The 461373-nt window shown below is 47.7% G+C and carries 403 protein-coding genes, 7 tRNA genes, 4 pseudogenes and 1 riboswitch (2 of these 415 running past the window's edge); of the genes and pseudogenes, 175 read left to right on the top strand and 239 right to left on the bottom strand.

What is annotated here, in order from left to right:
* On the top strand, positions 1–354 hold the 3' portion of the coding sequence (locus tag AC5YBX_RS03640) for an MFS transporter (protein ID WP_494519952.1). 1182 nt of this gene lie to the left of the window's left edge; only the last 354 of its 1536 coding nucleotides appear in the window; its start codon lies off the left edge, out of view; the stop codon is at positions 352–354.
* A 364-nt stretch (positions 355–718) separates the two neighbouring features.
* On the opposite strand, the pseudogene AC5YBX_RS03635 reads toward AC5YBX_RS03640, so the two are convergent.
* Positions 719–877, bottom strand: a pseudogene (locus tag AC5YBX_RS03635) (multiheme c-type cytochrome); the annotation flags it as partial.
* Between AC5YBX_RS03635 and AC5YBX_RS03630 the strand changes: the two are divergent.
* Positions 877–1431 (top strand): annotated as a pseudogene (locus AC5YBX_RS03630) (MFS transporter); the annotation flags it as partial. The pseudogenes AC5YBX_RS03635 and AC5YBX_RS03630 overlap by 1 nt on opposite strands.
* 364 nt (positions 1432–1795) lie before the next feature.
* On the opposite strand, the gene AC5YBX_RS03625 reads toward AC5YBX_RS03630, so the two are convergent.
* From AC5YBX_RS03625 to AC5YBX_RS03610, 4 genes are all read right to left on the bottom strand, one after another.
* The gene (locus AC5YBX_RS03625; protein ID WP_494524373.1) at positions 1796–4096 is read right to left on the bottom strand and encodes an OmcA/MtrC family decaheme c-type cytochrome; all 2301 of its coding nucleotides are present in this window, start codon (positions 4094–4096) and stop codon (positions 1796–1798) included.
* 166 nt (positions 4097–4262) lie between these two features.
* On the bottom strand, positions 4263–5231 hold the full coding sequence (locus AC5YBX_RS03620) for a LysR family transcriptional regulator (protein ID WP_494524372.1): 969 nt from the start codon (positions 5229–5231) through the stop codon (positions 4263–4265).
* Positions 5232–5405: 174 nt separating this feature from the next.
* The gene (locus tag AC5YBX_RS03615; RefSeq protein ID WP_475515962.1) at positions 5406–6119 is read right to left on the bottom strand and encodes a pseudouridine synthase; all 714 of its coding nucleotides are present in this window, start codon (positions 6117–6119) and stop codon (positions 5406–5408) included.
* The gene (locus AC5YBX_RS03610; protein ID WP_494519956.1) at positions 6119–6763 is read right to left on the bottom strand and encodes a helix-turn-helix transcriptional regulator; all 645 of its coding nucleotides are present in this window, start codon (positions 6761–6763) and stop codon (positions 6119–6121) included. Before AC5YBX_RS03610 ends, AC5YBX_RS03615 begins: the two co-directional genes overlap by 1 nt.
* Before the next feature lie 155 nt (positions 6764–6918).
* Here AC5YBX_RS03610 and AC5YBX_RS03605 point away from each other — a divergent pair, with 155 nt between their 5' ends.
* The 4 genes from AC5YBX_RS03605 to AC5YBX_RS03590 all read left to right on the top strand — a co-directional run bounded on the left by AC5YBX_RS03605 (position 6919) and on the right by AC5YBX_RS03590 (position 9617).
* Positions 6919–7524, top strand: a complete 606-nt coding sequence (locus AC5YBX_RS03605) for an NAD(P)H-dependent oxidoreductase (protein WP_494519957.1) — start codon at positions 6919–6921, stop codon at positions 7522–7524.
* A 29-nt stretch (positions 7525–7553) separates the two neighbouring features.
* The gene (locus tag AC5YBX_RS03600; RefSeq protein WP_494519958.1) at positions 7554–7982 is read left to right on the top strand and encodes a VOC family protein; all 429 of its coding nucleotides are present in this window, start codon (positions 7554–7556) and stop codon (positions 7980–7982) included.
* Between the two features lie 288 nt (positions 7983–8270).
* A complete protein-coding gene (locus AC5YBX_RS03595; RefSeq protein ID WP_494519959.1) occupies positions 8271–8741 on the top strand; it encodes a YcxB family protein in 471 nt (156 codons plus the stop codon).
* Positions 8742–8948: 207 nt separating this feature from the next.
* Positions 8949–9617 carry a YiaD family glycine zipper/OmpA-like lipoprotein gene (locus tag AC5YBX_RS03590; protein WP_494524371.1) on the top strand — a complete coding sequence of 223 codons (669 nt, stop codon included), beginning with the start codon at positions 8949–8951 and terminating at the stop codon, positions 9615–9617.
* A 96-nt stretch (positions 9618–9713) separates the two neighbouring features.
* On the opposite strand, the gene AC5YBX_RS03585 is transcribed toward AC5YBX_RS03590, so the two are convergent.
* Complete coding sequence (locus AC5YBX_RS03585; protein ID WP_475515956.1) at positions 9714–10280, bottom strand: acetate uptake transporter; 567 nt, start codon at positions 10278–10280, stop codon at positions 9714–9716.
* An 886-nt stretch (positions 10281–11166) separates the two neighbouring features.
* Here AC5YBX_RS03585 and AC5YBX_RS03580 point away from each other — a divergent pair.
* From AC5YBX_RS03580 to AC5YBX_RS03565, 4 genes are read left to right on the top strand one after another with little or no spacing between them, the layout of a single operon-like run.
* The gene (locus AC5YBX_RS03580; protein WP_475515955.1) at positions 11167–12042 is read left to right on the top strand and encodes a MipA/OmpV family protein; all 876 of its coding nucleotides are present in this window, start codon (positions 11167–11169) and stop codon (positions 12040–12042) included.
* A 5-nt stretch (positions 12043–12047) separates the two neighbouring features.
* Complete coding sequence (locus AC5YBX_RS03575; protein ID WP_494519962.1) at positions 12048–12458, top strand: DUF3019 domain-containing protein; 411 nt, start codon at positions 12048–12050, stop codon at positions 12456–12458.
* Positions 12458–13171, top strand: a complete 714-nt coding sequence (locus AC5YBX_RS03570; RefSeq protein WP_494519963.1) for a response regulator — start codon at positions 12458–12460, stop codon at positions 13169–13171. Before AC5YBX_RS03575 ends, AC5YBX_RS03570 begins: the two co-directional genes overlap by 1 nt.
* Positions 13172–13183: 12 nt before the next feature.
* Positions 13184–14437, top strand: coding sequence for an ATP-binding protein (locus AC5YBX_RS03565; protein ID WP_494519964.1), 1254 nt, complete (start codon positions 13184–13186; stop codon positions 14435–14437).
* A gap of 4 nt (positions 14438–14441) precedes the next feature.
* Here the strand turns inward: AC5YBX_RS03565 and AC5YBX_RS03560 are convergent, their stop codons facing one another.
* Positions 14442–14711 carry a DUF1289 domain-containing protein gene (locus tag AC5YBX_RS03560; RefSeq protein WP_494519965.1) on the bottom strand — a complete coding sequence of 90 codons (270 nt, stop codon included), beginning with the start codon at positions 14709–14711 and terminating at the stop codon, positions 14442–14444.
* A gap of 239 nt (positions 14712–14950) precedes the next feature.
* Between AC5YBX_RS03560 and AC5YBX_RS03555 the strand changes: the two genes are divergently transcribed.
* Positions 14951–15499 (top strand): DUF4136 domain-containing protein, encoded by a 549-nt coding sequence (locus AC5YBX_RS03555; protein WP_494519966.1) that lies wholly within the window; start codon positions 14951–14953, stop codon positions 15497–15499.
* A 28-nt stretch (positions 15500–15527) separates the two neighbouring features.
* Here the strand turns inward: AC5YBX_RS03555 and AC5YBX_RS03550 are convergent.
* The 4 genes and pseudogenes from AC5YBX_RS03550 to AC5YBX_RS03535 all read right to left on the bottom strand — a co-directional run.
* A pseudogene (locus AC5YBX_RS03550) lies at positions 15528–15914 on the bottom strand (methyl-accepting chemotaxis protein); the annotation flags it as partial.
* Positions 15915–16058: 144 nt separating this feature from the next.
* A pseudogene (locus AC5YBX_RS03545) lies at positions 16059–16793 on the bottom strand (PAS domain-containing protein); the annotation flags it as partial.
* 566 nt (positions 16794–17359) lie between these two features.
* The gene (locus AC5YBX_RS03540) at positions 17360–18496 is read right to left on the bottom strand and encodes an HlyD family secretion protein (RefSeq protein WP_494524370.1); all 1137 of its coding nucleotides are present in this window, start codon (positions 18494–18496) and stop codon (positions 17360–17362) included.
* Between the two features lies 1 nt (position 18497).
* Entirely contained in the window at positions 18498–18893 is a 396-nt protein-coding gene (locus AC5YBX_RS03535) for a DUF3302 domain-containing protein (protein ID WP_494519968.1), read from the bottom strand.
* A gap of 271 nt (positions 18894–19164) precedes the next feature.
* Here AC5YBX_RS03535 and purT point away from each other — a divergent pair, with 271 nt between their 5' ends.
* Positions 19165–20343, top strand: a complete 1179-nt coding sequence (gene purT / locus AC5YBX_RS03530) for a formate-dependent phosphoribosylglycinamide formyltransferase (RefSeq protein ID WP_494524369.1) — start codon at positions 19165–19167, stop codon at positions 20341–20343.
* 56 nt (positions 20344–20399) lie between these two features.
* Here the strand turns inward: purT and AC5YBX_RS03525 are convergent, their stop codons facing one another.
* From AC5YBX_RS03525 to AC5YBX_RS03505, 5 genes are all read right to left on the bottom strand, one after another.
* A complete protein-coding gene (locus tag AC5YBX_RS03525) occupies positions 20400–21350 on the bottom strand; it encodes a D-2-hydroxyacid dehydrogenase (protein ID WP_494524368.1) in 951 nt (316 codons plus the stop codon).
* A gap of 49 nt (positions 21351–21399) precedes the next feature.
* On the bottom strand, positions 21400–22068 hold the full coding sequence (locus AC5YBX_RS03520) for an outer membrane beta-barrel protein (protein WP_494519971.1): 669 nt from the start codon (positions 22066–22068) through the stop codon (positions 21400–21402).
* A gap of 101 nt (positions 22069–22169) precedes the next feature.
* On the bottom strand, positions 22170–22949 hold the full coding sequence (gene djlA / locus AC5YBX_RS03515) for a co-chaperone DjlA (protein WP_494519972.1): 780 nt from the start codon (positions 22947–22949) through the stop codon (positions 22170–22172).
* Positions 22950–22963: 14 nt separating this feature from the next.
* Positions 22964–23665 (bottom strand): N-acetylmuramate alpha-1-phosphate uridylyltransferase MurU, encoded by a 702-nt coding sequence (murU, locus tag AC5YBX_RS03510; protein WP_494519973.1) that lies wholly within the window; start codon positions 23663–23665, stop codon positions 22964–22966.
* Positions 23662–24666: an aminoglycoside phosphotransferase family protein gene (locus AC5YBX_RS03505; RefSeq protein WP_494519974.1), complete on the bottom strand. Its 1005-nt coding sequence runs from the start codon at positions 24664–24666 to the stop codon at positions 23662–23664. Before AC5YBX_RS03505 ends, murU begins: the two co-directional genes overlap by 4 nt.
* Before the next feature lie 155 nt (positions 24667–24821).
* On the opposite strand from AC5YBX_RS03505, the gene lptD reads away from it, so the two are divergent.
* From lptD to AC5YBX_RS03470, 7 genes are all read left to right on the top strand, one after another.
* Complete coding sequence (gene lptD, locus AC5YBX_RS03500) at positions 24822–27140, top strand: LPS assembly protein LptD (protein ID WP_494519975.1); 2319 nt, start codon at positions 24822–24824, stop codon at positions 27138–27140.
* 124 nt (positions 27141–27264) lie between these two features.
* Positions 27265–28566 carry a peptidylprolyl isomerase SurA gene (surA, locus tag AC5YBX_RS03495; RefSeq protein WP_494519976.1) on the top strand — a complete coding sequence of 434 codons (1302 nt, stop codon included), beginning with the start codon at positions 27265–27267 and terminating at the stop codon, positions 28564–28566.
* A 5-nt stretch (positions 28567–28571) separates the two neighbouring features.
* Positions 28572–29573 carry a 4-hydroxythreonine-4-phosphate dehydrogenase PdxA gene (pdxA, locus tag AC5YBX_RS03490; protein ID WP_494519977.1) on the top strand — a complete coding sequence of 334 codons (1002 nt, stop codon included), beginning with the start codon at positions 28572–28574 and terminating at the stop codon, positions 29571–29573.
* Entirely contained in the window at positions 29573–30382 is an 810-nt protein-coding gene (gene rsmA / locus AC5YBX_RS03485; RefSeq protein ID WP_475515939.1) for a 16S rRNA (adenine(1518)-N(6)/adenine(1519)-N(6))-dimethyltransferase RsmA, read from the top strand. The genes pdxA and rsmA overlap by 1 nt, the downstream gene beginning before the upstream one ends.
* A gap of 53 nt (positions 30383–30435) precedes the next feature.
* Entirely contained in the window at positions 30436–30816 is a 381-nt protein-coding gene (gene apaG / locus AC5YBX_RS03480) for a Co2+/Mg2+ efflux facilitator ApaG/CorD (protein WP_475515938.1), read from the top strand.
* A 41-nt stretch (positions 30817–30857) separates the two neighbouring features.
* Positions 30858–31682, top strand: coding sequence for a symmetrical bis(5'-nucleosyl)-tetraphosphatase (locus AC5YBX_RS03475; RefSeq protein WP_494519978.1), 825 nt, complete (start codon positions 30858–30860; stop codon positions 31680–31682).
* Positions 31683–31784: 102 nt separating this feature from the next.
* Positions 31785–33815 (top strand): methyl-accepting chemotaxis protein, encoded by a 2031-nt coding sequence (locus AC5YBX_RS03470; protein ID WP_494519979.1) that lies wholly within the window; start codon positions 31785–31787, stop codon positions 33813–33815.
* Positions 33816–34017: 202 nt separating this feature from the next.
* Here the strand turns inward: AC5YBX_RS03470 and AC5YBX_RS03465 are convergent, their stop codons facing one another.
* The 7 genes from AC5YBX_RS03465 to rplU form a co-directional block, all read right to left on the bottom strand.
* Positions 34018–34404 (bottom strand): DUF3718 domain-containing protein, encoded by a 387-nt coding sequence (locus AC5YBX_RS03465; protein WP_494519980.1) that lies wholly within the window; start codon positions 34402–34404, stop codon positions 34018–34020.
* An 86-nt stretch (positions 34405–34490) separates the two neighbouring features.
* Positions 34491–34973 carry a type 3 dihydrofolate reductase gene (gene folA, locus AC5YBX_RS03460; protein WP_494524367.1) on the bottom strand — a complete coding sequence of 161 codons (483 nt, stop codon included), beginning with the start codon at positions 34971–34973 and terminating at the stop codon, positions 34491–34493.
* Between the two features lie 52 nt (positions 34974–35025).
* Positions 35026–35496 (bottom strand): threonine/serine exporter family protein, encoded by a 471-nt coding sequence (locus AC5YBX_RS03455; protein ID WP_110455963.1) that lies wholly within the window; start codon positions 35494–35496, stop codon positions 35026–35028.
* Positions 35493–36254, bottom strand: coding sequence for a threonine/serine exporter family protein (locus tag AC5YBX_RS03450; RefSeq protein ID WP_494519982.1), 762 nt, complete (start codon positions 36252–36254; stop codon positions 35493–35495). Before AC5YBX_RS03450 ends, AC5YBX_RS03455 begins: the two co-directional genes overlap by 4 nt.
* A 35-nt stretch (positions 36255–36289) precedes the next feature.
* Complete coding sequence (cgtA, locus tag AC5YBX_RS03445; RefSeq protein WP_494519983.1) at positions 36290–37459, bottom strand: Obg family GTPase CgtA; 1170 nt, start codon at positions 37457–37459, stop codon at positions 36290–36292.
* A gap of 220 nt (positions 37460–37679) precedes the next feature.
* Positions 37680–37934, bottom strand: a complete 255-nt coding sequence (rpmA, locus tag AC5YBX_RS03440; protein WP_007650346.1) for a 50S ribosomal protein L27 — start codon at positions 37932–37934, stop codon at positions 37680–37682.
* 14 nt (positions 37935–37948) lie between these two features.
* Positions 37949–38260, bottom strand: a complete 312-nt coding sequence (gene rplU / locus AC5YBX_RS03435; protein ID WP_033537952.1) for a 50S ribosomal protein L21 — start codon at positions 38258–38260, stop codon at positions 37949–37951.
* Positions 38261–38535: 275 nt separating this feature from the next.
* Between rplU and ispB the strand changes: the two genes are divergently transcribed.
* Entirely contained in the window at positions 38536–39507 is a 972-nt protein-coding gene (gene ispB, locus AC5YBX_RS03430; protein ID WP_494524366.1) for an octaprenyl diphosphate synthase, read from the top strand.
* Positions 39508–39582: 75 nt separating this feature from the next.
* Here the strand turns inward: ispB and mdh are convergent, their stop codons facing one another.
* Entirely contained in the window at positions 39583–40518 is a 936-nt protein-coding gene (gene mdh, locus AC5YBX_RS03425; RefSeq protein ID WP_494524365.1) for a malate dehydrogenase, read from the bottom strand.
* Between the two features lie 376 nt (positions 40519–40894).
* Here mdh and argR point away from each other — a divergent pair, with 376 nt between their 5' ends.
* Positions 40895–41365: a transcriptional regulator ArgR gene (gene argR, locus AC5YBX_RS03420; RefSeq protein WP_494524364.1), complete on the top strand. Its 471-nt coding sequence runs from the start codon at positions 40895–40897 to the stop codon at positions 41363–41365.
* Positions 41366–41866: 501 nt separating this feature from the next.
* Here argR and AC5YBX_RS03415 read toward each other — a convergent pair.
* The 4 genes from AC5YBX_RS03415 to AC5YBX_RS03400 form a co-directional block, all read right to left on the bottom strand.
* Complete coding sequence (locus AC5YBX_RS03415; RefSeq protein WP_494524363.1) at positions 41867–42814, bottom strand: Dyp-type peroxidase; 948 nt, start codon at positions 42812–42814, stop codon at positions 41867–41869.
* 158 nt (positions 42815–42972) lie between these two features.
* Positions 42973–44013, bottom strand: a complete 1041-nt coding sequence (locus AC5YBX_RS03410) for an ABC transporter ATP-binding protein (RefSeq protein ID WP_494524362.1) — start codon at positions 44011–44013, stop codon at positions 42973–42975.
* Positions 44014–45645: an ABC transporter permease gene (locus AC5YBX_RS03405; RefSeq protein WP_494519988.1), complete on the bottom strand. Its 1632-nt coding sequence runs from the start codon at positions 45643–45645 to the stop codon at positions 44014–44016.
* A 168-nt stretch (positions 45646–45813) separates the two neighbouring features.
* Positions 45814–46821 carry a Fe(3+) ABC transporter substrate-binding protein gene (locus AC5YBX_RS03400; RefSeq protein WP_494519989.1) on the bottom strand — a complete coding sequence of 336 codons (1008 nt, stop codon included), beginning with the start codon at positions 46819–46821 and terminating at the stop codon, positions 45814–45816.
* A 575-nt stretch (positions 46822–47396) separates the two neighbouring features.
* Between AC5YBX_RS03400 and AC5YBX_RS03395 the strand changes: the two genes are divergently transcribed.
* Positions 47397–47609: a hypothetical protein gene (locus tag AC5YBX_RS03395; protein WP_494519990.1), complete on the top strand. Its 213-nt coding sequence runs from the start codon at positions 47397–47399 to the stop codon at positions 47607–47609.
* A gap of 182 nt (positions 47610–47791) precedes the next feature.
* Here AC5YBX_RS03395 and AC5YBX_RS03390 read toward each other — a convergent pair whose 3' ends face one another.
* From AC5YBX_RS03390 to AC5YBX_RS03380, 3 genes are all read right to left on the bottom strand, one after another.
* Positions 47792–48532, bottom strand: coding sequence for a ferredoxin--NADP reductase (locus tag AC5YBX_RS03390; protein ID WP_494519991.1), 741 nt, complete (start codon positions 48530–48532; stop codon positions 47792–47794).
* Positions 48533–48669: 137 nt separating this feature from the next.
* The gene (locus AC5YBX_RS03385) at positions 48670–49251 is read right to left on the bottom strand and encodes a DUF5610 domain-containing protein (protein ID WP_494519992.1); all 582 of its coding nucleotides are present in this window, start codon (positions 49249–49251) and stop codon (positions 48670–48672) included.
* Positions 49252–50292: 1041 nt separating this feature from the next.
* Positions 50293–52068, bottom strand: coding sequence for an ABCB family ABC transporter ATP-binding protein/permease (locus tag AC5YBX_RS03380; protein ID WP_494524361.1), 1776 nt, complete (start codon positions 52066–52068; stop codon positions 50293–50295).
* A gap of 304 nt (positions 52069–52372) precedes the next feature.
* On the opposite strand from AC5YBX_RS03380, the gene AC5YBX_RS03375 reads away from it, so the two are divergent.
* Positions 52373–52549, top strand: coding sequence for a hypothetical protein (locus AC5YBX_RS03375; protein ID WP_475515922.1), 177 nt, complete (start codon positions 52373–52375; stop codon positions 52547–52549).
* Between the two features lie 56 nt (positions 52550–52605).
* Here the strand turns inward: AC5YBX_RS03375 and aroG are convergent, their stop codons facing one another.
* From aroG to hemG, 3 genes are all read right to left on the bottom strand, one after another.
* Positions 52606–53664 carry a 3-deoxy-7-phosphoheptulonate synthase AroG gene (aroG, locus tag AC5YBX_RS03370; RefSeq protein WP_494524360.1) on the bottom strand — a complete coding sequence of 353 codons (1059 nt, stop codon included), beginning with the start codon at positions 53662–53664 and terminating at the stop codon, positions 52606–52608.
* Positions 53665–54105: 441 nt separating this feature from the next.
* A complete protein-coding gene (locus AC5YBX_RS03365; protein ID WP_494519995.1) occupies positions 54106–54633 on the bottom strand; it encodes a cytochrome b/b6 domain-containing protein in 528 nt (175 codons plus the stop codon).
* A 20-nt stretch (positions 54634–54653) separates the two neighbouring features.
* On the bottom strand, positions 54654–55175 hold the full coding sequence (gene hemG / locus AC5YBX_RS03360) for a menaquinone-dependent protoporphyrinogen IX dehydrogenase (protein ID WP_494519996.1): 522 nt from the start codon (positions 55173–55175) through the stop codon (positions 54654–54656).
* Positions 55176–55528: 353 nt separating this feature from the next.
* Here hemG and AC5YBX_RS03355 point away from each other — a divergent pair, with 353 nt between their 5' ends.
* Positions 55529–56362: a TIGR03899 family protein gene (locus AC5YBX_RS03355; protein WP_494519997.1), complete on the top strand. Its 834-nt coding sequence runs from the start codon at positions 55529–55531 to the stop codon at positions 56360–56362.
* Here the strand turns inward: AC5YBX_RS03355 and cobA are convergent.
* On the bottom strand, positions 56356–57162 hold the full coding sequence (gene cobA / locus AC5YBX_RS03350) for a uroporphyrinogen-III C-methyltransferase (RefSeq protein ID WP_494519998.1): 807 nt from the start codon (positions 57160–57162) through the stop codon (positions 56356–56358). The two genes, AC5YBX_RS03355 and cobA, sit on opposite strands and share 7 nt — an antisense overlap.
* 255 nt (positions 57163–57417) lie before the next feature.
* On the opposite strand from cobA, the gene AC5YBX_RS03345 reads away from it, so the two are divergent.
* The 3 genes from AC5YBX_RS03345 (at position 57418) to AC5YBX_RS03335 (ending at position 60586) form a co-directional block, all read left to right on the top strand.
* Positions 57418–58344: a phospholipase A gene (locus AC5YBX_RS03345; protein ID WP_494519999.1), complete on the top strand. Its 927-nt coding sequence runs from the start codon at positions 57418–57420 to the stop codon at positions 58342–58344.
* Positions 58345–58386: 42 nt separating this feature from the next.
* On the top strand, positions 58387–59967 hold the full coding sequence (locus AC5YBX_RS03340) for a hypothetical protein (protein ID WP_494524359.1): 1581 nt from the start codon (positions 58387–58389) through the stop codon (positions 59965–59967).
* Between the two features lie 100 nt (positions 59968–60067).
* Positions 60068–60586, top strand: a complete 519-nt coding sequence (locus tag AC5YBX_RS03335; RefSeq protein ID WP_494521660.1) for a peroxiredoxin family protein — start codon at positions 60068–60070, stop codon at positions 60584–60586.
* Between the two features lie 3 nt (positions 60587–60589).
* On the opposite strand, the gene AC5YBX_RS03330 is transcribed toward AC5YBX_RS03335, so the two are convergent.
* The 5 genes from AC5YBX_RS03330 to AC5YBX_RS03310 form a co-directional block, all read right to left on the bottom strand.
* A complete protein-coding gene (locus tag AC5YBX_RS03330; RefSeq protein ID WP_494520001.1) occupies positions 60590–61003 on the bottom strand; it encodes a DUF3010 family protein in 414 nt (137 codons plus the stop codon).
* An 80-nt stretch (positions 61004–61083) separates the two neighbouring features.
* Complete coding sequence (locus AC5YBX_RS03325) at positions 61084–62802, bottom strand: hypothetical protein (protein ID WP_494524358.1); 1719 nt, start codon at positions 62800–62802, stop codon at positions 61084–61086.
* 579 nt (positions 62803–63381) lie between these two features.
* Positions 63382–64134 (bottom strand): phosphoadenylyl-sulfate reductase, encoded by a 753-nt coding sequence (locus tag AC5YBX_RS03320; RefSeq protein ID WP_494520003.1) that lies wholly within the window; start codon positions 64132–64134, stop codon positions 63382–63384.
* Positions 64127–65824, bottom strand: a complete 1698-nt coding sequence (cysI, locus tag AC5YBX_RS03315) for an assimilatory sulfite reductase (NADPH) hemoprotein subunit (RefSeq protein ID WP_494520004.1) — start codon at positions 65822–65824, stop codon at positions 64127–64129. Before cysI ends, AC5YBX_RS03320 begins: the two co-directional genes overlap by 8 nt.
* Before the next feature lie 92 nt (positions 65825–65916).
* The gene (locus tag AC5YBX_RS03310; RefSeq protein WP_494520005.1) at positions 65917–67701 is read right to left on the bottom strand and encodes an assimilatory sulfite reductase (NADPH) flavoprotein subunit; all 1785 of its coding nucleotides are present in this window, start codon (positions 67699–67701) and stop codon (positions 65917–65919) included.
* Between the two features lie 331 nt (positions 67702–68032).
* Between AC5YBX_RS03310 and AC5YBX_RS03305 the strand changes: the two genes are divergently transcribed.
* The 4 genes from AC5YBX_RS03305 to AC5YBX_RS03290 all read left to right on the top strand — a co-directional run bounded on the left by AC5YBX_RS03305 (position 68033) and on the right by AC5YBX_RS03290 (position 71520).
* Positions 68033–69205 carry a Re/Si-specific NAD(P)(+) transhydrogenase subunit alpha gene (locus tag AC5YBX_RS03305; RefSeq protein ID WP_494524357.1) on the top strand — a complete coding sequence of 391 codons (1173 nt, stop codon included), beginning with the start codon at positions 68033–68035 and terminating at the stop codon, positions 69203–69205.
* Complete coding sequence (locus AC5YBX_RS03300; RefSeq protein ID WP_248977486.1) at positions 69205–69480, top strand: NAD(P) transhydrogenase subunit alpha part 2; 276 nt, start codon at positions 69205–69207, stop codon at positions 69478–69480. The genes AC5YBX_RS03305 and AC5YBX_RS03300 overlap by 1 nt, the downstream gene beginning before the upstream one ends.
* 6 nt (positions 69481–69486) lie before the next feature.
* Complete coding sequence (locus AC5YBX_RS03295) at positions 69487–70869, top strand: NAD(P)(+) transhydrogenase (Re/Si-specific) subunit beta (RefSeq protein WP_494520007.1); 1383 nt, start codon at positions 69487–69489, stop codon at positions 70867–70869.
* A 360-nt stretch (positions 70870–71229) separates the two neighbouring features.
* Positions 71230–71520, top strand: a complete 291-nt coding sequence (locus AC5YBX_RS03290; RefSeq protein WP_494520008.1) for a hypothetical protein — start codon at positions 71230–71232, stop codon at positions 71518–71520.
* A 73-nt stretch (positions 71521–71593) separates the two neighbouring features.
* On the opposite strand, the gene AC5YBX_RS03285 is transcribed toward AC5YBX_RS03290, so the two are convergent.
* Positions 71594–72427 carry a hypothetical protein gene (locus tag AC5YBX_RS03285; protein WP_494524356.1) on the bottom strand — a complete coding sequence of 278 codons (834 nt, stop codon included), beginning with the start codon at positions 72425–72427 and terminating at the stop codon, positions 71594–71596.
* Positions 72424–73854 (bottom strand): bifunctional D-glycero-beta-D-manno-heptose-7-phosphate kinase/D-glycero-beta-D-manno-heptose 1-phosphate adenylyltransferase HldE, encoded by a 1431-nt coding sequence (gene hldE / locus AC5YBX_RS03280; RefSeq protein WP_494520010.1) that lies wholly within the window; start codon positions 73852–73854, stop codon positions 72424–72426. The genes AC5YBX_RS03285 and hldE overlap by 4 nt, the downstream gene beginning before the upstream one ends.
* Positions 73855–73956: 102 nt before the next feature.
* On the opposite strand from hldE, the gene AC5YBX_RS03275 reads away from it, so the two are divergent.
* The 3 genes from AC5YBX_RS03275 to AC5YBX_RS03265 all read left to right on the top strand — a co-directional run bounded on the left by AC5YBX_RS03275 (position 73957) and on the right by AC5YBX_RS03265 (position 77110).
* A complete protein-coding gene (locus AC5YBX_RS03275) occupies positions 73957–74883 on the top strand; it encodes an LpxL/LpxP family Kdo(2)-lipid IV(A) lauroyl/palmitoleoyl acyltransferase (protein WP_494521661.1) in 927 nt (308 codons plus the stop codon).
* Between the two features lie 286 nt (positions 74884–75169).
* A complete protein-coding gene (gene zapE / locus AC5YBX_RS03270) occupies positions 75170–76306 on the top strand; it encodes a cell division protein ZapE (RefSeq protein ID WP_494520011.1) in 1137 nt (378 codons plus the stop codon).
* Positions 76307–76315: 9 nt separating this feature from the next.
* Positions 76316–77110: an ABC transporter permease gene (locus AC5YBX_RS03265; protein ID WP_494520012.1), complete on the top strand. Its 795-nt coding sequence runs from the start codon at positions 76316–76318 to the stop codon at positions 77108–77110.
* Positions 77111–77129: 19 nt separating this feature from the next.
* Here AC5YBX_RS03265 and glnE read toward each other — a convergent pair whose 3' ends face one another.
* Positions 77130–80006: a bifunctional [glutamate--ammonia ligase]-adenylyl-L-tyrosine phosphorylase/[glutamate--ammonia-ligase] adenylyltransferase gene (gene glnE / locus AC5YBX_RS03260; protein ID WP_494520013.1), complete on the bottom strand. Its 2877-nt coding sequence runs from the start codon at positions 80004–80006 to the stop codon at positions 77130–77132.
* Between the two features lie 241 nt (positions 80007–80247).
* Between glnE and AC5YBX_RS03255 the strand changes: the two genes are divergently transcribed.
* From AC5YBX_RS03255 to AC5YBX_RS03220, 8 genes are all read left to right on the top strand, one after another.
* Positions 80248–81201: a hypothetical protein gene (locus tag AC5YBX_RS03255; protein ID WP_494520014.1), complete on the top strand. Its 954-nt coding sequence runs from the start codon at positions 80248–80250 to the stop codon at positions 81199–81201.
* 11 nt (positions 81202–81212) lie between these two features.
* The gene (locus AC5YBX_RS03250) at positions 81213–82112 is read left to right on the top strand and encodes a DUF350 domain-containing protein (RefSeq protein ID WP_494520015.1); all 900 of its coding nucleotides are present in this window, start codon (positions 81213–81215) and stop codon (positions 82110–82112) included.
* A gap of 24 nt (positions 82113–82136) precedes the next feature.
* Entirely contained in the window at positions 82137–83864 is a 1728-nt protein-coding gene (locus AC5YBX_RS03245) for a polyamine aminopropyltransferase (protein ID WP_494520016.1), read from the top strand.
* A gap of 77 nt (positions 83865–83941) precedes the next feature.
* The gene (locus AC5YBX_RS03240) at positions 83942–84355 is read left to right on the top strand and encodes a YjfI family protein (protein ID WP_110455921.1); all 414 of its coding nucleotides are present in this window, start codon (positions 83942–83944) and stop codon (positions 84353–84355) included.
* A gap of 82 nt (positions 84356–84437) precedes the next feature.
* Positions 84438–85124, top strand: a complete 687-nt coding sequence (locus AC5YBX_RS03235) for a PspA/IM30 family protein (RefSeq protein WP_494524355.1) — start codon at positions 84438–84440, stop codon at positions 85122–85124.
* An 82-nt stretch (positions 85125–85206) separates the two neighbouring features.
* Positions 85207–85851: a hypothetical protein gene (locus AC5YBX_RS03230; protein ID WP_494524354.1), complete on the top strand. Its 645-nt coding sequence runs from the start codon at positions 85207–85209 to the stop codon at positions 85849–85851.
* 65 nt (positions 85852–85916) lie between these two features.
* Positions 85917–86249: a hypothetical protein gene (locus tag AC5YBX_RS03225; protein WP_494520019.1), complete on the top strand. Its 333-nt coding sequence runs from the start codon at positions 85917–85919 to the stop codon at positions 86247–86249.
* Positions 86250–86316: 67 nt separating this feature from the next.
* A complete protein-coding gene (locus AC5YBX_RS03220; protein WP_494524353.1) occupies positions 86317–87138 on the top strand; it encodes an ion transporter in 822 nt (273 codons plus the stop codon).
* A gap of 131 nt (positions 87139–87269) precedes the next feature.
* Here the strand turns inward: AC5YBX_RS03220 and AC5YBX_RS03215 are convergent, their stop codons facing one another.
* On the bottom strand, positions 87270–88754 hold the full coding sequence (locus AC5YBX_RS03215; RefSeq protein WP_494524352.1) for a CYTH domain-containing protein: 1485 nt from the start codon (positions 88752–88754) through the stop codon (positions 87270–87272).
* 253 nt (positions 88755–89007) lie between these two features.
* Between AC5YBX_RS03215 and AC5YBX_RS03210 the strand changes: the two genes are divergently transcribed.
* The 5 genes from AC5YBX_RS03210 to putA all read left to right on the top strand — a co-directional run bounded on the left by AC5YBX_RS03210 (position 89008) and on the right by putA (position 96875).
* Positions 89008–89688, top strand: a complete 681-nt coding sequence (locus AC5YBX_RS03210) for a TIGR00153 family protein (protein WP_110455915.1) — start codon at positions 89008–89010, stop codon at positions 89686–89688.
* 24 nt (positions 89689–89712) lie between these two features.
* Positions 89713–90981, top strand: coding sequence for an inorganic phosphate transporter (locus AC5YBX_RS03205; protein WP_494520022.1), 1269 nt, complete (start codon positions 89713–89715; stop codon positions 90979–90981).
* A 136-nt stretch (positions 90982–91117) separates the two neighbouring features.
* The gene (locus tag AC5YBX_RS03200; protein WP_494523596.1) at positions 91118–92446 is read left to right on the top strand and encodes an IS4 family transposase; all 1329 of its coding nucleotides are present in this window, start codon (positions 91118–91120) and stop codon (positions 92444–92446) included.
* A 188-nt stretch (positions 92447–92634) separates the two neighbouring features.
* Entirely contained in the window at positions 92635–93210 is a 576-nt protein-coding gene (locus AC5YBX_RS03195; protein WP_494520023.1) for a TIGR04211 family SH3 domain-containing protein, read from the top strand.
* 485 nt (positions 93211–93695) lie between these two features.
* Positions 93696–96875: a bifunctional proline dehydrogenase/L-glutamate gamma-semialdehyde dehydrogenase PutA gene (gene putA / locus AC5YBX_RS03190; RefSeq protein ID WP_494524351.1), complete on the top strand. Its 3180-nt coding sequence runs from the start codon at positions 93696–93698 to the stop codon at positions 96873–96875.
* A 197-nt stretch (positions 96876–97072) separates the two neighbouring features.
* On the opposite strand, the gene cydC is transcribed toward putA, so the two are convergent.
* From cydC to AC5YBX_RS03175, 3 genes are all read right to left on the bottom strand, one after another.
* Positions 97073–98863: a heme ABC transporter ATP-binding protein/permease CydC gene (gene cydC / locus AC5YBX_RS03185; protein ID WP_494524789.1), complete on the bottom strand. Its 1791-nt coding sequence runs from the start codon at positions 98861–98863 to the stop codon at positions 97073–97075.
* An 11-nt stretch (positions 98864–98874) separates the two neighbouring features.
* The gene (gene cydD / locus AC5YBX_RS03180) at positions 98875–100692 is read right to left on the bottom strand and encodes a heme ABC transporter permease/ATP-binding protein CydD (RefSeq protein WP_494524350.1); all 1818 of its coding nucleotides are present in this window, start codon (positions 100690–100692) and stop codon (positions 98875–98877) included.
* A 183-nt stretch (positions 100693–100875) separates the two neighbouring features.
* Positions 100876–101208 (bottom strand): DUF3622 domain-containing protein, encoded by a 333-nt coding sequence (locus tag AC5YBX_RS03175; protein WP_475515888.1) that lies wholly within the window; start codon positions 101206–101208, stop codon positions 100876–100878.
* A gap of 556 nt (positions 101209–101764) precedes the next feature.
* On the opposite strand from AC5YBX_RS03175, the gene AC5YBX_RS03170 reads away from it, so the two are divergent.
* Positions 101765–103150 carry a DEAD/DEAH box helicase gene (locus AC5YBX_RS03170; protein ID WP_494520026.1) on the top strand — a complete coding sequence of 462 codons (1386 nt, stop codon included), beginning with the start codon at positions 101765–101767 and terminating at the stop codon, positions 103148–103150.
* A gap of 1010 nt (positions 103151–104160) precedes the next feature.
* Here the strand turns inward: AC5YBX_RS03170 and AC5YBX_RS03165 are convergent.
* Positions 104161–104427 carry a hypothetical protein gene (locus AC5YBX_RS03165; protein ID WP_494524349.1) on the bottom strand — a complete coding sequence of 89 codons (267 nt, stop codon included), beginning with the start codon at positions 104425–104427 and terminating at the stop codon, positions 104161–104163.
* A 59-nt stretch (positions 104428–104486) separates the two neighbouring features.
* Between AC5YBX_RS03165 and AC5YBX_RS03160 the strand changes: the two genes are divergently transcribed.
* Positions 104487–104795: a hypothetical protein gene (locus AC5YBX_RS03160; protein ID WP_115407322.1), complete on the top strand. Its 309-nt coding sequence runs from the start codon at positions 104487–104489 to the stop codon at positions 104793–104795.
* A 742-nt stretch (positions 104796–105537) separates the two neighbouring features.
* Here AC5YBX_RS03160 and dbpA read toward each other — a convergent pair.
* The gene (gene dbpA / locus AC5YBX_RS03155) at positions 105538–106941 is read right to left on the bottom strand and encodes an ATP-dependent RNA helicase DbpA (protein ID WP_494520029.1); all 1404 of its coding nucleotides are present in this window, start codon (positions 106939–106941) and stop codon (positions 105538–105540) included.
* A 291-nt stretch (positions 106942–107232) separates the two neighbouring features.
* A complete protein-coding gene (locus AC5YBX_RS03150; RefSeq protein WP_494520030.1) occupies positions 107233–108669 on the bottom strand; it encodes an MFS transporter in 1437 nt (478 codons plus the stop codon).
* Between the two features lie 480 nt (positions 108670–109149).
* Here AC5YBX_RS03150 and AC5YBX_RS03145 point away from each other — a divergent pair, with 480 nt between their 5' ends.
* Positions 109150–109461: a hypothetical protein gene (locus tag AC5YBX_RS03145; RefSeq protein WP_119977604.1), complete on the top strand. Its 312-nt coding sequence runs from the start codon at positions 109150–109152 to the stop codon at positions 109459–109461.
* A gap of 70 nt (positions 109462–109531) precedes the next feature.
* On the opposite strand, the gene AC5YBX_RS03140 is transcribed toward AC5YBX_RS03145, so the two are convergent.
* Positions 109532–109732 carry a YheV family putative zinc ribbon protein gene (locus AC5YBX_RS03140; protein ID WP_494521663.1) on the bottom strand — a complete coding sequence of 67 codons (201 nt, stop codon included), beginning with the start codon at positions 109730–109732 and terminating at the stop codon, positions 109532–109534.
* 175 nt (positions 109733–109907) lie between these two features.
* Between AC5YBX_RS03140 and AC5YBX_RS03135 the strand changes: the two genes are divergently transcribed.
* Positions 109908–111821, top strand: coding sequence for an ABC transporter ATP-binding protein (locus tag AC5YBX_RS03135; RefSeq protein ID WP_494520031.1), 1914 nt, complete (start codon positions 109908–109910; stop codon positions 111819–111821).
* Positions 111822–112049: 228 nt separating this feature from the next.
* A complete protein-coding gene (locus AC5YBX_RS03130) occupies positions 112050–112493 on the top strand; it encodes a TIGR02444 family protein (protein WP_494520032.1) in 444 nt (147 codons plus the stop codon).
* A 22-nt stretch (positions 112494–112515) separates the two neighbouring features.
* Here the strand turns inward: AC5YBX_RS03130 and AC5YBX_RS03125 are convergent, their stop codons facing one another.
* Together AC5YBX_RS03125 and AC5YBX_RS03120 are read right to left on the bottom strand one after the other, a co-directional pair.
* A complete protein-coding gene (locus AC5YBX_RS03125; RefSeq protein ID WP_494520033.1) occupies positions 112516–114123 on the bottom strand; it encodes a GMC family oxidoreductase in 1608 nt (535 codons plus the stop codon).
* Between the two features lie 106 nt (positions 114124–114229).
* A complete protein-coding gene (locus AC5YBX_RS03120; protein WP_494520034.1) occupies positions 114230–114736 on the bottom strand; it encodes a twin-arginine translocation signal domain-containing protein in 507 nt (168 codons plus the stop codon).
* A gap of 124 nt (positions 114737–114860) precedes the next feature.
* Between AC5YBX_RS03120 and AC5YBX_RS03115 the strand changes: the two genes are divergently transcribed.
* The 3 genes from AC5YBX_RS03115 to AC5YBX_RS03105 all read left to right on the top strand — a co-directional run bounded on the left by AC5YBX_RS03115 (position 114861) and on the right by AC5YBX_RS03105 (position 117061).
* Positions 114861–115835, top strand: a complete 975-nt coding sequence (locus tag AC5YBX_RS03115; RefSeq protein WP_494521664.1) for a hydrolase — start codon at positions 114861–114863, stop codon at positions 115833–115835.
* A gap of 3 nt (positions 115836–115838) precedes the next feature.
* A complete protein-coding gene (locus AC5YBX_RS03110; RefSeq protein WP_494520035.1) occupies positions 115839–116090 on the top strand; it encodes a YheU family protein in 252 nt (83 codons plus the stop codon).
* Positions 116091–116173: 83 nt separating this feature from the next.
* A complete protein-coding gene (locus tag AC5YBX_RS03105; protein WP_494520036.1) occupies positions 116174–117061 on the top strand; it encodes a phosphoribulokinase in 888 nt (295 codons plus the stop codon).
* Between the two features lie 466 nt (positions 117062–117527).
* On the opposite strand, the gene AC5YBX_RS03100 is transcribed toward AC5YBX_RS03105, so the two are convergent.
* On the bottom strand, positions 117528–118301 hold the full coding sequence (locus AC5YBX_RS03100; protein ID WP_494520037.1) for an SEL1-like repeat protein: 774 nt from the start codon (positions 118299–118301) through the stop codon (positions 117528–117530).
* Positions 118302–118882: 581 nt separating this feature from the next.
* Here AC5YBX_RS03100 and crp point away from each other — a divergent pair.
* The 4 genes from crp (at position 118883) to AC5YBX_RS03080 (ending at position 122242) form a co-directional block, all read left to right on the top strand.
* The gene (crp, locus tag AC5YBX_RS03095) at positions 118883–119518 is read left to right on the top strand and encodes a cAMP-activated global transcriptional regulator CRP (protein ID WP_012156707.1); all 636 of its coding nucleotides are present in this window, start codon (positions 118883–118885) and stop codon (positions 119516–119518) included.
* Positions 119519–119599: 81 nt separating this feature from the next.
* On the top strand, positions 119600–119938 hold the full coding sequence (locus tag AC5YBX_RS03090) for a PepSY domain-containing protein (RefSeq protein WP_494524348.1): 339 nt from the start codon (positions 119600–119602) through the stop codon (positions 119936–119938).
* Positions 119939–120221: 283 nt separating this feature from the next.
* The gene (locus AC5YBX_RS03085; protein ID WP_494520039.1) at positions 120222–120896 is read left to right on the top strand and encodes a response regulator; all 675 of its coding nucleotides are present in this window, start codon (positions 120222–120224) and stop codon (positions 120894–120896) included.
* On the top strand, positions 120893–122242 hold the full coding sequence (locus AC5YBX_RS03080) for an ATP-binding protein (protein ID WP_494524347.1): 1350 nt from the start codon (positions 120893–120895) through the stop codon (positions 122240–122242). The genes AC5YBX_RS03085 and AC5YBX_RS03080 overlap by 4 nt, the downstream gene beginning before the upstream one ends.
* 108 nt (positions 122243–122350) lie before the next feature.
* Here AC5YBX_RS03080 and AC5YBX_RS03075 read toward each other — a convergent pair whose 3' ends face one another.
* The 27 genes from AC5YBX_RS03075 to orn form a co-directional block, all read right to left on the bottom strand.
* Positions 122351–123145, bottom strand: a complete 795-nt coding sequence (locus AC5YBX_RS03075; protein WP_494524346.1) for a DUF1338 domain-containing protein — start codon at positions 123143–123145, stop codon at positions 122351–122353.
* Positions 123146–123249: 104 nt separating this feature from the next.
* Entirely contained in the window at positions 123250–124710 is a 1461-nt protein-coding gene (gene astD, locus AC5YBX_RS03070) for a succinylglutamate-semialdehyde dehydrogenase (RefSeq protein ID WP_494524345.1), read from the bottom strand.
* 9 nt (positions 124711–124719) lie between these two features.
* Complete coding sequence (gene astA / locus AC5YBX_RS03065) at positions 124720–125739, bottom strand: arginine N-succinyltransferase (RefSeq protein ID WP_494524344.1); 1020 nt, start codon at positions 125737–125739, stop codon at positions 124720–124722.
* 134 nt (positions 125740–125873) lie between these two features.
* Entirely contained in the window at positions 125874–127091 is a 1218-nt protein-coding gene (locus tag AC5YBX_RS03060) for an aspartate aminotransferase family protein (protein ID WP_494524343.1), read from the bottom strand.
* Positions 127092–127499: 408 nt separating this feature from the next.
* Positions 127500–128645: an HDOD domain-containing protein gene (locus AC5YBX_RS03055; RefSeq protein ID WP_494520043.1), complete on the bottom strand. Its 1146-nt coding sequence runs from the start codon at positions 128643–128645 to the stop codon at positions 127500–127502.
* Positions 128646–128854: 209 nt separating this feature from the next.
* Positions 128855–131329 carry a S9 family peptidase gene (locus AC5YBX_RS03050; protein ID WP_494521665.1) on the bottom strand — a complete coding sequence of 825 codons (2475 nt, stop codon included), beginning with the start codon at positions 131327–131329 and terminating at the stop codon, positions 128855–128857.
* Positions 131330–131498: 169 nt separating this feature from the next.
* The gene (locus AC5YBX_RS03045) at positions 131499–132074 is read right to left on the bottom strand and encodes an anthranilate synthase component II (protein WP_475515864.1); all 576 of its coding nucleotides are present in this window, start codon (positions 132072–132074) and stop codon (positions 131499–131501) included.
* A 177-nt stretch (positions 132075–132251) separates the two neighbouring features.
* The gene (locus AC5YBX_RS03040; RefSeq protein WP_475515863.1) at positions 132252–132707 is read right to left on the bottom strand and encodes a ClpXP protease specificity-enhancing factor; all 456 of its coding nucleotides are present in this window, start codon (positions 132705–132707) and stop codon (positions 132252–132254) included.
* A 2-nt stretch (positions 132708–132709) separates the two neighbouring features.
* The gene (gene sspA, locus AC5YBX_RS03035) at positions 132710–133339 is read right to left on the bottom strand and encodes a stringent starvation protein SspA (protein WP_475515862.1); all 630 of its coding nucleotides are present in this window, start codon (positions 133337–133339) and stop codon (positions 132710–132712) included.
* Positions 133340–133445: 106 nt separating this feature from the next.
* The gene (locus AC5YBX_RS03030; RefSeq protein WP_475515861.1) at positions 133446–134147 is read right to left on the bottom strand and encodes a cytochrome c1; all 702 of its coding nucleotides are present in this window, start codon (positions 134145–134147) and stop codon (positions 133446–133448) included.
* A complete protein-coding gene (locus AC5YBX_RS03025; protein ID WP_475515860.1) occupies positions 134147–135361 on the bottom strand; it encodes a cytochrome b in 1215 nt (404 codons plus the stop codon). Before AC5YBX_RS03025 ends, AC5YBX_RS03030 begins: the two co-directional genes overlap by 1 nt.
* Positions 135361–135951 carry a ubiquinol-cytochrome c reductase iron-sulfur subunit gene (petA, locus tag AC5YBX_RS03020; protein WP_475515859.1) on the bottom strand — a complete coding sequence of 197 codons (591 nt, stop codon included), beginning with the start codon at positions 135949–135951 and terminating at the stop codon, positions 135361–135363. Before petA ends, AC5YBX_RS03025 begins: the two co-directional genes overlap by 1 nt.
* Positions 135952–136275: 324 nt before the next feature.
* A complete protein-coding gene (gene hflC, locus AC5YBX_RS03015) occupies positions 136276–137154 on the bottom strand; it encodes a protease modulator HflC (protein ID WP_494520044.1) in 879 nt (292 codons plus the stop codon).
* 2 nt (positions 137155–137156) lie between these two features.
* Complete coding sequence (gene hflK / locus AC5YBX_RS03010) at positions 137157–138299, bottom strand: FtsH protease activity modulator HflK (RefSeq protein WP_494520045.1); 1143 nt, start codon at positions 138297–138299, stop codon at positions 137157–137159.
* 41 nt (positions 138300–138340) lie between these two features.
* The gene (hflX, locus tag AC5YBX_RS03005; protein WP_494520046.1) at positions 138341–139639 is read right to left on the bottom strand and encodes a ribosome rescue GTPase HflX; all 1299 of its coding nucleotides are present in this window, start codon (positions 139637–139639) and stop codon (positions 138341–138343) included.
* 20 nt (positions 139640–139659) lie between these two features.
* Positions 139660–139938 carry an RNA chaperone Hfq gene (gene hfq, locus AC5YBX_RS03000; RefSeq protein WP_494520047.1) on the bottom strand — a complete coding sequence of 93 codons (279 nt, stop codon included), beginning with the start codon at positions 139936–139938 and terminating at the stop codon, positions 139660–139662.
* A 93-nt stretch (positions 139939–140031) separates the two neighbouring features.
* Entirely contained in the window at positions 140032–140922 is an 891-nt protein-coding gene (miaA, locus tag AC5YBX_RS02995) for a tRNA (adenosine(37)-N6)-dimethylallyltransferase MiaA (protein ID WP_494521666.1), read from the bottom strand.
* 28 nt (positions 140923–140950) lie between these two features.
* Positions 140951–142825 carry a DNA mismatch repair endonuclease MutL gene (gene mutL, locus AC5YBX_RS02990; RefSeq protein ID WP_494524342.1) on the bottom strand — a complete coding sequence of 625 codons (1875 nt, stop codon included), beginning with the start codon at positions 142823–142825 and terminating at the stop codon, positions 140951–140953.
* Positions 142826–142836: 11 nt separating this feature from the next.
* Positions 142837–144156, bottom strand: a complete 1320-nt coding sequence (locus AC5YBX_RS02985) for an N-acetylmuramoyl-L-alanine amidase (RefSeq protein ID WP_494520049.1) — start codon at positions 144154–144156, stop codon at positions 142837–142839.
* Positions 144143–144616 carry a tRNA (adenosine(37)-N6)-threonylcarbamoyltransferase complex ATPase subunit type 1 TsaE gene (tsaE, locus tag AC5YBX_RS02980; protein ID WP_494520050.1) on the bottom strand — a complete coding sequence of 158 codons (474 nt, stop codon included), beginning with the start codon at positions 144614–144616 and terminating at the stop codon, positions 144143–144145. The genes AC5YBX_RS02985 and tsaE overlap by 14 nt, the downstream gene beginning before the upstream one ends.
* A gap of 107 nt (positions 144617–144723) precedes the next feature.
* Complete coding sequence (locus AC5YBX_RS02975) at positions 144724–146202, bottom strand: NAD(P)H-hydrate dehydratase (protein ID WP_494520051.1); 1479 nt, start codon at positions 146200–146202, stop codon at positions 144724–144726.
* A gap of 361 nt (positions 146203–146563) precedes the next feature.
* Positions 146564–147019, bottom strand: coding sequence for a hypothetical protein (locus AC5YBX_RS02970; RefSeq protein ID WP_494520052.1), 456 nt, complete (start codon positions 147017–147019; stop codon positions 146564–146566).
* A gap of 438 nt (positions 147020–147457) precedes the next feature.
* A tRNA-Gly gene (locus tag AC5YBX_RS02965) sits at positions 147458–147533 on the bottom strand.
* Between the two features lie 47 nt (positions 147534–147580).
* A tRNA-Gly gene (locus AC5YBX_RS02960) sits at positions 147581–147656 on the bottom strand.
* A gap of 9 nt (positions 147657–147665) precedes the next feature.
* Positions 147666–147741: transfer RNA gene (locus tag AC5YBX_RS02955), tRNA-Gly, on the bottom strand.
* 47 nt (positions 147742–147788) lie between these two features.
* Positions 147789–147864, bottom strand: a tRNA-Gly gene (locus AC5YBX_RS02950).
* A gap of 104 nt (positions 147865–147968) precedes the next feature.
* On the bottom strand, positions 147969–148514 hold the full coding sequence (gene orn, locus AC5YBX_RS02945; RefSeq protein ID WP_494520053.1) for an oligoribonuclease: 546 nt from the start codon (positions 148512–148514) through the stop codon (positions 147969–147971).
* 115 nt (positions 148515–148629) lie between these two features.
* Between orn and rsgA the strand changes: the two genes are divergently transcribed.
* From rsgA to AC5YBX_RS02910, 7 genes are all read left to right on the top strand, one after another.
* A complete protein-coding gene (rsgA, locus tag AC5YBX_RS02940; protein WP_494520054.1) occupies positions 148630–149685 on the top strand; it encodes a small ribosomal subunit biogenesis GTPase RsgA in 1056 nt (351 codons plus the stop codon).
* 46 nt (positions 149686–149731) lie between these two features.
* Positions 149732–150592: an archaetidylserine decarboxylase gene (gene asd / locus AC5YBX_RS02935; RefSeq protein WP_494524341.1), complete on the top strand. Its 861-nt coding sequence runs from the start codon at positions 149732–149734 to the stop codon at positions 150590–150592.
* A gap of 8 nt (positions 150593–150600) precedes the next feature.
* A complete protein-coding gene (locus AC5YBX_RS02930; RefSeq protein ID WP_494520056.1) occupies positions 150601–151503 on the top strand; it encodes a DMT family transporter in 903 nt (300 codons plus the stop codon).
* 142 nt (positions 151504–151645) lie between these two features.
* Positions 151646–154834, top strand: a complete 3189-nt coding sequence (locus AC5YBX_RS02925) for a mechanosensitive ion channel domain-containing protein (RefSeq protein ID WP_494524340.1) — start codon at positions 151646–151648, stop codon at positions 154832–154834.
* The gene (locus AC5YBX_RS02920; RefSeq protein WP_494520058.1) at positions 154834–155532 is read left to right on the top strand and encodes a glycerophosphodiester phosphodiesterase; all 699 of its coding nucleotides are present in this window, start codon (positions 154834–154836) and stop codon (positions 155530–155532) included. The genes AC5YBX_RS02925 and AC5YBX_RS02920 overlap by 1 nt, the downstream gene beginning before the upstream one ends.
* A 131-nt stretch (positions 155533–155663) precedes the next feature.
* Positions 155664–156590 carry a D-2-hydroxyacid dehydrogenase gene (locus AC5YBX_RS02915; RefSeq protein ID WP_494524339.1) on the top strand — a complete coding sequence of 309 codons (927 nt, stop codon included), beginning with the start codon at positions 155664–155666 and terminating at the stop codon, positions 156588–156590.
* A gap of 188 nt (positions 156591–156778) precedes the next feature.
* Complete coding sequence (locus AC5YBX_RS02910; protein WP_494520060.1) at positions 156779–156970, top strand: bacterioferritin-associated ferredoxin; 192 nt, start codon at positions 156779–156781, stop codon at positions 156968–156970.
* Between the two features lie 194 nt (positions 156971–157164).
* On the opposite strand, the gene parC is transcribed toward AC5YBX_RS02910, so the two are convergent.
* The 7 genes from parC to nudF all read right to left on the bottom strand — a co-directional run bounded on the left by parC (position 157165) and on the right by nudF (position 165226).
* Positions 157165–159432, bottom strand: coding sequence for a DNA topoisomerase IV subunit A (gene parC, locus AC5YBX_RS02905; protein WP_494520061.1), 2268 nt, complete (start codon positions 159430–159432; stop codon positions 157165–157167).
* Positions 159432–160541, bottom strand: coding sequence for a PQQ-dependent sugar dehydrogenase (locus AC5YBX_RS02900; RefSeq protein WP_494521667.1), 1110 nt, complete (start codon positions 160539–160541; stop codon positions 159432–159434). The genes parC and AC5YBX_RS02900 overlap by 1 nt, the downstream gene beginning before the upstream one ends.
* Before the next feature lie 90 nt (positions 160542–160631).
* Positions 160632–162518, bottom strand: coding sequence for a DNA topoisomerase IV subunit B (gene parE, locus AC5YBX_RS02895; RefSeq protein ID WP_494520062.1), 1887 nt, complete (start codon positions 162516–162518; stop codon positions 160632–160634).
* Between the two features lie 45 nt (positions 162519–162563).
* Positions 162564–163142, bottom strand: coding sequence for a YqiA/YcfP family alpha/beta fold hydrolase (locus tag AC5YBX_RS02890; RefSeq protein ID WP_494520063.1), 579 nt, complete (start codon positions 163140–163142; stop codon positions 162564–162566).
* A gap of 183 nt (positions 163143–163325) precedes the next feature.
* On the bottom strand, positions 163326–164165 hold the full coding sequence (gene cpdA, locus AC5YBX_RS02885) for a 3',5'-cyclic-AMP phosphodiesterase (RefSeq protein ID WP_494524338.1): 840 nt from the start codon (positions 164163–164165) through the stop codon (positions 163326–163328).
* A gap of 9 nt (positions 164166–164174) precedes the next feature.
* Positions 164175–164660 carry a DUF1249 domain-containing protein gene (locus AC5YBX_RS02880; RefSeq protein ID WP_494520065.1) on the bottom strand — a complete coding sequence of 162 codons (486 nt, stop codon included), beginning with the start codon at positions 164658–164660 and terminating at the stop codon, positions 164175–164177.
* Positions 164618–165226 carry an ADP-ribose diphosphatase gene (nudF, locus tag AC5YBX_RS02875; RefSeq protein ID WP_494520066.1) on the bottom strand — a complete coding sequence of 203 codons (609 nt, stop codon included), beginning with the start codon at positions 165224–165226 and terminating at the stop codon, positions 164618–164620. The genes AC5YBX_RS02880 and nudF overlap by 43 nt, the downstream gene beginning before the upstream one ends.
* A gap of 289 nt (positions 165227–165515) precedes the next feature.
* Here nudF and tolC point away from each other — a divergent pair, with 289 nt between their 5' ends.
* Positions 165516–166841: an outer membrane channel protein TolC gene (gene tolC / locus AC5YBX_RS02870; RefSeq protein WP_494524337.1), complete on the top strand. Its 1326-nt coding sequence runs from the start codon at positions 165516–165518 to the stop codon at positions 166839–166841.
* A gap of 108 nt (positions 166842–166949) precedes the next feature.
* On the opposite strand, the gene AC5YBX_RS02865 is transcribed toward tolC, so the two are convergent.
* The 3 genes from AC5YBX_RS02865 to AC5YBX_RS02855 are packed head-to-tail and all read right to left on the bottom strand — an operon-like array spanning position 166950 to position 169151.
* Entirely contained in the window at positions 166950–167693 is a 744-nt protein-coding gene (locus tag AC5YBX_RS02865; RefSeq protein WP_494524336.1) for a TIGR04219 family outer membrane beta-barrel protein, read from the bottom strand.
* Positions 167694–167696: 3 nt separating this feature from the next.
* On the bottom strand, positions 167697–168668 hold the full coding sequence (locus AC5YBX_RS02860; RefSeq protein WP_494524335.1) for a DUF2333 family protein: 972 nt from the start codon (positions 168666–168668) through the stop codon (positions 167697–167699).
* 12 nt (positions 168669–168680) lie between these two features.
* Positions 168681–169151 (bottom strand): copper chaperone PCu(A)C, encoded by a 471-nt coding sequence (locus tag AC5YBX_RS02855; RefSeq protein WP_494520070.1) that lies wholly within the window; start codon positions 169149–169151, stop codon positions 168681–168683.
* A 50-nt stretch (positions 169152–169201) separates the two neighbouring features.
* On the opposite strand from AC5YBX_RS02855, the gene AC5YBX_RS02850 reads away from it, so the two are divergent.
* On the top strand, positions 169202–169939 hold the full coding sequence (locus AC5YBX_RS02850) for an enoyl-CoA hydratase (protein WP_494524334.1): 738 nt from the start codon (positions 169202–169204) through the stop codon (positions 169937–169939).
* A gap of 373 nt (positions 169940–170312) precedes the next feature.
* Here the strand turns inward: AC5YBX_RS02850 and AC5YBX_RS02845 are convergent, their stop codons facing one another.
* The 3 genes from AC5YBX_RS02845 to dusA all read right to left on the bottom strand — a co-directional run bounded on the left by AC5YBX_RS02845 (position 170313) and on the right by dusA (position 172276).
* Positions 170313–170519, bottom strand: coding sequence for a PspC domain-containing protein (locus AC5YBX_RS02845; protein ID WP_494520072.1), 207 nt, complete (start codon positions 170517–170519; stop codon positions 170313–170315).
* Between the two features lie 151 nt (positions 170520–170670).
* A complete protein-coding gene (locus AC5YBX_RS02840; RefSeq protein ID WP_494520073.1) occupies positions 170671–170961 on the bottom strand; it encodes a hypothetical protein in 291 nt (96 codons plus the stop codon).
* Positions 170962–171286: 325 nt separating this feature from the next.
* The gene (gene dusA, locus AC5YBX_RS02835; protein ID WP_494524333.1) at positions 171287–172276 is read right to left on the bottom strand and encodes a tRNA dihydrouridine(20/20a) synthase DusA; all 990 of its coding nucleotides are present in this window, start codon (positions 172274–172276) and stop codon (positions 171287–171289) included.
* Positions 172277–172681: 405 nt separating this feature from the next.
* Between dusA and AC5YBX_RS02830 the strand changes: the two genes are divergently transcribed.
* Complete coding sequence (locus tag AC5YBX_RS02830; RefSeq protein WP_494520075.1) at positions 172682–173146, top strand: chemotaxis protein CheX; 465 nt, start codon at positions 172682–172684, stop codon at positions 173144–173146.
* Between the two features lie 73 nt (positions 173147–173219).
* On the opposite strand, the gene alr is transcribed toward AC5YBX_RS02830, so the two are convergent.
* Both alr and dnaB read right to left on the bottom strand, forming a co-directional pair.
* The gene (gene alr / locus AC5YBX_RS02825; RefSeq protein WP_494520076.1) at positions 173220–174296 is read right to left on the bottom strand and encodes an alanine racemase; all 1077 of its coding nucleotides are present in this window, start codon (positions 174294–174296) and stop codon (positions 173220–173222) included.
* 101 nt (positions 174297–174397) lie between these two features.
* The gene (gene dnaB, locus AC5YBX_RS02820) at positions 174398–175804 is read right to left on the bottom strand and encodes a replicative DNA helicase (RefSeq protein ID WP_110457153.1); all 1407 of its coding nucleotides are present in this window, start codon (positions 175802–175804) and stop codon (positions 174398–174400) included.
* A gap of 123 nt (positions 175805–175927) precedes the next feature.
* On the opposite strand from dnaB, the gene AC5YBX_RS02815 reads away from it, so the two are divergent.
* Positions 175928–178132 carry a S46 family peptidase gene (locus AC5YBX_RS02815; protein WP_494524332.1) on the top strand — a complete coding sequence of 735 codons (2205 nt, stop codon included), beginning with the start codon at positions 175928–175930 and terminating at the stop codon, positions 178130–178132.
* Positions 178133–178281: 149 nt separating this feature from the next.
* Here the strand turns inward: AC5YBX_RS02815 and rplI are convergent, their stop codons facing one another.
* The 4 genes from rplI to rpsF are packed head-to-tail and all read right to left on the bottom strand — an operon-like array spanning position 178282 to position 179725.
* Positions 178282–178734 (bottom strand): 50S ribosomal protein L9, encoded by a 453-nt coding sequence (gene rplI / locus AC5YBX_RS02810; protein WP_475515829.1) that lies wholly within the window; start codon positions 178732–178734, stop codon positions 178282–178284.
* Between the two features lie 27 nt (positions 178735–178761).
* Positions 178762–178989, bottom strand: a complete 228-nt coding sequence (rpsR, locus tag AC5YBX_RS02805) for a 30S ribosomal protein S18 (protein WP_011867078.1) — start codon at positions 178987–178989, stop codon at positions 178762–178764.
* Positions 178990–179000: 11 nt separating this feature from the next.
* The gene (priB, locus tag AC5YBX_RS02800) at positions 179001–179306 is read right to left on the bottom strand and encodes a primosomal replication protein N (RefSeq protein ID WP_110457148.1); all 306 of its coding nucleotides are present in this window, start codon (positions 179304–179306) and stop codon (positions 179001–179003) included.
* Between the two features lie 8 nt (positions 179307–179314).
* Entirely contained in the window at positions 179315–179725 is a 411-nt protein-coding gene (gene rpsF, locus AC5YBX_RS02795; RefSeq protein WP_110457147.1) for a 30S ribosomal protein S6, read from the bottom strand.
* Positions 179726–179965: 240 nt separating this feature from the next.
* Here rpsF and AC5YBX_RS02790 point away from each other — a divergent pair, with 240 nt between their 5' ends.
* Positions 179966–180709, top strand: a complete 744-nt coding sequence (locus AC5YBX_RS02790; protein ID WP_494520078.1) for a DUF481 domain-containing protein — start codon at positions 179966–179968, stop codon at positions 180707–180709.
* 176 nt (positions 180710–180885) lie between these two features.
* Here AC5YBX_RS02790 and AC5YBX_RS02785 read toward each other — a convergent pair whose 3' ends face one another.
* Positions 180886–182208: an ammonia-forming cytochrome c nitrite reductase subunit c552 gene (locus tag AC5YBX_RS02785; protein ID WP_494524788.1), complete on the bottom strand. Its 1323-nt coding sequence runs from the start codon at positions 182206–182208 to the stop codon at positions 180886–180888.
* Between the two features lie 141 nt (positions 182209–182349).
* Positions 182350–183561 (bottom strand): NnrS family protein, encoded by a 1212-nt coding sequence (locus tag AC5YBX_RS02780; RefSeq protein WP_475515827.1) that lies wholly within the window; start codon positions 183559–183561, stop codon positions 182350–182352.
* Between the two features lie 338 nt (positions 183562–183899).
* On the opposite strand from AC5YBX_RS02780, the gene AC5YBX_RS02775 reads away from it, so the two are divergent.
* Positions 183900–184235 (top strand): thioredoxin family protein, encoded by a 336-nt coding sequence (locus AC5YBX_RS02775; protein WP_475515826.1) that lies wholly within the window; start codon positions 183900–183902, stop codon positions 184233–184235.
* Here AC5YBX_RS02775 and AC5YBX_RS02770 read toward each other — a convergent pair.
* Positions 184232–184726 (bottom strand): peptidylprolyl isomerase, encoded by a 495-nt coding sequence (locus tag AC5YBX_RS02770; RefSeq protein WP_494520079.1) that lies wholly within the window; start codon positions 184724–184726, stop codon positions 184232–184234. The genes AC5YBX_RS02775 and AC5YBX_RS02770 overlap by 4 nt on opposite strands.
* 172 nt (positions 184727–184898) lie before the next feature.
* Here AC5YBX_RS02770 and AC5YBX_RS02765 point away from each other — a divergent pair, with 172 nt between their 5' ends.
* Entirely contained in the window at positions 184899–185531 is a 633-nt protein-coding gene (locus AC5YBX_RS02765; protein WP_475515824.1) for a flavin reductase family protein, read from the top strand.
* A gap of 78 nt (positions 185532–185609) precedes the next feature.
* Here AC5YBX_RS02765 and AC5YBX_RS02760 read toward each other — a convergent pair whose 3' ends face one another.
* Positions 185610–187076 (bottom strand): carbon starvation CstA family protein, encoded by a 1467-nt coding sequence (locus AC5YBX_RS02760; protein WP_475515823.1) that lies wholly within the window; start codon positions 187074–187076, stop codon positions 185610–185612.
* Positions 187077–187407: 331 nt separating this feature from the next.
* Positions 187408–189096 carry a C4-dicarboxylic acid transporter DauA gene (dauA, locus tag AC5YBX_RS02755; protein ID WP_494524331.1) on the bottom strand — a complete coding sequence of 563 codons (1689 nt, stop codon included), beginning with the start codon at positions 189094–189096 and terminating at the stop codon, positions 187408–187410.
* Between the two features lie 585 nt (positions 189097–189681).
* A riboswitch (glycine riboswitch) is annotated at positions 189682–189815 on the top strand.
* Positions 189816–189969: 154 nt separating this feature from the next.
* Between dauA and AC5YBX_RS02750 the strand changes: the two genes are divergently transcribed.
* A complete protein-coding gene (locus tag AC5YBX_RS02750; protein WP_494524330.1) occupies positions 189970–191340 on the top strand; it encodes an alanine/glycine:cation symporter family protein in 1371 nt (456 codons plus the stop codon).
* Between the two features lie 96 nt (positions 191341–191436).
* Here the strand turns inward: AC5YBX_RS02750 and fliB are convergent, their stop codons facing one another.
* On the bottom strand, positions 191437–192615 hold the full coding sequence (gene fliB, locus AC5YBX_RS02745) for a flagellin lysine-N-methylase (RefSeq protein ID WP_494524329.1): 1179 nt from the start codon (positions 192613–192615) through the stop codon (positions 191437–191439).
* 398 nt (positions 192616–193013) lie between these two features.
* Here fliB and AC5YBX_RS02740 point away from each other — a divergent pair, with 398 nt between their 5' ends.
* From AC5YBX_RS02740 to AC5YBX_RS02695, 10 genes are all read left to right on the top strand, one after another.
* Positions 193014–193682 carry an ABC transporter ATP-binding protein gene (locus AC5YBX_RS02740; protein WP_494524328.1) on the top strand — a complete coding sequence of 223 codons (669 nt, stop codon included), beginning with the start codon at positions 193014–193016 and terminating at the stop codon, positions 193680–193682.
* The gene (locus AC5YBX_RS02735) at positions 193675–196197 is read left to right on the top strand and encodes an ABC transporter permease (protein ID WP_494524327.1); all 2523 of its coding nucleotides are present in this window, start codon (positions 193675–193677) and stop codon (positions 196195–196197) included. The genes AC5YBX_RS02740 and AC5YBX_RS02735 overlap by 8 nt, the downstream gene beginning before the upstream one ends.
* Positions 196194–197303: a lipocalin-like domain-containing protein gene (locus AC5YBX_RS02730; protein ID WP_494524326.1), complete on the top strand. Its 1110-nt coding sequence runs from the start codon at positions 196194–196196 to the stop codon at positions 197301–197303. The genes AC5YBX_RS02735 and AC5YBX_RS02730 overlap by 4 nt, the downstream gene beginning before the upstream one ends.
* Positions 197304–197664: 361 nt before the next feature.
* Positions 197665–197934: a chaperone NapD gene (locus AC5YBX_RS02725; RefSeq protein ID WP_494520085.1), complete on the top strand. Its 270-nt coding sequence runs from the start codon at positions 197665–197667 to the stop codon at positions 197932–197934.
* Positions 197931–200414 carry a nitrate reductase catalytic subunit NapA gene (napA, locus tag AC5YBX_RS02720; RefSeq protein ID WP_494520086.1) on the top strand — a complete coding sequence of 828 codons (2484 nt, stop codon included), beginning with the start codon at positions 197931–197933 and terminating at the stop codon, positions 200412–200414. Before AC5YBX_RS02725 ends, napA begins: the two co-directional genes overlap by 4 nt.
* 55 nt (positions 200415–200469) lie before the next feature.
* Positions 200470–201207 carry a ferredoxin-type protein NapG gene (gene napG / locus AC5YBX_RS02715; protein WP_494520087.1) on the top strand — a complete coding sequence of 246 codons (738 nt, stop codon included), beginning with the start codon at positions 200470–200472 and terminating at the stop codon, positions 201205–201207.
* Positions 201197–202090: a quinol dehydrogenase ferredoxin subunit NapH gene (gene napH, locus AC5YBX_RS02710; RefSeq protein ID WP_494524325.1), complete on the top strand. Its 894-nt coding sequence runs from the start codon at positions 201197–201199 to the stop codon at positions 202088–202090. Before napG ends, napH begins: the two co-directional genes overlap by 11 nt.
* On the top strand, positions 202087–202509 hold the full coding sequence (locus tag AC5YBX_RS02705) for a nitrate reductase cytochrome c-type subunit (RefSeq protein ID WP_494520089.1): 423 nt from the start codon (positions 202087–202089) through the stop codon (positions 202507–202509). The genes napH and AC5YBX_RS02705 overlap by 4 nt, the downstream gene beginning before the upstream one ends.
* A 567-nt stretch (positions 202510–203076) precedes the next feature.
* A complete protein-coding gene (locus AC5YBX_RS02700) occupies positions 203077–203301 on the top strand; it encodes a hypothetical protein (RefSeq protein ID WP_494524324.1) in 225 nt (74 codons plus the stop codon).
* Positions 203302–203712: 411 nt separating this feature from the next.
* Positions 203713–204492: a BRO-N domain-containing protein gene (locus tag AC5YBX_RS02695; RefSeq protein WP_494524323.1), complete on the top strand. Its 780-nt coding sequence runs from the start codon at positions 203713–203715 to the stop codon at positions 204490–204492.
* Positions 204493–204898: 406 nt separating this feature from the next.
* Here AC5YBX_RS02695 and AC5YBX_RS02690 read toward each other — a convergent pair whose 3' ends face one another.
* Positions 204899–205300 carry a VOC family protein gene (locus tag AC5YBX_RS02690; protein ID WP_494524322.1) on the bottom strand — a complete coding sequence of 134 codons (402 nt, stop codon included), beginning with the start codon at positions 205298–205300 and terminating at the stop codon, positions 204899–204901.
* Positions 205301–205476: 176 nt separating this feature from the next.
* On the opposite strand from AC5YBX_RS02690, the gene AC5YBX_RS02685 reads away from it, so the two are divergent.
* Complete coding sequence (locus AC5YBX_RS02685; protein ID WP_110455847.1) at positions 205477–205737, top strand: DUF5062 family protein; 261 nt, start codon at positions 205477–205479, stop codon at positions 205735–205737.
* 233 nt (positions 205738–205970) lie between these two features.
* Positions 205971–208541: a cation-translocating P-type ATPase gene (locus AC5YBX_RS02680; RefSeq protein WP_494524321.1), complete on the top strand. Its 2571-nt coding sequence runs from the start codon at positions 205971–205973 to the stop codon at positions 208539–208541.
* Between the two features lie 3 nt (positions 208542–208544).
* On the opposite strand, the gene AC5YBX_RS02675 is transcribed toward AC5YBX_RS02680, so the two are convergent.
* Entirely contained in the window at positions 208545–209423 is an 879-nt protein-coding gene (locus tag AC5YBX_RS02675) for a universal stress protein (protein WP_494520094.1), read from the bottom strand.
* A gap of 122 nt (positions 209424–209545) precedes the next feature.
* Between AC5YBX_RS02675 and AC5YBX_RS02670 the strand changes: the two genes are divergently transcribed.
* On the top strand, positions 209546–210763 hold the full coding sequence (locus tag AC5YBX_RS02670; RefSeq protein WP_494524320.1) for a cation:proton antiporter: 1218 nt from the start codon (positions 209546–209548) through the stop codon (positions 210761–210763).
* Positions 210764–210851: 88 nt separating this feature from the next.
* Here the strand turns inward: AC5YBX_RS02670 and AC5YBX_RS02665 are convergent, their stop codons facing one another.
* Positions 210852–215405, bottom strand: a complete 4554-nt coding sequence (locus AC5YBX_RS02665; protein WP_494520096.1) for an ATP-binding protein — start codon at positions 215403–215405, stop codon at positions 210852–210854.
* A 121-nt stretch (positions 215406–215526) separates the two neighbouring features.
* Between AC5YBX_RS02665 and AC5YBX_RS02660 the strand changes: the two genes are divergently transcribed.
* Complete coding sequence (locus AC5YBX_RS02660) at positions 215527–216438, top strand: LysR family transcriptional regulator (RefSeq protein ID WP_494520097.1); 912 nt, start codon at positions 215527–215529, stop codon at positions 216436–216438.
* Positions 216439–216685: 247 nt separating this feature from the next.
* Here the strand turns inward: AC5YBX_RS02660 and AC5YBX_RS02655 are convergent, their stop codons facing one another.
* The 6 genes from AC5YBX_RS02655 to AC5YBX_RS02630 form a co-directional block, all read right to left on the bottom strand.
* Positions 216686–217975 (bottom strand): transporter, encoded by a 1290-nt coding sequence (locus AC5YBX_RS02655; protein WP_494524319.1) that lies wholly within the window; start codon positions 217973–217975, stop codon positions 216686–216688.
* Between the two features lie 56 nt (positions 217976–218031).
* The gene (locus AC5YBX_RS02650) at positions 218032–218742 is read right to left on the bottom strand and encodes a hypothetical protein (protein WP_494524318.1); all 711 of its coding nucleotides are present in this window, start codon (positions 218740–218742) and stop codon (positions 218032–218034) included.
* Between the two features lie 8 nt (positions 218743–218750).
* A complete protein-coding gene (locus tag AC5YBX_RS02645; RefSeq protein WP_494524317.1) occupies positions 218751–219434 on the bottom strand; it encodes a C39 family peptidase in 684 nt (227 codons plus the stop codon).
* Between the two features lie 73 nt (positions 219435–219507).
* Positions 219508–220578 (bottom strand): FapB/FapC family functional amyloid domain-containing protein, encoded by a 1071-nt coding sequence (locus tag AC5YBX_RS02640; protein ID WP_494524316.1) that lies wholly within the window; start codon positions 220576–220578, stop codon positions 219508–219510.
* 24 nt (positions 220579–220602) lie between these two features.
* Positions 220603–221256, bottom strand: coding sequence for a FapB/FapC family functional amyloid domain-containing protein (locus AC5YBX_RS02635; protein WP_494524315.1), 654 nt, complete (start codon positions 221254–221256; stop codon positions 220603–220605).
* A 194-nt stretch (positions 221257–221450) separates the two neighbouring features.
* Entirely contained in the window at positions 221451–222782 is a 1332-nt protein-coding gene (locus AC5YBX_RS02630) for a sigma-54-dependent transcriptional regulator (RefSeq protein WP_494524314.1), read from the bottom strand.
* 404 nt (positions 222783–223186) lie between these two features.
* Here AC5YBX_RS02630 and AC5YBX_RS02625 point away from each other — a divergent pair, with 404 nt between their 5' ends.
* The 9 genes from AC5YBX_RS02625 (at position 223187) to AC5YBX_RS02585 (ending at position 233699) form a co-directional block, all read left to right on the top strand.
* Positions 223187–224347, top strand: coding sequence for a PA0049 C-terminal domain-containing protein (locus AC5YBX_RS02625; RefSeq protein WP_494524313.1), 1161 nt, complete (start codon positions 223187–223189; stop codon positions 224345–224347).
* A gap of 57 nt (positions 224348–224404) precedes the next feature.
* On the top strand, positions 224405–224965 hold the full coding sequence (locus AC5YBX_RS02620; RefSeq protein ID WP_494524312.1) for a SprT family zinc-dependent metalloprotease: 561 nt from the start codon (positions 224405–224407) through the stop codon (positions 224963–224965).
* Positions 224966–225215: 250 nt separating this feature from the next.
* Positions 225216–225929 carry an endonuclease gene (locus AC5YBX_RS02615; RefSeq protein WP_494524787.1) on the top strand — a complete coding sequence of 238 codons (714 nt, stop codon included), beginning with the start codon at positions 225216–225218 and terminating at the stop codon, positions 225927–225929.
* Between the two features lie 3 nt (positions 225930–225932).
* Positions 225933–226664 (top strand): 16S rRNA (uracil(1498)-N(3))-methyltransferase, encoded by a 732-nt coding sequence (gene rsmE, locus AC5YBX_RS02610; RefSeq protein ID WP_494524311.1) that lies wholly within the window; start codon positions 225933–225935, stop codon positions 226662–226664.
* 46 nt (positions 226665–226710) lie between these two features.
* Positions 226711–227658 carry a glutathione synthase gene (gshB, locus tag AC5YBX_RS02605; RefSeq protein ID WP_494524310.1) on the top strand — a complete coding sequence of 316 codons (948 nt, stop codon included), beginning with the start codon at positions 226711–226713 and terminating at the stop codon, positions 227656–227658.
* A 12-nt stretch (positions 227659–227670) separates the two neighbouring features.
* Positions 227671–229104 (top strand): alkaline phosphatase, encoded by a 1434-nt coding sequence (locus AC5YBX_RS02600; protein WP_494524309.1) that lies wholly within the window; start codon positions 227671–227673, stop codon positions 229102–229104.
* Positions 229105–229512: 408 nt separating this feature from the next.
* Entirely contained in the window at positions 229513–230538 is a 1026-nt protein-coding gene (locus tag AC5YBX_RS02595; RefSeq protein ID WP_494520102.1) for a methyltransferase, read from the top strand.
* A gap of 280 nt (positions 230539–230818) precedes the next feature.
* The gene (locus AC5YBX_RS02590) at positions 230819–232486 is read left to right on the top strand and encodes a flagellar assembly protein A (RefSeq protein WP_494524308.1); all 1668 of its coding nucleotides are present in this window, start codon (positions 230819–230821) and stop codon (positions 232484–232486) included.
* A 172-nt stretch (positions 232487–232658) separates the two neighbouring features.
* Positions 232659–233699 (top strand): site-2 protease family protein, encoded by a 1041-nt coding sequence (locus AC5YBX_RS02585; protein ID WP_494524786.1) that lies wholly within the window; start codon positions 232659–232661, stop codon positions 233697–233699.
* 126 nt (positions 233700–233825) lie between these two features.
* Here AC5YBX_RS02585 and AC5YBX_RS02580 read toward each other — a convergent pair.
* A tRNA-Leu gene (locus AC5YBX_RS02580) sits at positions 233826–233912 on the bottom strand.
* A 66-nt stretch (positions 233913–233978) separates the two neighbouring features.
* Positions 233979–234063, bottom strand: a tRNA-Leu gene (locus AC5YBX_RS02575).
* 315 nt (positions 234064–234378) lie between these two features.
* Between AC5YBX_RS02575 and AC5YBX_RS02570 the strand changes: the two genes are divergently transcribed.
* Positions 234379–234507 carry a DUF3149 domain-containing protein gene (locus tag AC5YBX_RS02570; protein WP_110455829.1) on the top strand — a complete coding sequence of 43 codons (129 nt, stop codon included), beginning with the start codon at positions 234379–234381 and terminating at the stop codon, positions 234505–234507.
* Between the two features lie 82 nt (positions 234508–234589).
* Here AC5YBX_RS02570 and AC5YBX_RS02565 read toward each other — a convergent pair whose 3' ends face one another.
* Positions 234590–235201, bottom strand: coding sequence for a superinfection exclusion B family protein (locus tag AC5YBX_RS02565; RefSeq protein WP_494520103.1), 612 nt, complete (start codon positions 235199–235201; stop codon positions 234590–234592).
* 468 nt (positions 235202–235669) lie between these two features.
* Positions 235670–236491, bottom strand: a complete 822-nt coding sequence (gene tcdA / locus AC5YBX_RS02560) for a tRNA cyclic N6-threonylcarbamoyladenosine(37) synthase TcdA (protein ID WP_494520104.1) — start codon at positions 236489–236491, stop codon at positions 235670–235672.
* A 605-nt stretch (positions 236492–237096) separates the two neighbouring features.
* Between tcdA and AC5YBX_RS02555 the strand changes: the two genes are divergently transcribed.
* Positions 237097–238104 carry a porin gene (locus AC5YBX_RS02555; RefSeq protein ID WP_494520105.1) on the top strand — a complete coding sequence of 336 codons (1008 nt, stop codon included), beginning with the start codon at positions 237097–237099 and terminating at the stop codon, positions 238102–238104.
* Between the two features lie 88 nt (positions 238105–238192).
* On the opposite strand, the gene AC5YBX_RS02550 is transcribed toward AC5YBX_RS02555, so the two are convergent.
* Together AC5YBX_RS02550 and AC5YBX_RS02545 are read right to left on the bottom strand one after the other, a co-directional pair.
* Positions 238193–238852, bottom strand: a complete 660-nt coding sequence (locus AC5YBX_RS02550; RefSeq protein WP_494520106.1) for a thiopurine S-methyltransferase — start codon at positions 238850–238852, stop codon at positions 238193–238195.
* A gap of 97 nt (positions 238853–238949) precedes the next feature.
* Positions 238950–239294 carry a hypothetical protein gene (locus AC5YBX_RS02545; RefSeq protein WP_494520107.1) on the bottom strand — a complete coding sequence of 115 codons (345 nt, stop codon included), beginning with the start codon at positions 239292–239294 and terminating at the stop codon, positions 238950–238952.
* Between the two features lie 213 nt (positions 239295–239507).
* Between AC5YBX_RS02545 and AC5YBX_RS02540 the strand changes: the two genes are divergently transcribed.
* Positions 239508–241337 (top strand): protein kinase domain-containing protein, encoded by a 1830-nt coding sequence (locus AC5YBX_RS02540; protein WP_494524307.1) that lies wholly within the window; start codon positions 239508–239510, stop codon positions 241335–241337.
* Here AC5YBX_RS02540 and AC5YBX_RS02535 read toward each other — a convergent pair.
* Complete coding sequence (locus AC5YBX_RS02535) at positions 241334–241915, bottom strand: FxsA family protein (protein WP_494520109.1); 582 nt, start codon at positions 241913–241915, stop codon at positions 241334–241336. The genes AC5YBX_RS02540 and AC5YBX_RS02535 overlap by 4 nt on opposite strands.
* Positions 241916–242186: 271 nt before the next feature.
* Between AC5YBX_RS02535 and cutA the strand changes: the two genes are divergently transcribed.
* From cutA to AC5YBX_RS02520, 3 genes are all read left to right on the top strand, one after another.
* Positions 242187–242510: a divalent-cation tolerance protein CutA gene (gene cutA / locus AC5YBX_RS02530; RefSeq protein ID WP_494520110.1), complete on the top strand. Its 324-nt coding sequence runs from the start codon at positions 242187–242189 to the stop codon at positions 242508–242510.
* Entirely contained in the window at positions 242507–244327 is a 1821-nt protein-coding gene (locus AC5YBX_RS02525; protein ID WP_494520111.1) for a protein-disulfide reductase DsbD, read from the top strand. Before cutA ends, AC5YBX_RS02525 begins: the two co-directional genes overlap by 4 nt.
* Before the next feature lie 198 nt (positions 244328–244525).
* The gene (locus AC5YBX_RS02520) at positions 244526–246151 is read left to right on the top strand and encodes a cation:proton antiporter domain-containing protein (protein WP_494520112.1); all 1626 of its coding nucleotides are present in this window, start codon (positions 244526–244528) and stop codon (positions 246149–246151) included.
* Positions 246152–246232: 81 nt separating this feature from the next.
* On the opposite strand, the gene AC5YBX_RS02515 is transcribed toward AC5YBX_RS02520, so the two are convergent.
* Positions 246233–246514, bottom strand: coding sequence for a hypothetical protein (locus AC5YBX_RS02515; RefSeq protein WP_494520113.1), 282 nt, complete (start codon positions 246512–246514; stop codon positions 246233–246235).
* Between AC5YBX_RS02515 and galK the strand changes: the two genes are divergently transcribed.
* A complete protein-coding gene (galK, locus tag AC5YBX_RS02510; RefSeq protein WP_494520114.1) occupies positions 246513–247694 on the top strand; it encodes a galactokinase in 1182 nt (393 codons plus the stop codon). The two genes, AC5YBX_RS02515 and galK, sit on opposite strands and share 2 nt — an antisense overlap.
* A 342-nt stretch (positions 247695–248036) precedes the next feature.
* Here galK and AC5YBX_RS02505 read toward each other — a convergent pair whose 3' ends face one another.
* The 4 genes from AC5YBX_RS02505 to AC5YBX_RS02490 all read right to left on the bottom strand — a co-directional run bounded on the left by AC5YBX_RS02505 (position 248037) and on the right by AC5YBX_RS02490 (position 252171).
* A complete protein-coding gene (locus AC5YBX_RS02505; protein WP_475515782.1) occupies positions 248037–248465 on the bottom strand; it encodes a hypothetical protein in 429 nt (142 codons plus the stop codon).
* 294 nt (positions 248466–248759) lie between these two features.
* Positions 248760–249779: an NAD(P)H-quinone oxidoreductase gene (locus AC5YBX_RS02500; RefSeq protein ID WP_494520115.1), complete on the bottom strand. Its 1020-nt coding sequence runs from the start codon at positions 249777–249779 to the stop codon at positions 248760–248762.
* 266 nt (positions 249780–250045) lie between these two features.
* On the bottom strand, positions 250046–250726 hold the full coding sequence (locus AC5YBX_RS02495) for a single-stranded DNA-binding protein (protein ID WP_475515776.1): 681 nt from the start codon (positions 250724–250726) through the stop codon (positions 250046–250048).
* Between the two features lie 77 nt (positions 250727–250803).
* Positions 250804–252171 carry an MFS transporter gene (locus tag AC5YBX_RS02490; protein ID WP_494520116.1) on the bottom strand — a complete coding sequence of 456 codons (1368 nt, stop codon included), beginning with the start codon at positions 252169–252171 and terminating at the stop codon, positions 250804–250806.
* 227 nt (positions 252172–252398) lie between these two features.
* Between AC5YBX_RS02490 and uvrA the strand changes: the two genes are divergently transcribed.
* The 3 genes from uvrA to AC5YBX_RS02475 all read left to right on the top strand — a co-directional run bounded on the left by uvrA (position 252399) and on the right by AC5YBX_RS02475 (position 258460).
* Positions 252399–255224: an excinuclease ABC subunit UvrA gene (uvrA, locus tag AC5YBX_RS02485; protein WP_494520118.1), complete on the top strand. Its 2826-nt coding sequence runs from the start codon at positions 252399–252401 to the stop codon at positions 255222–255224.
* Positions 255225–255379: 155 nt separating this feature from the next.
* On the top strand, positions 255380–256417 hold the full coding sequence (locus AC5YBX_RS02480) for a M20/M25/M40 family metallo-hydrolase (protein ID WP_494524306.1): 1038 nt from the start codon (positions 255380–255382) through the stop codon (positions 256415–256417).
* Positions 256418–256651: 234 nt separating this feature from the next.
* Positions 256652–258460: a DEAD/DEAH box helicase gene (locus AC5YBX_RS02475; RefSeq protein ID WP_494520120.1), complete on the top strand. Its 1809-nt coding sequence runs from the start codon at positions 256652–256654 to the stop codon at positions 258458–258460.
* Positions 258461–258682: 222 nt separating this feature from the next.
* Here the strand turns inward: AC5YBX_RS02475 and AC5YBX_RS02470 are convergent, their stop codons facing one another.
* The 6 genes from AC5YBX_RS02470 to metB form a co-directional block, all read right to left on the bottom strand.
* Complete coding sequence (locus tag AC5YBX_RS02470) at positions 258683–258940, bottom strand: cysteine-rich CWC family protein (protein ID WP_494520121.1); 258 nt, start codon at positions 258938–258940, stop codon at positions 258683–258685.
* 100 nt (positions 258941–259040) lie between these two features.
* A complete protein-coding gene (locus tag AC5YBX_RS02465; RefSeq protein WP_494520122.1) occupies positions 259041–260108 on the bottom strand; it encodes a c-type cytochrome in 1068 nt (355 codons plus the stop codon).
* 11 nt (positions 260109–260119) lie between these two features.
* Positions 260120–260680, bottom strand: a complete 561-nt coding sequence (locus AC5YBX_RS02460; protein ID WP_475516914.1) for a c-type cytochrome — start codon at positions 260678–260680, stop codon at positions 260120–260122.
* A gap of 202 nt (positions 260681–260882) precedes the next feature.
* On the bottom strand, positions 260883–261773 hold the full coding sequence (gene metF, locus AC5YBX_RS02455) for a methylenetetrahydrofolate reductase (protein ID WP_475515770.1): 891 nt from the start codon (positions 261771–261773) through the stop codon (positions 260883–260885).
* A gap of 373 nt (positions 261774–262146) precedes the next feature.
* Positions 262147–264540 carry a bifunctional aspartate kinase/homoserine dehydrogenase II gene (locus AC5YBX_RS02450; RefSeq protein WP_494524305.1) on the bottom strand — a complete coding sequence of 798 codons (2394 nt, stop codon included), beginning with the start codon at positions 264538–264540 and terminating at the stop codon, positions 262147–262149.
* A 19-nt stretch (positions 264541–264559) separates the two neighbouring features.
* The gene (gene metB, locus AC5YBX_RS02445) at positions 264560–265726 is read right to left on the bottom strand and encodes a cystathionine gamma-synthase (protein WP_494524304.1); all 1167 of its coding nucleotides are present in this window, start codon (positions 265724–265726) and stop codon (positions 264560–264562) included.
* A gap of 223 nt (positions 265727–265949) precedes the next feature.
* On the opposite strand from metB, the gene metJ reads away from it, so the two are divergent.
* Positions 265950–266264, top strand: a complete 315-nt coding sequence (metJ, locus tag AC5YBX_RS02440; protein WP_110455796.1) for a met regulon transcriptional regulator MetJ — start codon at positions 265950–265952, stop codon at positions 266262–266264.
* Positions 266265–266370: 106 nt separating this feature from the next.
* Entirely contained in the window at positions 266371–267099 is a 729-nt protein-coding gene (locus AC5YBX_RS02435) for a sulfite exporter TauE/SafE family protein (protein ID WP_494521671.1), read from the top strand.
* 55 nt (positions 267100–267154) lie between these two features.
* On the opposite strand, the gene traF is transcribed toward AC5YBX_RS02435, so the two are convergent.
* Positions 267155–268141, bottom strand: a complete 987-nt coding sequence (gene traF / locus AC5YBX_RS02430; protein WP_494524303.1) for a conjugal transfer protein TraF — start codon at positions 268139–268141, stop codon at positions 267155–267157.
* A 614-nt stretch (positions 268142–268755) separates the two neighbouring features.
* On the opposite strand from traF, the gene AC5YBX_RS02425 reads away from it, so the two are divergent.
* The 8 genes from AC5YBX_RS02425 (at position 268756) to AC5YBX_RS02390 (ending at position 289741) form a co-directional block, all read left to right on the top strand.
* A complete protein-coding gene (locus tag AC5YBX_RS02425) occupies positions 268756–269085 on the top strand; it encodes a c-type cytochrome (protein ID WP_475515766.1) in 330 nt (109 codons plus the stop codon).
* Positions 269086–269134: 49 nt separating this feature from the next.
* Positions 269135–270847, top strand: coding sequence for a DUF3373 domain-containing protein (locus tag AC5YBX_RS02420; RefSeq protein WP_494524302.1), 1713 nt, complete (start codon positions 269135–269137; stop codon positions 270845–270847).
* 74 nt (positions 270848–270921) lie between these two features.
* Positions 270922–272295 (top strand): tetrathionate reductase family octaheme c-type cytochrome, encoded by a 1374-nt coding sequence (locus AC5YBX_RS02415; protein WP_494524785.1) that lies wholly within the window; start codon positions 270922–270924, stop codon positions 272293–272295.
* Positions 272296–272846: 551 nt separating this feature from the next.
* Positions 272847–274502: an ABC transporter transmembrane domain-containing protein gene (locus AC5YBX_RS02410; protein WP_494524301.1), complete on the top strand. Its 1656-nt coding sequence runs from the start codon at positions 272847–272849 to the stop codon at positions 274500–274502.
* On the top strand, positions 274499–276577 hold the full coding sequence (locus AC5YBX_RS02405; RefSeq protein ID WP_494520128.1) for a peptidase domain-containing ABC transporter: 2079 nt from the start codon (positions 274499–274501) through the stop codon (positions 276575–276577). Before AC5YBX_RS02410 ends, AC5YBX_RS02405 begins: the two co-directional genes overlap by 4 nt.
* On the top strand, positions 276574–277899 hold the full coding sequence (locus AC5YBX_RS02400; RefSeq protein ID WP_494520129.1) for an HlyD family type I secretion periplasmic adaptor subunit: 1326 nt from the start codon (positions 276574–276576) through the stop codon (positions 277897–277899). Before AC5YBX_RS02405 ends, AC5YBX_RS02400 begins: the two co-directional genes overlap by 4 nt.
* A gap of 11 nt (positions 277900–277910) precedes the next feature.
* On the top strand, positions 277911–288407 hold the full coding sequence (locus AC5YBX_RS02395; protein ID WP_494524300.1) for a VCBS domain-containing protein: 10497 nt from the start codon (positions 277911–277913) through the stop codon (positions 288405–288407).
* Positions 288408–288583: 176 nt separating this feature from the next.
* The gene (locus AC5YBX_RS02390; protein WP_475515764.1) at positions 288584–289741 is read left to right on the top strand and encodes a putative sulfate/molybdate transporter; all 1158 of its coding nucleotides are present in this window, start codon (positions 288584–288586) and stop codon (positions 289739–289741) included.
* A gap of 38 nt (positions 289742–289779) precedes the next feature.
* Here the strand turns inward: AC5YBX_RS02390 and AC5YBX_RS02385 are convergent, their stop codons facing one another.
* From AC5YBX_RS02385 to zapE (AC5YBX_RS02345), 9 genes are all read right to left on the bottom strand, one after another.
* Entirely contained in the window at positions 289780–290190 is a 411-nt protein-coding gene (locus tag AC5YBX_RS02385; protein ID WP_494520131.1) for a DUF1090 domain-containing protein, read from the bottom strand.
* 268 nt (positions 290191–290458) lie between these two features.
* Positions 290459–291199: a 23S rRNA (guanosine(2251)-2'-O)-methyltransferase RlmB gene (rlmB, locus tag AC5YBX_RS02380; protein WP_494520132.1), complete on the bottom strand. Its 741-nt coding sequence runs from the start codon at positions 291197–291199 to the stop codon at positions 290459–290461.
* A gap of 29 nt (positions 291200–291228) precedes the next feature.
* Positions 291229–293694, bottom strand: a complete 2466-nt coding sequence (gene rnr, locus AC5YBX_RS02375) for a ribonuclease R (protein ID WP_494520133.1) — start codon at positions 293692–293694, stop codon at positions 291229–291231.
* Between the two features lie 43 nt (positions 293695–293737).
* Entirely contained in the window at positions 293738–294358 is a 621-nt protein-coding gene (locus AC5YBX_RS02370; protein ID WP_475515760.1) for a tetratricopeptide repeat protein, read from the bottom strand.
* A gap of 173 nt (positions 294359–294531) precedes the next feature.
* The gene (locus AC5YBX_RS02365) at positions 294532–295827 is read right to left on the bottom strand and encodes an adenylosuccinate synthase (RefSeq protein ID WP_475515759.1); all 1296 of its coding nucleotides are present in this window, start codon (positions 295825–295827) and stop codon (positions 294532–294534) included.
* 66 nt (positions 295828–295893) lie between these two features.
* The gene (locus AC5YBX_RS02360; protein ID WP_475515758.1) at positions 295894–296082 is read right to left on the bottom strand and encodes a DUF2065 domain-containing protein; all 189 of its coding nucleotides are present in this window, start codon (positions 296080–296082) and stop codon (positions 295894–295896) included.
* A 113-nt stretch (positions 296083–296195) separates the two neighbouring features.
* Complete coding sequence (gene rpsI / locus AC5YBX_RS02355; RefSeq protein ID WP_028762637.1) at positions 296196–296588, bottom strand: 30S ribosomal protein S9; 393 nt, start codon at positions 296586–296588, stop codon at positions 296196–296198.
* A gap of 14 nt (positions 296589–296602) precedes the next feature.
* Positions 296603–297034, bottom strand: coding sequence for a 50S ribosomal protein L13 (gene rplM, locus AC5YBX_RS02350; RefSeq protein ID WP_110455785.1), 432 nt, complete (start codon positions 297032–297034; stop codon positions 296603–296605).
* 336 nt (positions 297035–297370) lie between these two features.
* Entirely contained in the window at positions 297371–298477 is a 1107-nt protein-coding gene (gene zapE / locus AC5YBX_RS02345; RefSeq protein WP_494520135.1) for a cell division protein ZapE, read from the bottom strand.
* A gap of 562 nt (positions 298478–299039) precedes the next feature.
* Here zapE (AC5YBX_RS02345) and degQ point away from each other — a divergent pair.
* On the top strand, positions 299040–300392 hold the full coding sequence (degQ, locus tag AC5YBX_RS02340) for a Do family serine endopeptidase DegQ (protein ID WP_475515756.1): 1353 nt from the start codon (positions 299040–299042) through the stop codon (positions 300390–300392).
* 150 nt (positions 300393–300542) lie between these two features.
* Positions 300543–301613, top strand: a complete 1071-nt coding sequence (gene degS, locus AC5YBX_RS02335) for an outer membrane-stress sensor serine endopeptidase DegS (protein ID WP_475515755.1) — start codon at positions 300543–300545, stop codon at positions 301611–301613.
* 191 nt (positions 301614–301804) lie between these two features.
* Here degS and AC5YBX_RS02330 read toward each other — a convergent pair whose 3' ends face one another.
* The 11 genes from AC5YBX_RS02330 to AC5YBX_RS02280 all read right to left on the bottom strand — a co-directional run bounded on the left by AC5YBX_RS02330 (position 301805) and on the right by AC5YBX_RS02280 (position 311028).
* A complete protein-coding gene (locus AC5YBX_RS02330; protein WP_494520136.1) occupies positions 301805–301969 on the bottom strand; it encodes a hypothetical protein in 165 nt (54 codons plus the stop codon).
* 375 nt (positions 301970–302344) lie between these two features.
* The gene (locus AC5YBX_RS02325; protein WP_494520137.1) at positions 302345–304021 is read right to left on the bottom strand and encodes an Ig-like domain-containing protein; all 1677 of its coding nucleotides are present in this window, start codon (positions 304019–304021) and stop codon (positions 302345–302347) included.
* Between the two features lie 194 nt (positions 304022–304215).
* The gene (locus AC5YBX_RS02320; RefSeq protein WP_494520138.1) at positions 304216–304848 is read right to left on the bottom strand and encodes a winged helix-turn-helix domain-containing protein; all 633 of its coding nucleotides are present in this window, start codon (positions 304846–304848) and stop codon (positions 304216–304218) included.
* Positions 304845–306245 (bottom strand): sensor histidine kinase, encoded by a 1401-nt coding sequence (locus AC5YBX_RS02315; protein ID WP_494524299.1) that lies wholly within the window; start codon positions 306243–306245, stop codon positions 304845–304847. Before AC5YBX_RS02315 ends, AC5YBX_RS02320 begins: the two co-directional genes overlap by 4 nt.
* Positions 306246–306383: 138 nt before the next feature.
* Positions 306384–307643, bottom strand: coding sequence for a UDP-N-acetylglucosamine 1-carboxyvinyltransferase (gene murA / locus AC5YBX_RS02310; protein ID WP_494520140.1), 1260 nt, complete (start codon positions 307641–307643; stop codon positions 306384–306386).
* A gap of 9 nt (positions 307644–307652) precedes the next feature.
* Positions 307653–307910 carry a BolA family protein gene (locus AC5YBX_RS02305; RefSeq protein ID WP_110455780.1) on the bottom strand — a complete coding sequence of 86 codons (258 nt, stop codon included), beginning with the start codon at positions 307908–307910 and terminating at the stop codon, positions 307653–307655.
* A gap of 13 nt (positions 307911–307923) precedes the next feature.
* Positions 307924–308217 (bottom strand): STAS domain-containing protein, encoded by a 294-nt coding sequence (locus AC5YBX_RS02300; RefSeq protein WP_494520141.1) that lies wholly within the window; start codon positions 308215–308217, stop codon positions 307924–307926.
* Entirely contained in the window at positions 308217–308873 is a 657-nt protein-coding gene (locus AC5YBX_RS02295; protein ID WP_494521673.1) for an MlaC/ttg2D family ABC transporter substrate-binding protein, read from the bottom strand. The genes AC5YBX_RS02300 and AC5YBX_RS02295 overlap by 1 nt, the downstream gene beginning before the upstream one ends.
* An 8-nt stretch (positions 308874–308881) precedes the next feature.
* Positions 308882–309355, bottom strand: a complete 474-nt coding sequence (mlaD, locus tag AC5YBX_RS02290) for an outer membrane lipid asymmetry maintenance protein MlaD (RefSeq protein WP_494520142.1) — start codon at positions 309353–309355, stop codon at positions 308882–308884.
* Positions 309356–309428: 73 nt separating this feature from the next.
* Positions 309429–310214, bottom strand: a complete 786-nt coding sequence (gene mlaE, locus AC5YBX_RS02285) for a lipid asymmetry maintenance ABC transporter permease subunit MlaE (RefSeq protein WP_494520143.1) — start codon at positions 310212–310214, stop codon at positions 309429–309431.
* The gene (locus tag AC5YBX_RS02280) at positions 310201–311028 is read right to left on the bottom strand and encodes an ATP-binding cassette domain-containing protein (protein WP_494520144.1); all 828 of its coding nucleotides are present in this window, start codon (positions 311026–311028) and stop codon (positions 310201–310203) included. Before AC5YBX_RS02280 ends, mlaE begins: the two co-directional genes overlap by 14 nt.
* A 165-nt stretch (positions 311029–311193) precedes the next feature.
* Between AC5YBX_RS02280 and AC5YBX_RS02275 the strand changes: the two genes are divergently transcribed.
* The 12 genes from AC5YBX_RS02275 (at position 311194) to mgtE (ending at position 320502) form a co-directional block, all read left to right on the top strand.
* Complete coding sequence (locus AC5YBX_RS02275; RefSeq protein WP_494520145.1) at positions 311194–312153, top strand: calcium/sodium antiporter; 960 nt, start codon at positions 311194–311196, stop codon at positions 312151–312153.
* 42 nt (positions 312154–312195) lie between these two features.
* Positions 312196–313173, top strand: a complete 978-nt coding sequence (locus AC5YBX_RS02270) for a KpsF/GutQ family sugar-phosphate isomerase (protein WP_494520146.1) — start codon at positions 312196–312198, stop codon at positions 313171–313173.
* 1 nt (position 313174) lies between these two features.
* The gene (kdsC, locus tag AC5YBX_RS02265; RefSeq protein ID WP_494520147.1) at positions 313175–313726 is read left to right on the top strand and encodes a 3-deoxy-manno-octulosonate-8-phosphatase KdsC; all 552 of its coding nucleotides are present in this window, start codon (positions 313175–313177) and stop codon (positions 313724–313726) included.
* Positions 313723–314280, top strand: a complete 558-nt coding sequence (gene lptC, locus AC5YBX_RS02260) for an LPS export ABC transporter periplasmic protein LptC (protein WP_494520148.1) — start codon at positions 313723–313725, stop codon at positions 314278–314280. The genes kdsC and lptC overlap by 4 nt, the downstream gene beginning before the upstream one ends.
* Complete coding sequence (gene lptA / locus AC5YBX_RS02255; protein ID WP_494520149.1) at positions 314267–314806, top strand: lipopolysaccharide transport periplasmic protein LptA; 540 nt, start codon at positions 314267–314269, stop codon at positions 314804–314806. The genes lptC and lptA overlap by 14 nt, the downstream gene beginning before the upstream one ends.
* Complete coding sequence (lptB, locus tag AC5YBX_RS02250; RefSeq protein ID WP_494520150.1) at positions 314803–315534, top strand: LPS export ABC transporter ATP-binding protein; 732 nt, start codon at positions 314803–314805, stop codon at positions 315532–315534. The genes lptA and lptB overlap by 4 nt, the downstream gene beginning before the upstream one ends.
* 131 nt (positions 315535–315665) lie before the next feature.
* A complete protein-coding gene (locus AC5YBX_RS02245; RefSeq protein WP_494520151.1) occupies positions 315666–317150 on the top strand; it encodes an RNA polymerase factor sigma-54 in 1485 nt (494 codons plus the stop codon).
* 30 nt (positions 317151–317180) lie between these two features.
* Complete coding sequence (gene hpf / locus AC5YBX_RS02240) at positions 317181–317468, top strand: ribosome hibernation promoting factor (protein ID WP_494520152.1); 288 nt, start codon at positions 317181–317183, stop codon at positions 317466–317468.
* A gap of 2 nt (positions 317469–317470) precedes the next feature.
* Positions 317471–317914 carry a PTS IIA-like nitrogen regulatory protein PtsN gene (gene ptsN, locus AC5YBX_RS02235; RefSeq protein WP_494520153.1) on the top strand — a complete coding sequence of 148 codons (444 nt, stop codon included), beginning with the start codon at positions 317471–317473 and terminating at the stop codon, positions 317912–317914.
* A complete protein-coding gene (gene rapZ, locus AC5YBX_RS02230; RefSeq protein ID WP_494520154.1) occupies positions 317911–318765 on the top strand; it encodes an RNase adapter RapZ in 855 nt (284 codons plus the stop codon). The genes ptsN and rapZ overlap by 4 nt, the downstream gene beginning before the upstream one ends.
* Positions 318752–319027 (top strand): HPr family phosphocarrier protein, encoded by a 276-nt coding sequence (locus tag AC5YBX_RS02225; protein WP_494524298.1) that lies wholly within the window; start codon positions 318752–318754, stop codon positions 319025–319027. Before rapZ ends, AC5YBX_RS02225 begins: the two co-directional genes overlap by 14 nt.
* 107 nt (positions 319028–319134) lie before the next feature.
* Positions 319135–320502 carry a magnesium transporter gene (mgtE, locus tag AC5YBX_RS02220; RefSeq protein ID WP_494520156.1) on the top strand — a complete coding sequence of 456 codons (1368 nt, stop codon included), beginning with the start codon at positions 319135–319137 and terminating at the stop codon, positions 320500–320502.
* A gap of 73 nt (positions 320503–320575) precedes the next feature.
* Here the strand turns inward: mgtE and AC5YBX_RS02215 are convergent, their stop codons facing one another.
* Entirely contained in the window at positions 320576–322114 is a 1539-nt protein-coding gene (locus AC5YBX_RS02215; protein WP_494524297.1) for an FG-GAP repeat domain-containing protein, read from the bottom strand.
* A gap of 310 nt (positions 322115–322424) precedes the next feature.
* Here AC5YBX_RS02215 and rarD point away from each other — a divergent pair, with 310 nt between their 5' ends.
* Entirely contained in the window at positions 322425–323342 is a 918-nt protein-coding gene (rarD, locus tag AC5YBX_RS02210) for an EamA family transporter RarD (protein WP_494524296.1), read from the top strand.
* Here rarD and AC5YBX_RS02205 read toward each other — a convergent pair.
* On the bottom strand, positions 323304–323924 hold the full coding sequence (locus AC5YBX_RS02205) for a lipase family alpha/beta hydrolase (protein WP_494520159.1): 621 nt from the start codon (positions 323922–323924) through the stop codon (positions 323304–323306). The genes rarD and AC5YBX_RS02205 overlap by 39 nt on opposite strands.
* A 99-nt stretch (positions 323925–324023) precedes the next feature.
* Here AC5YBX_RS02205 and AC5YBX_RS02200 point away from each other — a divergent pair, with 99 nt between their 5' ends.
* On the top strand, positions 324024–325031 hold the full coding sequence (locus AC5YBX_RS02200) for a class I SAM-dependent rRNA methyltransferase (protein WP_494524295.1): 1008 nt from the start codon (positions 324024–324026) through the stop codon (positions 325029–325031).
* A 236-nt stretch (positions 325032–325267) separates the two neighbouring features.
* Here AC5YBX_RS02200 and AC5YBX_RS02195 read toward each other — a convergent pair whose 3' ends face one another.
* The gene (locus tag AC5YBX_RS02195; RefSeq protein ID WP_475517073.1) at positions 325268–325471 is read right to left on the bottom strand and encodes a hypothetical protein; all 204 of its coding nucleotides are present in this window, start codon (positions 325469–325471) and stop codon (positions 325268–325270) included.
* Between AC5YBX_RS02195 and AC5YBX_RS02190 the strand changes: the two genes are divergently transcribed.
* Positions 325419–326588 (top strand): MFS transporter, encoded by a 1170-nt coding sequence (locus AC5YBX_RS02190; protein ID WP_494520161.1) that lies wholly within the window; start codon positions 325419–325421, stop codon positions 326586–326588. The genes AC5YBX_RS02195 and AC5YBX_RS02190 overlap by 53 nt on opposite strands.
* Before the next feature lie 153 nt (positions 326589–326741).
* Here AC5YBX_RS02190 and AC5YBX_RS02185 read toward each other — a convergent pair whose 3' ends face one another.
* From AC5YBX_RS02185 to AC5YBX_RS02175, 3 genes are all read right to left on the bottom strand, one after another.
* A complete protein-coding gene (locus AC5YBX_RS02185) occupies positions 326742–329144 on the bottom strand; it encodes a zinc-dependent metalloprotease (protein ID WP_475515732.1) in 2403 nt (800 codons plus the stop codon).
* 84 nt (positions 329145–329228) lie between these two features.
* Positions 329229–332924: a response regulator gene (locus AC5YBX_RS02180; protein ID WP_494520163.1), complete on the bottom strand. Its 3696-nt coding sequence runs from the start codon at positions 332922–332924 to the stop codon at positions 329229–329231.
* Positions 332925–333119: 195 nt separating this feature from the next.
* Positions 333120–334514, bottom strand: a complete 1395-nt coding sequence (locus AC5YBX_RS02175) for a PhoH family protein (protein ID WP_494524294.1) — start codon at positions 334512–334514, stop codon at positions 333120–333122.
* Between the two features lie 389 nt (positions 334515–334903).
* Here AC5YBX_RS02175 and rapA point away from each other — a divergent pair, with 389 nt between their 5' ends.
* Complete coding sequence (gene rapA, locus AC5YBX_RS02170; RefSeq protein WP_494520165.1) at positions 334904–337810, top strand: RNA polymerase-associated protein RapA; 2907 nt, start codon at positions 334904–334906, stop codon at positions 337808–337810.
* A gap of 358 nt (positions 337811–338168) precedes the next feature.
* Positions 338169–339032, top strand: a complete 864-nt coding sequence (locus AC5YBX_RS02165; RefSeq protein WP_494524293.1) for a DUF3530 family protein — start codon at positions 338169–338171, stop codon at positions 339030–339032.
* An 18-nt stretch (positions 339033–339050) separates the two neighbouring features.
* On the opposite strand, the gene AC5YBX_RS02160 is transcribed toward AC5YBX_RS02165, so the two are convergent.
* A complete protein-coding gene (locus AC5YBX_RS02160; protein ID WP_494520167.1) occupies positions 339051–339548 on the bottom strand; it encodes a YqhA family protein in 498 nt (165 codons plus the stop codon).
* 137 nt (positions 339549–339685) lie between these two features.
* Entirely contained in the window at positions 339686–340492 is an 807-nt protein-coding gene (locus AC5YBX_RS02155; RefSeq protein ID WP_494520168.1) for a crotonase/enoyl-CoA hydratase family protein, read from the bottom strand.
* Positions 340493–340893: 401 nt separating this feature from the next.
* Between AC5YBX_RS02155 and AC5YBX_RS02150 the strand changes: the two genes are divergently transcribed.
* Together AC5YBX_RS02150 and AC5YBX_RS02145 are read left to right on the top strand one after the other, a co-directional pair.
* On the top strand, positions 340894–341889 hold the full coding sequence (locus AC5YBX_RS02150; RefSeq protein ID WP_494520169.1) for a response regulator: 996 nt from the start codon (positions 340894–340896) through the stop codon (positions 341887–341889).
* Positions 341890–341901: 12 nt separating this feature from the next.
* The gene (locus AC5YBX_RS02145; RefSeq protein ID WP_494524292.1) at positions 341902–342876 is read left to right on the top strand and encodes a GGDEF domain-containing protein; all 975 of its coding nucleotides are present in this window, start codon (positions 341902–341904) and stop codon (positions 342874–342876) included.
* Between the two features lie 95 nt (positions 342877–342971).
* Here AC5YBX_RS02145 and rraB read toward each other — a convergent pair whose 3' ends face one another.
* The 6 genes from rraB to AC5YBX_RS02115 form a co-directional block, all read right to left on the bottom strand.
* Complete coding sequence (gene rraB / locus AC5YBX_RS02140) at positions 342972–343367, bottom strand: ribonuclease E inhibitor RraB (RefSeq protein WP_494520171.1); 396 nt, start codon at positions 343365–343367, stop codon at positions 342972–342974.
* Between the two features lie 34 nt (positions 343368–343401).
* On the bottom strand, positions 343402–344133 hold the full coding sequence (locus AC5YBX_RS02135) for a 1-acylglycerol-3-phosphate O-acyltransferase (RefSeq protein ID WP_494520172.1): 732 nt from the start codon (positions 344131–344133) through the stop codon (positions 343402–343404).
* Between the two features lie 208 nt (positions 344134–344341).
* The gene (locus AC5YBX_RS02130; protein WP_494520173.1) at positions 344342–345136 is read right to left on the bottom strand and encodes a metal ABC transporter permease; all 795 of its coding nucleotides are present in this window, start codon (positions 345134–345136) and stop codon (positions 344342–344344) included.
* Between the two features lie 61 nt (positions 345137–345197).
* Positions 345198–346112: a metal ABC transporter solute-binding protein, Zn/Mn family gene (locus AC5YBX_RS02125; protein ID WP_494524291.1), complete on the bottom strand. Its 915-nt coding sequence runs from the start codon at positions 346110–346112 to the stop codon at positions 345198–345200.
* A complete protein-coding gene (locus tag AC5YBX_RS02120) occupies positions 346096–347286 on the bottom strand; it encodes a hypothetical protein (RefSeq protein WP_494520175.1) in 1191 nt (396 codons plus the stop codon). Before AC5YBX_RS02120 ends, AC5YBX_RS02125 begins: the two co-directional genes overlap by 17 nt.
* A gap of 81 nt (positions 347287–347367) precedes the next feature.
* A complete protein-coding gene (locus tag AC5YBX_RS02115; RefSeq protein WP_494520176.1) occupies positions 347368–347646 on the bottom strand; it encodes an ABC-type zinc uptake system zinc chaperone in 279 nt (92 codons plus the stop codon).
* A 281-nt stretch (positions 347647–347927) separates the two neighbouring features.
* Between AC5YBX_RS02115 and AC5YBX_RS02110 the strand changes: the two genes are divergently transcribed.
* Complete coding sequence (locus tag AC5YBX_RS02110; protein ID WP_259650878.1) at positions 347928–348053, top strand: hypothetical protein; 126 nt, start codon at positions 347928–347930, stop codon at positions 348051–348053.
* A gap of 151 nt (positions 348054–348204) precedes the next feature.
* On the opposite strand, the gene AC5YBX_RS02105 is transcribed toward AC5YBX_RS02110, so the two are convergent.
* Positions 348205–348540, bottom strand: coding sequence for a hypothetical protein (locus tag AC5YBX_RS02105; RefSeq protein WP_494520177.1), 336 nt, complete (start codon positions 348538–348540; stop codon positions 348205–348207).
* Positions 348541–348658: 118 nt separating this feature from the next.
* On the opposite strand from AC5YBX_RS02105, the gene AC5YBX_RS02100 reads away from it, so the two are divergent.
* On the top strand, positions 348659–350356 hold the full coding sequence (locus AC5YBX_RS02100; protein WP_494520178.1) for a mechanosensitive ion channel family protein: 1698 nt from the start codon (positions 348659–348661) through the stop codon (positions 350354–350356).
* Between the two features lie 137 nt (positions 350357–350493).
* Here the strand turns inward: AC5YBX_RS02100 and AC5YBX_RS02095 are convergent, their stop codons facing one another.
* Both AC5YBX_RS02095 and AC5YBX_RS02090 read right to left on the bottom strand, forming a co-directional pair.
* Entirely contained in the window at positions 350494–352215 is a 1722-nt protein-coding gene (locus AC5YBX_RS02095; RefSeq protein ID WP_494520179.1) for a formate--tetrahydrofolate ligase, read from the bottom strand.
* A gap of 410 nt (positions 352216–352625) precedes the next feature.
* Entirely contained in the window at positions 352626–353498 is an 873-nt protein-coding gene (locus AC5YBX_RS02090) for a MaoC/PaaZ C-terminal domain-containing protein (protein WP_494520180.1), read from the bottom strand.
* A gap of 162 nt (positions 353499–353660) precedes the next feature.
* Between AC5YBX_RS02090 and AC5YBX_RS02085 the strand changes: the two genes are divergently transcribed.
* On the top strand, positions 353661–354446 hold the full coding sequence (locus AC5YBX_RS02085; RefSeq protein WP_494520181.1) for a methyltransferase domain-containing protein: 786 nt from the start codon (positions 353661–353663) through the stop codon (positions 354444–354446).
* Here AC5YBX_RS02085 and AC5YBX_RS02080 read toward each other — a convergent pair.
* Positions 354443–355327, bottom strand: coding sequence for a TraB/GumN family protein (locus AC5YBX_RS02080; protein ID WP_494520182.1), 885 nt, complete (start codon positions 355325–355327; stop codon positions 354443–354445). The two genes, AC5YBX_RS02085 and AC5YBX_RS02080, sit on opposite strands and share 4 nt — an antisense overlap.
* Positions 355328–355376: 49 nt before the next feature.
* On the opposite strand from AC5YBX_RS02080, the gene AC5YBX_RS02075 reads away from it, so the two are divergent.
* Positions 355377–355688 (top strand): prephenate dehydrogenase, encoded by a 312-nt coding sequence (locus AC5YBX_RS02075; RefSeq protein ID WP_494520183.1) that lies wholly within the window; start codon positions 355377–355379, stop codon positions 355686–355688.
* A 47-nt stretch (positions 355689–355735) separates the two neighbouring features.
* On the opposite strand, the gene AC5YBX_RS02070 is transcribed toward AC5YBX_RS02075, so the two are convergent.
* Positions 355736–356272 carry a DUF3016 domain-containing protein gene (locus AC5YBX_RS02070; RefSeq protein WP_494520184.1) on the bottom strand — a complete coding sequence of 179 codons (537 nt, stop codon included), beginning with the start codon at positions 356270–356272 and terminating at the stop codon, positions 355736–355738.
* 285 nt (positions 356273–356557) lie between these two features.
* Here AC5YBX_RS02070 and AC5YBX_RS02065 point away from each other — a divergent pair, with 285 nt between their 5' ends.
* Positions 356558–356866 (top strand): hypothetical protein, encoded by a 309-nt coding sequence (locus tag AC5YBX_RS02065; protein ID WP_494520185.1) that lies wholly within the window; start codon positions 356558–356560, stop codon positions 356864–356866.
* Between the two features lie 379 nt (positions 356867–357245).
* Positions 357246–357560, top strand: a complete 315-nt coding sequence (locus AC5YBX_RS02060) for a hypothetical protein (RefSeq protein ID WP_494520186.1) — start codon at positions 357246–357248, stop codon at positions 357558–357560.
* Positions 357561–357655: 95 nt separating this feature from the next.
* Here AC5YBX_RS02060 and AC5YBX_RS02055 read toward each other — a convergent pair whose 3' ends face one another.
* Complete coding sequence (locus tag AC5YBX_RS02055; RefSeq protein WP_494524290.1) at positions 357656–358165, bottom strand: DUF4240 domain-containing protein; 510 nt, start codon at positions 358163–358165, stop codon at positions 357656–357658.
* 146 nt (positions 358166–358311) lie between these two features.
* Here AC5YBX_RS02055 and AC5YBX_RS02050 point away from each other — a divergent pair, with 146 nt between their 5' ends.
* From AC5YBX_RS02050 to AC5YBX_RS02015, 8 genes are all read left to right on the top strand, one after another.
* Positions 358312–358725: a hypothetical protein gene (locus AC5YBX_RS02050; protein ID WP_494520188.1), complete on the top strand. Its 414-nt coding sequence runs from the start codon at positions 358312–358314 to the stop codon at positions 358723–358725.
* A 58-nt stretch (positions 358726–358783) separates the two neighbouring features.
* Positions 358784–359581 (top strand): response regulator, encoded by a 798-nt coding sequence (locus AC5YBX_RS02045; RefSeq protein WP_494520189.1) that lies wholly within the window; start codon positions 358784–358786, stop codon positions 359579–359581.
* Between the two features lie 147 nt (positions 359582–359728).
* Complete coding sequence (locus AC5YBX_RS02040) at positions 359729–360001, top strand: HU family DNA-binding protein (protein WP_119977178.1); 273 nt, start codon at positions 359729–359731, stop codon at positions 359999–360001.
* A 297-nt stretch (positions 360002–360298) separates the two neighbouring features.
* Positions 360299–360991, top strand: coding sequence for a TorF family putative porin (locus tag AC5YBX_RS02035; protein ID WP_494520190.1), 693 nt, complete (start codon positions 360299–360301; stop codon positions 360989–360991).
* A 372-nt stretch (positions 360992–361363) separates the two neighbouring features.
* Complete coding sequence (locus AC5YBX_RS02030; RefSeq protein ID WP_494520191.1) at positions 361364–361537, top strand: hypothetical protein; 174 nt, start codon at positions 361364–361366, stop codon at positions 361535–361537.
* 205 nt (positions 361538–361742) lie between these two features.
* Entirely contained in the window at positions 361743–362690 is a 948-nt protein-coding gene (locus tag AC5YBX_RS02025; RefSeq protein WP_494520192.1) for an HlyD family secretion protein, read from the top strand.
* The gene (locus AC5YBX_RS02020) at positions 362690–363655 is read left to right on the top strand and encodes an ABC transporter ATP-binding protein (RefSeq protein ID WP_494520193.1); all 966 of its coding nucleotides are present in this window, start codon (positions 362690–362692) and stop codon (positions 363653–363655) included. The genes AC5YBX_RS02025 and AC5YBX_RS02020 overlap by 1 nt, the downstream gene beginning before the upstream one ends.
* Positions 363648–364742 (top strand): ABC transporter permease, encoded by a 1095-nt coding sequence (locus AC5YBX_RS02015; protein WP_475516909.1) that lies wholly within the window; start codon positions 363648–363650, stop codon positions 364740–364742. The genes AC5YBX_RS02020 and AC5YBX_RS02015 overlap by 8 nt, the downstream gene beginning before the upstream one ends.
* 61 nt (positions 364743–364803) lie before the next feature.
* Here the strand turns inward: AC5YBX_RS02015 and AC5YBX_RS02010 are convergent, their stop codons facing one another.
* The 6 genes from AC5YBX_RS02010 to pmbA form a co-directional block, all read right to left on the bottom strand.
* Complete coding sequence (locus AC5YBX_RS02010) at positions 364804–366171, bottom strand: alanine/glycine:cation symporter family protein (RefSeq protein ID WP_494520194.1); 1368 nt, start codon at positions 366169–366171, stop codon at positions 364804–364806.
* A 1110-nt stretch (positions 366172–367281) separates the two neighbouring features.
* Positions 367282–368514, bottom strand: coding sequence for an organoarsenical effux MFS transporter ArsJ (arsJ, locus tag AC5YBX_RS02005; RefSeq protein ID WP_494520195.1), 1233 nt, complete (start codon positions 368512–368514; stop codon positions 367282–367284).
* Between the two features lie 15 nt (positions 368515–368529).
* Positions 368530–369540 carry an ArsJ-associated glyceraldehyde-3-phosphate dehydrogenase gene (locus AC5YBX_RS02000; protein ID WP_494520196.1) on the bottom strand — a complete coding sequence of 337 codons (1011 nt, stop codon included), beginning with the start codon at positions 369538–369540 and terminating at the stop codon, positions 368530–368532.
* A 32-nt stretch (positions 369541–369572) separates the two neighbouring features.
* Complete coding sequence (arsB, locus tag AC5YBX_RS01995) at positions 369573–370616, bottom strand: ACR3 family arsenite efflux transporter (protein ID WP_494520197.1); 1044 nt, start codon at positions 370614–370616, stop codon at positions 369573–369575.
* A gap of 55 nt (positions 370617–370671) precedes the next feature.
* Entirely contained in the window at positions 370672–371013 is a 342-nt protein-coding gene (locus AC5YBX_RS01990; protein WP_110455718.1) for a metalloregulator ArsR/SmtB family transcription factor, read from the bottom strand.
* Between the two features lie 168 nt (positions 371014–371181).
* A complete protein-coding gene (gene pmbA / locus AC5YBX_RS01985) occupies positions 371182–372522 on the bottom strand; it encodes a metalloprotease PmbA (protein ID WP_494520198.1) in 1341 nt (446 codons plus the stop codon).
* 140 nt (positions 372523–372662) lie between these two features.
* Between pmbA and yjgA the strand changes: the two genes are divergently transcribed.
* Positions 372663–373202, top strand: coding sequence for a ribosome biogenesis factor YjgA (gene yjgA, locus AC5YBX_RS01980; protein WP_475515688.1), 540 nt, complete (start codon positions 372663–372665; stop codon positions 373200–373202).
* Between the two features lie 134 nt (positions 373203–373336).
* On the opposite strand, the gene AC5YBX_RS01975 is transcribed toward yjgA, so the two are convergent.
* The 34 genes from AC5YBX_RS01975 to AC5YBX_RS01810 form a co-directional block, all read right to left on the bottom strand.
* Positions 373337–374479: an ABC transporter permease gene (locus AC5YBX_RS01975; RefSeq protein WP_494520199.1), complete on the bottom strand. Its 1143-nt coding sequence runs from the start codon at positions 374477–374479 to the stop codon at positions 373337–373339.
* Position 374480: 1 nt separating this feature from the next.
* The gene (locus AC5YBX_RS01970) at positions 374481–375650 is read right to left on the bottom strand and encodes an ABC transporter permease (protein WP_494524784.1); all 1170 of its coding nucleotides are present in this window, start codon (positions 375648–375650) and stop codon (positions 374481–374483) included.
* Between the two features lie 4 nt (positions 375651–375654).
* Positions 375655–376626: an HlyD family secretion protein gene (locus AC5YBX_RS01965; RefSeq protein ID WP_494520200.1), complete on the bottom strand. Its 972-nt coding sequence runs from the start codon at positions 376624–376626 to the stop codon at positions 375655–375657.
* Between the two features lie 2 nt (positions 376627–376628).
* Positions 376629–378083, bottom strand: coding sequence for a TolC family protein (locus tag AC5YBX_RS01960; protein ID WP_494524289.1), 1455 nt, complete (start codon positions 378081–378083; stop codon positions 376629–376631).
* Between the two features lie 240 nt (positions 378084–378323).
* Complete coding sequence (tldD, locus tag AC5YBX_RS01955) at positions 378324–379772, bottom strand: metalloprotease TldD (RefSeq protein WP_494520202.1); 1449 nt, start codon at positions 379770–379772, stop codon at positions 378324–378326.
* Between the two features lie 64 nt (positions 379773–379836).
* Positions 379837–380667, bottom strand: a complete 831-nt coding sequence (locus tag AC5YBX_RS01950) for a carbon-nitrogen hydrolase family protein (protein WP_494520203.1) — start codon at positions 380665–380667, stop codon at positions 379837–379839.
* Positions 380591–384856, bottom strand: a complete 4266-nt coding sequence (locus AC5YBX_RS01945) for a YhdP family protein (protein ID WP_494524288.1) — start codon at positions 384854–384856, stop codon at positions 380591–380593. The genes AC5YBX_RS01950 and AC5YBX_RS01945 overlap by 77 nt, the downstream gene beginning before the upstream one ends.
* Positions 384856–386358: a ribonuclease G gene (gene rng / locus AC5YBX_RS01940; protein ID WP_494520205.1), complete on the bottom strand. Its 1503-nt coding sequence runs from the start codon at positions 386356–386358 to the stop codon at positions 384856–384858. Before rng ends, AC5YBX_RS01945 begins: the two co-directional genes overlap by 1 nt.
* Positions 386359–386425: 67 nt before the next feature.
* Positions 386426–387007 (bottom strand): Maf family protein, encoded by a 582-nt coding sequence (locus tag AC5YBX_RS01935; protein WP_494524287.1) that lies wholly within the window; start codon positions 387005–387007, stop codon positions 386426–386428.
* Positions 387008–387009: 2 nt separating this feature from the next.
* Positions 387010–387498 (bottom strand): rod shape-determining protein MreD, encoded by a 489-nt coding sequence (gene mreD / locus AC5YBX_RS01930; RefSeq protein ID WP_494524286.1) that lies wholly within the window; start codon positions 387496–387498, stop codon positions 387010–387012.
* Entirely contained in the window at positions 387495–388370 is an 876-nt protein-coding gene (gene mreC, locus AC5YBX_RS01925) for a rod shape-determining protein MreC (protein WP_494520208.1), read from the bottom strand. The genes mreD and mreC overlap by 4 nt, the downstream gene beginning before the upstream one ends.
* Positions 388371–388494: 124 nt before the next feature.
* A complete protein-coding gene (locus tag AC5YBX_RS01920) occupies positions 388495–389544 on the bottom strand; it encodes a rod shape-determining protein (protein WP_494520209.1) in 1050 nt (349 codons plus the stop codon).
* A 221-nt stretch (positions 389545–389765) separates the two neighbouring features.
* Positions 389766–394412, bottom strand: a complete 4647-nt coding sequence (locus AC5YBX_RS01915) for a DUF6701 domain-containing protein (RefSeq protein WP_494524285.1) — start codon at positions 394410–394412, stop codon at positions 389766–389768.
* Positions 394405–394854: an MSHA biogenesis protein MshP gene (locus AC5YBX_RS01910; RefSeq protein ID WP_494524284.1), complete on the bottom strand. Its 450-nt coding sequence runs from the start codon at positions 394852–394854 to the stop codon at positions 394405–394407. Before AC5YBX_RS01910 ends, AC5YBX_RS01915 begins: the two co-directional genes overlap by 8 nt.
* Complete coding sequence (locus AC5YBX_RS01905) at positions 394844–395668, bottom strand: PilW family protein (protein WP_494524283.1); 825 nt, start codon at positions 395666–395668, stop codon at positions 394844–394846. Before AC5YBX_RS01905 ends, AC5YBX_RS01910 begins: the two co-directional genes overlap by 11 nt.
* A complete protein-coding gene (locus AC5YBX_RS01900; protein WP_494524282.1) occupies positions 395668–396243 on the bottom strand; it encodes a prepilin-type N-terminal cleavage/methylation domain-containing protein in 576 nt (191 codons plus the stop codon). The genes AC5YBX_RS01905 and AC5YBX_RS01900 overlap by 1 nt, the downstream gene beginning before the upstream one ends.
* Positions 396233–396679, bottom strand: a complete 447-nt coding sequence (locus tag AC5YBX_RS01895; RefSeq protein WP_494524281.1) for a pilus assembly FimT family protein — start codon at positions 396677–396679, stop codon at positions 396233–396235. Before AC5YBX_RS01895 ends, AC5YBX_RS01900 begins: the two co-directional genes overlap by 11 nt.
* 172 nt (positions 396680–396851) lie before the next feature.
* Complete coding sequence (locus AC5YBX_RS01890) at positions 396852–397376, bottom strand: type II secretion system protein (protein ID WP_494524280.1); 525 nt, start codon at positions 397374–397376, stop codon at positions 396852–396854.
* A gap of 58 nt (positions 397377–397434) precedes the next feature.
* Positions 397435–398058, bottom strand: coding sequence for a prepilin-type N-terminal cleavage/methylation domain-containing protein (locus AC5YBX_RS01885; protein ID WP_494520216.1), 624 nt, complete (start codon positions 398056–398058; stop codon positions 397435–397437).
* A 68-nt stretch (positions 398059–398126) separates the two neighbouring features.
* Positions 398127–398618, bottom strand: coding sequence for a hypothetical protein (locus AC5YBX_RS01880; protein WP_494520217.1), 492 nt, complete (start codon positions 398616–398618; stop codon positions 398127–398129).
* Positions 398619–398666: 48 nt separating this feature from the next.
* A complete protein-coding gene (locus AC5YBX_RS01875; RefSeq protein ID WP_494524279.1) occupies positions 398667–399884 on the bottom strand; it encodes a type II secretion system F family protein in 1218 nt (405 codons plus the stop codon).
* Between the two features lie 2 nt (positions 399885–399886).
* A complete protein-coding gene (locus AC5YBX_RS01870; RefSeq protein ID WP_494520219.1) occupies positions 399887–401644 on the bottom strand; it encodes a GspE/PulE family protein in 1758 nt (585 codons plus the stop codon).
* Entirely contained in the window at positions 401641–402837 is a 1197-nt protein-coding gene (locus AC5YBX_RS01865) for a tetratricopeptide repeat protein (RefSeq protein ID WP_494524278.1), read from the bottom strand. Before AC5YBX_RS01865 ends, AC5YBX_RS01870 begins: the two co-directional genes overlap by 4 nt.
* Entirely contained in the window at positions 402834–403742 is a 909-nt protein-coding gene (locus tag AC5YBX_RS01860) for an ExeA family protein (RefSeq protein WP_494524277.1), read from the bottom strand. The genes AC5YBX_RS01865 and AC5YBX_RS01860 overlap by 4 nt, the downstream gene beginning before the upstream one ends.
* A 6-nt stretch (positions 403743–403748) precedes the next feature.
* Positions 403749–405425: a pilus (MSHA type) biogenesis protein MshL gene (mshL, locus tag AC5YBX_RS01855; RefSeq protein WP_494520222.1), complete on the bottom strand. Its 1677-nt coding sequence runs from the start codon at positions 405423–405425 to the stop codon at positions 403749–403751.
* Complete coding sequence (locus AC5YBX_RS01850) at positions 405426–405752, bottom strand: AKAP95 family protein (RefSeq protein WP_494520223.1); 327 nt, start codon at positions 405750–405752, stop codon at positions 405426–405428. It abuts the gene before it with no gap.
* Between the two features lies 1 nt (position 405753).
* A complete protein-coding gene (locus AC5YBX_RS01845) occupies positions 405754–406404 on the bottom strand; it encodes an MSHA biogenesis protein MshJ (protein ID WP_494520224.1) in 651 nt (216 codons plus the stop codon).
* Positions 406401–407006: a PilN domain-containing protein gene (locus AC5YBX_RS01840; protein ID WP_494520225.1), complete on the bottom strand. Its 606-nt coding sequence runs from the start codon at positions 407004–407006 to the stop codon at positions 406401–406403. The genes AC5YBX_RS01845 and AC5YBX_RS01840 overlap by 4 nt, the downstream gene beginning before the upstream one ends.
* On the bottom strand, positions 407007–407891 hold the full coding sequence (locus tag AC5YBX_RS01835) for an MSHA biogenesis protein MshI (protein WP_494520226.1): 885 nt from the start codon (positions 407889–407891) through the stop codon (positions 407007–407009).
* 234 nt (positions 407892–408125) lie between these two features.
* On the bottom strand, positions 408126–410072 hold the full coding sequence (gene csrD, locus AC5YBX_RS01830) for an RNase E specificity factor CsrD (RefSeq protein WP_494524276.1): 1947 nt from the start codon (positions 410070–410072) through the stop codon (positions 408126–408128).
* Positions 410073–410302: 230 nt separating this feature from the next.
* On the bottom strand, positions 410303–411550 hold the full coding sequence (locus AC5YBX_RS01825) for a malic enzyme-like NAD(P)-binding protein (RefSeq protein WP_494524275.1): 1248 nt from the start codon (positions 411548–411550) through the stop codon (positions 410303–410305).
* 178 nt (positions 411551–411728) lie between these two features.
* Entirely contained in the window at positions 411729–412511 is a 783-nt protein-coding gene (locus AC5YBX_RS01820; RefSeq protein ID WP_494524274.1) for a thermonuclease family protein, read from the bottom strand.
* Positions 412512–412743: 232 nt separating this feature from the next.
* Positions 412744–412956 carry a 50S ribosomal protein L31 gene (gene rpmE / locus AC5YBX_RS01815; protein ID WP_110455686.1) on the bottom strand — a complete coding sequence of 71 codons (213 nt, stop codon included), beginning with the start codon at positions 412954–412956 and terminating at the stop codon, positions 412744–412746.
* A 236-nt stretch (positions 412957–413192) separates the two neighbouring features.
* Positions 413193–413942, bottom strand: coding sequence for a FimV/HubP family polar landmark protein (locus tag AC5YBX_RS01810; RefSeq protein WP_494524273.1), 750 nt, complete (start codon positions 413940–413942; stop codon positions 413193–413195).
* A gap of 205 nt (positions 413943–414147) precedes the next feature.
* Between AC5YBX_RS01810 and priA the strand changes: the two genes are divergently transcribed.
* The 9 genes from priA (at position 414148) to tsgA (ending at position 424040) form a co-directional block, all read left to right on the top strand.
* On the top strand, positions 414148–416343 hold the full coding sequence (gene priA / locus AC5YBX_RS01805; RefSeq protein ID WP_494524272.1) for a primosomal protein N': 2196 nt from the start codon (positions 414148–414150) through the stop codon (positions 416341–416343).
* Between the two features lie 125 nt (positions 416344–416468).
* On the top strand, positions 416469–418214 hold the full coding sequence (argS, locus tag AC5YBX_RS01800) for an arginine--tRNA ligase (RefSeq protein ID WP_494520232.1): 1746 nt from the start codon (positions 416469–416471) through the stop codon (positions 418212–418214).
* 14 nt (positions 418215–418228) lie between these two features.
* On the top strand, positions 418229–418807 hold the full coding sequence (locus tag AC5YBX_RS01795) for an SPOR domain-containing protein (protein ID WP_494520233.1): 579 nt from the start codon (positions 418229–418231) through the stop codon (positions 418805–418807).
* 227 nt (positions 418808–419034) lie between these two features.
* Entirely contained in the window at positions 419035–419559 is a 525-nt protein-coding gene (gene hslV, locus AC5YBX_RS01790; protein WP_494520234.1) for an ATP-dependent protease subunit HslV, read from the top strand.
* 54 nt (positions 419560–419613) lie between these two features.
* Positions 419614–420939, top strand: coding sequence for an ATP-dependent protease ATPase subunit HslU (hslU, locus tag AC5YBX_RS01785; RefSeq protein WP_494520235.1), 1326 nt, complete (start codon positions 419614–419616; stop codon positions 420937–420939).
* An 89-nt stretch (positions 420940–421028) separates the two neighbouring features.
* Complete coding sequence (locus tag AC5YBX_RS01780) at positions 421029–421418, top strand: gamma-butyrobetaine hydroxylase family protein (protein WP_494524271.1); 390 nt, start codon at positions 421029–421031, stop codon at positions 421416–421418.
* A gap of 43 nt (positions 421419–421461) precedes the next feature.
* Positions 421462–421896 carry a DUF3859 domain-containing protein gene (locus AC5YBX_RS01775; RefSeq protein ID WP_494524270.1) on the top strand — a complete coding sequence of 145 codons (435 nt, stop codon included), beginning with the start codon at positions 421462–421464 and terminating at the stop codon, positions 421894–421896.
* Positions 421897–422085: 189 nt separating this feature from the next.
* A complete protein-coding gene (deoD, locus tag AC5YBX_RS01770) occupies positions 422086–422790 on the top strand; it encodes a purine-nucleoside phosphorylase (protein ID WP_494524269.1) in 705 nt (234 codons plus the stop codon).
* Positions 422791–422870: 80 nt separating this feature from the next.
* On the top strand, positions 422871–424040 hold the full coding sequence (gene tsgA / locus AC5YBX_RS01765; RefSeq protein WP_494520237.1) for an MFS transporter TsgA: 1170 nt from the start codon (positions 422871–422873) through the stop codon (positions 424038–424040).
* 52 nt (positions 424041–424092) lie between these two features.
* Here the strand turns inward: tsgA and AC5YBX_RS01760 are convergent, their stop codons facing one another.
* The 8 genes from AC5YBX_RS01760 to AC5YBX_RS01725 form a co-directional block, all read right to left on the bottom strand.
* Positions 424093–424764 (bottom strand): Crp/Fnr family transcriptional regulator, encoded by a 672-nt coding sequence (locus tag AC5YBX_RS01760; RefSeq protein ID WP_494520238.1) that lies wholly within the window; start codon positions 424762–424764, stop codon positions 424093–424095.
* A 46-nt stretch (positions 424765–424810) separates the two neighbouring features.
* Positions 424811–425116 (bottom strand): monooxygenase, encoded by a 306-nt coding sequence (locus tag AC5YBX_RS01755; RefSeq protein ID WP_494520239.1) that lies wholly within the window; start codon positions 425114–425116, stop codon positions 424811–424813.
* A gap of 66 nt (positions 425117–425182) precedes the next feature.
* Positions 425183–425737 (bottom strand): class IV adenylate cyclase, encoded by a 555-nt coding sequence (cyaB, locus tag AC5YBX_RS01750; protein WP_494520240.1) that lies wholly within the window; start codon positions 425735–425737, stop codon positions 425183–425185.
* 224 nt (positions 425738–425961) lie between these two features.
* Positions 425962–426450 (bottom strand): nucleoside deaminase, encoded by a 489-nt coding sequence (locus AC5YBX_RS01745; RefSeq protein WP_494520241.1) that lies wholly within the window; start codon positions 426448–426450, stop codon positions 425962–425964.
* A gap of 40 nt (positions 426451–426490) precedes the next feature.
* Positions 426491–427993, bottom strand: coding sequence for a cytosine permease (locus AC5YBX_RS01740; RefSeq protein WP_494520242.1), 1503 nt, complete (start codon positions 427991–427993; stop codon positions 426491–426493).
* 832 nt (positions 427994–428825) lie between these two features.
* Positions 428826–428916 (bottom strand) — tRNA-Ser (locus tag AC5YBX_RS01735).
* Between the two features lie 331 nt (positions 428917–429247).
* Positions 429248–429934: a pyrimidine 5'-nucleotidase gene (gene yjjG, locus AC5YBX_RS01730; RefSeq protein WP_494520243.1), complete on the bottom strand. Its 687-nt coding sequence runs from the start codon at positions 429932–429934 to the stop codon at positions 429248–429250.
* 108 nt (positions 429935–430042) lie between these two features.
* Positions 430043–430573, bottom strand: a complete 531-nt coding sequence (locus AC5YBX_RS01725) for a hypothetical protein (RefSeq protein ID WP_494520244.1) — start codon at positions 430571–430573, stop codon at positions 430043–430045.
* A 166-nt stretch (positions 430574–430739) separates the two neighbouring features.
* On the opposite strand from AC5YBX_RS01725, the gene ubiD reads away from it, so the two are divergent.
* Both ubiD and fre read left to right on the top strand, forming a co-directional pair.
* Positions 430740–432221, top strand: coding sequence for a 4-hydroxy-3-polyprenylbenzoate decarboxylase (gene ubiD, locus AC5YBX_RS01720; protein ID WP_494520245.1), 1482 nt, complete (start codon positions 430740–430742; stop codon positions 432219–432221).
* A gap of 143 nt (positions 432222–432364) precedes the next feature.
* Positions 432365–433063 (top strand): NAD(P)H-flavin reductase, encoded by a 699-nt coding sequence (gene fre / locus AC5YBX_RS01715; protein ID WP_494520246.1) that lies wholly within the window; start codon positions 432365–432367, stop codon positions 433061–433063.
* Positions 433064–433203: 140 nt separating this feature from the next.
* Here the strand turns inward: fre and AC5YBX_RS01710 are convergent, their stop codons facing one another.
* The 11 genes from AC5YBX_RS01710 to AC5YBX_RS01660 form a co-directional block, all read right to left on the bottom strand.
* Positions 433204–434487: a winged helix-turn-helix domain-containing protein gene (locus tag AC5YBX_RS01710; RefSeq protein WP_475515639.1), complete on the bottom strand. Its 1284-nt coding sequence runs from the start codon at positions 434485–434487 to the stop codon at positions 433204–433206.
* A gap of 241 nt (positions 434488–434728) precedes the next feature.
* Positions 434729–435580, bottom strand: coding sequence for an ABC transporter permease (locus AC5YBX_RS01705; RefSeq protein ID WP_494520247.1), 852 nt, complete (start codon positions 435578–435580; stop codon positions 434729–434731).
* On the bottom strand, positions 435581–436528 hold the full coding sequence (locus AC5YBX_RS01700) for an ABC transporter ATP-binding protein (RefSeq protein ID WP_494524268.1): 948 nt from the start codon (positions 436526–436528) through the stop codon (positions 435581–435583). It abuts the gene before it with no gap.
* Positions 436525–437871 carry a nitrous oxide reductase family maturation protein NosD gene (gene nosD, locus AC5YBX_RS01695; RefSeq protein WP_494524267.1) on the bottom strand — a complete coding sequence of 449 codons (1347 nt, stop codon included), beginning with the start codon at positions 437869–437871 and terminating at the stop codon, positions 436525–436527. Before nosD ends, AC5YBX_RS01700 begins: the two co-directional genes overlap by 4 nt.
* Before the next feature lie 60 nt (positions 437872–437931).
* Complete coding sequence (locus tag AC5YBX_RS01690; protein WP_494524266.1) at positions 437932–438426, bottom strand: nitrous oxide reductase accessory protein NosL; 495 nt, start codon at positions 438424–438426, stop codon at positions 437932–437934.
* A gap of 79 nt (positions 438427–438505) precedes the next feature.
* Positions 438506–439453, bottom strand: a complete 948-nt coding sequence (gene nrfD / locus AC5YBX_RS01685; RefSeq protein WP_475515634.1) for an NrfD/PsrC family molybdoenzyme membrane anchor subunit — start codon at positions 439451–439453, stop codon at positions 438506–438508.
* Positions 439454–439455: 2 nt separating this feature from the next.
* Positions 439456–440163, bottom strand: coding sequence for a 4Fe-4S dicluster domain-containing protein (locus tag AC5YBX_RS01680; RefSeq protein WP_494520251.1), 708 nt, complete (start codon positions 440161–440163; stop codon positions 439456–439458).
* A gap of 62 nt (positions 440164–440225) precedes the next feature.
* A complete protein-coding gene (locus AC5YBX_RS01675) occupies positions 440226–440924 on the bottom strand; it encodes a tetratricopeptide repeat protein (RefSeq protein WP_494520252.1) in 699 nt (232 codons plus the stop codon).
* A gap of 27 nt (positions 440925–440951) precedes the next feature.
* The gene (locus tag AC5YBX_RS01670; protein WP_494520253.1) at positions 440952–441737 is read right to left on the bottom strand and encodes an FKBP-type peptidyl-prolyl cis-trans isomerase; all 786 of its coding nucleotides are present in this window, start codon (positions 441735–441737) and stop codon (positions 440952–440954) included.
* A 59-nt stretch (positions 441738–441796) separates the two neighbouring features.
* A complete protein-coding gene (locus AC5YBX_RS01665) occupies positions 441797–442222 on the bottom strand; it encodes a rhodanese-like domain-containing protein (RefSeq protein ID WP_494520254.1) in 426 nt (141 codons plus the stop codon).
* A gap of 71 nt (positions 442223–442293) precedes the next feature.
* Positions 442294–444333: a multiheme c-type cytochrome gene (locus AC5YBX_RS01660; protein ID WP_494520255.1), complete on the bottom strand. Its 2040-nt coding sequence runs from the start codon at positions 444331–444333 to the stop codon at positions 442294–442296.
* A 497-nt stretch (positions 444334–444830) separates the two neighbouring features.
* Between AC5YBX_RS01660 and AC5YBX_RS01655 the strand changes: the two genes are divergently transcribed.
* The 5 genes from AC5YBX_RS01655 to AC5YBX_RS01635 all read left to right on the top strand — a co-directional run bounded on the left by AC5YBX_RS01655 (position 444831) and on the right by AC5YBX_RS01635 (position 449347).
* A complete protein-coding gene (locus AC5YBX_RS01655) occupies positions 444831–446813 on the top strand; it encodes a heme lyase CcmF/NrfE family subunit (RefSeq protein WP_494524265.1) in 1983 nt (660 codons plus the stop codon).
* Positions 446813–447289, top strand: a complete 477-nt coding sequence (locus AC5YBX_RS01650; protein ID WP_494520257.1) for a cytochrome c-type biogenesis protein — start codon at positions 446813–446815, stop codon at positions 447287–447289. Before AC5YBX_RS01655 ends, AC5YBX_RS01650 begins: the two co-directional genes overlap by 1 nt.
* Complete coding sequence (locus tag AC5YBX_RS01645; RefSeq protein WP_494524264.1) at positions 447282–447875, top strand: TlpA family protein disulfide reductase; 594 nt, start codon at positions 447282–447284, stop codon at positions 447873–447875. The genes AC5YBX_RS01650 and AC5YBX_RS01645 overlap by 8 nt, the downstream gene beginning before the upstream one ends.
* A gap of 173 nt (positions 447876–448048) precedes the next feature.
* Positions 448049–448627: a nucleoside triphosphate pyrophosphohydrolase family protein gene (locus AC5YBX_RS01640; protein ID WP_494520259.1), complete on the top strand. Its 579-nt coding sequence runs from the start codon at positions 448049–448051 to the stop codon at positions 448625–448627.
* Between the two features lie 183 nt (positions 448628–448810).
* Positions 448811–449347 (top strand): thioredoxin family protein, encoded by a 537-nt coding sequence (locus tag AC5YBX_RS01635; protein WP_494524263.1) that lies wholly within the window; start codon positions 448811–448813, stop codon positions 449345–449347.
* 176 nt (positions 449348–449523) lie between these two features.
* Here AC5YBX_RS01635 and AC5YBX_RS01630 read toward each other — a convergent pair whose 3' ends face one another.
* Positions 449524–450465: a Ppx/GppA phosphatase family protein gene (locus tag AC5YBX_RS01630; RefSeq protein WP_494520261.1), complete on the bottom strand. Its 942-nt coding sequence runs from the start codon at positions 450463–450465 to the stop codon at positions 449524–449526.
* Complete coding sequence (rhlB, locus tag AC5YBX_RS01625) at positions 450466–451773, bottom strand: ATP-dependent RNA helicase RhlB (RefSeq protein WP_494520262.1); 1308 nt, start codon at positions 451771–451773, stop codon at positions 450466–450468.
* 172 nt (positions 451774–451945) lie between these two features.
* Between rhlB and trxA the strand changes: the two genes are divergently transcribed.
* Entirely contained in the window at positions 451946–452272 is a 327-nt protein-coding gene (gene trxA, locus AC5YBX_RS01620) for a thioredoxin TrxA (protein WP_110455649.1), read from the top strand.
* A gap of 231 nt (positions 452273–452503) precedes the next feature.
* Positions 452504–453769, top strand: a complete 1266-nt coding sequence (gene rho, locus AC5YBX_RS01615) for a transcription termination factor Rho (protein WP_475515622.1) — start codon at positions 452504–452506, stop codon at positions 453767–453769.
* Between the two features lie 71 nt (positions 453770–453840).
* Here the strand turns inward: rho and AC5YBX_RS01610 are convergent, their stop codons facing one another.
* The 4 genes from AC5YBX_RS01610 to AC5YBX_RS01595 all read right to left on the bottom strand — a co-directional run bounded on the left by AC5YBX_RS01610 (position 453841) and on the right by AC5YBX_RS01595 (position 458150).
* Positions 453841–454572, bottom strand: a complete 732-nt coding sequence (locus AC5YBX_RS01610) for a fumarate reductase iron-sulfur subunit (RefSeq protein WP_475515621.1) — start codon at positions 454570–454572, stop codon at positions 453841–453843.
* Entirely contained in the window at positions 454572–456572 is a 2001-nt protein-coding gene (locus AC5YBX_RS01605; RefSeq protein WP_475515620.1) for a fumarate reductase flavoprotein subunit, read from the bottom strand. The genes AC5YBX_RS01610 and AC5YBX_RS01605 overlap by 1 nt, the downstream gene beginning before the upstream one ends.
* Before the next feature lie 32 nt (positions 456573–456604).
* A complete protein-coding gene (locus AC5YBX_RS01600; protein ID WP_475515619.1) occupies positions 456605–457279 on the bottom strand; it encodes a fumarate reductase cytochrome b subunit in 675 nt (224 codons plus the stop codon).
* 148 nt (positions 457280–457427) lie between these two features.
* Positions 457428–458150, bottom strand: coding sequence for a fumarate reductase cytochrome b subunit (locus tag AC5YBX_RS01595; protein WP_475515618.1), 723 nt, complete (start codon positions 458148–458150; stop codon positions 457428–457430).
* A 346-nt stretch (positions 458151–458496) separates the two neighbouring features.
* On the opposite strand from AC5YBX_RS01595, the gene prmA reads away from it, so the two are divergent.
* From prmA to AC5YBX_RS01575, 4 genes are all read left to right on the top strand, one after another.
* A complete protein-coding gene (gene prmA, locus AC5YBX_RS01590; protein ID WP_475515617.1) occupies positions 458497–459378 on the top strand; it encodes a 50S ribosomal protein L11 methyltransferase in 882 nt (293 codons plus the stop codon).
* Between the two features lie 151 nt (positions 459379–459529).
* Positions 459530–460498 carry a tRNA dihydrouridine synthase DusB gene (gene dusB, locus AC5YBX_RS01585; protein ID WP_475515616.1) on the top strand — a complete coding sequence of 323 codons (969 nt, stop codon included), beginning with the start codon at positions 459530–459532 and terminating at the stop codon, positions 460496–460498.
* Positions 460499–460515: 17 nt separating this feature from the next.
* A complete protein-coding gene (fis, locus tag AC5YBX_RS01580; protein WP_011864135.1) occupies positions 460516–460821 on the top strand; it encodes a DNA-binding transcriptional regulator Fis in 306 nt (101 codons plus the stop codon).
* Between the two features lie 200 nt (positions 460822–461021).
* A protein-coding gene (locus AC5YBX_RS01575) for a hypothetical protein (RefSeq protein WP_494524262.1) crosses the window boundary here: on the top strand, positions 461022–461373 show its 5' end (the start). Its footprint extends 428 nt past the window's final position; only the first 352 of its 780 coding nucleotides appear in the window; its start codon is at positions 461022–461024; its stop codon lies off the right edge, out of view.

The raw sequence follows: 461373 nt of genomic DNA, 5'->3' as shown, positions 1-461373 counted from the left end.
AAAAAAGCCATGTACTTGGGCTTTGTGATGCTCCCCCAAGGGATAGGCTGGGGATTGGAAGGCTATTTTGGCCCTAAGCTATATGAGATTTATGCCTCAAAAGAGATCTTCTCCCGTGAGCTATTAGCTGAGCGCGGCATGAGTGTGAACGATGTGGCGGCGATCCCACAGGGTGAAGCCTTCACCACCTTGGTAAGCTATACCGGCGAGTCGGCGCAATCGCTCACCACCTTGCTGTATAACACCCACAATATCGGTATGGCGTGGTATATCATCGCGGCAATCGGCACTATTTCGGCTGTGGGGATTTTCCTTTACGGTAAATGGTTGCTTAAATTACAACAAAGTCAGTAAGTGGCTTGTTTAAGGGCTGGTGATTGACACACAAAGAGGGCAAATTATTTGCCCTCTTTTATCTCACTCACATATCGACTTAGCCCTAATGACATCTGAGCGCGATTTGACCTTATCCCCATGGATGACAACCTAAGCTGTGAATACGCGCGATTCATGGGAGTGACATTCATATGCAATCAGAACACTCATTCAAAATACTCAATCTAAGTTACTCAATGTAAGTATGCGGTCTGAATACTCGGCCATAAAAAAGGGGACCGAATCGGTCCCCAAAATCTTGCTTTATCTCAGTGAACTACTAGCAGGGATGAGCTCACCTAACGAGATTTATTATTATGGCTATCTTGGGTACACATACGTGTTAGTGAGCGCCTCCCATATGAACCTTATCAATACCATAAGTCTTACCTTCAGCGTGACAGGTTGCACAAGACTCAACGGGAAGATCGGCTGTGGTATCCGGTGAGCCATCAACTGTCGCACCATTACTCTTGAAGTGAGCCTTAGCCGCTTCTGAAGATAGTCGCGGCGCTCACTGCTAAATACCGTATCACCACCGCCATGTTAGGTGGCTGCTTATTGAGTATCTTAGCCTTTGTGTTCATTGGCGCGACCAATGCAGCTTGGATGATTGTACTGGCCATCGCCATGTTCTCTTTCGGTGAGATGATGATTAGCCCGAAAAAGAACGAATTTATGGGCAACATTGCCCCCGAAGGTAAAAAAGCCATGTACTTGGGCTTTGTGATGCTCCCCCAAGGGATAGGCTGGGGATTGGAAGGCTATTTTGGCCCTAAGCTATATGAGATTTATGCCTCAAAAGAGATCTTCTCCCGTGAGCTATTAGCTGAGCGCGGCATGAGTGTGAACGATGTGGCGGCGATCCCACAGGGTGAAGCCTTCACCACCTTGGTAAGCTATACCGGCGAGTCGGCGCAATCGCTCACCACCTTGCTGTATAACACCCACAATATCGGTATGGCGTGGTATATCATCGCGGCAATCGGCACTATTTCGGCTGTGGGGATTTTCCTTTACGGTAAATGGTTGCTTAAATTACAACAAAGTCAGTAAGTGGCTTGTTTAAGGGCTGGTGATTGACACACAAAGAGGGCAAATTATTTGCCCTCTTTTATCTCACTCACATATCGACTTAGCCCTAATGACATCTGAGCGCGATTTGACCTTATCCCCATGGATGACAACCTAAGCTGTGAATACGCGCGATTCATGGGAGTGACATTCATATGCAATCAGAACACTCATTCAAAATACTCAATCTAAGTTACTCAATCTAAGTATGCGGTCTGAATACTCGGCCATAAAAAAGGGGACCGAATCGGTCCCCAAAATCTTGCTTTATCTCAGTGAACTACTAGCAGGGATGAGTTCACCTAACGAGATTTATTATTATGGCTATCTTGGGTACACATACGTGTTAGTGAGCGCCTCCCATATGAACCTTATCAATACCATAAGTCTTACCTTCAGCGTGACAGGTTGCACAAGACTCAACGGGAAGATCGGCTGTGGTATCCGGTGAGCCATCAACTGTCGCACCATTACTCTTGAAGTGAGCCTTAGCCGCTTCTGAAGAGTGAGCGTGACAGGTACGACATGCTTCAGCTGTTGGACTAATAAACTCAGTAGCACCCATATTGACCGCAATTGCGCGTTTACCTGAAGCTAAACCACCATCGGCTGCAAATAAACTAACACCATCTTTATGACAAGCAGTACATTCAGTGGCAACGGCAGGGTAACCAACAGTTTCCAAATCAGAGTTTAAATGAATGGCGGGGAAGCCGCGATTGTCATCCCACAAACCGCTATGGAATCTATGTGCTACAGCAAACAAATCACGAGTACTATAATTCAGCCCTTCAAGTGTCTTGAAGATTGGCTTACCATCGGCATCCACTTCATCACTCTTATATTCAACAATTGGGTGAAATGAACCGCCCCAAGTACTATTATGGCAACCTACACATTGGTCAAAACGTTCATCACCATAGTGCTTAGCGATACCTAAAGATGTATGACAAGCATTACATTTAGCTTCGTCTGCAGTCACACGCTCTGGTACGCTGAAGCGAGAAGGTGTTGCACCACTTCCGTCAGCATTAGCAAGGTTCCAGTATGTTGGTTCCATTGTAATAGCGACGTACTCTATCGCAGCAGAGTCATCCGCACATGGCGCTAACTTACCTTTTGCATCAGTACAGACAGAGAAACGAGGCGTAATTGCAATACTCTTTCCATCTAGATTGAACTCTCCTTGCTGAGTCACAACCAGCTTACCACCTACAGCAGCAACGCCATTGAGGGACACCGAACCGCTAGTGTAATAGGTACCATTGGCATCAACCCAACCCGTCTTCATCTCATCATACTTAGTATAATTTGTGAATTCGAAGCCATCGGCGACAGGTGTACCATCAACTGTTACATCAAAGGTCACAACTATTTCATCAAGATCTGTAGTTGCACTTTCGGTATAAGCAACAGAACTGACTGCAATGGCTATAGAATCAGTCGCTATGGCTCTAACGCCCACTTTATGAGCAACTGCAGGGCTGAGTCCACCAATATGACAGGTCATACAGGCTGAATCATCTGCTTGTGGCAATGTATACTCAGAGTGGCCTTCACCGGTTTCAAAGTTAACGGTGACGTGACACCCCACACACGCTTCGCGGTAGACATTAACGTTCCACTGCTCACCGTTATCGTGACAAGTGGTACATTCGTTAAGCTCAGCAGGGAAGTGGATCTCACCAAACTCGTCTAATGCCTCTCCTTTTAACACGCCCCACTCTGCAAGATGACCACCGGCGTGAATGGTGTGGATCATTGCGTTGAAGTTAAGGTTATAACCTCTTTCAGGATCGTTTTGATCGGTGGCATTAGCGGGGTTATGACACGCCACACAATTTTCCACTTTTTGATAGTTGTGGTGGGCGCCAATATTGGCGATGCGCATATCACCATCACCATAGCCTTTCAGCTCACTGTGACACTGAATACACGCAGCATTGGATACCGCATCTTTAGCCGATACGGCTAGCTCGCCCGTGGCAGGAATGAAATCTAGCGGAGTAGAAAGTAACTTATCCGAGATCCCTTCACCACTTGCATCGGTTACATCATAACTACGGATCATCACCCTAAATAAACTATTAGGATCACCCGCGGCAGAGACAACAGGCGCATTACCATCATGTTCCCATGTGCCCATATAGGTACCTGGATTTTCAGGATCTTCCACCAGAGTACAGGCATCGACTACATTACCCCTGCGATCCGTTGTATCACCCGTTGGCGTACAGTACATGCTCGAGCCAAACTCATTGACCAATGCATTGTTAGACCACAACATGGGCGCGCCAACATCAGTAGTGTTGACCACTTCATTGGTGACATATAAGGCTATCTTATCTAAACCCGTAAACGGAACCTCTTCTCCTTTAGCATTCTTGCCGGTCACATCGAACTTGAGGCTAAAAGCATCAGTGCCCACAACGACGATATCGGCAGGTTGTAAGGTTAGCATGAAGTCTGCTGCTGAATTGACCGTATTGACTGTAGAACCAGTTGGAGTCCCTGGACTACCTGGCTCACCTGGGATCCCAGGGGCGCCGGGTGCACCGTCTTGGCCATCATCACCATCACTACATGCGCTCACGCCAATGGCACACATGAGTGCCATGGCTAATAACGTTGTTTTATTTTTTTTCATCGCCATATCCCTTTCTAGGTATTTGCTGCTATTGCAGTAACCCAAATATAAGGCAGGCAATACAAATTGTTAGTGAATTGTGTTCGAGTTGTGACTGTAATTTATAGATTCATGAATGGAAATTTCGAAATCTGCAACGGTAAATTTCGATATTTAAAACAGAGGGTCAGCTTTGGCCTGTGGCCAGCAATTGTTTAAGTAATTGAACCATTAGCGCACGCTGCTCGGTTGAATAACGTCGATATTCTGTTGCATTTTCAATAAGTAAATATTGTGGAGACATGCTATCACCATGCAAACGTTGCACCTGTTCACTAGGCAATGCCATCACTTTGATACCGGGTAAAGCGGTGCAAATCAGCGCCTCTGAGCAAGGTAAGAATGACAAGGAGCCCATGGTGAGTAGGTGGCTATACCATTCATCTCGTGAGCAGACTCTATCGATCCCCTCAAGAGTAAGCCCCGCTTGGCGAGCAAACACTTCTAAGGGATCAATCTTATCATTAAAGCCTTTGCCATTTAGGCACAAAAACGGAAATTGGCAGATGGCCTCTAAGGTCAGTTCTGAAGCATCCGTCCAAATCGCATGGCTTTGATGGGCCGCAACACAAAGCTGTGACAAATCACCGACAGGTTCAATACTCAGCGTATGCTCACTGTCGGCGGCGAAAGCGATGCCCATATCCAGTTCACCATTGTGAATACTGTCGGCGGATTCATTGTCCCAAGTCACAAACTGCAGTTGGCCCATTAACTGACGATGCTCACTTTGGGCAAAGGCTAATGATAAGCTGGCCAAAATGCTGGGGATCACCGCTACTTTGAGACAGCCTCGGCTGGGCTCACAGGTTTGATCCGCCAGCGATTGCTCTATTTTTAACACCGCATCACAAAACTGACAGACAGGCTCATACAAAAACTCCGCCATGGGGGTGGGTTTTAACCCCAGTTGACGGCGATAAAACAACTCATCATCAAAGGTGGCGCGTAACATATTTAAACAACGGCTAATTTTTGGCGCAGAGACATTAAGTTGTTTGGCGGCGACGTTGGCGTGCCCTGTTTGAAAGATCACCTTAAATACCATTAAGCAAAACACGTCGAGCTCACTGATCTTTTTTAAGGTTTGACTCATCATCGGCACTATTGTCTATGAGGGTTATCATCTGTTTATAGCATAGCCAATAATCGCCACACTAGCGGCTTGATCACACATTTGAAAACAAACCGTTAACAATTGTAATCATCATGGTCTTGCGTTTAGCTGGGGCTAGCAAATACACCAAGCGGCGCGATTGATCACGGCGAACTATATTGTCGCCACCTCATGAGGTGTCAACTCGCGGCTTTGGCCTGGTTGCAGGTGCTCATCCAACGCTAAGGTGCCAACCGATAAACGGTGCAGCGCCACGACAGGATTGCGAAAACGGCCAAACATACGCTTAATTTGGTGATATCGCCCCTCATACAAGGTCACTAATGCTTGATGCCCCAGTGCAGCGTTCACTATGGTTAACTGAGCTGGCAAGGTGGTGATATCTTCAAATGCAAAATAAAACCCTTGAGCAAAGGCCTCAATATACTCCTGACTCAAGGGATTTTTAAGGGTCACTAAATAGGTTTTAGCCACTTTATGGTCTGGCGCCATAATGCGTTTAGACCACTGGCCATCATTGGTCAGGAGCACTAGACCAGAGGTATTGAGATCGAGCCTGCCTACAATATGCAGATCGCGATTATCAGTGCCATCGAGCAAGTCGATGACCGTTTTGTGCTGCTCATCTTTGGTGGCGCATACCACTCCCACAGGCTTGTGTAACATGATGTAACGTGCGCGGCGCTGCTGCAGCACCTGGCCGTCAAAAACGATATGACTAAATTGGTCGACCGCTAAATCAATATCACGGGCTAGTTGGCCGTCAACCGTCACCCGCCCTTGGGCCAGAATTAGCCGTATCTGCTTTTTGGGGATCTGCGTATGGCTGCTAATAAACCTGTCTAACCTCGCCCGTTTAGACTGCATTATGACTCACCTACAAGGCCAGTTGTAGGCGTCACTTTATAGGCACAGCGGCGAGCGCCCTCAATAATGTGCTCCTCTCTGCTGACAGTTGCGACCCCCTCAAATAACCATTGAAAAAGCTGTAACTCTGAGCGGCAAAAATTGACACAACTGCTGGCTGCGGCGCAAATAGGACAATGATTTTCCAGCAGCCAAAAGTGATTATCCTCTTGCTCAACGGTGGCGACATAGCCTTCGTCGGTTCTTAGTCTGGCAAGGGCATGCAGTTTATCGAGCACACTGGCATGATGCGCCAATGCACTTTGATAAAGCACTTTACTGGCTTCTTCTCTGTGGCTGATCAATTGTGCTAATCCACTATCGCCAAACACAACCTTAACCGACTCAATCAGTTGGTGAGTTAAATCATCATGTTTATCAGGGAACAAGGCGTCACTTTTCTTGGTGAGAGACCAATAGCGTGTCGGCCGACCACGACTCGCCTTGCGATCGTCAAAGGCCAGCATCCCGGCCTCTTCTAACCCTTGCAGATGCTGGCGCACCCCCATGGTGGTTAATGAAAACTGTTCAGCTAAGGTCTTGGCGGTACACGGCCCAGTCACTTTAATATAATCGACTATTTTTTCACTGGTTTTCTTGGTCACTCTCGGCTCCCGGCTCAGACTGCTATCTGACTATTATCTGCGATCAATCATGTCGAGCCAACCAATAAGTAAACTTTTTTATTTACTTTATTGTTTACAAACTTAAGTAAAGCATCTACTTTATAAATTATTAAATAAACAAAAAGGTTTACAATATGAATCTCCTCATCGTCAGTGCCAGCCAAAGAACCCCATCTCAAAGCGCCAATGTCGCGCGATATATTGCAGAGCATAGCCCTCAATTTCAGTCCATTAACCATGTTGAACTGTGTCAGTATCAGCTACCTTTTTGGGATGGTGACAGGGCGAGTCCTGCATTACTCGATAGCGACTGGCACAGTATTGACCAGCAGGTGAAACAGGCCGATGCCTTAGTGCTTATCACGCCAGAATGGGGCGGCATGGCATCGCCCTTATTAAAGAATTTTCTGCTGCTGTGTGATGGTCAAGACACCGCCCACAAACCGGCGCTATTAGTGGCGGTATCGAGCGGCATAAGCGGCGCCTACCCAATTGCCGAGCTCAAAATGAATGCACTAAAGAACAACAAACTGGTGCCCATTCCCGATCACCTGATCATTAGAAACAGTGAAAATGTGCTGCAACAAGGTCCGCAAGATGCGCGCGAACAACACCTCAGAGCGCGCATTGATTACAGCCTACACATGCTGCATCAATACGCCCTCGCCTTAGCCACCATTCGCCATAACCACCAGCATCAAGCTTACCCAAAACAGCAGGAATACAGCTACGGCATGTAGCTTTAAGCCATGTACATAAGGAGTAAATCATGATCCATTTAGAGCATGTGAATTTAGTCGTTAAAGATATCAACACCAGCCTAGCCTTCTATCAGGCGGCATTGCCTCACTGGGCGATCCGCGGGGGTGGCGAAGGGACTTGGTATGGCAAGCCACGCCATTGGGTACACTTTGGTGATGACTATCAATATTTGGCCTTGAATGATGATGGTGAAGCGAACAATCGAGAATTGACAGGTCATCAAGTCGGGCTGGCCCATTTTGCGTTTGTCACCCATGATCTTGACGGCGTCATCAAACGGTTAACTCAAGCGGGATTTGCAGTCGACAAAGAAGGCGTGAGCGCTCCACACCGCCGCAATGCCTATTTTATTGATCCTGACGGATTTGAAGTGGAGTTTGTCCAATATGTAAGCGACAACCCAAGTGAGCGCAATCATTACGAAAACGCCGGTTAGTAGTAACTGACTCACCGATGCTTGGACCCATTATCCCTGATAAGCATCGCATCTTAGTTAAGCAGTTAACACAGGCGATTTAGCTGCTTACCTTAACCAGATCGGCTGAGTAAACATAACGCTTGCGAGTAACACAGCCCTTTATCCTAGCCCTTTGACACTTAGGATAACCGACAGTCTTATATTAAAGTTTGTTGATAAATAGACTCTAAAGCGAGTACATCGTTGCACAAATTTCTATTGCCATTACACTAAGGCAAAATCGTTTTAAGTGACTTTAAATTCCCTATGAGTGACCCATTTCACTACACCACCCAATTTACCCTCGATAAAGCCTATTATGCAGAATGCTTTGACCAATCGGTGACGCAGGACACATCGATAAAAGCCTATTACAAAGCCATCGGCTTTATTGTTATTGGCACGGCGCTTCTGCTCACTGGCAGTAATAGCTATGCTTCATGGTTTATTATCGGCCTTGGGGTACTGGAAGCACTTAGTGTTAAATTTAAACGATCATGGTGGCTGATAAGGCAGATGTGGAGCAAAGCCGCAGGTAATGAAACCACCCTGACCGTAGATGAGCGCGGCATTAGCACTCAGTCTTATTGCGTCAACACCCTCATTGCTTGGGATGAGATGTATCGCATTAAAGAAACCGATAAAGGTTTCCTCATCACCTTAGCCAAAGGCACCAGTTACGTATCAAAAAGTCATCTGAATCCTCAGGCCTGCGATTTTATTAGGGCTAAGATATAAGCAGTTTGGGCCTACTGAGCCGATAAAGCTCACCGACGAAAATCAATATTAACTGGCCCACGGTATGTGAGTATAGTTAAACGCAAAAGGAGCAAAGAGTCAGCTTGAATTAACTGACTCTCGCTTAGGTAAACTAAGATCATTGTTAATAAAAAATATTCATCAATCTCGGCAAACAGAGCGTTGTCGATCAATTTTGGAGTCACCATGAACCATAAAAAACATGCGTTAACCGCGCTTGTTGCTGGCTCGGCGCTACTATTGTCAGCCTGCCAAACCACCAATCCATACACTAATGAATCGCAAAATGCCAAAGCCACCAATGGGGCGATTATTGGCGCGATTGCTGGCGCCGCTATTGGCGTGGCCTCTTCAAGCAAGAGCGATCGCGGTAAAGGTGCCTTGATCGGCGCCGCATCTGGGGCGGCTGTTGGTGGCGGGGTTGGTTATTATATGGATGTACAAGAAGCCGAGCTGCGTAAACAACTACAATCGACGGGGGTAAGTGTAACCCGTAGTGGCGATAATATTATTTTGAATATGCCCAACGAAGTGACCTTTGGTGTTGACCAGAGTCAACTGAGTACACGTGCACAGCAAGTGCTCAACAGCGTCGCGTTAGTGGCTAAAGAATATGATGAAACCAGACTGAATATTATTGGCTATACCGATAGCACGGGAAGTGAGTCATATAATTTACGACTATCACAAGTTCGTGCCAGTGAAGTGGCCAACTACTTGATGTCACAAAATGTTGCACCTGTACGTATCGCCTCACAAGGCATGGGCGAGTCACGTCCTATTGCGAGTAACAGTACTGAACAAGGTCGAGCACAAAATCGCCGCGTTGAAATAGTGTTAAGCCCCATTAATTAAGGCCAATTGCCGCCTTAATACCAGCGTGACGGCTCAGGCTGCCATTTTGCACCTCTCTCGATTGCAAACCTCGGCAGCCTGAACATCACTATTAGGTTAGGCTTTTTTGATTTCACCTACAGGCAAAATGGTGCGCCCATATTCGGCGTTGATCACCTGAGCCATGGCAAAATAGATGGCACTGGCGCCACAGATAATGCCTTCAAACCCCGCAATCGTGCCAATTAACTCACTGCCAGTAAAATCACGCGCCGCCAGTAAAAAGAACAATAGCGTCAAAGACCCAAACACAAACTGTTTTGCCCTTGGGTAGCGCAGCGAGGCCACAAACATAAAGGCAGTAAAGGTGCCCCACAATGCCAAATACCAGCCCATAAAGTGTGCTGGGCTCGCAGCAATCCCGCCATTAGGCAAGATGATAAGCCCTACCAAGGTCAGCCAGAATAAACCGTATGAGGTAAAGGCTGTGGTACCAAAGGTGTCGCCTCTGACAAAACACATAATCCCTACAATCACTTGCCCTAGTCCGCCATAAAACATCCCCATTGCGAGAATCATAGCGTCAATGGGAAAATATCCAGCGTTGTGAATATTGAGTAAAATAGTGGTCATGCCAAATCCCATTAAGCCTAAAGGCGCAGGATTTGCGAAAGTGGTAGACATTAAATTCCCCTAATCAATTGCAATGCAGAAATACGCGATCTCCTATAGGTCGCGCAGCAAGCGGCGGATTCTAGAGCAGCTGCAGTACGACAGCAATCCACAGCCACATTCGAGCAAAATTAAATGAAATAGTATTTAAATACAGATAGTTGCGCTTAGATCGTGGCGGGACACCATATTTGAGGGGGTATATAATCCAATATAATCATAAAGATAGATAAACCCGCCACAAAAGCGAGACCAACATCACAAATAGACAGTTAGCATGACGCGCATCACAACGAGTGAGTACCACTGAGCTTATCGCCTTCTCAAGGCGAGGCAATAGTGCCGCTTATTGTGATCAAGCACACGCAACCAACCATAACGAGACATGGATCTCAAAATTAAGCGGCATATCCTAAAAAACCAGCATGGCTGATCTAGATCAGGTTAAAGTCGCGCGAAACATCGCACCATGCGCCCAGCCTACGACCAGCCCGACACTGCAGGGGGGTCGCTCTGTGAGGCTGTTTATCCTTAGGTGATATCAAATGCCTTACCCGTGGCTCCATTAGCAACGACGATAAGCTTATGACCCCATCCTTGTCATCACCGTCTCAACCTTGGAGTAAACACTCGTCGGTGGTTAAGTCAATGACTTTACCTAAGAGGTTATGATGCAGAAAAATAGACACGCTGGGTTATGTTAAAAGGCGGTATTACGTCATTTAGTGGGAGCATTGTGAGCAGGTGATCCTATCCCCTACAGCCCAAGCATGCTAGTGAATCGACAACTGTATCACTTTGTATCAACCTTATTGAAACAACAGCTTAAAAACGGCTTCAGTGTTAATCTGTAGTGTAGGAATTTAATTACTTAATCACCCATGATCCCATAGCCATAATGAAAAAATTTATCACTGCACTACTAACGACAGCTTTATTATCATTTGCAACCTATGCCAATGAGACTGTCGACTGCAACAATAATAGCGAGTGCATCACCATTGGTATTTGGGATATCGGTATTGCTGTTGGCTATGGCGTAAAATCCAATCCCATCACCCAGTTCGATGACATTCCCATCTATATCACGCCAACCTTTGCTTACTACGGTGAAAAGTGGTTTTTAGATAACGGTAACCTTGGCTATAGCCTGCTTGAAAGCGAAAACATGACCGTTAATCTTGTCACCAGTTTTAGTGATGATAGTGCCTATTTTTCTCGCTGGGATCCCTCTAATATCTTTGTTGCTGGTGGCAGCCGAGTCTCAACAGGCAGCGCTAATTCAACATCATTTTGGGATTTAGACGATCTTTATGCATTACAATTTAATGAATTGGAGGAGCGAGATTTTACCGTTCTAGGTGGCGTTGAAGCCTTTTTATATACACCTGTTGGCATCTTCAATATGGCATGGGCTCACGATCTACTCGATGTTCATTCAGGTATGGAAGCTCAACTAAAATGGATGTATCGCTTTGCCATCGATCAATGGAAATTTGAACTAGCAAGCAGTGCCAATTGGAAAAGCCAAGAAGTGGTCAATTATTACTATGGTGTCAGAAGCAGCGAAAATTATTACTGGCACCAAGCTTACAATCCTGGTTCTGCGACCAACGTAAGCCTAACATTGACGACTCAATATATAATTAACTCACATTGGGCATTGTTATTTCTAGCCCGCTACACCGACCTGGCCGATGAGATAGTTGCCAGTCCCTTAGTCAATAAGCACAGCAGCAACACCTTCTTTGTTGGCGCTGCGTATAGGTTTTAAGACTAGTGTACTCGTTGATTATCCCATTTTTACATGCCACATTGCTGTGGTTCTTCTTAGCCAATAGCACTATGGCGACAGAAAGCGAACATACGGCCTCACTGTCGGTATCGCCACAATTTTGTATTACCGCCACTGAAGAACAAAGCTGTGAGATAGAATTGCACTTAAACTGGCATACCGCTATTCCGCAAGTGGTATGTGTTTTATCTAATTATCAAACCATACCTAAATGGTGCGCCGATACCGCAGACATTCATGCTCTGTCGCTGAAGGTTTCAAGTAAAGAAGATATTCAATTTATATTGATCAACAAACTGACGCACCAAACCTTAGCCAGTGCGCAATTAAACATTACCCCAACCTCGGAGCCCAAAACTCGGCGCCGCTATCGTAACCCCTGGAGTCTATTTTAATGTCAGAAGCTCAAGCGACCCATAGAGTCCTGCTTGTCGAAGACGATATCCGTCTAGCCAACCTCATCGTGGATTATTTAAAATCCCACGGAATGCATGTTGAAGTTGAGCGTCGTGGCGATACCGTACTCACTCGACTGCTCAATTATAAACCCGATATTATCTTGCTCGACATCATGCTACCTGGCATGGATGGGCTCACCTTGTGTGAAAAGCTACCCGACTATTTTGCTGGCCCTATCTTACTGATGAGCGCCATGGGCTCAAATGAAGACCAAATTAAAGGCCTAGAACTCGGCGCTGATGATTATGTCGTCAAGCCCGTCGAACCGGCCTTATTGATTGCTAGAATCAATAATCTGCTACGCCGCAAAGCGAAACCTATGCAGGCCGAATCACATTGTTTGACTTACGGACGTCTCAGTATCGATCCACACACGCAAACTATCCGTCTAGGAGATAAACAAGTCGACCTCACCAGCCATGAGTTTGAACTATTATGGTTGCTGGCCTCACAAGGTGGGCAGGTACTCAGCCGCCAATATATCTATCAATACCTTCTCAATATCGACTTCGATGGTAAAGATAGAAAGATAGATGTTCGCATCTCACGTTTACGCAAAAAGCTGGGGGACAATATTGATACGCCTTTTAGAATCAAAACCGTGTGGGGCCAAGGCTACCTATTTGCCCCCGAGGCATGGAACAATTAAGCGAAATGACTTTTGAAACGACTGTTTGTTAGCCTCTATCTTATACTCAGCATCGGCGTACTGGGGATCGGCTGGACGCTGGACAGTATTTGGCAAAATAACATCGAAGACAGCGATGCTGCTAACGCACCGCTGATAGCGATGGCCAAACTGCTGGCCGCCCACCCACGAGCTGAGCGAGCGAAACTGCTCGCCCAGATAGGCAGCAACAGGCTCTATCCGCTGCAACTATTAGATGCCAAACAAATTGCCTTAATCGATAGCGACCAACTCAGCACAGATAAGGTGTTAGTGACGGCTCATAATGATCAGCATGAGCTGCATTTTATCAAGTTAGATGAGCAACAGATATTAATGGCTGGCCCAATAGAGCTGACTCCAAATGGACAGCTTAGAAGGCTGTTTACACTATTGTTTTATCTGTCATTAGCCTTAGTGGTGTTGCTGTGGGTGTGGCCGCTATCGCGAGATCTACAAACATTAAGGCTGGCGACCAAAGCCTTTGGTCAGGCCAAGTGGGACACCCAAATCCAACTGCCCCCTCACTCAAAAGTGTTGCCACTAGCCCAAACTTTTAATGAAATGGCTCAACATATTAGTGCGCTAATAGAAAATCAGCGCCACTTGTCCAATGCGGTATCCCATGAAATTAGAACACCGCTGGCCCGATTTAAATTCGCGCTAGCCTTAATGCCACAGTATTGTCACCCCGATATCGATATCGAGCGGCGACAGGCTTTTTTAGCCGAGATGCAGCAAGATGTCGAAGAGATGGAAAACCTACTACAAGAGTTGCTAACCTACGCCAGTTTGGAAACTCGGCGGCATACGCAACCTCAGATCCAGTGCGATCTAACATCTGTTGTGCGGCAAACGATTGAACGTTTACAACACCTCAGCCCTATCTCCATCGATTTTACTATCGCAGGAGATCAGCGCCCAGTAAGCGCCGATCCAGCGCTTATCGACCGCGCCCTGCAAAATCTGCTCGTCAATGCACAGCGGTTCGCCAAGCAGCAGATCCAGATCGAACTCAGCTTTCTTAATAAAGGGGTCAGTATCAGTGTCACTGATGATGGTGATGGGATCGCACCGCAAGAGCAGAATAAAATATTTGAGCCCTTTTATCGTAGCCAAGCCACAACACAAGATAGCCAAGGGCACGGTTTGGGACTGGCCATCATCAAACGCATCATGCAGTGGCATCATGGTGACGTGACACTTACCAGCAAACCTAGTGAGACGAGGTTTACCCTCAGTTGGTGAGCGATTAGGCTTGCTCATCGAAATCTAAACGAGCAGTTTGCGCTAATCTTGCTTGTAATATTTCACTCTTCTTGGCTTTTTGTAACGCCAGTGATCGCCGGCGCTTACGCTGTTTACACAAACGGATCACATTATATTTTTGTGCATCTGAAAAGTTGAGCCAATTGAAGCGCTCATCTCGGTTACGTAAACACCCTTTACAGTAGCCTCTCGCATCCGTCTGGCACACCCCAATACAAGGGCTAGGTATTGCAAAAAACTCTAATTGTTCCACTTGCCCTCCTTAATGATTGAGTACAGCCAGTCATCCCAAAGTCTATTTCACAGCGTATCGACAACGTTAAATGTTAATAAAACATAACCTATCTGGTGCAAACTGGCTAATATTAAGCCATGAGATACATACTCAAAAAATGCAGATAAACGATCAGCCACCACGACTAACCATGTGAATCACTGCATTTTTTCGCTGTAGTGCTTAGAGTCAGTAACGGCAATAACCGTAGAGGATTAATGATGATATCGACACGATTGGCAAGCATACTCTTTTGTAGCCTACTGCTGTTGGCCTGCAGCAGCAACCCAAATCAAGATTACGATACCGCTTATGACTTTAGTCAGCTGCACACTTTCTCTAGCATCACCACAGCCAGCAATAGCGATCCTCTAAGCGCACAACGGATAACCGATGCCATACAATCATCTCTGCTCGCCCAAGGGTTTAACCAAGCCGATGACGCGGCACAATTTAAGGTCAATTACACCTTCAGTATTACCAATAAGCCTAAAACGTCCGGGCTATCCATAGGGCTGGGAACAGGCAGTTGGGGCAGCTCTGGTGGAGTGGGCATAGGCACCAGCGTGGGCGTGCCTATCGGCAGTGACTCGGCAAAATTACAAACGATTCAAATTGATATGATTGATACTAGGACACAGCAGCTGATTTGGCGTGGCAGCGACAGCTTTAGTTTTGATTCAGGCGGCGCAGATAAAGCTCAGCTAACACAGCAAACCGTGGCAAAAATATTAGCTCAATTTCCGCCGCAAGAGTCATCAAAATAATCCTGCGGCGTAAGCATACGAGTATTGACTAGTCGCTCACCAATCCATTAACCGTATCGGCGACGTTTTGCGCCCCTTTGCGAATGTCGTCAATTAAAGACTGGGTTAATTGCAGTTGTTGATTACACTGAGATACCTTGGCTTGGATGGCTAACATCCCCGCTTCTGATACCTTGGTTAATTCACTATTACGTTTGACGATCTCTTCGATATCATGAGTCGCTCTGGAGGTATTTGCCGCTAAGGTTCTCACCTCATCGGCCACAACAGCAAAGCCGCGGCCATATTCACCAGCTCGAGCCGCTTCAATAGCAGCGTTGAGCGCCAGTAGGTTAGTTTGATCGGCAACCTTAGCTATGGTACTCACAATATTGGTAATTTGTTGTGATTGTAGCGCCAGTTGCTCCATTAAAGCCGCCGCCTCTGTTACCGATGTATCAATATCATTAGCCACTTCGGAGGCTGAATCGAGCATGTTGGCACCATTTTGAGCAATATCAACCGTCTCAACTGCGCTTTGACGAGCCAATACTGACGCGTTTTGTACCGCTTGCTGGTGCTCTATACGCGGGGTGACATCACTGGCAAACTTAACCACTCTCACCACGTTGCCCTTCTCGTCAACGATAGGGTTATAGGTGGCTTCTAGCCACACAGTATTACCCTGCTTGGTGATACGTTCAAATAAGCCAGATTGAAATCGGCCTTTAGCCAACAACGCCCAAAAGTCAGGCTGCTCACGTAAAAAGCTTTCGGTACAAAAAAGTCGATGATGCAGGCCCTTAATCTCGTGATGCGAGTAGCCTATGGTGTTACAAAAATTACTATTGGCGTCGATGACTTCACCATCTGGGGTAAATTCGATAAATGCCAGCGACTTATTTAACGCATTAAAAATCGCTTCTTGACGATCGAGCTGTTGCCGGTCTTCGGTCACATCGCTGGCGATTTTGATAACTTTACTCACCCGGCCTTGTGCATCTTTAACTGGCACATAGGTGGCTTCAATCCAGATGGTAGCCCCATCTTTGCAAATGCGCTGAAAGGTACCTTGATTGAGTTTTCCTTGCCCTAGATCGTACCAAAACTGTTTATAACTGCGATCAGAGACATATTCGCTTTGACACAAGACACTATGATGCCGTCCTTGGATCTCTTTAAGCGAGTAACCGATAACGGCCAAAAACTGTTCATTGGCTGTCAATATGTGACCATCGACAGAAAACTCAATGTAAGGCACGCTATTACGGATAGCACTTAAAATGTGGTTATCAGTACGCAAGGCTTCATTCATTAGCGCTTGTTGCTGTTGCAACGCTGACTTACCACCACCAAAACCAAACATACAGTTACACCTTAACTTCTGGAGACTGGGCCCCCTAAACAGAACAAAAAATGCATGCTTCAGCATAGACTTAATCTAACCGATCACATGCACTCTACTTTAAATAAGCAAAATCACTTTCAACACAGTTCATATATACACCAGCACCTTATTAAATTGGCGTAGCCGATACGGCATAGCTGGCGGAGCGGATCAGCAGGCATGTCACTATTTTACCCGTTTCGCGCACTGCGTCACATATAAAAGTGGCCTCACAGGTCCAATGAGCAGGCCTGAAACATCACCTACCCCCAAGCGCTACATAATTAACAATTTAAACCAACTAGATGAGCCTAAAATCCCCATACACGAAGGCGTTATGCCGGAGCCTGTTGGTGAGCTGATATTAAATACGATTATAGCCAGATAGGTTTTTATACTGAGCAGAGGAGTTTCCTGCGCCGATAATCATCTATTGTTATCGGCGCAGGAAATAAAACATTAAGCATTAATCTTCAATACGCAGTGTAATAAGATTAATGGAACAGATAATTTAACCAACCTTGCATTCTCACCAACACCTTACGCATAACCGCCACATGGGAAAAATGCTCAGTATAGATGGCGATTTCCCCCGATACACCTGCGGGGAAAGATTGGCTAATCTGGTTATTGTCGACTTTGATCAACACCACCACTCGCCCAGGCAAAGTCAACATACGCGCGGGCATCAAACTCCCCGTTGATTGCAACTCACCTTCGGCCATCGCTGGCAATATTTTAGCCACAGTACCGCTAAATACTTGTCCGGGCGCGGCATCTAAAATCACTTCAGCTGTATCACCCTCCTTGAGACGCAACAGAGAGTTTTGCCAAAATGCGCCAGCCATATAACGCTCTTCATTAGGAATAAAGCTGATCACTGAACGCAGCGGCATAGGCACAGCAACAATGCCAGGGCGTAAGGCCATTTGAGTCACTATCCCGTCAGACGGCGCATAAACCACAGTTTGATCAAGCTCATACAACGCCTTATCTAATTCGGCGCGGAGCCCCGCCACTTTAGTGTTAACCCCATCAACATTAGATTCATAAGCCAAGCGAACCCGCAACTCTTCTGATTTCGCTGCGGTATATTGCGCTTCGGCCGCTAAGTATCGTTGCCGCCGATTATCAAGTTCAAGTTCACTAAAAGGGGAGTTGGCACCAGCTTGTCTTTGGCCTTTATCGTAACGGTCAAAGGCCGACTTAGTACGGTCTCGATCGGCTAATGCTAACTCAACACTGGCTTGAGCTGTCTGCCAAGCCGCTTCTAACTGGGGCACTTCTAGCTCGGCAGCAGCTAACGCTGCTCGCTTCTGCATCACCACGGCCTCAAAAGGAGTGGGATCTAATTTAAACAGCACATCGCCTTTTTTTAGAGGTACATTAGGCGCAACATGCACCTCGGTAACAACGCCTTTAACGGCAGGATTGATCGGCACAGACACAAACATCTCTTTAGCATAAGGCGTATAGGGATGGTTGTAATTCATCAGCAGCACCAGTCCACCGACAATAAAAATACCACCCAACACCGCGGTAGGCACAGTCCACTTATTTAACGGAATATGGAAAACCTTAAATATGGCGATGCAGCAAGCTGCGTAAGTCAATACGATTAACAGATCCATCTTATGATTCCTTTTCAGCCATCTGGGGGGGGATAACACTGGCAGGCGTTGGCAAAACCGCCTTAGACTCTTCGATCGCCTGTATTCGATGCTCTAACTGCACCACAGTCTGATTGAGTTGCTTAACTTCATCTTCCAACTGTAATTCTCGCTCAACCACTTGGTTAAAGCCCCACCCTCTATCTTCTCGATATAACGTGGCCCATATCCATAAAAAAGGCCAAATGGCATGTAAGGTAAATAAACTCACCCAACCTGCTACATGCAATGCATCTTGTTGCGGATGATTACGCTTTTTAGCTATTTCATAAGGAATATCATGGATAACAATAACGCCATAAAACAAAAACACGCCGACAAAAATAATCACCCCCAACGCAAAGTAATCCAAAAACATAGCGCTCTCCTTATTCTTTTATACGCTGACAATAGCGTACTCTGAGCGGTGAAACCCCACCACAATTAACATCCTTATAACACTTAAATAAAACAATAACCAACAGTGACATCACATTTTTTGTATCGGCAGAGTTTGATGCAGTTATCGCTTGTACACTCGGTGACTCGAAAACCGTTTAACTTTGCTGTAAAAAGGTAAGATATTAAAAAACACTAATAAAAAATTGGCATATCCCCTTAGCCAATAATGAATAAAAGGTACCCACACCATGATAGGCACACCCCACACTAAAGGCGCGCTGCGCGCCATGTTGCTCGGCTGCGGCGAGCTTGGCAAAGAGGTCGCAATCGAACTGCAACGTTTAGGCGTTGAAGTGATTGGCGTCGACAGATACCCCAATGCCCCGGCAATGCAAGTCGCCCACCGCTCACATGTGATAAACATGCTCGATGGCGAGGCTCTGCGCCAAGTGATCACACTAGAGCAACCGCACTTGGTGATTCCAGAAATTGAAGCCATTGCCACCCAAACCTTGGTCGATATGGAAGCCGAAGGGCTCAATGTCATCCCGACCGCCAAAGCCACCCAACTGACCATGGATCGGGAAGGCATACGTCGCCTTGCCGCAGAAACCCTAGCCATTCCCACCTCGCCTTACTTTTTTTGCGACACTCAAACTGAATTTGAACAAGCTGTACAAGCCATTGGCCTGCCCTGCGTGGTCAAACCCGTGATGAGCTCATCAGGTAAAGGCCAGAGCGTGATCCGCGAAGACGCCCAAGTCTTGCCAGCATGGCAATACGCCCAAGAGGGTGGCCGTGCGGGCGGCGGTCGCGTCATCGTTGAGGGCTTCGTGCCATTTGATTATGAGATAACCTTACTGACCATTAGCGCCATTAATGGTATCCATTTCTGCGAGCCTATTGGCCACAGACAAGAAGATGGCGATTACCGCGAGTCATGGCAACCACAAGCCATGTCGGCCAGCGTATTGGCTAAATCGCAACAGATTGGCCGTAAAGTAGTAGAGGCCCTAGGCGGTTTCGGTCTGTTTGGTGTGGAGCTGTTTATTAAAGGCGATGAGGTTTATTTTTCTGAAGTCTCCCCTCGCCCTCACGATACCGGACTTGTCACCTTGATCAGCCAAGACCTGTCTGAGTTTGCCCTGCATGTACGCGCCATTTTAGGCTTACCTATTGCTAATATTGCGCAGCATGGTCCGTCAGCATCGGCGGTGATCTTGGCTCAGGGACAATCGAAAGACTTACGTTATCGCAATATGGCCGCGGCCTTAACCGAGCCGAATACGCAACTGCGCCTGTTTGCCAAACCTGAAATTGACGGACGCCGACGACTCGGCGTTGGCCTTGCCCGTGGTGAGTCCATTGAAGATGCGATAGAAAAAGCCTTAACGGTAGCATCCAAGGTCGAGGTGATCTTCGACTAGTAACGTGCAAGCATTTAAAAAGGCGCCAAGGCGCCTTTTTAAATGTAAATATCGCACTAAGCGACGCGGTTAATGGCTTGTCCCGACAGATAGCTGGTTAGATTATTCAGTGCAATATCCATCAAATTTTGCCGCGCCTCACGGGTCGCCCACGAATTATGTGGACTAATGCTGATATTACGCGCCGAGAGTAAGGGGTTATCGACCGCTGGCGGCTCACTGGACAACACATCGACACCGGCGCGAATAGCTCCTCCATTCAGCGCATTAGCTAACGCGACTTCGTCGACTAAGGCGCCGCGAGCGGTATTGATCAGCAGCGCATTGGGTTTCATCTTTGCAAGGCTAGCGGCATTGATCACCTTATCTGTCTCAGGCGTGAGTGGACAATGCAAAGAGATAATATCAGCTTCTTGATATAACGCGCTGCGCTCACACCAGCGAACACCTGTGGGTAAGTCAGTTTTTGGCTGCGGCGTACTGACCATGACCTGCATCTGAAATGCACACGCAATTGCGGCCACCTGACGGCCGATATCGCCATAACCGATTAAGCCTAAGGTTTTACCTTTAAGCGATTGCAGCGGCGATAAGGTAAAACAAAAATCCGAGCTCTGACTCCATCGACCAGCAGTAACCGCCTGATGATGTTCAGCGAGCTTTTGGGTGTGATGCAATATATGGGCAAAAACCATCTGCGCTACGGCATCGGGGCCATACCCTGGCACATTCGTGACCACTATCCCCCGCGCTGCGGCGGCGTTAACGTCAACCACATTCGTGCCCGTCGCCAATACACCTATGTAACGCACGCAAGGCAGCATGGCAAGGGTATCGGCATTAAGCTCGGTTTTGTTGGTTAATATAATATCGGCATCTTGAGCACGTTCTAACACTAATGGCGCTGCGGTGCGCTCAAAACAGTGAAAGTCACCGAGCGACTCAAACCCATGCCAGCTCAGATCGCCCGGATTTAAGGTATAGCCATCGAGTACTACAATTTTCATCGTTATTGCTCTCATCATCCGTTGGGTGAGTTTATCGTCTCAATGCCAGTTAAAAACGTAACTTTAGCCCAGCATTGACCTGTCCTTGCCACATAATGTCGGCACTGATCTGCCAGATACACTGGCTAGCATCACAAAAGAGCAAATTGTCACTGTTAACAAAGGTGGCAAATGCCCGCGCATCGGTAAACAGCGAAAGGCGCTGACTCACTTGATACTCAATCCCGGCACCAAAGCCCATCGAAAAACGCGTTTCATTACCATAACCGTTATCGGGGCGCATTTGAGTCAGCCCTAAACTGGTGGTGATGTAGGGGCGCAAGGCACCATGAGGGAAATAGAGCGAGCCGCCGATGTGCAAGTAATCAACATCCAATGTCGTCAGCAGCTTAGGATTAACATTGCCGCGGCGATTAAGTTCAGTGGCCTGATGGCTATAAAGCAAATAGACATCACCAGGATCGCGGGTATTTATACCAGCCATCACGCCATAATGGCCAGACTCGCTAATATTAAGCCCACTTTGAGTTTGGCTGTTAACCTCAATGGCATCGAATTCACTGGCGGCAAAACTGTAACCACCAAATGGCGCCACAAACATTCCGGGTTCAGTCTGAACAGAGGCCCCCTGCACTGGGGTTGACGGGACAGTTAGGCAGAGCAGCAAAGGTAATAGACAGCCGACTTGATATCGACTCGTTGTCGTTATCGCTTTCATGTTTATCTCCCTGAGCACCAAGATGGCGCTAATCCATTGGCGATCTAAGCCACCCAATGATGGAGGCTTAATACCGAGTTTCAACCTGCTATTTGAAATCGCTACCTCATACCGCGATCTTGTTTGACTCTATCATAAGCCGCTTGAATATCTTGAGCTTTTTTCTTAGCCAGCTCCATCATCTCAGCAGGTAAGCCTTTAGCGACTAACTTATCTGGGTGATGTTCATTCATCAGCTTACGATAGGCACGTTTGACCTGTTGATCAGAGTCGGCTTCGGTTAACCCCAGCACGCTGTAGGCGTCGGCAATCGAGGTCTGTTGCTGGCCACCACTGCGATGAAAATTAAACTCCGCCTGCCAGCGTTTAAGTAACTCATCGAGCTGCTGACGGCTGTAACCCAGCTCCTTAGCGACCAACAGTAAGATAGCATGCTCTTTGGCATCGAGCTCACCGTCAGATAAGGCGGTCTGGATCTGGATTTCCAAAAACATCTGCACCAGATCTTTACGCCCCATGGACAATAACCGAAAGGTTTTGAGGCAAGCGTTAAGATCAAAATCACTGGCTTTACCTTGGTTAAAAGCCATCTGGGCATCGCGCCGAGCCTGACCGCTTAAGCGCAGTTGATCCATGAGCGCGCTAGCGATACGAATATCCGTTTCGGTGACATGGCCGGAGGCCTTTGCAACATGCCCCATCACCGCAAAGGTGGTATTAAAAAACAGCGTTTGGCGATTACTGCCCTTGCCAATAATGCCACTGAGTTCGGCGCGCTTTTTGTCGTATAAATGGCCTAGCCATAATCCTAACATTGCGCCAAAAATACGACCAAACATAAAGCCGATCGCAAAACCAAATACCTTACCCCAAATTTTCATCTATTAACCTAATGTTATTTTTTATCTAGTGTTGTCATGCGCGTATTTAGTGCCGCTAATCGCTCGACCGTACCGACATCGCACCAAAAGCCGTTAAAATGTTCACCGGCAACTAATCCATGCGCCATTTTATCTTTTAGAAGGGGCGCCAGTGCAAACCGCTTACTGGTGGTGCCATTAAACAGCGCTGGCTGGTAAATTCCCATACCTGAAAAGGTCAGCTTGGCTGGGCCAGCAGCGCTCAGCCGCCCCTCAAGTAAGGCAAAATCCCCCTCTGGATGCTGCAACGGATTATCGACTAACCACAAATAAGCCTGAGCCTCGCCCATTGCAGCCTTGATAGCCGCTAACGAGAGAGGTTGGCCTGCGATGGTTGGCATCGCATCAATAAACACATCGCCGTTGATCACTAAAAACGGATCAGATCCGAGTAACCCTAAGGCGTTTTTAATCCCACCACCGGTTTCTAATGCCTCTGTTTCGCCGCTGTAATGCAAGTTAACTTGCCAACGCTCGCCATCACCCAAGGCCTGGATAAGCTTATCACCCAGCCAAGCATGATTAATCACTATATCGGTGAAACCAAGGGCGGCTAAACGCTCTATATGGTAGACAATCAATGACTTACCTGCCACTTCAACCAGCGGTTTGGGTAGCTTATCCGTCAGCGGTCGTAAACGCTCGCCACGACCTGCAGCTAAAATCATCGCCTTCACAGGGTCTGCTCCATCTTGGGGATCACTTGATTATCTAACCAGTGGATAAAGGGGTGTAATACTGAGTAGTGCTTGCCGATATCGCTAACATATTGCAATGTGAGCGCAATATCTTGCATGTAACCGGGCTTAGCGTCACGGTAATTTAACCGACAAAAGATACCTGCGGCCTTAAGATGACGCTGTATGCCCATTAAATCGAACCAACGCTGATATTGCGCCAAAGTGACATCCTGACTCAGCACATTGTCAGAGAGTAATTGCTGGTAATGCTGCTGCATCAAGGTATCAACCACCTCGCCAGGCCAGCGCACATAACAGTCTCTAAGCAGTGACACCGCATCATAGGTGACAGGCCCTATCACTGCATCTTGAAAATCAATCACCGCCAACTGTTTATCACACAACATCAAATTACGGCTATGAAAGTCGCGGTGCATCCCCGCGCGGGGTTGCGCTAGTGCACTATCAGCCAGTATCCGATAGGTATCGGCTAGCATCTGCTGAGTATCAGCACTGCACTTAAGTTGTAAATGGCGACCGATTAACCAATCAGAAAAAATATCTAACTCTCGATAAACAAAGGCGGCGTCATAACGTGGTAATGGTACGCCATCGACAGTGGTGACTGCGCGAATAGGAATGAGCAAACCTAATGCCTGCTGGTAATAATCGCTGACATTGGCGGGTGTTAATACGCTCAGTAGCTGAGTATCACCCAAATCACTGAGCAGCAAAAAACCTTGTTCAACATTTTTTTCAATGACTTGAGGAACATTAACCCCCTGTTTTTGGTATTCGTTTGCTAATGTGATGAACGGGCCCACGGCAATTAGATCCGGAGGTGAGTCCATGGCGATGTAGCTTTTAGGCCCCAGAGTTACCCTAAAATATCGACGAAAACTGGCATCACCAGAAATGAGTTCTATGGCGGCATTGGCGCTCAGTACGCGTTCAATCCACGCTTTTAAGGCGATAAATCTTAGATCTGACAAGGGCACCTCATGGCTCTTAAGCAAAAATTGCTTTATTATAAAGCAAAATGGAAACAGCAATTAAGATGATTCTATCTCTTTTGCTCGGTTGCTTGTGTAAATAGCTGCAACTATTCTCTTCGATAATTTGTCTAGACTAAGAAATCACAAAAACGATAAAGATGCATATCCGTTACTTATTGGCTTTAATACTGCTTCCACACCTAGTCCTAGCAGACGAATTAGATCGCGCCGTCGATACCGACACACAATGTCTTGTGGAACCTCCCGTGCCTATTCCAGATGCCAATAGCGCTGATGTGCCACTCGATTTACAGCAAATAAAAATCATTTCAAACACCACTGAGGCTAAGTTAGGCGATAAGGCAACCTTTAGCGGCGATGTCTCTTTCAGCCAAGGCGGGCGGCACATTGCAGCCGATAACGCAACGCTAGATCAAGCCAACGAACGCTTAGATGCCAACGGTAACTTGGTGTTTCAAGACAGTATGTTTACCGTTACCGCCGACTCATTGAGCGCGCAAATGCGCACTAATAGCGCCGAATTAAGCGGTGCCCAATATTGGCTGCATGGGCAGCAGATTCATGGCGATGCTGAAAAACTGCAAATCACTCAAGATAATAACCTGCATCTGAGCAATACCAATTTCACCACCTGTCCTCCGGGCGATACTTCTTGGTTGCTTGAAGCTGAAACCATTAAAATTGACAGCACCGAAGAGTGGGGCGAACTGTGGGATGCCAAGTTAAGAATTGCTGGCGTACCGGTTTTTTATCTACCTTACATGACGATACCCGTCTCGGATAAACGCAAGTCAGGCTTCCTGTTTCCGTTATTTAGTACCAGCACCACCAATGGGGTTGAACTTGCGACCCCTTATTATTGGAATATCGCTCCCGAATACGATTTCACCTTCACGCCGCATTACATGTCCGCGCGCGGTCTGTTCTTAAAAACGGAGTTCCGTTATCTGGCTGGTGAAGCCCAGCAAGGCGGCTTAAATGTTGAATATTTAGCCAACGACAACCTACTGACTAATCGCTCTGACCGTTACTTATATCACTGGCAACATAAAGGCGCCGTGGATGAGAATTGGCGCGTATTAGCCAATTTTACCGATGTCTCTGATAATAATTACTTTAACGATCTGAAATCGGACGTATTGCGCGCCACCGATAACCAACTGTCACGCATTGGTGAGATAGCCTACTTTGAGAACAACTGGGATATCACTGCCAGAGTACAAGATATTAAGGTATTAGGCGAAGATGAATCGCCATATCAGGTGATGCCGCAAGTGGGGCTCAATTACCGCAGTCCAGAGCTGTGGAGTGGCTTAGATGTTAATCTACTGGCCGAAGCGAGCAACTTTCGCCATAAAGACAATCAGTATAATAGTGCTAATCGCCTGCACCTAGAGCCCAGTATATCCTTGCCAATTCATGGTCCCGCGGGCTCATTAACCAGCGAAATTAAACTGCTGCAGACCAACTACTGGCAAGATACCGATAATAATCCTGATTCTGAGCTAGCCAGTAGCGTGAGCCGCACCTTACCTCAGGTGCGCCTGCATGGGCAGATCAATTTTGAGCGTTATACCGACTATTTTAATGTCAACTACCGTCAAACATTAGAGCCTCAATTTCAATACCTGTATGTCGGCTATGAAGATCAATCGCAAATTGGTATCTACGATACCGCCTTGCTGCAAGATGACTACTATGGTCTGTTTCGGGATCGCCGTTTTTCAGGCCTCGACCGTATTGCCGATGCGAATCAAATGACACTCGGGTTAACCACACGCCTGTTTGATGAGCATAACCGTGAGACCTTTCAGTTCAGTATTGGCCAAATTTATTACTTTGAAGACAGTAAAGTCGGCCTCACCGAGGTGTCGCAACCTAACCAGAGCTTTCAACAAGAAAATACCTCTAACTCGGTATTAGCGGCAGAGCTGAATACGCAACTCTATAATGATTGGTTTATGAGCGGCGCTATTCAATACGACACCGAAAATAGTGAAAATAAAAAGAGTGAAGTCACATTAGATTTTCGACCCGAGACCAATAAACTACTGCAGTTAAGTTACCGCTATGTACCCGATTTAATTAACAGCAACACCAATGAATCGGTTAATGTGTCACAAACAGGTGTGCGCGGCGCATGGCCAATCAGTGACAACTTGTATATTGTTGGCAACTGGTATTATGACCTCAATGAAAGCCGAAGTGTTGAAACCTATACCGGGTTTCAATATGAATCTTGTTGCTGGGCGCTACGCTTAAGTTATCATTATCGCATTAAGACCAACTACGATGATAATTTAGAACCCACCATTGATGATCGAGAACTGTTTGAGCATGGCTTCTACCTGAATTTTGTTATCAAAGGTTTAGGTGGTTCAGGCCCATTAGGTGTGGCTGATATGCTCGATGATGGTTTGTTTAATTATCGTAAGCCGCTCTACTTGAAAAACTAGGGTTCAATAAATTAGTTACTCTTTTGCTGAACCTAGATACGGACTTGTAGTCCAATCAAAATAATCGAATTAAGTGGTCGGTCAACAATGACAAACGACCTCAATATGCCAAGGATTTTTGTGGATGAGACCCTGTAAACAACTGATTATTGCGTTACTCACATTGGCGATGAGCCACAGCGTTATGGCCGCACAGCCATTAGACCGCGTGACAGTACAAATTAACGAAGGGATTGTGCTGGAAAGCGAAATCACCAACATGCTAAACACAGTCAAAGCGAACGCAGAAGCTGCAGGCCAAGCGTTACCCTCTGACGAAGCCCTTCGTACCCAGGTGATTGAGCGGCTGATCATGACCCGCTTACAGTTGCAAATGGCAGACCGTATCGGCCTTCACATTGGTGACTTACAGCTAGATCAAACCATTGAGAATATTGCTAGAGAACAAAATATCACCGTAGCCGACATGCAAGCCAAAATTGCAGCCGACGGCTTGAGCTGGGCACAATATCGCGAACAATTACGTGAAGAGATCACCTTAGGTGAAATCCAACGCATTCAGGTTCAGCGCCGTATTCAAGTATCGCCACAAGAGATCAGTAGCCTAGTTAAATTGATTGAAGAACAAGGCATGCAGCAGGTGGAGTTTCAAATTGGTCACATCTTAATTGAAGTACCAAGCAACCCCAATAGCGAACAGTTAGACAGTGCCAGTAAACGGGCCAATATCGTATTGAAACGTCTGCAAGATGGCGCCGACTTCAAGCAAACCGCCATTGCGTCATCGGCGGGTCCTAAAGCACTTGAAGGCGGTATTTGGGACTACATGAACATCAATGAAATGCCAACGCTGTTTGCTGAACTACTGGCGGGTGCCAAAACCAATGACATTATTGGCCCTGTTCGCAGCGGTGCGGGTTTCCACATTATCAAGGTCATGGATGCGCGCGGCCTACAAACCCAAGAGGTTGATGAGGTTCGCTCTCGCCATATTCTAATTAAACCATCGCCAATCCTGTCGGAAGAGCGCGCTAAGGCCATGCTCGACAACTTTGTGCAGCAACTGCGTGCCGGAGATGTCGATTTTGCCGATTTAGCGCGTCAATACAGTGAAGACCCAGGTTCTGCCGCCAAAGGTGGCGAGCTAGGTTGGGCTGATCCTGCGGTTTATGTGCCTGCATTTGCACAAACCTTGAACTCTCTACAAATTAATGAAATCAGTGAGCCATTTCGCTCCAGTCATGGCTGGCACATAGTACAGCTTGAAGAAAAACGTAAGACTGACGCGACAGACAAGTTCAATACTAATCGTGCTCATCAACTGATTTTCCGTCGCAAGTTTAATGAAGAACTGCAAAACTGGCTGGATGAGATGCGAGCGGAAGCTTACATCGAAGTATTTGATGCCGACTTTAACCGAGGTTAATCATATTGACGACTAAACGTATCGCAATCACGCCGGGCGAACCGGCTGGCGTGGGACCAGAATTAGTCATCCAACTTGCTCAGCGTGCTTGGCCCGCTGAGCTTGTTGTTTGTGCCGATCCGGCTTTATTGAAGGCCAGAGCCAAAAAAATTGGCTTACCGATCCAGCTGCGTCCTTATCAGCCAAATCAAGCCCCTAAACCTCAAGAAGCAGGCACCTTGACCATTGTACCTTTTCCCTTGGTCACCGAATCTGTATGCGGCAAGCTTGACGAACAAAACAGCAGCTATGTGATTGACACATTAAGTTACGCTGGCGACAAGAATATGAGCGGCGAATTTGATGCCGTCGTAACGGGCCCTGTGCACAAAGGGATTATCAATCAAGCGGGTATTCCATTTAGTGGCCACACCGAATTTTTCGCCCATCAGGCAAACTGCCAAGATGTGGTGATGTTATTGGCCGCCCCCGGATTACAGGTCGCCTTAGTGACCACTCATATTCCGCTGGCGTATGTGTCTAAAGCGATCACTCGCGATCGCCTGCATCAAATTATCAACATTTTACACCATGATTTGGTGAATAAATTTGGCTTACAAAACCCCAAAATATATGTCTGTGGACTCAATCCGCATGCAGGAGAAGATGGCCACTTAGGCCGAGAAGAGATAGATGTTATCAGTCCAGCATTAGAAGAGCTGCGTGAGCAAGGCATGAGTCTGGTGGGCCCCTTGCCTGCCGATACCCTATTTCAACCTAAATATTTAGAAGATGCCGACGTTGTCTTGGCCATGTATCACGACCAAGGCCTGCCAGTACTCAAGTCACGAGGATTTGGCAGTGCGGTTAATATCACCTTAGGCTTGCCCTATATTCGCACCTCCGTCGACCATGGCACGGCATTAGCCCTTGCTGGTACAGGTGAAGCCGAAATAGGTAGCTTTGTCTGCGCGTTAAACAAGGCTATTGAATTAGCCACTACGAACGAGTCACAAAAAGAGAAGTAATGAGTAATAAAGTACATTTAGGCCACACCGCAAGAAAACGCTTCGGACAAAACTTTTTGACCGACAGCAATGTGATCAATCGAATTGTTGGCGCGATTGCCCCCGACAATGACCATGTCATGGTTGAAATTGGTCCAGGCCTAGCGGCATTGACAGAACCTGTTGCCGAAAGCATCGACAAGCTGACCGTGGTTGAACTCGATAAAGACTTGGTTGAGCGGCTTAAAACCCATCCATTTCTTAAAGATAAACTCGAGATCCACCAAGGTGATGCGCTTAAGTTTGACTTTAACCAGCTCGTGGAAGAAGGCAAGCAGATGAAGGTGTTTGGCAACTTGCCTTACAACATCTCGACACCATTAATGTTCCACCTATTTGAGTTTGCAGAGCATATTGAAAATATGCATTTCATGCTGCAAAAAGAAGTGGTGCTGCGTCTATCGGCCTCGCCCGGCACTAAGGCCTATGGTCGCCTAACGGTGATGGCGCAATATTTTTGCCAAGTGATGCCTGTGTTAGAGGTGCCACCGGGATGTTTTACCCCACCGCCAAAAGTTGACTCGGCCGTAGTACGCTTAGTGCCTTATAAGAATAAGCCTTGGCCATGTAAAGATGTCGACTTATTAAGACACCTGTGTACGACCGCATTTAATATGCGCCGCAAGACGCTGCGTAATAATCTCAAACAGATGCTATCTGATGAAGACTTTGCTTCGCTCAATATTGATGCGACCAAACGCCCAGAGCAGATAACGGTTGAGCAGTACGTTGCCATGGCTAACTTAGTCATCGACAAGAAAAACGGCTAAGTCTCTTCGCGGGGAATAGCTCCCCGCACTCTCTGTTACATTTAGGACATTCAATGAAACCACTTGAATCCTCAATTAAAATTGAGGTTAAAACTGAATATATCGAAGAGCAGTCATCCCCCGCAGAAGACCGTTACCTCTTTAGCTATACCATCACTATTATCAATTTAGGTGAGCAAGACGTCACCCTAATCAGCCGTATGTGGTGTATTACCGATGCCAATGGTCATTATAGCGAAGTGCAAGGTGCAGGCGTGGTCGGCGAAACGCCAACCATTGCACCGAACACCGCCTACCAATATACCAGTGGTACCGTGTGTGAGACCCCTTTCGCCGTGATGGAAGGTCATTATGTGATGGTCACAAAAGATGGCCGTGAATTTAAAGCCCCCATCGCGCCCTTTCGCTTAGCTGCGCCCGGGCTCATACACTAGCGTACTTAACTTCTTATATCCTCCAACTAAATGAGTAATTGATGGCCACCTATTTTATCGGCGATATACAAGGCTGTTTTGATGAACTACAAGCCATATTGAGTCAGGTCGATTTTAACCCATCAAAAGATGAGCTTTGGGTGGTTGGCGATATGGTTGCCAGAGGTGATAAGTCACTAGAAACATTAAGGTATATCAAATCATTAGATGGCGCTGCTCAACCTGTGCTGGGTAACCATGACCTGCATTTGCTAGCCTTACATGGCAAACTTAAGCGCCCTAAACCCAGTGACAAACTTGACGCTTTGCTCGCGGCCAGCGACATTAACCATCTGATCGACTGGCTGAGAATACAGCCACTGGTGCGACAACATAGTGAACACAAATTACTGATGACCCATGCGGGTGTGCCACCGCAATGGAACGCACAAACCGCCATACAAGAAGCCCGTAGCGTACATGAAGCCCTACAACGCCCCGATTATTTAACCGAGCTTATCGCCAAGATGTACACCAATGATGTCGATACTTGGTCATTATCTATGCCGGCGCTTGAGCGAAAAATCTATTGTATTAACGCTCTCACCCGTATGCGTTATTTACACCATGACGGTCGTTTAGACTTCGACTGTAAACAGCCCCCCGACAGTGACAGTCACCCAGGCTTAGTGCCATGGTTTGCACTTCCCAATTTAGCGGCGCAAACCCATACTTTAGTGTTTGGCCACTGGGCCTCATTAATGGGGAAAGTGGCTCATCCAGCGCTTAAAGCATTAGACACTGGCTGTTGCTGGGGTCAACATTTAACCCTCTGGCACTTAGAATCAAACCAAAAAATCACCCAAAACAAGTTAAAAAAAGGTTAAGATAAAGTACTAACTGGCCGATAGAGCTAGAGTAACAGCCCTGCCAACCCTATTAAAATATTGGTAATTCGGGATATAACAACAAAAAAATCGGAGTCCCCTATGAAATTAAATGTCGCCGCAAGAGTGATTGGCGGATTTAGCATTGTCACTTTATTGTTAATCACATTAGGCGTTGCCTCGTTAATCACCAATAATAATATCAAGAGCAGCACCTTGGTGCTGCAAGAGCTGAGCCTTCCGGCGCTAGAGAGCAGTAACCACCTGACACAAAGTCTCGCCCTACAAGAAAAACAACTATTAGAGGCTTACCACAGTACGCATTCGGCCCAACTACCACAGATCCAGACAAGGTTCGACGAAGATGCTAAAGGGTTTATTAGCGAGCTAAATAACTTACAAACCATTATTCAAGGGCTGCAACAAGGGCAAGAGCTCGATACACAAATTGCCGCCCTTAAAACCAGTTATCAAGCTTTTGAAGATGATAGCCAAAAAATGATCTCGGCGCGTTTACAGTCGCTACAAACGCAAGAAGCTTTGCTTGCTACGCTCGACGACTTGGAAGTGGCAGCCGATGACACCGCTTCATTGCTGCTGGATCTTATCGATCTGGAGATCAGCGAAGATCCTACCGAACGTGAAATTGCAGCCACCGCCAGTAATATCGATAACAGCTTTAGTAACCTCATCACTAGCAGTTATGATCTGGTTAATACTAACGATAAAGCTAAATATGACACCATCACCAAAGAAATAGGTTACATTTTAAGCGATGCTAGTAACAAGCTAGCCTATGTGAGTCGGCACTGGGAGGGCGTTATCGACCAGCAGGTGCTCGACAATATTAACCAAGAAGCAACTAAAGTCCTCGTGATACTTGATGGCCCCAATGCCATCCAGCTACAAAAGGGGAAACAACTGGATTTTGACATAGCCGCGACCGATCTATTGAGCAAAGTTGAAACCGACGTCGATACTGTTAATCAAGGCATGAGTAACCTGAATCAGTCGATTGAAAACATCTCTCAAAGCATCAGTAACAAGGCCATAGATGATATCGACAGTGCCAGCTATAGCACCATGGCACTGGTTGTGATCGCCATAATCGTCGCTATCATGGTGAGCATTGCGGTGATCCGCCCACTGACCCGCTCATTGGGCGAGGTCAATAATGCACTCGATATTCTCGCATCAGGTAACCTCACCCATAAATTGGATGATTCGGGCCATGATGAATTTTCCGAGTTATCGCGCAACTGTAATCGCTTAGTCGATAGTTTACGCACGCTTATTCAAGGCATTTTGGATAGATCTAATCAGCTGGCCGCCGCAGCTGAGCAGACATCAGCCATCACAGCGCAGACTACTGCGGGTATTCAAGAGCAAAAAAATCAGGTCGATCAGGTCGCCGCTGCGACGACGCAGTTAAGTTCAAGTGCAATGCAAGTCACCAGCAGTGCCGATGATGCATTGAGCCAGATAAAAAGTGCCGATGAAGAAGCTCAGCATATGCGCACCATAGCCGATGACAATAAGCGTACGATTTTAGCCTTAGCCGAGGAAGTGACCAAAGCCGGTCAAGTGATCAATAAACTGCATTCTGACAGCGCCGCGATTGGCTCAATATTGGATGTGATCCGCGGTATCGCAGAACAAACCAATTTACTGGCATTAAACGCCGCCATCGAAGCCGCGCGGGCCGGCGAACAGGGCCGCGGGTTTGCCGTGGTCGCCGATGAGGTCCGCAGCTTAGCCTCGCGCACACAAGACTCGACTCAAGAGATCCAGCAGATGATTGAAGTCTTGCAACAAGGGGCACAGCAAGCGGTATCAGTGATGGAACTAGGACGAGAGCAAGCCAGTCATTGCGTAGAGAAAACAGAGCAAGCTAACCTCGCGCTCGAAAGCATTAACCATGCAGTGCATCGCGCCCATGATTCAGGCACCCATATTGCTAATGCGGCGCAAGAACAAAACATTGTCAGCCAACAGGTGTCTGAGAAGCTTGAACATATCGCCGCCATCTCAGAAGAGACCGCGATTGGTGCAGATCAAACTGCGCAGTCGAGCCATCAGGTGGCACGATTAGCAGAGGAGCTACAAGCCTCTGTAGGCGAGTTTAAAGTCTAGTGCTTATGACGCTACTCGCGCTCGCTAAAGCCTGATTAACGGCGCTTATAGGCGCTAAAAAAGCACTGCTTTCATTGCACTTATCCAATGAAATAATAGTGTGATGGGAGCGATGACTCGATAAACATTAACCCCAAAAAAACCGGACTGTTAGTCCGGTTTTTTATGGCTTGATACTTATAACTCTAGATTAGGTATAAGGTTAGCTTCCAGCAATCCGTTCTTTAATTGCAGAGGTCATCGCCAACGCACTATGATCGTTAGCCTCAGCCCATTCAAGAATACTTTGACCATCAGCTTCTTTACTGGCCAAATCCTCGGCAGAGAGACGCTTCGCGACAAAGGCTCCCACGTCATTAGCGCCACTTTTCATCGCAAAGCGTAACAAGCTATCACCATCGCAGGAGATATCTTGGTAGACGTTACGCAGTTTTACACGAGTCTCTTTCAGCTTTTTACGTAAGCGATTTTTATCATCCGCTTGAACGTAATTACAAATATTGGCAGCTAGTTGATCGTTGGCTTTTACTGGCACCGCATAAGATGAGGCCACTAATATCACTGCAATCGTCGTAGGTAACAGACGCATGGGGTACTCCTATAATATTTATTATTTTTTTCAATAGCATAAACGGTAACATTTACGCTAAGACTACTTAGGATAGCACCCACACGTTAACATTTTTTTACCAAGTTGATAAAGCGATACTCTAAACCTTTCTCATTCATATGTGTTTCAGTGGTCACTCGCTCCCACGATCCATCATCCCAATCAGGAAAAAACGTATCCCCTTCAACATCAAGATTAATCTCGGTCAAATAGAGTTTATCGGCTCTGGGCAATAACGCCTGATACAACTGACCACCACCAATGATAACGAGCTCATCGCCATCACCAGCCACTTGCAGCGCAGCATCAAATGAATCGACGCAGGTCACGCCCTCAATAGTAAGTCCGACCTGACGACTAATCACAATGTTGTAGCGCCCAGGTAACGGACGACCGATGGATTCATAGGTCTTACGCCCCATCACTACCGGTTTACCTAAGGTCATGGCCTTAAAATGGCGCAGATCTTCAGGCAGATGCCATGGCATCTGATTATCTTTGCCTATCACACGGTTATTGGCCATCGCGGCAATCATAGCAATTTTCATATTAGCTCCAACGGTCTCGGCCGCTTAATTAAAACGGATTATATCAACAGGATTAAATGACTGGACGGGTGCGAAAATAGAGCAGACTGGGCATCGCTAAGCCGACAGACAATGCACCGAGTATAAATACCGTTTTTAAACCATTACTGATCACTTCAGCAGTCAACTCTGGACTCACCTGCGACTGGGCAGACAGCTGCACTAACGCAATAACAGTATTGTAAGCATAAGTACCTGGGATCATAGGTATGATAGCCGCTACTGCGTACATTAAAGGTGGCGCAAGATGACGTTTGGCAAAGCTAATCGTCAATACGCCGACCAATGCAGCCGCCACAAACGTGGCCCATTCAATAGGTAAGTTAATATGTAATAACAAGGTTCTGACGCTGTGGCCCGTTGCGCCGGCTAACGCACAATAAGGTAAAAAGCGTTTCGGCACGTTAAATACCATGGCAAAACCTACCGCCGGAATCGATGAAAACAGCGCATCGTTTGCCAATTTTAGTAAGAGTTCTATCAAAGGAATAACCCACCTAATTGCATCGCGATAGTTATGCCGATCACCGAGGAAACAGTCAATAAAGTGGCATGCCCCCAACGCGAGATCCCCACGTTAAGGTGTCCCTTAACCATATCTGAAATCGCATTAATCATCGGAAAGCCCGGCACCAACATTAACACACTCGCCGCCATAGGTAACTTTGGTGTACTGGTAAGATCAAAGTGATAGCCCATTTGCGCCACTAAGGTTGTCACAAAGGCAGTGACGGCAAAGTTCACCAATAAATTGAAATGACGCTTAGCAATGGCTAAGCGCACAAACATGCCTAGCGAGGCGGCAAAGATGGTGATTATTATCGCTACCATATCGCCACCAAATAGGTGACAAAAACTGCCACAGGATAAGCCAATCATGGGGATTAAATAGCGCTTAGGGTAGCTTTTAGCTTGTATACGAGATACGCGCTTACGCACTTCATTTAAGCCGTATATGCCCTTCTCAGTTAATAAACAGATGCGCTGTAGTTCGCAGATAATGGTCATATTTATGCCATGTTCGCGAATTCGACGCGTGGTGGTAATACACCGCCCATGCACTAAGCTGGTTAGCACGAGGGAGTTAGAGGAGATGGATATTTCAACACTAGCCAACCCTAATGCCAAACCGAGGCGCTGGCTGATCTCTTCAATGAGTTCAGATTCAGCGCCATAGGCTAGCAAAAGTTGGGCAACCCGGACAACTTGCCGAGTAATATCATTTTGAGTATCTGCGTACACGTGGTTCTCAGAATGAAAGCGATAATAAGCTAAGCTTACCTTTGATAGATGATCTCAACATCATAATCATCATCGTCAAAGTCATCATCATCCAAGTCATCGCCATTATAATCTTCGTTGACAACATCTTGAGTCTGTTGATGATAATTATCCCACTTGAATTCAACTTCAGCATCAGGATCCGCTTCTACCTCTTCAGGTAGCGCAGCAATAAAGTCCATCAACTTCAAGCTAAGTTCTTGGGTGCCTTCGCGATTATACGCAGAGATAGTAAAGACTTCGCCTTTCCAGTCTAACTCTTTAACAATACGCTCTACTCGCTCTTGGATCTCTTCTTCAAGGAGCAGATCTGTCTTGTTAAACACTAACCAACGCGGCTTACTCGCCAGCAATGGAGAATGCTTTTCAAGCTCGGCAACAATTGCACGGGCTGAATCAACAGGGTCGCTGCCATCGATAGGATCAATATCCAAAATATGCAGCAGCACTCGGCAACGCTCGAGGTGTTTCAAGAAGCGAATACCCAAACCGGCACCTTCTGCGGCGCCCTCGATTAAGCCGGGAATATCCGCAATCACAAAGCTCTGCCCATGACGCGGCGTCACCACACCAAGGTTAGGAACCAATGTGGTAAACGGATAGTCAGCCACTTTAGGCTTTGCACGAGACACGGCGCGAATAAAGGTTGATTTGCCCGCATTGGGCATACCCAATAAGCCCACATCGGCAAGTAACATCAGCTCTAAGCGCAAGCTACGTACTTCACCTGGCGTACCAAGGGTTTTCTGTCTTGGCGCACGGTTGGTACTGCTCTTAAAGCGCGTATTACCTAGGCCGTGGAAGCCCCCTTTTGCCACTAGCAGTTTTTGACCATGGGTCTTGAGATCGCCTAATGCCTCTTGAGTCTCTTCATCAATGGCGCGGGTCCCGACTGGCACCTTAAGGATAAGATCTTGACCACTGTGGCCAGTACAATCACGGCCACGGCCATTTTTACCACGCTCGGCAAAATGAAAACGCTCAAAGCGATAGTCGATTAGGGTATTAAGGTTTTCATCTGCTTGCAGATAAACACTACCACCATCACCACCATCACCACCGTCTGGGCCACCATCAGGCACATATTTTTCACGTCTAAAACTAACGCAACCACTACCACCATCACCAGCTTCTACTCTGATCACAGCTTCATCGACAAACTTCATACCAACTCCAGGCACCACACAATAGACCGATTATACTGCCAATCTAATCGTACCGCCAAAAAACAATTTCTGTATTGAACTTCAAACGAGATACACAGGTTTGAGGGTTCAATGTTTTACTGGTGCTGGAGCAGCGTAACCGGCTCATTTCACCAGATTTATAAACAATAAAGCCCTACCAGAGGCAGGGCTTTATAAACTATCTTAGGTGAACTAAGAGTTAAGCTTCGATACTAATGAACTTGCGGTTATTAGGACCTTTAACTTCAAACTTAACTTTACCGTCAGTTAGTGCAAATAGAGTATGGTCACGACCAATACCTACGTTAACACCTGCGTGGAATTTAGTACCACGTTGGCGAACAATGATGTTACCAGCAAGAACTGATTCACCACCGAAACGCTTAACACCAAGACGTTTACTTTCTGAATCGCGGCCGTTACGAGTAGAACCGCCAGCTTTTTTATGTGCCATGAGTTAGACTCCTATTAAGCGTTGATAGCAGTAATTTTAACTTCGGTGAACCACTGACGGTGGCCCATCTTCTTATCGTGGTGCTTACGACGACGGAACTTAACGATAGTTACCTTTTCGCCACGGCCATGGCTGACAACTTCAGCAACAACCTTACCACCTTCAACTAAAGGTGCACCAACGTGTACAGTCTCACCATCAGCAACCAAAAGAACTTGGTCAAATTCGATAGTTTCGCCTGTAGCGACTTCTAATTTCTCTAAACGAACTGTATGGCCTTCAGCAACACGGTGCTGCTTACCACCACTTTGAAAAACAGCGTACATAGCTATTTTACTCCGATATTTCAAGCACGCAGACCTTTTAATGTTAGGCTGGGCGCTATAAAAGCTTTAATGACAATGGTCGCGGAGTTTACGCTAAGTTCATTAGGCTGACAAGCCCTAATTCACTTTGATCAAAAAAAGATCGGAATTACTCTCACATTAGTCTTCTAATAATGCCTTACTCGACATTTTTAGGTAGAATCTCAATACTATAACATTTTTGCCTTAATTTGGGCTGCCTGAATTACAAAATACCACTAGAAGTAGAGCCTAATATGGATTTGAACGCCATTCGTCAGCTGGCTGATGCTGATATGAAAGCCGTCGATCAACTGATCTATAAACAGTTGGAGTCAGATGTAGCCCTAATTAACCAACTTGGATTCTATATTATCAATGGCGGGGGCAAGAGAATGCGCCCACTGCTATCCATTCTGGCGGCTCGTGCGATTGCCTATGACGGTGAAGCTCATATCAAGCTGGCTGCAATCGTTGAATTTATTCATACCGCTTCATTACTGCATGATGACGTGGTAGATGAGTCAATGCTAAGACGTGGTCGCGAGACAGCTAATGCACTTTTTGGTAATAGCGCAAGCGTGTTAGTCGGTGATTTTTTATATACTCGCTCGTTTCAGATGATGACCGAGCTGGGCAGCTTGCAAGTGTTAGAAGTCCTAGCCGATGCTACTAACGTATTAGCAGAAGGCGAAGTATTACAGCTAATGAACTGTAACGATCCTGACACCACTGAAGAAAGCTATATGCGTGTCATCTATTGCAAAACAGCAAAGCTGTTTGAAGCTGCGACCCGTTTAGCAGGCGTTTTGGCTGATAGCTGTATTGAGGTGCAAACCGCCTTAGCTGACTATGGTAAATATTTAGGCACAGCATTCCAGCTCACCGATGATTTATTAGACTACACAGCAGAAACCGAAGAGTTAGGAAAGAACATTGGTGATGATTTAGCCGAAGGTAAGCCTACGTTACCGCTAATCTATGCCATTGCCAATGGTACCGATGAAGAGCAAGCCTTGATTCGTCAAGCGATTGAGCAAGGTGACGGTTCTGGTCACATTGAGACAATTCTCAATGCGCTCAAGCAATGTGGTGCACTCAAATATACTGAACAAAGAGCGCTAGAAGAGGCTGATAAGGCCATTAGTGCCTTAGCAATACTGCCAGAGAGTGACTACAAGCAAGCGCTAATATCACTCGCTAGAATCGCCGTAGCGCGTAATCACTAATGATTGACTAATGGCGCAAAGATTTAAATAACAAAAAAGGAGCCAATCGGCTCCTTTTTTATTGATTCGTTTAGCTTACTTAACGAATCCGACTCCAAGCTTAATATCAGCCTTTAGCGTATCTAACATCGCATCACGCGCATTAGCTTCAAACTCACTCACTTCACCGTAAGCCAGTACTTGTTCAACACCGTTCTTACCTAGAAGGATTGGTTGAGCGAAAAATGCTGCATGCTCACTACCACCGTCAACATAGGCACATTCCACAACATTCGCTTCACCTTGAAGGCCGCGAACCAATGACAGACCAAAACGACACGCAGCCTGACCCATTGAAAGTGTTGCACTACCACCACCGGCTTTAGCTTCAACCACTTCAGTACCCGCATTCTGAATACGAGTAGTCAAAGCAGCGACTTCGTCATCACTAAAAGTAACGCCTTCAACTTGAGAAAGCAGAGGAAGAATGGTTACACCGCTGTGGCCACCAATGACATTGACTTTAACATCAGCCACATCTAACCCTTTGGCTTCGGCCACGAAGGTTTCAGAGCGAATAACATCAAGGGTAGTGACACCAAATAAACGGTTTTTATCATAAACGCCTGCAGCCTTTAGTACCTCAGCAGCGATAGCGACGGTGGTGTTAACAGGATTGGTAATAATACCGATAAGCGCTTTAGGACAAGTTGCTGCACACTTTTCAACAAGGTTTCTAACGATCCCTGCATTGATGTTAAATAGATCTGAGCGATCCATACCAGGCTTACGCGCAACACCTGCAGAAATTAGCACCACATCAGCACCTTCTAGTGCTGGTGTTGGGTCTTCGCCCGCGAACCCTTTGACTTCAACCGCTGTAGGGATGTGGCTTAAGTCAACCGCAACACCAGGGGTCACTGGCGCGATATCGTAAAGGGATAATTTAGAGCCGGCAGGCAATTGAGTTTTAAGTAGTAGAGCAAGAGCCTGGCCAATACCACCAGCGGCACCAAGTACAGCAACTTTCATAGTTATCTCCGTTAATTCTTGGTTATTATGTGACATAGATCTAAATTTACAGATGGCGCAACATTACTTCAATCACACCAATAATTCAATTATCCCTTAGTCGTGTAGCAAGATATTTTATAAATAGCCGAGGTAAAGTGCATGTATTAACGATTACTCAATGGCTTTTTGTAGCGAAAATAAATCCACATTCGAACCATTCCAATGTAAAATAACCCTATTAAATGAGGCAGGTATCCGCTAATCATTATGCAACATCGACAACAGAGCACAAAGTGACAAGTGAATTTTTATTCACAACGACCGAATAATGCTTGACTTACTTTGCATAGCTATTCACAATGAGTCAATTTCACGGATAATGAATGCGAAAGCTATGCAAGCTAATAAAAACCAAGAAGAACTCGTCAAAACCTTTAAGGCAATTTTAAAAGAGGAGCGCTTTGGATCTCAGAGTGAAATCGTCACCGCACTTCAAGCTGAAGGTTATAACAATATTAACCAATCGAAAGTCTCGCGCATGCTCAGTAAGTTCGGCGCTGTGCGTACACGCAACGCCAAACAAGAGATGGTTTACTGCCTCCCCGCAGAGCTAGGGGTTCCGACGGCTGGCAGCCCACTGAAAAACCTTGTATTGGATGTAGACCATAATCAATCTATGATTGTGGTAAGAACCAGCCCAGGAGCAGCACAGTTAATCGCTAGACTGCTGGATTCTATAGGTAAGCCTGAAGGTATATTGGGAACGATTGCTGGTGATGACACGATTTTCATCTGCCCATCGAATATTCAAGAAGTGGATAAAACATTAAACACAGTAAAGTCATTATTTAACTATGCAGATTAATTGACGGCGGTCTGCTATCTCGCATGTTGTATTATTAATCGTATTGTCACTTATCCAATCTCGAAAGAGTCACTTTTCGAGATATTAAATATTCAAAAAACTGATACTAGTGAGTTAACAGCCATCAGCTCGGCTTAGCAGATAAGAGACGCCAATGGCGTCTTTTTTATCGCGTTGCTATCACGCTTATTCAGCCATTAACAACTGCTTCGCCATGGTAAGCATTACTTAAAGCCCTAAGCCTAGATATAAAAATGCCGATAAGAGAAACTTATCGGCATTTAATCAGCATGCAAGATGTTATCGCTTTTTACGCTTGTCCAGCTTAGAAAACAGGCCAACTAGAGCCTATTCTAGCCGAGTCGAATTTTATTGCAGTCAGCTTTGTATGACTACTGGTTTGGCGCACAATTTTGCATCACTACATCAATACACAAGCTGCATTGACATACTTGGTCACGGTGGTTAATCAGCAGCCCATTGGCACTACACTTACGCAATTCACTCACCGTTTTCGGCGGCAGCCAGTTGCATAAAATCCAGCGAAGGCGCAAAAAAAGCCGAGCCTGTTAGTGCTTGAGTAAAGTGCATTAAGTGATCATGATTACCCGCTCCGTCACCGTGGATCATACTCTGGAGCATTTTTTCAAAATTCTCCGAATTACGGCACAGCGCGATAAACATCAATCCCTGCTCTTTCATTGAGCCATAAGGCATACTCTGCCTTAAGATCTCCATCGAACGTCCTTGGCTATCTTTCAGATTAACCCGCTTAGTATGGCTAGTGAGTGGTTTGTCCTGCGAAGCATATTCGATATTATCAATCTTAGTTCTGCCGATGATATCTTCTTGCTTTTTCTGAGGAAGTCGGTTCCATTTGCTTAAGTTGTGCGCGTACTTTTGTACATGCACATAACTGCCAGAACGAAATGTGGCGTCTTCATCGCCCACTAACGCCACATCTTGGCGATGACGCCCTTTGGGGTTTTCAGTGCCATCGACAAAACCGGTAAGGTCCCGCGTATCCATAAACTGAAAACCGCGCTCTTCATCCACCAGTTCAACCAAACCTTCAAACATCTGGCACACTTCATTTGCCACAAGATGCAAGATGTCATAACGATCGCAGCGAAGGTGAATAAAGAGGTCATACTCGTGGGCTGGCGCGTCTCGATTATCGGCATTCATCGCTGGAAACGGTTTCAATTGAACCGGACGGACCTGCGGATACAAGCTGTCCCAATAATTTGCGCCAATCGCGATAAAGCCATTAAAGGCGCTATCGGCATATTGGTCCGATAACTCATAAATGTACTGCGCAACATTGGCCACACAAGGACGTAATTGAGATTCCACACCGTCATCGGCATTAAACATCAAATATACGCTATGTAAATTTCCTTCGGCACACACACCTAACTGTTCACGTGGCATAACCTGACTATCCATATAGACCCTACCCTCTGTCAGTTTCAATTTTCGGCAATATTGTCCAAAACTTTAATGATGAATAGTATTACACAATCTACAACGCGTTAAAAAGAAACCGTATTTACGGTTAGATTAACGTTTATTAACCAGAACAACCACCATGAGTGACAAATATGTTACTCAGGACGCGACAATAACACCAAGGAATGAGGGATCACCTCTAATTGAACCCGTTGGCCAAGCGCTAAATCGTTTTTGGGGCTGCGAACATCATAGCGTTGTGTACCGACCAATACTCGATAATGACAATTACAGCCTAAAAAACGTCGCTCGACGATCATCCCCTCCCCTTGCTCATTGGCATGAATATCGATTTGCTCTGGACGCAATAACAGTTCACCACTATGCCCTACATCAAACAACATAGGTGCAGTGCTGACAATCGCCCCCAGTGGCGTAGAGAGTGTAAAACCGTCCACCACCTCAGCAGCAAGATAATTGCCCTCTCCTAAAAATTCAGCAACATATTTATCGGCTGGCGCACTGTAAAGCGCTTCGGCACAACCATATTGCACTATGGCTCCTTGATAAAATAGCGCTAATTTATCAGCAAATACAAAGGCTTCATCTTTACTGTGCGTCACAAATACTGCACTGACATTACGTTGTTTTAAAATGCTGCGGATCTCCAGCATCATTTCATTACGCACTTTGGCATCTATATTAGAAAAAGGCTCATCGAGCAGTAATAACTCAGGTTCATAGGCCAGTGCTCGAGCAATCGATACCCTCTGTTGCTGACCGCCAGATAACTCGTGTGGATAGCGGGTTGCTAAACCATCGAGTTTCACCAGAGCTAGCATTTCAGTTAATCTCGCTTGTCGCTCAGCACTAGTTAATCCTTTGACCCCAAACAAAATATTGTCGGCAACCGTTAAATGGGGAAACAGTGCATAATCTTGGAAGATCATCCCCACTTCTCTTTGCTCACTCGGCACAAAGTGATCATCGCCCGACAACAACCGCTTATTGATACTAATTCTGCCAGCAGAGATAGGTTGCAGCCCAGCAATCGCCCTGAGCAGGGTAGTCTTACCGCAGCCACTGGGGCCTAGCAGCGCAGCAATCTCTCCCCGTTGAATATTAAGGCTGAGTCCTTTTAAAATCACCAGACCTTGGTAATCACTATGAACATCTTCGATATTGAGGGTAGACATTTAAGTATTATGCTCCAAAGAACGGTTTAAATAGATCAGCGGAATGAGACCAACAAGAACAATAACAATAGCCGCCAGAGCGCCATGCTCAAGCTGTTCATCTGACACGAACTGATATACGTAGGTGGCAAGATTTTCAAACCCGACCGGCCTTAGTAATAAGGCCGCAGGCAGCTCTTTCATGCACTCGATAAACACCAACAACACGCCAGCAAAAATGCCTTTTCGTAACAGAGGAAGGTGCACCTTACGCAGCAAGGCGTTGGGTCTTAGCCCCATGGTGATCGAAGCCATATCCAGCGTTGGACTTATACGCTTGTAACTGCTCTCCACACTGCCAATAGCAATAGCCACAAAGCGAATTGAAAAGGCAAAAATTAACGCAAATACGCTGCCGCTTAACAGTAAACCAGGCCCTTGTGCATCGAAGTAGGCGTAAATATCATTAATGGCAAAATCCATATAAGTGAGTGGCACCAAGATCCCAATCGCCAGCACGGTACCAGGCAGCGCATAGCCGGTAGACGCTAAACGTGACGGTAATAGGTCGCTGCGCCGTGGGCTACATCGCCTAACAAACATCAGAACCACTGCAATAACCGCAGTGCTCAAGGCCACTAATAACGCAATGTAAAGACTGTTAAAGCTATATTGTAAAAACTGGTTGTGCCAACTGACCTCAAAATATTGCCAGGCATAACTGACAAGTACAGTAAAAGGCAGTAGAAAAGCCAACACCAATAAACCAGCGCAGTAAAAAGTTGCCAGCCATGCTTTAGGTGCCGATAACAGATAACGGTCACGATCATTGAGCTCGGCCTGCTTCTGAAATAACTTTTGCTTACGGCGCGCAAAACGCTCACTGCCAATCATGCAAAAAATCACCAACAACATAATTGCCGATAACTTGGCGGCAGCAGATAAACTGCCATAGCCTAGCCAAGTGTCATATACCGCTGTGGTTAATGTCGGCACAGAAAAATAACTTACTGTAGCAAAGTCAGCTGCGGTTTCCATTGCGACCAGAGAAGCGCCAACGGCTAATGCGGGCCTTGCCATGGGTAAACTTAAGCGCCAAAAACCTTGCCATGGGGAGCACCCCATCACGCGAGCTGCATGTTGTAAGCTTGAGGATTGCTCCATAAATGCGGTGCGAGCCAACAGATAAACATAGGGAAACAACACTAAAGCTAACATCACTGCTGCACCCATCAAGGTGCGTACATCGGGGAAAAAATAGTCTTGGGGCGATTGCCAACCAAACAAAGTACGCAAACTTCGTTGAATCGGGCCAGCATAATCGAGCAGATCGGTATACACATAAGCCACCACATAGGCTGGCATAGCTAAAGGTAATAACAATGCCCACTGGAAGAGTTGGCGCCCCGGAAACTCACAACGGGCAATGCACCAAGCTGCGGGCAGTGCAAATACCACGGCACCAATACAGACACACAGCATCAACGCCAACGTATTAAAGATATATGTGGGTAATACGGTATCGAGTAGATGAGCAAATATAGCCTCACCGGGCACAGCCGCCTGCACAATAATGGCTAACAATGGCAGTGTTAAGATCACTGCTATCAAGTAACTGAGCACTGACCAACGTCGAGCAAAACCTAAAATCATTCGTTATCTCATCTGGCTTAGTCAGATAATTATCAAGGACCAACCTAAATCGAAGCTTAAATAAAAACGATTATAACTTACAAAAATGTGCGCTCTGTAGCTAAAAAGCAAAATAGCCTTCTAAATAAGAAGGCTATACCGATATCAAAAGCAAGCATTGACTATATGTTATAAATCGAACTTCACTTCATCTAATAATTTTACGGCTGCCTGATGATACTCAGCCAATTTATAGATCGGTAACGCATCGGCTTTAAACTCCCCCCAAGAGGCCACTAGCTCAGATGGCGCGACATCGACTTTGACCGGATATTCCATATTGATCTGCGCATAAGATTGCTGTGCGGCATCACCTGACAAATATTCCATTAATTTGACTGCGTTGTCTTTATGGGGGGCATACTTAGCCAACGCCATTCCTGAAATATTAATGTGCGCACCCCGATTACTTTGATTAGGGAAGTTAATATTGACCGCCTCAGCCCAAGCAACTTGATTAGGATCTTGCAGCATTTTACCTAAGTAATAGCTATTACCTATGGCAATATCACACAAACCTTCTTTAACAGCTTGCACCTGAGCACGATCATTACCTTGTGGCTTACGTGCCAAATTGGCCTTAAAACCATTTAACCACTCTTTGGTTTCAGCTTCACCATGATGGGCGATCATCGAGGCAACCAAAGCAATGTTATAGGGGTGTTTACCGCTGCGAGTACAAATTTTGCCTTTATATTTGGGGTCAGCAAGATCTTCATAATCAATATCTAATGGCCCTAAACGCTCTTTAGATGAATAAATATTTCTCACCCGCTGAGTTAATGCGAACCACTCTCCACTGGGCGAGCGCATCGTTTCTGGGATATTGCTCTGCAACACATCACTCTTCACCGGACTAACCAAACCTTTCTCGGTCAATTCCATTAAGCGAGAAAAGTCAGATGTCAGCACTAAGTCAACGGGAGATAAGCGCCCTTCTCTGGCAATACGTTCGGCAATGCCATTTTTAGAAAAGACCACATTCACCTCAATACCCGTCTGTTTGGTAAAGTCAGTTAAAATGGGATCTATCAAAAATGCCTGCCGATATGAGTAAATCGTTAACGTCTCAGCGGCACTTGTCATTGATGTTATACAAGCCAAACCTAACGCAATAATGCCTTTAGTAAAGTTCATTTCAACTCTCCAGTCACAAACCGATAATGATAATGGTTATCAATTGCGAATAGGGTAATCAAAACCTCACATGACGGCAAGTCGAATTATCAAAAAATCATCATATATCGGCAGTTTTGTGCTTAGTTAACAATAGTGTCTACACTAACAGGGCAAACGCAACAACCTGACAAGCGATACATCACAGAGAATAACTATGCTTATTAAAATTACCGCACTGATCTTGGCGCTGATGTTACTGCTATATCTGTTTAAGCACAGATTAGGTATAAGGCGAAAAAAATCTGCAAATACAGCACGTAGCAAAACTATAGCCAAACCGATTAGTGAATACCCACCTGTTGCGGAGCTACAAAATCTGTCAATAAAGTCGAATTTTCATAGCGTAGAAATTGTCAATGATGCTATGGATTGTACCAGAGCCAACTCACTGCAAGGTCAACGTTACCTTTCTGCGCAAGCCCCTACGCTCCCCCTCAAAGGGTGCAACTCTTCGCCGTGCCGTTGTCGCTATGTTCACCATGCCGATAGACGAAAATTCGATGAGGAGCGGCGAATACAATTTGGCGTTAGCCATGAACTTTACGGAACCTTTGGCGAACAAAACCGCAGAAACAGCAAACGCAGCGGCCGCCGCCAATACGACCAAAGATAACACGGACCATGCTGTTAACCAGTCTATGGCGAGTAAAGTCATACGCCGAGTAGCAAGTACAGCAAACGCCAATACATGGCAAAACACCGCAGCAGTAAAAAAGGCGGCCGTTATCAAAGGAGTAAGGCATTAAAGAAGGCTTTATGACACTAAAGCAGTATTTAGTGGCTAGAAGCTAGGGGGTTGAGACAGTAGGCTAAAGGTGGGCGATAGCATTAAAGCCCCCACCTTTCAGTTAATTGGTTTAAGCTACCTCATCTTTGCAAAGAAGATAAGCGTTACTGCGACACAAGAGATGGGGCTTAGAGCCTGTTGTCACCAATATTTTTCAACCGTGATTTGGCCGGGCGCTCGGCGTAAATTAGTGGCTAAACCACGCTCTTTAAGCTGTTGAGTCAGACTTTTAATCATCTCAGGGTGACCACAAATCATCACTTGAGCATCTTCGGGGGTTAATTGAAGCCCAACTTGCGCCTCAATAACGCCTGCAGCCATCGCATCGGGTATACGGCTAGCTATGGTACCAACGCCTTTTTCACGAGTCACAGAGGTGACGAGTTCAAACTGCTGCGGATAGGTTAACTTAAACTGCTGCAACTCTTGGTAATAAGCTAAGTCATTTGCCTGCCTAACCCCATAAACCAAAATCACCTTGTCAAAACGCAGCCATGGTTGCTCGGTTCGCATCATAGAGATAAAAGGCCCTACAGCGGTTCCGGTTGCAAATAGCCATAAATGTTGGCCTTGAGCTGGCAACTCATCTAGGGTCATAAAACCTGTCGCCTGAGTGGAAATATCGATACTGTCGCCAACATTTAGCATCTGTAATTGCGGAGAGAGCTTCCCCTCTTCTACACTTACCGCCAGAATCTCAAGATACTGACTCGAAGGCGCATTTACTAATGAGTAAGCTCGCGCTACTCTTTTATCATCAATAACTTGTGAGAGCTTAATAAACTGCCCCGCAATAAAATCACCAATATCAGCAGACAGCTTTAACGTAAATAACCGTTCGTTCCAATCTATGCGCTCTACCACGTTTGCCTGTTGCCACATTGGCGTCCCCTTTGAGAGTTTTATCAAGGTCGATAAACACCATCATTGAAGTTATTGAGAGTAGAGTCAAGGCAACCTATACCATAGAGCTTATTTGACCAATTAATGAGTCGGTACAAGATTAAATCATCACTTGCTTATAGAGATCCAACATCTGGGTTAAAGCTGTCACGAAATTCCTGTAACCCTTGCTGCACCAAAGAGTAAGTTTGCTCTACACCATCGGCAACATCCCCTTCGAGAACTTTCAATCCAGATAGAATATCTTTAGCTTCATCAAACCCCTGCTCAATCGCGCCGCCAATAATCGCCAAAAATGAGTTAAGCTGCTCGTCAAAGGCCATATTACTGTTTTGCTCTTGATGCACAGTAAAAAACTGCGTAGCAAAGCTAACAATACGTTCGGCTGTCGCTTCAGCAGAAGTATCGACACCTTGTTCAACCGCGGTTTCAATCGCCTGCTCACCCATAGAGGGAGCGAGATGCTCATTAATTGAAGCTATCGCAGCCTTATAGAGTAGCCGCATAGGTTCGTTAGCTGAGCTGAGGTTCACCTCATGCTGTGCTGACAAAATGGCCTTATTCATTAGCTGCTTACTCGTTGCCTGAGCTGTGTTAGTTTTAGCCACTGCCGACACCTGCTGGCCGTGATCCATATTGGCTTCTGATTTAGTTCGAGCCGTTTCTGACACGGCGGTGCCATGATTGTTAATCTGCATAACTGCCTCTCTAAGCGATAATGGCCCTTTAGCCTAGCTTCTATTATCGACCATTTTTTAAACCGCTTTAACTTTTATCTCTGCCTTATGCACCTTTACGCTATAACACCTTAAAATGTATCAAGATGGTGTATTTTAAGTAAAAAGTGCTAACTAGATCGAATTTCCCCCCCAAATGGGTTACCATGTGGTGATAATAATGTGACATAGAGCTAACAAGGCAATAGGCCTACCGTGAGCAGTGCAATATTTAAATCATATTGATGTGTTTCAATACAGTGCCACAGCGGTCAAGTGGAAACCGCTGGCATAAGCCTATATCTCGAAAACCACACATAGATCATCGAGATTAACCGTCTAGCATGCGTTTGCTCGACCCAAGCTTTCACTGCCAGTAATCGAGTAATGCCGGCGCTATGAGCCTTGACTAAAATGATTAAGGTTTAGGGCTAACTAAATAGATGATTTAGAGTTATTAATCTAATGCGACTTGGATAGCGCTAGCTTTATACGTTACACTTGACTACATTAGCAACATATGGAATAGCGGTACAGCTAGTATAAAATTCAATACCAAGGAGAACATCTGGTGAGTGATTCGTTTTTTGGAGCGGGTGGAAAAAGTAAACCCCTCTCGGTCAGCTGTCAAAACTGTGATCGGTTAACCGTCATCGAAGGCGAAACCATCTGTTTTAAGCGCGGGGAGATCATACGACTCACGCCTTACGACACTGGCAATAATAAACTAAGCCTACTTTGCGATGGTTGGAGACCCATTAACACCTCAAAAACAGCGTAATGGCTGTCTGTTAGGCGCTCATCATGAAATATAGAGCATCACGATTATATACAGTCACCACCACTAAGTTCCATTAATAACATTTCCCCCAAGAGCCATCACCTATCTTTGATTAGCTTCATGGGTTAGTCAAACCAAGGTGGCAACGGGGGCGATCGGGTCGCATGTCAATCTGCAGCAAAAACGAATTCCAGCCTGCCGCAAGCAAATAAAACAGCGTGTATGATTACAACCTAAGCCGATTAATGTTGATGCTGCACCGTCCATAATTTATGGTACAAGCCTTTGGCTTTTAACAAGCTGTGATGATCACCGCGCTCCACTATCTTGCCTTGGCTAAGCACTATAATTTGGTCAGCATCGACCACCGTCGATAAGCGATGGGCGATGACCAAACTGCTGTGGCCTTTTTCCATCTCTTTTAATGCCGTCAAAATAGCTTGCTCTGAATGGCTATCGAGCGATGATGTGGCTTCATCAAACACCAACAAAGGCGATCCCTTTAAAACGGCTCGAGCAATAGCGACTCGCTGCTTTTCACCACCCGAGAGCTTTAAACCGCGCTCACCCACTTTAGTGTGCCAGCCGTCCTTAAGTTGCTCAATAAATCCGGCTAAATGAGCCATCCTAATCGCGCCTTGCACCTGTTCATCAGTTGCATTTGGTGAGCCATAGCGGATATTTTCCAATAGTGAATCATTAAATAACACAGTATCTTGCGGCACTATAGCAATGGCTTGTCGCAGAGCATGTTGACTCAATTGTGTAATATCTTCACCATCAATAAAAATGTGCCCAGACTGTGCTTCATAAAAACGAAATAGCAGTTTAACTATGGTGGATTTGCCCGCACCACTGTCACCCACAATCGCCACTTTTTTACCTGCGGGTAATTCAAAACTCACATCATCAAGGATCTTACGGCCATCATAACTAAAGCTAACATGTTCAAAACGTAGGCTACCTTGGGTCAGTGTCGGACTGGCGGCATCTGGCTTGTCTTCAATGGTAGGTGTCCGATCTAATAAAGAGAACATGCGCTCAATATTGGCTAGGGCGCCTCGGATCTCACGATAGACAAAGCCTAAAAAATTCAGTGGCATAAAAAGCTGCATCATAAAGGCGTTAATCAACACAAAATCACCGATGGTCATTGCCGCAGCGCTAACCCGCTGCGCGGCTAACGCTAGCATCAAGGTCATGGCTAACGAAATAATTAATGCTTGACCAGCATTTAGGGCAAACAATGATAAGCGATTACTGCGCTTTGCCCGCTCCCAACGTTGTAATGCTTGATCGTACTTTTGCGCCTCATATTCTTCATTATTGAAATACTTCACGGTTTCATAATTCAATAAACTGTCGATAGCGCGGGTATTAGATTGTGAGTCAGCTAATGCCGCTTCGCGAACAAAACCGGTACGCCATTCGGTGGCTATCACTGAAAATAAGATGTAAGCCACCACTGCACCTAAAGTGATCAACGCAAACTGCCAACCGTAGTTATAAAACAAAATCCCCACCACTAAGGCAATTTCTAACAGGGTGGGCACAATATTAAACACCATAAAACGCATCAAGAAGCTGACACCGCTGGTACCACGCTCAATATCACGAGACAGACCACCAGTGCGGCGCTCCAGATGAAAGGCTAAATCTAATCGATGTAGATGTTGGAATACCGACAAGCCAAGGCGACGAATCGCTCGCTCTGTCACTCGACCAAATAAGGTGTCACGCACCTCAGAAATGACCGTGTTTAACAACCGCATTGCGCCATAAGCAACGACTAAGGCTATAGGTATGCTAATAATTTGCTCTGTCGATGCTTTATCTAAAGTATCGACAATCTCTTTGAGTACAAAGGGTAAACCAACACTGGCGAGTTTAGCGATAACCAAACACAGCAAAGCCAGTATCACCCGCCCCTTAAACTCCAGTAAGTAGGGCCAAAGTAGCTTTAATACATGCCAATTTAATTTATCTATCGGTCCATCAAAATAAAGTGTCGGGCGCATAGGGGCTCCGTATCATCAATAAACACCACAAATATCGAGAAGTAACCAGCAAGAAAACATTCCCCATCTAGCCTCAATCAGCTGATAGACTTTAGTGTTATTTTTGTGGTAAAAAACGGTTACAAAGTATTACCGTTAGGTTGACATCTTGACCGAACAAGGGACCGTTAATCGTCAATATACTCATAACCTCAAGGGGTTATCATATATGGCGATTTTTGATAACCTCGGTATTATATAAAGTCGCTCAACCAATATTGTATAGAGCATCGGGAATAACCCGCTAAATGTTAAGGAAGCCGATATGCCACAATCATCTGACGCGCAATACCCACCACTACCGTTAATACAAACTTGGGTATGGATGATGACCGAATCGAATAACCCCGAAATTCAACAAAAAGGTCAGAGTAATTTAATCTCCTCTTTTGGCAGTTTAGCCAAGGCTAACGAATACCTCATTACTCAGCAAAGTCGTTAATCGCACTTTAATAATAAAGAGGAAGCCATCGGCTTCCTCTTTATATTTATATTTTTTTAACCTGTTTCGCGACGACGTATAATACTCTGGTTAAGCATACCGAGTAATGTTTCAGTATCTTGCCAGCCCAAACACGCATCGGTAATACTTTGGCCATAACGTAAAGCCTGTCCCTCTACGTGATCTTGGCGCCCCTCCACTAGGTGACTTTCAATCATCACGCCAAAAATGGCTCGCTCACCAGCACTTATCTGCCCTGCAACATCTTCAGCCACCAGCAACTGACGTGTAAACTGCTTACAGCTATTAGCATGACTAAAATCCACCATAATATTGGTAGGCAACTTAGCCTTAAGCAGTTGTTCGTTAATCGCTTTAACATGTTCAGCACTATAGTTGGGCTCTTTGCCCCCCCGCAGAATAATATGGCAATCAGGGTTACCTTTAGTCGATACAATGGCAGAATGGCCGTATTTGGTCACCGACAAGAAATGATGTGGGGCACTGGCCGCGCCAATAGCATCGATCGCCACTTTAATAGTGCCATCGGTTCCATTTTTGAATCCCACAGGACAAGATAAACCCGACGCCAATTCACGATGAACCTGAGACTCTGTTGTGCGAGCACCGATAGCTCCCCAGCACATCAGATCGGCAACATATTGCGGTGTGATCATATCTAAAAACTCACCGGCAGTCGGCACGCCCATATCGTTTAAATTCAGTAATAGCTTACGTGCTGTGCGCAGCCCATCATTTAATTTAAAGCTATTGTCCATATCAGGATCGTTGATTAACCCTTTCCAGCCCACAGTGGTGCGCGGCTTTTCAAAGTAAACTCGCATGACGATCTCAAGTTGATCTTTATATTGCTCTCGTACCTTCACTAAGCCTTGCGCATATTCCAACGCCGCCACAGGATCGTGGATTGAACACGGGCCCACCACCACCAACAGGCGATCATCTTGCTGCTTTAATATTTGATGAATACTATTACGCGCATTAAAAACAGTGGCAGATGCATTTTCAGTAGCCGGAAATCGCTCAAGAATCGCGACTGGAGGTAATAACTCTTTAATTTTATTGATACGAACATCATCGTTTTGATAATACATGATATATATTTACACTCCGGCTAACGATTAAAAACAAGTCTCTCTTTTGCGCTACTTGTTTAAATCTATCCAGTATTATCGAGTATTGCAACTAAACAGTGGCCTAATACAATTAAAGATGAAAAATAAGATTTTTATCAGTAATTTGTAAAAGGTGATTTATCAATTTCACCACTCGTAATAAGCCGTTAATGCCGCCTAAAGCTGTCGCTAAATTTAACATAACAGCGAAGTTCAGTTTAAAGCAGCCACAACCTTCATCTAACCTAAGGTTACCATCAAGCCAATAGGCTATAACAGAAAATAACGTTGAGCTTATTGCTGTTCCTCAATTAGTAGAGGTCAGCAGTTACTCGTCTGATAAGTCTACACCAACGGCCATGTATATTAATTTACGATGAAGATGCTAACCTTGTCACGGACGGACAGTTAACCCAATATTTAGTTACGAATTAAGTCAATAAGGTGCGCTGCAGCGCATATACAGTGCACCAGCATAAAGCCTATAAATCCATGGGCACAACTCTGATGATAACTGCGCCAATTTAACGCTTCACTGCTGCCTTGAGTCACAAACCACATCACACCGGTAAACGACACTAACAACAGCAATATCAGGCCAACCCCCTCTATCACACTAAAGAGGCCTCGCCCCCCAGCTGCAGGGATCTTACCGCGCTTTAAACCGCAAACATCACTACTTAGTTGGGTAAAATCCCCCATAAGCCAAGGAAAAAATTGACGCCACTTCCCCTTAACAACATTCGCCAGTAACATCGGTAGCGACAAACCGGCAACCACCATACCTAAATAAACATGTAAATAATCCCAGACTGAAGCATTCACTCTGATGCTGCGCCCCATTACAATCCAACTGCTGGTGAGGATCAAAAATAGCGATAACAAGATCAACAGCAGATGTTGGTACTCTATGGTTTTATTAATCAATTTACGGAGCATATCAGTCATCTCCTAGCCGTAAGCCACACTTACAGTTGATGCAATTGACTCGCATATTCGCCCACTTTATCCCAATCGGTGTACTCCACCCGAGTATCTGGCGCTGTCGGCCCTTTGGTGAGCCACATGATGAAGCGAATAATATTTCTATCGAGGGCGTTGTAGCCTTGATAATCTAAATTGCCACCAAATACTGCCAGTAACTTAGGTTTCCAAGACGTTTTGGCTAAAAATGCCTGCATATAGGGGTTGGTTTCTGGGGTGTTTTTAGCCGGTTTTCTGGCCACTAGACTGACCGAAAAAAAACTACTCACCTTATCATTTAAGGCCTGCATATTTTGACTAATAAAGTCATAGACCGCGGGATGATGTTTACCGTGACGAATACTGGCCCCCAGCACCACCTTATCAAAGGCTTCAAGTGGTGGCACATCGTCAATACTGGCGCAAGTAACCTGATTGCCAAAAGATTCGAGACGCTGCTTGAGGTGATCAGTGACCTTACGCGTCTGTCCATGTACGCTAGAATAGATAATTAATATTTTACTCACTGATACCTCTAACTTTATTAATATCAACCAATAAAATCATCATAAGCGATTTGTAGCAATATTTAATTGAAATAGATCACGAGGGGTTGCAGCAAAAGCCCTGGTAAGTTTACCTGCATCACAAATACAGCGATAATTCGTTAAGATTAATGCCCCTCGCCCAGCTCGCCATGCTCAGTGCGCGCTCACTGTTAACGATAGCCCCCCCTTGCATCATGCTGCTCAACTCCTAAAGAAAAAACCAAGGTAAATTCATAGATATCAGTAATAAATAAGATGAAATTAAGCAAGGCAAGGTCAATAATAGTGCGATAGACTGCTTGTTACTTCATCACATAATTACATTTGAAACCATGACTGAAAAGGGTTCTAGCGCTTCACAGCACAATCAGCTTGATGTCTCTGCACGTAAAAAAGCCTTGTCACTTGGGCGTTATATAGGCTTGAGTGGTGAGGAAGGGTATCGACCTTCGATGGCATCAATAACAGCGCGTGCCCAGCAACGGCAAAACCTGTTAGTCAACCAATACCAGAGTAATCTAGAAACTATCTATACTATTGCGCTAGCACAAACACCTTCTGATGTGATTGGCGCTGATTTAGACCCCGACTGGATCCATCAATTCTTTCAATTAGCGGAGCAGATCCATAACCGTAACATGCAAACCTTATGGGGGCGTATATTAGCCAATGAACTCACCAGTCCCGGTCGCTTTAGCTTACGCAGCCTATCGACACTCAAACAGCTAACTCACAAAGAAGCACAGATGTTTGAAAAAGCCTTAGGCATGAGCGTAACCGTTAATAACGAATCCAAACTGAAATTACTCATGGGCTATCGCCATTCTGGTGGCATTGGACAACTGTTTCGCAAGTCAGACAATACCCACATCGCCCTGTCACAATTTGGCTTACCTTACTCCGCCATCCTAACTATGGTGGATGCGGGATTACTGCATAAAAGCGAGTTTGAAACCGGGGTGCTTAACGCTAAAACCGCCATCAGCCTGACATTATCGGGCAAATCTATGACGCTCACCCCTAAACATGGAAACCTGCAATTTAACTACTATCGCTTAACTCCTTCGGGCGATGAACTCGCCCAATTGGTGCGTTCTAAACCGGATGAAGAGTATGTTAAAGCGCTAACAGCCATTTTTAGTAAAGACTTTAAAATTGATTATTGACTCGTTTGCGCCACGCCGCAATTTACAGGCTGAGGATTAAACCAGTTAAGGCTTTGAGCTAAATCAACCACTTCGCCAATAATCATGAGTGCTGGCATCTGTAGTTGTGGCGATGCCGCCAACTGTTCCAGTTCTTCTAAGGTGCCGATAAAGCTTCGCTGTTCATCGGTCGTCGCTTTAGAAACGATCGCAACCGGTGTCGTCGACGCACGACCCGCCCCAATGAGCCCTTGCTTAATGGTGTTAGCATTTAAAATCCCCATGTAAATCACTAGGGTGTTTTGACTGTTGGCGTAGCTTTGCCAGTCGATCGGACGACTCGCCAGTTTGCAATGACCGGTAATAAAGGTCACGCCTTGCGCATGATCTCTATGGGTCAATGGAATGCCAGCATAGGCTGATGTCCCGCTCGCCGCCGTTATGCCAGGGACAACTTCAAAGGCGACGCCGGCTTCGACCAGGGTTTCTAGCTCTTCACCGCCGCGACCAAAGATAAACGGATCACCGCCTTTAAGGCGCACCACATGTTTGCGGGTGTAAGCCTTAGTAACAAGCAGTTGATTGATCTCATCTTGGGCCGCGCTATGTTTACCAGCGCGTTTACCCACGGCAATTTTCTCGGCAGCTACTGGCACTAAGGCCATGATGTCCTCACTCACCAAAGCATCATAAAGCACTACATCGGCTTGTTTTAAGATGCGAAAAGCTTTAAGCGTGAGTAGCTCAACGTCTCCTGGGCCTGCGCCAACCAGCCAAACTTTGCCGCGCTCCTGCTGCCTAGGTAAAGTAATTAGTTCCATGTCCGCATCTCTGCCAATAATAATTAGCTTAATATAGCGTCATTTTTATTACTTAAAAAATATATAATAATTAGATTCTATTCCATTTAGTTATTAAGAATGTATCGAAAAGAACCTATGACGGTAGCAAAAACCGTCGCGGCGCAGATAAAAGATGCAGTGTGGCGAGTCAAATGTTAAAACAGATCTAGCTTTTACTGTTATAGCCACATGATCTCATATGCTCAAAGCGCATATGCTAAAAGGAACACATGGATGAAAATATCTCAGTGTCGTTATTGGACGCCTCTACTTGGATTACTTACGCTCGCTACGCCAGCCTTTAGCGCAGACAAACCAGAGATCGCCTCTCCCTCAAAAAGCGACTCATTGGTTGATGAGAGGATAAAGGTGGAATTGGCAACCGCCGACTTACCCTTTGTGATCACCCCGCACAAGGTCAATTACATCTTACCTTTCACCTATAACACCAGTCCCAATATCGAGCCCTTTAAAGAAGAGATAGAAAATTCCGACGCCGATATAGATAAAATGGAAGCTAAATTTCAAATTAGCTTCAAGTTTCCGCTGATGTACAACGTATTTGGCGATAATGGCCACTTGTTTTTTGCCTATACCAATCAATCTTATTGGCAGGTCTATAATAAAGAGATTTCATCACCGTTTCGGGAAACAAATCATGAACCCGAAGTATTTATGCTGTTCAATAATGATTGGAAAATTGGCCCGCTAACTAACTCGCTGTGGGGGATCGGCGCGGTGCATCAATCCAATGGCCAAACAGGTGATCTCTCCCGTAGCTGGAATCGTATCTACGGTACTATGGTTTTTGACAGCGGCCCCTTTGCATTGAGCGCCAAGGTGTGGTGGCGTATTCCTGAAGACGCCAAAGAGACGCCCACATCGGCAAGAGGCGACGACAACCCCGATATCACTGATTATATGGGTAATGTTGAATTACACGCGGTGTACGGGTTAGATAAACATAGATTTAGTATGCTACTGCGTAACAACTTAGATAATCCTAACTATGGCGCAGTGGAAGTCACTTGGAGTTACCCCATCGTCGGCAACCTAAGACTGTATACGCAGTACTTTAACGGCTATGGCGAGAGCCTATTAGACTATAACTCACACACCAATAGAATTGGGATTGGCTTTTCCATAAACGACATTTTATAACGGCCTGAGTGTGGGTTCAGCACGAGAGGATAAACCATCAGCATGATGAAATTCGGTCATCAATCCATCATCAATGGCTTTGGATTAATCATGCTTATTAGCTGCCTGCAACTGACGTTTATCGCACTGCGAAACGAGCCACCTAAGGCGCTGTTAACAGGTAAAGAGATCCGTGACGATTTACAATTTTTGCAGCAACAATTAGCCGAACACTCCTCATTTGCCGCTATTGCACCGCAGCGATTAACACTCATTAGCGAGCGGGCTCAAAGGCTGGCCGAGCAGAGCACATTGCCCGTCAAGCGCAGTGAGTTTGCCATGCAGCTACATAATGTATTAGCACCTCTCGATGATATTGCTAGTCGCATATCTGATGTAAATAATGCAGCTAAGCTGCCCATTCATCTTCAACACAGTAACGATGGCTGGCGAGTACTCAATAACGACAATAGGCTAATTGATAGCGAACACCCTTTAGTGACTCATATTGATGGCCTGCCCATTGCCCGCTGGGTCGATGCTTGGCAACGGTTTTTAGCACCATCACAGCAATCACAGCCTGATCAGCAAGCCAAACTGCTACACCATATTTCGCTACTGAGACAAGAGATAGGCATAGAGCATAGCGACCATGTACGCATCACCTTGAGTGATCTGCAACAGCATATCCGCCAGCTTAATCTGCCATTACCATCTTCGACTCAAATCTTGCCTGCAACAGCACTAAAAACAGAGGGCTACTATGATGCAGTCCGCGGTCAATTTAGCCTACATGACTTAAGTAAATTCACTCCCAATAGTCCATTGCAAAAAGCGCTCAGCCAGTCGTTATCAACGCCGCTAACCATCATAGATTTACGTAATGCTTATGGCCATGGGGATCAACTGTTAACTGGGTTGGCGCAACACTATCGCAAGCACAACTTACAAGCCAATGTAGACACGGCTTCAGCACTTTACGCCATTGCCCGTTATCGACGAGCGCCAAACTTGCGCAGCGATTATTTGTCGCAATTGAAATTTGTTGCCTATGATAACCTCCCCACCGATGAACAACAGCAGGTAAACCAAGCCAGCCAACAGATCCGTAGCCAGTTTGATACTCGCTTTAGTCAATGGCATGCACGTAAATGGCCCAGTAGTGCGCCAACATCAGCGACCAGCCGAGCGAGATTGCCAAGCGGCACATTTGCCCAACAAAGGCTCACTCAGCCTAAATTGTCCCCCTATCCACCAGACGCACATCAGATGCCTCAATATGAGCCCGCTTGGCTAACACCATTAACATCCCCCATGGCTCAAGCGGGACAGCTAGTATTATTGATTGGCCCCGACTGTCGTCAGCAATGCCAGTGGGTAGCCTATTTTGCCCAGCAATGGGCAAATACCCTATTAATCGGTGAGCCGACTCGCGGTAGCTTTGATAGATATCACCTCATTACGTTACCCAACAGCAATATTAAGGTGAGCATTAGCAGTAGCCTCATTTATGATATGCTCGGCCAACAGTTATCAGGGCTAGCAACTTATCCTGATATTTTAACCAATACAGACGCCATGTTATGGCGCAATTCGATCATCTCGCTCATCGATTTATACGCCAGCAAAGACTCTCTAAAATGACCAGAAAGCCCTCTAGCAATCGCCTAATGTCCACAAAAAAAGGAGCAATAACATGAAGACACTAATCAACACCCTATCGAGCCGATGGCCCCATATTAGGATGCTCACAAGCGTCCTGTTCCTCGGCCTAGCCAGCATCAATTTGGCCCATGCAACCGATTTAAAAGTAGGCGATAAAGCACCAGACTTTAGGCTGCAAGCAACCGACGGTCATTTCTACCAACTACAAGATTATTTAGGCAAACAAACGCTGGTGCTGGCTTGGTATCCCATGGCTAATACTCACGGCTGTACATTAGAGTGCAAATCACTGGTGCAAAAAGGCCACCTTATTCGGGAATATAACGCCGTTTATATGATGGCCAGTGTCGATGATCTTGAAGATAACCAAAAGTTTGCCGAAGAACAAAAAGCCGATTTCCCCATGTTAAGCGACCCGACAAAAGCCACGGCTAAAGCCTTTGATGTGCTTAATTTAGTGCGAGTCGCCAGCCGAGTGACTTTTTATATTGGAAAGGACGGTACTATCTTAAAAATTGATGACGATATCAACCCTGCCAGCGCAGCCGAAGATATCGCCGCCACCTTAGCTGAGCTAGGCGTAGAGAAACGCAGTTAAGCCTTAACTTAACCCTTCGAAGGCAAGGTCGTAGGCCTTGCCTAAATCAACCGTTTTAGGCTTATCAGCCTTCAACTCAGCAGTTCGCTTATCGGTTGCTTTAAGTGTCGCCGGATGCACCAAGCTCAATGGCACATTAGCGATAGTCAATAACACTCCCTCAAGGATAAAAGTGCCTGCGCCACCAGCACCTTGTCCAGTTGTTGCGCGGCGATTAAGCACTAATTGCGCCACATTATGTTGCTGACAATACGCCCCAAAGGCGGCGCAAAACAGCGAAATATCCTCTGCGGTAGGAGCCTTAGGAATAGCCAGTTTATTGATTTTACTTACTAACACCCTATGGTCTGCACGCGTCCCCTCAACACTCACTAAACGAGCTTCATTCCCCTTTAAAAACACACCTGTTATCACCACAATATTCACCTGCTGTAAAAACTAAAAAGCCCTCCCCCTGGTGACCCACCACTGGGGGAGGGCTCAAATCGATTAATGGCTTACTTGTCGTTTGCCGTCTGCATCAATGAATTAATCACTATGCCTCTAGCATTAACATCTAAATCCACCTTTACCTTCATACGGTAATCGTTAAGGCTAGCTAACTCTTCAGGGATAGGCTCACCACTGATCTCCATTAACGTCATCATCGGCGTAAACAGCTTGGCGTAATCGGCCGATAGGCGCAATAACCCGTTGCTCGCTAACGCCTCCTCGACTAATCCATCTGCAATTTGTTGGCTTTTATCACCACTGTAGAGAGCTAAATGATTACCTTTAAGGGCCATCTTCACGGTAAAGCCATAATAAGGCGGGAATTGCAGCGCGCTGTTTAAATCAACGGGGCTACCATCTTTAGGGAGTTGAATATTGGCTAATTCTGGTGCAAATGGCTTCACCATATTAAACAAGATGGCGGGGTCATTTGCCGACAGCGTCACAATAGCATCCAAGGTTTTAATCTCAAAATCCGCCGCCGCTTCATTTAACTCATAGTTAATAAGCGACATCGACAACCCTTTAACCCCATTGGCCATCCCTGTAAACATACCTAACATGGCTGGACTTTGACCTTCCATCTCAGCTTGTATTTGGCGTAGAGGTTCACACTGATAGGATGGCGTAAGCAGGTCGTCCCACACTTTTGTCATCGCAGGCACAAACTGAGCGACATCTATGCCTAAACCGATAGAAAATACACTACTTGAAATATCTTGAGTATAAGTAGGTAAAAAACCACGAACTTGTTGCAACGCGCCCATAATCACCTGGTTGTGACTTTCGATAACCGTACTAATGCCCATAGTGGTCTGCTGCTTGGTTAACTCAAATTCTGTGTACCCCATTACGGTTTTAGGCCAGTTGTTGGCGATACCATTAAACTCATCGCGGCACACTTGTGAGCGCAATTCGATAAAGGGATCTTCATCAGCTATGGCAAAGAGACTAGTTAACTGTTTAGCCAATTGGTTGCCGTCACGAGTGGTAATGCCCTTCACCAACTCCTGATGATTGATATAACTTAATCCATCCTTTAAAAAACCGTGTTTAGCAATAGCGTCATCGATAATATTGGTATCACTAATAGGATTGGTCACCGCCTTTATCCCTAAGGCCGTTTCCAACAACATCGGCTCACTAAAGTTGGTGGATAAGGTTAGGGTCAGCATGTCATTATTGATAGCGACCACCAGATCGACTTGCTCAGTATCCCCTTTATCCATCAATGGATAGGCGCGGTAATTAACATCACCCAAGGAGCGCATGTCATGCATTAAGCCACTTTCGGCTTCGAGGCTGTCTAACAGCGCCCAAATCGCCTCAGGCTTTGCAACGTCAAGTTTAAGAACAGGAAGTGCGCCTAAGGTATAAAAATAGCTGGTGATATTTTGCGGTAAACCAAAGGTATCGATAAAGGTCTGTCCATCTTTAATACTCCCCATGTAGCGATTCAATAATCCGAGAACAAACTTCGCGCGCGGATCATCTTCTTCAAGCATCAACTCGCGTAATTCTTCAGGATATTGCTTTTGCGCCTCAGGAATAGCGTCGATGTAATCTTTGATAGGAAACGGACTAAACTGTGCAGAAAACAAAGGAGTATCGGCAGGAATATAGGCCAACGTCGCATTATGTGACTGCGGCTCTTCTTGTTGCGAAACCCAGTAAGCACCGGCTCCAATAGCGATCACGGCCGCGGCCACTAATGCCTTCTTCATTAAAAACTCCCTTTAAATATCGATGATCCGCCAAGACATTGTCACCGCCTTTGGCTGGTACAAAAAAATAGTGTACAGATAGTACTATATGGATGAATAAAAAGGGAAATGACTATTGGACTAGTTAGGCGTATCAAGCAATTGAACAGGTGAAAATACCACAAGAAAGAAGATAAACAGGCGATGCCACATAAGTGAATAACAGTCCCAGACACCTGGATAGCCACACCGGACTATCCAGGGCCTAAGCGATAATTAGCAAGCGCTAGCAAACCAATCAAGTTTCGCAGTGACGTGTTGGTATCGAATTGCTGCCCTGTCTGCTGGTAACCTTTTTATAAGGAAGATAAAAGTTACGCTACCCCAGCGGAATAAAATCCAGACAAACTATCAAAACCATCTACGGGAACTTACAACTATAGAACAAATCACCAGCCTGTGTATAACCATGTTTAAAAAAAGTGCATAAAGCATGAAAAAGTATTAAGACTAACGTCTTATTAGCTTAACTATCATGATGATAGCTACAATCTAAGCGCCTAAAAAAACACCAGCAGTTATACACCCATCCCATAACACCTAAATCTCATAATGCAGGCCACATTCCCGCTTCAAGCCATTAAAACGTGTCTCTTCTTCTGTCATTCCCAGTGTTAAGGGTTGGGTAGAATGGGTATCACCTACTGAGACATAACCTTGCTCCCACAGCGGATGATAGGGTAATTGATGTGCGATCAAATATTGATGCACATCTTTATTACTCCAATCGACTATGGGCAGTAATTTATAACGTTCGCCATGAATGGCTAAAATAGGCAAAGCTTCACGAGTGCTGGCTTGGGTGCGTCTTAACCCCGCAAACCAAGTGCCAATATTAAGCTCTTGTAGTGCATTTTGCATCGGGATCACTTTATTGATGCGATTATACTGCTCTAGACCATCGAGCCCCTGCTCCCACAATTTGCCAAATTTGGCCTCTTGCCAAGCGGCGCTCATTGGCGCTCGGTACACCTTAAGGTTAAGTTGCAAGCGCTCGGTCAATTGATCTATAAACTGATAAGTCTCAGGAAACAGGTAACCTGTATCGGTTAAGATCACCGCAATATCACTCTGAGCCTGACTGACCAGATGCAACATGACTGCCGCCTGAATGCCAAAACTGGATGACAAACCATGCTCACCGGGTAAATAGGCTAATCCCCACAGGACGCGCTCGGCCGCTGTAAGAGTCACAAGGTATTCATTTATCTTTGCTAATTCAGCTTGTTGCTCTACTTTAGGTGCGCCAATCAGCGCCTGTAACTGGTTTGGCGATATCATTAATTTATCCATGAAAATCCCTGGCGGCATCTAATACCGCTTTCACTACGCCGACACGCACAGTGAAGTTACCAAAGGTTTCTCCCGTTTCACGCTCACTGACATAGCGAGCAAACAGGGCATCGAGTTCGGCTAAAATCTCCGTCTCTTGAATATTCTCTCGATAAAGCTTATTCAATCGCGTACCTTCAAAACTGGCACCAAGATAGAGGTTATAACGCCCGGGAGCCTTACCAACCAAGCCAATTTCAGCCGCAAAAGGACGAGCACAACCATTAGGGCACCCCGTCATACGAATAACAATACCTTGGTCGAGAAAACCATGCTTTTCCTGCAGCGCTTCAACTTTGGTCAAGAAATCAGGAAAGTAACGCTCCGCTTCTGCCATCGCTAATGCACAAGTCGGCAATGCTACGCAGGCAATGGAATGACCACGGGTTTCGCTGATCAACTTGCCCATCAAACCGTGACGGCGCGCAATCGCTTCAATCTGTGCTTTATCTGCCTCGGCAACACCCGCGATGATGATGTTCTGATTAGAGGTCATACGAAAATCCCCTTTGTGTACCAAGGCAATTTCACGCAGTCCAGTTTGCAACGGCTGATCCGGTAGATCTTTAATCCGACCGCCTTCGATAAATAGGGTCAAATGCCATTGGTCATCAACGCCTTTTATCCAACCATAACGATCGCCGCGATCGCCGATCACTACATCACGTTTAGGCTCAAACTTAATGCCAGCACGCTTTTCAACTTCAGCTTTAAAGGCATCAAATCCATGTTTTACAATGGTGTATTTAAGGCGTGACTGTTTACGATCGGAGCGATTGCCCCAGTCACGCTGCACTTTAAGTACCGCTTCGGCAAACTTAAGGCAATCTTCCGCTTTAATAAAGCCAAAATCATCACCCAGACGCGGGAAGGTGGCAACCTCGCCATGGGTTGATCCCATACCGCCGCCTGCCACCATATTAAAACCAATTAACTCACCCGCTTCAGCTACGGCGATAAAGCCAAGGTCGTTGGTGTAGACATCGACATCATTATCGGGCGGTACCGCCACCGCCATCTTAAATTTACGCGGCAGATACGTTTTGCCATACACAGGCTCTACTTCATCACCCTCACTGACGGCCACCTTGTCATCACCTAACCATATCTCGGCGTAAGCTTTAGTACGCGGCAAGTAGTTATCCGACAACTGCTTGGCCCAGTAAAAAGCTTGCTGATGCAGCTTAGACTCTACCGGGTTGGGATTACACATCACGTTGCGGTTGACGTCACCACAAGCTGCGATTGAATCTAGCGCTTCTTTGTCCAAATCTTGAATTAGCGTTTTAAGATTACGCTTAGGAATACCGTGATACTGAAACGTCTGACGCGTCGTAAGACGAATGCTATTTGAGCTGGTGAGGTTTGAGGCAATTTTATCGACCCCCAACCATTGCTTCGGCGTACACACCCCACCCGCCACTCGAGCACGCAACATAAAACTGTAAAGAGGTTCTAGCTTTTGCGCTTTACGTTCATTGCGTTGATCGCGGTCATCTTGCTGATAAAAACCATGAAACTTGATCAGTTGCTGGTCACCTTCGCTGAACGAGCCAGTCAATGAGGTATCTAGCCCCTCTTCGATAGTGCCGCGCAAATAGTTACTGTCGGTCTTTAGGTGTTCATTTACTGATAATTTTTGTTCGCTCATGGCTACTGTCTTTCCCTATAAGTGCCCGGGCGCTGCCGATGCACGTTTCGCTACTTTAAGTGGTTTTTTAGCTAAAATGCGTAATACGTCGATTAATAAACATCTTTTTGATAACGTTTATCACGGCGAAGTTGCTCTAAATATGCTGCGGCCGCCTCTTCATCTTTACTGCCATATTGCTTCACCACATCAAGCAGAGCTTGATGCACATCTTTAGCCATTCGCTCGGCATCGCCACACACGTAGAGGTGAGCCCCCTTTTCTAACCACTGCCACAAGGCCTCGCCGCGCTCAGCAATGCGATGCTGCACATAAACCTTGTGCGCCTGATCTCGCGAAAAAGCCGAATCAAAGCGGGTTAGCGTGCCCTCTTTAAGATATTGCTGCCACTCGGTTTGATACAGGAAGTCTTGCTCAAAGTGCGGATTACCAAAGAATAACCAACTTTCTCCAGCCGCCCCTTGTACGGCACGCTCCTGCATAAAGGCCCTAAAAGGGGCCACACCGGTGCCAGGACCTATCATAATCACAGGCGTTTCTGGATTATCAGGCAAACGAAAGTGGTTGTTCGGCTCAACATAGACCTTAACTGCTGCACCCTCTGCTGCGGTCGCTAAAAAGTGTGACGCGCCGCCAAAACGGGCAACACCTTCTCGCTCATCCGCAACCAATGCCACAGTCAGATGTACTTCGCCGTCCACCTCGGCTTGGCTCGATGCTATCGAATAGAGGCGCGGCGTGATTGGGCGCAATAACTCGACCAACTGGAAAGCGGTAATATCAACCGGATACAGAGCAACCAGATCGGCAAGTTGATGATTGAGCACAAACTGACGCGTCTGTTCTCGGTCTTCGCTAATTACCAGTAATGCTTCATCACCGCTTAGTTGTGCCCAGCTTTGCACCAGTCCAGGGTAAAGCTGGGTTAATTCGCGCTTATCTTTAAGCGCCTCAAAAAACGACAGGCTTTGCTCAGCAAGCGTCACCTGCACTGCGCCATCGAGGGACAAGGCACTCAAAATCTCATTAACCAAGGCATCTGAATTACTAAACCATACCCCGAGTGCATCACCCACTTGATAACTGAGCCCTGAGTCAGCGAGATCAATCTCAACATGGCGCACATCTCTGTCTGAATCACGCCCGGTCAATTTTTGGCTCACTAGCACCTCGGCGCTATAGGGTTTTTGCTTAGTGTAAGTTGCTGCAGTGGCGCTACTGACACCGCCTATTGAGACCACGTTCGCGCTAGAGGCCGAGATTAACGGCTTAACGGCAGTCAACACCTGCTGCTGCCATTGGCTCGCAGCCACATCATAATCGACATCACACTCAGTTAGCGGCACAATCGATTTAGCACCTAACGCGGCAAGGCGCTGCTCAAAGTCTTTACCGGTTTGGCAGAAAAACTCGTAACTCGAGTCACCGAGCGCTAATACAGCATAATTAAGCTGCTCTAAACGCGGCGCACGTTTCGATGCTAAAAACTGGTGTAGCTCAATGGCATCATCAGGGGCTTCGCCTTCACCATGGGTACTGACCACGGCAAGTAGTAAGGTCTCTTGTTTCAGCTGGCGCACCTTGTAGTCGGCCATAGAAACGAGATTAACGGCATAGCCTTGTGCCTGGGCTTTTTCAGCCAAGTCGGTCGCAACACCTCGGCCATTGCCTGTTTGACTACCATAGAGAATAGTGATGGTTTGCTCTGGCGCACTGGCAGTATTGATGGCATGACTCGCCACTTCGGCAGTCGCCGACAGATAGCCGCCCACCCACGCCAGTTGCACCGCAGTAAGTTCACTCGTGAGTTGTTTTAGCTTATCGACCTGTCCTTGAGACAGTGGAGAAGCTAGTGATGAAAGCTCTTTTAACAGCATGAAGGACGGCCCTATATCAGTGTAATAGACCTAGCTTAGAGCCTTACTTGAAAAGCAAAAAAGAATAAAATATGATTTTTAATATCTTTTTGGAATATGCAAAGCGCATTAATTGAGCTACAAAAGTGAGGGTGGCGAATCAAAATCGTAAAAAATGGGTAGTTAAGCACAGAATTTAAAATAAGAAATTGTGGTCTAGCGCAAATTTTTTGCTCTGACCAGTGGTAAAAAGCCAAATATGAAAAATTCGGGCTTGTGTATGCTAATAGACTCGCCACAATAATGAGTCAACTTTAATAACGACGTCTGTCCCTAACTAAGAGGTTTCTCAGTGAAACTAGGTCTACTAAAAGAGAGCCAAGCCGATGAAAAACGCGTTGCGTTGATTCCGGTAAACGTGACTCGGTTAATCAAAAAAAACCTCCAAATCCTTGTCGAAAGCGGCGCTGGCGAAAGCGCAGGTTTTAGCGATCAACAATATCAGGAAGCCGGAGCTATTATCACCCCCCGCGAGCAAGTGTTTGAGCAGGCTGACATCATCACTGTGGTTAACTGCAAAGGCAGCCAATTTGATGAAATCAAAACGCTGGCTAAAGCTAACCAACTGTTTATCGGCATGATGGATCCCCTAGCTCACCCAGACAACGCCACGGCGCTTGCCGCAACGGGCACCACAGCTATCGCCCTTGAGCTCGTACCACGCATCACGCGCGCCCAAAGCATGGATATTCTATCGTCAATGGCGACGATCGCTGGCTACAAAGCGGTACTACTGGCCGCCCATAAAGCACCGCGTATGTTCCCTATGATGATGACGGCTGCAGGCACCTTAAAACCGGCCCGTGCCTTTATCATGGGCGTTGGTGTAGCAGGCCTACAGGCATGTGCGACCGCTAAACGCCTTGGCGCCGTGGTGGAAGCTTATGATATTCGCCCCGCCGCGCGCGAACAAATTCTGTCTGTCGGTGCCAAGCCTGTCGAGCTGGATCTGGAAACTGAAAACACCGAGACCAAAGGCGGTTATGCTGCCGAGCAAAGTGATGACTTTATTAAGCGCCAACAGCAAGCCATGACCAATGTGCTAGCACAACAAGATATTGTTATCACCACTGCTGCCATTCCTGGTCGCAAGGCGCCAGTGCTTATCACTAAAGCCATGGTCGAGGGGATGAAACCTGGCACTATCATTGTCGATTTGGCTGCCGAAACTGGCGGCAACTGTGAGCTGACCCGCCTCGATGAAACCGTTGTGCATAATGGCGTCACGATCTTGGGTCCTTCGAATGTACCAGGCACAGCCGCAACCCACGCCAGTCAAATGTATGGCACCAACATTGAAAACCTACTGAAATTGCTCGTCGATAATGACGGCCAACTTCATTTAGATTTTGATGATGAAATCGTGCGCGATACAGTTGTCGTGCATCAAGGAGAAGTGGTTAACGCCCGGATCCGCTCGCTATTGGGCATGCCCGACATTGCTGCGCCAGAGGAGGCTCAATAATGGAAATTTTATTACTACTCACCCTATTTGTGGTGGCCGTTTTTCTTGGGGTGGAACTGATCACTAAAGTCCCACCAACCCTGCATACCCCGTTAATGTCTGGCTCTAATGCCATTTCGGGCATCTCACTGGTAGGCGCATTGCTGTCGGCCGGTTCTGGCGCAGGTGTTTGGGTTAACGTATTAGGATTTATCGCTGTGGTACTTGCCACGATTAATGTGGTCGGTGGCTATATGGTTACCAATCGCATGCTTGCCATGTTTAAAAGGAAATAAGCCAACATGAGTATGACGATTATTTATCTCGCCTACCTCGTGGCCGCGAGTCTGTTTATTTTAGGCATTAAAGGGTTAACTAAACCACGCACCGCTGTACGTGGTAATCAGTTATCGGCCTTAGGTATGTTTATAGCCGTGGTCGTGACCTTGTTCGATCAAAGCATTTTAAGCTACGAGTGGATCATTGCTGGTATTCTATTAGGCGGAACCATTGGGGCCTTGATGGCCACTAAAATCCAAGTCACCGCCATGCCTCAAATGGTCGCTATGCTTAACGGTTTTGGTGGCGGTGCATCGCTGTTTATCGCCTTAGCCAGCTTCCTTGACCCTGACTCGGCCACCCATATCGTGGCGCTGATCTCAATTGCCTTAACGGTACTCATAGGTTCGGTTACCTTGTCAGGCTCGTTCGTTGCTTTTGCTAAGTTACAAGAGTTGATCTCAGGCAACCCAATTAAAGTACCAGGCAATAAAGTGATTAATGCCGCTTTATTAATCGCTGCAATCTGTTTGTCAGTCGCCATAGTGCTAGACCCAAGCAACACGGTGCTAATCTATGCGCTCGTCGCGGTGTCCGTATTATTGGGCTTGTTCTTAGTGGTGCCTATCGGCGGCGCCGATATGCCAGTGGTAATTGCCTTGCTGAACTCCTACTCGGGTATTGCGGCGGCGACAACCGGCTTTATCACGGGTAATACGGTATTGATTGTGTCGGGCTCACTGGTTGGGGCCTCTGGCATCATCTTGACCCAGATCATGTGTAAGGCGATGAACCGTTCACTATTTAACGTCCTATTTGGCGTCATGGCCGAGGGCGGCGAAACTATCGATGCCGACGAAGTTTATGCTGGCAAGGTAACCTCCTCTTCACCAGAAGAAGTGGCGATGCTGCTAGAAACCGCCGAGCGCGTGGTGATTGTACCGGGTTATGGTTTAGCAATGGCGCAGGCGCAACACGCGGTGCGCGAACTCGCCTCAGTGCTAGAAGCTCGCGGCGCTCAAGTGCTCTACGCGATTCACCCTGTTGCTGGCCGTATGCCAGGGCACATGAACGTACTCTTAGCTGAAGCCGAAGTGCCGTACGAGCAGTTAATCGAAATGGATGAGATCAACCCTCAGTTTGAGCAGACCGATGTGGCGATTGTAATTGGCGCAAACGATGTGACCAACCCCATGGCACGCGAGGATAAAGGCAGCCCAATTTACGGCATGCCTATCTTAAACGTCGATAAGGCGCGCACAGTGGTCGTGGTGAAACGCTCTCTCAGCCCAGGGTTTGCCGGCTTACCTAATCCGCTGTTTGCTAAAGATAACACCTTGATGTTATTTGGCGATGGTAAAAAGGCCATTGTCGATTTAACCCAAAGTTTGAAAGAAGCTGATTAATATTGGTATAGGTTAACCCCATAGGGATTAGCCACATTATCTAAGACAGCCGTTAAAAAGACCGCATAAGCGGTCTTTTTTATTGGCTAAAAATACGACCAGCTTTTAGCCCGAAATAGGCGTAGGTTATACCGTGTGTCAGCAACGTTGTCGGCCACGCTTTCGATACCCCGCACATATCGGCACCTAAGTCTTAGCCTCTGCAATTAATATACACCATCTGCCATTAACACAGAGCAAATGTAACAAACTGAGCTTTAACTTGCTAAAGCCAAAATCTTCTGATTATATGCGTCACGTACTGCATGACATTTATCACATGACATCGATACTCATTCTCTATTGCCTAAGGGGAAGATTATGTTGCAAGAGATCGCACTTAAACATCCACTGTTATCGACTGAAGATAGACGCCTTTCTCAAGCTAAATCAGATGAACATTGGGATAGGCTCACTAATGCGCAGCGGTTTGCGTTCTACACTTTAGCCAAACTCGGCTACCAGCTACTGTTTGTTAGACGCACCCCAAACACCTCCACAGCAATAGCCAAACAGGAAGATCAGTTGGTGACCATCAATGATGAAGGTGATATCGACTTTAACCCCAATGTGATATTGCGTGAGCGTCGCCCACCACGGCAACAGTTATAGTGTATCAGTGGTGCAACTTGCCCTTGAGACATCGGCGCGTTTTGCTCTAGCGAGCTCCAAGTGTCAATGAGGCTTAATCACCACTCATGGTCTGCGTATCTAACCACGCTAGCGCCTTTGGCTTACCCATAAGGTGTTCCAGTGTCGGTCGAATCACATCCGCCATTTGTGCCCGGCGCCAAAACATATAATGTGGCAGTCTATAGCGAATACTGCTGCCAAAAAGATGCTGTGACAAACTTGCAAACTCATTTAATTCATCGGCCTGATATTGGTGTAACGTCGGATAAATCTCATCGATTAAGCGATCAAAATCCTTAAACTGACCTAACTCCTGCCAGCTATAACTATGCAGCAACTGAGCCAGCATAGGCGCTGACCAGTGAGAGAGAGCCAGCACATTATCAAACATCGCGAGATTACGTTTATGGTATTGCTGCCAAGCCAGATGCTGGTCTTGCCCTTGCCTTGCCAGCACCCACACGAGGTAAATATCGGCCAGCCACTCATGTTGATAACCCGACAAGGGATGCTGAGTTAACCATGCTGACGCAGAAGAGGTCACAGCCAAATGCCCCTGCTCATGCCAGAGCGTCATTGGCACGGCATTATCAAGGGCTAAGCTATACAACTCACCGCTCCAACGTGCCGACGATAATCGAGGAATATTCTCAGGGTTAAGCAACACCACCCCAGTGATCTCAGGGTGGTCGATAGGTTTCGCCATGGCGCCACGGTTACCCAGCTCTTTAAGCAGCTCTCGCTTGGGTGGCAGTTGCTGACGCGCATCGCTGGGTAACTGGGCTAAACATTGAACAAGCTCAGGCGTATGACAAACCAATGCTTGCCCATGGGACATAGGGACCCACAACCAAGCACTGGCTAGCAGTAACGCCTCTGAGATCACTGTTTCGCCATGATATTTTGTATTATCGCTGTAGTAGATACACCATCTTCAAAGCCAAGCACTTCAACGCTGCCACCGGCGGCAATCACCTCTTTACCCCCTGCGATATCCTCAACCTGATAGTCGCCACCTTTAACCAACATATTGGGCAGCAGGCGGGCAATAATGCGTTGCGGCGTATCTTCACTGAATGACACCACCCAGTCGACCGACGCAAGTCCAGCAAGCACCGCCATGCGGCGATCCAGTTGATTGACCGGACGACCATCGCCTTTGAGACGCTTTACCGACTCATCATCATTAACCGCCACAATTAATCGATCGCCCAAGGCTTTGGCTTGCTGCAAATAGCTAACATGGCCCGCATGTAAAATATCAAAACAGCCATTGGTCATCACCACGCGCTCACCGCGCAGCTTCGCCTCTTCTAGCGCATAAACTAACTGATCTTCGCTTATCACCCCAAAGCCGCTCTCGCCATGACTTAAGTTTAAGGCGGCGATCAATTCGATACGGCTCACCGTTGAGGTGCCTCGCTTACCGACAACAATCCCTGCGGCAGTGTTAGCAATCGCACATGCTTGTGGCAGATCGCTTCCCGCGGCTAAGGCGGTAGCAAGCGCCGAAATAACTGTATCACCAGCACCTGTCACATCGTACACTTCACGGGCCACGGTCGGAATATGTAACTCAGGCGCGTTAGCGGTGATGAGGGTCATGCCTTTTTCTGAACGCGTCACCAACATGGCTTCTAAATCATGCTCTTTAAGCAACGCCTGTGCCTTCTCTACCAGATCCGCTTCATCGCGCACAGTCCCCACAACTTGCTCAAACTCAAGCATGTTGGGCGTTAATAGCGTTGCGCCGCGATAACGAGAAAAGTCACTGCCTTTAGGATCGACCAAGACTTTAATGCCCTTCGCTTTCGCTCTGGCAATAAACTCTTGCGGCTTATCTAATGCGCCCTTAGCGTAATCAGACAGCACCACAACAGATACATCGGTAAATTCGCTCTCGGCACTATTTAACAGCGCTTGACTGTGCGCGGGCAGATAAGGCTCTTCAAAATCTAAACGCAGCAATTGCTGATTACGTGACAAAATTCTGAGCTTAGTGATTGTCGGCTTCTCAGCTACTCTGAACCATTTAGGCTCAACACCTAAGGCTTGCACGCCTTGGGTAAGGGCTGTGGCAGTTTCATCTTCGCCAACAATACCCGCTAGGCGAACGTTGCCGCCCAAGGCTGCAATATTCAGCGCCACGTTAGCTGCGCCGCCCGGTCTATCTTCAACCTGATTGACTCGCACCACAGGTACCGGAGCCTCAGGAGAGATGCGCCCAGTCGGTCCGGTCCAGTAACGGTCTAACATCACATCGCCGACCACGAGAACTTTAGCTTTTTCAAATGCTGGCAGAGAAATCTTCATATTGGGCTTATCTTTTAAAAATTAATCCATGATTATACCTAATTTTACCTAATATTTGAGTTAGAATGTGCAGTAATTTTGATTAATAGATTTGAGTGGCTCGTGGTCGAAAAAGCAGAATTCTCGGTAACATTTTGTCATCCTAAATATTGGCTAGTCTGGTTGGGCGTCGGCTTGATGCGCCTCACTCAGTTGTTACCCCTACCGATGCAGATGTGGCTGGGGAAAATGCTTGGGCGCTTCGCTAAAAGAGTGGCTGGCAGCCGAGTGCATACCGCCAAACGTAATATAGAGCTGTGCTTTCCTGATATGCCAGCGCAAGAGCAAGCGCAATTGCTGAATCGGAATTTTGAAGAGACTGGCAAAGCCATCTTTGATATCGCCAACGCATGGTGGTGGTCAGATGCCAAAGTACAGCGCCATATGACGATTAAAGGCCAAGAACATGTCGAGCAAACCTTGGCTAGCGGCCAAGGGGTTATCTTGTTTGCGGTGCATTGTCTACCCCTAGAGATGGGCGCGCGCATCTTTGGTCAGTTTCAACCCGGTATCGGCGTGTATCGGCCACATAACAACCCATTGATGGAATATCTGCAGGTTAATGGCCGATTACGCTCCAACAAAGGCTTGGTACCTAAGCGAGATTTACGTCAAATGGTGCGCAGCCTCAGAGCCCCCGATGTTATCTGGTATACGGCCGATCAAGACTTTGGCCGTTCAAGCGCTGTCTTTATTCCCTTCTTTAATGTGCCCGATGCCGCCACCATCACAGGCGCAACCACCTTGGCTAAGCTAGGCAAAGCTAAAGTCTTGCCTTTTGTGGTCGAACGCAACGGCGACGATAAGGGCTACACCATTGAAGTCCAAGCGCCACTGGATAATTTTCCCGGCGACAATGAAATCGAAGATGCCATTCGCGGTAACCAAATTATCGAGTCGATCATCAATCGTAATCGCGCCCAATATATGTGGCTGCATCGCCGCTTTAAAACTCGCCCTAATCAAGACGATCCGTCGCTGTATCAATAAGCTCATCATAACGCCAGCGCAGTGCTGGCGTTATGATTGCTACCCGCTGCGAGTCACTTCCCATAATCACTTTTCATAGCAACGTCCCATCGCAAAGAGCTGCAGACTCAGCGCCTCCCTGCGGCCCTTTTACTCGGGTCGATACCCATGTTGTGGTCACTCAGAACAGCGAGCCACCTAAGACAATTTACCTCACTTACGGGCAAGCATGCTAAACGGGCCCCATTCGATTATTGTCATAATATGCTGATATACTGATGCGATTGGTCAATAACCCACAGTGTTTATGTCACTCTCTCCACGCCAACGATTCGCCCAATTACAAAGTGAAGCCCATTTTGTTGACGACCCCCACCAGCGAGCCGCCATCGAACAGTTAGAGCACCTGTATCAACAACTCCACAGCCAAACGCCGCACATTAACGGCCTCTATCTATGGGGAAGTGTCGGTCGCGGTAAGACCATGCTGATGGATCTATTTTGCCAGAGCCTGCCCGCCAATATGCCACTTAGGCTGCACTTTCACCGTTTTATGGCGCGAATGCATCAAGAGATGCGACTCGAACAGGGCCAGCAAAACCCGTTAGAGCGGATTGCCCAGCGCCTCGCTAAGCAGTGCAAGGTTATCTGTTTCGATGAGTTTTTTGTTGCCGATATTGGCGATGCGATGATTTTAGGCAAGCTGTTTGAGGCCTTATTTCGCCGCGGTATCGTGCTGGTTGCGACCTCTAATACCCCCATCGATAAGCTGTATGAAAACGGCTTAGCTCGCGAGCGTTTTTTACCTACCATCGACCTGCTCAATAAGCATACTCAAGCGTTCCATCTTGACGGCCCGCTCGATCATCGTCTGCGGCAATTAACTTATCAACAAACCTACTTTTACAACCATGCTGCTCGGTTTGACGCACTGTTTGAACAACTGCGTGATGACACTGAGGTACAAACCCAGCCGATCCAGATCTTAGGTCGACAGATCCCGGTAATAAAACGCACCCGCAGCACACTTTGGCTAAGCTTCGATGCCCTCTGTGATGGGCCGCGATCTCAACTGGATTATATTGAGCTAGCCAGTTGTTATCGCACTATTTTACTCAGCGACATTCCGCCGCTGGGCGGAGCGCCGCGCTCATGGATACGCGCCCGGGGCACCGAAGATGGCGCACAGGCCACCCAGACTGGCGAGCGGCAGTTACACTACGCTGCCAATGACGATCCGGCGCGGCGCTTTATCGCCTTGGTCGATGAGCTTTACGATCAACAAGTACAGCTGTATTTACATGCCGCCCTGCCACTGGAGCACCTTTATACCCCAGGGGCATTGGCCTTTGAGTTTAAGCGTACCCAGAGCCGGCTGATTGAAATGCAATCACGCCAATATTTAACCGCTACACTTAGCGCTGTCGATAAGAGCGATCACTAGAGACGCGATATGCAAGCAACCATTGATATTAGTTGGGTAGATTTAACGCTGTTTATGCTGCTACTCAGCATCCCAGCAACCATTAATCACTGGCTACAATTGGGGATCGGCCGTGATATTGGCATTGCGGTGCTGCGTATGACGCTGCAACTCCTGCTGGTGGGGATCTACTTACAGTTTTTGTTCGATCTCAACAGTGTCTGGCTCAACTTGACGTGGTTAGCAGCCATGATGTTAATTGGTGCGAGTGCCATTTTAGGCGGCGCAAAATTGCCTAAGCGGGTGCTATTTTTGCCCATGCTAGCCAGCGTCAGCCTGTCGTTATTGCCGGTATTGGCCATTTTACTACTGGGATTACTGCAACCCACGCCCACCTATAGCGCCCAGTATTTGATCCCGCTGGCGGGTATGTTATTAGGCAATAGCCTCAGCGGCAATATCGTTGCCCTGCAGCGCCTATTTAACGCTTTAGAGGAGAATCGCAGTGAATATGAAGGCCGCCTAGCCCTGGGGGCGCGGCCAAAACAGGCCGCTAAGCCTTTTGTTCAACAGGCATTACGCCAAGCGTTAGCGCCCATATTGGCCTCGATGAGCACCACAGGATTAGTCACCTTACCCGGCATGATGACAGGGCAAATATTGGGCGGTAGCGATCCTATGCTGGCGATCAAATATCAGCTGATCATCTTACTGGCCATATTTATCATGCTCAGCTTATGTGTCACCCTCGCCCTCAGCTTGTCGGTTAACTATAGCCTCAATGCCAGCGGTAAACTGTTACTGCGGCGTATTCCATCTGACTAGCGACCGAGTATCAATCTGGTTATTGCGACTCATCACTTCCGAGGACTTGCTCATAGATAGACAGTACCCGCTGGGTATGAGACGCCACCCGCTCCAGCGGCAGCTGGCCGGGTGCTTGCTGTAATGTCAGTCGGTGACTTTCATCACGCAAAAAGCAATAGGCTTGAGTCAAATGTTGGGCACTGAGATGCGCTAATAACTCTAACTCTGAAAGCGTTTCAAAAATGCGCACATTATCAGACCAGGTTGCTAACTCAGGGTGGGTATAGGTATGCGCTAAGACTAGGTATTGGGCAATGAACTCGATATCGGCAATGCCACCGGGACTTTGTTTTAAATCGAAATAACCCGACTCAACTTTCAACAGGTGAGCACGCATTTTCTGGCGCATCTCTCGCACCTCTTTCGCCAGCTGGTTATTATCGCGTGCCATCGCCAGCACATCGCGGCGCAGCTCACTAAAGCGCACCGCCAAGGCATTATCACCAAATAGGAAGCGTGCACGTACTAAGGCTTGATGCTCCCAGGTCCAAGCTTCCTCTTGTTGATAGCGCCCAAAATATTCAATTTCACTCACCAGTAAACCCGATGCGCCCGAGGGACGCAGGCGCATATCGACTTCGTACAGTTCACCCGAGGTGGTACGAGTTGAAAACAGATGTAACACTCGCTGGGCCAGCTTTAAGTAAAAATGACCAATATCAACAGGGCGATCGCCATCGGTTTGGCTACTCTGTGGATATTTTTCGCGGCTATAGTCATGCAAAAACACTAAATCAAGATCTGAGCCATACCCCAGCTCTATGCCACCGGCTTTACCATAACCTATCACGGCAAAGCCCATCTGCTCGCCTTGCAAGTGGGGCGGCACCCCATGGCGCGCCACGACCTGTTGCCATGCCTGCTGAATCACCTGCTCGATGATCGCCTCAGCCAAAAATGTGAGATGATCGCTCACCTGCATCACAGGCAATACGCCGGTGACGTCGGCGGCGGCAATTTTTAACTGCTGCGACAATTTAAACTGCCGTAAGGCTTCCATTTGCTGCTCCATATCCTCTTCGGGAACCCGCAGTAAATATTGGCGTAACTCACTGGGGTAATCGTCGAGCGATGTGGTGTCATACAGCTGCGATGGGTCGATAAGCTCATCAAGCAACATGGGAAATTTGGCTAACTGCTGCGCGATCCACGGACTGGCCACACACAGACTCACCAATTGCTGGCGCGCACCGGGGTTTTCAAACAACAGCTCTAAATAGGTAGTGCGAGTTAAAATTTGATCCAGCACCTTAGAGACCGGCGTAAAGGCCTTAGACGGTGCCGCCAGATGAGTGAATTCCTGCAACAGCAAAGGCATTAATTTATCTAAGGTGTCTCGTCCACGTGGACCTATTGTGCGTTTAGCAACTGTCTCGCGCCAACTTTTTAACGCTGGCCATAAGGCGAGATCGGCAATGCTTTGTTCTTCCATCAGGCTATGTGCATCGTCATCGTCTTGCACATTCCATAACTGTTGCGTCCACAGATCGCAGATCTCTTCGGTATCTTGGCCACCGACGGTGTCGTTAAAATAACGGTGAATTTTACTCATCGCCGCATCGATATGGCTGCGAAGTTCAGCCTCATCCGTCATGTCCATGGCAAAACAGAGACGCTGCCAATCGAGTTCGCTGCTAGGTAAGGTCTGAGTTTGATGATCGCCAATGGCTTGTAATAAGTTTTCGACACGCCTTAGCAGTTGATAGCTGTTTTTCAGCTCATCGACCGCCAAATATTCAAGTTGGCCTAAGTGGTACAGCGTATCGATGGCAGCAAACAGACTCTGCTGGCGCAACGCGGGCTCACGGCCGCCGCGAATTAATTGAAAGCTTTGCACCACAAACTCCACTTCACGGATCCCACCAGCGCCCAGCTTGATATTGTCGGTCAACTTACGCCGGCGCACCTCTTGGCTGATCAGCTGTTTCATCTTACGCAGTGACTCGATGGCCGAGAAATCTAAATAACGCCGATAAACAAACGGGCGTAACATGTCATGTAGCTCATCAGAAAACGCGTTCCACGGCCCCAGCGCGCGGGCTTTCACCATGGCGTAGCGCTCCCAGTCTCGGCCCTGCTCTTGGTAATAATCTTCAAGGCCGCTAAAACTGACCACCAAGGGGCCGCTCTCGCCATAGGGACGCAGACGCATATCGACTCGATACACAAAGCCATCGACCGTCACTTGGTGAAGTAAATTCACTAAGCGCTGACCCATACGAATAAAAAATTGTTGATTGTCTAAGGCGCGCCGACCACCACGGGTCTCGCCATGTTCGGGAAAGGTAAAGATCAGATCGATATCGGAGGAGAAATTAAGCTCACGTCCCCCCAGCTTGCCCATGCCCAAAATCATCAAGGGCTGCGCAACCCCTTCGCTATCGCATGGCGTACCATGTTGCGTGCACATTTGCTGATAAAGCCAATCGCGCGCCGCAATAATGAGCGCTTCGGCTAGCGCCGATAAATCGAGTAGGGCTTCATTGAGTGAGGCATAGCCTTGAAAATCACGCCAGGCCAAACGCACCATTTGCCGATTGCGATAGCGGCGCAATATGGCTTTGACCTGCTCTTCATCGCTAGCACCCGCCAACAAGGAGTTTAACTCGTTGCTGAAATCGGCACGGTCTAGGCTTGCTAATTGCCCTTCAAATAACGACATGATCCAGTTTGGGTGGCGGCAAAGCTGCTCGGCGACAAAGTCACTTAAACCGAGCATCTGGCGTAATTGTGCCTCTTGCTCTGTTGTTAACTGCTCAGACATATCAGGCCAAACGTCAGTCAGGCGTTGCCATTGCAATTCTGCGGCTTGCTTAACCACTGCGGGTAACGGGTGATGCGTGATATTTTCCATAGCCTAAACAATCCCTAACATTTAAACATTCGACATAATATGTCTCGAATGATATAGATATGCGTTAATTCGCGCGATATGGCTTATCGAGCCCTGTGCCGCAATAAAAAGGGCCGCAGGAGACGAAATTGATCGCGTTTAAGGGTTACTATAACCCAACTAGTCGCTATATTATGCAAAGAAGTGCTCAACGGTTCATCCTTTATCCGTTGTAATCTAACCTTATGTTTATGGAGAAAACATGGCAGTAATGCTAATGCGCATTCTCACCCTGACCTTACTGCTGACCTTAACGGGCTGCGGTGATGACAGGCCAGAAAAAATCGCAAAATTTCAACAGCTCGCCCAAGAGCGCATCAATAATCTGGGTCAGATGCTCGACAATGGTGAGATCCGTAATGCCAACCTACTCAGGCAGTATGTTGAGGTGCTCGAAGGACAAAAAACCGATCTCGCCCCACTGCTGCGCGAGTTAGCCAAAGATGCAACGTCAGCCGGGCCTATGTATACCTCGCTGCAACGACGCCTTAACGAGCTCAGTGATGGCAATAACTTTGTCGATCTGGATCAACAGCTCAGCGAAGCAGAAAACCTCTATCAAGCCGCCGATCCTAGCCTGTTTAACGATATGCTGTCGGATCCGGTTAATGTGGTCGCCGATATGTCAGATGGCGCCTTGGCACGGGTCAATGCCATCAGCCGTGAGGCGGCAGTACTGGCCAATGGCGCCGAAGATTTTGGTGCAGGCAGTCAACTGGTTGGTAACCCCGCCTACGGTAATTGGCAAACAGGCTCCGACGGCATGTCGTTTTGGGCCTGGTATGGCATGTATGCCATGTTCTCTAATCTGGTGCGCGGCCCAGTGTATTACGACCGTTGGTCGAGCCGCCGTAACTACAGTTATTACAATGATGTCGGTCGCTACCGTTACACATCACCGAAACAAGCTCAGGCGCAGAATCAAACCTTTGAGCGTACCAAAAAGCAGTTTAATGCCCAGGGGAAAAAGTTCGACAGCCCCTATGCCAAGCCGCGTGCAGGTTCTACTAGCTTGTCACGCCAAAGTGCCAGCGTGCCTAAAGCCAGCACGGCTGGCCGCAGCAGTGGCAGTAAATTTCGCTCTAACTACTCCAAAAACAGCAACTTTAGAAATTCAGGCAGTCGCACGACACGCGGTGTCCGTCGGGGCAAATAAAGGAAATTAAGATGACAATATTGCAACACTTCGGTATCACCACCGAACTGGCCATCATTTTGGGGATCGATCTTGCTATCGCCATTATCCTCCTTACGGCGATACGCTACCTGCAGGGCTGGACCGTTAAGGTGAACAGCACCCATGAACTGTCTGAGCGCGATAATTTTGCCTTTGGTATCAGCACCGCTGGCGCAGTGGCAGGCTTAGGCATAGTGCTAACGGGCGCCATCACTGGTGAGGCGGCCGAGTCATACTGGGTTGAAGCTATCGGCATGAGTGCCTACGGCATCTTCGGCTTAATGCTGATCAAACTGGGGCGCTTTTTACACGATAAGATCGCCCTTAACGAGATTGATAAAAACGCCCTCATCATTAAGGGTAATATTTCGGTGGCAATTGTCGATGCCACCGCAGCCATCGCCACTGCCATTATTATTCGCGCCGTACTGATTTGGGCTGAAGATCTGACTCTAGATACCTTTATCGCTATCTTTAGTGCATTTGCTATTTCACAACTCATGTTGGTGTTACTCACCCGCATCCGTGAAAAAGGCTACGCTAAACGCCACCAAGATACCTCGATGCAACAAGCCTTAGCTCAAGGTCAAACCGCATTAGCCATTCGCCACAGCGGCTATATGTTAGCGATGGCGCTGAGCTTTAATGCCGCCAGTCACTTTATTATTTTTATCCCCGATGCCTATATCAACAATATTATTGGCTGGTTAGTGTTTTCGGTGATCATGCTGCTGGCGCTCTCTTTGCTGCAAGCCTTAGTGAAAAAGTTAGTCTTAGCTAACATCAATTTGGCCGAAGAGGTGGAGCTGCAACACAATGTGGGGATCGCCACCGTTGAATTGGCCATTAGCGTGGCTATCGCCCTTATTTTAACCAGTTTGATGGTGTAATCTAACCACACCAGCAAGGATGTAATGCACTCTTCTCCCACGACTGCGCCAACCTCGGTTGGCGCCAAAAAACTCACCTGGTTTGACGATCTACTGTTGCTGGGCATCATGGCCGTACTGGCTGGCTGCGGTCTGATTTACGAATACTTATTGTCTCACTATGCCGGGCGAGTGCTCGGCGCATTAGAAGCCGCCATCTACACCATGATTGGCCTAATGATCGTCTCCATGGGTATTGGCGCCTTTGCGGCGCGAAAAATTCGCTGCGCTTATACTGGCTTTGCGATTTTAGAACTCAGTGTCGCCCTGTGCGGCGCCTTGGCGATTTTAATCACCGCCGCCGTCATCGGCTTTGGTCAGCAGCTGCCGATGCTGATCGCTAACACTATCGGCCTGCCACCCGATCAGCTGCCTCAAGGCGGCTTTATCGGCAGCTTGCAAAAACTAAGTGAGTATCTGCCCTATTTTTGGGGAGTATTGCTGGGCTTGATGATCGGCATGGAGATCCCGCTGATCGCCAGAGTCAGACAATCCCTGTGTGAAGCCCATTTGCTGCACAATGCTGGCACCATTTATGGCGCCGACTATATTGGCGCAGGGGTAGGCGCGGCGATTTGGGTGACATTGATGTTAGCCATCGATATTCAACTGGCGGCGGCCTTAACCGCCAGCTTTAACCTGCTCGCAGGCTTCATCTTTATTTGGCGCTTTTGGGATAATATCACTCACGCCAAATTACTGCTCGCTGGCCATATTATCGCTAGCGGCTTGTTAGTCCTGCTCGCCAGCCATGGGCCGCAGTGGGAGCAACAATTTAATAACTTGCTCTACAAAGATAAAGTGATCTACGCCAAGGCGACTCGCTTCCAACAGCTAACCTTTACCGAACGCTTACGCGGAAATGATCTGCCCCCGGTGTATTCGCTTTACATTAATGGCCGGCTGCAGTTTTCTAGCCAGGATGAGCATATCTACCATGCGTTTTTAGTTCATCCGACACTCGAAGCCAGTGCGCGCCATGACAAGGTGCTGATAATTGGCGGCGGCGATGGCTTAGGCTTACGCCAAGTCCTCAAGTGGCAACCCCAGCAGGTGACACTTATGGATCTGGATGCGGACTTAGTGGCGTTATTTAAAAACCCCAATGACGCCATGCCGACGCGACTGCGTCACGCCTTGCTTAAGCTCAATAATGATGCGCTCAACGACAAGCGGGTCGAGCTGGTCTTCGATGATGCCTTTAATGGCGCCGATAAACTGATCCGCCGCGGCGATAAATTTGATGCCATTATTGTCGACCTACCCGACCCGAGCCATCCGGATCTCAATAAACTCTACTCCGACATGTTTTACCTTAAACTCAAAGAGCTACTGAGCGCAGACGGCGCAATTACGATCCAATCGACCTCGCCCTATCATGCCCCTAAGGCGTTTATTTCTGTGGGTAAGACCCTCGCCAGCGCAGGGTTTAATATGCAGCAATATCACCATAATGTGCCCAGTTTTGGCGAGTGGGGCTGGAGTATCGCCACCCTTGCAGGCAAAGCGCCACGTGAGCGTCTGCAAGCGCTGGCCCAGTTATCGATAGAGGAAGCTTGGTTAACGCCGGGGCTTATCAAAGGGGCATTTGAGTTTCCTGGCAACTATTATCAACACGCCGATGAGGTAAAAGTGAATGAGATTGGCTCAATGCAGCTGTATCAGTATCATCAACAAGCTTGGTCTGAAAATGAAAATCTAACCCTATTTTGAATCGTAAAATAGCGCTTGACATATTATGTCTCAGTGCTATCTTTAACCGCAGACATAATATGTCAAAGAGGACAACTATGAACATTCACCAAATTGCCAACCACCTCAATGATCTTGGCGACAATAGCCACACTGGCTTTCAGTTTGATTGCTATCCCATTGACGGTGATGTTGAGGTGTTACAAGTCAATATTGTTGGACGTGAAGAGATACCGTTATTTGTGTCGGTCACAGAGAATCAGGTGCTGTGCATCAGTTATCTGTGGGGCGAAGATGAAGTAAAACCCGAGCGTCGCAGCCAGATGTTCGAAACCATGCTAGAGCTTAATATTCCCATGCCGCTGTCCTCTTTTGCCAAAATTGACGACAAATACGTGGTGTACGGAGCGCTGTCGGTCAACTCGAGCATGAAAGAAATTGAACAAGAGTTATCGGTACTGTCGGATAACTGCTTAGAAGTGATCGATGAACTCAGCGAGTTCTTAAACTAGATTCAGACCAAATTAACTTGTGGTAACTGTGAGCGAGACATTCGGTTTTTAGCACACGATTACACTGTAGAGGAGTCTCATAATGGGCATTCTAAATAAGATTTTAACCGCGTTTCGCGGCGGCGCGACCGAAGTGGGCCAAAGCATTGTTGATGCCAACTCCACGCGTATTTTTGAGCAAGAGATCCGCGATGCAGAAAAGCACCTCACTAAGGCTAAGCGTGAGCTAACCGATGTGATGGCTAAAGAGATGCATGCTAGCCGCGAAATCGACCGTCTAAAACGCGCTGTCGCCGAGCATGAAGGCTATGCCACTCAGGCGCTAGAAAAAGGCAATGAAACCCTGGCGCTAGAAGTGGCCGAGAAGATAGCCCAACTAGACCAAGAGCTTGCCGAACAGCAGACGGCTAACGATAGCTTTAGTGCTCATGCGACCCGACTCAAAGAGTTAGTGCGTAAAACCGAGCGCCAGCTGGCAGATTATCAGCGCCAACTCAGCATGGTTAAAACCACTGAGAGTGTACAAAAAGCCACGGCAACCATTACCGACTCATTTGCCAGCAGCAACTCAAAACTACTGAACGCTAAAGATTCACTCGAGCGCATTAAAGCACGTCAACAACAGTTTGACGATCGCTTAAAGGCCTCTGAAACCTTAGCCGAAGATAACAGTGATAAATCGCTACAGGCCAAATTAGCCGAAGCGGGCATTGGCGAACAGAAATCCAATGCCAATGCGGTACTCGAACGCCTTAAAGCGCGCAAGTAATCGCTGTTAAGTTTGCTACAAAGCACTTTGGGGCTTGCCTTAAGGTGCTTTTAGCCATTTTCGTTAGTGTTAGGAGTATCTCATGGGATTCTTAAAAGGGCTCTTTAGTAAAAAAGCCCCAGCGCCACGTCAACTAAGCCACCCCAATCATCTCCAGCTTGGCGATATGATCACCCTCGATGACAGCTTTGCCCTGCCCGAACAACTGCGCGGCCAACAACTGCGTGTCGAAGCGATCAACACCTATGAATTTGAACGTCGACAATCGACCGAATGGGTGTTAAAAGGTCATGGCAGTGAAACCCTGTTTTTATCACTCGACGAAGATGATGAAACTCATCTGTGTTTTGCCCTAAAAATCACCCGCAGCCAAGTTGAACAAATTGTCGACCTTGACCAATTTAGTGATATTTTTGAAGAAGATGTTCAGGCAAGCCTCAATATACTGCCCACAGCACCTGAATCACTGAACGCTTGGTTAGGCAGCCAATATCATCAGATTAACTTTGCCCAATTTGGCTATTTTCACCGTCAAGATTATCGTGGCATGACACCTCCCCAAGACGAAGATACTAATAGTGGTGAGCCATTTGAGCTGTATCAACTACTCGACGATGAAGAACGTTATGGCATTGAAGTCGAGGTCTATGAAGGCGGTGAGACCGATGTCATGTTGACCCTGTATCGCCCATTGAGTGATATTCGTGAATACTGGCCAGGCAAGTAATAAGCGCAGCAGCGCTAAATCCGCAGCCCCCTTAGCGACTTGCCGCCCAGCAGAGGTAACGATAGATGAGTAAAATTAAACAACCGCTCCCGGAGCAGTGGTTACAAAACCAAAAGGCCGCCAAGGCCACGCAAGTGGCATTCGATCTAGATGAAAAGTTTCAATACTCCATCCGAAAAGCGGCACTGGATGCTGGGGTTAGCCCCTCGGATCAAATCCGCACTATCTTAGGATTATCGGTCACTAAACGCCCCAAACGTCCAAGACTCACGGTATCGCTCAGCCTAGATGATTACCAACTACTGGCGCAAAAATACAACCTGCCCCCTAACGAACAGCTGGAAATAAAACGCCGGGTGTTGGATGACTTGGTTCATTTTGTTGGAGAAAACGAATAAGATTGTGTCTCATATACAACACAAAAGGGCGCGAGATTAACCTGCGTCCCGTTTAGGGAACCATTTTATGGCAGAGAAAAAACGTTGGTTACCGCCAATGGAGCAGGCCCCATCACCGTTTCAGCTAGCCATGATGGCGCTATCATTAATCTCTGTGGTCGTGGTATTGATGCTCACTTTTGCCAAGCTCGACACTGAAACTCGCCGACTGCTATTATTTGTCGATGCCAGTATTTGCACCATTTTCATCAGTTATTTTTTCATCAATCTGTTTCGCGCCGACGATAAGCGTCACTATATCAAACACAATTGGATCGATCTTGTTGCCAGTATCCCGGCGATTGAACCGCTGCGCATGGCAAGGTTATTTCAGATCTTACGGGTGATTCGCCTACTCAGAATGACCCGCTCAATCATTGTGCCCATGATGAAACAGCGACGTCAGGCGACGCTTGCTAGCCTACTAGTGGCCTTGGTCACCTTACTCACCTTCGCCTCAGTATTGATATTAATTGTAGAAAGTGGCGAGCCTGGGTCGAATATCCATACCGCTGAAGAGGCCATCTGGTGGGCGCTGGTAACTATTTCCACCGTAGGTTATGGCGACCATTATCCGGTCACCACCATAGGCCACTTTATCGGCGGTCTAGTCATAGTGTGTGGTGTGAGCTTTTTCGGGGTGATATCGGGCTATATGGCCTCGATTTTTATCGCTCCCGATGAGTCAGAAAAGTTAGATACTCAGAGCGAAGAAATTCGTAGTGATCTTCATCATGCCCTGCAACGAATGGAGCAAAACCAAGCCATACTGCTACAAGAGGTGGCTGAACTTAAACAACAGCTCCAGCAAGACAAGTCGCTCAAACAAGATAGTCCCCCCCCCAGATAGCCAACATGGTTAATGCTAAGGGGTTGGCCAGCCATATCAGCATTAAACCACAAAGCTCAACACCGCCAATGCCAACATAAGCCCAATTAAGGCTTGGGAGCCCAAGCGCTGACACCAAGCCTTAGCCGGAATTAACGCCAGTAAGGCGTTACCTTAAGGGCTGAGCGGCGCGAATGTTCCATCGCCACCAATAAGCTCTGTTGTTGCTCATCGAGCCAAGGCTGAATCGCCACATTGTGCGCCTTAGCCAGCTTTGCTAAACATTGGTAGGCAATTAAGCTGCTGATCCCTTGGGCTAAATCATGCCAAGGAGCGTTAAATAGCGCTCTTGATTTGACGCGATACAAGTCGCCATAAGCGATGCCCACTAAGTGACTTTGCTCTAACGCCTTACCCAGCGAGAGCAAGTCATCACGGTTTAATGCCGTCTCAGACGACATCATAGTACTCACTTGCCGCCATGAATCTTCTAGCTGGATATTGGCAAATTGCACCAGCTCAGACGAGAGATTAAGCGGCAGTAAGCCTTCGCGATAGGCAAATAATAAGTTAACCAACTTGAGCTGCAGATGGCCATAATTGGTATCTGCCAACATAGTTTGCATCATGCCGGGTAAATCCAGTGCAACTAAAGCCTCGGTGATTAATGGCTCAACCCCCTCCATCTGCGGCAGCGTCGCTAACAGAGTGTCGCTTTGAGTTAATAAGGTGCTGTAGCCTAAAGCTGTATCCACTGGGGCCAGATGTTGCTCTATGCGCGCAAAAGCCTGTGATAAGGGCTCATCTAACAGACCAAATGACATCAAAGTAGAGCGCAGCAGCCTGATACAGGCGCGCAGCCGATATACCAGTTCTGGTTGCTCAACACACTCGGTGGACGCTAACACCATGGCTTCAAGCAATTGCCAACGCTCCAGCCCAATACTAAGCACAGTTAATAATGCCTGTTTTGGCGTTGCCTTATCGCTTAAGGCGATAACATCAAGCGCCTCTAACTGCTGTGGGCTTGCCATCGCGGCCAAGCGATACCCTCGCTGCGCCTTACTGGCTCGCCCCAAACGCGCAGAGACCTGCTCGGTGACTTGCTCGCCCAATGTCAATAACGCCTGCGTCTGGCCAGCAAGCAGCTCAAACTCGATTTCACATATAGGTTCACTGACACCATTGGCAGTGATAGTGCCAATATCTAAGGCCACCTCAACCAAGCTATCTTGCAGATAAATATGCCAAATCATCCGGCTAAAATCGGTATCAAATAGCGAGTTTAATTGGCGCTGCACTTTATCGATGTCAGCACCTGCTGGCCAAATTTTAGGCGGGAAGCGTGATAAATCGACCTTAGGTTGATCGATATCAATATTGTATTCGGGGCGAGAATGCACTCCGCCCACAACACTGCCCGCAGTCTTGATAGTCTGCTCATAATGGCCATCGCAACCGCGAATACGCAGCCCCATGTCCCATTGCCGCAGCTGTAAGTCTGGGGTATCAAAATAACTATTACTGAGATGTTTTACGCCTTTTGACTCACTATGAGGTAAACTGTTTAGCAGTGACACCAAGGCTTGTCGTTCTTTTTGTGGGAAAAATAGTTTAAGTTCTATTTCGGCTACCATTCGCCAATTGCTCACTTTTTGATTAATAAATTCGCTTCTGTAATGCAGCTTTCATTATTATTTAATGAAAACGTCATAATGTAATATTGCTGTCACAAAAGCACTTTAGGATTACGCTTTGCAGTTTCTATATAACTCGTTAGAATAAAAACTGTCAGTTTTTATATAAAAACACAGTTTCAATACGTGGACGCTTGGGTTAACATGCGCCCGCATTTTCCAACAGTGGAATAACCTAAATAGGTACACGGCAATGCCAGTAAACTCTATTTTGGGCGTGTTTGCAAAATCGCCAATCAAACCGTTACAAGAGCATATCGATAAAGTGCACTATTGTGCGTCGATACTTGTACCATTTTTTGAAGCAACTGTCGCAGGTGACTGGGACAAAGCCGTTCAACTTCGTAAGCAAATTAGCCAAGCGGAACGTGAAGCGGATGATCTTAAAAGAGAGATCCGTCTGACTCTTCCTGGTGGCCTGTTTATGCCAGTTGAACGAACTGACTTACTGGAGCTACTTACCCAGCAAGATAAGATCGCTAATAAGGCGAAAGACATTTCAGGCCGCGTCATTGGCCGTCAACTACTTGTCCCCGCAGCTATACAAGAACCCTTCACCGCCTATTTACAACGCTGTATTGATGCTGTTGTGCAGGCTAAGGAAGCCATTAACGAACTCGACGACCTACTAGAAACAGGTTTTCGTGGGCGTGAAGTCGATCTTGTAGCTAAGATGATCAGTGAACTCGACCAAATCGAAGAGGACACAGATGATCTACAAATCAAAATCCGTCGCCAGTTATTTAGCATTGAAAATGAGCTAAATCCTATCGATGTGATGTTCCTTTATAAGATAATTGAGTGGGTTGGTGACTTAGCAGATCTTGCTGAGCGCGTCGGTTCTCGCTTAGAGCTAATGTTAGCTCGCGTCTAAAAAACAAGTTATCAAGGTATCAACATGGTTGATGTATTAGTCACCAACGGCCCATGGCTTATTGCTATTGCGGCCGCATTTGGATTTTTAATGGCGTGGGGTATCGGCGCAAACGATGTCGCCAATGCAATGGGAACCTCTGTAGGTTCAAACGCGATCACCATTAAACAAGCGATCATTATTGCAATGATCTTCGAATTCGCTGGCGCCTATCTTGCCGGCGGTGAAGTTACCAGCACGATTCGAAAAGGGATCATCGATTCAGCGTATTTTGTCGACTCACCCGAGTTATTGGTTTACGGCATGATTGCGGCGCTATTAGCTGCAGGTATCTGGTTAGTGGTTGCCTCGGCATTAGGATGGCCAGTATCGACGACTCACTCAATTGTGGGCGCGATAGTGGGGTTTGCCTCGGTCGGAGTGGGTGCTGACTCAGTGGCTTGGGGTAAGGTGTTTGGCATTGTGGGCTCTTGGGTGGTCACGCCAGCCATCTCCGGTTTTATCGCCTTTATGATATTCCAAAGCGTACAAAAGTTGATTTTCAATACCGAAAATCCGCTTGAAAATGCTAAACGTTATGTGCCGTTCTACATGGGTTTAGCTGGCTTTGTCATGTCACTTGTGACCATCAAGAAAGGGCTAAAGCACGTTGGTTTGCATTTCAGTGATGTTGAGTCTTATGCATTAGCCATAGGCATTGCCATCCTTGTTGGTCTTGGCGGTATGGTGGCGATTAAACGTCTGAAGATGAGCGACAAAGCCGATCGTCAAACCCAGTTTGGTAACGTTGAGAAAGTGTTCGCCATCTTGATGGTGGTTACCGCTTGTTGTATGGCATTTGCGCACGGCTCTAATGACGTTGCTAACGCCATTGGCCCACTGGCCGCGGTTGTTTCTGTGGTCAACAGTGGCGGTGAGATCAGCAGCAAAGCCCCATTGGTATGGTGGATCCTACCTTTAGGTGCCGTGGGTATTGTGATGGGTCTGGCTATCTTTGGTAAGCGCGTTATGCAAACCATAGGTAAAAATATTACCCACCTTACTCCTAGCCGTGGTTTTGCCGCCGAGCTAGCAGCCGCATCTACCGTGGTTATCGCCTCGGGCACCGGTTTACCTATCTCTACCACGCAAACCTTAGTGGGTGCAGTATTAGGTGTGGGGATGGCACGTGGTATTGCCGCTATCAATATCGGTGTGGTACGTAACATCGTGGTATCTTGGGTGGTCACTTTACCTGCTGGTGCGGGTCTATCGATCATCTTCTTCTTTACCATCAAGGGTATTTTCGGCTAATCGCTTGATAGTATTGATAGCACCACTAAAAGGAAGCCTTAAGGCTAATGCTGATCAGTTAAGCATATAAACGATCAGTTGACCGATCTTTAAAAGGCTTCAAAATCCAATATCAGAAATGATATTGGATTTTTTTATGTCTTTAGAACAAGCTTTCTGCACCGCTTTTGAATACCACCAAGAAGCCACAGCTTTTACCAATCTTAATCACTTATTGGATGAAAACATCATCCAGCAAGCCTTTGAAACTGCGGGGGTCGCCACAGTAAGAAAACGTCGCTTACCCCTTGATGCAGTTATGTGGTCTGTCATTGGTATGAGTTTTTACCGACAACAGTCTGTATGGGAGCTTGCGACTCATATGGAGTTGATGCTACCAGGTAAAAAGAAGCTCATTGCCCCCAGTGCTCTTGTTCAAGGGCGCCAGAGGTTAGGTGTGCAGAGTATGAAAAATGCCTTTCAAATGATGGCAAAACATTACTATAGCAACACTCAATTTGAGACATGGTGTGGACTGAATTTATTAGCCGTTGATGGTGTAGTCTGGCGCACTCAAGACACCGCTGATAATCGTAATGCTTTTGGCTCACCATCAAATCAACATGGTGACACCTCATTTCCTCAGGTTCGTATGGTGTGTCATATGGAGCTCACTAGCCATCAACTGATAAATAGCGCGTTTGATGGTTATAAAACGAGTGAAATGAAGCTAGCAGAAGCGCTCATACAGTCAACTCCAGACCATAGTCTCACGATGTTCGATAAAGGTTTTTACTCCTTAAACTTGCTACATCAATGGCAACTAGGTGGTGAAGAGCGGCACTGGTTAATCCCTGCGAGAAAGGGGCTTCAGTACGAGGTTTTACACTCAAATGGCCGGTTAGATAAACAGGTGAAATTGGCAATAACCGCCCAAGCCAGACAACAAAACCCAGCGCTACCGACGCATATAGAAGCGAGGCTGGTGACAAAATCAATAAAAGGTAAGACGCATCAGGTATTAACCTCAATGGTCGACCCATTACGCTTTCCAAGTGCTGACATCGTTGAGTTATATAATCATCGATGGGAAATAGAGCTTGGCTACAGAGAGATGAAACAAACCCTACTAAACAGCGAGTATACGCTAAGAAGTAAAAAATCAGAGATGGTAGAACAGGAACTTTGGGGCTTACTACTTGGCTACAACCTGATGCGTCAAGCAATGACTGAGGCCGCATCAAGAAAAGGAATATGGGCCAATCGCCTCAGCTTCAGTAATTGTGCGAGTACGATACTAAGTTACCTAGCAAGATTACCACTGATGAACCCAGGAAATTTACCCAAACATTACGAGCAACTGATAGAAATGCTAGGTAACTTCGAGCTACCAACGAAACGAGAAGATAGGGTGTACCCAAGGGCTATAAAGTCAAAACCAAGCAAATATCCCCATAAAAAGAAAAATGCCAATCAGCTTAACTGACTGGCATTAGCCTTAAGGCTTCCTTTTTTATGGCCGCCACATGGGCCTACTACATAGCCACAGAGCCTACAACCACACACCATGATTGATCTCTGTCGTCATTTGACAAAATATCAGCCTCGCCACCCCTTGCAAAAAGACCGTGAAATCCCTAGCATGTGGCAATATTTCGTTGAAGAGAACTCAAAGTGTTAAGACTCCTATCTATCGTTGCATTGATGTTGCTGTCAGCGACGCTTTCGGCAGCAGAACAAACCCGTTATATTTCAGATAACGTCTACATCTTCCTTCATGGCGGCCCCGGCACTCAGTTCCGTATTTTAGGCAGTATAGAAGCAGGGCAAGCCATCACTTACTTAGGTGAGACTGAAGGCGACTACGTTAAGATTATCGACCACAAAGGCCGTGAGGGTTGGGTAGATGGTAATCTAGTCATGACTAGCAAGAGCTTTCGAGTGCAATTACCCGAAGTCGAAGCCAAACTGGCTCAGGTACAAACTGAACTCGATACCTTGACCAATGAAAGCAGCAACAGCACTCAACTTATCCGTCAACTTCGCTCTCAGCTTGCCAACAGTGAGCAAGCGCTTGCCGTAGCCAGTAGCGAACGCGACAGCGCCACACGCGAGCTAGCAAAAATCCAAAACAACGAGCGTTTCGAACAGCTCAAGCAAGGCGGTATGATTGCCGGTATCGGCTTAATTCTTGGGGTGATCATCGCTTACCTGCCAAGACCACGTCGTCGCCAGAAGAATCGTTGGTAATAACTATTAGCGCTTTAAAAAAGCCAGCAGCTAGGCTGCTGGCTTTTTTGTGCATTACACTTTTTGATAGCCAAATGTCAGGGAGTTACCACATCTGAGCAGCACAAAGCCACCTTGTCAGCCGCTGCGATAACGCCAGCCCGCGATGACAACAAATGGATTGCAGCAGACACCATAGCGATTAAGGTCAACACGACAAAACAGACCGTATTTAACACTCCATTTACAGTTGATTTCAAACGCAGTGCAATTACCACTCACTAACTAAACCCATACAAGCTGGGCATAGCACACCATCTATTTACATCATTTCAAACAAGGATCACATTAGTTTTCACAATGGTGTTCCTCGTCACATTTTGAATGTATAATCGGCGCGCGAAGGCGCCAGATTGGATACAAAAATAAGACCAAACGCCTTTTAAACAGACCTTTTGTTCAAGCCAAAACTGTCCCTAATGTAGGTCCAGGTGGAAGTTACTACTATGTTCAAAGCAAGTGAAGTTCTGACTGGTCGTTATGACTCAGCTACCCTAGATGAGCTTTTTGAAGCGATCACCCACAACTATATTGTCGATGAAGAGCAATACCTCTCAGAACTGATCCAACTGGTGCCTTCCAGTGAAGCAGAGATCCAGCGCGTCACCCAGCGTGCTCACGACCTAGTCAGCAAGGTACGTCAATACGATAAAAAAGGCCTGATGGTCGGTATCGATGCCTTTTTGCAGCAATATAGCTTAGAGACTCAAGAAGGCATTATTTTGATGTGCCTCGCCGAAGCCTTGCTGCGCATCCCCGATGCCGAGACCGCCGACGCACTGATTGAAGACAAGCTCTCAGGGGCGAAATGGGACGAACACCTCAATAAGAGTGGCTCCACCTTAGTCAATGCCTCGACTTGGGGATTGATGCTAACGGGTAAAATCGTCAACCTAGATAAAGAGATTGATGGTAAGCCTAGTAGCCTACTCAACCGCTTAGTTAACCGTTTAGGCGAACCTGTGATCCGCCAAGCCATGCTGGCAGCGATGAAGATCATGGGCAAGCAATTTGTATTAGGTCGCACCGTTAAAGAAGCCCTAAAAAACAGTGTCGATAAACGTAAGCTAGGTTATACCCACAGCTACGACATGCTCGGCGAAGCGGCGCTCACCATGAAAGATGCGCAAAAATACTTCGACGATTATTCTAGTGCTATCGCCGCCTTGGGCGAGCAAGAGTACGATGAAAGCCAAGCGCCGCGTCCAACCATCTCTATTAAACTGTCAGCGCTGCATCCACGCTATGAAGTCGCTAACGAAGATCGCACACTCACCGAGCTGTACGACACCGTTATCAAATTAATCAAGCAAGCACGCGCCCTCAATATTGGCGTCTCTATCGATGCCGAAGAAGCCGACCGCTTAGAGCTGTCGCTCAAGCTGTTCCAAAAGCTGTATAACTCAGACGCCGCCAAAGGCTGGGGCCTGTTAGGCATAGTCGTGCAAGCCTATTCTAAACGCGCCCTGCCGGTACTGTGCTGGCTAACGCGCCTATCGAAAGATCAAGGCGATGAGATCCCACTGCGCTTAGTGAAAGGTGCTTACTGGGACAGCGAGCTAAAATGGGCACAAATGGCAGGTGAAGGCGGTTACCCACTCTACACCCGTAAGGCAGGCACCGATGTCTCTTACCTTGCCTGCGCCCGCTATTTGTTGTCAGATGCCACACGCGGCGCCATCTATCCGCAGTTTGCCAGCCACAATGCGCAAACTGTCGCGGCCATTGCCGATATGGCGGGCGATCGCCTCTATGAATTTCAACGTCTGCACGGCATGGGCGAAGAGTTGTATGACACCTTGCTGGCCGAAGCTGGCGTGAGCACAGTGCGTATCTATGCGCCCGTTGGTGCCCACAAAGATCTGCTACCTTACTTGGTGCGTCGCCTGCTAGAAAATGGCGCCAACACCTCGTTTGTGCATAAACTGGTGGACCCTAAAACCCCCATCGACTCTTTGGTTGTCCATCCTTTGACGACCCTACAAAACTACAACACCCTAGCCAATAATAAAATTGTTCAGCCAGCCGATATTTTTGGCGCCGAACGTAAAAACTCTAAGGGACTCAATATGAATATCATCTCGGAATCTGAGCCATTTTTCGCGGCGCTAGACACCTTTAAAGACAAGCGCTGGAGCGCGGGCCCGCTGGTCAATGGCGAAACCCTAACGGGTGACACCATAGAAGTGCTCAGCCCCTATGACACCACTCAGGTGGTCGGCACCGTCGCCTTTGCCGACAGCCACGCCATAGAACATGCGCTCGCCAGTGCCCACGGCGCCTTTGGTTCATGGTGTGCAACGCCCGTTGAAGTGCGCGCCAACGCGTTACAAAAGCTAGCGGATCTATTAGAAGAACACCGCGAAGAGTTGATTGTTTTATGTACCCGTGAAGCGGGTAAGAGCATTCAAGACGGTATCGATGAAGTGCGCGAAGCGGTCGATTTCTGTCGCTACTACGCGGTGCAAGCCAAGAAGATGATGGCCAAGCCTGAACTGCTGCCAGGCCCAACGGGTGAACTCAATGAGCTGTTCTTGCAAGGTCGCGGCGTCTTTGTGTGTATCAGCCCTTGGAACTTCCCGCTAGCCATCTTCTTAGGTCAAGTTGCCGCCGCGCTTGCTGCGGGTAACACTGTGGTGGCTAAGCCTGCCGAACAAACCTCAATTATCGGCTACCGCGCGGTGCAGCTGGCGCATCAAGCGGGGATCCCCAAAGAGGTGTTACAGTTCCTGCCTGGCACGGGTGCTAGCGTTGGCGCGACCATCACCGCCGATGAGCGCATAGGGGGCGTCTGCTTCACAGGCTCAACCGTCACGGCCAAGCGCATCAACCTAACCTTAGCCCAGCGCGAAGGGGCCATCATTCCGCTAATCGCCGAAACTGGTGGCCAAAATGCCATGGTAGTGGACTCAACCTCGCAGCCAGAGCAAGTGGTTAATGATGTGGTGTCATCTTCCTTTACCAGTGCAGGACAACGCTGCTCGGCGCTGCGAGTGCTGTTTTTACAAGAAGATATCGCCGATCGTGTTATTGATGTGCTCAAAGGGGCGATGAATGAGTTAACCATTGGCGATCCCAACTCGGTGAAGACAGATGTCGGGCCGGTGATCGATGCGACCGCCAAGGCCAACCTTAATGCCCATATCGATCACATTAAGCAAGTAGGCCGTTTGATTAACCAGCTTGAGTTACCATCTGGCACCGAAAATGGCCACTTTGTGGCGCCGATTGCGGTAGAAATTGACTCGATTAAAGTGTTAGAAAAAGAGCACTTTGGGCCTATCCTACATGTTATCCGCTATAAGGCTGCCGATTTACCTAAGGTTATTGATGAGATCAATTCAACCGGATTTGGTCTCACCCTGGGGATCCATAGCCGTAACGAAAGCCATGCCCTCGCCTTAGCCGACAAGGTTAATGTGGGTAATGTCTATATCAATCGCAACCAAATTGGCGCTGTCGTTGGCGTGCAGCCTTTTGGCGGACAAGGCCTGTCGGGCACAGGCCCTAAAGCCGGTGGCCCACACTACTTAACCCGTTTTGTGACCGAAAAGACCCGCACCAATAACATCACCGCCATCGGTGGCAATGCGACCCTCTTATCACTGGGCGATAGTGATGACTAATACCATTAGCGTATCCCATAGCGTAAGTAGGCAAATGAACAAGTAAGCCGATACCGTAAGGTGTCAGCGACGATAAATAAAAAGTCGATAAGTAAAAAGTCGATAAGTAAAAAGTCGATAAGTAAAAAGCCAGTTGCAATGCAACTGGCTTTTTACTGTCAGCTTAACGGCTCATCGCCGGCTTAAGCAAGCCTTGTTTACACTAAGCGCCGTTGTAAACTGGCATAGTATTCATCCTGTTGCAGCAGCATTTGATGGCTACCACTTTGGCGGATCGCCCCATTTTCCATCAGATGAATACAGTCCATCTGCGCCATCGCAGTTAGGCGGTGGCTTATCATCAACAAGGTTTTATCTTGAGCAAATTCAAATAACAGCGCCAAGATCTCACGTTCGGTGCGTTGATCTAACCCTTCGGTAGGCTCATCAAGCAGCAATAACGGCGCGTCACGCAATAGCGCTCTGGCAACCCCAATACGGCGCTGCTCCCCTCCAGACAACTGCCGTCCGCCTTCACCAATCCAAGTATCCAGTGGCTTATCACCTTGAGTTAAGGTACTTAAGCCCACTTTATTGAGCACCTCAACGAGCAGCTTATCATTGGCCGCCTGCGCCTCACGCCTGGCTGCACGGCTTAAGCCTTGTGTCTGGATCTCCGTTTGCGTATCGAGCTGGGCTAAGGTTAAGTTATCGCGCAGGGTTCCGGCAAACAGGTAGATACGCTGGCTCACCACAGTCATGCCTTGGCGCAGTTGTTTTTCGCTGTAGGCTGAAATAGGCACCCCATCGAGCATGATACTGCCCGCTTGCGGCTGCCACTGACGAGTGATTAATGACAACAAACTCGACTTGCCACAACCAGTTTGCCCCAGCAGCGCCACCTTGTCGCCAGCCTGCAGGGTTAGATCAACTCCTTTGAGTACTGGTTTATCTGCCGTATAGGCAAAATCGACCTGCTGCAAGCTTAACGCGCCGTGGGTGACTCTATGCTCTGCCTGCTCATCGAAGATGATGCTAGGCGATTGCAGCGCCACCTCATTGACTCGCTCGGCGGCCATCACACACGCAGACAGGTGCTGAAACGCTGCCGCTAGCGGCATCAACATCTCGATACAAGCCAGTGTCATAAAGACTACTAGCGCCAGCATGGGCCCAGGTGGCAGATGTTCACCCACCCCATCGGCCGCCATATATAGCAGCAGTACCACGGCAAGCCCATGACACAAGACCAACGCCGCTTGGCTCAGCGCAGTGACATTGGCCATCGCCGCTTGGCTGGCAAACAACTTTGTCTGCGCCCTATCAAGCTCAGCGCGAAACCGAGGTAGCGCACCAAATAGGGTTAACTCGGCCTGACCTTGCACATATTCGAGCATTAATACTCTAAAGTCGCGTTTTGCCTCAAGCTGGGCGATGCCCGGGCGATGGCCTAAGGCATAAAAGATCAACGGCAATAAACACCATAAGGCCAATAACACGCCGCACAGGGTGAGCGCTAAGGTGGCATCAAACCAGCCCAAAAACAGGTATAAGGCGCCAATCATCAACAGCGAGGCGGCCATGGGAGTGATTAAGCGTAAATAGAGATGATCGAGCGTATCAATGTCTGACACTAAACGATTCAGCAGATCGCCACCGCGCACCGCCTGAAGATCGCTCGCGCTCAGCGGCATCAACTTGCGCCATGCCCAGCACCTAAGCTCGGTCAGTAATTTAAAGGTGGCCTCATGGGTGGCAAGGCGCTCACCATAGCGACTGGCGGTGCGGGCGATGGATAAAAATCGCACGCCACCTGCGGGGGTAAAATAGTTAAACGCCTGTGCGGTCGCCACAGTGAGTCCTGCAACCGCCGTGGCCGAGAGAAACCAGCCCGACAGCGATAACAAGCCAATGCCAGCCATCAAGGTGGTGATACTTAACAACAGGCCAACGCCCATCATCAGCCATTGGCGTTTAAACAGCCTTAAAAACGGCAACAGTTGGCTTATCCCTTTACGTTTCATGACAATGCCTCGCTTAAAGCCTGCTCATGGCACAGCTCCCGAAATAGCCCCTGCTGGCTTACCAAGGTCTGATAATCGCCCTGCTGCACAATGCGCCCCTTGTCTAACACCACTATCTTGTCCATCTGCTGCAGAGAATCTAGACGATGAGTCACCATCAAGGCGCTCGCGCCTGCCATCGCCTCATCCAGTGCCGCTAATACCGCTTGCTCACTGTGACTGTCTAAACTGGCGGTAGGCTCATCAAGCAACAAAAGCTGCGCCTCTTGCCCCAGCGCACGAGCAAGGCACAAGCGTTGAGCTTGCCCCACCGATACCCCGGCACTCTGCTCCCCTATGGGATGGGCTAACCCGAGCGGCTGCGCGTCGACAAACTCTCTCACCTGCGCCTTGTCCAAAAGCGCCAGTACGCAGGCGTCGCTCATCTCGATATTACTCATCGCCACGTTATCGCGCACCGTGCCATGAAACAGCTGCGGCTCTTGCCCCAGCCAGGCCAAATGGCGGCGATAACTGACTCTGTCGAGTGTATTCAGCTCGATGCCATTGACCAACACCGACCCTTCATAGGGTAAAAAGCCGAGCAACATATTGAGTAAACTGCTTTTGCCTGCCCCGCTAGGCCCCACCAACGCCATACGTTGCCCAGCCGCTAACATCACACTCAGCGGCCCGGCCAACACTTGGCCATCGAGGCTACGCACGGTCACATCTTGCAGCACAATACTCAGCGGCTGATGAGAGGCAAACGGCACCCCCTGATTGCCGCCACTATGGTTATCGCCGTTATCGCCACTATTGTTATCGCCACAGCCACTCTCGGGATGATTAAGCAAGGCCATTAACGCTTCTGCCGCGCCGATGGCCTGCGCCTTAGCGTGATAATGCGTGCCCATGTCCCGCAGCGGTTGATAAAACTCGGGGGCCAAGATCAGCACAAATAAACCGGTAAACAGGGTAAGGCCAGCGCCATAATGACCAAAATCGAGATGGTCAAGAAAGCTAAAACCAAAATACACCGCCAATACCGCAATCGACACTGCAGCGAAAAACTCCAGCACGGCTGAGCTTAAAAAGGCCATACGCAGCACCGCCATAGTGCGGCTGCGAAACTCTTCGGAGGCGGTTTCAATCGCTTTGATCTCACGCTCGCCACGATAAAACAGCTTAATGGTGCTCATGCCTTTAAGGCGGTCCATAAAGTGGCCACTTAAACGCGACAAGGCGGTGAAGTTTTTACGGTTGGCATCGGCAGCGCCCATGCCCACTAAGATCATAAATAGCGGAATTAACGGGGCCGTTGCCAGCAAGATGATGCCCGCGGCCCAGTTTATCGGCAACACCACCGCCAAAATGGTCAGCGGGATAAAGCCCGCCAGCAGCATCTGTGGCAGGTATTTGGCGTAAAAGTCATGCAGATCTTCAACCTGCTCTAATACAATGCTGGCCCAGCTACCCGCCGGCTTACCTTTTATAAACACAGGCCCCAGTTGGGTTAACTTATCCAGCACCGCTTTACGGATCTGCCCGCGCAGCAAACAGCCCGCTTTAAAGCTTACGCGCTCGCGGCCATAGGCCAATAATGCCCTAAGCGCTATGATGCCGATGAGGAGATAAAAATGGTTGATGAAATCGGTTTTGGGCTGCGACTCGATAATCATGCCATGCAACATGGTGGCCAGCAGATAGGCTTGTACCACTAAGGCTAGGCCCGTCAATACGCCAAACAACACAGTGAGGTTAAGGTAGATGCCACAGGCTGATTTTTGCTGTTTCAACCAACGGGAAAGCACTTTTTCTAAGCTTTTGTCCATGGGGCTCCGACGACATTGAGGCGAGGGTAACGGCGTATATTGCCAATCCATGAAGTATCGCAGGCAATGGGAGCTTAATAAACAGGGGCGAGCGTAAATGTTAGGCGCTTCACAAAAATTGAGCTAGATCAAAAAAGCCAGCACTTATGGCTGGCTTTTAGGGCGATATATCAATAACAAGCTTTAATCTTGCTTGATATAGATCTCGTCGTCATCTTCATCTGCATCGGCATCTGGATGCGCGTCACGCCACTCTTGCGCTGCCGCTTCTTTTGCCGCTAACGCTTCGGTACGCTCTTCACGCTGCTTAGCGCGGCGCTGATTGCGTACCATTAGGTTTTCAACGATCTGTTGCAGTGCGGCATTGCCCCACTCTGTCGCTTCCGCTTCGGTTGCAAAGCCAGCTTTTGACTTAGAAACCACGGTTTTACGCGCAGTCATACGACGAGTGACTTGTGCACTCCAGCCTTTTTCGGTTTCAACAACACGAAGGGCATACTTTTTATCTTTTAACATGATTCAGTCCTAACATAAGTAAAGGCATAGATCTTCGAGTGTCTAAATATCTACCACCGGTTGGGCGAGGCCCGCGATGGGTTTTGCCCGAAAGGCGGCTATTGTAGTCTCCTTTGCACAAAACTCAATCATGAGCGAGTGAATAATACTAATCAATTTAACTAAGGGGTCAATTTTAATAACCCAAAAAGTACTAACACAAGGCAAGTATAAGCCTAAGTTATTATTAAAGTTATGTTTAATGACATACTGCCCCTCATTTTTAGCGACGCTAAGCCCAGCTAAATATATCGCCTAACGGCCTAGTCATCTACAGCCGACGCTCGATATTACAGGTGCCTTAACGACCCCTTAACCACACAAGGTGTCTTACGTACCACTTAAACGCTATACTTCCACCCAGCCATTGATAGCCCATGGCTCCCATGCCTGCACATTTATTCGCCATGTTTTAGCGAATAATTAGCGATTTTTCAGTAAATCCTGTAAGATGCACGCCCGCCAGCGTACCTGGCACCTGAATTTTGCTGCCCATGCAGCCCCAAGAGACCCATCTATGAGTTTTACCTCCCTAGGTTTATCCGCCCCTATCTTAAAAGCTGTAGCCAACAAAGGTTATGAAACACCCTCTCCAATTCAAGCGCAGGCGATTCCAGCCGTGTTAGAAGGTAAGGATGTAATGGCGGCGGCACAAACCGGCACGGGCAAAACCGCAGGCTTTACCCTGCCACTACTCGAATTGCTAAGCAAAGGAGAACGTGCTCGCGCCAAACAAGTGCGTGCACTGGTGTTAACCCCAACTCGAGAGCTGGCTGCACAGATAGCAGAAAGCGTCACTACTTACGGCAAATATTTACCCCTGCGTAGCGCCGTAGTATTTGGCGGCGTCGGCATTGGCCCGCAAATCAGCCAAATTAATCGTGGCGTCGATATTTTAGTGGCCACCCCAGGGCGTTTACTCGACCTTTATAACCAACGCGCCGTTAGCTTTAACCAGCTAGAAGTGTTAGTGCTCGATGAAGCCGACCGCATGCTGGATATGGGCTTTATCCACGACATCAAAAAAATCTTGGCCGTATTACCCGCCAAGCGTCAAAACCTGATGTTTTCGGCCACCTTTTCCGATGAGATCCGCACCCTAGCCAAAGGCTTGGTTAACAATCCGGTCGAGATCTCAGTAACGCCGCGTAACACCACCGCCAATACGGTAGAGCAGTTAATTTGCCCAGTAGACAAGACGCAAAAGTCGGCTGCACTGGTGCAATTAATTAAGCAACATGATTGGCAACAAGTATTGGTCTTTAGCCGCACCAAGCATGGCGCAAACCGCCTCGCTAAGAGCTTAGATGCCAAAGGCATCACAGCTGCGGCCATTCATGGTAATAAGAGCCAAGGCGCGCGCACCAAGGCGCTGGCTAACTTTAAAAGTGGCGAAGTCCGCGTATTGGTTGCGACCGATATTGCCGCTCGTGGCCTCGATATCGATCAACTACCACAAGTGGTCAACTTTGACTTGCCGAACGTGCCAGAGGATTACGTACATCGTATCGGTCGTACTGGTCGCGCCGGCGCCGCGGGTAAAGCGATTTCACTGGTGAGCAGCGAAGAGAGCAAATTGCTGGCCGATATCGAGCGCTTGATCGGTAAAACCCTGCCGCGCACCGAAGTGGCAGGCTTTGAGTCGACTCATAAGCTGCCAGAAACAGACTTAACACCTAAGCGTCATGGACAAAACCGTGGCCCACGTAATGCTAAGCCCAGCGGCAATCGCCCAGCGCGTAATAGCGGCGGTCACAACCGCAATGACGATAAGCCGCAAGGCAACCGCGAAGGCCAAGGACAAAGCAAAAGTCCTTACCAAGGCAAGAGCGAACACCGAGACGGTAACGCCCCGAGTCGTCGCCGTACGCGTCGCCCAAGTGCCGCGCAAACCGCTAAGTAACGCTTATCGGTAAGTCGTAACCACACTATGGTCAGTAGCAATACTGGCCATTTTTTTATCTCGCAATTTCCTACCCTAGGAATTATTCGCCCTAGGTGTTACCCGGTCTAGGGATTAGGGATTAGGGATGAAGCCTACGAATATAGCGATTGGCTGGCCAACGGGGAATGTGTCGATACCTCTGAGGCACGGTGAGTGTGGCCTTACGTTTACCCGACTTAGGTATTTAAAGGGGTTGTTTTAACCATAACCTCATGGTTTATCAATTGCTTGCAGCAGGCCTTTCGTGCAGGTACTTCTGTGACACGCCGCAAGTACAATCCCTGTAGGCTCTGCCGTGACATCCATGTCACGGAAGGTCACAGCCGCATCTACACCCGAGTTCTTAATCTCTTCGATTTAGCCGTAATTGGTATCCACAGAACCGTAAAAAGCAAAATTATGTTTGGACAAAAGGTTGTGGGACTTCGAATGAAGGTGTTGGCATTTTTGGATTTTGCATTTGGCTGAGTTGGTTTTTATTGATTGATGGTAGCGTTAACCTTCATCATTTTGAATTGCTTGCCGCAGGCCTTTTGTGCAGGTGCTTCTGTGACACGCCGCAAGTACAATCCCTGTAGGCTCTGCCGTGACATCCATGTCACGGAAGGTCACAGCCGCACCTACACCCGAGTTCTTAATCTCTTCGATTTGATCTTACTAGTGTCACTCGGACAATCAAAAGCTAACTCGGTTTTGGACATTTCCGTGTTAGAACTTTAGCTCTATATATGTGAGTTTCAGATTAATATTTCTATGGGCTAACGCCCCATTAAGAGGCAAAAAACAGCTTGCTATAATGCCTGAGGAACGAAGGACAGCAAGCTGTTTTTTGTCCTTTTGAATGGCTTGTTAGGCTTACAATAACGCCTGCTCTATTTTACTTTCAATAGAGATTAGATGTTCGTTTGCAGCCTTGGACATATTAAATATAAATGATTTACCTTTCTTTTCCGTTTTTTCTTTATCAGCTATATGTTCTTTAAAAATTTTTTTACTTCATCTGAACCAAAAGTGAATATTTTTGATGTAACTGTACTTGGGTAGCTATTATTGATAACAGCCTCAGGTAGAGCTGTATTTATTTCTAAGTAAATTTTTTCTAAACGATCATGTTTAAGCCGAAAATGCTCAATAAGCTTTTCTTTTTTCCATCGTGAATTATTTAAAATTAAAGTTACTATAGGGACAATGCTCGCAATCCCTGCACCTAAAAATACACTCCATAAATTACTCATATACTTTCCTGTAAGCCTAACAGCTTATTAGCGCTACCTTGTAAGGTAGGAGGCCAAGCATGTATAGACACACTAGTAAGACTCAAAAAAATTATCGTAAATCATACAGTAAAGTAAATTCTACTTCAGCACAATACGAACAAGGTGATGTATCTGTGCAATGTATTCCTGAGCTTCGAAGAGTGATTGAAATTACAGATTACGACAATGGAGTGCCAACTACGCACACGTTAGAGTTATATAAAACCAATCGTATTGACTGCTACAGAGTAATAGTCGATGGCAAGCTTTGGAAAGAACGTATTGGGTGGAGCAACATTCTTGAAGGCATTAGAAAAGCGCTACCAAGATTATCTAGAGAATGGTAAGCCTCTAGAACAGTAGACACTGTTCTAGAATTACTAAAATTAGGTCAACAGTCCAATACAAAGCAGAGCAGAGCCAGTTCAGCCATGCGAAACAAGGAATGGGGCAAAAGCTTCTTAGCCTTTAACTCACTAGTCGTATCAAATGAAGTCCAATCGAAGAAGCGTTAGAGATAGGTGTAAGCGCGGTTTTGGCCCTTGGCGGCATGGATGCCGCCGTGGAGCGTATAGGGATATATTCACAGCGAGCCAAAAGAGCGCTTGCACATAAAGCCTGCGGCAGGCTATTAATTGCCATGAAGGTGCGTCTTCATAGCACATCAATAAATGAAAATACAGCCAGCCGCTACTCAAGCAAATGTCATTGTTCTTCATTTCAAGACCACCAAACTTTGGGGCAAAACCTGGTTAGCTTTTGAACCAGCAACTCACATCAAATACGGCTAAATCGAAGAGGCGTTAGATATAAGTGTAAGCGCGGTTTTGGCCTTCGAAATCATGGCCAAAAATATTCCCAACATTTTTCGGCATCCATACCTCTTTCGTTCGTAAGCACGAAGCTACGCTTCACTCACCGAGCCAAAAGAGCGCTTGCACATTAGCTCACCGCAGGTGATAGGTTGCCATGAAGGTACGCCTTCAACCCTCTTAACCAATAGCAATTCGGCCAAACACTAAATAAGAAACACAACAAACAAAAAAGGAGCTGACGTTAGTCAGCTCCTTTTCACATTAGCGCGATAAGTTAGCGCAGTTCCCAAGCGCGATAGCTCTTACCTTTAAGCTTGCCCTTGGTTATCTTGTTAAGGGCTTTATTGAGCACTTTGCGATCGACAGCAACATATGAGCGAAACTCGGTGATCTTAATCTTGCCCACTTCGGTGCCTTCGATGCCGTTGTCACCTGTGAGGCAACCTAAGATGTCGCCTGGACGAATTTTGTTTTTCTTACCGCCATCAATTTGAATAGTGACCATGCGTGGTTGGGGTGGGTAAGTGTCGAGCAGGCTTTCGCTTGGCAAGGCTTCGCCCAGAATGTCACGGCCAATTTCATCTTCAAGCAGTGCAATTTTGTAACCGTCTTCATGGTTAAAGAAGGTGTGCGCCGCCCCTTTGCTGCCCGCGCGGCCAGTACGGCCAATACGGTGAATGTGCACTTCGGTGTCGTAAGCAACATGGTAGTTAACCACCATATCGAGCGCATCGATATCGAGCCCGCGTGCGGCCACATCGGTAGCCACCATCACGCTGGCACTCTTGTTGGCAAATCGCAGTAACATCTGGTCGCGATCGCGCTGCTCTAAGTCGCCGTGCAGCGCCACAACGCTAAAGCCATCGTTAGCCAATTTCGCGGCCACATCTTTGGTTTCGCGTTTGGTATTACAAAACACCACGGCACTTTCTGGCTTGTGATGCAGTAGCAGCAGGCGCAGGGCTTTCATGCGATCGTTATTGTTACCGCACTCATAAAAATGCTGGTCAATGGTGTCACCGTCGTGCTTGCCTTCAACCTTGATCATCACAGGGTTGACCAAAAACTGCTCGCTGATGGTTTGAATTTGCTCTGGGAAAGTGGCGCTAAACAGCAAGGTTTGACGCTCACGCGGCACGGCGAGCATGATGGCGTCGAGCTCTTTTTGAAACCCCATCTCTAACATGCGATCGGCTTCATCAAGCACTAACATGTTGACGTTTTCAAGATCTAAACGACCGCGATCGAGATGATCGATAATACGACCCGGCGTCCCCACAATAATATGGGCACCATGTTCAAGCGAGCCAATTTGTGGCCCCATAGGCACGCCGCCACACAAGGTTAAAATTTTAATATTGTGGATGCCACGGGCCAGCGTTCGCAGATCGGCCGCCACTTGGTCGGCCAGCTCGCGGGTGGGGCACATCACCAAAGCTTGAATGCGAAAACGTTTCACATCCAATTTATTGAGTAATCCTAAGCCAAAGGCGGCGGTTTTCCCTGAGCCAGTTTTGCCTTGGCCAATCACATCTTCGCCGTTTAAGATGGCTGGCAAGCTTTTGGCTTGAATGGGGGTCATAGACTCAAAACCTATGGTGGTTAGGGTCTCAAGCAGTTCAGGTTTTAATGCCAGGCTGTTAAAAGCAGTTGCGGTGTTGTTGTCGGCTTGACTCACGGTATTTTCCTAGTCGGACAGCTGGGCTTGGCCGAGTATTAATCGCGCGTGCACAGCTAATCGAATTTAAAGCATGTCGATAGGCAAACCCAACACCCTCATATTACCGAATGCGTTAAGCCCTGCCCTGTATTGGCGGCGATTATAGCAATGTTTTAATCAAAGTGCGTTAGGCAAGTGTGGTTAAAAGGGTTTATCACTAAAAAGCCCCGACGCCGCGTGAATATTTACCTACGCGGCGCAGGGGCTTGAGATAACAGCTGTTAAGATAGCGGTTAAAAGAGTCGCGAGTTAAGCGGTGGCCAGCTCGGCCTCAGCTGTCACTTTTGCGTCCATGCGTTTAATCGCAGCGCCATAAATAATTAACGAGATTGCCGACACGCTGGCAATACCGGCAAACACGTACCAGATGTAATGGGCATGGGATGAGGCTTCAACCCAGGCAGCATGGTCACTAAAGGTGCGCGGATCGGGGCAGTAAGCCTCGAGTAAATATCCTGACAAACCAAAACCCAACAATGAGCTAATAAACGAATGCAGATGCGAGAAGCCTAAGTACAAGCCCTCTTCGCCCTTAGGTGCTTGCAGTGAAAAGTACTCCAAGAAACGCGGCGAAATAAAGCACTCCGCTAAGCCTTGAAACACAATGCCGATGATCATCATCGCCGCAATAGGATGCATGCCTAAAATGGTGTCAGTACCGGCAAACATATTGCCCGAGGCCATGAGTAGCGCCGATACAGGCATGATAAACATGCCTATGGTCATCGAAGAAAGTGCGCTGCGTTTTGCCATTAGCGTGGTCACTAGGCTCACACACAGAAACACCACCAGCGGATTAACGTTCGCATACCAAGAAGGGGAAGATCCTTCGCCCGCCATGCGCAGCACATATTTTGGCATGGTGGCATACAGCTGATGTTGCACCATCCAAAAACCAGAGATAATCACGGTAAGCGAAATCAAACGGCCATTAGACAGCACTTTCGTTAATGCTTGCCAAATTTGTCCCAGGCTCTTACCCGAGCGATTGTTATCTGTGCTCTTAAAGAACAGCAAAATGCTGATAAACGCCAGTAGCGTCATGCTAGCGGCAAAATAGTTGAGGTTAATTAATCCCAGATCGCCCATCGACTCGCGCAGCGGTTTAACCACAGTTTTACCGGAAAAAGCGCCGATATTAACCATCATATAAAAGATAGAAAAGCCCTTAGCGCGGGTCGCTGTGGTGGTCGATAGCGCAACCGTGCCGGTGATCACCGCCTTGATGAAGGAGCCACCAATCATGATGACGATTAAGATAGGGATGATCGCCCAGCGAATATCGGCTTCTCTCAAGCCATGGTAGACAGTGTCTTTACCGTATTCCACCAGCCCTTGGTTTTCTATTAGCATGGGGAAAATCGCTAATGAGGCATAACCTATGGTCAATAGACCAAACGCCAGCAACAAGGCGCCCCTAAAGCCTATCTTATCGGCTAAGGCACCGCTGAAGGTGGGTAAAAAGTAGAGACCCGCCGAGAAGGAGCCTGCCAACCACGCCGCTTCTACGTCGCTAAAGCCCAAGATACGAGACAAATACAAGGTGATGACGATAAACACGCCATAATAGGCGGCGCGTTCGAGCAGTTCGACGCCATTGGCGACCCAAAACATACGCGGAAAAGCCGTCTTAGTGTGAGTCGACGCAGCCGACTCGGTGGCTTTGGATGTAACTTTATTATTCATTTGATGTGATCCAAAAATAAAAAAAACACAACAAACTACCCCGCCGCGTACAACAAGGCAACACTTGCAACCTAAATGCCCCCCCATTTTATCAAGGTTGCGATACACACCACAGGCTCACCCCTCGCTTATGGGTTAAACCACTTGGCTCAGTGTCTGCGAGTGAGTCACTGTGGTTAATGAGCAATAGCTAAAAAGCAGTGGCGGAGCGAAGTAGCATTGGCGAAATAACATTGGCTAAATGGCAATGGCTAATATGACTATGACGAAACAACTAGGGATAAAAGATAGGGCATGCGCTAGCGATAACAGTCACATCACCAAGACGCGCAGCTTGAGGCGAAGTCAATTAAGGTTAAGTTAATTGTGGCTAAGTTAATTAAGCCTAAGTTATCGGCAAGCTTCCATTTAGCATCGCATCGCCGGTTATAAATCGGTATCCTAGGCGGCAAGATTTATCAGCCAGTAATTAACAACCCAATGACACAAGCCAATATCAGCAAAAGCCAACTTATCGAACAACTTGAACAATGGAAAAATCAGCAGATTTCAACTGAGCAGCTGCAAGACTGGATGGTGACTCACTATGATCCCGACGAAGTCACCATCGGCCTAGGTGAGTGCGAATGGACGGTCGAGGCGATGAACATAGTGATGAACGAATATGAAATCGCCAAGCTCGATAAGTGTCGCCAAGAGCAGGCGCAACTGGCTATCGATTTTATCAACAGCGATGAAGCACGCTTTAACCAGACGCGTCATCTGTTTTTATATGAAGGCTTTAAGGATTAAGCGTCAGATACAGTGCTAGGTGCCAGCGCCTAGCAGCACCTAGCTTAAGCTGTTTAAGGGCTTAAGTTATTTAAGGCTTAAACACCCCAATAACACCACCTGTCGCCTTAGCGGCAACCTCGGCTTCGGCTTGTTGCTCACGGTAATCACACTCGATGCACTCTACCGTTTCAACTCCTTGCTCTTTAAACAGTACGATACTGTCTACCGCTTTACACTTGGGGCACTTCGCGCCGGCGACAAAACGTTTCTTTACTCTGACTTTACTCACGTTGCGATTAACCTGTAGTCTGTAAATTAGCAATTCAATGGCGGCATTTTGCCATAAGCCAATCAAAAAGACTTCCATTAGTTAGAAATTGTTATTGCGAAACGGTGGCTAAAATAGGCGATTTTACGCTATTATCCTCAGCCAATTATCTCCATGCAGTATCAAGTCGACCTTAATGATCACCATTACTCAAGCACAACTTATTCGTGGTTCAAAAACCCTATTAGACGAAGCGTCACTGACCATCTATCCCGGCCATAAAGTCGGCTTAGTGGGCGCTAATGGCACGGGTAAGTCATCCTTGTTAGCGCTGATCCTCGGTCATTTAAGCTTAGATAAAGGCGAGTTTAGCCTTCCTAGTGGCTGGCAAATTGCCTCGGTGGCGCAGGAGACACCCGCGTTAGGTGTCAGCGCATTAGAATATGTGATTGACGGTGATAAAGAATATCGACAATTAGAGCAGGCACTGCATCAAGCCCAGCAAGATAACGACGGTAATGCCATTGCCTTGCTGCACGGCAAACTCGATGCCATCGGCGGCTATACCATTCAATCGCGCGCCGCCAGCTTATTGGCTGGCCTTGGCTTTGCCGAAGCCGATCAGCAAAATCCGGTTAAAAGTTTCTCGGGTGGTTGGCGCATGCGACTCAACTTGGCCCAAGCGCTACTGTGTCGCTCGGATCTGTTGCTGCTCGATGAACCCACCAACCACTTAGACTTAGACACCATGTATTGGCTTGAGGGGTGGATTAAGTCCTACCAAGGCACCTTGATTCTGATCAGTCACGACAGGGACTTTATCGACGCCATTGTGGATGAAATTGTCCATGTCGAACACCACAAACTCAACTATTACAAAGGCAATTACAGCGCCTTTGAACGCATTCGCGCCGAGCGGATGGCGCAGCAACAGGTGGCGTATGAGCGCCAACAAAAAGAGCGCTCGCACATGCAGTCGTTTGTTGACCGTTTTCGCTATAAGGCCAGTAAGGCTAAGCAGGCCCAGAGCCGCTTAAAGGCGCTCGAACGCATGGCTGAACTGCTGCCATCTAAAGCCGACAGCCCATTTTATATGGAGTTTAAAGCCCCCGACGCCCTGCCCAATCCTTTGGTGAAAATGGAGCAAGTCTCTGTAGGTTATGGCGATAAGGTGATTTTAAACCATGTTCACCTTAACTTGGTGCCCGGTGCGCGTATCGGCCTGCTCGGACGTAACGGCGCGGGTAAATCCACCCTGATAAAGTTATTGTCGGGCCAACTGCAACCGCTAAGCGGCATCTATGAAACCAACCCAGGACTTAACATAGGTTACTTTGCCCAGCATCAACTGGAGTTTTTACGCTTAGATGACTCACCGCTGCAACATTTAATGCGCCTTGCCCCCAACCATCGCGAGCAAGAGCTGCGTGATTTTCTGGGCGGATACGGCTTTAACGGTGACATGGCATTATCGCCAGTGCGGCCTTTTTCGGGTGGTGAAAAAGCCCGCTTGGTGTTAGCGCTCTTGGTATGGCAACGCCCTAACCTGCTGCTACTCGATGAGCCCACCAACCACTTAGATCTTGAGATGCGTCATGCGCTCACCATGGCACTGCAATCTTTCGAAGGGGCGATGATTATCGTCTCTCACGATAGGCACTTATTGCGCCTCAGTTGCAGCGACTACTACTTGGTGGATCAAGGTGAAGTGCGTAGCTTCGATGGCGATCTCGATGATTATCACCAATGGTTGCTCGATGCGGCCAAGAGCGATAATCACAACGAAGGCGTGAGCGAAGCTTCGCCTGCACAAGATAAAAAACTGCAAAAGCGCCTCGAAGCTGAGTTAAGACAAAAACTGTCGCCGCTGAAGAAAGTACAAACCAAACTGGAAAAACAGCAGCAAGAGTGCAGCGAACGCCTAAGCGAATTAGAAAACATGCTGGCCGACACCAGCCTGTATGATGCCGATAACAAGGCCAAGCTGACGGCGGTATTGAGCGAGCGAACCGAGCTGACCCAAGCATTGGAAGAGAGCGAAATGGAGTGGCTGGAACTGCAAGAACAGATTGAAGCGATGGAACAAAGCGTAACCGCACAAATCACCTAACTACAATCACTTAGCCATAACCACTTAACTATAGCCACTTAACTACAGTCATCCAACTCCCTTGAGGCGGTTTATTCGCCTCAAGGCAGATTGCATCTAAGGCTAATGTTGGCGCTGAAGGCTTTCGCCAGCCACCAGCACGCACAAGTACTCAGCCAAAACTGGGGTAGTTCACGCTCGCTTATAACACCTGTTCATCGTAATCAAGTAGCACAAGGATCTGTCACCATGACGTGTTTAACCCAACTTCCCCCATCGCTTTGGCAAGACTGCGACTTACTCTATGCCCAGCAGCAGGCTGAGTACCTCAAGCTACAGGATGAACACGGGGTAAATGTTAACCTAGCGCTGTTGGCAACGTGGCTCGACAGCCATGACTACCTTATGCCTACTCAAAGCTGGCAACACCTCACCACACAGATAGCAAGCGTTGAGCTCAACTTGCTCCAGCCCTATCGTCACCTGCGAAAACTCAGTAAAGGCCATCTCGCCCCCGATGAGTATCAGCAGATGTTGACGGCGGAACTGATGTTAGAGCGCAAGGTGCAAAAATTGATTTTGCACACCCCAAGCTTACTGCAATCCTCACCCCATGCCGATAACCTAGCCCGCTATTTGAGCCTGTTCGATATGGATATTGGCGAGCACTTGGCGCGCATATCCAACAGGTAACTTATCTCTGCGGCATTGACGCTCAGCCATCGGGCGTTGATATGCCAGAGGTTAACCGCTGCGCTAACGCGGTGGCATTTTTAGCCGTAATCGCATAAATCGACAGTTGAGGATTGGCCCCTAAACTGGTGGGAAAGATTGAACCATCCATCACCGACAAGTTATCGAAATAGTGCGATTGCCCCTGACTATTGACCATCGCCATTGCCGGGTCCTCACCCATTGGACAACCGCCCATGACATGCGCCGACGCGACGATGGTTTTCAGTGGTGCTAAGGGCATCTCGGCAATCGCTTGTTTCGCCTCGGCCCAGCTCGACAACAGCCCCATACCCTCACTCATGGGCAGCACTTGCTTTGCGCCCGCCGCAAATTGCAGCTCTGCCATGCTGGCAAAGGCACGCCGCGCTGCCCCCCAAAACGCCTCGTTAAGCGGATAATCGAGATTAAAGCCATTATCGGTTAGCTGCACTTGGCCCCCCTGACTGTCATGATGATAACCATCGCGCACCAGCGCTATGGTCACCTGCAGTTGATTAAACTCGGCCATTAACTGCGCATGACTCTGGCCATATCCTAAGGTTTTAGAAGCAATTAACACCGGGTGGATCGGCGGTACCTCAAGCTTATAACCTAGCTCGCCTGAAGCGCCATTTTGCCACACAAATTGGTCAGAATAGATAGATTGCGGCGCGCCGCTGTGGCCATTAATCGCATCGTTAAACAGTGCACCACTGAGTAAGGTGGGATGTAAAAAGGTGCGTTTGCCGATGAGTTGATAAGGATCGGGCAGTTTTGAGCGCAGCATCAAGGTTGGGGTATGTATGGCACCGGCGCTTAAAATATAATGCTTGGCCTTAAACAGTACTTCGACCCCCGTCGGCGTGAGGGTGTCATTCAGCGCCTGCGCTTTTAAGGCAAATACTTGCTGCTTGTGGTGCTCAATTTTAGTCACTTTCACTCGACTGACTAACGTCGCCCCTTGGGATAGCGCCGCCGGAATGGTGGTCACTAACATCGACTGCTTGGCATTGACTGGGCAGCCCATGCCGCAATAACCTGTGTTCCAGCAGCCCGCCACGTTACGCTTGATCACTGTGTGCTGCCAGCCTAGGGCTTCACAGCCGCGCTTGAGCGCCAGGTTATTGTTATTAGGCTCAATAGCCCACTCACTGATATTGAGTCGCTGCTCCATCTGCTCAAACCAAGGCGCTAGAGTCTCGCTTGTCAGGCCGCTCACCGATTTTTCAGCAGCCCAAAAGCGCAGGGCCTCGTCAGGGGTACGAATCGATGTGGTCCAGTTGATGGTGGTTGAGCCACCTACGGCGCGCCCCTGAAAAATGCCTATCGCCTTATCTTTGGTTTTCATCGAGGCCGCTTGTTGGTACAAGTTAGGATAGGCACGGCGCTCTTCCATATTGAAACTCTCTGAGGACTTGAGCGGCCCCGCCTCGATGATGATCACCGATAAACCGGCTTGGGTAAGGATCTCCGCCGATACACCGCCACCAGCGCCGCTGCCCACAATCACGACATCGGCTTCTAACGTGGTGGGCGCGTCAAGATGGCTGCCATCGATGTGATGCCATCCGCTTGCTAAGCCTTCTACTATGGGGTCTGGTATCGCCAATGTCTGGCCTCCGTACTAATGCTGCTGTAACCCTTGTTTAAGGGTGGATTATGGTATCAATACGCAGCGAACGGTTATCGTTAGCCACATGAGTGAGCCCGGAGGTTTAGCCAAACAAGGCAGGTTTTTGGTAATTCAGCCGCGACCAATGCTCTGGGCAAGCGTAATAACTGGCCATTATCAACTCCCTTAAACCTTGATATGCGGTGATCATCATATCTAAATAACTGTTTCGCCAACTTTCTAACATGGCAATCAGTTGCGCTGGGCTACGCAGTAACAGTGGCGTCATGCTCCCGGTGAGCAACAACATGCCAAGTCGCGATTCCAGCAGATTCAGTAACTGCTCTAGCTCGGCTTGCGCATCAATAGGCAGCAGTGCCATAGTGTCGCTAATAGCATCTAGAGTGCGATTTTGCGCGGCAATTCGCAGCGAATCAGTTTGCGGCAGTGCGCCATCTAATACCACTGGCAGCAGCAAACTGAACAACAGGCGGTGGTGACGGTCGAGTGCTTTATTGACTTGCACATAAGGCGGGCGATAAAGAGTGACACCTAAAGCCAACGCCCCAGTGCCTACGAGCGCCGTAGCCAAAAAGGTTCGTCTGTTCATGTTCTCTCTCCTGCATTGCCCTAATCGACCTGTAGAGGCTTAAATTCGGCACCACTTTCTGTGGTACACTTATCGACACTTACAATAATTAAACACATGTTTTAATATTCAGCAACAGCCAATGATGACGCAACCACAATTTTCTCCCCCTTGGTGGGCTAAAAACCCACATATTCAGACGATATTACCGGTGCTGACAAAAGTGGATGGCCCTGCGCTAACACGCCAACGCCTCGAACTCGATGATGGTGACTTTATCGATGTTGATTTTTTAGGTGAGCCCAAGGCTAATCAAGCCATTGTGGTCTTGGTGCATGGCTTAGAAGGCAGCGCCGATTCCCACTATATCAGGCGCCTACTTAACCGCTTGGCCAGTATGCAGGTATGCGCCGTGGTGCATCATCATCGCAGCTGCTCTGGGGTGAGTAATCGCTTGGCCCGCAGTTATCACAGCGGCGATACCCAAGATTTACAGGCCACCCTTAGCATGCTTAAGCAGCATTATCCCACCAGCCCCTTATTGGCCGTCGGCTATAGCTTAGGGGGCAATGTGCTGGCAAAATATTTGGGGGAACGTGCCGATAACAGCTTAATTGAACGGGGGATTATCGTCTCGGCGCCACTGCAATTGGGCGCTTGCGCCACTAGGCTGAAAAGCGGTTTTTCAAAAGTGTATCAAACTTACCTTATTAAACAGTTACAGCAAAAAGTGCGTGAAAAACTCGATATGCCCTCCTTGCAGGGCCAGATGCCAGTGTCCCATGCCGATATTGCACTTTTAACGACCTTCCATCTGTTTGACGATCGGGTTACCGCCCCCTTACACGGCTTTAGCGGCGTAGCCGATTATTATCAACGCGCCAGCGGCCTGGCCTATCTGAGTAAAATTACCAAGCCGACACTGGTGATCCACGCTAAAGACGATCCCTTTATGAATGATGAGGTGATCCCCAATGCCTGTGAGCTGGCGAGCGCGGTGCAGTATGAGCTGCATCATAATGGCGGCCATGTGGGCTTTATCGACGGCGGTACGCCACTAAAACCGCAATATTATTTAGAAAAACGTATCACCCATTTTCTGTTCGACATAGGACAATAAACCATGTTGGTGCCTTACTCTGCGTTACAACAACTGCCCAGTGATACATTGGATAACTTAATCAAAGAATTTTTATTCACTCAGATGGAAGATGGCAGTTTTGCTGCCCTCGATGACGCGGCAATGTCTACGGCGATACGTCAATGCCAGCAGGCACTAGCGCGCAATGAACTGGTCGTCGAGTACAGTGAAGAGGATGAATCGATTGCGATTCGTCACAAAGACAATACCTTAGCCAAATCAACAGAAGATTGACCTGCACAGGGTCTGTACCGTATAACTATTGCTTCACTGCTGCTTAGCAGACCGTGACTACTTCAGCGTTTTTAGGTAAATAAATGTCAGCCAAACACCCGATAATTGCCGTGACGGGCTCCTCTGGAGCCGGCACCACCACGACCACGACTGCGTTCAGCCATATATTCCGCCAACTGGGGATCAACGCGGCGGTGATCGAGGGAGACAGCTTTCATCACTATACCCGTCCCGAGATGGAACTGAAGATCCGCCAATCGCAACACGACAGCAAAAATATCAGCTATTTTGGCCCAGAAGCCAATGACTTTAAGAAACTAGAGCAGTGTTTTCGAGATTATGGCGCAACGGGCCAAGGCGAGACCCGCTCCTACCTACACACTTTTGATGAGGCAGTGCCTTTTAATCAGATGCCCGGCACCTTTACCCAGTGGCGACCGCTACCCGACAACACCGACATGCTCTATTACGAAGGGTTACACGGTGGGGTGGTCACCGATGAGTGCAATGTGGCGCAACATGTGGATCTGCTAATCGGCATGGTCCCCATTGTTAATTTAGAGTGGATCCAGAAGATCATTCGCGATACCTCTGAACGTGGCCATAGCCGCGAGAAAGTGATGGGCTCAATTGTGCGCAGCATGGACGATTATATTAACCATATGACGCCCCAGTTCTCACGCACCCATATTAACTTTCAGCGCGTGCCCACCGTCGATACCTCTAATCCTTTTAGCGCCAAAACCATCCCCAGCTTAGATGAAAGTTTTGTGGTGATCCGCTTTCGCGGTATCAACAACGTCGACTTTCCCTATTACCTTAAGATGATCGATGGTTCATTTATGTCTCGTATCAATACCTTGGTAGTGCCTGGCGGTAAAATGTCACTGGCGATGGAGCTGATTTTGAATCCGCTTATCCGCGATCTACAAGAAAAAAGACAACAGCTACTCGATTTAGATAATGAATAATGGCGTAGCTTAAGCTTCGTTTAAGTCAGTCCACGTAGAATCTCACTCATCGGGATTTCAGGCGAAAGACTGATAGTTAGTATACTCTTGGGAGTGAATTCCCCCATCTTGATCTGTTTGCTTCCTTGAGTATGCTAGCGCACCATCCCCCACTGTAAGCTGTTGCTCACGATACCTTAGTACACCATTCTTCAGTAAGTACGGCTTGTCATTTATGCTGTAACCCAACCCATTTGTATCCACACCAGCCTATTTATATCCACATAAGTGCTCACTACATCGGCTCGTGAATACCTGCCTATTATTGAATTCGGTTTTTAATACCCTGGGGATTGCTGCCGTCATTTAGACTCAAAAGTAACAATTCGGCTTGAGCTCAAGCAATACGCCGCTTCGCCTTGTTTAATATGCGCTGCAGCGGATGCACTTGCGCATATTTGCAAGCGGCAGCCAAGCTCACTGCAGACTATAAGGGTAAAGCTTCGCGGTAAGGTTTTTGCTGCTGATAATGCTGCAAGCGCAACTGAAACTCATCAAAACGATGTTGGTCTGCCATCTGTTTAAGCGCATGTATAGCTTGTTGCTGGATATTAACCGCAGCATTAAAGTCACCCATTTCGGCGTACGCCGCCGCAAGGTTATCTAAATGAGTCGGATCTTGGTTATTGGCAGCAACTAGACCCTTAGCGATAGCCATCGCCTTATCACCGTTACGATGTTCAGATTCGGGACATGTGGATAATATCCACGCCGCATTGCCCAGCGCCACGTTATCACCCACGGCAAGAAAGTAATCGACCGCCTTACCGCAATTACGTACTACGCCATGACCACCTGATGCATAAATAAAGCCTAAACGAAATTTAGCCCGTGTATCGCCTTGAGCCGCTAATTGTTGATACCAGCGTTCGGCTTGGGCTAAATCTTTATCGATAAGCTTACCATCGAAGGAGAGATCGGCAATGGTTTGTGCCGCTTTGAGGTGGCCTTGCTCTGCGGCGCGAATGATCCATTGTTGCCCTAGAGAGGCATCTTGTGAGACAAAACGTCCCGATACATACATCAAACCCAACAAGTATTGGGCTTCGGAGTCGCCTTGAACCGCTTTGAGTTGGATATGAGCCAACTTACTCGCCGCTTGCGCTTGCGCCGTGGCTGGAATCGAAAATGCGAACGCCCCATGGCTTACCGCGCTGCCAAACAATAAACTGGCGGTTATCATCCACGTATTGATCTTCATGGTTCACTTCTCCCAAATCAAACAACTCAATTGGCCAACCAAACCGACCGTTAAAGCAATAAACGTTCACTGATAAGACAAATACAGCAACCCATAAAACCTAGTGGCGTAACCAGCCATCGGCACTGGGTGCCATACCGAAATCGCTAGGGACGTTAACTAGAGGCATTAAAAAGCCTACTAACACCAACAGCGACATAGACCGATAACGTTAACAATAATCGCCACGCTAAGTCGAGATAAATCGTCGCATAGGCAACGCTCTTTAAACAAAATTGACAATAGCGCCTAACCAACGCTATCTAAGCGTAAATAACGGCATAGAGAATCGGCTCAAGCAGTTGGTGTGATGCATACAGCATTGTTAGGCAAATAGCGTCGACTTAACACGGTAATAGTTGACATATATTACTAATGTATCATTATAAAGTCCGATATTTACAATACGGTAAAATCTGCTTATTGGGTTGCAAATTTGTCGCAAAGTTTGATCTCTCACGAGGTTTTTTCTGCTCAATTGACGTAATCTACTTATTTAGCATATTCTTGTATTTACATTAATTCAGTCGAGGAACACAGGCATGGCTCTGATTGGTAAGCCTAAACCGGATCCAACTTTGGAATGGTTTTTATCACACTGTCACATTCATAAATATCCAGCCAAAAGCACACTGATCCATGCTGGTGAAGACTCAGATACGCTGTACTACATCGTTAAAGGCTCTGTTGCAGTATTAATCAAAGATGAAGAAGGTAAAGAGATGATCCTCTCTTACCTTAACCAAGGCGACTTTATTGGTGAATTAGGCTTGTTTGAAGAACAAGCTGAACGTACCGCTTGGGTTCGCGCTAAGCAGGCGTGTGAGATCGCCGAGATCTCGTACAAGAAGTTTAAGCAATTGATCCAGGTTAATCCTGAGATCTTGATGAAACTCTCTTCGCAAATGGCTTACCGCCTGCACAGTACCAGCCAGAAAGTGGGCGATTTAGCTTTCCTTGATGTTGCTGGTCGCATTGCGCAAACCTTACTGCACCTAGCTAAACAGCCTGATGCGATGACCCATCCTGACGGTATGCAGATTAAGATCACTCGTCAAGAGATTGGCCAGATTGTGGGCTGTTCACGTGAAACTGTGGGCCGAATCCTAAAAATGCTTGAAGAGCAAAATCTTATCCAGGCGCACGGTAAAACTATCGTAGTTTATGGTACTCGCTAAGCTAGCGTTAAGTTAGATTTAATAGATCTTCGCTAAAGTGGCCTGACATTATGTCAGGCCACTTTTTTTAGGACAGCATTAGTGAAACCCATCTACATTGCTAGTGCATTCATCCTCTATCTCTTTTCGCTCGCCTCGCTATCATCCACGCCACTTACCGAACTTGAGCACAATCAAGCCCAAAAACTGGTCAGCGATGGTAAAATACTCCCCCTCGATGTAGTACTAGCCAAAGTCGAAAGCTATTGCAGCGTTAAACTGCTCGACGCCCATTTGTATCAAGCTCAAGGACAATGGCATTACCATCTGCAACTTAGAAGTCTGCAAGGAGAATTAATCTCGCTGAAGATGGATGCCACCACTGGCGAACCAAGAAACACTGCGGAACTGCCCACTCATTGCCAATACGACAAAAAATAACACAGCGCTACATGGCCTCTTGGAAAAGGTGTATGATTTATGCCAATCGCATTAATTATCGGGTCATGCTTGATGGTTAAGATGCGCTGCTACAAGGTATAAGTTTACAAGCAAAGTAAATCGTTATTTCAACTCGCACCTTGTATAGCTCGTTTTTTTATCAACAAATAGATCACTTATTCAATTTTATTGGTATTAATAACTAGGCTAGATAATGCTTAGAAACAATCATTTTTTGAGCAACTCCAACCAGAAATGATCACCCAAACAGGTAAATCCATATATGAAATTGCTGCTCGTTGAAGACAACACCCTCTTAGTTGCCGAGCTGGAAAAACAGCTGAAACAAGCGGGTTACGTTACCGATATCACCGATAAAGCCGCAGAAGCCGACTACCTTATCAAAGAGACCAATTATGATTGCGTGATCCTCGACATTGGTTTGCCTGATGGTAATGGCTTATTGTTACTACAAAATTGGCGTAATCAAGGGGTTAACACACCAGTCATTATGCTGACGGCTCGCAGTCAATGGCACGAAAAAGTAGAAGGCTTTAATGCTGGCGCCGATGATTACTTAGGTAAACCGTTTCATACTCAGGAGCTGTTGGCCCGCATCAATGCGCTGATCAACCGTGCCCACGGCAAGGCCAGTACTCCCACTAAAGAACTCAGCTTCGAGGGGGTGACTTTAGATGAAGGCCAGCAAAGCGTCAGCGTTGGCGAGCAACATTTTGAATTGACCGCCATGGAGTTTCGCTTACTGAAGATTTTTTTGATGTCGCCGAAAAAGCTGCTATCAAAAGCGCAGCTGACCGACAAACTGTATCAATTTGATGACGAGAAAGAGAGTAATGTGGTTGAGGTTTACGTGACCCATCTGCGTAAAAAACTGGGCAAAACCGCCATCGAAACGCGCCGCGGACAAGGGTATATTTTTCACGGCTTAAAACAATGATCTCCATTCGCACCAAGCTGAGCCTGTGGTTATCAGGCTTGGTGATCATCTCAACCTTTGTTGCCATCGTCATTTTTGAGTCGATGCTCAGGCAAGCGTTTCATGACTCGATTATTGACCGTCTCGAAGAGGATTTACAGCAGGTATTACTGGCGATTCAATTCGATAACGGCAACATCAGCATAGATCAAAGCCAACTATCGAGCTTCTACAAACCTGTCTATTCGGGCCGCTATTATCAACTTAATATGGATCATATCGAGCTCAGATCCCGCTCCTTATGGGATCAACGCCTCGATATTCGCCCCTTAACCAAAGGGGAAACCCGAGTCTGGCAGACCAAAGGGCCGCAAAATCACGACATCCAACTGCTCTCTTTAGGCCTAAGCAGTGAGACCGCCTTAGTACAGGCCACCATTACAGTCGCCCAAGACTTGAGTATTGGCCGCCAAGTCTTCACTCAAGTTTATGGCACCAAACTGGGGGTCAACTTAGCCATGCTGCTGGCCATGATCGCGGGGATTTTTATCGTATTAAGGCAATCTTTTAAACCGATAAATGATATGCAACAAGCCTTGATTAAACTGCGCGGCGGAGAAATAACCTCTTTAGATGTCAACAAGATCCCTCCAGAGCTTGCCCCACTAGCCACCACCTATAACGAGCTTTTGCAATACTCAAGCAAGCAGATGGAACGCAGTCGTAATAATTTGGGTAATCTTAGTCATGGCTTAAAAACCCCGCTGGCGGTGATGCAGCAGCAAGTTGAAGCTTTGGGGCTAAAAGACCCTGACTCGGCCATGGCATTGCAAAAGCAACTCGATCTTATTCATAAAATGATTGAGCGCAAACTGGCGGCGGCGCGGATCACTGGCGACATGCTACCGGCGGCGCAGATGCAGCTGCCCAAAGATCTACATGATCTGTGTCAGACCTTAAATAAGGTTCACCATGGCAAACAGATACAGAGTCAATTTGCCATTGATGACAGTATCAACCGCTTGCCGATACACAGGGAAGATGGCATGGAGCTGATTGGCAACCTGCTCGATAATGCCTTTAAATGGGCTAAATCGACAGTGTCTGTTTGCGTAAAGAGGGCAACAGCACAAAATGACGATAAGCAGCTTATATTAACCATCGAAGACGATGGCTGTGGTGTCGACAGTGATCAGCTGTCATTGCTTACTCACAGAGGGACTCGTTTAGATGAGAGCATCATAGGTCATGGCCTAGGGCTCTCGATAGTGAAAGACATTGCCGAGCAGTATGCGATTGGCCTTAGTTTTGAGCACAGTGACACCCTTGGCGGCTTAAAAATTCAGTTACGCTTTACGCCGCAATAACCCTGCCGTTTGTTCCATTATTTAAGCCAATAAAAAAGCCGATGTTTCAACATCGGCTTTTTAGTGCGTTGAGGCAAGCTGATACTCGCTCGCTACACTAGTAGGCAGTTAACTATTGGTGCTTTCAAAAATCTTGTCCGCAGAGGCCGCCACAAAGCCGGTGTAAAGCTCACCGTCGGCTTTAGGGTAACGCAGGGCAAACTCATAAAAACAGCTAGGGATCGTCTTCTGCCCATCGCTAAAGCTCACCGCTATTTTATCGGCCATGGTCGATGATTGCTCAAGTAACACCTCTGGCGAGCCTTTAATCTCACCGCCCACACAGTTAAGCACAAAACCGTTATCTTTTAGGATCTCATTAACCTCAGCTAGGGTTTCGACCCCCGCTAAATGGTTAATCGATACCGTAAAATGATTAGCTCGGTAACCGATGGCGGCAACCCACGCGGCATATTCACTTTCAGCGAGTAAGGCTTCATAGGTGGCAATATCCAGCGTCCAGTGACACCCAGAATAGAGGAAGTTATCCGCCGTGGTGGCAGCAACATCGACTTGGTCGACCAAGTCTTTCACTATGGCTTGCAACTGCGGGCTAAACTCTTCCACCAATAGCTCAGAGATAAACACCTTAGGCTGAGTCGCATCAGGGTGCTCAAAGTGTTTTGCTTTAAGTTTCTTGGCTTCGAAATAGTAGTCGCCACACGCGACATACCCCAAAGACTCAAAATGGTTGGCTAACACACTTAAATTAACCTTGTCGAGATTAAAGGTACGCAGGGCAATATGATCGTTAATGATCGGCTCACCCTTACCCAAGAGTTGGTGTACTTTTGCGGCAGAAGGGGTCATTTCAACATAATCATCCCACAGGGACGCAAAAAGCTGGTTTACATCTGTGTGCATCAATTTCATCCTTAAACGGCATCTATTGTCCGTTAATTATGTCGCCAATAAACGTGCAGCTAGTCTATAAACATGGGGGAATAAGATCCCCCATCTATTGAGCGCTATACCGTTAAACCTGGGCTGAGTGTCGCAGGTAAGCTCACCACATCGGCTTCTACCGAGGCAACAGGATAGGCACAGTAATCGGCCGCATAAAATGCGCTGGCTCTGTGGTTGCCCGATGCGCCGACACCACCAAATGGCGCCGCGCCCGACGCCCCTGTGATCTGTTTATTCCAATTAACGATGCCAGCGCGAATACGCGCTAAGAAATACTCATAATCGTCACGGCTGTCGGCAAGTAGCCCAGCAGACAAACCATAACGGGTAGCATTCGCTAACGTAATCGCTTGCTCAAAATCGCTATAACGCACCACTTGCAGTAGCGGGCCGAAATATTCTTCATCTGGTAATTCAATCACCTGAGTAACATCAATAAGCCCAGGAGAAACCAGCCCGGTACCTTCCTCTAGATGAGTTAACTCCACCAGCGCGGTAGCACCTAAGTTAAGTAGATTACGCTGCGCCGCCACCATGCCTTTGGCGGCAGTCTCTGAGATCATTGAGCCCATAAAGGGTTGAGGCTGAGCATTCCATGCACCGACCTTGATCTGTTTGACCGCTTGCACGAGTTGATTGAGTAACTCATCACCGGCATCGCCTTGCTCTATGTAGAGTCGACGAGCACAGGTACAACGCTGCCCAGAAGAGATGTAAGCCGACTGGATAATATCGTGCACCGCGGCCTTAGTGTCTTTGACATCTTTGATGATAAGTGGATTATTGCCGCCCATCTCTAATGCCAAAATCTTACCCGGATGCCCTGCATATTGCTGATGCAAAAGATGACCTGTGCGCGAACTACCAGTAAAGAATAAGCCATCAATTTGCGGATGTGATGCCAAGGCTTTACCTGTGTCGACCTCGCCTTGCACTAGGTTAATCACTCCAGCTGGTAAACCCGCTTGTTGCCACAGTTTGAGCATCAGCTCAGCGGTTTTAGGCGTTAACTCCGACGGCTTAAATACCACAGTATTACCCGCCAATAGTGCAGGCACTATATGCCCATTAGGCAGGTGTCCAGGGAAATTATAGGGGCCAAACACCGCCACTACCCCATGGGGCTTGTGACGCAATACAGCGCGTCCAGCTGGAGTTTCATTCTCGCTGCTGCCCGTGCGTTTATGGTAAGCGGCAACGGATAAGCCGATTTTGCCTATCATGGCCCCCGCTTCGGTAGCGGTTTCCCACTGAGGTTTACCGGTTTCTTGGGCAATGGTTTCGGCGATGTCATCTTTGTGCGCCTCAAGTTCGGCGCGGTAAGCTTCAATAATCGCCAAACGTGCATCAAAGCCAAGCATAAACCAGTCAAACTGTGCCGCGCGCGCCGCTGCAACGGCTTGATTAACCTGCTCTGCTGTCGCCGTTTTGCTGCGCCAGATAATGTCATTATTTGCTGGGTTAGTTGAGGTCACATCGTGACCAAGACCGGCAACCCACTGGCCGTTAATAAATTGAGTCATTGGTTATTCCTACATTGCTAAGACACGGATGGGATCGCCTGTGGCAACCATTAATGCGGCCGCGAGCTCAGGAGAGAGAATCACTTCATCGGTCTCATCGCTGACAACCAGCTTGGCTGATGTGGCGCGATAATCGGCTAACAAAGTATTTGAGAGGATAAAACTACTGTCAGAGGCCGGCATATCTCCGACCTTGACCGTCAATAAACGGCTTTCTCTGACCGAACGAATATCATTAATATTGCATTCGACCGTGGGGCCGCCATCAAAAATATCCACATACCCGCGGCAACGAAAGCCTTCAGCTTGCAGCAGATTTAGCGCCGGACGCGTATTAGTATGCACTTCGCCAATCACCTTTTGCGCGGCTTCTGGCAACATACACACATACACAGTGTTTTTAGGCATCATCTCTGCCATAAAGGCTTTTTGCCCTAGGCCTGACAGATAATCGGCCTGCACAAAGTCGATACCTAAAAAGTGTTGCTGCAACCAAGTGTAAAAAGGGGAATTCCCCTCGGCGTCACTCTCGCCACGCATCTCGGCGATGACAGTCTCACCAAAGCGCTCGCTATGTTGGGCTAAAAATAGAAAACGGCTGCGTGACAACATGCGGCCATTATTATTTTTACGGTATTTGTCGCCTAAAAACAGAGTACAAAGCTCGGCTGAGCCTGTGTAATCGTGGCATAAGGTTAAGGTCTCAACCTCATTGCGCACGTCAATTTGCTCCGAGTGGTACACTTCGGTGCCTAAACGATAATGATAAAACGCATCGACCATGCCTACAGCGGCTTCTAAACCGCAGGTACCCACCACCTCTTGGGTGTCGGTGTCTTCGAGCACCATCAGATAACCTTCATCAAATGGCTTGTCGATAGTTTTGACAAATGAGGCTTCTGAGCGGGCAATCTTATTGCGCAGCAGCTCCTCATTGACGGGTAAAGACGTAAATCCATGGCCTGATTCTTCTGCTATGTGGTACAGCGCAGCAAAATCGCTCGAGCGGATGGGGCGGATAATTAACATCTTTGAGCCTCCTCACTTATCAAGGCGCTCAAGTACAGGCAGCACGGCACGTATGCGCCGCAAATGCACTTGAGAGCCAAGAAATTATGCTAACAAAAAAGCGCGATAATGGAGCCTCCGCGCTTTTTCGCCTCTTAGTCTGCAGCCACTTGAGCTACCGCGCGCTCGAAACGCACCAGACCTTCGGCAATATCTGCCTCAGGGATCACAAGAGAAGGAGTAAAGCGGATCACATTGGCACCGGCAATCAGGCTCATCAGCCCTTGCGAGATACCCGCAACTAAGAAGTCTTTAGCACGACCTTGATACTGCTCATTCAATACCGCGCCCATCAACAAGCCTTTACCACGAATCTCAGCGAAGACTTGATACTTGTCATTGATCTTGTTTAGGCCATCACGCAGCAACTGCTCGCGGCGTTTAACCCCATCAAGCACTTCAGGTGTATTGACCACATCCAACACCGCATTACCTATGGCACACGCCAATGGATTACCACCGTAAGTTGAGCCATGTGTGCCGATTTTAAGGTGCTCGGCAATCTCAGTGGTCGTCAGCATTGCCGCAATCGGAAAGCCGCCACCCAAGGCTTTGGCCGTGGTGAGGATATCTGGCACCACGTCGGTCAACATGTAAGCATACAGCGCACCTAAGCGCCCTACACCGGTTTGCACTTCATCGAAAATAACTAAGGCGTTATGCTTATCGGCTAATGCACGTACCGCAGCCAAAAACTCAGGTGAGGCGTCGATAATCCCGCCTTCACCTTGCAAAGGCTCAAGCATAATCGCACAGGTTTTATCTGATACTTCCGCTTCAAGCGCGGCAATATCATTAAACGGTAAATGCGTCACGCCCTGAGGTTTAGGACCAAATCCATCAGAATATGCCGCTTGGCCGCCAACCGTCACAGTAAAGAAAGTTCGGCCATGGAAGGCTTTATCGAACGCAATAATTTGCTCTTTACCAGCGCCAAATTTATCTAGCGCATAACGGCGAGCCAATTTAAGCGCCGCTTCGTTTGCTTCGGCGCCAGAGTTAGCAAAATAGACTTTTTCAGCAAAAGTGGCATCGACCAATTTAGTCGCCAACGCCAAGGCAGGTTCGTTAGTCATCACATTCGAAAGATGCCAAAGCTTTTCGCCTTGCTCTTTTAACGCCGCAACCAATGCTGGATGACAGTGACCTAAGCAATTTACCGCGATGCCACCGGCAAAGTCGATAAACTCATTGCCATCCTGATCCCATACTCTGCTTCCCTCACCACGCACTGGGATCACGGCAGAAGGTGCATAATTAGGCACCATAACTTCATCAAACTGGGCTCGGGTTAGCTTGTTGTTAACGCTCATTCCTCTATCCTTTCTTTGTTGTCGATGGCTTTAAAAACCATTCGTACCCGCCTTTAGTCGTGACAATGACCTGCAACGACGACGGTTATTGAGTTATCTTAGATGACATTAATAACGAAAATGTGAACAAAATACTAGTTTCCAACACTATACACCTTGAACAGGTGCACGATTAATGCATAAAGATTTGGCTTTATGACTTATACAAGCGTTTAAAGGCGGGGTTTACAGCATATTTAGTCACAAAAAAACTTAGTTGACTGCAAAACCATTAACAATGCAGTAATAATGAATATATACACATTTATTAACGATGGCGTAACGAGGAAATTGATTACATCTGCATTCATTTACAACCACCAAGACTATCGACGACAGCCTTGGCTGATCAAAGAGGGTTGAGTGAGCTTATAAGAGATCTAACTTACGGTAATTTTGCCCCTTGAGCCTGAGCAGTTCTTGCTCTGATAATTCATAATAATCAAACATTAAGCACTTTTCTTTTGGGGTGATTAAGCGCATCTCTTCTAACATCATCACCTTAGCAAAGCAGCTCGCGCGCGCGACTAAGGCGGCATAGGTCGATAACTCGCTGTAAGCTAAATGGGTATCGAGTTCAATTTGTACCTGAGTCAAGGGGCTCGCGGTAAAATCAAGCAAGCTCGGTAGTTGCCAGTTAAGTTTATGGGCGTGCTGCAATGCCTGCTGATAAATGTTATTGGCTGGAAATTCAGTTGCTAATACAGCATCATACAGCTCTTTATCTCGACTAGCACTGGCCTCTCTGAGCCAATTACCCCAGACAGTTTCAAACACTTTTGCACCATTTTTAAGCACCACTGAAGTGCCTAACTGGTATAACAAGCTGCAACTATAAGCAAAGGCCACGTCTTGCTCATTAAGCTTAGCCAAAGCTTTAGCCGCGATGCCGGTGAGCATCGAATAGCGCCATAATTTACGCGTGGTCCACAGCAAGTTGGCATTGGCGGCGGGCAGCCAATTTCGTAGACAAAAATAGGGGATCACTTGGCGCAGATTTTCAATACCAATAAAATTAAGCACTAATTTCAAGTCGGTCACTTTCACATCGGAGCGCTGCTGCCTTTTTTGCCTAAAAGAAGGACTGTTAACGATATTGCTTAGGTCACGGCACAGCCAAGGCAGATCGTTCATGATCAGCCTTAAACGATTGATATCCAGATTTTGTTGATGTAGCACCTCCAGCATCAACATCTGACTCTCATTGAGCCCCGATTGTGGCAGCAATTGCTCGGGTGAGGCTAATTGGTTATCTAAAGTGGAATTAACCGTGCTAATGAGCTGTGCCGATACAGTCTCAAACACTTGTCTGGCTTGAATTTGCTTAGATAAACGCTCAAATATCGCATCACGTTCGATAGCCAGCTTATTGGCATCGCCCTCGAGCTCACGATCGAGTTCATCAAACATCGATGTTGTCGCTGTTTGTTTTCCCACAATCAGTTGCTTTAACAGCCGATGTTCAATATCGACAATGATGCCCGGACGCACACCACCTGAAACAGATTTTCCCACCTAAACCCCTTTATGACAGGCCAAGATTAACGCTTAATTGCGCTATATTACACTAAATCCCCAGCCAGACAGCTTGCTGTAACACCATAAAACAGACATTTTCGTGACTAAGAACCTGAATGGGAATGGCAAAACAGTATCCCCTTAAGCTAACTTATTTATTTTGCGATATAAAAAAGGCTTCCGATAGGAAGCCTTGTGTTATTACTTTATTTAAGCTCTTGTTCGAACAGCTTAAAGATTCGACGATACTCATCTAACCAACTCGATGGTTGACGAAAACCATGGGGCTCTACCGGATAGATAGCCGTTTCAAACATTGGCTTCTCCAGTTCAATGAGACGTTGTACTAAACGTACACTATCTTGGAAGAAGACGTTATCATCGAGTACGCCGCTCATGATCAATAATGGCTTGTTAAGCCCTTGGGCGTGCTCTATCGGTGAGCTGCGATCATAGGCGATAGCATCCACATCTGGTGTATTAAGAATATTAGAGGTATAAGGCGCATTGTAATGTGCCCAGTCGCTCACAGGGCGCAGAGCTGCTCCTGCTTGAAATAGTTCAGGCTCGGTAAATAACGCCATAAAGGTGAGGAACCCACCATAAGATCCCCCGTAGGTGCCGACGCGCTCAGCGTCAACATTGACGTTACTTGTCATCCAGCTAACGCCATCTTTTAAATCTTCAACCTCCGGGTGCCCCATATTTCGATAAACCGCGGTGCGCCAATCACGACCGTAACCTTTGGACCCACGATAATCCATGTCCATCACAACATAACCATTTTGAGTCAGTAAGTTATGAAACATAAACTCTCGAAAATAACCCGAGAAGCCATAATGGGCATTTTGCAGATAACCTGCGCCATGATTGAAGATCACCGCCGGATACTTATCCGCCTTGGCGCTATCATACCCTTGAGGTAAATACACTCGCGCATAAACATCATCGGCGCCATGGGTTGACGGCACAGCAACCACTTCGGGCGCTTGCCACGGATATTGCTTAAAGGCATCACTGGTATAATGGGTTAGCTGAGTTAACTCACCATCAATGGCCTGTACAAACAGCTCTGCTGGCTGAGTACGACGAGATGCATTAAGCAGCAATTTAGTGCCGTCAGGACTAAGTTGGTAATCGAGCTGACCATTCCACTGGGTTAACTGCTGCTCTTTCCCCGAGGCTATCTCAACCCGATAAACATTATCGATCCCAGGGTGCTGTTTATTGGCCTTGTAGTAGATAAACTCCGCTTTAGGGCCAAGGATGATATCGCTAACAACATATTTCCCCTGAGTCAGTGGCGTAGCCTCCTTCCCCTTTGCTTTTACATAGAGATGAGAGTAACCAGTCTCTTCAGACAGATAATAAAGGCTATCGCTATTGGGTAACCAACCAAACTGATTAAAGTTGTAGTTTACCCAAGCATCATCGTGCAATCTGTGCTGGGTAACTAAACGCCCTTGGTTGATATCGAGTGTGGCAAGCCAGCGATCTTTATTATCAATCGCTTCCAGCATTACTGCGACCTTATCCTGCGTAGCTTGCCATTGAATGGCGCTTTGAGACCAACCCCAATCTTGCATTAATTGCACCTTACGCGGGGAGGTTTGGCTCTGGTAACGCTCGCCCTTAGCTTGCGCATTTTCAGCTTTAACCTTGGCTAAGACATCGTCATCAAAACCAGTTAATCCCTCGATAGTGATCTCTTTTTTATCTCGGGTTTGCAGATCTAATAACACTAAACGCTCGCCTGGATGCTTGTCTTCTGCAACCCGTGCTCGCGCAGGAACAGCATCAACATAGCCATCCTTACCTAGGTAATTAGGCATGATGTCATGCTCGGCACGCCAGCTATAATCCTTGTCACGCAGCGACAATAAAACATAGCGTCCCGTTGGCGACAGGCTTAACTGGGTCACTACCTCTTTATCACCTAAATACCAGGTTTTGGCCGATAAGGTTGGATCGCTCTTGGCCAGCTGAGTTTGATAGGTTTGCTTTGCGATAGCATTTTCTTGCTGCAAGGCCACATACTCAATCAATCTGTGTTGTTGCTTGGCAATGTAGCTTGATGGCTCCTCTACCCCTTTGGGCTCTATAGCCATCTTGATATTAGCCATCTGCTCCAGCAAACCAGAGTCTTGATGGATCTTAAAGATATCATCGCCTTGCCAATAAGCGATATCGCCACTGTTTAGGAACCGCACCCCATCGATAGCGATATTTTGACGCGTCAACTGAGTCACTTGGCCTGACAACAGGTTTTTAACAAACAAATTGCCTTGGTAAAGGTAGGCTTTACGTGTTTTAGCGTTGTCCAAAACCCCGTGTTGCTGTGACGCGGCATGTAATTGTTCTAATGCTAACTCATTAGCACTGGGCTCAGTTAGACGCTGCTGATAATAGGTCTTAATCGGTGCGCCATGGGCCTGTCTGGCAAAATAAATCGATTGACTGTCATCACTCCAATATTCGCCCTTGGCAAAAATCCCCATCCAATCAGGATTGGCCATTATTTGCTTGAGTGTGAGGGGGTGGCCAATACTTGGCGGTGCAGCCAAGTTGACTGGCGCAGAGGTTGTCGTCTCTGCTGAATTTTCTTGCAATGAGGTAGCACAGCCACCCAACATGGCGAGCGTTAATAGGCTGAGGCTAAAACCACGAAAAGCACCCATCATCATCCTTCCTTCTTATTATTTTGCATAAACAGCTGTCGCTGCATGGCAGTTATTTTGCTGCCTTTTATATCACAAAATGGACTAAAAACGCGGAAGGACAAGTAAAAATGTTGTAACAGTTTGAAAAAGAAAATGCAGGTAAGCTGTAAAATATGCACCTATACCTAAGTTAAGCCGCCATATCGATAAAGCGCTTTAGTAACTCCAACCCTTGCTCTGTCAAAATCGACTCTGGATGAAACTGAACGCCATAGATAGGTAGAGAGCAATGGCTCATCGCCATGATCTCGCGTCCGTGAAGCGGATCGTCAAACCAAGCATCGAGTACAAAATCTTTCGGTACACTGTCGACTAACAGTGAGTGATACCGAGTCACAGTTAACGGTTGATTTAGCCCTGCAAACAACCTTTTATCACTATGGGTAATACGACTGGTTTTGCCGTGCATCACGCGTTTGGCGCGCACCACACTCGCCCCAAACACCTGAGCAATGGCTTGGTGACCTAAGCAGACACCCAATATCGGCAATTTACCAGCAAAATGGCTAATAGCAGCCAATGAAATCCCCGCCTCATTAGGTGAGCAAGGCCCCGGCGAGATAACCAGTAAGCGAGGCGATAACTGTTCAATTTGTGCTAGGGTGATCTCATCATTGCGTTTAACTATGATTTCCTGCCCGAGCTGCTGAAAATACTGCACTAAGTTATACGTAAATGAATCGTAATTGTCGATCATTAAGAGCATATACTGCTACTAGCCTAAGGTCGTGAGGTTGTTCTTGTGGCGCAGATGCTAACACAGAGAAGTTAACTATTCATCCACTAGCAAACCCCATGAGCTCAATGCCCAACTCGACAAAGAGTAGGCAATAAAAAACCAGCCATTTGGCTGGTTTTTTGTAATATGCAGTTAAACGTATTGCTACTTAACGACCGTTAGATGACCACGGCGCTTAGGCTTAGCTTCATCACCCTCAGGTGTTGAAGACGTCGCTGGCGCAGGTTTCTGCTCGACTACCGATAGGCCTGTCTCTTCTGGCTCAAGTTCAATCTGATAGGCTTCTTCTTGGTCGAATACCGTCCCCGCACCATTCTCTCGTGCATAAATAGCCACGATGGATGCCATAGGTAAAACAACTTGCTGAGGCACACCACCAAAACGAGCGCTAAATTCGATAGCATCGTGACCGATCTGTAAATTACCCACCGCACTGGCGGTAATATTCAGCACAATCTGTCCATCTTTAACATATTGCTGAGGCACTTGAGTGCCTGGAACATAAGCATCAACCACTACATGTGGCGTTAGCTCATTGTCCATCAACCAATCATAATATGCTTGCAGCAAGTACGGACGATTAGGTGTCATCGGTTTCATTTTTAGATACCCATGCGCATTTCGCGCTCAGACTCTGTTAATGATGCTTTGAATGACTCACGATCGAATAGACGCGTCATATAGGCTTTAACTTCTTTGGCTGTGCGGCTATCTAACTCGATACCCAGTACAGGCAGGCGCCATAATAGCGGACCTAAATAACAATCAGCCAGACCAAACTCTTCCGCCATAAAATAAGGCATTTCATTAAAGATTGGCGAAATTGAGGTTAAGCTCTCTTGCAACTGTTTACGCGCCTCGTCGGCACGATCCCCCTTACGAATACGATCTACTAAGGTGTACCAATCGTTTTCTATACGGTGCATCATCAAACGAGTCTGACCACGAGATACAGGATAAACAGGCATTAGTGGCGGATGAGGAAAACGCTCGTCCAAATATTCCATAATAATACGCGAGTTATAAAGTACTAGCTCACGATCAACTAATGTCGGAACTGTATTGTATGGATTTAGCTCAATAAGATCTTCAGGCATCTCATTAGGGTCAACCTGTAGAACATCAACGGTAACGCCCTTTTCCGCCAATACGATACGTACTTGGTGGCTATAGAGATCGTCAGCGCCTGAAAACAGGGTCATGATTGAGCGTTTATTGGCAGCAACAGCCATTGATACCCTCCAAAATTAAGTCGAAAGCTAAAAAAGCAAAAACAAACGAGGGGCAAAGCCCCCCGTTTGGAATATGCGGATAATACATTCTAACCTTTATTAGGGGTTAGTGTACATCTTTCCAGTATTCTTTCTTTAACAGATAAGCCACGATAAAGAAAATGAACAGGAAGCCCATCACCCACCAACCTAAGCTTTCACGCTCAAGTTTGACCGGATCGCCTGAATAAACAAGGAATCCCGTGATGTCACGCACTACTTGGTCGTACTCTTCTGCAGTAAGCTTACCGCCAGTTGTCACAAAGCTACCATCTTCTTGCTTAACCGATAGGCCTTGCAGTTCTTGCATCACATGAGGCATGGCCACTGATGGGAAGACGGTATTGTTCACGCCAAATGGGCGACTCTCATCATGATAGAAGCTCTTAAGGTAAGTGTAGATCCAATCTTCACCACGCACGCGAGCTACCAGAGTCAAATCAGGCGGCGCTGCACCAAACCATTTTGCCGCGTCAACTTCAGGAATCGAGTTTTCCATCAAATCGCCAACTTTAGCTCCTTCAACGACCATATACTTATTACGCATATCGTCTAATGAGATATCTAAATCTTCGGCAACACGGTTATAACGCTGATACTGAGTGCTATGACAACCAGCACAATAGTGCTGAAATTTATCTAAACCACGTTGCAGTGACTCAGTATCCTTTAGGTCGATGTTGGCACTTTCTAAATGTACATTTGAACCACCTGCAGCGAAGGCAAGTGATGGCACCAATGTAATTAATGCAATCAATAATTTTTTCATTAGTGAGTCAACCTCTCTGGTACAGGCTTGGTCTTCTCATTCTTGCTGTAAATCCAAAGCGCTAAGAAGAAACCGAAGTAAGTCAGAGTAAAGATACGAGCCGCAATGGTTAGCGCTGGCGTGGCTGGAACCGCACCCAAGTATCCTAAGACAACAAACGATACAGCGAACTGACCAATGTTAAGCTTGTGGATCATGCTACGGTAGCGCACCGACTTAACTTTACAACGATCTAGCCAAGGTAAAACAAACAACACAGCAATCGCTAAGCCCATACCCACAACCCCTAACAGCTTGTCAGGAATCGCACGCAAAATCGCGTAGAAAGGCGTGAAGTACCAAACTGGCGCAATATGCTCAGGTGTCTTCATCGGGTTAGCTGCTTCGAAGTTTGGCTTCTCTAGGAAGTATCCACCGCCTTCAGGCATAAAGAACAATACATAACAGAAAACAATTAGGAAGCCTGCGACGCCCATAATATCTTTTACTGTGTAGTAAGGGTGGAATGGAATGCCATCTTTTGGCCAACCATTTTCATCTTTATTCTTCTTAATTTCGATACCGTCAGGGTTGTTTGAACCCACTTCGTGTAGCGCAATTAAGTGCAAGAATACCAATACGACTAGCACCAATGGGAGTGCAATCACATGCAGTGCGAAGAAACGGTTTAGTGTTGCACCTGAAACAACAAAGTCACCACGGATCCAAAGCGTTAGGTCATCACCAATCACAGGGATCGCGCCAAATAGCGAGATAATTACCTGAGCTCCCCAGTAAGACATCTGTCCCCAAGGTAGTAGGTAACCCATAAAGGCTTCGGCCATCAACACAAGGAAAATTAGCATACCAAACAACCAGAGAAGCTCTCTAGGCTTTTGATATGAGCCGTAGATAAGACCACGGAACATGTGCAGATAGATAACGACAAAGAATGCAGAGGCACCAGTGGAGTGCATATAACGCAGTAACCAACCATATTCAACATCACGCATGATGTATTCAATAGAGGCGAACGCACCCTCAGCGGTAGGTACATAGTTCATGGTTAGCCAAATACCAGTCAGTAACTGGTTGACTAACACTAGCATGGCTAGCGAGCCAAAGAAGTACCAAAAGTTAAAGTTTGTTGGTGTTGCATATTGTCCAACATGACGGTTATAGGTGGCCGTCATGGGGATTCTTGCATCAATCCAATCAATAATATTCTTTACCATTACGCAGCTCCCTGATCGACACCGATAATTACGTTGCCGTCATCAATGTATTGATGAGGTGGAACAACAAGGTTTAAGGGTGCTGGAACGCCTTGGAATACACGGCCTGCCATATCAAACTTTGAACCATGACATGGACAGAAGAAACCAGAGGCCACACCTTCGACTTGCTCACCAAAAGTATCCGGTAGATACGTAGGCGAACAACCTAAGTGAGTACAAAGACCTACAGCGATAAAGTACTCAGGCTTAATTGAACGAACCGCATTTTGCGCATAGGCAGGTTGCTGTTCTTCACTCGAACCAGGATCACGTAATTTCTCATCGTGAGTAGCAAGACCTTGTAAGATCTCTTCGGTGCGACGGACAACCCATACAGGTTTTCCACGCCATTCAACACGGATCAACTGACCCGGCTCTAACTTACTAATGTTTACTTCAACCGGTGCACCTGCAGCTTTCGCTTTGGCACTCGGATTCCATGACTTTATAAAAGGAACCGCTACAGCGACGGCACCAGCACCACCTACTACGGCGGTTGCTGCGGTCAGGAATCTGCGACGTCCGGTATCGACTGGCGCATTGCTCATCCACTTATCTCCAGAGAGTGTTGGAATTTTTGTTTTAAAAAATTTGATATTGGGGTTTTACCCCAAAGCACAAAAATCAAATTTGAGGCGGGGCTCATTATAGCCAAAAATTAGAAGCAGATCATAGTAAAACAGCGAACAAAGTTAACTCTGTTTGCAAAACAATCAATCTATAGGGGCAATAGCAAGGGAAATAGCACATATTATGCGAAAATGAAGCAGCAAATTGATTAACGATAGATTAACAACTTAAGCTAAATTAGTTGTTTGAATTTAATAAGTACAAAAAAGCCCGAACTCGTCGGGCTTTTTTATTTTTATGGCTTATTTGCCGTCAGAACGCTTCATGTATTTGAAGAAGTCACTGTCTGGCTCTAATACCATCACGTTTGAACCGTTTGAGAAACTGGCTTTATATGCTTCCAAACTACGTAAGAAAGAATAAAACTCAGGATCTTTGTTATAAGCATCTGCATAGATTTTTGCTGCAATAGCGTCACCCTCACCTCGTACGGATAAGGCTTTACGCTCAGCTTCAGCAATTTGAATCTCTACACTCGCATCGGTCTTAGCTCGAATGATCTCAGATTGCTCCTTACCTTGTGCGCGATGCTCTTTCGCTACCGCGGTACGTTCTGCACGCATACGCTGATAAATACTCGAACTCACATTAGCGGGTAAGTTAATCTGCTTGACACGCACATCAACCACTTCGATACCCAAGTCTTCAGCACTTTCAGATGCATTTCTCAATGCATCTTGTTGTAACTCATCACGGCTACCTGAGACGATGTCTTTGATAGTACGACGACCAAACTCGGTACGAAGATCGTTATTAATCTTGCGTTGCAACAAAGATTCTGCCTGAACCTTGTTACCACCGTTTGTAGCAAGATAGTATTTCTCATGATCGAAAATACGCCACTTGACATACGAATCGACCATTAAGTCTTTTTTCTCTGAAGTCACAAAGCGGTCTGCTGCGCCGTCCATAGTCTGGATGCGTGAGTCTAAAAACTTAATCTTATCAATCAATGGCAGCTTAACGTGTAAACCCGGCGTATAAATCCTTGTCACACCATCATCTTTAAGAATTTTACCAAATCGCGATACAATTGCCCGCTCACCTTCATTAACAACCAGCAGTGAAGATAAACCGGTCGCAATCAAGATTGCGATAATAATGACAGATAATCTACCCATGATTAGTTTCTCCCCTGGCGAGTACGGTCGCTACGAGAAGGACGCCCGTCAAGTGGCATACTTAAATTATCCACCACGCTGTTAGCAGACTGATTCGATGAACCTTGCGCTGCCGCTTGAGGTTGCTTAGATGCTTTGTTTTGGTCCATCAATTTATCCAAAGGCAAATACATCATATTGCCGCTGCTTTTCGCATCGACCAATACTTTGTTAGCACCCGAATAAACCTTTGACATCGCATCGATATAAAGACGATTACGCGTCACTTCTGGAGAAGCTTGATACTCTGGAAGTAATTTCTCAAAGCGAGCGACTTTACCGCGAGCCTCTAGAATTTCACGTTCCTTATATGCGTTAGCTTGTTGTTCCATACGTTGTACGGTACCACGAGCTTTAGGCTCAATCTCACGCGAATACGCCTCAGCTTCACGGATAAAGCGTTGCTCATCCTCTTGCGCTGCAATAGCATCATCAAAGGCATCTTTCACCTCTTCAGGTGGGCGTGCAGGCAAAAAGTTAACGTCGCGAATTTCGATACCTAAATTATACGGTTCGATAATACGGTTCACTTCATCCCAAGTATCGCGGCGAATCTGATCACGTCCGGTGGTCAAAATGTCATCCATACGGTTGTGACCGACCACATAGCGCAAAGCACTATCAGTAGCTTCACGTAAACTTGAATTCGCATCGACAGCGCTGAACAAATAGCGATAAGCATCGACTACAATGTATTGCACATCTAGCTCAACCAACACCACATTTTCATCAGCTGTCAGCATGCTTCCCGATGCAGGGATCGAGCGAACATTACTCACGTTTACCGGAAACACTTCATCGATGAAGGTCGCTTTCCACTGTAAGCCAGGTTCCACTTGACCGATATATTGGCCAAAGCGTAACGCAACCCCTTTTTCAGCTTCTTTAACGGTATAGAAACCCGAGAGTCCCCACACCACCACGGCGATACCTAAAACAATAACGAATCCTAATGTACTGAATCCACCGCCAGAGCCATTACCTTTGCCGCCAAAGCGTTTAGAAATATTCTTAAACACTTCGTCTAGATCTGGTGGCCCTTTGTCATTGCTATTTTTATTTCCCCAAGGATCTTGACCCTTGTTACCGGGCTCGTTCCAAGCCATTTAGCACTCCATAGGTATGAAATAAACGAGATTACTAAAAACTACTCTACTGCTGCTGTTTCAACAATAAAGGTTTCCAATTCCCCTTGGCTCTGCTTTGTTAATCGATGCCAATCGGCTTCTAATAAACGTACAGACAAGATACAGTTCCCCAGATCGTCATACTCTTTCTGCTGTATCACATCCAGTCGATAAAACTGACCAAGATAATGCCCAGCCGTCGCTGGTATTTGCAAGGTAAGCTCTAAAACGGCACGACCTACAATTTTGTTGATCGCCTCCTCGAGCAATTCCAAGCCTTTGCGTTGTTGAGCCGAAACCCACACCCGCGTAGGAACCCCTTCACTATCGTAATCGATCTTGGGACCCACATCTTCCAACAGGTCTATCTTGTTACAGACAACCAATTGTGGAATATCATCAGCACCTATCTCTTTGAGCACCAACTGCACTTGCTCAAAGTTATCACCCATATTGTCATCAGAACAATCGACTATGTGTAATAACAGATCGGCTTCACGCGTTTCTTGTAATGTCGCTTTGAAAGCAGCGACAAGATCATGCGGAAGATGCCGAATAAAACCAACGGTATCGGCTAAAATAACCGGACCGTCTTGTAACTCTAGCTTTCTTAAGGTCGGATCGAGCGTAGCAAACAATTGGTCTGCCGCATAAACATCTGACACGGTAAGTGCATTAAATAATGTTGATTTGCCAGCGTTAGTGTAACCAACTAAGGATACGGTAGCTAATTCACTGCGCTGACGAGCTCGTCGACTCTGCTCTCGCTGCTTGTCGACTTTTTCCAAACGCTTGTTGATTGTTTTAATACGTCCACGCAACAAACGTCTGTCGGTTTCAAGCTGTGTTTCACCAGGGCCACGTAAGCCAATCCCGCCTTTTTGTCTCTCAAGGTGGGTCCAACCACGTATGAGGCGCGTTGACATGTGGCGCAATTGCGCTAGCTCCACCTGTAACTTACCTTCGTACGTACGCGCACGCTGCGCAAAAATATCGAGGATGAGTGTTGTACGGTCTAATACACGGCACTGACACACCTGCTCAAGATTTCGCTCTTGGGCTGGGCTCAATGGATGATTAAAAATAACCACACTCGCGTCAGTGGCAGCAACTAACGCTGCTAATTCTTCCGCTTTCCCTGAACCAACAAAAAACTTACGATCTGGAGAGCGACGACTTCCCGTTATAACACCTACGGTTTTGGCTCCTGCGGACTCAACTAACAAACGAAGTTCAGTAATATCTTCTCTACTGCTTTCATCGGCAAAGTCGATGTGAACAAGAACGGCTGCGTCTCCCGCTTCATAGCGATCAAACAAAAAGTAAACTCCTCAGGAAATTACTCAGCACTGTCTTCTGTAGGTGCGTTGTAACTGCCCGTCTGATTAGGGGTGTTGTGATGGTTGCTCACATTAAATGGGCGCGCTGGCACAACTGTTGAAATAGCGTGCTTATATACCATCTGGCTGACAGTGTTCTTCAATAAAATAACAAACTGATCAAATGATTCAACTTGTCCTTGAAGCTTGATACCGTTAACTAGGTAGATAGATACCGGAACGCGTTCACGACGTAATGCGTTCAAAAATGGGTCTTGTAAAGATTGCCCCTTTGCCATTATATAATTTCCTTTTTTATTAAAATTAAATAAAACCTAATGCTGCATCAACTTCGGGTTTGGTTTTAGTATTATATAGAGTGAATGAATTAGCTAGCGACAATATTGTATTAGTCGACCAATATTTGCATCATCACCGCTCTCTAGCCAATTTAAATCGGCCCAGCCGCGTAACCATGTTAATTGACGCTTAGCCAATTGCCTAGTCGCAACTACGGATTTTTCAACCATAGTATCATAGTCGTAATCACCATCGAGGTATTGCCATACTTGACGGTACCCCACACAGCGCATCGAAGGCAGTTCTAAATGCAAATCACCACGCGCTTTGAGCGCTTGCACTTCTTCGATGAACCCTTGCTTTAACATGGTATCAAAGCGTGTAGCAATGGCTGAATGTAACACTTTCCGATCGCTTGGGGATATACCAAATTGCACAACTGAGTATGGCAATGCGGCGGATTTCACCTCTGTTAATTCGGTTAAGCTTTTACCACTGATACGAAACACCTCTAATGCCCGCGATAAACGCTGTGGGTCGTTAGGATGAATACGCTGCGCTGACACGGGATCAATCTGCTGCAATTGCTGATGCAGTGCTTGCCAGCCTAGTGTTTCAGCCTCTTTGGCGATATCGGCTCTAATTTCATTGTTCGCCGCTGGCAATGGTGATAATCCCTCAAGCAAGGCTTTGAAATAGAGCATGGTGCCACCCACTAATAACGGTGTTTTCCCCGCGGCTAAGATATGTTCAATTTCGTTAAGCGCATCATGGCGAAAATCGGCGGCTGAGTAACTTTCGCTAGGATCACGAATATCAATCAATCGGTGTGGCGCACGAAGTTGCTCTTCAGCACTGGGCTTAGCGGTACCAATATCCATATCACGATAGATGAGAGCTGAATCAACCGAGATTATTTCACACTGGTGACGCTCCACGAGCTCAATAGCTAACGCAGTTTTGCCGGACGCCGTCGGTCCCATTAGGGTTAAAATTGTCGGCTTATTATTGCTAGTCACTCGTTTGCTCACTTAACCACTCTTGCCAAGGTAACGCCTTGGCTTTCGATATTATTTGTTGCTGTTGCGGCTCAGGTAACTGACAAAAATCAGTCCAAAGTGCTGACGCCGAAGTAAAGTGATCTCGGCCATGGCCAACTAACCAATTCACGATGGCCTCATCTTCTGGCTCTTCAAAGCGAATCCACTGTAAAAAATCAGCGATAACATCCGCTAACTTGCTTTGCCTTAGATATGGGGGCACTTTTTTGATAATCAACTGCCCCAATCGAATAGTTAATTCGAGGCCCAGTTTCCTGATAAGTTGCTCTCGTTGCTCAAGAGTATCGAGCCAGTCATTGTCAGCTTTTATTGACACCGGCATCAATAATGGTTGCCCCACGAGCCCTGATGCAAGCTTGTGCTCTATCTGTTGACGCAGCACTGCATCGGCGACGTTCGAAAACGCCAATAACTTCAGAGCATCACCTTGCGCAATTACCCAGTATTGCCCAGCTAAAACCAAAGGCATAGGCGATGGTGGTGCAGTTGTGGACCTGTTTACATCGGGTGTCGCAAGCAACTGCGCATAATTATCAATGGCTACCTGCGAAGGTAAATCTGGTGCTTGATAGCGATCTGAATGGCTTGATCGATACCCAGAAGCAGTAGACTGACTATAGCCTGATTCCCGTTGACCATACGCCGAAGCAGCTCGTTCATGCACATGACGTTCTTCAATCGGGGAAGAAACAGGAGCAGACACGCCATACTGCCCAGCAAACGGCGACGATGGACGGTTTGCCGCTGGCGATGATTGTGCTGATGGTTCTTCGGTGTGCTCCGCTAGAGCCTCATTCCCCCCAGGCTGATAAGCATTCAACGGCAACAGCTCAGCCTGTGACAGAGCCGATTGTAAGGCTTGTAAAATAAAGTCATGTACATAGCGACTTTCATGGAAACGCACTTCATGCTTTGCTGGATGCACGTTAACATCCACTTGATGTGGGTCAATCTCAAGCATCAACACATAACCAACCTGAACGCTCTGCAATTGCTCAGCAAACGCTTGTCTCACCGCATGATTAACCAGCCTATCACGCACCAATCGACCATTAACATAAAAATACTGAGTATCACTTGAGCTCACCTCGAAATGCGGCGACTGGATATAGCCACTGAGCTTTAACCCATTATGCTCGCAATCTACCGCCAACGCATGCTCGGCAAATTGTTTACCGCTCACCTGAGCTAGACGCTGTAGATACTGATTTTGGGTATTCGCCGGACGATAATTACGCACCATTTTACCATTATGCTTTAGGGTAAAATGGATATCACGTCGCACTAAAGCAATCCGCTTAAGCCACTCATCAATATGAGTAAATTCTGTTTTGTCGCTTTTTAGAAAACGACGACGAGCAGGGGTATTAAAAAACAGATCGACCGCTTCTACCGTAGAGCCTACAGGGTGTGCGGCGGGGATCACTTTTACCGCCATTTCAGAGCCTTCAGCAAAAGCCTGCCACGCCTCAGTTTGGCTAGCAGTGCGCGAAGTGAAGGTTAAACGCGATACCGAACTAATACTGGCAAGTGCTTCGCCACGAAAACCAAAGCTTAAAATAGCATCGAGATCATCCAAAGAAGCCAATTTAGAGGTCGCATGACGCGACAGCGCCAAGCCGAGTTGATCTTTTTCGATCCCTGATCCGTTATCTTGGATCTTAATCAGCTTACTGCCGCCTTTATCGATTTCGATATCGATTTTGCTGGCGCCAGCATCTAGGCTGTTTTCAACCAACTCTTTGATAACCGATGCGGGACGCTCAACAACCTCGCCAGCGGCAATCTGGTTAGCCAGCTGAGGAGGCAAAATTTTAATGGTCATTTTGACTCCTATTAAGCGCGGGGAATGACCAGCTTCTGGCCAATACGAACTGTGTTTGATTTAAGGTTATTGGCCTTTTTAATACTGCTTACCGACACTTGATAACGATGAGCAATAACCGATAACGACTCACCTCTTTCGACCTTATGGCTCAAAGTACTACGATTAGCCAGAAGGGTATTGGCGGGCGGGTTGGTTTCAAAGTAGCGTAATACGCCCTTATGTACCGCATTAGCAATATTGTTTTGATGCTCGCGCTGTGTCAGTAAACGCTCCTCTTTATGGTTAGAGATAAAGCCTGTCTCAACCAAAATAGAGGGAATGTCGGGAGACTTTAATACCGCAAAACTGGCCGCTTCTGGCTGGTGCTTATGTAATTTAGTGACTTTGCCTAAATTGAGTAATACATCACCGGCAATATTATGGCTAATGGCCATAGAACGGTCCATCGACATGTCGAGTAAAGTCATGGCTAGATACTGTTCATTATCGGCATTTTGAATGATCTCACCCGCACCGCCGAGCAGTTCTGAATGCTTCTCTTTTTGTTCCAGCCAACGACCGATCTCACTGTTAGCCCGTCGCATTGATAGCACCCAAACCGAGGCACCGTGTGGCTGAGGCGAAGTAAATGCATCAGCATGGATTGACACTAACAGATCGGCTTTACTGGTACGTGCAATTTCTGAGCGCTTATTGAGGTTAACAAAATAGTCACCAGAACGGGTCATGACGGCCTTCATGCCTGGGGTGGCATTGATTTTCGCTTCCACCTTTTTAGCAATCTGCAACACCACTTTTTTCTCATAGGTCCCTTTAGGGCCGATTGACCCGGGATCATCACCACCATGACCTGCATCAATCGCGACGATCACATCCCTTAATTCAGACACGGGCTTGGCTTTAACGATTTGCTGTTCTGCCCCACCGTCTTCAAGATCGACAACTAAACGATTGCCGTACGGCGCTGTTGGGGGTAAAGCAAATAAATTAGCTTTAACAGGCTTAACTAAATCGATGACGAGTCTAAGCGTGCCTTTTTTTGGAGGCTTACTAATGCGCACCTTTTTGACTAGCTTACTATTATTCTCGATCTTGCGAAGATCCATCGCGGTCGAGGTACCACTGAGATCGACCACCAGTCGATAAGGACTCGTCAAAGTAAAGTGGCTATATTGCGGCGGCTGACGTAGGTCAAAAACTACCCGCGTCGATTTCGGCGCGGCCCAAATTCGCACACCATCTAACCTATTCGCGCTGTGAGCCATTGCTGGAACACACAACAGCAACAGCAGCAATACACGCTTTATTATCGAATCAGTTGTTATCATTATGAGGTAAACTGTCTAGCAGTAATTGCCCAGCAGGCTTATTTGCACTTAAGGTAACCTCTCGGCCTTGATCAAGGTATTTTATATCGATAAATAGATCGGCTTCGGGCAATATACCAGCCCCTTTATCGGGCCACTCTACAATGCATAAACTATTATCGGCAAAATAATCCCTAATCCCCATAAACTCCAACTCCTCAGGGTCACTGAGACGATATAAATCAAAATGATAAACTTCAATACCATTCAGTTCATAGGGTTCAACTAACGTATAAGTTGGGCTCTTAACCGCCCCTTGATGACCTAAACTTTGGATCAAACCACGACTAAAGGTCGTTTTTCCAGCGCCTAATTCACCACTCAAATAGATGGTTAACGGAGGCGTGATCGCTTGAGCTAACTGCTGCCCTAAGCTCACTGTGTCAAACTCGTTTTCAAGATAAACTGTCACTGGCGTCATGTTATATTTGTCGTAACCTAAATTGGAGCAAACTGATTATAACCAGATACTTTAACCCAAACTGAATTCTATCTAAACAAACATTAGCTGTTTTTAATCTGATGGTTTTAAATCTTGTCCACTAGCGCACGGATATGCGGAAACAGATCGCAAGCCAACATACCACGCTCACCCTCTTTAGCCGCCATATCTGCAGCGACGCCATGCACCACAACACCCGCGCTGGCCGCATCCATATTGGACATTCCTTGCGCCATTAGCGCCGCAATTATGCCCCCTAATACATCACCACTGCCACCACTGGCTAATCCAGGGTTACCCACTGGGGCAACATGGCAACGAGTGCCATCGTAAATAAGTGTGCCCGCGCCTTTCAATACCACAACGCCACCATACTTGGCTTGCAAGGCGTAAGCTGCAGCAAAGCGGTCTTGTTCAACCTCTTCAATACTGAGCCCCAGTAGCCTTGCCGCTTCGCCACTGTGAGGCGTTAACACCCAATGGCGCTGCTTATTGGGCTCAAGTGCCAATAGATTAAGCGCATCGGCATCCATAACGCATGGCTTATCGCTTAATCCAGTGGCTTTGAGTAAATTGTATCCCCAGTCATGCTTGCCAAGGCCTGGCCCTATTAATAATACATCGGCCCACCCCAATCGTTGATACACCTCCATATCAACCAACTCACACCCCCAAAACATCAACTCTGGTCGCCCAGCATTGATAATAGGGAGATGCTGCGGCCTGGAAACCACGGCAACAAGACCTGCACCGGCGCGTAAACAGCTTTCGCCAGCCAGCCTTGGCGCACCGGCCATACCGATATCCCCCCCGATCACAGTGACCTTACCACAAGAGCCTTTATGACTATTTTTCGCCCGAGTGGGCATGCCTAAGTCGGTGACTCGGTGCGCAATATTAATGACATTAGACGGAGGAAGGTGTGGGGTTAATCCAATATCGGCAAACCATAAATAACCGACGCAATCTCGAGCCTTGCCGGTAACAAGCCCTTGCTTTACGGCTCCCATGGTCAATGTCACATCCGCTTTAACCGCCAGCTGCCCAGCCCCCGTGTCGGCATTAATTCCCGAAGGCACATCGATGGATAACACCCAAGAAGGCTGCTGATTGACAGTGGTAATAATGGCCGTAAACGTCTCATTGAGCTCGCCGTGAAAGCCGGTACCGAGTAAACCATCAATCACCACATCAGCCGCTAATAACCCTTGCTGCCAATCTTGCTCTAGGTGACCGCCTGCCGCCAGAAACGCCGCTTTGGCATAACTCACGCCTTCGCCAACAGGTTCTTTTTCAAGGGCATACAATTTTACTTGGCAGCCAGCTTCAAGCAGAAGCGTGGCACAGATATAAGCATCAGCCCCATTGTTGCCATATCCCGCTAATACCAAAATCTGGCTAGTTAACTTATTTTGCTGCTGCAATAATGCAAAGGCCGCCTGCCCTGCGCGATCAATTAACCCTAATAACGATATTTCACCTGAATTGATAAAATGGGCCTCAGCCTCTCTCACCATTTGTGCCGAATATAATGTTTGCGGAAGTTGTGCATCACAAAACAACATGGAAAGACTCCTAAAAGTTAATAAAACATCATATGCGGTAGATAAGGCTTAGCATATTCGATGTTAGATAGCTTGTTTGTCATTAGATTCACGACTTACCGTAATTATTGAGATAAGTTTGATCTTGCACAAAAAATGAGCCAGATAGTACGACTTAAGCCTGAGCTTTAGGTAAAGGTTGGCATTCTGCGGGGCGGGGGGTAAAACAATGTGGTGACCTTGGGCAATAAAGAAGGGAAAACGCGCAAGATAGAAACGGTTAGCGCGGTTCAAGCTGGTAGCAATAGATGCTGGGCGTAGCTCCCAGCAACAGATAACTCAGTAACTTAAGCCTGTTAAGCGACTAAGTTATCGACATACTTTAGATATCATCCATACGAATGCAGCTATGCACTAAACGCTGCTGTTGAATTTTCTTTACTCGTACCAGCTCGCTCATCGCATTTTTGACATCACCAGGCACAGATGAGTCGGCCGTTTTCTGCAGCAGTCCAATCAGACGGTTATCCAAATCTAAATGCAGCTCTAATAAATCTTCTTCATTCATATTGGCTTTAGGAACCACCTCTTGGCAGCGTTTGATGAAGTCTTCAAACACAATATCGTTGTACCAAAGTTCTAATAATTTAGAGGGGGCCTCTTCGATATAATCATCTATCTTCAGTGACATCTCTTTTTCATGCTGCTGTAAGTACTCAAGCATCAACTTGACGCGAGATGAATCAACTGCACTGTGTAAACGACCATATAGTCGAGCCATTTCTAAGCGACACTTAGAGATATACTCCAATTGTTCATTAAGCTGCTGAAATCTCATCTTACCCTCTCCCATCCAAGCCAAGCCAAGCCATTTGACTAGGCGTCAATATCGATTCGATTTCATTATGAAGTATTTTGCGAATTTTTTTTTGAACAAGGTCATAGTTTGCACAGTTCAACCATATTTACATTAGGTTTCGTTAAAGAAATTAAGCGGCAATCGCCCAAGACCAAATTAACTGATACAAGACATTTAGCATGAACCAAGAACAAACTTGTAGCATACGATTGCAGCGATTTCTGGCGCTAACAAGTTTAAGGAGGAGAGAAATAATAAAAGCGAAAGAAAAATTGGAGCGACATATCGGCTTCGAAACAAGCAACCGATGACATAGACCTTAGGTAAAGTATAGCACTGTTTCTCTGATAAATTAGAGTCAACTGTTCTAAAATTGCAAGCAAGTTTAGCGGGAGGGATACAAAACGAAAAGGAGATTGGAGCGACATATCGGGTTCGAACCGATGACCTATACCTTGGCAAGGTATCGCTCTACCAACTGAGCTAATGTCGCATAAATCTTTTTATCTATAGCATTTGGTGACGCTATAAATTGTAATTTGGAGCGACATATCGGGTTCGAACCGATGACCTATACCTTGGCAAGGTATCGCTCTACCAACTGAGCTAATGTCGCAATCAAATTTGGAGCGACATATCGGGTTCGAACCGATGACCTATACCTTGGCAAGGTATCGCTCTACCAACTGAGCTAATGTCGCATAAATCTTTTTATCTATAGCATTTGGTGACGCTATAAATTGTAATTTGGAGCGACATATCGGGTTCGAACCGATGACCTATACCTTGGCAAGGTATCGCTCTACCAACTGAGCTAATGTCGCGTTTCAATCCTGCTAACGTGAGCCGCTAGCTGAAAGTTGAGGCCGCATTATAGGAGAATTTCGCCCCGCTGCAACCCCTTGCTTTAAAAATTTATACTGATTGATTAAATTTTAAATACTTTATCACGATAAAACTGTAATTCAGCAATAGATTCTTGAATATCGACCAAGGCTTGATGGGTGCCACGCTTAGTAAAGCCATCCATTACTTCAGGCTTCCAGCGACGAACCAACTCTTTTACTGTACTCACATCAATATTACGATAATGAAAGTAAGCCTCAAGTGTTGGCATATAACGGTTCAAAAAGCGTCTATCTTGACCAATACTATTGCCGCACATGGGTGACACGCCTTTGGGTACATGTAACGCTAAAAATGCAATCGTTTGTTCAATTGCTTGCGCTTCATTGATGCGGCTTGCTTTAACCCGTTCAATTAAGCCAGATTCACCATGATGTTTCTGATTCCAATCATCCATGCCTGCCAACACTTCATCTGACTGATGGATCGCAATCACAGGGCCCTCTGCCAGAATATTTAGCTCCTTATCAGTCACAATAGTCGCTATCTCAATGATTCTATCGACACTAGGCTCTAACCCCGTCATCTCTAGATCAACCCAAATCAGATTACTTTCATCTGCAGCCATGTCTCTGCCTTATTATTACGTTTGCCTAAATTCAGGCTTTTTTGTTTAAGACCGTGTATCATACTGCTTTCTTTAGACAACACAAAATAACCTTAATTTTGACGATGATTACACTGTGAGTAAAAAGAAACCTTTAAGTCAAGGCCAGCGCCGCCGTATGCGTGCTAACCACGAAAAACGTTTGCAGCGCAAAGAGGCTGGTGACGCCGCACCAGAACTACAAGATAGTTCACTTGGGCCCGAGTTGCTCGGCACCGTCATCTCTCGTTTTGGTCAACATGCTGACATTGAAACCGAAGATGGCCAATTGGTCCGCTGTAACATACGCAGAAATATTCAAAGCTTAGTCACTGGCGATAAAGTGATTGTCCGCCTTACTGTTGAAACCACAGCGACCATTGCCGGCGTTGTCGAAGCGGTGCACCCAAGGCACTCATCATTGTCTCGACCTGACATGTACGATGGCATCAAAATTATTGCCGCCAATATTGACCAAATATTGATTGTCTCATCGGTAGTACCAAGTTTTACCACCCAAATTATCGACCGTTACCTCGTGGCCGCTGAAGACACAGGCATAGCGCCTGTCATTATCCTCAATAAAATTGACCTACTTAGTGCAGAGGAAGCCCCCCAAGTTGAAGCGGCTTTACGTCGCTACCAAGAAATTGGTTACCCTGTGTATAAAGTCAGCAGCATCGAAGGCGAAGGGGTCGACACCATAAAAGCGCTGCTTAAAGATAAAGTGAGTGTGTTTGTCGGCCAATCAGGCGTTGGAAAATCATCATTAATCAATGCGCTATTACCCGACGCCGAATTACTCACTGGCGATGTGTCTGAAAACTCAGGCCTAGGTCAACACACCACCACCACGGCTAAATTACTGCACTTCCCCAGCGGCGGTGACCTAGTGGACTCACCTGGCGTGCGCGAATTCGCTTTGTGGCATCTGCCTCCAGAACGTGTCGGCTGGTGTTTTATCGAATTTAGAGACTATATTGGCACCTGTAAGTTTAGGGATTGTAAACATAAAAACGATCCAGGTTGTGCCATTACCGCTGCGTTTAACGAAGGCAAAATATTCGAAGATAGGTACAACAACTATCATCGCATCATAGACAGCCTCGATGAGCAGCGCCATGCTCGTCATTTTAGAAATGACAGCGACTAACCAACTGCCAGCAACATAGCCATATTGGATTTTAAGGATAACTAACGTGGACAAACTGAAAATTGCCTTGCAATACATGATGCCAAAACACCTTCTCTCACGCCTGGTTGGTAAGTTAGCGGCAGCAGAGCTAGGTATGGTCACCACTAGCGTAATTAAGTGGTTCATCAAGCAGTACAAAATTGATATGAGCGAAGCCGCCCAAAGTGAACCAGAGGCTTATGCCAGCTTTAACGCATTTTTTACCCGCGCATTAAAACCGGGAATTCGTCCTTTATGTGATGATGACGATTATATCGTCCATCCTGTCGACGGCGCCGTCAGTCAATGTGGCCCTATCAAATCGGGACGCATCTTTCAGGCTAAAGGCCATGACTACTCTGCTTTAGCCTTATTAGGCAATCAAGTCGATGATGCAAAGCGCTTTGAAGGAGGCGATTTTGCCACCATTTATCTAGCGCCTAAAGATTACCACCGCATTCATATGCCAATAAAAGGCACCTTATCTAAGATGACCTATGTCCCTGGTGAACTGTTTTCGGTCAATCCATTAACGGCTGAAAACGTACCTGGGCTATTTGCTCGAAACGAGCGCGTCGTGGCGATGTTTGAAACCGAAATAGGCCCTATTGCTATGGTGCTTGTTGGCGCAACCATTGTCGCCAGCATCGAAACTGTCTGGGCTGGCACAGTCACCCCGCCAACGGGTAAAAAAGTCTTCACCTGGGACTACCCAACTGAAGGGCCGGAAGCCTTAACCTTAGACAAAGGTGAGGAAATGGGTCGCTTTAAGCTAGGCAGTACTGTGGTGATGTTGTTTGCTAAAGATGCCATTGAAGAGTTTGCCGACGGTGTTAAACCCAAAGCGGTCACGCGCATGGGTCAAGCTTTTGCCAAAATAGACTAACTGCGACATTGAAGCCGAACGCTAGCAGCCATCACGGATTAATCGAGCTGCATATTGCCGTCTTACTCTTTGGTGGGACGGCACTGTTTTCTAAATTAATCCCACTGAGTGCACTCGATATTACCTTGCTGCGCTGCGCTGTTGCCGCCCTCATTTTAGCGCTTATTGTTAAAAGCAGTGGTTGCCGCCTTCGTCTCAACGCTCACAAAGATTACCTGATAGCAATTGGGCTTGGGGTTATCGTGAGCCTGCATTGGGTCACCTATTTCGCCTCTATGCAGCTCTCATCTGTGGCCATAGGGATGATTGCCTTTTTTACCTATCCAGTGATGACGGTATTAATTGAGCCACTGTTTAACGCAAGCCGCCTCAAACGCACCGACTTACTAAGCGGTATTAGTGTGCTCTGTGGCGTCAGTTTATTGATCCCCGAAGCCACACTCGGTAACGATGTCACCTTGGGGATCATTTTGGGCATACTCTCAGCCATGCTGTTTACTGCTCGTAATTTACTCCACAAGCGTTACTTTGCTGAATATAGCGGCGCACAAGCCATGCTGTATCAAACCGCCGTGGCCGTTGTGTTTTTAATGCCTTGGCATCAAGTCAATATCAGCACCATCAACCACTCAGTTTGGGGCTTGATTATCCTACTCGGCGTGGTATTTACCGCCGCGCCGCATGCGTTATTTACATCGGCACTACGTCAACTTAGCGCCAAAACCGTCAGCTTAGTTTCCTGCTTGCAACCCTTATATGGTGCGCTATTAGCACTGTGGCTATTAGGGGAAGAGTTAGCTCTGAATACGGTGATTGGCGGCGCGCTGGTGGTGGTAACCGCCATCTATGAAACGCAACAGAGCCATAAAAGTCAGCGGGCCCAAAAACGATCAGAGACCGCCTCGACATAGTCAAGGTGATTGGCAATAACCACAGATCAAGCAGCCCTGTCGCGATTCAGTTCAAATTAACCGATCCATCAATATCATTTTCTATCTATATTGGTACTATATAGCGGTCTATCCATGTATTAATGCCAATAAAAAGCAGATTATGTCTCGTATTTTACTCATTTTTCTATGTGTTCTTTCTTTTGCAGCCACTGCTAACTCACCGCTATCTCTTAACAAACACTTAGGGATAGGCCAAAGCACAAATACCATAACGAAAACCCCCGAAGAGCAACTGGCTTTACTGGAACAACAGATCAATGAGCAGCGCGAACTACAAAGTAATTTCGAGGCGCTGCAGCATCAATATCAAAACAAAAAAAATGATATCAGCAAACAAATAGAGCAGGCATCTAAGCCGTTAAGTTGGCAACCACAACAAGATTTAAGCCAACAAGCCTCCATGGCTTACCTTCGCCTATCTGAACTAAAAGAGATTGAAGCCAGCCTAGGGCAACAAATTAACGAACTGATCAAACGACAGCATCAACTGCCCACCATTATTACGCAGGCCAATAGCACGCTAGCGCAGCACACTCGCACCAGTAGTAGTAACGAAACCGACATAACCGAAGCCCAAGGGCGGCTCTACCGCCAGACATTGTCGACACTGGAATCAGAGCTTGCCAGCAGCCAAAAACAGATCGCCCTCACTCAACAACAGTTAACCTTAGTGCGCCGCCAATTGATCCAGCAAGAACAGCTGATCGAAAAGCTAAATGCGGCGATTTCAGTGCAACGCCATAAAACCACTGCCGCCACCATAGCGGCCAGCCAAATTGAAACCTCGGCAACCGATGATGCACTTGCGCTAGCACTTAATGAACAAAACCAAGCCTACGGCGAACAGCTACAACAACTCACTTACCAAATGAGCGAAGTGGCCACCAAACAAGAAGAAGCCGAAACCCAATATCAAATGCAAGCCAAGCAGTTGAGTAATATTCAGCAGCAGATAGGCTTAGTCAAACTGAATTCGGCGTTTGGTGAGCGTTTTTTGCGCATTTTATCGTCACTGCCTAAACCACCTAATCAAGACAAGATCAGCAATGATATCGCCAACGCACGTCTTGAACGCTATCAAATAGAGCAAGATCTCACCTTGCATGCCAATCTCAACAACGGGGCGAGCGATCACACACCATTGCAAACTAAATTGTTGCAATCACAGTATAAATTGCAACAACAACTACTGGAAAACTACGATTTGTATATCGGCGAGTTAGCCGAACTGCGGGTGCTCTATGAGCAACTCAATCAACAATACAAAAATCTTAAAACAACCCTCAACGAACATCTGTTCTGGGTTGCTAACGCCAATAGTATTGACCGATTCTGGTTTAGTGATCTGCTGCAAAGTAGCCAATGGCTGCTAACCCAAGCTCCCTGGTACCAAATTACCGACTCCTTTAAGGAACAAAGTACGCTGTGGTCTTGGTGGATAATCTTATTTGTCTTATGCCTAGTGCTTCAGGACCTAGTCACCCCAAGCTTTAATAAAGCCATGGCCCACAATGCCGCATTTGTCGGTAACGTAACCCAAGATAAGTTTGCCTACACCATAGCCGCGCTTTTTACTTCGCTATGTTATAGCGCCATCAAACCCTTACCATTATTGACCGGCGGCCTGATTTTATATTACTCACAGCATAACTTGGTATCATCGGTTGGTATGGGGATCTTAGCTATCGCCGCCTTGTACCTGCTATATCGTTTTACCGATCTGCTTGCGTTAGAAAAAGGGGTATTAATTGGCCACTTTAAAGGTGATGCCAATACCATTCATGCGGGGCAGCAACGGCTGCGCACCTTCACTCTGATGACCATGCCAATCATTGGTGTGCTGGGTTTTACCGAGGTGCTAGAAACCTCAATGATCCGTAACAGCTTAGGCCGTGGTGCCTTTATCTTATTTGCCATCATGCTGTTTTGGTTTTATAAAGATATTTTACAGCTATCTAAGCAGAAGCGACGTTATCATCAAGATGATAAAAACAAGCGCCTCCTGCAAAAAACACTCTGGGCCGTACTGTTATTGCTGCCGCCCGCATGCGCTATATTAGCCTTTAGGGGCTACTATTTTACCGCCTTCCAGATGTTGTTACAGCTACAGCTGTCCTTGATCTTGTCATTGAGCTTTATGTTGCTCTATCAACTGATCAAACGCTGGATGCTGATTGAGCGCCGGCGGATCGCCTTCCACCGCGCAAAAGCCAAACGCGCCGAAATATTGGCCCAACGAGAAAAAGATGACGACAGCGCCAATAATGAACAAGGCGACACCTACGAAGAGCCAGTGGTCGATCTAGAAACCATCTCGAGTCAATCATTAGGCTTGGTGCGTTCGTTATTGACCCTGGCTTTCTTAATCAGCTTAATTGGACTGTGGACACAAACCCACAGTGCCATCTTCTCATTTTTGGATGGCATCACCCTCTGGACCAGCTCGACCGTGATCGATGGTATCTCTCAGCAGCTGCCTATCACGCTTAAATCGTTACTGCTGGGACTGATTATTGTGGGCTTTTCATTAATGATTGCCACTAATTTACCCGGCCTACTGGAACTGATGATCCTCCAGCGGCTAGATCTAACACCGGGTACGGGTTTCGCCCTTACCACGGTAAGCCGCTATTTGGTGGTGTTTTTTGGTATGTTGAGTGGCTTTTCCACCTTAGGGATGGAATGGTCCAAGCTGCAGTGGTTAGTGGCTGCCCTCTCGGTGGGTTTGGGTTTTGGCTTACAAGAAATTTTCGCCAACTTTATCTCGGGTCTTATCATCTTATTCGAAAAGCCAGTACGGATTGGAGATACGGTCACCATTCGCGACTTAACCGGCACTGTCAGTAAAATTCAGATCCGCGCCACCACCATTGTCGATTGGGATCGCAAAGAGATCATTGTGCCCAATAAAGCATTTATTACCGAGCAGCTGATCAACTGGTCATTATCCGATCCTATCACTCGAGTGATTGTGTACGTCTCGGTAGCGCGAGACTCAGACCCGGCCCGGGTTGAAGCGGCACTGTATCAAGCTGTTAAAGAGTGCGATGAAGCGCTGGCGATCCCTGAGCCCGAAGTGTGGTTTGCAGGCTTTGGTAAACACACCCAAGATTACGAAATTCGCGCCTATGCAAAAGACATGAATACCCGTTGGCCGCTGCGTCACAAGCTGCATAAACAGGTGAATAAGAAACTCAAAGAAAACGATTTAGAACTCGCTTACCCACAGCTTGAAGTGCATATTAACAGTGGCCAAGGCAAAGAAACTCAAGGGTTGATTAGAAACTAATGCAGGTATTCGCTCACCGAGGGGCTAGCGGTTATGCGCCAGAAAACACCCTAGCCGCGATAAAAAAAGCAGTGCAACTTGGGAGCACGGCTATAGAAATTGACGTGCACAATGTCGAAGGCCAACTGTATGTATTTCATGATAGGCGCCTCGATGGTAAAAGCACTGGCACAGGACTGATAGAAGAAGTCAGCCAAGCCTATTTAGCCACGGTACGCGTCGGCGCAGAGCCTATCCCCACCCTGTGGGAGTTGCTGGTTTATCTGCAACACGTCGACTGTATCGTCAATATTGAGCTTAAGGGGATGAACTCACTGGCGCCATTTTTAAGCTTGTACCCTAATATCTTATCCCAGCTAAATTTTAGCGCCGATAAGCTGTTGATCTCCTCCTTTAACCACCACTTTGTTGCCAGCGTCAAACAGCAGTTTCCTCAAGTCTTAGTGGCGCCGCTTATTGAGGGCATTCCTTTTGATAATGCCGCCTTAGTGAGCCACTTACAGGCTTATTCGCTGCACCTCAGCTTGAGCTTTATTACCCCAGAGATAGTGATAGATGCCCACCAGCGCGGGGCTAAGGTTTATGTTTATACCGTCGATGATGCGGCAGATATCGCCTATTTAGTTAAGCTCGGCGTTGATGGGATTTTTAGTAACTATCCTGATATTAGTCAGCAAGTTATCGAGCAGCTTAGCTGAAAAGCGAATACACTAATCTAAGCGCTAATCTAAGCCACTCGGTTAAGCTACCAAGTTAACGTGTTAGGCTAGAGTTGCTCACCATATGGCCACAATAAGCGCGATAACGCCAATGATAATAGGGACTTGCTATGCAACATAAACTGCTGCTGCTCACCAGTGATAACCAGAAATACCGCCAACTGCTCGACTCCTGTCACCTCCCACAAATGACGCTACTAGACGATGATCCTAGCAGTATTTTCAGCGCAAACATTTGGTTAGCAGAGCCCCCATTAGCGGCGCCGCTCGTGGGCTATGCGCAGCAATTGACTTGGATGCAATCGACCTATGCGGGTGTCGACCCCTTAGTCAAACCTCGCCTACGCCGCGATTACCAACTCACTAACATTAAAGGGATATTTGGCCCTTTAATGAGTGAATATCTATTTGGCTACTTGCTGGCTCATCAACGTCAACATAAACAGTATCAGTCACAACAGGCGGATAAAATATGGCGCCCTAGCAGCTTTAAAACCTTGCAAGGGCAAACATTATTACTCTTAGGCACAGGCAATATTGCCAAACATATTGCACAAACGGCTAAACACTTCGGCATGCGGGTGACCGGAATTAACCGCGGTGCCAAACCAACGACTGGATTCGATAAGGTCGATACCCTCGCCAATCTGCCCAGCCATATTGCCCAGGCCGATGCCATTGCCGCGATCCTGCCTAGTACGCCAGATACCCGAGGCATTTTAGACAGCCAAATGCTCAGCATGATTAAAGATGAAGCCATTTTATTTAATCTCGGTCGAGGTGATGTACTCGATCTCGATGCGCTATATCAACAACTACTACAGCGACCCAAGCAACAAGCGATTTTAGATGTGTTCAATCAAGAGCCGTTACCCGACAACCATCCCATCTGGTCATTAAGCAATGCCACCATCACCCCGCATATTGCAGCACCGAGTCAGCCTGAGCAAGTGGTGGAAATCTTTGCCGCTAACTATCACCACTTTATCAAGGGGCAAGCGCTCAGCCATTTAGTCAACTTTGAACGCGGCTATTGAAAACTTACCTTTAAGCATTATATTGGCGCTAGTCACCTATCAAGGGAGCTGTCAAAACGGACTAAAATAGCGTCTGGTTTTTAATAGCTGAAGCTTGCCGCATAAATACTACCTATAACTTAAAGTTATTAGAACTGAGAATCGTTTTCATTTACACTCTCAAGCATCACTATAGAGAGAGCCTTAGTATGTACGTTTGTTTATGCCATGCCATTACCGATACTCAGATTAAACAAGCTGTCGATCAGGGAGATACCTCTTTAGCCGATCTTAAAAAACGTTTGGGCGTTGGCAGCCAATGCGGTAAATGTACCCGCATGGCCAGTGAGATTATTCAAGCAAGATTAGATGTCGCGCCTAACTTCTACGAAGTGGCTTAATCGATGCGTTAGTCATACTAAGACAGACTTACGCCACAAAGCTAAAACCATAGCGTTATGTATTGAGGACTCCTTAGTAACCTGATGCAGTAAAGCCTTAGACATAAAAAATGACCAATAAAAAAGCTGCTTAAAAGCAGCTTTTTGTTATCTCAAGATTTGTTATCTCACTCAGATATTAAAGCTCTGAGGGGTTAAAGCACTGGCTCATCGGCGCCGAGCTCAACTTTATCCACACGCTGTAAACCGCGCGGTAATTTAGCGCCGCGGCGGCCACGCTCACCACGATAATGCTCAAGATCGCTAGATTTCAAGGTCAACTTACGCTTCCCCGCCCACAAGGTGACGGCGGTGTCTTCGGGCACCACCTGTAAATGCATCAGCAGCTCTTCACGATTTTTAGCGCGCTCGCTCGGAATACCGATGATTTTATTACCTTTACCTTTAGACAGTTGTGGCAGTGCATCTACTGAAAACAGTAGCATTCGACCTTCATTAGTGATCGCTAAAATCGACTCACGACGAGACTTATCGACCCGTTTAGGCTGCAGTACTTTGGCATTAGCAGGCAAACTTAATAGGGCTTTACCCGCCTTATTACGCGACACCATATCTTTGTAGTCAGCAATAAAGCCGTAACCTGCATCACTCGCCAGTAGGAAGCATTGCCCATCTTCTCCCATCAAGGCATGCTCAATGGTTTCACCTGGCGACAATTGGAAGCGCGTGGTTAATGGTTCACCCTGGCTACGCGCCGACGGTAAGGTATGGGTATCGGTGGCAAATGCCCTGCCGGTACTACCAATAAACACGCTGGCATTATTGCTGCGCCCTGAGGCGGCGCAGAGGAAACTGTCTCCCGCCTTATAAGATAATGCTGTAGGGTCGATATCATGGCCCTTGGCACAACGTACCCAGCCTTTTTCCGATAACACCACAGTCACCGCTTCGGCTGGGACTAACTCTTGCTCGCTTAAAGCTTTAGATTCTTGGCGTTCGACCAGCGGCGAACGGCGAGCGTCACCATAGGTTTCAGCGTCTTGCTTAAGCTCTTTTTTGATTAAGGTTTTCATACGACGTTCTGAGCCAAGCAGTAGCTCGAGCTTTTCACGTTCGGCTTCGAGCTCGCTTTGCTCCGCCTTAATCTTCACTTCTTCTAGCTTAGCTAAATGGCGCAGTTTTAAATCAAGGATGGCATTAGCTTGGTCTTCGCTCAGGCTAAAGCGCGACATCAGCTCGGTTTTCGCATCGTCGTGATAACGGATGATCTCAATCACTTCATCAATATTGAGGAACGCTATCATCAAGGCATCAAGAATATGTAATCTGGCCTGCACCTTATCGAGCCGATGTTCTAGGCGGCGTCTGACGGTGCTCATCCTAAACTCTAACCATTCGCTTAGGAGCTGCTTAAGCCCTTTAACTTGCGGACGGCCGTTGAGCCCCAACACGTTTAAGTTGACCCTAAAGTTCTTTTCCAGATCGGTCGTGGCAAATAGATGCGCCATGAGTTGATCGCAATCAACGCGATTCGAGCGAGGCACAACCACCATGCGCACCGGACTTTCATGATCAGACTCATCACGTAGGTCGGCGACCATCGGCAGCTTCTTGGCCTGCATCTGCGCGGCTATCTGCTCTAAAATCTTACCGCTACTGGCTTGATGCGGCAGTGCAGTGATCACTATCTCACCAGCTTCGATAGTGTACACGGCGCGCGCTTTAATCGAGCCACGACCAGTACTGTAAATTTTAGCGATATCGGCTCTAGGCGTGATGATTTCCGCTTCTGTCGGATAATCCGGCCCCGGAACCAGCTCCATAATGCGTTCAAGTTCGGTCTTAGGGTTATCCAATAATTCGATACAAGCATCGACTAATTCACGTGCGTTATGGGGTGGCACATCGGTTGCCATCCCCACCGCAATACCGGTAATCCCATTAAGTAAAATATGCGGTAAACGGGCCGGTAACACCAGCGGCTCTTTCATGGTGCCGTCGAAGTTAACGCCCCAATCGACAGTGCCGTGACCCAGCTCTGTGAGTAGCACTTCTGAGAATTTCGATAAACGCGCCTCGGTATAACGCATGGCGGCAAACGATTTAGGATCATCGGGTGCCCCCCAGTTACCTTGTCCGTCAACCAGCGGATAACGATAAGAGAATGGCTGAGCCATCAACACCATGGCTTCATAACAGGCACTATCACCATGAGGATGGTATTTACCCAATACGTCACCGACGGTACGAGCCGATTTTTTATGCTTAGACTGCGCCGATAAACCTAGCTCACTCATGGCGTAGATAATACGCCGCTGCACTGGCTTCAAGCCGTCACCGATATGCGGTAATGCACGGTCCATGATGACGTACATGGAGTAATTGAGATAAGCTTCTTCTGTAAAACGCCTCAGTGGCATCTGCTCGACACCATCGAGGCTCAAATCTATCGCATCACTCATTAATTTGGATCCTGTTGTTCACTCGGTTCACTCTCATTGACGCCGTCATCTTTATAAAACAGTCGATAAACATTGCCTTTAAAATCATCAGAAATATAGATAGTGCCATCGGGAGCCGACAGCAGCCCGTAAGGTCTAGCGACCGGGAATTCACCATCTAGAAAACTCACCACGGTTTGCCGCTCAACTATCTTATCGCCCGCGAGCGTCAGCATAGTGACCTGGTAACCGATTTTACTCGACCGATTCCACGAGCCATTTTCAGCAACAAACATCTGCTCATGGTATTTGGCCGGAAACTGCTGACCACGATAAAATTGCAACCCCATGGGCGCAACGTGGGCGGGTAACTCAAACACCGGAGCGATCACTTTTAACCCCTTAGGTTTTTCATAAGCGGGTTCCTCGACGTCGGTAGCATGAATATAGGGAAACCCGTAATGACTACCAACGGTATCAACGCGATTGATCTCATCCGGGGGTAATCGATCCCCCATCCAGTCTCGACCTATGTCGGCAAACCATAATTTATTATCATCTGGTGCCCAATCAAAACCGGTCACATTACGTAAACCTGTGGCCACCTGTTGGCTGCTGCCGCTGTTGACATCTATGGCGATGATACTGCCAAACGGCGCAGGAGCCTCGCACACATTACAGGGGGCCCCAATAGCAACATATAAGCGGCCATCAGGACCAAAGCGCATCGCGCGGCGACTCTTGTTGGTTTTGCCTGGTAAGCGGTTATACACCTCTTTACCACGATTAGGACGACGCATGCGATTTTCGATATCCGCATAACGGATAATCCGCGAGCCTTCGGCCACGTAAAGATCGCCATCATGAAAAGCGAGTGCTTCTGGATGATGTAGATCCTTGGCGACGATATAGCGTTTATCGACTCGACCATCGGCATTACTGTCCACCAATGCATGGATTGCCCCCGCCTTATAGGAGCCGACAAATAGGGTACCATTGTCGCCCATGGCCATCTGCTTAGCATCGCCCAGATCGGAAGCATACAAAGAGAGCCCAAATCCTTTGGCGACCGTGATCATAATCGATTGCCGCTCGGCATTGACCGCTGTTGCCATAGCCATGGTGACCATGGCTATAAACAACTTAAAAGATAAAGTTTTTATTGATTTATTTTTCATTATCTTAAGTTCATCTACTTATTCATCCTTGAATCATATAGGTTATAGCTGAGCCATATCCCCTTTGGTCTCCAGCCAGGCTTTACGATCGCCTGAGCGTTTCTTCGCTAACAACATATCCATCAGAGCCATCGTATCATCGGCTTCATCAATAGTTAACTGCACTAAACGGCGCGTATTGGGATCCATTGTAGTTTCGCGCAGTTGCAGCGGATTCATCTCGCCCAAACCTTTAAAGCGAGTCACCTGTACTTTGCCTTTCTTTTTCTCAGCGGCGATGCGATCTAAAATGCCCTGCTTTTCCGCCTCATCAAGGGCATAAAACACCTCTTTACCCACATCGATACGAAACAGCGGCGGCATCGCCACATAGATATGGCCTTTCTCTACCAATACTTTGTAATGCTTCATAAACAGTGCACATAGTAAGGTCGCAATATGCAGTCCGTCGGAGTCAGCATCGGCCAGAATACAAATTTTGCCGTAACGCAGCTCAGCAATATCATTACTGTCAGGATCGCAGCCTATCGCCACTGAAATATCGTGCACCTCTTGCGAGGCCAATACCTGCGATGCGTCCACTTCCCAGGTATTTAAAATCTTACCGCGCAAGGGCATGATGGCTTGAAACTCACGGTCTCTTGCCTGTTTAGCACTGCCGCCTGCCGAGTCACCCTCGACTAAAAATAGCTCGCCACGCATAGGATCTTGGCCGCTACAATCGGTTAGCTTCCCGGGTAGGGCTGGGCCCGAGGTCACTTTTTTACGCGCCACTTTCTTGGCTGCTTTTAAGCGTTTCTGCGCATTATTAATGCACATATCGGCCAAGGCTTCGGCCTGCTCTGTATTGGTATTAAGCCATAAACTAAAGGCATCACGCACAATACCAGAGACAAATGCAGCGCTCTGGCGGCTGGAGAGTTTCTCTTTAGTCTGTCCTGCAAATTGCGGATCCTGCATCTTAATCGACAAGATATAACTACTGCGGTCCCAAATATCTTCGGGCGAGAGCTTGATACCGCGCGGGATCAGATTTCGGAACTCACAAAACTCGCGCATAGAGTCAAGCAAGCCTTGCCTAAATCCATTGACATGGGTGCCACCTAGCGGGGTCGGAATAAGGTTAACATAGCTTTCGTTAAGGTAATCACCGCCTTCTGGCAACCAAGTTATCGCCCAATCAACCGCTTCGGTATTGCCTGTCATAGTGCCAATAAACGGCTCTTTGGGTAAGGTCTCTGCTCCGTTAATCGAGGCTTGCAGATAATCGGTTAGGCCGCTTTCATAAAACCACTCTTCGCTTTCACCAGTTTGTTTATTGGTGAATTTAATTCGCAGTCCAGGGCACAATACCGCTTTGGCGCGCAGCAAATAAACCAGTTTAGGAATAGAGAAATTAACTGAATCAAAATAGCTGGCGGTAGGCCAAAAATGCACCCGGGTGCCCGTATTGCGTCTACCGCAGGTGCCTGTGACCTTAAGATCTTCAACCTTATCACCATTCTGGAACGCCATTTCATAGACTTCACCGCCACGTCTCACGCTGATTTCCACGCGATCAGACAAGGCGTTAACCACCGAGATACCCACCCCGTGCAAGCCGCCTGAAAACTGGTAGTTATCGTTAGAAAACTTACCGCCGGCATGCAGTTTAGTTAAGATCAATTCGACCCCAGAAATCCCCTCTTCTGGATGAATATCAACGGGCATACCACGACCATCGTCAATCACTTCCAGCGAGTTATCTTTATGAAGGATCACGTCAATTTTAGTTGCGTGTCCTGCCAGCGCCTCATCCACACTGTTATCGATCACCTCTTGTCCTAAATGGTTCGGACGGGTGGTGTCGGTATACATGCCGGGTCTACGCTTAACAGGGTCGAGTCCATTAAGTACTTCAATTGCATCTGAGGTGTATTGATTTGTCATGGCACACACATATGGTTATTCAGGCCTTATTGCGGCCCTACATGTCTATTTATTAAGAAACAGGAACTGGCAGATCCTATCCAACTGTTGTTCATAGCCGATAAAACTATGGTCACCACCCGCCTCTATTAGCAGCTGACAACAATGGTATTTATTCACTGCTTGTTGGTAATCGAGCACTTCGTCACCAGATTGTAATAATACAAAAAAACGCTCAGGGTAGAGAATAACCTGGGTATCATACAGTGCAACCTCTTGTTTATGCTCGGGTAATATTTGATACGTTTCATCAGTATAGGGATTGTACTGTTGGCCGATAAAATCATCAAATAAGGCATAAGGCGTGACAGCAGGATTAATAAGTACCGCCCTGCCACCGTAAGTTTCGGCGAGGTAACTAGCAAAGTAGCCCCCCAATGAGGAACCAATAAAATGCAGCGACTCCCCTTTAGCCAATGCTTGTTCGACAATCTCTATCAGTAATGTCATCGCGGCTGCGGGAGTGGCGGGTAACTGCGGTTGAAAAAAAGAGAGTTGTGGAAAATGCTTGGCAATATATCGAGCGGTCGCCAGTCCTTTATCTGACTGAGGGGAGCTATTAAAGCCATGGAGATAGAGCAGCATATTTCCTCGATAACGATTGCTATTATTTAACTCGTGATACCGACACTGACAACACCGAATAAATCAAAAGGTAGCGACAGATAGAGTAAGTGCCACGATGCTAACATTGGCAGCGCAATTCACCAAATAAAGCTTTAGCTCCAATCAAGCATCACCATGACGCTGAGCTAGCATGAGGATTCGTTAGTAGCCACTTGACTCATGATCGGGAGAAAACTTATTGCCTGGAACCCGGTAAACATTGGTCAATATAGCACCATCACTTTTAAGCTCCAGTAATCGATAGCCTGGTTGCTGCGCATCTAAAGCGAAATAAGGCGACTTAGGTTTAAACTGGATGCAGGTGGAAGGTGTTGCCATTAAACGCATGCTGCCATGCTCTGTCGGGTGGGTTTGATCTAAGCTTTGATGCACATGCCCCCACAATAATCCCTTAACCTGAGGTAGCTTAGCAACCTTGGCAATAAAGTCAGAACCATTGTCCATACAGTGTTGATCCAGCCACTGACACCCCACCAAAATTGGATTGTGGTGCATCACCAATAATGTATGTTTATCTGGTTGTGCGGCAATCGCGGACTCTATCAAAGCTAGTTGAGTGTCCGCCATATGGCCTCCGGGCTTTCCCCTAACAGTGGAGTCCAACATGATAATTTGCCAGTTACCTGCCAAGATGCGTTGTTCGCCATACACTCGAGGCCCTTGCATATGCAGGTGCATCACTCGGGGATCGTCATGATTACCGGGTAAGTAATGGCAAGGTAAATTCAGCGGTTCAATCGCACGCACAAAATTATGATAAGACTCGTGCGAGTAATCCTGACTTATATCCCCTGTCGCCAACATAAGGTGCGCGGGATAATCAACCGCCTTAATGGTGCTAAGCACCGCTTCTAAGCTATTTGCGGTATTAACGCCTAAAAGTTGAGCTTCGCGATCGGCAAACAGGTGCGGATCGGTCACTTGGACCAGTCTAACGCTTTCACCTTCACCGATAGAATAAGAGATTGCCTCTTTTAGCACATTAAAACCCTAAAATGTCGACTGACAAATAATCCTGACATGGTTGTCAATCTGTAGTAACTCTTCAAGAAAAGCATTTACCTGGTACTTTTCATCTCTATGATACATACGTATATTTGGGTAATCATATACTGGTCTTAAGCGATAAATCTGTCGACTAGTTAACACTTCTGCTAATTTAGCATCGTGATAAACACGAACGACAACCTTCGGGGTATCAATTAATTGCACGGAGTCGATGGCTCTAGAGATTTCAATCAATTGGGTATATTGGGTATTTTCGAGCAATTTTACGTCTAAACTGCCAAAATCACCATTGACTTGCCAACAGGCCCCTTGCTCGCAAGAGGCGGGTAGCCAACGCAATATATTAAAGTAATTTCGACTACATAAAGCCAAAAAGCGACTGACGTCCACTTGATAGCTATTGTGCCGCTTGTTTAACGAAACTGTCACAGCCCTTCTCTTAATTTTTGGTAGTTCAATTGCAGCCATTGCAGACCAATCATGGTAGAGGCGTTATTTATCACACCATCACATAATAGTTGGTAAGCCGCTTCACGTGACATCACATGTACCTTGATATCTTCATGCTCATCACTAAGCCCATGAATACCATTTGCTACACTCGCATCTACTTGGGCCCAATAAAAGTCAAAACGTTCACTACTGCCACCAGGGCTAGCAAAGTAGTCACCTACTCGCACCATTTTGCTTGCCACCAATCCCGCTTCCTCTTGCAGCTCACGGTGGGCCACTTGCTCTGCCGATTCACCAGGTTCAATCATACCAGCCACTAACTCAAACAACCATGGTGTCGAGGTATCCGCCACAACAGGTATCCGAATTTGCTCAATCAACACCACTTTATCGCTAACTGGATCATAGGGCAGCACCACCACAGCGTGGCCACGCTCAAATACCTCACGGGTCACTACCTCACTCCATCCGCCGGCAAATAACCTGTGTTTAAAACGATATTCATCAACACGAAAAAATCCCTGATAGAGGGGTTCTTTGCTGAGCATCTCGATATCATCACGGCTAAACTTCTGTTTCATCAGCTTTCCTTTGAGTTATCTTCATCGTCGCTAGGGTATATGCAGGGTCGCTAAATATAGCATGTAAGCTCCTAAAAATTGCAGACATAAAATCAAAAACTGTTACACTTCATAGTTGACTTAAAATTGGTTAATTTCTTAATATCTTAACCTTATAAGTTTAGATGTATCGGGAAGCGTCGGGAAGCGCAAACCGCTTTACTCAATGATTTGCTGTAAAGCATCACTTAACTTTATTAAGTAAATTGCTCCACCCTAAGGAGTATTTATGTCTAAAAAAGGACAGGTAATGAAATTTAAGATTCGCACCTTGTGTGCAGCCTTGACTCTAACGGCGACAACTTCAGCCGTGCACGCCGACGATCTATTGCAAATTTATCAACAAGCCCTCACCAGCGACCCTATTGCTCTGCAAGCGCAATCTCAGCGCGACAGACTCTACGAGCAGATTGAAGAAAATCGCGCTCCACTGCTGCCAACCATTAGCGCTAGCATTGGTTATGGCAAGAGTTGGTCAGATGTATCTGACAGTATCTATAACAGCGGCTTAAATGCTGGCGTGTCATTGAAGCAAGTAGTATACGACCACAGTGCGTGGGTGGGTCTGGATTTGGCTGAACTTGCCGCCACGCAGGCCGATGCTGCTTATGCATCCGTGCTGCAAAACCTAATTATTCGCGTCACGAGTGCTTATTTTGAGGTATTGTCGGCAAAAGATAACTACGAGTTTAAAGGCGCAGAAAAACGCGCGATTGAACGTCAACTAGAACAAACTAAACAACGTTTTGCGGTAGGCTTGACTGCCATTACCGATGTACATGAAGCTCAAGCACAGTACGATTTAGCCCGCGCCTCTGAAATCTTAGCGGAAAACCAGCTAATCAACAGCTACGAAGCCTTACGCGAGATCACCGGCATCGACCATAAATCAATCGATATCTTAGATACTAATCGCTTCACCGCCGTTTCACCGATGCCAGCTAAACCGGGTGAGTGGTTAAAAATGGCCGAAAGTAACAGTGTTGATCTTATGGCGACCCGCATCGGTAAAGATATTGCACAGCAGACCATCACGCTTTACAAATCAGGTCATATGCCGTCGCTGAATTTAAATGCAGGTTACACCACTAATCTTGAGCAAAAGAACCAAATAGGTAATCAGCCGGATGTGGATAATGCCAATGTCGGCCTAATCTTAAGCGTACCGATTTTCGAAGGTTTCAAAGTCAGTTCACGAGTTAATCAAGCACAGTATCAGTATGTTGAAGCCAGTGAAAAGATGGAACAAACGTACCGTAAAGTCGTTAAAGATGTGCGCAACAACTTCAACAACGTCGGCGCCTCTATCAGCTCAATTCGTGCTTATGAGCAATCAGTTATCTCTTCAGAGAGTGCACTAAAAGCCACCCAAGCCGGTTTTGAAGTGGGGACTCGTACGATTGTTGACGTACTAAACCGTACCCGTGATTTGTACGATTCAAAACGTCAATTATCGAATGCCCGTTACGGTTACATCAACTCCATTTTAGCGCTAAAACAAGCGGCTGGTACCCTGAATGAAGATGATGTGATTGCGATTAACAGTGGGTTAATTACACCTGTTGTCAGCCAGTAAAACGGATTGTTAATTATAAAAAAACCGCCTTACGGCGGTTTTTTTATATCGATTCATTCAACACATACAGATAATCACGCTAGGTTGAATGTACCTTAAATAAGGGCTTTAAAACACCAGTTCTACACCAGCAAAAGCGCCCTTGAACTGTGAATTCGCAGTGATACCGTCAAAGGCATTAACATCGAAGGTAAAATCACGGTAGCCGACACGGATTTTAGTGTCTAGCGCGACCCCATCAAACTGCCAACCTAAACCAACAGAATAATCATATACGCTAGTTTCATCGATGCCGAGCATCACATCAGCAAAACCGTATAAACCTAAGCCGGGTAAACCGACTTCGGCATTAGCGTACGCCATCACCACACCACTGCTGAGATCTTTTTGCTCAGGATGGCCAGCATCAGCAACTCGATATGAACCGTGCATACGTTTGTAAGCCGCACCTAAATCGAGCGCGACCAAGTCGTTATCGAGCAGTTCGTAATACAGCACAAAATCGGTATTGCTTAAGTTAGTCGCGGTCGTAATATCACCAGGATTAAAGGTATGCTCTCCAAAAGTCCAAGGAGCAACCAATGTGCCTTGACCATCGGCGTCTAAACGATTTTCACGAATTTTAACATTAGGTACTAATGGGATCGGGTGCTCAACGGCAACCCAAAGGCTACCTTGTGATGATGAGCCGTAATCAAAATCTTGTTGAGTTTGACCACCTTGTGCAAAAGTACCATTGGTATCTGCTTGCCAAATATCGCCACCCACTTTAAAACCAACCAGTGTCGCGGCCTGTGCAGAAGTCGCTGCCAATGAACTCAGCAGAGCACATGCAAGTAGTGTTTTTTTCATCATTTAACCTTGAGTCAATAAGTTAGTGAGATCAATTACCGCAGCGTTTGCGCGGGAAATATAATTGGCCATCACTAAAGAGTGATTAGCCACTATGCCAAACCCAGAACCATTCAGGATCATCGGGCTCCACACAGGTTGCTGAGTTTCTTCCAGCTCACGAATGATCTGCTGTAAGCTGACTTCAGCGTTTTTCTTCTTTAATACATCGGCAAAATCGACCTCGATAGCCTTCATAAAATTCAGCAAGGCCCATGTGGCACCGCGAGTTTCATAAAAGACATCATCAATTTGCCACCAACCTGTTTTTATCTGCTTATGTGCTAGATTAGGGGTCGACTGACTGGCTTCGGTATCACCGGCCAAATCGGTATTGAGACGATCCTGTCCTACGCTAGCAGATAGCCGCTGTGACATACTACCTAGGCGCTTTTGCACCTCTTTTAGCCATTCATTTAAGTTATCGGCACGGGCATAAAACTGAGCGTCTGGATTATTAGTGTCCGCGATACGGGCACGATACAGTTTGAGTAATTTTATCGCATCACGGTATTCACCTTCGGCACTGGGAACCAACCAACTGGTGTGTTCAATATTCAGCTTAGAATGAGCGGCTAACAGGTCTTTATCGGCAGTCGATTGCGATTGCGAACGACTAAACTCTTTGCGCATGATCAAGGCGAGATCGCGCGCCTGCTCGATAGCACCAAATTCAAACGCTGGCATGTTATCCATAAATAACGAGGGCGGCATAATGTCATTAGATAACCAACCACCGCTCTTATCGAGCAGGGTCTCGACCGTTAAAATCAGTGACGTGGTCGTCGCATAACCTACCACTTTGTGGCCAGTGGCACTGTTAATCTGGTGTGGCTCTATCCTATCGGGCTCGACGCTCCACCAGACACTGACGAAATAGCCAATTAGAAACACTATCGCGGCTACAAGGCCGCCTTTTTTCCATGTTATCTGCATACGATGACTCCATTAATGGTGGTGATGATGATCCATTTCACCATCTTGCTTAGCCGCATCTTGTTTGGTGACCTTCAGGGTAATGACCTGCTCGGTACCATTATCAAATTTAAGCGTTAAATCAACTTTCTGGTCAATTTGCAATGGCTGTTTTAAGCCTAACAGCATCACATGGTCACCCGATGGCGCCAAGGCCAAATTGCCATGGGTGGCAATGGTAAAATGGGCTTGTTGGCGCATTTTGATCACGCCTCCCTCTTCGACCAGAGTGTGTAATTGTGCCTGCTCGGCAACATCGGTTTCTACAGCCACTAAGTTGATCTCAGGGCCATGATTCATCAGGGTAAAATAGGCTGCCGTATTAGGGACTGTGGTAGGCATGGCTCGCACATAACCATCGACTAGCATCACATTTGCCAAAGCGGAGAATGAAGTGCATGATAGCAACACAAAGTTAAACGCGTGTTTGAAAATCTGTTTCAATGTCTTAAACTCCTTCTTAATCCCATTTGCCACAATAAGGATCTTGACCAATGAGTACCATTCAAATTCTGGATGAGCAGGGCGTTCGCATTATCACCTTAAATCGCCCAGAAAAACGCAATGCGCTTAATCTCGATATGTACAATCAGCTCACAGAATACCTTATCCAAGGGGAATCAGACAACGGAATTAATGCCTTTCTGATTAAAGGGCAAACAGATTGTTTCACCTCAGGTAATGATATCGCTGACTTTTTAAAAAATAGTAACTTAGGTCCAGAGCATCCTGCGTTTAAGTTTCTTTTTACCCTGCTTGATCTCAATAAGCCCATTGTTGCTGCCGTGACGGGAGCTGCCGTCGGGATCGGTACCACACTGCTACTGCATTGCGACTTAGTTTACGCCGACAACAGTGCTAAATTTCAACTCCCCTTTGTCAATTTAGCCTTGGTTCCCGAAGCCGGTGCCAGCCTGTTATTGCCACGTTTAGTGGGACCGCAAAAAGCCGCCGAATTGCTGCTATTAGGTGAAAGCTTTAATGCCGAGTCGGCATTGTCGATGAATATCGTCAATCAGGTGTTACCCAGTGAGCAGCTATTTGACCATGCGCTCAACCAAGCGATTAAGTTAGCGCAGAAACCGCCTCAAGCCTTGCAGGCGAGTCGCCGCTTAATGCGATACGATATCGAGGTGGTGCGCTCGCAAATGCAACAAGAGTTAGCAGCGTTCGCGCAGCGACTGCAAAGTGATGAAGCTAAGGCGCAATTTACCGCTTTCTTGAATAAGTAACACCATAAACGAGTGATAATACAGCGTCGGTTTAGCCAACCTAAGCCGGCGACATCATTATTTACAACCTAAATCCAACCTATATGATGCTGTCATCTCCTCTTGGTACAAAAGTCACCTCACACTTAGCTATTATCGTGAAGCGAGAATCAGTTCTAACTCATTGAATCTATTTATCGTAACCATTACAGCTAAAGTACTAAGGTAAAAATCAGCAAGCTAATTACAACAACCACGCCTAACTCTACGGCAATAGCGGCTGGGCTCTGTGTACTGGTTAATCTAAGTTTCATCATAGTATCCTCTCAATAAATATCACTATCATCTGGTTTAACACTTGCTATGACCTATCAATCAAAGCCTATGTAGCTAACTAATAAGGTGCTCTTCGCTTCGGTAATACCAGTGCTAGCACAAAATAAATCAGTAACCACATAGCCGGATTTATTACCACCGCGAGTGCCCACACCACGCGAGTCCACAGACACGACCAAGCAAACTTATCAGCCATCGTCGCCGCAACCCCACAAATCAAACTATCAGATCGCTTTAGAGCATCAGTTAAATCATCAATCTTCATTGGTGACTCCTATTAAATTATTGCTTTAGCAATACAAGTTTACAGTTAACTGCCAGTCAGACTTCTTACTGTGCACACCAGTGCCGCGCAAATCACAAAACCTAAGACAGGTAACAATAAAATCAATGCCAGCTCCACAAAATACATCTGCCTAGTCCTTTTGGCTCACACTGGCAATCACAGGATGTTGCTCTGGCATTACCGTATCGAGCACCGGGTTAGATGACTCAAAGCCACTATCAAACAGCGACTCCGACAACTGCGCCTGCAGTGACAATGTTAATTCTTGTTGAGCAATAGCGATCGCCTCTTGCATTTGCGCCGCTAACTGACGCTCCAAAGTGGCGCTGATGTCATTGGGTATAAAATCCTCTGCCGTTGCAGAAAAACTAACCCCGATAAATGTGGCAGCGATTAATGACATCTTAGTTAACTTGTTCATGGTCTTACCCTTTGTTGTTGAATGGTGATAAATAAGACAATACAAGCGGTGTGCCAACTCAACAAAAACAAACTAAGCAACTGAATTAAAATAGAAAACACAAGATAGGCATTATCCCAAATAACGAACAAGCATTAACCAAGTCAGTAGGTGTTAGCGAGTTTCGCTAGGCAGTGGTCATTTTCACTACCCTCTATGTTGAACGCCCATATCAAAGCTGAGCGCAACAAAAAAGCCTTCACCGAAGGTGAAGGCTTACGCTGACATAACAAGGTAACAGTGAATTAAACCGTGATGTTATCCAATAAAGATGGATAGTACTTATTTACACACTATCCATGCAGGCTCTGGCCTGATGGATCACTTCGATACCCGCGCCAGGTTTGTGGGCATTTTCACTCACATAACGACGCCAAGCTCGCGAGCCCACTTCACCTTGATACAGCCCAGTAATATGGCGAGTGATATGGTTTAAGCGCCCGCCTGCTTGTAAGTGTTTTTCGATATAGGGGAGCATTTTTTCTAGCACGGCATCTCGGCTCAACACAGGCTTTTCGCTACCACATAAGCGTTGATCAACTTCGGCCAGAATATAAGGGTTTTGATAGGCTTCACGCCCCACCATTACACCGTCTAGATGTTTAAGATGCTCAGCACATTCATCTAAGGTTTTAACGCCACCATTAATGGAGATATTCAGCGCGGCATAATCGCGCTTTAAACGATAAACGCGCTGATAATCCAGCTCTGGGATCTCACGATTTTCTTTGGGGCTCAAGCCTTGCAGCCAAGCTTTTCGGGCATGGATAATAAAGGTGTCACAGCCTGCGGCGCTAACTGTGTCGATAAATTCAGTCAAAAACTCATAACTGTCTAACTCATCGATACCAATACGGGTTTTGACCGTAACGGGGATATCCACCACACTGCGCATTGCATCGACACATTCGGCCACCAACTTAGGTTCGGCCATAAGGCAGGCACCAAAGCGTCCATTTTGCACTCTATCTGACGGGCAACCGACATTAAGATTAATCTCATCATAACCACGTTGCTCAGCCAATTTGGCACAGGTGGCTAAGTCAACCGCATTCGACCCACCAAGTTGCAGTGCAAGCGGGTGCTCCTCTTCGTTATACGCTAAATAATCCCCCTTACCATGGATAATCGCTCCCGTTGTCACCATCTCGGTATACAGCAAAGCTTGAGCAGACATGATGCGAGCAAAGTAGCGATAATGCCTATCCGTCCAATCCAGCATGGGCGCAATACTGAAAGTACGATTGATGACTGATGGCATGATATTTAACGACATAAAAAACGGTATCCCCTAGTTTAGCAAGCCACAGTAAAGGGCGTGACCGCGCATTTTACCTCGACCACTAGAGAATGCACAGGTCTGCGTTCAATTGAGACGTAAAAAGAACGGGCAAACTTACCTGTAATATCCTCTATACATGTCATGCCCCTTCCCCTTGCTACTTGCCCCACTATCAGCGCCTTACTTGACATGTTTACCCAGCAAATAAAATACACAGTAATGACAAGTTTCAAATGCCGCCTATAAAAACGTCAAACGATCACGTAAGCCTAATAAAGCCCTTGCTCGAGATCGGTACGCCTATGCTAAGGTGGTCAAACCACAATGTGTTATAACGCTAAATACACCTAAGCTTATAGCCTTGAATTAATCCCTACTTGAGATAAGGCCTCATCCGTCATGAATGTTAACTTTATTAACCCCTTTTTAGCCTCGCTACTCAATGTGCTGGAGACCATGGCGAACATGCAACTGACGCCGGGTAAGCCAAATTTAAAGCAAGATAATATCGCTAAGGGAGATGTATCAGGACTTATTGGCCTAGTTGGGCCGCAGACAAAGGGATCGCTATCGATCACCTTTGAAGCGCCATTGATACTTGAGATCATGCATAAGATGCTGGGAGAAAAGCCGCAACAGATCAACGAGGAGATCACCGATCTGGTCGGCGAATTAACCAACATGGTGACAGGCGGAGCAAAAAAACTATTAGGGGAAAAGGGCTACGACTTTGAGATGGCGACCCCAGTAGTGGTATCGGGTAAGGCACACACCATAGCCCATAAATCAGATGGGCAAAAAATCGTTATGCCTTTTAGTAGCGAATTCGGTAACGCTTATATCGAAATCTGTTTCGAACGCTAACACAGACCTTAACGACTTGGGTCGTTAAGGTAGTTAATCGTTATAAAAATCAGCGCTAATGGGGTATTTGTCGTTAGTCCATGCAAACGGCTACGCGCGGGGTCAATTTGGTCACTAACTCGTAGGCGATAGTGCCAATATGCTCGGCAACATCCTCAACGGGTAACGCCTTGCCCCACAACATGACAGCATCCCCAACCTTATCAGTGGCGTCTATGCCTAAGTCCACCGTAAGCATATCCATTGATACTCTGCCAACAATAGGTACTAAGCGGCCATTGACCCACACTGGGGTACCCTCTGGGGCATTACGCGGATAACCGTCACCGTAACCAATCGCCACCACCCCTAATTGGGTATCTTGCTTAGCATGCCAATAACTGCCATAGCCCACAGGATCGCCGGCCTTGTGGTCGCGAACAGCAATGAGCTGCGACACCAACTCCATGGCTGGCACTAAACCATGATTACTGCCAAAGTCATTGGCAACGGGTGAGACACCATAAAGGGCAATACCTGGGCGGATCCAATCGGCCTGTGTTTGCTGCCAGTACAATGCTGCAGCCGAGTTAGCTAAGGTGCGAAATCCCGGCAGACCTTGGGTCATCTCATTAAAACGTTCGGCTTGTTTCGCCGTCGCTGGATTATCAGGCTCATCGGCGCAGGCAAAGTGGGTCATCAAATGGATAGGTTTGGCCACTTGCGGGCACGCCATTAAACGGGCATAAATGGCGTTGAACTGGGCCAGATTAAAGCCAAGCCTATGCATACCCGAATCAATTTTTAGCCATACGGTCACAGGCTTAGTCAGAGTTTGCTGCTCGAGCATCTCGATTTGAAACTCGTGGTGCACCACGGTATCTATGTCATGGGTGACGAGCAGTTCCAGATCGCTTTGACGAAAAAAACCTTCTAACAGCAGCAGTTTAGCAGTAACGCCACCAGTCCTGAGTTCGAGCGCCTCTTCTAATCTTGCCAAGCCAAAACCGTCGGCGGTCGATAGACAGTTAGCAACATTCAGTAAACCATGACCATAGCCATTAGCCTTAACCACGGCCATGACCTTACTGTGGGGGGCGAGCTCGCGTAATCGGCGTAAATTCGATTTCAGCGCCGCGGCACTGATCTCTGCACGGGGAAAGGGTTTCAAACAATAACCTTATTTTAGAAGCAAGTAACCTATAACAACATAGCGCAAATTAACGGCTCGCGGGGCAAGATAAATCATCTTTCATCCTGCCCCACTGGCGATTAATCTTCTTCGAATTGAGGACCCGCGTAGTTATCAAAGCGTGAATATTGGCCTTGGAACACCAAACGCACCCGGCCGATAGGGCCGTTACGTTGCTTACCAATAATGATCTCTGCGGTGCCTTTATCTTGTGAGTCGTCGTTATACACCTCATCACGATAAATAAACATGATCAAATCCGCATCTTGCTCAATAGAACCCGATTCACGCAAATCCGAGTTTACAGGGCGTTTATCGGCGCGTTGCTCCAACGAGCGGTTAAGCTGTGACAGTGCGATCACTGGGATCTCTAACTCTTTTGCCAAGGCTTTAAGCGAGCGCGAGATCTCGGCGATCTCCAGCGTTCGGTTGTCTGACAAAGCAGGTACCTGCATCAATTGCAGGTAATCGATCATGATCATCGACAAACCGCCATGCTCTCTGGCAATCCGCCGTGCGCGGCTACGCACCTCGGTTGGCGTTAAACCCGAGCCATCATCGATATACATCTTGCCCTGCTCGAGCATAATGCCCATGGTCGACGATACCCGAGCCCAATCGTCATCGTCGAGCTGACCGGTACGGATCTTGGTTTGGTCGACGCGTCCAAGCGACGCCAGCATACGCATCATGATCTGTTCTGAAGGCATCTCGAGACTAAAAATCAATACCGGTTTGCCTTCATTCAATGCCGCTTGCTCACACAGGTTCATCGCAAACGTGGTCTTACCCATAGAGGGACGCGCCGCCACGATGATCAAGTCACCCGATTGGAAACCGGCGGTCATCTTATCTAAGTCGCCAAAGCCACTCGATACCCCGGTAACACCGTTATGCGGGTTGTTATATAGGGCTTCAATTTTATCGACCGTTTTTTCCAAAATGGTCTTAATGCCTTCTGGTCCCTCATTGGCATTGGTGCGCTGCTCGGCGATTTTAAAGACTTTACTCTCGGCTAAATCCAGTAGCTCGCCCGAGTTTCGTCCTTCAGGATTAAAGCCGGCATCGGCGATCTCGTTGGCGACTTTAATCATTTCGCGTACCACCGCACGCTCACGCACGATAGAGGCGTAGGATAAAATATTACCTGCACTTGGGGTATTTTTAGCAATTTCACCTAAGTAGGCAAAACCACCGGCATCTTCAAGACTATCTTCAAGTTCGAGCTGCTCTGATACGGTGATCAAATCTATCGGTTGGCCGGCAGCCACCAAAGACTCCATCGCCATAAAGATCATCCGGTGAGAACGGGAATAGAAATCTTCTTTTACCACGGCCTCAGCCACTTTATCCCACGCGTCAGAGTCCAACATCAAGCCACCCAGCACAGATTGCTCGGCCTCAATCGAATGTGGCGGCATCTTTAATGCATCGAGTTGTAAATCTCTGGGCTTTTTCTTAGCCTGAAAACTACCTTGCTGTGCCATTTACTCTCCAAATTTCCAACAATTAGGCAAAATATGATATAAAACTGGGGTCAAGCAGAGCCATAACTGGCAGCCTACGCCAGTTAATCCAACAAACACACCTATAATAATTAAGGAATAAACATGCGCAAAGCATTGGTTGCAGCCTTAATGCTGTCATCGGGCATCGCCATAGCCGATGAAGGGCAGTGGCAACCTTATCAGATGCCGTCAATCGCCGATAAACTTAGCGAACGCGGTATTCACATTCCAGCAGAGCAACTCGCCGATCTGACCCAATACCCAATGAATGCCGTTGTTGGCCTCGGGTATTGTACCGCCAGTTTCGTATCCCCCCAAGGGTTAGTTGTGACTAATCACCACTGTGCTTATCAGGCTATCCAATACAACAGTAAAAAAGAACATAACTACATCGAAACCGGCTTCTTAGCCAAAAAAATGAGCGATGAACCCTCGGCGGGCCCTAATGAGCGCCTGTATATTACCGAGGCGGTCACCGATGTGAGTGACCAAGTCAAACACCAATTAAGCGACGATCCACTGCAACGGTTTGAGCAAATCCAAACCCATCGCAAAGCCTTAATCAAACAGTGTGAGAGCGATGAAAACTACCGCTGCTCGGTACGCAGTTTTCATAACGGCTTAGAATACTACCTTCTCAAGCAGTTAATCATTCGTGATGTGCGTCTGGTCTATGCCCCACCAGAGAGCGTGGGCGCCTTTGGTGGTGATATCGATAACTACGAATATCCGCGCCATTCGGGCGACTTTACCTTCTTGCGCGCTTATGTAGGCAAAGATGGTAAGCCTGCGGCATATTCAGCTGACAACGTGCCCTTTACCCCTAAAAGCTACCTCAAGATTAACCGCGATGGCGTCAAAGCCGGTGACGGCGTATTTGCCGCAGGCTATCCGGGTTCGACCAGCCGTTACCGCCTCACCAGTGAACTTAAGTTTGCCAGCGACTGGCTCTACCCTACCCTCGCTACGCGCTATCAACTGCGTATCGATACCCTCGAAGCCATGGGAGAACATGATACGGATGTAGCCATCAAATATGCAGGCACGCTACTGTCGATGGCTAATCGCATGAAAAAGTACAATGGTCTACTCGATGGTTTTAAGGCTACCGATATTGCGAGCATCAAACAGTCACGCGAAGATAGCTTTAGCCACTGGCTAGCAAACGATAGTGAGTATCAGCACTACCAAGCCAAATTTGACCAACTCGAAGCCTTATTGATTGAGCAACGTGCAGCGCAGCAACGGCGCTACTTCTTCGACAACGCTCAGTCTAGCGCCTTGTTGTCTGCGGCCAATCAGCTTTACCGCTTAGCCAAAGAGCAAACCAAGCCCGATGCTGAGCGTGAAGAGGGTTATCAAACCCGTGACATGAAGATGTTTAAAGCGCGTCTTAAACGTATCGATTCACGTTTTGCCATTTCCGTTGATAAGACGTTATGGCTGCAGGATCTTAACGCGTATCTGGCGCAAGAACATCGAGTGGCTGAGCTCGACGAGATGCTCAACACCGAAGGGAGTAACATCACGCTGTCAGATAAATTAGACGGCCTCTACTCATTAACTTCACTTACAGATCAAGCTAAACGTTTAGCCTGGATGGATGCCGATGTTAATGCCTTTGAAAGCAGTAGCGATCCCTTTATTCGCTTAGCGGTTGCCCTATACGACACCAATATGGCACAAGAGCAAGCGCAAAAGACCTTAGCCGGTAAACTGTCTAAAGCCCGCCCAGATTATATGCAAGCGGTTATCGCCTACTACAAGGCAAACGATTGGCCAGTGTATCCCGATGCTAACGGTACTTTGCGCATCACTTACGGTATGGTCGATGGTTATCAATCAAAAGATGCCCTCTATAAACAGCCCTTTACCCGCTTAGAAGGACTTGCGGCTAAACATACTGGCGTCACGCCATTTAATGCGCCGCAAAAGGTATTAGATGCCATTACCGCTAAGCGTTACGGCAGTCACCAAGTGGAGTCGGTTTATCAAGATCCCGCCTCATGGTTGTGCCGTCTGTTTTCTTGTATAGATAAACCTGAACGCTTCGACTCGGTGCCGGTTAACTTTCTATCCAGTGTCGATACCACGGGAGGTAACTCAGGCTCACCGGTGTTTAACGGCAAAGGTGAACTGGTGGGGCTGAATTTTGACTCGACCTATGAGGCGATCACTAAAGATTGGTTCTTTAACCCAACCATTACACGTGCTGTGCACGTCGACTTTAGGTATATCCTGTGGATGATGGATGAGGTGGATCATGCCGATAATCTGCTTGATGAGCTAACACTCGTCAGTAATTAACCGCCTAGGCTATATCAAAACCACCTGCGGGTGGTTTTTTATTGCCGGTTTAAAATTACCAACTTGCTAGTCGCTTATTTTAGGCATAAAAAAACACCGCTCTAATCACGTTAGTGCGGTGCTCTCTTTAAAGCGATTAAGCTAAGTTATTAAGCTTCTGCAACAACAGAAACTTTAACTACAGCTTTAACTTCAGTGTGAACTTGAACATCAATTTCGTATTCACCAGTAGTGCGGATAGCACCTAGTGGAAGACGAACTTCGCTCTTAGCAAGTTCAACACCAGCAGCAGTAACTGCATCAGCGATATCACGGTTACCAATTGAACCGAATAGCTTGCCTTCGTCACCCGCTTTAGAAGCGATAACAACTGGCTCAAGTGCGTTAATCTTTTCAGCGCGCTCGTTTGCAGCAGCTAGATCAGCAGCTAACTTAGCTTCTAGTTCAGCACGACGTGCTTCAAAAACTTCAGTGTTAGCAGTGTTAGCAACAACAGCTTTACCTTGTGGTAAAAGGTAGTTACGTGCGTAACCCGCTTTTACAGAAACTTGGTCACCCAAGTTGCCTAGGTTAGCGATTTTATCAAGTAAAATAACGTTCATTTTATATTCCTCTAAATTGATGCAGTATTACTGATGTAAATCAGTGTACGGCAGTAGAGAAAGATAACGAGCACGCTTAATGGCGCGAGCTAGTTGACGTTGATATTTAGCGTTTGTACCAGTGATACGGCTAGGAACAATTTTACCACTTTCAGTGATGTAGTTCTTTAGAGTAGCGATATCTTTGTAATCGATCTCTGTAACGCCTTCTGCAGTGAAACGGCAGAACTTGCGACGACGGAAATAACGTGCCATGTGACAGTCTCCTAAGTTTTCAATTCGACATTTTCAGCGTGTAATACCAAACGGTTTTGGCCATTTCGCCCTTGTTGCAGAGCAATAAAACCTTGAACCTCGATATCCACCCCGGATTTCAGTTTGTCTGTAACGCTTTCAAAGCGTTCGCCGCTCAATATGACTTGTATCTGACAGTATACGTTTCTGAGCATTTCAGCTTCATAACACTGTGATTTGTGTTCCAACATAATCACGCAATGCGCGATACCAGCAGGGCTTTTAAAGCTTCTAGAACGGGTTATGGTTCCAGACAACACCAAGTTATTGGTGGACACAGAAAAACTTACTCTGCTGTGTTTTCAGCGGCTTCTTCAGATTCATCAGCTGCATCAGCAACTGGACGATCTTCGCTAGAACGACGTGAATCACGCTCGTCTTTTGCTTTAGCCATTGGAGAAGCTTCAGTGATGGCACCTTTAGTGCGCATAACCATGCTACGAAGAACAGCGTCGTTGAAACGGAAAGCTGTTTCTAGCTCTTCAACCGATTCTGCAGTTGCTTCTACGTTCATAAGAACATAGTGAGCTTTATGCAATTCGATGATTGGGTAAGCCAGTTGACGACGGCCCCAATCTTCTAAACGATGGATTTGACCGCCAGCTTGGGTAAGAATACCCGTGTAACGTTCGATCATACCTGGCACTTGTTCACTCTGATCAGGGTGAACTAAAAATACGATTTCATAATGACGCATTTTTTGCTCCTTACGGTTATCTAGCCTCGTTGTTGGCTCAGTCAGACCAAATAGAGGCAAGGAACTAATTAAAGTGACTGAATTAAGCCGCGGAATATTACCTGCACAAGCAACAAAATTCAAGCGATATCTTCAGCCGTTGCACTTTACCGACAGGGCATGAAAACGCTATCATATTGGGCTGTCGTATTGACGAGCGCCGAAATCTGGGCTCGCTTAAGCAAATTAAGAATAATAATAATGGTAAGAGCTACTCTTTTATTCGTCACACTCTGTTTTTCTTACAGCGCCTGGGCACTTGTTCCGCCCGACTACCAAGAGCCCCCCAGTGATTTTTCTGCCGAAATCGAAGCGGGTTTACAGATCAACACCGGTAACACCGACTCCAGTAGCTTTAACGGCCGAACAAAATTGGTTTACGATACGGCGGTGTACCGTCAAGAAGGGGTGATAAAAGCCTATTACGCCGCCGATGCGGAAAAAACCACCTCGGAAAAGTACGATCTACAGCTACAGTCCAGTTATAAATTTTACAGCGGCTATGTGTTTGCTCGCGGCGACTTTATTGAAGACCGCTTCGGTAGTTATACCCGCAGCTCTACCGTTTCAACTGGCTATGGTTTCGATGTGATCAGCGACAATAACACCCGCCTCAGTTTAGAGGTAGGTCCTGGTTATCGTTATAATTTACCAGCGGTAACCGATGACATTCCCGCCCCCGCCGCCGATCGCGATATCATTTTACGTACCGCAGCCAAATTGGAGCAACGTATCCATGAATACACTAGCTTTAACGCCGATCTGACCGCAGAAGCTGGCGAAGAAAACAACACCTTAACCCTAGATTTAAGTTACAAGAATACCCTGTTCCAAGATTGGGCCTTTAAAATCGGCATGAACGTTAAGTACACCGAAGTGGTGCCCGAAGGCTCGAAACAAACCGATACCGTAACCACTTTCAACCTACTCTATACCTTTCAATAATCGTCATATTAAACAACCGCCTCAACTGCAGCATACATTACGGCCTTACCCTATAAGCCCGATGCAATAAAAAGGCGCAATCATGATGACGATTGCGCCTATCACAGGCGACTCTCTTGGCGAAGCTCACCCATCTTTGATCCCTTGTTATAATTAACAGCCGTTAATCCATCAAGTTAATAACCATGACGACTCACTGCAGACCAATGCTTATCAACCTCTTGTTTAATAAAAGCTCGCTTCTGTGCATTTAACTTGTCTAAATCAATACCAACCGCCTGCTGAGCCGCCTGTTTCGTCGATATATCGGGGTAGCTGACTTGGATGACAGCTAACTCTTTCAGCACACCAGCCAAATGGCCGCGCGCCTCATTAGCCTGATTAATCGCCTTGTCGAGTAACGCATTGCCCTCTTGAGGATTATGAGCGTACAAACCATGTGACGACATGGCAAAATCCCAGCGCCACTGTGCATGCCGAATAGCCATGATGGCATCATTCATCATCGGCCAATTCGCGCCCGCATCCCAGGCGGCGCCCGCTTCATAATGTGCCTTTACCAACAAATCTTCTACCTCACGAGCCTTAGCGTCAATTTGCATCTTGGCCCGTTGCAACCGGCCAACCAAATCGGTCTTATTAGCATGACAGTCTTGGCACACTTGCTCATAATTCGATAACGCGTCACTCACTTGATGATTAGTGAACTCTTTCCCCGTAGCATCTTTTGCCGGTGGCATATGACAACTAATACAGGTGACGCCTGCTTCAGCATGTTGGCTGCGACTCCAGTGTTCAAATTCAGGGTGGCGCGCTTTTAAAATAGGGGTTTTCGAGATGGGATGGATCCACTCGTAAAAACGACGCGCATCATAATATTTCTCGATAAGGTCGGCGGTGCTGCCAAATATCCACGGAATGTTAACCTTATTACTGCGCTCAGGCTGAAAATAATAGGTCACATGACATTGGCCACACACCTGGGCTCCCTGCATATTACTGTCTTGTTTATCAAACGGCAGGTGCACCTTAGCCATGGCATCTTGAGCGTGCGGGCGCGGTAAGTTTAATTCGGCAGAGCCACTGACATGGCAATCAGTACAATACACCACGCTGTTCATTTCGCTGCCGAGATCGGTAAAGTTTTGCGCCGAAAATCCTTCTACACCCAGCTTATCGATTAATCTCGGCACATCCGGTGATTTGCAGGTCCAGCAACTCGCCGATAGGCCTTGCTCCCCAGCAGCTGGCGCCACGCCCGTACGTAAAGTATGACTGACATCGGCCACCGCAAAATGATGACCGCGAGGGCTGTGATATTCTTTGGCGTATGCAGAGCCAGCCCATAAAACAATAGCAGCTGGGTAGCTGGCCAGCATATCGGTCCGCTCCTCCTGCTCTGATGTCGCCGCCCAGCTCGTATATTGATTAGGAAACTTAGCCTGCATCGTTTCAGGACTGGCTGACTCTGCCAGGGCGTAGCCATAATTTATCCACATAGCGCTACCCAATAGCGTTAATAGCAAGCCTTTGTTTCGCCCTAGGGCAGAGCCGAATAACCCTTTATTAAACAACATTATAAATCATCCCTCTTTAACAACGTTTAACACAATATTCATACCGATATCGAGCAGCACCTGCTAGCCAGGGCGTCCGTCTATTCTGGGCTGAGTGAGGATCGGCAGATAAAACCACACAAACAACCCAAAGGAGACGGTCCAACACCCCGCCGCTAACCATAGCCAGGTCTGAGCATATTGCGGCCACAGCAGTGGTAAAACCGCACGCAGTAAGGCCGCGAGGATCAATCCGATAAAGGCGATAGCCATATTGGGCCCCTGATAAATATTGCGACTGGTGTGACCCAGCGATACCCTCGAGATCATCGACAAACAGATCCCGGCGAGCGTGCCGATGGCAAATAGGTGCAGTAGTTGACGGTAAGCATTCTCATCATCAATATTCCACGCCAGTGCAGCCAAGGTAATGGGCAAAAATAAGTAAGCACTGTGCAGCGACCACAACAAAGGTTCACCCAAGGTTTTATGAGGATACCAACGAGACCAGCGCACGAAATGCAGCAGGGCGGCAACGACCAGCAAGCCTTGCTCGATATTAGCTGGTATGACCTTCACCATTGCCTGCAGCACAAGCGTCAGCATTAACAGGATGAGGCAACGGTCTAAGATGACGATGGGATTGGGCTTAGACTGCTTAATGCGCATAGCCGTAAAGAAGGGGATAACGCGCCCACCCACTATGGTGATCAACAGTCCCAGCCACCATAACATCGCCTGCCAAATCTGCTGACTAAGGGTGAAATTACGCTCACTGAGCGCGTAGTAACTGAGTAAATTAATCACTAAGGCAAGCAGTAACATGATGGGAAAACCAATGTTATTCCACTGCTTAACTTTATAAATACAGCGCCATAAGGTTATAGCCGTGATGGCTAAAAACAGTGAATCGAATAACGACGGTAACCATAGCGGCAGCGCCATAGGCAATAACAACAATAACCTAGCCATCAACCAACAACCGAACGTCAATGCCAATCGATACCCTTTTAAGCTAGGTTGATTGGTCCACGTTTGCACCGATGTCAGTAAGAAACCGCAGACAATCGCCAAGGCAAAACCAAATAGCATCTCATGGGGATGCCACCATAATGGCACCACCTTAAGCCAGAATTGATTGGAAAACAGGCTAAATTGCGGCAAAAACCAAGTCACCAACCACAAAGGGATATACAAAGTGGCCAGTATGGCTCCCCCGAGGAAAAATGGCCGAAAGCCTAAACGCCATATGGCTGGTGTTTGTTCTGTTGCGCGTGGATCATCGATATTCAACATGACTATTCCAATATAACATTCAACATAATTAGCTGATTAAAAATCACTTAACCTCATTGAATGGCCATTCTTGACGTATTCAGTCAGGCATGTCCATTAATACTGTGGCTCAGCGCCCAAATAAACACACATTATAAATGCAACTTATAATTTAAGTGTATCCACAGCTGCCATCAGCGACAACCGATAAACTTTCCTATATTGAGAAGTGTGATCTGCCTAGACAAATTACGCTATCATATGTCGCAAAAATACCGCTTTAGAGGTAGTTAAAAGTCAGGTCGTAGCCTCGATGATGCCGACTTATATCGCCTCGCAAACCCACAAGGTTAATCATCATGACCACGCTAATTGAGATCCACTGCGCCACTGAACTTAGCCAGTTGCTGCAACAAAATAATGCTGTGCTGTTATTGTTTGGTGCCACTCATTGCGGGGTTTGTCAGAGCATTAAACCGCGAATAGGTGACATGCTGAGGGATGAGTTTAGTCAGATGAAGTGGGCTTATATCGACTGCCATGCACACCCCGCCATTGCAGCGGCGCACCATGTATTTAGCCTGCCTGTAGTAGAACTCTATTTCCAGGGGCAAGCTTTTGGTCGTTTCTCTAAGGTGTTTTCGATAAGGGAGCTCAAAGAGGCGATTGCTCGCCCCTATTACATGTTGGACTAATTAACAATGGTGACCTTTTCAATCACTATCGCCTTAACAGGAACATCATCATGCTTGCCTTGCGACTGAGTCTTTTGCAAGGCAATTTGATTGACCACATCCATACCCGCTTGCACCCGACCGAACACCGCATATCCCCAGCCGGCATTAGTCGTGGCCACATGATCCAAAAAGGTGTTATCGGCCAGATTAATAAAAAACTCAGCGGTGGCCGAATGAGGCGCATCGGTACGCGCCATGGCAATGGTGCCTTTTACATTGCTAAGGCCACGATTGGCTTCATTAACGATAGCCGCTCGCGTTGGCTTCTCCTGCATATCGACGCTAAAACCGCCACCTTGGATCATAAAACCTTTAATCACTCGATGAAAAATGGTCCCCTCAAAAAATCCCTCTTGGCAATATTTGAGAAAGTTTTTACTGCTGATCGGCGCCCGTTGCATATCGAGCTCAATCTCTATATCACCTAAATTGGTGGTCAAAATAATCATTAAACAGGTGTCCTGTGACATAAGATGCCTGCGAGTATAGCGCAGCCCTCAGATGACGAGAACACTCCTGGCAACATCGCGCAGCCCACTGGAATAAACAGCCCTGCGCTGTTTGTATTTAGTCGCAATTGGCGCTTAAATGGCTCTTACAGGCAATCACTTTAGGTGCAATATGAGTACAGATAAGCGTTACTTTTATGAACCCCGCAACGGCCACGGCCTAGCCCATGACCCCTTAAATGCCATTATTGGCCCGCGCCCTATTGGCTGGATCGCCTCACGCAATGCGCAAGGTGATCGCAATCTGGCACCTTATAGCTTTTTTAACTGCTTTAACTATCATCCGCCCATCATCGGCTTTGCCAGCGTCGGCTATAAAGACAGCGTGGCCAATATTGTCGATACGGGTCAATTTGTCTGGAATTTAGCAACGCGCCCCTTAGCCGAGCAGATGAACCAAACTTCGGCGGCCTTACCCCATGGGCGAGATGAATTTGAGTTTGCCGGGCTCACTCCTGCCCCAGGCGTTCTCGTGGCGGCCGATAGGGTGGCACAAAGCCCAGTGAATTTTGAATGTAAGCTATCGCAATGCATTCAACTGCAGGCGGCTAACGGGGACAAAATTGATACTTGGTTAGTACTTGGCGAAGTGGTTGCGGTGCATATTGCACCGCATCTGCTTGACGCTCAAGGTGTTTATCAAACGGCGCTGGCCGAGCCTGTGCTGCGAGCCGGCGGCCCATCGGCTTATTACGGTATTTCAGAAGCGCAGCGTTTCGACTTAACTCGTCCTACTGCATTTTAATCTGACTACAATGACTACCCATAAAAAAACCGCCCCATGCAACATGGAGCGGTTGTTAACAAGAGTCACTCAGACCGCTTATGCGACTGCGACTTTACGTCTTCTGTCTGCGATGATGATACCAACTAAGGAGATCACCCCAGCCGCGATACCGATGGGCTGACTCAATGATTGCTCAAGCCCTAAACCTATCCCTGCCGTGGCGATATAAGAGACGGTCACACTGGTACCTACGGTCGCCGGTAGACTGACGATCCAGTGGATGGTGCCACGATCGAACAAGTACTTCGTCGCTAACCACAACACACTGGTCGATAACAACATGTTAGAGAAGGCGAAATAACGCCATACCAAAGAGAAGTCAATTTTGGTCATAAAGTAGGCGATCACCAAGATAGGGACAGCAACAAAGAGACGATTACGAATGCTCTGTGGGATCTTAAAGGCATCGATAATGGTTAATCGCAATGAGCGAAACGCAGTATCACCCGAGGTGATAGGAAACACGGCCACGGCAATAATCGCCATAATACCGCCAGCAACGCCTAGGTAAGTGGTCGCTACCTGATTTACCACTAGGCCAGGGCCGCCTGCATCGAGAATACTTTTTAGCTCAACATAACCGCCCGGGAACGCCGCAATACCTGCCATAGCCCACACACACGCCACAATACCTTCTGACATCATTGCGCCGTAGTACACTGGACGCACATATTTTTCATTGGTTAAGCAACGCGCCATGATAGGAGCCTGTGTCGAGTGGAAACCACTGATCGCACCACAAGTAATAGTCACAAACAGCAGGGGCCAAACTGGTAATCCATCAGGGTTGGGCGCCAACAGGTCGTTGTTGTAATGGCTGTGATCGAAATAAGCAAAGATATCGCCCATCTCTGGCAGTTGCGGCGCACTGAACAACAAAGCTACGGCAATCGATACTGTCATAACAATCATCAGTAATCCAAAAAATGGATAGAGTTTAGTGATGATTTTATCGATTGGTAGCAAGGTTGCTAAAAAGTAATAGCCCAAGATAACCAATACCCAAAAGGTATTTTCAGCAAAGATGGTGTCTTTGAAAAAATCCAAATTACTCAGCAATCCTGCTGGGCTCATGATAAAGACCACGCCCACAAAAAACAGCAGCATGGCGGTAAAGATCAACATGATGGCTTTAAAATAGATATTAAAATAATGACCGGCAATTTCAGGCAGACTCTTACCGTCCTCTTTGATGCTTAATACACCAGAGAAGTAGTCATGCACCGCACCACCAATAATGTTACCCAGTACAATCCAGACGAGCGCTACTGGACCGTATAACGCCCCCAAGATAGGACCGAAAATCGGCCCTACACCCGCCACGTTCAAAAATTGAATTAAGAACGCCTTAACCGGATGCACTTCGACATAATCGACGCCATCATTGAAACGAGATTGAGGAGTTTTTGCGTTAGGGTCAATACCCGCCTGACGTTCTACAAAAGGACTGTAAAATTTATAAGCCAGTAGGAGTAACCCAATACAAATAAAGAATATTAGCATTGTTATCACCATCCGTATTTATGAGTAGGTTTTAATTTTTATATTTTCAGTAACTTATACTAAGCGGTCTACTGGTGAAAGGTTGAATAGCTCATGCCCCCTTCAACAGGATAGCACTCAGTTTTACACCGTCGTCACTTGTAAGCATCCTGCAAACGGCTTGTAACGAGGTTGCTGAATCCTACTACAGCGGCGCAAGAAATAACATTAACAATAACAGTTACCAAGGTTAAATTTTTAATTCTCTATAGCAGGGTTTCATCGAGAAGTAAGCTAAACAGGGATAAACATAACCGCTTAGGTAACAGTAACCTAAGCGGTCTACTATCCTTTATAATAAGGTTTTGGCGAGCGTTAAACTGTCCTCAAGGTGGCGCGCATAGGCCACCTTACCCTGGCGCTTTCTTATGCCTGCGCGGCGTAATTTAAGGATCATTCTCGGCTGCAGATTGTTAATGATCAGCGCCACATTTTTGCTCTGCAGTTGCTGAGCTATCGATTCCATCGCGACAATGGCACTCATATCGAGCAAGGTGACATGGGACATATCTAAAATCACCACTCGTACGTCAGGGCGCACCGCCGTGATGGTTTGCAGCGCCTTTTGCGCCGAGCCAAAAAACAGCGGCCCATCGATATCGTAAATAACCACTTGCTCAGGAATCGCATACTGTTCATGGTCGAGCTTCATCGCTTTAGGACCACTCAACCTTATGCTGCGGCGGATAAACAAGATTGCCGCCATTCCCATACCGACCGCAACGGCAATGGTCATATCAAATAACACGGTCAGTAAAAAACAGGCGAGTAAAATCACCACATCGTCTCTAGGCGCGATCTTGAGCGTGCGCATAAAATGGCGCGCCTCACTCATATTCCAGGCAACCACTAACAGTAATGCCGCCATCGACGCCATCGGAATGTAAGCTAATAACGGGGACAACATTAAGATGCTTAATAAGATAAACCCGCTATGCACCACCGCCGACAGCGGCAAGCTGCCACCGGCCTTCACATTCGCCGCCGTGCGGGCAATGGCTGCCGTGGCGGGGATCCCCCCAAACAGGGGCGCCACCATATTGCCTATCCCCTGACCAATCAGCTCATCATTAGAGTGATGCCGTTTGCCCGACATGCCATCGGCTACCACCGCACATAACAAAGACTCTAATGCGCCTAATATGGCAATGGTGATCGCCGAAGGCAACAGCTGCCTAATCAGCTCAAAACTCAAGCCTATGGGAGTGCCATTGGCATCGGGAAGCGCCCATGGCCAAGTAAAGCTGGGCAATAACGGCGGGATCCCTTGTCCTGCCACCCCACCAATTTCATAATGAAAACGGCTACCTATGGTCGCCACACTAAAATCGGTTAGCCCTTGGGTTAACAACCACCCCACAACGGCGCCAACGGTCAGTGCCACTAAATGTGCCGGTATTTTTGAGCGCAACTTTGGCCACAGCAATAACACCATTAAAGTGATTGCACCAATCAAGGTTTCCTGCCAAGTGATACTAGAAAACGCCGAGCCTATGGCCGACACCTGTTGTAAATAGTGACCTTCTACAGGCGCCACACTCAGACCAAAAAAGTCTTTAATTTGTAATGTGGCGATCACCACCCCGATACCAGCGGTAAAGCCTATCGTGACAGGATAGGGAACGATCTCAATCAGCTTACCCAGCCGCGCCATGCCCATCAGCACTAAAATCATGCCTGCCATAAAGCCGCTCAGCAGCAAACCGCCTAAGCCAAACTGCTGTACTATCGGCAGCAAAATCACCACAAAGGCTGCTGTTGGCCCCGAAATATTGACTTTAGAGCCCCCGGTAATGGCGATAATTGCCCCAGCGACCATCGCGGTATACAGGCCATGTTGCGGCGGCACACCGCTAGCAATAGCCAGTGCCATAGATAAGGGCAGCGCGATGACGCCAACGGTTAAGCCTGCCAACACATTGGCTTGCAACTCGGTGCCAGAAAGCGATTTACTCAATGATTTTTTTAGTGCTGATAACATCTTAATCCCGATAATGTAGCGCTAACGCTTGCAACACACTAACGGGCTATCGAGTGTAATGAGTCGAGATCACGGCTTGTTTGCGCTAAGGCAAGTTTGGGCAAGTCAATGAGGTGACGATACACCTTAGAGTCTCTGTGTGCGAAAAAGCAACAGCGCTTAGCAACATAAGAGTTTTATAACCACAGCGTGATTATGGTTTTTATTGTAAACCTACAGCAAGCAAAGATGTAAGGGGGCTGGGGATAAATAATTTACCACTGTGGCCTTAGACATAGATAAAGCCAAGATTAACCAAGGTCATTAACCGCTACTGACACCCGCTCAAAAAATCAGCGAGCGGCCGAGATGATACACAAATTTGAAGTTACCCCCTTGAGCCACATCCGCAATTAGCGCATGATATCAGCCCTTTTACAGACTCAAGTGGTATCACTTCATCTGTAAAAGGGATCCGTTCGGATGAAGGTAGCAGGAGAGCGGGGATTAACCCCACACCGACGAGGCAACTCTGCATGCTTAAGCTTAGCGCTTAACATACAGAGCACTCTTTCAGGTACCACTTAGGTGGTGAGGACTGTTACTGGACGAGCCTCTGGAGAGACTGTGCACAGATAGGTGAGCGTTTACTTAAATATGACACAGCGCCGAAGGCGAAAGTGGCGATGGTATCAATCCATCACCGCGAAACGCTCAGGCAAAAGGACAGAGGAGAGGATGACTGTATGCGTCGTCATTTGCCGCTGCCCATTTTTTGCCATCGCTTGGCCGAAACAGCACATCTGCACTTTACGATACCGAAATTCAGCCATTTCTTTTCCTCCTCCGATTATTAAGACGAATCGTCAAGCAGTTTAATACTCGAGGAACAACATGAACTTTCACGCTTTACTCACTGATATCAATGCCATTGTATGGGGCCCCATTACCCTATGTTTATTGGTTGGTACAGGTCTATACCTCACCCTGCGACTGAGGCTATTACAGGTGTTTAAATTACCCTTGGCGTTAAGCCTGTTATTTAAACCCGCCAGCGGTAAAGGGGATCTGTCATCTTTTGCAGCGCTGTGCACCGCCCTATCGGCCACCATAGGTACAGGTAATATTGTTGGCGTCGCTACCGCCATAAAAATTGGTGGACCTGGCGCCCTCTTTTGGATGTGGCTGGCCGCTTTTTTTGGCATGGCGACCAAATACGCCGAATGCATGCTGGCGGTGAAATACCGCACGGTCGATGAACGTGGCAATATTGCCGGTGGCCCCATGTACTATATTGAACGCGGCTTGGGGCTACCTTGGCTGGCAAAACTCTTTGCCCTATTTGGTATTGGCGTGGCTTTCTTTGGGATCGGCACCTTCGCCCAAGTCAATGCGATTAGCGATGCCTTAACCATTGCCTTCGACGTTCCCACTTGGGGGACCGCCGTGGTCTTAACCCTGCTGGTCGCCGCCGTCACCTTGGGCGGGGTTAAACGTATCGCCAATGTCTCACAAAAGTTAGTACCCACTATGGCAATAGGCTATGTATTAGCTTGCATTTGGATTTTATTTAGCTTTTCAGAGCAAATAATTCCAGCCTTTGAATTGGTATTGCACTCAGCCTTCACCCCGATCTCGGCCGCCGGTGGATTCCTTGGCGCCACTGTGGCCCAAGCACTGCAAATTGGTATTGCTCGCGGAGTATTTTCCAATGAGTCTGGTCTAGGGAGTGCGCCCATTGCCGCCGCGGCGGCGAAAACCAACGAGCCGGTTGAGCAAGGGCTGGTGAGCATGACGGGCACGTTTTTCGACACCATCTTAATTTGTACCATGACAGGCTTAGTGTTGATCATCACCGGCGTCTGGAATGGCGACACTGCTGGCGCCGCCATGACCAGCGCCGCATTTGCCTCTGGAGGCTCGGTCATCGTCGGTCAATATGTGTTGACTATCGCGCTGGTTTGTTTTGCCTTTACCACTATCTTAGGCTGGCACTATTATGGCGAACGCTGCTGGCACTACCTCACGGGTAACCGCCTCGGCCAGCACGGCATTAAAATCTATCAATGGTTATTTTTAGGCTTAATCGCCGCCGGCGCCTTTATCCAACTGGACTTAATTTGGATGCTGGCCGATACCGTCAATGGCCTAATGGCGATCCCTAACCTCATTGCGATCATCGGCTTAAGAGATGTGATTTTGGCTGAAACCCGCCACTACTTTACTAAGCGCAAACAGCTTGTGGCTGAGCAGGTAACTGCGTAAGTTCATTAGTTCATTGAATTATCTCGGCTACACCCAATAAAAATGGGGCATAATTGCCCCATTTTTATTGCTCTTTAATCCTTAGTCTCTTGATGACTACTGCGTTTTTAATAAGCTCATCACCGCAGGCACCGACTCAATTTCACACTCTTGCATCACCTCTTCAATAGTTTGTGCCATAACTGGACGATGTTGCCTGACCACCTGATAGAGCTGAAAACACAAGATGATGTCACTCTCAGTAAGCTGCTTATGTTGGTGCGCCATCGCCGAGAGATAACCGCGCATGATAAAGCAATCGAGCACCAACAGCCTAAAGGCTTTCAGCGGCGCCTCTTCGCCAAGTAGAGGAAAGTGATGATGAAAAATGGCGTAGAGAATATAACGCTCAAACAGATCGCGATGCTCACCTAAGGCGGGGAGCGCAATAGCATTCCACGCCTGATTCATGGCCGCGATACTAAACTCATTGCCTTCATTGCAGATGGCCGAAACCGCCTCATTTAAGCGCGAAAAACGCGCCCTTGTGGCCCGAGAATGAATTTGACAAAAAGTGGAGTGAACCCCAAAAAAGGCGTGCGACTGCGGGATAGGGGCATAAGGCAATTTAGCGTATTGCTCGACCAATAATCCCGCCTCGGCAAATTGCTTCAGCTGCAAAAAACGCTCATCGAGGGCGCTGTCGGGTAACAGGCCCGCTCGCACCTGTTCACTGGTTTTCATTAATAAACCAATGGCCAGCAGCGCCGGCTCCCAATCGAGTCCTAAACCCACTAACAACTCTAGGCTGTACTCATAACTCTTTTCCAGCCAAATCGGAGAGGGCTTAACCACCGCCTTATGACCACTGTGTTGTGCATCAAATTGAAACGCATCGGGATGAAACAACACGATACGCGCAACTTCTGGACAAGACATATGCAGCGAGCGGTATTTGTTACCGCCAAGATGACGGTCGAGTTTAGGGTAGGTCTTACAAGTGTCACTTAAGGCCGCTTCACCAGCATGTTTATGAATATTGCACAGCTTTTGCTCATCAAGAAACGGACAGCCTCCTTGCTCATCAAGCTTTACCGTAGCCCAGTTAGCCGCATTTTTTTTCACTTCGGTAAAGGCTATCTTGGCAAGCGAGGCAAACTGAGGATGGCTGACGGTTTTTTTATAACTTTTCTTGTCAAACGTAATGGTCCAATCGTTACAGCAACTGTCTTCACATTCGGGGCCAACACAGTTAAATAGACTGACATAATTGGGTTTGATCACAAGATTGTTCATGGAGCCACTTAATTACACTTAAATTTAAACAAAGGTAACAAGAAAGCCAGCGCATCGACAAGCTGAATTACTTGAGAATGCGCTTTACTCCAAGTGATAAGGCATTTTTATCCTGCACATTTAACATAACTGACCTTGGCGTAATTAACTATACCAATAAAAGCAAAAGCTTAAACTAGCTTGCTACTATGCTTATCAGACTATCTATAGCGCAAAGTCGATCCATTATGGGTTATCCCCCGTATAGGGCCATGGTCGAGACCAACCTGATTATTTGATGTAATCGACAATCGATGCAATTAGAAGATGAATGTAAAATTGCAATGTGTTACCAATATCTTACTCGCGCATTATTTAACCAAGGGTTACCCTTAACGTGATGCACAACAGGAGTTGTCATGAGTACAAGCGTTATTACGCTGGATAAGATCTGCAAAGGATTTACCGACGGCGATAAGTTTCATCAGGTACTCGATCATATCGATTTACACCTGCACCGAGGCGATACCGTAGCCTTAACCGGCCCCAGTGGCTGTGGTAAAAGCACCTTGCTCAATATTATCGCCGGCTTTGAGCGGCCGACCTCGGGCACCTTATCCCTGTTGGGAACACCAACCACCCAGTGGAATGATGCCAACTGGAGTGAATTTCGCCACCAGCAACTAGGAGTTGTTTTTCAGCAGTTTAATCTACTCACCCCGCTGAATGTTGAAGACAATATCGCTTTCCCCTTGCACCTCAATAACGAGTGCTGGAACCCTTGGTGCGATCACCTCGTCGACACCTTGGGACTTAGCGCCTTGCGTAAACGCCATGTGGAAACCCTGTCCGGTGGACAACAGCAGCGTGTGGCCATTGCAAGGGCGCTGGCGCATAAACCTGCACTGTTACTCGCCGATGAACCCACGGGCAATTTAGATCAACAGGCCAGCCTTGAGGTGATGCGCCTGATTTGCACGCTCGCAGCAGAGCACCACACCAGTATTTTAATGGTGACCCATAGCCAAGAGTGCGCCGAGTTTATGCAGCGCCGCTGGCACCTAGATCAGGGCAAGGTTCATGAATAACCCGCCCAGTCGCCGTCATACCATTAACCCTCAAGCCCTAAAAGGTTGGCTACTCACCCTGCGGGTGTTCTTGGCTCATTATCGACAATCACCGCTGCAAGCAGGCGCGATTATTATCGGCATTATCCTCGCGGTCACCCTGCTCACAGGCGTGCGTGCCACCAATGAAAATGCGATCAACAGCTACAGTAACGCCACCGAACTGTTAAGCCAGCAAGCCAAGTGGTTTATCACCCCACTGCCCAATCACCCCTTAAATGAACAACTCTATTTTACCTTGCGCCAACAGGGGGTCACCCACAGTTTGGCGGTGGTGCAAGGCATACTGGTGGATGAACAGGCACGGAACTGGCAAGTTCAAGGCAGTGATATTATCGCCGCCATGAGCGCAGCCCGCGGCCATAGCTCAAATGACGAGAACACCGCAAGTCGGCATCGCTTTAACGGTAACGCGCTGCCACTGGCAAAACTTATCGCTGGTGAGCCTATCGTATTAATGAGTCAATCAAACGCCGAGCAGCTCAATCAACCGACGCTGACTGTCGAAGGGCAAACGCTCAGCGTTATCGCCGTGGATGACCAACTTAATTTAGGCAACCGCCTACTGATGGATATCTCACTGGCGCAGCAACTGCTCAATAAACCGCAGCAACTGAGTTATATCGCCATTTTTAACGATGTTAGCGCACAAAAAGCCCAAATAGAGCAGTGGCTTGAGGATAAGGCTCATCTCAGCCCAAGTGACAATGGCGACAGCATGAAGGCGCTCACAAACAGCTTTCACCTGAACCTCACCGCCATGAGTTTACTGGCCTTTATTGTCGGCCTGTTTATCGCCTATAACGGCGTGCGTTACAGCCTGCTTAAACGTAAACGACTGATCACTCAGTTGCAGCAGCAAGGCATCATGAAACTGTCAATCATGTCGGCATTAGCCAGCGAGCTGCTGGTGTTGGTTGTGGTAGGTTCGCTCATCGGCTTTATTGGCGGCTTGCAGCTCAGTTACTGGTTACAACCTATGGTCTCAGTGACCCTAGAACAGCTCTATGGGGCCACCATTTTACCGGGAATATGGCAATGGCAATGGCTCGCTCAGGCGACCTTATTAACCTTTATCGCCGCCTTACTGGCCTGTAGCTCGCTGTTTATTGAGCTGCTGCGCCAACCGCTGGCCCAGAGCGCTGGACAATTTCATCAACAAGCCAGTGCCCATCGCGCCCATAAGCGGCAACTATGGGTGTCGCTATGCTTAGCAACCGTCGCCTTAACCGGCATGGCATTAACCGACAATTATCGGATCACCATGGCGTTATTAGGCTTAGTGGTGCTCAGTATCCCGCTGGCCCTGCCTTGGTTATTGCAGCAATTAATTCAAGTTATTGAGCGAGTGGCACCCAAAGGGTTAATTGGTTATCAAATTGCCGAGACCAAGGAGCTGATCCCGCCGCTCTCTCTTGCCATGATGGCCATTCTGCTGGCACTCACGGCCAATATTTCGATGAATAGCCTAGTGAGCAGTTTCGAGCTCACGCTCAAACAGTGGCTCAATGCGCGTTTGCATGCCGACCTTTATATCCGCCCACCTGCTAGCCAGATGCAGCAAATTGCAGATTATTTAGCCGCCGATAAACAGGTCACTGGCATTTATGAGCAGTGGTCGATTAAGAGCCGCGCTGAGCAGCAGCCTATCTATTTAGTGGCCCGCGATGACTACTCAGTTGAGCACACCACAGTGCTTAAAACTGCGGTCGATAACTTATGGCAACGCTTTTTAATCGCTGATGTGGTGATGATAAGTGAACCTTTTGCCATCAAACACCAGTTGCGGTTAAACGACACCATAAAGGTCGATGTGCTTGGCGATATCCCCCTCAGAGTAGGGGCGATTTACTACGACTATGGCAATCCCTATGGGGAGGTGATCGTCTCGACTGTCACCTGGCACCAAGCCATGCTGTCCACCTTACCCATTAGCCTAGCGGTCACCTATCAGGGCGACTTAGCGCAATTAAGCCAGCGCTTGATGCAAAGGTTTTCACTGTCAGATGCACAGATATACAGCCAAGCCCGTATTAAGGCGCAAGCGATAGAGATGTTTAAACGCACCTTTTCTATTACTAAGGTGCTTAATAGCTTAACCTTATTGGTGGCCGCCATAGGATTGTTTAGCGCCTGTTATATGTTGACCCAAGCCCGTATGGCGCCGATTGCACGCCTGTACACCTTAGGGGTTAATCGCCGTCAACTCTCCCTAATGGTCACCAGCCAGATGCTACTAATGGTCATACTCACCAGTATTGTTGCCCTGCCGACTGGTGCGCTACTAGGCTACTTGCTGATCAATAAAGTGACCCTACAAGCCTTTGGTTGGAGCATTGCCATGATATGGGATTGGCAAGCCTACTTCGACGTGACTCTGCTCGCCCTCGTCGCTAGCGGCTTTGCCGTAGCCCTGCCCTTGTATCAGCAAACTCGCCGCCCTCTCATCAGTAGCCTACAGAGTGATGTGTTATGACACTATTATCCTCGCCCCGCGCGGGCCTGTTTATCCTATTACTCTTACTGCTTGGCTGCGATGCACCAGACACCAACCCTCAAAGCGCAATGGGCTCACTGATGGGCGATAATCTACAGGGCTATACTCAGGTCACCCCAGGGCAAACCCTGCGCTTTCCTGAAGATCACCAAGCCCATAACGATTTTCGCCAAGAATGGTGGTATTTGACCGCCAATCTCACCACGGCATCGGGCCAACCTCTGGGGCTGCAATGGACACAATTTAGGATAGCCCTATCGCCCAAGGCGAGTGAGTCCTCATCAGACTGGGCCACTAACCAGCTGTATATGGCCCACAGCGCGGTGACCACCGCACAGCAACATGTGGCAAAAGAGCGCTGGTCACGTGCCCAACCTCAATTAGCCGGCAGCGATGCCGCGCCACTGACGATTAAACTCGACAACTGGCAGTGGCAGAGCCAAAGCCAAGACCTGTTTCCGGCAACCTTAACCGTCAGCGATGAGCAGCTCAGTTATCGATTGTCACTTACAACTAGCGCCCCTTATCAATTACAGGGCGATAAGGGCTACAGCATTAAAAGCGGTGATGGCAGCGTCGCCTCTTATTACTATAGCCAGCCTTTCATCCAAGTCACTGGCGAAGTCACCCTAGAGGGGAAGTCAGTTAATGTCTCAGGCTATGCTTGGCTCGACAGAGAGTGGAGCTCACAGTTTCTCAATAAACATCAACAGGGCTGGGATTGGTTTGCGCTGCGTTTAGACGATGGCTCGGCGCTGATGCTGTTTCAGTTGCGCAGCGGCGATAATCAGGCGAGTCATTTCTACAGCGCCAGACGCATGTATGCCGATGGCAGCGGCCGTAATATCGACTCCACCAGCGCCCCGGCAGACATTGAGATGACACCCACCGACTGGCAACAAACGCCGTCGGGTCGATACCCAGTGGCTTGGCGTATCGCCATTGCAAGTGAACAACTGCAACTGACGATTAAGCCATTAAATCGTGACAGCCATATGCCATTGAGCGTGAGTTATTGGGAAGGGCCCATTAGCATATCGGGGAGTCACCAAGGCACTGGCTATATGGAACTGACAGGCTATTGACGGATAAGGAGTGGCCCAGCCATAGATAGGCGTGCTCACTCCCTCCCTTACTCGCAGGGCGCGACAAACTGCCCGCTTAAGCGTCCTCACCGGCATATCTATCTTGTTAATCATTGAAGTGGCGAAGTCCCCATCGACTTACTAAGCTGATTAATTACAACGAAAGCGCAGCCCCATAAATAACGAACTGAGCGTTAGATCACGCTTAAAAACTTGATCTTGATCGACAAACCGCTCAGTTACCTCTCTGGAGGTATACCCACAAAAAAAACACGGTTTAAACTCAATTTAATCCTAAGGCGGTCACCATAACTAACCAACTGAGTTGGCTACTGTTACTGCGAATAACAAGGTAAACCCCATGCGTCAGGAATATCACGTTACAAGCTTAGTGGTACATGCCGCGCCGAGCGCGGTGACACAAGTGACAGCTGGTATCGAGGCCCTAACTGGCGCCGATATCCACGCTATCAGCGACCAAGCAAAATTTGTGGTCACCCTAGAGGGTGAGTCACAAGCATCTATACTCAAAAACATCGAAGCCATTAACGCCCTCAACGGGGTGCTATCGAGCAGCCTTGTCTACCATCAAGTTGAACCTATAGCAGAAAAGAGTGAGGAAACACCATGAGCATTAGCCGCCGCGAGTTTCTCAAAGCCAACGCCGCAGTTGCCGCTGCGACCGCTGTTGGGGTCACTCTGCCAGTGAAGATCGTTGAAGCCGCTGAGCAGAAGGACACCATCAAGTGGGATAAAGCCCCCTGCCGTTTTTGTGGCGTGGGCTGTAGCGTATTAGTGGGCACCAATAACGGCAAAGTGGTCGCCACTAAGGGCGATCCAGAAAGCCCGGTTAACAAAGGCCTTAACTGTATTAAGGGCTACTTTCTATCAAAAATCATGTATGGCAAAGACAGACTCACTACGCCACTGCTGCGCATGAAGGATGGCCAATATCATAAAGAGGGCGAATTTACCCCTGTCAGCTGGGATGTCGCTTTAGATACCATGGCTGAAAAATGGAAACACACCCTCAAGACCAAAGGGCCGACCGCGGTAGGTATGTTTGGCTCAGGCCAATGGACCATTTGGGAAGGTTATGCCGCCTCGAAACTGCACAAAGCGGGTTTTCTCACCAACAACATCGACCCCAACGCGCGTCACTGTATGGCATCTGCCGTGGGTGGCTTTATGCGTACCTTTGGTATCGATGAGCCCATGGGTTGTTATGATGATTTAGAAGCGGCCGACCACTTTGTGTTGTGGGGCGCCAACATGGCCGAGATGCATCCCATTTTGTGGGCACGTTTGTCAGATCGCCGCCTCAGTAATGCCGATTGTCGGGTACATGTATTATCCACCTTCGAAAACCGCAGCTTCGACCTCGCCGATAATGCCATGGTGTTTAAGCCGCAATCCGATCTGGTGATTTTGAACTACATAGCCAACTACATCATCCAAAACGATGCGGTTAACAAGGACTTTGTTAACAAGCACACCAAGTTTGCCTTAGGCATCACAGATATAGGTTACGGCTTACGTCCAGAGCATCCGTTAGAGCAACAAGCCAAAAACCCAGGTAATGGCAAGTCGACGCCAATCAGCTTCGATGAGTACGCTAAGTTTGTTAGCACCTACACCTTGGAATACGCCGCCAAGATGAGTGGCGTTGAACCTGAAAAGCTCGACATCATGGCCAAAGCCTACGCCGATCCCAATGTGAAAATCATGAGTCTGTGGACCATGGGGATCAACCAGCACGTCCGTGGTGTTTGGGCCAATAACATGCTCTACAACATTCATCTACTCACAGGTAAAATTGCCACACCGGGTAACAGCCCGTTCTCACTCACAGGCCAACCTTCGGCCTGTGGTACCGCTCGTGAAGTGGGTACTTTTGCTCACCGCCTACCTGCTGACATGGTGGTCGCCAATCCAGAGCATCGCGCCATCACAGAGCAACGTTGGCAGTTGCCCGAAGGTACTATTCCGCCCAAGCCGGGTTATCACGCGGTATTACAAAGCCGTATGCTCAAAGATGGCAAGCTTAACTGTTACTGGACCATGTGCACCAACAACATGCAGGCAGGCCCCAATATTAACGATGAAATTTACCCCGGTTTCCGTAACCCAGACAATTTCATCGTGGTCTCTGACCCTTACCCAACCGTCACTGCCATGGCAGCAGATTTGATTCTGCCAACGGCCATGTGGGTTGAAAAAGAGGGCGCCTATGGTAATGCCGAGCGTCGTACCCATATGTGGCATCAGCAAGTTCAAGCGCCAGAAGGGGCTAAGTCTGACTTATGGCAATTAATTGAGTTTTCGAAGCGCTTTAAAGTGTCAGAAGTATGGCCAGCTGAGCTAATAGCCAAGAAGCCTGAGTACGCCGATAAAACCCTGTATGAGGTGTTATTTGCTAACGGTGTGGTCAACAAGTACCCGCTGTCAGACTGCAAAGGCGAGCTTAACGATGAGTCTGCGGCCGTGGGTTATTACCTGCAAAAAGGCCTGTTCGAGGAGTATGCCCAGTTTGGTCGCGGTCATGGCCACGACTTGGCGGACTTTGATGCCTACCATGCCTCTCGCGGTCTGCGCTGGCCTGTCGTTAAGGGCAAAGAAACCCTGCGCCGCTTTGTCGAAGGCAGCGATCCTTACGTTAAGGCTGGCGAAGGCTTTCGCTTCTACGGTAAGCCTGATGGCAAAGCGGTGATTTTCGCCCTGCCTTATGAACCCGCTGCCGAAGAGCCAAACGCAGAATATGACTTATGGATGTCAACTGGTCGCGTACTAGAGCACTGGCATACCGGCTCCATGACCGCTCGCGTGCCAGAGCTTTACCGCGCCTATCCCGATGCACAAATTTTTATGCATCCAGAAGACGCCAAAGCCCGAGGCCTACAGCGCGGCGATGAGGTGATCGTTGCCTCACCTCGCGGTGAAGTCAAAACCCGCGTCGAAACCAAAGGCCGTAACAAGCCGCCAAGAGGCGTGGTGTTTATGCCGTTTTTCGATGCTCGCCAACTGGTGAATAAGCTGATGCTCGACGCGACCGATCCGTTATCGAAAGAGACCGATTACAAGAAGTGTCCGGTAAAAGTGATGAAGGCCTAAGGCATGTTATTTAACCATGAGTTTGCACCACTAAAAGAGGTTTAAGCAGTACGCTATGAGTAAGGTCAATCGACACACCCAAGCCAAAGGCGTTAATCGCCGCCAGTTTTTAGCCACCTCGGCTAAGGCTGGCTGTGCGATGGGATTATTGGGATTAGGGATCACCGGCGTGGCGAAGCAATCATCGCACCTTGACCCGTTAGCAATAAGGCCCCCAGGCGCATTAGCAGAAGATGACTTCTTATCTGCCTGCGTGCGCTGTGGTCTGTGTGTTGAGGCTTGCCCGTACGACACCCTGAAACTGGCCCGCTGGTTTGAGGGTGCGCCGACGGGGACACCTTACTTTACGGCGCGCAAGATCCCCTGCGAAATGTGTGAAGATATCCCCTGTGTTAAAGCCTGCCCCTCGGGCTCGCTGGATCACAACTTGACGGATATCACCCAAGCAAAAATGGGGGTTGCGGTGCTTATCGACCAAGAAAATTGCCTCAACTTTAAGGGGCTTCGCTGCGATGTGTGTTATCGCGTTTGCCCATTGATTGATGAAGCAATCACCCTTAAGCGCCAGCACAATCAACGTAGCAACCATCACGCCCTGTTTATCCCCACGGTCAACAGCGACAGCTGCACCGGCTGTGGGAAGTGTGAGCATGCTTGCGTGTTGCAAGAAGCGGCGATCAAAGTGCTACCGCCCCATATTGCCAAGGGCAAAACCGCCACCCACGATACCTATATCAATACCGAAGAGACCACGCTTGAGATGTTAAACAAGGGGTCACGCCATGACGCATAACAGCATGGGTCATACCACAAACAAAGGTGCCAAGACGCGCTTTGACCAAGCCGCGATTGACCAATTCGGCTGGTGGCGCGTCCACAAGTTTCTATTGCTGCGCCGCGCTTGCCAGCTAGGTGTGCTGTTTGCCTTTGCGATTGGCCCTTGGTTTGGCTTCTGGCTGCTTAAGGGGAATCTGTCTAGCAGTGAGTTATTAGGTGCCGTCCACTTGGCCGACCCGCTAGCGACACTGCAAGTGCTGATGAGCGGCCACTGGCCAGAGCTCAGTTTGCTACTTGGCGCCGCGGTTATCGCCATCTTCTATTGGCTAGCAGGTGGGCGGGTATTTTGCAGCTGGGTATGCCCAGTCAACCTAGTGACTGATGCCGCCAGCTGGCTAAGGCGTAAGTTACATTTACCACGCACAAGCGAAATGCCACGGCATTTACGCTATTACCTATTAGCCGTGGTACTCATACTGCCGCTGCTCACCGGTATTGCGGTGTGGGAATGGGTGAACCCGGTGCCCATACTCTATCGCGCCCTCTTGTTTGGCGCAGGGAGTGGCTTGTGGATATTAGCCGCCATCTTTTTGCTCGATCTCTTCATTTGCGAGCGAGCCTGGTGTGGTCACCTCTGCCCAACCGGGGCGATGTTTGCCCTACTGGGTAAAACCAGCCCAATCAAAATCAGCGCAGTTAACGCCAGCAGCTGCGATAACTGCATGGCCTGTTTTGAGGTCTGCCCCGAGCGCCAAGTATTAAAACCTGCACTAAAAGGGAAAAATCCCATGATAACCGACAGTGACTGCACTCTATGTGGTCGCTGCATCGATGTCTGTGCTCCACGCGTATTTCAGTATCAAAATCGAATTGCCCTAAAGGCGGAGAACAACCAATGAAAAAAGCACTCACTTTAGTCGCGCTCATGGCGCTCAATGCCAGCGCTACTGAACTCGCACCAACCAAAACAGAGCCCGTTAATGTGAGCTCGCTCAGCCACGCGGCGATCACTGAGGTACGCGCTGCCGATGCGATGCCCACTTACCCTAAAAAGGGAGAGCCGATAGCCCGCAGCTTTGTCCACCAGCCCCCGCTAATTCCCCATAAGGCTGATTATAAAATTACCATTAAGAAAAACGGCTGCATGACTTGCCACAGCCCAGAAAAAGCCGTGCGCATGAAAGCAACCCCAATTCATGACTCGCATATGCAGGCCGATAGCCAACTCAACAATGAGTATTTCAACTGTACTACGTGCCACGTACCGCAAGCGGAGAACAAGCAGAAGTTGGTTGAGAATAACTTTTCTAACCAATAAGGTGCGAGATTCGAGCAGGCTTGAAAACTAGCCTATTGTTACAAGCAAAGGCCACCTAGCAATAGGTGGTTTTTTATTGTGTTTGCAATAATGGCAAAGTGTTTGAAGGTTTCACCTTCATGGTGAGTTGTCTGCTAGCACGACGGTATTCTGCCTGTGAATGCTGATAGCAGTTGTTGTAGCATCTAGCTCAAGTATTACTTGGCGGCCTATTTGAAGGTCGCACCTTCAATAGGTGTTAATTGCTTGCAGCAGGCTTTATGTGTAAGCACTCTTTTGGCTCGGTGAGTGAAGCATAGCTTCGTGCTTATGAACGAGAGACAGGGATTGTCGAACTGGCTTAGATAGGGATATCGTTGTGCGCCGTCCCTATACGCTCCACGGCGGTATCTGACCTCCATGGATGGAGGGAATGCCAAAAAATGTAAGGAACATTTTTGGCCATGCCGCCAAGGGCCAAAACCGCGCTTACACCTATATCTAACGCCTCTTCGATTTAGCCGCATTTGATGTGGGTTGCTAGTTAAAGGCTAACGTGCTTTTGCCCCAAAGTGTGCTGGTCTTGGAATGAAGAACGATGACATTTGTTTGAGTAGCGGCTGGCTGTATTTTCATTTATTGAAAGTGTTTGAAGGTCGAACCTTCACTGTTGTTAATCGCCTGTCCGGCGGGGAATGTGCAAGCGCTCTTTTGGCTCGCCGCAAGCACGTCCGTGTGGGCTCTGCGAAATCATCCATGATTTCGAAGGCCAAAACCGCGCTTACACCTGTACTCATCGTCTCTTCGATTTAACTTTATCTGGTGTGAGTTGCGAGAGAAAAAAGTGAAAAACACAGATTAAGTGCTCGATAAGTATCCGTAGATTCAGTAAGACCTTGCTATGAACATCAGTGAGGCAAAGGCCTGCGGCCATAGTGGCATGACTTAGGGGTATGAATGGTCTAAAAAGCACGGTTAATCACGAGTCTTTGCCGCCAAGAGGCGCTAATGAAATATAAAAATACTAAAGAAGACCAATTAATTACCTTACTTAAGCTCAAAAAAACGACTACCACAGAAAAGCAAACTCCTATAGCATAATGCATACCAAATACATGGATGTGGCAGCGGCCAAGTCCAACTTGCGATTTATGCCTTGCAAACAGCGCAACGCATAAATACTAAGTCGTTATGTGTATTATTTATTGAGTAAGGAAGGTCGATTTGAAAAGTGAATTAATCAATATTTGCTATGAAGGTGAAGCTGGTAGTTCTGATATCAGAACACTAATACACGATGAATTATTGCACATTTCATTGAAAGATATCCTGGTTACTCTGAATAAGGAAAATAGAGAACTTAGTGATTCATACACACCTAAGTTGATGGCAGGCCTCATCAAGTCACAATTGGAAGCCCTTGATTCGGATGAATATATCTCCGTCCCTACGGTAGCCCCAAAATTTGAAGGTGAAACAGAAATATTTGTAACTCAGCCAGGTCTTTACAGAGTTTTGTCCAGCGATAGAAGTAAAGCTGGGAAGCAGTTCCAGAAGTGGCTTTACCATGAGGTCATTCCATCTTTGACTAAACATGGAATCTATCCTCCACCGCCAGAATCAAAAGGTTCATTACTTACGAAGATGGCAGAAGTTGTTGCTCAAAACTCAAGAATGATTGCCGATGCGCTAGCAAGGCAGGATGAGCTAGAACAGGACGTTATAGAAGTAAAAACTAAACTAATTGACGTTGTAGACAAAATTAACTCAATGGAAGTTAAGGGTTCAGAGGAAAAGTTTATTGTAACTGTCCGCTACAGATGTAATGAACTTGATATGGCACTAGCACCTGAAACTGAAGAGCATCTGGTTGCTTGGTGCGATAACCTTAGCTTAAATCAAAATAAGAAAATTAAAAGGTGTGTATCTGGTGAGAGGATGAATAGCCGTTATCATTTATCGATCATTGATGAAGCGATAGCTATGGTTTCGAGAGCAAGTTAAAACTACTCACAACAAACGCATCAAGTTGCGCTCAGGCAAACAGGGATATGTGGGGTCGGTTAAACTTTATGTAATTGCCATACCTTTCTTAATCCAAACCTCATGAGCTAGAGTCGAAGTTCTAGCTCATTTATGTCCAAAATAATTTAGCTTTTAACGGTTCTGTGGATACCAATTACGGTCAAATCGAAGAGAGTGATAAGTCGGTGTAGGTATGGCGGTGGGGGTTGGTGGCATGGATGCCACCGTCGAGCGTATAGGGATATACTTGCAGCGCCCCACCGAAATACCTGCACGAAAGGCATGCTGCAGGCAATTGATAAACCATGAAGCTATGGTTCACAAAACAATCACCAACACCCACTTAGCCGAAGGCAAAATGCTGTAAGCTGCCCTTTCGACAGCACTAATTCGAAAACTTGAGTTCGATGACATTACCCTCTGGGTCGTTGATATAAACCGAGCGTCCGAAACCTTGGGCGCCATAACGCTTGGAAAATCCCTCGGTGGTGATACCAAATTTTGCGAGATAATCCAGTAATGCCTGCTCATCCATTGAGGTGATGAGCAGGCATACATGGTCGACATTACGGCCATCTTGCTGCGGTGCTTTACCACCGAGGCGGCCGAGTTCACTATCGCAGGTGACAATATCAATGAGGGCGGTGCCTGCGCGCAGCTGAGTTAAGCCCTCTTCTGCCAGCTGCCGCTCCAGATGGCAGCCAAGTACCTGGGTATAAAAATGCAGCATAGCCTCAAGCTTGGTGGTACGAAAAACCACATGATCCACTCCGTTAACCTCTATCATGCGCGTTAACCTCCTATGTTTTGGTGCCGTTATTCATTGCTGGTTGCTGAAAGAGTAACCAGTTGATTGCCCAGTTAAACACAAATAGCCCCTATGATTCAAAAATGGGGCTTAGCTATTTTGTTATTGATGTGATTTAGGGTAGCTTGTGATTATCAGCTTTGATGGAGCCTTTTATGAAACAAGGTAAGCACGACGCCCAACTGTTAAAACTCGCCATGGATATTGGTGTAGGTTACGCAAAAAAACGTGGCTTTGCCGATTTTGGCAAAGGCATCTCCCCTAAAGATAAAGTCGAATGTATCTACCGACTGTTAGTGCAAGATAAACTGATCCAGCCCTTGGCCACAGACAAAGAAGATGGCCCTAATATGAAGCACAAATTGATCTTATGGATCAGTCGTCAACTACCTGAAGATCATCCGCTGCTTAACTAAGCCCGATCCTAGGCATTGTCTGGATAACTAAGCTGATGCCTATTCTCTCGAACCTCCACTTGCCCCATCTCTCGTTCCACCAACTGACTGGGTCACAGCTGACCGCCGCCAAGCTTGGTGGGCGGCATATTGACCATTTGATCTCCATCAACAAGCAAAGTAATTCCCTGCAAAGTGGATAAAGATCAGCTATAGATCAAGCATATCCCCCGCTCTTAACTTAAGGATCTGCAGTGGCACTGCGCGGACTCACCAGTCAGCAAGCACAGACACTCTTACAACAATACGGTGAAAACTGCCTGCCTAAACCGCCCAAATTAAGCTTCTTACAACTGTTTGTGACCCAGTTTAAGAGCGCCTTTATCTATGTGCTATTGGCGGCTTTTTTAGTCTGTTTACTATTAGGCCAATTCATTAATGCCATCTTTATTTTTGCCGTGCTGCTGCTCAACGCCATCATAGGGACGCTGCAAGAATACTCAGCCCAGCAAGCGGCCGATGCCCTAGGCAATATGGTGCCGCAGCAAAGCCGTGTCTACCGCGACGGCCACCCAGTGACCATCAACAGCAGCACCTTAGTCCCCGGAGACTATGTGATGCTTGGCAATGGCGATCGCATTGGCGCCGATATTCGCATTGAAAAACAAGACCAATTTAAGGTGGATGAGTCGGCGTTAACTGGCGAGTCGGTAGCGGTTAGCAAGAACGATTTAGCCTTTGCTGGCACCTTAGTCACCCATGGGCGCGCTGAAGGCGAGGTCATTGCCACTGGACAGCAAACTCAAATTGGTCAAATTGCCGATATGGTTCACAGCGGCGGTCACACCAAACCGCCACTGATGCAGCGTATTGAGCGCTTTACTTTGATAATCGCCGTCGCCACCTTGGTGATTATTGCGCTGATCTTTGGTCTCACCCTGCTGCGTGGCGCCGATCTGTCGCAGGTATTCCTGCTTGGGGTGGCACTGGCAGTTTCGGCGATCCCCGAAGGCCTGCCTGCGGCGATCACCGTGGCTTTAGCCATAGGCATGAAACGCATGTCGAAAGCCAATGTCATTGTGCGCAAATTAGTCGCGGTCGAATCATTAGGTTCGTGCACTTATATCGCCTCAGACAAGACAGGCACATTGACGGTTAACGAGATGACCATTAACCAAGTGTGGCTACTCAATGGCGATAAATATCACGTAGCGGGCGCGGGCTTATCTCCCAGCGGCTTGATCCATAAGGGGGATTACACAGATCCCATCAATCTTGATAACGCACCAGCACTGTGCCAACTTGGATTGAGCGGCATATTAGCCAACGAAGCCCACCTTGAGTTTGACCATAACACCATCCACGCCGATGGCGATGGGGTCGATCTGGCATTTCTCGCCTTGGGTTATAAGCTCAATTTACCTATGGCGCCTTCGCTGCAGCCACAGCAAGAGCAGCTGTTTCCCTATGAGTCTGAAAACCAATTTAGTGCCAGCATTAATCTAATAGAAAGCGAACTGGTGGTATCGGTAAAGGGGGCGGTGGAGAAACTGCTCCCCATGTGCAGCCTGACCGAAGCGCAGCTTGCCCAGATCCATCAGCAAACTCACTATATGGCTCAGCATGGCTATCGGGTATTGGCGGTGGCGTCGGCTAAACTGAAACATCCCGGTCACCCTTTTACTGAGCTGTCATTTTTGGGACTGGTCGCCATGAGCGATCCGCTGAGGGATGATGCGATAGCGGCAGTTGATCTTTGCCAGCGGGCCCACATCAAGGTGGCGATGATCACTGGCGATCATCCCGTGACCGCCCTTGCCCTATCCCATCAACTTAAATTGGTATCAGGCAAGAATGATGACGTTGTCACGGGTGAGCAACTCAGCCAGGCACAACAAGCTGGCATAGCTCAGTTTGATGCCTTGGTAGCGCGCCACCGCGTGTTTGCACGGGTGCAGCCTAAGCAGAAGATGGAGATCACTGAATCACTGATTCGCCAAGGAGAATTCGTCGCCATGACAGGCGATGGCGTCAACGATGCTCCAGCGCTTAAACATGCCCATGTGGGCATTGCCATGGGACGTAAAGGCACCGATGTGGCGCGCGAGAGTGCCGACTTAGTGTTAACCGATGATAAATTTAGCTCCATTGTTAAAGGCATTATTGAGGGGCGCATCGTTTACAACAATATCCGCAAGGTGATCTATCTGCTGATCAGTACTGGCGCCGCAGAGCTACTGCTGTTTATTTTGAGTGTCCTGTTTGCCCTGCCCATCCCGCTGTTTCCTCTGCAAATTTTATGGCTCAACCTAGTTACCAACGGCGTGCAAGATGTGGCGCTGGCGTTTGAACCCGCCGAAGGCCATGAGATAGAACAACCGCCACGAAAACCTACTGAGCCGATATTCGATCGTCTTATGCTAGAGCGTGTGTTAGTGAGTGCTTTATGGATGGGGATAATCGCTTTTGGCTTGTTTGCCTTAAACTTAAAAATGGGCGCTAGCGAAGAAGCCGCGCGTAACCTCACCTTAATGTTGATGGTCTTATTTGAAAATGTGCATGCCCTTAACAGTCGCTCGGAGCATAACTCACTATTTGCTATGCCTTGGCTCAGTAATCCACTGCTGTTACTGGGGATTGTGCTTGCTCAGAGCATTCATATTAGCGCCGGCTATTTACCCGGTATTAGCCAAGCACTTGGAATCAGCCCTATCAGTGTATCGCAGTGGCTAATACTCTTAACCACTGCACTTACACTATTACTGATAGATGAATGGCATAAACGCCATTGGCGCCGTCAACGTCAACTACTGCCCATCACATAGGCGTTAAGCTGGCGAGGACAGTAACTGGTCATCCGCGGGGATCACCAATACATTACTGCGGATACGGCTCAACATGGCTTCAGCAGTATTACCGATAACATAACCCAGTAGGCCGCGACGCTGGCGCGCCCCAAGCACCACATAACGAGCCCGTAAACGGCAGGCAAGCTCATATAAACAGAGATCGGGCTCGCCCGCTAAGATATGAATATTATCTTGCGGCAAGCCAAGCTCATCGAGCTGCGACTGATAACGCTGATAAGCCTCTTTAATCAGAGTGCGAGTATTGATGAGATCCATATCTCTGAGGATCTTCGGCACCCGTACCACATAAGCCAGATGCAAGGCGCAACCTGTAGCCTTAGCCAGTTGGCGGGCATGTGTAATTACACTATGGTTAAGCTGCTGTTTTATGGCTTTATCGCTCCCTAAATCGACGGCCATTAGCACACTGTTGGCGCGGTTAACCGGATTATCGGTCAGTAACATCAGCGGAATTTTAACATGGCGGATCAGGTGCCAATCCACAGGTAAATAGTGCTCGGCATCATGAACCGCTTTAACCATTAAATCAAAGCCATGGCGAATAGAGTGATGACAAGCATGTTCGAACAGATCTTTAGTCCACACCGTATTGACGGGGATATCATCGGCTTTAAGCGATTGCAGCTGCGCTTCAATGTCGCTGTTACGTTGCTTCATAATATGCTGCTTCGCCACGGCAGCAAGCCGAGGGTTATAGTGCTCTTTGCCACTAAAAGACTCATAACTATAGGCAAACACCTCGGCCGTTTTGTCCAAGGCCCTCGCAAGCTCCACTCCTGTGGCGATTGCATCGGCTTGTTGCTGCTCTTTTTGCGAAATGATAAACACCTTATCCATGGTTCTCTCCTACCGCTAAACCTTAAGTTGAGCTTAGTCACGGTTTGTGACTTGTGCCTTGATCTTGGTCATAAAATTGACCAAGCTCACTATCATATACACCATTGCGGCAGGAGGCCAATATGGCCATAGATAGCTTTGTGCTGTCACTCTTTTTAATCTTGCTCTGTGGTCGCCTACTGGGTGAACTGTTTAAGCGCTGGCAATTGCCTGCTGTGGTGGGCGAAATGCTGGCAGGCATTCTAATTGGTCCAACCTTGCTTAACTGGATCTCTCCCAATGACACCTTGGCGATTATGGCTGAGCTGGGGGTGATACTACTGCTGTTTTCTATCGGCTGCGAAACCTCAATAAAGCACCTTTATCAAGCCGGCGGCAGCGCCATTGGCGTCGCCTTCATCGGTATCATCCTGCCCGCCGTCGTTGTAGGGATCTGCGCCGTACTCTGGCTTAATCAACCCAGTTTTACCGCCATTTACTTAGGCTGCGCCCTCACGGCGACCAGTATTGGTATCTCGGTGCGCGTACTGGCGCAGGCTAAACAGGCCCAAACCCGCGAGGGTCATATTATTTTGGGGGCGGCGGTGATCGATGATATTGCTGGGGTGATTTTACTCAGCATACTGTTTAAATTCGCCACCTCTGGCGAACTTAGTCTCGCGGCGACCTTGCTGCTTATTATCAAAGTGGTCGGTTTTTTACTGTTAGCCCCCCCACTAGCGCGCGGACTCTTGTACCTGTTCAGAGCCATCAGACCCACCGACCATCACAGCGGCTATGAGGCGATAATTACCTTAAGCCTTATCTGTCTATTTGCTTGGATAGCCCATGCGTTTGGCGCACCAGCGCTGCTCGGCGGGTTCGCCGTTGGCTTGGCATTAAGCCGTCAATTTGTGTCGCCGCTGCAGCGTTATTTAAAAAATCCCTTCCCGTTTACCCATAAGATGGAAGAGGCATCGAAACCCTTGGTCGATGTATTTGCGCCTATCTTCTTTGTCTATGTGGGGATCAGTCTCGACTTAAGCCAAGTCGATAGCAGTGTCAGTGGTATGTTAATTCTAATCACACTGTCACTTTTAGCCATTGTCGCAAAAGTCGCAGCCGGCGCCTTTATCAATGGCCCTATGCGGTCTAAATTGATTGTTGGTAGTGCTATGGTGCCAAGGGGAGAAGTGGGGCTGGTGTTTGCCGAGATGGGGCTTCAGATGAACATCATCAGCGCAAAGCTTTTTACCGAACTGGTATTAGTGATCGCCATTACCACCATTGTTGGCCCCTTGTTACTCAAATGGGCGCTGCAATCTTCCCCTCAGGCGACGTCCAAAGGCTCCTCTAACTGATACCTTGTAGCACGTGACTAAACAACAGCTAAAAAAATACCCATCAAACGATGGGTATTTTAATTAGCTTAGCTGGCGCTCAATGGCATCAGTTAACGGGTGATACTACAAACAGGAGTTCGCCTTGTGAGACCTGCTGCCCATTGCTGTTAAGAATACGCTCAATGCGATATTGCTTATCTTCTGGGTACAACACTGCTCCTTGGCGATTAAAGCCTGCCAGCGTCACCTGAGAGAACATCTTCATCGCTTCGGTTAACGCAAGCGTTTGATCGACCGTGACAATGTCACCCTCTTTAACGAAGTCAGCTTCACCCGGTGCTGGCGAGGTATAGAAGATACCCGCGCCTTGTGCTAATACTTTTAGCTCATTGCTCTCACCAACTCGTAGCGATTCGGTATCGACACCCACGGTTTCCGCTGCAGCTTCCATTTCGGCAATCAGCTCAGGAATATCCAGCTCAGCCATGAAGCGTGGTAGATAGTTAGTGTCATACACGCCTTCGTTGAAGGTGCCATCTTTTAAGATACGTGTAAGCAACGGAATATTGGTCGCAATACCTTTAATGACCACTTCGTTGGCAAGATAGTCATGCAGCTTGTTGATCACATCTTCGCGCGACTCACCACGGCAGATGATCTGGGCGATCAAGCTGTCATAGTATGGTGATACCTCTTTGCCTTCGCCGGCAATTGAGATGATCTCGATATCATCGCGCTCAGGCATCGCATATTCGGTGATCACCCCTGGGTGCGGTAATAACTGCAATATGCCATTGCTGTCTAATGCCGCTTTCTCGGCGGTGACACGCACTTCGATAGCATAACCAATCTCTTGTGGCTCAAGGTGCTCAATAGAGCGACCTGCGGCAATGTCGAAACCGGCGCTGACAATATCAATGCCTGAGGTGGCTTCGGTGACAGGATGCTCAACCTGCAGACGAGTATTCATCTCCATGAAGTACACTTCATTGGTATCGAGGTTGTAGATAAATTCTACCGTACCTGCGCCCATGTAATCGGTAGCATCGCCTAATGCACGGGTGTATTCCATCACCTTTTGCTTAAGCTCATCTGGCAACATCGTTGAGCCAGACTCTTCAATCACTTTCTGGTTGTTACGTTGTACCGAACAATCTCGTAAGCCCAGTACCTTAGTATTACCAAACTGATCTCGCAGTAACTGCACTTCAATATGACGCAAAGAGGTAACGTATTTCTCTAGGTAAAGGTCTCCATTACCAAATGCCGCAGCCGCTTCGGTAGAGGTCTTTTGGAATAGAGAGATCATATCTTCTGGGCGTTCAACAACTTGAATACCCTTACCGCCACCACCTTGTACCGCTTTGAGCAGCACTGGGTAACCAATTTCACTGGCCACGTTGACCGCTTGCTCTGCGTTGGTCAAGATACCGTGACTACCAGGGACCACGGGGACATTTTGCGATTGCGAGGTTTTAATCGCATTCGACTTGTTACCCATGGTGGTCATGCTGTGTACGCTAGGACCGATGAAGTTAACGCCGTTGTTGACACACAATGCGGCAAACTGTGGGCTTTCAGACAGGAAGCCAATACCAGGGTGCAGCGCATCAACGTTCTCATATTCAGCCACTTTCAGCACTGAATAGGCGTTAAGGTAACTTTCATCTGAAGTATTACCACCGATACAGACCAGCTTATCATTTTCATTAAGCATGTCGGCCGGCACCGAGGTCATATCAGGATCTGATGCCACCAAGACTACATTGATGTTGTTGTCGTGGGCCTTACGGATAAGTTTAACCGCGGTACAACCACGCGCATGCACCAGTACCTTTTCAATCGGCTTCATCAACTGACGAGGATCGTCTTGAACAATCTCTTCCACCGCCACTTGCATTTCAGGCACTAAGGTCGAAATAGCATTGCCGATCACATCTTCAATTTTAGCCGTCGGTTTAGGCATTAGTGGATCGATACCGCTGAGTTGGTCATCTATGGTGTCACTAAATGGATTAGTGACCAAGGCGTTCATTGCGCCCGGAACCTTAGATAGGTAGTTCGACAGTGTCGAGGTCGATGGCAAGTAGGCGGGTACCACCATCTGACCTGCAAATGGCATGTTAGTGCCAGACAGGTAATATGTTTGCACCAAAGGATGGGTCACAAAACTGGCTTGAGCCCCACCGGTACAGTCACCGAAACCAAACATCAACACTGGCAGTTCATTATCACGAATGAAACGGGTAATACGATCGTTTACCACGGCCATAGAGAACAGCGCTGCCGCCCCTTCTTTAGTCTGCATACCACCAGAACTGATGAAACAGATAACCGGCAGTCTGCGTTTAGCACATTCGATCAACAGCGCGCTGAATTTCTCGGCGCTAGCCATATCGAACGCACCCGCTTGGAATGCGGTATTGGATACCGCCACACCTGCGCGAATGGTTTGTCCCTTGTACTCAACGTTAGCGGTACCGGTGATCAAGCCACACGGACGAATGCCTTTATCGAGTGCATCTTCAATTGATAAACGGAAACCTGGGAAATTGAGTAGGTTAGCCGACATTTTGTCGCCATTTAGCTCATCAAAATCACTGAAGAATTTAGCAATGACATTTTCCCAAGTCATCTTACCCTTGCGCTTCTCATCGCGAAGCACTTTCTGGATAAGCAGATCTTGATAACCCATGGTCAAACGGTTCCAGAAGTCTTTACGACGACCAATACGCACAGGGTTGATGGCACCAGTGTAATCGCTGCTCTTCTCTTCGCTGGCAAAATACTCAGGCAGTAGACGCTCGAAGAAATAGGTCAAGATAACGAATAGACTGTCGTTAAGTTGCGGGAAACCAACGCTCTTCCACTGTTCAGTTTTGGTCAGTAGATCGGCACGGTTTGACTGCGACATAAAATACTTCAGCCACTTATAGAACTTGTTCTTATCGTTAGCGGTATCTTGCTTAGAGATAGCGCGATCGATTGAGTCATGCAGCAGCTTGTCGACAGAGGCGCGCGATAAACTCTTCGTCATCATGGCTTCTTTCGCGATTGAGGCGAGGTTGCCCACCACGTTGTCATACAGCGCATTGAAAATTAAGATGTTATAACATTGCCAAATAAAATCTTCGCGTAGCTCGTCATGGACGATCACATCCAGAACTGTCAGTTGATTAAGCTCTGGCCAGTCAGCTTGCGTCACTTCATCAGGCAAGCTTTCTAGATAGTGGATCAAGCCTTTGAAATTGTTTTCGGCGTTGCCTTTCCAGCGATGGTATAACGACCAACCGATATTGAATAACAGTGCCTTACGCGCCTTTTTATAATTCTCTTTAGGCTCACCTAAAATAAACCGCGTCAGCATGTTACGTTCGGTAGACACATCATCGCGCTTAGCGGTAAAGTTGCTCCATAACTTATTGAGATCTTCGTCGTAAACCAGTTTATCTGGGCTAGATAACCAAGACTGGAATACCTTATCTTGCTCTTGCTGGATACGCGCCAGCAGATCGCCTTCAGGCACGCTCACCTTAGATAAACGGCCATATTGCTCTTGAGAAATAGAATGAATACGGCTACGTAAGGTTAAGTAACGTAGGTAACGGTATGAACTACCGAATAAATTAAGGTGCATCGTTGGATTATCAGCAACCGATAACCCCGCCTGCTCTTCTAGAGCAGAAAGGTTCTTTGACGGGTGCAAGAAACGATTTAAGCTGCGGTCATAATGTTCACGTAAATCTTTCGACTCGCGCACAAACTGCACTGCGGCATTCTCAACCGCTTCAATACTACTAATGATCGCACGGCGAAGATTATGCTGACGCTCATCTTTATCTGACGGAGAAAAATCGATAATGCCATCAATACAACCCGAGGTGTAAAGCTCTTCTGGCGATACACCTACCGACTTAGCACACTCTTGCCATGATAAGTTGTACTTACGCGCAATGCTTTGCAGCCCTTGAGGCTGAATGGTGTTAAAAATACCATCACGCAGTGACAACAAAATGTTAGCCGCAGCTAAGGGGATGGCACCACCAGAGTAGCCAGCGCCAATCACGATACCCACCGTAGGGACATCGACGTTGGCACTTTCGGCAATGGCTTTAGAAATTGTGTGCGCTTGGTTTTGACTGTTAGCCACTTCACCCGCATCGGCACCTGGGGTGTCGATAAGGTAAACGATAGGCATAGCTAATTCAGCAAAATGGCGAATAGCAGCACAAGCGGCTAGATGATGCTCAGGCATCCATGCACCATTACTGGTGGTACGCTCTTGGGCAATAAAACCGATACGGCGAGTGCGAGTACCAAAATTGAGTTCAACCTCAGCACTGTAAAATGGGCCTAAGTGTTTATCGGTGATCAGCTTGCCTTTGAGATCGGCAATAACGCGCTTGGCACCAAGACGGTTTTTATCTAAGGTGGGTTGAATCACTTTAGCGACATAACCATCTACGTCTAATTGTTCCAATTCCTTAAGATTAGACTGAATAGTCTCTTCACTTAATAAACCGTTAATCTGCTCTGACAGACTCTGCTTACTGTGTTTTGGAAACAAAGAAAAATCTTGTGCCAAATGCTCCGCTTGAAGAAAAAGCGGATCGGCAGTTTGAACCTGAGTCGTGTTTGTGGGCTGATTGGTGCTGGTCATCAATTGATCCTCTGCTTTAGCCTCTAAAATTTTTAGCCAATAAATATAACTTTGTTATAGGGTCAAATGCTATTAAACTGGCTTAGACGCTATGTTCCATTTTTGAGACAGTGATAAAATAATGCCAGATTTGAACGGTATGATGCTATTCGCAGCGGTAGTGAGAGCTAAGAGTTTCTCTCAAGCGGCTCGCGATATCGGCATGCCAAAGTCGACCATCAGTCGTAAAGTCGCCCAACTCGAAGAGCAGTTAGGCGTGCGTTTATTGCAGCGTGATACGCGTAATTTAAGCCTTACTCAAGTGGGTGCATTATTTTATCAACACTGCAGTAGTATTAACGATGAAGTCGAAGCTGCCAAGGCAACCATTGAAAATACTCATAATGATGTATCTGGTTCACTGCGTATCGCTATTCCGGTTTCGTTTAGCCAAGAGCTCATCGCCAACCTATGCAGTAGCTTTATGCGCTTATATCCCAACGTGGCACTCGACGTCCAATTTACCGACAATGATGTCGGCTTAGTGGGTGAAGGCTATGACATCGCCATCAAATACGGCCCACTGCAATCCTCTGACTTGGTGGCCCGCTTACTGTTAGAGCGCCAACCTATATTAGTAGCCAGTCCAGCATATTTAAAAGCCAAAGGCACTCCTGCCACGCCACAGGAACTGAGCGACCATCATGGTATTTTGCTTGGCACCTCGCGCTCAGCCCCTATTTGGCCGCTAGGTAAAGGTCAACGTAAGACCATGGTTAACTTTAAACGTAAAGTCAGAGTCAACAGTGCCGTAATGGTCAAACAATTAGTATTGGATGATTTTGGTATTGCCATGCTGTCTAATTCTGTGTGTAAAACGGAATTAGCTAGCGGCAGCCTAGTGCCACTTTTACAAGACTGGCCCATCGAACCCTTTAAAGTATACGGGGTCTATTCGAGCAGACGGCAATTAGCGACGAACATTAGCGTATTTTTAGATTTTTTTACCAAACGCTTTAGTAGCCATGAATCATTACAATCGTTAATGATGTAGCATCGCCGACGATTCATCGCTAGAGGGTCATCAGAACAACCAACCTTCTCTCAACCGCAGCGATGCCTTGTTCTATAAAATAATAGACTCATTGATAACTAACAGCAAAATGGCTAGCGCTTTTAGTTACTAGCCCACCTAAGATTAGCCTGCCGCTTAACTCAAGTGCACAACAAAATAATGACCATAGCCTTGCCATCACTATGGTCATCCCTTAAACAATATTATCTCGATAAAGTCTTAACCGTTAGAAACGATACGGGAAACGTAAGCTTAATTGATAATCGGGCGAGTCTTCGGTTAAGCCAGCACCAATGCTTGTGACCATAGACAAGTTCTCAGTTAGCGCCAATGTCGCGCCAAGGCCAAGCGATGCGGTATTGGTATCTGTCCTCGTGATATCTTGCCAATCACTGCCTTTAGGACGCTGCTGAGTTTTAGCGAAAAACCTCTGGTTAAAGCTCATGCCAATACTCATTCTTTCTGACACCGCAAATGCAAACCCCAAACTGTAATCAATGTAGTCCCCCAAATCGATATCACCGGGCGATAATCCAGGTAGCCCTGATAGATCGCCATATTCTTCAGGGATAAAGGTGCCGTAGTTGAGATTAAAAAATACAATCGCGGGATCGTAGGTTTTAGCTAAACTAAAGCCGGTTGAAAGCCCTACCACGCCAGCACCCGTGGCGATATCAACAGGGTAGGTTAAATTGCCCGACTCTGACGACTCTAGCTCGATACCATAAGGATCTGTTCCGGTGGGCAGGCGTACTCTGACATTCCAAACCCAATCGGGCCAACCGTTGCCTTCGGTCATCACCCGATAGTAAGCGGCTAAACTCATATCTCCAATTTGCCCACCTTCAACCTTGGCAGACTCATATAACTGGCTCGAATTCCCCTCACCTACCGACTCATATTTATTAAGGCGATACACATAGGGAAAACCCATTTCGAACTGCCATTGGTCATTGAGTGTATAGCGCGTAGTTAAATCAAGTTGAACCGTATTAGAGCGTATTCTGTCGAGGTTTAAGTTACCTAAAAATATGGCATCCAAGGCAAGAAAACCACGTAAAACTAAGTCTTTACGCCCATAATAACTGTAGGTTATAGAGGATTCGACGGTTAACTTACGATCAAACACATTATGGGCTTCTTGCAACACGTCATCTGTGCTGCGAGAGCGATCAGGCTCCTTTTTTACCTGTGCAACCGCATCTGACTCTTGAACGCGAGGGGATTGCGATTGGCGCTCAATAGATTGCGCTGCTTGTTCCTGCGCATCGCTGTGATTAGGCTGAGGTTGCTTAAGCGTTGCTTCTTTAGCTAATATTTTTTGCGCCATCTGGTTAATGGCTTGCTGCTGCATCTGTGCTTGTTTATTGAGTAAGATAAGCTGCTTTTTTAACAATTGAAGCTCTTCAGCTTCGGTCATGGCCGCTTGATTAGGGTCATTATCGGCAGCAAAACTTAGGGGGGGCATACACGCAATCGATACTAGCAGGGCAATCTCAGTCCATTTGACGTCCATTGATAGATATCCTTGATAAACTTGTGTGATCTTAGGCAAAGCATTAGCCCTAAAAACTATAGACCAATACCCATGATGTCGCGTACCTGCAAGCCCATTAATTGACGTTCTTTTATTCCAATATCAATTCCTTGATAGCGTATTAATGAACTATTAGTGATTTGATTAAACCCACCAATAATATTGATTGATTGCATCAACTGGCCATTCCCCTCCTGGGATAAGACCCCCTGCGCAAACGATGCTGATTGCAAATCGACCCGATAACCCAATTCACCACTTTTAGCAGAATAGAGCACGTTACCACTGCTATTTACTAAGGTTTGTCCTAAAATGATTTCGACGCCGTTAGCTAATGGATCTAACGCACCCTGTGTAATATCAAGTTGATTATTAACATTATTAAAATCACCTGTGATCTGAATTTTTTGCTGTAAACCACTCGCCTGCCCAGACGAAGACAACCCTAGTGAGTTGTCGGTTAATGCCCCGTCATCAGCAATAGTAATGACGAGCCTAGGACGATCATTTGACGCCGACATCTCAATTTGCATACTCACCTGCTGAGCGACTCCTTGAGCATTGAGATATTGAGTCTGCATCAATAAACCAAAATAAAAATCTTGACCGTTCTGGGTATACTTACCCCTTTGCTGGGCCAATTCATGATCAGACAATGGCGCTTTTTCATCAAAAGCATCTAATGGCAAATCAGATGCTAAAGCAGAATTGACCAACAAGATCCCTGTTACTAAGCAAAATTTCATTTTGCCTCCTAAAGCATGTCTGCATATTGAAAACCAAACTCTAAAAGTTCAGCATCGGTTAATGGCTGCATAGGACTTAATACGTTGTAAGTTAATCTATTTCTAGGCGTCATCAATGGATTGTCTTTAATGTATTGATTACCGATAACGACAAAGACAATTCCGTTCCATTTATTAGCAAACTCTTCATACTCTAGAATACGATTTCCAAGTGCGGGATCGCCAAGAAAAACTTGGTTATCAGCAAACCGCCTCATTACAACAAAATGGCTGTATCCACCATCATTTAACAGCACTATCGCCGGTATTTTTAACTGTAGAAGCTCTTTAATTCCTACCCTATATCCTCTGCCACGCATGTTCTGCGTCGCTAAATAGCGTTTCATATCTAACAAAGAAAAACCTTGTTCTTGCACGATGTTAATATCGGCAACCTCTAGCATTCCTAACAGTACATGTTCTTCGGTTATCTCTTCCTGACCATAACCATACTTAAGAATGCTTGCTAAACTCGCGGCGCCACATGAAAAGTCTGTTCTCTGCGGTACCACAAACTCAAACTTACGTTCTCTGATACTTTGGATATTTTTAGTGTAATTCCCCATGCCGGGGATCATGCCGGTTAACATTATTTCGGCTGAAATCGCATGTTGATGAATGCTTAAGCACAGGCATAACAATAAATATTTCATCTAGTTGTCCTTAGTGATGCAGCAGCTCAAAGCATCTTGAACCGCTGCGATACAAAAAGAATGCAGTGAATAATTATTGTTCAGAAAGGATCGCGCCTCCAGTCATGCTTGTAAGAGACAAGTTATTTGACTGCAGGTTACCATTACCCGATGCCATATTTACGCCAATATTACCTGACGCATTTTGGAAAGCACCACTCGCTATGGCCACTGTATTAGTGGTTTTCTGGGTGACGGTTTCAATAAAGAAAGGCAACTGACCAGACACTGTGCCGGCTAAAGTCTGCGTACCGGTCTCAGTGAAAGCATGGGTATCTCCGTCAGGGTTTTCACCGTCCATATCAATATGCCCCCACAAAAAGGCATCATCACCGTTGTCATGAGTACCATCATCTTGCCAAATCGTTGGATAGAATGGGCCATCTTGATCGATATTGCCATCATAAGTGCCCGTCGCCCCCATTGATAACGTCACATCTGCATACTCAACCGAATTCTGCACAACACTTTCATTCAAGGTCATATTATGACCTGAAACTTGGGTGTTTGAGACTGTCGCTTCACCTAAGCTACCCGTGTGTGCAGATGCCGCCATATTATTGGCTTGAACATTGTTAGCACCAGAGGCGATATTGACTCCTATGTTACCCGAAGCCCCACTGAATGCTGAGCCGCTAATGCTGGCACTATTGGTGGAGGCATAATTACCCGTTACATTAAAGGTGCCACGTTGGCTACTGAAAATTTCAGCATCGCCAGAACCAAATGCAAATGAGGCATCTATCGATGCAAGCGCAGCTGAATTCCCTTGCACATTATGATCGCCTGCCGCCTGGTTGACGCCAATATTACCGCTGGCATTACTAAAGGCGGAATCTGAAACTGAAGCGGCATTATCAACGTAAGAATTACCAACTAAATTAGCTCCGGTTTCTTGATTGTTCTCAATCACTGCCATACCTAGTCCGTTGACCCCAATATCACCTGAGATTTTAACTTTACCTTTATACTCAAGTTCTTTAGTGACACTCACTTCCTTTTTAAGCTCAACAGAACTATCTGAATCTGTTTCACCGTTAGCGAACGCATTGGCACTAATTGCTGCACTAATACACATTACTAAGGTTAATTTCTTCATTTTCATTTTCCATTTCTCCATTAGGATGATTTAATTCCCACTTGGTAACTGCAGCGAGAACTGATTTATGGCGGTGTTACCATCGCCAGAAATTTGGTTGATTTGCACTATGCCTTGCACATTTTCAAAGCTATCAGGCGCGATAAAAGACTGATGATTATCAAGATGACCCATAGGTAAGGCACTTAGGCTGGTCACGTTTTCAAGGGACTTATCATCCAATCCAAGACCGACAACCGCTTGGAGCCCAATGGCCCCAAGATTGGCTTGCATGTTTCCTTGTCCACTGACCTGATTGATACTGATCAATCCTTGGCTATTTTCGAACGCTAACTCTTCGATTGACGTTTGATTGATAGCGTCACCGTAAGTGCTGTCGGCTATGTAAGGGTTTTTCTGATGAGAAAGGATGACCACTTGCCCACCAATAGCGTGACTATTGGTTTGCAGGTTTATTTCACCTGCGGACTGATTAATTGCCACTCGGCCCTGAACATTAAAAAAAGCCTGAGGCGCAACAATAGCGATATTACTAGGCGAACTAAGGCTATAACTCTGATAGCCCCCATTTAAACTACCGTCGTTAGGGCTCTCCTTATCAGAGCCGTTACCATCGGCTGCAACGGTAAAGGCAATTGTGCCAAACAATAAACATAAACACCGTTGTCCATAACGTAGTCTCATTTAGCCCTCTTCATTTAAGATTAATCATCAGCGTTCAATGAATAAAGCAAACAACAGGCCAATAATTGAAAAGATAAATATCAAGAACTTATATTTTTCATAATAAAAACAATCTCAATATTAAGACAAAAAAATAACAAGACCTTGATCTTGTTATTTTTCAAAATTGATTATCGAGTCTTAATTATGAGACATTAAGAATCGATTGCATAAATGTCATGCTTATCAATTAGGCGGTATAGTGTCGCTCTTGATATTTGCAGGTCATTTGCGACAACATCCATTTTTCCACTGTGTTTTTCCATCACTTGGATAAGCGTATTCTTTTCCACTTCATCTTTAATTTTCTTCAATCCTCTAGCAAAACAATCACTATTCATTGAATTATCAAGCTCTAAATCAGAGGCTTGTATAATTCCAGTTTCGCATAGTAATACCGCCCGACGAATACGATTGATTAATTCACGCACATTACCTGTCCACTGGTGCTCTAACATAGCGACTTTAGCTTGCTCGCTAAAATGACAAACTCCTACAGCATACTCTGAGGCATATTTATGACAAAAGTGCTCCGCAAGCGAGATAATATCCTCCTTGCGATCACGCAGCGCTGGCAACTCAAGCGTTAGTCCATTTAACCGATAAAACAGATCTAAACGAAACTCACCGCGTTTAATCGCTGCGTCTAAATCGATATGTGTTGCAGCCACAATTCGTACATCGACAGAGGTTGGCTTACTGCCACCGACAGCGTCAAAAGTGCCTTCCTGTAAAAAACGCAGCAGATTAACCTGCTGATCTAATGGTAAGTCACCCACTTCATCTAAAAATAGCGTGCCGCCATGGGCTTGGCTGATCTTACCTTTATGGCGATTCACTGCGCCTGTAAAGGCCCCTTTTTCATGGCCAAATAACTCAGATTGCACTACACCTGAAATTAATGAGCCACAATTAACCGCCACAAATGCCCCTGATGCTCGCTGGGATTTTTGATGAATATCTCTTGCGATCAGCTCTTTACCCGTGCCACTTTCCCCACGGATCAGAATAGGGATGTCGGTTGGTGCCGCACGATAAATTTGCTTACCCAAGGCCTTCATTATCCGTGAGCACATGATGGTTTTGGGCTGCAACAGCTTTGCACTATCGGCTTGAGTCGCACACCTTAAGCGCATTCTAATCAAGCCTAATGCATGCCCTAGAATGCGAGCCAATCGCTCTAACTCAAATGGTGCAGTATGATAATCCCAAGCATATTGAGCAATAAGCATTTGAATATCATCAACTTGAAGTTGCTCCTTTTCAACCATCATCAACACTAAAGTATTTTTATTTAATCGATTCAAAATCAATTCAGCCCAAGCAATTTTATCCCCGCCCCTTAAGTCGAGTAGTAATATATCGGTATTAATGCTAAAGCTTTGTAAATTTTCAGCCACATAAAACTCTGAATAAATATCGTACTTTTTTAAACCACGACATAACACATCGTCATAATCATGACCGATAATGCTAAGACATCTCATATCGAAACTCCCTTTAAGGGCCACAACCCTATGACCACTCCTTATTAAACGAGTGTTTAGATAATTAACTTTTTCTATCAAAGTTAATTATCGATATAACCATAACAAAACGATTTCACGCATAATTTAGAGTAAGAAAGTATAGTAATAAAAAACCGATTAGACGGAGCGAGCGATTAAATTATTCGTCATCCATCTGCTATATAATAGCCACCTACTTGAAAAAGCTAACTAAAACGAGTGATTGTTATTTACTTTATCCATTATCAGCGTCAAGTTTAGGCAACTTTCCATCACCACTATTCTGGTGCATACTGAAGCCCAAAAATACGCCCCATGTTGGTGCTTAGTCACCTGATATTGCGTATGTTTACCGTACAGTTAACAATTGAAAGGATATGGCAATGACTCACTTGCGCTCGGCACTGTTATGTACTCTGCTTGCAACCCACATTATCGCTTTGCCCGTAGCTGCTAAAACGGATATTGAAGAGGCGCGATTACCCAAAGCGAGTGCTGCCATGCCGAATGTGGTCAACCGATATCAGGCGATGGTAGAGGATTTACAACAAAAATTTCGGCGTCAATCAGATGAGTTGGTGATGACCCAAATGGTCGCTCGTCAAGGCGAGCGCTTATGGCAGCAAGCAGTCAGAGACGTACAATCTGGCGGTCAAGATGATAGGCCACTCTACTGGAGTCGCCTAGCAATGAAAATTCAGTTAAAACAACATCAGCCTGCATTTAACATTGCCCCTTGGCAGCGCACCATATTACTCAATGCTGTTGAGAAATCCTCACGTGGTTTTAGCGATATCAACTTCAATAAGCAAAGCCAAATCCGCATATTATTAACTGGCTTCGACCCCTTCTTTCTCGATCGCAATATTGACCAAAGTAACCCTTCGGGCTTAGCCGCTTTAGCTCTCGATGGCTACAGTTTCACGGTTAATGGCAAGCAAGCTCAAATTGAGACCGTCATGATACCAGTTAGATTTGCCGACTTTGACCAAGGGATCATTGAATCACTGCTCACACCGATTTATCGCGATAATAGCGTCGATGCCATTGTTACCGTCAGCATGGGTCGAGAGAACTTCGATTTAGAACGCTTTCCAGGCCGTAACCGCAGTGCCGACGCTCCCGACAACCTCAACGTCCTGACCGGAGCCACACCAACCGCACCTAAAGCACCATTACTAGAGGGCAACACCTTAAACGGCCCAGAATTTGTTGAATTTTCACTGCCTGTGGGTGCGATGCAAAACATCGAAAAACAATGGCCTATTAATGACAATCGCACTGTGGCCACTTTGGCAAGAGGGACTTTTAGCGCCGATTCATTGCTGGAGCTGCAAAACGCTACTTCGGTTGAGGGTTCCGGCGGCGGTTATCTCTCCAATGAGATCTCCTACCGTGCAGTGCTCTTAGGGCTGCAATTTAATAGTGGCATTAAGGTTGGCCATATACACACCCCGCGCGTCAGCCGCTACGACGCCGCCACCGAGATGGCTATTGTCAACCAGATAACCACTATGGTCGAAGCCGCAGCAACTCGGTTATAATCAGCACACTCAACAGCGCCCCGACAATCAAATAGGGGCGCAAATATAAGATGTTAGATGTATCAACGTATTAAAAGACTGATTAATAAAGCTATGATGCTCAAGGCTCCCTTATCACCTGCTGTAACACCATTGCCACAGACAGACAACCAAGCACGAATACTGGCCCAAGTTGACCTTTGTTATCAACAGGCTGAGCATCAATTACAGCGCCGATTCCCTCGCCCACAAGTTAACTTTAAACTCAGGGGTAAAAGCGCTGGCACAGCGCATTTACAACTCAATAAATTGAGATTTAATGCCGTTTTACTCGAAGAAAATCCAGAGGCGTTTTTAACTCAAGTCGTCCCCCATGAGGTATGTCACCTGCTCGCCCACCAGCTTTATGGTCGAGTCAAACCCCACGGCATTGAGTGGCAAACCCTGATGATAACCCTGTTTAAGCTGACTCCGAGTACGACTCACAGCTTAGATACCCGCTCAGTACAAGGAAAAACCTTCGCTTATCAATGTGCTTGTGGTCCGATAGCTTTGAGTGTTCGCCGCCATAATAAAGTCATGCGAGAGCAAACTCACTATCGCTGCCGACGCTGCAAACAGACCCTCACCTTAGCATAGCCAGCCACGAGGTAGCATACCTACTCGACAGTTGGACTAAGAGGCAACCAACACCTGTTCATCTCGCCCCTTGCTTAAGCTGCGTCCCATCCCGTAAAATCGGCACCAAACGGCCAAAGTGCTGTTAGTAAGCTTGCCCAGACCGCTTTCGTGTTAATCGCCACGGTGTCTACGCAAGCTTTGTTATCTTTTTTAGGGATTAAATGTGTTAAAGAATATCTATACTCGGCGCCTTGTGGCGCTGAGGGCAATGGCGTTGCTGGCATTATCGCTGGCGTCGGCCAATACACTTGCCTCGCACCCCACGAGTTTTAACCAAGCCAAAAACATTGCGCGCACGATTTACAGCCAAGACCTTAACACCACTAGCTTTTATTGCGGCTGCGACATCACCATCAATGGCAAGTTGTGGCAACCGGACTTTAATCGCTGCGGTTATCAGGTGCGCAAGCAACAAAAGCGCGCCAGCAGAATTGAATGGGAGCACATAGTCCCTGCTTGGGAGTTTGGTCATCAACGCCAATGTTGGCAACAAGGTGGCCGTAAATATTGCGGCAAAAGCGATAACCTGTTTAAAAAAATGGAAAGTGACCTGCATAATTTGGTGCCCGCTATCGGCGAAGTCAATGGCGATCGCAGCAACTACCGCTTTAGCCAGTGGAATGCTACGCCTGAGCAGTATGGTCAATGTGCCATGGTCGTCGATTTCAAGTCTCGTAAAGTGGAACCACCACCCCATACCCGTGGACAGATCGCGCGCACTTACCTTTATATGCAGCAAACTTACGGCTTACAAATTGCCAAAAGTCAGCTAAAGCTATTTAAAGCATGGGATAAAACCTATCCAGTTGATACTATTGAGTGCCGACGCGATAACGCCATTGCCACACGTCAGGGCAACCATAACCCATTTGTGCAAAGCCAGTGTCAGCAACAAGCCAAGATACAGCAAACTGCGGAGTAGCAGATGAGAATACCCAGAATTTACCAAGCAGGCTCCTTAGACCTAGCCTCTAGCGTCATGCTCGATGCTGAAGCGGCTGGGCATGTAGGCCGCGTACTACGAATGGGCCCAGGTGAACAGCTTGAACTGTTCAATGGTGATGGTCACAATTATGTCGCCGAGATCGTCAGTGCCAGTAAGAAAAATGTCGAAGTGAAGGTCTTAACTAAAACGGTTAACGACAATGAATCACCACTGCACCTGCATCTTGGGCAAGTGATCTCCCGCGGCGATAGGATGGACTTCACCATACAAAAGTCAGTTGAACTGGGCGTGAATACCATTACACCGCTATTTTCAGAGCGTTGCGGCGTTAAATTAGCGGGTGAACGCTTAGAGAAAAAGATTCAACAATGGCAGAAAATTGTGATCAGTGCTTGCGAGCAGTCAGGCCGTAGCGTGGTCCCCATCGTACGCCCCGCCATGGCATTAGCAGACTGGAGCCATGAAAGCAGCACCGCCATTAAGCTCAATTTACATCCAAGAGCCTCGCACGGTATCAAAGGCTTAGCACTGAATACCACGCGTGTACGCCTGCTGATTGGTCCCGAAGGCGGACTGTCGGAGCAGGAGATCGCGATGACGGAACAAGATAATTTTACTGATGTACTGCTAGGCCCACGAGTACTGCGCACCGAAACCGCAGCCTTAACCGCCATTAGTGCACTACAACTTAATTTCGGCGACTTGGGCTAACCCACTCGCCATAACGAATGCGTCACAATTGAATAAGGAAAGAGAGATGATTAAGCTTGGCATCGTGATGGACCCCATCAGCGACATCAACATCAAGAAAGACTCTAGTTTCGCCATGCTGATGGCGGCCCAATCTCGAGGTTATCAGCTGTTCTATATGGAGATGCATGATCTTGCCATGGTCAATGGCGACGCCATGGCGACTATGCGCCCATTAACAGTGCAGCAAGATGAGCAAAACTGGTATCAGTTAGGTGACGCCGTCGACACCCCAATGGCTGAGCTCGATGTCATCTTAATGCGCAAAGATCCGCCGTTTGATACTGAATTCATCTACGCCACTTATATGCTGGAGCGCGCCGAAGAGCAAGGCGTGTTAATCGTCAACAAACCGCAAAGCTTGCGTGATGCCAATGAGAAACTGTTTACCGCTTGGTTTAGCGAGTTTACTCCAGAAACCATAGTCACGCGCGATGCTGCGCGTATTCGTGCTTTTTATCAACAAAAAGGCGATATCATCTTAAAGCCATTGGATGGTATGGGTGGGAGCTCGATTTTCCGCGTGAAGCAAAACGATCCTAACCTTGGGGTGATCATCGAAACCTTAACTAACCATGGTCAGCAATATGCCATGGCACAAGCCTTTATCCCGGATATCACCTCGGGTGACAAACGGATCTTAGTAGTCGATGGCCAACCTGTGCCCTATAGCTTGGCGCGGATCCCACAAAATGGGGAAACCCGTGGCAACTTAGCGGCTGGCGGTAGAGGCGTGGCGCAGCCTTTGTCTGCAAGCGATTGGGCCATTGCCAATGCGATTGGCCCTGAGTTGAAAAAACGTGGACTGATCTTCGTCGGTTTAGATGTGATTGGCGACAAACTAACCGAAATTAATGTCACTAGCCCAACCTGTATTAAAGAGATCCAGGCAGCCTATGACGTCGATATTACCGGCATGTTGATGGACGCTATCGAAGCCCGTATAAAGTCATAATCTGGAGCCATGATGAAGTTATCAACGCTTATAGCCACCTGCTCACTTGCTACAGTGCTGCTGCACAGCAGCGTGATAAGTGCTAATCCATTATCGCCAGAGGCGGCCCCTAGCCGTCCCAAAAATATCGTGATCATGGTGGGTGATGGTATGGGGCCCGCTTATACCAGCGCCTACCGTTATTATCAGGATAACCCTAGCACTCAAGAGGTTGAGCAGACGGTGTTCGATCGTCTCGCCATCGGCAATGCCAGTACTTATCCGGCAGCGGTTAGCGGCGTAGTAACCGATTCCGCCGCAGCCGCCACCGCACTGGCGACTGGGGTCAAAAGTTATAATGGCGCCGTGTCGGTCGATACCGATAAGCAACCGATAGCGACCATCATGGAGCTAGCTAAAAAACGCCATATGAGTACTGGTGTAGCGGTCACCTCACAAATCAATCACGCCACTCCCGCGGCTTTTTTAAGCCATAATGAGAGTCGCCGTAACTACGAAGCATTAGCCAAAAGCTACCTCAATACCGATGCCGATGTCATGCTCGGTGGTGGGCAAAAGTATTTCCCCGCCGCGCTGATTAAAGAGTTTGAGGCCAAGGGTTATCATTATCTTGCCGATTTCAGCCAGCTATCACAGGTGACGCAACCTAAGGTTATCGGGCTCTTTGCCGAGGTGCAATTGCCTTGGGCGATTGATGAGCCAGATGCCAACCGCCTTAGTGAGATGACCAGTAAAGCCCTTGAATTACTCTCAACTAACCAGCAAGGTTTTGTCTTATTAGTCGAAGGTAGCCTTATCGACTGGGCCGGCCATAACAAGGATATTGCAAGCGCAATGGCGGAGATGCATGAATTTGCCAAAGCCATCGAGGTGGTTGAGCAGTACATTCGTCACCACAACGACACCTTGTTAGTGGTGACGGCTGATCACAACACGGGCGGATTATCGATAGGTGCCAATGGCGACTATCGCTGGGACAGCCAAGTATTGCGTAACATCAGTGCCAACCCTGCGACGATTGCCACCGAAGCGATAGCCGCCGATGACTGGCGCACCGTGGTTGAAAGTCGCTTAGGTTTATCACTGAATGAGCCTGAAACACGCCAACTGGCCAACGCTCGAATGCAAGGACACAAGGTGCTCGATAACGCCATTAAACGCCTTATCGATACCCGCTCTAACACTGGCTGGACAACCGATGGCCATACTGGCATGGATGTGCAAGTCTTTGCCACAGGCCCTGCGGCTACGATATTTGCTGGGCATCAAGATAATACTGATATTGCCAACAAAATAATAAGCCTATTACCCAAGGTGATGCCAGCTCAGCAATCGCATACTCAAGACGCCCCAAAAGCGGCGGTGATAACGCCAGCAACCGTAGAGGACAAAGTGCAATCACCAACACAAAAGCCTAACGCCGCTAACGTCACACTCGTCCAGTAACAGGCACTTACCACAGCGTGATTAGTCCCTAATGTGCTTAACTTTTCAGTTTAAGTTGGCAAAATACATGAGGGGCTTAAGTGCTGAACTTAGTTTTGACCTATAGGCGTTGGCGACTTCACTCTGGCGTGCTGTATGGTTAAAGCTGCACGCCAGATGCGCTTAACATTAGCTAGTGATGATGAATCGTCACCTTCAATTTATGCTCCAAGCACAATATAAAGATGATGGTGAAGCTGTAAGATGTGAAGCGTTAACACATGGCGTCTCCAGACTAAAAAGAGACTTAACTCCATATAATTAATAGGTTAGCCAAAAATCAGCTCAGCAGCAGAATAAAATGATTATTTATAATCTCTGCCCATGGGATATAATCCCTGCAAATTTTCCCTATGATATTGGTTATTCGTGCTATCTAATCCATCACAACTGATCGTAAGAAACAGTCATCTACTTGAATCAAAAGATGTTTTACTGCTCAACATCGAAGGCGACTTATTAGCAAAAGAGCTACTGAGCGTCGCGAATAAGGTCAGCACCTTAGCACTGGATTTCAACCACCATTTACCACTATTACCCTACGGCTCTGAGCGGCTACAACTGAATTTTGGCCATCAAATGACCAATGATGAGCGATTCGATTGTGTCGTGCTGTTTTATCCTAAGTCTAAAAGCTTAGCGCCCTACCTACTGAATTTAGCCGGTCTGCACCTTAAACCAGGTGGGCAACTGCTGGTAGTGGGTGAAAATAAGGGTGGAGTGCGCTCACTAACTAAACAGCTACCAAACTACTTTGATGCAGTTAGCAAACTGGATAACGCTCGCCACTGTTTGTTATTTAGCGCCGAGCTAATAGAAGCCGCACCGCAAATGAATCTCAATGACTGGGTCAGCCGCTATACACTCGATACTCCACAAGGCGCATTAACCATCTGTAATTTGGTGGGAGTATTTAGCGAAAAACGTTTAGATGAAGGCACGAAGTTACTGCTTGAACATTTGCCGAAACTCTCGGGTAGAGTGCTCGATTTTGGCTGCGGCGCCGGCGTGATTAGCGCCGCCTTACTCAAAGCAGACCCCGCTATCACAATGGAGTGTGTCGATATTAACGCCATGGCACTAGCCTCATGTGAGCTGACGCTCGCGGCCAATAATATGACCGCTAAAATCTATCCATCAGACGGCTTAGCACAAACCCAGGGGCAATTTGACGCGATTATCTCTAACCCGCCGTTTCATGATGGCTTACATCGCACCACGAATATCGCCACCCAATTTGTACAAGATAGCGCACAAAAACTCACTCGCGGTGGACAATGGCATATCGTCGCCAATCGCCACCTGCCCTATAGTGAGGCTATCGCTGGCACTTTTAAGGGCGTCAATGTCAGCGCTGAAAACAATAAGTACAAGGTTTACTCGCAACGCAAATGACCTATTGTTAACGCTAGGATGAAGAGATTAGCTAGCCGCCCCCCTGTCGCCTAGCTTTTTTCACTGTAGCCCACTGGCGGAAAAGTGAATTCAACCGCCCCCCATCAAGCCTTAACACCCACTGCTGTTATCATGGCGTATTGATAAATAATTTAATGATTTAATTTGATTAGTATTGCGAGACCCAGCTCAACACTTAGCAAATTAAGGCTTCATTGGCTAAACTTTATGCTGTTATACTCGAGTGACTAATAATAAGAGTCAACTTGTGGAAACACTTATGCTGTCCCCTGAACTAATCGAACTAAGCAGTGATGGTACATTAGCTCAACTCAAAGTGACCCCGGCTATCCACGGCCCCATTTCCGTCGAGATGATTAACCAACTACTTTCGTTGAGCGAATTTTGTCAGCTATATCCACTGAAACCTGTTATCGATAAAGCCGTCATACAAGTCAACCAACTTATCGATCAAGATGACGGCCACAGCCCCCAACTGTTTAACATTGCAGAGCGCCGTGATGGCAAGCTTGAATTTAAGCTTGCCGAAGACAAGATGAGCGCTGCAATGACCCTCACCGCAGCATGGGGTGGCAAGGAGATCAGCTTGCCCAATATTCTTAACGCATTAAAGCAACAAGCTATCTGTCTGGGGTTAAGCAAGTTAAAAATTCAATCAGCACTGCAGCAATTAACCCAGCTGCGTCCGGGTGAGCAGTGCACCGAAGTGATAGCCCACGGCAAAGCAGCAATTAACGGTGTCCACGCCAGCATTGAACGTAAAGTGCCCCTGGCGAGAGAACGTTTACTGCAGCCACAAAAGCGCGAAGATGGCACCGTCGATATGCGCAATCTCGGTGAGGTCATCATGGTCAAACCGAATGACGTTTTAATGATTAAAACACCTGCAACTCATGGCTCTGAGGGTTATAAAGTCAACGGCGAAAAGCTCACCCCAGTGATAGGCAAAGATATAAAAATGGTCGCTGGCAATGGAACTCACTTCTTAAGAGATTGCCACAACACGCTTATCGCCAGTAAAGCTGGCCAGCCTGTCGAAACCACTAACGGCATGCAGGTTGACGATGTACTGCAAATAAAAGATGTCGATATCGGTTATGGTAATGTCGATTTTAAAGGCAGCATCTTAATCACAGGTGACGTCCATGAAGGAATGGTCGTTAAAAGCAGTGGCGATATTACCGTCATGGGCTTTGTCGATTCGGCCCACCTTATTGCGCAAGGGGATATCACCGTCAGTAAAGGGGTGATCGGCCGCCAGCTAAAAGATGAGCGACTGTCGACCACTTTAGAGGCGAAGGGGCAGATCTCGGCACAATTTGTACAGTATTCAAATGTTACGGCCGACAAAGATATCCTGATCACCAAACAACTGCTGCACAGTCACACCGAAACTCAATCTCGGCTCACCGTCAGTGATGCCAATGGTCGTCGAGGCGATTTAGTTGGTGGCATAGCCAAAGCGAATAAAGGCATCAAGGCGGTGATCATCGGTGCCACCGCGGGCACCAAAACAGAAACCTATTGCGCCATGCACTTAGGTGAGCTGAAAGAGGCATTAAAACAGCTGGATCAAGGTATCAAACAGATGGTGGTCGCTAGGCTCAATATTGAGTCAAGGTTAAACAAGTTGCCACCAAAAGCCAGTTGGCAAGATGATGAGTTGATGGTTGAACAAGTCAAAGGAATGCTCGAAGAGAAACATCGTATTACCGCCGAATGCGCCCGTGAGGAGGTGGAATACACCTTACTGCAACGAGAAGTGGAAGATTATTATCAGCAATATCGGATCGAAGCCAGTAAACATATTTTTGCCAATGTTGAGCTGCATATAGGCCCAGCTCACCAGCGAACCCAGCGCGAACATGGCCCCTGCATTGTGAACAATCATAATCATGAGATCAGCTTCGACTATAGCCGTCATTGACCAGTGTCATCTCTGTCTCAATATTCTCAGGTATAACTTAGTGTTATACCTGTTTCATATTTAGCATATTTACAGGCATAATTCGCCCATATGATGCCCAATCAACAAGAGATATGACGTGGAACTCCTTAAGATAGACTGTTTAGGTAAAGAGCTAAGATTAGAGGGCTCAATGGCGGGCTGGCAACAACTGTATTGGGGCGGACAATTAGTGTCGGCGCTACCGGCATCTGCCAATAATGAGGGCTTAAAACAGCATCAGTTTGAACTAAAAAATCCATTAGTTGATGGCCAGCCGAGCATCATAATCACCCTATCTATTGACCTAGCATGGCAACCTTTTCATTTAGAATACAGCCTATTAAAAGACGATGACATCATCACTCAAGGCAGCCGTAACAGCAAAGACATAGAACAACAAACACCGGTACAACCGATAGCAGCCAAGCCACAATTTAGCTGGGTTGGTTTAGGCTCATTGGGATTTAAGTTATTTAAGAGTGCCAAGGTGATCAAGGTGGTACTTGCTGGTGCCAGTGTGGCCGCATACTCTTGGCTCTTTTCGCTGCAATTTGCTTTAGCGCTTATCGCCTGCTTAGTGTTTCATGAATATGGTCATATCCGCGCCATGCAATATTTCGGTATGAAAACAAAAGGGATTTACCTTATCCCTTTCATGGGCGGCTTGGCGCTTAGTGACGAAAAAATCAATACCCGTTGGCAAGATGTGGTGATCTCTATCATGGGGCCCACCTTCGGCCTATTGATGTCGCTGGCGGCATTATTGGCTTACTGGGCCACTGGCAATATCTTTTTTGCCGGATTAGCCACCTTTAACGCACTACTAAACCTATTTAACCTATTGCCAATTTTACCCTTAGATGGCGGCCATATTCTTAAAAGCATCAGTTTTTCGATGAATAGTACGCTGGGGCTTATGGCCTGTATCGCTGGCGCCGCAGTGGGTGTGTTTATCAGCTATACACTAGGGTTAGCACTACTGGGTTTCTTACTCTTAATCGGCAGCATGGAGATAGTGTTTGAATGGAAAACGCGTCATCAGAGTCATCTATTGCCATTAGACAGATACGGACAACTCTTCTCGGCGATTTGGTATCTGCTAACGGTTGGGGCCTTGGTAGCTATCATCTGGTATTTCGCGGGTAGCGGCGACGACATGCTCGGCCTGCCATTGAAAATACTACAAAGTTAAGCCACTGAAATCGGCAATAAGAAAGTAGGCCTAGCCCTGCTTTCTTATGCATGGCCATGATAAGAGCAAATTACAGGCATAAAAAAACCTGCTAAAAAGCAGGCAAGTGTCTCTCATCAAGCGATTTGGTACAGATGGCGAGACTTGAACTCGCACGGCCGTTAGGCCACTAGCACCTGAAGCTAGCGTGTCTACCAATTCCACCACATCTGCAATGTCATCGACAAAAAAACCTGCTATAGAGCAGGTTAATTATCTCTCTATGAGAGTATTTGATAATGGTACCGAAGGACGGACTTGAACCGTCACTCCCGAAGGAAACGGATTTTGAATCCGTCGTGTCTACCAATTCCACCACTCCGGCTTATCAAATAGACTTTGCTAAACAACATCTCCTTAGCAAGTGAACAGAATTATACCTTCGCTTTAGCCAATGGCAAGTCTTTTGAACACGATTAATTATCGAATGAGCAAATTTCACTCGCCTGGGAAGTGGATAAACCCAACATCAACCTTGCGAATAAATAACAACACGATCACCAGCACAGATTTAACCAAATTAATGCAGATCAGAAACGCTTTGGCATCATTAATTGATCAAGATCAGCATACTGCATATCTAATAGCGCTAATTTAGCTGTGACATCTTTATAAACATCTGCGAAAGAGGACTTCTCAAATGGCATTTTGGTTAGATTTAATGTTCGGTAACCCCATTGGTTTAATGTCTATGTTAGTTATCTTCACCACCATTGGAATAATGTCATACATCATGTGGCTGTTTATATCGAAGTCAAAACCAGAATAGATAGGGTCTTTTAAGGCTCAGTGTTAATACACATTTCTAATGCAAAGGGGGCTTACGCCCCCTCTTTTTATCTCAACATCACTCAAGCAGCGTGTTTGCGGCTTGGCACCATACTATGAATAAAGTGCGGTCTAGCTTTCATCAACAACTGGATCTGCTCTTGATTAGGCTCACCTTGCGGCAAGCGTAGAACTTGACGATTAAGGTGACTCCTTGCTGCCATTGAGATTTTATAATCGGCAGTGGGCCCTTGAATTGCATAATGTTTCTTATTACCTAAATACTCTAAAATATTACTCTCGAGTAAGCTTTTTACTGCCGCCTCATTTTCAGGCAGGGTCAAAATGGTTTCACCTTGTAAGAAAAACTCGCGCAGTAATGCCCGCTCCGTCGGATCGAGTAACAGCACCTTCTTTTCAATGACTTCAAGGGTGCGCTTCCCTTTGAGGTGTGTAATCGCCTCGTCGATAAAGTAGTTCGCGACTTTCATCAACAGATAAGCCATACCAAGCAGCAGCCCTAATCCAATAATATGTGCGTGCTGATTAACCAACCCTTCTAACTTAAGCGTACTAATCACCGATAGCGGCGCGAACATCAAAGCCGCACTAACTAATGTCAGCCATAGGATTAAGTTAAACATCACTTGCTTTGGCGTTGCATGTTTAAAAAGAGTTAAATTCAACTTTTCCATTGTATTATCCAGTGTCAAAAAATCTGCAGTAGTTAAATAATGCAAATTAGATACCAAAAATGAGTTGAATTACGCCTAAGATAAAATAAAGGTAACTCACTAAAAATAGACTGGTTTCAACGCTATATTACGTAATGTAGCGAGAGCCTAAAAGAGATGTACTTTATCGGCTTTATATGAAGTGTATGCGATGGTGAGCGAAATAGAACGCCGTTGGATCTGAGCTTATCTATCATTTATAGAGATCTATAGCTCAAAGACAAATGCCTTATCCCTTTAAGCAGCTCAACTAGCAACCCAAGGGTCAATCATTAAAGGCGAATCGCACAATGGGATGCCATTGGCATCGATAGGCGCTCTTAATCGCCATCATTTGAGCCAATATACTGACAGTCGCAGTTAAACCAGTTTGCTTGCGTCACCACTAACTAACACCGACCAGTCACTTATCAGCTCATATTGCAGGCTTTACTTGTTATAAGCTTTAGCCGCAAGCTTGCTCAGCACTCTACTGACGGCGACAAAACCAAAGGTGCCAGTCACTACCGTTACTGCACCAAAACCTGATGCGCAGTCCATACGCATACTACCTTCGGCCGTCGCCTTGGTATTACAAACGCTACCATCACCTTGAGGATAAACCAATTGCTCAGTCGAGAACACGGCTTCAATACTAAAGCGCCGCTGCAGGTTTTTGGAAAAATGGTACTCACGGCGCAGTATATTTCTGACTTTAGCCAGCAAGGGATCTTGGTAGGTCTTTGCTAAATCAGTTACCTGTATTTGAGTGGGGTCCGTTTGCCCTCCCGCACCACCGACTGTAACGATGGGGAGTTTTTGCCGCTTGCACCAAGCAATAAGCGCCGCCTTAGGTTTTACCGCATCAATACAATCGATGACGTAATCGAGCGAGCCACCGGCCTTTTTACCGTTAAAATACTCAGCAAGATTATCGAGAGTGATGAAGTCTTCCACCTCATTAACTCGACACTCAGGGTTTATCTGCCGAATACGCTCTGCCATCACCGCAACCTTAGACTCACCAACAGTCTCTTTTAGTGCATGCAACTGTCTGTTGGTATTAGTCACGCAGATATCATCGAGATCGATTAAGGTAATTTCACCTATACCGCTGCGTGCTAATGACTCTGCAGCCCAGGTGCCTACCCCACCAATTCCCACCACTGCCACATGGGACTGTGCAAACAGGGTTAATGCCTTAGCACCATAAAGGCGACCTATGCCGGCGAATCGATTTAAGTATGCATCTGTATGTGTTGGCAAGCTCAAGCTGTACTCCAAAATAGAGATTAAAAAACGTGTCGATTTTATCCTAAACCCTAGCAAAGCGAAAACGAAACCCGTGCAATATACGCTGAGTTAACCTTAACTCAATGCAGGCGATTAACCTTATATTTACTACGTACACAGCCAAAACTCTTACTCACCATGTATTACATGGTGCCTTTTCAACCGCATTTATTCGACTTGATACTAAGAAAAACACACTTTGTTGATCAAAATACAACTGTTCAACAGAATTATCACACCACTAGGCTGCATTACTCTGTAAATAAACTACAATGTTAGCTGCTACTTATTCAGAAAAACTTAATTAACCTTGTTAATTAGTCGCTTGAGTGTGTCAGCAGGAGAACAAATGCGGCTTACGCCTAGCGATTACTTTTTACACAAGATGAGCAAATTGTTTGCAAAACTTGACTAAAAAGCTTTCTCAATCGATAAAAGTTTGATCTAAGCCACAATTTTAAAACCACAAAAAGGTACACTGCAGACCATCTTGTTGCGAGTAGGGATGCTCGTAACAAAATATGGAAACGATGTTAATAACCATTACAAAATGGAACAGAACTCAGTTCTTGGGAGCACAACACATGAAAAAATCTTTAATCTCTGCATCAATCGCCTCAGTACTCACTTTGGCTTCATTCGGTGCGCTAGCCGATGGCCCTAACTTTTACGGTCGTTTAGACCTAACCGTGACAAACTCAGACACGGGTCTAACTACACAAGAAGGTAAAAAAGGCACCATTCTAGAAAACAACTTTTCCAACCTAGGTGTTAAGGGTAGCGAGAAGATTGCAGACGGCTTCGACGTTGTTTACCAAATGGAATTCCAAGTAGAGAACACTTCATCTAAAGGTGATGTATTTAAGGCGCGTAACACTTTCCTAGGCCTTAAGAGCGCCGCTGGTACTGTACTTGTAGGTCGTAACGACACTGTATTTAAACAATCAGAAGGCAGCATCGACCTATTTGGTAACAGTAACGCCGATATCGACCGTTTAGTTGGTGCTCAGTCACGTGTAGCTGACGGCATCTGGTACTACTCACCAAAGATTGCTGACTTAGTCACCGTCAACGCAACTTATCTGATGGAAGATAACCATGCCAGCGATAAAGAGCAGTATGCATTTAGTGCAACGGTAGGTGACAAGAAGTTTAAAGCGCAAAACTACTATGTCGCTGCAGCTTATAACAAAGGTATTGCTGGTATCGATGCCTACCGTGGTGTAGCTCAAGTTAAATTAGGCGATTTCAAAGTGGGTGGTCTATTCCAAAACTCTGAAAGCGTTGTTGATGGTTCAGAAGATGGCAACACTTACTTCGTTAACGTCGCTTACAACCTTAATGGCGTTAACCTAAAAGCTGAATACGGTAAAGATGAAGCTGGCTTTGGTAAGTACTCTAAACAAGCTCAAGATGGTACTGACATCGATGTACAAGTTATCACAGTTGGTGCCGACTACCGCGTAGCTAAATCAACACTGGTATATGGCCACTATGCTATGTACGAAGGTGATTACAAAAATGCTGGCGGCGTGACAGTAGATTTAGAAGATGATGATGTATTCACTGTTGGTGTACGTTACGACTTCTAATCGGCTGAGTCTCTGACTCTAGTTCGATAAAAAGGCGACCTTAGGGTCGCCTTTTTGCAATTTGTTATAGGTTCTTGAAATAAATAACCTAACCCTTTCTCACCAAGCGATACACTGATTCAGTTAACCAGGGCACCTGTTTGCTAACAAAGCGGGGGTTTTGATCCAGCACATCATCACAGCGTAAACGCTCAATCTCGAAGTATTCGCTCATATTAGCCATCACCCAATCGTCAGATACGGCAAATGGTGGGCCATTAAGGGCGGCCTGAGGGTAATCTAAGGTAATGAGTAAACCAATACTTTGGGGGGCGATAAGCTTGGCTAGCTGCTTAACATATTGCTGGCGCATCGCCTCGGGCCACGCAATTAGGGCGGCTCTATCATAAAAGGCAGTGCAGTGCGCAGTCAGATGAGTCGGTAAGGTAAATAGGTCACCTTGATAAAGGGTTACCTGCTCGGTGCTATAACGTGTATGCTCCCCTAGGGGTTGAACCTCGACACTTAATTCATTGTCGGTGAAAAACTGCTCAACGGCATCTTGATTGAGCTCGCAAGCAACCACTTCTAGCCCTTGTTCTGCCAAATAACACAGATCTAAACTCTTACCACACATGGGCACAAATACACTTGCCCCCGACGCCACATTCAACTGCGGCCAGTGTTCAATCAATAATGGGTTAACCTCACCGAGATGAAAGCCTATCTGTTGCGATGCCCACTTTTCGTGCCAAAAACTTGGTTGCATATCCTGCTCCACTGCGACTCATGACAAATAATCTGCAGGATACTCTACTGCCAAGTGTTGGCGAGTGTAAAACTAAGCTTAACTAAACGCACGAAAATCAGGCAATATTTAATACCTTTTGTACCCGTCTGAGCCAGACGCAGTTTTCACACTCACAGTTACGCCGTGACAAATGATGTGGCGTTAAGCTCGAATCGATAAAGTCGACTGCGATCAACAACTGTTGTTTTAGCTCTTGCACCGATTTTTGCTCAACGGCCACCAGCTCATCATTATGGTTCATCCAAGTACATTCCATTCCCTGATGACAATGAATACATTGCATATCCGTACTGTTAAAAAAACCGGCATGAGGGCAAAACTTTAACTCCATCGACTGCACAATACGTTTTCTAGGGTATTCTAATAACTCTATTAACAGGGCTTTATCGGGTTGTGACATCACACCCTCCTACTTATCGGGTATAGCGCTTCATTTACGCGGTTAATATTATATTAGCTTCAGGTTACCTTTATGGCTGTGGTTCAGAATTGATGTAGGTCAACATCAGCAGCGAAAAAATCAGTTAGGAGTCCCAAGTATGAAAAATCTCGCTATTGTGCAGTTGCCGTTGTTCTTGTTATAAAAACATATTCATTATTAACGATACCCATCATGGCCAATATCAGTGCAGCAACGCCGCAGTTACAGCATTTCTATATCTCTGAAGAGCAATCCATCTATCTGCTCAAGGCCGATGATGCGCGCAAACATAGAGCCTGGATCCGCCTATGCAAACAGCAGTTATTCAAATTAGGCTACCAAGAGATAGAGTTAGTCGGTAAAGGTGCTTACGGCTTTGTTTTTGCGGGGGTTGATGCCCAGCATAATGCTCACGTATTTAAATTTTCACGCATGACCCTGCCGCAACACATTCAAGACCGCCTCGAAGAGGAAGCCTTTATGCTATCGCAGGTGACCCACCCCAATGTGCCACCTATGATTAAATTTGAGCGTGTGGGCAAACAGGGCATTTTAGTGATGGCAAGGGCTCCTGGAGAAGATCTCGATAAACTCTGCCTGCGCAGGGGCGCACTACCAGTGGCGATGATCATGAGCATTGCTCGGCAACTCGCTAATATCGTGCAGTATCTGCATCATGGCCGCCCCCTTGTCCATGGCGATATTAAACCTTCTAACTTAGTTTACGATGTTGACAGCCAGCATCTGTCATTAATTGACTGGGGCTCGGCAGTCTTTGCTCAGCGTGATGGCGAGGGCAATCCGGTTAATGGCAATGTGATGGACCTGCTCTCAAATGATCAACAACATACTAATGCACGCATGGGGGATGTCTATTTCATCGGGGAAGAGCAACTCAATGGCACATTGTCGAGCCCAAGGTTCGACGAGCAAGGGGTTGCAGCCACCTTATACGCTTTAGCTTCGGGGCAAGCTAGCCGCTTTGGCAGCAAGGTGATCCCCGCCGCCAGTATCGGCTTGCCCATTGAGCTTGCCCGCACTTTAGATGGCATGCTCAGTGACGACCCCAAAATTCGTAATCAAGCTGGCGACTATTTTCTCAAAAGCATGGCCCATAGCCATCGATTACATCTACCGGAGTTACCTCAACCGGCCCTTAAACCGGACATTCCGGTATGGTCTCTGCCCCGCAGCAAGGAGGTCGAAACTGTCAGTTACAGCTCGCGTAAATCGTTTCTTAAAGAGCACAATAGTGACGACCCCATCGCAAAGATGGACGATCTACAGCTTGAGAAATACTATCGCAACTTTATGGCGGGTATGGGTGATACCGAAAAAGGTTTTATCGCCGCCGTTGGCCGAGTCGGGCAATATTCAATCGTCGGCGGACTGGCGATTCATTGGCAAGAGTCTGGCGTATATATCGACTCCAACCTCGCGACCTATAACAGTGAGGAAAAAGCAGCATTAGTGCAGGCGGTGAATAATATGGTGACCTTAGCGCGGGGAATTCGTCGCATTGGGGTGTTTAAGGCCTGCTTCTTTAATGCTCGAGATACCTTGCATCTTGAGCGCAGCGATACCAGCCAGCCCTTTAAGCTCAGCCCAGATCAACAGCTTCCCTTTGAAGTGGGTGATGTGCCCTCATTAGAAGATAAGTCGCGGCTACACTCATATTTTGAAGATGGCCGCGATCCCGATGAAAACCTCGAACTCCCTAAAGCGATTATGACTGAGTTGGGCTGGATAAATCAGATTCATCACACTGGCTGTATTATTTTCGAAGTACTGCCTAACCACATGAAAATTCACAGCTATTTACGCTTACTCAATCCTAGGAAACAGGCGGCATTTCGCGCCAGTTTGGACAGGATCTTAAGCCATGTAGATAAAATACAGGGCAAAGGGGTCTCTGGTTTTATGAAATTACCTTATAAAAATACTCGCCGTTTTAACCATATCGACAGTAAACCCGAGCACTTTTACCCTAAAAACCCTAAGGCGCTAGGTGCAGATGATTAGTGTTTCGGAGACTGTTTATCGTCATCCTTTGCACTATCTTGTTTATCGTCCAGGCGATGAGTATCAGTCTCATCCTGCTTGTGTTCATAATCGCCATCGAAAGTATTGCCTTTATCCCCTTTAAAGGGATCATCACCAAAGGGCGAGCGCCCATTGGCTGAGTCATGAGGATTAAAAGGGCCTTGACCAAAACTGGCGTGAAAGCCACCTTGGCGTAGCACTTTCAATTGCATACGTTTATAGAGTAACCCCGCCAGTGGGATACGCGTAATAGGAGTCAGCAACAGTAAACCGATAAAGTCAGTCACAAATCCAGGGATCAGCAGGAGCAAACCAGCAATGGCCAGCATCATCCCTTCGACAATCTCCTGCCCTGGCGCCTCCCCTCGTGCCAGCTTTTGTTGCACCTGCATGAGGGTGTGGATCCCTTGACTACGGACCAAGGACACCCCAACCACCGCCGTCAATAAGACTAATCCAACCGTGGTCCAACTGCCTAAGGCTTCACCGACACGGATCAGTACGTTTAACTCAATGACTGGCACCAGTACAAAGATCACTAATAGAATAAAAAACACACTGACCTCACTAAATAATTTTTAATTCATTGAAAACTAAATGGGGGTGAAAGGGTCTACTTTCAAGTCGGGCAATTACCCCTAGCGGTAAAGCCTGAGCAAATTAGCTGGGATAATCTCACTATTTTAAGCGTCGTTTAATGCAACGAGGCAGTAAAAGTCGTAAAGTATCCGCCATTGAGAGTGACGCTGTTATGTGCCGGCCAGTCAGTAATAAACTGAGCATTGACCACTACAACATAAAATCACAACCGAAGAAGACCATAATACCATGCATGATACTTGTTTATTAGTCATGACAACGTGCCCAACCCAAGACAGTGCGATCGCCATCGCGCGCGCTTTAGTGGATACCAAGCTCGCTGCTTGTGTGCAACTGTCCGCTCCGGTGACGTCGGTGTACCTTTGGCAGGACAGCATTTGCGAAGAGCAAGAGATCTCGCTGCAAATCAAATGCCTCAGCCAAGCCTATGATGCAGTTGCTGAACTGATATTAACTTTGCATCCCTATGATGTGCCAGAACTTATCGCTACCGAGATAGCTTATGGCTCTGCTGCTTATTTAGATTGGATAAAAGAAACCACACAAATATGAAAAAATTACTGTTCATCGCTCTCGCTTCATTTCTATTGCTTGCCCCCAGTGCACATAGCGAAGGCATTTTCGGCGCCAATAAATTCGATTTTCTAAAGGATGAGCCCAAGCTAATGCCTGTGGATGAGGCATTCGTATTCGATTTTAAACAACAAGACCAACGCCTTGAGCTCAGCTGGGTGATTGCCGATGGCTACTATATGTATCGCGACAAACTTAAGTTTGAAGCGGACGGCGCCACGCTTGGCGAAATACAACTCCCCCAAGGCAAAACCCATACCGATGAGTATTTTGGCGAGCAGCAAGTATATTACGCTTACGTTGAAATCCCGGTGGCCATTAAACAGGCGGCTAACAATGGCACGCTCAGCGTAACCTTTATGGGCTGTGCCGAAGGCAAACTCTGTTATCCGCCCACCAAGCGCAGTGTACAGCTGAGTGACGTCGCCGCTAACGAGGGGATCTTACCGGCAAGCGATAATGTCACGACTGGTACTGCGGCTAATCACTCGCCAGCATCTAATACGCCTATCACAGAACAAGATTCACTAAGCCAGATGTTATCGGGCGATAACCTACTGTGGACCTTAATCATCTTCTTTGGTTTAGGCATTGGCCTCGCATTAACTCCCTGCGTATTCCCCATGTACCCTATTTTGTCGGGCATTATTGTCGGTCAAGGTGAAAAACTATCAACAGCCAAAGCGTTCAGCTTATCGATGGTTTACGTTCAAGGTATGGCAATCACCTACTCCTTACTTGGCCTTGTTGTTGCCTCCGCGGGAATGAAATACCAAGCCGCGTTGCAACACCCTGCGGTATTGATTGTATTAGCCATGTTGTTTTTCGTGCTCAGCTTATCCATGTTTGGTCTATACGACTTAAAACTACCCTCGAGCTGGCAAGAAAAAATGAACCGCTTCTCCAATAATCAAAAAGGCGGCAATGTTGCTGGCGTGTTCTTGATGGGCGTGATTTCTGGTTTAGTCGCCTCACCTTGTACCACTGCGCCACTCTCGGGCGCACTGGTGTATGTGGCGCAGACTGGCGATCTACTGCAAGGCTTTTTGGCGCTATATGTGTTGAGCATGGGCATGGGCTTACCACTACTGATCATTGGCTCCTCAGGTGGCAAACTCCTGCCAAGAGCCGGCGCATGGATGGATGTGATAAAAACCATCTTTGGCTTCCTGCTGATTGCCGTGTCCATCATCATGCTAGGCCGTATCTGGACCGGGCTCACCTCGGATGTCCTATGGGCACTGTGGGGCGTGAGCTTGGCCGGTTACCTGATGCACCAAAATAAACTGACTGAATTTAGCTGGAAGCAAACCGTTCGTTCGGTATTACTATTATTGATGCTGTTAGCTAGCTTCTCTTACGGCTTCCAAGCGGTCATGACAAGCCTGGGTTTCCAAGCGCATAACGGCAATCAAACCAGCAATCATATGGTGAGCCACAAAACCATCAAGTCACTGGCCGACCTGCAAATTGAAATTGAGGCCGCCAGTGCACAAGGTCAACCTGTGATGCTCGATCTCTACGCCGATTGGTGCGTCGCCTGTAAAGAGTTTGAAAATATCACCTTTAAAGACGCCGCTGTGCAGCAACGTCTCGCCCAAATGGTATTTTTGCAAGCCGATGTGACTAAAATGGATAAACTCGATGTGGAGCTGTTAGAACATTACGACGTGTTAGGCCTTCCTAGTCTGTTGATGTTTGATGCTCAAGGGCAGTTGCGTGACGAGCTGCGGGTCACAGGTTTTATGAAGCCTGCGGCATTTGCCAGTCACCTCGATCTCGTCCTAGAGAAATAACCGCCATAAGCCACTGATGATATCTATTTTTTAAAAACCTCCTTCGGGAGGTTTTTTGTTATTCGCCAGCAAGCAATAGCGTCTTACCACGGATAAAAGTGGCTCTGTACAGTGATTTTTTATTTATTGTTAATCTAAATCTTATATTATAAGTGCTGTTTAGTGTCATGGAACACACCTCATCCCCCAAGGAGCAACATGGAACCCGCCATACTCATCATTACCTTAGCCTGTGGCATCTTAGTTAGTCGTATCGGATTACCCCCCTTAATAGGCTATTTAGTGGCGGGCTTTATGTTGTTTTTGTTTGGCCTAGATGAAACCAGCTTGCCACTGTTGGAGCAGCTCGCCAATTTAGGGGTCACGCTACTGCTATTTGCTATCGGGTTAAAGCTGGATCTGCGCAGCTTATTTAAAGTGGAAGTGTGGGCAGGCTCCAGCCTGCATTTAATTGGCTCTATGCTGTTTTTGGTGCCGCTACTCAAACTACTAGGCTTAATAGGACTAGAACAACTGAGTGGCTTAGATCTAGAGCAATTGGCCCTACTCGCCTTTGCCTTGAGCTTTTCAAGTACCATTTTTGCCGTCAAAGTACTCGAAGATAAAGGTGACATGCAATCCCTTTATGGCCGAGTCGCCATTGGTATTTTGATCATGCAAGATATCTTTGCGGTCGCATTTTTGACTATATCCAAAGGTGATATCCCCTCCATCTGGGCGCTGAGTTTGCTGTTATTACCCTTTGCTAGACCACTTATTTATAAGGCATTCGACCGTGTGGGTCACGGCGAGCTGCTGGTTCTCTTTGGCCTAGTCATGGCCTTAGTGGTAGGCGCGGGCCTATTTGAATTGGTCGGTTTAAAACCGGATTTAGGCGCCTTGGTTGTTGGTATCTTACTAGCAGGACACGCCAAATCATCGGAACTGGCTAAATCATTATTTTACTTTAAAGAGCTATTTTTGGTCGCCTTCTTCTTAACTGTCGGTCTAAATGGATTACCTAGCTTTAGTGATATTGGCGTTGCCGCGCTGCTGGTCTTGGTGATACCGATTAAGATAGTGCTCTTCCTCTATCTATTGACCTACTTCAAGCTGCGCTCGCGCACCTCATTGATGACCTCATTTAACCTAGGTAACTACAGTGAGTTTGGCCTCATTGTGGCCGCTGTTGCCACCAGTAAAGGCTGGTTACCGGCCCATTGGATGGTGATTTTAGCGGTGGCATTAAGCCTTAGCTTCCTCTTTGCCGCTCCGCTAAACGCCGCTTCCAGCCGTTTATATCAAAAGTACCAAAGTCGCCTACAGAAGCTAGAGCGCCATCCACTGCATCCTGAAGACAGACCAATACGCGTCGGTAATCCACGCTTTCTAATCTTAGGTATGGGCCGAATAGGTTCAGGAGCCTACGACGAGCTAGCCAATAAATTTGAAGGCGAAATTTTAGGAATTGAACATAAACAGGAGTTAGTGGATTTTCATCGAAGCGAGGGGCGAAACGTGGTGCAAGGTGATGCATCCGATACCGATTTTTGGGAAAAGCTCGATCGCGCGCCGAACCTAGAATTAGTGCTGCTGGCGATGCCCCAACATACGGGTAATGAGTTTGCCGTTGAGCAACTTAAGCGTTTAAATTATCAAGGTAAGTTAAGTGCTATTGTACAATACAGTGAAGATGCACTCTCACTCAAAGAGGCGGGAGTCCACAGTGTATTTAACCTCTACGAGGCCGCTGGCGCGGGTTTTGTTGAACATGTTATCCACGAGTTGCAATCGGGCCAGCAACACGACGCGGATATAGTTGTCGAATCCACTAACGCCAGCTAAATATCTAAGCATCGGTTGATATTGGCTACCTGCTATCCCATTGATAACAGGTAGTCAGTGAGCATTTACTGGCACAAGCTATTATTGCTCAGCCCCATTATTTAAGGCTCTACGGCGCAAGTTAATTTCGTCTCCCCCCTGCGCCGATTCCCCCCTTCCCTTAGCATCCACGTTGATCTTACCCACATAGACACTATGATTGACATGATATTCGCCGATAAACAAAAACTGCGTTACACAATCGGTAAACTCATGATATAAAAATGACAAGGAACGAATCACGACCCAATAATGGCGTGAAAATACTGTGACCAGTACTTGGCGCAGAGAGTGATCACCCTTTTCAGAGAAGCTTGATAGCATGGCAAATCCCGCGCAACGCGCCAATAAATTATTTGTGCAAACCTTTGGCACCAATGCTGACGATCTCTATCGTGCCCCAGGACGTGTTAATTTGATCGGTGAACATACCGATTACAATGACGGTTTTGTATTGCCTGCTGCAATTAATTTTCACACCATCATCGCAGTAAAAAAACGCGAAGATGATCGCTTCAGAGCAGTATCCGATGTCTATCCTGGCAAAATTAACAGCTGGCACTTTGGCCAAGAAGGCAAGATGGATCCAGAGGACGGTTGGATAAACTACCTCAAAGGCTTTACTGCCGCGATGGCCGCTTCAGGCTTACCAGCCAAGGGGATGGACATCGCTGTGGTGGGTAACGTGCCTTTGGGCGCAGGGCTATCATCTTCGGCGGCATTAGAAATCGCTTTCGGCACGGCCATCAACGAATGCAGTCAGCTACGCCTCTCTCCGTTAGCCGTTGCTCAAATGGCCCAGCGTGGTGAAAACCAATACGTGGGTTACGCCTGTGGCATTATGGATCAAATTATCAGCGCACTGGGGCAACCCGATCATGCGTTATTAATTGATTGTGAAGATCTCGACAGTGAACCCGTACCAATACCCGAAAGCCTGAGTCTGATCATCGTTAACTCCAATCTCCCGCGCGGTGAAGTCGAGGCACAAGAAGCGATACGTCGTCAGCAGTGCCAACAGGTGGCGGATCACTTTGCGATCGACAGCCTACGTCACTTGGACTTAACGACCTTAGAGACCGCTCGCAGCGAGCTGCCGGAGCTTATTTATCGCCGCGCACGCCATGTGCTCAGCGAAAATCGTCGCACTCAAAACGCCGCCCATGCTCTGCAGGCCGGTAACATTGCCCGCTTAAGTGAGTTGATGGCGCAATCTCATGCCTCGATGCGTGATGATTTTGAAATAAGCTTGCCGGAAATCGACACCTTAGTTGAAATCATCGCTCAGGTTGTCGGCCAACAAGGTGGAGTGCGTATGACAGGCAAAGGATTTGGTGGCTGCGTCGTTGCGCTAGTAGACCATGAACTGAGCGATACTGTGGTGGCGGCGATTGAAGCCCAATATCAAGTGAGAACTGGGATTGAACCGACCGTTTATCTATGTTCGGCCAGTGGTGGCGCTAGCCGCATTGACGAAAGCTGGCTTGAGGGTGAGCTTTATTAAGCGTAAATCCTGTCGCTGAAATATTGTTTTTGCATTCGGCCTTTTAGCTCCTTAACGACAACCGCCAAGGTAATGCTCGAGGGCCGTTAGTCGCAAGTCTGTGCCACAACAGATTTTAGAGACTACAGCAAAGGCAAAATGTGTGGGGAAACAGAGGATAAAGCGTCGTTTAAGGTGAAGGTAGAAATTACTCAACAATAGGCACATCTAAGCGGTTAATCGGGGGTTAATCGATATTGTTAGATAGAGGCCCTAGTTTACACTAGAACCTCATACCCAAATGACAAACACTAACATCAAACCTCATACCTAACTGACAAGCGGGTTGATACAAGCTGACACTTAACTTTCATCGTCATCCGACCAATCATCGAAACCATCATCTATGCTGTCGACTTCCAATTCAACGTCATCATCGTCATCATCTGAATCTAAATCGACATCAATTTTCACTTTCTTTGGCGCCGGTGCAGGCTTAGCATGTATCGCTTCAACCCAAGCAGAATGCTGACGCATAAACTGTTCTCGGGTAACCTGCCATTTAGCATCATATTCTGCTTTAGCGGCTTTGATCTCCTCATCCGTAAGGTCATGCAGGTTTACCTTAACAATATCAACTGCATATTCAATCACGGCATCTCTTGCCGTGTTATAAAGATAAACGCGTCCCGCAGAGGCTTCAGGGAACTCTTTATCATGAATGAGAATGGTGTTACCTCGAGCAGTACGCAGCTCACCATACCAGACAGATTCTTTAGAAGTGTCATACATATATGCTAATACCCTTAAATCAACACATACCAATATAAAATTATTAAGCTGACAATTTCGTTAGCTTAGTCATTGTCATCACTCAGAAATAACCTGCAGCGATGCTTGCGCACATTCTTAATAAAAATCGGCAGAAATCAATAGCCAAATCGATCTATTTCATCTAATTGCTATCAAATTGTGCATTCTGCAGATACTCATATCGAATTTAGCCGATCAAATCAGTTATTCAAGTTTTTTCTAAACACAAGCACCATCAACCTCCTCATCGATGTGGCCTGTTCGCTGCTAGCACTATCCTTGTTCAGCTGCCATATTAAGCACAATTTTCCCGGTATGCTGACCGGACTCCATCAAGCGGTGCGCCGCGACCACATCGCGAAAGGCAAACTCAGCAAACAGCCGAGGCATGAGTGAATGTACCGAGGAGGTTGCAAATAAGGGCCATACTTGCTCACGTAATGCATCAGCTATTTTCGCCTTCGCCGCTATCGATTGTGGCCTGAGTGTCGCGCCAGTCCAAGTAATGCGCTTGGCCATTAAGCGAAACACATCAACATTCGCCGTCACGCCGCGTAACAGCGCTATGGTCACTAAACGCCCCTCCAGCGCCAAGGCTTTCAAATTAAGATTAACCATATCGCCCGAGGCCATGTCGAGCACGACATCGACGCCCTCAGGGGCTATGGCTAAAATCTGCTCCAGTAATGTGTCATCTCGGTAATTAAGCGCGTGATCGGCGCCTAATTCGAGGCAATAATGACATTTTTGCTGGCTCGAAGAGGTGGTGATAACCTTGGCGCCAAATTGCTTAGCCAGAGCGATAGCGGCCGAGCCTATGCCCCCCGAACCACCGTGAATTAATACCGTTTCTCCAGCTTGCAAGCCACCACGCATAAATAGGTGCCCCCACACGGTAAAAAATGTCTCAGGCAGCGCCGCCGCTTGGGCCAAATTAATCCCGTGAGGGATGGGTAAGCAGTGGTCAGCCCAAGTCACCACCAGATCGCTGTAACCACCACCAGGTACCAAGGCGCAGACTTGATCGCCAATACACCACTGCGTCACTGACTCACCAAGGGCGACAATGGTACCCGACACTTCAAGCCCTAACACTGGGCTAGCCCCCTCTGGCGCAGGGTAAAGCCCTTTACGCTGGGCGATATCGGGGCCATTAACCCCAGCGTAGTGTACCTTAATCAATACCTGTTCGGGCGCAGGTGACGCCACCTCCCCCTGAATCAAAGAGATCACCTCTGCCTCGCCAAAGTGACTAACATGCGCCTGCAGGCAAGATAACGTACTTTTATTCATGGGGGATCCTCTTATTCATTGAAATGTCAGTGGCTGGCCTCGATTTAGCTATCTCATTGCATTAAAGTTTGTATCAATCCCTAATAATTCAACCCTCTATATAGCAATAAATTTCACTGTATTAAATCAATCACGTCAAAAACATCATACTTAAAGGGCATAATTACCCACTTTGATATAAATTAAGGCTAATAAAAAACCCAGCTTTTACACTGGGTTCATATATGGTTTGAACTTTAACTTTACAGTTTTAAATAAACCGTCTGCTAAAATGGGATATCGTCATCCCAACCATCATCCAAATCTGGAGTAAAGTTTTGCTGTGGCTGTTGCGGCGCTGGACGCTGCTGTGGTGCCGCTTGTTGCTGCGGAGCCGCTTGAGGCTTAGGTGCATAAGCCGGCGCTGCTGGAGCCGTTTGCTGCTGTGGCGCGCCATAGCCTTGCTGAGGAGCGGCTTGTTGCGGCGCTCCATAACCCTGCTGCTGCGGCGCTGCTTGTTGTGGTGCTGGGCGTGAAGCGGGAGCGGCTGGCTGCTGTGCGTATTGGTTTTGCTGTGGCGCGTAACCACCTGCACTTTGTCCCATACCGCCTTGCTGACCACCTTGACCACGGCTGTCTAGCATCTGCATTTCACTGGCATTGATTTCAGTTTTGTAACGGTCTTGGCCAGTTTGCTGGTCTTGCCACTTACTGGTTTGCAGTTTGCCTTCGAGGTAAACTTTAGAGCCTTTCTTTAGGTATTCACCCGCGATCTCCGCTAAGCGGCGATACATGACGATGTTGTGCCATTCTGTACGCTCTTGCACTTGACCTTGCTGGTCTTTCCAAGACTCACTGGTCGCCACTGTAAAGTTGGCTACGGCATTGCCATTTGGCATGTAGCGTACTTCAGGGTCTTTCCCTAAGTTACCGACCAAAATTACCTTATTGACACCACGACTGGCCATTGAAATCTCCTGCGATATTCTTACAAATCTAATATAAATACTGCTTAACGGGTGAGGTCAACTCAAGTCCCAAACAGTTAATTGACAGAGCCTAACACAGCTCGCGCTTGTCTCAAATCGAAAAGCTCATCAACTTTCAAATAAGCGACTTTCTCCTCAAGTACCACGATAGCCTCGGCTACACCAGGCAGCTGTGACAACTTAGTGGCCATGGCTCTGGCTTCCTCTTTGCCCTCAACTTCGGCTTCTAAGGTGTAGCTCTTTAATAGCACGGGATTTTCCATGCCTAAGGTTAATAGTAACCAAATAAACATCAAGCCTAATGCAACAGCAAATACCCCAGCCGCGCCGACCAATTGGTAAGCTCCGCCGCCAAGCAAGCCGCCACAAAATGCCCCTAGAAATTGGCTGGTCGAATACACGCCCATGGCAGAGCCTTTATCCCCTACCGGACAAAATTTAGCAATCAAGCTCGGCAGTGAGGCTTCAAGATAGTTAAACCCTGTAAAAAACAGCACAATCGCAGCACTGAGTACCACTAAGCTATTTGCAAATAACGCCATTGAAGCGAGCGCTGCCATCATGATTAACAGGGCAATTTGAAAGGTGGCCTTGGTGTTTTTCTTTTTCACGCCGATGATGATCAACGGCACCATAAGGAAAAACGCGCCAATAAAAGCAGGGAAATAGAGCATCCAGTGCTTTTCTTTAACTAAACCCGCATCGACCAAATCCAATGGCAATGCCACAAATACCGCCGTTAACACCAGATGCAAAATAAAAATACCGGCGTCAAGCCTGAACAGCTGCGGATCTTTGAGCATGGCTTTAAGCTTAGCTGGCGCCGCAACCGTATCGCCTTTTGGCGCTTGGCTAATAGGGTTTGGCACCAGCAACTGTACAATAACCATGCCCAGCAAGGCTAAACCTGCTGTCATAGCAAACAGCCCTGAGAGGCCAAGATGCTGCGCGACAATGGGGCCGACCAGCAGCGAAAGCGCAAAGGAGAAACCGATACACATACCGATAATCGCCATCACTTTAGTGCGCTGCTCATCGCGAGTTAAATCGGCAGCTAAGGCTAAAACGGCCGCGGCAATCGCGCCCATCCCCTGCATAGCGCGTCCGGCAACCACCCCATAAATAGAGTCCGCCATGGCTGCAACTACGCTGCCAATAGCAAACACCAACAAGCCAATTAAAATAATTGGCTTGCGCCCATATTTGTCTGACAAGATCCCCATTGGGATCTGCAACACCGCCTGAGTTAACCCATACGCCCCGATGGCAACCCCCACCCATAATGGCGAGAAGCCCTCTAAGTGTTGCCCATAAAGCGCAAACACTGGCATGATCATAAACAAGCCCATCATGCGCAAACCAAATACACTGGCTAACGAAAACGCGACTTTTTTCTCAGTCTTAGACAGTCCATTATTGGCCATTTTTCGCCCTGATATGAATACATTAATAAGCCGCGCATGTTATCACGAAGCGTGGATTTAGCTCAAAAAGAAAAATTAAAGATGCGATGTATATGTAGCTATTCAATCACAAAGCCATAATCGTTCGTCAACATTCCCCCTATCGCTTTTGTGTGAGCTTGCTATGACCTGAGACAATTTTTATGCGATAATCAGTCTCTTTTTTATTCGGACAATCAGAGAGACAGATGGACAAGATTGAAGTTCGTGGCGCCCGCACCCACAATCTAAAAAACATCAACCTGACAATCCCAAGGGACAAGCTGATCGTTATCACCGGCCTATCGGGCTCGGGTAAATCGTCATTAGCCTTCGATACCCTTTATGCTGAGGGGCAGCGTCGTTATGTCGAATCCCTCTCTGCTTATGCCCGTCAGTTTTTAAGCTTAATGGAAAAGCCCGATGTAGATCATATCGAAGGCCTAAGCCCAGCCATCTCTATCGAGCAAAAATCCACCTCTCATAACCCACGTTCAACCGTGGGCACGATTACCGAAATCTACGATTACCTAAGATTACTGTTTGCCCGTGTCGGCGAGCCAAGATGCCCCACCCACAATCAACCATTGGCGGCGCAAACCGTTAGCCAGATGGTCGACAAGGTGCTGGAGATGCCAGAGGACAGCCGCTTGATGCTGCTCGCACCAGTGATTAACGATCGCAAAGGTGAACACGTCAAACTGCTTGAGAGCCTATCGGCACAAGGGTTTATCCGCGCTCGTATCGATGGTGAAGTGTGCGACCTGTCCGATCCGCCAACCCTTGAACTGCACGTCAAGCACACCATTGAAGTGGTGGTCGACCGTTTTAAGGTGCGTGAAGATATCACCCAGCGCTTAGCGGAATCATTCGAAACCGCCCTTGAGCTTTCGGGGGGGATAGCCACCGTCGCCTCTATGGATGGCGATATCGACGAGCTATTGTTTTCTGCCAACTTTGCCTGTCCACATTGTGGCTATTCTATGGCCGAGCTCGAGCCGCGTATTTTCTCGTTTAACAATCCGGCTGGCGCCTGCCCCACCTGTGATGGTTTAGGGGTGCAGCAGTTTTTTGATGCCGAACGCGTGATCACCAACACTGAGTTATCCCTTGCAGGCGGTGCGATCCGCGGCTGGGATAGACGCAACTTTTACTATTTCCAGATGCTCAGTTCATTGGCCGAGCATTATAAGTTTGATGTCGAAGTGCCCTATGAGCAGCTCAGCGATAAAATTCGCCGCATCGTACTACATGGCTCGGGTAAAGAGAGTATCGCGTTTAAATACATCAACGATCGTGGCGATGTCGTGGTGCGTAACCACCCTTTCGAGGGGATCTTAAACAATATGGACAGGCGCTATCGTGAGACCGAATCTAATTCGGTGCGCGAAGAGTTAGCCAAGTATATTAATACGCAAGCCTGTAACAGTTGTGGCGGTTCGCGTCTGCGCGAAGAGGCGCGTAATGTCTTTATTGAAGATCTTAATCTGCCAAAGCTGACCGAATGGTCAATTGGCGAGGCGATGAGCTATTTTGAGCAGCTATCACTCACAGGTCAGCGCGCGCAAATTGCCGAAAAAATCTTAAAAGAGGTACGCGATCGCTTAGGCTTCTTGGTCAATGTCGGGCTTAACTATTTGAGCTTGTCGCGCTCTGCCGACACCTTATCTGGCGGAGAGGCGCAGCGTATTCGTTTAGCCAGCCAAATTGGCGCAGGTCTTGTTGGCGTTATGTATGTTCTCGACGAACCTTCCATTGGCTTGCATCAGCGCGATAACGAACGTTTACTGCAAACCCTCATTCATCTAAGGGATCTGGGTAATACCGTTATCGTGGTTGAGCACGATGAAGATGCAATCCGCATGGCGGATCACATCATCGACATCGGCCCAGGTGCTGGGGTTCATGGTGGTCAGGTGATTTGTGATGGCACCTTAGATGACATTATCAGCTGTAAAGACTCGATAACTGGGCAATATATCTCTGGCATTAAGCAGATCCACATCAGCGAAACGCCAGCGCAATATAATCCAGAGCAAGTTATCGAACTGTTTGGCGCAACTGGCAACAACTTGCAAAACGTTGACTTAACCATACCCGTAGGCCTGTTTACCTGCGTGACGGGAGTGTCAGGCTCAGGAAAGTCAACGCTTATCAACGACACCTTTTATAAGATCGCTCATCGTCAGCTAAATGGTGCCACGGTCGATGAACCCGCCCCTTACAAGCGAGTAGAGGGGATGGATCATTGCGATAAAGTGGTCGATATCGATCAAAGCCCCATTGGCCGTACACCGCGATCAAACCCAGCCACCTATACCGGCATCTTTACCCCTATTCGTGAGCTGTTCGCCGCGACCCAAGAAGCCAGAACCCGTGGCTATAAGCCGGGGCGTTTCTCCTTTAATGTGAAAGGTGGACGCTGTGAAGCCTGTCAGGGCGATGGTCTGATCAAAGTTGAGATGCATTTCCTACCCGATGTGTATGTACCTTGCGATAGCTGTAAGAGTAAACGCTATAACCGTGAAACCTTAGAGGTGCGTTACAAAGGCAAGAATATTCACGAAGTGTTAGAGATGACCGTTGAGGAAGCTCGAGAGTTCTTCGATGCCGTACCAGCCATTGCCCGTAAGCTACAAACCTTAATGGAGGTTGGCCTGTCTTATATCGGCCTTGGCCAGAGTGCAACCACCCTCTCTGGCGGTGAAGCACAACGGGTCAAACTGGCCAAAGAGCTGTCAAAACGTGACACAGGCAAGACCTTGTATATCTTAGATGAGCCAACGACTGGCTTACACTTTGCCGATATTCAGCTATTACTAGATGTACTGCATCGCCTTAAGGCTCACGGCAATACCATAGTGGTGATTGAACACAATCTCGATGTGATCAAAACCGCCGATTGGATCATCGATCTTGGCCCTGAAGGCGGCTCAGGTGGCGGCACCATTTTGGTCAGCGGTACTCCTACGCAAGTAGCTGAGCATCCAACGTCTCATACCGCGCGCTTCCTTAAGCCTTTACTCAAGGCGTAAGCCAACTCGCGTTGCTCTATTAAAGATAACCGCCAAAGCCAGTATGAAATCATTCTGGCTTTGGCGGTCTTTATCAATTAATTCTGGCTTTGACTGTCTTTATTAATTAATTGTAGCTAAGTTATAGCCTAGCCCACCACCCAAGCTAGGTGCCCATGAGAGTGCTCAATCCTGCTCGCATCATCACCCTCATCTCGCTCTTGTTCGCCTTTACGCTGCTCTTGTCCGCTTGTAGCAGTACAGACGATGCTTGTCACCGCCAATTGCAGCTCAATTGGGCCAATCAGACTCAGCTCCTAGAGGATGTAAACAAATTAAGCTCGCCCGCTTTTGCTGGGCGTAAAACCATGACGCTTGGCGCAGCTATGACCCGAGACTACCTTAACCTGCGTATGCAACAGGCGGGCTTAATGCCTTGGCCTAGGCTGCACGCCCCACTTCCCTCTAATGCCCCTCCGCGCGATAGGGAATTTGACCAGCACTTTAGCTATCAATATCAGTTTACTGAGCGCCAGGGTGTCAATCTCATCGGCATGCTACCTGCAACTCAAGCTAGCGACCAATGGCGGCTGATTGTCGCCCACTATGATCATTTAGGTACACAAGACACCGAGATTTACCCAGGCGCCGACGACAATGCCTCGGGGATAGCCGCGATGCTAGCGCTGGCTGAGCATGCCAAGGACCAGCAGCGGCCAAGTCATTTACTCTTTATCGCCACCGATGCGGAAGAACCAGGGCTCTATGGCAGCAAAGCCTTAGTCGCAATGCTACAAGATGACAACAGCCAACCTGCGATGGCACAAATTGAATTCGTGATTAATTTAGATATGGTGGGGCGCCCCAACCGCCACCACACCCTCTATATAGAAGGGCGCCAAAATTTTACCCAATTTACAGCGATACAAAACCGTTTAAGGCAAACGGTAGGGTTGTGTATCAGAGCCAATCACCCACCCGAAGCGGGTAAATCGATACAAAGGATAGATTGGTTAAGATCGTCAGATCACATCTCCTTTTATCAAGCCGGCTTGCCTTGGCTCTATTTGGGTATTCCACCCCATAGCGATTACCATCAAACCAGTGACATCGCATCAAAGCTAGATATCGAGTTTCTAGCAGCTGTTACAGAAACGGCTTACAAACTACTCATTATCGACAGTTATCTCTTAAATAACCGAGCAAAACAATAGATTAATTTGTAATTTATTAAAAAACAACTCACTGTTAATTATAGACTTTAGCTGTAAAGCCCCCTGTTTACCCCTAAAAATCAGACTTAAGTGGTAGCCAATCTATCAACTCACTGCTATAATAATCGGCTTACTGATACTTTTCGGTGCGGGAAGTCGACACGGGGTTGATTTTCTGTCTATAAAATCTTTAGTGCAGTCTCTGCACTTTGCTACACCACAAGGCTACAACCCATGTCATCCAATGAAAAAACTTTCCGCGAACTCGGTCTTGCCGAGCCTTTGTTGCGTGCTCTTGACGAGCTTGGTTACGAAAAACCAACGCCAATTCAATCTGCTAGTATCGAGCCACTTATGGCCGGTAAAGACATTTTAGGTCAAGCACAAACCGGTACCGGTAAAACCGGTGCATTTGCGCTGCCGCTATTAAATGCGATCGACCCAACGTCAAATACGCCACAAATTTTAGTATTAGCCCCAACTCGTGAGCTTGCCGTGCAAGTCGCCGAAGCATTTGGTAGCTATTCAAAATTCATGAAAGGTATGCACGTACTGCCGATTTACGGCGGCCAAAGCATGCATCAACAACTTAATGCATTGCGTCGTGGTCCACAAATCATTGTCGGTACGCCTGGCCGTGTAATGGATCATATGCGTCGTGGCACCCTTAAGCTTGATACGCTTAAAGCTATGGTGCTCGATGAAGCCGATGAAATGCTAAAAATGGGCTTCATCGATGATATCGAATGGATCCTAGAGCACACGCCGAAACAACGCCAGCTTGCATTATTCTCAGCCACTATGCCTGAGCAAATTAAGCGCGTTGCCAATAAGTACCTGACTGAACCAACGCACATCAGTATCGCTGCTAGCCATACTACGGTTGCATCAATCGAACAACGTTTCGTTCAAGTATCGCAACACAACAAGCTAGAAGCCCTAGTACGTGTGCTAGAAGTTGAAAATACTGAAGGTATTATCATCTTCGTTCGTACACGAAACAGCTGTGTTGAACTGGCAGAAAAGCTTGAAGCTCGCGGTTATGCTTCATCACCACTACATGGTGATATGAACCAACAGGCTCGTGAACGCGCCGTTGATCAGCTAAAACGTGGTCAGCTTGATATTATTATCGCTACCGACGTGGCGGCACGTGGTCTTGACGTTGAACGTATTGGTCACGTTGTAAACTACGATATCCCATACGATACCGAAGCCTATGTTCACCGTATTGGTCGTACTGGCCGTGCTGGTCGTACAGGTATGGCAATTCTGTTTGTGACGCACAGAGAAATGCGTATGCTACGTACCATTGAGCGCGCGACTAAGAGCCGTATCTCGCCAATGGACGTGCCTAGCCCAGAGACTGTGACCGAGCGTCGTCTTTCTCGTTTAGGTGAGCAGATTTCTGAAGTCATTGCTAAAGATTCTTTAGACTTCATGAAAGGCGCTGTTGCACAACTATGTCAAGAGTTAGAAGTCGATACTGATGTACTTGCAGCGGCGTTACTACAGCAAGTTCAGAAAGATCGTCCATTGCAGCTACCTAATATCAACGAACGTCAACGCGACAGTCGTGATGAGCGTAGCAGTCGTGAACGCGGTGAACGCGGTGATCGTGCTCCTCGCGAACGTACCCGTCGTGATTCACGCCCAACGCCAAGCAATCTAGGAACGGCTGATACCTTAAAGGATCATCCAGACGTTAAGATGTGCCGCTATGTTATCGACGTGGGTCGTGACCATGGTGTTGGTGTCGGTAACATTGTTGGTGCTGTGGCTAACGAAGCCAACATCGACAGTCGTTATATTGGACAAATCCAACTATTTGATTCAATGACCGCCATCGACTTGCCAGACGGCATGCCAAAAGATGTATTACAACATCTGAAGAAGGTGCGTGTATGTGGTAAGCCACTTAACATCCGTGAAGCCGGCACCGAACTGCCAGCAAGCGCGGGTGATGACAGCCGTCCACCACGTCGTCGTAAGCCAGCAGGCGACCGTAAACCACACCGTAAGGGTGGTAAAGACAACGCCTAATTAGGCCGAGTCCGGCTCACTTAAAGCCACCATGTGTTGACATAACCTAGCGTGGCTAAATAAGAGAGTTACCTCATCGCAAACGCGACAAAAAAGGAGCCTAATGGCTCCTTTTTTACGTTTCCCTAATAAGATTTATGTTGCTGAGATTGACTCAGCGTTACCAGAAAGCACTGAGCATACAAACCGCAATGTCGCTATCCAAGCGCGCCTTTATCTATATCAATCTATGCGTTTCAATCCAGCCTGCTGCTCTGCCATTAATGCGGCGGCGCAGACTTGGCAAATACACGCATCGCAGCGAACATTAACGGTTAATGATGCCTTTGGCACAAACGCCTGCCGCTGACACCAACAAGAGGCGCTGGGCTGCTGGTTGGCGATAGCACACTGATTTAATTGCTGGCATAGGGGGCAGTTTATCGCTGCACCTAATATCAAGTTTGACTCAGCAGTCGCAACCGCTTTGTTGTGTGTCATACCTCATCATCCCCAATAAAAAAGGAGTGTCAGCAACCAAGCTAACACCCCTTAATTCAGATTATTATACGGCAATCGCAGAGCCTATTAACGCCTAAGATTACTGTTTATCAGGATTCACGGGGTAAGATTGGCTACCTAAAACTGCGCCACCATCAACCGATTGACCATAATAACCTTGGTGCTTATGGTATTGCTTCTGTAGCGCTTCAACATCCCCCTTAAAGCGTGGATCTTGTGGGCGATCTTTCGAATTAATGTAAGCTGCAACATCCCAAGCTTGTTGGTTTGTCAGCTGAATACTCTTACCAAATGGCATATTCTCGTAAATGAAGTTCGCTGCAGTATTGACCCTGTGCATGCCTGCGCCCCAGTTAAAGCTCTGTGGCCCCCACAATGGCGGTAAGCTATAAACACCCGCAATAGCAAGCCCTTGGCCATCATCACCATGACAGGCTTGACAATGCGCTTGGTAAACCGTAGCTCCGCGCTCAGGAGAATAGGCTAACTCAGGCTTTTCAATCGGTGGAAAACCACGACCAGGAAGCTTTGCCAACTCATCGATATTCATCGCAGCTTTAACCGCCGCGGGCAGAGCAAAGTCTTCACGCTTGCCGCCTTTGAGCAACTCTGCATCGCTCAATTCTGGCACTTCGCCCGTCACTTGATATTGATCCATCAAGCCGCTCATGGCCAACCAGTAGGAATAAGCAGATAACGCCACTAACTCGTCACTGCCATCTGCCGGTGCTTTCCCGTTCATCGAGTAGGTAAAGCAACCTTGAATACGTTCTTGATAGCTGTTGACCTTATCGTTTTTCTTACGATAAGCAGGGTAAGCCATATAGGCAGCCCATAGCGGTGATGCATTGGGTTTACGCCCTGCATCCATATGGCAGTTAGAGCAGTTCAGCTCGTTACCGACATATTTACCACGTAACTGCTGAGTATTAACAAACAGCTGATAACCCTGTTTAACTTTATCGCCAAATGCCCCTTGAGGTATGGCACTCATCTCTCTTGGCGTTAAATAAACCGTATCATCTGACTTTGGCTTGACTTGTAATTCAGCCTGTTTGTCAGGTAACTCAGCGGCAATAACTAGGCTTGGCACACAGAGTCCAATCAACGCTATCAAAGCACTGCGTAGCGATTTAACATGATTCATGGTCAGACTCCCTATTTGATCTCGGCAAAATACTTGGCTAACGCATCAATCTCTTCTGCGGTTAGCTTATTTGCAATGGTCCCCATCATTGCATCTACATCACCCTTGCGAGTGCCCGCTTGCCAAGCAAGTAACTGGGTCTTGATATAGCTTGCCTGCTGACCAGCAAGACGTGGGAACTGGCCCCCACCTATGCCAGACGGACCATGACAGGTGACACATGCTGGGATCATTCTGTCCCAGTCACCTTGATACACTAATTCTTGGGTTGGGTCGCTGTACACTGCGGCTTCACCGCGAAGGTGAACACTGACTTCAGGCACTTCTTGAGATGAGAAATAGTCCGCGACAGGCTTAATTGCATCACCTTGGAGCACCATAGACATAGGCGTCATGCTGGCATTTTGGCGTTGGCCTGTTTGGAACAACTTGATCTGCTGAGTGATATATTCAGCAGATAGCCCTGCTAATCTTGGGCCTAATGGCTCAACACCTTGCCCTGTTGGGCCATGACATGACGCACACAATTGTGCTGATGGCGGCATCGCCATTGGCTCTGCCAATAAAGGCATCGACAATAACAACAAAGCCGAACCTAACGTTATCGATCTCATAATATCCTCCCGATTATAACTGCCCTTAATGATAGAGGGATTCGAACGAATAAGGTAATGGATTTCATCAAAAAAATTATAAAAGCTCCCCGAAAAACAAAAACGCATCCGTTCAATAACAGGATGCGTTCAAACATAACGATGGCAACACAACCTAGACTTATTGCCCTGGACGAACCCCTAAAGTATGGCAAATCGCATAAGTTAGCTCGGCACGGTTCAAGGTGTAAAAATGAAAATCTTTAACTCCTTCTCGCGATAACACTTTCACCATATCAATGGCCACATTAGCACCTACCATTTGTCGTGTCGCAGGGTCGTCATCTAAGCCTTCAAATTGGTTATGTAACCAGCGGGGAATCGACACATTGGTCATGCCAGCAAAGCGTTTAAGTTGCTTAAAGTTGGTAACAGGTAAGATGCCTGGAATAATTTCAACATCAATACCCGCGGCCACGCAACGATCACGAAAACGTAAGTAGGACTCGACATCGAAGAAAAACTGCGTGATAGCACGGTTGGCCCCTGCATCAATTTTCTTTTTTAAATTAATCAGATCCGCTTGCGCATTGGTCGCATCAGGATGGCCTTCTGGATAAGCCGCTACCGAGATATCAAAATCGGCCACCGAACGTAATAGGCGCACCAAATCATTAGCAAATCGAGTGGGCTTGGCACTGCCCTCGGGTAAATCGCCACGCAGTGCCACTATGTCACGCACTCCGGAATGCCAATAATGCTTGGCCAGCTCAACTAGCTCTTCATCACTGGCATCCACTAAGGTCAGGTGCGGCGCAGCCACCAGATCGGTTTCTTTCTGAATGCGTTCAATCACCCCGTGGGTACGATCACGTACGCCGGAATTAGCGCCATAGGTTACCGAGACAAACTTAGGCTTTAACGGTTCGAGACGCCTGATTGAGTTCCACAAGATCTGTTCCATCTCAGGGGTGGCTGGCGGGAAGAATTCAAACGAGACGTTAATGTCACCATTAAGCTCAGACAAGCTTTGGTTTAATGAGTTTGCATGTTGCGCGTGGTGAAAAGCCATCTTTATTCCCTCAGACGTTCGACGATAGTACTTAGACGTTTGGACGTCTATATGTCTACATACTAGAGAAACTCAGTTCTAAGTCAAGCGTAAAAGTTAACCAAAATTAAAATAGTCTATTCGCCTCTACAACAAACCGATTACAGCATGAGCGACATGAGCATCAAGCCATTGTTACATAAAATGTATTACCTGCTTACCGACAAGGTGTTGCCGATATAACTACCGGCTGGATAACAGAAATTTTCCAAGAAAAAGCGAATAATGTGGCATTGAGATGAAGTATTAGATGCACTATATAGCGGTATTATCGACAAAAAAAGCGGCCCAAGTGCTAACTTGGGCCGCTTAAGGTATGACGTCTGAGAAGAGGTTACTCTTGCAATAGATCGCGGCAGATCTGCGCCAGATCCGATTGCACCGCAGCAGCGGTGACTTCACGGCCGGCACCTGGACCACGAATAATCAAAGGATTATCTTGATAAAAGTGACTACGAATCACAAACACATTATCACCGGGCGTTAAGTTAGCATAAGGATCGTTGCGATCCACCCACTCAATCCCGACCTGCGCTGCAAGTTGACCGTCACTGTGTTGCAAGGAAGCCACATAGCGCAACACTTTATTTTGCTCCGCAGCCGCTTGATATTGACGTAGCATCTCAGCATCTAGCTCACTGATACGCTCGATAAATTCAGCCAACGGGAGCTGCGCAAGATGCGGCGGCACTAAAGAGTGCAGCGCAATATCATCAAGCTCAATATCATGGCCTATCTCTCGCGCTAAGATAAGCAATTTACGCTGCATATCTCGCCCCGACAGATCGTCACGCGGATCGGGCTCTGTCAGCCCAAGCGCCTTAGCCTGCAGCACCAATTCAGAGAAGGGTTTAGTACCATCGAAATGTTCAAACAACCAGCATAAGGTGCCGGAAAAAATCCCCCCCACCGCTTCGATGGCGTCGCCACTGTTATGTAAATCATTTAGGGCATGTTGCACGGGTAATCCCGCACCACAACTGGCATTGTAGCGCCAAAAAAGTCGACGATTATCCAGCTGCTGTTTTAATTCTTGATAAAAAGGTAAAGGCCCACTGCCAGCCAGCTTATTGGCGCTAACCATATGAATACCACGGGCAAAAAATGCTGGATACTGCAACGCTAAATCGGCGCTAGCACTGATATCTAACGCGATAAGTTCATCACATTCAACATGGCGTAATCGTTCAAACAGGTGGCTGTAATCCCAAGGGGTTGCTTGCTCATTAAATTGCTGCTGCCAGTGATTAAGATCGATATCGGTCTCGCTTAATAGCGCCAGCTTGGAACTCAGTAATCCCACTAACTCGAGACTGACCTCAAGCTCCTTGTTTAATACCGGTCTCGCCCGCTTAAACAGCTCAATCCACGCATCACCAATATTACCAATACCCAGCAGTAATACTCCGATACGTTTACGCGGGCCAGCGCAGCGACGATGTACCTTTTGCGTCAATAGGTTCACCTGCCCCTTAGGGACCAAAGTGACCAAACTTAGGCCATCGTTACACAATGGGTGAGCATCGCGGCTTAATAGGCGTGAAAAACCCCGGCGATAAAGTGCAGCATCGGCACTGACCAACGCCACTAAACCTAAGTCTTGTCGCACCTCTAATGCATCGATCCCCAATGCTTGAGTATTGACTTCAAATATCGCCCGCGCTTGTTTTTCACTCTCGTGGGTAAAGGCTAGCTCTGCAAGGCCAGACGCCGATGACCAGTAGGCCAAGGGAGCCAGTCCTGCCTTAGCAAAACACTCTAATAATTGAGGCAGCTCGGCATTAAAGCTTAAGCTAAACAACGACACGCTAGGTAGACTAGTAACGACGGGCGCGCTAGCCGATAAGCTCTTAGGCGCAATAAGCGTAAAATCGGTATGGGGCGCATAACTCGAGCGCACCGCTAGGCTCACGTTAGTGTCAAACAGTGGCTGTAAGGTACGGTTATGCAGTACCGGCGAACCAAGATGGGCTAAGCGATTAGCCTCGGTTAATGACATGCTTTTGAGCAGGCGTGCATCGTTAATGCGATTGGGATCGGCATTAAACACCCCTTCCACATCGGTCCAAATGGTCACCCGTTCAATATTGGCGAGGCTGGCCAGCAAGGTGGCGCTAAAGTCTGAACCATTACGGCCCAGCAACAGGGTATCGCCCTTATCATTAGCACAGATAAAACCGGTGATCACTAGGCGTTCATTAGGGTGAGCATTCAGCATCGCCTGCACTTTTTGCTTTGATTGCCCTATGCGAATTTGCGGTACCGCCCCTTCATCGGCCACTAATAAAGTGCGCGCATCCACATCGACTGCCCCGACGCCTGATTCACGCAGCAGCGCGGCAAGTAAACGCGATGACCAGCGTTCGCCAAAACTAACCACTTGATTGCGTTGGTAATCCGTTAAATCGGCAAGAGAAAGTAATGTGCTGAGTTGGGATTTATCGGTCGATAGACGCTCGCGCAAGCTGCGCGCCTGTTCGTTAGATAACAGTTGCTCGATCAGATTTTGCTGGTAACTGATCAACACTTGCAACTCTTCTTGCCACAACAGACCGGACTCGGTTAGCTCAAGTAATTTATATAAAAAATTAGTACTCTTGCCCGCAGCAGAAACCACGATGAGATCATCGCTATGGCCATGGGTGAGTAATATATGAGCGACACGGCGGTAACAATCTGCATCCGCTAAACTAGAACCGCCAAATTTATGCAAATGACATCGTGTCATTTTTTGCTCCTCAATACCTTTAACAACTTACCGCGATAGCCGCATCTAAACCCGCTTGAATATCTGCCACCAGATCGTCACCATCTTCAATCCCAACAGATAAACGAATAAGGGTATCTTTCACCCCTGCCTCTAAACGAGCCGCTGGCTCCATCGCTCTGTGGGTCATGGTAGCAGGAACCGCCACTAAGCTCTCTACTCCACCCAAGCTTTCGGCTAAAGAGAAGTATTCTAACGCATTTAAAAAGGCAATAAGCTCTGCTTCGCCACCTTTTAACTCAAAACTGAGCATGGCACCAAAACCTTTTTGCTGTTTTAACGCGATCTCATGGCCTGGATGGTCCGCCAAACCAGGATAATAGACCTTATCAACGGCGCGATGACGGGTTAGCAAAGCCAACACCTGCTGTGCGTTGGCTTGATGCTGACGCATTCTCACCGCAATTGTTCTTAAGCCGCGTAGGGTCAAATAGCTATCGAAGGCTGAGCCGGTTAACCCTAAGGTATTAGACCACCAATGTAACAGCTCACCCACTTCAGCATCTTTAGCGACAACCGCGCCGCCGACCACATCGCTATGCCCGTTGATATATTTAGTCGTTGAGTGGATCACTATGTCAGCGCCGAGCAACAGAGGTTGTTGCAAGATAGGCGATAAAAAGGTGTTATCGACTACCACTAGCGCCCCCACTTCATGGCTCTGGCTCGCAATCGCTGCGATATCGACCACGCGCAGTAATGGGTTCGAAGGGGTTTCTAACCAGACCATTTTAGGTTGGCGAGCAATAACGTCTGCCAAAGCAGCGGCATTCGTTTGGTCAACCACTGCCAGTTTAAATGCCCCTTTCTTGGCGAGGTGGGTAAATAGTCGATAGCTGCCGCCATAGCAATCGTGCGGCACCACGAGTAGATCATCGGGCCCCAGTAAATTGGTTACTAAGGTGATGGCCGCCATGCCAGTGCAGGTCACTATGCCTGCCGTGCCACGTTCGAGCTCCGCTATGGCGTCAGCCAAAATACAGCGAGTCGGATTACCCGAGCGGCTATAATCAAAATCTCTCGGTTGTTGATGGCCATCAAAGGAGTAATTGGTCGACAAATAGATGGGCGGTACAACGGCACCATATTGGGTATCGGATTCTATCCCCCCACGCACAGCTGCCGTGGCTAATTTACGCTCAGTCATCTTTTACTCCTAAAGTTAAATCGGCGGCAGTCATCTATACTTTAGAGATGTCTGGACGTCTAAATGTACCTAAGGCAAGCGGTAGCGTCAACATATTTAGACGTTTAGACGTCCAAACATGTAGAAATCTATTTGCAATTAACAAAAATTAGAGGCAATAATTTGACTGTACCCGGTAAGGGTATAAAATCTGCCCCGAATTTGAGAATTAACAGGTGAGTCAATGACTGAGTGGAATGGCGATTATATCAGCCCCTATGCTGAACATGGTAAGAAGAATGAGCAAGTGAAAAAAATCACTGTCTCTATTCCCCTCAAGGTGCTTAAGATTTTAACCGACGAACGCACTCGTCGTCAGGTGAATAACTTACGCCACGCTACAAACAGCGAATTGCTTTGTGAAGCTTTTTTGCATGCTTATACTGGCCAACCTTTACCCCATGATGATGACTTGTCAAAAGACAAACCCGACAGTATTCCAGCCGAAGTGAAAAAGCTGATGACTGAGATGGGCATCGAATGGGAAGACGTCGAGTAAATCGACTTTACCTATCCTGTTTTGCTAAAGAGGGATCGCACTGCGATCCCTCCTCTTTATCACGTCTAAACACACTGCAACCCCTGGTGGTATAGTGCCTGAACTTATGATTGATCCCATGATCCTTGGCCTAGCGTCGCTGATCATCTTTATTGGCGCCCTAACCCAAAGCCTGATCGGTTTTGGCTTAGCCGTTGTCGCCTCGCCGTTACTCTATCTCGTCGACCCAAGCCTAGTGCCCGCACCTGTCATTATGATGGGCTTTTCTATCGCCTTACTCACCCTGCTAAGAGAGAGGCGCGCACTGGAATTTAACGGCTTACAATATGCTTTACTGGGGCGTATCCCTGGCGGAATATTAGGCGCAACCTTATTATTGCTAGCACCACAACCAGTATTGGGATTAGCCATTGCAATCATTGTGGCTCTAGCCGTGGTTCTGAGCCTATTCAAGCTACGTCTCCCCATAAATCGCAGTAATCTTTTTATGGCGGGCATATTGTCGGGGATCTTTGGTAATATCGCTGCCATTGGTGGACCGCCAATGGCTATTTTACTCTCGGGAAAAGACGCCAAACAGTTTCGCGCAGCCTTGTCAGCCTTCTTCATCTTTAGCTCAATGATCGCCTTAATCATTTTGGCTTTCAGTGGATTACTCACACTGCGTCATCTGTATCTTTCAATGCTATTGCTACCATCGGTCCTGCTAGGCTTTGTAGTTGCTAATCGTATTGTCGGCGGCATCGACAAACAAAAAACCCAACGCCTTACCCTGATATTGTGCAGTACAAGTGCGCTGATCTTAGCGGTAAAATCGATTATAGAACTAACGTAACGACCTCAAATAGGTGTCCGTAAAAGGGAATAAAAATCAGCAAACAAGATAATCACTAAAAATGATATGAGGTTCGGATCACGCCCCCAATGGCATCATCACTGCCAAACAGCCCGGTTAAGTCCAGATTAAAGGTGCGACCAATACTAAAGCCTGTACCAACCGAATACAGGTCGATTGCGGTATTGTTTAAATTGTGGCGATAACCCACACGTAACGCCAACCAATCCGTGGTTTTTAGCTCCCCTGCGAAGCGCCAATATTGTGTACTAACCACTTCATCGAAACCTTGATGAGCATTCAAATCGATATCACTTGTTAGGGTAAGTGCAGCCCAATCATAAGCCACCCCAGCAGTATATAAAGGCTCAACTCGATAAGTAAATTGCCGCCCTAATGACTCTACACTCTGTTGTTTTGGGTCGATTAAATTGCGTCCAGACAAGCCAACGGTTAGCCCATTAAAAGGCTTAATTACCACACCAACATCAAGATTAAATACCGTATCATCATTACGATAGGGGGAATCATTACCACTATCAAAAGTCACGTTATTCGCATTAACTACATAATTGTAAGTGTCGATACGCTGTATTTTGGGCGAGAGCCCAACCGATATTGGCATGTTGACAATTGATAGAGGAAAACTCAATACAACGCCAACATCAGACACTCCCCCCGACACCAACGCCCCGAGAGAGCCTAACTCTGAAACATTTGCAGGATTGTTAACATCAAAATGGTCTAAATTGCTTTGAATCGCATCTGCAACACCTACCGCCTCGATATAAGTCTTATGAAACAGTGTCATTGGCATCTGCACCGTCGGCAAGACAATCGATGTACCTTGTGTCGCAGAGGTTCTCTCTGCTTGCGGCGATGCAATCCCCCGCGCCTCTTTAGTCGCATCTAACACTGACAAGACAGGATGATTGAAGAGATCTCCATGTTGATGACTTACGGCAACGTGTGAACTGTTTAAGGCAGAGTTATGTACACCATCATATTGCTGCTCGGCAAAGGAAAACCTAGTGAGACTCATCAGCGTGATTAACACTATTATGCTAAGGCACTTCATTCCCTTTTCTCCCCCCTCCGAATAATGGTCATTTTAAGCGTGTTGAAAGATTAGTACGCTCGATTGTTAAAGATAGTTCATTTCTTAAGTGCTAGATGATATGGCAAGTAAAAATACTGATATTTAGCCCGTATTTAACCTTTACTCCCCCAGCCTCTGCTGCGTAAATATGCTCGATAATCCACTATGGCTGATAAGATCAAAATACTGCCCATCGCGACGTATTTCCCAAAAATAACGCCCCCTTTCGACGACAATCACAGCGTTAGCGATAACAAGTTCATTAACATTACAGCCATTATTTAGCAGATGTTTAACTACTAAAGTGTGATTCACCTCCACCAGTAATTGATAGCCAACACCTCATCCCTGCAAAAACAACAAACAACAAAAGGCTTTTAATACAAAAACTTAAATCACATCAATTAGATTAATATCAATGATATTTTTATCAATTAGATTTTTATTGTAAAGGTGATCAACCTCAAACTCACATCTCGACTCCTTTAGTAAACTTTTTAACAACAAACACCCGCTTTGTTTAATAAAAAATCACCACGGGTGGTGATTAAGGAAAGATGATGAAAAACATAGTAAAAATTGCAACGTGCATCATGTTCACATTCTCGTTAGGCGCCCAAGTTTATGCCGTAGATGGCGGTAACCCGAAAAAAGGTAAACACCTCTACAAGAAAGAGTGTAAAGCCTGCCATAGCAAAGGCGATGCGGGCGGTGAAATCACTCCGATGAGTAAAACCATGAGCCAGTGGGATCGCTATTTTAAACGTGATCAACACAAGGTTAAGCCTGAGGTTTTTGAGCAACTCTCCGAAAAAGACCGCTTGGATATTCAGCAGTTTCTTTATGACCATGCGGCAGATTCCGATCAACCACAGACTTGCGGTTAAAACTCACTAAGCCCATCTACTGCGCACCTCGCGCGACGGAGAGACAAAGATGCGTACACTACTATCGATTTTAATTGCCAATGCATTAGCCTTTTCTGGCGGCGCGTACAGTGCCGACCAAGAACAACAAAAGCTGGCAGACTTAAAACAGCAACTAGCTGAGCTATCAGAAGAAATTGACGATATTAATAGCCGCGTAGACAAAAATGAGCGCCACACAGCACTGGATAGAATCCAACTCACAGGAGATTTTCGTACCAAGGCTCATTCATTGCATTATCAAAATGTCACTTGGAACCCAGCCATCAAAGTTGACTTCAATGATTTTGGCCAAAAAGCCATGTCTGGCACCTTTGGAATGCCAAACGATGCCAACTCGCCATTAGGCAAGATGTTAAGCGCCAACCCTGAATTAGCCAGTGCGTTCCAAAATGGCATGTTGCAGGGAGTAATGCCTTATGTGCTGGCGCCCAAATCGGTACAAGATATCGATAACGATATTTTCTATACCACCCGCCTCAGACTCAATCTAAAAGCCAAAGTATGGGACAACGTTGGCTTTTCAGCTCGATTAAGCATGTATAAAAACTGGGGGGACTCGACTGGCACCCAAGTATTTGATTCATGGCGCTCGTTCACCATGGATGGCAGTAGTAGTGGCAATACCAGCGGTGATTGGCTCAGAGTCGAGCGCGCCTACTTCGATTGGAAAAACATCGGTGGCACCAACACCTATCTTTCTATCGGTCGTCGCCCCTCAACCTATGGCCCACCATCACATTACAGGGAAAACGAGAAGCGCGGCGGCACGCCATCAGGTCACTTAGTCAACTTTAACTTCGATGGCGCCACCTTAGGTTACAACTTAGGCGAGATCACTGGTATTGATGGCCAAGTGGTCCGTTTCTGTTACGGCCAAGGCTTTGAGTCACAATGGGGTAATGGCGAAATGTTTGGTGATATCGTCACCAAAGACACACATCTAGGTGGTTTTAATATCGACGCCATCAACGACGGTAACCACTTCCTGCAATTTACTCTGTTTGGTGCCAAAGACATTAACGACGGCTTCAAAGGCACCATGGCTTTTCCTACTCAACTGGCAGGCATTTTTGCCCCAACCATGTACCAAGATATGCAGAAGTTTGAAAACTTCAACTTTCAAACCCGGGTACAACCTAGTGGGGTGATTGGTGACATGTATTTAGGGGGGGTCGGTTACGCCTATGAAAGCGATGAGGATATGAAGCTATTCGCCTCTTTTGGCTGGACACGAGCCGAAGGCAACGGCAATGCCGGTATGTTTGGCGGCATGTTAAGTGATGCGGTATTTGAAGCACAGCTCAACGCCGACGGCAGCGAAATTATCATGATGCCAGACGCCGCCGATAGCGCCGACACTAAAGATGGGTACGGCGTTTATGTCGGCATCCAAATTCCGGCGCCTTACGGTAAGTTAGGTCTGGAATATAACTATGGCTCTAAATACTGGACTCCGTTTACTCAAGCGCAAGACGATCCTATTGGCAGTAAGCTTGCCACCCGTGGTCATGTTGCCGAAGCCTACTACATGTTTGATATCAACCCACGTATGTTTATCAAACTGGCAGGGCTGTATTACGACTATGAATACACAGGTAGCGGTACCCCTGTTGGCGCGCCGCAAAAAATTGATGATGTCATTGAAGGCGGCGCTTATTCGATGCTGCCTGTGGTCGACACCGCCTTTGACATCAATGCCTCGTTAACAGTCAACTTCTAAACTTAGACTATCCCCCGGCCTGCGCCGGGGGTAGGGATCACCCTATGAAACATCCACGCTTTTTAATCTCGATAATGGCCATGGGGCTATTGGGACTGGCCAGCGCCAATGCCGCAGACAATCCCCATAAAGACGCCATTGAAGGCCCCTTTACCCAAGGGACACAAGTCACGGCACAATGTGTTAAATGTCATGAAGATCATGCTAAAGACTTTATGAAATCATCCCACTGGACGTGGGAATTGCAACAAGAACTTCCCGGACGCACAGTTAAACGTGGCAAAAAAAACGCCATCAATAACTTTTGCACCTCAATCTCTGGTAACGAACCCAGGTGTACTAGTTGCCATGCCGGTTATGGCTGGAAAGACGACAGCTTCGACTTCACCGACATGACCAAGGTCGACTGCTTGGTCTGTCACGACACCACAGGGACCTATATTAAAGATCCTGCCGGTGCGGGTGAAGCGCTAGCCAAGGTCAACCTTGAGCGCGTAGCGCAAAATGTCGGTATGCCAGTCCGCGATAACTGCGGTACTTGCCACTTCTATGGCGGCGGTGGAGATGCGGTTAAACATGGCGATCTCGACTCCTCCATGGCTTACCCAGATAAGGCAACCGATGTCCATATGGACAGCGATGGCAACGACTTCCAGTGCCAAACCTGCCATGCTACCGAGCAACATCAAATCAGCGGTAATGCCATGGGTGTATCACCAGGCGGCACGAATGACATTGGCTGTGAAAGCTGCCATGAAGCTGCGCCTCACAGCAATAACCGCCTTAACACCCATACCGCTAGTGTGGCTTGTCAGACATGCCATATCCCCTTCTTTGCGCGCAATGAGCCCACCAAGATGAGCTGGGATTGGTCTACTGCTGGTAGCGATCAAGAAGAAACCGTCGATGAATATGGCAAGCACACCTTTATGAAGAAAAAAGGCAGCTTCGTGTGGGCTAAGATGGTAGCTCCTGAATATGCTTGGTACAACGGCAAAGCCGATGCCTACATGGTCGGCGATAAAATGGATCCCACTAAGGTCACCAAACTGACTTACCCTATGGGTGATATCAAAGATAAAAACGCAAAAATTTATCCCTTCAAGGTACACAGAGGCAAACAGATCTACGATAAGAAACAAAATATCTTTGTCACGGCCAAGGTTTATGGCAAAGGCGGCTACTGGAAAAATTTCGACTGGGATAAAGCCGCCAAACTGGGTATGGAAGCTAACCAAGCATTAACCGAGCAAGGTATCACATACAGTGGCGAGCATGGCTTTGCTGAAACCGAAATGTGGTGGCGCATCAACCATATGGTATCACCATCAGCTCAAGCTCTTAAATGTAACGACTGCCACAACAAAGGCACTCGTATGGATTGGCAAGCCTTAGGTTATGACGGCGACCCGATGAAAAACAAGCAAGGAGTAAAGCACGCTAAGTAAAGTTAAAAAGCGAGTCAGTATCCCTGCAATAACTGACAATGACTCCCCCGAAAGCCGGGGAGTCATTGCTTTAACAACACGAGACACTTTTTTGATATTAGGCTAGGGCCTGTTGAGCTTTGCAGGTTAAATTTCGTTCGAGACTGAAACGTTTTAATCGAGGCGAGTGGATTGCAGCCTAGTCATCTAAGCAAAATTCACTTAACAAAGAGTAAAACGTTTTTAGCCGAACCCTTCGGGCAGCGTTTGTTGATCATTTCTACTGCGTTCTCAGCTTGTTATGTAGAATAACTACACCACAAAGCTTCTGCCTTGTATAAATACCCAACAATTGGCTACAAAAATAACCTTGAAAGATCAACAGGCCCTTGCGATTTGCAGTCAATTTATGCCTTACCGCCAGCCGCTGTCGACTTATGTTCTGAATTCCCCCATTCGTAAATAGATAACTTTGTTCAATTTACAGCCTATAGCCATAATGCTAATGTTAACAAAAAGTAAATACGAACTATTTTTCTGGGCTCCAGAAAGCGGCACAGGGTGGGTAACTCATGATTCAATCCTTTCGTCTATTGCTCAACAATAAGTCTTTTATCGAGCTTTTACTATCGTCGACAATGATCAATTTGTTATCGCTAGCACTGCCATTAACCATGTTACAAATCTACGATCGCATCTTACCCAATGAAAGCTTCGGTACCGCAAGCGTTTTAGCCATTGGCGTGAGTCTTGCCATTTTACTCGAATTACTCTTGCGCTATGCTCGTAGCTGGTTACTCGGTGCTTCTGCTGCAAACTTTGAACTAAAAACCACCACCCAAGTGGTAGAGCGCCTACTAAAAGCCGACTACCAACAGCTAGCTTCATTAGGTACAGGTAAAGTATTCCACGCTCTGAATAGTATTAGCACAATGCGCGAGATTTACTCAGGCCAAGCGGCTGTCGCATTAATGGATTTGCCATTTGTCTTTATCTTCCTTGCATTAGTCGCCTATATTGGTGGCCCATTAGTCTTTATTCCGCTAGTGATGTGGTTGCTTGTGGGGCTACGAGTGTGGCAAATCGGGAAACAGTTATCGGCGGCCACCAGTGAGCTGGCCACCAGCGACAATGAGCGTACGAGTTTACTCATGTTAGTGTTATCCGGACTGACGACCACTAAATCAATGGCGCTAGAATCGCGGATCACATATGCCTATAAAGAGATTAACCATCGACGTTTAGCACAGCAAAACCAAGTTGATTGGCTCTCTTGTAAACTCCAAGAGCTTATTCAGGGGGCAGCACAGGCAACGACTTTAGCCATAGTGTTAATTGGTTGTTTTGAAGTCCTCAATGGCGACCTCACCACAGGTGGCCTAGCTGCATGCTCCATTTTAGCTGGCAGAGCAGTTGCCCCATTAAGTGCCATAGGCAGTTTACGGGCAAAATTTATTGCCGCTCAAAATGCGATGTTGGATGTCAATGAGATCGTGGCTACCCCCCAAGAGTCCTTTAACGGCAAACAGCGCTATCAGCAAAAACTGCCCGCAGGTCCCATTAGCTTCCAGCAGGTGAGTGCCAATCAAACCAGTGCCAAATTAACTGACCTCAGCGTTGAGATCCCAAACGGTAGCATGGTCACTATCACCTCTAATCCTCTGACACATGCTAGTTTGTTGCTCAGTACTGTCGGCGCATTTCACCAAGTAACACAAGGCCAAATTACGATTGCAGGCATAGCCCAAGGTGACCATGATGCTCACGAATATCGCCAGTCCATCTGTTATGCCCCGCCTTGGGCGACACTCTTTTCAGGATCAATTTTAGATAACATGACCCTATTTAGGCATGAGCGTGACAGTCAGGCGATGGCATTGGCCGATCAGCTAGGATTAGCCGATACGATTGCCCAACTTCCAGCTGGATACCAAACCAGAGTAGCGAGTAACGATAACCACCTACTCAATCAAGGCGCTATAAAACTGATTTCTCTGGTAAGAGTATTGGCGCAATCACCTTCAATACTGTTACTCGATGAACCTATGGTGTCACTCGATGCTGACTCTCAGACACGACTGTTGTCCTTATTAAAAGAGAGTAAAGGAGAAATGACCATTCTGGTTGCGTCCCACTTTAAGGATGTCGCTCACATCAGTGATTATTGCATTAATATTGATCAAACAGGCTCAGCGTCCATGGCTCCAACAACCGAGGCTGCAGAATGAATACCGATAACAAGCAATATCAAAACCTTAAGACACCATTGGTTAACCTCCTAAGCCAATTGGGGTTAAACGGGCAATCCAGCAACGTACAACAAAGTGATTTAGCCGATGAATTGACCTATTTAGAAGCCTACATCTTACTCAAAAAACATCATGTTGGCGTCAGTGTCCAAGCCATAGATTCGGCACTTCTGAGCCACAGCATCTACCCCTTTCTCTTACTCCCCGTCGATGGCGAACCCATAGTTGCCCGCCGAAGCGAGCAACAATATCAATACTTGGACAAGCACCAACAATGGACCAAACTAAACTCACTGCCATCTCATGGTTATGTCTTTATTATCGACAGCTTGCCTTCGAGTGCTAAGAAAGCGAGTTCATTCGCCACCCACTTACGCAAACAACGTAAGTGGTACGCACCGGTATTTTGGCTCAGCCTTCTCTCAAGTTTAACGGGATTAGCTATTCCCTTATTTACCATGGTGGTTTATGACAGAGTCATTGGAGGGCAAGCACCAGAAATATTGCCCAATATCGCTTTGGGCGCGATATTGGCATTGGGCATATTTATTGGAAGTAGATTGATCCGCGCCAGAGTGGTTGCCACTAGCAGTAATCGCTTTGCTCGCGATCTGTCAGGGATCACTTTTAACCGCTTACTGAGCATGCCACTCACTGTACTCTCACGTGTTGGGCTGTCAAACCATTTAGCCAGAATACGCAATGCTGAAAAAGTACGTAGCCTTATCTCTGGCCCCAATGGTACCGGCCTGCTGGATCTCCCTTTTACCCTAGTAGCGCTGATAGCCATAACCTTACTCAGTGGCTGGCTGGTGCTGGTGCCCTTATTGATGTTACTGCTATTCTACTGGATCATGAAGGTGCTCACTCAGTTTGCTCAAGCAGCCAGCCCCACCATCAGTAACGAATATCAGGCCAGTCTCAATGAATTAGCCAAGCAACTGCTGCAGTTGAAAGCAGCTGGTGAAACCCAAGCTTGGTACCGTCAGTTTGTACGCCGCTGCCAAGAGCATTGCCGGCAACAATTTTTGTATAATAAGCGCGCCGGACTCAACAGCGCAGTTGCTCATGCGATGGGACTTTTTACCGCGCTGGCCACAGTATTTACCGGTGTATTTTTAGTGCTCAATCAAAGCATATCACCGGGTGAATTGATTGCCTGCGTCATGCTCATTTGGCGGATTACTGGGCCAGCACAATTGGCTTTTGCATCGCGACAAAAACTCACCATGATGAACGGGGCAATCAACCAATTTGATCGCTTTATGGCGGTCACCACTGAATTTAATCAACTCAGATTAGACGCACCAGACAGGCAAAAACCCCCAGCAATTTCATTTAAACACCTTACACTACGTTACAGCGCCGACAGCGAACCGGCCTTATCTGGTATCACTTTTGATATAGACGCTGGCGAGACAGTGGCCATCATTGGCCCTAACGGTTGCGGTAAAACCTCATTATTGCTCAGCACTATAGGAGTCATTGATACTCAAGCGGGCTACGTCACTATCAATGGTAAAAACCTCAAACAGTTTGACCCCGAAATTTTTCGTCAATGGGCGGCCTACAGCCCAACTCACAGCGATATTATGCCAGGCAGTCTTGCCGATAATTTACGCTTAGCCAAACCTGATGCCACCGATGATCAATTACGGCAAGCCTTAGAAGATGCTGGCGCTGGCGCATTATTGCAAGCATTAGATAACGATATTAATACCGATTTATATGCCCAAGAAAGCAGCATGCTAGCCGCCGTTGAAAGCGGTTACTTAAGCCTTGCACGCGCCCTACTCAAACGCTCTTCGCTACTTGTGATGGATGAGCCCATAGCGAACCGTAATCCTTATGCTAAAAAAGCTTTTATCAGCGCCTTAAAGCAACTTAAAGGACATACCACTATCTTGTTTACCAGCCACGACCAGGAGTTAATCCAACAGGCTGATAAAGTCGTTATTTTAGATAAGGGCACGGTGATCTATGCCGGTCCACTTCCAGAACAAGCTCCCCCCCCAGCAAACAAATTAACGCCCACATTGGAGGCTTCAATATGAATGATCACCAGCTTAGCCAAAGCTCTTGGCCAGAACATGAATTTACTGAAGCCATTGAGTCACCAGCGGAAAAGCGCGTCATCAAGCGCATCACCATATTCATTACAGCTGTAGTCGTGATCATGGTGATTTGGTCAATATTGACCAATATAGAAGAGATAGCGAAAGCCAAGGGGCAAGTGGTGCCATTAGGGCATAGGCAAGTAATTCAAAGCCAACTCGGCGGCACCCTTGCTTCTATCGAAGTTGCCGAAGGCGATATGGTCAAAAAAGGGGATATCATTGGCCACTTTGTCGCAATCGACAGTCAAGCCGTGGTCGAAGAACTTCTCAGTAAACAAGCCAATTTAGAGCTTAAAATAGAACGTTACAACGCTTTTATTGAAGGCAGAGAAGCCGATTTTGACACCTACACCATCAGCCACCCTTCTCTAGTACAAGAACATCTGAAAAGCTTGGCTCGCATGAATCAAGAGAAGCAAGCTTTAGTGCAACTATCACAGTCAGATATCGCCAAATCAGAGGCAGAACTTGCAAGTATCGAGCAGGAGATCCCTCCGCTTAAGAATCAAATTAACTCGGCGCAGCAGACGCTTAAAATGATGAATGCGGTCAAAGAAGCGCAAGCAGTATCAAAACTGAGCATGCTAGAGTCGCAACAAAAACTCGACGCCTATATTCGTGAATTAAAAGGCCTTCAAGGCAAAGAAGTCGTGCTAGCGCGTAATATCGAAAACTTACAAAAACAACTCGAACAAAAACAAGCTAGCCTATTCAACGAGGTAGGAGAAAAGCGTGCCGATACACAAGCAGAACTACTTGGAGTACTGGCACGCTTAAAGTCATCAAACTCTCAAGTGCTGCAAAATACATTACATTCACCAGTCGATGGCATCATTCAATCGCTACCCAACACCTCCTCGGGTAGTGTTATTCAACCGGGTGGTACTGTTGCCGTTATTGTGCCCACCACCCCAACAGCCCTATTAGAAGCTAAACTGTCTCCAAGAGATATCGGTTTCGTCACCGTAGGTCAGCACGCTCGAATTAAAATTGATGCCTTTGATTATAGCCGTTATGGTGCCATCGATGGTGTGGTTAAACGCATCTCACCTAGCACGGATGCCGACGAAAAGGGCGGCGTATTTTATAAAGTACAAATTGCGATCGAAAAACCCTATTTTGGCGATCAACCCGGTAAGTTAGATCTAATTCCCGGTATGACAGGCGAAGCCAATATCGTCACAGGTGATAAAACCGTATTTCAATATTTATGGAAACCTGTATTTACCAATATCACCCAAGCTTTTGGTGAACGATAGGAAGCTACGCTATGAGTCAAGATAAACACTCGCCAACAAAACAAATGGGGCATGACACCGAAGCGAAAAAACGAGACGACAAGTCAAAGCGTAAAGCCAGAGCTATCGATAAAGATGTTGAACGACTCAAGGCAAAAGAGTACCGAGATGCCCAGCTTAATACGCGTTTTAACCAAGATATGGTGGCAGCCAAACCATGGAGCCACCCACTTGCTGAGCAAGAAGATGATGATGCACAAGGTGGTCAACTCACGGCAACGAACACCGTTGCCGACGCCGACGCCAAACCAGCAACCAGCAGCGAGGTCATCACCCAGCTTAGAGATATCGACCCGATTAAGGCAACACCGAACGACGAGATAGCACTATCCCCTAGCCCAGCATCAACGCTACCGCCACCAGAACTAAGTTCACCACCTCGCTCAGCAGAAACTACTGGGATAACGCCATTTTCAGGGTTTGAGCCACCAAGTAACCAATTGAGCTCATTATCGCCTATTCCCCAAATACTTAAGACCACTGGAGCGACGCCGGCATTTTCGATCACTATGTCACCAAGCCCCAAAGCGCCCTCTAAAACGGCTCAACCAATGTTGCTAACCCCCTCTGTGCAGCCACAAGTATCCACTGGCACTGGCACTGGCACTGGCACTGGCACTGGCACTGGCACTGGCACTGGCACTGGCACTGGCACTGGCACTGGCACTGGCACTGGCACTGGCACTGGCACTGGCACTGGCACTGGCACTGGCACTGGCACTGGCACTGGCACTGGCACTGGCACTGGCACTGGCACTGGCACTGGCACTGGCACTGGCACTGGCACTGGCACTGGCACTGGCACTGGCACTGGCACTGGCACTGGCACTGGCACTGGCACTGGCACTGGCACTGGCACTGGCACTGGCACTGGCACTGGCACTGGCACGAATGAAAAGCCATTAGAGATACAGAGTCAAGAACAAAATCAACATGTTAAAGAAAATAGCCCTGTTGATACAGTTAATGGTCAACTTACCGCCCATGGTAATGGCAGTGATGCAGTTACTTGGTCAACTTCTAACTTACAGGGACAGTTTGGTAGCCTCATTTTAGATTCGCAAACAGGTCAGTGGCATTACGTTTTAGATAACAATTCACCTCAAACAGATGCCCTATCTTCTGGCGAGCATCAAACCGAACAGTTTGTTATTAAAGCCACTGATAGCCAAGGGCATTCAGTCAACACACTTATCAGTATTGAAGTGGAAGGTACCAATGATCTCCCCACTATTTCAGGGCTGCACCATGCAAGTCTTAACGAAATGGGAACTGTTGATACTGTTAGCGGTCAATTAATTGCCACAGATCCAGACCATGCAGACACCTTAACTTGGGCGGTAACAAAGGCTTTAGGCCAATATGGTCACCTCATTATTGATCCCACTACTGGTGCCTGGCAGTATCAGTTAGACAACAGTTCAGCAAGTACCCTTGGGCTACATAATGGTCAAGTAGTTACTGAAACATTTAGTGTTACCGCCACAGACAGTAGTGGATTACCTGTAAATCAAATCGTCACAATTGAAATTCATGGGACAGATGAGATCGCTCTAATTAATGGCGTATCCAGTGCTTCTTTGAACGAAGATAGAGATGTTAATTTGGGGCAACTGCATACGAGCGGGCAGCTTACTCTCATTGATCCTGATGCTGATCAAAGCCTGTTTACTGCAGCCTCATTGCAAGGCCAATATGGCAGACTGTCGATAGATGAACACGGCCACTGGACTTACACCGCTGATAACTCACAAGCCGTGATTCAAGGGCTGAAATCGGGTGAGTCACTCACGGATACCGTGCTGGTTCACTCGGTTGATGGCACTTCACAGCAAGTCACTGTCACCATTAACGGCACTGACGATAACGCGCTGATTGCAGGCTCTTCAACGGCCAGCTTAACTGAAGATAAAGACCTCTACCAAGGCCAACTGCGTGTCGATGGCGCACTCACCGTAACTGATGCAGATAATGGTCAAGCCCAGTTCAATGCTGAAAGTCTGCAAGGCCAGTTTGGTACCTTGTCGATTGACTCAAACGGCCACTGGACTTACACCGCCGACAATGCCCAAGCGGCTATTCAAGGGCTGAAATCGGGTGAGTCACTCACCGATACTTTATTGGTCCACAGCATCGATGGCACCGAGCAAAAAGTCACTGTCACCATTAACGGCACTGACGATAACGCGGTAATTACAGGCTCTTCAACGGCCAGCTTAACTGAAGATAAAGACCTCTACCAAGGCCAACTGCGTGTTGATGGCGCACTCACCGTCACTGATGCTGACAACGGTCAAGCCCAGTTCAATGCTGAAAGTCTGCAAGGCCAGTTTGGTACCTTGTCGATTGACTCAAACGGCCACTGGACTTATACCGCCGACAATGCCCAAGCGGCTATTCAAGGGCTGAAATCGGGTGAGTCACTCACCGATACTTTATTGGTCCACAGCATCGATGGCACCGAGCAAAAAGTCACTGTCACCATTAACGGCACTGACGATAACGCGGTAATTGCAGGCTCTTCAACGGCCAGCTTAACTGAAGATAAAGACCTCTACCAAGGCCAACTGCGTGTTGATGGCGCACTCACCGTCACTGATGCTGACAACGGTCAAGCCCAGTTCAATGCTGAAAGTCTGCAAGGCCAGTTTGGTACCTTGTCGATTGACTCAAACGGCCACTGGACTTATACCGCCGACAATGCCCAAGCGGCTATTCAAGGGCTGAAATCGGGTGAGTCACTCACCGATACTTTATTGGTCCACAGCATCGATGGCACCGAGCAAAAAGTCACTGTCACCATTAACGGCACTGACGATAACGCGGTAATTGCAGGCTCTTCAACGGCCAGCTTAACTGAAGATAAAGACCTCTACCAAGGCCAACTGCGTGTCGATGGCGCACTCACCGTGACTGATGCTGACAACGGTCAAGCCCAGTTCAATGCTGAGAGTTTACAAGGCCAATTTGGTACGCTGTCGATCAACGAGCAGGGCCATTGGACCTATATTGCGGATAACAGCTCTGCACAAATCCAAGCCTTAAGTAATCAACACAGCCTAACAGAAACTCTCTCAGTCAAATCTCTTGATGGCAAAGAGCAAGAAATCATAGTAACAATTCATGGCGCCAATGATGGTGCCATTATAACAGGTGTAGACCGAGGAACTGTTCAAGAAGGAATTGATGGTAACCCTAAACAACTGACAGCCTATGGTGAGTTGAGCGTAGCCGATATTGATACGGGAGAAGAGCATTTCAAACTTCAGCTTGGGGTATTTGGTAGTGAACATTTAGGGCAATTTGCAGTTTTACCTAATGGTCATTGGTCCTATGTTGTTCATAATGAGGATCCAAGGGTTCAAGCCTTAGGGGCAGGTATTGTTATCACTGATTCTCTGCAAATAACTAGTGCAGACGGAACCCAACATACAATTTCAGTTGATATAACAGGGACCAATGATGCACCTACTGTGCAGGGTGGTGTCACTTTAGCAACGGGCACTGAAGATACCTCGGTGATAATTACACAAGCAAGCCTGTTAGCAAATGCAAGCGATGTTGATCAAAATGATGTTGGCATGCTGAGTGTCCATAACTTAACAGCGGATCATGGAAGCATCGCCTCAAACCCTGACGGCAGCTTTACCTTTACCCCAGAAAAAGACTACAACGGTGATGTGCACTTTAGTTATGACGTGAAAGATGCCCATGGTGGGGTCACGCATACAGGGGCTAGCACCACCTTAGCGGCTGTCAACGACAATCCAGATGTGGCGCCAATTTCTGAACATATTAATGAAGATGATCTGCACACCCACGCCTTAAATCTACTGCAAGGCGCTACCGACAAAGAAGGTGATGCACTAAATATTAGCCATTTAACCTTCGCCATTGATGGGCATTCTCCATCCGCACAATTGCCAAGCGGCCTGTCACTCGCACCGGATGGACACACTTTATTAGTCGATGCCACCAGCCCTGCTTTTCAACACTTAGCCAGCGGACAAACTGCACAAATTACAGTCTCCTACTTTGTTGAAGATGGTCATGGGGGAAGCAGTCCACAAACGGCAAATTTAACCATTGAAGGGACGGATGACAAAGCCACACTAATCTCCAATGTCATTCAACTGACTGAGACTCAAGCCTTAGATAGTCAACACACTATTTATCATGGTCAACTTCAACTCGTCGACCCTGACAGTGGCGACCAAACCGACTTTGTTTTCAGTGGCCAATATTTAGGCCAAGGCTACGCACCAGGCACTTTGACAGTTTGGCCTGGTGGCAAGTATCAATTCTATTTAGATAGCGCGACCAATCGCGACGCCGATAAGCTAATTGCCAGTTTGCATAGCGGTGAGTCGATGGAAATCCCCTATCAAGTAGAAACCAGCGACGGTCAAAAACTGACTATTATGGTTAAGGTCATTGGCGAAGACAATCAAGCCCGTATTGAGGTGGGTAAGTATTCTAGCCTAACAAATGATGTGTATGAAGATCGGCTCAGTCCAGCCAATACACCAAACCAAATCTATAGCGGGGGGAACCTCAAAGTAATCGATCCCGATCACCACCAAGCGGGCTTTGTTGCTCAAAGCCTCAATACCCCAGAGGGTCACTTCTGTATTAACGAACGAGGTAATTGGTCGTATCTAATTGACAATACAAAAGTTCAACACCTAGGTGCGAATGAAACCATACAAAAAATATTTACGGTTTCATCTATTGATGGCTCAGCAACGCAAAGCATTACGGTCACGCTGCATGGTACCAATGATGCACCTGTGGTAAGTAGCGCAATTAGGCTTAATACGGGCATAGAAGATACCCAGATAGTACTCACCCCAGCACAATTACTCGCTAATGCCACTGATATAGACGATAACGATGCAGGTAAATTAACCATTGATAACCTGCATGCCGATCATGGAAGTATCGCCTCAAACCCTGACGGCAGCTTTACCTTTACCCCAGAAAAAGACTACAACGGTGATGTGCACTTTAGTTATGACGTCAAAGATGCTCATGGTGGTGTGACCTACACTGGGGCATCAACTACACTCTCGGTGAGAGCTGATGCGGCAGTTATCACTGGGACGGGGGGGCGGCTGCTTGAGGAAGATAATCTATATTACGGCTACACGATTAAAACAAACGGCCAGTTTCATGTCGCTGATCCCGATGGGCCAAGCCAGTCTAAGTTTCCGGACGGTTTGCACCACCACACCGGAAGTCTTGGTGGAACGTTGCAACTCTATAGCAATGGAAACTATTTTTACCATATTGAGAATCGTGCGGTTAATCATCTTGCGAAGGGACAGGAGGCTAGGGAAACCTTTACTATTCACAGTGTCGATGGAACGCCACATCAGGTTGAATTCGTCATCGAAGGTACCAATGATGCGCCTTTTGTGCACGGAGACGTTACTCTCTCGCCAGGTACTGAAGATACTGCTGTCACACTGCATGCCTCCGACTTGCTCGCACAAGTCGGTGACTATGATGATGGTGAAACAGCGCAACTCAGTGTGCATAACCTAAGTGCAGATCACGGCACGGTCACAGACAACAAAGACGGCACCTACACCTTCACGCCGGATGCTGATTATAACGGGGCGGTCCACTTTACTTACGATGTACAAGATCCTCAAGGTGCGACGGTTGCTACCTCGGCATCAATGGCCTTAGCAGCCGTGGCGGATGCCACTGTCATCGGTGGTGCCGACAGCGGTAATGTAAAAGAAGATGTTCATGTTGATAACAAATTTGACATCTCTCTTAGTGGCCACTTGACGATTCAAGATCCCGACAGTCCTGCAGAAGAGCTCTTTCAGACCATTTCTCTAGCCACAACCCCACAGGGTGGAACGCTGCAACTTTATAGTAATGGCAACTGGTTCTATGACATCAATAATCACACCATAGATCATCTTGATGAGGGACAAATCGTTCAAGATACCGTGACTGTTTACAGCAAAGATGGTACTGCTCATGTGTTACATTTTACGATTGAAGGGACCAACGATATTCCAGATATCAGTGCTCAGAGTCGCTATCTTACTGAGGATGGTAAAGTCCTCAATGGAAAAATGCACGCTTATGAACCCGATGATCATGCACAACTAGAGTTCACTCTTGGCCACCCAGTTGATGGCCTTACTATGCATAAAGATGGGAGCTATTCTTTTGACCCCTCAAATTCAGCCTATCAGCACATTAGCCAAAACGTACAACGGACTATTCAAGTTCCTGTAACGGTTACTGATGAACATGGTGCTCATACCACCCAAAACCTCTCCTTTGTGATAACGGGGAGCAACGATGGCGCTGTTATTGCGGGTAATAACCGTGGAGACGTGAGCGAAGATCTCAATGTGCAACATCACGAGTTACAAACACAGGGAACACTTACCAGTCACGATATAGACAATGTAGATAATGCTTTCAAAGATGAGTCATTGAGCACGCTTAAAGATGGTTCTCAAGCGTTGGGAACACTTCACATGGATTCGTCTGGTACGTGGATTTATAACGTTGATAACCGTGCTATACAATCAATGAATAGCAACGATACGAAGCTCGAAACCTTTGTGGTGCATAGTGTTGATGGAACGAGTCATGAGGTTGCAGTAACAATCCATGGCACCAATGATACACCGATAATGTCTTCAACCACCACTCTCGCCTCAGGAACAGAAGATACCAATGTGATCATCCAAGCATCTGACTTGTTGGCCAATGCTTCTGATATCGACCAAAATGATGCGGGACAGCTCACTGTGGCCAATCTAACCGCCGACCATGGTCAGTTTACTGATAATCACGATGGTACTTTCACCTTTCACCCCGATCAGGATTATAACGGTAAAGTTTCTTTCAACTATGATGTTCAGGATGCTCATGGTGGCACTGCGGCAACTTCGGCTTCATTGACCTTAAGCGCCATTGGAGATGCCGCGGTAATTGCAGGTCAAGATACAGCCAGCGTTGATGAGTTCGGAAGTCACGGCTCTGCATATTCAGACATGACCGATAAGTCGCCAGATTATCATCATTCAGGCTCTAGTAATTTATTCAATCAAATTTTGTCTATCACTGGTGACCTAACTATCACCGACCCTGATAAAAATGAAACGGAATTCCTGAGTCCAGCGCATCAAATCAGGGGGCAATTCGGATTGTTATCAATTAATGAGCAAGGTCATTGGGTATATCAAGTGTCCGCAGGAGCATCTTCTGCAGGTCGCGCTATTGATAAGCTTGGTGCAGGTGAAAAACTGACTGACACCATTACTATTCACTCAAAAGATGGCACCCCACATGATATTGTCATTACTATTCACGGCGATAATGATCGCCCCTATTGCAGCTCAGAAGTCATACTTAACGCTGGCACTGAAGATACCCGTCAAACCATCACCGTGGCTGAATTGTTGCAAAATACCGTTGATGTAGACGCAAACGATGCTGGATTACTGACTATTGAAAACCTGCACGCCGACCACGGCTCAATCGCAATTAATCCTGATGGCAGCTTTACCTTTACCCCAGATAAAGACTATAACGGTGCTGTACATTTTAGCTATGACGTTAAGGATGCCCACGCCGGTGTGACACACACAGGGGCTAGCACCACCCTCGCAGCAGTGAACGATGCAGCCCTGATCAATGGCCAGTCACAAGCATCATCGAACGTCGATATCTTCGAAGATGGTGCAACGAGTCGTCTGACGGGGCAGTTAACACTGACAGATGTCGATAGCGACGAAGTCAATTTTGTGCAACAAACGCACTTAGCGGGTCAATATGGCGAGCTCAGCCTTGATGCTGATGGCCACTGGACATACAACCTAAACAACAACTTAGCACCAACCAATGGCTTGGTTCATGGCCAAGTGGTGACTGACACCTTTACGGTTACCTCACCTGACGGCACTGCCAGCCATACCATTAATGTACAAATTCATGGCCATGATGACACACCGAGCTTGAGCGTTAATGAAGGTGGAGCAGGTAAATCTCTCGATTTACTCGGTGGACTGAGCAGTGGCACAGTAAGCCACATGCAATTTTCAACCGACGGCGTTCATTACACTAGTCAGGTACCCGATGGCTTTATGCTAGCGAGCGATGGCCATACATTACAGGTCGATCCGACGCACAATAGCTACAACCATTTGGCCAACGGCATCGCCTCAAACGTTGATATTAAGTATGAGCTACAACAAGGAGCAGGTAGCAATGTGCAGACATCGCAGCAGCAAGCTCAAGTCGTCGTCACAGGCACCAGTGATCGTCCAATCATCCACAGTTTTAATCCACATTCTCAGCAGAATAACGGGCCCGTTACTGGCAACTTACTGCGGGGGGCTACAGATGTTGATGATGGCGCGCAGTTAATCCTTCATGATGTGCAATTTCAAGACCCAACCACACATCAATACGTGACGGTTCAAGCTGGGCAAACTCATAACATTACTGGTGTTGGGGTTATCGCAATTTCAGCCAACGGCGACTACACCTTTACCCCTAACAGTCAATTTAGCGGGCAAGTGCCTAATCTTATCTACCGCGTCACAGACACGAATGGTGATTATGCAGACAGTAGTCAGAACAACTTAACTATTCATATAGACCCTTATCAAGCCCCGATCATTATTGCGCCATTAGCAGTCTCGCTGGCCCATGATACCGGCAGCTCGGCAACAGACTTGATCACTCAAGATGGGGCACTAAGCATCTCAGGTCAAACCGCTGGAATGCAGGTGGAGTATTCCACAGATGGTGGTGCCCATTGGAGCAGCCAATTTACTCCTGTCGAGGGACTTAATCAGCTACAGGTAAGGCAAACTGACAACGCTGGGCACACATCAAAAGCCACCAGTATTGATTTTACGCTAGACACTAATGTAGCAGCGCCACACATTAGCCTTGACCCTATCACTGCTGATGACGTGCTCAATCAGGCCGAGCTCAGTGGCAGCGTGCCAGTCACTGGTACTGTGGGGAGTGAAGTCAGCGTTGGCGACAATATCACCCTTACACTAGGCACACACACTTACACTGGCGCCGTGGATGCACAACATAGATTCTCAATCGACATCCCAGCCAATCAACTGAGCAGCCACACCAACATTAGCGCATCAGTCACCATAACGGATACAGCAGGAAACAACGCTACTGCGACGGATAATCATCACTACAGCACCGATACTAACGCGGCCATTAGGGTTAACCCAATCACCAGCGACAACATCATTGAAGCCAGCGAACACCAGCAAGCGATTGATATAACCGGTACAGTATCTGGCGTTGAAGATGGGCAAACGGTTACAGTAACGATTGCGGGTCAGCAGTATCAAGCCGTGGTAACTCAAGGCGCTTGGCACACTTCATTAACCGCAGCGGAGGTTCAGGCGCTGCCAGGGGGAACGGTTGATGTCACCGCATCGGTTCAAGATTTAGCGGGTAATTTAGCATCAATACACAGCCCTCTGTTTATTAGCGATAGCGCTAACCCTGTACCCACTTTAAGCTTTAAGACCCCACCTACACCAACAGGTAGTGGTAGCATCGGCTCACATATCTCAGGCGATCTGGTTGCACCTCCAATAATACAACAGCTCACCCCTAGTTTATCTGGCGCTGGGTGGGCAATCACTGATGGCCACGGTCATACTTCAAACAGTTTGCAAGGCCAATACGGTACCTTAACCATAGATCCCGTAACTGGCCACGTGGACTATGTTTATAGGCAAGCTCCGACTGCCGGCAATAAGGCGACAGGCGGCACCCATTGGGCTGGGCAAACAACCTCAGAAGAACATCATGACGTATTTCAAGTTGTGTATCATGATGCACATGCGTCCAATGTTGATGTCAAAGTGAATGTAGATGTGACTTATGTTCATGGCCACAGTGGTCATAACCAAACCTCTACTCACCTTGTTGGCATGACAATCACACCCGATACATCTGCCGCTCCGCCACCCGCCCCTGTGATGCATGATGCACCACAGGATGATGAATTCAGCGCAGTGATAGTCGATGAAGTCGACCTGTCTAGCGATGTCATCGCTCATCAAGGAGACCAAGATACTGCGCCAAGTGGCGATACTGACACAGGCGTTGACCTAAGCCATGCACCAGGCCCGATACCTGCAGCCCCTATCGATCACTATCTGCAAATGGTAGGGTTAGCCCATGAAGAGATTACTTCACCCTCGGACAGTCCAGTGGCGTCAGAACTACCCACTGTCACCACATTAGCCAGTAGCAATGCGGATGCCGATATGCTTGACACCTTGGCCCACGACCACTTTGACAACCCTCTGTCGGACGAGGAGCCACACCGAGACGAACCAAGGCATATACTTGATGACTCCATTGATGATATAGAGCATCAATCCAATGATGATGACTTATTGCACAATGCGCTTAACGATATGCATAATCACACCTAAGCCACATTAGTTGTCACTAAAATGGCCAATTCGATACAGCTTTTTTATCGAGTTGGCCATTTTGTCTCACACCCTCGTCAACCATGGCTATATAAGCTGCTTAATCCTATGAATAACCACAAAAAATGTGGCATTAAAATTGCGTTAGTAAGAGACCATTTTCTGCGGCAAGCTATATGAGTTGTAATAGCAACAGACTGAAACATATTAATCAATTTACAGGTGAATTCGGCGGAGCTTTTGCCGATTTAGGCACTTTTTTACCTTTAGTGCTTGGCCTTATCGCCCTGAATCACTTCTCGGCTCAAGGGATCTTTATCGGCTTTGGCCTGTTCGCCCTATTTAGCGCCTTCTACTACCGCAGGCCGATACCTGTACAACCGATGAAAGTGATTGCCGCGCTCGTGATAGCCCAAGGGTTAACCCCCGGCATGTTGCAAGCCAGCGGTATAATGATGGGGGTAATTCTTTTAATCTTGGCTTATAGTGGCGCCATTACTTGGATGGCTAAACAGCTGTCGCCTGCCATCAGCATTGGAATACAATTGGCCATAGGGTTACAACTGATTTGGATGGGGGCCCAGATGATGAGCGACACTTGGCTCATCGGTATCTTGACCTTTAGTACCCTGTTTGCCAGCCGTTTCTTACCCCTGCCCTACCTTGTGATGCCTTTAGTGCTAGTGGTCGGGATTGTATGGCAATATAACAGCGGCTTCGCCCCTAGCTTTACACTGGCAGCCAGCAACGATTGGCAACTGGGCTGGCCCAGCATGCAAGAGTGGGCCTCTGCCGCCGGATTATTAGTCCTGCCGCAGCTAGCACTAACGCTCACCAATGCGGTGATCGCTACCTCAGCTATGGCGAAAGAAAAGTTTCCCCACGATGCCAATCATCACCCAGACAGATTTTCACCTCAACGCCTCGCTACCAGCTCTGGTTGGGCCAACCTGTTATTAGCCCCTTTTGGCGCAGCCGCCATGTGCCATGGCGCTGGAGGGCTAGCGGTGCAATATCATTTTGGTGCCAGAACCTGGATTGCACCAGCCCTGTTTGGCACCAGTTGCTTACTCATCGCCCTATGTTGGGGTGAGAACATCGCGAGTCTACTCTCGCTTATCCCCTTAGCGGTGCTCGGCAGCCTGCTTGCCATTGCTGGAGTGCAGTTGGCATGGTCAAAACGCTTTATCGACGGTAAACCCTTTTGTATTTTTGTCATTCTCTCGACCGCGACGATCTGTTTATTTGTCAATACCGCAGCGGGCTTAGCGACAGGGATGATATTGGAGATGGGGCGCCGTCACTGGCACACCATCTCAGATTTACGCTCATGACCATTTGCTGATAACCCCGTCGGTCAGTGAGCACCGCATTACTTAAGATAGGATAACTCAGTTTGCAACTGCAATAACTGCTGCCGCTCATCCTGCAGTTTATGTTGGTACTTCATCACCTTGTCTTGCTTGCCTTCCGCCTTAGCTTCCTTTAATGCTTGGGTATACTCGGCAATATCTTGGTTAACATCGTCAATATCCTCAATCAACTCCTGGCGTAACGCTGCATTGCTGCAGTTAGCTTTAGCCGCTTCAAGTGCCTTAGTTAACCCATTAACTTTATGTGAGTTATGCTGTTTTTTAGCCTGTGCTAGCTGAGTTTCAATTTCACAAAATTTTCTTTCACAGCCCATTAAATGTGTGCAATCGCTCGATGCCATGACCATAGGCGATGGCAACAGCATTAAGGCCGAAACCGCTAACATCTTTTTAATACGTAATTTTTTCATCGATATAACCTCTTTATGGTGGCACTAGCTAATAATAAATAGGGATGCTGACGTTTATTTCAAGGTCAACAATAGCAGGCTGTTTGGCTGAGTTGCCGAGCTCACCTGTAGGCAGGAACCGTGTGCAAGTATCACTGAGAGCTACTTGACCTAATGCCAGAAACAAAAATGCCGATGAGGGTAACCCTCATCGGCATCTATCAACACTGCAGGCTAAAAGCTATTGCTAACTAATGGGCAAATCAACAATTGACCATCGAATTGGCGATTAGCTAATTCTTTGGCGAACCGCCTCAAATAAACAAATACCCGTCGCGACCGATACATTTAAACTCGAAACGCTGCCCGACATTGGGATGGAGGCAAGTGAATCACAGCTCTCACGAGTCAAACGACGCAGGCCCTTATCTTCGGCGCCCATGGCGATGGCTAGCGGTCCTTTAAGGTCGGCTTGATACAGATTATGCTCAGCTTCACCTGCTGCACCGATGATCCAAATCCCCTTGTCTTGCAGGCTCTTCATGGTACGTGCGAGGTTAGTCACCTGAAACAGTGGCACCACTTCAGCCGCGCCACATGCTACCTTGCTAACCGTTGGGGTTAGGCCAACCGAGTTATCACGTGGCACGATGACGCCGTGAACACCTGCGGCATCAGCGTTACGTAAACAAGCCCCCAGATTATGTGGGTCGGTAACGCCATCCAGGATAAGCAAAAATGGGGTGTCGGTCTTTTCCACTAAGGCTAACAGATCGTTGTCGTTAAGCTGTTTAACTGCTTTAACGCGAGCCAAAACCCCCTGATGTTGGGTGCTACCCGCTTTCTCATCAAGCGCCTTACGCGATGTTTTTTGAATTGACACGCCATACTGGGCGGCGATTTCAAGTAGTGGGATTAAGCGTTGATCGTCACGACCTTGCAATACCCACATCTCAATCACACGTTCGGGACTATGGTTAAGCACTGCTTCAAGTGCATGAATGCCGAAGGTGATATCTTGTTTTTTCATTAATATATTTTCTCTTATTACTGCGCTTATTACTTAGTGACTTTACGCTTTACTGGCTTACGTTTTTTGGCGCCAGTTTTGGCTGCATCCGCTTTGGCTTTAGCTGCACCACCTTTAGCCCCATTGGTTTTACGCTTGGCGGGGGCTTTTGCGTCTGCCTTGGGATTACCGGCTGCGGTCTTAGCGCTACTGCGTCGAGGTTTGCGGGCCGTTTTATCGCCAGTCCCTTTACCTTGCTTAGCACCTTCAAGGTTAACCCGCTCACGGGCCGTCAGCGGGTTATTACTCTTACCTCGCCTTGGCGAGCGTCCCTCATCACCAACCATCACAAGATCGATTTGGCGATCATCAAGATTCACGCTGGCCACTTTAACCGTCACCGGATCGCCAATCTGATACACCTGACCAGAGGCTTCGCCCACAAGGCGTTGACGCATATTATCGTAATGATAATAGTCACCGCCTAGGCTAGAGATATGTACTAAACCATCGATAAACAAGTCACTTAGGCGTACAAACAGACCAAAGTGAGTCACCGAGGCGATCACAGCTTCAAAGGTATCCCCCACATGATCTCGCATAAACTCACATTTAAGCCAATCGCTGACATCTCGGGTGGCTTCATCGGCGCGGCGCTCAGTGGTTGAACACTCTTCGCCGAGCAGGTCTAACTCTTCAATCTGGTAATGGTAACCCCCATCTGGGGTCCATTTATCTTTGCCTTCACCTCGCTCCTTGGCTAATAGGTAGCGAATGACGCGATGTAAGATAAGGTCGGGATAGCGGCGAATGGGCGAAGTGAAGTGGGAATACTCCTCTAGTGCCAATCCAAAATGCCCTTGATTATCTGGGGTATAGGTAGCTTGGCGCATCGAGCGCAGCAACATTACCTGTATCAGTTCAGCATCGGGTCGGTCGGCAATCTGTTCCATTAAGGCTTGATAATCAGCCGGAGTCGGCTCTAACCCACCAGCCATGGTGAGTCCACGCTCTTTAAGGAAGTCCTTAAAATTAGTGAGTTTTTGCTCTGATGGCGCTTCATGCACTCGATATAGCACTTCACCTTTATGCTTTTGCACAAATTTAGCCGAGGCAACGTTAGCCAAAATCATACATTCTTCAATGATTTTATGGGCCTGGTTCCGATGACGCTGCTCAATACGCTCAATCTTACGATCGGCGTTAAACACAAACTGAGTCTCTGTAGTTTCAAAGGCAATAGCGCCGCGCTTAGCGCGGTTTTGCTCTAAGACCAGATACAAAGATTGCAGCGTCTGTAGATGCGGGAAGATAGGTTTGAGCTCATCGCTCACCTCACCACCTTCGAGCATATCGGCAACTTGGGTATAGGTTAAACGTGCGTGAGAGTGCATCACCGCTGGGTAAAACTTATAACCCGACAGTTTACCTGAGGCTGAGATAGTCATTTCTGCCACCATGCACAAGCGATCGACCCCTGGATTGAGTGAACACAGGCCGTTTGACAGCTTCTCTGGCAACATAGGGATCACTTGCGATGGGAAGTAAACCGAGTTACCTCGTGCACGCGCCTCTTGATCCAGCGCCGATTCGGTGCGCACATAATGACTCACATCGGCAATGGCAACCCATAAGCGCCAGCCACCGCTTTTTTTAGTTTCGGCATAAACGGCATCATCGAAATCGCGTGCATCTTCACCGTCAATGGTCACCAAAGGCAGCTTACGCAGGTCGACACGACCTTGCTTTTCCTCTTCGGTTACCTCATCGGGGATCTTGCGCAGTTTCTTTTCGATAGCGCTCGACCAAGTGTGGGGAAGATCGTAATTACGTAATGCAATTTCTATCTCCATACCGGGTGCCATCTCTTTGCCTAACACTTCAACCACTTTACCGGCAGCCTTGATATGGCGGCCTGGACGACGGGTTAATTCGACTACTACCACATCGCCTTGACGGGCGCCGTTGCGATCTTCGTTAGGGATTAAAATCTCTTGGGTGATACGTTTGTCATCGGCGATGACAAAGGCCATGCCTGAGTCGATATGAAAACGGCCCACCAATGGGGCGGTGCGCTGATGAGTTAGGCGCACAATACGTGCTTCGCCGCGCCCTTTTCTATCGACGCCAGCTTTTTGAGCTAAAACCTTATCACCGTGAAAATACATCAACATGTCACGGTTATTGATATAAAGGTCATCACCCCCTTCGTCGAGCTTTAAAAAGCCAAAACCATCGCGGTGGCCAATCACAGTGCCACTGAGTAGGTCCATGCGCTCAGGTAAGCCATAGGCTTGCCCGCGCGTAAAGACTAGCTCACCATCACGTTCCATCGCGCGTAGACGACGACGCAATGCTTCTAATTGCTCTTCATCAACAATGTTGAGTGCATCTGCAATTTTTTCGCGATTGAGGGGTGATTTTTGTGAGCGCAAGTATTCTAAAATATACTCACGGCTGGGGATGGGGTTGTCGTACTTCTGTTGTTCACGCTTTAAATGCGGATCGTTGATCATTCAATATCCAAAATGTCAGCCCATGCTTAATTGCTTGGGGCAATTACCGGGATCTCAGATGCTCCTGCTTTGCCCTCTTAACTGCACTGGCGGGCATTTTTGCTTCTAGCACCATCAATAATTGTAAGGCTTGTTGTTTCATCGCCTCATCACTAAATACATCATTGTATAGCCAATGATAACCCATTTCGTAATCTCGTGGGCTACCATAGCCTTCGCCAAACAACCTCACTAACATCATACGTGCAGGAAGATCGCCACTGGCGGCAGCGGGCAGTGTGTATTGCACTGCACGCTCTCTATCTTGGATGACAAACTTACCATCTCGGTAATATTCGGCAATCCTAACCATGGCTTCGGCGCTACCTTGTTCGGCGGCATCGCGAAGCAATGAAATACCCCTTGGCGGATTGGCGGTCACGCAAATCCCATAATTGAGCATTTCAGCCCAAAGGTACTGATACAGCGGTTGTTTCAGCACTTCGGCACGGGCCTCAATATCTTGCAGTAACTGGCAGTCGTCACTGGTGACTCGAGTGAGATACGATTTATCTCGTATCATATCAATCAATTGTTCTTGGCTGTAAACTTCAACAGCCTCGGTATCTGCGTAGCTGGTTAAAGATAAGGAACTCAAAATAATAAAGAATACCAATCGTAGCATAACAAAATTCTCTATATCGATTTCGCGCCCTGTATCACCTGTAGGAACACAGTCATTGGGCAGTATAACTTATCTTATCGGCAGCTGGGCATATACCTTAATAACGCTCGTCTATCTATAGCCGTTTCTTTTGCCTGACTCAATAAAAAGGCCGCTTAACGCGGCCCTTATGATTAACTAAACGGATTCACCAGAATCATGGTCTCGTTTCTATCGGGACCCGTTGAGATAATATCGACTGGCGTTTCCAGCAACTCTTCAAGACGCTTAATGTAGTTCAATGCCGCTTGTGGCAATTGATCAACAGAAGTGGCGCCGAAAGTAGTTTCACTCCAACCAGGCATGGTTTCGAGTACAGGTGTTACCTGCTCGTAACCTTCAGCCGCTAACGGAGTCGTAGTTGCTACAGTACCGTCTGGGTATTGATAGCCAACACAGATCTTAACTTCTTCTAGGCCGTCTAAAACGTCTAGTTTAGTTAAGCAGAAACCGCTAACACTGTTGATTTGAACGGCGCGCTTCATTGCGACAACGTCTAACCAACCTGGACGACGCTTACGACCAGTAGTGGCACCGAACTCGTGACCCTTAGTACCTAAGTAGTCGCCGATTTCGTTTTTCAATTCTGTTGGGAAAGGACCTGCACCAACACGAGTGGTGTATGCCTTCATGATACCCAAAACGTAATCTAGATGACGTGGACCAAATCCTGAACCCGTTGCAACACCACCGGCGGTAGTATTAGAAGAGGTTACGAACGGATAAGTACCATGGTCAATATCTAATAACGTGCCCTGAGCACCTTCAAATAGAATTGGTTCGCCAGCTTTGCGTGCCTGATCAAGCAGCTCAGATACGTCTGTACACATGCTCTTCAAGTAATCAGCAATGGCTAGAGCATCTTTCAATGTCTCTTCGTAATCAACTGCTTCACACTTGTAGTATTCGGTCAGCATGAAGTTATGGTAAGCCATAACTTCTTTTAGTTTAACGGCAAACAATTCTGCATCAAACAGATCACCTACACGTAAACCGCGACGAGAAACTTTGTCTTCGTATGCTGGACCAATGCCACGACCCGTAGTACCAATAGCATTGTTGCCACGCGCTTTTTCGCGAGCGACATCTAACGCACAATGGAATGGAAGGATCAAAGGACACGCTTCAGAGATAAGTAGACGTTCCTCTACAGGTACGCCACGCTCTTTAAGCATGTTGATCTCAGTCATCAGAGCGTCTGGTGCTAGCACCACGCCATTACCAATAATGCATTTCACATTATCGCGTAAAATTCCTGATGGAATAAGATGAAGAACGGTTTTGTCACCATCGATAACCAGTGTGTGACCCGCATTGTGGCCACCTTGGTAACGAACGACATATTTGGCCTGTTCGGTAAGTAGATCGACTATCTTACCCTTTCCTTCGTCACCCCATTGGGTGCCGAGAACTACGACGTTTTTGCCCATTATTTGCTGCAAGGTAGTGGTTAAAACGGGATTTTAGCAGATCTTAGGGGGGAAGTGGCAAGTAATTTATGAAAAAATAATCAATATGATCACCCCTGCAGTGACTAAACTACCGCCCAGCCTCTGAAGAAGACTTTGATTTTGATTGGAAATGTCTTGTAAGTAAGCACGCCAACGATTAGGGAATAATAAAGGTCCAATACCTTCGATAACCAGCACTAAACCGAGCGCAAGCATGATTAATTGCAGTGACATAAACAGCGTTCCTTAAATAGGACAATGAAATAATCTCAATCCTAAAAATAGCAGAATTTAGTTATAAAAAAACCCAGCGTAATGCTGGGTTTTTGAATTTTCGAAGCGAAATATTAACGCTTAGAGAATTGTGGCTTACGACGTGCTTTACGTAGACCCACTTTCTTACGCTCAACTTTACGAGCATCACGGGTAACGAAACCAGCAGCGCGTAGAGATGGACGTAGAGCTTCATCAAGTTCCATCAGTGCACGAGTGATACCGTGACGGATTGCACCTGCTTGGCCAGTGGTTCCACCGCCTTTAACAGTTACATAGATGTCTAGCTTGTCAGTCATTTCAACTAGCTCTAGAGGTTGACGAACAACCATACGAGCAGTTTCACGACCAAAGTATTCGTCAAGTGGACGTTGGTTCACGACGATGTTACCACTACCTGCTTTAGCGAATACGCGAGCAGTAGATGTTTTGCGACGGCCAGTGCCGTAGTACTGAGTTGCAGCCATTTGCTTAATCCTGTTTAGATATCAAGAACTTGAGGTTGTTGTGCAGCGTGGTTATGTTCTGTACCAGCGTAAACTTTAAGTTTACGGAACATGGCACGTCCTAAAGGACCTTTAGGTAACATACCCTTCACTGCTTTCTCGATGATCATTTCAGGCTTATGATCTTGCAGCTTTTCAAAGGTGATCTGCTTGATGCCACCGATGAAACCAGAGTGCGAGTAGTACACTTTGCCTTTCGCTTTATTACCAGTAACAGTAACTTTCTCAGCGTTGATAACGATGATGTAATCGCCAGTGTCAACGTGCGGTGTATACTCTGGCTTGTGCTTACCACGTAAACGGGTAGCAATTTCAGTAGCGATACGACCTAAAGTTTTACCTTCAGCGTCAACAACATACCAGTCGCGAGTAACGGTTTCTGGTGTAGCAGTAAAAGTAGTCTTCATTTACAAAAACCCAATGTTAAAATTCTGTCTCACATGCCGTCATTCATTATTAAATAACAACACAAAAAGTGCCATTCCCCGCCCCTTCGAGCAAAGAATAAGGCTTTACAACTTCCACCGTATAGATGGAGTAACGAGGGCAGGTCGCGAATTATAGACAAAGCTGAGTTAAAAATCATCTAATTTTTTAGCTAATTTAAATGATTTACCCCGCGTTACGCTAATCGTACTTGGGTAACAGAATAAATTAATCGTGATTTTGATTACTTCAGCAGTTAACGCGCCAATCATGGCGCGTAACTCATTGGGATAATCAACGTTTATAAACCGATATCTTTAAGGGAGGTGTTCCAATGCTAAATAATCATGGGATTGCATTTCAATAAGGCGTGAGCGGCAGCGCCTAAATTCAAATGAGAGTAACCCCTCAGTATAGATCTGCTCCAGCTCAACTTCAGCCGAGATAATCAATTTAACGTTGCGCTCATAAAACTCATCAACCATGGCGAGGAAGCGCCGAGCAATATCATCGCCTGTCGTATTGCTCCCCATCTGCTCGACTCCGCTGAGCAATACCGTATGATAAAGGCACGCCAACTCCATATAATCGCGCTGGCTACGGGGACCATCACACAGGTCTCGAAAGTTGATGAGCAGCACACCTTGCGCTTGCTGACGTATGGTGATTTCGCGGCCATCGATATCAATTGGCGCGTAAGATATTTCTGACTCTGGCGCTAACTGAGCAAAATAACTCAGCAAATTTTTATCGGCCTGTGGATCAAGAGGATAGTGGTATATTTCGGCTTGCTCTAAAGTGCGCAAACGGTAATCGATGCCACTATCAACATTTAAAATTTCACAATGTTTATTAATCAAGGCTATCGCCGGTAAGAAACGGGCACGCTGCAGTCCATTTCGGTACAACTCATCGGGAATAATATTAGAGGTAGCAACTAATACCACCCCTTCAGCGAAGAGGGCTTCAAATAGCGTGCCGAGCAGCATAGCATCGGTAATATCCGAGACAAAAAACTCATCAAAACAGATCACCTGATAACGTTCGGCCATCCGCTTAGCAATCACCAATAAGGGATCTCGCTGACCTTTTAGCCCATCTAAATCCAAATGAATTTGGTGCATGAAACGATGAAAATGGGCACGCAACTTTTTATCACCCGGCAAGGCATCATAAAAGGTGTCCATCAAATAGGTTTTACCACGTCCCACGCCGCCCCAAAGGTATAAGCCTTTCACTTGGGAAGTCGATTTACCCATAAAGCCAAATAATTTTGCCAATCCTTTAGGGGGCTGCTGGCTTACTATAAGTTCATCATAGACACGTTGCAGCGACTTAACCGCTTGTTCTTGCGCGGGATCATGGGAGAAATCTGTTCGCTGTAAATCTTGCTGGTAATGTTCCCAGGGAGTGAGATGTGACACGTGAAATATTCTCTTCTATCCTTAAATCAACGAGGCGATGTTAGCACGAGCAATGCTAAATCTCATAAATATCTACTTAATTCCATCTAACTAACATCAACCATCACACCAACCTAACTCACTGATTAGGTGAATTAAACCATTAAAATACGTTCATTTAGACTTAAGTCGCATACGCTGTACGATAGTCGAAAATAACAACTACACTAGAACGGCTATACGCTTAACAAGTGGCACTTGTACATATCATAAAAACATTGAGGGATGACTCAACGGCATGGATTCAGCACTTTTAAGTAAGCGTACCTAAGTCATACCACTCAGACAAAAGACGGCAAAACAGCGCCACGAAATGCTCGCCATAAGCGCAATACAACCATTAACAAGGCACTGAATAAATGACAAAAAAATTAACCTTTGTTAATCAAGCTGAACTTTGCGTAAACGAGTACGGTCGGAGTGAATAACAGATTTAAGATTAATGACTTGATATGAGGTAAATCAACCTTATATCTATGATTATCATAAGTCCATTATCCCAACTATTGGAGTCATGACATAAATGAAAACAAAATTATCACTACTATCAGCAGCGTTACTAGGTGCTAGCCTCATGGTGATGCCTGCCGTCTCTCAGGCAGCGATTCCATTAGCGGTGGGTGGTCAAGAACTCCCAAGCTTAGCCCCTATGTTAGAAAAAACTACCCCTGCGGTGGTCGCCGTAGCAGTATCAGGAACCCACGTATCTAAGCAACGACTGCCCGACGCGTTCCGTTATTTCTTTGGGCCAAATGCCCCACGCGAACAGGTACAAGAACGCCCCTTTAAAGGCTTAGGTTCAGGGGTGATTATCGATGCCGACAAAGGTTATATTGTCACCAATAACCACGTGATCGATGGCGCAGATGAGATCTTAATCGGTTTGCATGACGGCCGTGAAATAGAAGCTAAATTAATCGGTGCAGATGCTGAATCCGATATTGCTCTATTACAAATTAAAGCCAAAAATCTAGTGGCATTAAAGCGTGCCGACTCTGATGAACTAAGGGTGGGTGACTTTGCAGTGGCCATTGGTAACCCCTTTGGTCTGGGGCAAACTGTCACTTCAGGTATTGTCAGTGCTATGGGCCGCTCAGGGCTGGGGATTGAGATGCTAGAAAACTTCATTCAAACCGATGCGGCCATTAACAGCGGGAATTCGGGAGGAGCCCTAGTCAACCTTAATGGCGAACTTATCGGTATCAATACTGCGATTGTGGCCCCAGGCGGCGGTAACGTAGGTATTGGCTTTGCGATCCCAGCCAACATGGTCAATAACCTCGTTGAGCAGATCATTGAACATGGCGAAGTGCGTCGCGGTGTACTTGGTGTCAGTGGACGCGATCTCGATAAAGCCCTAGCCGAAGGTTTTGGCTTAGAAACCCAACATGGTGGTTTTGTTAACGAGGTGATGCCTGATAGCGCCGCCGATAAAGCGGGTATCAAAGCTGGTGATATTATCATTAGCGTTAACGATAAGCCCATTAAGTCGTTCCAAGAATTACGCGCCAAAGTGGCCACCATGGGGGCGGGTGCAACGGTAAAATTAGGACTGATCCGTGATGGCGATAAAGAAACCGTAACCGCCACCTTGGGTGAGGCAAATCAAGCCAGCGAAACCGCAGCGGGAGCCGTACACCCAATGCTAGCCGGTGCAACACTTGAAAATGTTAAGAGAGGTGTTGAGATCACCGAAATAGCTCAAGGCTCTCCAGCTGCAGCCAGTGGTTTGCTCAAAGGCGATATTATTGTAGGTATAAACCGTACCCGAATAGATAATCTTAAAGCCCTTAAAGCTGAGCTCAAAGATTCCACGGGTGTGGTGGCACTGAAAATATTGCGTGACGGCAATAGTCTCTATCTCGTCCTACGTTAAATGCTCTCCCAACAAGGAGGCGATAATCCCATTATCGCCTCCTTGTTTTTTTTACTCGGCTTATGTTGCTGCAATAACCTGACATAGCTAATAGTGCACTATAAATAAACATGTTAATCTTACTCAACTTTTTTCCTAATTCATTCAATAATGACTCTTAAAGACACTGCGATATATGTTGGCAAAGCTGTATTTTTTGGGCTGATCATGGCTGGCGTCTTTTTGACCCTTACCCCACTACTGACAGGGCAACACTCGAGTAATAACTTGTTTCAGTCCCGCGGTAAGCAAGGAATTGAGTTGTCATTTTCACATGCGGTTCGTCGGGCTGCCCCCGCGGTAGTGAACATCTACAGCCTGAGCATAGACCAAAATCAACCATTAAACTCTGGAGCACTGCAAGGGCTGGGCTCTGGGGTTATCATGAGTAAAGCGGGCTACATACTGACCAACTACCATGTGATTAAAAAAGCCGATGAAATCGTGGTCGCTTTGCAAGATGGTCGCAAGTTTACCTCTGAAGTGGTGGGATCTGATCCTGTAACCGATTTGGCAGTCTTAAAAATCGAAGGTGACAGCCTGCCAATCGTCCCAATTAACCTTGAGATCCCGGCACAAGTGGGTGATGTGGTGTTAGCCATAGGTAATCCGTACAACTTAGGCCAAACCATTACACAAGGGATCATCAGTGCTACTGGGCGCAATGGCCTCAGCTCGCGTTACCTCGATTTTTTACAAACAGATGCTGCCATCAATGCAGGGAACTCTGGCGGGGCACTTATCGACACCAGCGGTCAACTGATTGGCATTAATACGGCCGCATTTCAGGTGGGTGGTGAAGGTGGTGGACATGGGATTAACTTCGCGATCCCCATTAAATTAGCCCACAGCATTATGGGTAAACTGATAAAAGATGGTCGGGTGATCCGTGGCGCATTAGGTATTACAGGCGAGCCTATTAACCCTGTGATGGCACAAATTCTTAATCTGCCCGATCTCACAGGGGTATTGATAACCGATATTGATCGCCAAGGCCCTGCAGCCTTTGCCAAGCTCAGACCCAGTGATGTGATCACCAAGTTTAACGATGAAGTGGTGCCTGGCGTTGAGATGCTGATGGACAGAATTGCAGAAACCCCACCAGGTACTAAAGTCACCATGACCATCATACGTAATGGTCAATACTTTGATGTGCCCGTGACAATAGGTGAAAGCATTTAGGAAACTGTGTTCGGTTACGTAAAACCTAGCCCACCATGGTTTTATCACCCTTAATGAACAATTAAAGTCAGCAATTGCTGGCCTTAATTATGCTTATGAACAAAGTAACTCTAACGTCTTACATAAGCTAGATTTTGGTTAAACAGCGGGCCCAGTTTACTGGGACTGGCATCGCGCTAAAAGTGACAGCACTACTTCTTTTGTTCGCGATTAAATAGGTGCAACCAAAAAGCACATTCGAGCAGCACGCCAGCCACCAAAAAGAGCAATGCACCTAGATGCAAGCCAATAACATAGCAGCCCAATGCCGTTAGCAGTAACACAATTAATATCACTATCCTTTTGCCGTGCTCCATATACTCTCCTTAGCATAATGAATCTGCCTTCTTACCATTAGGCCACAAATGTCTTATTTTCGAGCCATTGCTAACGATAGCATAATGAAAACAAGTTCTTTATTCATCTGTTCCTATTACCACATAATTGATGTGTGACCACACCTGACCCCATGAAAATAGATATTTATAATCAATGAGTTAAGTTATTAAAACCGCTAAAAACTCGAACACATATCTTTGTCTTGTCCGCATTACGCGAGCCTATAGCGAATCCTGATAAATCCACTGTTTACGATATTATCAATATTGCTAAAACTAAAAGACCATCTCAAATAATTTAGGAGATGGTCTTTTCTAAGCACTTAAAGTGAGTTTTACACTCTAACCCTTATATTACTGATGAATCTTAGGCAATACTGCGGCTTTATCCGTGTAGTCTCCGTGACAGTTACCACAAGTAAACTTAGCTGTGCCCCAAGGCATTTGGAACTTACCATCATCGGTAAACTGCTTAGCATCTGGTGAAAGATCTAGGGTAAAGAGGTGAGACTTGATATCACCAAATACCACATCAGAGGTCCCCATCTTAGGCGCTGTCGTTACCGCACTCTTAGCCAGCTTGGGCATATGACAATCGGTACACTCAGCCATCACACCATGCCCAATTGAACCACCGCCATCAGTGAACGCCATAGTGTGACAGTCAGTACACGCTTTCACCGCATTCATGTGTAGACCATCGCTACTATCTTGGTTTTTGGTCGACTTATGCGAATCGTGACAAGTAGTACACGTCATACTGCTCTTAGGACCAATTTCATCACCCGCTTTATAAGTGCCGTGATCTTCAGGAACAACTCCTAACAGCTCATCAGCGGTTTGGTGATGCTGCGCAAGGCCACCTTTAGCGACAATACGACCACCCACTTTCGCACCGTTAGGAAATGCTTCATTGTACTTGCTCACAAATGATGGATAATCTTTCTCGCCATCTCGGGTATGACACTCGGCACAGGTTACCGCTTTACCATAACCCATATCATCGGCAAGGAAATCTTCCGTAGTACGCGCAATCGCTATCTTGGTAATATTGTCTGTAGATGGGGCCTTAACGTGGAAGCTACCTGCACCATGGCAAGATTCACACTGGATCCCTTGCTCAGCAAACGTGCCATTCATGCCCGCCAAATTATCTTGACGATCAGGATTACGATCATCGCCCCCCGCCACATCTGTGGTGCGCTTCCAACCTGTAGTATGACAATTACCACAGCTGTACTTGTAGTTAAACTCGGTCGCTTTATAGTCTCCCATCACGTTCGCATCGGCAGGATGATTATCAGGAATATTGAGTTCGCCTTTACCGTTACGGATGTTGTATTGCACATCCTTACCCGTAACTATATAGCCATCTTTATCTAACCAACGCATCTTCCAATGGTAGCCACCAACAACATAACTCACATCGGCATAGCTAGTTGGGGCACCTAAATCATTATTTGGCGTAGCATCAACCAATAAGTCGATGGCACCAGTAATGGTTGTCTCAGGTGTATACGGGAAGCTTGGCTGTTCACCAGCACTGATTTTTTGGATTTTGAAGTTGTGGCCAGTCTTAGAAAACGATGCATGCTGATCACTATGACACCCTGCACAAGCCGCAGAGCCCACATAGGACAAGACTTCAGGCTCTGGTGTAACAGCAGCCTCGACAGTCACAGTGACTTCACCAATCGCTTCATCGGTACCATCTGTAATCGTATAAGCAAACTTCACTTCGCCAGCCGATGCTCCTGCGGTAAAATTAACTTTCCCCTCTTTTATCACGGCATTCGTTGAATCAACAGATACAAGCGTTAAGGTGTCACCATCGACATCGGTATCATTGACTAACACGTCAATGATAACCATTTCAGACACGGTCACTTTAGCCGTATCAGCAACGGCTACCGGCGGATTATTCTCTTCGATTGGTGGAATAATAGTGTCGTCATTATCGCTACCACACGCCACTAGCATAGAAACCATACTAGCGAGCAGTAGCTTTTTACATGGAATTTGATTACTCATTTTGTTCATCCTCTCGTGGCTTATGACAATCACCAACTTGCAGGGAGGGCGATTGATATGTCTCTTTGGACATACTCACAGTATTTGCGCTTTACCACTTAAGGGATAGATGAGGCGATTTCACAACAACGCTGAGTCTGTTAACTTTAATTATCATATCCAATTAAAAGCAAACAAAATCAATTACTTAAAATCTATGACAGGTTATGATTTTGCAGTACAAACTGACCAGTTGTTGTCAGGATGTAGATCTTGCTCTCATTTTGTTGCACCAACCCCGCTTTTTTTAATTGGCGTAAATGAAAATTAAACTTAGTATGGTCAGAAGCATCAACTAAACGGTAAAGATCCATAAATTTTAACTGTTTATGCGTGCCGAGTTGTTTAAGGGTTTGCCGCCGTAAAGGGTTAGCAAGCGCAGCATAAACACTATCGGGATCGATATCAGATGCGGATTTTAACAGCTGCTTTTCTGCAATACTGCGTTTGATGGTCATCAACAGCTCGCCAGCATTAAAAGGCTTGGTCATCACACTATCGGCCCCTTTCTTCATCGCATCAACAGCTGTATCTACGGTCGCATAAGCAGTAATGACGACTATCGCTAAAAATGGATTCAATTGACGTAAGTTAGATATCGCCTCGACCCCTGTCATGCCTGGCATCAATAGATCCATTAAGGCAATATCGAAAATATCGCGCTCACAAGCCGCTATGGCTGCCTCAGCGCAATCAACCGCAGTCACCTGATGGCCTTCAAGCTCTAATATCTCCACCATATTGATACGCAGATCGGCATCATCTTCTGCAATTAAAATATGACTCATGATGTTTCCTCATCAGTGCGAAAATGAATATCGATTAGTGTACCTTCCCCTAGCGCACTCTGTATTGTCATCTCACCATGGTGAGCACGAACAATGGCATCACAGATGGCCAACCCCAGTCCTGTACCCTGACCTATTGCTTTGGTTGAAAAAAATAGTTCGGTAGCCCGATTCACGACTTCTGTATCCATACCGTGACCAAAATCTTGTACCGATAAACAGATACCATCCTGAAGCTTTTTAATCGTCAGTAGGATCATCCCTCTCGGCTCACTCGCATCCATCGCATTTGACAGCAAGTTTATCAATAACTCTTCCAGCTTAATCTTCTGTCCACTCATTTGGATATCTTGCTCACATTCAACGGTAATTTGAAAATCCCGCCGTTTATGTGACAACAACCTTATCGCCGCTTGCGCAACCCTAGCGAGGTTAACGGACGAAAATGACTCCGAACGAGGCCGAGCATAGGCAAGTAACTCTTTACTTATGTCGGCAGCGCGACTAATACCCATTCTGACTCGATTAACATACTCCTGCTGCGCACTATCGGTTATGGGGTATTTTCGCTCTAACAACTCAAGGGCTAATGAAGATGATGCCAATGGATTATTGATCTCATGGGCGACCCCCGTAGCCAGCCGGCCAATGGCTTTAAATTTGTCAGCCTCTATCGCACGCTTTAGTTTTGCTTCAGTCTGCATCTCTCTTTCAATATCAAATACCTTTAAAGCCTTAAACAGGGTAAACAAAATCAGGCCTCCCGCTAATGTTCGCAACACCGGAACCCCAACGTGCAGCTCGGTTGCCACCAATCCAGCCATGATGCCGTAAATCCATAAACCTAACCCTGTGGCAATAAAATAGTGCCCGTATTTATGCTTGGCTTTCATTAAGCTATAACCATAAATCGCGATGCCACAGCCAGCTAGAAACGCACTGCCAAACCCTAGTAACAATCGCGTGAAGTGGGCAGCCTCCCGAAACAGATACTCAGACAGGCTGAAGATACTAGAAAAATATGCCACGACCATAAAATAGACCGCTAAGATAGCGATGATCAGCCCCCGCCCAACTTTGGCAAAAGCGTTAGGCACGATACCAAACAACAACCAGGCAAAAATCATTAAACTGGCAAATGATAGTGCCAATTTAAGCAATCGCAGCCACTCGACTAATACTTGATATTGAGGCTGAATATCCGCTTCAAACAGAATCACATACAGTTCAGACCATTCATGAAAAGCATGAGAAAAACCAAATAACGCCAGTGCCCATAGGGTGGGCGAAATAGATAACTGGCTATACTTAAAGTTTCTAAATAACACCACGCAGCCGATGGAAAAGAATACCAAGCCGTAAAAGAGATAGATGTTAAAAATGATAAAAGTCGACATCTGCTCACAATAACAGCTATCAACCAAGGCAAAAGTGAGCTCATAAGCAATTTATGAACATAGAATAGGATATATAAAAAAGCCACCGAGCTATCGGTGGCTTTTTAACTTATATAAACGAGTCGCTAGACAAGTGGGTTAACTCACTCTCACCACTTCGCCACCGAGGCCTTTAAACTTATCTTCGATATGCTCATAGCCTCTATCTAAATGATAGATACGGTCAACTGTAGTGATGCCATCGGCAACTAAACCGGCAATCACCAAGCTTGCAGAGGCGCGTAGATCGGTTGCCATCACTTGAGCACCATTAAGCTTTTCAATACCTTGAATAATACAAGTATTACCTTCTAGCTCCATCGTCGCCCCCATACGGATAAGCTCAGGAACATGCATGAAGCGATTTTCAAAAATCGTTTCGGTAATGGTCGCGGTACCATCGGCTAAGGCGTTAAGCACGCAAAACTGCGCTTGCATGTCGGTAGGAAAGCCAGGGTAAGGCATGGTCTTGATATTGACCGCCTTTGGACGTTTACCTTGCATATCGAGCTCAATCCAATCATCACCGGTGGTGATCTGCGCGCCGGCATCTTCGAGTTTGGCAAGCACAGATTCTAATGTTGAAGGATCGGCAGCAGTGCAGCGGATTTTACCGCGCGTGACAGCAGCCGCAACCAAGAAACTGCCGGTTTCGATACGATCAGGCATAACCCGATAGTGACAACCATTTAATTTTTCAACGCCTTGAATACGAATAGTATCAGTACCCGCACCGCTGATCTTAGCGCCCATAGCAATTAAACAATTAGCTAAATCAATAACCTCCGGCTCACGCGCCGCATTCTCAATCACAGTTTCGCCATCGGCAAGCGCTGCAGCCATGATTAAGTTTTCGGTGGCACCAACGCTGATCATATCCATAAAGATATGTGCGCCTTTTAAGCGGCCATCGACACGCGCCTTGATGTAGCCTTCTTTCACCTCAATTTTAGCGCCCATCTGTTCTAAACCATGCAGATGCAAGTTAACTGGACGTGCGCCAATAGCGCAACCGCCAGGCAATGACACATCGGCGGTACCATAACGGGCCAATAATGGGCCTAAAATCAGAATAGACGCCCGCATGGTTTTCACCAATTCATAGGGCGCGCAAAACTCATTAAGGTGGGTGGTAGAGATGGTGATTTCGCCACTGTCGGCCCGCTTAACATCAGCTCCTAAGCAACGTAATAGTTCGCAGCTGGTATTAACGTCTCTGAGGTTAGGCACATTGCTGACGACAAAATCTGTGTGGGCTAACACACCCGCCATCAAAATAGGCAGCGCGGCGTTTTTTGCACCAGAAATAACAACTTCACCGGCCAATGCACCACTGGCCTGAATTTTTAGTTTATCCACAATGACTCTCTACGCTGGCATGTTGAAGATTTTTTCACGCTTCCATTGCGTTGGAGTAAATGCATTTATCGTGATGGCGTGCAATGCACCGCTAGTCACTTGCTCCATCAAAGGGGCATAAATCATCTGCTGCTGTTTCACTCGGCTAGCGCCATCGAAACACTCACCCACGGCAACAATTTTATAATGGGTGCCATCTTGAGTCACGTGTACTTCTTCTAGAGATAGCGCTTCAGTCAGAAGCTGCTCAATCGCTTTACATTCCATGAACGGGTAACCTTTAATTGGCTTCTTCGACGAAGAAGTCTTGTAAATCATATAAATCAATCAATTTTTGTAATTGCAGCGGTGCCTGGCTCAAAATCAATGAGCCACCGTCTTGACGCTGTTGTGCCATCAATTGCAGCAGTAATGCCACCCCTGCCGTATCGGCGCTGGTGATGCCTGATAAATCGAGCCGTGACACATCTGAAGTGAGTAACTGCTCAACTTCAGGCCAGAGTGCAATCACTGCTTGCTTGGACAACTCGCCGCAAACCGAGCAAGTACTGCCTTCGCAGTTAAACGTCAGCATTACAGCTTAGTCTCCAATTTGCCTAAGCTAATTTGGTTATTGGTGTGTGTCAGTAACTCTTCAATCACCGAATCGATACCATTTTGGCGGATCAAATTAGAAATTTCAGCACTCTTTGAAGAGAGTAAGCTCACCCCTTCAGCCACCAAATCAAACGCTTTCCAGCTATCATCTTTAAGGCGGCGCACTCTAAACTGCAGCTTAATAGGTGGACGGCCTTGTTCGATAATCTGTACGTTAACATCAACCATTTTTTCGTCAGCAAAACTTTTTGCTGGGGCAAATTCCACTTTCTGGTTGGTGTACTCGGTAAATGCTTGAGCATAGGTGGCAATTAAATAGGTCTTAAAAGCCTCGGCAAAACGATCGCGCTGATCGGGTGTACTCTGGCGTAAATAGGAGCCCATTACCTTGTATGCGGCATATTTGTAATCGACATAAGGCATCAACTCATCAGAGACTATCACCTTAAGGTGGTCAGGATTGGTCTTAATTATGTCAATATCCTGATGAAAGCGGGCAAAAGTCTTATTGGCTACCGATTCAACCATGGCATAAGGATTTTGAATATTCACCTCTGGGTCGGCAGCATAGCTGACAGAGCTAACTAAATACGCCATGCAGGCAAAGATGACTTTGCATAACTGTTTCATAATGATCCCTATTAATTGTCTTTCGATTTAACACTATATAAAAACTGGCCGATCAGATCTTCGAGCACTAACGCGGAATGGGTATCGTCGATATAGTCACCCTCTTGCAGCATGCCAATATCGTCCATGACAAACCCAGGTGTAAGCCCTAAAAACTGCTCACCTAATAAACCTGACGTTAAAATCGACAGACTACTGGTTTCTGGAAACTGCTCATACTGCTTATCCATCGCCAATTCAACTACGGCAACCAGCTCTGTTGGATCTAAGCTGATTTGAGTCACTCGCCCTACTACAACCCCACCGACTTTAACTGGTGAGCGCACTTTAAGGCCACCAATGTTGGTGAATTTAGCATACAGGGTGTAATGGCTTTGACCCGGCTTAACCTCGACGTTAGCGACATTAAACACCAACACTAAAAACGCCATCAAACCAGACAGAATAAACACGCCCACTAATAATTCAATTTTTCGAGTCAACATACTCTGATTACCACTCAATTCTTTAGATACCACACTGCGCGGTACAATTAGTTCATCCGTAAACAAACATTCATTAATTACCAAACATCATGGCAGTTAATAGAAAATCTAACGCCAATACTGCCAAACTCGATTGCACAACAGTCTGGGTGGTCGCTCGGCTGATCCCCTCTGGATTTGGGATCACATTATAACCTCGATATAAGGCTATCCAAGTCACTACAACCGCAAACACCAGGCTTTTAATTAAGCAATTAACGATATCTTGGCGCCACTCTACCGATGCCTGCAAAATCGACCAAAAGCTGCCGCCATCGATCCCTTTCCACTCGACACCGACAATATGTCCACCGTAAATACCCACGGCGGTAAACATTAACGCCAATAATGGTAGGCTGATCACCCCGGCCCAAAAACGAGGAGCAATGATCTGCCGCAGCGGATCGATAGCCATCATCTCTAGGCTCGATAGCTGCTCTGTGCTCTTCATTAAGCCAATCTCAGCCGTCAACGCTGAGCCAGCTCGCCCAGCAAACAACAATGCGGTTACCACAGGGCCGAGCTCTCTGAGCAAACTCAGCGCCACCATAGGCCCTAAGCTATCTTCAGTGCCAAACCCTACCAAGATATTATAGCCCTGCAGCGCCAGCACCATACCGATAAACAAGCCAGAGACCAAGATGATCACCATAGATTGCACACCGATAACATACAGTTGCTTGATGAGCAGCGGGATCCCTTTACGCGGCTTAGGTACTCGGGCAATGGCGCCCCAAAGCATCAGCCCTGCACTGCCAAGTCCAGTCACACTGGCTATCGCACTACGACCGATACCAGCAATGTGATCAGTTAAGCTCACCTAACATCTCCTCTTGGTAATTTACAGCAGGAAAATGAAATGGCACTGGGCCATCAGGCTCCCCACCAATAAACTGCTTCAACTTTGGGTTGTCGGCCAGCCTTAACTCTTCAGGCGTACCGTGAGCGATAATGCGCTTGTCTGCCAACACATAGACATAATCGGCAATGCCCAATACCTCTTGTACATCGTGAGACACTACGACAGAGGTTAAGTTAAGTGCATCGCTTAACTCTCTGATAAGCTTAACCAACACCCCCATAGAAATTGGGTCTTGGCCCGCAAATGGCTCATCGTATAAAATCAGCTCAGGTTCTAAGGCGATGGCTCTGGCTAGTGCAGCACGTCGCTGCATACCACCAGATAACTCACTAGGCATCATCTTCGCAGCACCGCGCAGGCCTACGGCCTCTAACTTCATCAGCACGATACGCTTAATGATGGCTTCAGGTAAGCCTGAATGTTCACGCAAAGCAAAGGCAACATTGTCGAACACATTCATGTCGGTAAACAGTGCGCCACTTTGAAATAACATACTCATACGTTTACGCAGCTCAAACAGCTCACTGCGGTTGCACTGATGTACATCGATACCATCGATTTTAATATTGCCGCGATTGGGCTGTAATTGACCACCGATTAACTTAAGCAGGGTGGTTTTACCTATCCCACTGGGGCCCATAATGGCCGTGACTTTCCCTTTAGGGATCGACAGGCTAACATCTTCATAAATCACATGAGAACCGCGACTAAAAGCCAGATGTTCAATCTCGACTAGCGGCGTGGCGTCATCATCTGTTCGTTCATTGATCATTGTAAGACCTATATGTTCCGTGATAAATCGGCACAAAAAGAGGCAAATTGTACGTAATTGACCTATTGTGCACAACTGAATCGACACTATCTTGCCGCAATACTTTCAATTTTGTCCAAATCCAGCGAAAATGCGCGGCAGACACTCAAACAAAAATGAACTTTAATGCTTTTTAATATTTTTTTACTGCTTGCTGGATTAGCCACTCTAGTATGGAGTGCCGACAAATTCGTTTATGGTGCAGGCGCATTTGCCCGCAATTTGGGCCTACCACCCATGTTAATTGGTTTAACGATTGTTGCCATGGGCAGCTCGGCGCCGGAAATGTTTGTCGCCGCGACGGCATCAATGGAAGGTATGACCGATACCGCCATTGGTAATGTACTAGGCTCAAACGTTGCCAACATCAGTTTAATTCTCGGGCTCACCGCACTACTGGGTGCCATCTCCGTTAGCTCGCAAACTTTAAAGCGTGAAATTCCGATGATGCTGGCCGCCACTGTGATTGCTGGGTATTTCCTACATGACGGCCAACTGACCCGCATTGAGGGCGTGGGCCTAATGCTGCTGTTTTTAGCCTTAATGGGCTACCTGATTTGGCACGCCGTCAGCAATAAAGAAGCCGATCTATTAGCCGATGAATCCGATAGCGAAATCCCCAAAGATGTCCCAACAATCAAAGCCATACTCTGGTTAGTCGTCGGTATTATTTTACTCCCCTTATCGGCCGACTGGATGGTCGATGGCGCCGTGGGTATCGCTAAAGCGTACCACTTATCGGATCTGGTGATTGGTCTCACCATTATAGCCGTTGGTACCAGTCTGCCAGAATTAGCCGCCTGTGTTGCCGGAGTACTGAAAAAAGAAGATGATTTAGCCATAGGCAACATCGTCGGCTCCAATCTATTTAATATTTTAGCGGTATTAGCACTGCCTGCACTGATTGCACCTGGTGCTGTCGATGCCGCCGCCAGCACGCGAGACTTTTACATGGTGTTGGCGACCAGCAGTGCCTTAGCCATACTAATCCTACTAACGGGTAAGTCGCGTCAGCTCAAACCTTGGCACGGCGGAGTGTTATTGATGAGCTTTGTTGTTTATCAGGTGCTGGTTTTTCAATCCTAATTGCAGGTCTAGCCCGAACTGATTTTTTAAAGAGAGAACAAGATGGTAGATGCAGATCAACTACGTCAATGGGGGCGTAATGTTATCGATATCGAGCGCAATGCCCTCGATAATCTTTATCAATATGTCGATTCAAGCGAATTTGCCAAGGCATGCCAGTTAATTCTGAGTTGTACTGGTAAGGTGATCGTGATGGGCATGGGTAAATCGGGCCATATTGGCAACAAGATTTCTGCCACCTTAGCCAGCACTGGCACCCCCGCCTTCTTTGTACATCCTGGCGAAGCCAGCCACGGTGATCTTGGCGTACTGAGTGAAAATGATATTGTACTTGCTATCTCCAACTCGGGTGAAGCCAGTGAAATTTTAACCTTGATGCCGGTGATCAAACGTATGGGGCTGCCAGTGATTGCAGTAACGGGAAAGCCCGACTCCAATATGGCAAAGCATTCGATGGTGCATCTGTGTATCGACGTACCAGAAGAAGCCTGCCCACTTGGGCTCGCGCCGACCTCCAGTACCACTGCAACCCTAGTGATGGGCGATGCCCTTGCCGTGGCTCTATTGCAGGCTAGAGGCTTTACTAAAGATGATTTTGCGCTATCGCACCCCGGTGGCAGCTTAGGCCGTAAATTGCTACTAAGGGTCAGCGATGTGATGCACAAAGGCGATGAACTCCCCATAGTACCCCAACACATCTGCATTACCGACGCATTGTATGAGATCTCTAAAAAAGGCCTCGGCATGACCGCCGTGATCGATGACAATGGCGTATTGGTTGGCATCTTTACCGATGGCGATCTGCGCCGCGTGATCGATGCCGAAGTCGACCTTAGAAACACCTCCATCAGCCACGTTATGACCCAAGGCTGCGTGACCGTCAGCGACGGCATTTTAGCCGCTGAAGCGCTTAACATAATGGAAGAAAAGCAGATTAATGGCTTAATTGTGACTAACCTTCAACAGCAACCCATTGGCGCACTCAATATGCTCGATATGGTTAAAGCAGGAGTGATATAAGATGCCACATCAAGGTTTTTACGGCCCTATCGCTGACTCAGTCTGGCAAAAAGCTAAACAGATTAAACTACTGATTTGTGACGTAGACGGCGTGTTTTCTGACGGGCTGGTTTATATGAGTAACTCTGGCGACGAGCTAAAAACGTTCCATACTCGTGATGGCTATGGCGTTCGCTCGCTACTGACTAGCGATATTGCCGTGGCGATTATCACCGGACGTAAATCGAAAATTGTCGAAGACCGTATGACGGCCCTTGGCATTAGCCATATTTATCAAGGGGTCGACAACAAGCTCATCCCCTACCAAGAGCTTCTGGCACGCTATCAAGTCAGCCCACAACAGGTGGCCTATATTGGCGATGACATGGTCGACCTACCCGTAATGCAACAAGTCGGCTTGTCGGTGTGCGTCGCCGATGGTCACCCTTATGTTAAGCAGCATGCCGATATGGTCACCCATATTAATGGCGGCCATGGTGCGCTACGTGAATTAACCGACCTTATTTTGCTAAGCCAAGATAAGTTTGAATCGGCTCACGGTATGAGCATATGAATAGAGTCACCCTGGCGATTATCGCGTTTTTTGGTACCGCTTTAGTGCTCTATTGGCAGGTGCAGACTAAGCAAGGATCACAAGCGCTGTTGCTCGACGCGTCCGATCGTCCAGATTATGTGATTAACAACATTAATAGCGTGCAATACGACGAACAAGGCAAACTTAATAGCCGCGTCTCGGCTAGCCATATGGAACACTATGCCGAGCGTAATATGACCTATTTTACCCAGCCTACTTATCTGGTCTATCCCGATAACGGCGATGCTCAGTGGCGGTTGCGCTCGGCTCGGGGTACATTAGACAAAGACAGTGGCAAAGTCATCTTGGAAAATAATGTCATTATTGATGCCATTAGCCCTGAAGAGCCCATCCAAACCATAGAAACCAACTACATGGAATTGGACCTCAACACCATGATCATGACATCCGATCAAACCATTCGGATCACCGGTAACGATTTTTTGATTACCGGAAAAGGCTTATATGCCGACCTCAATGCACAAAAAGTACGACTGACGAGCCAGGTAGAAGGAACATATGAAACTAAATAATCTTATTCTTGCAGGCCTGTTAACCATGGTTAGCCTGCAGAGTGCGGCGAATGAAACCGACCTGCTGCAAGAGGTTAAGATTTCAGCCGCAAGCCAAGAAGCTGATATTAAAAATAATCAGATTATCTTCAATGGCCCAGTAGAGGTGACTCAAGGCTCCATTAAAATTTTAGCCGATGAATTACGCGCCTTTACCAAAGAAAATAGTAGCGGCAAAATCTTAGTGGCAAAGGGTAAGCCAGCCACTTATACACAGGTGATGGAAAATGGTCGTCCAGCGTCAGCCAGCGCCAATGAGATCCGCTATGAACTGTCGACCCGCACTCTAACCCTAATTGGTAATGCCACCCTCGAACAAGAAGGTAGCCAAGTCACAGGTAATCAAATTCGCTACAACATTGAGCAGCAACAGTTGATAGCCGAAAGTACGGGTAGCGATCGCGTTATCACCATCATTCAACCCGAAAGTTACCAAGACAACAGCAAAAGTCAGCCCCAAGAACAGCCCAAGCAGGAAAAGCAATGACAGAGATGACGCTAAAAGCGGTTAACTTAGCCAAAAGCTACAAAAGCCGCGCCGTGGTACAAGATGTCAGCTTAACCGTACGCACAGGGCAAATCGTCGGCTTGCTAGGGCCTAATGGCGCAGGTAAAACCACCACCTTTTACATGGTGGTCGGTCTAGTCCAGAGTGACAAGGGACGTATTTTTATTGACGATGACGATCTCACTTTAGATCCTATGCATTTGCGCGCCCGCAAAGGGATTGGCTATCTACCGCAAGAAGCCAGTATTTTTCGGAAATTATCGGTACGCGATAATATTATGGCGGTATTACAAACCCGACGCGAGCTCAGTAACGATGCGCGCGAAGAGGAGTTGGAGCACCTGCTAGAAGAGTTTCATATTACTCACATCCGCGATAGTCAGGGGATGGCACTGTCCGGTGGCGAACGTCGTCGCGTCGAAATCGCCCGAGCATTAGCCGCCAATCCTAAGTTTATTTTGCTTGATGAACCCTTCGCCGGGGTCGATCCCATTTCGGTTATCGACATCAAAAAGATTATTGAGCAACTGAAAAATCGTGGCCTTGGCGTACTGATCACCGACCACAACGTACGTGAAACATTGGATGTGTGTGAAAAAGCCTACATTGTCAGTCACGGTAATTTGATTGCCGAAGGAACACCCGATGAGATCTTAGATAACCAACAAGTTCGAGCGGTGTACTTAGGAGAACAATTCAAGCTATAGTTAACGTTATTAGCGCTCAAGGTAAAAGGCTAAACCGCTCTTACCTTGTTAAGTAGATCATTCGCCTTAGCGGTTTAATACCAGAGGCAGCTTTCTCACTTTAGAATTAGAAACAAGGGAATAGCAGTACGATGAAAGCGTCACTTCAGCTCAAAATGGGTCAGCATTTAACCATGACGCCCCAGTTGCAACAGGCCATTCGTCTGTTGCAACTCTCGTCATTGGAATTGCAGCAAGAGATCCAGCAAGCATTAGAGTCTAACCCTCTACTCGAGTTAGACGAGGAGCAAGAAGGCGCCAATATCGACTCAGAACAAGAGCGTAATGACAACTTCGACACCGATTACAATGAGCAACTGCAAGTCGACTCGAGTGAAGACAATTCAAGCTTAGAAACCTCCGACGCACTCAATCAAGACTCTATGCCCGATGAGCTTCCCGTCGACACCACATGGGATGAGGTCTATACCGCCTCACCCAACTCCAGCTCTGGTGCCATGCGCGACGATGACATGCCCTTTCAAGGGGAAACCAGCGAAGGCTTGTATGAACACCTCGAATGGCAAAAAAACCTCACGCCCTTTTCTGACAACGATCTTGCTATCGCCACCGCCATCATTGACGCCATAGACGAGCGCGGCTACTTGACGCAAACGTGCGACGATATTCTCGAAGCCATGGGCGATCCTGAAATCGAACTCGACGAAATTGAAGCGGTATTAAAACGGGTACAACATTTCGATCCTATCGGGATTGGTGCCAGAGACCTCAGCGAATGCCTGATGATCCAACTGGCCCAATACAACCCCGACACCCCGCATATCGACAACGCCAGACTCTTGATCCGTGATTACTTAGATCTTATCGCCGGACGAGACTTTCGCCTATTGATGCGTAAGACCAAGCTGAAAGAGGATGACCTGCGTGAGGCCATAGCGCTAATTCAAACCCTCAATCCGCGCCCGGGGCTGGCCATTACTGCCAGTCGCGACGAATACGTGATCCCCGATGTCACAGTTAGCAAGAAAAAAGGTCGCTGGGTGGTCGAGCTTAATCCCGATAGTATGCCTAAGATTAATGTAAACCAACATTATGCCTCGATGGCACGCAGCACCAAAAACCAAGCCGATGGCCAGTTTATTCGTGGTCACTTGCAAGAAGCTAAATGGTTTCTAAAAAGTTTAGAGAGCCGCAACGATACCTTGCTTAAGGTCACCAACTGCATTGTCGATTTCCAGCAAGGTTTTTTCGAGTTTGGTGAAGAAGCGATGAAACCTATGGTGCTTAATGATATTGCCGAAGCGGTCGAGATGCATGAATCGACCATCTCGCGGGTCACTACCCAAAAGTATATGCACACGCCAAGAGGGATTTTTGAGCTGAAATACTTTTTCTCCAGCCATGTCGGGACCGACGATGGTGGTGAATGCTCTTCTACTGCGATCCGCGCTTTTATTAAGAAGTTAGTCGCCGCAGAAAATCAAAAGAAACCCTTAAGTGACAGTAAGATGGCACAACTGCTGGCAGAGCAAGGTATCCAAGTCGCTCGACGCACGATTGCAAAATATCGTGAGGCGATGTTGATACCGCCGTCAAATCAACGTAAAAGCTTATAATCAACAACTGGAAACCGGAGGAATCACTTTATGCAAATAAATCTGACTGGGCACCACATCGAGATCACCCAATCTCTGCGCAACTATGTTGAAGAAAAGTTTACAAAGCTTGAACGGCATTTCGATCAGATCAATAATGTCCATGTGATATTAAATGTCGAAAAATTGATGCAAAAAGTTGAAGCAAAGTTACATCTCCGTGGTGGGGAAGTATTTGCAACATCAGAGCACGCGGACATGTATGCCGCGATAGATTCCCTGATCGATAAATTAGATCGTCAGGTCATTAAACACAAAGAGAAGCTAATAAAGCATTAACGATGGAACTTAGTACCATCCTGCGGCCGGAGTGCACAACCTGCGCCACTCCGGGCAGTAAGAAAAAGGTACTGGAACTTATCAGCGACTTGGCCGCTGTCCAGTACCCCACCCTTTCCTCTCAAGAGATTTTTGAAAGCCTTTTGGCGAGAGAGAAAATGGGCAGCACAGGTATAGGCAATGGTATCGCGATCCCTCACGGACGGCTGACGAATATTGAGAAGCCAGTCGCCGTATTGATTAAATGTGCTGAGCCAATCGCATTCGATGCAATTGATAATCAGCCCGTCGATATCCTCTTTGCATTATTGGTTCCTTCAGAGCAATGCGAACAGCACCTTAGCACCCTCGCCGCGATGGCAGAGAAATTAAGTGATAAAGCCATCATCAAACAGCTAAGAAAAACCCACGACGAGGCAGAATTGTATCAGGTGATCACCCAATGAAATTGGTAATGGTATCTGGGCGATCAGGCTCAGGAAAATCGGTAGTCCTTAGGGTACTGGAAGATCTGGGTTATTACTGTGTCGATAATCTGCCACTACAGATGATGGACTCACTGCTCAGTCAGCTCAAAGGTCGAAATGAACTCGTAGCCATAAGCGTCGATGTGCGCAACATGCCCAGCGAGGACATTCAGCTGGAGAAGCAGCTAGCTAATCTCCCTAAAGATACCGAAATACTGAGTTTCTTCTTAAACTCATCTGACGATGTGTTACTTAAACGCTACAGTGAAACCCGCAGGTTACATCCACTGTCACGCTCAAAAGCCTCTCTCAAAGAAGCCATTCAACTTGAAGGCAAAATGCTCGAGCCTATCTCTAAGATGGTCGATCACTACATCGACACCTCTACCCTTAACATCTATGATTTAAGCGATAAGGTACGCGAGATCTTACTAGGCACAGTAGACAAGGAGTTAGTGATTAACTTTGAGTCATTTGGCTTTAAATACGGTATGCCAAGTGAAGCAGACTTTATGTTTGACGTGCGTTTTCTGCCCAATCCCCACTGGGAAACGGAGTTACGCCCGCTGACGGGTCTCGACCAACCAGTGCAGCAGTTTTTAAGTCAGCAGCCGCTAGTAAATAAGTTTATTTGGCAGATAGAAAATCTATTCGAAACGTGGCTGCCACACCTTGAGCGCAATAACCGTAGCTACTTAACGATCGCCATTGGTTGTACCGGCGGCCAACATCGCTCGGTGTATGTGACCGATCAACTGGCCAAGCTGTTCAATAAAGGGAAACATAAGGTACAGGCGCGCCACAGAGAACTTCAGCATGAACAAGCTTGAACGCCAATTAACCATCTGCAACAAGCTGGGGTTGCATGCGCGAGCCGCCACCAAACTGGCGGTATTGGCCGCTCAGTTTGATGCCCAAGTCACCTTAATTCAAGGTGACAAGCAAGCTTCAGCCGCCAGTGTGCTTGGGCTATTAATGCTAGAAACCGGCTTTGGTAAAACTATTACCATCACCAGTGAAGGCCAAGATGCCCAAGCGGCACTCGATGCCATTAGCGCACTGATTGACGCAAAATTCGAAGAAACCGTATAATCGCCCCACCTCGAGCCTAAACGGCTCATCTCATTCTATAATTATCCCGAGTTCAGGTTACTTAGCCAATAACCTATGTCGCCGCGCCATTTTTCCAAGGGGAAGTCATGCCGATCGAAGTGTTAGATAATGAAACTACAGATCAACGTTTACAGCAGCTGACGCAAGCCCTGAGCAGCGGTATGTTTGTCCATGTGCGTAGTATGCTGCACGACATGGCGGCCTCGGATATCGCCTTTATTTTAGAGTCCTCTCCACCGCGTGCGCGGCAAGTATTATGGCAACTTATCGATCAAGCCCATACGGGTGAGATACTCGATGAACTCAGTGAAGAGCTCAAAGATCAATTTATTAGCCAGATGAGCCCTGAGCGCGTAGCAAAAGCGGCCGAAAATATGGATACCGACGACCTGGCCTACATACTGCGTAGCCTGCCAGACAGCGTATTCAATCAAGTACTGCAATCGATGCGCAGCCAAGATAGGGCGCGAGTCGAACAGGCTCTGTCATACCCAGAAGACACCGCCGGCAGCTTAATGAACACAGATACGGTGACCCTAAGGCCAGATGTGAATGTCGACGTGATCCTGCGTTACCTGCGTATTCGTGGTGAATTACCAGAAGCCACCGATACCCTATATGTGGTTGACAAGCACGACAGCCTGCTTGGTGGCGTAGCGATCGCCGATCTGCTCACCTGCGATCCGAATGCATCGGTGCGCGACATCATGAACCAAGAGCTCGAAGGGATCCCTGTGGGTATGCACGACAGTGAAGTCGCGCAGCTATTTGAACGCCACGACTGGGTATCGGCACCTGTGGTCGATGAAAAAACCAATAAACTGCTTGGGCGGATCACCATAGATGACGTTGTCGATGTGATCCGTGAAGATGCTGAGCATTCGATGATGGGGATGGCCGGAATGGATGATGAGACCGACACCTTCGGCCCGGTCCTTAAGAGTACCTTTCGGCGCTCACTCTGGCTGACGATTAATCTATTTGCCGCACTGTTAGCGGCGTCGGTGAGCAATATGTTTGAAGGCACCATAGAACAATTTGCTACCATTGCGGTATTAATGACCATAGTGCCCAGCATGGGCGGAGTGGCTGGTAACCAAACCTTAGCTTTAGTGATCCGCGGTATCGCACTAGGACAGATAGGTCAAAGTAACTCACGTTGGTTAGTTGGCAAGGAGTTAGCGATCGGCTTTCTTAATGGCCTGCTCTGGTCTATTTTGGTGTTTGCTGCCGTTTGGCTATGGAAAGACGATGTCGCCCTAGGCGCTTTAATTGGCGGCGCCATGTTAATCAACATGACGGTGGCTGGATTTGCTGGCGCCACTATCCCGCTACTGCTTAAAAAGCTCAATGTCGACCCTGCGCTGGCGGGTGGCATGGTGCTGACCACTGTCACCGATGTAATAGGCTTATTTGCTTTTTTAGGCTTGGCCACCCTCTACTTACTGCACTAGCTTGTTAGGCACCGCTCGTGGTGTAATGGCTTAAGCGGTGCCATTAGCTTCTTTGCTGAGTGTTCAACCCTGGCTATTGCGCCATAATCACCATCAATTGCTGTTGCAGTGCCTGACTGTCTTCGCGGCCATATTTAATGATTAGCTCATCTTTCCCGTCATGATTAAGATCGCTCACGCTGAGCATCTCACCATCGCGGGGCAGCTGTAGTTTAAGAGTTTCATCGTTGCGATTAAACAGGCTGTCACTCGGCTCGCCTAAATACACCGTGAGTGCCTGCTCGCCACCAGAGAGCAAGAGATCTTGATAGCCATCGCCGTCAATATCGGCAAAAGTCACCACAGGTTGCCCCGTTTGCCCCGAAGTTAAACTAAAGCTTAACTCCACCTCTTTGGTAATATTAGGTTTACTGGCAAAGCGGCTAGTGGCATCACTTTTAAATAAGTGTACATCTTGATCAATGCTCCCCGACACGAGCGCACCGATGATCTGTGACACACCAATATCGAAGCCCGACACCAGCACTTCATCAACCTTATCATTATCGATATCCACCAGCTCAAATCCAGTTAAGGTACCCTCGGCGCGGATCACACTGCTAGGCACCTTGGCAAACTGCAGCTTGTCTTTTATTTTACTGCCTAGGTAAATTTCATAATCGTTAACCCGATCCAGCACTCCTGAACTCTTGGTATAGCGCACCACCATATCTGCCAGACCATCATGGTTAATGTCGCCCAAATGTTCGACCTTTCGATAGACTAAATTACTTTGATCCAGCGCCTCACCATAAGCATCACGTTTACTCCACCAATCTTGCCCGCTGATGGCCAAACTCACAGGTAAGTAATTGGGTAAGGGTGTAAACAGGCCATCATCTTGCTGGTAATACACTTCAAACTCGCCCTCAGCTACCTTGACAATATCATCGCGACCGTCAAGATTAAGATCGGCGAAATAGAGGCTAGCCTCGGTATACTTGGCACCATCAAAATACAACAGCATCTGCGGCTGGATAGGTAATATTTGAGTGATGTAGCGCTTATCGGCTTGCTGTATCAATAGTGCGCTCTGCTCAAAGCTGCTAATAATAAAGTCATCCAGCCCATCACGATTAAGATCGCGTACAAAGCGCCCACGGGAGATAAAATCGACTCGCGAGCTCAAGATCAGCGGCTCGACCGTCATTAATGGCATAAATTCAACTTGGCTGTCACGCCACTGTAATCTCCATAAACGGTCGCTAGAGAGAAAGTAAAGTGCTTGTATGGCATCGGGATTTTCAAGGTTATCAGGTGAGATATCGAACGCAAACAGCGCATTAGGTAGAGGTTGCTTTACCCGCTGACGATATTGTTTTACTTCAGTATCGAACGCATACACCCCCAGCCAGCGTTGATGCCTATCATCGACACCGATAGCGACTAACTCTTTACCTGGGTCTGGCAACAAGTTGACCGTTAGGATAGGATGGGTAATGCGAAACCCAGCGTCTATATGGTGCGAGTACAATGATAGTCGGCTACTGATCGATGCGCCCTGCGCTGTAGACAGAGCAAGCAGCAATATCATGGCAAGTGACCATCGCAAACCGATTTGGGCTGTGTTCATGTAAAACTCGCTCCTTTAATTGCCTAATATCAACTTAGCTAATCTACCGACTCTCGGGCAAAAGAACAGAAAGGTTAACAGATTATTACGAATCATAAGGGGCCAAGACTTGGTGTTCATCACCTCATTAAACACAAGATGGGCTCACTCTTTCACGTTTTAGCACCTTAGTCTTAACCCGTGACTTGCTATCATGACACCATCAAAATAGTGACTCATATCACAGTTAATGTATAGCACCAATGCGAGAATCCGCCGCGTCAATATTAGCCATTTTTCACCACAGATAAGCTCAACACGCCGGAATATTATGCACAGCTCAACTCGCACCACCTTTGAAGGCAACGCCTTGGCGCTCGTCTCTTTTTTACTTTGGGGACTATTACCGCTTTACTATCAATACCTGCCTAATGCCGATATCAATGAGATGCTGGCCATCAGGCTACTCTTCTCGGTGCCCTTTATGCTGTTAGCCTTTATTATACTGCGTAAGCCTTTGCCATCCATACAGCAATTAATGGCGCATAAGCGATCGATCGCCTTATGTGGCCTGGCGTCGCTGATCATGTGCATATCTTGGTACAGTTTTACTTGGGCCATCACCCATGGTCAGGTGCTCGCCGCCAGTTTAGGCTTTTTTATTAATCCACTGTTCGCTATTGCCTTGGGCGTACTGTTTCTCGGCGATAAACTGTCACAAGCACAAAAGTGGGCAGTGATATTGGGGATTGCAGGCATCAGCTACATGGTATTTCACTACGGTGAGCTACCTTGGCTGGCATTATTGATGGGCGGTTTCTTTGCCCTTTACGGCCTGTGTAAAAAATTTATTCACTTTGACTCGCTCACCTCAGTCACTATCGAAGCGGCGCTATTGGCTCCCATAGCGGCAATCTACTTAATTTGGCTGATATTTACCGATCAAAGCAGTGCCTTGTCAGGCTCAACCACCCAACTACTGCTTTATATTGGTTCGGCGCCAGTCACTCTGCTGCCGCTTATCTTCTTTGCGCTCGCCATTCGAGCCACCAGTCTATCGATGATTGGCTTAATGCAATATATCGAGCCAACCATGCACTTTCTGTTAGCCGTGCTGGTCTTTAATGAACATTTTGATCAGGTGAAGGCGGTGAGCTTTGCCCTGATCTGGAGCGGATTAATCCTTTGTTCGCTAGAGGCTTTGCCGACACTACGTCGCCGTTTGTCCACCTTTAGACAGCAGAACTAGCATGGCTATAATCTCATCGACCACCCGCTGGCTAAAGATCATCGATAGGTGCAATGGCACCTTAAAGACTTTATTTATCGCCAGCGGCCAGTGAGAACTTCGGCTCGGCACTATGGTCAGATCCAGCGGCGTACGATAGGAGTAGAGCGGCATATTGGCAATGGGTTGCTGCACTTCGTCGAGCAACTTTAGCAACTCGCTATTAGGCCGCAACTGCCGCATCCCTTTAGAGGGGTAAGGTAGAAAAGCCAAGTAACTGCCTTGATGTGGTGATGAGATAGAAAATAACGCCTCGGTGCGCGCCGCGCCACCAAGTATCTGCAGATAATAGCGGGCCACGATGCCGCCCATACTAAACCCCACCAGCACTATGTTATCGTCGGTGCCAAAACGCTGCTCAATTGCTTGTTTCAGTTGCTGCGCGGCGTGCTCTATGCCGTGGCGGCCATCAAAGGGCGCCAGTGTAGGCGCAAAACACTCATGCCCATGCGCCGTTAACTTATTACGCATCCAAGCCATCACATGGCCCGTGTTAAAAATGCCATGAATTAACACCACCTTCATTGCTCCCCCCTCCGTCATAGCCTTGCCTTGACGATAAGATTATCGCCCGCTTATTCGCGATATTTGCTATCATTGCCGCTTTGCTCAAGCATACCATCGAATACGGATCCCCAAGCTATGTCAATCAACGATTTGTTAGCCAAGGCGCTACACCAACGAGCGCAGTTGATTGCTGACGCAAAAACTAATAATACTAATTGTTTTCGGGTATTTCATGGCACAGTCGAGGGCATTAACGGCCTCAATATCGACCGCTACGGCAATGCTTGGTTAATCCAAACGTTTCATCAAACCTTAAGCGATAATGAGCTCAATCAGATCCGCGCCGCCTTAAGCCAAATTGACCCGCTTGTGGTGATCTATAACGATCGCTCCAACAAAAACTCGCGTATTCTCAACCCGCTTGACGACACATTAGAAGCCTTTGCCAATACCGAACAGCAGATGCAGGAAAACGGTATCCATTTCACCAACAAGCTGCGTCACGAAGGACAAGATCCGCTACTGTTTCTCGATATGCGCGCCGGCCGTGAATATGTACACGCCAATAGCCGAGATAAAACCGTATTAAACCTGTTTTCTTATACTTGCGGTATTGGTACTGCGGCCGCCGTTGGCGGCGCCAGCCGTGTAATGAATGTGGATTTCTCCTCGTTTGCCTTGGCCGCTGGACGTAAAAATGCCCAGCTCAACGGCGTTGAAGCGGTATGTGAGTTTGTACAAAGTGATGCCTTCCCGGCCATGCGTCAGCTCGCGGGGATGCCAGTGGGCGGACGACGCAATCAAAAATTGCCTAACTACCCTAAATTGCCGCAAACACAATTTGATTTAGTGTTTCTCGACCCACCAAGATTTGCCAAGAGCCCCTTTGGCACAGTGGATCTGATTAACGACTATCAAAGCCTGTTTAAACCCGCCATGCTGGCCACTAAAAGTGGTGGCACCATAGTGTGCTGTAATAATGTCGCTAAAGTCGACCGTCAAACTTGGTTCGATGCCCTAAGCCGCTGCGTCGAAAAACAGGGACGTAAGATCAGCCACGCCACTTGGTTAGCTTGCCACAGTGACTTCCCCTCTTTTGATGGCAACCACCCGCTCAAAATGGTGGCGCTGCAAATAGCATAAACCAACCTTTCCCTAAGCGGCTGGTTACCACAACAAGCCGCTTAAACCCTCACTTTAAGCCTTTTGCTACCAACATCCACATCAAAACGAGTTTATTAACACTTTTTATCACCATCTACGGCGATATACAGCAAGTAAACCCCTCAAAATAAGCGTTAATAAATTAACAATAAAACATCATTAGATAGCAAAGTGCTTGACCTTTACGCTCAATAAACCTGCTCCAAACAGCAATTTTAAGTTAAATTTTCATCATTGATAAAAATTAACTTTACTTCGTCATCGAAGCGCCCTACATTCGCCGCCAAATTAAACAGTAACAAATAACCACCAACAACCATATTGGCATTCAAGTGGCTATTTATCACATTAAACTCGGAGGTTCTAATGGTAGAATGCGCTGCTAGCTGCAAATCGAACAATCCTGCAGCACCTGTCATTGGGCTGTCTTTTTTTGCTATAGCCTCGGGTTTTTTGATGAGCCTAATTCCACTGTCGCTAACGGCATTTGAATTGGATGTCGCTCTGGCCCCTTGGTTAGCCAGTGTGTTCTATCTCGGCCTGCTCATTGGCGCGACGAGTATTGAGCGCGTGGTGGCCAAAATTGGCCATCGCCTGGCTTTTATCCTGTTTCTGGGGTTATTGATCGCCAGTGTTATTACCCAGCTGTTGATCCCTAGCGCCGAGTTTTGGTTAGCGGCACGCTTTATTGCCGGTATCGCCGTCGCAGGCGTATTTGTGGTAGTCGAGTCATGGTTGCTAATGGCCAGCACGCCTAAGGCGCGAGCCAAACGCCTTGGCATCTATATGACTTCGTTATATGGCGGTAGTGCCGTGGGACAATTAGCCATAGATCCACTAGGAACCACAGGCGCAGCGCCGTACCTGTTTGTTATCGCCTTGCTGTTTTTGGCTATTTTAGCGCCCTTGTTAATTACCTCTGGGCAGCCTGAGAGCCAGCACCAGCAAAAGCTGCCCTTAAAAGAGATAAAATCCTTGAGTCGTCCGGCCATGCTGGGCTGCTTAGCATCGGGTCTATTATTGGGGCCCATTTATGGCTTAATGCCTATGTATATTGCCAACCAACCAGAGCAGGCTGAACATACAGGCGCATTGATGGCCAGCATCATTTTAGGCGGTATGCTAGTACAGCCGTTGGTGAGCTACTTGTCGACGCGGATCGGTAAGAGCCTGTTGATGGCGATGTTTTGTCTTATTGGCGCGACGGCAGTGCTCGGGATATTACAAGCAAGCAGCTTTGTGCCTTTGGTGATAAGTTACCTGGTGTTAGGCGCATGCAGCTTCGCGCTCTACCCAATTGCGATCACCTTAGCGTGCGATCTGTTACCTATGGCGAAAATCGTGTCGGCCACCGAAGTGATGTTACTGAGCTACAGTGTCGGCTCTGTGTTAGGCCCAATATTGGCGGCAAACTTGTCTGATGCGACCCATGGTGTGGTGTTTTACTTGGGTGGCTGTTTAATTACCACCTGTATTTATATGCTAATTAAAAGCATGGAAAACATTCGCACTGGTGATACCCCAATCGCGGGATAAGCCACAATTAACGGCTCGCCATCGACCCTAGATGATACCAGGAGATGGCGAGACTGTTTGCGCTTTTTCTCAGGCTTGATGGCGCGAAGATATATTGCGCCATCAGGGCCGAAAGCTTAGCACTGCAACACTCCCCCTCAACGTCAGAGGCCCTTAAATGGGTGAGCCTGGCGGCAAGCTCAGCGGCTGCTTAATTAACCTCACCTTGGCATCTAACAACCCTTGCTCAACCCCTTGTCTGAGCCATTCAAAATGCGCGGCTTCAAAATCGCTGCTGCGTTTCACCTTACGGCTTAACTGCTTAAGTGCATATTGCAAACGATCATAGAGTAAGGCCTGCACCTCGGGCGCGGTCTGTTCGTTATGATAACTGGCTAATAGCTCATCAAAGACCACCGCATTGACGCGCATCCATACACCAAGATCAGCACCCGATGGGCTATCGCTATAGGCGGTCACGCCCAGTAATCGGTCGACCAAATTAATCACTGATAGCTGTTCTTTATCGGCCAAATAGGCCTGACTGACGCGATTAAGCCGCCAAGGCGACAACAAGGCTTGGGCCACATGGCGGCTCAGCACCTCGGCCATACCAATCGGATCAATCACTACCCCGTTAGCCCCTTGGAAACTCTCGCGCGTGGCGCGGTAATTGCCCGACTTAGGCACAAGCTGCTCTATCACCTCTGATGGTACGCGCAGTGCGTCCATGCTTAGGGTCTGTAACAGACTGTCTAAGGCTTCTTGTTGCAATGCGGGGGCTAAATAATGCCAGCTTTGACCCAGCTCAGAAGACCCATAGTGATAATCTGTGCCGCCAATAAACTTCGCTGCGGCGGTAATTTGATAACGGGTTAATAGGTAGATGGGGACAAAAGCATCGCGTAGCTCACCAAAGGGCTGCCCAGCTAACAAGGCCTGATGACAAAACTGCTCAATCGCCTTGCTACGCACCGCAGCAAGACGGTTAAGCTCGGCCACGGGATCGTTACCATTGTCCCATAAGCTGGCATAGGCATTGCTGGCGTTTTGGCCGCGTGAATCTGCTTCACCAATATAACGCAGCCCTTGGCGCTCGACATCGCTCATCAGCGCCGCCAACTTACTGGCCTGATTGGACTCACTATACTGGCCATAACCATAGGCTATGGTGTACCTGTCCCAGGGCCCTATTCCCTCACCGTAGGGCTGACTAATCTCAATGTTATCGCCATTGAGGGTGATCTTTGGATGGGGATAATCCATAACCGAGGCATTGTCGTTAGTCGATGCGGCAAAGTTATGGTCAAGCCCCAAGGTGTGGCCCACTTCATGGGCCGCTAACTGACGAATCCGGGCTAATGACAGCGCCATACTGGCTTCTTCTGCGCTGGCCCTATCAGGCCAACCGGCGGTGAGTCCGCGGGCAATCAGGTGATCTTGTCGCACCCGCTGGCTTCCCAGTGTGACATGCCCTTTGATGATTTCACCGGTACGCGGATCAGTAATGGCGCTGCCGTACGACCAACCACGCGTCGCGCGGTGCACCCATTGGATCACGTTGTAGCGTATATCTTGCGGATCGGCATCTTCTGGTAACAGCTCAACCTTAAAGCCATCAATAAAGCCCGCCTCGGTAAAGGCATCTTGCCACCAACGCGCCCCATCGAGTAACGCCGAGCGAATAGGCTCTGGCACACCAGGGTCGAGATAATAGGTGATGGGTTTAACCACTTCCGATGGGGCATCACCGGGGATCTTTTTCTCTAGGCGGTGGCGTAACAGATGACGCTTGACGATATCTCTATCGACATCGGCCGCATAGTCGAGATAAGCATCTGACAAATAACCGCTCATCGGATGATAAGCTCGTGGGCGATAGTCGTTGTCTGGTAAGGCGACAAACGAGTAACGCAAACGAATAGACAGGTGGTGCGCATCGGGTGTCACCTTTGCCACTTGGCTGCCCGCTTTGGCGCCAGTAAAGGTGAGTAACACATCGACATCACTATTTTGCTCAAACGACTTCACCCCTTGGGGTAACACCAGTGATTTGCCAGTGTCCAGGCGATAATCCCCCTGCTGCGTCTCTTTAAGGGTGCTGCTAATGCCGTGCAGATCGCTTAACAGCAGCTCGCTTACCGCCACCAAAGGACGCTTACCAGGTACTACTTTGCCGCGCCACAGCACCGACTCGGCAAAGGCTTCGTTAACCGCGCGCACCTCCGCTTGATCCTCGGTCTCAGCGCGGTAATCGGTGTTGAGCTGCTTTAAAATCAAATAAGGGCCATGGCGCTCAAACTGCACCATGCGCGTAGCACCCAGTTGGCCGCGATCTAGCCCTATTTCATTGGAGCCGACACCATGGGGCAAACTGGTGATGAGTAAAAAGGGCTGCTCGAGTCGGTTAGCTTCGAGATAGAGTTCGCCAGAATCTTGCTCATAGTAGAAATTAATAAAGCCATTAGCCGCCTGACTCTGTTTGATCAGGTTGGCGCTGTTATCCGTTGCAGCCATGACATTGACCGCTGGCGCTAGAGCCAATACCACGGCCAGCGCTAATGTTGAGGGCTTCATTTTATCTCCTGTTATTGGCGTACTGGCAAAGTACGCTTCTCCATTATGGGTTTCCGCTGGGTTAACAAGCTGCCGTTAACGGCACTACTGCGGTTGATTGATCCAATGGGCTAAGGTGTCGAACAACTCATTAAGCACGATGGGCTTAGTAATATGCGCGTTCATACCTGCCGCTAAGCTTTTTTCGCGATCGCCCGACATCGCATGGGCGGTCATGGCGATAATAGGTAACTGCTGCGCCGAATAACGCTCGCGTAGCAACTTAGTGGCAGTTAACCCATCCATCACTGGCATCTGAATGTCCATCAGCACCGCATCATAACGGCGCTGCTCAACCCGTTCTATCGCCAGCTGACCATTTTCGGCCACATCCACTTCATAACCCGCACTCTTCAGCAGTTCTGTCGCCACCTGCTGGTTTATAAAGTTATCTTCAACCAGAAGGATCACCCCAGAGGCTTGATTATTGCCCAGCTTAGGCGGCTCAGGTGGCGGAGCCAATTTAGGCTGGTCGATAAAGGCACCGATGATCTCATCGAACAATGCCGATGCCTTAAACGGCTTTTGCAGCATGGCGTAAATCTTAAGTTCATCCAAATCCTCTTTTAATGGATCTGAGGCATAAGCGGTCATCATGATGATCACCGGCCGTTTAGGCAATCGGCCATCGGCGACCATGATGTCGAGTTCTCTGACCACTTCCACGCCGTCCATTTCGGGCATCATCCAATCCACGAGTAGCAGATCGACCGGATCACGCTCGAGCTTATACAAGGCCTCGGCGCCGCTAGAGGCGGTCTCGACACTAAAGTGGAAATCACGCAGGGCGCTGGAATAGATCTGTAACGCCGTAGGGTTGTCATCGACCACCAAGGTTTTTAAATTACCCAGTACCTCGGGCACCACCAAAGGCTTAACCTCTGCCTCAGCGGCGATCTCGAAGCTGATGGTAAAGCTAAAGATACTGCCGACTCCAAGCTCACTTTGCACCTGCATGGTGCCGCCCATCATAGAGACTAAATGCTTACTGATGGATAAGCCTAATCCGGTGCCGCCATATTTACGCGTGGTCGACCCATCGGCCTGTGCAAAGGCATCAAACAGGCTCTCTTGCTGCTCTTTGCTGATGCCGATACCGGTGTCGCGCACCCAAAACTTAAGGGTGATACGATGATCGCGCTCGCCCACATCTTCGCAACCCAGTTCAATTTCACCGCTTTGGGTAAATTTAACCGCATTGCTGAGCATGTTCACCAGCACCTGCCCTAGGCGCAGCGGATCGCCCTCTAAAATAAGCCCCGCCGTGACGGGGGCGTACAGCAGCAGCTCGACCCCTTTTTCTTGGGCATTGAGCGCATTGAGATCCAGTGCGTGATCCAGCACCTTATCCAGCGGGAAGGCGACTCTTTCTAGCTCAAGTTTACCAGCCTCAATCTTAGAGAAATCGAGAATATCGTTGATGATCCGCAGTAAGGATTGCGCCGAGAAACTGGCTTTATCAAGATAATCGGCCTGCTGTGGCGTTAATGAGGTGCGGCTCGCCAATTGCAACATACCGATAATGGCATTCATGGGCGTGCGGATCTCGTGGCTCATATTGGCCAAAAACTCACTCTTGTACAGGTTGGCCGATTCAGCATCTTGCTTAGCTTCCAGCAGCGCCACCTCATTACTCTTATGTCGAGTAATGTCTTTATGCGTGCCCACCATGCGCTTGGGCTGATTGTCGCTAGTGTATTCCACTACCCGACCTCGGCTTAACACCCAGTGATACATGCCGCTCTTACCGCGCATTCTAAACTCAATATCGTAGGCGCCAACCGGATTGGCTAAGTACTCATTGCGATACTCTTCGACGCGGATGCGATCGTCTGGATGGATCAGCTCGTCAATGGTCGAGACTAAAGCGGGAAACTCATTAGTTTCATAACCTAACATCGAATAGTAAGCCGGATTACAGATGATCTGCTCCGAGTCCAAATACCAATCCCACAGACCATCTTCTACCGCATCCATCGCCAGATGGTAACGCTCTTCAGATAAGCGCAGCTGCTCTGCCGATTCATATTCGCGTGTCACATCGCGCCACACGGCAATCAAGCCCAGCAGCTCACCACGGCGGTTGTAAAAGGGGATTTTAAGGGTATCGAGCAGTACCGGCTTACCCGCCAGCTCCACTTTTTCTTGATAACGTAGCGGCATACGTTCCGACAACACGCGCTCATCTTCGGCCCGAATACGAATGGACTGCTCGCTTGAGGTCATTGTCTGCGAGTCTTGGCCTATCATCTCACTTTCGGTATAGCCCAGCATCCGCTCGGCAGACTTGTTACAGCCAAGGTACTTACCTTCTTTGTCTTTAAAGACAATCGCTTCGGGGATCGAATCTAACAAGGAGCGCAGTAAAGCGTACTCGCGCTCGCGCCGCTCTGTGGTCTCTTTCAATCGCGCCGTGCGCCGTGCCACCAAGTTATCGAGACGACGATTTTGCTCGGCGAGGTGGCGAGTATATTGTTGGTTCTCTTCAAAAATACGGCTCACCAACTGGAACCAAGGCTCCCAGCCTGGGGTGATCTTCTCTGGCGGCTTGCGCGGCTCTTGCGAGCAGCCTTCGAGATGGCTTAATAAACGAGATGCAGGATTAACAAACGAGCGCCGCGTCTGCCAATGCACTATGGTCACCAGCACCGACAAGGCGATCACCACCAACAAAAACGTCAGCTCTAACTTTTCCCACGAATCTTTAAACAGCTCGTTGTGATCTTGCAGGTACAATAAGCGCCACGGCGCATTTTGCAGTGCCACCGAATGGATATAGTACCCATTGCGCATAATGCCATCATGGGCGTCAAACAGCTCAGACTCTGGCACCGAATGCAGCGCCGAAGGGATCTTTTGACTGATGTGGTACACCCGATTGATATCGTCATTATTGATATCACTGTGAGACAGGATATTGTTTTGCTGATCGAGCAAAATTACCGTACCCGGCATCTTAAAATAGAGGCGGATCTGTTTATCGAGCGACGATAAGGTCATGTCTAAGTTGATTGAGCCGATAAACTCATCTTCGAGGTACACCGGCACTCCAACGGTAGTCAATAATCCCTTACCATTGGTCTCGACATAGCCTGGGCTCCACGCCACACTGCGCTGAGGATTCATTGCTGGCGTAACAAGTTGAAACTGCTGTTTATTTAATAGTTCATCCCGAAAGCGCTGCTCATCAGAAGGCCAAGGGTAATAGGACATCATTCGGTGCTTAGAGATGTAATATACTGAGGATGCTTTGGGGGCGGCTTCGGTCGCCACCGGAAATGACAAAGAAAGTTCGAACAACATTTCCAGCTCTTGATAAAACTTATCGCTGCGCCCCTCGAGCGAACCTGCGCCAGTAATACGGCCCATATTGGTAAATGGCTTACCGCTTTTAGCGTAACTGGGTTCTAGGGTAAAAAATTGGCCACTTTCATTAAATTTTTCATATTGGGGTAGCCGCTCGGTACGTACCAACTCACCGAGCTTCAGGTGATCCACTGCAACATTTCTGAGACTCTTTACCGCCCGAATACTCGACTCTAACAGCAGGTCGATTTGCAACACATGACGCTCGACTAACTCTTCGCGCTGGGTCATCATCTGGGTCTTTTGCCGCTCAAAGAACACCCACGCCGTCAGCAACGCCATAATAATCACACCTATGTAGGTGTAAAACACAGCGCGATTATAATTTTTCTGGATCGGCGACTTCAGCTGTAAGTCGGGTTCAGTCGGTTTCATGAGTTACCTTTGATAACAAACTCATGCCATCATTGGGCGCAATGATGACACTGAAGATTGTGCCTATAATATCAGGAACCTAAGCCGTTGTAATAGCAAACTGATCTCGAGGGTCCAAAGTCTGCATAAAGGGGCGAAATGCATCGACTGGCTCGGCGCACTTGCCCCCTCATACACTATTTCAGCCTGCTGGGATTATAAATTTTCCTCAGCAAACTCGGCCAGACGCGAACGCACCACACCATTAAGGTAGACGTTGGCACTGCCATCAAAGTTTTTAAAGCGCTCCACAATATAGGTTAATCCAGAGGTCACTGCCGTTAAGTAGTTAGAATCAATTTGAGCTAAGTTACCGCTGCAAATCAACTTAGTCCCTTCGCCCATCCGAGTGATCATGGTTTTAATTTGTGATGCGGTTAGGTTTTGACACTCATCGAGTAATACCACCGAGTTTTGAATCGACCGTCCGCGCATAAAGTTAATCGATTTAAATTGGATATTGGCCTTATCCATGATGTAATTCATGCTACCGCTGGGGTTGACATCATTTTTATGCAGCACCTCGAGGGTATCGGTAATGGCTGCAAGCCACGGCGCCATTTTCTCCTCCTCGGTACCCGGTAAAAAGCCTATCGATTCGGCAATTTCAGGCGTATTACGGGTAACAATCACCTTGTCATATAAACCGCGTTCTACCACCATCTCCAGTGCTGCCGCCATCGCCAGCAGCGTCTTACCACAACCGGCGGGGCCAGTTAAGATCACCAGATCGATATCGGGATCGAGCAAGGCTTGCAGCGCCATGCCTTGGTAGATATTTTTCGGTTTGATCCCCCAAGCATCGAGGTGCAATAAGCGCTCGCGTCCCAGATCGAGGATCTCCAACTCCTTGCCATCATTACGCAGTACTCGACCACAAAAATTAGACCCCTCATCGATAAGATATTGATTAACATAGTAATTTTCATCACCTACTTCGCAAAGCGGTACACTATGAACCGTATGGCGCCCTTGGATCTCGGTGCCGACATGCTCTTTACGAGCCCAAAAATCGCCATCGAATTGATGAAAGCCTTTGGTGAGAAAGCGAATATCATCGATCAGCTGATCGGTACGATAATCTTCCACCAACATAATACCCGCGCCTTTGGCCTTAAGGCGCATATTGATATCTTTGGTGACCAGCACCACTTTTCGAGGATGGTGGAGATTTTGCAGGTGTAATGCGGTATTAATAATGCGGTTATCGTTGTGATCGCCAGGCAGCGATACTTGGGTAGATTGCAATTGATGGTCGGGGAAAATAGAGAGTGAACCAACGGCGTCTCCATGACCTTCGCGTTTAGGTAACGCAACCCCTTGTACAATCTGCTCAGGGGTGGTTTGCCCACCGAGAATATCTTCTAGCGCCCTGATGGCGACTCGAGCATCTCGGCTCACATCACGCTTTCTGTCTTTGATCTGGTCTAGCTCTTCCAGAACGGTCATGGGGACAACTACATCATGCTCTTTAAACGAATAAATGGCTAAAGGTTCATGCAGTAACACATTGGTATCCAGTACAAACAACTTCTTGTCGTCTTGTTCCATGGGCGCCTCCACTTGTGCGTTGGGGTTAATTTAGGCTAAGCACATACTGCGATAATGAGTATCTCCTGTGATAAGTAGGCTAGATTTTACCGACCAAAAAAGCGCCGATGTCACTTCATACTGACACCAAAATCTTGAGGCATCAATCGATAATTTACCCCGCAGCGCCTATCTCATCACGCCTAAGCGTGATCGCCATTGATGACACTAAGATGACACTAAGATGACAAAGCCTGCAGCATAAAAAACGATCGCACAATTTGTAATCTCACCAGATAGCCATTAGGCTTTTAGCTGAGGCGCGACGGGGCATTTATGTTCGACATCATAGTCCCGATTGGATAACATACGCGCCCTTTCGTGATTCACCCTGTAGATGAGAATTTGTAATGCCCTTTTCCTTAGGTCAACGTTGGATTAGTGATACCGAATCAGAACTTGGTTTAGGTACTGTTGTTGGATTAGAAGACCGTATGGTCACCGTCATGTTTCCTGCCACAGATGAAAACCGGATGTTCTCACGGGCTGACGCGCCCTTAACGCGTGTAATTTATAATCCAGGCGACACGATTGAGAGTCACGAAGGGTGGAGCTTAACGGTTAGCGAACTCGAAGAGAAAAACCAGCTGATCATCTACCACGGTATCCATAGCGAAACCGGTGAACAGGTGAGCCTGCGAGAAACCCTGCTCAATCACAATATTCGCTTTAATAAGCCGCAAGATAGACTCTTTGCTGGCCAAATCGATCGCCTTGACCGTTTTGGCGTGCGCTACCAAAGCCAACTGTTACGCCATAAGCTGGCCACCTCAGATCTGCTTGGCCTACAAGGCCCACGTGTAGGATTGATCCCGCACCAGCAATGGATAGCCCATGAAGTGGGGCAACGTTTTGCGCCGCGTGTCTTACTGGCCGATGAAGTGGGCTTAGGTAAAACCATCGAAGCTGGCCTTATCATCCACCAGCAACTACTCACCGGTCGCGCCGAGCGCATCTTAGTGATCGTGCCCGATACCTTGCGCCATCAATGGTTGGTCGAGATGCTGCGCCGCTTTAATTTGCGCTTCTCAGTGTTTGATGAAGACAGATGTGTCGAAGCATACGCCGATAACGACAACCCTTTTTACACCGAACAGCTGGTGATCTGCTCTTTAGAGCTGCTGCGTAAAAAGAAACGCTTAGAACAAGCCTTAGACGCCGATTGGGACTTAATGGTGGTCGATGAAGCCCATCATTTAGAATGGACCGAAGAGGCGCCAAGCCGCGCTTATCGCGTTGTCGAAGCCCTCAGTGAAGTGGTGCCAGGTGTATTACTGCTGACCGCGACTCCAGATCAACTCGGTCATCAGAGTCACTTTGCCCGTTTACGCCTGCTCGATCCCGATCGTTTTTACGATTATCAAGCCTTCCTTAACGAAGAAGCCAGCTACAAAGAGGTTGCGACCGCAGCCGACCAACTGAGCAAAGGGGTGAAACTCTCCGATGATGCAGTGGCGAGCTTAACCGAGCTGTTAAGCGAAAAAGATATCACCCCAGCCCTGCGCCTTATCGAAGATGAAAGCCTCGATGCCGACCAACGCCAAGCGGCACGTGAAGAGTTATTGCAAGAGCTGCTCGACCGTCACGGCACCGGCCGAGTGCTATACCGCAACAGCCGCGCCTCGGTCAAAGGCTTCCCGACACGTATTTTCCATGCTCACCCACAGAGCATGCCAGAGCAATATGTGACCGCGGCAAGAGTGTCAGCCATGATGGGTGGCCAAAGCGATCTTAACAACAAGGTCAAACAAGCCCTTAGCCCTGAAAAAATGTATCAGGCCTTCGAGAGTGATAGCGCCAGTTGGTGGAAATTTGATCCGCGCGTCGATTGGTTAATCGATTTCCTTAAAAGTCATCGCAGTAAAAAAGTGCTGATCATCGCCAGCCAAGCCGAAACCGCCCTTAGCCTTGAAGAGGCGCTGCGCACCCGTGAAGGTATTCAGGCGACCGTATTCCATGAAGGCATGTCGATTATTGAACGCGATAAAGCCGGCGCCTACTTTGCTCAAGAAACTGGCGGAGCCCAGGCCTTGATCTGCTCCGAAATAGGCTCAGAAGGACGTAACTTCCAGTTTGCTAGCCATCTGGTGTTGTTTGATCTGCCGCTTAACCCCGATCTACTCGAGCAGCGTATTGGCCGTCTCGACCGTATTGGGCAGGCTAACGATGTCGAAATCCATCTGCCTTACCTTGAGCGCACCGCTCAAGAGAGCCTGATGCATTGGTACCACAAAGGGTTAAACGCATTCGAACAAACCTGTCCTATTGGCCATATTCTGTTTAATGAGTTTTCACAAGAGCTGCTTACCCAGCTGGTTTATCAAGATGAAGACCAATTTACTCAGCTACTTAACCATACGCAAACGCGTTATAAGGAGCTGAAAAAAGCCATGGAACAGGGCCGTGACAAACTGCTAGAGATCAACTCTCATGGCGGTGAAAAAGCCAAGAAATTGGTTGAAAGTTTAGCGGCGCGTGACCAAGATACTCAACTGATCGGCTCAGTTATTCGCCTATGGGACATCATAGGTGTTGAGCAGGAAGACAGCGGCGACAACGCCATTGTGCTGCGCCCCAGTGAGCACATGATGTTCCCCACCTACCCAGGCCTACCAGAAGATGGCATCACGGTAACTTTCGATCGCGAGATGGCGCTGTCACGCGATGATATTGCGCTGATAACCCAAGAGCATCCGTTAGTGCAGACCGGGCTGGATTTGATCACCTCTTCAGAAACGGGCACCACCAGCGTGGCTATCTTGAAAAACAAGGCGCTACCTGCGGGGACTATTTTCTTAGAGCTTATCTATATGGCAGATGCATCGGCGCCAAAATCGAGCCAGTTGTATCGCTATATGCCGCCAACGCCAGTGCGTATTTTGCTGGATAAAAATGGCAACAATCTGTCTGATAATGTCAGCTATGAAAGCTTCGACAAACAACTGAGTGCGGTGAATCGTCACATTGCCAGTAAACTGGTCAATGCCTCGCAAACCATATTGCACCCCTTGTTTGCTAAGGGTGAAACCTACGCCGAGGCCGAACTTAAACTGCTGGCCGATAGCGCCAGAGCCAAAATGACCAGTCAGCTAACTGCCGAACTTGAGCGCCTCGAATCGCTCAAGGCCGTTAACCCTAACATCCGTGATGAGGAGCTTGAGCACCTTAAATCACAGATGAGTGAGCTTAATGGCTATTTAGATGGTTGTTTATTGCAACTCGATGCCGTGCGCTTGGTGTTGGTGAGCCACGCTTAACCCAGATAGGGTAAGCTGACACGATAACAAAACGCTGGTTTGACATGCTCATCCAGCGTTTTTTTATGCTGTATCCTAGGGCCTGTTGATCTTTCAAGGTTATTTTTGCAGCCAATTGTTGGGTATTTATACAAGGCAGAAGCTTTGTGGTGTAGTTATTCTACATAAAAAGCTGACAACGCAGTAGAAATGACCAACAAACGCTGCCCGAAGGGTTCAGCAAAGATCAACAGGCCCTAGGCTTGCTACCCAACAAGCATGGCGATGTTTGAACACATTTCAGCACAAGACACAGTTTTAATTTACACCGTAAAAATGCGATGATGCTCGCCGGCAAATGATTCAGGCTAAGGTGTCTATGAGATCGGTTATTAAATGTGGCCTATTACTATGGGTTGGCTCTTTTTTGTTCGTCAGCGTATCCAGCCAAGGCGCGCAACCTAGCTATGACTATTTGCCCGCGAATGAAGTCACACAGCTTGATTTGGGCGAGCAAACCAGCCAGGCATTGGTGCGCAGCTGGCGTGGCCATCATCAATATGGTGCGGCGATTTTATTAGCCGATTTGGGGCAGCATGCCGATCCGAGCGGCGTGACCGCCTATCTGCGACGCCACCTTAATGACAAAGGCTGGGCCACCATCAGTTTGAGCGCGCCACAAGCTGCGCCAGCGATTAACCACAAGACGGATGCAGAGGAGATCCATAAGGCTGGAGAGCAGCAGCTGGCACTCAAGGCCACGCAGCCCCTGCCCCATCTAAGCCCTGATGAATGGCAAAGTCTCAGACAAAAGCAGAATAATCAGTTAATTCAAACAATGGATCGGCTCGATGCCTTAGGGGAGCCCTATCCAGGTAAACGCATGTTAATCGCTACCGAGCAGGGCGCAGGCTTAGTGATCCAACTGCTATATGCTGGCACATTGCCCAAGCCAGATCTGTTGGTGGTGATCAATCCCTACCTTACACCAGCACAAGACAATGCCCAGTTAGCAGAGCAACTGGCACAGCTGACCATTCCGGTATTAGATATTTTGTCGCCAGACGCTACGCCCAACGCCATCGCCACCGCAGCTGAGCGACGGGCGCTGTCGCCGCAAAACCAGCCGCTACGTTATCAACAGCAGCCACTGGCACTCAACTTAGACCAAGCCAACGCGTGGCAAAATACCTTAGTGCTGATCGATGGCTTTGCACGGCGCATCGCAAAAGCCTATCCGTAACGATACGCTAGCGCTGAGTTACTTTTTATCTTTACTGAGCATTAACGCCAATGCCACCAATACCACTATGATGCCCATATAGAGCAGCTCCAGCATGGAGGTGGGTTTCATTTCGCTAAAGTAAGAAAACACCTTGATGATCAACATCATCAAAATGACTTTACCCAGCTTGCTCTTCAATGAATCGATACTGCTGATCACTAAGATTTTTCCGCCAGCGACACTGTCTTCAGCAGCCTGCAAGTTACTGATAAACAACTCATAAAGCCCAAAGGCAAAAATCAGTAATACAGAGCCAAGCAAGAAGGTGTCCAAAATCTCAACCACCACCATCACCAAGTCATTACGGATATCTAAACTCCCAGTGATGACATAGGCATACAGTAATTCGAGCATATGCAGCATATCTTTAATGCCCATGATAAACACCGCAAACGCGGCGACCACACAGGCAAAAACGCCGACGATCACCGTCAGGCGGCTATTCCAGAGAAAACGTTCAAATAGCAGTCTCATCTATCATTCCTAAAACACAATAAAATTAGCTGTATAGTAACCGCCTTCCACGCAGACGTCTGCAGTAAGCACAAGAGGCGTGACATAGCATCACTGGCTCATGTTATGTCGCACTGCAAGTGTGATACTAGCAAGTGCTACCACCAAGGCTGCCGATGGCGATAAGGACGCTCAGGATCTTTCGTCTGCCTAATCGCCGCGATCAACCGATTCTTCCCCAGCAGCAAGGCTATCTGACTAAAGGTTTCACGCCGTAACAAACTGCGTTCACTGGCGCGCCAATTAGTATTAATACTGCACTTAATGGCTGCGTTGGCATCTGGCGAGGTATCGCATAACTTGGCCGCCAAGGCCTGAGCCTGTGCCATGGGCTGCTCACACACGTGAGTCAGTAGGCCGTACTCATGGGCTTGCTTGGCCTCTATCACATCGGCCGTCATGGTCAGTAGCATGGCGACATCTTTTGATACTAACTCTCGAAGACCGACCAAGCCGGCCATATCGGGCACTAAGCCCCATTTGGCTTCCATGATAGATAAACGACACTCAGGACTGGCAATACGCATATCGGCTCCCAGGGCGATTTGTAGTCCACCGCCATAGCAGATCCCCTCTAACACGCAGATCACCGGCACAGGTAACCGACGCCAACCTATGGACACTTGCTGGGCTAAATTGGCGTTGCCAGGCAGCCACTTAAACAGCAGCTTGAGCGCTTGCTTGGGTGCTTTCATCACGCTGGCCACATCGAGACCCGAGCTAAAGTTGCCGCCACTGCCCGTTAAAATAACGCAGCGCACACTGGGATCTTTGGCGATTTGTTGCTGCACGTACCTGATGGAGGTAAACATGGCATAATTAAGCGCATTGTATTTTTCTGGGCGGTGTAATTCGACAATCGCGATGCCTGAGTCGAGGGTCAAATTGACATATGGGTGCTGCATTCCTTTACTCCTAAAAACCTACTGGTCTGTCCACACCAGAATGCTAACACAGTTGATACATTTATCTAGAACAGATAACAAAATGCGTTTTCCTTGATGAGCGCCAAAAAAATGACGCTTTGATTTCTTTTTTAAATCAAAATGATCGATAATGATTACCCAGTAGTGTTTGCGACCTTTATCGTGACGAATTGTCGCTAAAAACAAGGTGTGAACCCTGAAACGCATTGATGACCGCTTGAGTCTTCTTTAATTATCGCGCCAAATATAGCGCTCCTAGGGTTTCTAGGATGAACCAATAAAAACTGCCCCAACTCCCTGCAATTAGTGCATTTGGCAACCCAGCTCACTAATTTAGTGTAATCTTCAATAGAAGGGCAGATTAGGATGTTATAACTAGCATGTCGATACCAGTACTTATATGCGATGACTCAGCACTCGCAAGAAAGCAGATGGCACGAACACTCCCAAAAGAATGGGATGTGGAGATCCACTTTGCCGCCAACGGCGCCGAGGGCATAGAAGCCATTAGAGCCGGTAAAGGTGAAGTGGTATTTCTTGACCTTAACATGCCGGTAATGGACGGTTACGAGGTGCTGGAGGTCATTCAAAAGGAAGATCTTCCCGCTTTGGTTGTCGTGGTGTCTGGTGACATTCAGATTAAGGCCCATGAGCGAGTCAAAGCTTTAGGCGCGCTGGATTTTATTCAAAAACCGGTAAGCGCCGAGGCCATCAGCCATATTTTGCAAGAGTATGGCATTTTAACCATAGCCAAAAGTGATGCAGCTAATAACAGCCCAATGATCGAAGTCGATCTTAGGGACGCTTGCCAAGAAGTCGCTAACGTCGCCATGGGACGCGCAGCCGATCTATTGGCTAAATTACTCGATGTGTTTGTGTTATTGCCGATCCCCAATGTTAACGTGCTTGAGGTCAGTGAGCTGACCATGACGCTCAAGGCGACCGAAGAAAACGGCACCATCTCAGCGCTATGCCAAGGATTTATTGGTGCGGGTATTGCCGGCGAAGCCCTTTTACTGTTTCACGACTCCTCATTCCAAGACATGGCCAAATTGATGGGGCTGGCCAACCCTGAAGATGCCAATACCGAAATTGAAGTGATGATCGATACCGGTAACGTGCTTATCGGTGCGTTTCTTAACGGGATCTCCGAACAGCTACACATGAAATTTAGCCAGAGCCATCCAGTGGTGCTTGGCAGACATTGCACAGTGAACGATCTTATCCATGATAACGCCGAAAAGTGGGCCAGAACCCTAGCCATGGAGATCAACTACCGTATCGAAGGTCACAATATTCAATGCGATCTGCTGCTGTTATTCACCGAAGAATCGTTACCGACGCTTAACTATAAGCTCGGCTACTTGCTAGATTAGTTGGACAACACCATGACCTATGACAAAAGCGCAATGAACGAACTGCATTGGCTCATCGATATGGTGCAAACCATCGAGGTGGGGTTAGTGGTATTAGATCAAAACTACGACATCCAACTGTGGAACGGCTTCATGGAGAACCACAGCGGCATTTCGCCCAATTCGATAAAAGGTGCCAACCTGTTCGAGCAATTTGAATACCTACCCGCCACTTGGTTAAAGCAGAAGATGGAGTCGGTGTTTCTATTGAAAAACCGGGCCTTTATCAGCTGGGAGCAGCGGCCCTATGTGTTTAAATTTAGTAACTACCGACCGATCACTGGCCGCGCCGATTTTATGTACCAAAATGTCACCCTGCTGCCACTTTCTTCGCTCACGGGACAGATAACCCACATCAGCATGATCATCTATGATGTGAGCGATGTTGCCATTAACCGTCTGCAACTCAAAGCGGCCAATGAGCGTCTTGAACACCTAAGTCAAACCGACGGCTTAACTCAACTTCATAACCGTCGCCATTGGCAACAGTGTATGCAGCATGAATTTGAGCGCCATTCACGTTATGGCTCGCCTACCACCTTAGTGATGTTCGATATCGATCATTTCAAACGCATCAACGATACCTATGGTCATATTGCCGGAGACAAGGTGATCCAACATGTGTCGCACACATTAAAGCAATCATTGCGTGAAACCGATTGTGCGGGCCGATATGGCGGTGAGGAGTTTTCGGTGATCTTATCGAACACCAGCGCCGCAGATGCGCTGAAATTTGCCGAACGGTTTCGCGAAAAAATCGCCGCTTCACTGATGCGTTATGAAAACGCCAAGATCAGTGTCACCGTCAGCATTGGTATTTGCGAAATACTACCTGAGTTTGATAACAGCGCGCAGTGGCTAGCCAGTGTCGACAGTGCCTTGTACCTAGCAAAACAAGCTGGGCGTAACCGCAGCGAAATCTACTCTCCTCAGGCCGAAGCGAACTAAGCCATAAGTGACCACAGACTAGTGACTAAAAAGCCCCAATCTCCGTTAACAGACTGGGGCTTTTTATCACAAGACGCGCCGTGACTAATGACTAATTAATGAAAGCGCGCATCATCTTCTTCATCTTCTTCAATTTCGTCACCAATAAAGTAGGTGCCCCAGCCGTCATAATCAACTTTTTGCTTGGCCGCTAACAAGATCAGCTCTTCACAGGCTTTATCGAGCAATCCCACTTCAAGCTTATGGTAGGCAATGGCGTCGAAGCAGAAGATAACCGAGCCATCATCGAGTTCCATCTCTTCAGCATCGTTAACTTCATAACCCATTTTAAAGGCTTCAACGGCGGCCTTTTCTAGGCGATCAAAATTGGTCGCTGAGAAATGGTGCTCAATCGTGTACTCAGCATCGGGCTCAGAACCATCGGCAAGAATCGCCTCAACGATCTCTTGATTCTCTTGTTTCTGTTCCTGTAACTGACGTTCTGTAGACATGGATCACTCCGAAATAAACAATAATTAGGCTGAGTTAAACGGCTTTTTTAGCCATAAGAGCCGCAGCTTCTTGGTTTAACTGGGTTAACTTTTCCGCCATCATGGCATGAATACGACTTGAAAGCTCTTTTACTTGCGCCTTAGCAAGCCCTTTAGTCTCAATCGGATCCATCATCTCAATAATCACCACGCCATTATTCCAGCGGTTAAGTTTGATGTGTTCTTGATTGGACGCCAGCACTGGCACCATAGCGACACCGGCTTCAATGGCGGTATGAAACGCACCGGATTTAAAAGGTAACAACCCTTTACCGCGTGAGCGTGTGCCTTCGGGGAAAATCCACACAGATAGGCACTTCTCTTTAATTTTCTGCGCCGTTTGTGCCATAGTTTCAAAGGCACGATTACGGTTTTTACGATCGATTAAAATATTGCCCGACAACCAATAGATCTGCCCAAAAAAGGGGATCCACGCTAGGCTCTTTTTACCCAAACTCACCGTCCCCTTCGGCACTGCTGCCGTGTGGGTAAACATATCAAAGTTGTTTTGATGATTGGCTAAATAGATACAAGGCTCTGATATTGGCGCTTTTGATTTACGCAACACCACTTTGACACCCAATATGGGCGCCGCCCAAGAAAAAATGGTAGCGAACAGGTGTACATTATCTCGATGACGCGGACGCAATAAGCAGTACAAGCCACCAAATACAAACGCCAGCAATAACATAATAGCCAAGATCAATGATCTGAAGATTAACAGCACAACATACTCCTGTGATTTCAGTGGCGGCATTATACCAGTAAGCAAAAATGACTTACACCTGTAGCCTGAAGATTTAATCCCCCATTCATCTTGATGGCTTTTGTTGGCCAATACTTAATCTATCAGACTGAATTTAATAGTAAAAAAAACAGGCTGTTCTCATCAAAGCAGCCTATTAGGTTAATGCAGTATTTTGAAGGTATCTGTTTTATGAATTAGCAGATACTTTTTTAATCGAACTAGATGCAGACAACAGTGGATGCAGCAGACGAAACAGTACCGCACTCGACGCTAATGTCGCCACGATGGTCGCACCGCTGGGCAGATCTAAGCTCGCCGATAATATCAACCCTGCCCCGTAACCCACTAAGCCAACCAAATAAGCCCAAGCCCACCTTGCCTTACCGCAATATTTGTTCACTGCTAAGGCGGGTAAAATAAGCGAACTAAACACCAAATAAACCCCCACCAGCTCTACAGACAGAGTGATCACTAAGGCAAACAGCAAATAAAATCCTGCCCCCTCGAGCCAGCAGGGTTTAATGGCAATCGTCCCCAGCACCAATAACGACACGATTGCAGGCAAGAGTAACTGCGACCAGTTGACCCACAATATTTGTCCCGACATTAATTGCTTGAGCATTTCACTACCGTGAGGATCGCTAGCCAGCAATAACATGGCAGCCACCGCCGATAACACATAAAAGCAGCCAATAATGGCTTCCAGTTCATCGGCCATACGCTTAGCTAACCAAGCAATGAACCCCGCCCCCATTAAGGCAAAGAGCGCTGGCATCCACACATTAGAATAGGGCAGGTGTTCAATCTCATGGTGAGTATGAGCAATGATCGCCCCCAGCGCAGCCACTTGAGCTATGGCCAAATCAATAAAAATAATGCCGCGTTTTAGCACTTGGCTGCCCAGCACTACGTGGGTCGACAGCACTAATATGCCTGCGGCAAAGGCAGGTAATAAGATGGATAACAGATCTAAATCAAACATGGTGTGTACCTCACTATGTAACCCCAATAGCGCCTGTGCATGCACAGGCACTAGGGTTGGCTTATTGTTGGCTGTGGCTCAACAACAAGGTGATGACACTTTGATAGAGCGAAAACAGATCGTCGCTGTCCTCATTGCCACCAACCGACATAGGTAACACCTGCACTGGTAATGCCGTGCGTTCCCCAAGCCATTGCGCGCCGCGCAGGTCTTGATAAGACGCCACTATAATGGCCATCACATCACCCTGCTGCGCACGATGTTGCAGCTCGGCTAAGTGCGTCGTCGTTGGCGCGAGGCCAGGCTTAGGTTCCAGATCGCCCACCTGTTCGATACCTAACCAATTAAACAGGTAACGAAAACTACTGTGGTAGGCAATCACTTTTTGACCAATGAGTGGTGCAGCCAACGCTTGCCACTTCACCGTAGCCGCCTGCCAACGGGTGCTAAAGTCTGCCAATGCCGCATCGTACTGCGTCTTCGAATCTGGCTCTAGCTGCACCAGTTTGAGGTGCAACGCCTCGGCCACCTTAAGCAGACGTTCTGGGTCAAAATGCAGGTGTGGATTGCCCTGAACATGCACATCTCCCATGCTGCGATCGACATTTTCAAGCCTATCTAGGGTCTCGACCTGCTCGGCGGCAAAAAATAAACCTTCTTCAGTTGAGCGCACCTTGGCATTAGCCGATTTCATCTGCAACATAGGCAACCAACCCACTTCAAGATCGGCACCGGCGCACACCACCAGATCGGCCTGACGCATCTTAGCAATCAGGCTAGGTCTGGCTTGCACTTGATGTGGGTCTTGCATGGCTGTGGTCGCAGAGTAGATATTAGCCTCTGGCGCCAGCTCGTTAACTAATGCCGCGTATTCGGGTTCACAAGCAAACACATTCAGCGCCGCTTGTGCTGCACTGGTCAGCGTCAACGTCATTGCCAGACAACAGGCTTGAATCACTTTAGAATTGATGCGCACTGTGAGCCCCCAATGTCATAACATATTGTAGCGTTAACAGATTATCATCTTCGATACCGTCAAAGTTGGTGCCATTTTGATGGGTATATTGCAATCGCACCGTGGAGAAATGGCTTGGGTGCCACGCCAAGCTGACTTCGGTTTCCTTAAGCGCTTGTTCATGGAAATACTCGTCATGTAGCTCCTTCGTATCCACCCGGCCATAGCGCAGGCCTGCAGACCAATTGGGGCTAAATTGATACACAGAGCTGACATACCAACCCGTTTGATCATCGGGGCGATGCTCTTCGCTATGCGCATCTATGATAGTGTGTGCCGCTAACGGCGCAAAATCGCTCACCTGAAAGTACTCACCACTCAGGGTGAGGTGCTGGTATTTGTAGTTTCCTTTAGGTGCCCATTTATAGACAAAGTCAGCAATGTAGGTATTTTCACCTGTGAACATTGCCCCATGACTATGTTCATGGCCATCGTCGATAATAATTTCACTCTCGTGCGCTTCATGGGCAGTCAGGCGACCATTTTCATTACGTAAATAACTCAAGCCCAGTAGCCAAGAACTGCTAATTCCGATATCACCGCCCAACTTAGTGTAGGCGGTATAAACGCCAACATTATCGAATTCACGTTCGCCATGTTCATCTTCGGCGCGTAGGCTGTCCCCCTTAAAGGCTTCGACCCCCATGCTCCAATACAGATCCGTGGGGGCAACGTAATCGAGTCGTAGCCCGTCATCGAAATAGTGACTGCCTAAAAATGCCCGATAAACCGCCGGACGCTCGGCAAAGGCATCGCTATGAACATGCTGATTATTTAAATAACCGATATCCGATAAGAAGCGGCCGGCGCGCACAGAAAAACCTGCTGGCATGGATAAAGTTTGAATAAATGCCTCTTCCAGACCGACCTCTGTCTCACTACCGTGAGTTTCCAGCACCGCGGTTAACTTGCCATAAAAAAGTGCATCGATATTGGCACTTAATGCCAATTCGGTATGGCCAAGACCAAAGCCCTCTTCTCGCTCAGCCATTGGCCGTTCGGCACTTTGATAGTAGCCATCCAGTACGGCACTTATCGCAGGGTTAGAAAGGGTGGCGTCTTGCGCGCTTACCAGCGTAGATACACAGGCACAGGCCGCTGCCAGCGCAGTAATACAGGGATTAAAGCTTGTCATAACATCTCCAAAAAAACAGGCATAGTTCTCTGCCGTCAATCGACAGAGAGAAATAGTCAAAAAATATGGCAATAGGACTATCTAGCGTTTAGGAGGCGCTCGACTGTGGAAATAGCTAACGTGTGAACGCAATGTCGCAGAGACATTGGCAACACAGGGCTCAAAGGTAAGTTGCGGTAGTGAAAAATTAAAGTCATTAACAGGTAGAAGGCTGTTGAGCTGAATTTTTTGAATGCAGAGGGTGCAATGGTTTTTGGCACCATCATCAACATGTTCTAAGCTATGAGCAGGCGCAGCAACAGACAAGCAAAACAGTACAGCACTAAGCCATATTGCTACCCCTCTTGCTAAGCCTTTCATTGTTAATGCCATGTTGTTGACTATTGTTCCAAGCTGATATGACAGAATTTTTGACCAAGTGTATGGATTGACTCGGTGAAGTCAAGTTACAAATAGCCTGGTGATCAACCAAGGTTGTAACATAAAGTAAATGCTCAGATGTACATTATAAAGCATGCGCGAGATCACTTACTGATACCAGTAAATTAAGTCTGACTTAAGTAATATTGACTAGAATCAGGGCCATTGGGTGAGATCACCCCAACCCAGATTTCAACAGTCCCAGCAAGGAAACAAACAGTATGAAGGAATTTCTACGCGAAAATTTCAAGATGATTTTTTGGACATCGGTTTTCTTTATTGCGGTACTCGGCGGTATCTATTACGTTGAAGCGGCGCTGGAAGCCCAAGTGCAAGTGATCGACTAACGACATCTCACCTGTGGTGAGTCAGTTCACTCACCACAGCAAGATAACCGCCATCACGCTACTCCCATACCCAGTGTTATCAGTGAACCTCAGACATCACTGCCTCAGCCCAGATATCCAGCTTTATCAGCGCTAAACGATTGGGCCATGATTAACGATATTTTTGCCGCTGCTCACTGTCATCGACTCGCGTCAGTTCAGGGGCTTGTATCACTTTTAAGTGATCCATCATATGGCTTATCAGCAAGGCTATACTGGCAATAATGGCAACAGGTGTGGTGATATGGCGCATCTCTGGGGCAAAGTAGCCATACAGCAACGCCGCAGCGGCCAGATAAAACCCCATCATCTTTAATCGTGTCAGTATCGGGTTTTTGCCCAACCACGCAAGGCAATGGGGGCACTGAATTTGTGCATTTAACCCCTTACCTCGTTGAGCCTTAACACTATCAACCCCAAACGTTTTACTACAATGTGTACACAGCACGATAAGACTCTCTGATGATATTCGCCTGCAGTTTAACAGATCATAATTAAATTTCGCAGTTGTGATTTTGGGGTCATAATAAAGGAACTATCAACGCCTATATTAAAGGACTTAATTTATGCTGCGCTCTGCCTCGTTCATGTTAACGCTTAGCCTCAGCCTTAGTTGGTTGACCTTCGCGGCATTGGCCACCACTCCCGAAACCACCACTGCGACTCAAACCGCTAGCCCTTCAGCGCTAAGCAACCAAGAAGATAGCGATAATCCCATCCGCCAATTACACCACTTGCAGCAATTAATCGATACCGACGTCAGTCAGCTTCCTCGCGCGCAGGGGGAAATGAAACAGTTTATTGAGTACCGTATTCGTGAGCATGCAAGGCGATTTCATCAACGACTCGCCACACTGATGAAAGATGACTCATTCGACAGGTCGCAGCTATTACCGCTCATCCAAGCTTATCTGAACTTTATCAACCAAGCTGACCAATATTACGCTGACGACATCAAACGCATTAAGTCACAACTGGGCAAGCAAAACGATAACGACACCATGTTTGCTTTGGCTAATCGCGATAGAGAACAAGATGAGATGTTGAGTGCCAAATATGACACGCTCAACTGGTTGAGTCAGCTGGGCGAAGATATCACCGCCGCCAAAGCGCAGTTTACCCAGACCCTAGTGAAGCGCGCCGACATCCTCAATAGTCTAGTCCTATTTATTCAAGATAAATTACAACTCGCCATTGACGAAGTTGCTCAGGCCGGAAAAGATGTTACCAGTGAGCAAACCGCTCGAGTGCTGCAACTCAAAGAACGTTTAACCCTCACCAGCGACAGCCTAGCGGTGGCAATCGATCTGCTCGATAACCTAGAACAAGACACCACTATCTTAAAGCAGACGCTATTTAGTATCTCTGGTGATATCACCCAAGATGTATTAAACATCAACTTAGTCAGTAATTTGATTGAGGAATGGTGGGAAAATGCCAAAACAAAATTAATCGATAACGGCCCAGGAATGATGTTTAAGCTGTTTATCTTTATGTTAATTATCTTTCTGGCCGGCCTCGCGGGTAGAACGGTTAAACGTATCAGCAGGCGAGCTGTAAGCAATTCTAAACTGAAATTTAGCAAGTTATTGCAAGATTTCTTTGTATCACTCTCAGGCAAAGTCGTATTTGCGTTAGGGTTAATGGTGGCCTTATCACAACTGGGATTTGAACTCGGCCCCATCCTCGCTGGCTTTGGTGTCGCCGGTGTGATTATCGGTTTCGCCTTACAAGAAACCCTGTCTAACTTTGCCTCTGGCATGATGATCTTAATCTATCGCCCCTACGATGTGGGCGATCTGATTAACGCCGCTGGCGTAACGGGTAAAGTGAGCCAGATGAGTCTCGTCTCAACCATAGTAAAAACACTTGATAATCAAAGGTTAATTATCCCCAACAACAAAATTTGGGGCGATACCATTAATAACATTACGGTGGAGAGTCAGCGTCGAGTCGATATGACCTTTGGCATAGGCTATGGTGATGATATTGAAAAGGCTGAGCAGGTGTTAAAATCGATCGTTGATAAACACCCTAAAGTACTCACCGATCCTGCGCCCAACATTAAGCTGCATGCCTTAGGCGAGTCATCGGTAGACTTTATTGTGCGTCCATGGGCCAAACCTGAAGACTATTGGGATGTGTATTGGGACATTACCCGTGAGGTGAAGATGCGCTTCGACCAAGAAAATATCTCAATCCCATTCCCGCAGCGCGATGTGCACATTTATCAAACCCAGCAAAACGCTTTACCAAGCGAGTAACTGTATGCAGCCGGCAGAGTAACTGGCTGCAGTCATGTCAATCAAGCGACTCACAACAAATAGGGGGCGATAATCTCGCCCCCTATTTTGTTAATTTATCCCACGGCTGGAACGCTAATGAAGATCATTAATCGGCGTTATGCCAAACCAACAATCTCATTATGCTGATTAATATCAATGTTCAGATACCCTGGCCGAATACCTAAGCCCGGCATCGTCATCACCTGTCCGACAATGGCGGTAATAAACCCAGCTCCGGCATTTATTTTTAGCTCACTGATGGGTAACTCAAAGCCTGTAGGCACCCCTTTGAGTTTAGGATCGTGGCTAATCGACAGCGGCGTCTTCGCCACGCAAAGGGGTAAATGTTCAAAACCATGATGCTTAAGATCGGCTAACTGCGCCTGCGCCTTAGCCGATAACTGTATGCCTGATGCGCCATATCCCGCCTCGGCAATGGTCATTAGCTTGGCTTCAATACTCTGCTCAAGCGGATACAAAAAGCGGAATTGACTGGGGGTCTCGGTAGCCTTAACCACCAGCTCGGCTAATGCTTGCGCGCCCTGACTGCCTTGAGTAAAAGCATCACTGATCTCGCAGCCAAACACCCCTTGTGCCATCACTTGCTCACGCAACCAAGTTAGCTCCTCAAGGGTATCGCTTTGAAAACGATTTATCGCGACCACCACAGGCACCCCATATTGCGCCACATTGTTGATATGCCAGCGCAGATTATCGAACCCCACCGCTAATTTAGTCAATTCGCTCGTGTCACTCTGGCATGCAACCGCGTGCGATTTAAGCGCCTTCACCGTCACCACAATCACCGCCGCATCCGGCGATTTACCCGCCTGACGAGCCTTAATGTTGCAGTATTTCTCAAAGCCCATATCGGAGCCAAAACCACCTTCGGTCACCACGATGTCGGCCAACTTTAAGGCGATATCATCGGCAATGATAGAAGAGTTTCCGTGGGCGATATTGGCAAAAGGCCCGGCGTGAATAAGACAGGGGGCGCCGCTTAAGGTTTGCATCAGGGTCGGGGCGATGGCTTCACTCATGATCACTGTCATGGCGCCCGCTACGCCTAAATCCTCGGCGGTAATCAAATCACCTGTGGTATTTTGAGCCAACACAATACGGCCGATCCGCTGGCGCATATCTTGTAAATCGCGGCTTAGAGCTAAAATCGCCATTAATTCTGACGCCGCGCTGATATCGAATCCACTGTCGTGCTCTGGGCCATTGCCTAGCGCATTAGGCACGTTACCGCCTAACCCCACTCGGATATGACGTAGACTGCGCTCATTTTGATCCACCACGCGGCGCCAGACAATGTGGTTAGCATCGATATTGAGCGGCGTTAATCCCGACTGCTCAGCAAAGGCCTCTGCGCCCAGACGATGCTCATGATACAGACGCGCATCAATCGCAGCAGCGGCTAAGTTATGGGCACTACTTACGGCATGAATATCGCCGGTAAGATGTAAATTAAGCGACTCCATCGGCACCACTTGCGCTAAGCCACCACCGGCAGCACCGCCTTTAATACCAAATACGGGCCCCATACTGGGCTGACGAATACAGGCGCAGGCACGCTGTCCTATCGCCTGTAATCCTTGAGTTAAGCCTATGCTGGTTACCGTTTTTCCTTCACCAAAAGGGGTTGGCGTCACCGCCGTGACAACCACTAACTTACCGTCGCGGTTATCCGCTAATCGTTGTTTGATATCAATATTAACTTTGGCTTTGTAATCGCCATAAGCAATTAATTCAGAGGGTAATATCCCAAATTGTTGCGCAATAGCCTCGATAGGCTGCAACTGGGCTTGGCGCGAGATGTCGATATCAGACAGCATAGGCAAACTCCTATTATACAAATCACTTGGAAACGATGAGCTACGTCGAATATAAAATAAAAACAACCAATTACAAACCTATTCATGGGTTCACTGTCAGTTAATTAAGGATTTATGAATCTAAATCAATTTAATAACCGATAGCCGCTCTATATCGTTGGGTTTTGGCGACTATGCAGCAGGCAGCAGGCGAAACTTAAGGTTAATCGAATATAGCCTTAAGCCGTGGTGTGACTATGGCGTAATAAACTGTTACTCATGGGGATAATACGTGAGTTCTCGCCCTAGCGAGCCGACCTAAACTACGCCAGTGGAAGGGACTGTGTCGCTCAGCACGATGTTTTTAATGCTCTGAGCCACAACAAGCAAACAGCCAGCATGTGCGCTGGCTGCATTGTTAAAGCGAAACATCAATCGAGAAAGCTGACCCGGCCAGACAGATGTGGCCGTCGTCCCTTGCCATCCCTGAGTTCGAAGATTAAGCCCGCTTCGGGATCATTCTCCGCCCCAAAACTCACCTGAGCCGGCATAAATAATGGCAACTTAAATTCCACGTCCACGCTACAGGATTTATCACCGATTTGCGGCATCAAGGCCGCAATGCTGCGCGCTTTGGACCACATGCCATGAGCGAGAACACGATCGAAACCAAAACGTTTTGACAGCACAGGATGCAGATGGATCAAATTATAATCGCCAGATGCCTTAGCGTAACGCCGCCCAAGATCTTCACTCAAGCGCCAATTAAGCGGAGCATCCCACGCCATTGGTGTGGCTTTAGGTGGCCGTACTCGACGGCCCACACTGTCGATACGATACAGGTAAGTCGACAGCGACTCCCACACGAGCTCATCACCGACAAAGGCTTTAGAGACCAATTCAAACTCTAAGCCCGAATCGGTTATCTGGCTGCTTTGTAAGCCGCAGTCGATATGAAATGATTCATCCACCGTCACTTGACGGTATTGAGTAATGCTGTTTTTAAGGTGGATCATCCCCAGCAGCGGAAAAGTGATCGCCGAATGGGTGAAGATGCTCGCGTGCAGACGAAACGCCATCACATAAAGATATGTCATCGGTAGATGCTGGCCATCAAACTCAAAACCACACACAGTGGCATACTGGCGCACTTTGTCGGCCGATACACCGACATCACGACAAGTGATATAAATATGGGGCAGAGGCTGCTGATCCCAACCGGGTTTACGGCCAAAAAAAATCTTGCGGTAAAGCGATAACAGCGACGGTATCGCCTTCAAATCCACACAAATATCGTTATTCACGCGATCCAAACCCTTCAACAATGATTAAATCGAAAGCCAACAATTATACCTTAAAATCACAGTTTGTATTTATAAGGTTATGCCGACAGGTGCCAAGCCGTTATGGCTATGGCAAAATATCATTCCTTTATCCGTTGTGCTCAACGCCATTGGTAGCCTGCAATGCAAGACAAAAATTTTGACCCACTCGCCAGTAAATTTGCTAAAAATATCTACGGCACCCCTAAAGGCGAAGTACGAGCCGCCGTGGTGTGGCGCGATATCACTGAGGCATTACGCCACTTTAACGGCCAAAAATTACGCATCTTAGATGCTGGCGGCGGCTTTGGTTTTTTTAGCCAGAAACTGGCTAAGCTCGGCCACCAAGTCACCTTGTGTGACATTTCAGCCGAAATGCTGACGCTGGCGCGATCGCAAATAGACGAATATAATGCTAACCATTCATGTCAGCTTAATATAGAACTTATTCACGCACCAATACAGACGCTAACCCCAAGTGAGCATGGCCAGTTTGATTTGGTACTGTGTCATGCCGTGGCCGAGTGGCTCAGTGATGCCGAGAACACCTTGGCGACACTGACACAGCTCATAGCCCCTAACGGCTTATTTTCGCTGATGTTTTATAACAAAGAAGCGATGCGTTTTCATAGCCTTATCTCGGGTAACTTCGATTATGTTGCCGCCGATTTTAAGGTAAAGAAAAAAGTCGGCTTAACCCCTACTCACCCACTGTATATTGATGACGTTAAACAGTGGCTTGATAAGTGGCAGATGCAGCTAGTGTCACAATCTGGGGTGCGGGTGATCCACGACTACCTTAAAACCCACCAGCCACCCAACTTCGACTTTCAGCAGCTGCTCGATATGGAGCTGATCTACTCACAACACCCAAGCTATATCGCGCTAGGACGTTATGTACACTTTATTGCTAAATGGCGAGCTGATTAATCACAGGCTTGTTGCCAGCAATTTTGTAGCTGGGCCTTAAATTGCTGGCGCATGATGGCGACTATGCTCTTATCCCCTACTACATGGCCTGCGCCCACCACGATAAACAATGGCGCGGGCGTGGTGTCTCGGGTCATTAAGTCGGCAATTTTACGGCTCATGGCTTGATTACGTTGCCAGAGCATTTTGTCAATTAAACTCATGTCATCACCTTGCTGCATCTGACCTACCATTAACTGATCTATCGCGGCTTCGTCGCCTGCTCGCCACGCGGTTATCAATGCCAGCATCTCTTCATCCGGCGCCTCAATGGCTTCAAGCACCATTTCCCACTGTACTTGGGGAGCAAAAGAAGCCATGAGCTCAAACTGAAACTCACTGCTTTCAAGCTCAATCACAGGACGCTGCCCATTTTTTTGGGTCAATATTTGATCCACGCCCCATTGGGCTTGATAACCCAGCGCATCGAAACGCATCACCCCTAGCTGCATCGCTTGCATCCAAGGAGAGTAGGGTTTTAGTGCGCTGCAGATGGCCTGATTAGATTGACAAAAGCGCGCCATACGCTGCGCCGTGGCTTCATCTTGTTGCTGGGGCATCAAGCCGTAACGACGGATCAAGCTAACGACATCGGTTTGAGTCACATCCACTTCCACCACTAAAGCACCAGCCTTAGCAAAAACCGCTTCAATTTGCGGCGCCATGGGATAAAAATCTTCCCGACCAACATGGATAGAACCGAGTAAATAGGCGGTCTTACCTTGATAATTAATCTGATAAAACGGAGGCTTATCTGTTACTGCCGCCCTAATCTGTGTACTGCTAAAGAGCCCCACGAGCAACACCATTAACAGTAAACACAAACGCTGACTTGTTGCCATCAGGCTAGCCCCTTATAATTCGCTCAAATTTTATGATTAAGAGGCTGTTATGCCACACTCTCAACTGATAACGCAACTGCAAGAAAACCTTCAGATCGCTTATCGTCAAGCGATCGATGCCGATGCTAAACTGGATGAACTGAATAAAGCGGGTTACGGAAAGTTCGTCGCTATCTTCACTCAAGATCAAGGCTTCGCAGCGCACAGCAACCGCTTTAGCCCTTATGTGCAAGAGTTGGCGCAAGAGATGACACAACTGCCCACAGATACTGACGCCTTAGCGCCAGCACTAGAGCAGTTTGTCCGTAAACTGGGCGCGTTACTGCAAACCTTGCAAGCCTTTAAGGCTCAAGCAAAATAATTTATTCCGACCAGTATGTCCGTCGCACCAGCTTTAAAGCTTAGATTTTAAAGCTTAGGCGCGACGGTTTTTTTAAGCCAATCGGCTAACATCTTCGACTCGTAGCGCAAGGGTCTATCGTTCGCTACGCCAATGGTCTGCATAAAGCCCAGATCGGTAAGCTTTTCCTCGCCCGCCATAATCACTTGTTCACCTTGCAACACTTGATAGCTAAAAGTCATGCGCGGTGGATAGAGATCTTTCACCACCCTGATCTCGCTGACGCTAGCGCCGAAAGTCGGTCTGACATCACCTGCAAGGTCGAGATCGGTCACGACTAAGGCTAACTTTTGCTCTGGCTTTAGGATTTTACTCGCGGCTTTATTGAGGTTTTTGGTTAAAGTTTCAAAGGTGCGCAGCTCATAGCGCGACTGAATGTCACCCACCGCTTTGACATCGCGATACTTATCCACCCCTTGCCAAGTAATGTTGACAATCCCTGCCTCGGTGACGGGATCGGCAGTTACCTCATTGGCGCTGACATTGAGGGACACCATAGTCCCTATCAATACGCCAGCAAGTAATGGTAGCGTGGACAATCTCATAACAGCCTCCTTTAGGCTAAACCCGATTAGGTTCAATATATAGCAACTGTACAAAAGCTAACCTGAATAATAGCTTAATACAAAGCTAACAAGCGATACCCTGGTGTTTTTTGATCGCTAAATCCGGTTTAATATACTGTAAATTCGCTAAGTTATCCCATTAACATCGCATTTCGCGCGACGATAAAAAACGTTGCCAAAACAGTATTGCTATAGCATCGTATGCTGCCAAACGCTAAGCCCATTAAGTCAGCAAATCTGCTTACACGCCTCACCATGGAGACCATGATGCAAAAACACTTACCATTATTAGTGAGCATACTGCTGTTTTCTGCGGCGGCTGCGAGCTTAATAGGGATAAACCAAACCCAACAAGACTCAGGACCAGAAACTTGGTCAGCCTTCGTTTATAGCCAAGGTTTTAATTCTGGACATTATCAGAAACAAGATGATTTTAATGATTATCCCAGTTGTAAAGCCTTTGCTATTCAGCAAGCCAAAGCTCAGGGAGATGTGGTGTGGGAGTGTGGCCTGCGCTGTCGATTTGATTCAAGCCGCCAAGGGTTCCAATGTGAAACGATGCGCCGCGATTAACGGTTTATTCAATACCGAGAGAACACCATAACTTAGCATTGCCTTCAATCTTGGGAGCTCTGAACACCAGAGCGAGAGCCCTAAGCACCTGAGCACCTGAGCAATAGTCCTAAGCAAGAGCCTTGAGCGCTCCGCTGCTATCCACCTAGGCACAACGACATCTGCTCGCCATAACCTCCCCCCCATTAAACACCTGCTTGTTTTTTGTTCAGCCTTTATTCAACTACCTTAGATTAATCTTTGTGCAACCACTAAATCACTGAATGCATTCAACCCCCTTCGATGAGGGGACTGCTTGCAACTTGAAATCATTTATCGATTCAAACAGTAATAAACGGCTGCAGATAACGGGCCTGTCGACACATTATTGGAGCAAATTATGATACACAAACTGATGACAACAACGCGAGTCAACTATTCAGGCAAGCTGGCCCTTATCGCAGCCCTTATCTTTGGCCTCGCTATTTCATCTCAAGTGAGTGCGAAACCCTTATCCCCTGAAGGAAAAGCCGCAGTAGAGCAACACTTTGAACGGTTAGCACAACAACAGGAAATGAGTGAAGAGCAACTTATTAGCGGCATCGAAACGACACTTGATGCACAAATAGCCCAAGTTGAACAACGCTTTATGAAAGAGACTTGCGCCAAACACCAACGTCATTACGATCGGCAAAGCCAAAGCTGTTATGAGTAACACCGACGCAGCACAAACATGCCGTTATCTTGCCCCATACGAGCTTGGGGCAAGCGACACGCTATAGCTGACCTGCTAGCACAAGCTATAGAACATTAAAAAGGAAAGCGTGCACTCAGGCGGGGATAAGCTGCCTTGAGCTGTTTCTTTTTATGAGAAAACTTCTTACCTTGCGGCGTAGCCTGACCCGAAGGCACAAAAGGTAGCTCTTCACCAGTGCGATCTTCAAATATCTGCCCCGCAATCAAGTCATACTCTTCGATAAAAGGGTAAGCGTAGCCATCTTTCTCAGGCCATTGCTGTAGATCTCCGAGTGCATCAGGTTCTTGCAGCACTTTCTCAAACCACTCTTGGCCCAAAGAGATCAAAAAGCAGCGAAACTCGGCAAAACCATATTCACTATCGCAGCCAGTTACAATATAAGCCGCGCCCCAGATGGACCATTGATAAGCACGGCGCATCTGCTGTGAGAAATGTTTATCAAACGCCGCCAGTTCCTCATCACTTAACAGAGTCAGTTGCTGTTTGAGGTTGTCCGCCAAGCTCTGTTGGTCTTGATCTGGATGGCTACGGGTTACCAATTGCCAAAATTCAATGTCTGTCATGTCACTCTCATCCAATCAAAAATCGGCACTATATTAACCTAACCTAGGCCAATGGACAGCTAAGCAATCGAGATCAGTGTAAATAGTTGGACTAATGCAGAGGTTTTTTCTACACTCGCTGGCAAATTTTTAGTCGACGAATTGCCATGAAACGACCCCACTTTGCCATGCTACTGCTTATCTGTTTATATCTGGTCATCTCTGTTATTGCAGTATGGCGCACCCTGGCGACCCAAAGTTTAGATCTATTTACTATCGGAGTGATCCCCGTCGTTATTGGGCTACTGCTACGCGCCGAATGGGCTGGCTTGCTGCTTAAAATTTATGTCGCCATTCAAACGCTGGCATTTAGTGCCTTGGGGATGACAGCAATTATCGCCTATCAGATCACTCCTGAAGAGGTCAAAGTGGTCTTTAAGGGTCAACAGATCTCAATTCCTTTAATCGCCATCGTTGTCACCCTACTCTTGCTATTTCAGTGGTGGGTCGCAATGTCAAAATCAACCAAAGCCTACCTCAGCAGACCTGAGCGTTCAGGGCCATCGGTTGCTAAACCCTAAGCCTTAAGGTAATTTAAAAACCTAAGTATTTACAATTATTAAGCTGAGATCCATTACCATGGCCACCCTATCCCCTAGTGAACTCTCCATTTTGTTGGTTGAGCCTTCAGACACCCAGCGTAAGATCATTACCAGCCGTCTCAGCCAAGAGGGTATTAGCAATATTCAAACGGCCAACACACTTGCGCAGGCCATGATCATTATTTCGCGCCATCAACCCGATTTAGTCGCCAGCGCGATGCATTTTGAAGATGGCACTGCATTAGACCTGCTCAATACCTTGAAACAGAATCCGGCTTTTTGTGACATCCAATTTATGCTGGTCTCGAGCGAATGCCGCCGTGAACAGCTGGAGATCTATCGTCAATCAGGTGTAGTGGCAATCTTACCCAAGCCATTTTCGTCTGAGCATCTAGGTAAGGCCCTCAATGCCACCATAGATCTGCTGAGCCATGACGAGCTCGATCTGGACCATTTTGATGTGCACAATATTCGGGTACTGGTGGTCGATGACAGCAAGATGGCGCGCAATATTATCCGCCGCACCATTACTAATTTAGGGTTAAAGCTGATCACCGAAGCAAATGATGGCGCCGAGGCTATCGCCTTGATGCAAGACAATATGTATGACCTTGTGATCACCGATTACAATATGCCCAATGCCGATGGCTTAGCCCTGACTCAGTTTATTCGTAATCACAGCCAGCAATCTCATGTCCCCATTCTGATGGTGTCATCTGAGGCAAACGATACGCATCTCAGCAATGTGTCGCAGGCCGGAGTCAATGCCTTATGTGACAAGCCTTTCGAGCCACAATTAGTCAAACAATTGCTCTACTCCCTACTCGATAACTAGGATTTTGCTCAATTTTGAGCTAAACCCCCATTGTTCAACATAAAACCGCTTTCATTATAGGGTTGCTTATGGCATGTTAGTTCCAGCAATTGCAAGTACCTAATGTAATTGGTGTTACTAAATCTATGGAAAGAAGAGACTATCCAAATGAATAAAACTGAACTGGTTGCAAAAATAGCTGAAAGTGCTGAACTGACTAAAGCTGAAGCTGGACGTGCATTAAAATCTTTCGAACAAACCGTAGCGGAAGCGATGAAGAACGGTGAGAAAATCTCTATTGTTGGTTTTGGTTCTTTTGAAACAACAAGCCGCGCTGCACGTACTGGTCGCAACCCACAAACTGGCAAGGAAATTCAAATCCCTGCAGCGACAGTACCTAAGTTCAAAGCTGGTAAAACACTAAAAGATAGCGTTAACTAAAATCGGCTTTACCTCTATAAAAAACCTCCTCATTTAGGAGGTTTTTTTATGCCTTATATTAAGGCACTGTTTATTATCGGTTACTTAATGGCCTAGCATTACAGCTGCACCAATACAGTGCCTCTACATCTCAACAGTCCCCATCTTGGTTCATGCTATCACAGCTTATAAATACAAGACCCTGAAAATAAACATATAAATTATTGGCATGGGGTTAGCAACGGCGTAAGCACTACCTAACAATACTCATAATAATACGGCTAGGTAGTATCCCTATACCAATAAAAAGGAATGAGTATGAACACAGCACTTCGAAACCTAAGCCTGCTCGCAGCAACCATGATGTTAGCCGTGCCCGCCAGCGCAGCCGTCACTGCTAATGCGGGAATGACCTCCAATTACTTATGGCGCGGCGTGACACAAACCAATGATGGCGTCGCCGTGCAAGGCGGAGTGGATTACGAACATGATAGCGGCTTTTACTTAGGCACTTGGGCGTCTAATGTTGATTTTGGCGATGACACCAGCTACGAAATTGATTTCTATGGCGGCTATGCAGGGAGCATCACTGACGATCTGGGTTACGATGTCAGCTATCTCTATTATGCCTACCCAGATAGCGACGCTAGCGTTGACTTTGGCGAACTCAAAGCCGCGCTCAGCTGGAAATGGTTTAGCCTCAGTTACTCTTATGTGGTTAATGCCGATGACGATGTCGCCAGTGCACCACTAGATAATGACGATATGAGTTATGTGGATGCGGCGGCTTCATGGCCACTATCAGACAGCTTGTCGTTAACCGTGCATTATGGCTACTCCAGTGGTGATGTGGTGACCGCTTGGTTTGATGAAGACAGCTATAGCGATTACTCGATTGCGCTCAGCAAAGACACAGATGTGGGCAGCTTCTCTTTCTTGATCAGCGATACCGACCTTGAAAATGACGACCCTAAAGTGGTGATAGGTTATAGCTATAGTTTTGATCTATAAGCTTTAGGGCAAATGTGTGATCTGTTACTAGATGCGCCGCCGCTAATATTGCGAGCGGCGTAATTTTGAGAACAATTAAAACGAATAAAATCAAAATCTAAATTATTAAAATAGGATAACACTCACAGCATTATTCACCCATAGATATAAATGCAATTGTGTTAAGCCGATCTCAAAATGCTCCTAAACTCCCTGCTACCTTTCTCATTAGCGCTCACTAATGTGCAGCTAACTCATTGAGGTATCAGCTAAAGCATTACGTAGCGCCGATAACTATCGCTTTGGCTTCATGTGCTAGCCAAAGCTTGTGGTACCGATAGGCACACCCTAAGTGCTGCGTGGTACTCAATGACAGTGATGAAGGAATTCGCTATGCCACAATTACGTGATGTTATTCCCAATGATGCAGAGATTGAAGCCATGACCGCCCCTAAAAATCCTCAGGCGGCTTGCGAGTTACAACATAGACGCGAAGTAAAAAAACGCTTAGAAGCCTTGCTCGAACAGGCGCAGCTTAAGCGGGCAATGGGAGGTGATTTTTACTGAATTTACCAAAGGCCAGTCCAAGATAGACCAAAGCAAACATCTCGGGGCGATATACCTCGCCCCTAAAGCGCAGTCCTCACAGTACATTATCGACTTCAATATAACTGACGCCCCTGTGAGCAATCCCCATATGGCTAACCGTTAAAGGGTGCTATCTTAAATAACATATTGATTATTAATTCACCCTAGTGCTGACGAGGTTGAAATGAATCACATCTACAACACCGCGCTGGTGTTTATCTTACTCAGCCTTGCAGGCTGTCAACCCAACTCACCAGCACAGGCGCTAGGCACCCTTGAGCGCGATCGTATTTTACTGCGCGCCACCGCCGCAGAACTCATCACCGCGCAACCGATTAACGAGGGCAGCCTAGTACAACAGGGCGATCTGCTAGTGCAGCTAGATAGCCGTAAAGCTAAAACCAAGGTGGCGATAGCCGATGCTCAATGGCAACAAGCACGCTCCTACCTGCTACGTCTCACCAATGGCGAGCGCCCCGAAGATATCGCCGGTGCCCAAGCCAATGTACAGCGCGCTAACGCGGCCACGGTACAAGCAGACAAAACCTATCAACGTATCTATCGCCTCAAGCAACAGCAACTGGTGAGCCAATCGGAACTTGACCAAGCGATCGCTAATCGCGATCGCGCCGAAGCCGAGCTGCATGTGGCTGACGAAAACCTCAGTAAACTGCTGGTCGGTGTGCGCCAAGAAGATATTCAACAGGCAATGGCAGCCATGGACGCTGCGGCCGCTAACTTGCAACTGGCGCAACAAACCTTGGCAGAGCTCAGCATAGTGGCAACCCGTAATGGGCGCCTCGACAGTCTGCCCTTTAATGTCGGTGAGCGGGTGCCAAGTAATACGGTGGTGGCCGTATTACAAGCCGACAACGCCCCCTATGCGCGGGTTTATATCCCCGAGCCCAATATGGCGACGTTACATTTAGGGCTGCAACTTAATGTCTATGTCGATGGCCTTGATACACCACTGACAGGCACCTTGCGCTGGCTTAGCAAAGATCCCGCCTTCACGCCTTACTACGCACTTAACCAACAGGACAGATCGCGCTTAGCCTATTTAGCAGAATTTACCCTGACTGACGCCGCCGAACTGCCCAGCGGCATCCCCGTACAGGTGGAGTTACCCTGATGCTCCCAAGCAGTCAATTGGCGATCGATGCCCGCGGTATCAGCAAGCAGTTTGGTCAGTTTGAGGCGGTGTCCAATCTTAATCTACAGGTACCGCAAGGGCATATTTACGGTTTTCTAGGCCCCAATGGTTGCGGTAAATCCACCACTATACGTATGCTCACCGGGCTGATGACCCCCACTCATGGCACTATCATCTGCCTTGGGCTAACGATCCCACAGCAGGCGGAGCAACTGCGCAGCCGCATTGGTTATATGACGCAAAAATTCTCCCTCTATGACGACTTAACGGTAAAGGAAAACCTGCGCTTTATCGCCGATATTTATGGCCTCAGCCCCAATGACTGCAAACGTAAAATTGACCAGCTGCAATCGACCTACAACTTAGTCCCTCAGCAAAATCAACTGGCTGCCACCTTAAGTGGTGGCCAAAAACAGCGCTTAGCATTGGCCTGCGCCTGCATTAACAACCCAGAGCTGCTGTTTCTCGACGAACCCACCTCGGCGGTCGATCCTCAGAATCGCCGCGACTTTTGGGAGCAGCTGTTTGATCTTTCAGAGCAAGGCACCAGTATTTTAGTCACCACCCACTATATGGATGAAGCCGAGCGCTGCCACCAGCTGGCAATAATGGAGCAGGGACACATGCGCGCCAATGGCAATCCGCAAGCTTTACTGGCAAAGATGGAGGTAAATGTACTTGAGGTAAGCGCTAACAATTTGCGCCAATTGAAAAGCCAGCTCAGCCAATTAAGCCAGGTACGCAGCGCCGCCCAACTTGGCGATCGGCTAAGGGTATTGATAAATAAAGATATTAACGACCCATGTCAATGGATCAAGCAGCAATGCAGCACGCTCGATGAGCGCAATATCAGCCATGTGAATGCCAGCCTAGAAGATCTGTTTGTCACTGTTACAGGCAAACATCAGCATAATGCAGGAGCGCCAGATGACACTCATGGCTAGCCTAAGACGCATTAAAGCAATCACCATAAAAGAGATCCGTCAACTTAAACGCGATCGCATCACCTTCGCCATGATAGTGATGATCCCGTTGATCCAATTGCTATTATTTGGCTACGCCATCAACACAGATGTTCGCAATGTGCCGGTTGTGGTGGTCGATCAGAGTGATTCGGTAACTGGGCGTTGGATTGTCGAGGCCATCAGGGTCTCGCAAGTCGTCTCTATCGAAGGCTATTACGCCACCGCCACCGCTGCCGAGGCTGCCATTACCCGCGGCGAAGTGCGCGCCGCGCTGATCTTGCCGCCTAATCTTGAACATAAACAGGCCAATAACGAGCCTATCGGCCAATGGATCATCGATGGATCAGATACCATGGTGGCCGCCGCAATCAGCCAACTGCGTAACATGCCATTAGCGCAAATCAGCGACCAGCCCCTAGCCAGCTCCCCCACCTTCGAAGTCGCCCTATTTTATAACCCTGAGCAACGCTCGGCGGTGAATATTGTTCCGGGTTTAATTGCCGTTATTCTTACTATGACGATGATCTTATTTACTTCGGCGGCCATCGTCCGTGAGCGAGAAAAAGGCAATCTAGAGCTGCTGATCACCACCCCCATCAAACCACTGGAGCTGATGCTAGGTAAAATTTTACCCTACATTGTTGTGGGGCTTATCCAGATGAGCATCATCTTGGGGCTCGGGCATCTGATTTTTGATGTGCCTTTAAACGGTACCATTGCACAGCTATTACTGGGCACCTTACTGTTTATTGCTGCCAGTCTTACCTTAGGCTTGATCATCTCCACTATCGCGACAACCCAGCTGCAAGCGATGCAGATGACCATCTTTATTATCTTGCCGACCATCTTACTGTCGGGCTTTATGTTTCCGTTCGAAGCCATGCCTAAACCCGCACAATGGATAGCTGAACTCCTACCCGCCACCCACTTTATGCGTATTATCCGCGCCATAGTGCTGCGCGGCGGCCAATTGAGCGATCTGCCATTTGACACCCTCTGGCTGCTTGGCTTTACCCTGCTGGGGATCATAGTCGCATCACTACGCTTCACTAAGCGGCTCGATTAACCCATTGTTAAACATAAAAAGCGCCCTAAGGCGCTTAATCAACAACGAAGCCTGACAGCCCTTACGCCTGTGCTTCTTGCTGACGCTTCTTAATAAAGTATTCCCGTGTGAGACGAAACACCACAGGGCTCAACAGCGACAGCGCGATAAGGTTAGGGATCGCCATCATGGCATTAAGGGTATCGGCCAGTAACCAGATAAAGTCCAGTGAACTCACCGCGCCTAACGGCACCACTAACACCCAAATCAGCCTAAAGGGCTTAACCGCACGAACACCTAATAAATACTGCACGCACTTTTCACTGTAAACGCTCCACCCCAAAATCGTGGTAAAGGCAAACACCGACAGTGCGATCGCTACAATATAATTGCCCATAGGCAAGGCATGAGAAAAAGCAAATGAGGTCAAGGCCGCGCCATTTTCGCCCGAGGTCCATGCTCCTGACACCACAATCGCTAACCCCGTGATAGTACATACCACTAAGGTATCGATAAAGGTGCCCAGCATAGCAACCAAGCCTTGGGCCACCGGATTATTGGTCTGCGCCGCCGCATGGGCAATGGGCGCACTACCTAAACCCGCTTCATTCGAAAACACGCCGCGCGCCACACCAAAGCGGATCGCCGCCCATACCGCAGCACCAGCAAAGCCACCTTGAGCGGCCACCGGATTAAAGGCGCTATGAATAATTAATGCAAAAGCGGCAGGCACTTCATCGGCATATACCACCAGCACTGCCAGCCCAGCGGCAATATAAAACACCGTCATTAACGGCACCAACTTACCCGCTACATCGGCAATACGTTTAATACCGCCCATCAATACAGCGCCAACCAACACCATTAAGATAGCCCCTGTCACCCAGTTGGGCACCCCAAAGTTACTGCTTAACGCATCGGCGACCGAGTTAGCCTGCACCGTATTACCAATACCAAAACCGGCAAACGAACCAAACAAGGCAAACGCCGTACCCAGCCACGCCCACTTACTGCCAAGACCATTTTTGATGTAGTACATAGGGCCACCAATATGGTTACCGTTATCGTCTACCTCGCGGTATTTAACCGCTAATACCGCCTCAGAAAACTTGGTCGCCATTCCCACGAGGGCGGTACACCACATCCAAAATAACGCCCCAGGGCCGCCAATAAAAATGGCCGTCGCCACCCCAGCAATATTACCCGTACCTATGGTCGCCGACAGCGAGGTCATCAAGGCATTAAACGGGCTGATCTCGCCCTTCATGTTTTTATCTTTATCAGGAATGCGTCCAGACCACAGCAGTTTAAAGCCAGTCCCAAGCTTTAAAATCGGCATTAACTTCAAGCCAAAGGAGAGAAATAAGCCCACGCCCAAGATCATCACCAGCATGGGCACACCCCACACAACCCCATTGATCATACTGACAAATTCTGTAATACCTTCCATTAAAACCTCGTCATTTTTATCGTTATTTTTGGTGATCTACGCCACTATTGATTGACTGCACCTCAGAGTACAACGAAAGCAACGTAAAATGAAAGCAAGGAATGTTAACAAATTGAAACAACACAAGAGGTTGCGATCTCTAGTTTAATGGCGAATAAGCAAGTCACATGGTAATGTTTGTCAAGCGCCACAGGACCGTTATGCAGCTCCTTAGCGTTAGGGTATAAGTGGCTTACGCTAGAGCAACATCCACCGAGTTATCACCTCTTCGATTTGATCTTGTGCGGAGGTTATGGACACAGGAATCTTGCCCTTTGAATGAAAGTATTGCCATTTTTCTTCAGATTAGTGGCGGTTGGTAAGTGTGTTTTAAGTTAAACCTTTATTTCTGCGAGGACCGGTCTAGAGGAAGCCGCAAGCCTTTTTAGTGATGAAGAATGCGAGCAGCTGAACAAGAATATCATATGAGCCGAAGACTAGAGTTGAGTTGACAGGAACTGCCCCACGAAACAAGGGGACAAGACGAAATCACGTGATCTAATGGCTACCGTAAATGATGCAGCAGTTATTTATACGCGTATAATTTCTAGTAGCAAAAAACAGAGTGCGTATGATTCAGCAAAACTGATATATCCAATACTTAATAAATCACGAATAAGCCTATTCCATATTTCCATGAAAAGTTTACTTATGACAGATACCATCAAAATGGCATTTAAGAGCAAGACACACAATGCCACTAGCGGATTATCAATGTTGTTGAAAATGGTATCGTTTTCGCGAGAATGAGGGGTATATCTAAATATTGAGTAGTCTAAGCTGTAAACAAAAAAAATAATAAGCGTCCAAACCACGTTAAATTTTGTATCGATTCTTTTCATATCATTGACTTCCTTATCAGTCTAGCTAGTTATAAACTAGCGCTGCGGACAACACCTTACAATATTAACCTTTTGATAACAATATCAATGTGATTTGTTGATGTAAAGAAACGAATAGCCTAGGTCTTAAGCAACTCCTACTCAGCGAAATTCTGCTGAATCAAAAAGTATAAATGCTAAGTTTTCATGGCATGGAGAACCCCCTTTGGCGATAACCTTTATTTCAAGGTTATCGCCTGGGTAGCCATACACTGATTAACGCTGTTAATCCCAGTAATAGCGTCGAGATCCACAGGCAGGCCATCAACCCAAATGCCTGATACACCCAGCCCGACAACAAGGTGCCTAGCAAGCGGCCAAGGGCATTGGCCATATAGTAAAAACCAACATCGAGCGACACGCCATCGTCACTGGCGTAACTGACGATCAGATAACTGTGTAAGGCGGAATTTACCGCGAAAACGGCGCCAAAAATCAACAAACCTATCAGTAACGTCGCTTGCGCATAAGGCGCAGCAAACAACGTCATCAGCAGCGCGATACTCGCTGGGATCAATGTCAGCAAGCTCGCCCACTTAAGTGCGGTGCCTCCATCAGGCACCTTGACGACACTCAAGCCAGTGCGACTCTGGCCTGTGAGCTTGGGGGCGATACTCTGCACCGCGCCATAGCCTATCACCCACAGCGCCAGAAAGCCGCCGACCGCCGCATGGCCCCAACCAAACTGGCTGGCTAAATAGACCGGCAGCGCCACCACAAACCACACATCTCGGGCGGCAAACAGACACAGGCGTGCGGCAGATAAGATGTTGATTGAGCGGCTTTTAGAAAACAGCTCACTAAATTTGGGCTTATTTTTAGCCTTGCCTAAGTCTTGCTTAAGGTTAACGATACTGAGCAGCCACACAATGCCCAGCAGTGCTGCCATTAACCCTAGGGCACCACTAAACCCCAGCAGTGACAGTAACGCGCCCCCTAAGAAAAACCCTAAGCCCTTGAGGGCATTTTTAGAGCCCGTTAGCAGGGCAATATAGCGGTATAACCTGCCCTCATCGCCCTTAGCCACCAGCATTTTTACGCTGCTTTTGGCGCTCATTTTATTGAGATCTTTAGCGATCCCAGAGCAAGCCTGGCTTGCCATAACCCAAGGTACGGTGAGCCAAACACTGGGCACCAGTAACATTGCCAGCGCAGCCACTTGCAGCCCTAACCCCATATTCATGGTGCGATTAAGCCCAAGACGTGCGCCAAGATAACCACCCACTAAATTAGTCACCACGCCAAAAATCTCATAAAAAACAAATAGCATGGCAATCGACAGCGGCGAGTAGCCTAACTGATAAAAATGCAGCACCACCAGCATGCGCAGCGCGCCATCGGTAAGCGTAAATGCCCAATAGTTTCCAGTGACAATGAGGTATTGGCGTATTTCAAACGGCAATGCGCGAATTGTGGCGAACATCTAATATCCTTACTACTACGCTTTGTCTATACGCCCGACCATTCTGACCAACTCGGCGGTGCGATTGGCATAGCCCCACTCATTGTCGTACCAAACATACAGCTTAAGCTGAGTATCGTTGATCACCATGGTCGACAAGGCATCGACGATAGCTGAGCGCGGATCTGTCTTGTAATCCACCGACACCAGCGGGCGCGTTTCATAGCCTAAAATACCGTTAAGCTCAGCTGCTGCCGCCTGTTTAAATAGGTCGTTCACCTCGGTGACGGTGACAGGGCGCTGCATCTCAAACACGCAATCAGTAATGGAGGCGTTAGCCAATGGCACCCTGACCGCATGGCCGTTTAGTTTCCCCTTAAGCTCAGGAAAAATATGGGTGATCGCGGTGGCGGAACCTGTGGTGGTCGGAATAAGCGATTCACCGCAGGCACGGGCACGGCGCAGATCTTTATGGGGCGCATCTAAGATGGTTTGCGTATTGGTAATGTCATGAATGGTGGTCATCGAGCCATGTTTTATGCCTATCTGCTCATGCAGCACTTTCACCACTGGCGCTAAACAATTGGTCGTACACGACGCAGCTGTGACGATAGGATGCTTAGCGGCATCATACAGCTGATGATTAACCCCCATGACGATATTCAGTACGCCCGCCTCTTTGACAGGCGCCGTCACCACCACACGTTTAACACCTTGATCTAAATAGGCTTGCAATAAGGCTGTGGTTTTCATCACACCCGAGGCTTCAATTACCACATCGCATGCCGACCAGTCGGTGGCGGCGATAGTGCTATTCATACTGGTCGCTATCCGTTTATCGCCAATGACAATATCGCTCCCCTCAGCTATCGCCTCATGGCACCAGCGACCATGGATAGAATCAAATGTTAAGAGGTGGGCTAAGGTAAGCGCATCACCGGCGGGATCGTTAATCTGCACAAACTCAATATCGTCCCACGCCCACGCGGCCCGAAGCGCCAAACGCCCCATGCGGCCAAAACCGTTAATGCCGACTTTAATTGTCATGTTACTCTCCTGAAAAGGGCAATTCTGCTCGGTTAATGTTTAGATGCGGCGCCAATGGCCCGCTGGTATTTTGCTTTATCTCGATTAACAAATGCCACTAACGACAACATCACCGGCACTTCAACCAGCACGCCAACCACAGTGGCTAACGCCGCGCCAGAATGCAGGCCAAACAGTGAAATAGCTACCGCAACGGCGAGTTCAAAAAAGTTAGAGGTGGCGATCATGCACGCAGGACCCGCGACATTTTGGGCAATAGTGAGTTTTTTCGCGGCAAAGTAGGCAATAAAGAAGATGCCATAGGTTTGGATAAGCAGCGGAATGGCAATCAGGGCAATATTCTGTGGCTGCGCCAATATGGTATTGGCCTGCAAACCAAATAGCAGTATGACGGTGGCGAGAAGACCCAATATCGACCAAGGTTTAATGCGACCAATAAAGCCATCAACCCCCTTTGAGCCGCCGCGGCGATTTAACCACTGGCGTGTTATCACTCCCGCGATTAAGGGCAGCACCACATATAACCCCACAGAGATTAACAGGGTTTGCCAAGGCACCTGAATATCGCTCACCCCAAGCAGAAAAGCGCAGATGGGGGCAAAGGCAAACACCATAATAAGATCGTTAACCGATACCTGTACCAAGGTGTAGTTAGGATCGCCTTTGGTCAACTGGCTCCACACAAACACCATCGCCGTACAGGGGGCAACGCCGAGCAAAATCATGCCTGCGATATACTCGCTAGCGGTTTGCGCATCCACTAAACTGGCAAAGAAAACCTTAAAAAATAACCAGCCAAGTAGCGCCATGCTAAAGGGTTTTATCAGCCAGTTAATCACCAGCGTCAGCACCAATCCCTTAGGGCTTTTGCCCACATTTTTGACCGCCGTAAAATCAATTTGCACCATCATGGGGTAGATCATCAACCAAATTAGCAGCGCGATCAGCAAGTTGACCCTGGCATATTCTAATGAAGCAATAAGGGCAAACAGCGCCGGAAAAAAATGGCCCAACACCACGCCACACCCAATCGCTAAACCAACCCACACACTTAAGTAACGTTCAAAGAGTCCCATGCTGTTCACCTATCTTGCTGTAGTATTTAATCTTAACTTGCCTGACTCAGCTGATTTAACAGCATGCCTTAATACGTTCAGGGCGCTGCCCCATCGCATCTAGACGGGCCAGTGCCGCCGCCACTAAGTTAGGGTTACCCTGCCAAGTTTGCTCGATAACATTATGCACCCATGGCAGCAATGCCGGATTGATACGGTAAAACACCCACTGGCCTTGGCGACGAGAACTCAACAGTTCGGCTTTACGCAACTGGGCAAGATGACGCGATATTTTGGGTTGGCTCAAATTCAATGCACAGATTAACTCGCACACACACAGCTCACCCTGACCGTAAATCAGCAGCAGGCTGAGTAATCGAGTTTCATCGGACAGCGCTTTAAAAATCCCAGTGGCCATACACGGCTCCAACACAGACATATTACATATGCTTAAGCATATATATGGATTTTCATATGTTCAAGTTGGCAGTCGATTTATTCTGCGTTAGGGCCCTTTAGGCCAAAAAAAAGCGAGTGCCTTGGCACTCGCTGATTCATCGCTTGGGGGAAATGGACTGCGGATAAGCTAGTTACCGGCTATCTTCATTTCGTCGAGTAAGATACCGCCGGTGCGGATAGACGATCGCATATCGCGATCTTTAGCCACCGCCACAATATTGCGGTACATATCTTTAAGATTACCCGCGATAGTGATCTCTTCTACTGGGTATTGCACCACCCCGTTTTCGACATAGAAGCCGGCCGCGCCGCGAGAATAATCGCCCGTCACGCCGTTAACCCCTTGTCCCATCACTTCGGTCACGATTAAGCCTGTGCCCATCTGCTTGATGAGTTCATCGAAGGTTTGCCCTGTGTGCCCTAAAGTCCAGTTATAGATGCCGCCCGCATGGCCCGTATTGGTTAAACCGAGTTTACGCGCCGAATAACTGGTCAGCAGGTAGGTGGATAAGATCCCCTGACTGATAATATTACGCTCAATGGTCGCCACGCCTTCACTGTCATAAAAAGCACTGGCCAGCGCCCCTTTTAGATGCGGTTGCTCGGCAATGTTAAACCAATCGGGGAAAACTTGTGTGTCGATGGCGTCTTGCAAAAAGCTTGATTTACGGTACAAGCTGCCGCCACTGATGGCCCCTACAAGGTGGCCCATCAAGCCAGTTGCCACATCGGGGGCAAACAGAATCGGTAACTTGGTGGTCGCTATCTTACGTGCACCCAGTCGACTAACGGTTTTTTCAGCCGCTTTTAGCCCGACAGTTTCTGGCGTCCACAGGTCGCTGAACTTGCGCGCTATGGTGTAATCATAATCACGCTGCATCTGGCCTTCTTGCTCACCAATCACTACACAACTGAGGCTGTAACGCGAGCTGACATAGCCATTTAAGAAACCGTGGCTATTGCCATACACTTTAGCACCGGTATGGGCATTAGCGCTGGCGCCATCGGAGTTTTTTATACGAGCGTCAGCGCTTAATGCGGCTTCTTCGGCGCGCGCGGCGAGTAATTCAAGCTCTGCTGGGGTCGTGTCATGCGGATAGTACAACTCAAGATCGTCAATATGTTTAGCCATTAAGTCGGCATCGGCAAGGCCATTGAAAGGATCTTCTGAGGTAAATTTAGCAATATCATCGGCGGCTTTAACGGCGCGGCGGATCGCTTCAGGGCTTAAATCTGACGTAGATGAGCTGCCTTTGCAGCCGCCCCTAAACAGGGTGATGCCCAAGGCGCCATCTTTATTAAACTCAACGGTTTCAACTTCTTTTAGACGAGTCGATACCGATAAGCCTTGCTGCTTACTAATCGCGACTTCGGCACCTGTGGTACCCAATGTAGCGGCATACTCTAATGCCATAGCAACGGCGTCTTTTAATGAATCCAGTTCAAGTTCAATGCTAGAAGAAGGCACAAATCTACTCTTTCGTTGTCAATAATGGCTGTAGCATAACAAACCCGCTAGGCTTTCACATTAAATAACTGCCGTCCCCAATAGGCGATATTCCAATGAAATGGTATTATTAGGGGAGTTTTTGTTAGAGATTTTTGATTATGAATATTGTTGGTGACTCAGAACATTTTAAACAGCCCTTTGACCATGACGAAGAATATGTCAGTAGAGCTGAAACCAAGCGAGAAATCGCGATTTACCAAGAGCTTGGTAAACAGTTAGTTGCACTCAGTAAGAGCCAGATTGATAAGCTGGATCTGGATGAGTTGCTATACGACAACGTGCTCAAGGCTAAAACCATCCGCATCAATACCGAAGCCTATCGTCGCCATCTGCAATACATTGGCAAGATAATGCGTAATATCGATATTAATGTACTGCAAAGCGATCTTAAAAATGTGCTTAACCAAAACCGCAATGAGAGCTCAAAAATCAATGTGGCGGAAAAGACAAAAGATCAGCTGTTAACTGGTGGCGATGATGCTATTCAAGCCTTAATCGAGCAGCACCCGACGCTAGAGCGACAAAAGTTGCGCCAATTAGTGAGACAAGCAAACAAAGAGCTGGCAAAACAACCAGAGCAAGCCTCAAAGTCAGCCCTTGAGCTAGTGAAATATATCAAGGCAGAAACCGCCGAATAAGGTTACGGTTTTGCTGACGTTTATCGCTCAAGCTATCCATATATCTTGAGTTATCATAGCCATATCATCTCTAAACTTATAAGCCCGCTTACTCGCGGGCTTATTATTTTTTACCACAGCCTAAACGATTTAGCTCAGTGAGCCACAGCGCGATTGAGTCGATAACGCACCCCAACATAGGCGAGCAGTAGATACCCTAACGCCAGCGCCCACAACTGCCACCACCGAGGCACCACATCCGCCCAACTGGCGCCTAATTGATTAAGCTGCAATATACCTTGGATTGACGGCACAGCCGGGATCAACTGCGACAACCCAATCAGCGGCGCAGGAATCAGCTCCAGCGGCCATACAAAACCAGACACAAACAGAATGGGCATAGAGACAAGTAACAAAGTTTGCGTTGGCAAGTCTCGACGACTAAAAAGACAACTAAAAGCCACTCCAGCCAAGGCAGTCGATAAGATAAAAGGCACCAAAAACAGCGCCACCTGCAACAATTTTCCCTGCACGCTCACGCCATACCAGTAGTAACAAAAACCAAAGTAAAAGCTAGTCATTACGCTATAGATGAGACCAAGGGTGGTAACGCGCGCGCCGATCAATTGCAGCGGACTCATGTCGCTCCAGTAACCTTGTCGCCCCCATTGGCCCGCGCCTAAAATGCTGCCGCCAATAAGCAAGGTTTGATGCAGCACTAACAGCAATACCCCAGGCACCACATAAGCGGTATAGCCTAGTGATGGGTTAAATGCAGGCACACTATTGAGCTTAATCGGATTTAAGTCTCGCTCAACCTGCTTAGCCGAGCGACCATGGGCCAGTAGACCATTAAACTGCACATATTTACCCGCATCGATCCCCGCGGCGGTTAACCCCTCAATAATCGCCGAGTAGATCAGAAAATAGTTGGCATCGCCGCCATAGGCCAACGTCACCCCTTCTTGTCGCAGTAAATCGCGCCTAAAGCCCTCGGGAATAACTAAATAGCCATGGGCCTTGCCACTGACAATCATCGCCTTGGCCTCATTGATGCTCGTCACCTGTGCGACCACATCTAACTTAGGGTTAGCGTCAGCATGGCGGATCAAACGCCGGCTCAAACTAGAGTGGTCGGCGTCAAGTACCACTATCTGCTGCAGGGTCGCCACTTCATTGAGATAAGGTAAGGGATAAAGTACAGCATAAAACAGCACACCACCAAAGAGGGTGATAGCGATGGCCTTATCGGTCACGATTGATTTCAACTCAGCCCAGATCAATGCGCCAAAGTTCATATTAGCGCTCCTCATTGTGAGCCAGATTATCGACAGCCGTGGCCGAAGCTTGGGCTCTAGACTTGAGGAAAACGATTAAGGGCAATAACAGTAAAAAGCCCCAATAGCTGCCCAGTTGCTGCACGAGTATCGTGCTGGTCTGATCATAACTGACCACGCCAATATGAGTGTCGATATAATGGCTCGATGGCATCACCAAACGCCACCACTGGGCCAATATCGGCATCTCTTGGGTGGGAAAGGTCACCCCCATAAAGGCAAACGCCGGTGCAAAGAGCGCGGTACAAAAACTGATCACTCTTGCACTGTCTTGTAGTAGCCAAAAAATGGTTAACACCAACAACCAGATTGCCAGCAGCATCACGAATAGCCCCAACAACAGCTGCCAGCTGTCTCCCGCCAGCGGTAAGCCTAAATAACGATATAAAAGACTGAAAATCACCGCGCCGTGTAATAAGAGTAGTGGCATATACAGCCCTATTTTAACGGCGATCACTCGATAGGTGCCCAATGACCACCAAGGCTGTGGATGCCCGAGACTTAACTCACGATTGAGTGAGTTGGCAAACACTAACATGGCGATGATCTGCAGCAACGCCAGTAGCACGGGTGGCAGTAAAAATACCACATAATTATTGTTAGCATTATATAAGGCGCTGGTTTGGCTACTAAGGGCATTGATATTGATCTCAGCCTGAGCCATAGGCACACCCGCTGCGAGCTGCTTAATCAGCGCCTTTTGCTGCAGTGCTGTGGCAAGAGTCAACTGCAGTTGGCTTGAAAGCAATTTTCCCACCAATAAATATTGGCCGTTATAACGAATATCGATAGTCGGCTGATGGCCCGTCAATAGGTCGTGGTTAAGTTGATAAGGCAATACGACCATGGCATAAGTGTTTGAACGCTGCATCGAGGCTTTTGCTTGCAGCACATCAGGGTAATGCAGCGGTTTTATCACAGAGTTGGCTTGAATTTGCCTCACCAGCATGCGGCTAAGCTGGCTTTGATCTTGGTCGACAATGGCCACAGGCAATTCACGTGGCACACCTGCGCTAAACAGCCACCACAGGCCAAATACCCCAAGCAGTGGGATATAGCTGATCAGCGCCAGCTGCCAAGGATCATGCCACAGCGCATTTAACTCTCGTTGTAAAAGCTGCCTAAAGGGCATCACATCAACGCACCAACAGGGTGGTCATACCGACGCGCAAATCGGCAATCGGCTCAGTGGGTCGCAACTCCATTTCAAAGGTGCGCATATCAAAATCGTGACCACTCTCGGTCGAGCGCCACGTGGCAAAATGGCCCAGCACACTAATGTGATCCACCGTAAAGGGGTAACTGGCCCCTAAGGCCGGGATCTGCACTTCTAGCTGTTGGCCGACTTTATAGTCTTTGAGTTGATCTTCGCGTACCTGAAAAATCGCCCACACATCTTGCATGTCGATAATGCTGACCACAGGAAAACCGCTCGGGGCCAGCTCGCCACTTTGCAGTAACACCTCACTGACTTCACCCGACTTGGGTGAACGCATCTGGCTGTCGGCTAAAATGGCACTCACCTCATTAACCGCCCCTTGTGCCATCCGAGCGTTACCTTCGGCGGCCGCTTTAATCTCTTCACGTGCCCCTTCGTCGGTCATTTGGTACATGGCATAGGCTGCTTGCTCGGTATACTTTGCCGCCTGCCACTGGGTAAAGGCTTCGTCACGTTTTTGTCGAGCCAATACCCCTTCAACAAACAGGGCTTCTACACGTTGATAGGTAGTTTGCGCCAGCGTTGCGGCGGCCTTGGCTTTAAGCCATTGCTCTTTAGCGGCGGTGATTTGCTGCTTACGTGCGCCATTATCGGCTTCTTGCTGCTTGGCCTTAGCGGCATCGCGCCCACCTTGCGCCTGCATCAACTTGGCGTTGAGTTCTGGACTATCGATGGCAAACAATAGATCGCCACTAGCCACCTTATCGCCACGGCGCACTAACACCTGCGATACTCGGCCCGGAACTTTGGAGGAGATATTGTATTCACGCGCCTCAATTTGTCCCTGCAAGCGCTCGGGCACTGGGGTGTAAGCCAAGGTCAGTCCGTAAGCTAAAATAGCCACCAAGGCCAGTAACGCCACAATGGCTACAATTCGATTGGTGCGCATGTTTATTTCTCCTGTGCGCCGCGTGCGCGACCGATAAATTCATCTAACTGACCACTGACCGCCATGAGCTTGGCATAAGCCACCACATAACGGTAACGCGCCGCTAATTGCTGGGTGGCTACGGCGCTAAGTTTTAACTCGGCATCGACCTTTTCAATGGAGGTAGATAATCCTTGGCTAAAGGCTAAATCACGTAAGCGTTTATTTTCGTGAGCTAAAGACAAAGACAGATCTAAAGACTTCACCTCCTCTTCAGCCTGTTGTAGCTGACGATAACTCTGGTCGAGCAGCAGGCTCAAGTCCTGTTGCGTCTGCGCCTTTGTGTAGCGCGCCTGTAATAGTGCGCTCTTAGCGGCTTCCACCTTGCCACTGCGACCATCACGACTTAATAGCGGCACCTTCACCCCGACACCCACCATCCAGTCGGGCTCCACCTTGGCAAACAGGCTGTCATCTTCATACAGGGTATAGTTACCGTACAAAAACACCGTTGGCCGATAGCCGCCTTTTTCTACATCGATAAGCCCTTGGGCTTGGGCTTCTTTCGCTTCGAGTAGCTTCAGCGCCGGGTGCTGAGCCAGCATCAGTTGGCTTAATTGCGGCAAAGAGGGCGGCGTTGGCAGCAAAAACAAGGGCGATGCGGTATCGACCGAGGACTGATGTAACATGCGCGACAAGGCTATTTGGGTCATCTCTAACTGACGTCGAGCACTAGCGTGATCGACCTTGGCATTTTCTAATGCGACCTGAGCATTAAGGCGCTCGACCTTAGCAATTTGTCCTTGCTGCTCCAACTTAAGCGCATGCTCGGCATGCTCGGTGAGCGATTCAACCAACTGCCCTTTGGTACTGGCTAACGCGTGGCTCACCGACACGGCGTAATATCGCTCCACCAGCTGCACAAACAGATCGCGAGTCGACAGTTGGTGCTCTTGCTGTTTTTCCACCACGTGGGCAGCTTGAATCGCTTGCGCCGCAGTGATGCGCCCGCCGGTATAGATAGGCCACATCGCCTGTAGGCTAGCGCGAAAAATATCTTGTTCGGTAAAGGGGGTCACAAACAACGATCCGGGAATGGCACCAATCGCCCCACCTAAGGCTGGGGGTAAACTGCCGGGGTCGAGGCTAGCCAACGGATTTAGATCGCGCAGATCCAGCTCAATGGGTTGCTCTAACCGGGTATAGCTACCGTTCACAGAGAGAGAGGGAAAGTTCAGCGAGTCGGTGGCGCTTTGCTGCGCGGTCGCCCGATTCACTTGTTGCTCACTGGCTTGCTGCTTGTCGCTGACCTTCAGCAGTTGTTGCCACGCATCGGCAAATTGAAGCGCCTTAGCGGCATCAATTTGAGCCGCTGTAGGTTGAGTAGTTTGAGCGGCAGTGTCTGACACTGGACGCGCAGTTTGTGCCATAACGCTGCTCACGCACAGTGATAACAATATGCTGGTTAAATATTTCATTGGCCCCTCTAGAGTTATAACTCTAATCCTTGGCGGATGTTAACATCCATCCCATATAAGTAGTAGCCAGATGGGCACAAACACACTCGATACTGTCTGCATCTGTGCTCAACTTCATTCAGACTATCACTCTGTATGAATGAAGTTGAGCGTTAGGTACGCTTTACCTATCCGATTGACCGACTCATATTACGCTATTGTGGCCTGAGCCAGATCAACATAGCTCGAATGAGTAATACCTTACGCGGTACCACCCACGGTTAAGCGGTCCAGTTTAAGGCTAGGCTGCCCCACCCCGACGGGCACGCTTTGGCCATCTTTACCACACACGCCAACCCCTTTATCGAGGGCCAAATCATTCCCCACCATAGAAATTTGCCCCATGGCCTCTGGCCCATTACCGATCAAGGTTGCGCCTTTAATGGCTTGGGTTATTTCGCCATTTTCAATGAGATAAGCTTCAGAAGCCGAGAAAACAAATTTACCCGATGTGATATCCACTTGACCACCGCCAAAGTTAGGCGCATAAATGCCCTTTTTTACCGACTTAATGATATCGCTCGGATCGGACTCACCCGCTTCCATGTATGTGTTGGTCATACGCGGCATAGGGAGGTGGGCATAAGACTCGCGGCGACCGTTGCCCGTCGATTGTTCGCCCATTAGGCGCGCATTGAGCTTGTCTTGCATATAGCCTTTTAAGATACCGTTTTCGATCAAGACTGTCTTTTGGGTCGCCACCCCTTCATCATCGATGCTCAGTGAACCACGACGATTAACTATGGTGCCATCATCCACCACCGTCACTAGGCTAGATGCCACCTGTTGCCCCACTTTGCCACTAAAGGCACTGCTGCCCTTGCGATTAAAGTCACCCTCTAGGCCATGACCGACCGCTTCATGCAGTAACACGCCCGGCCAACCTGCGCCCAACACCACAGGCATTTCACCAGCAGGGGCATCGATGGCAGTTAGGTTCACCGAGGCTTGGCGCACCGCTTCGCGGGCAAATCCAAAACAGTAAGGTAAGCCGGTCTCATCGGCATCAAATAGCACCTGATAATCATGACGTCCACCGCCACCACTGGCACCGCGTTCACGTTTACCGTCTTGCTCTAAGATCACACTACAGTTGAAGCGCACCAAGGGGCGGATATCGGCTGCAAGCGTGCCATCACTGGCGGCAACTAAGATCTCCTCATGGACGCCAGAGAGGCTAATGACCACCTGAATAATGCGACTGTCTAAGCTGCGCACATAGGCATCGGCTTGTTTAAGTAAGGCAATTTTCTTCACCTCTTCCATGGCCGCGATCGGGTCAGCACTTTGATACAGCGATTGCACCTGCTGTCGTTTCCAGGCTTTAACTTGGCCACTGTTGCCCGCCGCCGAAATGCCGCGCGCCGCTTCAACGGCCGCGTTTAAGGCGTTAGGGGTAATTTCATCGGCGTAAGCAAACCCGGTTTTTTCACCTGAGATCGCCCGCACACCCACGCCGCGTTCGATATGGAAACTGCCATCCTTAACGATGCCATCTTCTAATACCCAAGATTCGTGACGACTGCCTTGAAAATAGAGATCAGAAAAATCGACCTGATGCTGATGAATGCTATTTAAATAGCCTTGCAACTGATCAAGCGACAATCCATCTTGCAATAAGCTCTGTTCTACTTGGGTTAAAAATGGCATTAATACTCTCTCTTTAGCTCGCCTTGTGCGAGTTATTTCATGATTCATTCAATACCCAGATCGCTTAGGATCTGAGCTTAGGCACGCTAAACCGATTATGTTTAGCCACAGGTATGGCACGGCGAATAGGCGCTAGCTCATCCAGCTCGATAGTCGTTGACAGCCACCCGATTTGCTCATTTTTCTGTGCCACTATGTCGCCCCATGGGTTTATCACACAACTGTGACCCCAGGTTTCGCGACTGCCCTGATTATGTTGCCCCCACTGCGCCGCAGCCAAGACAAAACATTGGTTTTCTATCGCCCGCGCCTGCAACAAGGGCTGCCAGTGTGCCTTGCCAGTGACGTTAGTAAACGCCGCAGGCAGCACAATGATCTCGGCGCCCATCTCTCGCATGGCGCGAAACAGGTCGGCAAATCTGAGGTCGTAGCATATCGCCATACCGACTTTACCGAAAGGTGTATCGACCACAGTGATCCGCTCTCCTGGGCAAAAAGTCTCACTTTCGCGATAGCTTTTAGTGCCATCGGCCACATCCACATCAAACAGGTGCAGCTTGTCATAGTGGCCTAACGTAGCGCCCTTATCATCAAACAGATAACTGCGGCTATAAACCCGTCCATCGTCGGCTAAAATCGGTATCGTGCCGGCCACCAGATAAACCCCATATTGCGCCGCTTTTTGCGCCAAAGCCTGCTTTAGCGGGCTGTGCTGGTCAGTACTTGCATAGGCGAGTTGCTGGCTTTCATGGCCACCAAACAACAAACAACACTCGGGTAACACCACTAGATGTGGCTGCGCACTCGGCGCTAATAGCTTAAGCTGCTCGTCGATAAATTGAAGATTTTCGCTGACATCGCGGCTGCTTTGACATTGTAATAAGCTGACCTGCATACACTGGCTCCTTGTTATCACGGGTCGAATTGGCGCTGGAAAGATTGCCCTGCTGTGTTATCGGTTTTGGCGACTCATTAAACGCTGGCCGCGCCTCAACCGCTGGCTGTGGGATCTCAACTCCTGCGGCGTTAGTCTCAATCGGCGCCTCGTCTTCCATTGTGGTAGGCGACGTTGCCTTGGGCACCACTTGCTTGCGCAGATGTTCTGGCAGCACAGACTCGGGGATCTCTATCTCTTTACTCTTACGCTCGAGTTCTTCGAGCTTAGGCTCTGACATGGTACCTGTGAGCCTAAAGCGGATTTCTGAAATCACCTCAATCACAGGTTCTAGCACCTTGGTCAAGGCAAATGCCCCCAAGCCTAAGGTCCAACCGCCAGTACTCAGTAATACCACAGTCGGTACACTGGAGGCCAGTTGCGGCACGAAGCGAATATCATAATTTAAGCTTTCGGTGGTCAGGTCGGTATAACCGCGCACCCGCATATTACCGGCCACGGCATCCATCTCAGAATCTGTGGTTTTAACCACGCCATTGTCTATCTTAAGCGTGCCAGTAAAAGAGGTAAAATAGAGCCCTTTGCCAAATACGTCCGAAAAGTCCAGCGACAGCTTACGTAGCAAAGAATCTAGGCTAAACAGCGAGAAAATCCGCGCGCCTTTATCACTGACTTGCGACAGATGACCTTTACCTAGTTGATAGTTCACTTGGCCATTTAAGGTCTCTAACGAAAACGCATAAGGTGCACCGGCCCAAGATAACTGGGCTTGCAGCGCCACGGGCGACTCTTGAAGCCCTGTATTTATGCCTAAACGTTCTGACACCTCATCGAAGGTGTTAGCCTTAAGATCTAGTTCAAACTCGGTACGATTTTGCTGTTCGCGATTAAGCCAAGCCCCTTTGCCCTTAAAGGTGATACCTTCAGTGGTGAGCGAGATCGTCTGAATTTGATAATTGCCATTTTCAGGTGAGGCTTGCAACACCAGATGACCTAAAGGCTTATCAAACACACTAAATTCATCGACATCGATGGCCAATGGCGGCAGATGGTTCAAGACGGTGTCTTGAGTAAAATTCGCCGCTGACGACTCGCTTTGAGTCGCCACAGCAAAGTCAAAATGACTAGCAACCACCTTGATTCCTTGGGTGGCCCAATCGGGGTAAAAATCGATGCGACCTAAAAACTCTTTGGCTTGCCCCTCAAAACGCCAGCCATGCTCTGTGGTGTGACCTTGCAACGCCAAATCGGTCAGCGGCTGACCAAATAACAATAATTTATCTATGTTGCCATCGAGAGAGATAAGCGCAGGAAAAAATCCACGCTCGACCGCCTTATCTTCCACTATCTCGGCGCTCATCAAGGTTGAGGCGATGCTATGATCAGGATCTATTTGTGGGGATTGAGCCGTTGATGACTCTGGCGTTAAGGCCTTAGCCATGGCCGTATCGAGTTCATCGGTACTGGCGGGCACGGCCGCTATCAATGCTTGGATAATAGGCAGCCACTGCACAAAATCGGTCTCGGGCAGATCCAGTTGCAGGTGACCTTTATCGCGGCGTAATTCATCTCCGGGCTTGAAGGTGCGCCCCAGTAGCAGGTCAAAATGAGCTAATTGGCCGGCCGATTGTTCATTGAAACCGCCCCAAAATTCGAGTTTCTCCCCCAGTTTGGCTCCCAGTGACGATTGCTTATTATCGCCGATGAGTTCAAGGGATAGGTTGGTGGTAGTGTCGGCGCTTTTGGCAAAATCGCCGGGCAAGGTAAGGCTTACGCCCTTAAGATCGCTGCTGATCTGCGCTTGCATGCGATAACCCAAGGGGTCGAAAATTAATGTGAGCGCGCCAACCCAATCGAGGTTGCCCTGATAATAGTCACTCAAGGGGTTGTCTAGCATGGGCGATAAACCATCGAGCTGCCAACGCCCCAGCATATCCAGGTTTAACCCGTAATTCTGGTTAACCTTACCAGTGTCGAAACTCAAAGAGATGGGTTGATCGAATAACTGCGCCGTAATGGCCTCGCCCGTGACCACTTCATTGACAAAATAGATCTTACCCGTCACATCATTGAGCTGTACGCCGGGTTGACTGATGTACACCGGCGTCTGGTTAAAGGATACGCTGCCACGAATATCTTCTTGACCACCGTCATACAAGGGAATGGTCAAGTCCAACTTGGCATCGACCTCGCCTTGCACCTGCACCACCTCAAGCGTGGCACCAACGCTATCTCTGAGTGGCGACTGTAACAATACGGCGGTTGCCGCATCGCCATGGGTGTGCAGATCACTTTTGACGGTTAAGACAGTCTCCTTCCCCATGCGGGCAATGCCCACATGAGTACCGTCGGCGACCACATCGAGTAGTTTGCCCTTCTCGACCCAGATATCCATGGCCGCATTTTCAAATAAGGCGCTTAAGCTCAAGGCGTCCACTTCGGGCCAATCGGGCACAAATTGATAACGCGCCTGTTGCAGGGTAAATCCCGCCTGAAACACACCACTGTTATCGTCATAAGGGAAGTTGGCTAAGGGGCCATGCCATAACACCTTGGCATCGTCACTGCGTCCAGCCTTAATGGCGCCAGTCAGGTAATCGATTAAGGTGTTACTCATGCCATGCTGCGGAAAGTAGCGCTTAGCATTGGCAGCGTCTTTCACTATCACATCGGCCAGCAAGCTCAAGTGTGCCTTATCAACAAACTGCATTTTTAGGCCGGCGTCGAGACGTAAATCGGCATTGGCAAGCTGTAAACGCGGGGCGATCAGCGCCGCCTTGTCCATATCATACTTAACGGTTGCTGGCTCACCACTTAGGCGCAGCGGCTCAGCAAAGCCGCTATCAAAGTCGATGCGATAATCCTGCTTAGGTAACGACACATACAGGTCTGTACCATCAAGGCCAAGCACGACATCGATAGGGCCACTGCCCGGGATACCTTGCTCATATTGCCAAGCCAGCTGTTGTCCCTTGGCAGCAAAACGCAGCGCGGGCGCAGCTTGGTTAAGCTCATACTCGAGGCGCGCATCGACAATCGAGCCGCTGGGCGACATCGCTTGCCAAGTATTAAGCCCAGCCAACTCCATACCCGGTACCAAGGGCAGCAGCGGCAGCAGCACACTGGCGTCGAGCCGATTGATCGCCCCTTGTAGGCGATCTTGTTGCTGACTCAGGCTGACATTAAGCTCTGGCCACGCTTGCTGATTAGTCACAAAGGCTAAATTGTGACTGGTTAAGTGCCAACCTTGGCTGGTAGGGGCCCAATTAAATTGCCCCGCTTGGATCTCAAATTTTTGCTGCTCACCATTTAGCTGCCACTGTAACCAGCTAGGGGTAAATGCCATAGTGGCAGACGTAATTTGCCGCCGTGCAAAACTAGCCCACGCCTGTAAGTTCACCACTCCTTCAAGCGGTAAACTGCGGTTTTTATCGTAAGGATTAACTTGTTTTGAAGCCCATTCACCGAGATCTAACGCGTTAGCGGCAACATAGAGTTGGCCGATCAATTCATCGGGGCGACTCCCATCACCATTAATATCGACACGAAGTGATAAACGCTCGACCTCGGAGGCCCCATGGTCGAGAAACAGTTGCCCCTGGCCACGATGAGAGTCACCAAGATTGCGCCAGCGCAAATTATTGATATGAATAGGCGGATATTGATGTCCATCGCTGAGTAGCTGCATTTTAACATCGGTAATGGCAAACCTATCGAGCTGCTCTAATAGCAACTTATATACCCAGTCGGTATTGGCTACAGGCCCACTCGATGCTGCGTTAGTGCTAGCACTTGAGTTTAATTGATCGATATTTAGGGCGACTTGCACCCCTTCAAAAATGACATTCTCAATTTGTGGTGAGGCCGACACTAGGCTTTGCCAAAAGTCGAGTTTCACATGCACATCTTTGATCACTAAAGTAAAAGGTAAATTATTTTGCGGTGGTAGCACCAAGTTTTTAACCGTCATCGCTGGCCCAAACGCCTGCCATTCAGCGGTCAACTCGGTGACATTAACCACGACTTGGTATTCTTGTTCGATATAGCTGACCAGCTGCTGACGCACCTGATCCAGCTTGGGGAGCAAACCACGAAACAAGCTCACACTAAGGGCAAACGCCACCAAAATAATCGCTAACGTTTGCCAGCATAAACGGCCAAAGCTACGGGGACAAAATGAACGTGACACTACATTATCACCACATCAAATTTATTCTGCGCATACATAGGCTCACTCTGCAGCCGTACCCGCTTACCAATATAGGCGCCCAGCTCAGCTAATAAATGACTCTCTTCACCCGTTAAACTGGTGTGCACGGCTGGTGAACAATAGACTAAAAACTCATCGACATCATAGCCACGGTCGAGGCGAATGATCTCACGGAAAATTTCATAAGAAACCGTTTCCACCGTTTTTAAGGTACCTTTACCTAAACAAACCGGGCATTCACCGCACAGCACATGCTCTAAACTTTCTCGGGTCCGTTTACGTGTCATCTCGACTAGGCCAAGGCCTGAAAAACCACTGACATTGGTTTTTACTCTATCGGTCGCTAAGGCGGCTTCTAAGGTGGTTAATACCCGTTTTTTGTGGTCTTCATTAAGCATATCGATAAAGTCGATAATAATAATGCCACCTAAATTACGCAGCCGCAGCTGACGGGCAATGGCATGGGTCGCCTCGAGGTTGGTGTTAAAAATGGTTTCTTCAAGATTACGATGGCCGACAAACGCGCCGGTATTGATATCGACCGTGGTCATGGCTTCGGTTTGATCTATGATCAAGTAACCACCAGACTTTAGCTCGACCTTGCGCCCAAGAGCGCGCTGCACTTCATTTTCGACATCATAAAGATCAAAAATGGGCACTCGACCCGAGTAGTGCTCAATCTTCTCGGCGATCTCCGGCATAAACTCTTGGGCAAATTGCAGCAGCTCTTCATAGGTCTGGCCCGAATCCACCTGAATTTGGTCCAGTTCGGTGCCGACAAAATCCCGTACAATACGCACCGGCAACGCTAAATCTTGATACAACAGCGCCACGCCAGGACGTTTACGGCGCTCGCTGACCTTACCCCAAACACGGCGTAGGAAGGCGGCATCTTGCACTAGCTCTTGCTCGCCCGCATTTTCGGCGGCGGTGCGGATAATAAAGCCGCCATCTTCATCAACAAAAGGCTCGGTTAACCCTTTTAGGCGGGCACGCACCTCTTCAGACTCGATGCGTTGCGATACCCCAATGTGGCTTGAACCCGGCATGAAGACTAAATAACGCGAAGGCAGGGTGATGTCTGTGGTTAAACGCGCCCCCTTAGTGCCCAAGGGATCTTTCACCACTTGCACCATAATATCTTGCCCCTGACGGACTAGCTCACCAATGTCACGCACCACAAAGTTGCCTTTTTCTACATCGGCGACACACTCGGTATGGGGCACAATATCAGAGGCATGCAGGAAGGCGGCTTTATCTAAACCGATATCGACAAAGGCTGCTTGCATACCGGGTAATACACGGCTGACTTTGCCTTTGTAGATATTGCCAACCAAGCCACGCTTCATGCGCCGCTCGATATGCACCTCTTGCAAGATGCCATATTCAACCAGGGCGACCCGGGCTTCGGTCGGCGTCACATTGATCAATAACTCAGAACCAATCTTACGCTGCACTCTGTTTTTGACAATGTGACTCATGACTACTCACTTACTCTAATTTAAGGCGTTAGCGTTATTCCCAACACTACAGCTAATTGGCTCAAAATTATAAGACCTGCATCTCGCGCAGCAGGGCTTTGGTTTCCACTAAGGGCAAGCCAACAACCGCCGAATAGCTGCCTTTGATCGCTTCGACAAAACACCCACCGAGACCTTGTATGCCATAGGCTCCGGCCTTATCCATCGGCTCTTGGGTGGCAATATACGCGAGGATATCTTGTTGTGTTAGGCCACAAAATTGCACTTTAGTTTCAACGAGACACGATAACGTCTTGGTGCCATCGGTCACGGCCACCGCCGTCATTACGCTATGCTCGCGCCCCGACAACTGCTGCAGCATCTGCTCGGCATCGGCTGCATCTACTGGTTTACCTAAGATCTGTCCATCGAGCACCACTATGGTATCCGAGCCCAATACCACCGCGGGTGACTGGCCGTAAAGCACCAAGCCAGCTTGCGCTTTTTCCACCGCTAGACGCTGCACAAACTGGGCGGCGGTTTCACCTGCTTGGTGACTCTCATCGATATCGGCAGCTAATACGTCAAAGCTAAACTCGGGGGAGGCCATGCCAATTTGGGCTAATAATTCGCGGCGACGCGGCGACGCTGAGGCTAATACTAATGTCATGTTTATCTCACTTTATAGGTGCGCCGCACCCGTCTGAGCATCCAGAAGACCCAAGGCCAGATGATTAAACTCGATACGGCAGGTAAAAACAGGCTGACATCGAAACGGGCCACATCGACCACAAACTCAATCCAAAATACCACCAGATGGTGCAAGCACACCAAGCAGGCGATCACTAAGGCTTGTTGCCACATGGGGAAGGTCCGCAGGCGCTGAAAATGCAATACCACCACATAGACAACTAATGACATCGACAGAGCCCGAATGCCCAAATGTGCCCCAAGTAAAATATCCAGCAGTACGCCTAAGATCCACGCCGATAAAATATTGTATCTGTGGGGCAACGCCATCGCCCAGTAGATCATCACCAGCAAGACCCAATCGGGGCGCCAACCTTCGACGATACTAGGTAATGGCATGATTTGAAACAACATCGCCACCAGAAAACTTAACCATACGACCCAGCGGCCGTTGGGAACATGCATACTCATGGTGTTACCTCTACCGCAGCGTCATCCGGCTTGTCAGTCTCATCACTGCTAGGCGCAGCATAACCATCGGGCCACAGCAATAGCAGATAGCGAATTCTGTCTAATGCTGCCAGAGGCTGGGCAGTAACGGTGGCGTAACTCTGGCCATCGTCTTTGCCGACGCTGATAATACGCGCCACGGGATATCCTTCGGGAAAACGCTTACCTAAGCCAGATGACACCAAGAGATCGCCCACTCGAAGATCGGTACTCTTCGCGACGTGGCGTAGCTCCAGTTCGTCAATTTCACCCGTACCTTGCACCATCAGACGCACATCATTGCGGGTTACTCGCACCGGAATGGCATGGGTAACATCTGAGATCAATAACACCCGGCTGGTGAGTTCGCTAATCTCTACCACTTGACCGACCACGCCGTGAGCATCGACCACTGGCTGTCCGACAAACACGCCACTGCGTGCACCGTGGTTTAATACCACATAATGACGATAGGGATCGCTGGCCACTTCCATCACCTCGGCGACCACTTTTTTGGCATCCATATGCACAGGAGACCCCAGCAGGGAGCGCAGACGATCATTTTCTTGGCGCAGGTGTTCAAAACGCTGCAGGCGTTCACTCATTAGCAGTTGTTGGCGTAGTAGCTCTTTGTTTTGCTTAGCCAGCATGTTACGGGTCGCCAAGCTTTCTGCCGACCAGTCGAGTACCGCACCTGGGATGTTGGCAACGTATTGTAAGGGGCTTAAAATGGAGGAGATGGATTGACGCACAGGCTCAAGCCTATCGTTAGCCACCAACAGGATCACCGACAACATAATTGCCAATGTTAGCCTGAATTGATTTGAAATACCGCGCGCAAAAATGGGTTTCATAAAACACTTAAGGCAGCTACCTGCGGCGACTGGGATAACAACTCGACTCGAGTCGTTTGGCTAAATGAGTACAAAAAGCGCATAAACCAGGTTGCCAGCATTAAGCTGCCTAAATTAAGTCGAATTAATTTTCTTCTGAAAAGAGATCGCCGCCATGCATATCGATCATCTCTAAGGCTTTACCGCCACCACGAGCGACGCACGTTAGTGGGTCATCGGCCAGCATCACCGGAATACCGGTTTCTTGCATCAATAAACGGTCGAGATCACGCAGTAGCGAACCACCACCGGTGAGCACCATGCCGCGCTCAGAGATATCTGATGCCAACTCTGGCGGCGACTGCTCTAGCGCCACCATCACGGCACTAACGATGCCAGACAGTGGCTCTTGTAGTGCTTCTAAAATTTCGTTGCTGTTAAGCGTAAAGCTGCGCGGAACCCCTTCGGCAAGGTTACGGCCACGCACTTCAATTTCCAGTACTTCATCACCCGGATAAGCCGTGCCTATGGTGTGTTTAATCCGCTCGGCGGTGGCTTCACCAATCAGGCTGCCGTAGTTACGACGCACATAATTGATGATGGCATCATCAAACTTGTCACCACCAATACGCACTGAAGAGGAGTACACCACGCCATTAAGCGAGATAATTGCCACTTCGGTGGTACCACCACCGATGTCGATAACCATAGAGCCTGTGGCTTCCGACACTGGAAGACCTGCACCTATTGCCGCCGCCATTGGCTCTTCAATTAAATAGACTTCACGCGCACCTGCGCCCATCGCCGATTCACGGATCGCGCGACGCTCCACTTGAGTCGCCCCAACAGGCACGCACACCAACACCCGTGGGCTTGGACGAAAAACGCTGTTGTTATGCACTTGCTTAATGAAATGCTGCAACATTTTCTCGGTGACATAAAAATCGGCAATCACGCCATCTTTCATTGGCCGAATGGCCTGAATGTTACCCGGTGTACGGCCCAGCATCTGCTTGGCTTCTGTGCCCACAGCGGCAACAGACTTTTGCCCACCACTGCCGCGTTCGCCACGAATAGCAACAACTGAAGGCTCGTTTAACACTATGCCCTCTTCGCGAACGTAAATTAAGGTGTTTGCCGTACCCAAATCGATCGAAAGATCGTTAGAAAAAATGCCACGCAGCTTCTTGAACATGTAACCAGCCTGTCTCAGTCGAGTCGGAAAAATAAAAATCAGGTAACTTTATCAATCACCCCCCGATTCCACAAGGATATTATGCCGATCGCACCATAAATATCTGTTCATTTGTGAGGGTTTGTATCACAAGTGAGATTACTGGGCTAACCCTGCATCTCATCGTAAGAATTTATACCGCCCATCGCATCATCATAACCAGTTAATAACTCACTATTGGCTTAACGTACTTCACGCCAAAATATCACCTTGTCGTGACCTCGATAAGTGCCAAAGTAAGCATTCGCACGTGGATCATACAAGTTACTTGGCGCTACTCCATCGTAATTCCAAAACCATTTTAACCACGGCGCCACATGTTGCTTTAACGGCACTTGACCACTGGCATTGGGGATCGAAAAATACAGATATTCATTGCCAAAATTTAGTGTGCTGCGTTGCAGAGTGAGCCCAGGCTCACTGTAGGCCGTCACCTCAGGAAAACCGCTGGGGGGCGCCATATAGAGACCTGTGGTACTGGACTCACCCGCATCCGCTGAACTCGTTACCTCATACAGGCTGCAATTATCGAGTTTGTTCGTCATCCATTCAGCTTCCCCGTTAGCGCTAACGCTGGCAACATATTCGGCTTTCAGTGGTAAGCGCAGGCTTTCTGATTCTGGGCCATAGCCATTTTCTAACACCATGCGACCATAACGTAATTGCACATCATCATTGAGACCAATGTCGTCAAAGTTGATGCCGCTACAACTGGCGTTCGCCTTGGCTTGATAGCAAATATTATCGCTATCCTTAAGGTCATCGCTTGATAGTTGTAGCTCTAGCAAGGCATCGAACGGCGCAATCGGTGTTGGGGTTCGCTCGTAACTGAGCGAGCTGTTGAGCAAATAGGCCGAGCGCGCTGTATCCTCGCTCCCCGATAAATAGCCTATTTCACCTGCATCGACTTCAACCAAGGGCGGCAACGATGAGCCCGCAGTATTGCTAAATATCCGCTTATCCCAATTATTAGTGTATTTCCACCAATCGCCAATCTGATAGTTTTTGGTTTCATTACCTTGCTTATCTTTACCGATAACCAATAAACGCGGTTCCAGCCCAGACTTGAAACCGAATGGTTGATCCATATAGGTAAAGCTACCACAAGCACTCTGCAGCGATGGCTCCACAGGGGTAACGGTTAAATAGTAAGGCGTAAAGCGACCTATGTTGCCGCTTGTCGCGCCAGCGATACTATAGCCAAAATAACTAAACGGACGTGGCTGCGCCGAAAAATTAAAGACCCCAACTTCAGAAATCGACTGCTGAAGCAACTGCTCGCCGGATTGTTGCTCATATTCGGTTAGCCCTAGGGTGCCTTTCTCCCCCCCTTCGTTCAGTGTGGGACTGACCAACTCATGGGTCAATTCAATCCCGCTTAAGGCAAAATTAGGTGTCACCTTGTTACCACTGCAAATATCGCTATCGTTATCAGATTGCCACGCCATCGCTTTAACGGTCATCTCAAATGGCTCACCAGCTCGAGAAAATGGCGCGCCATTGACAGTGCAATCGCTGCACACGGCAGACTCGATACATAAGCCCACCGGGCGGCGCACAAATTTACTGCTGCCATTCATGATTAAACCCTGCTCCTCGCCACTGCCGCTATAGCGAGCATTGAGCTGCATCTGGCCGGCATCGGCGTAATTAACCTCAATGCGCGCTTGGCCATTTTGATCAAAAACTAACTCTACCCCCTCGGCACTGGCCTGCGAGACACCGACAGATTTTTCACCCGCCTCGGTGGTGACAACCACAGGTAGGGTGCCGCTCGAGGGCGAGATATAATCACTCCAAAAACTCACGGTTTTACGTTGATTTTGAAAAGCGGGTACGCATTGCTGATTGGCATCGCCCTGCTTTACTGCTTTTACCCAAATGTCCTTAGCAGGTTTATTCGACAGCTCATCAGGCACCGCCATAATAAAACCACTTTCGGCAAAGCTTAAGGTACAACTGGCCACATCGAGCGGCCCATTCCCCTTGCGACACAGGGTATCGCTGCCAGCAATCGTGGCGGGAGTCGAACTGGTCACGCCAATTGTTACTGGCGCAGGAGTATTTGACCTGAGACTGACTTGTGCAATGCCATCGACTAAATTTACCGCTCCACCGCCGAGCCAACCGCCGTTAGCCATTGCCGCTGGCGCAAGATAAGCCGTTACCGGGCCGGTGAACAGATCGCACTGGGCATTACGACACGCCCGCAGCGTCATGGGCTCTGGATTACAGGTTAATGGGTTGCTCGAATAGTCGAACTCGAAATGGTGTACCTGCTGGCCAACAGGTCGAGAATCAAGGGCGCACACTTCAAAGTTATCAATTTCATGGTTGTTGTTAGCGCCACCGGTCGAGCCAGTAATAGAGAGATAAAAGTCATCTGGCACCCCGCCTTGCCCATTAATGTTACGCGCATCAAATTCGGGAACTAATACCTTAAACCCATTACCGTCTTTAATATCACGCTCAACCAAGACTAGTGCTTGGCCTGAATTACGTGAATCAACCGTGATCCGATAGCGATGATTGGGCCCAGCAGTATTAGTGCCTCTCACATCTATTGCCGGATTTAGATTAGCCGCCGTGCCCGCCAGATAACGATAGCTGCTGCTGGTTGAACCTCGCAGCGTAACCGACTGCGGCCGAAATCCTGGGCCACCCGTTTTACCTTCATTGGGATTGGCAAAATTACCATACTCATCTAGACCTATGCCTATCCAGCCACCCGCAAAGCCCGGTGTGCCATTGTCTCTGGGGGCATAACCTAAGGCTCCACCGAAACTGCCAGGCTGAGGTGTGATGGACGCATCGGATAAAATAATGGTAACCCCATCACCGCCATTTCCACCAACTGGCGACCAAGCAAAGTAATCAAATTCGACCTGGACGAGATTATCTTCAGCCGGAAATAAACGCTGAAAAGTACTCGAAGAAGATTGATTACGACTGGCTGGAGTAATGCGCATACGCTGGCCGTTAATCGCCGGCGGTGCTGAATTCCCTAGGGTTTTAATGGCCCAGTCACTGCCGAGATCGGCTCGGTTAAAATTATCCTCAAAACAGCTTAATACCGGAGCGTCATCGACCCACTCTAACGCCACAAAACCGTAAGCTTCACCCAGATGATAACGCTCGCTATTTTGATATTGGTCCTCATCGGTCACCATGCTGACATTATCACGACTCAACTGACATCGCCTGAGCCAACCACCGTTAGTGCCATTGCGCGACTGCTTACCCGCCACTAAGGTGGGCGAATGGTTAAAGCCTATTAAGGGTGTTAAATAATTACATTGGCTTTGTGGACTCACTGCATAATTTGCATTGCTCGTCATGGCGTCTGAGCCAAATTGATACCGTACATCGCGTCCATCTAACGTGATGATACCGTTACCACTTTCTAAGGCCAAATACCCCACTTGTTCACTATTGAGCCGGTTTAACTGGGTACCTTCTGGCTGGCATAATTTATTACCAAACCCTTCCCCCTGACCCGCCTCAACGACCTCAGATACATCGATACCAAGGGAAATATTGCTGTCATTCCATTTTGTTGTACTGGTTAACCAGCAGCGGTTCGCTGAAGATTGAATTTGATTCAGCACCACATCAAAACGCCGATTGGTGGCTACCTCTTGATAGTTTTCACTTCTATCATAAATGGGAAGGTTAATATCAACGAGCCCTGCTTGCAGGTGTGTACCATCGGATAACACATACTCTCCAGGAAGTACTGCGACCCAATGGATCTCCGCCATAGGTTGAGCAACCTGATCTGATTGAGGTGGCTGAACTTGGCGCCAACTAAACCCTCGGGATGAGACTTGTGACAGAAACACCGACGCAGGACCATCATTATTGGTAGCATTAGCGCTAATGGTCGGCATGACAAACACCAGTGGCGTAACATCATTAGCAAATGGGGTATCAAAAACCACATTCCCCACTGTCGCTCTGCCAAATTTGAGATCGAACTTCCCCACTCGCGCCGTGGCGAAAACCGAACTGGTATCTTGCATGGTCAACTTTGCGGCGGTAATGCGCCCCCTGACGATGGCCTCATCTTTTAATTTGGTTTCTCGATCGCTGTAAATAAAGGCATTGATGATTGAATCACCCTTAATCTCGACTTTGTCGTACCCAATAATGGTGGTATCACCCTGCGGATTAGCTTCAATGCGCACATCATCAAAATTCACTTTCTTTTTGATGAAAACTCTCACATCACCTTGCGGCTTAAAAACCAGCTCGTTGGCCTTGCCCTTAGCAAAGTCATCAATCCAGTAATCTCCGGCGGGCATTATCAGCACTGAGCCATCATCGAGATCTAATGATTTAATTCGATATTCACTGTTCGTCGCAGAAAAACGTATGGTGCAGGCATCACCGAGTTTGATATCCCCCATCTCGGAGTTATCGATAAACAGCTCACCAGCACTACAACGGTCATATTTAAATTTACTGTTACTGCCTTTAAACGCATTACGACCGGTTAATGACAGGCCATCAATATCGATGCCGGTAATTGAGCAGGCTCTGTCATTACCCGATAAGGTATCGCAACCTGCAACAGGGCGAGAGCTGGTATCGTTAAATGAACAAAAAGCCAATGCCTTACCCTGGGTGCCATTAATGCGTGCATTGCCACTTTGTTGTAATTGGTGTTTATTGGCATTGTTATCAGAACACAATCCACCAACGTCACCATGATGTGCCTGCACCACGGCAGGAAAAACCGTTGAAAAGTCAATGGCGTCAAAAGCCAGTAACGGTGATGAAAACCCCGCGACCAATAGACATAAACTGGCTAACTTATATTTAATCACGCGCCTCGACCTCTACTTTACGGTTAACTCTCATGCAATTATCACCGTCACATGGCCCTGCGAAGCAGGTAGCCTCACTGCTAACGAGGTACTGCACTGCGCCACTGTAATCGGTCACTCGGCATGCAAGCTGGACGCTACACCCCTTAAAGCCCACCACATTGGGTGGCGTCCAAGATTGAGCGCTGTAATCGCACTCTCCGGCGCTCGCATCGAGCGGAAATAAGCGTGCTAGCGCCACATCGGCGCCACTGTTGGCTGCGGCAAAAGCCCGAGTGCCCAGCACCTCTAAATTCACCTGTTCGTCAGCATCTTGCACCACATTAATCAGCGCCGAGGCCAGCAAAAACATCACTGTGATGACAAACAGGCCGATCACCAAGGCGCCACCACGCTGGGCACTCAAGGTCGATGATATTATAGGGTTCGTCTTAGGGGACATTGATCACCTGCACTTGGTGCTGATATTGAAATGTTTGACCGTTAACCTCAAATAGTGGGCTTAACTGCACCACCGCATTATTCATTAAGGTTCCAGGTGTGTAACGAATGGGCGCGTCACTGATGAGATTATTCACCACATTTTCGGCCATCAATACCCCAGCCCCCATCTGAGCGGGGCTAGGCTGAGCGGCACTAAGATTATAGCCGCTATAACGCCTCACCTCGCCGCTGGCCAAAAAGCAGTAACTGACGGACTCCGTTACCGTAAAATAGCGCCGCTGCGGCGACGCTTCATCAAAACGCACCGCGCGGTGAAACTCCACCAAACTGCCATTCACCTGTTTAATATCAAACATGCGCCCTGTCGTCCCTGCAGGCGTTGCGCCATAAACATGCGCAGCCGTTAGCGGGTAAACTACCATTTTATGAGCCTCATCAATCGTTTGTGATGGCTGCATAATACTGCCGCTAGCGGCAGCCCCACCTGGCGCGATAGGCAGTTGCAGGTAACTGGCACTGCTCATGATGGGCAAATATTCGATGCACTGGTAAGTGGTCGATGCTGGGGTAACGCGGATGCTATTAGGCAGCGCGTTACGTAGCTCGCGCGTCATACGCTCGATGGCAAATCGGCTTTGGCTCAACACCTGATCGACCGAAGTCGATTCAACAAAAATACGGGTGCCCAGCACGATAAAACTGCTCACGCCGACCGCTAAAATCCCTAAAATAATGATCACTGTTACCATCTCAACCAGCGTAAACCCAGAGTGCTGGCGGCGGGTATGAACACTTAGGAAGCGATAGTGCATCAGTAGTTACTCCGCAGCGCGTTATAGACGATGGCTTCGCCACTGGGCGTGATCACCGTAATGGTGATTAATTTACTATTGCTATCGCCATTAGGGTAAGTAACCTGCACCGCAAGTTGATAGTTGGGATATTCTTGCGCATAGGTGCGCGAGGAGTTAAGCATGAGATTATCTTGGGAAAGATTATGGTAATCGTCCACATCACGATAGGCATTACGGTTTAACCCAGCGGCGCCAAAGTCACTCTCTGCGGTGCAGGGTAAGCCTGCTGGCAAGCCTCTCTCGGGGCGCGCTGCGGCGCCGCATGCTGGCACGCCGCCATTAGGGTTGGTGTTTTGATCGTAACGTTTGCCCCAAATTTCATTGAGTAATGAATGGGCTAACTCGGCCGAGCGTACACGATGCAGAGTCTCGGCGGCGCGGTCGGCTTGGGGAAACAGCATGGTCGATAGCATCACCAAGGCGATGCTGAGCACTAACATGCCGACCACCAGCTCGATTAAGGTAAACCCTTGCGCCCCATGATGATCTAGGCGGCGGATAAAGTAACTGCGATGGTAAGTGTTAGCGCCCATGGATATAGCCCTGACTTTCAATCGTAAGCGTTAACACCTCATCGGCGCTCACCTTAATATCGCAACCATTACTGCATGCGGGGACACTGCCATCACGGGCAAATTGCAGCGCAAACACCGACAGGCCGTTAAGGCTTAATGCTGTGTTATTGGGCAGTGCTTGCGCTGTACCTGTCACGATAACGCTGCTGCAATCCTCTTGGTAGATCATCATCCGGTAGGCCTTCTTATCGACATTGACGCCATAGCAACGGTCTTGATTATTCATCGCCATCAACTGCACCCGTCGCAATTCGGCGATAAACTCATCTCTTAAGGTGAAGGCACTAAAATTGCTAGCAGAAAAAAACCGTGGCAACACCACCACAGACAAGATGGCAATCAACATGATAGTGGTCACTAACTCCACAAGGGTAATGCCTTGCTGTTTTCCCATTGATATTCCGCCCACAAACCGCTGATAGCGTTATATTTTCTAGTAACTCAATGAGTATGGCAAATAATGCCGCCCATTTCAGATTTTTATAGCACAGCTTGGTAAAAATGATGCGTATAAAAAGCAGTGACAAAAAAGGCCTGCTAAGCAGGCCTTTTCATTGGGTATTTTATTAACAACCCGTGGTCACGCTGGTGATAGTTATACTACCAGGTGCATCAAGGTTGTTCTGATATTGGACATAACAAGCGCCTGTATCCGGTGCATCTGCTTTAGGGCTGTCTTGCCCTTGAGGGTAAAAGTAGATGCTCTTTTCTGCACCGACTTCCAAATAAACCCACTCAGTCGTCTCATCGTCAGCTGACTCAAGAGATACATCGATATCCAAAACATGCTCTAAGCTGCCGGTCCATTCTGCAATAGGATGTCCATAATTGAGCTTTACAGGGGTTCCGGCAGCATCAACTTTAACAGTTGGACCGTCACCAACGCCCAGCGCTTCATTCCCGGCAATCAGCGACTTGGAATAGATAAGGCTATCGCCCCCTTTCAGCGCCGCCTCTAAGCCGGCGATGGTCGATGCGCGCGCATCACTTTGCAAGTTAATAAATTTAGGCGCGGCGGTGACCGCCAAAATACCTAAAATAATAATCACCACGACAAGCTCAATAAGCGTAAAGCCTTGTTGTTTTTTCATACTGTGTTTCCTTTAATTAAAAATAATAAATTATATAAATGACTTAGGCTTAATGACATTAATGAGTGAAGCTCACTACTGCACCTGTTGCGGGGTTATAGGTCACCCCTTTACCCACATCTAAATCTGGAGTCGGAGTGGCAATACCACTAGCTTGATCTAATGCCAATGAATTGACTTGATGATAAACACACAAATCGATATTACTGACTAGATCACCATTGAGATCAACCGCGCTGCCCCCACTACCGTCTAGCACTCTCGCAGTAAACCTTTGATTACGCGCATCTTGGGTATAAAGCACATTACGCGGTGGGCTCTGTAATATGGCATTAAATACCTCTTGGCAACTGGCATCGCTCATCTGCGTGACATCACTGGCGTTAGGCACTGTCGCTGTTGGAAAACCAAAGCGGGGATCCAATGAAATGGTGGTGCCGTCGAGTACGACACTGTTCGCATTGCGACCATCAACTTCCCACTGTGAACGCACAAAGCTAACTGCAGTGGCAAGCCCACCAGCAACGCCATCGACGCTGGCATCTTCGGCATCATCGGTCACATTCAGAAAACGCGGGATCGCGGTTGCCGCTAAAATGCCCAAGATCACGATGACAATAACTAACTCAATAAGCGAGAACCCTTGCTGCTTTAGTCGTCCCATCTTGGTGGTCATATTCATATTTATTGCCTCTATGCTATATAGCGCTAATTCTAACAGTTACACAAAAATTAAAAACTATTGATATATCAATATTTAGTCAAATTTTTCCAAATAACTCGGCCGCTATTTAACTGATAACTTAACTTATCGCCATTGCGGCTGACATACTCACAAACTGGCCCACTATCGGTCGTTGCAACTCTTACAGCAACCTGCTGAGGTTTTGGCCCCAATAACTGCAACCACAACTGCCGACACCCGGCCTCATCTGCGTGCTTAAGGGTTGGCAGCCCTTGTTGATTAATCAGCACTGGCTCAACGCTGGGGCTCGCCTCACCTGTCGACCAGTGCAACACCAAAGTGTCCGGCCGACCTTGTCTCAACCACTGAGAGCGCACCATGGCAAGTACGTTTACTAAACGGGTATGTTCCATTTTCAACCCTTGGGCAGAGACATCCTCGACACTCCCCATAAAACGAAACGCTAATACCGCTAACATGATCAACACCACCACGATGGCGACCACCTTGCCGTAAAGCTTGATTAACTCACTATCGGCGAGTTGTTGTCGCTGCATCTAGCACCTACCCAATACCTGCCGAATATAAGTGCGCGGCCTCATTTTTCAACCCCCTTTGACCGCATTAAGCATGTCCCACATCGGCAAGTAAATTCCTAGGGCCAAAATCAATACTATGACTGCGACAATCCCAATTAAAATAGGTTCTAATTTTGCGGTGAGATTTTTGAGATCATAATCGACCTCCCCTTCATAAAAATCGGCGGCATCGTTAAGCAGTTGATCGATTTGACCGGTCTCTTCACCGACGGCCACCATTTGCAACACTAGCGGCGTAAACAACTGGCTCTGATTCGACACCCGCAGCATAGAATCACCCGACTCGATACCACGGCGCATCGCCACGATGCGGTCATGCATATAGGCGTTGTCGACTGCATCGGCGACGAGGCTGAGCGCCTGAGTCATTGGCACGCCAGCGCTGAGCATCATCGAGAAGCTACGGCAATAACGTGATAGGGTCGAGCGCTCGATAATGCTGCCCACCGCAGGGATCTTGAGCTTCCACTGATCCCACTGTTTCTCGCCCTTCTCGCTGTTATGCCAGTAGCGGATCCCAACAAACCCCAGCAGCAGCCCCAGCAATAATAGATACCAATAATTGACAAAAAAGTTCGAGGTGGCGATCAACAATTTGGTGGCCCAAGGCAAGTCAGCACCAAAACGAGAAAACATCTCGGCAAACTTGGGGATCACCATAATATTAAGCACCACCATGGCCAACGCTACGGCGATTAATACAAAAATGGGGTAGCGCATCGCGGCTTTAATTCGACGGCGCGTCTCTTGTTCGCGCTCGATATAACCCGAGAGCTGAATAAAAGCATCTTCGAGCTTACCCGTGTTCTCTCCCACATGGATCATCGACACAAACAGCGCATCAAAGACATCTGGATGATGATTCATCGCCGACGATAAGGGCCGACCAGCGGTCAACTGCTCAGAAATATCTTTTAACGCCAGCTTCATTCGCTGTGAATGGGTGCTCTCCGACAACCCTGCTATCGCGCGTAAAATAGGGATCCCTGAACGTGTTAATGAGTACATCTGCCGAGTAAAAATTTGTAACTCATCTAACCCTACCTTGCCTTTAAACAGGGTTCCTAAATTAAAGTCACGCTTAGGTTTAGTTTCAATCAGCTCTAGAGGGATCACCGCGCGCGACATTAATTGGTCGGCGGCGGCGCTTGCCGATACGGCGTCGAGCCGTCCGGTCACCGCCTTGCCTTGGGCGTCTCTACCACGGTACTGATAAACCGGCATGGTTATCCCTCACTCTGTGGGCTATGCATCTGACTCGCCAGCGGTATCTGGGTCTCAGAGGCATCCTCTACCAACTTAGCCACTTCCTCTATGGTGGTGATGCCTTGGGCGAGGTAATCAAAGGCCGATTCGGCCAATGGCGTAAAGTTAGGACTGCGATAAGCTGCAGCGGCAAAATCTTGTGGGTTACCACTGCGCATCGCCTCAATCATGGCATCATCGAGTTCTAAAATTTCAAACACCCCCACTCGGCCACGATAACCGCTACCACCACAGCTTTGACAACCTGTACCGATACGTAAATTGGCGTGGGAAAAATCACGTCTGCTTACCGAACTAAGCCAGGCATTATCTTGGGCGCTCATCTCATAGGGCTGCGCGCAATGCTGGCATACCCGGCGCACCAAACGCTGAGCAATAATGACCCGCAGCGCACTGGCCACCAAGTAACTGGCGGCGCCCATATCGAGTAAGCGCAGCGCACTGGTCACGGCATCGTTAGTGTGCAGGGTCGATAACACAAAGTGACCGGTAAGCGCGCCTCGCAGGCCAATTTCGACCGTTTCTTGGTCACGCATCTCCCCCACCATGATGATGTCGGGATCTTGACGTAACGTGGTGCGCAATACATTAGAAAAATCTAGGCCAATCTTGTGATTCACTTGCACCTGATTGATGCGAGGCAATTGATATTCAATCGGATCTTCAACAGTAATAATTTTACGATCAGCGGTGTTGAGTTCACTGAGTACACCATACAAGGTGGTGGTTTTACCGCTACCCGTGGGCCCCGTCACCAATAGCATACCGTGGGGACGCTTAATCTGTCGCCGTACTCGGGCGAGCATGGCAGGCGGCATGCCGGTTTCATTAAGCGTTAACAGCCCAGCGGATTGGTCGAGCAAACGCATCACCACAGATTCGCCATGATAAATCGGCATGGTCGACATACGCACATCAATCTTATGGCCCTTGACCGTCATGTGAAAACGGCCATCTTGGGGCAAACGTTTCTCTGAAATATCCAGCCCAGCCATCAACTTAAGGCGTAACACTAGCGCGGCTGCGATATTGACTTCCGACAGGGTATGCTCCTGCAACTGGCCATCAATACGCTGACGAATACGCAATACTTTTTCGCCCGGCTCAATATGAATATCCGAGGCGCGCATCTGCACCGCGTCCTCAAAAATCGACTGCAGTAACTTAACCACTGTGGTTTCATTGTCACTGTCGGCATCGGTCAAACTGGCCAGATTAAATTGATCGTCGGCGGCATACTCCTCATCGAGCTTGCCCGCGATCTGCGCAATTTCACCTGTGCGGCGATACAAATTATCAAATGCGTGCAGCAGTTGAGTTTCGGTCACCACCGCAATTTGGATCGTTTTAGGGGCAAGCAACACTTCGATGTTATCCATCGCCTGCAGATCGGCCGGATCGCTCATGGCCACTAACACGCTGTCACCGTGATCTTCAACCACTAAGGCGCGATAACGGCGCGCCTGAACCTCTGGCAGTAAATTCACCACTTGCGGTGCGATCGCTCGGCGGCTGATATCCAAAAAGGGAATATTAAGCTGCTGAGATAAAAACCTCAGTAGCTGCTCTTCACTGATATAAGCCAGATCGATTAAGGTGCGCCCCAGTTTTTTACCGGACTTTTTTTGCTCCGCCAAGGCCTGAATTAGCTGTTCTTCGCTAATGATCTGTTCTTGTACCAACAGGTCGCCTAGGCGCATTTTTAACTTGGGTTTCACTCAACATCTCCTAACTGCGCTAAACGTTGTTCGATAAAGGCGCTGGCAGAGGCTGATAAGCCATCGAGAGCCAACGCTTGGCGATAGGCTTGTTTCGCGGATAAAAACTGTTGCTGAGAGTCGAGCGCATAGGCCAGCCCCATCCACCATTTGGCTTGATTGGGATCGACTCTCGTCAGCTGGCGATAACTCTGCTCAGCCAACGCAAACTGTTGTACTTGCTGCGCTAAATGGCTCTGCATGGTCCACTTTTGCACTGCAAGCAGATCAGCATCAGGAATCGTCGCTAACGCCGCTAATGCCTTATCTATGGCCCCGGATGCCTCATACAGCCTGGCTTGCAGTAGGGCATAATTAAAATGTTCAGGATACAAGACTCGCCCTTGCGCTAACGTGCTGTCGGCATCGCCGAGCCGCCCTTGACCATAGTAGAGCGCCGCTAAATGTTGCCTTGCCTGATGCAGGCTAGGATCGAGGCCAATCGCTTCAGAAAAATAGTCCTGGGCCTGCTGAAGTTGCCCCTCATTTTGTGCTCTCTGCCCTAAAGCAAACCGCTTTTGGGCCAGTGCCGATGGCGTGAGCTTAACTTCTTTCACCGCCATTGCACCTGCCACTTGACGAGGCTCTGCCGCGTTAGGCTGGCGCACTAGTTGTTGATTCACCTCACTGGCGGCTACTCTATTTTTGTCTGATGTATGTTGCATCGCAATATGTCTGCCCGCATTGTCGCCAGTGATGGCATCGACGCTGCCATGGGGACTGCTATCGGTATTGGGGTTTGCCTTCGCATTTGTCGTGATATTCGCCACTAATGTTTGGTTATCTATCCCCTTAGCCGCGACATCAGGCAACTGCTGCTGTGACTCTGCCAGCGCGTTCATATCCTTTGCTTCTGTAGGCTCAGATGACGCTAACTCTTGTGCCGCGACATTGACTGCGGGCAGCTGCGCTTGCTGTAAGTCTTGCTCAAGCTGGGTATTATTTTGGGTTAAAATGGCCAGCTGCTGCCACGCCATGGTGGCGCCAATAGTGCCACATACAGACAATAACAAGAGTAAAGCCCAAGGCAAGAGACGAGCAAAAGCACCCGGCGTAGGTGCAACATACTGCACCTCAGGCACAGGAAGGGTTTCTATGGGCTGAGCTTGCTGACGCTTATCGAGATCTTTGAGCATGGTATTAATCACACTCATACGAGAGCCCCACTCACCCAGCGCCACACCGCGATAGAGAGTACTGATACGGTGGCAATCGCAGCAAACCACCAACGTGGACTGCGCCGCTCGGCTCCTGCATCTTCGGTATCGCTAATGGCTGCACGAATATGACGAGGCAGCACTTGTGACGCCCCTTCACCAAAGGCCAATAACAGCGCTTTATGAGACAAAATATTGATCAACCTTGGGATCCCTCGTGCCGCCTTGGCAATATGCCGACAACCACTGGGTGAAAATAACGCGGCGCCTTGATAGCCCGCAATGTGTAACCTATGGGTGAGATAAGCGGCGGTTTCGTCATAGGTTAACGGCCGTAATCGATAGCTAAAGGTGATGCGCTGCCTTAACTGGCGAAACGGCTTTAAACTCAAACGTTCATCTAATTCTGGTTGGGCAAACAACACCACCTGCAATAACTTACGGCTTTCGGTTTCGAGATTGGTAAATAGCCGCAGCGCCTCGAGGCTCTCGTCAGGCAACGCCTGAGCCTCATCTAACACCAGCACAATGGCGTGACCATGGGCCGATAAGGCGATCAGCTGTTGCTGAATTAAGGTGGTCAGCTGCTGTTGATCAATATTGGCTGAGTATTTAAGCCCCAGCTCTAACGCAACCGCCCAGCGCAGTTCAGCGGGCGTGAGATAAGGATTCGGCAGGTACGCACAATGGAACCGAGCGGGAATATCATTAAGCAGCTTGCGGCAGAGAAGAGTCTTACCTGTGCCGACCTCGCCAATCACCTTGATAAAGCCTTCGCCAGTTTGCAACGCCGTTTGCAGCACTTGCAGCGCCTCAACATGAGGCGCTAGCCCAAAGAAAAACTCCGTATTGGGCGTTAATGAAAACGGGGTCTGCGCCATGCCAAAGTGCTGCTGATACAAATGACGCTACTCCTTTACAGGCTCTGGATACCAACGGTCGAGCAAGGCTTTTGAGCGTTCAAGCTCAGCCTTCCAAGTATCGGCACCGACTACGGTAGGTTTGAGTAAAATCACCAGCTCGGTTTTTCTCAGTGACTGACTGCGGTTGGTAAATACCTCACCAAGCAAGGGGATGTCGCCTAAGAAGGGCACTTTAGAAACCAGCTCAATATTTTCACTCTTCATCAAACCACCAATCACCACCACATCACCGGTGCGCGCTTTAATCACGGTATCTGACTCGCGGATCTCGCTCTGTGCCAGTGGCAACTCCAGAGTGCTGTTAGAAATTTTGATGGATTTATTTTGCTCTTTAATGTCGATAACCGACGGATGAACATGCAGTAACACATTACCTTCGGCATCGATTTGCGGCGTAACATCTAGGGCGATACCAGAGAAAAATGGCGTCAGTTCTACCTCCGGGGTGGTAACTGGTGTGGTGCCCGCCACGGTAGTTGAAGAGACGTCGGTGACAAAATACTCGTCGCTGCCCACTTTAATCACCGCCTTTTGGTTGTTCGAGGCGGTCACCCTTGGACTAGACAGCACATCGACATCGCCTTGGGTATCGAGCAAGGTGATCATACTAGCGAAATCACTGCCAGTGATTTGTAAGGAGGTTACGCCCCCTATCGCGGCGCTGATCTGATCGCCAAACGAACCCGCCGAGGTACCAAAGTTAACACTGGTATTACCATTGGCTAAAGCGGTGCCCACGACGTTATCCCACTGGATCCCCTGCTGATAACCGTCCGACAAGGTGACCTCTAAAATTTTGGCTTCGAGGATCACTTGCCGTTGCAGGTGACTCTCGGCAGTTTGCAAGAAGGTTTTCACCTGACGTAACTCGTTAGGAAAGGCGCGAACCGTGACTAAACCGGCCTGCGGCGTAATGACCACTTGGCGGCCGTTGCCTGTCTCGCCAACAATCGACACTAAGGTCTCTTTCAAGTCGCCCCAAAAATCACTCTTGGTGGTCGACCGGATAAAGGTGCCATTGGTGGTGTCGTTACTGTTATTGTTGTTCGAATCGTTATTGGAGCCAAAATTACCGTTATTATTGTTACCGTTGTTATTGCTGTTGCTGTTTGAGTTATTGGTATCGGAGATTCGTCCCGAGTTGACCGAAGTGAGCGAAAGGCCGTTGCGCTCCATGTGCAGGTAATTTAGCGCGAAGGTCTCGGTGCGCATGCCCGCAGGATAGACGCGTAAAATACGCCCATCACGACTCACTTCATAGCCATAAATATCTTCCACGACTTGCAAGGCTTCACTCAATGTCACCCCTTTTAATGACAGTGAGATCGTGCCGCTGACATTGGGATGCACCGCCACACTCAGTGGGGTGCCCTGCACTAGGCTTGGAAAAAACACCTTGGCATCAACGTCATTAGCCGACACATCGAAACGTCGCTCTGGGGGCATCATGGGCGCTGGGCTCCCCAGTAATGAGGCCGAGGCAAGCTCACGCTGCACCGAGTCTGGCATGACAGCCGCTGGCGGCATATTCACCTGATATTCTTGCTGAGAAATAGAGCTGGATAATGCCGACTTTGACTCGACAGGCTGCGGACGATCCGTTGTCTGACATGCCACTAAAAGCAGCGCCACGAGTGGCGTGAAGGTTCTTATTGCGGTCATTTATTGTCCCTTAGTCTCTGTTACGGCTTGGTACAAGGAGAAGTGTCGGCCATCGGCTAGCCACACGCCTTTGGCGTTAATGCGCACTATTTTAACCCCTTGTACCCGGTCACCTAGGGTGAACATCTTATTATTAAAAATCGCGGTCGCGCTATTATCCGATATCAACACACTGTTTAATTTAAGTGTATCAGCCCCTTGTTGTTGACTGACTGAGTGCGACACCGCGCCAACGCCCGGTTGAGTCGGATCCCGTAACGATTGCGCCTGCGCCGGGATAACCAGCATACAGGCTGAAGCAATCAACAAGGCTAAGCCAGATTTCATCTTATTTCGCCACACTGATAAAGTCCTTATTGATACTTAAGGTGTATAACTCCAATACCACGCTTGCCTTAGGGTGCTTATCGACGCTGTAATCGAGCTGCTTCCAGTAAAGCTTATTGGGCATATTTTCTACCGCTTGCACAAACTTCAGCGTGGCAAAATAGTCGCCCACGAAGGTGAGCTTAATACCATGACTGTACAAATTCAGCTTGTCTTGATCACCGACCGGCAGTAAAGGTTGTGGAGCGAGGGTATCGAACGAATGTAATTTCACTCCTTTAATCTGCCCCAGCAATTGGCTCAACATCGCCGGCATATGCTCAGCTGGCACCATATCAACCATCTGAAATGACAGCTGTTGGTCGATATCCGCCAACTGTTGCTCTAACGTGGTTAATCGTTGCCGATATTCTTGGTCGGGATCTTGGGCTAAGCGCTGCTGATAGAGTTCAATTTGCTGCATTGAGACCTTGTTTTCTGTGGTCATCGCGCTTACTTGACGCTGCAGCGTATCACGCTTAAGCAGTAACGACTCTAATGGAAAATAGAGTAGCGCAGCGATAACCATAAGCGCAGCGCCAGCTATCATCAGCCGCTCACGCTGAGTGAGTACATTAAACTGAGCGCCCCATTGGGACCAAAATGGCTTCATTGGCTCGACTCCTTTGCGGCTTCACTGCGAAGCACGAATGACAGCGGCTCGCCTTCGCCCCGGCTGATGGTCAAGGTGCTAAAGGCTTGCCCTTTTAAGGTATCGACCTGCTTTAAACGCTCCACCCAACGCGGCACATCCTGCGGCGCACTGCTGTAGCCTTCAAATATCACTTGTTTTTCCATAATCTGGATACGGGTCAGCCATGTGCGACTGTCTGCCACACTGGCCAAGTCGGTTAATAAGGAGGAGTAGCCATGACTGGTGAGCGCTTGCACTTGGCCGAGCTCACCCAGCAATTGGCGTTTCAGCTCAAGCTGCTGGGTCACCAGATCCACCTTAGCCACTAACGTCGGTGAAGCCCCGCGCGCGCCGAGCTGCTGCTCTAACTGCAGTTTTTGGCGGTCATAGTCTGCCTTTTGCGCGCTTAATTGCGTATGTTGTTGCTGCAGACGATTAACGCTCCAATAGGTGATGCCATTGGCTATCAGTAACAAGAGTCCCACCGCTATCGCCACTTGGCATAAACGTGCAAAAGAGAGCCGTAATTGGGGGGGTAACAGTGAGGGATGAAATAGGTTAACCCTGAGTTTTTGCGCCATCTACGCCACCTCCTGTTGAGCATCTCGACTAAACTCGGCGTAAGCAAGCTCAGCCAGTTTGTCTGCGACGCGCTCGCAGGGGATCACCTCGACCTGCTGGTCAAAGTTGGCCGATAGCAAATTAGCCAACTCATTACGATCGCCTTCCATTAACAAGTCAATTGAGGCCACCGGGGCTTGACGGAATTGGCTTTCAAAGTAATCCATCGAGCGTTGCAGCTCGATACTCAGATTATCGGCTATACCTAAACGCAGATCCGCCGCCGATACCGTATCTATCTGATTAAAGCCTCTGACGCTGCGCTGCATAAACAGTTGCCCCTGCTTAATCACAGCCAGCATCAGCTCACTGTTTGGCATATGGCACAAGACCAATCTCGCTTGATTGTCATTCACCTGATAATTACTGATGGCCATCTCTTCAATACTGATGCCGGCAATGGTGAGTTCATGTTGCTTAGCGGCCAACGCCAAAGCGCTGAGCATGGCACGCTCGGCCACCACCACAGTTAACTTGTTGCTACTCGATTGCGGCGCTTCAAAATAATCTAAATGCAGCGCATTGACGGGTTTGACCACCATATCTTTAATCGACCAAAATAAGGCTTGGCTTATCTCTTCATCGGCAACCGGTGGCTTGTCGACTAGTAGCAATTGGTAATAGCAATCGCTAAGGACAATGTGCATATTGGCAGCGGGAATTTGTTCAGCAAGACTTGCCAAAGCAAGATGCCAATCATGTTTGATTAGCGGAATTTTAATCAAGGCTGGCGATTCAGCCCCGCAATATACCGTCAGTTCGTCGACGCCAATATAAACACCAACATTAGCACTAGGGTGTGATGTTTGCCAAAAAGCCAGTTTACTGAAAAAACGTTGTTGCATTAAGCTGTGCCCACTATGTTATGCCCAATCTGAGTTGAGACACCCAAACCACCAAAAAATCCAATCACAGCGCAATATCGAACCAGAGGGTAAGTGTTAAACATCGAAAAAATTGTGGTCATTGTAGCGACTAATTTCTTAATTTTATAGAAAAAAGCCCAGAACCATGCGATATCTTCAATTTAGTTCACTCTAGCATAGTCATATTTGCCAACGCCCTTACCCCTCTCACTATTATATTTCTTGTACCGGATCGCTAAACAGGCTGCCCTGCCCGGCACTGACCCCTAGAATTTTAAGGGTTTGCCACTCTTCGAATGACTCTATCGCTTCGGCAAACACCCGCACTTCAGCGCGATATAAGCCGCCGATAAGGCTTCTTACAAACAATTGATTCTCTTGGCGTAAATGAATCTGCCGCACGATAGAACGATGCAATTTAATGATATCGAATTTACAGCTAGTGATGTATTGCATGCTCACCACCTGTTGGCCAACTCGGTCAACGCACAGGCTAGCCCCCATTTTACTGATCATATTCAATGTGGGCGTTAACTGCTCAATATTATTGACCACAATATCTTCATTGACCTCAATAATAAGTTTGCATGCCAGATTACGGTATTCGAGTAAGGTGGTTTTAAACCAACGAATAAATGCCCGGCTGGTCAGGGTATCGAGGCTAAGATTGATACTGTAACGCTGAGTGCTTTGAGGGTTGCTGCCTAACAAGTCAAATAACACAGCTTCTATCACCTGACGCTCAATTTGAGGGGTAAGACCGCACTTAATCGCCATGGGTAAAAACAGGGTGGCCCGAACCAAGTTACCTTTGCTGTCGCGTAGCCTACTCGACACCTCTCTGTGGTGCTCTACCCCATCACTGTCCAACACCGGCTGAGAATAGATAACCACCCGCTTGTTCACCAGGGCGTATTCTAAAAAGCTGCGCCAACGCACCGAACCTCGGGCAAACTCTTCATCGACGGCCCCCTTGTCATACATAAACCAGCCGCTAGGTCCCTGAAACTGCGCTGCACGTAACGCCATTTCCGCCTCTTCAATCAACTGCTCTTTACTGTCGCCCACCTTAAAATAAGCCACACCAATATGGAAAAAATCATCACGATTAACCAAGTCATCCAATGGCTGTGCCAAACAGACCTTAAGCAATTTAGCCACCAGCTTTTCAACATCGACCAAGGAAATTTGCGGAATAACAATGGCAAACTGATTATAAGAACGGCGTGAAAAAATACTGTTAGCGTAACTGTTGAGCAACTGGTTAATGTCATTAATGGTGTGGCTCAGCATCTCTTGGATGGTGAACTCATCATGCTCTTGCTGCAATAGATCCAGATCTTCCATCTCAAGCAGCAACAGCACTCCTGGGGCGATCATCCCCTGATCGTTACTTAACGCATCGAGCCGATTTTTTAAAAACAACCGATTTCCTATGCCCGTGACGGGATCAAGGAAGGTGTTAGACCGAATCACCTTATCGAAACGCGCTCGCTGTTTTTGCGCATCATCGAGTTCCAGCAGCAATTGTGTTAAGGCACGGTTAATGAGCCTTGGTCGCCCATGACCACGTTCGGCCAAAGCTTTGTCATAATCGCCAGATAAGATAAGGTGGCTACGCTTAGCTAAATCTTCAATGCCTTCGAGTTGTTGGGCTAACCAGAGATATCCCCAGCGCACAAAGAGCGCGACGGCGCTTAGACCTAGCAGTAAGATCAACACGCCATAACCACTGATCTGATTAAGTTGCAGTGGGCGGGGCACACTGAGCTGAAACGTAAGCGCCATTTGCTCGGCAGTTGATGATAAGTTTGTGAGCGACGCTGCAGGTAAAATAGAGCGTTCATAACGAATAACGCGCCGCTCGCCTTGAGGACTATCATAGCGATATAACACCTCATTTTGACGTGTTAACACAAACTGCTGTGCCTGATAGGCCGACAATAGTTGTGGTAGCCAAAGATCGAGCCCTTGTATATGCGCTGGCGTTTGATGCTGCGACAAAATAGTGCTGAGTTGTGTGACTTGCTGTCGCTGCTGTTTATAGGTCAGCTGCATGACACTAAACACCGCAGTCAGCAGAAAAATAAACGCCATTGCCACTAGCGATAACAGCCAGAAACTGGTGAGCTTTTTAGTTAATAGTACAGTTGCTTTCATGCCGCTTCCTGCAGAATTATTGTTATATTTTTTGCTGCTACTGGTTTTTATACCAATAAAATTAAATGGTTAATTTATTAATGCGACAAATGTTTATCTACGCTCGTTAGCCAATGGCTAAATGTAACCCTGATAAAGTCAAAATCAGCTTAATTACCATACAAACAAACCGTATTGGGTACAAATAAAAAAAGGGCCCTCAGGCCCTTTATCAGTCAGCGGGATATCGCTTACGCCATATAGTGCTCTGGCAAGATTTCTATCGCCGCCACACCCGAGTCGATAGCCGCTTGCGCTACCGCCTTGGCTACGTTTGAGAGTAGACGTGTATCCATCGGCTTAGGGATGACATACTCTGGGCCAAATGTTAACTCAGAGACATCAGGATAAGCGGCCAATACGGCGGCAGGTACTGGCTCTTTGGCCAATGCCGCAATCGCATGCACTGCGGCAATCTTCATTTCATCGTTAATTTGCGAGGCGCGCACATCCAGCGCACCGCGGAAAATAAATGGGAAGCATAAGACGTTGTTAACTTGGTTAGGATAATCACTGCGACCCGTTCCCATGATCAGATCTTTACGCACGTCATGGGCAAGCTCGGGTCTGATCTCAGGATCTGGATTAGAACAAGCAAAAATCACTGGTTTGTCGGCCATTAACATAACATCGTCAGCGGTTAATACATCTGGACCCGATAGACCCAAGAACGCATCGGCGCCTTTGATCACATCTTGTAAGGTACGTTTGTCGGTGTTGTTGGCAAACAGGGCTTTGTACTCGTTAATATCTTCACGACGAGTATGGATAACCCCTTTACGGTCAAGCATGTAAACGTTTTCACGCTGCACGCCACACTTTACAAGCATGGTCATACAGGCAATCGCGGCTGCGCCAGCGCCCATACAAACAAAAACCGCTTCTTCCAGTTTTTTGCCTTGGATCTCTAGTGCGTTGATCATTCCCGCCGCGGTAACAATGGCTGTACCATGCTGGTCATCATGAAATACCGGTACGTTACAACGCTCGATTAGGGCCTTTTCTATTTCAAAACACTCTGGCGCCTTAATATCTTCAAGGTTAATACCACCAAAGGTATCGGCAATGGCCTCAACGGTATTAATAAACTCTTCCGTTGTACGGTGTTTCACTTCAATATCTGTCGCATCGATATTAGCAAAATGTTTGAACAATAATGCCTTACCTTCCATTACAGGTTTTGACGCCAGCGGTCCAAGGTTACCTAGGCCCAAAATTGCCGTGCCGTTAGAGATAACTGCCACGGTATTTCCTTTAGCGGTAAAGCGATAGGCGTTATCAGGGTTGGCGGCAATTTCACGGACAGGTTCCGCGACACCAGGGCTGTACGCCAACGCCAGATCCATACTGGTCTCGGCGGGCTTGGTCAGGCTAACTGCGGTTTTACCTGGAACGGGGAACTCATGGTAGTCAAGGGCTTGTTGACGAAAATCGGCCATCTTAATAATCCTGAAAAGTGCGACAAGTTAAATCTTAGAGTGAGGTCTTACGCCCTACTATCTCAGCCTGAATCAAACAGAGCTAAGCTGTAGCGTCGTTAGAGGCTAAGATACTCGAATCAACCCACTTTTTAAACAAGATATTAGAAAATTTCAGTTTATTATGTCAGCAAACAGGCTAAGGCTCATTTTGCAAACTTATCTGGGATGGATGATAACTGATCATCTGCCATTTTTTGTAGGAATAATACAACTCTCCACGCACAATTACGCGGCTTTGAAGCAAGTCCAAGGTCAAAATGTTGTTAAATTTACCAGATTCTTCTCTACGTATGCCTACATAAAATATTTCATCGATAATGAGCCACAAATATTGCCCTTTTGTGTCAAAACCGGTCACAGTACCAGCCACCTCTCGCCAACGGTTCAAATCATCTCGGTTAAGTTGCTCAACGCGCTTCGCTTGATAACTAGGATGGCGCCATAACCCCTGCTTTGTTGCTCTGGCTTGGCGCTCTAATGTGTCGAAACATTGCCAAAAGTAATCATTGTGATACACCCGGCTTTTAGCATAGCCATGATTAAGCAGCAACTCTTGCAAATGCTCGCCCGCTTGAGTGAAAACATAAGCTAAGGTTCTACCGTGGGGATCTAAACGTTTGCGATCGAACGCTAACTGTAACGTTTGTCCGGCCTGAAGCTGTTGCAGTAAAAACTGACGTGCCTGATTGGCAAACGGCTCAGATAATTCGGGATATTGCGAGTCTATTTCTGGTGCATCGACACCAATAAGCTGTACCTGGCGATCATCACTGAGAACTAACGTGTCGCCATCGATAACATGACTGAGTGTCACGGTTTCATCGAATTGGGTGGGCACACAGACACTGGGCTGGGCTGCAAAACAGTAGCAGGGCAATAAACCGCATAAGACGAGTAGGTATCTGCTGTATCTGTTCATCTATAATCATATCCTTCGATTAACGGTTCACTTAGATAGCCTGAATTCAGTATGACCATTCATGAATTGAAATCGATAATGGCCCAGGCTACTTTATATCAAACTGACCTTACATACTGTCAGGCTTTAGCTTACACAACAATCCATAATCAGCCGTTAATCATTCAAATCGCAGGCAACAAAAAAGGCGCCATTAAGGCACCTTTTTTCACGTTCATTGCAAAAGTAATAATTACTTCTTGCCAAGTGCGCCGAAACGCTTGTTGAACTTGTCGATACGTCCGCCAGTATCCATAACTTTCTGGGTACCAGTGTAGAATGGGTGACATGCACCACATACGTCCAAATGCAGTGGCTTACCTGCAGTTGAGTTTACTTTAATAACGTTGCCACAAGTACAAGTTGCAGTGATTTCTGCATAATCAGGATGAATGCCTGGTTTCATTGGGATTACCTCAAGTTAAAGGCCATGTCGCTCTTCCAACCCGAAGTCGGACACCACATGCAGTTAATAGAATATTCAGGCGCGAGATAGTACAGGATACGACCAGGAGATACAAGCATAGGCTGCACCTATCAGAGTAATTATCATCATGACCGTTGTACTCGCCATCCTGCCAGGCGCAGCATTAGCCTCTGTATTGGCTCACTTCTAGGCTCAGGCAGTCAATAGAGCTTAGCTTACATGGCCTCAAATATCTGCTGAGCTTGCTTGGCATCGCGATAACGTTCCTTCACGCGATGTGATGGGCAACGCAGCACCACGTCGGCGCGCAGACCATGGATTTTACCTCGATTAAATGCCTTGGGATTGGCATCAAAAATCGCCAACATGGCGCCATAAGGACTCAGTTGCCACGGCTTGGCATAGGCACTGCCAATACGCCATAGGGTTTGCTGTGCATCGTAGTTTAACTCACAATCGGCCTGCACCAAATCCGCTGCCACATCCCCTTGTGGAGCATTTTGCCGAGCCTTGGACTGAGCTTTTAATGGCTTTGAGGATTGCGTGGTTAGCGTATTGCTTGCCACCAGCGGCTTGGCTGTGATGCTTGGCTTAGACTGAGCCGGGAAATGCGCTGAGCGAGCAGCATCAAACAGTTTAATCCGCTTAACCTCGCGCCACTGGTTAACGTGATACTCCTGCACAATCAACTCGGCACTGGCGTCGGTCACATCTTCAAGACCGGTGAGTTGCAACATAAAATTATTCACCGGTGTAACCATTAAACGTTCTTGTCCACTTTGCTGCGCCACCACAAACTGCAATTTGTCGACACTAGGCTGGTCGGTCACTATGTTAAGTTTGAGCTTAGGATTGAACCCAAGATTAAATTGCACTTGATTAATACTCACGTGAGTCACTGCCGCCCAGCCAAAGTGGCTTACCGATAGCTGCGCGAGTAATAGGAGGTACATCAGAGTTTTCATAGCCACATTTTTATAGTCAAAAACCGTACAACTATTAAGCACAAATCCAGCTAACGATTCAATCTATTTATCCACTGCAACAGGGACCACAACGCCACTAAGCTCCCGAAAATATAGTAAAACCGCCGCCAAGAAAAGATAGTGGTAGCCCTAACGATGTACGCTGGTTACACTTGCTCTACCTTAAGTTTGCTTGTCTGGTTTTATGTCTGTGTTTGTCGAAGTTGCCCTGCCCGTCCCACTACGCCAAAACTTTAGTTATCGCGTCAAAGAGAGCGACAGCCCTCTGGCGGTCAAAGGCGTGCGCGTGAAAGTTCCATTTGGTCGTCAGCAACTTATAGGCTTGGTCACAGGGGTAACTGACACCTGTGATTTAGCGCCGCAGCAGATAAAATCGGTAAGTGAATTTTTAGATACTGAGCCACTGCTGCCCGACTCTTTATATCAACTGACTCAATGGGCGGCGCGCTACTATTTTTGCAGTGTGGGCCAAATGCTCTCCCAAGCCCTGCCGGTCGCCTTACGAAAAGGCGCACAGGTTAGCGCCGAAAGCACCCGTTTTTGGTGCCTAACCAGCGCAGGGCAAGCTGCCGATCTCGACACCTTAAAGCGCGCGCCAGCCCAACGCAAAGTGATGCAACATTTGCTGCAAGGTGAGCTGACTCAAGAAGAATTAAACGCGCTCGAACTGAGTAAACCCGCGCTAAAAGCATTGCAGGAGCGTGGCTGGATAACCCACCAAGACAGAGCCAATCAACTCGACCTTAGCTGGCGTGACAACTTAACCCTCGATGAAGAGCCCCATAAGCTCAATCCAGAGCAGGCAATTGCGGTGGCAACCCTCAACCAGCAAACAGGCTATCACAGCACCTTACTCGAAGGGATCACCGGCTCGGGCAAGACAGAGGTCTATTTAGCCTTGCTAGAAACCGTGCTCAAACAGGGGAAGCAAGCACTCATTTTAGTCCCCGAAATTGGCCTAACACCGCAAACCATCAGCCGTTTTAAGCAACGTTTTAAGGTGCAAGTCGCGGTGATCCACTCAGGATTGACGGACAATCAGCGCCTTAGCGCCTGGCGACAGGCTCGCGCGGGTGAAGCGGCCATCATTATTGGCACGCGCTCGGCGCTGTTCACCCCGATGCGTTATCCCGGCATTATCATCTTAGATGAAGAGCACGATAGCAGCTTTAAACAGCAAGAGGGGGTGGGCTATCACGCCCGCGATTTAGCCGTGATGCGTGGCCATTTAGAAAAAATCCCCGTGTTACTTGGCAGCGCCACGCCGTCACTGGAAACCCTGCAAAATGCCCTTAGCGGTCGCTACCAACACCTAAGCTTAGGGGAACGCGCCGGCGCGGCCGAAAAAGTGCGCCAAGGCATTATCGATATTCGTAATCAGCCGCTCAAAAATGGGCTGTCTCATGCGCTACTCAATGAGATGCGTATTCACCTCGATGCGGGCAATCAGGTGCTGCTGTTTCTCAATCGCCGTGGATTCGCCCCCGCCCTGTTGTGCCATGAATGTGGCCACCTGCATGAGTGTGATCGCTGTGATGCCTTTTTTACCGTGCATCAATCATTGGGCGAAATTCGCTGTCATCATTGTGGCAATCAGTACGCCATACCGCGCCAGTGCCATCAATGTGGTAGCACCATGTTGATGGGCCAAGGGGTGGGCACAGAGCAATTAGCCGAAGCGCTGGCGAAAGAGTTTCCCCAATATCCTGTGGTGCGCATCGACCGCGACACCACCAGCCGCAAAGGGGCGCTCGAGGGTCATCTCAATGCCATCCACAAGGGGGAATATAAAATCTTGGTCGGTACCCAGATGCTGGCAAAAGGGCATCACTTTCCCGATGTTACCTTAGTGGGGTTGCTGGACGTAGATGGCGCCCTCTTTAGCGCCGATTTTCGCGCGCCAGAGCGCTTTGGCCAGCTCTATACCCAAGTGTCGGGACGCGCAGGGCGAGCCAGCAAAGCTGGCACGGTATTATTACAGACCCATCAGTGCGATAATCCCATCTTGCGCGAGCTGATGCACAAAGGTTACGGTGAGTTTGCTCGGGGTCAATTAGAGGAGCGCAAGCAAGCCTTGTTACCGCCAGCATGGCACATGTTGCTGCTGCGCGCCGAAGCTCATCGCGCCGAAGATGCTGACGAGTTTTTAACGCAGATTGCCGCTATCTTACCGCAAAATGAGCAGTGTGAAGTGATAGGCCCCATGCCTGCCCCCATGGACAAGAAAGCGGGCAAATTTCGCCGCCAATTGATGTTTCAAACCAAAGAGCGCAGCCTGCTACAAAAGTCGTTCGAGGTCGCGCTACCACAAATCGAAGCCTTACCCTTGGCCAAAAAGTGCCGCTGGAGCTTAGATCGCGACCCGCAAGATCTGTTGTAATAAAAAATATGCTAAATAGCATATAAAATTCATGCCAGAGGATAGCAATTAGCCACCACTAGCGGCTAAAATGTACGGTTATCCCTGAATCTTTTTATCTTTAAGTAACTGTCGATTAAACGCCAATGAAATCACATATTCAATCTTTGCTCGAACAAGCCATTCAGACCCTAAAGCAGCAGGAGATCGTGCCTGCCGATTTTGAAGCGCGCATTCAAGTCGACCGAACTAAAGACAAAACCCACGGTGATTTTGCCACTAACTTAGCCATGATGTTGACTAAAGTGGCGCGCAAAAATCCGCGTGAGTTAGCCCAGCTGATCATCGACAGTTTGCCGCAAGACAGCCAAGTGGCTAAAGTGGAAATTGCAGGGCCGGGCTTTATCAACTTCTTTATTGATGACAATGCCTTAGCCACACAGCTAATGACAGCGCTCAAAGACGATCACCTTGGCGTGGTACTTCCCACCCCACAAACTGTGGTGGTTGACTACTCGTCACCAAACCTTGCCAAAGAGATGCACGTAGGCCACCTACGTTCAACCATCATTGGTGACAGTGTGGTACGCGCACTGGAATTTCAGGGTCACAAGGTGATCCGTCAAAACCATGTTGGCGATTGGGGCACCCAGTTCGGCATGTTACTGGCTTACATGGAAGAACTGCGCGCCGCGAAAGGCGAGCAAGCCAAAATGGAACTGTCAGATCTTGAAAGTTTCTACCGCGCCGCCAAAGTGCGCTTCGATGAGTCAGAAGAGTTCGCCATCCGCGCCCGTAAGCTGGTGGTGGAACTGCAGTCAGGCGATGAGTACTGCAACAAATTATGGCGTGAGTTTAACGACATATCCTTAAGCCACTGCCATCAAGTATATGAGCGTTTAGGCGTGAGCCTGACTCGCGCCGATGTGCGCGGTGAAAGTGCTTACAATGACGATTTAGCCCAAGTTGTGGCCGACCTTGACGCACAAGGCCTATTGTCTGAAAGCAATGGCGCTAAAGTGGTGTTCCAAGACGAATTTAAAACCAAAGAGGGTGAGCCGCTGCCGGTGATCATCCAAAAAGCCGATGGCGGTTATCTGTACGCCACCAGTGATTTGGCGGCGATGCGCTATCGCTCAAATGTGCTTAAAGCCGATCGCGCGCTCTACTTTGTCGACCTGCGCCAAGGGCTACACTTCCAGCAAGTGTTTAATTTAGCGCGCAAAGCCAACTTTGTTAATCCGAACATGAGCCTTGAGCATATGGGCTTTGGCACCATGAACGGCGAAGATGGCCGTCCATTCAAGACCCGCTCCGGTGGCGTCGTGAAACTGGTGGATCTGCTCAGCGAAGCAGAAACGCGCGCATTAGAATTAGTGCGCAGCAAAAACCCAGATATGGATCAAGCTGAGCTGGAGCAGATCGCTAAAGTCGTGGGCATCAGCTCGGTCAAATATGCCGATCTGTCGAAAAACCGTACCAGCGATTACATCTTCAGCTTTGAGCAGATGCTCAGTTTTGAAGGCAACACCGCACCTTACCTGCTTTACGCCTATACCCGCGTAGCCGGTATTTTCAAGCGTGCCGCCGATATAGACTTAAGCGATGCCAGCATCACACTTGAGCATGACAAAGAGAAAGAGCTTGGCACTAAATTGGCCCAGTTTGGCGAAGTGCTTAATCGCATGGTCGACAAAGGTCAGCCCCATGCCCTATGTGGTTACCTGTTTGAGCTTGCGGGTGCATTCTCAAGCTTTTATGAGGCCTGCCCAGTCCTTGCGGCCGATTCAGAAGCCGAGAAGAAGAGCCGTTTACTCTTGTCGCAACTTACCGCCAAAACGTTGAAACAAGGTCTAGATCTATTAGGTATCGACACCTTAGAGCGCATGTAACGAAAGGCGGTAACATGAGCAATCGCGACTACGCCAACAGAAAACCGGCCAAAAAAGGCCGGTCCCGTGGTGGCCGAGGAAAATCGGCTACCCAAGCACCACGACGCTTACCGATATTGCTGACCTTAGTGACAGTCGCCCTACTGGGCGGCTTTAGTTATTTTCTCTGGAGCATTAACGATAGCGCCGACGAGCAAGCGCCAGCCCCTGTGGTTAAACCGGCAATTCAACCTAAGGTTGAAAAGCGCGATCCTAACGCCTTGCCGCCCAAACCCAAGGAAGAGTGGACTTATCAGCGCGAATTAGAAAATAAACGCGTTGAAGTCGATATTCCAGAGCAGACCCAACCGACTCGTCCCTATCAGATGCAGTGCGGCTCCTTTAGAAAAGAAGCCCAAGCTAATGAGATGAAGGCGATGATAGCCTTTCAAGGACTCGAAGCCCAAGTGCGAAGAGTAGAAGGCAGTAGCGGCATATGGTACAAGGTGGTACTTGGTCCTTATGATCGTAAACGCATGGCTGAAAGGCAGCGCCATGTGCTACAGCGCGGTGGCCTCAACGGTTGCCAGATTTGGTTTTGGGAAGGCAGTTAAGCCTCTATTAACTGAAACGGGCCTAGTGCCCGTTTTTTATTGCCCCCCTTTTTTGGCCTGCTGTAAATGATGAAAAATACCGCAACCGCACGCAGTTTCAGCTTAAAAAACGGCAAACGCTAACAACGGCCACTCACTTGCCTTGAATTTTTAACGGCCGTCCCCCATATCTTAAACATTGTCCACCGATGGGTTTCCTACCCCTCGGCTAGAGAAGAGGAAATATCGTGACCACAATCGTTTCAGTACGTCGCAACAATCAAGTTGTCATTGCCGGTGATGGCCAAGTCTCACTGGGAAATACAGTGATGAAAGGAAACGCAAAAAAGGTTCGACGCCTTTACCATAATAAAGTCCTCGCCGGATTTGCAGGTGGCACTGCCGATGCATTCACCTTGTTTGAGCGCTTCGAAGCAAAATTAGAGATGCACCAAGGACACCTGATGCGCGCCGCGGTCGAAATGGCCAAAGATTGGCGTTCAGACAAGGTGCTACGCAAGCTCGAAGCCCTATTGGCCGTAGCCGATAGCGAATGCTCATTGATCATTACGGGTAACGGTGACGTAGTGCAACCAGAGAACGATCTGATTGCCATCGGCTCAGGGGGTAATTTTGCCCAAGCCGCGGCCACGGCGCTGCTTGAAAATACCGAGCTCAGCGCGAAAGAGATCGCTGAGAAATCGTTAACTATTGCCGGTGATATCTGCGTGTTCACCAACCAATTCAAAACGATAGAAGAACTGAATTACTGATCTTGAGCTCAGCTCGAAATCAATAACCAATGCAGCATGCATTAAGGGAAAACTATGTCTGAGATGACTCCTAGAGAGATTGTTCACGAACTGGACAGTCATATCATTGGCCAACAAGCGGCAAAACGCTCTGTCGCCATTGCCCTACGTAATCGCTGGCGCCGTATGCAGCTTAACGAAGATCTGCGCCAAGAGGTCACCCCCAAAAATATTCTGATGATCGGCCCAACCGGTGTCGGTAAAACCGAAATTGCTCGCCGTTTAGCCAAGCTGGCCAAGGCGCCTTTTATTAAGGTGGAAGCGACTAAGTTCACCGAAGTGGGCTATGTGGGTAAAGAAGTTGAGCAGATCATTCGCGATCTTACCGACGCCGCAATTAAGCTGACCCGCGAAGAGCAGATGACCAAATGCAAATTCAGGGCCGAAGAAGCCGCTGAAGAGCGCATTCTCGATGCATTATTGCCTAAGCCTAAAGAAGATTGGGACAGCGAAAGCAAAGATGACTCGGCCACGCGTCAGGTATTTCGCAAGAAGTTACGCGAAGGCCAGCTAGACGATAAAGAGATTGAAATTGACATCTCAGCGCCGCAAGTGGGTATCGAAATCATGTCGCCTCCCGGCATGGAAGAGATGACCAATCAGCTGCAAAGCCTGTTCCAAAACATGGGCCCAGGCGCCAGTAAGCGCCGCAAGATGCCCATCAAGGAAGCTTACAAGCTACTTATCGAAGAGGAAGCCGCTAAGCTGGTCAACCAGGACGACCTAAAAGAGCAAGCCATTGAATTGGTTGAGCAGCACGGCATTGTGTTTCTTGATGAAATTGACAAAATTTGTAAGCGCGGCGAGTCATCAGGTCCTGATGTCTCACGCGAAGGGGTACAACGTGATCTACTGCCGCTGGTTGAGGGCTGCACTGTGACCACTAAACATGGCATGGTCAAAACCGACCATATTTTGTTTATCGCCTCTGGCGCGTTCCAGATGTCTAAACCGTCAGATCTGATCCCAGAGCTGCAGGGACGTTTGCCGATCCGTGTTGAACTGCAAGCGCTATCGGCCGATGATTTTAAACGCATTTTAACCGAGCCACACGCCTCGCTCACCGAGCAATACGTGGCACTTATGGCAACCGAAGGGGTTAAGATTGAGTTTACCGAATCAGGCATCGAGCGCATAGCTCAAGCGGCATGGCAGGTTAACGAGCGCACCGAAAACATCGGCGCCCGTCGGCTACACACTGTGATGGAGCGCCTCATGGAAGAGCTTTCTTTTGAAGCCTCGGATAAATCGGGGAGCAGCACCATTATCGACGCCGACTATGTCAATGCACACCTAGATAACTTAGTACAAGACGAAGACTTAAGCCGCTTTATCTTGTAATACTTAGGGGCCTAGGCGGTATCACCTAGGCCCCTTTGGTATAAATGTAAGTATTATTGCTCTTTACCTCACATAACAAGGCCAATCAGATGTCAGTAGAAAGCCCCAAGGTCACAGGACTGAAACTCAAGCGCAAGTCTCGTCTATTAGAAGTCAGTTTCGATGATGGCAACACCTACGCCCTAAGCTGTGAACTGCTGCGAGTCTATTCGCCTTCGGCAGAGGTACACGGCCACGGTAATCCCGTACTAGTGACTCATAAGAAAAACGTCAATATCGACGCCATTACGCCCGTGGGGAACTATGCTGTAAAACTGATATTCGATGATGGTCATGATACCGGCTTATTTTCTTGGAAAGTCTTGTATGACTTAGCCACCAATCAGGTCGAACTGTGGGAAAACTATCTCGCTAGACTACGCGCCGCTAAGGCAAGCCGTGAACCTATGATTGATATGGCGGTTAAATACCATAACTAGGGGCTGCTGATCTCTTTTCAATCTACGCAAGGGCAAGCGCTGCATGTCAAAACTCAAAGCCGATGTGTCTATCATCCAAGCAGGCATTTTCAGTCAATGGGATGACGAGAGCGATGCCCTGCCTAAATTTCTTAAGGCAACCGTGCATGTGCCCGCCACCCTAAATATCGAATTTGGCTTTGTGGCGCAAATTAAAAAAGCCAAGAATCAACAGCTCAAATATTGCATCTATCATCCCGATATTCCTGACGATAAGGGGAATGTCCGCCCACCTTTTGAGGGCGATGTTTTCGTCGCATCCAACGACTGGACATTCTACCTCGGTGACACCATCTGGGCGCCTGAACACAATAAAGTGGGCAAATGGCGCATGACCTTAGCACTAAAAGATAAGGTGGTAGCCGAAAAAACATTTCACATCCACTTACATGATGAACAGAGCCAAGTCAGTGCCTTTTGGAAACATCGCGGCTATTAATTCCCACCGAGATTATCGTTAACGCTCCCCCAAAAATGCCTATTCCAGCGACTCTTCGAGGCATAACATCGCTTATTTTGTGAGCCAGGCAGATATTTTTAATCTAATGGCGTCAATGCGGACTTATGTCCTCTAGCCATTTTAACGCGGCCATTACTATCGAGAATAATCAATGACTGAGGATTATTCATGACTGCACATATCAATGGCAAAGCGGGCGATTTTGCCGAAACCGTCATCATGCCTGGTGACCCACTGCGCGCTAAATATATCGCCGAACACTATCTCGATGACGTAAAAGAGATCACCAACATTCGTAACATGTTGGGCTATACCGGGTTTTATAAAGGCCAACGTATCTCCGTCATGGGGCATGGTATGGGCATTCCCTCTATGGTGCTTTACGCCCATGAACTGATCGCCGAATTTAATGTTAAACGCATTATTCGTGTCGGTAGCCTTGGGGCGACGCAACACCACGTTAAGATTAACGATGTAATCCTAGCGCAAGCGGCAGGCACGGACTCACCCACCAATGCCAAACGTAGCAGCGGCTATCAGATGGCGACCTCAGCCACATTCGACTTACTGCATAAAGCCTACACTATCGCCCAAGAGAAACAGATCAACGTAAAAGTGGGCAACATCTTCAGTGGTGACATGTATTACGACCCAGATGAAGACATGATCCCTGCCTTAGAACGTTTTGGGGTACTGGGCGTCGATATGGAAGTGGCCGGTTTATATGGCTTAGCGCATCACAAAGGCATCGAATCATTGGCGATTTTAACGGTATCCGATCACTGCTTAACCGGTGAAGAGACCACTGCCGAGGCGCGCCAACTGACCTTTAATCAGATGATTGAGCTGGCATTAGCAACCGCTCATCAGTAACACCACTCGGCATGAAGGTTAGCTTCATGCCATTTAGGCGCGCTCATTATGAGCAGCATCAGCAAATTAGGACGTAAAAAATGAAAAATAAAATATCCTTAACCTTGCTCAGCTTTTTAGCCAATTTTGTCATGGCAGGCTTCGCAACCCAATTCGGTATGTTGATAGAACCGATAGCCAACAAATTTTCAGCCAACGTTAACGAAGTCGCCTCAATTTTCTCCCTACTCAATGGCGGCGCGCTCGCCGGCACCATCGCCGCCTTTTTCTTAATTGAAAAAATAGGCGTCAAACGCATCACCTTAATCAGCTATGTCACTATTGCGGCCAGTGCAGCGGCCATGCACTTCACCAGCTCATTGAGCGTCGTCATGCTTGCCATGACCCTGATTGGGTTATGCGGTGGTGTAGGGCTATGTATTGCTGGCACCATTGTGGTCTCGGTTTGGAAAGATAAAATCCAAAGCACCATGCTTGTGGTGCAAGACGCCACCTTTAACGTGGCAGGCGTGGTGTTTCCGATGATCACCACTTACGCATTGAGCAATGCGTTATCATGGAGTTACAGCTACCTTGCTGTCGGTATTGTCGCCCTTGGTACCGCATTTGTGGCCTTATTAACCAACTTTTCATTGTGTGAAAGCAGCAATGAAACCACTGGGGCTAAAGATGAGTCTGAATGGAACCTTGGGATCATCAGCGGTGGCGTAGGCTTATTTCTTGGCATGTTGGCGCTGTACACCTTCCTAACTTGGGCGCCAATGTTTGTAAAAACCAAGTTCGACATCCCCTTCGAAGACGCTGGCAATATCATTACTCAATATTGGTCTGCTGCACTGGTTGGTGCCTTGGTCTCAACTGTGATTGTGTCGCGGGTCAAAATCCAGCATTTCGTGATGGGGATGATAAGCCTCGCCTTGATCATCACCAGCTTGATTGTGACCACAGACAACTTGGAGTCGATTGGCTACCTAACTTATGGTTACGGCTTTGCCTGCGCCGCCTTGTATAACGCCTTTATTGCTTATGGCGTTTCGTTTGTTAAAACTGCCAGTAGCCGCAATGTGTCATACATTTTAATCAGCGGTAGCGCTGGCGCCATGTTTAGCCCCGCCATTAGCTCGCTATTTGAAAGTGTTATCGGTCTGCAAACCGTGATGTATGCGATTCCGGTAATTTACGCCTTAATCATCACCATGTTAGTGGTTTCAAATCGTCAGCAAGTCGGGTTAACAGCCCAAACGAATTAATCTTAAGCCGTACTTGATGGTAAACTTAGGCCCCGAATATCTTATTTGGGGCCTATTCAATAAAGGCTTTAAGACCCGCTAAATCACAGATCACTAAGCCCTCTTTATCCCGTTTAATCAACCCTAAATCTTCAAGGCTTTTCACTGCGCGGCGATACACTCTATCTGTGGTAGCAAAACGCTCAGCTTCTAAATAACACTTAGTAAACCCTTCTACTGGTTGGTCTTTTAAATGTTGATGATAAAGATCATAGGCAATGTTATACGCGATGGGATAGAGCATTCTACGCGTAAAAATGTCCACCGTATCTTGATAATCGATGGCGATGGCACTGGCAAAAAACAATGCAAATTGGGGCGTTTTAAGCAAAGCCTGCTGCAGCTTATCGCCATTAATAATCGATATAGCTAAAGGTTCTTCGGCGATAATGTCGAGTTGGCACAGATAGTTGGTAAAAAACTCCATTTCACCAAACAACTGCGAATCGCAGTTCATGGTTCCCAGCTGAAAACTCCGGCCATTTCGAGCGGTATACCCCATAGAAATACGCCCATGGGGCACCAAAATCAGCGCATCAACCCGCTGGCCTTGCTGCATTAACTTATGCTGCGCCGCGACGGTTTTGGTTTCGGTAATGCACTCTCGCATCACCCGTTCAATGGCATCATGTTCCTGTTGCCACATCGGCTGAAAACGGCCTTTAGCCAGCGGTTTTAGCTGCATAATGGTATCGATATTAGATTAAGGTTAACGGTTAAATCTGCGGTGATTAGGCGATCGGTGCCTTGTTGATCAGCGATAGGGGCGTATTTATATCAAAAATGACACCGCGCACCTCAGTAATCCCCATCGCCTGCAGTCGAGCCGTGTGCATGGTTAAATAGGCGCTAGCCGACGCTTCATCCTCAAACAGGTAAATACCACCGCCAAGCTTATCGCCTGCGCTCTCAGTCCAAATTTTCCAGATAAGCCCAGGTTCGTTATTGATCGACTCGGCTAACCCTTGCAATGCTCGTGACATCTCCTCGCCAAATGGACCCGAAAAATCAAAATCAACTTGCAGTAACTTACTCATCATCACGCTCCAACAGTTTGCTCTACATCTAGGGCAGGCTCAACACCTGCCAAAAAGGAGATCAATTTACGCCTTTAACTCATCACTTTGCAAGGTGCGATAAGCACGATGCTCGCGATCTTGCTCACTTAAGCCAAATTGCGCGGCTAAGTTCAGCAGTTGCTGTCGATAATCATCAAGCAAGCTGACCTCATCGGTCATGATGGCAAACTCGGCAAAATCCCCCAGCCCTTCAAGATGATCGACCGTAATATGAAAATCACCGACAAAATAGATGCTGCGCACCTTATTCATCTGCAGCACACTCACATATCCCAGCGTCTGCAGCATGCTGATGGCTTTAGAGACATCGCTAATATTGGTGGCTTCACAACGGTCGGCCTCGGGGCCTTTGACTATCCAAAGTTTGATCCCCGATGGCTGCATATCTCGGATACAGAGGCTTTTATGTTGCGCTAATAGGTGCTGCTCAGGCGTGTCGAAATAGGTGTCTGATTCTAGGTTATCTTGCAGCATCACCTCATGGGGCATACTGCGTAATTTTGCTAGAAATCTGCTTTTAGATGGGATGCGGTACTTTAATTCGACCTCAAATTTCCCCTGAAAATGTTGCTGGCTCACAACGTCTACTCACTGCTACATACATGCCGCTAGCATAACATGAGTCGGTTAATCTGGCCTATTGAAGAGACAGCATTCGATTAGTAATGAGGAATAACGCTTGGATTCATCCGTTGAGCCTTGGCACACTTATATTCATTGAAGCGGTATCGTTAATTGGCAAATTTATGATGCCATTTAGGCGCCTAAGAGATCCCCTTTGGCGCCCTAGATGATGCTATGGGTTACACCTGTTTTTCGCTACCGTTCAGCTTACGAAACTCAGCCCAGATCTCAGCGCAATCCTCTCGTCCCTCCTCAATGTGCGTCATCGCAAGGGTCGTCGTGTCGGTCCCATCTAGATAGTCACGTAAGTGCTGATCGGAGAACCCATGCTCAGCGGCGTCCACATGGGTTGAGGCGTAGTAACAGGTTTTGATACCTGCCCACATCATTACCGCCACGCACATGGGACAAGGTTCACATGTGGCGTACATGACGCAATCGGACAGATCCAGTGTGTCCAGTTTTTTACACGCCTCACGTACAGCGACCATTTCAGCATGACCAGAGATATCAGTATCTTTGAGCACAGTATTGCCTACGGCGCAGACGACCTCATTATTGCGTACCAGTGTCGCGCCAAATGGGCCGCCAGTTCCCTCCTGCATCCCCTTGATAGTGACATCACAGGCAGGCGGAAAATAGTTGTCCATATCTTGTTGATTGATCATGTTCAGTCTCCATTTATTCAATATAATTATTTAGATACGATTATGCGCTTTTACGAGCACCGACAAGCAGGTAGCCGATAAAGCCGATGGTTAAGCCGCTGAAGAATGCCCAACTGTTGATCGTCGCCAGTACAGTTACATCTGGAAATGCCTTGCCAGCCATAGTGATGATAAAGCTAGTGATCAGCACGCCAACCGCGCGTCGATTGACTCCGCCTTTATGCCCACCGTCTGAGCCAGGCTCTGGGTAAATCGCATCAAGATCAAGCTTTTGACGTCGCTCAAAGTAATAGCTGGCGAGCATGATACCGGCAATAGGGCCTAACATAGAGCCAATGAAACTATAAAACAGAAAGAGCATTGTGGTATTTTCGACAAACTTCCAAGGCAAGATAAGCGTACCAACCACTGCTGCAACTAAACCGCCCGTCTTAACGGTGAACCATTTAGGGAACTGAGCAGTGAGCTGAAGCCCCGATGGCAACATATTACCAAATACCACGAATGCCGTAGCGCCCACGTTCATCGCTAGAAGCAGTAATATTACGATGAATGGATTACCGATAGAGTTAATCGCATCAACAAAAATCGTTGGATTATTAATGTCCACCGAACCACCTGATATTGCCCAGAGCGAAGCCATGAAGCTCACTGTGACGATGGCAAACAGAATGTATGAGATGAGCATGCCTAAAGGAAATCCCTTGATGGGATCTGACATCGATTTGGCGTTACGCGTCAGATCGCCTGTATTAACGATCGGCGCAGCCCAATTTGATACCAGCATAGAGACACAGGTAATGAAGCTAATAACCGTCACCTCAGTATCAGGTGCGGGATGATAACTAAACACCTCGCCTAGGCTTCCCACATTTTGAATCGCAAGAAATACCCCAATCACCATAAGCACCCACACCACAGGCGAAGCCCAGGTGGAGAATTTATCGATAAGCTTTTGGCCTGCGAGATATAAAACCACAGTGATGCCAGCCATAATAAGGTATGAGATCGCTGTTGGTATCGCCAGACCCGCAATGGTCGTGCCACCGCCAATTTGGGAGAATCCAGGGAACAGGATCTCGAGCACAATATCGAGGGCCTTAGCAGAGGAGATAGTACAGAGACCAAAAAACACGAATCCGGCAACAAAACCGCGGATCATGGCAGGAAAGACCGCCCCCTTGATCCCAAAAGTATCACGAATTTGCATCGCGAAAGGGATACCATACTTAGCCGCTGCTCGGCCATTTAACACATAGCCAATAGACACGATTATGGCCGCGAGAAGGATGGCAGCAACAACCTGTAATGCATTGAGTCCTAAGGCAAAGAAGCCTACAACGGTAAAGTAACTGAGAATGTTGTGAATTGGCCCCATCCACACAGTGACAAAGTTGCTCGTTCCCCAAGTCCGCTTGTTAGGCCCTAGAGGCAGCACCTCATCGGCGTAACCCCGTGCAGCAAGACGCTGCCTATCCCGATCCGTGAAGGCCGATATGCTGGGGGATTCGACTTCATTGCCCAGAGTATTACTTATATCCATAGTGATATCCTATTACTATTTTAATAATTTTAAGTAGGGTGATGTAACGATCATTCAATAATCAAAAGTGATCTGCTGTAATAAACTGATAACAAATTAACAAACAGATGAGGAGGTGATAAATTATAAAATCGAATCGGACTTATCCATATTACCAATAGCGCACACAACCATTAACCAAAAAGAAACCAGAAACACACAAAGACAACAAAAATGAAACACCAACCAATTCAAAGGGACAACATTATTGATACAAATCAATGAATGTTGATTATTATTTGAGCCGTTTATTATTCAAATTATTGAGCTGAGTCACACATCGACAACATGTCAACACGACACACATCAATCTCTACCCACCTCAAAAAAAATTGATTTTTTAATAAAGCAAAAAACCTAAATAACAAGCCACTCTCGCCCCTCTTCCTCTTAATCGATCACAGAGGTAGCTGACTTTAAGCTGTTACGTTCTAAGGTTCAAACAGCTCAAACAATTCTCTTCAATATCTATCTCAAAAACTCTTTTAAAATTCAGATAGCAGAAAGCCCGTTATGTTTCGATAACGGGCTTTCTTAATGTGGCGCTGAGATAGCTGACTTTAAATAATAAGAACCTAGGGTTCAAAAACTGACTGTAACGACTGCCTCAAGGTTAGAACCATAACAAAAAAGGGCCACTCTTTCGAGTAGCCCTTTTTCTTAATATGCTGCAGAGGTAGCAGGCTTTAAACGCTAGGAACCCTAGGGTTCAAGCTGTTTCATAAGCCTTTTAAAAAAGACAATAAATTAAACGAAAAAAGGCTTCCATTACTGGAAGCCTTTTTTCTTAATGTGGCGGAGAGATAGGGATTTGAACCCTAGATGGGCTATAAACCCATGCCGGTTTTCAAGACCGGTGCATTCGACCACTCTGCCATCTCTCCGAACGCCGAGAATAATAAGGATACCGCCGAAAAATGTAAAGCCTAAATTGTACTGAATGACTAACAAATAGCCCATTAAGGCTATTTTTAATGATAACCGGCTTAAAAACCATCTTTATGCTGTCAATTTACACACTAAAGTTAGCTTTGATTGGCCTGATGCTACTGCTAATATCGCTGCAACGGCTCACAATAAGCCCATGTTTATCCCGTACAGCCACGTTTATCACCCGCAGACTGAGGCGTATCTAGATAAAAGTGACGCTTTACTTCTAATGACTCATGACGATTCAAATGGCGATTAAGTCTTAGCCAATAAGAGTGTCCCCCTCTATCGCGTTGATGAGGTCGCCAGCAACTGTTGTAGCTCAGACAGTGAAGCCACTTGATAATGGGGCGTTATCCCCTCTGGTTGCACTTGATTGCTGTGATTTAACCAGCAAGTATCGAATCCCGCATTGAGCCCACCTTGAATGTCTGAGTGGGGATTGTCACCCACCATCAATACATGTTCCCTTGGCGGGTGATTCATCTGCGATAACGCATGATTAAAAATGGCCACATCGGGTTTGGCGACCCCTACCTCTTCAGATATCACCACTGGCGAAAACGCGTGTAACAAACCTGTGCGTTGCAGCCGTATGGTCTGCAGCGCAGTGAAGCCGTTGGTGATGATGCCCATGTTAACTTTACCATGCAGAGCATCGATCAACTCTTTCGCCCCCGGTAACAAGGTGCAAATGTCGGCCATGGCGGTCAAAAAGGCGCTATTAAGCTGCTCGGCGGTCACTTTTAACTTGTCGGCCCATGCCTGAAAACGGGTGATCTGCAGGTGAGCTGCGCTGATCTTGCCGTCTTGATAGGCAACCCATAACGGTAAATTGACCGTTTGATACACCTCAAAATCGGTGTGCGTAAAATCCACGCCAAAACGCGAAAACATCAGCTGTAAACCATGAAAGGCATCAAAATGAAACAGGGTTTCGTCGGCATCAAACAATATCCATTGGTACTTCATCAAACGCTCCAATTACGTCAACTCACCATTTATTGCGGCTACTTTAATGCCAAGCGACCTTAATGCCAACTCTTAAGTCAGCCAATACAGCCCTCAATGCCACGCGGGTTATTTCACGACTTGATAGCTATCACTGGCCCAATCGTAGCGATATAACACCCCTTGCCACTCATACACTATTACGCCATTGCGTTGCTTAACACGCGCGTTAGCTGGCAGAGTCTTAATCGCGTGGCTGGTCTGCACTCCGGTGGTGATTTGCAGTGGCGGCTGCACAGGTATCGACTGTGTAGCAGGCTTAACGACATCGCGCCGCTCATAACGGTAAGGGTAGCGCCACGCCTGTTGCCAATAAGGGCGGTAATATGGACGATAAGAGTAAGGACGCCAATAGGCAGAGCCTGTACTAAACCCTATGCCCCAACGCCAAGGCTCCCTGTAGTCATGCCCCCAGCGGTGATCCCAAGTTGAGCTCCAGCTGGGCTCAAGCCAAACATTGCTACGCCAACTGAAACGATCGTCATCTTGATTACCTGCGGCCACAGGCATCACGCCCAATAACATCAGTAAACTTAGACCAATGGCAGGCAAAACATGCCTTTTAATAAGGTATCGATAAACCGGTTTAAGCTGTTTCATCTGCTATGCTCCAGAGAAAAACATCACCTCATATTACGCCGATTGATGCTGGCTTCAAACTCAGGCCATTTTGCTGAAAAATGACCCATTAACGAATTTGGGAATAGCCAGCAAAAATGGTATAGTGCGCGCCATATCACATTATTCTTAGCGCGAGTATTTCCACATGAGTTTTAAGGATTTACGCAGTTTCATCGATCACCTCGAGCGTAACGGTGAACTTAAACGTATTAGCTATGCTGTCGATCCACACCTAGAGATGACAGAAATTGCCGACCGCGTCTTACGCGCTAAAGGCCCGGCACTCCTGTTTGAAAATCCTGTGGGTAAAACCATGCCGGTACTCGCCAACTTATTTGGCACACCTAAACGGGTGGCCATGGCGCTAGGTAAAGAAGACCCATTGGCTCTGCGTGATGTGGGTGAATTGCTCGCCTTTTTAAAAGAGCCTGAACCGCCGCGCGGCTTTAAAGATGCGATAGCCAAAATCCCTATGTTTAAGCAGGCACTCAACATGCCGCCTAAAACCGTACGCAACCCACCCTGCCAAGAGGTGGTGCTAACTGGCGATGATGTCGATTTAACTCAACTGCCCATCCAGCACTGCTGGCCTGGCGATGTTGCGCCACTGGTCACTTGGGGCCTCACCATCACCAAAGGGCCGCGCCAAAAACGGCAAAATTTGGGGATCTATCGCCAACAGTTACTGGGTAAAAATAAGCTTATCATGCGCTGGCTTGACCATCGCGGCGGCGCTCTCGACTTTAAAGATTTTAAGCAGCAGCACCCGGGCGAACGCTACCCTGTGGTGGTGGCGCTGGGCAGCGATCCGGTCACTATTTTAGGGGCGGTAACCCCCGTGCCGGACTCCATGAGCGAATATGCCTTTGCCGGGTTATTACGGGGTGAGCGCACCGAAGTCTGTAAAGCCATTAGTTGCGATCTTGAAGTGCCGGCGACCAGCGAAATTATCTTAGAGGGGTACATAGACCCAGACGAGATGGCCGAAGAAGGTCCTTATGGCGATCACACCGGCTATTACAACGAAACCGATGAGTTTCCAGTGTTTACCGTCACCCATATCAGCCACAGAAAAGACGCCATCTACCATAGCACCTATACCGGCAGGCCGCCCGATGAGCCCGCCATGCTTGGGGTTGCACTGAATGAAGTCTTTGTGCCTATTTTGCGTAAACAATACCCTGAGATCACCGACTTTTACTTGCCACCTGAAGGATGCTCTTATCGCATGGCGGTGATCTCCATCCGTAAGCAATATCCAGGGCATGCTAAACGGGTGATGATGGGCGCTTGGTCTTTCTTGCGTCAGTTTATGTATACCAAATTTATTGTGGTGGTCGACGATGATGTCAATTGTCGCGATTGGAACGATGTCATATGGGCCATTACCACCCGTATGGATCCTAAACGCGACACTGTGATGATAGATAACACCCCTATCGATTATCTCGACTTTGCCTCTCCGGTGGCAGGCCTAGGCTCGAAAATGGGCATGGATGCAACCAACAAGTGGCCGGGCGAAACCGATCGTGAATGGGGCACCCCCATTGTCATGGATGAAGCGGTCAAACAGAAAGTCGATAAGATTTGGGACGAATTGGGCATCGATGATGCGCCAACCCTATAATTGAGCTGCGACAGCGGCCTAGCCTAGGCCGCCTTACAGTGCACAACATTAACTGAAAACTCTAACCCATTGCATAGTTAACTTGGATAGCGACTATTCGAAGGAGATAGAAACCTCCAGAGAGAGGTCTAGAAGGAAACAAAATGAACACCATTCGCTGTAAAGTAGAAAACGTCACCGCCTTTAATGATGCCGTCTATCAGGTCACCTTGACCCCTGAAACTGAATTTGACTTTAATGCTGGCCAATACCTTTGTGTCGTCATGGGTGAGCAAGACAAACGCCCCTTCTCGATAGCATCGGCCCCTGGTGCAAAACATATCGAGCTGCACATTGGCGCCGCCGTCAGCGAAAGCTACCCGATGCAAGTGGTCGAAAAACTACAACACAGCGAATACATCGATATCGAAGCTCCCGGTGGCAACGCTCACCTGCGTAGCGATAGCGCTCGTCCACGCCTACTGATCGCCGGTGGCACTGGTTTTTCGTACATTAAGAGCATTGTCGAGCAGCAGATTGCCTTGGGGCAAACGGTTGAAACCATGCTCTATTGGGGCTGCCGCGATCAAGACGCCATGTACTTTGAAACCATCGCGCGGCAGTGGCATCAGGCTCACCCTTGGTTGCATTTTGTGCCCGTAGTCGAGCAAGCACCGGCAAACTGGCAGGGAAAGCAAGCCAACTTGCTAGAACAGATCAAACAAGATTTTATCAGCCTAAGCGGCTACGACATCTACATTGCAGGACGATTTGATATGGTAGGTGCGGCGCGCGAAGTGTTCCGTGACATAGGTGTCGAAGAAGAGCACCTTTACGGCGATGCGTTCGCTTTTATTAAGTGATTAACACGACCAATATAATGGCTTATTGATAGCGTAAAAAGGGCGTTATCTGCGGTAAGTGTTGGAGTAACATCCACTGCCACAGATAGCGCCCTTTTTGTAGCTTAGTTATTCGCAGCCTTACTGCCACGCTTCACCCACTACAGCGAGACTTTCTCATATTTGGTCCAGGTGACTAAGTTGCCTAATAGCGGCACCACCCACACGGCTGAACCTTGATCATTATAGATACGATAATAAAACAGCTCTTCGTCACGAATATTGTGCTTGCGGATCTCACGGTAAAAATGCATCGCAGATGAGCTTACCACCTCAGGTTTAATCAAATCTTTTTGCAGCACCTTCACATGAAACACATCCACCTCGAGCTCGCCAATGTGCTGGCGATACTGCTCAAACACGCCGCGCACTTGATACTTAATCGGGGTGGTTAAACAATCTTGATCGGTAATGCAGGCACTGGAGTAAAATTTGCCACTCAGCGGCTGATCATACACCATGGAGATACTCATATCCGCGCGCACTAACAACTCATTAGCCACCGGAAAATAGATATCACCGTGATAATGATGCTCCACCAACTCATCGCCATCTGAGTCGCCCGAAGGGATTAAGATGCGATTGTAGCGAATACGATTCTCCATCATTTCGCTGAGCTCATTAAACTTAACCATATTGAGGCCGGCGGGCACTTGCCCTGTGGCGGTTAAGTTGATCAGATGATCGCCCATGCAATGGCCCTGCTCATCGGGAGGGCAAATCGCTAAGGAATAATGATTACCGTCGGTAAGGGCGAATCCCTTAAAATCTTGCATAGCGTCGATATGATTGGTCTCAGGCGCGATATGTTTTTGCCACATCGACGGATGCAGTTGAGTTTCGCCATGGGGATAAATCAGGGTTAATGGGCTGGTTTTACCGCCAAGGTTAATATCGAGGGTTTTGTCGGCGCGCCAATGGCCAGCCTGCTTGACCACTTGATGGTAGTCGCTGTTGTACCAAAAGGCCGCGACTAAGGCTAGCAGCACTACAATGCCACCAATTTTGACCATTAGGGAAACATCAATCAGCGCATGCTTAATCGATTCGGCATCGTTGACCGCCAACATGGTAACGTGGGATTTAGCCGATACATGCAGCTGATAGCCACGTCTGGCCACGGTTTTTAATTGAATTTCTGGATAGGGTTCGAGCTTCTTACGCAACGTGCTGACGCATTGTGTCAATGAGGTTGCGGCAACCACACGGTCTGGCCAACCCACCTGCAGCAGCAGATCCTTATCGCATATCGCATCAGGGACCGACAGCAAATGGGCCAAAATCGCCGACTCGGAAAACGTCAGATGGATCGTGGTCGCCGTTGCACGGTCATATAATTGTTGCGCTTCACCATCGAACTCCAGATATGGAGTAATTTTCACCACCTAGCACCTCTATCATTCCAAATAGCAAAATTAGGAATATCTTATTATTATCATTAAAAATTTTAGTAAAAGCCCGACTGGTTTACTGTGATAAATTACTCATTTTTTTTAACATTAAGTGCGATATGTACCGATAATGTGAAATAAATGCGATTCACGTCTAAAGTCGCCATCATCAAGGCTTAATGCTGCGAGAGTGTGATGGCTTTAAAATCGAATATCAAGCCTTTCGGCTGACAAACTAAATGGCCTTACGCTCAAAGGTGCGCAGGGTCAGCCAAGCTAACAACCCCGTCCACAACAACATCAGTCCATATAACCACAACTCGCCCCCCTGAAATTGACTCAATAAAGGTAAGCTGCCCATAGGTGCATGGGTGGCAAGCTGATTGATAGCCCGGTAGATATCGGTCGGATTTAATGCCATTAACAGTTGCACTAGCCATTGTACTCTTGGCCCTAAATCGGCCACCAGCAACGCCAATAACAGTAAATCATAAATTAACACTAAAGCGAACCACAACGATAATAGTATGCCGACCGCTTTGGCCTTTTCTGTGGCCCGCAGACTGACCACATAGCTTAGCAAAATAAACGTCAGGGCTAATAAACTGCTGCTGGCAATAAACTGGCCAAACACCCACAAGGTTTGCAGCCATTGATAATCTTGCCCAAAACAGCACAAAATGATCGCGCTCATGGTAAAACTGCTCACGATGGCGGCCAACATAATACCGCTATGGGCCAGTAATTTACCTAAGAAAATATCCATTTTAGTCAGTGGATAGCTGAGCAGTAACAGCATGGTTCCCGACTCATCTTCACCAACAAATGCATCGTAGCAAAGTAAGATGGCCGCCAAAGGGATAATAGCCACCGCTATGGTGGATAAGCTGGCGATAACACTCACCAGCGATGGGAACGCTAAGGTGCCAGACACTGCGCTACCAGCAAATGTAACACTGAAGGACAGCAGAAAAAACAAGCCAAAAATTACCGCCACCCAACGATTACGCAAGCTGTCTTTAAACTCTTTTGCAGCGATGATCATCATAGGCTGGCGCCAGATCGCCCCACCGATTATCGACATCATTTATACTCCCATTGGTTGCAATACGGGCTCGGCAACGAAACCTAAACCTTGCTCTGAGCAGTGCTGCATCTGCGCCATGTTGTGATGATAAATCTCGGCCAGCCCAGGCAAATGTAAGGTGAAATCAAAACGCTGGCATTTAGTGGTTAAGTACTTAACTAGCGCGGGCTGCTCAGACTGGGCGCAGCGCAGCGCACCTTGGCGATAAAACGGCTGTAAATAGGGGTGCGCCGCCAGCAGCGACGCTACCCCGTCGAGTTCAATTTTAACCAGCAACGGACTCGCCTTTGCCAGCTCGGCAAACGTGCCATACGCCAAGCATTGACCGCGACCTAACATCATCGCCACATCCAGCTGCGACTCCACTAAATTAAGCTCATGGGTACAGATGATCACCGCGCAACCTTGGCGCTTTAATTGGGCCACTTTTTGGTAGAGAAAATTCGATGCTTGCGGATCTAAGCCCACCGTCGGCTCATCGAGTAGTAATAACTGTGGTGAAGCCAAAATCGCTTGCGCAAAGCCCAGCCGCTGCTTCATCCCCTTAGAGTAACCCTTAACCAATTTATGCTGGGCATAACCTAGGCCGAACTCCTCAATTAACTGCGCGACCCGCTGATGACTCTCCCCTTTGAGAGCGGCAAAATAACGTAAAATTTCCAACCCGGTTAACTTGTCATAAAAATTTATATTTTCTGGCAAATACCCCACGTTGCTAGGTTTATGCCCTGGCATTAACCTCTGCCCCAACACTTCGACCCGGCCAGTATCTGGGGGCAACAGGCCTAATATCACCTTGATTAAGGTCGACTTACCCGCACCGTTATGGCCCAGTAGCGCCATTGTCATCCCACTGGGCAAGCTAAGATTAATCTGATTAAGGGCGCGTAGTTCGGCAAACTGATGCCCAACGCCTTCAAGTTGTACTACTAAGTTATTGACACTCATAATGTGCCCCTCGTGTGCGTCGCCGCGCTATTTTCCATCAAAGGGTAACGGTCGATAACACCACTGGCGTCGACCGCCTGTATTTGGTTATCGAGCCACTTAAGCAGTGTGACTATAGGACTGGCCATTAAAAAACTCGCCTCGGGATAGAGCCAAAACAATCGATCGAGACGATCGTTTGGCAGATGCATACTGTCGCCCACGCCATCCCCATTGAGATCCCAGCCACGATAGTCACTCCAATAATTGCCCCGCTGTTGCTCGCTCCACTCGACGCTCTGCTCCCCTACGTAACGCACCTGAGTGCTGTTATCAATAAAGCGGTTGAGGGACACTTGATTACTCTCACCGCCCAGCGCCATGGCAATGCCGACATCATTATTGGCTATATGATTATCCTTAATGCGGTTATCGCGGGCACCATAGATAAAAATGCCCTTACCTTCGGAAAACAGATCGCCTTTAACTGCATCAGGCGCGCTGATATAGGCCATTCTATTAGCCTCAACCAAGGCGCCATTGGTCATATTAAGCAATACGCCAAACTCTTTGGCATGGGTGACTTGATTATGGGCAAGGTGAATATCGGTGGAGTTCATCAACGCATAGCCGCCATCGACGCGGCTGGCCTGGTTGTCCATGGCGCGGTCTTGCTGGGTATACATGTAATGAATGCCATATTGCATGTCACTCATCTGATTGCCATACACTTGGCTGCCCTTACCCGACTCTAAATAGATACCATCTCTGACTTGCTGGATCTGATTGTCGCTGATCAAAGCGCTATCCACTCGCTGCAGATGGACGCCATCACCGCGATCTAACTTAAAGGTGTAGCTGTCACCGGTGATGCGATTGCCGCAAATGGTCAACTGCTGCAGCCGCTGGGCATAAATACCAAAGCCTTGGCCATGCAATTGATTATTCAGCAGCTGAACATCATCGCTGCCAGCATGCAGTAAAATGGCGGCATCTTTTTGGTACAGGTCATCGCCCCACTGACGAATGGTAAGGCCATTAATAGTCACATTAGCGGCGTTAATCGTCAGCGCCGATCCTTGCTGCTGCGCCTCGATAATCGCACCGGGTGATCCTTTGAGATACAGGCTTTTATCGATAACAAATTGCCCCGAATAGATGCCAGGTTGCAACACAATATGGCTCCCCGCTGCTGCCTGTGCTAACTGCTGCGTCAGTTCAGCACCATCACTGACCTCGATAGTCGCCCCATTCGGCGCCGTATCTTGCTGCTTAACCGCTGCCGTGCACCTTGTGTTAGCGACATCTATCTCACTGGCGCTAAGCGCCATGCTGCTTAGGCTCAACACTAAGCCCATGCTCATTAAAGGCATCAATAGCGTCACAGTGCACCACTGCCGGGCTCTCATTGCTGCAGGCTCAACTTATTCTGCCGTTAACAAGGGCAAGGTGATCTGCTCATAACTGAATATCGCGCCGCCATATTTACGGGCAAATTCTTCGGCGGCCGCTTGGGTTGAAAAAGGCGCCACGGCGCTGCCCATTACCGCTTTACGACTGGTGCCATAGACATACCACGCCTGAGTCGCGTCAATAAAGGCGCTGTCGTCTGGATGGTCCCAATCAGTTACCGCCATATCATGAACATATGCTTGACTAATTTTGCGCTGATTTTCCGGCTGCAGGGCAAACATAAACATGTCCCGCGTTGAACAGAAACTCGGGTTAATCTCGCCGCCGCTGAGCAGCAACTCTCCCTTAGGGCCGGGGTATTTCTTAATCATCATGCCACACATATGGCAGCGTTCATGCTCACCGATGGCCTTGGCGTGCTCATGACCGGCATTAGCAGGTGCGGTGTCGCAGCCGAAGGTCAACAACGACAGTAATATCACTAACAATGGGGTTCTGATGGCCATATCGACTCCTTAATGGCGATGCCAGAGTGGCGATTCAATGCCTCACCTCGCGGCCGCGAGATGAGGCTTGAACGAACAGTTAAATTGCGAAGTTTTGCCCCGCATACAGAATAAACATACGCAAGCACATCATGCCGCTCACCGCGCATAAACCCGAGAGGTAAAATGCCTGTGATGAATGGCTAAATTGCTTACCAGTGGCGAAGTTAAGCAGCAGCGGACCACCGAAGCCCACGCCGACAACACCTAACCAGAAGACCACCGCCCACGTGCCCGATTGAAAGGCTTCAAACGCACTCTGTGCGCCAGCGTTGCCTGTCATCAACGACATAATGATCATGAACAGGAACAGCGCCTCAGCAAACATAATCGGCCACTCTGCACCGTGCAAAATCTGCATATCTTGGCTGTGTCTATCTTCCTTAAATAGGCTCACGGCCAACATCTTAGCCGCCGCCGCACCGGCCGATAATCCCGATGCCACAAACAGCGCCGGTAATACCGAAGTATTAATGATCGGAAAGCGGATCAACGCCGAGATCAAAAAGCCAGTGTAAGCACATACCGCCAATGCCAGCACCAATACCAATGCCTCACAAGGACGGCGCCAGGCGCGTAACTTGTCGATAATGGGTAACAGTGGACGTAGCAATGGGATCTGCTTAATCTCTTCTTCCAAGGCAAACAGGGCGATCACAGCCACCAGCGGAATATAAGCTGTCAGCGCAATCACCCCGACCGACATCACCGAGTTAAGGTTGTAGTAAACCAATATGCGCCAGAAAAACAGCGGATTAGTTAAGTCCAGTACCAGACACAGCATCCCCAAGGCGATAGTAACAAACGACACCAGCGCCGAGGCCTTCAAAAAAGGGGTATTGATGGTTTGTTGTTTATAAAACCGAATAAACAAGGCTACCGCTAACGCCCCACCCGAAATACCTGCAAAAAACAGGTATACGGCAATGGGCCATGGCCAGGCGACGCCTTCAGACAGCCCGATGGTAAATTCAAGTGTTCCGTCCATAGCTATACTCCCAATTTCACTACAGGTATGTATCGTAAACTGGGTTCAGTACCGAAATGCGACTTGATACGAACAGAGTCTTTTACCGCCAATAACCGACTCACATAAGAGTTAGGGTCATTGATATCGCCAAAGATCAATGCGTCGTATCGACACTGTTGCACACAAGCTGGTAACTCGCCCTTCGCCAATTTGCTGTTTAAACAAAAATCACAGTTGTCGGCGACATCTGTGGCCTCATTGATGTAACGCGCATTGTAAGGACACGCCGCAATACAGTATTTACAGCCCGCACACTTACTGGCATCCATAGTGACGATGCCCGTGGCAGGATCGCGATGCGCAGCGCCCGTAGGACACACCGAAACACAAGGCGCGTTTTGGCATTGCTGGCACGACACACGTACATATTTACGTTCACAACCACAGTCGGTCTTACCGCAATGAGGACATTTTTGCCCCTCAACGTGGCCTGACTGCTGCTCTAGCAGTAAACGAGATTGCCCCTCGGGCAAGTTATTGGCCGTATTACAGGCCACTTTACAATCGCCACAACCCACACATTTATTTTGATCGAACACCATCACGTAATGCGGTTTGTTGCTATTGGCGTTTTCCTCTTTGACAGATGAACACCCTAAGGGCCCCAGTATCAAAGAGCTGGCTCCCAAGCATTTAAGGAACCTCCGTCTCTCTATATTTTCACTCACAGCATCCTCCATCGGTCGGCATTGATGCCCACCTGTTTTAACCTGATTTTTAGGTGACTCTTTTACTCAGATGCAGTCACGATACGGTTAGCTATTTTCTGCTCAGCTTTCAAAATCGCATTGTTAATTGATGCTCGGTTAATACTTGGGTTGTCGCTATTCAATAACTGTTGCCAATAGACGATCGCTTGCTGAAAGTCCCTATTCAAGTAAGCGTGAGTCGCCATTAGTAGCAGAGATTGAACTTCATTCGGATCGAGTGCTAGGGCTTGAGAGATGGCATCGGCCACCTCTTCGCTCATGTCTCGACCATCACGGTAATAGAGCGCATTGGCTTTCATGCCGAGCACTTCAGCGTCTGTCTCTATTGCCAGTAATTTGTCCAGTGTGACGACCGACTCACGGTATAACCCGCCCTCTGTATAGGCGTAGGCTAAGTTGAGTAAAGCAATTTTATTGCTTGGTGTTTCACTGGCGGCTTGGGCATTTTTATTAATATCGGCGGCAATAAGGTAGTCGATGTTTTCATCGATAAAGCCCTTATCCCACTCATTAAAACGACCAAGTTGACTGTAAATTAATAGGGGAACCAGCAGCAGGGTAGCCGTCATAGCACTGGGAATTTTCCAGCCATCCCGTGTCAAGGTGGCAGACTTGAGGTCTCTAGTGTCAACGTTTTTTATGGCTCGGAGATGAAGTATCCATAAAGGAGCGATGAAACTCATTAACGTAACCACTATGGCAATAACCAGACTATTCATAACCATCCCTACTGCTGGTGAGTAAACTTAGTGACCAGAGCCCATCATGCCACCCATGCCCATACCGCTTAGCCCCATGCCTTTGGCGTTTTCACCGGGCTCTTCGACTTTGACCAGCTCCACATCAAATATCAGGGTTGAGCTAGGCGGAATAATGCCCACCACCTCTTTGCCATAAGCAAGATCCGATGGAATGGTCAAACGAAAAGTGGAGCCTTCAGGCATGAGAGCGATGCCCTCTTTCCAGCCATCGATAACCGACATTAAGGCAAAACGATTGGGTTCATTGCGATCATAAGAGCTATCAAAAACGGTGCCGTCGACCAGTTGCCCTTTGTAATGCACGGTAACCACATCGGACTCTAGCGGTTTACGCCCAGTGCCTAAGGTGATGACTTCATATTGCAGGCCCGAGTCGGTCACCGTAACACCTGGGTTGGTTTTATTGGTGGCAAGATACGCGCTGCCGGCAGCGATATTTTTAATCGACAGATCTTCGATACGCTGGTCTCGAATAGTGTTGAGCAGCTCGGCTCGCGTATTTAAATGGGTCAAGATCTCCTCGTCTGACATCTTGCCCTCGCCCTTAAGCGCATCAATCATCCCTTGGATGACAGTGTCGATATGGATCTCGGCGCCAAGCTCAGTCTGATTGTAAATTTTGCCGGAGATATAATGGCCAACCGACGCCCCCATGGCATAAGAGGCATCATTCACTTCTTGGCTCACTTCACTGGCCGAGGCCATCAACGAGAAACCGCAAAGTAGGGATAAAGTGGTCAGCGATAAAGACTTCTTGGTGATCGTTTTCATATTGATTCTCTCTAAACGTTATTGCTCGAATGAATGTCAAATGGATAAAAATCTTATTGTTATGGTTTTTCAGTGGCTCGACCCGATAGGCGCCAGCCATAGATGCCATCGTGCATCTGCCTCACTTGGGTGTACCCTAGCTTCATCACTTCTCGCGCCGCGATTTCGCTGGCATTACAGAGACGATTGGCACAGTAAAACACCATGACGGCATCTTTCTCTTTAGGCAGTAACGCCTTCCAGTTGTCGACGTTGAAGTACACTGCCCCAGGAATAAACCCTTCAGCCCAAAGCTCTAAAGTATTCACATCAAAGAAATACACTCCCCCTTGCTTGAGTAAGCTCTCGGCTTCCAGCAGGCTGATGGTGTTGAGCTTGATCTCATGGTAGGTCGCAGGCGCCATCTCCCCGCCCCCTCCGGCATAACAAGGGGCGATACCGCTTGCTATCATGGCCGCTAAGATCATTCCAACGCATTGTTTCATATGCTTGCTCCTATTGACCCAGGCACAAAGGGTTATCAGTCCCCCATGCCTAGGTCCGTTAGCAATCCCTTTTAGTGAGCTTTAGCCGAATAGCCGCTGCCGTCTAAAATGTTTTGCGCTTGTGTTACATAGGTCAGTGCTGCATCGAGACGTTTTTGGCTATAACGGAAGCCATGCACACCCCAAGAGCCATCTTTCTTAATCAAATCAACTGCCTCTTGTGCTTTCTCTGCGAGCATAAGCACTTGAGTCTTGTCTTCAGTTGATAGCTTAGTGACTTCGAGTAACTGATCGATGCGAACCAAAGCTTGTTCGACTTGGGTGAACACCTCTTTGATTGGCTTCTGCCACTTCATCACTTCACCGTAGATCTCCATCTGATCTTCATAATGCAGACCAGTTTCTAGCTCTGACTGGAACTGACTATGACAACCTTTGTTTTCAACCACGTCGTGGTCGGAAATTGAGGTACGAGCACAGGTCCACATTAAGTCAAGGTATGAACGACCCTCTTCATTTTTCGCCACTGTCCAACCTTTCGCCCCTTCAGGACCTGCAACACGCGACTGGCCTTCTGGTGGGTTAAGAGTTTTACGCGTTGGGTTGACGTCAATTTTCCACATGTGTGACTTACGCACGGCGTCGAAACCGGCTTGGTCTGGGAATTGAATCGCTTTGAAGTTTTCACAACTGCCCATGTTAGGCATGTGACAGCTTTGACACGTTTGTTCGCTATGGGTATCGGTATTGCTAGCGATTAGGGTTTGCGCTTCATGGCAATCCTTACAATCTGTTTTCAGCTTAGGCTTAGTGATATCCGACTTCCAATCACCATCGGTGACTTCGTGTGGATCATGACAAGTAGTACAGCGCATGCCTTTTTCATAGTGAGCAGAGTTGTACATTTGCGACCCTTCGGTACCACATGAAGGACAAAGTGACTTCATTTTCACGCCAAAGGCATACTCACGCTTCTCTTGAGCTTGCGGTGTATCGGCCAAGGTCTCGTCATATTGGAAACGTTGATGACAACGCTCACAGTTTGACTCCATACCACCGGTACCACCATCTAAGTGACCGCCTGCGCCATGACACTCTTCACACGCGATACCGCGGCTAATCGTGTGCTCTTGCAGTTTCTTCGGATCGCCCAAGGCATCAAAGAACTCTTGCTTGCTTTGGAAGTCGAACTTGAAGGTGTGGCACACTTCACAGTATGAACTCGCTGGTTGGAACAATAACTCTTTACGGTACTTAGCGCCGTAAGAGCTCATGCCCCACTGATGCGAACCACTGGCACCGAACTCTTCCATTGTGGTGGGGAATTCAGGGATAACTGCATTGATTTTTTGAGCCATTTCTGGGGTGAGCCATTCCGCCCAACCACGAGAGAACTGGTTACCACCGGCAATCATCTTACCGGTACCATCTTTAAGTAAACCGCCTTCGATATGATAAGTACCGCGGACTAGCCAAGAGTCGATAAAGCCATATTTGGTGCGGGGCGTACCCACTGTGGCATAAATCGCATCAGGGGTAATACCATCTGGCAAGATGGAGGTATCCTTAGTCTGATACATGGTTTGTTCGATGTCGTTACCCACTTCTGGGTGCTCACCAGGGAAACGAATTGTTTTAGCATGACGAGAACGCTGCCACTTTTCATATTGGGTTGCATGACATTCGGCACATTTTTCGGGGCCGACAAAGTTATTAGGATAGTCAAGAATCGATTTAGCCCCTAAGCGGTACTGCACCGCACGCGGCGTACCGACTCTGGCGCTATATTTAGGGCTGTGACCTGTATCTAAATATTCTTCACCACGGTCACTAATGTGATATTCGCCGACTAAATTACCGGCTTCATGGTATTTAAACATGGGGTGGTTCTCAAATAAGAAGTCAAATAGCTCTGCTTCTTGAACCACGTAATCTTGCAGTGTTTTCACACCATTCTTTTGTTCTGTACCTTGATAGTTAGCAATCGCATTTTGCGCGGTTTTGCCCATTTCTGGTACGCTGTTATATTTACCACCAGCAGCGTTAACATTAGCAATGGCACCGAAACAAAATAGCACGCTTAAGGCTACCTTGTGTTTCCATCGTCTCATCATTCACTCCTAAATTTTATTTTATTTTGTATTGCTATAACCAACATTTAATTGCTCATCCATTACACAACCATCTGTTGGATTTAATAAAAACAACCGTTAACCGAACGACTTATACAACTGAGCAAGTTCAGTATTCTTCACATAAAAACCATTAAAAACATGAGCTAGCGCACACCTCCTGCGCCATTATCTATCAACAGTTGTAAAAACAGCAAAAGACAATTAAAAACAACACTTTAACGTGATGTTGAAATCTGTTTTTTAGATATGAATTGAACTCTTTTAGATGTAAAAACACCTCAAAATAAAGATTTATTTTTCAAAAATATTCAGCGAATAGGATGGATTGTTTTTACTTGCTTAAGCTCACAGAAACGCTTGCGCCATTAATTTACTGTGCATTTAACACAGTCTCTATTTATCTATATAAGCAAAGTTAACGCTATCGATTAATAAATGCAGACACGCAAATAATTAATATCATCGGTGGAACTATGGCGGCAGAAATTGGGTTATTACTACTTATTATTGCAACAGTAATGTGTTTACTCATCGCAGCGTTACCACTATTTAAAAGCAGCAGCGGTGAACCACAAACCCATACACTCACCAGCTTATTAATTCATCTCAATACTGTTGCCCTACTGGGGGCAATTGTTATTTTGGGCTATCTGTTTATTACTAACGATTTTTCGGTCGCTTACGTGGCCAACCATTCCAACACCCAATTAGCCAGCATCTATAAGGTGGCGGCGGTATGGGGCGGTCATGAAGGCTCAATGCTATTTTGGATAACCGCCACCGCTCTGTGGAGCAGTTATATCGTCAACCAGCACAAAGCTAACAATGCCTTTATGCGCAGCCTTTGCGCCATTCTCGCCGCCATCATGTGCGGTTTCTTACTCTTCTTACTGTTTACCTCTAACCCGTTTGCACGCTTGCTGCCCAACATCCCGCTCGAGGGACGCGACCTAAACCCTATACTGCAAGACATTGGGCTAATATTGCATCCGCCACTGCTGTTTGTCGGCTATGTGGGGCTGACGGTCTGTTTTGCTGCGGCCGTGGCCGCGCTACTCGATACCCAAGCTAACATTCAAGCCCACTGCAAGCGCATCCGTCCATGGGCTATTTTAACTTGGGTAGCACTCACTGGTGGCAACGCCTTTGGCTCATGGTGGGCCTATAACGAGCTAGGTTGGGGAGGGTGGTGGTTTTGGGACCCAGTCGAAAACGCCTCATTTATTCCTTGGTTAGTGGCCACCGCCATGATGCATGCACTCATATTGAGCAGTAAACGAGATGATTTTTATGCTTCGACCCTATTCACTTGTTTGTTAGGCTTTGCCATCTGCCTACTGGGCACCTTCTTAGTGCGCTCAGGGGTGGTGCAATCGGTCCATGCCTTTGCCGCCGATCCGAGCCGAGGCGTGTCGATTTTGACTCTACTGATATTATTTTCGGCTGGGGGCTTTACCCTGTTTGCCTACCGCGCGCCGTCATTACTCAAAACTAGCCGCTATAGCCTGCACAGCAAAGAAAGCCTGATGATGCTGGGCAATCTTATCCTTCTCGTTGCAGCTCTTTCCATCTTACTTGGCACCTGTTACCCGTTGCTGTATGAAGTCCTTACCCAGCAAAGCATTTCCGTTGGCGCGCCCTACTTCAACAGTCTGTTTATTCCGTTGCTGGTATTGATTTGCCTGCTAATGGGCGCAGCGCCGCTGGTGCGCTGGCAACAGGCACAGCCCAAGGTGTTTATGCAATTAGGCCTGTATGCTGGGCTGGCATTCGGGCTGGCGTTGCTACTGAACCTGATAGCGTTACCCCAGCTTAGCGGCTACTTTATTTGCGGCAGTTTTTCTGCTCTATGGTTGATTATCTGCATCGTGGCGGCGGTGCGGTTGCACTATGGTCACCGAGCGCCCAGTACTGGCAGAACCCAGCATTTTAACGCCATGTGCCTGGCCCATTTGGCCGTGGCAGTGAGTATTTTAGGCGCAACCACTGTGTCTCATTTTGAGCAGGAAGAGTTACTGCGAATGGGCCCGGGACAAGGTAAAGTCGTCGCGGGGTACACCTTTGTTTATGAAGCAACTGAGCAGGTTGAATATCCAAGCTACAGTGCGATTCAGGCCAAAATTCAGGTTAGCGATGCCAAGGGGCAAGTGTTTGCTTATATTTACCCACAGCGACAGACCTTTAACACCAACGGCATGCAACTCTCGGCAGCGGGGATCCATCGCAGTTTGTTTGGCGACATCTACATCTCCATGGGGACGCCGCTCAGCGACAGCGAATACCTTGTGCGGATCAGTTATAAACCTTTGGTCAATTGGATTTGGATAGGAGCCTTAATGATGATGGTGGCCGGTATCTGCCTGCTACGCCGCCCAGCAACTCCCAGCGCTGCGCGTAACCCTCACAGCGCAGGGCATCGCCTTGGTGCGCCGTCAGTACATAATGGAGGGCTGTGATGAAGTCTAAGCTCACACTTTGCCGACTTGTCACATTCAACTGCCTGTTATGGCTAGGATTAAGCGTATTTTCGGCCAACGCTACAACGCCGTCATCCTTGCCAGCATCAACGCCAGCCCCTGTCTACTCGCAAGCCGAAATAAAAGCCCTGGGATTTGATATCGCTAAGTCGCTACGCTGTCCCATGTCGGCCAATCAAAACCTGTTGGACTCGCAAACTAAGATAGCCAATGAGCTCAAAGCAGAAATTTTTCTGCAGTTAGAACAAGGCAAACGTAAAAGCGAGATCATCGATTTTATGGTGGCCCGTTACGGCCAGCAGATCCGCTATATGCCAACATTTTCCGTAGGAACTTTAGTGCTGTATCTGTTTCCGCTGGGGTTATTGCTATTGGTGGCGGCATGGGGATTCAAGCAACATCAATCGACAACATCTTCCTCTAAAATTAGTAATATGGATACGCATCATGACTAAACAACTGCTGGTTATCATCGGCTTATCAATGCTACTCACCATGGGACAATCGCAGGGGGCCATGCCAAATGAAAAGGTGTACGCCACTGGTGATAACTTACCTAAACCCATGATCATGTCGCGCTTTATCGAGATGCAACACGCGCGCAAAGTCAGTGAAGTCCCTTTTGAAACGCTTGAGGGGGCCAAGGTTAAGCTGAGCGATTATCGCGGCAATCTGGTACTGGTTAACCTGTGGGCCACTTGGTGCGCCCCCTGCATTAAAGAGATCCCGATGATGGACAAGATCCGGCGCGATAATCACACCAATAAGTTAGTGGTACTGCCACTGTCTATCGATGAGCAATACGAGCAAGTGGCCGCATTTTTAACCCGCCATAACTTAGGAGACTACCCTACGTTGATCGATCCACAGCAGCAGATCGATAAGATGCTTCCAGCAGATGTAGTGCCTGCTACCTATGTGTTTGATGGCGAAGGTAACCTCATCGGTTTTTTGCGCGGTTATTTAGATTGGGGCGATAAAGAGGTGCAACCCTACCTTGAACAACTCACCGCCAAGTATGCATCACCCACTCGTTCTTAATTTGCCATAGTTTATCCCCCCGCTTTCATTGCTCCCGCCCGACAACGCGACCCTTTCGTCGGGCGGTCTTTTTTATCTCGGCATCGCTAGCTTGAGCTGCGACCACGACTTTCAATTACCGCACCATTAAATTAGAATTGCGCCATTAATCGTTATGTTCCAAGGCCAGTTTGATGAAATTAACCGCACTACAGCAACCGCTTTATGATCACCTTTATCGCGATATTCACCAGTTCCGCTCTACCTTCGATCTGCCCATTGAAGATACCAGCAGCCTCGACGATAAAGCGGATACATTACACACCTCTTTAGCGATTGAAGAGCTGACCGAGCTAGCTGAAGCCGATTGCCGCATAGAACAAGCCGATGCGATTGTCGACTCTGTTTATGTATTGATGGGGCGTCTGGTGCATATGGGTGCCAAACAGGTTAACGACTGTATTGCTATCAGCTACCTTATCGATCTGCTGCTGCATGTGGCCAATAATCGTGATATCGATTTTGTGCGCTGCTGGGATGAAGTGCACTCGAGCAACATGAGTAAGGTGTGCCGTAATGAACAAGAGTTAGCAGAAACCGTCGCTCATTATGCTAAACAGGGTGTTGACATTATCGGTAGCAAGAAAGGCGACTTCATCATAGCTAAATGTGCTAAAGATGTTGATATGGCAGGTAAAGTCGTGCGCCAAGGCAAGGTGCTAAAATCAGTTTACTACCGCCCTGCCGATCTAAGTCGCTTGATAAAAGCCTAATTTATCCTTCTCAGGAGCTGTCTAACATGATCCGTCTGAAATGAGATGAGACCTAGGTATCATTAATTGAATCCCAGCCGTGACCCAGTTAACAGCTAAGATAATAAGCACTACTCGCTAACCGATTTAGATGATTGAATAGGGTTAAATGAATCTAGTGCTTATCGTCCCTGAGGAATTATCATGACCAATAATATTGCAGCCTTACTCGCCACTACGGCGCTATTTTTTAGCACTCAGGTATTGGCTAATGGCGGTTGCGCCTTTGAAGGCAAGCAAGAAGGCTTTATTGCCACTTGCAGTGAGGAGAAACAAGAAGTGATTCTAACCGGTATCGTTCCAGCACAAACCTTAGTGACCGAACTTAGCGAATTTGGCGAAGGTTACCAAACTTATCAAGTCGATACAGCAGCCATCGAACCATTAAAAGCGATCACTGAGCCGACTGAAATTGTCGTTATTATTGGCACTTGGTGCCCTGATTGTCACCGCGAAACACCGCGCTTTATTCGCATCATAGAGCAGTTGAACAATCCCAACGTCAAGGTGACCTACATAGGGGTGGATCGCAGCAAACAAGATAGCGAAGGCTTAGCGGCGCAGTACGAATTTAGCCGTATTCCGACCTTTATCGTCAAACAGCAAGGTGAAGAGATTGGCCGCATTGTTGAGCGTCCACAGACCTCACTAGAAGTCGATCTGGCCAACATCCTCAACTAGGCCGTTAGCCATGACTCATAAGAAAGCCGCATTAGCGGCTTTTTTTGTGCAGTCATGTTAACTAATCCAGTGCTAACTTGTTGCATGCAAATTAAGCGGGAGCTCTTGCTTAATGAGACGCTCTGGGGCTGCAACTGTGGGTTAATCGCAGATATATGTGGACAATAAAGACGTGATTATGCAGCAGATGTAGCTGCAATTCGCCGAGATAATTGTAGTAATACGCCTTCACGCAGCGCACCGCCCGACAAATTTAACGACTCAATATGCAGCACATTAAATAAGCCCAGTAAAATCGATAATCCTGCGGCAAAAGTGGGGGCTCGCTCAGGATGTAAGCCTGCAATCTGCAGCATGCTAACATCGGTTTGACCTAGCACTTCATCGCGTAATTGCAACAATATCGCAGGAGTGATGGTTGCAGACAGGCCACGCGCGTTGAGTAGTTCAACGATTGATTGCACTGTACCCGATGCGCCAACCACACTATGCCAACTAAGCTGAAGCAGTTGAGCACGATAATCACCCAACAGGTTAACGACCTGTGCCTGTGCAGAATCAAAGTCTGCCAGCTGAAATGGAAATTGAGTGAAAAACAGTTGCTTAAACGTAACGCAGCCCATAGAAAGGCTGGTTTTGAGGAGCACTTTGTCGCCATCACCAATAATAAACTCAGTGCTGGCACCACCAATGTCGATCACCAATCGGCGACCCTCTGTGGTGGTAGTCGCAACCATGCCTTGATAGATCAATTCCGCTTCACGCAGCCCCGAAATAATCTCAATCGGTTGACCTAAAATAGGCAGCGCCGCTTGGCAAAATGCGCTGGCATTATTGATGCTGCGCAGTGTCGCGGTGGCAATAACGGTAATATGGTCGCGGCTAATGCCCTCTTTATCGAGCATCTGTGAAAACATCTTTAGGCAGTCAAGCCCACGGGTAAACACCTCGGGGCTTAATACGCCATCAGGGCCAATGCCTTCGGCAAGGCGCACCTTGCGCTTATATTTTGCCACCACTTTAGGGCTGCCGGCGACGGTTTGCGCCACCAGCATATTAAAACTATTTGATCCTAAGGTAATGGCCGCATACTTAGGCCCTAAGCCAGCGCGCTTCATTTAGCTGTGTCTACGCGTCCTATCGTGACGTCTTGGGCGTGCGCCAGGACGTGCACCTTGTGGTTTGCCACTACCAGGGCGGCCAGCGGGACGCGTGGTGTGCTTACGATGAATGCGTACAGGCGGCGGTAAATCACTCAGCAAGGCTTCACTGTCGTAATTAGTGACAGGAATAGAGTGCTGAATATAACTCTCGATCGCCGGTAAGTTGAGGGCATACTCTTCACAGGCAAAACTGATCGACTTCCCTTTTTGACCCGCACGTCCCGTACGACCAATACGGTGTACATAGTCTTCGCAATCATCGGGAAGATCGTAATTATATACATGAGATACGTCAGAAATATGCAGACCACGTGCAGCTACATCGGTGGCTACCAAGATATCCAACTTACCTTGGGTAAAATCTTCTAAGATACGAATACGCTTCTTCTGTGGCACATCACCCGTTAGCAGTCCAACACGATGTCCGTCACCTTCTAAGTGGGCCCAGATATTCTCGCAGCTGTGCTTGGTGTTAGAGAAGACAATGGCTTTATCTGGCCAATCTTCTTCAATCAGCGTCAGCAACAGACGCATCTTCTCTTCCTGTGAAGGATAGAAAATTTCTTCAGTAATATTTTTTGAGGTTTTTTCGCTTGGGGCAATTTCCACTTTCTCGGGATCATTCATATGATCATAAGCCAGCTCTTGCACCTTCATCGACAGCGTCGCCGAGAACAACATATTCAGGCGCGATTTGGCGTCTGGCATACGTCTAAATAGGAAACGAATATCTTTAATAAAGCCTAAGTCAAACATGCGATCGGCTTCATCGAGCACCACTGCCTGAATCGAGCTGACATTGAGTACCCCTTGGCGAACGTAATCGATGATACGCCCAGTGGTACCAATTAAGATGTCGACGCCTTTATCAAGCACCTTACGCTGAACGTCGTAGCTTTCACCACCAAAAACAATCCCGACTTTTAGCCCGGTGTGCTTGGCCAGCAAGTTGGCATCTTTGGCAATTTGAATCGCTAGTTCGCGTGTCGGCGCCATCACAATCGCACGAGGCTGATTGATCTCACGTCCTTCAGGAGCTGGAGTGGTCAATAAGTGGTTAAAGGTGGCGACCAAAAAGGCTAAGGTTTTACCTGTGCCTGTCTGTGCTTGACCCGCAATATCTTTATGCTGGAGTAAAATTGGTAATGATAATGCTTGGATTGGCGTGCAATATTCAAAACCGCTTTCGATTAGTGCCTGTTGTATCTCTGGATGCAGAGTAAAGTCGGCAAACTTTGTATTTGTTAAATGTGTTTCGCTCATAGCGCAAGCATACCAGTTAGGGTTGCAATAAGGAACTTAATCGTTTGAAATAGCGGCTAATGAAAAAACAGCTCTGAAAGCCGCTAAAAAAATCTTGAAAAGCTGATTTCAGACCCAATATACAGCTTAAGCCATTAACAAACCAGTAATGGCACCTCAACTGGAGAACATCATGAGCGATAAAATTATTACCTTAAGCGACGACAGCTTCGAAAACGACGTACTTAAGTCTGACATCCCTGTAGTGGTGGATTTCTGGGCTGAATGGTGTGGTCCTTGTAAGATGATCGCCCCAATCCTAGATGACGTAGCAGAAGAGTACGAAGGCAAGGTAACTATCGCCAAGCTAAACGTTGACCAAAACAATGCTTCACCTGCTAAGTATGGCGTACGTGGTATCCCTACTTTACTTATCTTCAAAAACGGTGAGCTAGCCGACACAAAAGTGGGCGCATTGTCTAAGACTCAACTTAAAGAGTTTATCGACGCACAGCTGTAATATCCCGATCTCTATGACATTTTGATCGCAGAAAGTGACTCTCGACACAGCTTACAAAAGTAATTGTGTCGGGATTCGCTAAATTTCTAGACGCCTAGCCTTGTTAGTGCTACTTTAATAACCAGACTCATTCTAACTAACCCACTTCTTGCTATTCGATCGATATTCTTAATATGTTGTACATTCATTGATCAAAGATAGCATTGTCACGTAAGAACAAGACCCACCAAGATGAATTTATCAGAATTAAAAGACACACCGATTTCAGATTTAGTACAACTCGCCCAAGACATGAAGCTAGAAAATATGGCCCGCGCTCGCAAGCAGGACATCATTTTCGCAATCCTTAAAGCCCACGCAAAAAGCGGCGAAGATATTTTCGGTGGTGGTGTTTTAGAGATTCTGCAAGATGGTTTTGGCTTCCTTCGTAGTGCTGACGGCTCATATCTCGCTGGCCCAGACGATATCTATGTTTCACCCAGCCAAATTCGCCGTTTCAACATGCGCACCGGTGACACCATCTTTGGTAAGATTCGTCCACCAAAAGAGGGCGAACGTTATTTTGCCTTATTGAAAGTCACCGAAGTTAACTTCGACAAGCCTGAAAACTCTCGTAATAAAATCCTGTTTGAAAACCTTACCCCACTGCATGCTGAAGAGCGTATGCGTATGGAGCGTGGTAATGGTTCAACTGAAGATATTACCTCGCGAATTTTAGATTTGTGCTCACCAATTGGTAAAGGTCAGCGTGGTTTGATCGTGGCGCCGCCAAAAGCCGGTAAAACACTACTACTACAAAACATGGCCCAAAGCATTGCCTACAACAACCCTGAAGTAGTGTTGATGGTACTACTGATTGATGAGCGCCCTGAAGAAGTGACCGAAATGCAACGCATGGTAAAAGGTGAAGTTATCGCTTCTACCTTCGATGAACCAGCAAGTCGTCACGTACAAGTGGCCGAAATGGTTATCGAAAAAGCCAAGCGTTTAGTTGAACATAAAAAAGACGTGGTGATCTTACTCGATTCGATTACCCGCCTAGCACGTGCTTACAACACAGTGATCCCATCATCAGGTAAGGTACTTACCGGTGGTGTTGACGCTAACGCACTGCATCGTCCAAAGCGCTTCTTCGGCGCGGCACGTAACATCGAACATGGTGGCAGCTTAACCATTATCGCGACAGCGTTGGTTGATACGGGTTCGAAAATGGACGAAGTGATCTACGAAGAATTTAAAGGTACAGGTAACCAAGAGCTTCACCTGTCGCGTAAAGCAGCAGAAAAACGTGTATTCCCAGCGATTGATTTCAACCGCTCTGGTACTCGTCGTGAAGAGAAACTGACCACACCTGAAGAGCTACAAAAAATGTGGATCTTACGCAAAATCCTTAATCCAATGGATGAAGTGACGGGTATGGAGTTCCTTATCGATAAGCTTGCCATGACGAAAACGAACGAAGAGTTCTTTACCGCCATGAAACGCTCTAAAAGCTAATGATAAGTTAGCTTTACTGAATAAAAATGCCGCTAATTAGCGGCATTTTTTATGGTAAGCAGATGCTGTTTCTATACCAAGGCACCGGCCATCTTGCGGCGTAAATAGGCAATTTGTTGCATGTGCGGCAAATCTTTCGGGCAGTTATCCTGACAACCAAGTAAGGTCATGCAGCCAAACACGCCATCTTGATTACCAATCACATGGTAAAAATCTTCCACGCTACGAGCATCACGACTGTCGAGTTCGAAGCGAGCGATTTTCATCATGCCTACGGCACCCACAAAGGTGTCGCGCATCTGCTTGGTGGCACAGGCAGACACACACACACCGCACTCAACGCAGCGATCGAGCTCATACAGCTTTGCCGCCTCCTCTGGGGCCATTGGCGCCTCGATGCGATGGATATCGATTTCATCTTGCCTTGGATGCAACCACAACTTTAGGCGTTCGGCGAGTTCGCGCATAAACTTACCCGTGTTGACCGACAGATCGCCAATTAATTCAAAGCCGGGCAGCGGCATCAAGGTGATCTCACCTTTAGGGTATTTACTGGTTAAGGTGCGGCACGCCAGTGTGGGATACCCATTGATCACCATGGCGCAGCTACCACAAATACCGGCGCGACAGACAAAATCAAACTGCAGCGAGGGATCCTGTTTTTCCCTGAGCATATTAAGGGCGATAAATACCGTCATGCCGGGGGCTTCTTCAAGCTGGTATTTAACCATCTTGGGCTTATCGCCAGGTTCTTGCGGATCATAGCGAAAGATAGAAAACGTTAATAGACGACCCTGACTCATTACTTTTGCTCTCCCGCTGGGCGATTGTCGAACGGCTTGTCATGCAAGCGCTCATTTTTCTCTTGTAAAGACGGCGGCACCTCAAAAGGCATCAAAGCCCGCTGCCGCTCAAAGCGATTGGCATTGTCACCTAATCCGCTCAAAATTTCGGTAATTTGTTGCTCACGCTTGGCGGTATCAGGATGCGCTATCGCATTATTGATTCCGTAACCACGGTAACCTGGTGGTAATTCCATTTTCATCACATCCAACTGTTCATAATCCAGCGCGGGTAGCGTGGCATCAGCACTTGGCCAGCTCGATAGCGTGCGGTTGAGCCACTCTTTATCATTACGCTGTGGAAAGTCTTCACGGGCGTGGGCACCGCGACTTTCGGTGCGCGCCTCAGCCCCACAAGCGACTGTGAGCGCCACTTTAAGCATGCGCTTAACTCGCAGTGCTTCTACCAATTCAGGGTTAGCGTGGCGCTTTTTACAGGTTAAGCCGATATTGCGCGAGCGCAGCAACAAGGCTTGCAACTCATCCACCGCTTTTTGCAGCTCGGGACCATTACGGAAAATGCCCACGTAGTCCATCATAATCCGTTGCATCTCAAGCTTAATATCAAACGCTGACTCACTGCCCTGCCCTTCAACTAAATCATCGATTTCGCCGCGTACCTGATTAACAAACTTTTCCACCAGCGCAGTATCAATCTCTAAGGTATTTTGCTGACAAAAATCGGCGACATATTTACCTATGATCATGCCTCCTACCACGGTTTCAGCCAAGGAGTTACCGCCTAAACGGTTAAAGCCGTGCATGTCCCAACACGCCGCCTCGCCCACGCTAAATAACCCTTTAAGCTGCGGGCTTTGACCTGTGGCATCGGTGCGAATACCGCCCATCGAATAGTGCTGGGTCGGGCGCACTGGGATCCAATCTTTGGCTGGATCGATACCTAAAAAGTTTTCGCAGATCTCTTTGACTTCGCGCAGGTTAGTCTCGACATGTTTGCGCCCCAACAAGGTAATATCGAGCCACAGGTGCGGCCCATACGGGCTATCGACCCCTTTCCCTTTGCGAATATGCTCAGTCATGCGCCGCGATACCACATCACGGGATGCCAGCTCCTTTTTCTCTGGCTCATAATCGGGCATAAAACGATGGCCATCTTTATCACGCAGTAAGCCACCGTCCCCCCGACAGCCTTCGGTGGTTAAAATCCCCACTGGCACAATGGCGGTGGGATGAAACTGCACCGCCTCCATATTACCCAGCTTGGCCACACCGGTTTCAAGCGCTAATGCTTGACCAATGCCTTCGCAGATAATGGCATTCGTTGAGACTTCGTAAATTCGTCCATAACCGCCAGTGGCAATCGTGGTCGATTTAGCAATATAGGCACGTAACTCGCCCGTGATCAGGCAGCGAGCGACCACACCGTGGCAGCGCGACCCATCGTGAATTAAGGCTAAGGCTTCGATACGCTCATGAACGGGGATATCTAATGAAATAGCTTTATTATCGACAGCATAAAGCAATGAGTGACCCGTGCCGTCTGCCGTATAGCAGGTGCGCCACTTCTTGGTGCCGCCAAAGTCGCGGGCATTAATTAACCCATGCGCTTCTTCAGCTTCTTCAATAGTGACCTTTTGGGCATTGACCACGACATCACGCGGCCCTTTGGTTACCCGCGTCCAAGGTACACCCCAGTTTGCCAGTTCGCGCACCGCTTTGGGGGCACAATGGGCAAACATACGCGCGACCTCTTGATCGCAACCCCAGTCCGATCCTTTTACCGTATCTTGAAAATGGACATCTTCATCATCGCCCATCCCTTTTACCGTATTGCCAAGGCTTGCCTGCATCCCCCCTTGGGCGGCGGCCGAATGCGAACGTTTAGCTGGGATCAATGACAATACAACAGTATCTAAACCTCGCTCTTTTGAAGCGATTGCCACCCTTAGCCCCGCGAGTCCAGCTCCAACGACCAGAGAATCGGTATATATCAGTTTCACACTTGCTCCTTAACAGGGTATTGAACCACCACTTATTGGCTCGCATAGGGAAGAAAGGCGAGCAATGACGCGATGCCAATCACCACAAACACAACACTTATAATGGTTTTTATTTTTTTAATTCGCGCGCGATGATTAAGTGCTTTCTCGGCGCCCCACTTTATGGCGACTCGATAAAGGCCAATGGCGGCATGAAGCTCGACACATAATAGCAATGGTAAATACACCATCCACACACCATCATTCCAAATGCGCTCGGCGCTGCCGGATGGACCAATAGTCTCGGGGGCACTACCAATCAACCACAGGTGTACTGGTAATAACAAAAAGATCCCCACGCCCGTGATGGCCTGCCAGACCCATAACTTAGTATCGCCATGAGTGATCACCGTCATCTGCTTACGCAAAGCTCGCTGCTGTGCCAAGTTAAGTGGCATTTTATGCACCGCCACCAACACGTGTATCAAGGCCAGCACAGCCACCACTACGGCGATAATAGATACTACCCAAGGATAACCATGACCATCGGCACTTAAAAAGCTCAGTTCCATGGTTTTGGCCACCATGGTCATCGCATCGCCTCCCAGTAAAATAGAGGACACTAACAGCAGGTGAGTCCATAAAAACAGGGTCAATATGACACCGGTGAGACTCTGGCTCAGATCGAGCCAGCCACTTAATTTATTGTTATAACGAGTCAGCGACATATCTTCCCCTTATCGATGGCATCAGGTTGCCTTAAAATTGGTAACCAATAGCCCTAATGTCGCTCACAAACAGTCACTAAACCGTGAGGCAGATCAAAACACTAACTAATACTTCACAAAATGCTAAACTACCTAAGCTAACCCATCATCAAGGTACAAAAGGTGTGATAGGCAATGTCAGCTCACGGCCAATAATGAGGTATGACACCAAGCTCAACACGCCAATGCTAATAAGATAAATAATCAATATCTTGATAACCTTACGCAGCCCACGACGATTAAGCGTCAAGCCCCACTTCAATGCCACTCGATACAAACCTATCATGGCGTGGATCACCACAGCCGGCAGCAACAAGGCATACAGTAACCACGCATTGGCGTGATACACGCGTTCAGCAGAAAGATGTGGGCCTATCTCAGGGTTAGTGATCATGGTAAAAATATGCACTGGCGCTAAGAAAAACAAAATAAAGCCCGTGGCTAACTGCCAAAACCAGGCGTGACTGTCTTTATGGTTAATGCCCTGCATATGGCGCCTTAAGGCGCGCCACTGGCCCAACTGCGCCGGAAAACGCCGCAGTGCCACCGCCGCATGAACAATGACCACTAACATGATAAAAATCGAAAATACCTTAGTGACAATCGGCATACCATGACCTGTCGAGGTAAACAGCCCCCCTTCAAGAAACTGCACCACATGATAAAATGCCTCTTTACCTAATAAAATACTGGATTCAAAGTGCAGGTGAGCCAATAAAAAGCACCCCAGCATGATGCCAGTTGCACTTTGAATTTTGTCCGCCTTGGCAGACCATGGACTGCCCAGCGACGCATAATGGATATGATGAGATTGCATACTTTTGGGATTCATTATCATTCAACGCCTAGTGTCGGGATCTACACCATAGCAGCAAGCGTGCAGGGTAAACGCCTGTAATAAGCAAAGCGTGATTTACCTCACCCAGCAAGCAAGCAACTTTTGACTTAGTTCACAAACAAACCTTAAAATACAAAACAAAGGTCAAACCACTTAACCAAATATAATCATAGAGTTAAACAACCAATTTAAACAAAACAATCCATTCGAAAATAGCGTTATAAGTGCTTGAATCGGCACTTTTATTCTACCGAGCGCAAATATCAATAACAGATCACTCTGCCTTTAACCGCCGCATGGTTTACAATAACGCCATTATTGACCTAAGAGAGAAGATCCCATGGCTTGGATCCAGTTAAAAATTGATACCGACAATCAACACGCCGAACAATTAAGCGATATGCTGATGGACTTTGGTGCCCTGTCGATCACCTATGAAGATGGCAAAGACAACCCGATTTACGAGCCAAATTTAGGTGAGACTCCGCTATGGAGCCACACCGTACTGACGGCGCTGTTTGAAGCCGACTATGATCTAGCCCCTATCGTTGACATGCTCAAGCTGCAGCCTTACTTAGGCGTCGACTTTAGCCACAAAGTAGAGCAAGTTGAAGATAAAGACTGGGAACGGGAATGGATGGACAATTTCCACCCCATCCAGTTTGGCAAACGTCTGTGGATCTGCCCTAGCTGGCGTGAAGTGCCCGACCCACAAGCCGTGAATGTGATGCTCGACCCAGGCCTAGCCTTTGGTACCGGCACCCATCCAACCACGGCGCTGTGTTTAGAATGGTTAGATGGACTGCAACTTAACGGCAAAGAGGTGATCGACTTTGGCTGTGGCTCTGGCATTTTAGCCGTAGCCGCGCTGAAACTTGGCGCAGCAAAAGTCACAGGCATCGATATTGACTACCAAGCCATCGATGCCTCTAAAGCCAATGCCGAACGCAACGGTGTTGCCGATAAACTGGCGCTATTCCTACCCGAAGATCAGCCAGCTGACCTAAAAGCGGACGTGCTCGTGGCCAATATCCTCGCCGGCCCACTGAGAGAATTAGCGCCGCTTATCGCCGAAAAAGTCAAGCCGGGCGGCTTATTGGCACTATCGGGTTTGCTTAAAGAGCAAGCCGACGAAATTAGCCAACATTACGCCCAATGGTTTGACATGGACGCGCCTGCTCACAAAGAAGATTGGAGCCGCTTGACAGGCACCCGCAAATAACGGTAAAAGCCAGCGGCCGCAAGGCCGCCACTGACTTCACAGCACACAAAAGTCAAGTAAAAAAGTTGCTCCCAGGTCATTTATTGACCTTTTCACCGGCTTGAAAAAGGCGTACTATAGCGCCCCTTTGAAGCGCAAGGTGTAATGATAAATGCAGATTGGACCCTATCAACTGAAAAATCAGCTGATCGTGGCTCCTATGGCAGGAGTCACCGACCAACCCTTTCGAAATCTCTGCTTACGTTATGGCGCTGCCTTAGCGGTTTCAGAGATGCTTTCGTCCAATCCTGAAGTTTGGGATACCGACAAAAGCCGTCAGCGTATGACACATGCTGGTGAGAATGGGATCCGCTCAGTACAAATTGCAGGAGCCGATCCGGATATGATGGCTCACGCCGCCGTTGTCAACGTACAACAAGGGGCGCAGATCATCGATATCAATATGGGATGTCCTGCAAAAAAAGTGAATAAGAAGCTGGCTGGATCGGCACTACTACAGCAACCAGAGCAAGTAAAAGCGATTTTGCAAGCTGTCGTTGCCGCAGTGGATGTCCCGGTTACACTGAAAATTCGCACCGGCTGGGCACCAGAACACCGTAACGGTATTCAAATAGCCCAAATAGCAGAAGATTGTGGTATTGCCTCGTTAGCCGTACATGGCCGCACGAGACAATGTATGTACAAAGGCGAAGCCGAGTACGACACCATTGCCGCTATTAAACAGAATGTCTCTATTCCGGTTGTCGCTAACGGAGACATCTGCACCCCAGAGAAAGCACGCTTTGTGCTTGACCATACTGGTGCCGATGCCCTGATGATAGGAAGAGGCGCTCAAGGACGGCCTTGGGTATTCAGAGAGATCCAACATTATCTGGAAACAGGTAATAAGCTAGCGCCAATTGAAGTGGACGAAAAGCGTCAAGTGATGCTGGAACACCTCAAAGACTTATATGCATTGTATGGCGAATACAAAGGGTTACGTATCGCCAGAAAGCATGTTGGATGGTATCTGGACCAAGAAGCGCAGAGACCATTGAGAGCCGAGTTTAATCGGCTGGAAACTGTTGAAGAACAATGTTCCATGTTGGAACGTTATTTTGATGAATTAGTAAAGAATTAATAAAGAGCAGAATACGAATGTTTGATCAGACAACTCAACCAGAAGCTCATCAGCTTACCGTAGGCAAAATCGAAACCGCTAACGGCACTATCAAGCCTCAGTTACTACGTGACGCAGTTAAGCGCGCAGTAACTAACTTTTTCGCTCAAATGGACGGCCAAGAAGCTGAAGAAGTTTACGAAATGGTGTTATGTGAAGTTGAAGCACCTCTACTAGATATCATCATGCAGCACACTCGTGGCAACCAGACTCGCGCCGCCAACATGCTAGGTATCAACCGTGGTACGCTACGCAAGAAATTAAAAAAATACGGCATGAACTAAGAAGCAATTCTTAACTAGCTGTATCAGAACGGGTTTTCCAGAAATGGGAAGCCCGTTTTGCTATGCGTGCTACACACGATGCTACACACGGACAATCTTTGCATCGGGAAAATACCACAAAGCAGAAAACCACAACCTACTAAGTCACAAGGAAGTATCGAGGTACGTCAACTCAGCCCTTACTAGCTAGCATCGAAAATATGAATAAAAACACATACATTAACATTGACACCATGTTCAAAATTGAAACCAGTGAAATCAACACATATTTTCAAGATATCGATATAGATTTTATCTACTCTGAAATTGCAGCCATTGAACAGCAAGTTTTAGTGTTAGAACCTTTAATGCAATCCCCTATAGAGATTTTTTCACCCTCACCGTATAAAGAAGAGCATGCAAGCTTAAGTATCTTCTTCAAAATGTGCAGGCAACTTAAGGTCGTTAGTGGTTTAACTGCAATCAATAAGGGCTTGGATAGGTTAATAATATCAGCTGCAAAAAGCGATGAAGTAATGCAAACTGAATTTGAAAAAAACCAAATATATCTTA

It is taken from the genome of Shewanella sp. 492 (assembly GCF_059338445.1).
The sequence above is the reverse complement of the archived record's forward strand: the minus strand, read 5'-3'. Positions and strand labels throughout refer to the sequence as shown.

Excerpts from the sequence above, each read along its gene's own strand:
- AC5YBX_RS03625 (WP_494524373.1), bottom strand. The coding sequence starts at position 4,096 with ATGAAAAAAAATAAAACAACGTTATTAGCCATGGCACTCATGTGTGCC.
- AC5YBX_RS03620 (WP_494524372.1), bottom strand. The coding sequence starts at position 5,231 with ATGAGTCAAACCTTAAAAAAGATCAGTGAGCTCGACGTGTTTTGCTTA.
- AC5YBX_RS03615 (WP_475515962.1), bottom strand. The coding sequence starts at position 6,119 with ATGCAGTCTAAACGGGCGAGGTTAGACAGGTTTATTAGCAGCCATACG.
- AC5YBX_RS03605 (WP_494519957.1), top strand. The coding sequence starts at position 6,919 with ATGAATCTCCTCATCGTCAGTGCCAGCCAAAGAACCCCATCTCAAAGC.
- AC5YBX_RS03600 (WP_494519958.1), top strand. The coding sequence starts at position 7,554 with ATGATCCATTTAGAGCATGTGAATTTAGTCGTTAAAGATATCAACACC.
- AC5YBX_RS03595 (WP_494519959.1), top strand. The coding sequence starts at position 8,271 with ATGAGTGACCCATTTCACTACACCACCCAATTTACCCTCGATAAAGCC.
- AC5YBX_RS03590 (WP_494524371.1), top strand. The coding sequence starts at position 8,949 with ATGAACCATAAAAAACATGCGTTAACCGCGCTTGTTGCTGGCTCGGCG.
- AC5YBX_RS03585 (WP_475515956.1), bottom strand. The coding sequence starts at position 10,280 with ATGTCTACCACTTTCGCAAATCCTGCGCCTTTAGGCTTAATGGGATTT.
- AC5YBX_RS03580 (WP_475515955.1), top strand. The coding sequence starts at position 11,167 with ATGAAAAAATTTATCACTGCACTACTAACGACAGCTTTATTATCATTT.
- AC5YBX_RS03570 (WP_494519963.1), top strand. The coding sequence starts at position 12,458 with ATGTCAGAAGCTCAAGCGACCCATAGAGTCCTGCTTGTCGAAGACGAT.
- AC5YBX_RS03555 (WP_494519966.1), top strand. The coding sequence starts at position 14,951 with ATGATGATATCGACACGATTGGCAAGCATACTCTTTTGTAGCCTACTG.
- AC5YBX_RS03540 (WP_494524370.1), bottom strand. The coding sequence starts at position 18,496 with ATGGATCTGTTAATCGTATTGACTTACGCAGCTTGCTGCATCGCCATA.
- AC5YBX_RS03535 (WP_494519968.1), bottom strand. The coding sequence starts at position 18,893 with ATGTTTTTGGATTACTTTGCGTTGGGGGTGATTATTTTTGTCGGCGTG.
- purT (WP_494524369.1), top strand. The coding sequence starts at position 19,165 with ATGATAGGCACACCCCACACTAAAGGCGCGCTGCGCGCCATGTTGCTC.
- AC5YBX_RS03525 (WP_494524368.1), bottom strand. The coding sequence starts at position 21,350 with ATGAAAATTGTAGTACTCGATGGCTATACCTTAAATCCGGGCGATCTG.
- AC5YBX_RS03520 (WP_494519971.1), bottom strand. The coding sequence starts at position 22,068 with ATGAAAGCGATAACGACAACGAGTCGATATCAAGTCGGCTGTCTATTA.
- djlA (WP_494519972.1), bottom strand. The coding sequence starts at position 22,949 with ATGAAAATTTGGGGTAAGGTATTTGGTTTTGCGATCGGCTTTATGTTT.
- lptD (WP_494519975.1), top strand. The coding sequence starts at position 24,822 with ATGCATATCCGTTACTTATTGGCTTTAATACTGCTTCCACACCTAGTC.
- surA (WP_494519976.1), top strand. The coding sequence starts at position 27,265 with ATGAGACCCTGTAAACAACTGATTATTGCGTTACTCACATTGGCGATG.
- rsmA (WP_475515939.1), top strand. The coding sequence starts at position 29,573 with ATGAGTAATAAAGTACATTTAGGCCACACCGCAAGAAAACGCTTCGGA.
- apaG (WP_475515938.1), top strand. The coding sequence starts at position 30,436 with ATGAAACCACTTGAATCCTCAATTAAAATTGAGGTTAAAACTGAATAT.
- AC5YBX_RS03475 (WP_494519978.1), top strand. The coding sequence starts at position 30,858 with ATGGCCACCTATTTTATCGGCGATATACAAGGCTGTTTTGATGAACTA.
- AC5YBX_RS03470 (WP_494519979.1), top strand. The coding sequence starts at position 31,785 with ATGAAATTAAATGTCGCCGCAAGAGTGATTGGCGGATTTAGCATTGTC.
- AC5YBX_RS03465 (WP_494519980.1), bottom strand. The coding sequence starts at position 34,404 with ATGCGTCTGTTACCTACGACGATTGCAGTGATATTAGTGGCCTCATCT.
- folA (WP_494524367.1), bottom strand. The coding sequence starts at position 34,973 with ATGAAAATTGCTATGATTGCCGCGATGGCCAATAACCGTGTGATAGGC.
- cgtA (WP_494519983.1), bottom strand. The coding sequence starts at position 37,459 with ATGAAGTTTGTCGATGAAGCTGTGATCAGAGTAGAAGCTGGTGATGGT.
- rpmA (WP_007650346.1), bottom strand. The coding sequence starts at position 37,934 with ATGGCACATAAAAAAGCTGGCGGTTCTACTCGTAACGGCCGCGATTCA.
- rplU (WP_033537952.1), bottom strand. The coding sequence starts at position 38,260 with ATGTACGCTGTTTTTCAAAGTGGTGGTAAGCAGCACCGTGTTGCTGAA.
- ispB (WP_494524366.1), top strand. The coding sequence starts at position 38,536 with ATGGATTTGAACGCCATTCGTCAGCTGGCTGATGCTGATATGAAAGCC.
- mdh (WP_494524365.1), bottom strand. The coding sequence starts at position 40,518 with ATGAAAGTTGCTGTACTTGGTGCCGCTGGTGGTATTGGCCAGGCTCTT.
- argR (WP_494524364.1), top strand. The coding sequence starts at position 40,895 with ATGCAAGCTAATAAAAACCAAGAAGAACTCGTCAAAACCTTTAAGGCA.
- AC5YBX_RS03415 (WP_494524363.1), bottom strand. The coding sequence starts at position 42,814 with ATGGATAGTCAGGTTATGCCACGTGAACAGTTAGGTGTGTGTGCCGAA.
- AC5YBX_RS03410 (WP_494524362.1), bottom strand. The coding sequence starts at position 44,013 with ATGTCTACCCTCAATATCGAAGATGTTCATAGTGATTACCAAGGTCTG.
- AC5YBX_RS03405 (WP_494519988.1), bottom strand. The coding sequence starts at position 45,645 with ATGATTTTAGGTTTTGCTCGACGTTGGTCAGTGCTCAGTTACTTGATA.
- AC5YBX_RS03400 (WP_494519989.1), bottom strand. The coding sequence starts at position 46,821 with ATGAACTTTACTAAAGGCATTATTGCGTTAGGTTTGGCTTGTATAACA.
- AC5YBX_RS03395 (WP_494519990.1), top strand. The coding sequence starts at position 47,397 with ATGAACTTTACGGAACCTTTGGCGAACAAAACCGCAGAAACAGCAAAC.
- AC5YBX_RS03390 (WP_494519991.1), bottom strand. The coding sequence starts at position 48,532 with ATGTGGCAACAGGCAAACGTGGTAGAGCGCATAGATTGGAACGAACGG.
- AC5YBX_RS03385 (WP_494519992.1), bottom strand. The coding sequence starts at position 49,251 with ATGCAGATTAACAATCATGGCACCGCCGTGTCAGAAACGGCTCGAACT.
- AC5YBX_RS03380 (WP_494524361.1), bottom strand. The coding sequence starts at position 52,068 with ATGCGCCCGACACTTTATTTTGATGGACCGATAGATAAATTAAATTGG.
- AC5YBX_RS03375 (WP_475515922.1), top strand. The coding sequence starts at position 52,373 with ATGCCACAATCATCTGACGCGCAATACCCACCACTACCGTTAATACAA.
- aroG (WP_494524360.1), bottom strand. The coding sequence starts at position 53,664 with ATGTATTATCAAAACGATGATGTTCGTATCAATAAAATTAAAGAGTTA.
- AC5YBX_RS03365 (WP_494519995.1), bottom strand. The coding sequence starts at position 54,633 with ATGACTGATATGCTCCGTAAATTGATTAATAAAACCATAGAGTACCAA.
- AC5YBX_RS03355 (WP_494519997.1), top strand. The coding sequence starts at position 55,529 with ATGACTGAAAAGGGTTCTAGCGCTTCACAGCACAATCAGCTTGATGTC.
- cobA (WP_494519998.1), bottom strand. The coding sequence starts at position 57,162 with ATGGAACTAATTACTTTACCTAGGCAGCAGGAGCGCGGCAAAGTTTGG.
- AC5YBX_RS03345 (WP_494519999.1), top strand. The coding sequence starts at position 57,418 with ATGAAAATATCTCAGTGTCGTTATTGGACGCCTCTACTTGGATTACTT.
- AC5YBX_RS03340 (WP_494524359.1), top strand. The coding sequence starts at position 58,387 with ATGATGAAATTCGGTCATCAATCCATCATCAATGGCTTTGGATTAATC.
- AC5YBX_RS03335 (WP_494521660.1), top strand. The coding sequence starts at position 60,068 with ATGCTCACAAGCGTCCTGTTCCTCGGCCTAGCCAGCATCAATTTGGCC.
- AC5YBX_RS03325 (WP_494524358.1), bottom strand. The coding sequence starts at position 62,802 with ATGAAGAAGGCATTAGTGGCCGCGGCCGTGATCGCTATTGGAGCCGGT.
- AC5YBX_RS03320 (WP_494520003.1), bottom strand. The coding sequence starts at position 64,134 with ATGGATAAATTAATGATATCGCCAAACCAGTTACAGGCGCTGATTGGC.
- cysI (WP_494520004.1), bottom strand. The coding sequence starts at position 65,824 with ATGAGCGAACAAAAATTATCAGTAAATGAACACCTAAAGACCGACAGT.
- AC5YBX_RS03310 (WP_494520005.1), bottom strand. The coding sequence starts at position 67,701 with ATGCTGTTAAAAGAGCTTTCATCACTAGCTTCTCCACTGTCTCAAGGA.
- AC5YBX_RS03300 (WP_248977486.1), top strand. The coding sequence starts at position 69,205 with ATGGAAATTTTATTACTACTCACCCTATTTGTGGTGGCCGTTTTTCTT.
- AC5YBX_RS03295 (WP_494520007.1), top strand. The coding sequence starts at position 69,487 with ATGAGTATGACGATTATTTATCTCGCCTACCTCGTGGCCGCGAGTCTG.
- AC5YBX_RS03290 (WP_494520008.1), top strand. The coding sequence starts at position 71,230 with ATGTTGCAAGAGATCGCACTTAAACATCCACTGTTATCGACTGAAGAT.
- hldE (WP_494520010.1), bottom strand. The coding sequence starts at position 73,854 with ATGAAGATTTCTCTGCCAGCATTTGAAAAAGCTAAAGTTCTCGTGGTC.
- zapE (WP_494520011.1), top strand. The coding sequence starts at position 75,170 with ATGTCACTCTCTCCACGCCAACGATTCGCCCAATTACAAAGTGAAGCC.
- AC5YBX_RS03265 (WP_494520012.1), top strand. The coding sequence starts at position 76,316 with ATGCAAGCAACCATTGATATTAGTTGGGTAGATTTAACGCTGTTTATG.
- glnE (WP_494520013.1), bottom strand. The coding sequence starts at position 80,006 with ATGGAAAATATCACGCATCACCCGTTACCCGCAGTGGTTAAGCAAGCC.
- AC5YBX_RS03255 (WP_494520014.1), top strand. The coding sequence starts at position 80,248 with ATGGCAGTAATGCTAATGCGCATTCTCACCCTGACCTTACTGCTGACC.
- AC5YBX_RS03250 (WP_494520015.1), top strand. The coding sequence starts at position 81,213 with ATGACAATATTGCAACACTTCGGTATCACCACCGAACTGGCCATCATT.
- AC5YBX_RS03245 (WP_494520016.1), top strand. The coding sequence starts at position 82,137 with ATGCACTCTTCTCCCACGACTGCGCCAACCTCGGTTGGCGCCAAAAAA.
- AC5YBX_RS03240 (WP_110455921.1), top strand. The coding sequence starts at position 83,942 with ATGAACATTCACCAAATTGCCAACCACCTCAATGATCTTGGCGACAAT.
- AC5YBX_RS03235 (WP_494524355.1), top strand. The coding sequence starts at position 84,438 with ATGGGCATTCTAAATAAGATTTTAACCGCGTTTCGCGGCGGCGCGACC.
- AC5YBX_RS03230 (WP_494524354.1), top strand. The coding sequence starts at position 85,207 with ATGGGATTCTTAAAAGGGCTCTTTAGTAAAAAAGCCCCAGCGCCACGT.
- AC5YBX_RS03225 (WP_494520019.1), top strand. The coding sequence starts at position 85,917 with ATGAGTAAAATTAAACAACCGCTCCCGGAGCAGTGGTTACAAAACCAA.
- AC5YBX_RS03220 (WP_494524353.1), top strand. The coding sequence starts at position 86,317 with ATGGCAGAGAAAAAACGTTGGTTACCGCCAATGGAGCAGGCCCCATCA.
- AC5YBX_RS03215 (WP_494524352.1), bottom strand. The coding sequence starts at position 88,754 with ATGGTAGCCGAAATAGAACTTAAACTATTTTTCCCACAAAAAGAACGA.
- AC5YBX_RS03210 (WP_110455915.1), top strand. The coding sequence starts at position 89,008 with ATGCCAGTAAACTCTATTTTGGGCGTGTTTGCAAAATCGCCAATCAAA.
- AC5YBX_RS03205 (WP_494520022.1), top strand. The coding sequence starts at position 89,713 with ATGGTTGATGTATTAGTCACCAACGGCCCATGGCTTATTGCTATTGCG.
- AC5YBX_RS03200 (WP_494523596.1), top strand. The coding sequence starts at position 91,118 with ATGTCTTTAGAACAAGCTTTCTGCACCGCTTTTGAATACCACCAAGAA.
- putA (WP_494524351.1), top strand. The coding sequence starts at position 93,696 with ATGTTCAAAGCAAGTGAAGTTCTGACTGGTCGTTATGACTCAGCTACC.
- cydD (WP_494524350.1), bottom strand. The coding sequence starts at position 100,692 with ATGGACAAAAGCTTAGAAAAAGTGCTTTCCCGTTGGTTGAAACAGCAA.
- AC5YBX_RS03175 (WP_475515888.1), bottom strand. The coding sequence starts at position 101,208 with ATGTTAAAAGATAAAAAGTATGCCCTTCGTGTTGTTGAAACCGAAAAA.
- AC5YBX_RS03170 (WP_494520026.1), top strand. The coding sequence starts at position 101,765 with ATGAGTTTTACCTCCCTAGGTTTATCCGCCCCTATCTTAAAAGCTGTA.
- AC5YBX_RS03165 (WP_494524349.1), bottom strand. The coding sequence starts at position 104,427 with ATGAGTAATTTATGGAGTGTATTTTTAGGTGCAGGGATTGCGAGCATT.
- AC5YBX_RS03160 (WP_115407322.1), top strand. The coding sequence starts at position 104,487 with ATGTATAGACACACTAGTAAGACTCAAAAAAATTATCGTAAATCATAC.
- AC5YBX_RS03150 (WP_494520030.1), bottom strand. The coding sequence starts at position 108,669 with ATGAATAATAAAGTTACATCCAAAGCCACCGAGTCGGCTGCGTCGACT.
- AC5YBX_RS03145 (WP_119977604.1), top strand. The coding sequence starts at position 109,150 with ATGACACAAGCCAATATCAGCAAAAGCCAACTTATCGAACAACTTGAA.
- AC5YBX_RS03135 (WP_494520031.1), top strand. The coding sequence starts at position 109,908 with ATGATCACCATTACTCAAGCACAACTTATTCGTGGTTCAAAAACCCTA.
- AC5YBX_RS03130 (WP_494520032.1), top strand. The coding sequence starts at position 112,050 with ATGACGTGTTTAACCCAACTTCCCCCATCGCTTTGGCAAGACTGCGAC.
- AC5YBX_RS03120 (WP_494520034.1), bottom strand. The coding sequence starts at position 114,736 with ATGAACAGACGAACCTTTTTGGCTACGGCGCTCGTAGGCACTGGGGCG.
- AC5YBX_RS03115 (WP_494521664.1), top strand. The coding sequence starts at position 114,861 with ATGACGCAACCACAATTTTCTCCCCCTTGGTGGGCTAAAAACCCACAT.
- AC5YBX_RS03110 (WP_494520035.1), top strand. The coding sequence starts at position 115,839 with ATGTTGGTGCCTTACTCTGCGTTACAACAACTGCCCAGTGATACATTG.
- AC5YBX_RS03105 (WP_494520036.1), top strand. The coding sequence starts at position 116,174 with ATGTCAGCCAAACACCCGATAATTGCCGTGACGGGCTCCTCTGGAGCC.
- AC5YBX_RS03100 (WP_494520037.1), bottom strand. The coding sequence starts at position 118,301 with ATGAAGATCAATACGTGGATGATAACCGCCAGTTTATTGTTTGGCAGC.
- crp (WP_012156707.1), top strand. The coding sequence starts at position 118,883 with ATGGCTCTGATTGGTAAGCCTAAACCGGATCCAACTTTGGAATGGTTT.
- AC5YBX_RS03085 (WP_494520039.1), top strand. The coding sequence starts at position 120,222 with ATGAAATTGCTGCTCGTTGAAGACAACACCCTCTTAGTTGCCGAGCTG.
- AC5YBX_RS03080 (WP_494524347.1), top strand. The coding sequence starts at position 120,893 with ATGATCTCCATTCGCACCAAGCTGAGCCTGTGGTTATCAGGCTTGGTG.
- AC5YBX_RS03075 (WP_494524346.1), bottom strand. The coding sequence starts at position 123,145 with ATGCACACAGATGTAAACCAGCTTTTTGCGTCCCTGTGGGATGATTAT.
- astD (WP_494524345.1), bottom strand. The coding sequence starts at position 124,710 with ATGACTCAATTTATTAACGGCCAGTGGGTTGCCGGTCTTGGTCACGAT.
- astA (WP_494524344.1), bottom strand. The coding sequence starts at position 125,739 with ATGTTAATTATCCGCCCCATCCGCTCGAGCGATTTTGCTGCGCTGTAC.
- AC5YBX_RS03060 (WP_494524343.1), bottom strand. The coding sequence starts at position 127,091 with ATGAGCGTTAACAACAAGCTAACCCGAGCCCAGTTTGATGAAGTTATG.
- AC5YBX_RS03050 (WP_494521665.1), bottom strand. The coding sequence starts at position 131,329 with ATGATGGGTGCTTTTCGTGGTTTTAGCCTCAGCCTATTAACGCTCGCC.
- AC5YBX_RS03045 (WP_475515864.1), bottom strand. The coding sequence starts at position 132,074 with ATGCTCTTAATGATCGACAATTACGATTCATTTACGTATAACTTAGTG.
- AC5YBX_RS03040 (WP_475515863.1), bottom strand. The coding sequence starts at position 132,707 with ATGAAACCGATGACACCTAATCGTCCGTACTTGCTGCAAGCATATTAT.
- sspA (WP_475515862.1), bottom strand. The coding sequence starts at position 133,339 with ATGGCTGTTGCTGCCAATAAACGCTCAATCATGACCCTGTTTTCAGGC.
- AC5YBX_RS03030 (WP_475515861.1), bottom strand. The coding sequence starts at position 134,147 with ATGAAAAAATTATTGATTGCATTAATTACATTGGTGCCATCACTTGCC.
- AC5YBX_RS03025 (WP_475515860.1), bottom strand. The coding sequence starts at position 135,361 with ATGGTAAAGAATATTATTGATTGGATTGATGCAAGAATCCCCATGACG.
- petA (WP_475515859.1), bottom strand. The coding sequence starts at position 135,951 with ATGAGCAATGCGCCAGTCGATACCGGACGTCGCAGATTCCTGACCGCA.
- hflC (WP_494520044.1), bottom strand. The coding sequence starts at position 137,154 with ATGGGTAGATTATCTGTCATTATTATCGCAATCTTGATTGCGACCGGT.
- hflK (WP_494520045.1), bottom strand. The coding sequence starts at position 138,299 with ATGGCTTGGAACGAGCCCGGTAACAAGGGTCAAGATCCTTGGGGAAAT.
- hfq (WP_494520047.1), bottom strand. The coding sequence starts at position 139,938 with ATGGCAAAGGGGCAATCTTTACAAGACCCATTTTTGAACGCATTACGT.
- miaA (WP_494521666.1), bottom strand. The coding sequence starts at position 140,922 with ATGGGACCGACGGCGTCCGGCAAAACTGCGTTAGCTATTGAGCTCGTG.
- mutL (WP_494524342.1), bottom strand. The coding sequence starts at position 142,825 with ATGACCATTAAAATTTTGCCTCCTCAGCTGGCTAACCAGATTGCCGCT.
- AC5YBX_RS02985 (WP_494520049.1), bottom strand. The coding sequence starts at position 144,156 with ATGATAACAACTGATTCGATAATAAAGCGTGTATTGCTGCTGTTGCTG.
- tsaE (WP_494520050.1), bottom strand. The coding sequence starts at position 144,616 with ATGACGCCAGTGACAGTTTATCTTGAAAACGAGTTTGACACAGTGAGC.
- AC5YBX_RS02975 (WP_494520051.1), bottom strand. The coding sequence starts at position 146,202 with ATGTTGTTTTGTGATGCACAACTTCCGCAAACATTATATTCGGCACAA.
- AC5YBX_RS02970 (WP_494520052.1), bottom strand. The coding sequence starts at position 147,019 with ATGAGATTTCAGCAGCTTAATGAACAATTGGAGTATATCTCTAAGTGT.
- orn (WP_494520053.1), bottom strand. The coding sequence starts at position 148,514 with ATGGCTGCAGATGAAAGTAATCTGATTTGGGTTGATCTAGAGATGACG.
- AC5YBX_RS02925 (WP_494524340.1), top strand. The coding sequence starts at position 151,646 with ATGTCTCGTATTTTACTCATTTTTCTATGTGTTCTTTCTTTTGCAGCC.
- AC5YBX_RS02920 (WP_494520058.1), top strand. The coding sequence starts at position 154,834 with ATGCAGGTATTCGCTCACCGAGGGGCTAGCGGTTATGCGCCAGAAAAC.
- AC5YBX_RS02915 (WP_494524339.1), top strand. The coding sequence starts at position 155,664 with ATGCAACATAAACTGCTGCTGCTCACCAGTGATAACCAGAAATACCGC.
- AC5YBX_RS02910 (WP_494520060.1), top strand. The coding sequence starts at position 156,779 with ATGTACGTTTGTTTATGCCATGCCATTACCGATACTCAGATTAAACAA.
- parC (WP_494520061.1), bottom strand. The coding sequence starts at position 159,432 with ATGAGTGATGCGATAGATTTGAGCCTCGATGGTGTCGAGCAGATGCCA.
- AC5YBX_RS02900 (WP_494521667.1), bottom strand. The coding sequence starts at position 160,541 with ATGGTCACCATGGCTATGGCAACAGCGGTCAATGCCGAGCGGCAATCG.
- parE (WP_494520062.1), bottom strand. The coding sequence starts at position 162,518 with ATGACAAATCAATACACCTCAGATGCAATTGAAGTACTTAATGGACTC.
- AC5YBX_RS02890 (WP_494520063.1), bottom strand. The coding sequence starts at position 163,142 with ATGCTGCTCTATCTCCATGGCTTTAATAGCTCCCCTCAGTCAGATAAA.
- AC5YBX_RS02880 (WP_494520065.1), bottom strand. The coding sequence starts at position 164,660 with ATGGCTGCAATTGAACTACCAAAAATTAAGAGAAGGGCTGTGACAGTT.
- nudF (WP_494520066.1), bottom strand. The coding sequence starts at position 165,226 with ATGAAACAGAAGTTTAGCCGTGATGATATCGAGATGCTCAGCAAAGAA.
- tolC (WP_494524337.1), top strand. The coding sequence starts at position 165,516 with ATGAAATTTAAGATTCGCACCTTGTGTGCAGCCTTGACTCTAACGGCG.
- AC5YBX_RS02865 (WP_494524336.1), bottom strand. The coding sequence starts at position 167,693 with ATGAAAAAAACACTACTTGCATGTGCTCTGCTGAGTTCATTGGCAGCG.
- AC5YBX_RS02860 (WP_494524335.1), bottom strand. The coding sequence starts at position 168,668 with ATGCAGATAACATGGAAAAAAGGCGGCCTTGTAGCCGCGATAGTGTTT.
- AC5YBX_RS02850 (WP_494524334.1), top strand. The coding sequence starts at position 169,202 with ATGAGTACCATTCAAATTCTGGATGAGCAGGGCGTTCGCATTATCACC.
- AC5YBX_RS02845 (WP_494520072.1), bottom strand. The coding sequence starts at position 170,519 with ATGAAGATTGATGATTTAACTGATGCTCTAAAGCGATCTGATAGTTTG.
- AC5YBX_RS02840 (WP_494520073.1), bottom strand. The coding sequence starts at position 170,961 with ATGAACAAGTTAACTAAGATGTCATTAATCGCTGCCACATTTATCGGG.
- dusA (WP_494524333.1), bottom strand. The coding sequence starts at position 172,276 with ATGTCGTTAAATATCATGCCATCAGTCATCAATCGTACTTTCAGTATT.
- AC5YBX_RS02830 (WP_494520075.1), top strand. The coding sequence starts at position 172,682 with ATGAATGTTAACTTTATTAACCCCTTTTTAGCCTCGCTACTCAATGTG.
- dnaB (WP_110457153.1), bottom strand. The coding sequence starts at position 175,804 with ATGGCACAGCAAGGTAGTTTTCAGGCTAAGAAAAAGCCCAGAGATTTA.
- AC5YBX_RS02815 (WP_494524332.1), top strand. The coding sequence starts at position 175,928 with ATGCGCAAAGCATTGGTTGCAGCCTTAATGCTGTCATCGGGCATCGCC.
- rplI (WP_475515829.1), bottom strand. The coding sequence starts at position 178,734 with ATGAACGTTATTTTACTTGATAAAATCGCTAACCTAGGCAACTTGGGT.
- rpsR (WP_011867078.1), bottom strand. The coding sequence starts at position 178,989 with ATGGCACGTTATTTCCGTCGTCGCAAGTTCTGCCGTTTCACTGCAGAA.
- rpsF (WP_110457147.1), bottom strand. The coding sequence starts at position 179,725 with ATGCGTCATTATGAAATCGTATTTTTAGTTCACCCTGATCAGAGTGAA.
- AC5YBX_RS02790 (WP_494520078.1), top strand. The coding sequence starts at position 179,966 with ATGGTAAGAGCTACTCTTTTATTCGTCACACTCTGTTTTTCTTACAGC.
- AC5YBX_RS02785 (WP_494524788.1), bottom strand. The coding sequence starts at position 182,208 with ATGTGGATAAATTATGGCTACGCCCTGGCAGAGTCAGCCAGTCCTGAA.
- AC5YBX_RS02780 (WP_475515827.1), bottom strand. The coding sequence starts at position 183,561 with ATGTTGAATATCGATGATCCACGCGCAACAGAACAAACACCAGCCATA.
- AC5YBX_RS02775 (WP_475515826.1), top strand. The coding sequence starts at position 183,900 with ATGACCACGCTAATTGAGATCCACTGCGCCACTGAACTTAGCCAGTTG.
- AC5YBX_RS02770 (WP_494520079.1), bottom strand. The coding sequence starts at position 184,726 with ATGATTATTTTGACCACCAATTTAGGTGATATAGAGATTGAGCTCGAT.
- AC5YBX_RS02765 (WP_475515824.1), top strand. The coding sequence starts at position 184,899 with ATGAGTACAGATAAGCGTTACTTTTATGAACCCCGCAACGGCCACGGC.
- AC5YBX_RS02760 (WP_475515823.1), bottom strand. The coding sequence starts at position 187,076 with ATGCTAATATTCTTTATTTGTATTGGGTTACTCCTACTGGCTTATAAA.
- dauA (WP_494524331.1), bottom strand. The coding sequence starts at position 189,096 with ATGTTATCAGCACTAAAAAAATCATTGAGTAAATCGCTTTCTGGCACC.
- AC5YBX_RS02750 (WP_494524330.1), top strand. The coding sequence starts at position 189,970 with ATGAACTTTCACGCTTTACTCACTGATATCAATGCCATTGTATGGGGC.
- fliB (WP_494524329.1), bottom strand. The coding sequence starts at position 192,615 with ATGAACAATCTTGTGATCAAACCCAATTATGTCAGTCTATTTAACTGT.
- AC5YBX_RS02740 (WP_494524328.1), top strand. The coding sequence starts at position 193,014 with ATGAGTACAAGCGTTATTACGCTGGATAAGATCTGCAAAGGATTTACC.
- AC5YBX_RS02735 (WP_494524327.1), top strand. The coding sequence starts at position 193,675 with ATGAATAACCCGCCCAGTCGCCGTCATACCATTAACCCTCAAGCCCTA.
- AC5YBX_RS02730 (WP_494524326.1), top strand. The coding sequence starts at position 196,194 with ATGACACTATTATCCTCGCCCCGCGCGGGCCTGTTTATCCTATTACTC.
- AC5YBX_RS02725 (WP_494520085.1), top strand. The coding sequence starts at position 197,665 with ATGCGTCAGGAATATCACGTTACAAGCTTAGTGGTACATGCCGCGCCG.
- napA (WP_494520086.1), top strand. The coding sequence starts at position 197,931 with ATGAGCATTAGCCGCCGCGAGTTTCTCAAAGCCAACGCCGCAGTTGCC.
- napG (WP_494520087.1), top strand. The coding sequence starts at position 200,470 with ATGAGTAAGGTCAATCGACACACCCAAGCCAAAGGCGTTAATCGCCGC.
- napH (WP_494524325.1), top strand. The coding sequence starts at position 201,197 with ATGACGCATAACAGCATGGGTCATACCACAAACAAAGGTGCCAAGACG.
- AC5YBX_RS02705 (WP_494520089.1), top strand. The coding sequence starts at position 202,087 with ATGAAAAAAGCACTCACTTTAGTCGCGCTCATGGCGCTCAATGCCAGC.
- AC5YBX_RS02700 (WP_494524324.1), top strand. The coding sequence starts at position 203,077 with ATGAAGAACGATGACATTTGTTTGAGTAGCGGCTGGCTGTATTTTCAT.
- AC5YBX_RS02690 (WP_494524322.1), bottom strand. The coding sequence starts at position 205,300 with ATGATAGAGGTTAACGGAGTGGATCATGTGGTTTTTCGTACCACCAAG.
- AC5YBX_RS02685 (WP_110455847.1), top strand. The coding sequence starts at position 205,477 with ATGAAACAAGGTAAGCACGACGCCCAACTGTTAAAACTCGCCATGGAT.
- AC5YBX_RS02675 (WP_494520094.1), bottom strand. The coding sequence starts at position 209,423 with ATGGATAAGGTGTTTATCATTTCGCAAAAAGAGCAGCAACAAGCCGAT.
- AC5YBX_RS02670 (WP_494524320.1), top strand. The coding sequence starts at position 209,546 with ATGGCCATAGATAGCTTTGTGCTGTCACTCTTTTTAATCTTGCTCTGT.
- AC5YBX_RS02665 (WP_494520096.1), bottom strand. The coding sequence starts at position 215,405 with ATGACCAGCACCAATCAGCCCACAAACACGACTCAGGTTCAAACTGCC.
- AC5YBX_RS02660 (WP_494520097.1), top strand. The coding sequence starts at position 215,527 with ATGCCAGATTTGAACGGTATGATGCTATTCGCAGCGGTAGTGAGAGCT.
- AC5YBX_RS02655 (WP_494524319.1), bottom strand. The coding sequence starts at position 217,975 with ATGGACGTCAAATGGACTGAGATTGCCCTGCTAGTATCGATTGCGTGT.
- AC5YBX_RS02650 (WP_494524318.1), bottom strand. The coding sequence starts at position 218,742 with ATGAAATTTTGCTTAGTAACAGGGATCTTGTTGGTCAATTCTGCTTTA.
- AC5YBX_RS02645 (WP_494524317.1), bottom strand. The coding sequence starts at position 219,434 with ATGAAATATTTATTGTTATGCCTGTGCTTAAGCATTCATCAACATGCG.
- AC5YBX_RS02640 (WP_494524316.1), bottom strand. The coding sequence starts at position 220,578 with ATGAAAATGAAGAAATTAACCTTAGTAATGTGTATTAGTGCAGCAATT.
- AC5YBX_RS02635 (WP_494524315.1), bottom strand. The coding sequence starts at position 221,256 with ATGAGACTACGTTATGGACAACGGTGTTTATGTTTATTGTTTGGCACA.
- AC5YBX_RS02630 (WP_494524314.1), bottom strand. The coding sequence starts at position 222,782 with ATGAGATGTCTTAGCATTATCGGTCATGATTATGACGATGTGTTATGT.
- AC5YBX_RS02625 (WP_494524313.1), top strand. The coding sequence starts at position 223,187 with ATGACTCACTTGCGCTCGGCACTGTTATGTACTCTGCTTGCAACCCAC.
- AC5YBX_RS02620 (WP_494524312.1), top strand. The coding sequence starts at position 224,405 with ATGTATCAACGTATTAAAAGACTGATTAATAAAGCTATGATGCTCAAG.
- AC5YBX_RS02615 (WP_494524787.1), top strand. The coding sequence starts at position 225,216 with ATGGCGTTGCTGGCATTATCGCTGGCGTCGGCCAATACACTTGCCTCG.
- rsmE (WP_494524311.1), top strand. The coding sequence starts at position 225,933 with ATGAGAATACCCAGAATTTACCAAGCAGGCTCCTTAGACCTAGCCTCT.
- gshB (WP_494524310.1), top strand. The coding sequence starts at position 226,711 with ATGATTAAGCTTGGCATCGTGATGGACCCCATCAGCGACATCAACATC.
- AC5YBX_RS02600 (WP_494524309.1), top strand. The coding sequence starts at position 227,671 with ATGAAGTTATCAACGCTTATAGCCACCTGCTCACTTGCTACAGTGCTG.
- AC5YBX_RS02590 (WP_494524308.1), top strand. The coding sequence starts at position 230,819 with ATGCTGTCCCCTGAACTAATCGAACTAAGCAGTGATGGTACATTAGCT.
- AC5YBX_RS02585 (WP_494524786.1), top strand. The coding sequence starts at position 232,659 with ATGGCGGGCTGGCAACAACTGTATTGGGGCGGACAATTAGTGTCGGCG.
- AC5YBX_RS02570 (WP_110455829.1), top strand. The coding sequence starts at position 234,379 with ATGGCATTTTGGTTAGATTTAATGTTCGGTAACCCCATTGGTTTAATG.
- AC5YBX_RS02565 (WP_494520103.1), bottom strand. The coding sequence starts at position 235,201 with ATGGAAAAGTTGAATTTAACTCTTTTTAAACATGCAACGCCAAAGCAA.
- AC5YBX_RS02555 (WP_494520105.1), top strand. The coding sequence starts at position 237,097 with ATGAAAAAATCTTTAATCTCTGCATCAATCGCCTCAGTACTCACTTTG.
- AC5YBX_RS02550 (WP_494520106.1), bottom strand. The coding sequence starts at position 238,852 with ATGCAACCAAGTTTTTGGCACGAAAAGTGGGCATCGCAACAGATAGGC.
- AC5YBX_RS02545 (WP_494520107.1), bottom strand. The coding sequence starts at position 239,294 with ATGTCACAACCCGATAAAGCCCTGTTAATAGAGTTATTAGAATACCCT.
- AC5YBX_RS02540 (WP_494524307.1), top strand. The coding sequence starts at position 239,508 with ATGGCCAATATCAGTGCAGCAACGCCGCAGTTACAGCATTTCTATATC.
- cutA (WP_494520110.1), top strand. The coding sequence starts at position 242,187 with ATGCATGATACTTGTTTATTAGTCATGACAACGTGCCCAACCCAAGAC.
- AC5YBX_RS02525 (WP_494520111.1), top strand. The coding sequence starts at position 242,507 with ATGAAAAAATTACTGTTCATCGCTCTCGCTTCATTTCTATTGCTTGCC.
- AC5YBX_RS02520 (WP_494520112.1), top strand. The coding sequence starts at position 244,526 with ATGGAACCCGCCATACTCATCATTACCTTAGCCTGTGGCATCTTAGTT.
- galK (WP_494520114.1), top strand. The coding sequence starts at position 246,513 with ATGGCAAATCCCGCGCAACGCGCCAATAAATTATTTGTGCAAACCTTT.
- AC5YBX_RS02515 (WP_494520113.1), bottom strand. The coding sequence starts at position 246,514 with ATGCTATCAAGCTTCTCTGAAAAGGGTGATCACTCTCTGCGCCAAGTA.
- AC5YBX_RS02505 (WP_475515782.1), bottom strand. The coding sequence starts at position 248,465 with ATGTATGACACTTCTAAAGAATCTGTCTGGTATGGTGAGCTGCGTACT.
- AC5YBX_RS02500 (WP_494520115.1), bottom strand. The coding sequence starts at position 249,779 with ATGAATAAAAGTACGTTATCTTGCCTGCAGGCGCATGTTAGTCACTTT.
- AC5YBX_RS02495 (WP_475515776.1), bottom strand. The coding sequence starts at position 250,726 with ATGGCCAGTCGTGGTGTCAATAAGGTAATTTTGGTCGGTAACTTAGGG.
- AC5YBX_RS02490 (WP_494520116.1), bottom strand. The coding sequence starts at position 252,171 with ATGGCCAATAATGGACTGTCTAAGACTGAGAAAAAAGTCGCGTTTTCG.
- uvrA (WP_494520118.1), top strand. The coding sequence starts at position 252,399 with ATGGACAAGATTGAAGTTCGTGGCGCCCGCACCCACAATCTAAAAAAC.
- AC5YBX_RS02480 (WP_494524306.1), top strand. The coding sequence starts at position 255,380 with ATGAGAGTGCTCAATCCTGCTCGCATCATCACCCTCATCTCGCTCTTG.
- AC5YBX_RS02475 (WP_494520120.1), top strand. The coding sequence starts at position 256,652 with ATGTCATCCAATGAAAAAACTTTCCGCGAACTCGGTCTTGCCGAGCCT.
- AC5YBX_RS02470 (WP_494520121.1), bottom strand. The coding sequence starts at position 258,940 with ATGACACACAACAAAGCGGTTGCGACTGCTGAGTCAAACTTGATATTA.
- AC5YBX_RS02465 (WP_494520122.1), bottom strand. The coding sequence starts at position 260,108 with ATGAATCATGTTAAATCGCTACGCAGTGCTTTGATAGCGTTGATTGGA.
- AC5YBX_RS02460 (WP_475516914.1), bottom strand. The coding sequence starts at position 260,680 with ATGCCTTTATTGGCAGAGCCAATGGCGATGCCGCCATCAGCACAATTG.
- metF (WP_475515770.1), bottom strand. The coding sequence starts at position 261,773 with ATGGCTTTTCACCACGCGCAACATGCAAACTCATTAAACCAAAGCTTG.
- AC5YBX_RS02450 (WP_494524305.1), bottom strand. The coding sequence starts at position 264,540 with ATGACACGATGTCATTTGCATAAATTTGGCGGTTCTAGTTTAGCGGAT.
- metB (WP_494524304.1), bottom strand. The coding sequence starts at position 265,726 with ATGACTGAGCGTAAATTAGCCACGGCAGCTGTGCGTGGGGGGATAGAA.
- metJ (WP_110455796.1), top strand. The coding sequence starts at position 265,950 with ATGACTGAGTGGAATGGCGATTATATCAGCCCCTATGCTGAACATGGT.
- AC5YBX_RS02435 (WP_494521671.1), top strand. The coding sequence starts at position 266,371 with ATGATTGATCCCATGATCCTTGGCCTAGCGTCGCTGATCATCTTTATT.
- traF (WP_494524303.1), bottom strand. The coding sequence starts at position 268,141 with ATGAGTCTCACTAGGTTTTCCTTTGCCGAGCAGCAATATGATGGTGTA.
- AC5YBX_RS02425 (WP_475515766.1), top strand. The coding sequence starts at position 268,756 with ATGATGAAAAACATAGTAAAAATTGCAACGTGCATCATGTTCACATTC.
- AC5YBX_RS02420 (WP_494524302.1), top strand. The coding sequence starts at position 269,135 with ATGCGTACACTACTATCGATTTTAATTGCCAATGCATTAGCCTTTTCT.
- AC5YBX_RS02415 (WP_494524785.1), top strand. The coding sequence starts at position 270,922 with ATGGCCATGGGGCTATTGGGACTGGCCAGCGCCAATGCCGCAGACAAT.
- AC5YBX_RS02410 (WP_494524301.1), top strand. The coding sequence starts at position 272,847 with ATGATTCAATCCTTTCGTCTATTGCTCAACAATAAGTCTTTTATCGAG.
- AC5YBX_RS02405 (WP_494520128.1), top strand. The coding sequence starts at position 274,499 with ATGAATACCGATAACAAGCAATATCAAAACCTTAAGACACCATTGGTT.
- AC5YBX_RS02400 (WP_494520129.1), top strand. The coding sequence starts at position 276,574 with ATGAATGATCACCAGCTTAGCCAAAGCTCTTGGCCAGAACATGAATTT.
- AC5YBX_RS02395 (WP_494524300.1), top strand. The coding sequence starts at position 277,911 with ATGAGTCAAGATAAACACTCGCCAACAAAACAAATGGGGCATGACACC.
- AC5YBX_RS02390 (WP_475515764.1), top strand. The coding sequence starts at position 288,584 with ATGAGTTGTAATAGCAACAGACTGAAACATATTAATCAATTTACAGGT.
- AC5YBX_RS02385 (WP_494520131.1), bottom strand. The coding sequence starts at position 290,190 with ATGAAAAAATTACGTATTAAAAAGATGTTAGCGGTTTCGGCCTTAATG.
- rlmB (WP_494520132.1), bottom strand. The coding sequence starts at position 291,199 with ATGAAAAAACAAGATATCACCTTCGGCATTCATGCACTTGAAGCAGTG.
- rnr (WP_494520133.1), bottom strand. The coding sequence starts at position 293,694 with ATGATCAACGATCCGCATTTAAAGCGTGAACAACAGAAGTACGACAAC.
- AC5YBX_RS02370 (WP_475515760.1), bottom strand. The coding sequence starts at position 294,358 with ATGCTACGATTGGTATTCTTTATTATTTTGAGTTCCTTATCTTTAACC.
- AC5YBX_RS02365 (WP_475515759.1), bottom strand. The coding sequence starts at position 295,827 with ATGGGCAAAAACGTCGTAGTTCTCGGCACCCAATGGGGTGACGAAGGA.
- AC5YBX_RS02360 (WP_475515758.1), bottom strand. The coding sequence starts at position 296,082 with ATGTCACTGCAATTAATCATGCTTGCGCTCGGTTTAGTGCTGGTTATC.
- rpsI (WP_028762637.1), bottom strand. The coding sequence starts at position 296,588 with ATGGCTGCAACTCAGTACTACGGCACTGGCCGTCGCAAAACATCTACT.
- rplM (WP_110455785.1), bottom strand. The coding sequence starts at position 297,034 with ATGAAGACTACTTTTACTGCTACACCAGAAACCGTTACTCGCGACTGG.
- degQ (WP_475515756.1), top strand. The coding sequence starts at position 299,040 with ATGAAAACAAAATTATCACTACTATCAGCAGCGTTACTAGGTGCTAGC.
- degS (WP_475515755.1), top strand. The coding sequence starts at position 300,543 with ATGACTCTTAAAGACACTGCGATATATGTTGGCAAAGCTGTATTTTTT.
- AC5YBX_RS02330 (WP_494520136.1), bottom strand. The coding sequence starts at position 301,969 with ATGGAGCACGGCAAAAGGATAGTGATATTAATTGTGTTACTGCTAACG.
- AC5YBX_RS02325 (WP_494520137.1), bottom strand. The coding sequence starts at position 304,021 with ATGAGTAATCAAATTCCATGTAAAAAGCTACTGCTCGCTAGTATGGTT.
- AC5YBX_RS02320 (WP_494520138.1), bottom strand. The coding sequence starts at position 304,848 with ATGAGTCATATTTTAATTGCAGAAGATGATGCCGATCTGCGTATCAAT.
- AC5YBX_RS02315 (WP_494524299.1), bottom strand. The coding sequence starts at position 306,245 with ATGTCGACTTTTATCATTTTTAACATCTATCTCTTTTACGGCTTGGTA.
- AC5YBX_RS02305 (WP_110455780.1), bottom strand. The coding sequence starts at position 307,910 with ATGGAATGTAAAGCGATTGAGCAGCTTCTGACTGAAGCGCTATCTCTA.
- AC5YBX_RS02300 (WP_494520141.1), bottom strand. The coding sequence starts at position 308,217 with ATGCTGACGTTTAACTGCGAAGGCAGTACTTGCTCGGTTTGCGGCGAG.
- mlaD (WP_494520142.1), bottom strand. The coding sequence starts at position 309,355 with ATGTTGACTCGAAAAATTGAATTATTAGTGGGCGTGTTTATTCTGTCT.
- AC5YBX_RS02280 (WP_494520144.1), bottom strand. The coding sequence starts at position 311,028 with ATGATCAATGAACGAACAGATGATGACGCCACGCCGCTAGTCGAGATT.
- AC5YBX_RS02275 (WP_494520145.1), top strand. The coding sequence starts at position 311,194 with ATGCTTTTTAATATTTTTTTACTGCTTGCTGGATTAGCCACTCTAGTA.
- AC5YBX_RS02270 (WP_494520146.1), top strand. The coding sequence starts at position 312,196 with ATGGTAGATGCAGATCAACTACGTCAATGGGGGCGTAATGTTATCGAT.
- kdsC (WP_494520147.1), top strand. The coding sequence starts at position 313,175 with ATGCCACATCAAGGTTTTTACGGCCCTATCGCTGACTCAGTCTGGCAA.
- lptC (WP_494520148.1), top strand. The coding sequence starts at position 313,723 with ATGAATAGAGTCACCCTGGCGATTATCGCGTTTTTTGGTACCGCTTTA.
- lptA (WP_494520149.1), top strand. The coding sequence starts at position 314,267 with ATGAAACTAAATAATCTTATTCTTGCAGGCCTGTTAACCATGGTTAGC.
- lptB (WP_494520150.1), top strand. The coding sequence starts at position 314,803 with ATGACAGAGATGACGCTAAAAGCGGTTAACTTAGCCAAAAGCTACAAA.
- AC5YBX_RS02245 (WP_494520151.1), top strand. The coding sequence starts at position 315,666 with ATGAAAGCGTCACTTCAGCTCAAAATGGGTCAGCATTTAACCATGACG.
- hpf (WP_494520152.1), top strand. The coding sequence starts at position 317,181 with ATGCAAATAAATCTGACTGGGCACCACATCGAGATCACCCAATCTCTG.
- ptsN (WP_494520153.1), top strand. The coding sequence starts at position 317,471 with ATGGAACTTAGTACCATCCTGCGGCCGGAGTGCACAACCTGCGCCACT.
- rapZ (WP_494520154.1), top strand. The coding sequence starts at position 317,911 with ATGAAATTGGTAATGGTATCTGGGCGATCAGGCTCAGGAAAATCGGTA.
- AC5YBX_RS02225 (WP_494524298.1), top strand. The coding sequence starts at position 318,752 with ATGAACAAGCTTGAACGCCAATTAACCATCTGCAACAAGCTGGGGTTG.
- mgtE (WP_494520156.1), top strand. The coding sequence starts at position 319,135 with ATGCCGATCGAAGTGTTAGATAATGAAACTACAGATCAACGTTTACAG.
- AC5YBX_RS02215 (WP_494524297.1), bottom strand. The coding sequence starts at position 322,114 with ATGAACACAGCCCAAATCGGTTTGCGATGGTCACTTGCCATGATATTG.
- rarD (WP_494524296.1), top strand. The coding sequence starts at position 322,425 with ATGCACAGCTCAACTCGCACCACCTTTGAAGGCAACGCCTTGGCGCTC.
- AC5YBX_RS02205 (WP_494520159.1), bottom strand. The coding sequence starts at position 323,924 with ATGACGGAGGGGGGAGCAATGAAGGTGGTGTTAATTCATGGCATTTTT.
- AC5YBX_RS02200 (WP_494524295.1), top strand. The coding sequence starts at position 324,024 with ATGTCAATCAACGATTTGTTAGCCAAGGCGCTACACCAACGAGCGCAG.
- AC5YBX_RS02190 (WP_494520161.1), top strand. The coding sequence starts at position 325,419 with ATGGTAGAATGCGCTGCTAGCTGCAAATCGAACAATCCTGCAGCACCT.
- AC5YBX_RS02195 (WP_475517073.1), bottom strand. The coding sequence starts at position 325,471 with ATGACAGGTGCTGCAGGATTGTTCGATTTGCAGCTAGCAGCGCATTCT.
- AC5YBX_RS02185 (WP_475515732.1), bottom strand. The coding sequence starts at position 329,144 with ATGAAGCCCTCAACATTAGCGCTGGCCGTGGTATTGGCTCTAGCGCCA.
- AC5YBX_RS02180 (WP_494520163.1), bottom strand. The coding sequence starts at position 332,924 with ATGAAACCGACTGAACCCGACTTACAGCTGAAGTCGCCGATCCAGAAA.
- AC5YBX_RS02175 (WP_494524294.1), bottom strand. The coding sequence starts at position 334,514 with ATGGAACAAGACGACAAGAAGTTGTTTGTACTGGATACCAATGTGTTA.
- rapA (WP_494520165.1), top strand. The coding sequence starts at position 334,904 with ATGCCCTTTTCCTTAGGTCAACGTTGGATTAGTGATACCGAATCAGAA.
- AC5YBX_RS02165 (WP_494524293.1), top strand. The coding sequence starts at position 338,169 with ATGAGATCGGTTATTAAATGTGGCCTATTACTATGGGTTGGCTCTTTT.
- AC5YBX_RS02160 (WP_494520167.1), bottom strand. The coding sequence starts at position 339,548 with ATGAGACTGCTATTTGAACGTTTTCTCTGGAATAGCCGCCTGACGGTG.
- AC5YBX_RS02155 (WP_494520168.1), bottom strand. The coding sequence starts at position 340,492 with ATGCAGCACCCATATGTCAATTTGACCCTCGACTCAGGCATCGCGATT.
- AC5YBX_RS02150 (WP_494520169.1), top strand. The coding sequence starts at position 340,894 with ATGTCGATACCAGTACTTATATGCGATGACTCAGCACTCGCAAGAAAG.
- AC5YBX_RS02145 (WP_494524292.1), top strand. The coding sequence starts at position 341,902 with ATGACCTATGACAAAAGCGCAATGAACGAACTGCATTGGCTCATCGAT.
- rraB (WP_494520171.1), bottom strand. The coding sequence starts at position 343,367 with ATGTCTACAGAACGTCAGTTACAGGAACAGAAACAAGAGAATCAAGAG.
- AC5YBX_RS02130 (WP_494520173.1), bottom strand. The coding sequence starts at position 345,136 with ATGTTTGATTTAGATCTGTTATCCATCTTATTACCTGCCTTTGCCGCA.
- AC5YBX_RS02120 (WP_494520175.1), bottom strand. The coding sequence starts at position 347,286 with ATGACAAGCTTTAATCCCTGTATTACTGCGCTGGCAGCGGCCTGTGCC.
- AC5YBX_RS02115 (WP_494520176.1), bottom strand. The coding sequence starts at position 347,646 with ATGAAAGGCTTAGCAAGAGGGGTAGCAATATGGCTTAGTGCTGTACTG.
- AC5YBX_RS02110 (WP_259650878.1), top strand. The coding sequence starts at position 347,928 with ATGAAGGAATTTCTACGCGAAAATTTCAAGATGATTTTTTGGACATCG.
- AC5YBX_RS02100 (WP_494520178.1), top strand. The coding sequence starts at position 348,659 with ATGCTGCGCTCTGCCTCGTTCATGTTAACGCTTAGCCTCAGCCTTAGT.
- AC5YBX_RS02095 (WP_494520179.1), bottom strand. The coding sequence starts at position 352,215 with ATGCTGTCTGATATCGACATCTCGCGCCAAGCCCAGTTGCAGCCTATC.
- AC5YBX_RS02085 (WP_494520181.1), top strand. The coding sequence starts at position 353,661 with ATGCAAGACAAAAATTTTGACCCACTCGCCAGTAAATTTGCTAAAAAT.
- AC5YBX_RS02080 (WP_494520182.1), bottom strand. The coding sequence starts at position 355,327 with ATGGCAACAAGTCAGCGTTTGTGTTTACTGTTAATGGTGTTGCTCGTG.
- AC5YBX_RS02075 (WP_494520183.1), top strand. The coding sequence starts at position 355,377 with ATGCCACACTCTCAACTGATAACGCAACTGCAAGAAAACCTTCAGATC.
- AC5YBX_RS02070 (WP_494520184.1), bottom strand. The coding sequence starts at position 356,272 with ATGAGATTGTCCACGCTACCATTACTTGCTGGCGTATTGATAGGGACT.
- AC5YBX_RS02065 (WP_494520185.1), top strand. The coding sequence starts at position 356,558 with ATGATGCAAAAACACTTACCATTATTAGTGAGCATACTGCTGTTTTCT.
- AC5YBX_RS02060 (WP_494520186.1), top strand. The coding sequence starts at position 357,246 with ATGATACACAAACTGATGACAACAACGCGAGTCAACTATTCAGGCAAG.
- AC5YBX_RS02055 (WP_494524290.1), bottom strand. The coding sequence starts at position 358,165 with ATGACAGACATTGAATTTTGGCAATTGGTAACCCGTAGCCATCCAGAT.
- AC5YBX_RS02050 (WP_494520188.1), top strand. The coding sequence starts at position 358,312 with ATGAAACGACCCCACTTTGCCATGCTACTGCTTATCTGTTTATATCTG.
- AC5YBX_RS02045 (WP_494520189.1), top strand. The coding sequence starts at position 358,784 with ATGGCCACCCTATCCCCTAGTGAACTCTCCATTTTGTTGGTTGAGCCT.
- AC5YBX_RS02040 (WP_119977178.1), top strand. The coding sequence starts at position 359,729 with ATGAATAAAACTGAACTGGTTGCAAAAATAGCTGAAAGTGCTGAACTG.
- AC5YBX_RS02035 (WP_494520190.1), top strand. The coding sequence starts at position 360,299 with ATGAACACAGCACTTCGAAACCTAAGCCTGCTCGCAGCAACCATGATG.
- AC5YBX_RS02030 (WP_494520191.1), top strand. The coding sequence starts at position 361,364 with ATGCCACAATTACGTGATGTTATTCCCAATGATGCAGAGATTGAAGCC.
- AC5YBX_RS02025 (WP_494520192.1), top strand. The coding sequence starts at position 361,743 with ATGAATCACATCTACAACACCGCGCTGGTGTTTATCTTACTCAGCCTT.
- AC5YBX_RS02020 (WP_494520193.1), top strand. The coding sequence starts at position 362,690 with ATGCTCCCAAGCAGTCAATTGGCGATCGATGCCCGCGGTATCAGCAAG.
- AC5YBX_RS02015 (WP_475516909.1), top strand. The coding sequence starts at position 363,648 with ATGGCTAGCCTAAGACGCATTAAAGCAATCACCATAAAAGAGATCCGT.
- AC5YBX_RS02010 (WP_494520194.1), bottom strand. The coding sequence starts at position 366,171 with ATGGAAGGTATTACAGAATTTGTCAGTATGATCAATGGGGTTGTGTGG.
- arsJ (WP_494520195.1), bottom strand. The coding sequence starts at position 368,514 with ATGTTCGCCACAATTCGCGCATTGCCGTTTGAAATACGCCAATACCTC.
- AC5YBX_RS02000 (WP_494520196.1), bottom strand. The coding sequence starts at position 369,540 with ATGACAATTAAAGTCGGCATTAACGGTTTTGGCCGCATGGGGCGTTTG.
- arsB (WP_494520197.1), bottom strand. The coding sequence starts at position 370,616 with ATGGGACTCTTTGAACGTTACTTAAGTGTGTGGGTTGGTTTAGCGATT.
- AC5YBX_RS01990 (WP_110455718.1), bottom strand. The coding sequence starts at position 371,013 with ATGGCCACTGGGATTTTTAAAGCGCTGTCCGATGAAACTCGATTACTC.
- yjgA (WP_475515688.1), top strand. The coding sequence starts at position 372,663 with ATGAATATTGTTGGTGACTCAGAACATTTTAAACAGCCCTTTGACCAT.
- AC5YBX_RS01975 (WP_494520199.1), bottom strand. The coding sequence starts at position 374,479 with ATGAACTTTGGCGCATTGATCTGGGCTGAGTTGAAATCAATCGTGACC.
- AC5YBX_RS01970 (WP_494524784.1), bottom strand. The coding sequence starts at position 375,650 with ATGCCCTTTAGGCAGCTTTTACAACGAGAGTTAAATGCGCTGTGGCAT.
- AC5YBX_RS01965 (WP_494520200.1), bottom strand. The coding sequence starts at position 376,626 with ATGCGCACCAATCGAATTGTAGCCATTGTGGCGTTACTGGCCTTGGTG.
- AC5YBX_RS01960 (WP_494524289.1), bottom strand. The coding sequence starts at position 378,083 with ATGAAATATTTAACCAGCATATTGTTATCACTGTGCGTGAGCAGCGTT.
- tldD (WP_494520202.1), bottom strand. The coding sequence starts at position 379,772 with ATGCCATTTTTAACCCAAGTAGAACAGAGCTTATTGCAAGATGGATTG.
- AC5YBX_RS01950 (WP_494520203.1), bottom strand. The coding sequence starts at position 380,667 with ATGCAGGTCAGCTTATTACAATGTCAAAGCAGCCGCGATGTCAGCGAA.
- rng (WP_494520205.1), bottom strand. The coding sequence starts at position 386,358 with ATGAGTCACATTGTCAAAAACAGAGTGCAGCGTAAGATTGGTTCTGAG.
- AC5YBX_RS01935 (WP_494524287.1), bottom strand. The coding sequence starts at position 387,007 with ATGACATTAGTATTAGCCTCAGCGTCGCCGCGTCGCCGCGAATTATTA.
- mreD (WP_494524286.1), bottom strand. The coding sequence starts at position 387,498 with ATGAGTATGCATGTTCCCAACGGCCGCTGGGTCGTATGGTTAAGTTTT.
- mreC (WP_494520208.1), bottom strand. The coding sequence starts at position 388,370 with ATGAAACCCATTTTTGCGCGCGGTATTTCAAATCAATTCAGGCTAACA.
- AC5YBX_RS01920 (WP_494520209.1), bottom strand. The coding sequence starts at position 389,544 with ATGTTCAAGAAGCTGCGTGGCATTTTTTCTAACGATCTTTCGATCGAT.
- AC5YBX_RS01910 (WP_494524284.1), bottom strand. The coding sequence starts at position 394,854 with ATGTCCCCTAAGACGAACCCTATAATATCATCGACCTTGAGTGCCCAG.
- AC5YBX_RS01905 (WP_494524283.1), bottom strand. The coding sequence starts at position 395,668 with ATGCACTATCGCTTCCTAAGTGTTCATACCCGCCGCCAGCACTCTGGG.
- AC5YBX_RS01900 (WP_494524282.1), bottom strand. The coding sequence starts at position 396,243 with ATGGGCGCTAACACTTACCATCGCAGTTACTTTATCCGCCGCCTAGAT.
- AC5YBX_RS01895 (WP_494524281.1), bottom strand. The coding sequence starts at position 396,679 with ATGGGAAAACAGCAAGGCATTACCCTTGTGGAGTTAGTGACCACTATC.
- AC5YBX_RS01890 (WP_494524280.1), bottom strand. The coding sequence starts at position 397,376 with ATGAAAAAACAACAAGGCTTTACGCTTATTGAGCTTGTCGTGGTGATT.
- AC5YBX_RS01885 (WP_494520216.1), bottom strand. The coding sequence starts at position 398,058 with ATGAATATGACCACCAAGATGGGACGACTAAAGCAGCAAGGGTTCTCG.
- AC5YBX_RS01880 (WP_494520217.1), bottom strand. The coding sequence starts at position 398,618 with ATGCAGCGACAACAACTCGCCGATAGTGAGTTAATCAAGCTTTACGGC.
- AC5YBX_RS01875 (WP_494524279.1), bottom strand. The coding sequence starts at position 399,884 with ATGCCGGTTTATCAGTACCGTGGTAGAGACGCCCAAGGCAAGGCGGTG.
- AC5YBX_RS01865 (WP_494524278.1), bottom strand. The coding sequence starts at position 402,837 with ATGAGTGTGATTAATACCATGCTCAAAGATCTCGATAAGCGTCAGCAA.
- mshL (WP_494520222.1), bottom strand. The coding sequence starts at position 405,425 with ATGACCGCAATAAGAACCTTCACGCCACTCGTGGCGCTGCTTTTAGTG.
- AC5YBX_RS01850 (WP_494520223.1), bottom strand. The coding sequence starts at position 405,752 with ATGAAATCTGGCTTAGCCTTGTTGATTGCTTCAGCCTGTATGCTGGTT.
- AC5YBX_RS01845 (WP_494520224.1), bottom strand. The coding sequence starts at position 406,404 with ATGAAGCCATTTTGGTCCCAATGGGGCGCTCAGTTTAATGTACTCACT.
- AC5YBX_RS01840 (WP_494520225.1), bottom strand. The coding sequence starts at position 407,006 with ATGGCGCAAAAACTCAGGGTTAACCTATTTCATCCCTCACTGTTACCC.
- AC5YBX_RS01835 (WP_494520226.1), bottom strand. The coding sequence starts at position 407,891 with ATGCAACAACGTTTTTTCAGTAAACTGGCTTTTTGGCAAACATCACAC.
- csrD (WP_494524276.1), bottom strand. The coding sequence starts at position 410,072 with ATGAAAGCAACTGTACTATTAACTAAAAAGCTCACCAGTTTCTGGCTG.
- AC5YBX_RS01825 (WP_494524275.1), bottom strand. The coding sequence starts at position 411,550 with ATGGCCGATTTTCGTCAACAAGCCCTTGACTACCATGAGTTCCCCGTT.
- AC5YBX_RS01820 (WP_494524274.1), bottom strand. The coding sequence starts at position 412,511 with ATGAACAGATACAGCAGATACCTACTCGTCTTATGCGGTTTATTGCCC.
- rpmE (WP_110455686.1), bottom strand. The coding sequence starts at position 412,956 with ATGAAACCAGGCATTCATCCTGATTATGCAGAAATCACTGCAACTTGT.
- AC5YBX_RS01810 (WP_494524273.1), bottom strand. The coding sequence starts at position 413,942 with ATGAAAACTCTGATGTACCTCCTATTACTCGCGCAGCTATCGGTAAGC.
- priA (WP_494524272.1), top strand. The coding sequence starts at position 414,148 with ATGTCTGTGTTTGTCGAAGTTGCCCTGCCCGTCCCACTACGCCAAAAC.
- argS (WP_494520232.1), top strand. The coding sequence starts at position 416,469 with ATGAAATCACATATTCAATCTTTGCTCGAACAAGCCATTCAGACCCTA.
- AC5YBX_RS01795 (WP_494520233.1), top strand. The coding sequence starts at position 418,229 with ATGAGCAATCGCGACTACGCCAACAGAAAACCGGCCAAAAAAGGCCGG.
- hslU (WP_494520235.1), top strand. The coding sequence starts at position 419,614 with ATGTCTGAGATGACTCCTAGAGAGATTGTTCACGAACTGGACAGTCAT.
- AC5YBX_RS01780 (WP_494524271.1), top strand. The coding sequence starts at position 421,029 with ATGTCAGTAGAAAGCCCCAAGGTCACAGGACTGAAACTCAAGCGCAAG.
- AC5YBX_RS01775 (WP_494524270.1), top strand. The coding sequence starts at position 421,462 with ATGTCAAAACTCAAAGCCGATGTGTCTATCATCCAAGCAGGCATTTTC.
- deoD (WP_494524269.1), top strand. The coding sequence starts at position 422,086 with ATGACTGCACATATCAATGGCAAAGCGGGCGATTTTGCCGAAACCGTC.
- tsgA (WP_494520237.1), top strand. The coding sequence starts at position 422,871 with ATGAAAAATAAAATATCCTTAACCTTGCTCAGCTTTTTAGCCAATTTT.
- AC5YBX_RS01760 (WP_494520238.1), bottom strand. The coding sequence starts at position 424,764 with ATGCAGCTAAAACCGCTGGCTAAAGGCCGTTTTCAGCCGATGTGGCAA.
- AC5YBX_RS01755 (WP_494520239.1), bottom strand. The coding sequence starts at position 425,116 with ATGAGTAAGTTACTGCAAGTTGATTTTGATTTTTCGGGTCCATTTGGC.
- AC5YBX_RS01745 (WP_494520241.1), bottom strand. The coding sequence starts at position 426,450 with ATGATCAATCAACAAGATATGGACAACTATTTTCCGCCTGCCTGTGAT.
- AC5YBX_RS01740 (WP_494520242.1), bottom strand. The coding sequence starts at position 427,993 with ATGGATATAAGTAATACTCTGGGCAATGAAGTCGAATCCCCCAGCATA.
- yjjG (WP_494520243.1), bottom strand. The coding sequence starts at position 429,934 with ATGAAGTACCAATGGATATTGTTTGATGCCGACGAAACCCTGTTTCAT.
- AC5YBX_RS01725 (WP_494520244.1), bottom strand. The coding sequence starts at position 430,573 with ATGAAACAGCTTAAACCGGTTTATCGATACCTTATTAAAAGGCATGTT.
- ubiD (WP_494520245.1), top strand. The coding sequence starts at position 430,740 with ATGAGTTTTAAGGATTTACGCAGTTTCATCGATCACCTCGAGCGTAAC.
- fre (WP_494520246.1), top strand. The coding sequence starts at position 432,365 with ATGAACACCATTCGCTGTAAAGTAGAAAACGTCACCGCCTTTAATGAT.
- AC5YBX_RS01705 (WP_494520247.1), bottom strand. The coding sequence starts at position 435,580 with ATGATGTCGATAATCGGTGGGGCGATCTGGCGCCAGCCTATGATGATC.
- AC5YBX_RS01700 (WP_494524268.1), bottom strand. The coding sequence starts at position 436,528 with ATGAGTGTCAATAACTTAGTAGTACAACTTGAAGGCGTTGGGCATCAG.
- nosD (WP_494524267.1), bottom strand. The coding sequence starts at position 437,871 with ATGAGCATGGGCTTAGTGTTGAGCCTAAGCAGCATGGCGCTTAGCGCC.
- AC5YBX_RS01690 (WP_494524266.1), bottom strand. The coding sequence starts at position 438,426 with ATGGCCATCAGAACCCCATTGTTAGTGATATTACTGTCGTTGTTGACC.
- nrfD (WP_475515634.1), bottom strand. The coding sequence starts at position 439,453 with ATGGACGGAACACTTGAATTTACCATCGGGCTGTCTGAAGGCGTCGCC.
- AC5YBX_RS01675 (WP_494520252.1), bottom strand. The coding sequence starts at position 440,924 with ATGAATAGTCTGGTTATTGCCATAGTGGTTACGTTAATGAGTTTCATC.
- AC5YBX_RS01670 (WP_494520253.1), bottom strand. The coding sequence starts at position 441,737 with ATGAAAACGATCACCAAGAAGTCTTTATCGCTGACCACTTTATCCCTA.
- AC5YBX_RS01665 (WP_494520254.1), bottom strand. The coding sequence starts at position 442,222 with ATGAAACAATGCGTTGGAATGATCTTAGCGGCCATGATAGCAAGCGGT.
- AC5YBX_RS01660 (WP_494520255.1), bottom strand. The coding sequence starts at position 444,333 with ATGAGACGATGGAAACACAAGGTAGCCTTAAGCGTGCTATTTTGTTTC.
- AC5YBX_RS01655 (WP_494524265.1), top strand. The coding sequence starts at position 444,831 with ATGGCGGCAGAAATTGGGTTATTACTACTTATTATTGCAACAGTAATG.
- AC5YBX_RS01650 (WP_494520257.1), top strand. The coding sequence starts at position 446,813 with ATGAAGTCTAAGCTCACACTTTGCCGACTTGTCACATTCAACTGCCTG.
- AC5YBX_RS01645 (WP_494524264.1), top strand. The coding sequence starts at position 447,282 with ATGACTAAACAACTGCTGGTTATCATCGGCTTATCAATGCTACTCACC.
- AC5YBX_RS01640 (WP_494520259.1), top strand. The coding sequence starts at position 448,049 with ATGAAATTAACCGCACTACAGCAACCGCTTTATGATCACCTTTATCGC.
- AC5YBX_RS01635 (WP_494524263.1), top strand. The coding sequence starts at position 448,811 with ATGACCAATAATATTGCAGCCTTACTCGCCACTACGGCGCTATTTTTT.
- AC5YBX_RS01630 (WP_494520261.1), bottom strand. The coding sequence starts at position 450,465 with ATGAAGCGCGCTGGCTTAGGGCCTAAGTATGCGGCCATTACCTTAGGA.
- rhlB (WP_494520262.1), bottom strand. The coding sequence starts at position 451,773 with ATGAGCGAAACACATTTAACAAATACAAAGTTTGCCGACTTTACTCTG.
- trxA (WP_110455649.1), top strand. The coding sequence starts at position 451,946 with ATGAGCGATAAAATTATTACCTTAAGCGACGACAGCTTCGAAAACGAC.
- rho (WP_475515622.1), top strand. The coding sequence starts at position 452,504 with ATGAATTTATCAGAATTAAAAGACACACCGATTTCAGATTTAGTACAA.
- AC5YBX_RS01610 (WP_475515621.1), bottom strand. The coding sequence starts at position 454,572 with ATGAGTCAGGGTCGTCTATTAACGTTTTCTATCTTTCGCTATGATCCG.
- AC5YBX_RS01600 (WP_475515619.1), bottom strand. The coding sequence starts at position 457,279 with ATGTCGCTGACTCGTTATAACAATAAATTAAGTGGCTGGCTCGATCTG.
- AC5YBX_RS01595 (WP_475515618.1), bottom strand. The coding sequence starts at position 458,150 with ATGAATCCCAAAAGTATGCAATCTCATCATATCCATTATGCGTCGCTG.
- prmA (WP_475515617.1), top strand. The coding sequence starts at position 458,497 with ATGGCTTGGATCCAGTTAAAAATTGATACCGACAATCAACACGCCGAA.
- dusB (WP_475515616.1), top strand. The coding sequence starts at position 459,530 with ATGCAGATTGGACCCTATCAACTGAAAAATCAGCTGATCGTGGCTCCT.
- fis (WP_011864135.1), top strand. The coding sequence starts at position 460,516 with ATGTTTGATCAGACAACTCAACCAGAAGCTCATCAGCTTACCGTAGGC.